Below are 458824 nucleotides of genomic sequence, written 5' to 3'. Positions count from 1 at the left end.
GGATCCGTACGTCCAGGGGTTTCAGGCAGCCGCTGTTGAGCGGGATGTCCTCCCCCACGAGGGTGCGGAAGACGTAGAGGACGGCGGCCATCACCACCGAGCGGGGTGCGTTGGTGTTGCCGGGCTGCTGCGGGGAGGTGCCGGTGAAGTCGATCACCGCGCTTCGGTCGTCCCGGTCGACGGTGAGCGTCACCCGGATCTCGGCCCCGCCGTCGGTCTCGTAGCGGAAGCTGCCGTCCTGGAGTCCGGCGACGATCCGGCGTACGGACTCCTCCGCGTTGTCCTGGACGTGTCCCATGTAGGCCGTGACGACGTCCGTGCCGAACTGGCCGGCCATGCGGCGGAGTTCCGCGATGCCCTTCTCGTTGGCGGCGATCTGGGCGCGGAGGTCGGCGAGGTTGGTGTCCGGGGAGCGGGAGGGGTACGGGGCGGAGGCGAGGAGTTCACGGGTCTCGGCCTCCCGGAGGTGCCCGTCACGGACCAGGAGCCAGTTGTCGAAGAGCACGCCCTCCTCGTGGACCGTCCGGCTGAAGGCGGGCATGGAGCCGGGGGTGGTGCCGCCGATCTCGGCGTGGTGGCCGCGCGAGGCGACGAGGAACCGGAGCGTCCCCTCGTCGAACACGGGGGTGACCACGGTGACATCGGGGAGGTGGGTGCCGCCGTGGTAGGGGTCGTTGATGGCGTACACGTCCCCGGGCCGCAGGGTGTCCCGGTTGCGCCGGAGCACCTCCTTGATGGACTCCCCCATGGAGCCGAGGTGGACCGGGATGTGCGGGGCGTTGGCGATCAGGTTGCCGTCGGCGTCGAACAGGGCGCAGGAGAAGTCGAGGCGCTCCTTGATGTTGACGGAGTGGGCGGTGTTCTCCAGGCGGACGCCCATCTGCTCGGCGATCGACATGAAGAGGCTGTTGAAGACCTCCAGCATCACGGGGTCCACCCGGGTGCCGACGGCCGTGCGGCCGGGCCGGGGCGTGGCCCGGGTGAGCACCAGGTGGCCGGTGGGGGCGGCGGTCGCCTGCCAGCCGGGGTCGACGACGGTGGTGGCGTCGTCCTCCGCGACGACGGCGGGCCCGGTGACGGTGTCGGTCGGGCGGAGGTCCTCGCGCCGGTGGAGGGGCGCCTGCCGCTCCCGCCCTTCGGCGTACAGGGTCACGGTGGCACGGGGACGGAGGGGGCCCTCGCGCGGTTCGGGGTCGAGGGGGCTCGTGTGATGCTCCCCGGTGGTGCCCGTGGCCTCGACGGAGACGGTCTCGACCACGATCGGCTTCTCCATGGTGAAACCGAACCGGGTGCGGTGCGCGGCGCCGAACTCCTCGCTCATCGCGGCCACGGAGCCCGGCTCCACGGCGAGCGCCGCGTCCGTCCCCGCGTACCGCAGCAGGATCCGGGCCCGCGTGCCGATCGCGGAATCGGGCACTCCGTCGGCCCGCAGGTCGTCCCGGGTCCGGTCGGCCAGCTCCGCGCAGAGTCGCTCGACCCGCTCCCGTACGGTCTCGTCCAGCTCGGCCTCCACGGACTGCTCGCGCATCGCGGTGGCGTCGGCCAGGCCGATGCCGTACGCGGAGAGCACCCCGGCGAGCGGCGGGATCAGGACGGTGTCGATGGACAGGGCGTCGGCGACGGCGCAGACGTGCTGGCCGCCCGCGCCGCCGAAGCCGGTGAGGGCGTAGCGGGTGATGTCGTGGCCGCGCTGCACGGAGATCTTCTTGACGGCGTTGGCCATGTTGAGGACGGCGATCTCCAGGAAGCCCGCCGCCGCATCGGCCTCGGTGGGCCGCTGTCCGGTGGCGCGGCCGATCTCGTCGGCCAGCTCCGCGAACCGTTCGCGTACGACGTCGGCGTCGAGCGGCCGGTCTCCGTCGGGGCCGAAGACTGCGGGGAAGTGGGCGGGCTGGATGCGGCCGAGCATGACGTTGGCGTCGGTGACGGTGAGGGGGCCGCCCTTCCGGTAGCAGGCGGGGCCCGGGTCGGCGCCCGCGGAGTCGGGGCCGACCCGGTAGCGGCGGCCGTCGAAGTGGAGCAGGGAGCCGCCGCCCGCCGCGACGGTGTGGATGCTCATCATCGGGGCGCGCATCCGCACCCCGGCGACCTGCGTGCCCAGCTCCCGTTCGAACTCCCCGGCGTAGTGGGACACGTCGGTGGAGGTGCCGCCCATGTCGAAGCCGATGACCCGGTCGTGACCGGCCTGCTGCGAGGTGCGCGCCATGCCGACGACGCCCCCGGCCGGGCCGGAGAGGACGGCGTCCTTGCCCCGGAACGCGGCGGCTTCGCGCAGCCCGCCGTTGGACTGCATGAAGAGCAGCCGGATGCCTTCGAGGCGGGCGGCGACCTCGTCGACGTACCGGCGGAGCACGGGTGAGAGGTAGGCGTCGACGACGGTGGTGTCGCCCCGGGGCACGAGCCTGATCAGCGGGCTGACCTCGTGGGAGGTGCTGACCTGGGTGAACCCGGCCTCGCGGGCCGCTTCCGCGACGGCCTGTTCGTGGGCGGGGTGGCGGTAGCCGTGCAGGAGGACGACGGCGGCGCTGCGCAGCCCGGCGGCGTGGGCGGCACGCAACTGCTCGCGTACGGCGTCGAGTTCGAGGGGCCGTACGGTGCGGCCTTCGGCGTCGGTCCGTTCGGGGACCTCGATCACGCGCTCGTGGACGGGCTCCGGGAGGACGATGTGGCGGTCGAAGAGCCGGGGGCGGTTCTGGTACGCGATCCGCAGCGCGTCCCGGAAGCCCTCGGTGATGAGCAGGACGGTGGGCTCGCCGCGCCGCTCCAGGAGGGCGTTGGTGGCGACGGTGGTGCCCATGCGGACGGCGGCGACCCGGTCGGCGGGCACCGGCTCGCCGTCGCGGAGGCCCAGCAGCAGTCGGATTCCGGCCACGGCTGCGTCGTCGTAGCGCCCGGGGTCGTGGGAGAGGAGCTTGCGGGTGACCAGCCGGCCGTCGGGGCGGCGGCCCACGACGTCGGTGAAGGTGCCGCCCCGGTCGATCCAGAACTCCCAGCGTCCGGTCATGGCGCCATTCTGTGCCCGCGGGCGCGAACCCGCAGGCAGAGCCGGGGCCCCGGGGAACCCCTACTCCTCGAAGAGCGCCGCCAGCCGGGGCAGCCGGCGGCGCGTGGCCTCGGCGTCCTCCACGTCCCAGGTCTCCCCGCCGGGCTCCCGGGTCGGTATCCGGCCACCGAGGGCCGTCTCCACGGCGGCGTGGAATCCGTCGGGCGCGCCCCCGGCGCGCGCGTACGCCTCCCTGACCGGTCCCTCCAGCGTCTCGTAGCCGATCCAGCCGCGCTCGCCCCGGCTCATCCGGACCACGACGGGCAGCTCCGCCAGGGAGTCGGGGTCTGCCACCGCGCGGGTGAAGACGTCCCGGCCGAGCAGGGCGAGCCCGTCGCGGAAGTCCATGAAGCCGTCGTCGCCGCAGCCGCCCTCGATGAGATACGCCGCGTTCCACAGGGGCCACCGGTAGGCCGAGGCGGTCACCTCGTGCGCCGTCACGGCGAAGTCCACGATCCGGGCGGGCTCCAGGGCCGCGAGCACCTCGGTCAGCGCGTCGGGCAGGGGGTCGTCGGGCGCGTCCCGGTCGTCCGCCCGGTCCCCGGCCGCCTCGCGGGCCCGTTCGACGAGCCCCCACCACTCGTTGATGTCCATGGTGAGAAGCGTAGGAGGGGGGTCTGACAACGCCCCCTCCCCTCCGCGGACCGCGCGGTCAGAGGGCCGGTGCGTCCGGTCCGATCCGGCTGCGGACCGCCGTCTGCACCTCGGCCTCCTCGGCCGGATCGGCGGCGAGGCGGCGCAGCCGTTCGGCGACGCGGATGTCTCCGGTCTCGGCGTGCAGGGCGGCCACCTCACGGGTGGTCTCCTCGCAGTCCCACAGGCACTCCACCGCGAACCCGGTCGCGAAGGAGGGGTCGGTGGCGGCGAGGGCGCGGGCGGTCCGGCCGCGCAGGTGCGAGGAGGACGTCTCGCGGTAGATGTGGCGCAGTACGGGGGCGGCGCAGGCGATGCCGAGCCGGCCGGCCCCGTCGACCAGGCACCAGAGCCGGGGGGCGTCGGGTCCGTCGCCGCGTACGGCCTCCCGGAGGGCGCCGAGGACTTGGGGAGCGTCCTGGGCGGTGCCCCGGCAGGCGAGGATCCCGGCGGCGGAGGCGCCGAGGGCGTCGGGGCGGCGGGCCCAGCGGCGGGCGCGCTCCACGGCCTCGTCCCCGGTCATCCGCTCGAAGGCGGCGACGGCGGCGTCGGCCACCGTGCGGGCGGGGCCGGTGGCGGCGGTCTCGATGAGGTCGAGGACGGCGGGGTCGGCCGCCTCGGCCAGGTAGTGCAGGGCGGCGCAGCGGGCGCCTTCGGAGCCGTCGCGGGCGGCCCGGAGGATCTGGGGACGGTCCTCGGGTCCGGCGACGGCGGAGAGGCAGCGGGCCGCGGGGACGTGCAGGGCGCTGCCGCGCTCCACGGCCTGCTGGGCCCAGTCGAAGACGGCCTCGACGCTCCAGCCGGGGCGAGGGCCGCCGGAGCGCATCTGGCGCTGCCAGCGGTCGAACGAGCCCTGTTCGGTGGCGGCCCGCACGCGGGCTCCGACCGCTTCGCGCGGGTCGTCGGCCCAGAGCCGCCAGGGGCGCGGCTCGAAGGAGTCGCGGACGGCGGCGGCCAGTGCGACGGTGCCTTCCTCGGTGGCCGGAAAACGCCCCAGGACGGGGAGGGCGAGGGAGCGCAGGCCCGCGTCGTCGTCGCGCAGGGCCAGCTCGTCCAGGGCCCAGGCCCAGTTGGCCCCGGTGGCCGCGTAGCGGCGGAGGAGGGCCAGGGCGTCGTCGCGTCCGTAGGAGGCGAGGTGGCCGAGGACGGAGAGCGCGAGTCCGGTACGGGAGTCGTCGGTGTCCGTGTGGTCGTCGGGGTCACCGAGGTGGCGCTCGATCTCCTCGATACCGCCGTCGAGATCCAGATACAGACGGGCGTAGTAGAGGGAGCGGTTCTCCACCTGCCAGTCGTGCCGGGGGTCGCTCACCACGCAGTGGTTGAGGGCGGCGAGGGCTTCGGGGCGCGGTGCGGCGAGCGCGTGGAGCGTGCCGTCGCCGCGGCCCCTCTGCAGCAGGCCGAGCAGGGTACCGCTCGGCGCTATGAATGGATCGAACATGGGAGAAAGCCTCACATCAAGCTGTCGACGCAACCGGGACTGTGCAGTGCCCCGTGCCGGCGGGCACGAGGGGGGCGTACGGGGACACCCCTACGCCGCGCAGCAACATGATCGGCCGACCGCCGTCTTCCGCTTGGTGTAGAGCATCTTCCTCTGCCTCTCGTCGGTGGCCCGAAACGGACCCGCGACGTCATGATGACCCAGCCATTTCGCCACCGCGACCACATTTACGACGGACCGGTCAGCGGACCCCTCGGCGGACACGCCCGCAGGCGCGCCCGCCGCCCTCTCAACGGGCACCGAAGCGTTCCACCAGGTCGGCCTTGCCGAACATCTGCGCCGTGTCCCGCGCGGAGGGCGTTCCGGCGGCCGGGTCGGCGCCCGCGGCGAGCAGGGCGTCGACGACGGCGTCCTCGCTCTTGAAGACGGCTCCGGCCAGCGGGGTCTGGCCGCGGTCGTTGGCCCGGTCCGGGTCGGCGCCGCGGGCGACGAGGGCGGTGACGGCCTCGGCGTGCCCGTGGTAGGCGGCGAGCATGAGCAGCGTGTCACCCCGGTCGTTGGTGAGGTTGGCGGGGACGCCCGCGTCGACGTACGCGGTGAGCGCCTCGGTCTCGCCGGCGCGGGCCAGGTCGAAGACCTTGGTCGCCAGCTCGACCACCTCGGGATCGGGAGTTTCGCTCATCGCGCGGGCCGCCTTCCTTGACCGTGCGGGCGGCCGGGGCCGCCGTGGTTGACCGGGGGGTGTACGGCGGGGGCCGTACGAGTGAATCGACAGGGTACTGCTCCGGGTCGGACATGACCGGGCCCGGTTGCGGCAAAAGATCACCGCGGGTGGTTCCTGCCCGGCACGGGTGGCGACATACCGCGCGCGGGCCACGGGTTACGCTCCGCCACTCAAGTGAAAAAGCGCTTTATTCACCCAATTGCACCTTTTATCGTATAGATACTTCGCGTGATCCTGGAAGGACTCATGGTGACTGTCCCCTCAACCAGGAGATCCGCTCATGATCCTTTCCATCTCGGGCGTGGTACTGCTCGCCATCGTCGTCTTCCTGTTCTTCAAGAAGGACGGGCTCAAGGCGTCCCACGCCATCGTCTGCGCGCTGTTCGGCTTCTACCTGGCCGGCACCGCGATCGCGCCGAGCATCACGGCAGGCGGGGCGAGCCTCGCCGGTCTGCTGGGCGGGATCAAGTTCTGACGCTCCACGACCGCTCCCACCCCTTCAGGAGACAGCTGTGGCCCGGCGACCACTCCCCCGCATTCTGAGCAGCGGCAGCGCCTCGATCACTCGCAGCAGAGAGATCGCGCGCACGGCCGCCGACAGTGCCACCGATGTGCTCCATCCGCTGATCACGATCGTCCGTGGTCTGCGGCTGCTGGCCGTCTCCGGCCGGCAGAAGTGGGTCGCGACCCCCAAGGAACGGCGTGGTCCCAAGCTGTTCCTGGCCGCGGCCTGCCTGCTCGCCGTGGCGCTCGTGCCGTACGGGCCGATCCTGGCCCTGATCACGGTGATGGGCGCCGCCGCGTGGAAGGGGCGGGAGCGGACCCCCGTGAAGACCGGCCCGGACGAGGCGGAGTCCACCCGGCTGCGCGCCCTGTACGAGGCGCTCGTGCCGTACTTCTCGGTGGCCGACGACCCCGAACCGCTCTTCGCCCACGGCGGCGACTGGGAGAAGGCCTTCTCCGGTTACGCCTTCGACGGCGACGGGCGCCTCACCCGCCTCCAGGTCTCCTACCCGGCGTACTTCACCGACGGCGAGGCCGCCGCGCGGGCCCGGATCGAGCAGCTGCTGCACACCAAGTCGGGGCGCGGCCGCGAGTACCACTTCGCCTGGGACGAGGAGGCAAACCGCCTCGTGATGACCGTGCTCGGCCCGCTCTCCACCTCCGTCGCCGCCCAGCGCTTCGTCACCGCCCCCGGCGAGACGGTCCTCGGCTTCACCGACCCGGACGCGGTACGCCGTACGGTCCCGGTCCGGGACGGCGACACCACCGTGGACGCCGCCCCCGTCGTCTGGCGGACCGGCAACCGCTCCACCGAGCCCCACCTGCTGGCGGTCGGCCAGCCCGGCAGCGGCACCACCACCCTGATCCGCTCCGTCGCCCTCCAGGCCCTCCAGCAGGGCGACGTCCTCGTCGTGGACGGCAGCGGTACGGGTGAGTACGGCGCCCTCGTCGGCCGCACCGGAGTCCTCGCCGTCGAGTCCGGCCTCGGCGGGGCGCTGGCCACCCTGGAGTGGGCGGCCCACGAGACGGAGCGGCGGCTGATCTTCGCCAACCGGGCCCGCCAGGGCGGCCACCCCCTCCCCGAGGACATCAAGCGCCCGCTCTGGATCCTGCTGGACCGCCCCGGCGTCCTCGGCCATCTCGCGGCGGCCGACGGCAGGCCCGACCCGCAGGAGCTGCTCCAGGTGCCGCTGCGGCACGGGCGGGCGGCCGGCGTCACCGTCGTCCTGGCCGACCAGTTCGACGCCCTGGAGACGCTGGGCGAGACCGTACGGACCCACACCCGGGCCCGGGTCGTCCTCGGCCCCGCCTCGCCCGAGCAGATCACCGCCGTGCTGGGCGCCGAGCCGAACACCACCCCGCCGGCGGAGGTCCCGGCGGGACGCGGCTACGCCCGCCTGGGCACCGGGCCGGTGCTGCGGCTCCAGGTCCCGGCGACCCCGGACCCGTACGATGAGGACGCGAGCGAGAGCCACCGGCAGGCGGTGCTCGACGTGCTGCCGGAGCGGCCGGGGGACGAGCGGCCGGTCGCCGCCGCCCCGCGGCCGGACGACGCGCCCGCTGCCGTCGACGCCCACGACGACCGGGACACCACCGAGGTGCCGGTGGCGGTCGAGGCCGTACCGACCGGGCAGCTGGCCAAGGCGAAGGCGGCCATCGCGGAGGGGTGAACGGCCCCGGACACAGAGACAGACGGAGCCAGTACGGGCGGGGAGCGGCCGGAGGACCTGCTCCCCGCCCGTACTCATGCGCCGTGGAACCTCTCAGGCCGCGCAGGTCCGCAGACCCCCGGTTCCCTCAGGCCCGACAAGCCCCTCAGGGCCTTCAGGACCCTCCGCCCCTCAGGCCACGAAGCTCCGCGGTGCGTCCGCCCCCGCGCCCGCACCCGAGCGCACCAGCTCCACCGCCGCCGCGAGCCGGACCGCCGCCTCCTCCGCGACCGGGCCGCCCACCGTGAACGGCAGCCGCACATACCCCTCGAACGCCCCGTCCACCCCGAAGCGCGGCCCCGACGGCACCCGTACGCCGACGCGCTCGCCCGCCACCGCCAGCCGGGAGCCGGAGAGGCCTCCCGTACGCACCCAGAGGGTCAGCCCGCCGCGCGGCACCGCGAACTCCCACTCCGGCAGCTCCCGGCGCACCGCCGCGATCAGCTGGTCGCGGTTCTCCCGTGCCTGGTCGCGCCGCATCTCCACCGCCTGCTCCCAGCCGCCCGTGCCCATCAGCCAGTTGATGGCGAGCTGTTCCAGGACCGGGGTGCCCATGTCCGCGTAGGCGCGGGCGGAGACCAGGGAGCGGATGACGTCGGGGGCCGCCCGGACCCAGCCGATCCGCATCCCGGCCCAGAACGCCTTGCTGGCCGAGCCGACGGTGAGCACCGTGCTGCCCGCCGGGTCGAAGGCGCAGACCCGGCGGGGCATGGCGACGTCGGCATCGAGGCGGAGTTCGGTCATGGTCTCGTCGACGACCAGGACGGTGCCGGCCGAGCGGGCGGCGTCGACCAGGTCGCGGCGCTGCTGCTCGTCCGCGAGCGCGCCCGTCGGGTTGTGGAAGTCGGCCACCACATAGGCGAGCCGGGGCGCCGAGTCGCGCAGCACCTGGCGCCACCGGTTCATGTCCCAGCCGCCGATGCCCTCCTCCATCGCGACCGGCACGAGCCGGGCACCCGCCTCGCGCATCAGCTGGAGAATGTTGGCGTAACTGGGGGACTCGACCGCGATCCGCTCGCCGCGGCCCGCGAAGAGGTGACAGATGGCGTCGATGGCGCCCATCGCCCCGGTGGTGACCATGATCTGTTCGGGCATGGTCGGGATGCCGAGTGCCGTGTAGCGCTCGGCGATCATCTGCCGCAGGGCGGGCAGCCCGGCCGGGTAGTCGCCGTGCGTGTGGGCGTACGGGGGCAGTTCCTCGACCGCCCCCTGGAAGGCCCGGGTCAGCCAGGGCTCGGGGGCGGGCAGGGAGGCGCAGCCCAGGTCGATCATCGAGCCGAGCGACTCCGGGGGCAGCGGTTCCAGGCCCCGGGCGGGCAGCGGGTTGCCGGCCGGGACGGCGGTCCAGCTGCCCGCCCCGCGCCGCGACTCCAGGAACCCTTCCGCGCGCAGCGCCTCGTAGGCGGCGGCGACGGTGGTGCGGCTGACGGAGAGGGCGAGGGCCAGTTCGCGTTCGGCGGGCAGCCGGGCGGCGACCGGGACCCGGCCCTCCAGCACCAGGAGCCGTACACCGTCGGCCAGCGCGCGGTAGGCGGGCGGCTTCCGTCCGCCGGGTCCGGTGGGCCGGGGCTGCTGGGCCTGGAGCTGCCGGGCGAGCTGGGCCGCCCCCACGGTCGAAGTCCACTGCGCCATCGAAATCAGTCCACCTTCCTCGAATTGGCCATGTCTGGTGGCCGATCCCCTGCCACAGAGTGACACGCAGCAGTCCACTACCACCACACCAGGGGGCAACGCGTGTCCAGGACCACCGCCCGGAGCACCACTCACCTGACCCGGCGGCTGGCCCAGCTGTACGCCGGTCTGACGCTGTACGGGGCGAGTTCGGCGCTGCTGGTCCGCGCCGAACTCGGTCTGGAGCCGTGGGGCGTCCTGCACCAGGGCCTCGCGGAGCTGACCGGCATCTCGATCGGGGTCGTCTCGATCATCGTGGGCGCGATCGTGCTGCTGCTCTGGATCCCGATGCGGCAGCGACCGGGGCTCGGCACGGTCTCGAACGTCTTCGTGGTGGGCCTGGCGATGGACGGGACACTCGCCCTGGTCGGGGAGGTGGACGGCCTCGGGGCCCGGATACCGGTGATGGTCCTGGGGATCGTGCTCAACGGGGTGGCGACCGGCCTCTACATCGCGGCCCGCTTCGGCCCGGGCCCGCGCGACGGGCTGATGACCGGGCTGAACCGGGTCACGGGCCGCTCGATCCGGCTGGTCCGTACGGCGATCGAGGTGGCCGTCGTCGTCACCGGCTTCCTGCTCGGCGGCTCGCTCGGGGCCGGTACGGTCCTGTACGCACTGGCGATCGGCCCGCTGGCCCAGCTCTTCCTGCGGGTCTTCCAGCTCCCGGCGCCCACCACGCCAACTACCGGGTCGGCGGACCCCGCTCTCCCCACGTCCACGACGGCGGCCACCCCCACGCCGCCCGCCGGACCCGCCCCTGTTGCCACCCCTCCATCCGGGCAGGCCATACTGCCGCAGTGAAACCGAGCCGCCACCCCTATCTCGACCACGCGACACCCCTCGCCTTCGCCCACCGCGGCGGGGCGGCGGACGGCGTGGAGAACACCGCGGCCGCCTTCCGCCGGGCGGCCGCGGCGGGCTACCGCTACTTCGAGACCGACGTCCACACCACGGCGGACGGCCGCCTCGTCGCCTTCCACGACGCCACGCTGGACCGGGTCACCGACGCCACCGGCGCCATCTCCACCCTGCCGTGGAGCGAGGTGCGCCGGGCCAGGGTCGGCGGCACCGAACCCCTCCCCCTCTTCGAGGAGCTGCTGGAGGAGTTCCCCGAGGCCCGCTGGAACGTGGACCTCAAGGCGGAACCGGCCCTGGAACCCCTCCTGGAGCTGATCCGCCGGACCGACGCCTGGGACCGGGTCTGCGTCGGCTCGTTCTCCGAGGCCCGGGTCGCCCGCGCCCACCGCCTGGCGGGCCCGCGCCTGGCCACCTCGTACGGGGTGCGCGGCGTCCTGGGGCTGCGGCTGCGCTCCTGGGGCATCCCGGCGGCGCTGCGTACGGGGGCGGTCTGCGCGCAGGTCCCGGAGCGCCAGGGCGGCATCCCGGTGGTCGACGCCCGCTTCGTCCGCACCGCGCACGCGCTGGGGCTCCAGGTGCACGTCTGGACGGTCAACGAACCGGAACGAATGGCGGCCCTCCTGGACCTCGGGGTGGATGGCATCATGACCGATCACATCGAGACGCTGCGTACGGTGCTGAGCGAGCGGGGGGCCTGGTCCTGACGCCGGGTCCGTCCGCGTCCGCACGCGAGAACCGAGGGGGCGCGGGTTGAGCACCGGCACCACAGGAACAGCCGAACCGGCCGGCCGGCCGCCGGGCGACGGGACGCCGAGCGCCCGCAGGCGGGAACAGCGCGGCTGGTACTTCTACGACTTCGCCTGTTCCGTCTACTCCACCAGCGTGCTGACCGTCTTCCTCGGTCCCTATCTGACGTCGATCGCCAAGGCGGCGGCCGACCCCGACGGTTTCGTCCACCCGCTGGGCATCCCCGTGCGCGCGGGCTCGCTCTTCGCGTACTCCGTCTCGGCCTCCATCGTCGTGGCCGTGATCCTGATGCCGATCGTGGGCGCGGCGGCGGACCGTACGGGACGGAAGAAGCCCCTGCTGGCAGCGGCCGCGTACACGGGGGCCGCGGCGACCGCCGGGATGTTCTTCCTGGACGGCCACCGCTATCTGCTGGGCGCGTTCCTGCTGATCGTGGCGAACGCGTCGATCTCGGTGTCGATGGTCCTGTACAACGCCTATCTGCCGCAGATCGCCACCCCCGAGGAGCGCGACGCGGTCTCCTCGCGCGGCTGGGCCTTCGGCTACACCTCGGGCGCCCTGGTGCTCGTGCTCAACCTGATCCTCTACACCGGCCACGAGTCCTTCGGGCTGGCGGAGTCCGACGCGGTACGGATCTGTCTGGCGTCGGCGGGTGTGTGGTGGGGCGCGTTCACCCTCGTACCGCTGCGCAGGCTGCGCGACCGGCGGGTGGCACCGGACGGGGAGGGGGCGGTCGGCTCCGGCTGGAAGCAGCTGATGGCGACCCTCAAGGACATGCGGCGCCATCCGCTGACGCTCTCGTTCCTGCTCGCCTATCTCGTCTACAACGACGGGATCCAGACGGTGATCTCCCAGGCGTCCCTGTACGGCTCCGAGGAGCTGGGGCTCGACCAGTCGACCCTGATCGTCGCCGTGCTGCTGGTGCAGGTCCTGGCGGTGGCGGGGGCGCTCGGGATGGGCCGGCTCGCCCGGGTGTACGGCGCCAAGCGCACGATCCTGGGGTCGCTCGTCGTATGGACCGCGATCCTGGTCGCCGCCTATCTGCTGCCCTCCGACGCGCCCGTCTTCTTCTTCGTTCTCGCGACGGCCATCGGACTGGTGCTGGGCGGCAGCCAGGCCCTGTCCCGTTCGCTCTTCTCCCATCTGGTGCCGCGCGGCAAGGAGGCGGAGTACTTCTCGGCGTACGAGATGAGCGACCGGGGTCTGAGCTGGCTGGGGCCCCTGGTGTTCGGTCTGGCGTACCAGCTGACCGGCAGCTACCGGGAGGCGATCATCTCGCTGATCGTGTTCTTCGCTCTCGGCGCGGTGCTGCTCGCGAGGGTGCCGGTGCGGCGGGCGATCGAGGCCGCGGGCAACCCCGTACCCGGACGGATTTAGACGTTGAAGTCAAAGGCCGGTAGTGTACGCCTTTGGCCTGCCCGGAGGACCGTTACTGCGAGTGGAAGAGGCTCGACCGTTGGGTGACAACACCCACGAGAGGTGACAAACCGGGCAAGGGTGGGTACTCAACCCAGATACAGCAGCGGCACGAACGGGCGACGCATGACCGGCGACGGGAATCTTTGCCACCGACCGGACGTTGACCGGATGACGACGACAGCGACATTTTGTCCTGTGGGCGACAAGCCCGGGAGGCACGATTCATGAGTGAGCGAGCTCTTCGCGGCACGCGACTTGTGGTTACCAGCTACGAGACGGACCGCGGCATCGATCTGGCCCCGCGCCAGGCGGTGGAGTACGCATGCCAGAACGGACATCGGTTCGAGATGCCGTTCTCGGTGGAGGCGGAGATTCCGCCGGAGTGGGAGTGCAAGGCGTGCGGCGCCCAGGCACTCCTGGTGGACGGGGATGGCCCCGAGGAGAAGAAGGGCAAGCCTGCGCGTACGCACTGGGACATGCTCATGGAGCGGCGTACCCGCGAGGAGCTGGAGGAGGTGCTGGCCGAGAGGCTGGCCGTCCTGCGCTCCGGCGCCATGAACATCGCCGTGCACCCGCGGGACAGCAGGAAGTCTGCCTGACCCTCGACCGCGTACCACCGCCGCGTGATCCCGCACTCCGCGGGAGAACGCACCGAGCGCGACAACAGCACAGCATCAGAGCCGCGGGCCGTGACACAGAACATGTGTCACGGCCCGCGGCTCTTGTCACGTGTACCTCTTGTCACGTGTACGGCGCCGCTGCGTGCGGTCTCAGGGGGTGAGCGGCGGGCGCGGGCCCCGGGGGTCGTCGTCGGGACCGGAGGGCCCGGAGGGGGCCGTGTGCCGTCCTCGCGGATGACCTCGCCCTGGACGACCTTTCCGTCCGGCCGGTGGATCCGGGCCTGCTGGAAGGCGTCCGAGAAGCTGCCGGGGGACGCGGCCCGCATCCGGCGCTCCAGGGACTGTTCCGCCCGGCGGCTGATCAGGGTGCGGACCGGGGGCACCAGCAGGAGCAGACCGGCCGCGTCCGAGACCAGGCCGGGGATCAGGAGGAGCAGCCCGCCGAGCATCAGCAGCCCGTTGCCCCGGCTGCCCTTGCCGCCGGCGACCTGCGGGGCCTCGGTGGCGCCGGGCTGCCCCGGCATCTGCTGGAGGGTCTCGGTGAGGTTCTTGAAGGCGCGGCGGCCGGCGCGCTTGATCACCACGGTGCCGAGGACCGCCCCGGCCACCAGGAGCAGCAGGACGGTGAGCCCGTTCGTGGCCGAGGCGACCACGGTCAGGAGCCAGATCTCCAGGACCAGCCAGGCGGCGAGGGCCAGGGGCAGGAATCTGCGGACGCGTGAGCGCCGGGGACGGATCGGGGGCGGGGTGCCGGTCGTCATGCAACCAGTGTGCCCGTACGGAGGTGGAAGCGGCGTAAGGGGGTGATCATGGACCGCCCCGCAGAGCCGTGACCGCGACGCAGAGCCGCGTGACCGTGACCCGGCCCCGTACGGCTGTCGTCGGGTCCGTATGCGCACCGTCAGGCGGTCGTCAGGGTTTCTTGCGGCCCAGGACCTTGTTGGCGCGGGAGCTGATGCCCCAGCCGGTGACCCGCCACAGCGCCTCGACGAGGATGTCCCGGCTCATCTTGGAGTCGCCGACCTCGCGGTCCACGAAGGTGATGGGGACCTCGACGACGTGGTAGCCGGCCTCGACGGAGCGGCGGGCCAGGTCCACCTGGAAGCAGTACCCCTGCGAGGCGACCTCGTCGAGTCCGAGGCCCTTGAGGGTCTCGGTGCGGAAGGCGCGGTAGCCGCCGGTGACGTCGCGGACGGAGAGGCCGAGGGCGAGGCGCGAGTAGAGGCTGCCGCCCCGGGAGATGACCTCGCGGCTCTTGGGCCAGTTGACCACCCGGCCGCCGGGCACCCAGCGGGAGCCGAGGACGAGGTCGGCGCCCTTGAGCGCGGTGAGCAGCCGGGGCAGCTCCTCGGGCTGGTGGGAGCCGTCGGCGTCCATCTCGACGAGGACGCCGTAGCCGTGCTCGGTGCCCCAGGCGAAGCCCGCGAGATAGGCGGCGCCGAGCCCTTCCTTGCCCTTGCGGTGCAGGACGTGGACCTGGTCGTCGGCGGCGGCGATCTCGTCGGCCGCCTTGCCCGTGCCGTCGGGGCTGTTGTCGTCGGCCACCAGGATGTCGGCATCCGGCACGGCCGTGCGCACCCGGTCGACGATCGGCCCGATGTTCTCGACCTCGTTGTAGGTCGGGATGATCACCAGCACCTTGCCGAGCGGGCCGAACTGCCTCTGACCGCCGTCGTTCACTACTGCCCCTTAGAGTCCGTACACAGAGGGACACCATATCCAGCGCACAGCCACCGGAGCCCTACGCGGTGGTGTCTCGCGTGGCACAGGCCGGGCAGATGGACGGAACTGCGGACAGAACCGGGGCGGAACCACGGATCCACGCGTGGCCGGATGTGCGGACGGAGCTGCGGATCGGGGCCCGGCGCCCTTCGGGCCGACCTGGGACCCGCTGGCTGCGGGTCGACCGAGAGCCGTTGTCTACTGAACGTCCGGGCCCCACCCGGGTCGCACCCTCCGTCCGGCCGAAACCTTCCCTCGCCCCCGAGGCGCGGGCGCTGAACCTGGCTGTCAGTGGCGGTGCGCCGGTGCGGCACACCACCCCATGACCCAGCGGCGTTCGACGACTGCGTGGAGGTTCGACCGGTCGGACGTCCTGTGGTGGACCCGGCCGAACCTACCGGCCCGTGGGCGCGTTCTGTCAACACCCGCGCGACCTGCGGCTTTTGCCCAAATTACCTGGTCAGTGCCGGGGATGCGCAGGTCGTGCACGCGTGCGCGAGCCATCGATCGGCGGTACGGAATCCGCCGACGTCACTCGTTCGGGCGTACGTAGACCGTTTGTCCGGAGACCACCGTCCGCAGGCAGACCGGCAGTTCGGCGCCGGGGGTCAGATCCGGCAGACCGGGTGTGCCGGAGCGCGGGTCGGTGGACCAGCGGGCGACCCGGTCGTCGGGGGCCTGGACCAGGAGTTCGGCGGTCCGCCAGACGGCGTAGTCGGCCGGGGCGCCCGGCACCAGGAGCCCGGCGTCGTCGCGGCCGACGGCCCGCCAGCCGCCCCGGGTGTGGGCGGTGAACCCGGCCCGGACGGAGATCCGGTGCTCGGGGGTGCGGTGGTGGGCGGCGGCCCGCACGGTGCCCCAGGGGTCGAGCGGGGTGACCGGGCTGTCGGAGCCGAAGGCGAGCGGGACCCCGGCGCGCAGGAGGGCCGCGTACGGGTTCAGGGTGGCCGCCCGCTCCGCGCCCAGGCGCTGGGCGTACATGCCCTCCGGGCCGCCCCAGGCTGCGTCGAAGGCGGGCTGGACGGAGGCGGTGAGGCCCAGTTCGGCGAAGGCGGCGATGGTCTCGGGGGTGAGCATCTCGGCGTGCTCGACGCGGTGGCGGGCGGAGCGGATCCGGGGCAGGCCCAGCGTCTCGGCGGCGGCCCGGACGCCCGCCACGACGGCGGTGACGGCCGCGTCCCCGATGGCGTGGAACCCCGCCTGGAGGCCGGCCTCGGTGCAGGCGGTGACATGGGCGGCGATCCGGGCGGCGTCCAGGTGGGCGGTGCCGGTGCCCTGCCCATCGGCGTACGGCTGGTGGAGGCAGGCGGTGTGCGAGCCGAGGGAGCCGTCCACGAAGAGGTCGCCGGCCGCGCCGATCGCGCCCAGCTCCCGGATGCGGCGGGCGCCCTTCTCGTCCGCGATCTCCTCGGCCCAGAGGCCGAAGACCCGGGGGCCGGGCCGCTCGGCGGCGAGGGCGAGGAGCGCGGTGAAGTCCTCCTCGTCGGAGATCTCGGGCCCGCCGCACTCGTGGAGGGTGCCGATGCCGAGGGAGGCGGCGTGGTCGAGTGCGGCGCGCTGGGCGGCGGTCCGCTGGGCGGGGGTGAGGGCGGCGTGCGCGGCGGCCCGTACGGCGTGGTGGGCGTCGCCGGTCAGGGGGGCGTCGGGGTGGTATCCGGCCAGCCCGGTGACGCCCGGGACGAGGTCCAGCAGGGCGGTGGTGACGACGGCGGAGTGCACGTCGATCCGGGGCAGGTAGAGGGCCCGGCCGCCGGCCGCCTCGTCGAGTTCGGCGCGCGAGGGGTGGCGCTGCTCGGGCCACCGCGCGGCGTCCCAGCCGTGGCCGAGCAGGACGTCCCCGGCGCCGTGCCGGTTCGCGAACGCACGCACCAGGCCGAGGGCTTCGGGGAGCGTACGGGCGCCGGAGAGGTCGAGGCCGGTGAGGGCCAGACCGGTCGCGGTGGTGTGCACATGGGCGTCGGTGAACGCCGGGGTGACCAGGGCGCCTTCCAGGTCGACGACCTCGTCGACGCCGGTCGCGAAGGCATCGGCGGCCCCTTCGGAGCCCACCCAGGCGACCTGCCCGCGCTCCACCACCATCGCGGTGGCGAACGGGTCGGCGGGACTGTGGACGTCTCCCCCGCGCAGCAGCAGGGTGCGGTGGTCGGGGGCGCTCTGGAAGGCGGTGCTCTCGGTCATGGGACCAGTCTCGCGCCTGCCGGGAGGCGCCCCGCCCGCGCCCCCCTCAGATGCGCGGCGGCCGGGCCTCGTACGGGGTGGAGAGGACGACGGTCGTACGGGTCGAGACGCCGGCCAGCGAGCGGATGCGGGTGAGCAGGTGCTCCAGCTCCAGGGGCGTGGCGACCCGCACCTTGAGGATGTAGTTCTCGTCCCCGGCGACGCTGTGGCAGGCCTCCAGTTCGGGCACCCCGGCCAGCCGCTCCGCGATGTCGTCGGGCGCGCTGGGGTCGAACGGCTTCACCGAGATGAACGCGGTGAGGGGCAGCCCGACGGCCTCGGGGTCGACGACCGCGGCATAGCCGCGGATCACCCCCCGCTGCTCGAGTCGGCGGACGCGCTGATGAACGGCCGAGGTGGACAGGCCCGTGGCCTTGCCCAGGTCGGTGTAGCTCATCCGCCCGTCCTTGACGAGCAACTCAACGATCTGACGGTCCAGCTCCTCCATGCGGATCAACCTATGGCCCCGGACGCCCATCGGCACAGTCGCGCGGGTCACGGTTCGGCACCTGCGGGCGGCATGTGACGAACGCCACAGACCTACGGGTCGGTAGCGGGCCCGCTCGCGGTTATCGGCCGCGCGCGGAGGGAAGTGCTTGCTGTGGTCGAGGCCGTGGCGCTGTGCCGGCCCACCCGAGGGGGGAAGATCCCATGCAGAGCACGAAGCTCACCGGACGTACCGAACCGGAGCCCGTCGATCCCGACGAGGACGAAGGCGCCGATGTGTACGACATGTTCGAGATGTTCCGGGTGGTCTGCCCGGACTGCGCCCAGCCCATCGCGCTGCTGGCCGACGAGGACGTCCTGCCGGAGCACGCCCGGTGCCCCTCGCCGTGGAACCCGTTCGGGCTCACGGTCTGCTCCGGCACCGGCCGTACGGCGGCGGACGCCCGGCCCGCCGACGAGACGCTGGATCCCCAGGAGCAGGAGGCGGGGCTGCTGCTGACGCTCCCCCAGGGACTGGACTGGCGGATGCAGCCGTTCTCCCACGCCGGGGGCCCCGGCTCCCGCCCGCTGCGCGTGGACCGGATGCGGCGCGAGGCCGCCTGAGCCGCCGCTCGCGGCAGTAACACGACGACGTAACTACGTCCCCGGGCCCTCCGCCGCGCACGGGGTGGCCCGATGTCTGCCCGCACCACGGCGGTCCGTCCGGCGTGGTGCCCGCAGAGCACATCTTCCGCTCCGGCGCTCCGCCCACGGGCACCCGCCGAACTGGCACTCGGATCGGGCGGGCAGTGACCCGGGCCCGGCCCGGCGCGTTCACCCCGTATGACCACGCTGCCTTCGCCCGTCGGCTCGGGCCGCCGCCGACTCGCTCCTCCGGCCTCCGAAGAATCGGTTCAGCAGTCTCAGCCGCTGCCCCGCTCGACCAGCAACTCCCCGATGGCCTCCCCCGTCGATCCGCCCATCTACAGCGCCCTGCTGCGGCATTGGCGGAGCAGCGGCCGGACCGTGCCGGGCCACCGCGACCCGGAGTGGACCCAGGCCGCCGCCCTGCCCGTCTGGCCGGACCGGCCGCCGAGGGTCAGCGGGTCTCCGGACCCGCGAGGTGGCGCGCGATGACCATGCGCTGGATCTGGTTGGTGCCTTCGACGATCTGAAGGACCTTGGCCTCGCGCATCAGCCGCTCGACCGGGAAGTCCTGCGTGTAGCCGTAGCCGCCGAGCACCTGGACGGCGTCGGTGGTCACGCGCATGGCCGCGTCCGTGCAGAAGAGTTTCGCCATGGCCGCCTGGCGGGAGAAGGGCTCGCCCGCGTCGCGCAGCCGGGCCGCCTCCAGGTAGAGCGCCCGGCCGGCCTCGATCTGGGTGGCCATGTCGGCCAGCATGAAGCGCAGCCCCTGGAAGTCCGCGATGGGGCGGCCGAACTGGCGGCGGTCGGTGGCGTACGCGACGGCCTCGTCCAGGGCCGCCTGGGCGACCCCGATCGCGCAGGCGGCGATGCCCAGACGCCCGGAGTCGAGCGCGGAGAGGGCGATGGCGAAGCCCTGGCCCTCCTCGCCGATGCAGCGGTCGTCACCGACCCGCACGCCGTCGAAGTTGAGCTGGGCCGTGGGCGAGCCCTTCATGCCCATCTTCTTCTCGGGGAGCGCGGCGTTCAGCCCTTCGGCGTCGCCGGGGACGAGGAAGGCCGTGATGCCGCGGGGCCCTTCGACGCCGGTGCGGGCGAGCACGGTGTAGAAGTCCGCGATACCGCCGTGGGTGATCCACGCCTTGGTGCCGGTGATGACCCAGTCGTCGCCGTCGCGCACGGCCTTGGTGCGCAGAGAGGCGGCGTCGGAGCCGGACGCGGGCTCGGAGAGGCAGTAGGCGCCCAGCAGACCGCCGGAGAGCATCTCCGTGAGGTGCGCGGCCCGCTGCTCGTCGGTGCCGTATCCGGCGAGGGCGTGGCAGGCCAGGGAGTGGACGCTGACGCCGAGGCCGACGGTGAGACGGGCCGCGGCCAGCTCCTCCAGCACCTGGAGGTAGACCTCGTAGGGCTGGTCACCGCCGCCGTGGTCGGAGCCGTAGGGAAGTCCGAGGAGGCCGGATTCGGAGAGGAGGGTGAACACCTCGCGCGGGAAGCGGCCGGCTTCCTCCTCCTCGGCCGCCCGGGGAGCGATCTCCTTGGACACGATGTCGCGGACGAGCGCGACGAGCTGCCGGGACTCCTCGGTGGGCAGACGGCGTTCCACCGGCTGCGGGGCACGGTCGGACATGACGGCGCTCTCCTCCCTGTCGGGCGTTGCGACGGTCGCGCGCTCGGGGTGTGAGAGGCGCCGCCGGGTGATCTCTTCCCGGTGCGGGACCGGGAGGAAACAGACTGCCCAGCCGATCCTGCCCGCCCGGGTCTCGGGGGGCGCGGGTCAGCGGCTGTGGCGGGTCGAGTATGCCCGATCGGGTGCCTCCCGTCACGGGGTGACGGGCTGGTCAGAGGGGATGGGGACCGCCCCGTCGATCACCGAATTGGTCCGAACCATTGACCCAACTGGTCTAGTCCTCCTACGGTTTCCCCCCACGAACGCCTTACCGCGTTCATGCCAAACCGGGCGCGTACGGCCCGGAGCTCGGCCTGCACCCCCCACGCACCAGCCCTCCCCCACGAGGAGCCACGATGCTCAGACTGCACCGTCCCCGCGCCCGGCTCCGGGCGCTCGCCGCGGCCGCCTGTACGGCGGCGCTCGGCGCCACCCTGCTCGGCGTCGCGGGCACGTCCCCGGCCGGAGCGGCCCCCGCCGACCGGCCCGCCGCGGCCACCGCCGCCTCCCCCACGGCGGCCGGCGACAAGGTGATCGGCTACTTCACCAACTGGGGCGTCTACGACCGGAATTACCACGTCAAGAACATCGTGACGTCGGGTTCGGCGGAGAAGCTCACCCACATCAACTACGCGTTCGGCAATGTGCAGAACGGCAAGTGCACCATCGGTGACGCCTACGCCGACTACGAGAAGGCGTACACCGCCGAGGAGTCCGTCGACGGGGTCGCGGACACCTGGGACCAGGAACTGCGCGGCAACTTCAACCAGCTGCGCAAGCTCAAGGAACTCCACCCGGACATCAGGGTCCTCTGGTCGTTCGGCGGCTGGAGCTGGTCGGGCGGGTTCGGTGAGGCCGCCCAGAACCCCGCGGCCTTCGCGAAGTCCTGCTACGACCTGGTGGAGGACCCCCGGTGGGCCGATGTCTTCGACGGCATCGACATCGACTGGGAGTACCCCAACGCCTGCGGTCTGACCTGTGACACCAGCGGCCGGGACGCTTACGGCGAGCTGCTGGGCGAGCTGCGCAAGGCCTTCGGGAACGACAACCTGATCACCTCCGCGATCACGGCGGACGGTTCCGACGGCGGCAAGATCGACGCGGTGGACTACGCGGGGGCGGCGACCCACCTCGACTGGTACCTGCCGATGACGTACGACTTCTTCGGCGCGTTCGCGGCCCAGGGACCGACCGCCCCGCACTCCCCGCTGACCTCCTACCCGGGCATCCCGACGGAGGGCTTCAACTCCGACGCCGCGATCTCGAAGCTGAAGTCGCTCGGCATCCCGTCGGAGAAGCTGCTGCTGGGCATCGGCTTCTACGGCCGGGGCTGGACCGGGGTCACCCAGTCCGAGCCGGGCGGCAGCGCGACCGGGGCGGCGCCGGGCACGTACGAGGCGGGCATCGAGGACTACAAGGTCCTCAAGAACACCTGCCCCGCCACGGGCACGGTGGCCGGTACGGCGTACGCCCACTGCGGCACCAACTGGTGGAGCTACGACACCCCGGAGACCATCGGCACCAAGATGGCGTACAAGGACGACCAGGGCCTGGGAGGCACGTTCTTCTGGGAGCTGAGCGGAGACACCCAGAACGGTGAGCTGATCAAGGCGATCAGCTAGCCCGCACGGGTACGGGGGCGCAGGGGCGGGGTGCCGGGCGGGCACCCCGCCCCTGCGGCGTTTCCCGAGAGGGCTCGCCCGGCCCTTCCTCTGGCCGAAAACGTACGGGAACTTTTTCGGCCAGCTGGCCGACTACTGCCGCATGGGAAGAGACCAGGACGGACACCCCACGGGTGAGGCCGGGCCCGGGGCTGGCTATTTTGTCTCCATGCGTGCACCGGGCAGCTGGCCGACACAGGCGGCCAGGAGTCTGCTCTGCGGTGCCGCGTGTCTGATTCTCGGTGCCGTGAGCCATGTCGCGGCGGGCGGGCGGCTGCCCGGCGCCGGGGTGCTCGGCCTCCTGTTCGCCGCCCTGGCGGTCCAGGGGGCGCTGCTCTTCGGCGGGCGACGGCGGCGCTTCGACGTCGTGACGCTGGTGCTGGGCGGGACACAGTTCGCGCTGCACAACGCCTTCCACTTCCTGTCGGCGCCGGGCGGGGCCCACCACCCCGCGACGGCGTCCGGGCACGGTCACGGCCACGAGCACCACATGGCCGGGCCCTCGGGTACCGGTGACGGCCATGTCATGGACGCCGGGATGACCCTGGCCCATGCGGCGGCCACCCTCGGGACGGCCCTCTGTGTGATCCACGGGGAGCGGGTGCTGCGGTGCCTTGCCGCCCTGCTCCTCCCCCGCCTCGCCCTCCGGCCGGTCCCCTCCTCCCTCCCCTGTCTCCCCCGGTCGCGCCCGGCGCCGCCGGGGGTCGTCCGCATGCGCTTCGGGGCGCTCCTCGCCCGGTCCCGCCATCGGCGCGGGCCACCGTCGGCAGCCGTGGCCTGACGGCCTCCCGCTTCCCTTCACCCGGGCAGGACCCGGTTCCCATCGGCAGGTGCACGGAGTCCCCCTCCGGCCTGCCCTCCGAGGAGCACCCATGTCTCAGACATCGCGCAGACCCGAAGACACCACGCCCCAGGACACCGACGGTCCGCAGGCCGCCGGCCCGGAGACCGGCAGCACAGACACCGGTGGAACAGACACCGGCGGCGCGGACACCGACCGCGCGGGCAGTTCCGCGAAACCCGGCCCCGGGACGCCGCCCCCGGGCCGCTCCTGGGAGGCCGTACGGCACCTCCTGGTGCGGCTGCACTTCTACGCGGGCGTGCTCGTCGCCCCCTTCCTGCTGGTGGCGGCCCTGACCGGGCTGGCGTACACGCTCACGCCCCAGCTCGACCAGTTCGTCTACGGCGACCGGCTCCGGGTCGAGCAGGTCGGGGAGACGGTCCGGCCGCTCTCCGAGCAGATAGCGGCCGCGCGGGCCGCGTACCCGGAGGGCACCACGGCGTCGGTGGTCACCCCGCCGGGGCCCGAGGACACCACGCGGGTGGTGCTCGCGGTGCCCGAGCTGGGCGAGAAGCAGCGCACGGTCTTCGTGGACCCGTACACCGCCGAGGTACGGGGTGAGCTGACGACCTGGTTCGGGTCGACGCCGCTCACCACCTGGCTCGACGACCTCCACCGCAACCTCCACCTGGGCGAGACGGGCCGCCTGTACTCCGAGGTCGCCGCCAGCTGGCTGTGGGTGGCCGTGGCGGGCGGGCTGGTCCTCTGGATCGGGCGGCGCAGCCGGGGCCGGCGCCCGAAGTCGGCCCGGGGCGTGCTGCTGCCCGAGCGCGGGGCACGCGGAGTGCGCCGGACGCGCAGCTGGCACGCGGCCACCGGGGTGTGGCTGGCCCTGGGGCTGCTCTTCCTCAGCGCCACCGGGCTGACCTGGTCGAACCACGCAGGTGAGCGGTTCGGGCGGCTGCTGGACGCGGTGAACGGCAACGCCCCCGCCCTCGACACCGCGCTCCCGGGCGCCGAGGCCCCCGTGGAGGACCACTCCGAGCACGCCGGGCACGGCGGTTCCGGCGGAACGACGGCCGACGCCGACCCGGCCGGCTTCGACACGGCCCTCACGGCGGCCCGGAACGCGGGACTCGGCGGCACGGTGGTGGTCACGCCCGCGGCGGACGCGGCGAGCGCCTGGACCGTGGCGCAGAACGACAACGTCTGGCCGGTGCACTACGACCGGGTCGCCGTGGACGCCTCCAGCGGCGAGATCACCTCGCGGACCCGCTGGGCCGACCACCCGGTCCTGAGCAAGCTGAGCAAGCTCGGTGTGCAGGGGCACATGGGCGTGCTGTTCGGGGTGGTCAACCAGATCGCGCTGGCGATCGTCGCCATCGGTCTGACGGCGGTGACCGTCTGGGGCTACCGCATGTGGTGGCAGCGACGCCCCACCCGCGCCGACCGCCGGGCCCTCGTCGGCAAGCCGCCCGAGCCGGGGGCGTGGCGGCGGCTCCCGCTGCCGGTCCTGGTACTGGGAGTCCCGGCGGTCGTCGCCCTCGGCTGGGCGCTGCCGGTGCTGGGGGTGACCCTGGCCGGGTTCCTGGTGGTCGACGCGGTGGTGGGCGCGGTGCGCCGACGGCGTACCGCCTGAGGGTCCGCTCCGGGCAGGCCGTGAGGACGGCTCCGTACGGACGGACCGTACGGGGCCGCCCGGCCCGGATCACTCCGGCCGGGCGGCCCCCGCGCATCCGCCGGGCGTCACTTGCGGGCGACGCCCGCGTACATCGCCACATCCGCGCTCGGGGTCTCCGGCCGCCACGCGGAGCAGGAGACCACCCCGGGCTCCAGCAGCTCCAGGCCGTCGAAGTAGCGCGCGACGGCGGCGGGGGTGCGCTGGGTGAGCTTCGGGGTGCCGTGCTCGTTCCAGAACGCCACCGCCTCGTCGACGTCCGGCATGTCGGGGTGGGTGACCGTGTGGGAGAGGACGAGGTGGCTGCCGGGGGCGAGCGCGTCCATGAGCCGACGGACGATGGCGTACGACTCCTCGTCGTCCTCGATGAAGATGACGACGCCGAGCAGCATCAGGGCGACCGGCTGCGAGAGGTCGAGCGTCTTCGCCGCGGCGGCCAGGATCGTGTCGATGTCCCGCAGGTCGGCGTCCAGGTAGTCGGTGCGCCCCTCGGGCGTGCCGACCAGCAGGGCCCGGGCGTGCGCGAGGACGAGCGGGTCGTTGTCCACGTACACGACCCGGGCGTCGGGGGCGATGCGCTGGGCGACCTCGTGCGTGTTGTCCGCGCTCGGCAGCCCCGTACCGATGTCCAGGAACTGCCGGATGCCCTGCTCCTGGGCCAGATACCGCACGGCACGCCCCAGGAAGAGCCGGTCCGCCTTCGCGTACTCCCCGATGCCGGGGTGCAGTTCACCGATCCGGTCGCCGGCTTCCCGGTCCACCGGGTAGTTGTCCTTGCCGCCGGTCCAGTAGTTCCATATCCGGGCGGTGTGCGGCCGGGACGTGTCGATGCGCGATTCGATGTCGGTCACCCCGTCAACGTAGCGCAACGCCCGTAACTCCCCGGTGCCGGCGACGTGTTGCCCCCGGTTGTCCCCGTTGTCCGGGCCGGGCCCGGCCTGGCGTGGCTCCCCCGCCGGGCCCGGTGGGTCACAGGAGTCCCAGCGAGCGGAGCACGAGCCGCTGGGCAGGTGTCGGGTCCTGGGGCCAGAAGACGTAACAGACCCCGCCCGAACCGCTCCTGACCCGGCCGGTCGCGTCGTAACGCTTGGTGCGGAGCCAGATGTTCTCGAATTCCCGGCGGCGATAGACGCGGCGGACCGCCGGGTTGTCCGGGGACGCGGGGTCGTTGGCGATCACGTCGCCGGTGGGGGTGAAGCCGATCACCGTCATCAGGTGGCCCGCCGTGCCGTAGCCGGCGCCGGTCAGCTCCTCCTCCAGGAAGGACTGCGAGGTGATGACGGGGATTCCGGCGCGCACCAGCCGTTCCAGGTCGGTGAGCGTGCCGAGCCGGGTGACGACCGCGTTCAGGTCCCGGTAGGTGGCGGCGTAGGCGGCGTTGAAGGGCCAGTTGCCGCAGCCGCCGTACTGATAGTCGTAGGTGGAGCGGGCGGCGTGGCAGACCTGGGGGTCGGGCAGGCCCGGCCGGACCCAGGCGAGGTCCTCGGCGGTGGGCTTGCGGCCCCAGTACTCGATGATCATCTGCGAGGAGGTGGGGCTGCACCAGGCCTGGCCGCCGTTGTCGTACTCGGGGTACTGGCCGATGTGGACGTTCTGCGAGTAGCGCGGGACCCGCAGTTCGCGGGAGTGGACCGGGGTGGACGCCGGGACCTCGAAGCGGTCGGGGACGGCGGAGGCCATCGCGCCGACGCGCCAGACGGTCGGGGTGAAGCGGCTGCCGGGGGCGCGGTGGAGGGTGACGCGGATGCGGTACGAGGTGAACCGTACGCCGGTCGACGCGTCGTCCACCGAGAGCGCGTCGGTCCACACCGAGCTGTGCGCGTCCCCCTGGTCGTCCACCGAGGTGCGCCGGATGTCGCCGTCGCCCGAGGCCCAGCGGCCCATCACGAACCAGGGGGTCGTGGTGCCGTCCGCGTAGGTGGCGCTCAGTTCGACCGCGATCCAGGTGCCCGCGGGCGTCCGGGCGTTCCAGGAGGCGATCAGTTCGGTGGCGGGGACGGCGGAGCGGTGGGCGGGCGAGGTCCAGGTGGCGTACTCCCAGGCGGCCGTCTCGCCGGTGTGCGGGTCGGTGTAGTCGGTGCGGCCGGCGGGGGTGGCGATGGCCAGGCCGGGGCGGGTGCCCGCGAGGACCCGGGTGCCGTTGCCGGAGCCGTGGCGCCAGTCGGTGTACGTGTGCCAGAAGCGGTTGTCCACGAGGGGGGCGGCTGCCTGGGATGCGGAGGGCCGGGGGGCGGAGGGTGCCGGTGCGGCGGTGGCGGGGACGGCGGCGGCCGCGGTGCCCGCTCCGGCCGCTGCCGCGAGTGCAGCGGTCAGGACGGTTCTGCGTGTGGTCGGACTGGTCATGGACGAGACCCCCGGGTCGTGGGTGGGAGCGGGCCGTGGGTGGACCCGCAGGCTGGGCGGGGTGGAGCCGGCGCCGCGCCAGGTGGCGCGCCAACTATGCCGGTTCCCGGGGCGGGGCCGTCGCCAAACTGCCCGAGCCGTCCTCCGTGCCACCAATATTGGCCTGAACCACTGGCGTGACCTGCGGCGGACCGGGTTCCGCGCGGACGAGGGCGCCGGAGCGGGGCCCGTACGCTGGGGTCATGGACGACCTGGCCCGCCACGCCGACACCCTGCGCTCGCTGCCCGCCTCCTGCGGGCCGGTCCGGCTCGTCGCGGTGGACGGGCACGCGGGGTCGGGGAAGAGCACGTTCGCCGGGCGGCTGGCGGCGGCGCTCGGCGGTGCGCCGGTGCTCCATCTGGACGATCTCGCCACCCACGAGGAGCTGTTCGGCTGGACGGGGCGGCTGCGGGACCAGGTGCTGCGGCCTCTCGCCCGCGGCGAGGACGCGCGGTACGCCCCGTACGACTGGACCGGGCGGCGCTTCGGCCCGGCGCGGACGCTGGAGGCGGCCCCGGTGGTCCTGGTCGAGGGTGTCGGGGCGGGGCGCCGGGGGGTGCGGCCGTGGCTGGCGGCGCTCTGCTGGATGGAACTGGGACCGGGGGAGTCCTGGGGGCGCGGCCGGGCGCGGGACGGTGCCGGGCTCACGGAGTTCTGGGACGGCTGGACGGCCGCCGAGGAGCGGCACTTCGCCGCGGACCCGTCGCGGCCGTACGCCGATGTGCTGGTACGTCAGGTGCCCGAGGGATACGTGTGGCTGGAGGGACCCGGTGCGACCGCGGGGGTGAACCGTTTCGTCACCGAGGGTAGGCAGACACCGCCTCCGTACTGAGCAGTCGGAAATCGGCCCGGAAGTGCCTCAACTCCGCTTGACCGGGGGGCCTTACTGGTCTTACGTTCTCATTGTGCGGCTTTTCGGAGCCCCCACAGACGCGAAGCCCCCGGTTGTTCCCCCGTGACCGGGGGCTTCGTCCTGTGCGCCCACCGCCGCCCGGCGACCACGCAGAGCGATCCGCTCACCCTCGGTCACCGCCCGCATGATCCGCCGTTGACCGGCCCGCTCCCACCTGCGCAGGTACGATGCACCTCGGTGTGGTCAATTCCCTTCCCCAACGCAGTGATTCGGCGCGCTCCGGTGGGCATGCTGTGCGGGCGGGACATCCTGGGGGAACAGTTGGCGTGGGGGACCTGATGGACATCGGCACACAGGGCGCACAGGCCCCCGCCGACCTCGCCTGGCTGCGCGGCATGGACGCCTACACGATGGGCGCCTACCCGCAGGCCGAGGAGGAGTTCAGAGCTGCGGTACGGATCGATCCCGGCATGGCGGACGGCTGGCTCGGCCTCCACGCGCTGCGCATCGACACCGCCACCGCGCTGCTGCGCATGTACCGGCACCGCGACCGCTTCGGCGAGCAGCGGGCCCGGCACCGCCGTCCGCTCAACTCCTGGTACTGGCTGGGCTGGTGGGTGCAGCCGCTGCTGGAGAGCCCGCGCGATCTGCTGCTCGCGCACGCCTCGCACTGGCTGGACGGACGCCATGTGCCGGAGCTGGACCGGGCGTTGGCGGGGCTGCCGCCGGTGGACACGGACCCGCAGGTGCGGTTCCTGCACGCCTGCCGCTCGTATCTGGTCAAGGACTGGGAACAGCTCGTGCGGTACACCGAGCAGTTGGTCGACGATCCGATGCTGGGCATCGAGGCCGGGCTCTTCGGCGGGATGGCCCGGGTGCGGCTGGAGATGTACGGGCAGGCCGAACCGCTGCTCGCGGCCGCCCTGATGCGCTGTCGCAGCGAGCAGCCGCAGCGCAAGGAGCTGCGCTACTGGCTGGCGCGGGCCCACGAGGGCACCGGGCGCAGTGCGGCGGCCCTGCCGCTCTACCGGGCGGTGCACCGGGTCGATCCGGCGTTCATGGACACCTCGGCCCGGCTGGCGGCGATCTCGGAGGGCGACGGGTACGACGACTCCGCCGATCTGGCCGCCGTCCTGCTGACCGGCATCGGCTCGGGCGGCGCCGGAGGTACGGGGGCGGAGGTGCTGCCGGACGGCGACACCTCGCCGCTCACGGAGCTGGTGGACGGCCGCGAACCGTGGCAGGTCGGGGAGACCGGGCTGCTCGACGAGGGGCCGGAGCCCGCGCCGACCGCCCCGGTCGAGGGGTTACGCCGCACCCGGACCCGTAAGCCGCCGCCCTTCCCGGCCGGGCCGAGCGATCCCGTCCTGCTGGCCGAGGCGCTGGCCCAGCTGGAGCGGATGGTCGGCCTGGAACCCGTGAAACGGCAGGTGAAGGCGCTCTCCGCGCAGCTGAACATGGCCCGGCTCCGGGCCGAGCAGGGGCTCCCGGTCCAGCCGCCGAAGCGGCACTTCGTCTTCTCCGGCCCGTCCGGCACCGGCAAGACGACGGTGGCGCGGATCCTGGGGCGGGTCTTCTACGCGCTGGGGCTGCTCGGCGGCGACCATCTGATCGAGGCCCAACGCTCCGATCTGGTGGGCGAGTTCCTGGGGCAGACGGCAGTGAAGGCCAATGAGCTGATCGACTCGGCGCTCGGCGGGGTGCTCTTCGTCGACGAGGCGTACAGCCTGGCCAACTCCGGTTACAGCAAGGGCGACGCGTACGGCGACGAGGCGCTTCAGGTCCTGCTGAAGCGGGCCGAGGACAACCGGGACCACCTCGTCGTCATCCTCGCGGGGTATCCGGAGGGCATGGACCGGCTCCTCGCCACCAATCCGGGACTCTCCTCCCGCTTCACCACCCGGGTCGACTTCCCGAGCTACCGCCCGCTCGAACTCACCGCGATCGGGAGCGTGCTGGCCGCCGAGAACGACGATGTGTGGGACGAGGAGGCGGTCGACGAGCTGCGCTCCATCAGCGGCCATGTGGTGGACCAGGGGTGGATCGACGAGCTGGGCAACGGACGCTTCCTGCGCACGCTGTACGAGAAGAGCTGCGCCTACCGCGATCTGCGGCTCTCCGGGTACAGCGGGACGCTGAGCCGGGAGGACCTGTCCACGCTGCGGCTGCCGGACCTGATGCAGGCCTACGGCGAGGTGCTGTCCGGGCGCGGCCCGGTGGGCCGGGGGCAGCAGGAGCCGGGCGGGGTCTGAGCCCCGGGCGGAGCGGGAGCCGGGCCGGGCCCGGAGCCCTGTCGGTACCGACGGGAGCCGGGCGGTCCGGAACCTTCCGCCGGGCGTGGGTGGTCCGTCGGTCAGGCGGTGTCGTCGCCCGCGGACCGGGCCTCGGTGAGGGCGCGCAGGGCGCGGGCGTCGCGGATGGCCTGCTGCTTGGCCATGCCGGGCTGGATGCCGAGGGCGGGCAGGCTGGTGCCGTCGCTGAGGTCGAGGAAGACCCAGGGGTCGCCGGAGCGCAGGTTGACGCGGAGGATCTCCTCCCAGGCCAGCCTGCGGGTCCGGGTGAGGTTGACGACGGTGACCCCGGCCTCGTCGGCCTCCACCTTGGGCCTGCTGAGCAGGGCCAGGACGCCGAAGAAGAGCGCGGCGACGAAGACGAAGCTGATCCGCTCCGCCACGTTGAGCCGCTCCAGCATCAGCGCGACGACGGTGATGACGAGGAACATCGCCAGCCCCACGCTCAGCAGGACCACCCGGGTGAGGGTGGGCCGGAAGGTGACCGGGAGGGCGGGGGCTTCGGGCCGGGGCGCGGACATCGGGGTCTTCTCTCGCGGGGGTGTGCGGTGGCCGGAGGGCGCCCCGGGCCGGGGCGCCCGGGGCCGTCAGAGGCGGCAGGCGTGGATGGCCGTGGTGAGGATGGCGCGGGCGCCCAGCTCGTACAGGTCGTCCATGATCCGCTGGGCCTCCTTGGCGGCGACCATGGAGCGGACGGCGACCCAGCCCTCGTGGTGCAGCGGGGAGATCGTCGGGGACTCCAGGCCCGGGGTGAGGGCGACGGCGCGCTCCAGGTGCTCGACGCGGCAGTCGTAGTCCATCATCACGTAGGACCGGGCGACCAGGACGCCCTGGAGGCGGCGGAGGAACTGCTGGACCTTGGGGTCGTCGGCGGGGGCGCCGTTGCGGCGGATGACGACGGCCTCGGAGGTCATGATCGGGTCGCCGATCACCTCGAGTCCGGCGTTGCGCATGCTGGTGCCGGTCTCGACGACGTCCGCGATGATCTGCGCGACGCCCAGCTCGATGGCGGTCTCGACCGCGCCGTCGAGGTGGACGATGGACGCCTTGACGCCGGACTCCTTGAGGTGGGCGGCGACGATGCCCTCGTAGGAGGTGGCGATCGTCATGCCGTCGAAGTCCTGCGGGCCCGCGGCGGTGCCGGGCTTGGTGGCGTAGCGGAAGGTGGAGCGGGCGAAGCCGAGCTGGAGGATCTCCTCGGCATCGGCGCCGGAGTCCAGGAGCAGGTCACGGCCGGTGATGCCGATGTCGAGCCGGCCGGAGCTGACGTAGATGGCGATGTCCCGGGGGCGGAGGTAGAAGAACTCCACTTCGTTCTCCGGGTCGACCAGGACCAGCTCCTTGGATTCCTTGCGCTGCTGGTACCCGGCCTCATGGAGCATGGCCATCGCAGAGCCGGAGAGTGCACCCTTGTTGGGGACGGCGATGCGCAGCATGAGGTCAGGTTCCTTTGTGCGGAGGGGGGAAGAGGGAGAAGAGCTGTGACGTGCGGTGCTCGGGGTGTGCTCAGAGAGGCGTGTGCTCAGAGATGGGCGTAGACGTCGTCGAGCGAGATCCCGCGGGCGACCATCATCACCTGGACGTGGTACAGCAGCTGGGAGATCTCCTCGGCGGCGGCTTCCTTGCCCTCGTACTCGGCGGCCATCCAGACCTCGGCGGCCTCCTCGACGACCTTCTTGCCGATGGCATGGACGCCCTTGTCCACCAGTTCGGCGGTGCGCGAGGTCGAGGGGTCGCCTTCGGCGGCCTTGAGCTGGAGCTCGGCGAAGAGCTCTTCGAAGGTTTTGTTCGCCATGATGGTCCTCAGAATACGGGGTCGCCGGAGGGCACTCAGCGCCAGGGTTCGCTGACGGTCCGCAGCGTGGCGGCGGTGGCCACGGCGGCGGTGACCGCTTCGTGCCCCTTGTCCTCGTTGGACCCTTCGAGGCCCGCCCGATCGAGGGCCTGCTCCTCGGTGTCGCACGTCAGTACGCCGAAGCCGACGGGGACACCGGTGTCGACGGTGACCTGGGTGAGGCCGACGGTGACGCCCTGGGAGACGTACTCGAAGTGGGGGGTGCCGCCCCGGATGATCACGCCGAGCGCGACGATCGCGTCGTAGCCGCGGCCCGCGAGCACCTTGGCGACCACCGGCAGCTCGAAGGAGCCGGGGACGCGGAGCAGCGTCGGCTCGTCGATGCCCAGCTCGTGCAGGGCACGCAGGGCGCCGTCGACGAGACCGTCCATCACTTTCTCGTGCCACTGGGCCGCGATGACGGCAACCCGCAGGTCGGCGCAGTTGCGTACGGACAGTTCGGGTGCACCCTTGCCGCTCATGGTTCTCCTGTTGCTGGTCGAGAGAGGTGTTCGCTACTGGTTGGCGCAGGTCGACGCCGGGGTTCCGTCGAGCCACGGCAGGTCGTGGCCCATGCGGTCGCGCTTGGTGCGCAGATAGCGCAGATTGTGCTCGCCAGCCTGGACGGGCATGGGTTCCCGGCCGGTGACGGCGAGTCCGTGGCGCAGGACGGCGTCGGTCTTCTCGGGGTTGTTGGTCATCAGCCGGAGGCTGCGTACGCCGAGGTCCTGGAGGATCTGCGCGCCGGCCGCGTAGTCGCGGGCGTCGGCGGGCAGGCCCAGCTCCAGGTTGGCGTCGAGGGTGTCCACGCCGCGCTCCTGGAGTTCGTACGCGCGGAGCTTGGAGAGCAGGCCGATGCCGCGCCCCTCGTGGCCCCGGAGGTAGACGACGACGCCCCGGCCCTCCTCGGTGATGCGCCGCATGGAAGCGTGCAGCTGAGGGCCGCAGTCGCAGCGCTGGGACTGGAAGATGTCGCCGGTCAGGCACTCGGAGTGGATGCGGACGAGGACGTCCTCGCCGCCGCCCTCGGTGACATCGCCGTGGACGAGGGCGACGTGCTCGACGCCGTCGACGGTGGAGCGGTAGCCGTACGCGGTGAAGTCGCCGAACGCGGTGGGCAGGCGGGTGGCGGCCTCGCGGCGCACGGTGGGCTCGGCGCTGCGGCGGTAGGCGATCAGGTCCTCGATGGAGATGATCGTCAGCCCGTGCTTGCGGGCGAAGGGGACCAGCTCGGGCAGGCGCAGCATGGTGCCGTCCTCCCCCGCGATCTCCACGATGGCCCCGGCGGGGCGGAGTCCGGCGAGCCGGGCGAGGTCGACGGCGGCCTCGGTGTGGCCGTTGCGGACGAGGACGCCGCCGGAGCGGGCGCGCAGCGGGAAGATGTGGCCGGGGCGGACGAAGTCGGCGGGGCCCGCGACGCCACCGGCGAGCATCCGGAGGGTGGTGGCGCGGTCGGCGGCGGAGATGCCGGTGGTGACGCCGTGCGCGGCGGAGGCGTCGACGGAGACGGTGAAGGCGGTCTGCATCGACTCGGTGTTGTCCGCGACCATCTGCGGGAGTTCGAGCCGCTCCAGCTCGTCGCTCTCCATGGGGGCGCAGATCAGCCCGCGGCACTCGCTCATCATGAAGGCGACGATCTCGGGGGTGGCCATCTCGGCGGCGATGACGAGGTCGCCCTCGTTCTCGCGGTCCTCGTCGTCCACGACGACGACGGGGCGGCCCGCGGCGATGTCACGGATGGCCTGCTCGACCGGGTCCAGGGCGAGGTCCTCGGAGAGCGGGTCGTGGCCGGGGTGCAGCCAGGTGGGCTGGGCAGTCATGCCGTGGCTCCTTCCAGAGCGGGTGTCCGCGTACGCAGCCACCAGTCGCGCATGCCCCACAGGACGAGGGCGCCGTAGATGATGTAGACGAAGCCGGAGAAGGCGAAGCCGTTGGCGAAGTTCAGCGGGACGCCGACCAGGTCGACCAGGAGCCAGGCGAACCAGAACTCGACCATGCCCTTGGCCTGGGCGTACATCGCGACGACGGTGCCGACGAAGATGTACGCGTCCGGCCACGGGTCCCAGGAGAGCGAGGGGAAGGCGGTGAACAGGCCGCCGACGGCGAGGGTGCCGAGGGCTGCGGCGCCGATCAGCACCCCGCGCTCGCGCCAGGTGGCGAAGCGGACGGCGATGGAGCCGTCCTGGGCCTGCTGCTTGCCCCGGTTCCAGGACCACCAGCCCCAGAGGGCGACGACGATGACGACGAGCTGCTTGCCCGCGCTGCCGGAGAGGTGGGCGGAGGCGAAGGCGACCAGGAGGATGGCGCCGGAGAGCAGCTGGGCGGGCCAGGTCCAGATGGAGCGCCGCCAGCCGAGGGCGAGGGCGGTGAGGCCGATGACGTTGCCGATCATGTCCGACCACTTGATGTGCTGGCCGAAGACGGTGAAGGCCTCGGAGTTGAGCCAGGAGACGGCGTTCATCGCGGGTCCTGCCCAGTGGTCCGGCTGTCGGCCAGCGGGTCCTGCCCCGGCAGGCCGCCCGGCAGCGGGCCCGGTGCGGATCCGGACCGGTCGCCCAGCAGCCGCTCGACGTACTTGGCGATGACGTCCACCTCCAGGTTGACCGGATCGCCGGGCTGCTTGTGGCCGAGCGTGGTCAGGGCGAGGGTGGTGGGGATGAGGCTGATGGTGAAGAAGTCGGCCGCCGCCTCGACGACGGTGAGGCTGACGCCGTCGACCGTGATGGAGCCCTTCTCGACGACGTACCGGGTCAGCTCGGGCGGCAGGGAGACCTTGACGATCTCCCAGTGCTCGGAGGGGGTGCGCTCGACGATGGTGCCGGTGCCGTCCACATGGCCCTGGACGATGTGTCCGCCGAGTCGGCCGCCGAGCGCCATCGGGCGCTCCAGGTTGACCCGGGAGCCGGTGGTGAGGGCGCCGAGGCTGGAGCGCTTGAGGGTCTCGGCCATCACATCGGCGGTGAACTCGCCGTCGCCGGTCTCCACGACGGTGAGGCAGACGCCGTTCACCGCGATGGAGTCGCCGTGCTGGGCGCCCTCGGTGACGAGGGGGCCGCGCAGCCGGAAGCGGGAGGCGTCGTCGAGCTGCTCGACGGCGGTGACCTCACCCAGTTCTTCGACAATTCCGGTGAACACTCAGTTTCCCTTCCGAGCAGGGGCGGGGGCGGCGGTGATGCGCAGATCGGGGCCGATCGGGACGGTCTCGGTCACCTCGAGGCGCAACGCCTGCGCGATCGTGGTGATTCCGGCGTCCCCGAGGGCGGCGGGGCCGGCCCCGAGCAGGACCGGGGCGAGATAGCCGACGACCTTGTCGACCTTTCCGGCGGCGACGAAGGCCCCGGCCAGGGTCGGGCCGCCTTCGAGGAGTACGGAGCGGACGCCCCGGGCGTGCAGGGCTGCGAGGAGGGCGTCGACGTCCAGGCCGGGGCCGATGGCGGCGCGGGGCAGCCGCAGGACGGTGTCCTCGGGGAGGTGGCCGGCCGGGGCGTCCTCCGCGACGGCGACCAGGGTGGGGGCCGTGTCGTCGAGGACCCGGGCGCCGGGCCGGACGGCGGTGGCGCCGGTGTCGACGACGACGCGCAGGGGCTGGGTGGCGCCGTCGATCCCGCGCACGCCGAGCTGGGGGTCGTCGGCGCGGGCGGTGCCGGAGCCCACGATCACCGCGTCGACCTCGGCACGGAGCCGGTGGACGTCGGCGCGGGCCTCGGGCGAGGTGATCCAGCGGCTGGTGGCGTCGGCGGCGGCGATGCGGCCGTCGAGGGTCGCGGCGTACTTCCACAGGACGTACGGGCGGCCGAGGCGCACCGAGGTGAGCCAGGCGGCGTTCCCCGCCTCGGCCTCTTCCGCGAGGAGCCCCTGCTCGACCTGGACCCCGGCCGCGCGCAGGGTGTCGGCACCCCCGGTGGCCTGCGGGTTCGGGTCACCGACGGCGTGGACGACCCGGCTGATCCCGGCCTCCAGGAGGGCCTGGGCGCAGGGGCCGGTGCGGCCGGTGTGGTTGCAGGGTTCGAGGGTGACGTAGGCGGTGCCGCCCCGGGCCCGCTCACCGGCCGCGCGCAGGGCGTGGACCTCGGCGTGCGGCCCGCCGGCGCGCTGGTGGAAGCCTTCGCCGACCACGGCTCCGGAGGCGTCGGTGATCACACATCCGACGACCGGATTCGGGCTGGTGGAGCCGAGACCGCGGGCGGCGAGCGCGATCGCTCGGCCCATGGCGGTGATGTCGGCTGCGGTGGCCACCGGGTCCTCCTGCCTCTTCGGGCACGGACTCCGGGGCCTGTCGATGACGACAGATGAAGCGGCTCACCAGGGGAAACGCCGGAAACCGAAGAGAGGACGCAGGGGTCCGGCGAAACCCGGCCATGCGCCCGCCGACGGCGGCGTACCCGATGACGAACCGCCGCGCACTGCCTCCCATCCGGACTTTAACCGTCGGTCCAGGAATCTCACCTGGTCAACCGGCCGCTGGCTGCGGACGGGTCGCGGACTATAACCGCCGGTTCGGAATTGCACCGACCCCGGAGTGCGCTGCTACTGGTACGGAACCAGTCTGCCACGGACACCCCTCGGCCATGCGGGTGAGTCCTGTGGGCTGGGTCACAGGGGCGAGGGACCTGGTCACGGAGCGCGAGGCCGGGGCGCGGGAGCAGGGGGCCGGGGGCGCGGGAACAACTGGCGCAAACCCGTCGGAGCGAAACCCGACAAGTGGTCGACAACGTAGTCATTCAGAAAGTCGCGCGATAAAGGTCCAGACCTATTGACGCACTGGTCTAGTCCTCTTAATCTCTGCGTCACCTCGGAGGTTCGGTCCCACGGTGTGCGCACACCGGGACCCCGACAGACCCACCCCCTTTTAGCCAGTTGTGTTCTGCCGACCTCCCCAGGAGGAACGACCACATGCTGTCCCCCACCAGAGCGAGAGCCACGCTCCTCGCCGCCGGCGCAGCCATCGCCGGCCTGCTGATGACCTCCCTCGCCGCCACTCCGTCGGCGGCCGCCACCGACCACGAGTCCTGTCGCCCGGACGGGCTGTACAAGACCCCCGGCGTCGACACCCCGTACTGCACCGTCTACGACACCGACGGCCGCGAGAAGATGGGCGACGACCACCAGCGCCGCGTCATCGGGTACTTCACCAACTGGCGTACCGGCAAGGACGGCCGGGACCCCTACCTGGTCCCGAACATCCCCTGGACCAAGGTCACCCACCTCAACTACGCCTTCGCGCACGTCGACAGCGCCAACAAGCTCTCGGTCGGGCCCGACAGCCCCGACAACGCCTCCACCGGCATGACCTGGCCGGGTGTCGCAGGCGCCGAGATGGACCCGTCGCTGCCCTACAAGGGGCACTTCAACCTGCTGACGAAGTACAAGAAGCAGTACCCGGACGTGAAGACCCTGGTCTCCGTGGGCGGCTGGGCCGAGACCGGCGGCTACTTCGGCCCGGACGGCACGCGCGTCAACTCCGGCGGCTTCTACTCGATGGCCACCAACGCCGACGGCTCGGTCAACACGGCGGGCATCAACACCTTCTCCGACTCGGCCGTGGACTTCGTCCGCAAGTACGGCTTCAACGGCGTCGACATCGACTACGAGTACGCCACGTCCATGAAGGACGCGGGCAACCCGATGGACCACGCGCTGGCCAACGGCCGCCGCGCGGGCCTGGTCAAGGGCTACGACGTCCTCATGAAGACCCTGCGCGAGAAGCTCGACCGCGCGGGCGCCGCCGACGGCAAGCACTACCTGCTGACCGTCGCCGCCCCGTCCTCCGGCTACCTGCTGCGGGGCATGGAGACGTACCAGATGCAGAAGTACCTGGACTACGTCAACATCATGTCCTACGACCTGCACGGCGCCTGGAACGAGTACGTCGGTCCGAACGCCTCGCTCTTCGACGACGGCAAGGACAACGAGCTGGCGCAGGCGGGCGTCTACACCACCTCGCAGTACGGCGGTGTCGGCTACCTCAACACCGACTGGGCCTTCCACTACTTCCGCGGCTCCATGCCGGCCGGCCGGATCAACATCGGCCTGCCGTACTACACCCGCGGCTTCAAGAACGTCCAGGGCGGCACCAACGGTCTGTGGGGCAAGGCCGCCGCGACCAGCTGCCCGGCCGGTTCCGGTCTGACCAAGTGCGGTGACGGCGCGGTCGGCATCGACAACCTCTGGCACGACAAGGACGACAACGGCCAGGAGGCCCCGGCCGGCTCGAACCCGATGTGGCACGCGAAGAACCTGGAGAAGGGCATCGTCGGTGACTACCTCACCGACTACGGCTTCCCCGCGAACACCCAGCTGACCGGCACCTACGTCCGCAACTACGACTCGACGCTGGTCGCCCCGTGGCTGTGGAACGCCCAGAAGAAGGTCTTCCTCTCCACCGAGGACGAGCAGTCGGTGAAGCGCAAGGCCGACTACGTGGTCGACCAGGGCATCGGCGGCACGATGATCTGGGAGCTGGCGGGCGACTACCAGTGGAACGCGGCCAAGGGCCAGTACGAGACCGGCAACACGCTGACCACCGCGATGTACGACGCCTTCAAGACGGCGGCCCCGTACGGCGCGAAGCGCTCCACGGTCGACCTGCCCACCCAGGCCGTGAACATCGACGTCTCCTTCGGCCAGTTCGCCCTCGGTGACTCCAACTACCCGATCAGCCCCAAGCTGAAGATCACCAACAACACCCAGGCCACGCTGCCCGGCGGCACGGAGTTCCAGTTCGACTACGCCACCTCCGCCCCGGCCAACGCCAAGGACCAGTCCGGCTTCGGTACGTCGATCATCCGCAGCGACCACACCGCCGCCAACAACATCGGCGGGCTCAAGGGCCCCTACAACCGGGTCTCCCTGAAGCTCCCGGCCTGGCAGACCCTGGCCCCCGGCGCCTCGGTGGAGCTGGACTTCGTCTACTACCTGCCCACCTCCACGCCGTCCAACTGGACCGTGACCTTCGGCGGGAAGTCCTACGCCCTCGCCGGTGACCTGGCCCGCGGCACCACCCTGGTCGAGCCCGGCACCGGCACCAACCCGACGCCGACCCCGGACCCGACCGGTCCCACGCCCACCCCGACCCCGACTCCGACCCCGACGCAGCCGGGCGGCACCTGCTCGGCCCCGGCGTGGAACGCGGGCACCGAGTACCAGGGCGGCGCGGTCGTCAGCCAGGACGGCCACGAGTGGAAGGCCTCGTGGTGGACGAAGGGCGAGAAGCCCGGCACCACCGGCCAGTGGGGCGTCTGGAAGGACCAGGGCGCCTGCTGACTCCCGTACGGGGGTGAGCGCGTCGCCCCCGTGACCTCCCCGCACCACGCGTGAAGCCCCGGCAGCCACTGCCGGGGCTTCACCCGTTGCCGGCCGCTCCCGGGGCCGTACGGCCTGCCGGGGCCGTGCCGCCCGGCTCGCGTCACCGCCCCGGCCCTCGTCCGCGCCGTACGGGCCGGACGCCCGTGCCCCGCGTCCCGTTCTCAGCCCCCGGGGGCGAACAGCGCCTCCTGGGCCGCGTCGCGGGCGGTGAGCAGCGCCCCGCGCAGCACCGCCCCGTCCCCCAGCGAGCCCGCCCGGACCTCGGTGCGCAGCGGGGACATCACGGCGAGGCGCTCCTCGACCCGGGCTGCGAGCGGGGCGCCGCCCGCCTCCCCGACCGCGCCCGCCAGGAGGACGCAGCCGGGGTCCAGGACCGAGACGACGGCCGCGGCCCCGAGGGCGAGCCGGTCGGCCACCTCGTCCAGGAACGGTTCCCCCCGCTCCCCCGCCGCCAGCGCGGTGCGTACGGCCGCCACGGCGGTGGCGTCGGGGGCCGCGCCGTCGGGCAGCGCGATGCCGTGGCGGGCGGCGAGCTCGCAGAGGGCCGCCGAACCGGCCAGGGAGTAGAAGCCGCCCGCGCAGTCGACGGCCGAGGGCAGTCCGGTCACCCCGGGCACCGGCAGGAAGCCGATCTCGCCCGCGCCCCCGGAGGCGCCCTGCCGCAGCCTGCCGTCCAGCATCACGGCGGCCCCGATGCCCTGGCCCAGCCAGATGAGGACGAAGGTCTCCCGGTCCAGGGCGGCCCCGGCCCGGTGCTCCGCGACGGCGGCGAGGTTGGTCTCGTTCTCGACGAGGACGGTCGCCGGCAGCCGCTGCTGGAGGACCCGGACCAGGGCCCGGTGCCAGGCGGGCAGCTTGGAGGTGTCGCGCAGTTCGCCGGTGGCCGGGTCGATCAGGCCCGGGGCCCCGATGCCGACGCTGTGCAGGGGGACGGACCCCGCCTCGCGGGCGGTGCGCTCCAGGAGGGCGACGGCCTGTTCGACGGCGGGCCCGGTCCCGGCCTCATCGGTGATGGGCAGGGTGGCCTCCGCGAGGGTGGTCCCCAGCAGGTCCGCGACGACCACGGAGACGCTGCCGGTGCGCACGTCGAGGGCGGCGAGGTGGGCCCGGTCGGCGACGATCCCGTACAGCTTGGCGTTGGGTCCCCGGCGGACGGCGCCGGACTCGCCGACGACATGGATCAGACCGGCGCCCTGGAGCCGTTCGACCAGGTCGGCCACGGTCGGGCGGGAGAGTCCGGTCAGGTTCTTGAGCTGTGCGGCCGTCAACGGGCCGTCCTGCTGGAGCAGTTGCAGGGCGAGGCGGTCGTTGATGGCCCGAGCCGTGCTCGGTGATGCGGGCATACCGGGATCCTTCCAGACCACCACGGAGCCTCTTTCCCGGGTCGGCGGAGAGGGGCCGCCCGAAAGAACTATCTATCAGGCAGGGTTCCTGATAGTTTACGCGACGCAGTCCGGCCGCCTCGCGACGCACGCGGCACTCTCAGGGGAGGGCACAGCCCGTATGACGAAGGAACCGACCGCCGCCGCGGTCCACAGCAGGGAGCAGGTGCGGCGGGCCCGGGTCGCCGTCGCCGCCGTCTTCGCGGTGCACGGGGCGGTGACCGGCAGCTTCGCGACCCGGGTGCCATGGATCCAGGACCACGCCGGGGTGAGCGCGGGCCAGCTCGGCCTGGCGCTGGCCTTCCCCGCGATCGGCGCCTCGATCGCGATGCCGCTGGCGGGCCGGATCAGCCACCGGTTCGGCGCCCGGACCGCCCTGCGCGGGCTGCTGGCCCTGTGGACGCTGGCGCTGATCCTGCCCGCCCTGGCGCCGAACCTGCTGACGCTCTGCGCCGCCCTCTTCGTTTACGGGGCGACCGCCGGGATGTCCGACGTGGCGATGAACGCCCTGGGCGTGGAGGTGGAGAACCGCCTCGACAAGTCGATCATGTCGGGGCTGCACGGCATGTGGAGCGTGGGCGCGCTGATCGGCTCGGCCGCGGGCACGGTGGCCGCGCACATCGGCGCCGACGCCCGGCTCCACCACACGCTGGCCGCGCTGGTGCTGACGGCGCTGGGGCTGGCCGCCTGCCGGAACGTGCTGGACCTGCGCAGCGAGCCGGACGAGGAGCCGCCGCGCTTCACCCTGCCGCCGAAGTCCGCGCTGGTCATCGGGGCCGTCGGGTTCTGCGCGGTCTTCGCGGAAGGCGCCAGCCTGGACTGGTCGGCGGTCTATCTGCGGGACGTCCTGGGCAGCTCGGACGGGGTCGCGGCCGCCTCGACCACCGCCTTCGCCCTGACGATGGCGGTGGCGCGGCTGGCCGGGGACCGGATCGTGGACCGGTTCGGCGCGGTGCGGACCGTACGGGTGGGCGGGACGCTGGCCACACTGGGCGGGCTGCTCGTGGTGTTCTCGCCCTCCCCGGCGGCGGCGATGGGCGGCTTCGGGCTGCTGGGGCTCGGCGTGGCGGTCGTGGTGCCGCTGGCCTTCGCGGCGGCCGGGCGCAGCGGACCCAACCCGAGCCAGGCCATCGCGGGCGTCGCCACCATCACGTACACCTCCAGCCTGATCGCCCCCTCGGCGATCGGCGCACTGGCCGAGACGACCTCGCTGGTGGTCTCCTTCGGCGTGGTGACCGCGCTGGCGTTCGGCCTGGTGGCGGGGGCCGGGGTGCTGCGGGCGGGCGACCGGAAGGGGCCCGGCTCCGGAACACCGGCCGGTGGCGCGGGGACGGGCGGTGCGGCGGCGGGCGGTGCGGCGGCGGGCGGTGCGGCGGCGAAGAGCCCGGTCGGGGGCTGAGGCCGCTCGGGTGGGCGCCGGGGCGCGGCCACCGCAGGCCGCCGCCCGCCCGTCGGAGGCTCAGCCCTGCCAGAGGCGCCTGGAGGCCCCGGTTCCGGCCCGTCCGGGGCCGGGGCCGCCCCGACGGCGGGGCTCCCCGCCGCACCACTACCATGGCGCTGATCTTTTCCGCAGGTGAACACCGAACACCTGGTCGCGCAGCGTCGCGGACCGGCCGGCACACCGAGCAGACCTTCAGGGAGCAACCATGAGCCTCGGCGTGCGCTGGACCTTGCACGGCGACGGGAAGACCCCCGCGCCCGGGGCGGTGGTCCGCCCCGACGAACGGCTCTCCTGGCCCCGTACGTTCGGACTCGGCGCCCAGCACGTGGTGGCGATGTTCGGAGCGTCGTTCGTCGCCCCGGTGCTGATGGGTCTCGACCCGAACCTCGCGATCATGATGTCCGGGGTCGCGACCGCGATCTTCCTGCTGGCCACCAAGGGCCGGGTGCCCAGCTATCTCGGCTGCTCGCTCTCCTTCGTCGGGGTCGCCGCCACCATCCGGGCGAGCGGCGGTGACAGCGCGACCGTCACGGGTGCGGTGCTGGTGGTCGGCGCGGCGCTGTTCCTGGTGGGCCTGGCGGTCCAGCGGTTCGGCGCGCGCATCATCCACGCGGCGATGCCGCCGGTGGTGACAGGCGCCGTCGTGATGCTGATCGGGTTCAACCTGGCCCCGGTGACCGCGTCGACGTACTGGCCGCAGGACCAGTGGACCGCGCTGCTGGTGATGCTCTTCACCGGGCTCGCCGTGGTCTGTCTGCGCGGTTTCCTCTCCCGGATCGCGATCTTCCTCGGGCTGGTCTTCGGCTATCTGCTCTCCTGGGTGCTGGACCTGGTCTTCGGCAAGATCCACTCCCCGGCGGGCGGCGCGGAGGCCGTCGACCACTGGCGTCTGGACCTCTCCGCCGTCGGCCAGGCCGACTGGATCGGGCTGCCGTCCTTCCACGCTCCGGCCTTCGAGTGGTCCGCGATCCTGGTCGCGCTGCCCGTGGTGATCGCGCTCGTCGCGGAGAACGCGGGCCATGTGAAGGCCGTGGGCGAGATGACCGGCGACCCGCTGGACGACAAGCTCGGCACCGCCATCGCGGCGGACGGTGCGGCCTCCATGCTCTCCACCGCCGTGGGCGGCCCGCCCAACACCACGTACTCCGAGAACATCGGCGTGATGGCCGCCACCCGCGTCTACTCCACGGCCGCCTACTGGGCCGCCGCCTGCTTCGCCCTCCTCTTCGGCCTCTGCCCCAAGTTCGGCGCGGTCGTGGCGGCGATCCCCGGTGGGGTGCTCGGCGGCATCACCGTGATCCTGTACGGGATGATCGGCCTGCTCGGTGCGCAGATCTGGCTCAACGGCCGGGTGGACCTGCGCAATCCGCTCAACCTGGTCCCGGCCGCGGCGGGCATCATCATCGGCGTCGGCGGGGTCAGCCTGAAGATCACCGACAACTTCGAGCTGGGCGGCATCGCGCTCGGCACCCTCGTCGTGATCACCGGCTACCACGTGCTGCGCGCCTTCGCCCCGGCCCACCTGAAGACCCAGGAACCGCTGCTGGACGCGGGGACGTCGGCGTACGACGAGGGGTCCGGAACCGTCGAGGGGCCCGGCGACGGCGGAAAGCCCGGGACCGGCACGAAGCCCGGGACCGTCGAGGGGTCCGGGACCGGCACGAAGCCCGAGGACGGCACGAAGCCCGAGGAGGGCGGGAAGCCCGGACGCTCCGAGCAGCCCTGAGCGGCCGTCGCGGGCGCCCGGCGCGCCTCGAACCCCTTTTCCGGCACGGTCGTTCGTCCGTTCCGATGAACCTTCGGCCGACCGGTGCCGGGCCGGGCCCAGGACTGGGACGCTCCGCACATGACGCAGACCGAACAGTCCACGGAACCGGCAGTGCGCTCCCGCCCCCGCCGGTGGCCGCCCGGAGACGGAATCGGGGTCTTCCACGACGTACGGCTGGCGGTCGTTGGGGCGGAACGCCGAAGGGGCGGTTCCCTGGAGGCACGGCTCGCGGAGCGGTATCTGGCGGCGCTCGACGCGGCGGACGCGGGCGGGCGGACGCCGGAGTGCCGACGGCCGCTGTTCCAGTACCGCCACCACCCCGGCGTACGCCCCGTGCAGTTCGCGCTCGCCGGTCTCCATGCGCACATCGCGCACGACCTGCCCCTGGCCATGGTGGACATCTGCCGCGCGCGCGACTGCGAACCGGCGGCGCTGGAAGGGGAGTTCGAGCGGGTGGGCGATCTCCTCACGCTCCTGGAGGAGCGGATCCACGACGAGCTGATGCCGGACCCCGACCTGCTCCGGATCACGGACCCGCTCACCCATCTGGTGAGTTCCTGGAGCCTGGAGCGGGCCCGTGAGGCGGCCTGGTCGACGGCCCGGGTGCTCCGGCAGCTGCGCGGATCCCCGGCGCTGGCCGAGGAGTTCAGGCAGCGTACGGACGCGGGCGCCGGGCTCGTGGTGCGCTTCCTGCTCACCCCGGCCGCCGACGCCCGCACACCGATGTGGCTCCCGGCTCAGTCCTCCGGCAGCTCCACCGGCGCGATCTCGTCGTAGAGGTCGCCGGGCCCGGGGTTGGTCGGGTCGGTGGCCCCGCCGAACTGGTGCATGACGCCCCACACCGCGTTGAGCGCGGTCTGCACGGCGCCCTCGGCCCAGCCGGCCGTCCAGGAGATGTCGTCCCCGGCGAGGAAGATCCCGCGCTTGTCCTCGGGCAGCCGGTCCTGCATGAAGTGGGTGAACAGCCGCCGCTGGTAGCGGTAGTGGCCGGGCAGGTTCGCCTTGAACGCGCCCATGAACCAGGGCTCGTTCTCCCAGGAGACGGTGACCGGGTTGCCGATGATGTGGCTGCGGATGTCGACGTTCGGGTAGATCTCGCCGAGCGACTTGAGCATGACCTCCATGCGCTCCTTCGGGGAGAGCGGCAGCCACTTCAGGCTGTCGTCGCACCACGTGTAGGAGAGGCAGATGACGGCGGGCTTGTCCGGGCCGTCGTCCAGGAGGTAGGTCCCCCGGGTCATCCGGTCGGTGAGCGTCATCGACATGGTGTCGCGGCCGGTGCTCTCGTCCTTGTCCAGCCAGAACGGCCGGTCGACGGGGACGAACAGCTTGGACGACTCCATGTAGTGGGTGCGCTCCATCGCCGTCCAGTGGTCGATCGGGAAGAGCGCGTCATCGCAGTCGATCTTGGAGAGCAGCAGCCAGGACTGGCCGGTGAAGACGGCGGCCCGGTAGGTGCGGATGTCGCCGGAGGCGTCGGTGACGGTGATGCGGTTGCCCGCCGTACGGGTCAACCGGGTGACCGCGCCGCGCGGCTCGCCGCCGTGCAGGGAGGAGAGCGAGGTGCCCTGCGGCCAGTGGACGATCTTCTGCGGCTCCCGGTCCCAGAGGCGCAGCGGGAGCTGCTGGCTGCCGCCGACGATGCCGCGGTGGTGGTCGTCGGCCTCGGTGTAGACGACCCGCAGGATCTCCAGGATGGAGTTGGGGAAGTCGGTGTCCCAGCCGCCGGTGCCGAAGCCGACCTGGCCGAAGATCTCGCGGTGGCGGAAGGACTTGAAGGCCTCGGACTCGCAGAGGAAGCCGTAGAAGGTCTGGTTGTCGAGCCGCTCGACGAGCTGCGACCAGATCTCGCGGATGCGCGGGACGTCGCGCTCGCGCAGCGCCCGGTTCATGTCGGAGAAGTCGGCGCCCTCCTCCAGACAGGCGTTCCAGGCGTCGGCCACATCGCGGTAGACCTGCGGCAGGTCGTCGATGGTCTCGGCGTAGTGCGACTCGCCCTTGAGGTCCACGACGGTGGAGGGGGTGGCCGGGGAGAGCGGGTTGGGGAACGCGCGGGTCTCCAGGCCGACCAGGTCGATGTAGTGCTGGAGCGCCGTGGAGGACGGCGGGAAGCGCATGGCGCCCATCTCGGCGGTGAGCGAGGGGTCGCAGCCGTCGAAGCCGACGGTCCGCAGCCGGCCGCCGATCCGGTCCGCCTCGTAGACGACGGGCTTGAGGCCCATCTTCATCAGCTCGTACGCGGCGATGATGCCGGAGAGCCCGCCGCCGATGACGGCGACCTCCTGGCCGTGCTCGGTCGCCGGTATCTGGCCGAGGCCGGCCGGGTGGGCGAGGAAGTCGTCGTACGCGTACGGGAAGTCCGGCCCGAACATGGTGATCGGCGGGGCGGTGGCGTCGGTGTGCTGGACGGCGTTGGGCACCGTGGACGTCATGGGGTACGGACTCCTTGCGCTGTACGGAAGTTCGGGGAGGGGGCGGGCTCAGGCGAGGGAGCCGTAGAGGCCGGGGCGGCGGTCGTGCAGATACGGGTTGGCGGCGCGGGAGGCGGCCAGGAACTCCGGGTCCACCTCACCGATCACCAGTTCCTCGCCGCGCCCGGCGCGGGTGCGTACGGTGCCGTCGGGGCCGGCCAGGCAGCTCAGCCCGACGAACTCGAACTCGCCTTCCGGGCCGGTCCGGTTGACGTACGCCACGTACAGCTGGCTCTCGAAGGCCCGTACGGGGACGACGGATTCGGCGACGAACTGGAAGGGGTGCATCTGCGCGGTGGGCACCAGCAGCAGGTCGGTGCCGGCCAGGGCGTGCGCCCGTACGTTCTCCGGGAACTCGACGTCGTAGCAGATCAGCAGGCCGATCCGGATGCCGTCCAGCTCCGCCTGGACCACGGTCTCCTCGCCCGGGGTGAACCACTCCTGCTCGAAGCAGCCGAAGAGGTGGGTCTTGCGGTAGTTCGCCAGCCGCGTGCCGTCGGGGCCGATCAGCTGGGAGGAGTTGAAGATCCGCTCGCCGTCGCGCTCCGGGTAGCCGTAGAGGACCGCGAGGCCGTGGCGTACGGCGATCTCGGCGGCGGCCTGCGCGCCGGGGCCGTCGGCAGGCTCGGCCAGCTCCGGGACGGCGTCCCCGATGGCGTACCCGGTCAGGAACAGCTCGGGGGCGACCAGCAGCCGGGCACCGGCCGCGGCGGCGCGCGCGGCGGCCTCGTCCAGCGTCTTCAGGTTCGCCTCGACGGCGCCGGGCCGGCCGGAACTCTGGAGCAGGGCGGTACGCAACGGGGGCATGGCTGACCTCGGACGGTGCGGGCGGGGTGGGGAGACGTATCGACGGTACGTGTCGCCGTTCGGCCCGGACAAGGCGCGAGTGTTGCGCACCGACCGTCGATTCGTTGCGCCCCGGGGCCCGCCGGCGGCGAAATGTTGCGTCGGGCATCACCGCAGGTCAGTGGGGTGATGTGCGCCACTTCCCGGGGCGCTGTACGGGCCCCGGATCAGGCCGGCGGGGCCTCCGCCGAGTAGCGGCGCAGCAGCGGGGAGAGGACCAGGACGGACTTGGTCCGCTCGACGTACGGCTCCCCCGCGATCCGCTCCAGCACCTGCTCGAAGTGGCGCATGTCGGCGGCGAAGACCTGAACCACCGCGTCGGCCTCGCCGGTGACGGTGGAGGCCGAGGCGATCTCCGGGTAGCGGGCCAGGCCCTGCTTGATCGCTTCCGGGGAGGTGTTGCGGCTGCAGTAGATCTCGATGAAGCCCTCGGTCTCCCAGCCGAGCGCGGCCGGGTCGACGCGGACGGTGAAGCCGGTGATCGCGCCCTCGGCGCGGAGCCGGTCGACGCGGCGTTTCACGGCGGGGGCGGAAAGGCCGACGATGGCGCCGATGTCGGCGTAGGAGCGCCGGGCGTCTTCGGCGAGGGCGTGGACGATGCGTTCGTCGAGGTCGTTCAGGCGCACGTCGGGCGGTTCACTTCTCTGCGATGGGTCCGGCTGCGGGAGGCGGCGGGTGTGCCGCCTCCCGCAGTAGACCATGAGCCGCCGCCGGGGGCGTGCTCGGCGCAGGGGAAGGCCCGTGCGTCCGGCGGGTGGCCCGTGGGTCAGAAGGGGAACTGCGAGCGGCCGTGCTGGACGGAGATCCACTTCTGGGTGGTGAAGGCCTCCACCATCGACTCGCCGTTCAGCCGGCCGAGCCCCGAGCCCTTCTCGCCGCCGAAGGGGACGATCGGCTCGTCGTGGACGGTGCCGTCGTTGATGTGGATCATGCCGGTGTGGATGCGCTGCCCGACCCGGACGCCGCGCTCGATGTTGCCGGTGTGGACGGCGCCGCTGAGACCGTACGGGGTGTCGTTGGCGATCCGGACGGCCTCGTCCTCGCCGTCGAAGGGGACGATCAGGGCGACCGGGCCGAAGATCTCCTGCCGGAGGACGGGCGAGTCGGCGGGCAGGCCGGTGAGGACGGAGGGGCTGACCAGGTTGCCGTCGACGCGGCCGTGGAGCAGCGCGGTGGCGCCGGACTCGACGGTCTCGTCGACGAGCCGGGAGATGGACTCGGCCTGCGAGGAGTTGATCAGCGGGCCGATCTGGGTGGCCGGGTCGGCCGGGTCCCCGACGGTGAGGGAGGCGACCTTGGCGACGAACTTCTCGGTGAACTCGGCCTCGACCGCCCGGTCGACCAGGATGCGGTTGGCGGCCATGCAGACCTGGCCCTGGTGGACGTAACGGCTGAAGACCGCGGCGTCGACCGCGTACTCCACGTCGGCGTCGTCGAGCACGATCAGGGCGCTGTTGCCGCCGAGTTCGAGGACGACGCGCTTGAGGTTGGCGGCGCAGACGGTGGCGACGTGCCGGCCGACCTTGTCGGAGCCGGTGAAGGAGATGACCTGCGGTACGGGGTGCTCCAGCAGGGTGTCACCGATCTCCGCGATGTCGGTGACGACGACGTTGAGCAGTCCGGCGGGCAGCCCGGCGTCCTCGAAGACCTTGGCCAGCAGGGTGCCGCCGCAGATCGGGGTGTTCTGGTGCGGCTTGAGGACGACCGCGTTGCCGAGGGCGAGGGCGGGGGCGACGGACTTGAGGGAGAGCAGGAAGGGGAAGTTGAAGGGGCTGATGACCCCGACGACCCCGACGGGCACCCGGTAGACGCGGTTCTCCTTGCCCTCGGTGGGCGAGGGGAGGATCTGCCCGGCCGGGCGCAGGGCGAGCTGGATGGCCTCGCGCAGGAACTCCTTGGCCAGGTGCAGTTCGAAGGCGGCCTTCAGGTGGGTGCCGCCCAGCTCCGCGACGATGGCCCCGGCGATCTCCGGCTCGCGCTCCTCGACGATCCGCAGCGCCTTTTCCAGGACCGTGCGCCGGGCGTACGGGTTGGTGTCGGCCCACGCCTGCTGGGCGCGCTCGGCCGCGCGGTAGGCCTGGTCGACCTCCTCGGCGGTGGCCACCGGGATCGAGGCGAGCTTCTCCCCGTCGAAGGGGTTGAAGTCGATGATGTCCCAGGACCCCTTCCCCGGCCGCCACTCGCCGTCGATGTACTGATGGGCCAGGTCAGTGAAGAAGGACATGAGATCCCTTACCGCAGAGAGGGAGGCAGCTGATTGCGGTTCATATTACTGAGCTTTCAACAGAGTTGAAGCGGGATCCCGGCCACCTCGGACGGGCGCCCGGGAAGGGCGTCTGCAGGGGTTCCGGAACGCCGCTGCCCCTCCCGGTACGAATGACCGGAAGGGGCAGGGGTGTCGGGGAGGATCAACTCCAGCTGGCGTGCAGCGGCTTGCCCTCGGCGTAACCGGCGGCGCTCTGGATGCCGACGACGGCCTTCTCCGCGAACTCCTCCAGGGAGGCGGCACCGGCGTAGGTGCAGGAGGAGCGGACGCCCGCGATGATCGAGTCGATCAGGTCCTCGACGCCCGGGCGGGCCGGGTCGAGGAACATCCGGGAGGTGGAGATGCCCTCCTCGAAGAGCGCCTTGCGGGCCCGGTCGTACGCGGACTCGTCCGAGGTGCGGTTCTTCACGGCGCGCGCGGAGGCCATGCCGAAGGACTCCTTGTAGGAGCGGCCGTCGGCGGACTGCTGGAGGTCGCCGGGCGACTCGTACGTCCCCGCGAACCAGGAGCCGATCATCACGTTGGACGCGCCCGCGGCGAGCGCCATGGCGACATCGCGCGGGTGGCGGACGCCGCCGTCCGCCCAGACGTGCTTGCCGTGCTTCTTCGCCTCGGCGGCGCACTCCAGGACGGCGGAGAACTGCGGCCGGCCGACGCCGGTCATCATGCGGGTGGTGCACATGGCGCCGGGGCCGACGCCGACCTTGATGATGTCGGCGCCCGCCTCGATCAGGTCGCGTACGCCCTCGGCGGCGACGATGTTGCCCGCGACGATCGGGACCCGCGGGTCCAGGGCCCGTACCGCCTTCACGGCGGCGATCATGGATTCCTGGTGGCCGTGGGCGGTGTCCACGACGAGGGTGTCGACGCCCGCGTCCAGGAGCTGCTTGGCCTTGCCCGCCACGTCGCCGTTGATGCCGACGGCGGCCGCGATGCGCAGGCGGCCCTGGGCGTCGGTGGCGGGGGTGTAGAGGGTGGCGCGCAGAGCGGCCTTGCGGGTGAGGATGCCGACGAGGCGGCCGTCCTTGTCCACGGCGGGGGCGAGCTTGCGGTTGGCGCCGTCGAGCTTGTTGAAGGCGTCGCGCGGGTCGATGTCCGCGTCCAGCAGGACCAGGTCCTTGGACATGACCTCGGAGAGCTGGGTGAAGCGGTCGACGCCGGTCAGGTCGTGGTCGGTGACGACGCCGACCGGGCGGCGGTCCGCGTCCACGACGACGCCCGCGCCGTGCGCCCGCTTGGGCAGCAGGGAGAGCGCGTCGGCGACGGTCTGGCCGGGGGCCAGCTCGATCGGGGTGTCCAGGACGAGGTGGCGCGTCTTGACCCAGGTGATGACGTCGGTGACGACCTCGATCGGGATGTCCTGGGGGATGACGACGAGCCCGCCGCGGCGGGCGACGGTTTCGGCCATCCGGCGGCCCGCGATGGCGGTCATGTTGGCGACCACGAGCGGGATGGTGGTACCGGTCCCGTCCGGCGAGGAGAGGTCCACGGCCTGGCGGGAGCCGACGGCGGAGCGGCCCGGAACCATGAAGACGTCGTCGTACGTGAGGTCGTACGGAACCACGGAGGAGTCTGTGTAGCGACCGGTGCCCGGCTCAAGAAAGCGCATAAATCTCATTTTTTCATACGAAACGGCGCAGGTCGTTTCCACGAAGACACAGCAAAAGACCCCCGCGTTCGTCTGTTCCTCCAAAGCGATCCTGGAGGCCTCCTGAGAGGTGGCCGGGGGTCCCGGGCAAGTGGAACCTGCCTTACCCACGGACTCTACCCGAACGGGATTCGAATCATTCGTGATCACCATCCCTGGACCCGGTGACAACGGGTCAGGTAGCTTCAAAGCCGCAGGTCTCGGGGTGTCCGAGGTGCCGCTCCGGCACATCGGCGGCCCCGGCACACCGTTTGACCGGAGAGGATCCAGATCCGCCTGTGGACAGCGAACTGCCGGACATCTACTGCCCGTTCCCCCAGCGGACGAATCCGCACGTCGGGCACGTCCGTGGCCATCTGGCCACCTGGGTCAGACAGACGGGTCTGGTGCACCGCGAGTCCGCGATGAACCGCTTCGAACAAGCCGATTTCGGCGCGTTCGTCGGCATGGTCTACCCGACGGCCGATCCGGAGCACCTCGATCTGGTGGCCGATTGGTTCGTCTGGCTCTTCCTCGTCGACGACCAGCTCGACGACGGCCACCTCGGCCGCTCCCCCGAGCTGGTGCGCGCCGTGGTGGACCGGATGCGGGCCGTGGTGGACGGCACCGCCCCGGCGCCCCTGCCGGGCGAGGAGCTGCCCGCCGCCGTGATCGCCCTGATGGACCTGTGGGCACGTACGACACCGAACGCGGCCCCCCACTGGCGGACCCGGTTCGCCTGGCATCTGGTCACCTACCTCACGACGGCCACCACCTGGGAGGCGGGCAACCGTGCCGAGGGCGTGGTGCCGTCCGAGGAGACGTACATCGCCAAGCGGCGGCACACCGGGGCCATCCACGTCTGCATGGACCTCATAGAGATCGTCGCCCGGATCGAGGCACCGGAGTCGCTCCACAACGACCCCCGGTTCATCACCGCCCTGGAAGCCGCCTGCAACCATGTGTGCTGGGCCAACGACGTCTACTCCTTCGAGAAGGAGCAGGTGCTCGGCGAGATCCACAATCTCGTCCACCTGGTCCGCCACCACCGGGGCCTCGGCGAGCAGCAGGCGCTGGACCATGTCGCGGAGCGGCTGGCGCTGGAGACGGAGCGGTTCCTGACCGCCGAGGACGAGCTGCTGGAGCTGTATCCGGAGCTGATCGGGCTGCTGGTGCCGTATCTGGAGGGGATGCGCAGCTGGATGCGGGGGAACCTGGACTGGTCGCGGCTGACCCCGCGCTACAACCCGGCCGACGTGGGCCAGTACGAGGAGCCCGAGCAGTATCTGGAGGAGACCGTGCTGGGCATAGCGCCCGACCACGCGGAGGCCGCCCCGGGCGCGGCGGAGGTCCCGCGCCAGGCGTGCGCCGCGGAGGCGCCGCGCCAGGGGTGAGGCGCCGAGGCGTTACGCGCTATGGGAGGAGGCCGGACACCCCCAAGGGTGTCCGGCCTCCTCCGCTACGCGCCCGAGGTCACTCCCCGTCCGGGTCCGCCCGCTCCAGCGCCGGGCGCACCCCGGCGGCCGACTCGGTGAGCAGATAGTCGGCGGCGGCGGTGTCCGTCACCAGGCTGGTGACCAGACCCGACCGGAGTACGGCCCCGATCGCGGCGGCCTTGCGCAGACCGCCCGCGATGGCCACCACCTCGGGGATGCGGCGCAGCCGGTCCGCCTCCACCGTGATGCACCGCTCGCCCAGGTCGCGCCCGACCCGGCGGCCGTCGGCGTCGAAGAGGTGCGCGGACATCTCGGCGGCGACGCCGAGCGAGGCGTAGTGGGCGCGCTCCTCGTCGGAGAGCATGTCGTGGACCGTGGAGATGCCCGGCTCCCAGGAGCCGATGGAGACGGCGGCGACCGTCACCTTGTCGAAGTACTCGAAGGCGCGGGCGATGCCCGTCTGCTCGCGCAGCGCGGCAGCCGTCGCCGGGTCGGGCAGCAGCATCGGGGCGTAGATGGGGTGGGCCTCGCCGCCGGAGACCTGGGCGGCCCGGCGGACCGCCTCGACCGAGCCGCGCTCGGCGGTGCCCGCGTCGTACACCCCGGTCAGCTGGACGACGGTGCAGGGCGGCAGGCGGTCGAGCGCCGCCGCCATGTGGATGGTGGAGCGGCCCCAGGCCAGGCCGAGCACATCGCCCTCGGCCACCAGCTCACCGAGGAGGTCGGCCGCGACCTCGCCCAGGTTCTCCGGGTCGGGAGCGTCGTCCTGCTCCTCGGCCGGGGACTCGACGACGACCGCGTGGCGCAGCCCGTAGCGGGCCCGGAGCGCGTCGGAGCGTTCGGCGTCCAGCTCGGCCGGCACCCGGATCTCGATCCGTACGAGATCACGCTCCAGGGCCGTCTCCAGGACCCGGGCCACCTTGAAGCGGCTGACGCCGAACTCCTCGGCGATCTGGATCTTGGACTTGCCCTCCAGGTAGAACCGGCGGGCCATGGCCGCCGCCTGCACCAGCTCCGCGGGTCCCATCCGCATGGCTGACCGACCCGCCGAGATGCCAGACACCGCGATCTCCTCACTGCTGTTCACACGCCCGATACGCCGTCATCCTGTCAGATCCGGCGACCCTTGATCGGCCCCGTCGGGCCGCGTTCATCTGCCCTTTGTTCAGTGGCCGCATGCCCAGGGCGCGGCGGCCGTGGCCGCCTCCGCCTGGGCCCGCAGACCTCGCACCGCGCCCGCCGGGTCGTCCGCCCCGTAGACCGCCGATCCCGCGACGAAGACGTCGGCGCCCGCCTCGGCGCACCGCTCGATCGTGGTCGCCGAGACCCCGCCGTCGACCTGGAGCCACAGCTCCAGACCGTGCTTGCTGATCAGCTCCCGGGTGCGGCGGATCTTCGGCAGCATGATGTCCAGGAAGGCCTGGCCACCGAAGCCCGGCTCGACGGTCATGATCAGCAGCATGTCCAGCTCGGGGAGCAGGTCCTCGTACGGCTCGATGGGCGTGGCGGGCTTGAGCGCCATCGACGCCCGCGCCCCCTTCGCCCGGATCTCCCGCGCCAGGCGCACCGGCGCCGCGGCGGCCTCGGCGTGGAAGGTGACCGAACCGGCGCCCGCCTCCACATACTGCGGGGCCCAGCGGTCGGGGTCCTCGATCATGAGGTGGCAGTCCAGCGGGGTGTCCGTGGCCTTGCCCAGCGCCTCGACGATCGGCACGCCGAGGGTCAGGTTGGGCACGAAGTGGTTGTCCATCACGTCGACGTGGAGCCAGTCCGCGCCTTCGACGGCCTTCGCCTCCTCGGCGAGACGGGCGAAATCGGCGGACAGGATGCTGGGGTTGATCTGCGCCATGCCCCAAGCCTGCCATGTTCCGCGCCGGTTCCTCGCCTCGGCGGTCGCCAAAGGCTCACCCGGCCATCACAGTTCGCACATTCTGCGCATTTTGCCAGTGCTTTACTTTTCTTTTGCCGTGCGGCGAGGCCGGGAGAGACCGATTGTCAGGGCGATATTCAGCCGGTCCTGCGCAGCAGAGCGAGATACATGGCGTCGGTCCCGTGCAGATGCGGCCAGAGCTGGACATCGGGTCCGTCCCCGAGGGCGGGCACGCCCGGCATCAGCGGGCGGGCATCGACCCACTCGGCCTCCACCGGCTCGCCGCCACGCCCCTTCAGGACGTCCTCGACGACCACCCGGGTCTCCGCGAGATGCGGCGAGCAGGTGGCGTACCCGACCACGCCCCCGACCCGTACGGCCTTCAACGCCTCGCGCAGCAGGGCGCGTTGGAGCGGCGAGAAGGCCTCCAGGTCCTCCGCGCGGCGCCGCCAGCGGGCCTCGGGGCGGCGGCGGAGCGCGCCCAGGCCGGAGCACGGCACGTCCATGAGAATGCGGTCGAAGGTGCCGGGCAGCCACGGCGGGCGGGTGCCGTCGGCGGTGATCACCTGGTACGGACCCGGGTTGCCGGCGAGCGCCCGCTCGACCAGCCGGGCCCGGTGCGGCTGCTTCTCGGCGGCCAGCAGGGTGGCCCCCCGCTCGGCGGCGAGGGCGGCCAGCAGGGCGGCCTTGCCGCCGGGGCCTGCGCAGCCGTCCAGCCAGCGGGTGTCCCGGCCCTCCACCGGGACGGCGGCCAGCGCGGCGGCGACCAGCTGGCTGCCCTCGTCCTGGACGCCCGCCCGGCCCTCCTGGACCGCCGTCAGGGCCCCGGGCTCGCCGCCCTCGGCCATCCGCACGGCGTACGGGGACCAGCGGCCCGGCAGCGCGTTCTCGTCGCCGAGCGCCTTGACCAGCTCCTCGGTGGTGGAGCGGCCGGGGCGGGCCACGAGCGTCACCTCGGGCCGCTCGTTGTCGGCCTCCAGCAGGTCCTCGATCCCGGCCCGGCCGCCGCCGAGCGCGTCCCAGAGCGCCGAGACGACCCAGCGCGGGTGGGAGTGGACGACCGCGAGGTGGTCCTCGGCGTCCTCCTCGTACGGCGGCGCGACCTTCTCCACCCAGCCGTCCAGGTCGTGCGCGGAGACCTTGCGCAGCACCGCGTTGACGAACTTCGCCCGCCCCTCGCCCAGCACCACCCGGGCCAGCTCCACACTGGCGGAGACGGCGGCGTGGGTGGGGATGCGGGTGCCCAGGAGCTGGTGGACGCCCATGTTCAGCACGTCCAGCACCGGCGGGTCGACCTCACGGAGCGGCCGGTCGATGCAGGCCGCCACGATCGCGTCGTACGTGCCCTGGCGGCGCAGCGTCCCGTAGACCAGCTCGGTCGCCAGCGCCGCGTCCCGGCCGTCGAAGTCGCCCTTGGCGCGGGCCTTCTTCAGCAGCGGGGGCAGCACGAGGTTGGCGTACGCGTCCCGCTCGTCGACGGCCCGCAGCGCCTCGAAGGCGAGGAAGCGGACGGGGTCCTTCTTGGGGCGGCGGTGGGGCTTGGCGGGACGGCGACGCGGCTGGTCGTTCACGTGGAAGGTGCTCCGCTGAGGGTGAGGGGACGAACCCTCCCAGCGTACGTCGCCGCCACCGGGCACCCGAACGGGCGCCCGGAGTCCGGAAGCGGGGCTCAGAGGCCGAGCAGCTTGCCGGGAACGGGCTCTCAGAGGCCCAGCAGCTCGCCGGGGGCGATCCGGACGCCGCGCGCCCAGTCGGCGGCCTTCATCGGCTTCTTGCCCTGCGGCTGGACCCAGAGCAGCTCGACGGCGTGCGAGCCGGTGCCCGCGTACACGTTGTTCTTCGCCGCCGACAGCTCGCCGGGCGCCAGGTCGGTACGGTCCAGAACGGGCGTGGCCTGGACGAGCTTGAGCCGCTCGCCCCGGAAGAGGGTCCAGGCACCGGGCGCGGGGGTGCAGCCGCGCACCACGCGGTCGACGCGCAGGGCGGGGGCCGACCAGTCGACCTGGGCGTCCTCCACGGTGATCTTCGGGGCCAGGGTGACGCCCTCGTGGGGCTGCGGCACGGCGTGCAGGGTGCCGTCCTCGATGCCGTCCATGGTGGCCGCGAGCAGCCCGGCCCCGGCGAAGGCGAGCCGGGTGAGCAGGTCGCCGCTGGTGTCGGTGGGGCGGATCTCCTCGGTGAGGACCCCGTAGACCGGCCCGGAGTCGAGCCCCTCCTCGATCAGAAAGGTCGAGGCACCGGTCACCTCGTCCCCGGCCATCAGGGAGTGCTGTACGGGCGCGGCGCCGCGCCAGGCGGGCAGCAGCGAGAAGTGCAGGTTGACCCAGCCGCGGGCGGGCACGTCCAGGGCCACCTTGGGCAGCAGGGCCCCGTAGGCGACGACCGGGCAGCAGTCCGGGGCGATCTCGCGCAGCCGGGCGAGGAACTCCTCGTCCCGGGGCTTCACCGGCTTGAGCACCTCGATCCCGGCCTCGGCCGCCCGCTCGGCCACCGGGCTGGCCACCAGCCGGCGGCCGCGCCCGGCGGGGGCGTCGGGCCGGGTAACGACGGCGGCCACCTCGTGGCGGTCGGAGGCGATCAGGGCGTCCAGGGCGGGGACGGCGACCTCGGGGGTGCCGGCGAAGACGAGCTTCATGGGTGGCTGACTGCCTCTCGGGCTTCTCGGACTCCTGCGCCTCTCGGGCGGGCCAGGACGTACGGTGACGAGCAGCACACCAGTCTAGGGGGTGGCCTCGGGGGCGCACGGAGGGCCGCGAGCGCGCTGCTGATCAGGGGCTCGGCCGCTGCAGGTGCATCGCTGATCCAGGGGGTCAGGCGCTGTGGGCACACCAGTGGTTCCGGGGGCTCGGGACCCGTGGGCACACCTGTAGTCCAGGAGGCTCGGGACCTGTGGGCGCACCAGTGTCCAGGGGGCTCAGTCGCTTCCGCCCGCCCGGCGATCAGGGGGCGCACGTGCGCCGCGCACGCCCCGTGCATATGCACATACGCCCCGATAGCGTGACCACATACCCGGCTCGGGCGTTGGTCAAAGGAGATTGACCGAAGCGGGTCGCCCCGATGCGGCCCGATCCCTTTCAACGCCGGTTCGAGAGGCTTCTTCATGGCCGACCACGCAACCCACGACGCCCAAGCGCGGGCCAGCCTGCATCTTCTGGTGCGGGACATCGAGCGGGTGCGGCGGCAGGTGGACGCGCTGCGCACACTCACCGCCCAGCTGGGCAACGTCTACCGCCCGCGCCGCTCCGGCCCCTCCGCGGGCTTCGTCGTCTACGGCAGGGCCCCGGCCCCCACCGTCCGCCTCGCCCAGGAGCTGCGGGACAGCGTCGAGACCCTGGTCACCGCGGCGGTGGACTTCGACCGCTCACTCGGCTTCTCCTGGGACGCGGTGGGCTCGGCGCTGGGGGTCACCAAGCAGGCGGTGCACCGCCGTTACGGCACGCGCCGGGCCTCCGCGCAGTCGGGGAACGCCGAGACGAAGGGCGACACCACGACGGCCCCCCGCCCGGTCGCCGTGGGCCCCGGCGCGGGATCTCCCGTACCCACGGTGCCGGCGGCCCGCTCGATGCCGCCGCAGCCGTCGGCGGTCCAGCAGCCGATCCGCGAGGAGCTGCGCCCCGGGGCCTTCCCGGGCCCGCGCAACGGCTGACCGCAGGGCCTGCCTGACACGTACGCCCCGGAGCGGCGGTCTCCCCGGCCCGCCGCCCCACATCCATGGCCGCCCCCCTGGCCGCCCCCGGAGACGCTCGTCACCGCCTGGCGGATGAGCCTCCCGGCCCCTGCCCGACATGGCTTCGGGCCGCCTGCCCGACGCCTGCTCGGCCACCGCCCCGCTTCCGGCTCCCCCGGCCCGGATCGGCCGGAATCCTTCAGCCGACGACGGTCGTCCCCTGGACTCCTGACCGACCGGGACATGCCCGCCCCAGCCAACGCGGGTGAGCTTCCCGGTCCCCCGCCCGGCGGGTCTCCGGGCCGCCTGCCCGGCGGCCGCTCCGGCCGCTCCGGCCGCTCCGGCTCCCGGCCGGAGCGGCCGAGGCCCTTCGGCCGACGGCAGTCACTCCCCGGCTCCCTGACCGGTGACCGCCGGGCCTACCCCTCCCGGCGCGCCCCGACTCACGCGCCCGCCCGACGGGGCTCTCAGCCGCCGCCCGGCGAGACCCAGCTCGACCTGCGCCTTTTCCGGCACGGCCGGACGCGGCCGCTCGGACGATGTCCGGCGAGCCTCTCAGCGCCCGCCGGGCGCTGCCTCCCGGCCCACGAGCCCCCTCCGGCCTCCTCGGCTGTCCGCCCTCTCCCCGCTCCCCGCGCGACCGGCCGGGCTCTCCTCCGCCGCTGCCGCAGACCGGACCCGGACCGCCGGCCCATCCGAGCGAGCCCCACGGCAGGACCGGCCGCCCCTCAGCTCACCCGATGTCCGGCGGATCGATCCTGATCCGTACCTGCTCTCCCCCGCCCTTGGCCGTACGCGCCGCCTGGGCCGCCTTCAGGGCGCCCGCGAGCGCCGCCCCGCGCCCCGGGACCACCCGGATCAGGACGCGCTCCCAGCTCTCGCCCACCGGGGCGTCCGTGGGGCGGCGGGGGCGGCCTGGCTCGGTGGACGGGACCGGGACCGGGCCCAGGATCTCGGCCTCCGGCGGCAGGGCGGCAGTGTCGAGGAAGGACGCCAGGGCCTCGGCGGGGCCGGTCACCGAGGCCATCCGGGAGACCGGGGGGAAGCGCAGCTCGGCCCGGTCCGCCAGCTCCCGGCGGGCGAACCCGGCCGGGTCCCAGCGGACCAGGGCCTGCACCGGGCGCAGCGTCGGCTCGGCGACGATCACCACCGTGCCGCCCTCGTCCTGCCCGCGCACCAGCGCGCCCGCCGCCGTCCACCGGCGCAGCGCCTCCTCCCCCGCCCGCAGGTCGGGCCTGCCGAGCACGGCCCAGCCGTCCAGGAGGAGCGCCGCCGCATAGCCGCCCTCGGCCACGGGCTCGGCGCCGGGTGTGGAGACGACCAGGGCGGGGGCGGCGGGCACCGCGTCCAGGATGTGGTCACGCCCCGACGTGCGGACGGGCACGGCGGGGAAGGCCCGGCCCAGCTCCTCGGCGGTGCGGCGGGCGCCGACGATCTGGGCGCGCAGCCGGTTCGAGCCGCACTCCGCGCACTGCCAGGCCCGCTCGGCCTGCCCGCACCATGCGCAGTTCAGATCCTGCTGGTCCGGGGCCTCCAGGGGCCCGGCGCAGTGGCGGCAGCGGGCGGGGGTGCGGCAGCGCTCGCAGGCGAGGCGGGGCGCGTACCCCCGGCGGGGCACCTGGACCAGGACCGGGCCGGTGCGCAGGCCGTCGCGCACGGTCTGCCAGGCGAGGCTGGGCAGCCGGGCGGAGCGGGCGGCGCCGTCCCGGGCCAGCTCGCCGTCCCCGACCGTACGGATCAGGGGCGCGGCCCGCCGCAGCTGCTCCCGGTCCGCGAGGAGGGGCAGCGCCCAGCCGCTCTCCACGAGCTGCGCGGCCTCGACCGTGCAGCTGAGCCCGCCGAGCAGGAAGGCGCACCGGCCCTGGGCTGCGCGCAGTTCAAGGACCTCGCGGACGTGCGGGAAGGGGGCGTTGGTGTCGCTGTGGCTGGCGTCCCCGTCGTCCCAGACGGCGACCAGGCCGAGGTCCCGGACGGGGGCGAACATGGCGGCGCGGGTGCCGACGACCGCCCGCACCGAGCCCCGGCGCACCGCGAGCCACTGGCGGTAGCGCTTCTCGGGGCCGGAGTCGGCGGTGAGCAGAGCGTGCCGGCCTGCGCCGAGCACCTCGGTCAGGGCGGCGTCGACCCGTCCGGCGGCCCGCCCGTCCGGGACGACGACGAGCGCGCCGCGCCCCGAGGAGAGCGTGGCGGCGACGGCGCGGGCGATCTCGGCGGGCCAGTGGGGGCCCGGCAGGGCGGTCCAGACCACCCGGGGCGCACCTCCCTCGGCCAGGGCACGGAGGAAGGCGGGGCCCTGGCCGTACCGCTCCCAGGTGCCCGGCTCCGGGGGCGGGGGCGGCGGCAGCGGCTCCGGGGACGGCTTGGACTCGGCGCGGCCGTTGCGGGGCGGCACGGCGAGCTGGAGGACATCCGCGAGGCTGCCCGCGTACCGGTCGGCCACGGCCCGCGAGAGGGCGAGCAGCTCGGGCCCGAGGACCGGCTCCGGGGAGACCACATAGGCGAGGGCGGCCAGCGCGCCCTGGTAGTCGGACTCGGCGCGGCGCTCGACGATGAACCCGTCGATCAGGCCGCCCCCCTCGCGCCGCCCGCCCTGGACGTTGCGCCGCCCGGCACCGAACCGCACCCGCACCCGCACCCCGGGCTGCGCCTCGGCGTCCAGCTCCGCCGGGACCGCGTAGTCGAAGAACTGGTCCAGGTGCAGGACGCCCTTGTTGACCAGCACGCGGGCGACGGGCAGCCGCTCGGCCAGCGCGGCCCCCCGCCAGGTGCGGGGCTTGGCACGCGGCACCTTGGCCCGGCGGACGGTCTCCCGGATCAGCGCAAGCTGCTCCGGCGCCCCGGCACCGGACCCGTCCGCCCCGGCGCCCGGGTCGGCGGACTGCTCGTTCTCGCTGCTCACAGCCAAATTCCTACCAGACGGCACTGACAGCGTCGGCCCCACGGACAGCGCGCGGCAGACGGGCAGAGCGCGGCAGACGGGCAGAGCGGCGGGGCCCGGCCACCGCGTTCGGTGTCCGGGCCCCGCTGTCGCTCGCTGCTGACGCCGTGCGGCCCTTACAGACCGGCGGCCGCGCGCAGCGCGTCCACGCGGTCGGTGCGCTCCCAGGTGAAGTCGGGAAGCTCACGGCCGAAGTGCCCGTACGCGGCGGTCTGGGCGTAGATCGGGCGGAGCAGGTCGAGGTCGCGGATGATCGCGGCCGGGCGGAGGTCGAAGACCTCACCGATCGCGTTCTCGATCTTCTCCGTGTCGATGGCGGCGGTGCCGAAGGTCTCGACGAAGAGACCGACGGGCTCGGCCTTGCCGATCGCGTACGCGACCTGGACCTCGCAGCGGGTGGCGAGCCCGGCGGCCACCACGTTCTTCGCCACCCAGCGCATCGCGTACGCCGCCGAGCGGTCGACCTTGGACGGGTCCTTGCCGGAGAAGGCGCCGCCACCGTGGCGGGCCATGCCGCCGTACGTGTCGATGATGATCTTGCGGCCGGTGAGGCCGGCGTCGCCCATCGGGCCGCCGATCTCGAAGCGGCCGGTCGGGTTCACCAGGAGGCGGTAGCCCTCGGTGTCCAGCTTGATGCCGTCCTCGACGAGCTGCGCGAGCACGTGCTCGACGACGAACTCGCGGATGTCGGGCGCGAGCAGCGAGTCCAGGTCGATGTCGCTGGCGTGCTGCGAGGAGACGACCACGGTGTCCAGGCGGACCGCCTTGTCACCGTCGTACTCGATGGTGACCTGGGTCTTGCCGTCGGGGCGGAGGTAGGGGATGGTCCCGTTCTTCCGCACCTCGGACAGGCGCCGCGAGAGGCGGTGCGCGATGTGGATCGGGAGCGGCATCAGCTCCGGGGTCTCGTCGCAGGCGTATCCGAACATCAGGCCCTGGTCGCCGGCGCCCTGCTTGTCGAGCTCGTCCTCGTCGCCCTCGACCCGCTTCTCGTACGCGGTGTCGACACCCTGGGCGATGTCCGGCGACTGGGCGCCGATGGAGACGGAGACGCCGCAGGAGGCACCGTCGAAGCCCTTTTTGGAGGAGTCGTAGCCGATCTCCAGCACCTTGTTGCGCACGAGGTTGGGGATGTCGGCGTAGGCCTTGGTCGTGACCTCGCCCGCGACATGCACCAGACCGGTGGTGATCAAGGTCTCGACGGCGACGCGCGAGGCGGGGTCGTCGCGCAGGAGCGCGTCGAGAATCGTGTCGCTGATCTGGTCAGCGATCTTGTCGGGGTGACCCTCGGTGACGGATTCCGAGGTGAAGAGACGGCGGGACACATCGCTCCCTGGGGTTGCAGCGGCTGCTGGCTGATCATGGGCGGTACGTCCGAGAGCTGCGCTCGGCACACACCGTCGACCAGTTTATCGGTCATGCCCGGCGGACGGGGCATCCGTCTCGCCCCTTGGAGCGCGACAGCCCGTGACACGGCGGACACTTGAAGGATAATCCACCCGTTCGGACGGGTGTTCCCTCCCGTTATGAGCCCTTTCGGCTCGCCGGAGGGGGGTTGATTGTCACATCTCCCGCAACCGACCCGAAACGAGATCCCAGACCGTGTCCGCGAGCGCTTCCTTCGGTCCGTACGGCACCGGGGTCTCCGTCCCGTCCGCCCCGAGGACGACCGCCTCGTTCTCCTCCGAGCCGAAGGTCTTGCGCTCCCCCACCTCGTTGACCACGAGCAGATCGCACCCCTTGCGGCGGAGCTTGGCCCGGCCGTTGGCGAGGACGTCGTCGGTCTCGGCGGCGAACCCCACCACGAGCTGCCCCGGGCGGGCCCGGGCGGCGGCGACCTCGGCGAGGATGTCGGGGTTACGGACCAGGGGGACCGCGGGCGCCTCCTCGCCGTCCTTCTTCTTGATCTTGCCGGGGGCGTACGCGGCGGGCCGGAAGTCGGCCACCGCCGCCGCCATCACCACCACGTCCGCGTCGGCGGCCGCCTTCAGGACCGCCTCGCGCAGCTGGATCGCCGTCCCCACCCGTACGACATCGGCCCCGGCCGGGTCGGGCAGCTGGGTGTTGGCCTCGATCAGGGTGACCCGGGCGCCCCGGGCCACGGCCGTACGCGCCAGCGCGTACCCCTGCTTGCCGGAGGACCGGTTGCCCAGGTAGCGCACCGGGTCCAGGGGCTCGCGGGTGCCGCCCGCGCTGATCACCACATGGCGGCCCGCGAGGTCGGGCTCGGTGACCCCGCGCGTCAGCACCCGGCGGCAGACCTCGAAGATCTCGCCCGGGTCGGGCAGCCGGCCCTTGCCGGTGTCGACGCCGGTGAGCCGCCCGACGGCGGGCTCGATGACGACGGCGCCCCGGCGGCGCAGGGTGGCGACGTTCTCCTGGGTGGCCGGGTGCTCCCACATCTCGGTGTGCATGGCGGGGGCGAAGACCACCGGACAGCGGGCGGTCAGCAGCGTGTTGGTGAGCAGGTCGTCGGCGAGCCCGTGGGCTGCCTTGGCCAGCATGTCGGCGGTGGCGGGGGCGACGACGACAAGATCGGCGCCCTGTCCGATCCGTACGTGGGGCACTTCGTGGACGTCGTCCCAGACCTGGTCGGAGACGGGGTGGCCGGAGAGCGCGGACCAGGTGGCGGCGCCGACGAAGTGCAGCGACGAGGCGGTCGGGACGACCCGTACATCGTGCCCGGACTCGGTCAGTCGGCGCAGCAGCTCGCACGCCTTGTAGGCGGCGATGCCCCCGCTGACCCCCAGGACGACCTTCGGCTTGTCCACTGCGTCTCCCCGCACTCGGCAACGTAAGAACGTGACCCCCATGCTGCCTCACCGCACCGCGCGTGTTCACCCGGCCCCGGACACACCTCAGGCCCGGCGGGCGGGCCGCCGGGCCTGTGATGGAACGAAGTGCGTGCCGTCCTGCTTACTGGGCGGGGCCCTCGATGGGCTCCGAGGTCAGCAGGCCCGCGTTGATCTCGCGGAGCGCGATCGACAGCGGCTTCTCGTGCACGTGGGTGTCGACGAGCGGACCGACGTACTCGAGGAGACCCTCACCGAGCTGCGAGTAGTACGCGTTGATCTGGCGCGCGCGCTTGGCGGCGTAGATGACCAGGCTGTACTTCGAGTCGGTGGCCTCGAGGAGCTCATCAATCGGCGGGTTGATGATGCCCTCGGGCGTGGTGATGGAAGAGGACACTCTCTGCCTTCCGAAGGGGGTGTGGATCGAAGATCAGGAGATCCGGGATCAGGAGATCCGGACGATCACGCAGATCCAAGAAACGATCACGGAGATCTAAGCCTGAAGCATCAAGGCTAGCAGCTCGCGGGCCACGTCCTCGACGGAGGTGTTGACGAGCGTCGTATCGAACTCGGCCTCGGCGGCCAGTTCGACCTTGGCGGCGGCGAGCCGGCGCTCGATGACCTCGGGCGCCTCGGTGCCCCGGCCGGTGAGCCGGCGGACCAGCTCCTCCCAGCTCGGCGGGGCCAGGAAGACCAGGCGCGCGTCGTCCATCGACTGGCGGACCAGCCGGGCGCCCTGGAGGTCGATCTCCAGCAGGACCGGCTCCCCCGCCTCCAGGCGGTCGAGCACCGCCCGGCGCGGCGTGCCGTAGCGGTTGCCCGCGAACTCGGCCCACTCCAGCAGCTCACCGTTGGCGATGAGCTTGTCGAACTCCTCGTCGTCCACGAAGAAGTAGTGGACGCCGTTGCGCTCCCCGGGGCGCGGCTTGCGCGTCGTGGCCGACACGGAGAGCCAGACCTCGGGGTGCACGGAGCGCATATGGGCGACGACCGTGCTCTTGCCGACCCCGGAGGGGCCGGAGAGCACGGTCAGCCGCGGACGGACGTCCGGGGGTACGGGGGACGTCCCCCGGGATGTTGCAGCCATGGACCGATTATCCAGGTTCTCAGGGGTGCCTGAGAACGCCGGGCGGCACGGAGGCCGGAACGTCAGGCGGCGCTGCCGCCGAACTCGCGCTCCAGGGACGCGATCTGGTTGGAGCCGAGCCCCCGGACCCGGCGGCTCTCGGAGATGCCGAGACGCTCCATGATCTGCTTGGCGCGGACCTTGCCGACGCCGGGCAGGGACTCCAGGAGGGCGGAGACCTTCATCTTCCCGATGACGTCGTTCTCCTGGCCCTGCTTGATGACCTCGTGGAGGGAGGCGCCGGAGTGCTTGAGTCGATTCTTGACCTCGGCCCGCTCCCGGCGAGCCGCGGCGGCCTTTTCGAGCGCGGCTGCGCGCTGTTCAGGGGTAAGGGGCGGAAGAGCCACGCCTACGTCACCTCGGATGTCGATCTGTCGGATACGGACCGGTGGGAAAGCTGGACGCCCTCCACCAGGTGAGCGACGAACACACTGTGCTCGGCCGCTCTCGACGGAGACTAGCGGCCAAGGCCGCCGTAGTCAGCGAGAACAGACGAAAAGTCCTGGTCAGCCTTGGCCGACCAGGACATTTACCGCATAACCACCGGGTTTCCCGTCAGTAACTCGTCAACAGCCTGTAAACGTGCCAGGGTCAACTGCCGGAGACGGCATCGCGGACCTCGTCCGCGAACCGCGCGGCGGCTTCGCGCAGCCCTGACGCGTCCGGACCGTGGCGCAGCACGCCCCGGCTCACGCTCGGCACCACGTTGCCGACCGCCGCCCCGAACACTCCCGGAAGGTCCGCCGGGGTCGCCCCCTGGGCACCGATGCCGGGCGCGAGGAGCGGCCCGTTGATCGCCAGGTCCACCCCCGCGTCGCCGAGCGTCGCCCCGACCACCGCGCCGACCGAGCCGAGCGGGGCCGCGCCCGCGTTCTCCGCCGCCATGTGGTCCAGCATCAGCTGCGCCAGCGAGCGGCCGTCGGCGGCGGTGGCGCGCTGGACCTCGGCGCCCTCCGGGTTGGAGGTGAGCGCGAGGACGAAGACGCCCGCGCCGGAGACGGCGGCCGCGTCGAGCGCCGGGCGCAGCGAACCGAACCCGAGATACGGGGAGACCGTGACGGCGTCGGAGAAGAGCGGGGAGTCCTTGTCCAGGTAGGTCGTCGCGTACGCCCCCATGGTGGAGCCGATGTCACCGCGCTTGGCGTCCATCAGGACCAGCGCCCCGGCGGACCGCGCCTCCGCGACGGCCTTCTCCAGTACGGCGATGCCCCGCGAGCCGAACCGCTCGAAGAACGCCGACTGCGGCTTGAGGACGGCGACCCGGTCGGCCAGCGCCTCCACGGTGGTCCGGGTGAAGCGTTCGAGGCCTGCGATGTCGTCGTTCAGCCCCCAGGAGGTGAGCAGGGAGGCGTGCGGGTCGATGCCGACGCAGAGCGGCCCGCGGGTGTCCATGGCGTGGCGCAGCCGGGCGCCGAAGGGTTCGGGGGTCACAGGGCGGCCTTCTTCCGGGTCTCGGCGCCGACGGCCTCGGCGAGGGTGGCGTACGGGGACGCGGCGAGCCGGGCGGCGAGGCCCTTGTGAACGGCCCGGGCGTAGAAGGGACCCTTGTAGATGAAGGCGCTGTAGCCCTGCACGAGGGTGGCCCCGGCCAGGATCCGCTGCCAGGCGTCCTCGGCGCTCTCGACGCCCCCGACGCCCACCAGGGTGATCCGGGTCCCCACACGGGCGTACAGACGGCTCAGGACCTCCAGGGAGCGCTCCTTGAGGGGTGCCCCGGAGAGCCCACCGGTCTCGCCCACCAGTTCCGGGCCGGACTTCAGGCCGAGCCCCTCGCGGGCGATGGTGGTGTTGGTCGCGATGATCCCGTCGAGCCCCAGCTCCACGGCGAGGTCCGCGACGGCGTCCACGTCCTCGTCCGCGAGATCCGGGGCGATCTTGACGAGCAGCGGTACGCGCCGGCCGGTGACGGTGCGGTCGGCGGCCTCCCGTACGGCGGTGAGCAGGGGCCGCAGCGACTCGGTCGCCTGGAGGTTGCGGAGACCCGGGGTGTTGGGCGAGGAGACGTTGACGACGAGGTAGTCCGCGTGGGCGGCCAGCCGCTCGGTGGACTTCACGTAGTCGGCGGCGGCCTCGGCCTCCGGCACGACCTTCGTCTTGCCGATGTTGACGCCGACGGTGGTGCGGAAGACCGGGTTACGGGCCGCGAGCCGGGCGGCGACGGCGGCCGAGCCCTCGTTGTTGAAGCCCATGCGGTTGATCAGCGCCCGGTCCGCGACGAGCCGGAAGAGCCGCTGCTTGGGGTTGCCGGGCTGCGCCTCACCGGTGACCGTACCGATCTCGACGTGGTCGAACCCGAGCATCGCCATACCGTCGATCCCGACCGCGTTCTTGTCGAACCCGGCGGCCAGCCCGAACGGCCCGTGCATCCGCAGGCCCAGGGCCTCGGTGCGCAGCTCCTTGTAGCGAGGGGCGAGAGCGGCGGCGACGAAGGTACGCAGAACGGGGATGCGGGCGACGAGGCAGATCCAGCGGAAGGCGGTGTAGTGGGCCTTCTCGGGATCCATCCGCTTGAAGACCAGCCGGAAGAAGAACTTGTACATGGAGAGATGTCCTCACAGAGAGGGGGACACCGTTTCCGGTGTCCCCCTGCTGGGCTGCTAGTCGCGGGCCGCGGTCAAGTGTTCCGCGTGTTCTTGGAGTGAGCGGACGCCGACTCCGCCGTGGTTGAGGGCGTCGATGCCCTGAACAGCGGCGGCCAGGGCCTGGACGGTGGTCAGGCAGGGCACGGAGCGGGAGACGGCGGCGGTGCGGATCTCGTAGCCGTCGAGACGGCCGCCGGTGCCGTAGGGGGTGTTGACGATGAGATCGACCTGCCCGTCGTGGATGAGCTGGACGATCGTCTTCTCACCGTTGGGCCCCGGCCCCTCGGACTGCTTGCGCACAATCGTGGCGTTGATCCCGTTGCGCTTCAGCACCTCGGCGGTGCCGGAGGTGGCCATCAGCTCGAAGCCGTGCGCGACCAGCTCCCGGGCGGGGAAGATCATCGAGCGCTTGTCCCGGTTGGCCACCGAGATGAACGCCCGCCCACTGGTGGGCAGGGGGCCGTAGGCGCCGGCCTGGGACTTGGCGTAGGCGGTGCCGAAGACCGAGTCGATACCCATCACCTCACCCGTGGAGCGCATCTCCGGGCCGAGGACCGTGTCGACGCCGCGGCCGTGGATGTCACGGAACCGCGACCAGGGCATCACGGCCTCCTTGACAGAGATCGGCGCGTCCAGCGGCAGGGTGCCGCCGTCGCCGGTCTTGGGCAGGAGCCCTTCGGCGCGGAGTTCCGTGATGGTGGCACCGAGGGAGATGCGGGCGGCGGCCTTGGCGAGCGGGACGGCGGTCGCCTTCGAGGTGAAGGGCACCGTGCGGGAGGCACGCGGGTTGGCCTCCAGGACGTAGAGGATGTCCCCCGACAGCGCGAACTGGATGTTGATCAGCCCGAGGACGCCGACGCCCTTGGCGATGCCCTCGGTGGAGGCGCGCAGCCGCTTGATGTCGAAGCCGCCGAGCGTGATCGGGGGCAGGGCGCAGGCCGAGTCACCGGAGTGGATCCCCGCCTCCTCGATGTGCTCCATCACACCACCGAGATACAGCTCATGACCGTCGTACAACGCGTCCACGTCGATCTCGATGGCGTCGTCGAGGAACCGGTCCACCAGGACCGGGCGAGTGGGGCTGATCTCGGTGGACTCCGCGATGTACGACTCCAGCCGGGCCTCGTCGTAGACGATCTCCATGCCGCGCCCGCCGAGGACGTAGGACGGGCGGACGAGGACGGGGTAGCCGATCTCGTCGGCGATGGCCTTGGCGGCGGCGAAGGTGGTGGCCGTCCCGTGCTTCGGGGCGGGCAGCCCGGCCTCGGCCAGGACCCGGCCGAAAGCACCCCGGTCCTCAGCCGCGTGGATCGCCTCCGGGGAGGTGCCCACGACGGGCACCCCGTTGTCCTTCAGCGCCTGGGAGAGGCCGAGCGGTGTCTGGCCGCCGAGCTGGACGATGACTCCGGCGAGGGGGCCGGCGAGGGATTCGGCGTGGACGATCTCCAGGACGTCCTCCAGCGTGAGCGGCTCGAAGTAGAGCCGGTCGGAGGTGTCGTAGTCCGTGGAGACGGTCTCCGGGTTGCAGTTCACCATCACCGTCTCGAAGCCCGCATCACTCAGGGCGAAGGAGGCGTGGACGCAGGAGTAGTCGAACTCGATGCCCTGCCCGATCCGGTTGGGGCCCGAGCCGAGGATGATCACCGCGGGCTTGGTGCGGGGGGCGACTTCGGTCTCCTCGTCGTAGGAGGAGTAGAAGTACGGGGTCTTCGCCGCGAACTCGGCGGCGCAGGTGTCGACCGTCTTGTAGACCGGGCGGATGCCGAGGGCGTGGCGGACCTCGCGGACGACGTCCTCGCGCAGCCCGCGGATCTCCCCGATCTGGACGTCGGAGAACCCGTGCCGCTTCGCCTCCGCGATCAGGTCGGCGTCCAAGCGCTCCGCAGTGGCCAGCTCGTCGGCGATCTCCTTGATCAGGAAGAGCTGGTCGACGAACCAGGGGTCGATCTTCGTCGCCTCGAAGACCTCCTCCTGGGAGGCTCCAGCACGGATCGCCTGCATGACCGTGTTGATACGGCCGTCGGTGGGGCGGACCGCTTCGGCGAGCAGCTCGGCCTTGTCACCCGGCTCGCCGGTGAAGGCGAACTGCGAACCCTTCTTCTCCAAAGAGCGCAACGCCTTCTGGAGGGCCTCGGTGAAGTTCCGGCCGATCGCCATCGCCTCCCCCACCGACTTCATCGTCGTCGTCAGCGTCGAATCAGCCGAGGGGAACTTCTCGAACGCGAAACGCGGCGCCTTCACCACCACATAGTCGAGGGTCGGCTCGAAGGAGGCCGGGGTCTTCTCGGTGATGTCGTTGGGGATCTCGTCCAGGGTGTAACCCACCGCGAGCTTCGCGGCGATCTTGGCGATCGGGAAACCCGTCGCCTTCGACGCCAGAGCCGAGGAGCGGGAGACACGCGGGTTCATCTCGATCACGATGACCCGCCCGTCGGCGGGGTCGATCGCGAACTGGATGTTGCACCCGCCGGTGTCCACCCCGACCTCGCGGATGATCGCGATCCCGACATCCCGCAGCCGCTGGTACTCCCGGTCGGTCAGCGTCATCGCCGGGGCGACAGTGATCGAGTCACCGGTGTGGACACCCATCGGATCGAAGTTCTCGATGGAGCAGACGACCACGACGTTGTCGTTCTTGTCGCGCATCAGCTCCAGCTCGTACTCCTTCCACCCCAGAATCGACTCCTCCAACAACACCTCCGTGGTCGGGGAAAGGGTGAGGCCCTGGCCGGCGATCCGGCGCAGCTCCTCCTCGTCGTGGGCGAAGCCGGAACCCGCACCGCCCATCGTGAAGGAGGGGCGCACCACGACCGGGTAGCCGCCCAGGGTGTCCACCCCGGCCAGGACGTCGTCCATGGAGTGGCAGATGACCGAGCGGGCGGACTCGCCGTACCCGATCTTCGCCTTCACCGCCTCCACGACGCCCTTGAACAGGTCGCGGTCCTCGCCCTTGTTGATCGCCTCAACATTCGCGCCGATCAGCTCGACACCGTACTTCTCCAGCACACCCTGCTCATGCATCGAGATCGCCGTGTTCAACGCCGTCTGACCACCCAGGGTGGGCAGGAGCGCGTCGGGGCGCTCCTTCGCGATGATCTTCTCGACGAACTCCGGCGTGATCGGCTCCACATACGTGGCATCAGCGATCTCGGGGTCGGTCATGATCGTGGCCGGGTTGGAGTTCACCAGAATGACCCGCAACCCCTCCGCCTTCAGAACACGGCAGGCCTGGGTACCGGAGTAGTCGAACTCGGCGGCCTGACCGATGACGATCGGACCCGAGCCGATGACCAGGACGGACTGGATATCGGAGCGCTTAGGCACGCTGGCCCTCCATCAGAGAAACGAAACGGTCGAACAGGTAGGCGGCATCGTGGGGACCGGCCGCCGCCTCGGGGTGGTACTGCACACTGAACGCCGGGCGGTCCAACAGGTGCAGGCCCTCGACCACCTGATCGTTCAGACACACATGCGAAACCTCGGCCCGGCCGAACTCCGTATCGGACACCCGGTCCAACGGGGCATCCACAGCGAAGCCGTGGTTATGCGCGGTCACCTCGACCTTGCCCGTCGTACGGTCCTGCACCGGCTGATTGATCCCCCGATGCCCGTACTTCAACTTGTACGTACCAAACCCCAGCGCCCGGCCCAGAATCTGATTACCGAAACAGATACCGAACAGCGGGGTGGAGCGCTCCAGCACACCACGCATCAACGCCACCGGGTGATCGGCGGTCGACGGGTCACCGGGACCGTTGGAGAAGAACACCCCATCCGGCTCCACCGCGTACACATCCTCCAAGGTGGCCGTCGCGGGCAGCACATGCACCTCGATGCCCCGCTCCGCCATCCGGTGCGGCGTCATCCCCTTGATACCGAGGTCGATCGCGGCAACGGTGAACCTCTTCGCCCCGATCGCCGCAACGACATACGCCTCCTCCGTCGCCACCTCGGCCGACAGATCCGCACCCGCCATCTCAGGAGCCTGACGCACCCGGGCGAGCAAGGTGCCCTCATCCGCGATCGCGTTACCGGAGAAGATCCCCACCCGCATCGCACCCCGCTCCCGCAAATGACGCGTCAGGGCACGGGTGTCCACACCACTGATCCCGACCACACCCTGCGCCGCCAACTCCTCATCCAACGACCGCTGGGAGCGCCAATTGGACGGCCTACGCGCAGGATCACGGACCACATAACCCGAAACCCAGATACGACCCGACTCAGGATCCTCATCATTCACACCGGTGTTCCCGACATGCGGAGCCGTCATCACCACCACCTGCCGGTGATACGACGGATCCGTCAACGTCTCCTGATAACCCGTCATCCCCGTCGAGAACACCGCTTCACCGAAGGTCTCCCCCACAGCCCCATAAGCACGACCACGAAAGGCGCGACCGTCCTCCAGGACGAGTACGGCGGGGGTCCGGTCCCCCCGGGTGGAGATCGTCATCGTGCGGTGCCTTCCGTAGTGGTGCTGGTGAGGTGGTTGACGGCGTCGATCCAGGCCTGGTGCTCGGCGGCGTGGTCGGAGCGGAAGCCGGAGTCGATCAGGGTCTCGCCGTGTGCCCAGGTGATGATCAGCAGGCCGCCCTCGGGGAGGACCTTGCCGGCGAGCGCCTTGTCGAGCCGGGCCTCGCGCAGGGACTCGGCCGGGATGAAGAAGTCGCTCGCGCCGGGGCGTACGACGTCCAGGCCGCGGGCCGTGAGCCTCAGCTCGACCCGGCTGCGGGTGCCGAGGCCGTGGGCGACGATCCGGTCGAGCCACTGGCCCGCCGTGGTGGAGGCGTGGTAGCGCCCCTCCAGCGTCAGCAGCGTCTCGTCGGCGGCGAAGCCCTCGGGCGTGGCCGCCAGCTCGGGCAGGTCGGACTGGAGCCGTCCGCGCCATTTCCAGCCCTGGCGCATCAGCCAGTAGACGAGGGCGATGAAGACCAGCAGGCCGATCACCCAGGCGATGCGGGCGGACCAGTCCGTCACTTCCGCCGACTTCTGCTCGGCGGCCAGGAGGTACAGGGGGGTCAGTGTTGTCACGCGAGCTTCCCGTCGACGACCGTGGCACGGCCCCGCAGGAAGGTGTGGGTGACGCGGCCCGGCAGCTCGCGCCCCTCGTAGGGGGTGTTACGGCTGCGGGACGCGAAGCCCGCGGGGTCCACGGCTCCACGGTATGCCGGATCGACCAGCGTGAGGTTGGCGGGCTCACCCGCCGAGACGGGACGGCCGTGTCCTTCGAGCCGGCCGATGGCCGCAGGGCGGAACGACATGCGGTCCGCGACGCCCGCCCAGTCGAGCAGACCGGTGTCCACCATCGTCTGCTGGACGACGGAGAGCGCGGTCTCCAGGCCCACCATGCCCATGGCGGCGGCCGCCCACTCGCAGTCCTTGTCCTCGTGCGGGTGCGGGGCGTGGTCGGTGGCGACGCAGTCGATGGTGCCGTCAGCGAGGGCCTCGCGCAGGGCCATGACATCGGCTTCCGTGCGCAGCGGCGGGTTCACCTTGTAGACGGGGTTGTAGGTGCGGACCAGCTCGTCCGTGAGGAGGAGGTGGTGCGGGGTGACCTCGGCGGTGACGTTCCAGCCCTTGGACTTGGCCCAGCGGACGATCTCCACGGAGCCGGCGGTGGAGAGGTGGCAGATGTGGACGCGGGAGCCGACGTGGGCGGCGAGGAGGACATCGCGGGCGATGATCGACTCCTCCGCGACGGCGGGCCAGCCGCCGAGGCCGAGTTCGGCGGAGACGATGCCCTCGTTCATCTGGGCGCCCTCGGTGAGGCGGGGCTCCTGGGCGTGCTGGGCGACGACGCCGTCGAAGGCCTTCACGTACTCCAGGGCGCGGCGCATGATCACCGCGTCGTCGACGCACTTGCCGTCGTCGGAGAAGACCTTCACCCCCGCGGCCGAGTCGTGCATCGCGCCGAGTTCCGCGAGCTTCTTGCCCTCCAGGCCGACGGTGACGGCGCCGACGGGCTGGACGTCGCAGTAGCCGGACTCCTTGCCCAGGCGCCAGACCTGCTCGACGACACCGGCGGTGTCGGCCACGGGGAAGGTGTTGGCCATGGCGTGGACGGCGGTGAAGCCACCGGCCGCCGCGGCCTTGGTACCGGTGAGGACGGTCTCGGAGTCCTCGCGGCCGGGCTCGCGCAGGTGGGTGTGGAGGTCGACGAGGCCCGGCAGCAGGATCTGGCCGGCCGCCTCGATGACGGTGGCGCCGTCCGGGGCCTCGATGCCGGTGCCGACCTCGGCGACGGTCTCGCCGTCGATCAGCACGTCCTGCGGCTCACCGCCGAGGATGCGCGCACCGCGGATAAGGATCTTGCTCATGGTTACTTGGTCTCCTCGGTACGGGCGGGGGCCTCGGTACGGGCAGGGCTCTCGGGACGGGCAGAGCCTTCGGGACGGGCGGGGGCCGACAGGGCGGTGTCGGAGCCGCCGAGCAGCAGGTAGAGGACGGCCATCCGGATGGAGACGCCGTTGGCGACCTGCTCGACGACCGTGCAGCGGTCGGAGTCGGCCACCTCGGCGGTGATCTCCATGCCCCGGACCATCGGGCCGGGGTGCATGACGATGGCGTGCTCGGGCATCTTGGCCATGCGCAGGCCGTCGAGGCCGTAGCGGCGGGAGTACTCGCGCTCGGTCGGGAAGTAGGCGGCGTTCATCCGTTCGCGCTGCACACGCAGCATCATCACCGCATCGGACTTCGCCAGCACGTCGTCCAGGCTGTAGCTGACGTCGCAGGGCCACTGTTCGACGCCGACGGGCACCAGGGTGGGCGGGGCCACCAGGGTGACGTGGGCGCCCAGGGTGGTGAGCAGGTGGACGTTGGAGCGGGCGACGCGGCTGTGCAGGATGTCGCCGACGATCGTGATGCGGCGGCCTTCCAGGTCCCGGCCGAGACCGGTGTCGGCCCCGACGAGGCGGCGGCGCATGGTGAAGGCGTCCAGCAGGGCCTGGGTGGGGTGCTCGTGGGTGCCGTCGCCGGCGTTGACCACGGCCCCGTCGATCCAGCCGGAGGTGGCGAGGCGGTAGGGGGCGCCGGAGGAGCCGTGCCGGATGACGACGGCGTCGGCGCCCATCGCCTCCAGGGTCAGCGCGGTGTCCTTCAGGGACTCGCCCTTGGAGACGGAGGAGCCCTTGGCGGAGAAGTTGATGACGTCGGCGGAGAGCCGCTTGGCGGCGGCCTCGAAGGAGATGCGGGTCCGGGTCGAGTCCTCGAAGAAGAGGTTGACGACGGTACGGCCGCGCAGGGTCGGGAGCTTCTTGATCGGCCGGTCCGCGACCCGGGCCATCTCCTCGGCGGTGTCGAGGATCAGGACGGCGTCGTCGCGGGTGAGGTCGGCGGCCGAGATGAGGTGGCGCTTCATCTGGGGTTCTCCGGTGGCTGGAGGAGGGTTGAAGGCATACGGGCGCGCAGGAGCGGACGTACGTCCCCCGGAAGGGCGTACGGCGGGTCGTGGGGCTACTGCTCGTCCGCGGGCGCGGCCTGCTGGACACCGAGCAGCACGGCGTCGCGGCCGTCCTCCTCGGCGAGCTGGACCTTGACCGTCTCCCGCAGCGACGTGGGGAGGTTCTTGCCGACGTAGTCGGCGCGGATCGGGAGTTCGCGGTGACCGCGGTCGACGAGGACCGCGAGCTGCACGGCGCGCGGGCGGCCGATGTCGCCGAGCGCGTCGAGCGCGGCGCGGATCGTGCGGCCGGAGAAGAGCACGTCGTCGACGAGGACGACCAGCTTCCCCTCGATGCCCTCGCCGGGGATGTCGGTACGGGCCAGGGCCCGGGCGGGGCGCAGCCGCAGGTCGTCGCGGTACATGGTGATGTCGAGGGAGCCTACCGGCATCTTCCGGCCGGTGATCTCCTCGAGTTTGTCGGCGAGCCGGCGGGCGAGGAAGACGCCCCGCGTCGGGATGCCGAGCAGCACCACGTCGCCGGCGCCCTTGGCGCGTTCGACGATCTCGTGGGCGATACGGGTCAGAACACGGGCGATGTCGGGGGCCTCGAGAACGGGGCGTGCCGCGTTGCCGGTGTCGTCGTGCTGTGCGTCCATAAGAAACGGACCTCCTTCTCCGCCTCACGGGACGGACCTTAAAGGACGTCGAAATTACGTCATCCACGGTATCAGGGCTTGCGTGAGGCCCTGGCCCCGCCCCCTGCAGGTACCGGGTCCGGCCCATTCGGCTTGACGCAGCCAAGTAACGCTGCGTAACCTCACAGTGAGTTACCAGCCACGCGGCGGAGCCGCACACTGTTCCAGCGTCCGGGGAGCCATATGTCCAGCGAATACGCAAAACAGCTCGGGGCCAAACTCCGTGCCATCCGCACCCAGCAGGGCCTCTCCCTCCACGGCGTGGAGGAGAAGTCACAGGGTCGCTGGAAGGCCGTCGTGGTCGGTTCGTACGAGCGCGGCGACCGTGCCGTGACCGTACAGCGCCTCGCCGAGCTGGCGGATTTCTACGGGGTCCCGGTGCAGGAGCTGCTGCCCGGCACGACTCCGGGCGGGGCCGCCGAGCCGCCGCCGAAGCTCGTCCTGGACCTGGAGCGCCTCGCCCACGTCCCGCCGGAGAAGGCCGGTCCGCTGCAGCGCTACGCGGCGACCATCCAGAGCCAGCGCGGTGACTACAACGGCAAGGTGCTCTCGATCCGCCAGGACGACCTGCGCACCCTCGCCGTGATCTACGACCAGTCGCCGTCCGTGCTCACGGAGCAGCTGATCAGCTGGGGCGTGCTGGACGCGGACGCGCGCCGCGCGGTCTCCCACGACGAGAGCTGAGAAACGGCGAGACCCGAGGCCAACGGTCACGGGCGAGAGCCGAGACCTTCGAGTCCTGGGACCGGCGTCCGCATGAGGCGCCGCCCCGCAGCAGAAACGTGCCGCCGGGTCGGCGGGAGCCTTCGGGCCCCCGCCGACCCGGCGTTTTCGTGACCCGTACTCCCCCGGGACGTTCCCCGGAGGTACGCCGAAGGGCCCACGGTCGGCTGACCGTGGGCCCTTCGTGGCGTGCGCGTGGCGGAGCGGCCCCGCACGGGGGCGGGCTACTGCTCCCGGCGGAGGTTCGGCTTGAGGTCCTTGAAGCGGGCCAGCAGGCCGTTCACGAACGACGGGGAGTCGTCGGTGGAGAACTCCTTGGCGAGCTGGACCGCCTCGTCGATCACCACGGCGTCCGGGGTCTCGTCCATCCAGATCAGCTCGTAGGCGCCGAGCCGGATGATGTTGCGGTCGACGACCGGCATGCGGTCGATCTCCCAGTCCACGGCATAGGTGACGATGAGGTCGTCGATCCGGTCCGCGTACTCCGCGTACCCCTCGACCAGTTCCATCGTGAATTCACCGACCGGCGGCTGACGGTCGTCGGTCCGCGAGTGCCGGACCCAGTCCGCGAGGACACTGCGCACGGACTCGCCGCGCTGGTCGGCCTCGAAGAGGATCTGGAAGGCGCGCTTGCGGGCCTTGTTCCGGGCAGCCACGGTTAGCTGTTCACCCGGCCGAGGTAGTCGCCCGTGCGGGTGTCGACCTTGATCTTCTCGCCGGTGGTGATGAAGAGCGGCACGCCGATCTCGTAACCGGTCTCCAGGGTGGCGGGCTTGGTGCCGCCGGTGGAGCGGTCGCCCTGGACGCCCGGGTCCGTGTGCTGGATGGTCAGCTCGACGGCGGCGGGCAGCTCGACGTAGAGCACCTCGCCCTCGTACTGGGCGACGGAGGCGGTGAAGCCCTCGATCAGGAAGTTGGCGGCGTCGCCGACGGCCTTGCGGTCGACCATGAGCTGGTCGTACGTGTCCATGTCCATGAAGACGAAGTACTCGCCGTCCATGTACGAGAACTGCATGTCGCGGCGGTCGATGGTGGCCGTCTCGACCTTCACGCCGGCGTTGAACGTCTTGTCGACGACCTTGCCGGAGAGCACGTTCTTGAGCTTGGTGCGCACGAAGGCGGGGCCCTTGCCGGGCTTGACGTGCTGGAACTCGACGACGGACCAGAGCTGGCCTCCGTCGAGCTTGAGCACCAGGCCGTTCTTGAGGTCGTTCGTGGAAGCCACGGTTGCGGAATCTCCTGGACTGAAGCTGGTGGAACGACCGGGGATGCGCGCTAGAGCGCGAGCAGTTCCTTGGTCGTCATGGTGAGTAGCTCGGGTCCGCCGTCCGCCTCGGGGCGCACGACGAGCGTGTCATCGATCCGGACACCGCCCCGGCCCGGGAGGTGGACCCCCGGTTCGACGGTGACCGGCACACAAGCGTCCAGTTTACCCATGGCTGTCGGTGCCAATTGCGGGTCCTCCTCGATTTCGAGCCCCACACCGTGTCCGGTCCACGGCTGGAGGCCCTCCCCGTACCCCGCCGACTCCAGCGGATGACGGGCCGCGCGGTCCACCTCGCGGTAGGCGGCGCCGGGTGCGAGGGCCTCCCGGCCGCCCCGCTGAGCGGCGAAAACGAGGTCGTACAGCTCGATCTGCCACTCGGCGGGGGCGGTGCCGATGACGAAGGTACGGCCGATCTCGCAGCGGTAGCCGTGGTAGCTCGCGCCGAGGCGGACGGAGAGGAAATCGCCCTCCTCCACCCGGCGGTCCGTGGGACGGTGGCGTCCCTGGCCGGAGTTGGGGCCGGTGGCGACGGAGGTGGCGAAGGCGGGGCCGTCCGCTCCGTGGTCGACAAGGCGGCGCTCCAGCTCCAGGGCGAGATGGCGTTCGGTGCGGCCGACGAGGATCGATTCGAGGAGTTCACCAAGGGCCTGGTCGGTGATCTCGGCGGCGATCCGCAGACAGCCGATCTCCTCCTCGTCCTTGACGATCCGCTGCTGTTCCACGGTGAAGCCCAGATCGGCCAGGAGCAGGCGCGGTGCGGCCTTCGCCATGGCCCGGTGCCGGGCCACGGTCAGGTCGTGCTCCTCCACGGCGAGCGAATCCGCCCCGGAGGCGGCGGCGAGACCGGCGGCCTCCACCACCGGGTCCCCGTCCGGTACGGGCAGGACGTCGACCCGGAGCGCCTCGTCGGGGCGCCCGTGGCCGGACTCGCCGCTCGGGGCGCGGGGGCAGAGCAGGACGTCCTCGCCGGGGCCGAGCAGCAGCACGGCGCCGGGAGGCGCTCCGCCCGCGAGATAGCGGACGTTGGCGGGGCGGGAGACCAGCGCGGCCGCGGACCCCGCGGCGGCGCACCGGTCGCGGAGCAGCCCGCGTCGGACGGCGTGCACCTCAGACATGCTCCGAGCGTACGAGCGGGAGCGGCTCCTCGCTCGGTCGGCGCAGCCGACCGGGGGGACGGGCGCGGGGGCCGCCGCTCCGGCCGGCCGCTACCAGGCGGGCGGGGAGGCGATGGAGCGGGCCAGCACGTCGTCCAGGACCCGGGCCGTGGTCTCCACGTCGTACGTCGAGTTGTCGATGATCGGGAGGCCGGAGCCGTACCAGCCGGCCATCCGGCCGTGGATGCGGGCGACCTCCTCGTCGGAGAGGCGGCGGTTGCCGCTGCGGGCGGCGTTGCGCTCCAGGACGACCTCCAGGCCGGGGAGCAGCACGACGGGGAGCAGCCCGGGCCCCACATGGCGCTTCCAGCCGCCGAGGCCGACGACCGGGCGGTCGGGGAAGACGGCGTCGTCGAGGATGCAGGAGATGCCGTTGGCGAGGAAGTTACGGGCGGCGAAGCCGCAGGTGCGGCGGGCCAGCCGGTACTGGGCCTCGGAGTGGTCGTTCCAGCCCGCCTGCGGGTCGGCGAACCCGGAGCAGACCCACTCGCGGACGTCGTCCAGGGACACATGCGCGGTGGGCACCCGGCGGCGGGCCGCCCAGAGCCGGGCCACGGTGGTCTTGCCCGCACCGGCCGGCCCGATCAGCAGCACGGCGAGCGTGGCACTGCCGGTGCCCGGCTCGGCGGGCGGCGCGGGGAGCGGGACGGGCCCGCCCGGGGGCAGCTGGACATGCCCGGTGACCTGCCCGCCGGAGGGCGGCGGGGTGGGCCCGGTGCCGCCCCAGCCGTAGAGCTGGGCCTGCGGCTGCGACGCGTGCCCCTGGGCCGGCCCCTGCGGGGCCTGAGTGGGGGCGGGAGGCGGCGGGGCGTGGCCCGGAGCGGGGTGCTGGGGGCCTGGCCGGGTGCGGGCGGCTGGGCAGCCGGGCCGGGGGGCGAGGGCTGCGAGACGTGACCGTGCGCCTGGGGCTGCGGAGCCTGACCGGGGCCTTGGGGCTGAGGCGCCTGGCCGGGCGCGGGCGGCTGGGCGGGGTGACCGTGCGCCGGGGGCTGGTGACTCCGGCCGGTGGTGGCCTGGGGCTGAGGCGCCTGCCCAGGAGCCGGAGGCTGAGCACCGTGTCCGTGCGCCGGAGGATGGGGAGCCTGCTCGGGGGCCGGAGGGGGCGCAGCCTGACCGGAGGCTGGAACCTGCGGCGCCTGGCCGGGCGCGGGCGGCTGGGCGGCCTGACCGTGCGCCGGAGACCCCGGCGCCTGCCCAGGAGCCGGAGGCTGAGCACCGTGCCCGTGCGCCGACGGCTGCGGCGCCTGCCCCGCAACCGGTGGTTGCTGAGGTATCGGGGGCGGGCCGGCGGGGCCGGGGTGCCGGTCCTGGTGCGGCCGGCCCGGCAGCCCGTTCCCGGGTCCTTGGGGCGGCGGCAGCGGGGCCCCCACTGGGTGCTGCATCCGGTGGCCACTCCGTCTCGTAACTGCGACTGACGCTGATGGGACGGCTACCGTACCTTCCCGGGCCGTCTCAGGGTGAACGGCCCGGGAGGGTGCGGAGTGCCCGTGGGCACCGGGGACTGTCAGCCCGTCAGTTCGTCGGCCAGGGCGCGCAGGGCGAGCCGGTAGGAGCCGATGCCGAACCCGGCGATCGTGCCCGTGGCCACCGGGGCGACCACCGAGGTGTGCCGGAACTCCTCGCGGGCGTACGGGTTGGAGATGTGCACCTCGATCAGCGGTGCGCTGCGCTGCGCGGCCGCGTCCCGCATCCCGTACGAGTAGTGCGTGAAGGCGCCCGGGTTGAGGACGACCGGGATCGATCCGTCCGCCGCCTCGTGGAGCCAGCGGATCAGTTCGCCCTCGTCGTTCGTCTCCCGTACGTCGACGTCGAAGCCCAGCTCCTTGCCGAGCGCGGTGCAGGTGTCGACGAGCCCGGCGTAGGAGGTGGCTCCGTAGACGTCGGGTTCGCGGGAGCCGAGGCGGCCGAGGTTGGGGCCGTTGAGGACGAGGACCCTGCGGGTCACGCGGAGACCTCCCCGTAGGCGGCGAGCAGCACGGCCGGGTCGGGGCCCTCCAGGACGGTGGGCTTGCCGAGGGCGTCCAGGACGATGAAGCGCAGCAGGTCGCCGCGGGACTTCTTGTCTACCTTCATGTTCTCCAGGAGCTTGGGCCACTGGTCGCCGCGGTAGGTGAGCGGCAGGCCCACCGACTGAAGGATGGTGCGGTGCCGGTCGGCGGTGGCGTCGTCGAGGCGTCCGGCGAGCCGGCCCAGCTCGGCGGCGAAGACCATGCCGATGGAGACGGCCGCCCCGTGGCGCCACTTGTAGCGCTCGTTCTTCTCGATGGCGTGGCCCAGGGTGTGGCCGTAGTTGAGGATCTCGCGGAGGCCGGACTCCTTGAGGTCGCTGGAGACGACCTCGGCCTTGACCCGGATGGAGCGCTCGATCAGCTCGGCGGTGTGCGGTCCGGCGGGCGTGCGGGCGGCCTCCGGGTCGGCCTCGATCAGGTCGAGGATGACCGGGTCCGCGATGAAACCGGCCTTGATGATCTCGGCCATGCCGGAGACGTAGTCGTTGACCGGCAGCGACTCCAGCGCGGCGAGGTCGCAGAGGACTCCGGCGGGCGGGTGGAAGGCGCCGACCAGGTTCTTGCCCTCGGCGGTGTTGATGCCGGTCTTGCCGCCGACGGCCGCGTCGACCATGCCGAGCACGGTGGTGGGGATCGCGATCCAGCGCACCCCGCGCAGCCAGCTGGCGGCGACGAACCCGGCGACGTCCGTGGTGGCGCCGCCGCCGATGCCGACGATGACGTCGGTGCGGGTGAAACCGGTCTGGCCGAGCGCCTTCCAGCAGTAGGCGGCGACCTCGACGGTCTTGGCCTCCTCCGCGTTGGGCAGCTGGATGGCGATGGCCTCGTACCCCTGGTCGGCCAGGTCCTGGCGGACCGCCTCACCGGTCTCGGCCAGCGCCTCGGGGTGCAGGACGGCGACCCGCTTCGCGCGGTCGCCGATGAGCTGGGGCAGCTCGCCGAGGAGCTGGTGGCCGACGAGGACCTCGTACGGGTCGGAGCCCGCCGAGCCTGCGACCTGGATGCGGGTGGGGGCCTGCTGCGTCATGCCGGTGCTCTCCACGCCGGGGGCGGCTGCGCCCTCCGGCAGTTCCAGTGCGTCGATGATCGCCTGGGCGACCTCTTCGGGGGTGCGGTCGTCGGTGGCGACGACCGTGCGGGCCACCTCTTCGTAGAGGTGGCGGCGGGCGTCCATCAGCTCGCGCCACTGCCGGCGCGGGTTGACGGCCAGGAGCGGGCGGGCGGCGCCCAGTCCCACCCGGCGGACCGCCTCCTCCACGTCCATGGAGAGGTAGACGACCGGGTGGCCGGCCAGCAGTTCCCTGGTCGTCCCGTCCAGGACTGCTCCGCCCCCGAGGGAGAGGACGCCCGCGTGTCCGGCGACGGCCGCGGCGACCGCCCGGCGCTCCAGGGCGCGGAAGTGCTCCTCACCCTCGTCGTAGAAGATCTCCGCGATCGGTTTGCCCGCCTCGGCGACGACGTCCGCGTCGGTGTCCCGGTAGGTGGTGCCGAGCCGGGCGGCGAGCAGCTCGCCGACGGTGGACTTGCCGACGCCCATGGGGCCGACGAGGACGACCAGGGGGCCGCTCATCGGATCTGGAGGTGGTCGAGGTACGACTGGACGTTGCGGTGGGTCTCGGCCACGCTGTCGCCGCCGAACTTCTCCGCGACGGCGTCGGCCAGGACCAGGGCGACCATCGCCTCCGCGACGATGCCCGCGGCGGGGACGGCGCAGACGTCGGAGCGCTGGTGGTGGGCCTTGGCGGCCTCGCCGGTGGTGACGTCCACGGTGGCCAGGGCGCGCGGCACGGTGGCGATGGGCTTCATCGCGGCGCGGACCCGCAGCAGCTCGCCGGTGGTGAGCCCGCCCTCGGTGCCGCCGGAGCGGCCGGAGGTGCGCCTGATGCCGTCCTCGGTGGCGACGATCTCGTCGTGCGCCTGGGAGCCGGGGACCCGGGCCAGCTCGAAGCCGTCCCCGACCTCGACGCCCTTGATGGCCTGGATGCCCATGAGCGCGGCGGCGAGCCGGGCGTCCAGGCGGCGGTCCCAGTGGACGTGCGAGCCGAGCCCGACGGGCACGCCGTACGCCAGCACCTCGACGACCCCGCCGAGGGTGTCGCCGTCCTTGTGGGCCTGGTCGATCTCGGCCACCATCGCCTTGGAGGCGTCGGCGTCCAGGCAGCGGACCGGGTCGGCGTCCAGCTTCGCCACGTCGGCGGGGACCGGGTAGACGCCGTACGGCGCCTTCGCGGCGGCCAGCTCGACGACATGGCTGACGATCTCGATGCCCGCCGTCTCCTTGAGGTAGGAGCGGGCGACGGCCCCGAGGGCGACGCGGGCGGCGGTCTCCCGGGCGCTGGCGCGCTCCAGGACAGGCCGGGCCTCGTCGAAGCCGTACTTCTGCATCCCGGCCAGGTCGGCGTGGCCGGGGCGGGGCCGGGTCAGCGGGGCGTTACGGGCCGACTCGGCCAGCACGGCGGGGTCGACCGGGTCGGCCGCCATGACCTGCTCCCACTTGGGCCACTCGGTGTTGCCGACCATGACGGCGACCGGGGAGCCCATGGTGAGCCCGTGCCGTACGCCGCCGAGGAAGGTGACCTCGTCCTGCTCGAACTTCATCCGAGCCCCGCGGCCGTAACCGAGCCGTCGCCGGGCGAGCGCCTCGGCGACCATCTCCGTCGTCACCGGGACGCCGGCGGGAAGGCCCTCCAGCGTCGCCACCAGTGCGGGACCGTGCGACTCGCCTGCGGTCAGCCAGCGCAACCTGCTCAACGGTGCTCCTCATGCTCGCGCCTGAAAAATGCGACGGCACGGCCGGGTGCGCGGCCCCGGCCCGCCGCCGTCGATCCTCCCACGACTGTGGACGGTGTCCGGCCGCCGGTCCAGCAACCGGACGCCTGTTCATCAGGTCGAATGCGTCAGCGCCCCGCGAGCGCCGCTTCCCCGGCCCGCCGCATGGCCGCCAGCGGGGCCGGGGACCGGCCCGTCATCTGCTCGACCTGGAGCAGCGCCTGGTGGACGAGGAGGTCGAGCCCGCCGACGACGGCTCCGCCGCGCGCCGACCAGGCGGCGGCGAGGGGCGTCGGCCAGGGCTCGTACAGCACGTCGAAGAGGATGCCCGGCCGCTCCGGTACGCCGGTGGCGAGGGCGTCGGTGGTGCCCGCCGGGGTGGTGGCGATGGCGAGCGGTGCGTCGAGGGCCTGCGCGCCGTCGGCCCAGTCGGCCACCCGGACGTCCACGCCGAGCCGCTGCCCCCAGCCGCGCATCTCGTCGCCGCGCTCCTTGCTGCGTACGTAGGCGGTGACCGGTCCGGCACAGATCACCGCGAGCGCGGCGAGGGCGGAGGAGGCGGTGGCTCCGGCGCCCAGGATCGCGGCGGACTCGACCTTCTCGACGCCGCGCTCCCGCAGGGCGGCGATCATGCCCGGGATATCCGTGTTGTCACCGACCCGGCGCCCGTCCTCGGTGAACACGACCGTGTTGACGGCCTCCACGGAGGCCGCCGTCGGGCTGATCTCGTCCAGCAGCGGGATGACCGCCCGCTTGAGCGGCATGGTCAGGGACAGCCCCGCCCACGAGGCGTCCAGCCCCTCGACGAAGCCGGGCAGCGCCGCCTCGTCGACCTCGAACCGGTCGTAGGACCAGTCGTCGAGGCCGAGTTCGGCGTAGGCGGCGCGGTGCAGCACCGGGGAGAGCGAGTGGGCGATGGGCGAGCCGAGGACGGCGGCCCGGCGTCGGATATCAGCCAAGTCCCTGCTGCTCCTTCCACTTGTTGTTCAGCTTCTCGTGCTCGTCGATGGTCTTCGTGAATTCCGTCGTCTTGCCATCGAGCGAGATGAAGAACATCCAGCCGTTCGACGTCGGGTTGAGCGATGCCTTGAGGGCGTCGACGCCCGGGTTGCTGATCGGCCCCGGCGGAAGTCCCGTGTGGTAGTAGGTGTTGTACGGGTCCGGGTTGGAACGGATCTCCTTGGTGCTGATCTTGATCTTGCTCTGCTTCATGAGGTAGTTGAACGACGAGTCGAACTCGACCTTGCGGTTGGTGACCGTGTTGTCGGGCTTGAGCCGGTTGTAGACGACCTCGGCCATCTTGCGGAAGTCGTCGTGCGTGAGGCCCTCCGCCTGCACCAGACTCGCCACCGTCAGCACCTGCCACGGGCCGTCCAGCTTGTACTTCTTGGCGGCCGCTTCCAGGTCGAGCTTGTCGTACTCCTTGTTGGCCCGCGTGACCATCCGCTTCAGCGCGTCCTCGGGCTTCGATCCCTTGGCCACCGGGTACGCCGCCGGGTACAGGAAACCCTCCAGCGGATCCTTCACGTCCGGGTTGTCCTCGACCCAGTCGGGCAGGCCCAGGGACTCCGCCTTGGTCTTGGCGATCTTCTCCGTGGTGCCCTTGTCCAGGCCGAGCCGGGCGTCGATCTTCTCGTAGACCGTGACGTTACGGGTGCCCTCGGGGATCACCAGGAGGTTCTGGCTCTTGTTGTCGAGCATCAGGGCGACCGCCGCGGCTCCCGACATCTCCTTGTTGAGGAGGTAGACGCCGGCCTGGATCGACTTGCCCTTGGGGTTGTCGTTCTGTGCCGCGACGAAGGCGTCGGAGGACTTGATGACGCCCTTCTTGCGCAGGATGTTGGCGATGTCGTAGCCGAGCGCCCCCTCGGGGATCTCGACCTCGACCTGCTCGTCCGTGCCCGATCCCGCGTAGTCGGCCGGGGCGCCGAACTTGTCCTGCCAGAAGTTGTAGCCGACGTACGTCGCTCCGCTGAGGCCGCCGACCAGGACGAGGGAGACGACCAGGCAGGCGCAGCCGTTGCGGCTCTTTTTCTTCTTGGTCTTGCCGCCCCTGCGCTCTCCGCCGCCGCGCTCCCGGCGCGAGGCGCGCGAGGAGTCGTCGTCCGGGTCGTCGTCGCCGTCGCGGGGCTCGCGGGAGTCACGGCCGGCGGGTTCGTCGGAGCCGGTGAAGAAAGGATGCGTCTCTTCCTGCGGCTCGTCCGGGTCCCAGTCCGTCGACGGCTTCCCCTGCTGCTCGGGCTGCCCCTGCTGCGGGGCCTGCTGGGACTGCTGCCCGGAGGCCTCGCGGCGGCCCGGCGGCTGCGGCGGCGGGTAGGCGTCGGGCGTGCCGTAGTAGTCGTGCGATTCGCCGTAGCCGTGCGCCTGCTGCTGGGCGTACGGGTCCTGGGGCTCGGCCCCGTACGGCACGGCGGTCCCCTGCCCGGTGTCCCAGCCGCCGTCGTACTGCGGCTGGGGGTAGGACTGCTGACCGTACGGGTCCTGCTGCGGGGTGCCGTACTGCTGATGCTGCTGGTGCGAGGGGTCGTACTGCTGCTGCCCGTACTGCTGGTGCTGGTCGTACGACGGCTGCTGCGGGTACTGCTGGTGGTTCTGGTGCTGCTGGGCGTACGGGTCCTGCGGATAGGACTGCTGCTGGTCGCCGTACTGGCCCTGGCCGTGGGCGGCCTGCCGGCCTCCCCATCCCTGGTCCCCGTACAAGGGGTCCTCGGGATGCCACGGTTCGGAGCCGGGGCCCCGGCCATACTCAGTCATCGATCCCCTAGAGCCGCGAGACGACGTTCCGTCTCTTCGCTTCGCTGTGCGGTGTTTGTTCGAATCCACCGCCGCATCGCGCGGAACGTTACCGTATCGCGATCAGACAACCACTTCGACGCCCTCTCCCGGGGGATTACCTGACGCCCGTTCGGACTCCAGAGCGTTCTGGAGGATCACCACAGCGGCAGCCTGGTCGATGACAGACCGGCCCTTCTTGGACTTCACGCCCGAGGCACGCATGCCCTGAGCGGCCGTCACTGTGGTCATCCTCTCGTCCACCAGCCGCACCGGAACGGGGGCGATCGAACGTGCGAACACCTGGGCGAAGTCGCGGACCTTGGCTGCCGCCGGGCCCTCGCCGCCGCCGAGGGAGCGGGGCAGACCGAGGATCACCTCGATCGGCTCGTACTCCTCGACGATGGCCACCAGCCGCCGGTGGGCGGCCGGGACATCGCGTCCCGGCACGGTCTCCACCGGCGTGGCCAGGATCCCGTCGGGGTCGCACGAGGCGACCCCGATCCGGGCGTCCCCGACGTCGACGGCGAGCCGTCGTCCTCGGCGCATCTGTGTCATCCCGTCCGTCACGCGGTCTCGGTGACGAGGCGTTCGACGGCGGCGACGGCGTCACCGATGGCGGCCGGGTCCGTGCCGCCACCCTGGGCGACGTCCGGCTTGCCGCCGCCACCGCCACCGAGCGTCTTGGCGGCCGTACGGACGAGGTCGCCGGCCTTGAGACCGCGCTCGCGAGCGGCCTCGTTGGTGGCGATGACCGTGAGCGGGCGGCCGTTGGCCGTGGTGAACAGGGCCACGACGGCCGGGCGGCCGCCCTGGATGCGGCCCCGCACGTCCAGGACCAGCTTGCGCAGGTCGTCGGCGGAGGTGCCGTCGGGGACCTGGCCGGTGACCAGGGCGACGCCCCGGACGTCCTTGGCGGAGTCGGCCAGTCCGGCGGCGGCCGCGAGCACCTTCTCCGCGCGGAACTTCTCGATCTCCTTCTCGGCGTCCTTCAGCTTGCCGAGCATGCCCGCGATCTTCTCCGGCAGCTCCTCGGGACGGCCCTTGACCAGCTCCTGGAGCTGGGCGACGACCGTGTGCTCCTTGGCGAGGAAGTTGTACGCGTCCACGCCGACCAGGGCCTCGATCCGGCGCACGCCGGAGCCGATGGAGGACTCACCGAGCAGCTTGACCAGGCCGAGCTGAGCGGTGTTATGGACGTGGGTGCCGCCGCACAGCTCCTTGGAGAAGTCCCCGATGGTGACGACCCGGACCCGCTCGCCGTACTTCTCGCCGAACTCCGCGATGGCGCCCTGCTTCTTGGCCTCGTCGATCGACATGACCTCGGCCTGGACGTCGAGTTCGCGCGAGAGGACCTCGTTGATCCGCTGCTCGACATCGGTGAGGACCGTGCCGGGAACGGCGGCGGGCGAACCGAAGTCGAAGCGGAAACGGCCCGGCGAGTTCTCGGAGCCGGCCTGGGCGGCCGTCGGGCCGAGCGCGTCGCGCAGCGCCTGGTGGGTGAGGTGGGTGGCGCTGTGGGCGCGGGCGATGGCCCGGCGGCGGGTGGCGTCGATGGAGGCGAAGACGGGGGCCCCGACCGTGACCTCGCCGACCTGGACGACGCCCTTGTGCACATGGACGCCGGGGACCGGCTTCTGGACGTCGCGGACCTCGATCACGGCACCGGTGTCGAGCCGGATGCGGCCGGTGTCGGCGAGCTGGCCGCCGCCCTCGGCGTAGAAGGGGGTGCGGTCGAGGACGACCTCGACCTCGTCGCCCTCGGTGGCGGCGGGCGAGGGCACGCCGTCGACGAGCAGGCCGACGATGGTCGACTCACCGGCCAGGCTGGTGTAGCCGGTGAACTCGGTGGCGCCGGAGGTGTCCGCGACCTCGCGGTAGGCGGAGAGGTCGGCGTGGCCGGTCTTCTTGGCGCGGGCGTCGGCCTTGGCCTTGTCGCGCTGCTCCTGCATGAGGCGGCGGAAGCCGTCCTCGTCCACGGAGAGCCCCTGCTCGGCAGCCATCTCCAGGGTCAGGTCGATCGGGAAGCCCCAGGTGTCGTGGAGCAGGAACGCCTTGTCCCCGGCGAGGACCTTGCCACCGGCGGCCTTGGTCTCGGTGACCGCGGTCTCCAGGATGTTGGTGCCGCCCTTGAGGGCCTTGAGGAAGGCGGCCTCCTCCGCGAGCGCGACCGTCTCGATGCGCTTGCGGTCGGTGATCAGCTCCGGGTACTGCTGCCCCATCGTGTCGATCACGACGTCGATCAGGTCCTTGACGACCGTGCCGGTGGCGCCCAGCAGGCGCATGTTGCGGATGGCGCGGCGCATGATGCGGCGCAGCACGTAGCCGCGGCCCTCGTTGCCGGGGGTGACACCGTCGCCGATGAGCATCACGGACGTACGGATGTGGTCGGCGACGACGCGGAGCGAGACGTCCGTGGACCGCTCGGCGCCGTAGCGGACGCCGGTCAGCTCGGTGGCCTTGTCCATGACGACGCGCAGGGTGTCGGTCTCGTACATGTTCTGTACACCCTGGAGGATCATCGCCAGGCGTTCCAGGCCGAGACCGGTGTCGATGTTCTTGGACGGCAGGTCCCCGAGGATCGGGAAGTCCTCCTTGCCGTCGCCCGCGCCGCGCTCGTACTGCATGAAGACCAGGTTCCAGATCTCCACGTACCGCTCGTCGTTGACGGCCGGGCCGCCCTCGACGCCGAACTCGGGGCCGCGGTCGTAGTTGATCTCGGAACAGGGTCCGCAGGGGCCGGGGACGCCCATGGACCAGAAGTTGTCCTTCTTGCCCAGGCGCTGGATGCGCTCGGCGGGGACGCCGATCTTGTCGCGCCAGATGGCCTCGGCCTCGTCGTCGTCGAGGTAGACCGTGATCCAGAGCTTCTCGGGCTCCAGGCCGAAGCCGCCGTCCTCGACGGAGTTGGTCAGGGCCTCCCAGGCGAGCTGGATGGCGCCTTCCTTGAAGTAGTCCCCGAAGGAGAAGTTCCCGCACATCTGGAAGAACGTGCCGTGGCGGGTGGTCTTGCCGACCTCTTCGATGTCCGGCGTACGCACGCACTTCTGCACGCTGGTGACGCGCGGGGCGGGCGGCTTGACCTCACCGAGGAAGTACGGCTTGAAGGGGACCATGCCCGCGGGGACCAGCAGCAGAGTCGGGTCGTCCGCGATGAGCGACGCCGAAGGCACGACGGTGTGACCGCGCTCCTCGAAGAAGCTCAGCCAGCGGCGGCGGATTTCAGCCGACTCCATTAGTGGTCCTCATTCCGGTTGTTCGTTTTGCAGGGGAGCGTGCGGTATGTGTCGGGGCGGGCGGCGGACTCCGCCGACGCCTCCACGGCGTAGTGCCGCTGTACGGGGAGGTCGGGGTCGACCGGTGCTTCGAGGCCCAGGGCACCGCCCAGTTCGGCTTCGCGCCGGACCATGTTCTCGCGGACGTCGAGGGCGAAGTCCTTGAGCTTGTGGCCGGTCTCGATCGCCTTGTCCGCGGCCTGCGCGGCGAGGCTCTCGGGCGTCAGCTGCCTGAGCTTGCGGTTGACCTTGGTGGTGGCCCAGACGCCGGCGGCTGCGCCGGCGGTGAACCAGAACGTGCGGCGGAACATCGCTGGATCAGTCCTTCTGTCCGCGGGGGTTTCGGCGGTCGCGCTTGCGTCCGCGCGCCGAAGGTACGGTCCGGCCGACGATCACCGTACGGCGGACGGAGGAGCGGCCCCGGGCCGGTTCCGGTTCCGGCTCGGGGGCGGTGCGGCGGCCGAGGGCCTGCCGGACGCCGTAGCCGAACGCGGCGACCTTGACCAGCGGTCCGCCGAAGGTGGAGGCGACGGTGGTGGAGAGCGCGGAGGCGTTGGAGGTGACCTCCTGGACGTCGCTCGCGATGGCGTCGACCTTGTCCAGCTGGGTCTGCGCGGACCGGACCGTGGCCGAGGCGTCGGCCAGCAGCGGCACGGCCTGTTCGGTCACCTCCGCCACGAGTCTGGTGGTCGCCCTCAGCGTCTGGGCGAGCCTCACCAGCACCACGGCGAGGAACGAGACCAGGATCGCCCAGAAGACGGCCACGATGATCCCGGCCACCTCTCCACCGGACACTGTGCACCGCTCTCTGCTCGTCGCTCGGCCCCCTCGGGGCCATGTCCCACGAGCCTATCGCGCCGTGCATCGCCTCCCCTACCGCATTCCCGGCGGGCCCCCGGGCATTCCGGGCGGGGCGGACGGGAGCCGGCCGACGCGATTGCACGGAGAGCTTTCAGGTCAGTACTCTGCGTGTTCCATGCGACACCTGCAGCGCCGCTCCACCCACCCGGACTCTCCCGGCCCCCGTTCCTCCGCCCCGGCCCGCCACACCCCGGACCGTGACGTTCCGGTCGGCAACGTCCCGGCGGAGCTGAACCGGTTCGTGGGGCGCGCGGACGAACTGGCCGCGCTGCGCGGGCTGCTGGAGGAGTCCAGACTCGTCACCGTCGTCGGAGCGGCGGGCGTCGGCAAGACCCGCTGTGTCGGCAGGGTCGCCGCACTGCTGGAGAAACGGTACTGCGACGGGGTCTGGCTCACCGACCTGTCCCCCGTGCACGACCCCGAGCTGCTGGAACACGCCGTGGCCGAGGCGCTGGGGCTGACCGACCACACTGGCAGGCCGCCCCGCGCCGCGCTCGTCGAGCACCTCCGTGGACGCCGGACACTGCTGGTCCTGGACGGCTTCGAGCACCTGGTGGACGCCTGCGCCGATCTCGTACGGGAGTTGCTGCGGCGGGCGCCGGGGCTGCGGGTGCTCGCGGCCGGGCGCCGCCCGCTCCTGGTGGACGGTGAAGTGACGTTCACCCTCGCGCCTATGTGCGAGGCGGACGCGGTGGAGCTGTTCGAGGAACGGGCCCGCGCGGTGCGGCCGGAGTGGCAGCCGACGGCCACGGACCGGGCGGCGGCGCTGGAGCTGTGCCGCCGCCTCGACGGGGTGCCGCTGGCGCTCGAACTGGCGGCGGGGCGGCTGCGCGCCCTCTCCGTCGAGCAGGTGCTGCTGCGCCTGGACGACCGGTTCCGGCTGCTGACCGGCGGCAGCCGCGGCGCTCCGCCGCGCCACCGGGCGCTGCGTACGGCGATCGGCTGGAGCCATGAGCTGTGCACGCCCGCGCAGCGGCTGCTGTGGGCGCGGCTCTCGGTCTTCGCCGGGCAGTTCGACCTGGAGGCCGCCGAGTACGTCTGCGGCGGTGCGGGGCTGCCGGCCGATTCCGTGCTCGACGTGCTGGAGGAGCTGCTCGCCCAGTCGGTGGTGGAGCGCGAGGACACGGCGGGCACCACCCGCTACCGGCTGCTGGAGTCGGTGCGCGAGTACGGGGCGGAGTGGCTGGCGGCGGCCGGGGACACCGGGCGGATGCGGCGGCGCCACCGGGACTGGTTCCTGGGGCTCGCCACCTGGTGCGAGCTGGACTGGTTCTCGCCGCGCCAGGCGGAGGTGGCGGCCCGGATCGACAGTGAGCTGCCGAACCTCCGGCGGGCGATGGAGTGCTCGATGGAGAGCCCGGAGGAGGTGCACCTCGCCCAGCACCTGGCGGGCTCGCTCTGGTTCTACTGGGCGGGGTGCGGGCGGCCGGCGGAGGGCCGGTACTGGCTGGAGCACGTACTGGAGGAGCCGACCCCGTACGACGCGTCCCGGCTGAAGGTGCTGTGGGTGCTCGGGTATGTGGCGGTGCTCCAGGGGGACGCGGTCGGGGCGATCTCCGCCCTCCAGGAGTGCCGGGAGGAGGCCGAGCGGTCCGGGGACTCCACGGCGCTGGCGTACGCGATCCACCGGACGGGCTGCCTGGCGCTCGTCACGGACGATCCGGCGCGCGCCGAGGAGCTGCTGCGGGACGCGCTCGGCCGCTACCGGGAGATCGGTGAGCTGAACAGCGCTGTGCTGATGGCCCAGGTCGAACTGGCGATGGCGGTGGCGTTCCTGGGCGATCTGGACGCGGCGGCGGCCATCTGCGAGGAGGTCCGTGAGGTCTGCGAGGACCACGGGGAGCGGTGGGCTCTGGCGTACGCGCTCTACGTCCTGGCCTACGCGGCGCTGCGGCGGGGGCGGCCGGAGCAGGCGCGGCGGATGCTCGGGGGGTGCCTGGCGATCGGCCGGACCTTCGACGATCTGCTCTCGACCGCGCTCTCGCTGGAGTTGCTGGCGCTGGTGACGGCGGTGGAGGGCGACGGCGAGGAGGCTGCGGTGCTCCAGGGGGCGGCGGGGCGGATCTGGCCGTCGGTGGGGCTCCAGCTCTTCGGCTCGGTGTATTTCGGCCGGCCGCGCGCGGAGTGCGAGGAGCGGGTGCGGCGGGAGCTGGGGGACGCGGCGTACGAGGCGGCGGTGCGGGCCGGGCGGCGGCTGGAGCGGGGCGCGGCGGTGGAGCGGGCGCTGACGGCCGGGGCCGGGGTCGGTGAGGGCGTACGGGAGCGGCGCGACACGCCCGGGTCGGTACCGGGTTCCGAGAGCGGGCCGGGGGCCGGGGGTGAGCCCGGGGCGCGGGGTGGGTCGGGAGCCGGAGATGGGGTCAGAGCTCGGAGCCGAGTCGGGGCCGGGAGCGAGTCGGGGCCCGCGTCCGAGTCGGGTTCCGAGGCCGGGCCAAGGCCCAGCTCCGGGCCAGGGCCCGGGGAAAAGCGAAGGCCCGCCCCTCCCGGATGACCGGGAGGGGCGGGCCTGAGCGCTGGTGAGAGCGGCTACGCCTGGATCAGCGGGCGTAGTACTCGACGACGAGCTGCTCGTCGCAGATCACCGGGATCTCCTTGCGGTTCGGGTCCCGGTCCAGGCGGAAGGCCAGGGCCTTCAGGTTCACCTGGAGGTAGCGCGGGGTCTCGCCCTCGGTGTCGTAACCACCCTCGCGGGCCACCTGGAAGGGGACCTTGGAGCGGCTGCGCTCGCGGACCTGGACGATGTCGTCCGGACGCACGCGGAAGGAGGGCTTGTCGACCTTGCCGCCGTTGACCTCGATGTGGCCGTGGACGACCATCTGGCGGGCCTGGTAGATGGTGCGGGCGATGCCCGAACGCAGGACCAGGGCGTCGAGACGACGCTCGAGCTCGACGACCAGCGCCTCACCCGTCTTGCCCTCGGCCTTCTTGGCGCGGTCGTAGGCGCGCGCCATCTGGCGCTCGCTGATGTCGTACTGCGCACGCAGGCGCTGCTTCTCCAGCAGACGGACCTTGTAGTCCGAGTTCTGCTTGCGGCCACGGCCGTGCTCGCCCGGCGGGTACGGACGCGCTTCGAAGTACTTGACAGCCTTGGGCGTCAGGGCGATGCCGAGGGCACGCGACTTCTTGACCTTGGGACGCGACTGGTTAGGCACGTTCTCCAGACCTCCGTTGTAGGTTAGGTTAGGCTTACCTTACTCAAGGAGATCGCATGTCTCGCCCTGGGAACACCACTCACGTCACGGACAGCACAGACAGCGGCAGCACCTCTTCAGAGGGTGCTGCTACGACGGAAGGCCGATCTGATCGTGGTCAGCCGCGTCCCAGCGGGCTTGAAACCACTCGGATGCCGTCAGCAGCCGAGCGCACACGAACTCTCGTACAGAGTACCTGCTCCGCGCTGCTCGTCGTACCGGGGCTCGATCTGGCCCGCGCAGAACCCCTGATGCCGGACACGCGGAGCGTGGGTCCGGAGGGCGATCTGTTCCTCGAATTCCCTGCGGATTCCCCGGCCGTCCGGGCCGCGACCCACGCGCAGGGCGACGAACTGACCGCCGTGCTGGAGATCACGGACGTCGCCCCGATCTCCGTACCGCACCGCATCCGGGGCCGGGCCTGGATCTCCGGCTGGCTCACCTCCGTACCCGGCATCGCGGAGCCCGGCCGGATGATGCTGCGCCTGGAGTTCGGCGAGGCGTACGTGGACGACCTCTGGGGCGCCGCGGACATCGAGGCGGAGGACTTCCGGGACGCCTCCCCCGATCCGCTGGCCTGCCACGAGGCGGAGCTGCTGCAGCATCTGCACGCCGCCCACGAGGACCAGATGCGCACGCTGTGCGCGCTGCTCGGGGAGCGCACGGCCCGCGCCTACGCCTCGCACCGGCCGGCCGCCGTGCCCGTGGCCCTGGACCGCTTCGGGCTGCGGGTCCGCTTCGTGGAGGACAAGGGGTCGTGCTTCGACGCGCGCTTCGAGTTTCCGGAGCCCGTACGGGACGTCACCGAGCTGCGCCGGGCGATGCACACGCTCTTCGAGGCGGCCGCGTCCTGACCGCGCCCCGGGCGGTTCCGGGCGGGACGCCGGTTCCGGGCGGGACCGGAGTGGTCCAGGGCGGAACCCTGGTGGTTCAGGACGCCGGGTCCGGGCCGCCGCCCTGGCGGCCCAGGCGCTCGCGGACCCGCTCGACCACCTCCGCGTATCTCGCCTCGGCGCCGTGCCGCGTGGGGGTGTAGTACCGCCGGTCGCGGACCGCGTCCGGGGCGTACTGCTGGGCGGCGATACCGCCCTGGACGTCATGCGGATAGATATAGCCCTGGGCGTGGCCGAGCTTGGCCGCGCCCTTGTAATGGCCGTCGCGCAGATGGGCCGGGACGGGGCCCGCGAGCCCCTTCCGTACGTCCTCCTGCGCGGCGAAGATCGCGAGCGTCGCCGCGTTGGACTTCGGCGCGAGGGCGAGGGCGATCGTGGCGTGGCTCAGGGTGAGCGCCGCCTCCGGGAAGCCGATCATGGCGACGGCCTGGGCGGCCGCCACCGCCGTCGGCAGCGCGGTGGGGTCCGCGAGCCCGATGTCCTCGCTGGCCGAGATCATCAGCCGCCGGGCGATGAACCGGGGGTCCTCCCCCGCCTCGATCATCCGGGCCAGATAGTGCAGGGCGGCGTCCACGTCGGAGCCGCGGATGGACTTGATGAGCGCGCTGGCCACGTCGTAGTGCTGGTCGCCGTCCCGGTCGTACTTCACGGCGGCCCGGTCGACGGTGGCCTCGACCGTCTCGAGCGTGATCTCCGCCTCGTGCGTGGCGAGCGCCGCACCGGCCGCCGCCTCCAGGGCCGTGAGCACCCGGCGCGCGTCGCCGCCCGCGATGCGCAGCAGATGCGCCTCCGCGTCCTCGGGCAGCGTGAGCGCCCCGCCGAGGCCGCGCTCGTCGGTCAGCGCCCGGCGCACCAGATCGCGCAGGTCGTCGTCGGTCAGCGGCTCCAGGGTGAGCAGCAGGGAGCGCGAGAGCAGCGGTGAGATCACCGAGAAGTACGGATTCTCCGTGGTGGCCGCGATCAGGGTCACCCAGCGGTTCTCCACGGCGGGGAGCAGGGAGTCCTGCTGGGCCTTGGAGAAGCGGTGGATCTCGTCCAGGAAGAGGACGGTCTCCTTGCCGAAGCCGCCGGAGGCGCGGCGGGCGCTCTCGATGACGGCCCGGACCTCCTTGACGCCCGCGGTGATCGCGGACAGCTCGACGAAGCGCTTGTTGGTGGCCTTGCTGACCACGTACGCGAGAGTCGTCTTCCCGGTGCCGGGCGGGCCCCACAGGATCACCGAGGAGGCGCCGGCCGGGCCGCCGCTCCCCTCGACGAGTCTGCGGAGCGGCGAGCCCGGCTTGAGCAGATGCTGCTGGCCGACGACCTCGTCCAGGGCACGGGGGCGCATCCGGACAGCGAGGGGGCTGGCGGACGGGTCCTTCTCCTGGCGGTCTTCGGCGGCTGCGGTAAAGAGGTCGGGCTCCACGTCATGAAGCCTAAGCGACCCCACTGACAACGCCCCCGGCCGCCTGCGGGCAGGCGGCCGGGGGCGTCGGGTCGGCGGTCGGGGTCAGCTGGTCCAGAAGTCCCACCAGCGGGTCAGGATCAGCATGCCGATGATCCCGATCCACAGCACCGGCGGCACCCAGTGGAACTCGGTCAGCCCGTTCCGCAGCCAGGCGGGCGCGGGGAGGATGCGGTGCTTGACGTTGTGCGTGGTCACATAGCAGAACATGATGATCGTGGCGACCCAGGCGAGGCAGCACCACAGGCAGAGCGAGTTGATGTTGTACAGCGACTGGTACTGGAGCCAGGTGCAGAAGCCGACGCCGAACAGGGTGCCCGCGTTGAGGCCGAGCCAGAACCAGCTGCGGTAGCGGGCACCGGCGAGCAGGCCCATGCCGATGGCGATGACCATGCCGTACGTGACCAGGCCGAGCATCGGGTTGGGGAACCCGAAGGCCGAGGCCTGCTCGCTCTTCATGATGTTGCCGCACGCGACGACGGGGTTGAGGCTGCAGCCGGGGGTGAAGGAGGGGTCCTCCAGCAGCTTGAACTTGTCGATCGTGATGATCCAGGAGGCCAGCAGTCCGGCCGCGCCGGTGATCACCAGGAGCAGGGCGAGACCCCGTCCGGCCCCGAAGGTGCGCTTGCCGCCGTCCTCCTCCTGGTCGGATGAGGGCTGGTGGTCTACCGCTGCAGTCGTCATATCGCCGTTCCATCACTGAGTGGTCAGCCGGGCATGGTCATTGTGCCGCACCCCGGGACGGGTCATCCGTTCGATGGACATAAAGGCGTACGACCGGTGGCCGGGAAGTGCCCTCCGCCGCAGGGTGCCCGGGTGCGCGACGCAACCCGTGGTGGGCGGGCGCGAGGATGAATCGGCGGCGGCCGTGTTGACGTCGGCGGGGTCCGCCACGGCCGGAGGCCGCTCGGCACGGAGCGCTGGGAGGCCCCGCCCACGCGAGAGGGCGCAGGCCGGAGACCTGAAGCCTCCGGCCCGCGCCCTTCCCGTACGACCACTCAGCCGAGCCGGGTGTTCTCCGTACGACCGGCCGGCTCAGCCGAGCCGGGTCTTCAGCTCCGCGACCACGTCGGCCAGCGCCACCGCCGCCTGCTCGCCGGACTCCATGTCCTTGAGCTGGACGACGCCCTCGGCCAGATCGCGTTCGCCCGCGACCAGGGTGTAGCGCGCGCCGGAGCGGTTGGCGCTCTTCATCGCGCCCTTGAGGCCCCGGCCGCCGAAGGCGAAGTCGGCGGCTACGCCCGCGCGGCGCAGTTCGGTGACGACCGTGAAGAGGGCCCGGCGGGCCTCGTCGCCGAGCGGGACCGCGTACACGCTGGTGGTGACGGGGAGGTCCAGCTCGACGCCCTCGGCCTCCAGGGCGAGGACCGTGCGGTCCACGCCGAGGGCCCAGCCGACGGACGGCAGCGCGGGGCCGCCGATCATTTCGGAGAGGCCGTCGTAGCGGCCGCCGCCGCCCACCGCGGACTGGGAGCCCAGGCCGTCGTGGACGAACTCGAAGGTGGTGCGGGTGTAGTAGTCGAGGCCGCGGACGAGCTTCTCGTCGTCCTCGTACACCACGCCCGCCGCCGTGAGCAGCGCGCGAACCTCCTCGTGGTACGCCTTGCAGGCGTCGCAGAGGTAGTCACGGAGCCGGGGGGCGTCGGTGAGCTGCTTCTGTACGTCGGCCCGCTTGTCGTCCAGGACGCGCAGCGGGTTGATCTCGATGCGGCGGCGGGTCTCCTCGTCCAGGTCGAGGTCGCGCAGGAAGGTCTGGAGCGCCTCCCGGTAGACCGGGCGGCACTCCTTGTCGCCCAGCGAGTTCAGCAGGATGCGGAACTGGCGCAGGCCCAGCGAGCGGTACGCCTGGTCGGCCAGGATGATCAGCTCGGCGTCCAGGACCGGGTCCTCGGTGCCGATGGCCTCGGCGCCGACCTGCGAGAAGTGGCGGTAGCGGCCCTTCTGCGGGCGCTCGTAGCGGTAGTACGAGCCGGAGTACCAGAGCTTGACGGGGAGGTTGCCGGCCTTGTGGAGGTTGGCCTCCAGGGCCGCGCGCAGGACGGATGCGGTGCCCTCGGGGCGCAGCGCCAGCTGGTCGCCGCCCTTGGTGGTGAGGGTGTACATCTCCTTGGTGACGATGTCGGTGGACTCACCGACACCGCGCGCGAACAGCTCCACGTTCTCGAAGCCGGGGGTCTCGATGTAGCCGTAGCCGGAGTCGCGCAGGGGCGCGGAGATGGCCTCGCGCACCGCCAGGAACTTCGCGGAGTCCGGCGGGATCAGGTCGTAGGTGCCCTTGGGGGCCTGGAAGGTGCTCACGTAATAGGTCTCTCGTCTACAGTCCTCGGCGCGGCGCCGCGTCCAGCCCGTTCAGGAACGGGTTGGTGGCGCGCTCGCGGCCGATGGTCGTCTGGGGGCCGTGGCCCGACAGCACCACGGTCGAGTCGTCGAGGGGCAGGCACACACGGGCCAGCGACCTCAGCAGCTCGGCGTGGTCGCCGCCGGGCAGGTCGGTGCGTCCGACGGAGCCGGCGAAGAGCAGGTCGCCCGAGAAGAGGACCGGCGGGATGTCCGCGGCCTCGGGCATCCCGAACGTCACCGACCCCTTGGTATGGCCGGGCGCGTGCGAGACGCCGAACTCCAGCCCCGCCAGGGTCAGCTTCGAGCCGTCGGTCAGCTCCTTGAGGTCGTCCGGCTCCCCCACCGTCAGCTCGCCCATGAGCGGCATCCCGATGGAGCGGCCGAGCGCCTTCTCCGGGTCGCTCATCATGTAGCGGTCCTCGGGGTGGATCCAGGCGGGGACGTCATGGGCGCCGCAGACCGGGACGACCGAGGCGACATGGTCGATGTGGCCGTGGGTGAGCACGACGGCGACGGGCTTGAGCCGATGCTTCTTCAGCGTTTCCTCGACGCCCTGGGCGGCCTGGTGGCCCGGGTCGATGATCACGCACTCCTCACCGGCGGCGGGGGCGACCAGATAGCAGTTGGTCCCCCAGGCCCCGGCGGGGAACCCGGCAATGAGCACGATCGTCCTTAATGTTCGTCCGGAGGATGCGGTGGTGGCATGGGTCGCAGCAGTTCAGAGCCTACCGGCGCTCCTCATGACACAGGTAACCCATATACGGTACGGGCAGTCCAGACCCGAATCCCCCGACGTATCCCCGACGTCACGACGTAACAAGGAGCCCAACCGGTGTCCAGCAGCGAACAGCGGAGGCGGCAGCTCGCCCGGGAGAAGTTCGAGCGCCAGCAGAAGCGCCGGGAGGAAGCCCGTCGCCGGACGAAGCGCATCACCGCGATAGTGGCGGCGTCGGTGGCCGTGGTCGCCGTCGTGGGCGTGAGCGCGTTCGTGCTGTCGGGCAAGGACGACGACAAGGACAAGAAGAACGAGGCGGCCGCGAGCCAGAGCCCGGAGCCGACGCCCTCGGAGACCGAGAGCAAGGCGCCCGAGCCGCCGATGACGATCGACAAGAAGGCGACGTACACGATGTCGCTGGGGACGAGCCAGGGCGACATAGCGTTCGCCATGGACGCCTCGAAGACCCCGCACACGACGAACTCCTTCAAGGCGCTCGCGGACAAGGGCTTCTTCGACGGGACCAAGTGCCACCGCCTCACCACGCAGAACATCTACGTGCTGCAGTGCGGTGACCCGAAGGGCGACGGCACGGGCGGCCCCGGCTACAACATCCCGGACGAGAACCTGACCGCGCTCGGCAAGGCGGGCGACGACGGTGCGGTGACGTTCCCGGCGGGCACGGTGGCGATGGCCAACACCGGCCAGCCGGACTCCGGCGGCAGCCAGTTCTTCCTGGTCTACAAGGACACCAAGCTGCCCCCGACGTACACCCCGTTCGGCAAGCTCGACAAGGAGTCCCTGAAGGTCGTCGAGACGGTCGGCGCCGCGGGTGTCGAGGGCGGCGCTGGTGACGGTGCGCCGAAGAAGGCCGTGGAGATCAAGAAGGCGGCCGTCGAGAAGGACTGATCCGGACGTACGGCCCCGCGGCGCGTACGGCGTCCCGGGCCGCCGGGCGGGAGCGAAGAATTTCGGCCGCGCGGAGTGCGGACAGCCGGGCGGCCGGTCGCCTAGATTGGCGTTGTGCAGGGCGGGCGAGGCCCGCCCGAGGAAACTGTGGACGATGCCCGGGGGCGAACCCCCTCGCAGGCATCAGGTGGAGGAGGCGCTGTGAGCAGCGACCCGTGGGGCCGCGTCGATGAGACGGGCACCGTGTACGTGCGTACAGCCGACGGCGAGCAGGTCGTCGGATCGTGGCAGGCCGGTTCGCCTGAAGAGGCTCTGGCCTATTTCGAGCGCAAGTACGACGGCATTGTGGTCGAGATCGGCCTCCTCGAACGGCGGGTGAAGACCACCGATCTGTCGGCGAAGGACGCGACGACCGCGATCGACCATCTGCGGCAGCAGGTGGACGAGCACCACGCGGTGGGCGACCTGGACGCACTGCGCAAGCGGCTGGACGCGCTCGTGGCGACGGTCGAGGCGCGGCGCGAGGAGCGCAAGGTCCTCAAGGCCAAGCAGACCGACGAGGCCAAGCAGGCCAAGGAGGCGCTGGTCGCCGAGGCCGAGGAGCTGGCGAAGAGCGAGCAGTGGCGCGCCGCCGGTGAGCGGCTGCGGGCGCTGGTGGACACCTGGAAGGGTCTCCCCCGTCTGGACCGCAAGTCGGACGACGAGCTGTGGCACCGCTTCTCGCACGCCCGCTCGGCGTTCTCCAAGCGGCGCAAGGCCCACTTCGCCGCGCTGGACGCCCAGCGCGAGGAGGCCCGCAAGGCCAAGGAGAAGCTGGTCGCCGAGGCCGAGTCGCTCTCCGGTTCGACGGACTGGGTCGGCACGGCCGCGCGCTACCGCGATCTGATGACCGAGTGGAAGGCGGCGGGCCGCGCCCAGCGCGAGGCCGAGGACGACCTGTGGAACCGCTTCCGCGGCGCCCAGGACGTCTTCTTCGCCGCCCGTGGCGAGGTCTTCGCGGAACGCGACGCCGAGCAGGGCGAGAACCTCAAGCTGAAGGAGGAGCTTGCCGCCGAGGCCGAGAAGCTGGTGCCCGTGAAGGACCTGAAGGCGGCCCGGGCCGCTTTCCGGGGTATCAACGAGCGCTGGGAGGCCATCGGCCACGTACCGCGAGACGCCCGCCCGAAGGTCGAGGGCCGGATGCAGGCGGTGGAGCGGGCGCTCCAGGAGGCCGAGGAGTCCGAGTGGCGCCGGACCAACCCGGAGGCGCGGGCCCGTGCCGAGGGTCTGACCGGTCAGCTCCAGGCGGCGGTGGACAAGCTGCGCGGCCAGATCGACACCGCGCGCGCCCAGGGCAACAACGCCCGCGCGGACAAGCTGGCCAAGGAGCTGGAGGGCCGCCAGGCGCTGCTGGACCAGGCGCTGAAGGGCCTGGAGGAGTTCGGCGGCTGAGCCAGCCACGGCTGACGGAGAAGCCCCGGTACGCGCGATGCGTACCGGGGCTTCTTCCGTTGCCGCTGCTATGGCCTGTGGGCTTCCGTGGCCACGGTCACGGCCTGCGGGCCGAGGTGACCCGGTAGACGTCGTAGACGCCCTCTACGCCGCGTACGGCCTTCAGGACGTGCCCCAGGTGCTTGGGGTCGCCCATCTCGAAGGTGAAGCGGGAGGTGGCCACCCGGTCGCGGGAGGTCTGGACGGCCGCCGACAGGATGTTGACGTGCTGGTCCGAGAGGATCCTCGTGACGTCCGAGAGGAGCCGGGAACGGTCCAGCGCCTCGACCTGGATGGCGACCAGGAAGACCGAGGACTGGGTGGGGGCCCATTCGACGTCGAGGATCCGCTCGGGCTGCTGGGAGAGCGATTCGACGTTGACGCAGTCGGCGCGGTGCACGGAGACGCCGCTGCCCCGGGTGACGAAGCCGATGATCGGGTCGCCGGGGACCGGAGTGCAGCAGCGGGCGAGCTTGACCCAGACGTCCTCGACGCCCTTGACGACGACACCGGGGTCGGCGTTGGCCCGGCGCTTGCTGCGGCCGCCGTGCGAGGGCGGGGTGGCTTCGGCCAGGTCCTCGTTGGCCTCGTCGTGGCCGCCGAGCGCCTGCACCAGCTTCTGCACGACGCCGGCCGCCGCGACATGGCCCTCACCGATCGCCGCGTACAGCGAGGAGATGTCCGGGTAGCGCATCTCGTGGGCGAGGGTGACCAGGGAGTCGCCGGTCAGGATGCGCTGGATCGGCAGGTTCTGCTTGCGCATGGCGCGCGCGATGGCGTCCTTGCCCTGCTCGATGGCCTCGTCGCGGCGCTCCTTGGAGAACCAGGCGCGGATCTTGTTGCGGGCGCGCGGTGACTTGACGAAGCCGAGCCAGTCCCGGGAGGGGCCCGCTCCGGCAGCCTTGGAGGTGAAGACCTCCACCAGGTCGCCGTTGTCGAGGGTCGATTCGAGCGGGACGAGCCGCCCGTTGACACGTGCTCCTATTGTCCTGTGGCCGACCTCGGTGTGGACGGCGTACGCGAAGTCGACCGGGGTGGCGCCGGCGGGCAGCGCTATCACGTCGCCCTTGGGCGTGAAGACGAAGACCTCGTTGCGCGAGAGGTCGAAGCGCAGGGACTCCAGGAACTCGCTGGGGTCCTCGGTCTCCTTCTGCCAGTCCAGGAGCTGGCGCAGCCACGCCATGTCGTTGACGGTGTCCTGGCCGCGGCCGGTGTTCTTGGGGACGTCGGTACGGACCTTGGAGGCGCCCGCGACGGCCTCCTGCTTGTACTTCCAGTGGGCGGCAATGCCGTACTCGGCGCGGCGGTGCATGTCGAACGTACGGATCTGCAGCTCGACGGGCTTGCCGCTGGGACCGATCACCGTGGTGTGCAGCGACTGGTACATGTTGAACTTGGGCATCGCGATGTAGTCCTTGAACCGCCCCGGCACCGGGTTCCACCGGGCGTGGACGGTGCCGAGCGCCGCGTAGCAGTCGCGGACGGTGTCGACGAGCACGCGGATGCCCACCAGGTCGTAGATCTCTGCGAAGTCGCGGCCCCGCACGATCATCTTCTGGTAGACGCTGTAGTAGTGCTTGGGGCGGCCGGTGACAGTGGCCTTGATGCGGGCGGCGCGCAGGTCGGCCTGGACCTCGTCGGTCACTATGGCCAGGTACTCGTCGCGCTTGGGGGCCCGCTCCGCGACGAGCCGGACGATCTCGTCGTACATCTTGGGGTAGAGGATCGCGAAGGCGAGGTCCTCCAGCTCCCACTTGATGGTGTTCATGCCCAGCCGGTGTGCCAGCGGGGCGTAGATCTCCAGCGTCTCGCGGGCCTTCTTCTCCTGCTTCTCCCGCTTGAGATAGCGCATGGTGCGCATGTTGTGCAGGCGGTCCGCGAGCTTGATGACCAGGACCCGGGGGTCCTTGGCCATGGCGACGACCATCTTGCGTACGGTCTCGGCCTGGGCGGCCTCGCCGAACTTGACCTTGTCCAGCTTGGTGACGCCGTCGACGAGCAGGGCGACCTGGTCGCCGAACTCGCGCTTGAGGGTGTCCAGGCCGTACTCGGTGTCCTCGACGGTGTCGTGGAGCAGCCCGGCCATCAGGGTGGCCGGATCCATGCCCAGCTCGGCCAGGATCGTGGTGACGGCGAGCGGGTGGGTGATGTACGGGTCGCCGCTCTTGCGCTTCTGGCCGCGGTGCCAGCGCTCGGCCACCTGGTAGGCGCGCTCGATCTGGCGGAGGGTGGCCGTCTCGATCTTGGGGTCGTTGCCCCGGACCGTACGGAGGAGGGGTTCCAGGACCGGGTTGTACGGGCTGGAGCGCTGTACGCCCAGGCGGGCGAGGCGGGCCCGCACCCGGTTGGAGGAGCCGCCGGAGCGGGAGGCAGATCCGGCCGGGGCGGCGGGCTTCACCGGGGCCGGCGGCGGGGTGGGGGCCGGGGGCTTCGGCGGGGGCGTGCCGGAGGGCTTGGCGGGCGGCCCGGCGGCCGGGCGCGCGGGGGCCGGGGAGGCGTCTGCCGGTTTCCCGGCGGACGTGCCGGACGGCTCGGCGGCCGGGGGGCGCGCGGAGCCTGCGCCGGGCTCCGGGGGCGCGGGCTTCGGCGCGTTCGAGGGCGCGGCCTTCGCGGGCGTGGCGGGGGCCGCCGCGGGCTTGTCGGGCTGCGGGGCGGCGGCTGACTGGGCCTCGTCTGGCAAGAGCGCTCCTCGTGCGGATCCGGGGTACCCGGAGAGCCCATGGTAACGATCCCCCGGCAGGTCCTCGCCCGGGGACGGTGAGAGCTTGGAGAACGAAGGGCGGGCACCCGGATGTTCCCGGGTGCCCGCCCTTCCTGTACGGGGATGCTCAGACCGTGATCAGGGCCTCCAGCGGAGCGCCCCGCAGCCCCGGCTCCAGCCGGGCCCGGCCCGCCAGGAAGCCCAGCTCCATGAGGACCGAGACGCCCGCGACCTGGGCACCGGCCCGCCGGATCAGCTCCAGCGATGCCTCGGCGGTGCCGCCGGTGGCGAGGACGTCGTCGATGACCATGATCCGGTCCTCGGCGGTGAGGTCCTCGGCGTGGATCTCGATCTCCGCTCTGCCGTACTCCAGCTCGTAGGACTGGGCGAGCGTGGCCCCGGGGAGCTTCCCGGCCTTGCGGACCGGTACGAAGCCGATGCCCGCCCGGACCGCGACGGGCGCGGCCAGGATGAAGCCGCGGGCCTCCAGGCCGACGATCTTCGTGGCGCCGTGCCGTACGCACAGCTCCGCGAGGGCGTCGGTGAGCGCCGTGAAGGCCACCGGGTCGGCCAGGAGCGGGGTGATGTCCTTGAACACCACGCCCGGCTTCGGGTAGTCCGCGACATCGCGGATCCGGCTGAGCAGCAGCTCCCTGGTCGATCCGGTGGTGCTGGTCATCAGCGCTTCCCCGGCGTGCGGCCGTGCGAGCGGGGGCGGCCGATGGCCGAGCCCGCCGTGCCCGCCGTGCCCGCCGTCGCGGCGTCCTCGCGCGGCTCCACGGGAGCCTCGTCCTCGGGGGACTCGCCCTTGGCGGCCGCGGCCGCCCGCTTGGCGAGGACCCGCTTCTTCAGCGCCTTCATCTGCGGGTCGCGTTCCTTGAGGTCGGCGACGAGCGGGGTGGCGATGAAGATCGAGGAGTACGCACCGGCGGCGAGACCCACGAAGAGCGAGAGCGAGATGTCGTTCAGCATGCCGGCGCCGAAGACACCGCCACCGATGAAGAGCAGCCCGGCCACCGGCAGCAGCGCCACCACGGTGGTGTTGATGGAGCGGACCAGGGTGCTGTTGATCGACCGGTTGGCGATCTCGCTGTACGTGAAGCGGGTCTGCTTGGTGATGTCCTTCTGGCCCTCCTTGAGGCTGTCGAAGACCACCACCGTGTCGTACAGGGAGTAACCGAGAATGGTCAGCAGACCGATCACCGTACCCGGGGTGACCTCGAAGCCGACCAGGGCGTAGACACCGACCGTGATGGTGATGTCGTGGATCAGCGCGATGAGGGCGGCGACGGCCATCCGCCACTCGAAGGCGATGGCCAGATAGATCACCACCAGGACCATGAAGACCGCGAGACCGGTCCAGGCCTTGTTGGCGATCTGCTCACCCCAGCTGGGGCCGACCAGGTCCGCGTTGATCTCGTCCGCGGGGATGCCGAGCTCGTCGGAGAGGGTCTCCTTGATCTCGTTCGCCTTGGCGGTGTCGACCTCGGTGATCTGGATGCGCAGACCGCCGTTGCCCAGCTCCTGGACGATGGCCAGGTGGCCGGAGGCCTCGGTCGCCACGTCGGTGGCCTGGGCCGTGGAGATCTTGGCCTTGGTGTCGGTCGTGAAGACCGCGCCGCCCTGGAACTCGATGCCCATGCGGAGACCGCCGACCGCCACGCCGATGATGGCCGTGATGGTGATCAGGATCGAGACGCCGTACCAGATCTTGCGGTTGCGGATGAAGTCGTAGCCGACCTCACCGCGGTAGAGCCGGGCGCCGAGATTGCCGAGTCGCGACATCTCACGCCTCCTTCGGTTCGATGGGGGCGTTGACACGGCGCGAGCGGCGCAGCGGCGGCTGGGCGCCGAGCCGCTTCGGGTCCAGACCGGACCACGCACCACCGCTGGAGAAGAACTTCGTCCGGCCCATCAGCGTCATGAGGGGCTTGGTGAAGAAGAACACCACGACGACGTCGAGCAGCGTGGTCAGGCCGAGCGTGAACGCGAAGCCCTGCACCTTGCCGACGGTGACGACGAAGAGCACGGCGGCGGCCAGGAACGACACGAAGTCGGAGACCAGGATGGTGCGCCGGGCGCGCGGCCAGGCCCGCTCGATGGCCGGGCGGAGCGTGCGTCCCTCGCGGATCTCGTCACGGACACGTTCGAAGTAGACGATGAACGAGTCCGCTGTGATGCCGATGGCCACGATCGCCCCGCAGACCGCCGGCAGGTTCAGCGCGAAGCCAATGGCCGGGCCCAGCAAGGACATGATCGTGTACGTCAGCACACCGGAGACCAGGAGGCTCAGGAGCGCGATGAACGACAGGCCCCGGTAGTAGACCACCAGGTAGATGACGACCAGCGCCAGACCGATGGCACCGGCGATCAGTCCGCCCTTGAGCTGCTCACTGCCGAGGGCGGCGGTCACCGTGGTGACGCTCGCCTCCTCGAAGGTCAGCGGGAGAGCACCGTAGGAGAGGATGTTGCCGAGCTCCTCGGCCGACTGCTGGGTGAAGCTGCCGGAGATCTGGGCGTTCTTGCTGAGCGCGGTGCGCACCGAGGGAGCGGAGACGACCTCGCTGTCGAGGACGATCGCGAACTGGTTCATCGGCGGCTGCTGCTGGGAGAGCCGGCCGGTGATCGTCTGGAACTTCTTGGCGCCGGCGGAGGTGAACTCCATCGACACGATCCACTCGCCGGTCTGCTGGTCGATGGCGGCCTTGGCGTCGTCGACGTCGCTGCCGGAGACCTCGGCGGGGCCGAGAAGGTACTTCTCGTAGCTGCCGGGGACGTTCGAACCGCAGGCGACCGTGGAGTCGGTGGCCTTGGCGTTCTTGCCCGCCTCGGACCGCTGCTTGGGGTCGGAGCAGTCGAGCTTGGCGAACTCCTCCTGGAGCTTGGCCGTGGCCGGGTCCGCGGAGGGCGTGGTCTCCGGGGTGTCGGACGGCTTGGGCTCACCGGAGCCCGTGGGGGTCGGCGTGGGGGCCTTCAGGGCCCCGGTGACCGCGCGGCCCTGGGTGGTGGAGCTCGGGGAGGGGGTGGCCTCCTCGCCGGTGGCCTCCTCGCCCTTGTCCTCGCTCTTCGGGGACGCCTCGCCGCTCGGCGTGGCGCTGCCCGAGGGGGTCGGGGACGCGGAGGGTGCGGGACCGCTGGCCGCCACCGTCAGAACGGGCCGGAAGTACAGCTGGGCGGTCGTACCGACCTGGTCCCGGGCCTGCTCGGAGTTGGTCCCCTTGGGGATGTTGACGATGATGTTGCGATCGCCCTGGGTCTGAACCTCTGCCTCGGAGACGCCGAGCCCGTTGACGCGCCGCTCGATGATCCCGACCGCCGTGTCCATGTTGGTCGGGTTGATCGCGTTCGGCTTACCGGGCTGGTTCTGTGCCTCGAGTGTGATCGACGTACCGCCGGCCAGGTCGATGCCCAGCCTGGGGGCGGTGTGTCCGGACAGGAACATCCCGCCGGTGAGCGCGACCATGGCGATGAGGATCAGAGCCAGGGCACGCCCCGGCCTCCCATGACCGCCGGACGGCCCTCGTCCCTTCTTGGGTGCTGCCACCTTCTCGTTTCTCCCTGTCCAACCGCCCTGCGCCGGGTACACGCCCGGGCGGCCATGAAGTGTTGTGGGGACCCACCCCCGGAGACGGCCTCGACGGTCCCGGGGACGCCGCGCGCCGGTGGGCGCGCGACGTCCCCGGGACCGTGTGAGAACTACTTGGTGCCGGTCTCGCCGTCGGCCTTGCCCTCGCCCTTGGCGTCCTTGGCCGCTACGTCGTCCTTGGACTCGGCGTCGTCGTCGGCCGTCTCGTCCTTGCCCAGGTCGATCTTGGCGACGTCGGCCTTGTCCGCGCCGGGCTCGCCGGTGAGCGAGGAGGCGTCGTCCGGAACGACGGTGCCGTCCGCGTCCAGCTCGTCGTCGTCACCGTGGACGATGCGGTTGTACTCCGCGTCGTCCAGGACGGCGCCGACCGCGTTCTTCGCGTAGATGGCGTGCACGCCCGGGGCGACCTCGAGGAGGACGGTGTCGTCGTGGACTTCCTTGACGGTGGCGTACATCCCCCCGATCGTCCGGACGCCGGTACCGGGCTGCATGTCGTTGCGCATCTGCGCCGCCGCCGCCTGCTTCTTCTTGGCGGAGCGGGTCATCAGGAACATGGCCCCGATGAGCACGATGAAGGGGAGGAGAGTCAAGATATCCACGGGACGGGAATTCCTTCGCACGACCGCGCTGGAATGCGGCCTGTATATACGGGGGTGGGTACACCGACCTGTAAGGGCGGCATCGGCGGAGTCTAGATGAGTCCGCATCGATGGAACAACGCCCAGCATGGCACCCTGGTTCCGCTGTGGGTCAACCTGTGACGTATCACGCCCCGAACAGACCCTGTTGTCCCTTTACGCCGTGGGACGGCGGAACCAGTCCCAGGTGGGCCCAGGCGGCCGGGGTGGCCACCCGCCCGCGCGGCGTCCTGGCCAGCAGCCCTTCCCGTACGAGGAAGGGCTCGGCGACCTCCTCGACGGTCTCGCGCTCCTCCCCCACGGCGACCGCGAGGGTGGAGAGGCCGACCGGCCCGCCGCCGAAGAGTTTCAGCAGCGCGCCGAGCACCGCACGGTCCAGCCGATCGAGTCCGCGGGCGTCAACCTCGTACACCTTGAGGGCCGCGGCGGCGATCTCCCGGTCGATCGCGCCCTCGGCCTTGACCTGGGCGTAGTCCCGGACCCGGCGCAGCAGGCGGTTGGCGATACGGGGGGTGCCCCGCGAGCGTCCGGCGATCTCGGCTGCGCCGTCCGCGTCGATGCCGACGTCCAGGAGGCGGGCCGAGCGGTGGACGACGCGCTCCAGCTCGACGGGGGCGTAGAACTCCATGTGGCCGGTGAAGCCGAAGCGGTCGCGCAGCGGGGGCGGGAGCAGCCCGGCCCTGGTGGTGGCGCCGACCAGGGTGAACGGGGGCAGTTCGAGCGGGATGGCGGTGGCGCCGGGGCCTTTGCCGACGATGACGTCGACGCGGAAGTCCTCCATCGCCATGTAGAGCATCTCCTCGGCGGGCCGGGACATGCGGTGGATCTCGTCCAGGAAGAGGACCTCCCCCTCCTGGAGGGAGGAGAGGATCGCCGCGAGGTCGCCGGCGTGCTGGATGGCGGGGCCGGAGGTGATCCGGATCGGGGCGTTCATCTCCGCGGCGATGATCATGGAGAGGGTGGTCTTGCCGAGGCCGGGGGCGCCGGAGAGCAGCACGTGGTCGGCGGTGGCGCCGCGGGCACGGGCCGCCTTGAGGACCAGGTCGAGCTGTTCGCGGACCTTCTCCTGGCCGACGAACTCCTCCAGGTCCTTGGGGCGCAGGGCCGCCTCGACCGCGGTGTCCTCGCCGTCCGCGTCCGCGTCGACCAGCCGGTCGTCGAAGACCGGGCCGGTCGGCTCGTCGGTCTCGGGTCCGGTCTCGTCCCAGTTCATTTCGGGGCCTCTTCGGTGGTTCGGTGCCGGTCAGCGTGCGCGGTTGAGAGTCTGCAGGGCGGCCCGCAGCAACTGCGGCACGGGGGGTGCGGCGCCTTCGGCCACGGCCGCCTCGGCCTGCGGGGCGACGGCGGTCACGGCCTCCTCGGCCTCGCGGCTCGCGTAGCCGAGGCCGATCAGCGCGGCCTGGAGCTGGTCGCGCCAGCCGGAGGTCACGGGCGTGCCGATGCCCTGCTGGCCGATGTGCGCGCCGACCGGTTCGCCGAGCCGGTCCTTCAGCTCCAGCAGCAGCTTCTGGGCGCCCTTCTTGCCGATGCCGGAGACGGCGGTCAGCGCCTTCTCGTCACCGGTGGAGACGGCCAGGCGCAGCGCGTCGGGGCTGTGGGTGGCCAGCATGGCCTGGGCGAGCCGGGGGCCGACGCCGCTGGCGGTCTGGAGCAGCTCGAAGACCTGCCGCTCGTCGTCGTCCGCGAAGCCGTACAGGGTGAGGGAGTCCTCCCGGACGACGAGCGAGGCGGCGAGCCTGGCCTCCTGGCCGACCCGCAGCCCGGCGAGGGTCTGCGGGGTGCACTGGAGGGCCATGCCGACACCGCCGACCTCGATGACGGCCGTGGTCGGGGCGAGAGCGGCCACCGGGCCGGAGACGAAGGCGATCATGCGGCGGGGCCTTTCAGCGTGCGGGAGGTGCGTGGGGTGCCGGCTGCGCCGGAGGTACGGGGGGTGGCGGACGCGCGGGGCGTCGCGGGGGTGACAGCCGTACCGGAACCGGACGTCCGGGGCGTGCCTGTCGTACGGGGCGTGGCGGGCGTGCTGGGTGTGCCTGCTGGACGGGATGTGCTGGGCGTGGCGGGCGTACGGGATGCGTTGGGCGCACGGGAAACGCCGGACGCGCCTGGCGTACGGGACATGCCTGGCGTGCCTGCCGTACGGGATGCGTCGGGCGTACGGGCCACGCCGGACGCACCCGTTGTACGGGGCGTGGCGGGCGTCGTGGACGCGCGGGGCGTACGGGATATGCCGGGGCCGGCCGCCGTGCGGGACGCCCCCGGGGCCCGGTGGGCCGCCACCGCCTGCTGGAGCCTGCTCTGTGCGGGGGCCCGCCAGATGTGGCAGATGGCCAGGGCCAGGGCGTCCGCGGCGTCGGCGGGCCTGGGCGGGGCGTCCAGCCGCAGCAGCCGGGTCACCATGGCCCCGACCTGGGCCTTCTCCGCTCGGCCGGAGCCGGTGACGGCCGCCTTGACCTCGCTGGGCGTGTGCAGGGCGACCGGGATGCCCCGGCGGGCGGCGCAGAGCATGGCCACCGCGCTGGCCTGGGCCGTGCCCATCACCGTACGGACGTTGTGCTGGGCGAAGACCCGCTCCACCGCCACGTAACCCGGGGCGTACTCGTCGAGCCAGGCCTCGATGCCCCGCTCCACGGCGACGAGCCGGTCGCCCAGCTCCGCGTCGGCCGAGGTGCGCACGACGCCGACGCCGAGCATGGCCAGCGGGCGGCCCGCCACCCCCTCGACCACTCCGACACCGCACCGGGTCAGTCCCGGGTCAATGCCCAGAACCCGCATGGAGCCCCCCCTGTCCTCGCTGCTCGCCACGCCCACTCGTTCATCTGTTCCCGCAGGCTATCGGCTCGCACCGACAATCCCGCGCAACCAGAAGACGACGGGCCGACGGGGAGTGTCCCCGTCGGCCCGTCGTACCGTGCTGTGCCGGCCGCGCCTCAGGCGTCGACCTTCTCCATGACCTCGTCGGACACGTCGAAGTTGGCGAAGACGTTCTGCACGTCGTCGCTGTCCTCCAGCGCGTCGATGAGCTTGAAGATCTTGCGCGCGCCCTCTTCGTCCAGCTCGACCTGCATGGTCGGCAGGAAGTTGGCCTCGGCGGAGTCGTAGTCGATGCCCGCCTCCTGGAGCGCGGTGCGCACCGCGACCATGTCGGTGGCCTCGCTGACCACCTCGAAGGTCTCGCCCAGGTCGTTGACCTCCTCCGCGCCCGCGTCGAGCACCGCGCCGAGGACGTCGTCCTCGGTCAGCTCGCCCTTGGGCACGATCACGACGCCCTTGCGGTTGAAGAGGTACGAGACGGAGCCCGGGTCGGCCATCGAGCCGCCGTTCCGGGTCATCGCGACACGTACGTCGGAGGCGGCACGGTTGCGGTTGTCGGTGAGGCACTCGATGAGCACCGCGACACCGTTGGGGCCGTAACCCTCGTACATGATCGTCTCGTAGTCGGTCCCGCCCGCCTCGAGGCCGCCGCCGCGCTTGACGGCGGACTCGATGTTCTTGTTCGGGACGGAACTCTTCTTCGCCTTCTGGATGGCGTCGACGAGGGTCGGATTGCCATCGGGGTCCACGCCGCCGGAACGCGCCGCGACCTCGATGTTCTTGATCAGCTTCGCGAAGAGCTTGCCGCGCTTGGCGTCAATCACGGCCTTCTTGTGCTTCGTCGTAGCCCATTTAGAGTGGCCGGACATCTGCCTTCTCCTTCGCGTCACCAAAATCGAGTCGAACCCGAGAGATCCTACCGGGGTCCGCTCACTTCACCGCGCGCACCATGTCCACGAAGAGAGCGTGCATACGGTGGTCGCCGGTCAGTTCGGGGTGGAACGACGTGGCGAGGACATTCCGCTGCCGTACGGCCACGATGTGGCCGCCGTGCTCCGCGATGACCTCGGCCTCGGCCCCGACGGACTCCACCCAGGGGGCGCGGATGAAGACGCCCTCCACCGGGCCGCCCTCGATCCCGGCGACCTCGACGGCCGCCTCGAAGGACTCGTTCTGCCGGCCGAAGGCATTGCGCCGCACGATCATGTCGATGCCGCCGACGGTCTCCTGGCCCGAGCGGGGGTCCAGGATCTTCTCGGCCAGCAGGATCATCCCGGCACAGGTGCCGTAGACCGGCATCCCGGCCCGGACCCGCTCGCGCAGCGGCTCCATCATGCCGAAGAGGACCGCCAGCTTGGACATGGTCGTCGACTCGCCGCCCGGGATGACCAGGCCGTCGACCTCGGCGAGCTCCTCGGGGCGCCGGACCGGCCTGGCCAGGGCATCCGCCGAGGCCAGGGCGATCAGGTGCTCCCGTACGTCGCCCTGGAGCGCCAGGACGCCGATCACAGGGGTGTCGCTCATCAGTGGTTACCAGCCGCGGTTGGCGTAGCGCTCGGACTCGGGCAGGGTGTCGCAGTTGATGCCGACCATGGCCTCGCCCAGGTTGCGGGAGGCGTCCGCGATGACCTTGGGGTCGTCGTAGAAGGTGGTGGCCTTCACGATGGCGGCGGCGCGCTTGGCCGGGTCGCCGGACTTGAAGATTCCGGAGCCGACGAAGACGCCCTCGGCGCCGAGCTGGCGCATCAGCGCGGCGTCGGCCGGGGTGGCGACACCACCGGCGGAGAAGAGCACGACGGGCAGCTTGCCCAGCTCCGCGACCTCCTTGACCAGCTCGTAGGGGGCGCGCAGGTCCTTGGCGGCGGCGTACAGCTCGTTGTTGTCGAAGCCGCGCAGCTTGGCGATCTCGTTCTTGATCTGGCGCAGGTGGCGGACGGCCTCGACGACGTTGCCGGTGCCGGCCTCGCCCTTCGAGCGGATCATGGCCGCGCCCTCGGCGATGCGGCGCAGGGCCTCGCCCAGGTTGGTGGCGCCACAGACGAAGGGGGTGGTGAAGGCGAACTTGTCGCTGTGGTTGACCTCGTCGGCCGGGGTGAGGACCTCGGACTCGTCGATGTAGTCGACGCCGAGGGACTGGAGGACCTGGGCCTCGACGAAGTGGCCGATGCGGGACTTGGCCATGACCGGGATGGAGACGGCCCCGATGATCTCCTCGATCATGTTGGGGTCGGACATCCGGGCCACGCCGCCGTCCTTGCGGATGTCGGCCGGGACCCGCTCCAGGGCCATGACGGCCACGGCGCCCGCGTCCTCGGCGATCTTCGCCTGCTCGGCGTCGACGACGTCCATGATCACGCCGCCCTTGAGCTGCTCGGCCATGCCGCGCTTGACGCGGGCGGTGCCGGTGGCGGGGGACTCGGCGGACTGCGGGGTGCTGGGAAGCGTGGACACGGGACCTCACTCGATGAAAGACGCTGGATACTGCGCCACCGAGGAAACGCTGTGCCACCGGTCCACAGCAAGGGCCAATAGGGAGGCTGTGGATCGTTTTGGCCCCCTATCCGCTCCCGGCTCAGGTGCCGGGGCGGTCCGCGAGGGCCACCGGAGGGGCGTCGTCCATCTCGAAGGCGAGCGGGAACGGGGCGTGCCCGGCCAGCCGGAACAACCGTACGGTGCGGTGTCGGCGCAGAGCCCGGGCGGCGCGTACGGAGTCGTTGTGGAAGCGCCGGGCCATCGGTACGCGGCGTACGGCGGCGGCCAGTTCGGTGGCCGCGTCCTCGCCGCCGGGGACCTCCTTCACCGCCTCCACCTGGGCCGGTTCACCGAAGACGGCGCGCAGGGCGGCGCTCAGCTCGCTCTCGGCGACCTCGCGCTGGTCCTCCTCGGCCTGGCGGGCGGCGTGGGCGGCCTCGTACAGGACGATGGAGGCGGCCGGGTCCAGGACGCCGGAGGTGGCCAGCTCCTGGGTGACCGAGGCGCGGCGCAGCAGTTGGGCGTCGAGTGCGGCGCGGGCGGCGTCGATCCGGGAGTGCAGGCGGTCCAGGCGGCCGGCGGTCCAGCTGAGGTAGACGCCGATCGCGATGAGCGCGACGACGATCCAGACGATGAGGGTTACGGTCACGGGCCCACACGCTACCGTCGCCGGACCCGCTCTTTTCAACGGGAGCCCGCGTCTCCTGGTTCCCACAGGAGGCCGCGCCCCGGGATCAGGAGCCGACGCCCCGGTACGGGCTCCTCAGTCCCGGGCCAGTCCGAACCGCGCCCGCAGCCCCGACCGTTCGTCCTCCGCGACCGACGCGGCCCCGTCCGTCACCGTCTCGTACACCGCGAGGATGTCGGCCCCCACGGTCGCCCAGTCGAACCGCCGTACGTGGGTCTCGCCCCGCTCCCGCAGTCCGGCCCGGCGCTCCGGGTCGCCCAGCAGCCGGATCGCGGCGGCGGCCAGCGCGTCGGCGTCCTCGTTGGCGAAGAGGTCGCCCGCCGCCCCCTGGTCCAGCACCTGCGCGAAGGCGTCCAGGTCGCTGGCGAGGACCGGGGCCCCCGCCGACAGGGCCTCCACCAGGATGATGCCGAAGCTCTCGCCGCCCGTGTTCGGGGCCACGTACACATCGACGCTGCGCAGCAGCCGGGCCTTCTCCTCGTCGCTGACCATGCCGAGGAACTCCACGCGCCCGCGCAGTTCCTTCGGCAGCGAGGCCACCGCCTCCTCCTCGTCCCCGCGCCCCGCGACCAGCAGCCGGGTCTCCGGGCGGGCGGCGAGGATGGCGGGGAGCGCCTTCATCAGGACGGGGAGGCCCTTGCGGGGTTCGTCGATGCGGCCGATGAAGCCGAGGGTCTGGCCCTGCCACTCGGGCTTGGGCTCGGCCTTGGCGAAGAAGCCGACGTCGACACCGTTCGGGATGACCACGGCGTCCCCGCCCAGGTGCTCGACCAGGGTGCGCCGGGCGTACTCGCTCACCGCGATCCGCGCGCTGATCTTCTCCAGGGCGGGCTGGAGGATCGGGTACGCGGCGATCATGGCCCGGGAGCGCGGGTTGGAGGTGTGGAACGTGGCCACGATGGGGCCCTGCGCCGACCAGCAGGCGAGCAGGCCGAGCGAGGGGGAGGTCGGCTCGTGGATGTGGATCACGTCGAAGGTGCCGTCGTGCAGCCAGCGGCGGACCCGGGCGGCGGAGAGGAAGCCGAAGTTCAGCCGGGCGACGGAGCCGTTGTACGGGACGGGGACGGCCCGGCCCGCCGAGACGACGTAGGGCGGCAGCGGGGTCTCGTCGTCGGCCGGGGCCAGGACGGAGACGGTGTGACCGAGGCCGATGAGGTGTTCGGCCAGGTCCCGGATGTGGAACTGGACGCCGCCGGGGACGTCCCAGGAGTACGGGCAGACGATGCCGATCTTCACGTGCGCTCTCCCCGGCTTCCGTTCTTCGTGTGCTCTCCCCGGAGTCGGGTTTCCCCGGGCGCTCCCGGGGGCTCGGTCCTCACGTGCGCTCTCCCCGGGGTTCCAGGTCGTCCAGCCAGAGGCGCTGGAGCATGTGCCAGTCCTCCGGGTGCTCCGCGATGCCCCCGGCGAAGGCGTCGGCCAGGGCCTGGGTCATGGCCGCCGTCTTCTCGGCGCGGGTGCCGTCCTCCGGGACCCCGACCGCCGGGTGGACGCGGGCGCCCATCACGGGCGTGCCGTCGTACCAAAGGGTGACCGGCAGTAGCAGCGCGCCCGTCTGCTGGGCGAGCAGGGCGGGCCCGGCCGGCATCCGGGCGGTGGCGCCGAAGAACGACACCTCGACCCCGGAGGCGGAGAGGTCCCGGTCCGCGACGAGGCAGACCAGGCCGCCCGCGCGCAGCCGCCGGGCCAGCGTGCCGAAGGCGGCCCCGCCGCTGTGCGGCAGCACCTCCATGCCGAGGCCCTCGCGGTAGGCGACGAACCGGTCGTAGAGGGATTCGGGCTTCAGCCGCTCGGCGACGGTGGTGAAGGGGACCTTCAGGTCCGTGGTGACCCAGGCGCCGGCCAGGTCCCAGTTGCCGAGGTGCGGCAGGGCCAGGACGACTCCGCGCCCGCTGTCGAGGCCCTCGGTGAGCAGGTGGGCGTCGGTGACGTCGATGCTCGCCCTGATCCGCTCGGGGGTCCAGGTGGGCAGCCGGAACGACTCCATCCAGTACCGCATGTACGAGCGCATCCCGGCCCGCGACAGCTCCGCCAGCCGCCCCGGGCCCGCGTCCGGGACGACCCGCGCCAGGTTGGACTCCAGCCGCAGCACGCTCTTGCCGCGCCGCTTCCAGACCCGGTCCGCGATCGTACGGAACAGGGCCTCGGCGGCAGGTTCGGGCAGCTTCTTGACCGCGCCCCAGCCGAGCCCGTACAGCCCGTCGGTGATCCGGCCCTTGATCGCGCTCACCGGTCGGCCGGTCCGCTGGCGGCGGAGGCGGCGTCGGCCTCGGCGGATTCCCGGCGTACGGTCACCACGCGCTGGATCAGGGTCACCAGGGACCCCACGGCGACGATCCACAGCGCGATCGGGAGCAGGATGTCGATGTGCGGGACACCGAACTTGTGCAGTCCGGCGAGACCGGCCGCGACCAGCGAGATGACCAGCCGCTCGGCCCGCTCCACCAGTCCGTTCACCGCGACCGGCAGCCCGATCGACTCGCCGCGCGCCTTGGTGTACGAGACCACCTGACCGCTGGCCAGGCAGAAGATCGCGACCGCGCAGAGGATGTTGTCGTCACCCCGGCCCGCGTACCAGAGGGCGAACCCGGCGAAGATCGCCCCGTCAGCGACCCGGTCCAGCGTCGAGTCGAGGAACGCGCCCCACCGGCTGGAGATCCCGGCCTGCCGGGCCATGTTGCCGTCGACGAGGTCGGAGAAGACGAACAGGGTGATGACGATGGTGCCCCAGAAGAACTCCCCCATCGGGAAAAAGACCAGCGCACCTGCCATCACTCCGGCCGTGCCGATGAGGGTGACCGCGTCGGGGCTGACCCCGAGGCGGAGCAGCAGGGCGGCGAACGGTGTGAGGACACGCGTGAAAAATGCACGCGCGTACTTGTTCAGCATGGCTTTCCCGAGGGTTCGGCTGGCCGAGCGGCCCCATCGGCCACCGGCTGGCCCATCGTAGTCACGACCGATGCCCTTCACCGGACGGGCACCCGCGGGCTGGGGTGTCACCGCACCGGCTGCCCCCCCGGATGCGGCCGGGGGTCCGCTGTATGGACGCGTCGACGCCCGGGTGCCAAGCTCGAAGAACCGAGCAGAAGGACATCCGCGGGCGGTCGGCTCCTCTTCGCCTCGCCCGTACCGCGCCACCCTCCGGGAGGCCCAACATGGGCGAGAAGGCACACGCACACCCCGGGGCCGCCGGAGGCGTACCGACGGCCGGCCACCCCTCCGACGTACGGAACGTGGTGCTGGTCGGCCACAGCGGTTCGGGCAAGACCACCCTGGTCGAGGCGCTGGCCCTGACGGCGGGGGCGGTCAACCGGGCGGGCCGGGTCGAGGACGGGGCGACCGTCTCCGACCACGACGAGATCGAGCGGCGGCGACGGCGTTCCGTACAGCTCTCGCTGGTCCCGGTGGCGTGGGACGGCCGCAAGGTCAATCTGCTGGACACCCCGGGGTACGCCGACTTCGTCGGGGAGCTGCGGGCCGGTCTGCGGGCGGCGGACGCGGCCCTCTTCGTCGTCTCGGCGGCCCAGGAGGCCGAGTCGGTGGCAGCGACGACCCGGGCGGTGTGGGAGGAGTGCGCGCTCGTCGGGATGCCGAGGGCGATCGTGGTCACCCATCTCGACACCGCGCGGACGTCGTTCGAGGAGATGACCCGGATCTGCGCGGAGACGTTCGGCGGGGACGACCCCGATGCCGTACTGCCGCTCTATCTGCCGGTGCTCGGGCCCGAGGGCGCCGACGGGCACGCCCCGCTCACCGGGCTGACGGGGCTGCTCACCCGGCGGATCCTGGACTACTCCTCCGGGGAGCGGGCCGAGCTGCCGCCCGCGCCCGAGGAGAAGGGCCCGCTGGACGAGGCCCGGAACCGGCTGATCGAGGGGATCATCGCGGAGAGCGAGGACGAGTCCCTGATGGACCGGTATCTCGACGGCGGGGACGAGGACATCGACATGGCGACACTGATCGGGGATCTGGAGCGGGCCGTGGCCCGGGGCACCTTCTTCCCCGTGCTGGCCGCCGCCCCCGCGGCCGAGGGCGCCCGGCAGGGGATCGGCACGGTGGAGCTGCTGGAGCTGATCACGCGCGGTTTCCCCACCCCGCTGGAGCGCACCCCGCCCACGGTCACCACCCCGTCCGGCTCCCCCAGGTCCGCCCCGGTCTGTGATCCGGAGGGCCCGCTGCTCGCGGAGGTCGTCAAGACGTCGTCCGACCCGTACGCGGGCCGGATCTCGCTGGTGCGGGTCTTCTCCGGCACCCTGCGGCCCGACGACACCGTGCATCTGTGCGGCCACGGCCTGGACGCGGCGGGCCATGAGCCGCACCCCTGCCACGAGGCGGAGCTGCGGGTCACCGCGCTCACCACCCCGTTCGGCAGGCAGCACCACCCGGCGGACCGGTGCGTGGCGGGTGATCTGGTCTGTGTGGGGCGGCTGGGCGAGGCGGAGACCGGCGACACGCTCTCCGCCTCCGGCGACCCGGTCCTCATCGAGCCCTGGTCGACCCCGGACCCGCTGCTGCCGACCGCCGTCCGGGCGCACGGGAAGGTGGACGAGGACAAGCTCTCGCACGCCCTGGCCCGGCTGGTCGCGGAGGACCCGACCCTGCGCCTGGAGCAGAACCCGGACACCCACCAGGTCGTCCTGTGGTGCCTGGGCGAGGCCCATCAGGAGGTCGCCCTGGAGCGGCTGCGCAGCCGGTACGGCGTCCAGGTCGACGCCGAGCCGCACCGGGTGGCCCTGCGCGAGACCTTCGCCGGGCGGGCGGCCGGACGCGGGCGCCACGTCAAACAGTCCGGCGGGCACGGGCAGTTCGCGATCTGCGAGATCGAGGTGGAGCCGCTGCCGGCGGGGAGCGGCATCGAGTTCGTGGACAAGGTCGTCGGCGGTTCGGTGCCCCGGCAGTTCATCCCGTCGGTGGAGAAGGGCGTCCGGGCGCAGGCCGCCCGGGGGCTGGCGGCCGGGCATCCCCTCGTCGACGTACGGGTCACGCTGCTCGACGGCAAGGCGCACTCGGTGGACTCCTCCGACGCCGCCTTCCAGACCGCCGGGGCGCTCGCGCTGCGCGAGGCCGCCGCCGACGCCCGTATCCAGCTCCTGGAGCCGGTCTGCGAGGTCGCCGTGCTGGTCCCGGACGACTATGTGGGCCCGGTGATGAGCGATCTGTCGGGGCGCCGGGGCCGGGTGGTGGGCACCGAGCAGAGTCCCGGCGGGCGGACGCTCGTCCGGGCGGAGGTGCCGGAGACGGAGATCGGCAGCTACGCGCTGGACCTGCGCTCGCTGACCCATGGCACCGGCCGGTTCGACCGGACGCACGCCCGGTTCGAGGCGATGCCGCAGCAGTTGGCGGAGAAGGTCCGGGCGGAACGAGGGGACGGATCACCCGGCGCGTGACCGGCGCACTGTCGCAAACACCGCCCGCGTCCCTTCGGGTGACGGGCGGTGCGGGGGCGCGGACGATACGCTGTGGTCGCAGCTCAGAAGGTATGCCGCGTACGGTAGTTGGGCACACCGCAGGAGCAGACCGTGCGGCGAGTGGGGGCGACAGACACAGTGGCCAACGACGTTTTCGACTTCTCACCCGGGGCGCAGATCCCGATCCAGGGGTCAGGCGGCCAGTCGGTGGCGACCAATGCCCTGGCTTCGGCCGCGTACCGGGACAGCCCGGTGGAGACGATCCTCGACGCCAACAGCGAGTGGCACAAATCCACGGTGAAGGCGGGCGCCTCCAAGCTCTTCAAGTCCGACTACTTCAAGCCGAATCTGGGCGAGGCGTTCTCCCGGGCGGTGCAGGAGCGGATGCTCGGCGGCTCCCGGGCCGCGCTCATCCAGTCCTTCGGCACCGATCCGCAGACGGTGGTGGAGCACTGCCTCTCGGCGACCAACCTCCGTAAGGCGCGCGACACCCGGCTCACGCTGATCACCGGGGTGTTCGGCTTCCTGTTCCTGCCGGGGATGATCCTCTGGGTCATCGCGTTCCGGATCAAGGACGCGCTGGCCAAGTCCAAGGACGCCGCGTTCCGGGCGGTCGGCACGGTGCTGCTGGCCGCGTTCGGGGTCGGGGCGCTGATCCTGCTGTGGAAGCTGCCCACGGACGGCTTCTGGCCGCTCTACGTCCGGGGGGCGATCGTCGCCCCGGTGATCGGCTGGTTCCTCGCCAAGCGGGTCGCGGAGACCTCCGCCCGGGATCTGCGGGCCCGCTGGGAGGGGCTGCTCTCCGGCACCGGGGTGATCGCCAAGATCCCGGAGGCGGTGCCGAAGAACCCCAACGAGACCGCGCGCGAGGCGCTGCGCCAGGGGCTGGAGAAGCTCTCGGCGGAGCAGCAGTCCAACGCGGTCTTCTACGCCGGTCCCAAGGGCATCCTGGGCATGGGCACCCGGTGGGGCAGCTGGCAGCTGGCCGAGGAGCTGACGCCGAAGGACCCGACGAAGGAGATCCACCAGTTCCGCAGCTGGGACCTGATCCGGATCATCCACGACCAGCTCAAGATGCTGGAGCGCGGCCCGCTCAACACCGGCGGCTTCCCCAAGCCGTCCGTGAAGCACTGGATCGTCTCCCCCATCGGGGAGAACGCCGACTCCGTCTCCCGCCCCGACGGCGAGGACGTGGCGACCTTCCAGGTGAAGCCGCACGAGATACAGCGGATCTGCAACCACCAGCAGTTCGGCAGCGGTGACCGGCACTATCTGGGCGTGCAGTTCACGCTCTGGGACGGCCAGCTGGTCATCACAATGATGATCACGGTCACCGTGCTCCACGAGACCCTGCGGATCGAGGTCACCGGTCATGCGCTGGGCCCGGTGCACGGGCTGTTCTTCGCCAAGCCCGCCGCCCGTACGAAGACGGTCAACAAGACCGTGCGGTTCTGGGAGACCCGGGACATCCAGCTGCCGATCGTGGAGGCGCGGGAGGTCGTCCGGCTGGCCCTGCGGGCGCCCTTCACCTGGTATCCGCCGATCCTGGACTACCTGGGCGGCAAGATAGTGCTTCCGGAGCCCTTCGGACTGCGGCACGCCTGGGCCGCGAAGCCGTGGAACCACCGCTTCATGGCGGACGACGCGATGCGGGCGGCCACCCCGGTGCTGCGGGTGGTCCACTCGGCGGCGATGCGCGTCCTCGAGGAGAACGGCGTGGACACCGAGCGCTTCGACAACCGCTCGATGATACTGAGCGGCCTCGTCCAGGACCCGGCCCCGCGGAAGGCCGACGTGTACGACGCGTAGCGGAGGTGCGTACGTACGGGAAGGGCCCCGCCGGGACGATCGGCAGGGCCCTTCTTCGGATGCGGGACGACCGGCCCGCCCCTTCCGCGTCCGTACGCCGGAGGATCAGCCCGCCGGCCAGGCGTCGGCCAGCATCTTCCGGGTGTCGCCCAGCAGCTGCGGCAGCACCTTGGTGTGGCCGATGACCGGCATGAAGTTGGTGTCCCCGCCCCAGCGCGGCACCAGGTGCTGGTGCAGATGGGCGGCGATCCCGGCGCCGGCGACCGAGCCCTGGTTCATCCCGATGTTGAAGCCGTGCGCCCCCGAGGCGGCGCGCAGGGCCGCCATCGCCCGCTTGGTGAAGTCCGCCAGCTCTGCCGTCTCCGGACCGTCCAGCTCGGTGTAGTCGGCCACGTGCCGGTAGGGGACGACCATGAGGTGCCCGCCGTTGTACGGGTAGAGGTTCAGCACCGCGTAGACGTGCTCGCCGCGCGCCACCACGAGCCCGTCCTCGTCGGATTTCGCCGGAATCGAACAGAACGGGCAGCCGTCCTCGGCCCCCGGGCCGCTCGGCTTGTCCTGGCCCTGGATGTACGCCATCCGATGGGGTGTCCACAGACGCTGAAACGCGTCCGGCGTCCCCACGCCGATCTGCTGCTCCGGCTCACTCGTCATGCCGATCAGCATATTGCGTCACCCGCACGGACCGTGTCGCCGGGGCCGTGCCGCCCGCCCGCCCGCGATCCTGAGGCGATGAGCGACCGACCCGGCCCCGAGGCGACCGCGCGGCTGACCCGCTGGGAGCAGCGCACGGAGGTGCCGCTCTTCCTCGCGGGGCTGCTCTTCCTGGCCGGGTACGCGGTCCGGGTGCTGGCCTCACACGGGGCAGAGCCCTGGAACGACCTCGCGCTGGCCCTCGTCTGGTCGACCTGGCTGCTCTTCCTCGTCGACTATGTGACGCGGCTGCGGCTCAGCGGCCTGGGCTGGCGGTTCCCGCGCGTGCACTGGGTCGACAGCGTGGTCCTGCTCCTGCCGCTGCTGCGCCCGCTGCGGATGGTGAAGGTCTACCAAGCGGTGCAGCGGCGCCACGACCGGCCACGGTTGAGCCTGTACGCGCGGGTGATGGCGTACGCGGGCATCACCGCCGTCCTGCTCGGTCTCGCCGCCTCGCTCGCGGTCTACCACCTGGAGCACCGGGCCCCGGACGCCTCGATCCGCACCTTCGGGGACGCGGTGTGGTGGGCGTGCGCGACGCTGACGACGGTCGGATACGGGGACGCCACCCCGGTCACGTTCTGGGGGCGGGTGGTCGCGGCGGGGCTGATGGCGTGCGGACTGGCGCTGCTGGGCGCGGTGACGGGGTCGTTCTCGTCCTGGCTGATCCAGGTGTTCGCGCGGGAGGACGAGAAACGGCCCCCGGAGCGGGGTTAGCGCTCCGGGGGCCGTGACCGGCAGCCGGATCAGACCTGGACGCGGTCCTCGACGGCCTGGGCGATCTTGGCGATGGCCTCGTCGACCGGGATGCCGTTCTCCTGCGAACCGTCGCGGTAGCGGAAGGAGACGGCACCGTTGGCCATGTCCTCGTCACCGGCGATGATCATGAACGGGACCTTGTTCTTCTGCTGGTTGCGGATCTTCTTCTGCATCCGGTCCGAGGAGGCGTCCACGTCCACCCGCAGCCCCTGCTTGCGCGCCTTGGCGGCGAACTCCTGGAGGTAGGGGATGTGGGTGTCACCGATCGGGATGCCGACGGCCTGGACCGGGGCGAGCCAGACCGGGAAGGCTCCCGCGTAGTGCTCCAGGAGCACGGCGAAGAACCGCTCGATGGAGCCGAACAGGGCACGGTGGATCATCACCGGGCGCTGCTTGGAGCCGTCGGGACCGGTGTACTCCAGGTCGAAGCGCTCCGGCAGGTTGAAGTCGAGCTGCACGGTCGACATCTGCCAGGTGCGGCCGATGGCGTCCTTGCACTGCACGGAGATCTTCGGGCCGTAGAACGCGGCGCCGCCCGGGTCCGGGACCAGGGGCAGGCCCTGCTTCTCGGCGACCTGGCGGAGCGTCTCGGTGGCCTCCTCCCAGGTCTCGTCGGAGCCGACGTACTTCTCCGGGTCCTTGGTGGACAGCTCCAGGTAGAAGTCGGTGAGCCCGTAGTCGCGGAGCAGGTTCAGCACGAAGGTGAGCGTGCGGTCCAGCTCCTCCGCCATCTGCTCCTTGGTGCAGTAGATGTGCGCGTCGTCCTGCGTGAAGCCGCGCGAGCGGGTCAGGCCGTGCACGACGCCCGACTTCTCGTACCGGTACACCGTGCCGAACTCGAAGAGACGCAGCGGCAGTTCGCGGTAGGAGCGGCCGCGCGCGTCGAAGATCAGGTTGTGCATCGGGCAGTTCATCGGCTTGAGGTAGTAGTCCACCCCGTCGTCGAGCTGCATGGGCGGGTACATGCCGTCGGCGTACCAGTCCAGGTGGCCGGACTGCTCGAAGAGCTTGCCCTTGGTGGCGTGCGGGCTGTAGACGAACTCGTAGCCCTCCTCCTCGTGCCGGCGGCGCGAGTAGTCCTCCATGGCCCGGCGGATGACGCCGCCCTTGGGGTGGAAGACCGCGAGACCGGGGCCGATCTGGTCGGGGAAGGAGAAGAGGTCCAGCTCGTTGCCGAGCTTGCGGTGGTCGCGCTTGGCGGCCTCCTCCAGGAACTCCAGGTGCGCCTTCAGCTCGTCCTTGGTGGGCCAGGCGGTGCCGTAGATGCGCTGGAGCATCGGGTTCTTCTCGCTGCCGCGCCAGTACGCCGCCGCGTTCCGCATCAGCTTGAACGCCGGGATGAACCGGGTGGTCGGCAGGTGCGGGCCCCGGCAGAGGTCCTTCCAGCACAGCTCACCGGTCTTGGCGTCGAGGTTGTCGTAGATGGTCAGCTCGCCGCCGCCCACCTCGACGTTCGCGCCGTCCTCGGAGGAGGCGGAGCCCTTGATGCCGATCAGCTCCAGCTTGTAGGGCTCGTCGGCCAGCTCCTCGCGGGCGTCCTCGTCGGAGACCACACGGCGGGAGAACTTCTGCCCCCGCTTCTGGATCTCCTGCATCTTCTTCTCGATGGCCTTGAGGTCCTCGGGGGTGAACGGCTTCTCGACGTCGAAGTCGTAGTAGAAGCCGTCCTTGACCGGCGGGCCGATGCCGAGCTTGGCCTCGGGGAACAGCTCCTGCACGGCCTGGGCCATGACGTGCGCGGTGGAGTGGCGCAGGATGTCCAGGCCGTCCGCGGAGGAGATCTCCACGGGCTCGACGCTCTCGCCGTCCTGGAGCACGTACGAGAGGTCCTTCAGCTCGCCGCCGACGCGCGCGGCGACGACGGTGCGCTGACCGGGGAAGAGCTCACCGGCGGTCGTGCCCGTCGTCACCACGTGCTCTTCCCGCTCGGAATCGCGTTGGATGATCACACGGACGTCTGACACCGGTCTCTCCTGACTGAGGGGGTTGTCTGTCTTCCTATTGACTAGACAAGGCGAATCGTACCGAGCCGTACGCCCCCGATGCGAACGCCTTCCCCCTCCTACGTCAGGGCTCCTCCCCCGCGCACGCCTCCTCGAAGAAGTCCACGTTCTCCTGGAGCGCCTTCATCAGCCGGTCCCGCTCCGCCTCGTCGACCTGGACGGGCGCGACCTGCGAGGCCCCGGTGAGCCGCCGGAAGCCGCCGCGCCGCTCCAGCCGCCCCTCCACCCGCAGCGGCAGCCCGACCAGGTGGGCGTGGCCCGCGATGCGGTACGCCTCCTCGTCAAGCTCCACCCGTACGTGCGCGACCTCCGCCCCTGCCAGCACCCGCAGCCGTACGATCCCGGGTCCGCGCGGCCCCGAGCGGCGCAGCCGGACCACCGCGCCGGTGATCCGGACCGGTACGGCGGGCTCCTCGCGGAGGTAGCGGGCCCCGGCGGAGCGCAGGGCGGGCAGGTCGCCCGGGGAGAACTCGACGGGCGCGGGGCGGGCCGGGCAGCCGTCCGGGGTGCCTGCGGCGGGCGCCCACCGCACATCGATCCCGGCCCCCTCGCTGCCGCGCACCAGGGCCACCAGCGCCTCGGTCAGCTCCCGGCTGACGCCCGCCGCCACCGCGCTGTCGAACGCCTCCATGCCCCCGGTCGCCCGCTGGTAGTCCACCGCCTCCCGGGTGGCGTGCAGGGCGTGGCAGAGCTGGACGGCGACGGCCCGCCCGGAGTCGACGGGCACGAACGCGGTGAGCCGGCGGCCGCCCGGCGCGGGCCCGATGAGGGCGGAGTCCAGCGCCGCGCGGGCCTTCCTCCGGTGCCGGGCCCCGTGGTATCCGGCCCGGCCGCGCGCGGCGAGCGCCCCGGCGAGGAGGATCTGCCGGGCCGCCGAGCGCAGCTCCTCCGCCTCCGCCCACCCGGAGGCGCCCGCCGCCCCGGCCGCCGACTCGGGGACCTCGCGCCACCAGCGGATCTCGTCGCTGGGCACGGCGAGGGCGACCAGGACGTCCCGGGCGGAGGGGGCGGCGCTGCGGGAGAGCGCGGTGAGCGCCTCGGAGAGCAGGTCGTCGGCGTCGGGGAAGGCCGCGTTCTCCGGGACGAGCAGGCTGGCGCCGGCGGCCGTGCCGGGCGGGGACCAGCGGCTGTAACGCCCAGCTGCCCCGCCGCGCCGCTGCCAGCCGTACCGGTCCAGGAGCGCGGTGAGCACGGCCGGGTCGGGCAGCGGGGTCCCCTCGCCGCCCGGGTCGGCGTACTCCCTGCTCATGGCCGGGTGCGACCGGGCGCCGGGCAGCTCCACCGGGCCCCGGGGTTCGTCCATCGACCGGTGCATCAGGGTCTCCCTCCGGCCCCGACCCGGGCCATGATGTCGCAGAGTGCGCGGTCGTCGAAGATCCGTGAGGTCGGAATGCGCACGGTGGTCCGGTACCGGCCCGTCACCGCGTGGCCGGCCAGGTTGGTCCAGTAGCAGCAGTGCCGCAGATCGAGGCTGCCGGGCCCGGCGCTCAGCCACTCGTCCTGGCTGCGCGGCACGATCATCACCACCAGGATCTTGTGGACCGAGACCGGGGTGCGGGCCAGCTTGACGAGATGGGCGTTGTCGAGCGTGAAAGAGAACGCCCCGCCCGCCGGGTGCGGCGGTATCTGGTAGGTGCACTTGAGCTGCACCTTGATGGTCACTTCGTCGTCGACGGTGTGGGCGGCGGCTCCGTGGCTGACATGCCAGTCGATGCCGTTGTCGGGGAAGGGCTGGGAGAGCGAGCAGCCCGCCGCGGCGGCGACGGCGTGCAGATAGCCCACCTGAAGGGTCTCCATACAGGCGGTGGTGGCGAGGGAGCCGCGCAGCGGTGCGTTGCGCCGTTCCACCGGCCCGAACCCTTCGGCGCGGGCGGGCGGCCCCCCGGGGTCGGGCTGCGCGAGCGCCATGGCTCCGTTGCCTTCCGGACGTGCCGTCAGAGGTGAGAGGTCGGAAGTGATACCGCAAAAGACGTGAGAGGTGGCGCCGGGAAGAAGTGCGCCGGAGATGACCGGGGAGCAACTCCCCTCCCCCTCACCTGTGTTGTCACCGCAGGAGAACGCCCGCAAACGGCGTATCAGGCAAACGGCACGGGTATCACCGATATCGGGCAGAGGAATCACTCCATCTGCCGTGCAGGTGCGAGGAGTTCGGGGATGATGCACTGGTTCGAAGGGCCGCTGGCCGCTTTTGACACGGAGACGACAGGCGTGGACGTCGAGCAGGACCGGATCGTTTCGGCCGCTCTCGTCGCGCAGGACACGACGGGCGGGCGCGTCCGCACCACCCGCTGGCTGGTCAACCCGGGCATCCCGGTGCCCGTGGGGGCCACCGAGATCCACGGTCTGACGGACGATCATCTGCAGCGCAACGGCCGCTGGCCCGCGCCGGTGATGGACGAGGTCGCCCGTTCGCTGGCCGAGAGCTGCGCGACGGGCCGGCCGCTGGTCGTGATGAACGCGCCGTTCGACCTGACCCTGCTGGACCGCGAACTGAAGCGGCACCGCGCCTCGTCGATGGCGGGGTACCTGGCGGACGTGCCGCTGCGGGTGATCGACCCCCGGGTGCTGGACAAGCACCTGGACCGCTACCGCAAGGGACGGCGCACGCTCAAGGACCTGTGCGAGCTGTACGAGGTGCCGCTCGACGGCGCCCACGACGCGGCGGCCGACGCCACGGCCTCCCTGCTCCTCGTGCGGGCGATATGCCGGCGCTTCTCCTCCCGGCTGGAGCGGCTCTCCCCCGCCGAGCTGCACGCCCTCCAGGCGACCTGGCACGCGGCCCAGGCGCGCGGCCTGGAGGCGTGGTTCACCAAGAGCGGCACCCCGGAGGCGGTGGACCCGGCGTGGCCGCTGCGCCCGGCGCTGCCCGCCGCGGCGTAGTCGGCGGACGGCCGACGGCCGACTGCCCGGAACATGCGAAAGCCGGTCCGCCGTGATGCTGGCGGACCGGCTTTCCCCGGTGGGCGATACTGGGTTCGAACCAGTGACCTCTTCGGTGTGAACGAAGCGCTCTCCCACTGAGCTAATCGCCCGGGAACGGGTTGAACCATACAGGTCCCGGCGGGCTTCGTTCAAACCGCTTCCGCCCGCGCGGCCCGGGAGGCGGTCCGGGGACGTACACAGGCGCGGAAACGCGGAAACTGAGTACCCGAGCGCATGTACGAGGCCAGGGGCCGGGGCCACACTCCCGTACATGGAACACGTGCCGCCGCCCGCCGAGGAACTGGCGCTCCTCGACCGAGAACTGGCCCAGCTCGACGCCCGCCGCGCCCAGTTGCTGACCCGCCGCGCCTGGCTGGTCGCCGCGTTGCAGGCGAAGGCTCCGGACGCCCCGCGCTGGAGCACCCCGCCCCTGGGCCACGGCTGGGCCCCGGCCCAGCCGTGGGGGGCCGTCCCGAAGGCCGCGAAGCCGTCCGCGCCGCGCAGCGCGCAGAACGTGCTGCTGACGCTGGGCGGGCTGCTGCTGACGGTCGCGGCCGTCGCGTTCACCCTGGTCAGCTGGGGCTCGATGGGCATCGGCGGCCGGGCGGCCGTCCTGGCGCTGGTGACCGTGGCCGCCCTCGCGGCCCCCGCGCTCCTGCTGCGCCGGAAGCTGGCGGCCACGGCGGAGGCGCTGGCCGCGCTCGCCCTGGTGCTGACGCTGCTGGACGCGTACGCGATCCACGCGGTGGCGGCACCGGACGCCGACGGCCTCACGTTCACGGCGATCGCCTCGGCGGTGCTCGCGGCCCTCTGGTCGGCCTACGGCCTGGCGCTGGGCAGGCTGCACCTGCCGCTGCCCGCCGCCGTGTTCTTCGTCCAGTGGCCGCTGCTGCTGGGCGCCTGGGCGGCCGGTGCGCCGGCACTCGTGGTCGGCTGGGCGCTGCTGGCGACGGCCGTGCTGGACGGGGCGATCGCCCTCTGGGGCAAGGGCCTCGGCGTACGGGTCACGGCGGGCATCGGCCTGCTGGTGATGGGGTCCGCCGCACTGCTCACGGGGCTCGGCGAGTCCCTGACGGCCGACGGCCCGCTCGGCGCGGTCCTGCCGGGCCTGCTGCTCCTGACGGCTGCCGTGGCGGCGCTGGCCGGGGCGTGGCGCGCCCCGAGCGGCTACGCGCAGCTGGGCGGCGCGGTGGCCGGTCTGGCGGCGGTGGCAGCGGTCGGCGGGATGGTGCGGGCGGCGGTGCCGGGCGCGTGGCACGTCCCGGTGTATCTGCTCTGCGGGCTGGCCCTGCTGTCCGTCGTACGGGCACGGCTGCCGCGCACCGCGGGGCGCGGGGTGCTGCTGGCGTCGGGTGCGGTGGTGGCCGGGGCGCTGGTGTGGGCGCTGCCCGGGGTCGCGGCGGTGCTGCTGGGGCCGGTCCAGCTGGTGGCCGAGGTGTGGGCGGGGGCGCCGGACGGGTTCCGGGGTGCGCTCGGCGAGGCGATGGCCTGGTCGGAGCTGGCCGCGGCCCCGCTGGTGCTCGCGGTGGTGGCCGGGGGTCTGGGTGCCGCGTACCGCCGGTGGCCGACGCTGGTGCGGCTCGCCGCTCCCCTGGCCGCTCCGGGCGTGAAGGCGCGCGACGCGGCGGGCGCGGGGGCGCTGGCCCTCGGCTGGGGCGCCGTGCTGCTGGCGGCGGCGACGCTGGGGGTTCCGTACCCGGTCGCGGTCGCGTTGGAGACCGTGCTCGTGGCGGGCCTGCTGGCGGCGGCGGTGCTGGGGGCCGGCCGGGACGCGGAGGTGGCTGGGGCTGGCTCAGGTGCGGCTGGTGCTGGTGCTGCCGGTGCTGGTCCCGGCCCCGGTGCCGGTTCCGGTGAAGCGGAGGGTGGCTCGGAGCCGTACGTCGGAACAGCGGGTGCCGGTGTGGGTTCTGGTGGCGCGGCGGGCCGGGGTGGTCCGTCCGCCGTGGCGGTGACCGCGCTGGTGCTGGCGGTCGGCGGGGCCGTGAGCCTGGGGCTGCTGTCGCTGGCGGCGGAGGCGGCAACGTACGCGGTGCTCGGGGCGCTGGTGGTGCTCTTCGCGGGGGCGGCGCTGCGGATGCGCCCGGTGGTGGAGCAGGCCGTGCTCGCGGTGGCCGCGGTGGCGTGGGGTACGGCCCTGACCGGGTGCGTGGCCGGGTCCCTGGGCCTCGCCCCGCACGAGGCGGCCCCGCTGCTGCTGGTGGTGCCCGCGGTGACGGTGCTGCTGGGGGCGCGGCTGCGGAACCACCCGGCGGCGCTGCCGGTGGAGCTGGCCGGGGGGCTGGGCGCGCTGGTGGCCATCGGCCTCGCGGTGCCCATGGCGCCGTTCCTGGCCCTGGTGCTCGCCCTGTGCGGGGTGCTGGCGGCCGGGGCGGCGGTGCGCCCGGAGCGGCGGCCCGTGGCGGGATACCTGGCGGCGGTGCTGTTCGTGACGGCGACCTGGGTGCGGCTGGCGGCCTCGGAGGTGTCGGCCCCGGAGGCGTACACCCTGCCCGTGACCGTCCCCGCGCTGGTGGTCGGCCTGCTGCGGCGGCGCAAGGACCCCGAGGCGTCCTCCTGGACCGCGTACGGGCCGGGGCTCGCGGCGACGCTGCTGCCGAGCCTGGCCGTGGCCTGGGGCGACCCCGACTGGCAGCGGCCGCTGCTGCTGGGTGTGGCGGCGCTGGTGATCACGCTGCTCGGGGCGAAGTACCGACTCCAGGCGCCGCTGCTGCTCGGCGGTGCCGTCCTGGCCCTGGTCACCCTGCACGAGCTGGCGCCGTACGTCGTCCAGGTGGCCGGTGCGCTGCCGCGCTGGCTGCCCCCGGCGCTGGCCGGGCTCCTGTTGCTGGCCGTGGGTGCCACGTACGAGCAGCGGCTGCGGGACGCGCGGAAGCTGAAGGACATGCTGGGCCGGATGCGGTGAGCCCCCCGTTGCCCGCCCCCGCACGACGGGGGCGGGCAACGCAACGGCCCCCGAGACTTCGGAAAGTCTCGGGGGCCGTTGTCCGGGTGGGCGATACTGGGTTCGAACCAGTGACCTCTTCGGTGTGAACGAAGCGCTCTCCCACTGAGCTAATCGCCCGGGCGCACCGCAAACATTACCCCATGTCAGCGGTGGTCCCGACCGCCCCGGCGCGGCTTCCGCGCGCTACTCGTCGATGGTCCACGGCAGGACGAGCCCGAACTTCCAGACGTAGATCCCGACCAGCACGGCCATGATCACCAGGCCCACGGTGGTGAGGATGATGTTGCGCCGCCGGACCTTGGGGTCGAGGGCCCGCTGGGCGGCCTCGGTGACCTTGCGCTTCGTCCAGCGCAGGACCAGCTGGGCCCAGACGAACTCGGTCGCCCAGATCGCCATGCCGCCGAAGATCACCAGCCACCCGGGCCCCGGCAGCACCAGCATCAGCACACCGGCCACGACCACGCCCAGGCCGACGACGAAGACGCCGACCTGCCAGCTCAGGTGGAGCGGCCTGGACGCCTTGATGAAGCCCGGCGCCCGCGATCCCAGCTCCCGTTCCGCCTTGCCCGTGCCCCCCGGGGCGGAGGCCGCGACCGCCTGTTCGGCGGCCTCGGTCCGCTCGTCACTCTCCGCATTCATGAAGCTCAACCTACCCGAACCGTCACCTTCACTTGAATGGACGCATGACTCAAAGTTACACACCGCTGGGCGAGGGACCCGAAGCATCACAAATGGGTCAGAGGGGTTTACAACGCCACCGTAGGTGGCATGTCGATTTCGCCGACGTGCGAATCCCCGAGCGCACACTGAGCGAAAGGCCCTGGCGCTTATGAACACCACGGTCAGCTGCGAGCTGCACCTGCGCCTCGTTGTGTCGAGCGAGTCCTCACTGCCTGTTCCCGCGGGCCTGCGGTATGACACGGCCGATCCCTATGCCGTGCACGCCACCTTCCACACCGGAGCGGAGGAGACGGTCGAGTGGGTTTTCGCCCGTGACCTCCTTGCCGAGGGGCTGCACCGGCCCACCGGCACCGGAGACGTCCGCGTCTGGCCATCACGGAGTCACGGCCAAGGCGTCGTCTGCATCGCACTGAGTTCCCCGGAGGGCGAAGCCCTGCTCGAGGCTCCGGCGCGAGCCCTGGAGTCGTTCCTGAAAAGGACCGACGCCGCGGTTCCACCCGGCACCGAGCACCGGCACTTCGACCTCGACACGGAACTCTCCCACATCCTGGCCGAGAGCTAGCCAGGCCGAGAGCTGCCGACGCCGTCCGACTCGGGGAGACGGCGTCGCGCGGACAACCACATAGGGCTGGCCCAGGCGCCGTCGCCGCGGAACCCACCGCGGCGACGGCGCCTGGGCGTGTGCCCCCCTGGGGGACACGCCGGGCCGCCCGGGGTCTGATGGAGGCGCCCGCTCCCCCGCGGAGCCGCACCGGGCCGGGGAACGGGGGCGGGCAAGCCAGTAGAGTCAGCCGCCATCGGCAGGCGCCCGCCTGCCGGAGGCCAGGGAGCGAAGCGTGCTGATCCCCCACGACACCCGGATCGCCCTCGACACGGTGGTCGATCTGGTGAACACCGCACCGGAGAACGAGCCGCCCGAGGACGGCCCGACGGACGGACTCGTGGACGGCCCGGAGGACGGGCTCGACGATGTCGCGGCGCTGTACGCCTTCGCCGAGGAGCACCACATCAGCGGCGTCGGCGCCCTGGGCGAGAAGGACCTCGGAGCCGTACGGGACGTCCGGAGCCGGTTCGCGGAGGTCTTCGCAGCGCCCGACGCCCGTACCGCCGCCGATCTGGTCAACCGGCTCGTCGCCGCGGCCGGGACCACGCCCCAGCTCACCGACCACGACGGCTACGACTGGCATGTGCACTACTTCGCACCGGACGCCTCGCTCGCCGACCACCTCGCGGCCGACTGCGGCATGGCCCTGGCCTTCATCATCGTGGCCGGTGAGCAGGAGCGGCTGCGGCGGTGCGAGGCGCCCGGCTGCGGCCGCGCCTTCGTCGATCTCTCGCGCAACCGCTCCCGGCGCTACTGCTCCAGCCGCACCTGCGGCAACCGGCTCCATGTCGCCGCCTACCGGGCGCGCCGCCGGGAGGCCGGTTCATAACAGGAAGAGGTCGTGCAGCGCCGCCATCAGCAGCAGGCTCCCGATCACCGTGAGGAAGATCATCAGGGGTGGCTGGGAGAGCGCGAAGAGGCAGCCACGGGGCTCTTCGGCAGGGTCGGCAGGGGGTGCGGGGACTTCGCCCCGGGATGTGTCCACCATTTCGGGGCGATCATGACGCACTCGGGACCCGGTTGGCGATCAACCTGCCCCATTTCCCCGGGAGTTCACCGTCCCGTGGTGCTCAGGATTCGCTCCGGCGTCCGAGATGCCGTCAGGCATTCGGGCGTCGGCCGCGGAAACGGCGTGCTTCAGATGCCGTGTTTCAGATGCCGTGCTTCTTGAGGATCGCCTCGATGTCGCTGAAGTCGTCGGCGGGAGCCGCGGCCTCCTGCTTCTTCTTCGGCTTCGCCGCCGCTCCCCCGGCCGCCGGCCGGGCCTGGCCGGCGGAGGAGCCCGCACCGAGCGAGGGCGTGGAGGCGCCCGGGGCGACGGCCTCGTTGCGCTCGGCGGCCCGCGCGGCCTTGCGCTCCGCGCGGGTGGTACCGCTGCGGCGCTCGATCGCCCGGGTGGTCATGAAGAGCAGCCAGGAGAGGCCGAGCACGCCGAAGCCGATCCAGACGCTCGGCTTGAACGCGATGCCCGAGACCCACTCGACGACACCGGTCAGCACCAGCCCGAGCGGTACGAGGGAGTAGGCGGCGATCCTGGTCGCGGTGAGGAATCGCTTGCGGTAGGCGGTGATCGCGGCGATGCCCAGGCCTGCCGCCGACGCCGCGGAACAGATGGTCTCGGCAAGCATCGGGGCCTCCAGCCGCGCGGGGAAACGTCCCTTCCATCCTGCACCGACGACCGGCGTCGGGGCCACGGCGCCGGTCCACTTCAGGGAGATTTCAGGGCCGGACTCCTCCGCAGGTGCCGGTCACGGCGACCGGCCCCGGGTGCGGATTGGGAGCTGTCCGCTCGGCCTGAAAGACTGGTCGCATGAGCGATTCCACCCCTGCGGCACCGGTCGTCCTCGACGTCTGGTGCGATCTCGAATGCCCCGACTGCCACCGGGCTCTCGGTGACGTACGTGCCCTGCGCGCCCGGTACGGCGACCGTGTCGAGATCCGGCTGCGGCACTTCCCGCTGGAGAAGCACAAGTACGCGTACGCCGCGGCGCAGGCCGCCGAGGAGGCCGCCGCCCAGGGGCAGGACTGGCCGTACGTCGAGGCGCTGCTCGCCAGGACCGAGGACCTCGGCAAGGGCGGCGAGCCGGTGCTGCTCGACGTGGCGCGTGAGCTGGGCCTGGACGCGGAGGAGTTCGACACCGCGCTCGTCGACGGCCGCCATCTGCTGATCGTCGACGCCGACCAGGCCGAGGGCAAGGCGATCGGGGTCACCGGCACGCCCACCTATGTGGTCGGTGACGAGCGGCTGGACGGCGGCAAGAGCCAGGAAGGGCTGCGCGGGCGGATCGAGGAGATCGTCGACCGGCTGCTGGCCGCCCAGGGCTGACGCCTGACGCCCCGGCTCCGCGCCCTACCGCCTCCACCCCCGCCGTACCCCGCCGCCCGGCTCCGCGCCGAACCGCCGCCCTCCCGGCCACAGCCTCCCCGCCGTACGCCGTGCGACCGCTTTCCCGCCGTACCGGCTACAGCGCCTTCGCCAGGTTGTACCGCGTCGTCGCGTAGCCGAGGGACTCGTACAGGCGCAGCGCGGGGGTGTTGGCGGCGAAGACGTGCAGGCCGAGGCGGTCGTGGCCCCAGGAGCGGGTCTCGTCCTCGGCCAGGAGCATCAGGGCCCGCCCGAAGCCGCGGCCCCGGTGCTCCTCGCGCACCTCGACGTCGAAGACGAACCCGGCGGTCCGGCCCGGCTCCAGCTCCCGCAGGGCAAGCCAGAGATGGCCGACCACCGCGCCCCCGTGGACGAGCACCCGGAACCGTACGTTCTCCGTGGCGAGCCCGTCCGGGAGGTTCCCCGCGTGGTCGGCCTCGGACTTGAGCCGGGCGTGCTCGGGCGGTACGCCGCGGTCAACCCATTCCTGTGCGTACGAGCGCACCGCCTCGCCCAGCCACTCCGCGTACTCACGCTCGCTCATCGGGCGCGAGCTGAGCCCTTCGGGGAGCGGGACACTCTCCGGGCCGAGGGCCTTGACCATGTTGCGGCTGCGTTCGGTGTAGCCGAGGGCGGCCGCAAGACGTCGGGCGGGCTCGTTCTCGGCCGGGATCTCGGCCCGCACATGGGTGCAGCCCCACCCCCGCAGCACCTCCTCGGCCGCGAGCACGGCGATGGTGCCCCGGCCGCGTCGGCGGCGCGCCTCGTCGACGCTCAGGGAGCGCACCACCCCGGCCGAGGCGCCGAACGCGTCGTCCGTGCTGATCGATACGGCGCCGACGGACAGGCCGTTGTCGCAGACGTCGTAGCTGCGCGCCCGCGCCCCGGCGGCGCCTTGCTGAAGCGGCCCGGACGGCCGGAGTGTCGTGGTCATCAAGGGTTTGTATCCCCTGGACGGGCACACGTCACGCGCTTTTCCGGCCCGACCGGAAAGGGCTTACCAGCCGGGCCCACCCACCAGGGCTCACAGGCCAGGGTCCACGGGCCGAGGCGGGCTTACGGATCGAGGTCGCTCCCGGCCCGCTCGTCGAAGATCCGCATGGCCTTCGCCGTCACCGGACCCGGCTCCGGCGCCAGCTCCCGGTCGTCCACGCGATGCACGGCCTGGATGTCGCGGAGCGTGGAGGTCAGGAAGATCTCGTCGGCCTCGGCCAGCACCTCCATGGGCAGGTCGCTCTCCTCGGCGCCGGTCCACTCCACGGTCAGGGCGCGGGTGATCCCGGCGAGGCACCCGGAGGCGACCGGCGGGGTGTGGATGCGGCCGTCCAGCACGACGAACACGTTGGACCCGGTCCCCTCGCAGAGCCGGCCGGCCGTGTTCGGGAAGAGCGCCTCGGAGGCGCCCCGCTCGCGGGCCCGGGCGAGGGCGACGACGTTCTCCGCGTACGAGGTGGTCTTGAGCCCGGTGAGCGCGCCGCGTTCGTTACGGGTCCAGGGGACCGTGATCACCGCGGTGGTGTCCGGGCGGCGGCTCACCCCGTCCAGCGCGACGACGAGGCTGGGCCCGGCGGTGCCCCGATCGGAACCGAGCGGGGAGAGACCGCCGGTGTAGGTGATCCGCAGCCGTCCCAGGGGGACGGGGTTGGCGTCGACGACCGCCGCCACGGCCCGGCGGATCTCGTCCAGGTCCGGGTCGGGCAGACCCAGGCCGCGCGCGGAGCGGGTGAGCCGGTCGAGGTGGCGGGTGAGCGCGAAGGGCCTGCCCTCGGCGGTGCGGACCGTCTCGAAGATGCCGTCGCCCACGGTCAGCCCGTGGTCGAGCACCGACAGCCGGGCGTCGTCGGCGTCCCGCAGTCCGCCGTTGACCCAAATCCTCATGACGTGGTCCTTCCTGTCTGCCCGAACCCTGTCTGCTCGAACGTGCCCGACGCTACAGCCAGCAGCCGCGACGCCTTCAGTTCGGTCTCGTCCCACTCCCGCTCCGGGTCCGAGCCCCAGGTGATCCCGGCCCCCGTCCCGAACCGCAGAAGGGGCCCGGGGCCGGTCCGGTCGATCCAGAAGGTCCTTATGCCCACCGCCAGGGAGGCCGTCCCCCGGTCGGCGTCGACCCAGCCGACCGCCCCGCAGTACGGCCCGCGCGGGGACCGCTCCAGTTCCTCGATGATCCGCAGCGCGCTGGACTTCGGCGCCCCGGTGACGGAGCCGGGCGGGAAGGCCGCCGCCAGCAGCTCCGGCCACCCCGCGCCCTCGGCCAGCTCGCCGCGCACGGTGGAGACGAGGTGGACGAGGCCCGGGTGCTTCTCGACCACGCAGAGGTCGGGGACGGTGACGCTGCCGGTGGCGCAGACCCGGCCCAGGTCGTTGCGGACCAGGTCCACGATCATCACGTTCTCGGCGTGGTCCTTCTCCAGCAGGTCCGCCTCGGTGCGCCCGGTCCCCTTGATCGGCCCGGACTCGACGGTCCGCCCGTCCCGGCGCAGGAACAGCTCGGGGGACGCGGTGGCGACCTCCACCCCGTGGCCGGGGAGGCGGATCGTTCCTGCGTACGGTGCCGGGTTGCCGCGCGCGAGCAGGGCGGTCAGGGCGTCCACGTCGGCCCGGCCGGGCTCGGCCTCGGGCAGCGGGGCGGAGAGGACCCGGCAGAGGTTGGCCTGGTAGACCTCGCCCGCCGCGATGTGTTCACGGATCCGCCGTACGCCCGCCGTGTAGGCGTCACGGTCCAGCGAGGTCGTCCACTCCCCGGCACCGGGCCCGCGCCAGGCTCCGGGCACGGGGGCGGGCACCTCCTCCCTGCGTACGGAGGAGAAGCGGGCGCAGACCGTACGGCCCTCGAAATCCGCGCAGACCGCCCAGAAGCCGGACGAGTCGAGGGCGGCGGGATCGTTGGTCACGTCCTGGAGACCGGAGGCGACGAGGCCGCCGAAGCGGGCCATGGGAGCGAGGGGGAACACTCTGCTGAGTCTAGAACCGCCCACGGTGACCTGCGTCGGGGCGAAGGCACGGCGGCGGACGGCGGCGGTACGGCGACCATCTGCGCAAACGCGTTTTTGTACTGGCCCGGGAATCCGCTAGAGTTCAACACGTCGCCGGGACGCGCAAGCGGAACGGGAAAGACAAGCGGACGTAGCTCAGTTGGTAGAGCGCAACCTTGCCAAGGTTGAGGTCGCCAGTTCGAACCTGGTCGTCCGCTCGCAGAAGGTGGGGGGTCTTCCCGAACCCCCATCCCTGGTGGAGTGGCCGAGAGGCGAGGCAACGGCCTGCAAAGCCGTCTACACGGGTTCAAATCCCGTCTCCACCTCCAAGGACGATTAGCTCAGCGGGAGAGCGCTTCCCTGACACGGAAGAGGTCACTGGTTCAATCCCAGTATCGTCCACTGATCCGCAAGGATCACCGGTCCGTAAGGATCACCCGCGCGATTAGCTCAGCGGGAGAGCGCTTCCCTGACACGGAAGAGGTCACTGGTTCAATCCCAGTATCGCGCACGTAGTACACAGCGGCACACGCACGGTTATCCTGCGCGATTAGCTCAGCGGGAGAGCGCTTCCCTGACACGGAAGAGGTCACTGGTTCAATCCCAGTATCGCGCACCACCGAGAACCCCCGGTCGTCTCCATGACCGGGGGTTCTTCCGTCGTGCGGTGGCCGTCAGGACGAGAAGAGCATCCGGCCGAAGCCCTTCTGGCGGCGGTGGCCGTAGTGCCCGCCGTAGCCGGCACCGTGCTGCGGGGCGCCCCAGGCGGGGCCGTGGACGGGAGGGGCCGCCTGCGGGTAGGGCTGCTGCGGGGCGGGCGGCGGGGGCGGGGCCTGCTGGGCCCACTGCGACTCCAGGCGGGTCAGCGACTCCAGCTCGCCGTAGTCGAGGAATATCCCCCGGCAGCCGCTGCACTGCTCGATCTGGACGCCGTTGCGGTTGTACGTGTGCATCTGCGCGTGACACTTGGGGCACTGCATCATTCGGCTCGGCTCCTCGCCCTCGTCGTGCCGCCGCCGGAATGCCTGTCCGGCCGCGGTCGGTTCAGCCTACGACGCGGACCCGGCCGCCAACTCGGGCGGGAACGTAGCGATTCGGGCACAGGAATCGATCATCAGCTGCTCCATCTCGTCCGGCTCCCGCCCCTCCGCGGCGCACTTGGCGAGGGCGACGGCCGCCGTCTGGACCGTCAGCGCGCGGGCGGGGACGTCCAGTTGCGGCCAGGGGTCCCCCTCGGCGGGCACCGCGGGTCCCCCGGCGGACCGGTAGGCCTCCAGGAACAGCAGCCAGTCCTCGGGGGCCAGCACCCCGGCCGCGTACCAGGCGGCGGGCCGGGCCAGGTCCCAGGCCGGGTCGCCCCACCCCGCGTCGTCCACGTCGATGAGCAGCCAGGGCCCGTCCGGGGCGGGGTGGCGGACGAGCTGCCCGAGGTGCAGGTCCCCGTGACAGAGGAAGCACGCCCGCCGGGCAGGGGGCGCGGCCTCGCCCCGGGCCCACCCCGGCAGGGCACGCCACGCGGCCCGTACGGGGAGGGTCGCGCCGCCCCCGGGCAGCGCGGCGTTCATCCGCGCGACCGCCCGGGCCGCCTTGACCGGGCCGCGCATCGGCGGGAGCGGGGCCGGCAGGGACGGGACGGTCCGGTGGAGGCGGGCGAGGAGGACCGCGGCCTCGGCCCAGGGGGCGGCGTGCGGGGCCTTGGGGTCGACGGGGGCTCCGTACGGCCAGAAGGTGACGGGCCGGGAGGGGGTCTCCGCCGTACCGGCCGGGCCGGGTGCGGCGAGCGGCGCGAGGAGGATGCCGGTCAGCTGCGGCGCGGCGGCCAGGGCGAGCCGGGCCGCCAGGGCCTCGCGGTCGCTGTCGGCGGCATGCGCCTTGGCGACGACCGGGCCGCTGCGGACGACGGTGCCGTCCGCCCGGTCCGCCAGAAGCTGCGGCGACTCGCAGGCGCAGGGGGTGCTGCCTGAGGCGCCGTGCGGGTGGTGGAGACGGTGCGCGAGGACGCCCAGCTCGTGGATGACGGGGGCGGGGGTTGGGGGTGGAGATGGGGCAGGCGTGGGGGCTGCTGGAGCCGGAGCGTGGGCGGGGGTCGGCGGGTGCGGGACCGAGGGGTCCGTAGCCGATGAGCGCCGGACCTGCGGCTCCGGGACCGGAGGGTGCGGGAGCGGCGAGTGCGGGGCTGGTGGCTCGGACACCGCCGGGGCCAAGGGCTCAGGGGCCGGAGGCGGGAGGGCGAGGCCGAGGGCGGGCGGTTCGGCGGACACGGGCTCACGGGCCGGGCCGTCGGAGGGCGACGGAGCAGGGGCCGGGGGCTCCGGGGCCGCTGCCCCGGGAGCGGTCGGTCCGGGGGACGGGGGTTCGCGGTCGTCTGAGGTCGAGGGCGAGGTGGTACGCAACAGTTCCCCCGGCGTCGGTCGGGCCCGGCCCTGCCGCCGGTCACCGGTCGAGCGTACGCCGCAGGTGGGGCGGAGGCCGGTAGAGGCGCCGGGTGAGGTGGGGTGATGTGCGTTACGGGCCGGGGGGGCGGCCCGTGCCAGTGCGGGCCGCCCGACGGGGAGAAGCGGGACCGCCTGGCGGGAGGCGCAGTGCCACCCGGCTGGGAGAAGCAGAGCTACCCGGCGGGAGACGCGGAGCCGCTCGGCGGGCAGAAACGGGGCTACCCGGCGGGAGACGCAGAGCCGCCCAGTGGGAAGACGCGGGACTGCCCGGCCGGAGACGCGGGACTGCCCGGCCGGAGACGCGGGACTGCCCGGCGGGCGACGCAGAGCCGCCCGGCGGGCAGAACGGGGCTGTCCGGCGGGCGGAACGGGGCCGGACAGCGCGATGTCCGGTCAGCTCCCCAGCTGACCGGACAAACGCTGCCGTCCGCCGCACCCCCGTCCCCACGGGGCTGTTGGCCCGATACCCGGGTCCGGACCGCTCTTCCGGACCCTGGGCGCCGCTCAGCGCCCCAGCATCACCGCCACGGACGACGCCTGTGTGACCACCGCGTCCCAGCCGCCGAAGACGACCGCGAGCAGGGCCGCCAGGGGAAGGACCATGGCCGTCGCCACCAAGGGGTGGCGCGTGCCGGACGGGCGGGCGCCGAACGCGGCGTAGGCCTTGCGTCCCTGCGTGCGGATCATGGTCCGCGTTGCCGTGTCCGACATGGTTCCTCTCCTGACCTGATGGGGAGCGACGGGCGTGTGACCTCGGGGGACGAGTGCTGCGCCCGCCGCTTGACCTCAACATTAGGTATCCGGTGGGCACGGGGCGTCATGCCCGCGTACCTAATCCCGGGCCTCCCGGAGGATGAGCCGTCACCCGTCCGCGTACTCCCCTGGGTGGAGACGGTCCACCCCGCCTTGGGGTCATCCCGGAGGGGACGCAGAGGGGACCCCACCCCCGGGGAGGCTTCCGACGGGTGACTTCACTCACTCCGGGCACCCTCCTTCGGAGGGTGCGTTGCGCTCCGCAGCGCTCTCCTGGAGCCGTCGTCGTGGACGTACGGCCGATGCCCTCACCCTCCTGGACCGACCCGTACCAGCCATCATGGCTTGATCCAACACCCCTTGTTCGAAAGGCTCTTGCCGCTCCTCTCGGGCCGACGGGCCCGGAACCGCCGCTCCCTGACCGGCCTTCACCTCTCCCACCGGGCACGGACAATCGAATCCCCGGCGAGGGCGCGGCCTCTGAGCGCACCGGGCGCGGGGTACGTAAGCTGTGCCTCGTCAGGCGGACCAGGCAGCGGGGATGGGCAGACGATGGCGATGATGCGGCTCCGGCGCGAGGACCCGCGTCTCGTCGGCTCGTTCCGGCTGCACCGACGGCTCGGCGCGGGCGGCATGGGCGTGGTCTACCTCGGCTCCGACCGGCGCGGCCAGCGGGTGGCGCTCAAGGTGATCCGGCCCGACCTGGCGGAGGACCAGGAGTTCCGTTCGCGGTTCGCCCGCGAGGTGTCGGCGGCGCGGCGAATCCGCGGTGGCTGTACGGCCCGGCTGGTCGCCGCCGATCTGGAGGCGGACCGCCCGTGGTTCGCGACGCAGTACGTCCCCGGCCCCTCGCTCCACGACAAGGTGGCCGAGGAGGGCCCCCTGTCCGCCGCCGAGGTGGCCTCGATCGGGGCTGCGCTCTCCGAGGGCCTGGTCGCGGTGCACGAGGCCGGGGTGGTCCACCGGGACCTGAAGCCGTCGAACATCCTGCTCTCCCCCAGGGGCCCCCGCATCATCGACTTCGGCATCGCCTGGGCGACCGGGGCCAGCACGCTGACCCATGTCGGTACGGCGGTGGGGTCGCCCGGCTTCCTCGCGCCCGAGCAGGTCCGGGGCGCGGCGGTGACCCCCGCGACGGACGTCTTCTCGCTCGGCGCCACCCTGGCGTACGCGGCGATGGCCGACTCCCCCTTCGGGCACGGCAGTTCCGAGGTGATGCTCTACCGCGTGGTGCACGAGGAGGCGCAGCTCCACGGGGTGCACGACGCGCTGGCCCCCCTGATCCGCGCCTGCCTGGCCAAGGACCCGGAGGAGCGGCCGAGCACGCTCCAACTCTCCATGCGGCTCAAGGAGATCGCGGCGCGCGAGGCGCAGGGCCTCCACGAGGGTCGGCCGCCGGTCCAGCGCTCGGCCCAGGACGCGGACCGGCCCACCGGCCGTCTCGACGGCCCGTACACCGAGCAGCAGACCCGCCGCGCCGAAGGCCCCTCCTCGGCCGGCCGCCCGCAGCAGGGCCGCCGCCCCGGCCCCTCGCGTTCGGGGGCGTCGCGCACCGGTGGGTCCCGGCCGCAGCGGCCGCGCGGCACCACGGGTTCCGGGAAGCGGCCGGGCAGCACGACCAACGGACGGCCGGGGACCCGGCCCGGGGCCCGTACCACGTCGGCGGGACGCCGTCCGGCCAATCCCCGGCTGCTGCGCCAGCGGCTGGTGGTCTTCGTGGTGGTGACGCTGCTCGTGGCCCTCGGGATCGCGGCGGCCCAGGGATGTCAGGGACCGGCGCGCGGGCTGGGCGACGGCGGGAGCGGGAGCGGGCAGGCCGTCAGCGTGTCGCAGAAGCAGGAGCAGAAGCAGGAGCGCGCGCCGGAGCAGGTGCTGACGCGGGTGCAGGCGTCGGTGCCCGCTCAGGGGGCGTAGGGAGAGCGAGCGCCTGCGTCCGGGGTGGGGTCGTCGTAGCGAGGGCCCCGGCGCACGCCCCGTACCGCCGTCTCAGCTCTCCGGGCGGCCCGTCGCCACCGCGTAGAAGGCCACCGCGGCCGCCGCACCGACGTTCAGCGAGTCGACGCCGTGCGCCATCGGGATGCGGACCCACTCGTCGGCCGCCATCAGCGCCTTCGTGGAGAGCCCCTCGCCCTCCGCGCCCAGCATCAGCGCCACCCGCTCCAGCCGGTGCGGGGCCGCCTCGTCGATGCTGGTGGCCTTGGCGTCGGGGGTGAGCGCGAGGAGCCGGAAGCCCGCTTCCCGTACGGTCTCCAGCCCCTTGGGCCAGGCTTCGAGACGTGCGTACGGGACGGAGAAGACCGCGCCCATCGAGACCTTGACCGAGCGGCGGTAGAGCGGGTCCGCGCAGTCCGGGGAGAGCAGGACGGCGTCCATGCCGAGGGCCGCCGCGCTGCGGAAGATCGCACCGATGTTGGTGTGGTCGTTGACCGACTCCATCACCACCACCCGGCGGGCGGTGGTGAGGAGTTCCTCGGCGGTGGGCAGCGGCTTGCGCTGCATGGAGGCGAGCGCCCCCCGGTGGACGTGGTAGCCGGTGACGCGTTCGGCCAGCTCGGGGGCGACCGCGTACACCGGGGCCGGGACCTCGTCGATGACGTCCCGCATGACGTCGACCCACTTGGCGGAGAGCAGCATCGAGCGCATCTCGTACCCGGCGTGCCGGGCGCGCCTGATGACCTTCTCGCCCTCCGCGATGAAGAGGCCCTCGGCGGGCTCGCGGCGTCTCCGCAGCTCGACGTCGGTCAGGCCGATGTAGTCGCTCAGGCGCGGGTCGTCGGGGTCGTCGACGGTGATGAGATCTGCCACAGGGTGATACTGCCTTGTCCGGTCTGCGGTGCCAACGCCCGGGATGGGACGCGTAACCGCGGGTTACTTGGTGAGGCCGAATTCATCCGGCGGACTTCAGTCGGCCGACGGGGCGTCCAGCTGGGGTGCCGAGTCCGGGCCTACCGCGACGACGTCCCCGATGACGATCACGGCGGGCGGGCGCACGTCCTCGGCGACCGCTCGCTCCCCGACGTCCGCGAGGGTCGCGTCCACCCGGCGCTGGGCCGCGGTGGTGCCCTCCTGGACCAGGGCGACCGGGGTGGCCGGGTCCTTGCCGTGGGCGATCAGGGCGGCGGCGATGGCGCCGATCTTGTCGACCGCCATCAGCAGGACGAGAGTGCCGCGCAGCCGGGCGATGGCCGCCCAGTCGACCAGCGAGCGCGGGTCCTCGGGGGCGACATGGCCGCTGACCACGGTGAACTCATGGGCCACCCCCCGGTGGGTGACCGGGATACCGGCCGCTCCGGGGACCGAGATGGTGCTGGAGATCCCGGGGACGACCGTGCAGGGGATGCCCTCGGCGGCGAGCGCCTGGGCCTCCTCCATGCCCCGGCCGAAGACGAACGGGTCGCCGCCCTTCAGCCGGACGACGGCCTTGCCCGCCTTGGCGTGCTCGATCAGCGCCTGGTTGATCGCCTCCTGGGCCATGAACCGCCCGTACGGGATCTTCGCCGCGTCGATCACCTCGACGTGCGGCGGGAGTTCGTCGAGCAGGTCACGGGGGCCGAGGCGGTCCGCGATGACCACGTCGGCCTCGGCGAGGAGGCGGCGGCCGCGCACCGTGATCAGGTCCGGGTCGCCGGGGCCGCCGCCGACCAGGGCCACGCCGGGAGTCCGGGTGCGGTGGTGCGGGGCGGCGAGGGTGCCGTCGCGCAGGCCCTCGACGATGGCGTCGCGGATGGCGGCGGAGTGGCGGGGGTCGCGGCCCTGGGAGGTGGTGGTGAGGACGGCGACCGTCACGTTCTCGCTGCGGCCGGTGGCCGGGGTCCAGGCGGTCGCGGCCTCGGCGTCGTCGGCCCGGACGCACCAGGTGCGGGTGCGCTCGGCCTCGGCGGATGCGGCGTCGTTCGCGGCGGTGTCGGAGGAGGCGACGAGGGCGTACCAGGTGTCCGCGAGGTCGCCGTCCTGGTAGCGGCGGCGCTCCCAGCGGATCTCACCCGCGTCCGCCATGGCCTCGACGGAGGGGGTGGCGGAGGGGGAGACCAGCGTGATGTCGGCGCCGGTGGCGATGAGCTGCGGCAGCCGGCGCTGGGCGACCTGGCCGCCGCCGATGACCACGGTGCGGCGGCCGTGGAGGCGCAGGCCTACGGGGTACGCGGGGTGGTCGGCGTTCTCGGTGCGACCGGTGCCGTCGACGCTCTCGGCGCTTTCGGCGTGACCTGCGCTCTCCGGGTGACCTGCGTGGTCTGCGTGCTCGGCCATGGCGGTGCGGGCTCCTCGGGCGGGGTGCTGCGTAGGGGCCGCTGCGGCTGTGGAGCGGCTGTGACGTGCGGAAGTGGGGGTTCCTGGGTGGGGGAAAGAATACGGGGTGGTGGGAGGTGGGGCCTGGGGGCGGGGGCCGTGAGGTGGGGCCGTGGGGGGCGGGGTGGGGGCGCCTGCGGCGAGCTGTCCCCTACCCGCCCCTTCCCGAAACCGGGGCTCCGCCCCGGACCCCGCTCCTCAGACGCCGGAGAGGCTGATCAGGCGACTACTTCTCCGTCACTCCGGCCGCGTCGAACGTCGCCACCTCGTGCATCGCCCGTGCCGCGCTCTGCACGATCGGGAGCGCCAGCAGCGCGCCCGTGCCCTCGCCCAGGCGGAGGTCCAGATCGACCAGCGGGCGCAGGCCCAGCTTGTTGAGGGCTGCCACATGGCCCGGTTCCGCGCTGCGGTGGCCCGCGATGCAGGCGGCCAGGGCCTCGGGGGCGATGGCGCGGGCGACCAGGGCCGCCGCGCCCGCGCTCACGCCGTCCAGGACCACCGGCGTACGCAGGGAGGCTCCGCCGAGGAGGAAGCCCACCATCGCCGCGTGCTCCAGGCCGCCGACCGCCGCGAGGACGCCGATCGGGTCGGCCGGGTCCGGCTGGTGGAGGTCGAGGGCCCGGCGTACGACATCGACCTTGCGGGCGTGCATCTCGTCGTTGATGCCGGTCCCCCGGCCGGTCACCTCGGAGGCGTCGATCCCGGTGTAGACGCAGATCAGCGCGGCCGACGCGGTGGTGTTGGCGATGCCCATCTCACCGGTGAGCAGCGCCTTGTTGCCCGCCGCCACCAGGTCCCGGGCGGTCTCGATGCCCACCTCGATCGCGGCGAGGACGTCCTCCCGGGTGAGGGCGGGGCCCGTGGTGAAGTCCGCGGTGCCCTTGCGCACCTTGCGCGGCAGCAGGCCCGGGGTCGCGGGCAGGTCCGTGGCGACGCCGACGTCGACGACGCAGACCTCCGCCCCGACCTGCGCGGCGAACGCGTTGCAGACCGCTCCCCCGCCCAGGAAGTTCGCCACCATCTGGGCGGTGACCTCCTGCGGCCACGCCGTGACGCCCTGGGCGTGCACCCCGTGGTCACCGGCGAAGATCGCGACGGCCGCGGGCTCCGGGATCGGCGGCGGGCACATCCGGGAGAGGCCGGAGAGCTGCGCGGAGATGATCTCCAGCATGCCGAGCGCACCGGCGGGCTTCGTCATCCGCTTCTGCCGCTCCCACGCCTCCCCGAGCGCCTTGGCGTCCAGCGGGCGGATGGCGGAGATGGTCTCCTGGAGCAGGTCGTGCGGCTCCTCGCCGGGCAGCGCACGCCGGCCGTACGTCTCCTCGTGGACGACCCAGGAGAGCGGGCGGCGCTTGGACCAGCCCGCCTGCATCAGCTCGGGCTCCTCGGGGAACTCGTCGACGTAACCGACGCAGAGGTACGCGACCACTTCCAGGTGCTCCGGCAGGCCGAGCGCGCGGACCATCTCCCGCTCGTCGAAGAAGCTGACCCAGCCGACGCCGAGCCCCTCGGCGCGGGCGGCCAGCCACAGGTTCTCCACGGCCAGCGCCGAGGAGTAGGGGGCCATCTGCGGCTGCGTGTGGCGGCCGAGGGTGTGCCGGCCGCCCCGGGTCGGGTCGGCGGTGACGACGATGTTGACCGGGGTGTCGAGGATCGCCTCGATCTTCAGTTCCTTGAACTGCTTGGCCCGGCCCTTGGGGAGCGACTTGGCGTAGGCGTCCCGCTGGCGCTGGGCCAGTTCGTGCATCGAACGGCGGGTCTCGGCGGACCGGATGACAACGAAGTCCCAGGGCTGCGAGTGACCCACGCTCGGCGCGGTGTGGGCCGCCTCCAGCACCCGGAGCAGGACCTCGTGCGGGATGGGGTCGCTGCGGAAGCCGTTGCGGATGTCCCGGCGCTCGCGCATCACCCGCAGCACCGCCTCACGCTCGGCGTCGTCGTAGCCGGGGGCAGGCGGGGTGAAGGGCTCTTCGGGGGCCGCCTCGGCCACCGGCTGCCCTACCGGCTCCTCGTCCAGCTCCGGGGTCTCGATGACCTCGGGGCCCGTCCCGTCCTCGGTTTCGGGCTCCGGCGCCGGAACCGGGGTGGTGGCAGCCGGGGGCGGAGTCGGCTGTACGGGCTCCGTCGGCGCCTCGGTTGCCTGCGCCTCTTCCGGTGCCACCTCTTCCGGAGCTGCCTCTTCCGGAGCTGTCGCTTCCGGTGCCTCATCGGGCTGCGGGGCGGGCTCGGCGGCAGCCGTCTGTACGACGACGGGGGCGACGGGGGCGACGGGGGCCTGAGCCTCCTCCACGGGCTCCACGGGCGCCACCGCCTCCGTGGACTCCACGGCCTGAGGGGCGGCCGTGGCCACGGTGGCTGCCTCGGGCTCCGCGCTCTCTTCGGCCGCCGAGGCCGGGGACTCCGGAACTACCGCGTCCGCCGGGACGGACTGCGCCTCGGGCGTCTCCACCGGTGCCTCGGCGGGCAGCCCGGCCGGAACCGCCGCCTCTGCCGGGGTCTCGGCGGCGGGCGCCTCGGGGACGACCGTTTCTGCCGGGGCCGTTTCCGCCGGGGCGGCTTCCTCCGGGGCCGTCTGCTGCACCGGCTCGGGCTCGGCCACAGCCTCAGACTGAACCTCCGCCTCAGGCTCGACGACCGGCTCCTCCAGCTGCTGCTCCACCTCCACCGGCTGCTCCGGCTCGGCAGGAGCGGCTGCCTCCGGCTCGACCGCCTCGGGCTCCACCGGAACCTCCGGCTGGACCGGCCCGGCAGGCGCTTCGGCCTCGACCGACTGCTGAGCGACGGGCTCCAGCTCCACCTCGGCCTCCGGCTCCACCTCGACCTCAGGCTGAGCCTCCACGACCGGCACCGGCGCCGGCTCCACGGACTCCACCGGAGCCGCAGCCTCCGGCCCGGCCTGCGCCTGCGGCTGCTGCGGCGGCGGGCCCCACGGGGCCCCGCCCTGCGGCGGGATCTCGCCCAACTGCGGCCCCGGCAGCACCGGAGCCTCCTCGGTCAGGACCTCGGCCGGGGCGGCGAAGGAGTCAGGGGCGGTCACCGACGGGCTCGCGTGGCGGGCGGGAGGTGCGGTCCGGACGGCTCCGGCGGGACCCCGGTCGGCCAGCGAGCGGACCACGCCGCCGCCCTGCGTACCGCCGCCGTACGACGGAGCCTCGGCCGAAACCGGACCCCGGTGCAGCGGGCGGCGGGCCGGGGCGGGAGCCTGCGCGGGGGCGCCGACCGGAGCGGCGGTCTGCGCGGGGGCGGGGGCCGGGGGCGGGATCCGTACGCCGTTGAGGTCGACGGAGCCCGTGTCACGGCCCCCTGACTCGTGCGTGCCGTGCGCCTCGGCGGGAATCCGGGCCTCCTCGCCCTGTGCGGGGACCTGCGGCTGTGCCGCGTACGGAGGCTGCTGCCCGTCAGGGAGCTGCTGCGACGGCTGCTCCGGAACGGGAGAGACGGTGGGGGCCTGCGCCTCCGGGGCGGAGACGGCCTCGGGGGCCGCCGCCACGGCCGGGTCGGCCTCCGGCGCCTGGACGGCCTCGGCCGCCGCCGTAGCAGGCACGGCCTGAGCCGCCACAGGCTGAGCAGCCTGAGGGGCGGCCGGGAAGCCCTGCGGTGCCCCAGCCGGGACCGCCTGAGCCTGGACCTGCGGCTGGACCGTCTGCGGGTCGCTCCACGCTCCCTGGGAGGCCGGCATCAGCAGGAGGTCGTCGTCCTCGGGGGCGTGCTCGGAGGGGTCGAGGAAGGTGTACGCGCCCGGGGCGGGGATGCCCGGCTGCTCCACCATGCCTGCGTTCTCCGGCAGTCCCTCGCCCGGGATCTGGCCGGTGTCAGTCATGCGTACCCCTCGCCCATCGTCAGTGCTCCTTCGGCCCTTCGCCCGGGACGCCGAACCACGGCACGCCGGTGCTCGTCATGAAGAACGAGCGGGCTCGCCGCGCGGCACGAACCGCCCGCGGACCTGGTCCTATTCTCGCGGTCGTTCGCCACCGTGACAGGCAGTTCTGCCACGGCTCGCTGTGGACTGCGCCACGTCGCGCGTCCCCCGGTTGCTGCCGTACCACAGAGCGGACCAAAACAGTCCACTTTTCCGGACATTGACGAACGAAGCGACGAACGTCCGGGCGCGGTACAACAATCGGCCAGCCTACCTCCCGTACCGGACGGAAAGGTCAGGGGGCGAGGTCCGAACGCCGTGCGGAGAGAAGGAACACGACGGACCGTTCACGCTCGGTCCACACCTCGGTGTCCAGGTCGACGGACTGGAGCAGCGAGCACTCGGTGGTGTAGCCGTTGCCGGTGAGCGCCGCGCCCAGGGCCTCGGCCTCGTCCCGGGTGGAGGCGTGGGTGACGATGCGTTCCGGGCGCCGGTCCACGACCGCGCGCACCACCTGGACGCCCCCTCCCCCGACCCGTACGACATCGGGTTCGGGCAGCCGTTCCAGGACCTGCGGGGCCCGGCCGCAGACGATCTGGAGGGGGACGCCGAAGGCGCGGGCGGCGGCGTCCGTACGGGAGCAGGCTCCCGGGTCGGCGTCCACCGCCAGCACGGCCGCCCCGAAGCGGGCCGCTTCGACGGCGAGGGCGCCGCTGCCGGAGCCGATGTCCCAGACCAGGTCGCCGGTGCGGGGGCCGAGGACGGCCAGCTGGGCGGCGCGCAGCTGCGGGAACTCCCCCTCGCCGGACTCCCGTACGCCTTCGGCCCCCGCCTCCCGGTAGGCCTCGGGGGGCAGGGCCCAACCCCGGATGCCGGGGGGCTGGGCGGGGCGGCGGCCTGCGATCCAGGCCGCGGGGGCGGTGGTGGCGGTCTCGGGGCCTGCGCCGCCGACGACGATGACGACGTTGGGGTCGCGCCAGGCGTGGTCGGCGGCCTTGTCGGAGGTGAGGACGGTGACGCGTTCGCGGTCGGTGCCCAGCTCCTCGCAGATCACGAAGGTGCGGTGGACGCCTTCGAGGAGCAGCGCCAGTTCGGCGGGGCCCGCGCCCGGTGAGGTGAGGACGGCGACCTTGTGGTGGGCCCGGCAGACGTTGACGGCGCGGCGCAGGGTGCGCGGGTGGGCGACGACGATCTGGGCGTCGTCCCAGGGCATTCCGGCGCGGGCGAAGGCGGTGGCGACGGCGGAGACGGCCGGGACGACCTCGACCTCCAGGCCGTGTTCGGGGGCGCGCAGGGTGCGGACGACACCGAAGAAGCCGGGGTCGCCGTCGGCGAGGACGACGGCGCTGCCGCGGTGGCCGGCGATGCGGCGGGCGGCCAGGTCGACGCTGCCGAGGCGGATGCGCTCGGCGGCCTCGGGCACTTCGGGCAGGGCGAGGTGGTGGGCGGCGCCCGCGACGAGCGTGGCGGCCGAGAGCGCGGCCGTGGCCGCCCTGGTCAGTGGCGAGCCGTCCCAGCCGATCACCGTGACCCGGTCGGCCATCGTCGTCTGTCTCCTGGGGTGTCGGAGGGAGCGAGGGGGTGCCCGTGCGCGTGCGGGGTGCAGGGTGGGCAGGGGTGACAGTACCCGGTCCGGACCGGAGCCCGGCCGGTGGCCTCGGGGAGCCCGTACCGGAGGCCCGTCGTGCTCACTTCCAGTCGTTGTACGTGCCGTAGCCCCCGGCGTCGGCCAGCTGCTCGGCGACGCCTTCGAGGTCCTCGGGGAGGAGCCCCCAGACGATCAGGTCGGTACGGATGTCGGTCCAGCCGCCGTCGGTGCCGTTCTCGGTGCGGGTCCGGGCGATCCGGGCGTTGCGCAGGACGCCCTCGCTGATGCAGCCGAGCTTCTGCGCGACCTGCTGGGCGGCGGTGTTGTCGGCGGGGGTGCGCAGTTCGAGGCGTTCGAAGCCCTGGTCGCGGAAGAGCCACTCCGCGACGGCCAGCACCGATTCGGTGGCGTACCCCTCGCCGCGCGCCCAGGGGGCGGTGATGTAGCGGACCTCGGTGGCCAGGGTGCGCCAGTCGGTGTTGAGGAGCTGGACGCTGCCGACGAGCCGCTGGGTGAGGAACTCGGTGACGGCGAGGGCGATGCCATGGCCCGAGGTGCGTTCCCCGGGGGCGATTCTGCGGACCCAGCGTTCGGCGTCGACCTGGGTGTAAGGGTGTGGTCCGTCGGTCCAGGCGACGACCGTCTCGTCGTTCATCATCTCGATGTACGCGGGGATGTCGGCCATCTCGAAGGGGCGCATCACCAACCTGTCCGTGCTGATGGAGATGGACGGAAAGGTGGTAGTCATGCGCAGCTCCATGCAGAAGACCGGTTAAAAGCACAGCATGCAGCATCGGGTGCGCGTCGCGCATGGCCGGGTCCGCACGGCGGAGCCCCGCGCCTTCCGGGGAAGGGGCGGGGCTCCGTCGGTCAAGTGCCGGTCGTGGGTCAGGACTTGGCCGGGGCGCCGAAGGAGGCGACGATCGAGCCCTGGTAGGTGTCGTCGATGAACTTCTTGACCTCGTCGGAGTTGAGGAGCTTGGCGAGCTTCTCGACGCGCGGGTCCTTCTCGTTGCCTTCCTTGACCGCCAGGAAGTTGGCGTACGGGTTGCCCTCGGCCTTCTCCAGGGCCAGGGAGTCCTTGGCCGGGGAGAGCTTGGCCTCCAGGGCGTAGTTGCCGTTGATGACGGCGGCGTCCACGTCGTTCAGGGCGCGGGGCACGGTGGCGGCCTCCAGCTCCTTGAACTCCAGGCCCTTCTTGTCGGTGATGTCGCTCAGCTTGGCGCTGGTGCCGACGCCGTCCTTGAGGGTGATCAGGCCGTTCTCGGCGAGCAGCTGGAGGGCGCGGCCGCCGTTGGTGGTGTCGTTGGGGACGGCGACGGTCTGGCCGGCCTTGATGTCCTTGATGTCCTTGAGCTTCTTGGAGTAAAGGCCCAGCGGCTCCAGGTGGACGTTGACGACCGGGACGATGGTGGTCTTGTTCTTCGCGTTGAAGTCGTCCAGGTACGGCTTGTGCTGGAAGAAGTTGGCGTCGACCTGGCCGGACTGGGTGGCGGTGTTCGGCAGGACGTAGTCCGTGAACTCCTTGACCTCCAGCTTGAGGCCCTCCTTCTCCGCCAGGTTCTTCTTGACGAAGTTCAGGATGTCGGCGTGCGGCGTCGGGGACGCGGCGACGACGAGCGCCTTGGAGGTGTCGGCCTTGGCGCCGCTCTCGCTCTTGGAGGCCGGGTCGGAGTCCGTACCGCAGGCGCTGAGCCCCAGGGCAAGGGCAGCGACGGAAGCGGCGGCTGCGGTGATCTTGATGTTCTTGCGCACGAAAAGTGCCTCTTTCTTCATGGTGGTGGTGCGCCCGGACAAGGAGTTCGGGCTTGGTGGGGACGGGAAGTTCAGGGGGCCTCGGGACCTCGGGGAGCCGGGATCCTCAGGAGGCGGTGCGGCCGCGGCGGGCCAGCAGCCGTACGGCGAGGTCGCCGATCAGCTGGATCACGCTGACGATGACGATCAGGAGGGCGACCGTGATCAGCATGAACTGGTTGTCGAAGCGCTGGAATCCGTAGGTGACGGCCTTGGAGCCGAGCCCTTCGCCGCCGACCGCACCGGCCATCGCGGAGTAGCCGATGAGCACGATGAGGGTGGTGGTGACGCCGGAGACGATCGAGGGCAGGGCCTGCGGCAGGAGCACCTTGCGGACGATGGTGGGGATCGAGCCGCCCATCGACTGCACCGCTTCGACGAGCCCGTGGTCGACCTCCCGGATCGCCGTCTCGACGAGCCGGGCGAAGAACGGGATGGCGCCGACGGCGAGCGGCACGATCATCGCGGTGGGGCCGATGAAGGTGCCGACGACCCAGGTGGTGAAGGGGATCAGGGCGATCAGCAGGATGATGAAGGGCAGCGAGCGGCCGATGTTCACGATCACGCCGGTGACCTTGTTCACCACGGTGTTCTGGAGCAGTCCGCCCTTGTCGGTGAGGACCAGCAGGACACCGAGCGGCAGTCCGCCGGCGACGGTGACCAGCGTCGACCAGAGCACCATGTAGAGGGTGTCGAGGGTGCCCTGGGTCAGCAGGGGCTGCATTTCGGACCAGGTCACTTGACGACCTCCTTGGTGATGGCGGCGGGCGTCTGCTCGGGGACGGTCGTGGCGGCGGGGGTCCCGGCGGATTGCGCGGTCGCGGCGGAGGCCTTCGGGTCCCGCGGGCCCTTCTCGTCCTCGACGACCTCGGCCTGGAGGCCCTGTTCACGCAGGAAGCCGATGGGGACGACGTTCTCCTCGAACCGGCCGGGCAGCTCGATGCGCATCCGGCCGATCTGCTTGCCGCCGACGGTGTCCATCGCGGCGCCGAGGATCGATATGTCGATGTTGTACGTACGGGAGAGCTGCGAGATCACCGGCTGGGAGGCGGCTTCCCCGTGGAAGGTGACGTCCACGACCGTACGGTCCGGTCCGGAGGCGGTCCCGCCGACCGGGAACAGCTCGCTCGCCAGCTCGGAGCCGGGGGTGGCGAGCAGTCCGCCGACCGTGCCGGACTCCACGATCCGGCCGCGCTGCATGAGGGCGGCGGAGTCGCAGATCGTCTTGACGACGTCCATCTCGTGGGTGATCAGCAGGATGGTCAGACCGAGCTGCTGGTTGAGGTCACGCAGCAGCTGGAGGATGGAGCGGGTGGTCTCGGGGTCGAGGGCGGAGGTCGCCTCGTCCGAGAGCAGCACCTTGGGGTCGCCCGCCAGGGCGCGGGCGATGCCCACGCGCTGCTTCTGGCCGCCGGAGAGCTGACCGGGGTAGGACTTCGCCTTCTCGGCGAGGCCGACCAGGTCGAGGAGTTCCTTCGCCTTGCGGGTGCGCTCCTGGCCGGAGACGCCGAGGATCTCCAGGGGGAGTTCGACGTTGTCCAAGACGGTGCGCGAGCTCAGCAGGTTGAAGTGCTGGAAGACCATGCCGATCCGGGTGCGGGCCGCGCGCAGTTCCTTGCTCGCCCGCCGGCCGCGTCCGGCGAGGGCGGTGAGGTCCTGGCCGGCCACGGTGACCGTGCCGGAGGTGGGGCGCTCCAGCAGGTTGACGCAGCGGATGAGGGAGGACTTCCCGGCGCCGCTCTGTCCGATGACGCCGTATATCTCGCCCTCGCGGACGTGGAGGTCGACTCCGTCGAGTGCGGTGACCTCGCGGTCGCGCGACTGGTAGACCTTCGTGAGGCCCGTCGTGGTGATCACAGGGGGTTTCCGTCACTGTCGAGTGCGCGGCGCGGGTGTCCGCCGGGCACGGGGCAAACGTCTGAAGAGACTGATGCGGGCTGGTCGGCCGGTTACGTCTCAGCACGGCTGTGTACGGCGGTCGGCCGGGGACAGCGCATGCTCGGGCGGCTCGTTCCACAGGGGGCGAACGGCACAGGCTCGGTCTCGCTTCGGGGCGCGAGGCTCAGGCTGGGGCCCTCAGAAGGCGCGCATTCGACACATACAACGAGCACCGGGCGTACTGATCGCCTCGGTCGCAAGGGTGCGGCTGCTCGTCGTGGTCATGGGCCCAAGTAAAACAGACGTAACTGCGGAGCGATCCCGTCCGTCCGCATAGCGGACAGCCGTGGACAGCCTGCGGAGGCGCTCCGGGCCGCCTCACCGACGTACGAGAAAAACGCTCTGACCTGCACTTATAGGGGTGGATGCGGGTGTCGTACGGAGCCGTGTGCGGAGGTCGGAGGGGGTGGCGAGGGTGTTCGTTGTGGCAAAGGCCACGGTCGCGGCCTCCTCCCGGGACACACGCGGGACATACGCCAGACATACGGAGGAGGCCGTCGGCGCAGGTCGGGGGCGCACGCGGGCGGGTGGCGCGGCCGTAATACCCTCGCTACATGCTTGACGCCCTGACGGTCGCGGTCGCCGTGACCGCGCTCGCCCTCGCCGCCTGGTGCGGACACGCCGCCTACAAGGACCAGCCGACGAAGGACTGGCACTTCATCGGGATGGCCGTGGTGACCGTGCTGGCCCTGGCCCAGCTGGTGGTGGGCATCGTGCAGCTGGCGCGCGGGGAGCGGCCGGAGCAGGGGACGGCGGTGTTCATCGCCTATCTGATCGGCTCGTTCGCGGCCGTACCGGCGGCGGGCGTCCTGTCGTTGTCCGAGCGGACCCGCTGGGGCTCGGTGACGGTGGCCGCGGGCGCGCTCGTCCTGGCGGTCCTCGAAGTACGGCTCTACGACATCTGGGGTAACTGACGTGAGTGACACCGAACGGCGCCCGGACCCCTCCCCCGAAGCCGCGACCACAACCCCCGCCGCCCCCTCCTCTTCCTCGAAGGGGTCCTTCGAGCTGGGCACCGGGCCGGGCCGGGTACTGGTCTGGTTCTACGGGGTGTTCACCGTCGCGGCGGCCTCGCGCTCGATCGTCGAGGTGATCCGGGGCTTCGACCGGGCGCCGCTCGCCTACTCGCTCTCGGCCGTCGCCGCCGTCGTCTACGGGTTCATCACGTACTCGCTGGTGCGCGGGGGCGAGAGGGCCCGCCGGGCGGCGCTGGCGTGCTGCGCCGCCGAGCTGCTGGGCGTCCTGGTCGTCGGCGCCTGGACGCTGGCCGAGCCGTCCGCCTTCCCCGACTCCACGGTCTGGTCGGACTTCGGGATGGGCTACCTGTTCATCCCGGTGATCCTGCCGGTCACCGGGATGATCTGGCTGCGGCGCGCGAAGCGGGCCTGAGGGCCTGACGGCCCCTGAGGGCCTTGGATCCCGGGCCCTTTCGGGGCCCCGGTCATGTCCCGGGCCCTCTTGAGGTGTCCGGTCAGGCGCTGGCCACGAACTCCTGGGCCGCGACTTCCTTCTCCAGCAGGATGAGCTGGACCCCGTCCGTACCCGTGGCGTTGCCGACCTGCGCGTACCCCGCCCGCCGGTAGAGCCGGAGGTTGCTCTCGCTGCGGTGTCCGGTGTGCAGCCGGAAGCGGGTGGCCGCGCGCTGGGCCGCGAGGGCCGACTCCGCCGCGTTCAGCAGCCGGGTGCCGAGCCCGTGGCCCTGGAGCCGGGGGTGCACGCAGAGCTTGCCGATCTGGCCCGTACCGTCCGGGTCGGTGAACCCGCGTACCGAACCCACGACTTCGTCCCCGAGGCGGGCCACGAACACCAGGTCGTCGGCTACTTCGCCGCGGACCGCGTCGAGGCTCTGGACGAGCGGATCGATCCGGTAGTTGTCGTACAGCTCGGCCTCGCGCTGGAAGCAGAGGTACTGGAGCCGGAAGATCTGCTCCACGTCCTCGGCCGTCGCCGCCGAGATGATCACGCTCATGCCCATGTGTGCACGCCTCCCGCTCACCTGTCCGCCCGGTTGCCTATCGCCCTCTTCCCCGCAGTTCAGGGACGGCAACCTCCGCCGCGAGCATTCTGCGCAGACATCCAAGGCAACGGGAACGGATGGGACCCAAACTCCCCTGTGAGATACCCAACTCCCCTGCGATTTCCCGGTACGTCGGGTCGGCGGGCGACAGCATCGCCTCCAGCAGCCGGGCGCAGCGTCCGGGCAGCCGGGCCATCGCGGCGCGCAGCGCCCGGCCCTCGGCGGCCCCGAGAGCGGCCCGCTCCGGACCGGTTACGAGCGGAGCGGCCGGTTCCGTTCCGGCGTACGGGCGTTCCCGCCGGACCGTACGGCGGCCGCGCCGGGCCTCCGCCCGTACGGTGTCGCGCACCCAGCGGGCCGGGTCGCCGGGCGGGACTGCGCCGGTGGGGCGTTCCAGCAGCCGCAGCCACACCGTCTGTTCGAGGTCGGCGGGGTCGAGCCCGGCGGCGGGCGCCTCGGCCCGCGCCTCCGCGCGGACCAGGGGCTGTAAGGCGCGGACGGTCCGGGCGGTGACGGCGGACCGGTCGGGTTCATGATCGAGAAGCGTCATGCCCCGGCAAACGCGGCGGCAGCGCGCCCGGTTGCCCCGCGCGGGCGGCACCACCCGACCGGGGCACGGACGGGCCCGGCGGCTGACGCATACCTGCGCGTCGGCCGCCGGGCCCGTCCCGTACAGAAGGACCCGTACCGAAGGAAGAGTCGGCCGGAAGGGGAAGTCAGCGGCCGTTGAAGTCCGCCGCCGCGAGCAGGGCGGTGTCCGGGTGGTCGGTGAAGATGCCGTCGATGCCGGTGGCGAAGTACGCGGCGTAGGCGCCGAAGACGTCACCGTAGGTGTTGGGGTCGCTGCCGCGCCGGAAGTCGGCGGGCAGGAAGCTGTTCTCGTTGCGCAGGGTGTACGGGTGGAGGCGCAGGCCCCGGGCGTGCGCGTCCTTGACCAGCGTGGTCGGGCGGGTGAGCCGGCCCGAGGCGTCCTTGGGGATGATCAGGTCGAGCGTGGGGCCGATGCCCTGGGCGTAGGTGGCGATCCACTCCAGCCCGGCGGGCTTGATCAGGTCGGCCACCGTGCGCGGGTCGCCCGACTCGACGAAGTCCCAGGGGCGGCTGGTGGGCCCGGAGAGCAGGACGACGCGCGGGGTGTCGACCAGGCGGGCGAGGCGCTGGATGGAGCCGGGCTCGAAGGACTGGAGGATGAGCGGCGAGGTGCGGCGGTCCCGGCCGTAGCGGCGCAGCAGCCGGGCGAGGGGCTCCTCCAGGCCGAGGCCCAGGCTCCGGAAGTACGTGGGGTGCTTGGTCTCGACGTACAGCCAGACGGGCTTCCCTCGCTTGCGGCCCTCCTTGTCGGCCCAGCGCAGGACCTCCTCGAAGGTGGGGACCGTCCAGCGGCCGTCGTAGAGGGTGTTGTCCGGGCGGTTGCCGGGGATGCGCTCCGTGGCCCGCAGGGTCTTCAGCTCGGCGAGGGTGAAGTCCTCGGTGAACCAGCCGGTGTAGGAGACGCCGTCGATGGTCTTGGTGGTCCTGCGGCCGGCGAACTCGGGGTGGTCGGCGACATCCGTGGTGCCGGTGATGTCGTTCTCGTGGCGGCAGACGAGGTGGCCGTCCTTGGTGGGGACGAGATCCTGCTCGACGATGTGCGCGCCCAGGTCCAGCGCGAGCTGGTAGGAGCCGAGGGTGTGCTCGGGGCGGTAGCCGCTGGCCCCGCGGTGGCCGATCACGGTCGGCACGGGCAGGTCGCGCAGCGAGCCGTGGCCGCTCCCGGAGCCGCCGCGTCCCCGCTCGGCGGCCTGGGCGGCGGTGCCGGTCAGGCCGAGGGCCGCTGTGCCGAGGACGGCGGCGCCCAGAAGGGTCCGCCGGCCGGGGGTACCGGTCACACGCTCCGTCATGATGCTCCTCGCTGGGTGAAGTCCGGGTTCTGCGTTCTGCCGGGCGAGGCCCGATCGTAGGCACCGGGGCGGGCCGACGGGGCGGACCGGAGGCGAACTTGGCGGAAACACACGTCAACACCACGTATCCACTCCGTGAACCCGATGTGCGATCAGCCCATACCCGCGAGTATCGTCCTCACCTGCACAGTCCAACACTTCGCACCACCGGACACCACTCCGCACCACCCGGCACCACCTGCGCACCACCCACGCACCACTCCGCACGACCTCACTCGACATCCCGGCCGGTACGGCCACGACACCGGAGGAACCCGTTGTCCCGTCTCACGGTCTTCAAGGCAGTGCTCGGACCGATCCTGCGCCTGATGTTCCGCCCCCAGGTGGAGGGCGTGGAGAACATCCCCGGGACCGGGCCGGTGATCCTCGCGGGCAACCACCTCACCTTCATCGACTCGATGGTCATGCCGGTCTGCGTCGACCGGCCGGTGTTCTACATCGGCAAGGACGAGTACGTGACCGGCAAGGGCTTCAAGGGCCGGCTGATGGCCTGGTTCTTCACCGGCGCCGGGATGATCCCGGTGGACCGGGACGGCGGCCGGGGCGGGGTCGCGGCGCTGATGACCGGGCGCCGGGTGCTGGAGGAGGGCCAGGCCTTCGCGATCTACCCGGAGGGCACCCGCTCCCCCGACGGCCGGCTCTACCGGGGCCGTACGGGCATCGCGCGGCTGACCCTGATGACGGGCGCCCCGGTGGTCCCGTTCGCCATGATCGGCACCGACAAGCTCCAGCCGGGCGGCGCGGGGCTGCCCCGGCCGGGCAAGGTCACGGTGCGCTTCGGCGAGCCGATGGAGTTCTCCCGGTACGAGGGCATGGACCGCGACCGCTATGTGCTGCGGGCGGTGACCGACTCGGTGATGTCCGAGGTGATGCGGCTCTCCGGCCAGGAGTACGTGGACATGTACGCGACGAAGGCCAAGGCGGCCTGAGCCGCACGGCGTACACGGCGTAGCTGCCTGGGCCGGATCGCATACCCGGCACAGCTGCCCGGGCCGACGGCGTACACGGCGTATACGAGAAGGGCCCGCTCCCCGGTCTCCCCGGGGCGCGGGCCCTTCTCCGTGCGGAGGCTTCTACGGGTGCTCGATCCCGTCCTCCAGCTTCTGGCCCCGCAGCAGGAACCAGGCGGCGACGGCCGCCGCGAGGAGCACCGCCGAACCGACCCCGGCGGCGGACCGCATCCCCTCGACGAACGCCTCCTGGGCCGCCGAGATCAGCGGGCCGGCCTGGGCGGCGGGCAGGGCGGTGGCCGCCTCCACGGCTCCGCCGAGCGACTCGTGGGCGGCCGACTCCACCTCGGCGGGGATGCCCGCCGGGGTCGGGAAGCCCCGGTAGACGCCGGTGACGATGGAGCCCAGCAGGGCGATACCGAGGGCGGCGCCCAGCTCGTACGCCGTCTCCGACACGGCGGAGGCGGAACCGGCCTGCTCCTTCGGGACGCTGGAGAGGATCACGTCGGCGGTGACGGTGAAGGAGAACCCGGCGCCGACGCCGACGATCAGCAGCATGGAGCCGAGCAGCGGGTAGCCGGTGTGCTGGTCGAGCAGGGTCACCGTGCCCAGCGCCAGCCCGACCGCGCCGAGCCCGCCCGCCACGACCGAGCGCACCGAGAACCGGCGGGCGGCGAACCCGGCCAGCAGACCGGCGGTCACCGCACCGATGGCGGCGGGCAGTTCGGCCAGCCCCGCCTCCAGCGGCCCCCGGCCCTGGACCAGTTGGAGGAACTGGGAGAGGAAGAAGACCAGACCCGAGAGACCGAGGATGGTCAGCAGGTCGGCGAGGACCGCGCCGGAGAAGCCCCGGTGCTGGAAGAGCCGCATGTCCAGCAGGGGCGCGGGCAGCCGGAGCTGCCGGCGGACGAACCAGGTGATCCCGAGGACACCGACCACGGCGGCCACGGCCGGACCCCAGCTCAGCCCGTGCGAGGCCGTCTCCTTGATCGCGTACACGACGCCGATCATGCCGACCAGGGAGAGGCCGACGCTGAGCATGTCCCACGGGCCCGGGGCCGGGTTCTTCGACTCCGGGATCAGCTTGACGCCGACGACGACGAGCACCGCCATCACGGGCAGGTTGATCAGGAAGACCGAGCCCCACCAGAAGTGTTCGAGCAGGAACCCGCCGACGACCGGGCCGACCGCCGCGCCCGCCGAGGCCATGGCCCCCCAGATGCCGATGGCGAGGCTGCGCTCGCGCGGGTCGTGGAAGAGGTTGCGGATCAGGGCGAGGGTGGACGGCATCAGGGTGGCGCCCGCGACACCGAGCAGCGCCCGCGCCACGATCATCATCTCGGGCGTGGTGGCGTACGCGTTGAGCACGGAGACCGCGCCGAACGCCACGGCACCGATCAGCAGCAGCTTCTTGCGGCCGATGCGGTCACCGAGGGAGCCCATCGAGACGAGCAGACCGGCGATGACGAAGGAGTAGACGTCACCGATCCAGAGCAGCTGGTTGCCGGTGGGGGCGAGGTCCTCGCTGAGGAAGGGGGTGGCGAGGCCGAGGACGGTGGCGTCGACGGCCACCAGCAGCACGGCGAGGACGAGCACGGCGAGCGCGATCCACCGCCCCGGGCGGCGCACGTCGTCCACGGTCTTCGGGTGCTGGTCGATGCTGGTCACTGCTCCACGCTCCGGCGTGCTCCGCCGAGCAGCAGCTCGACGATCATGTACTGGAAATCCTGTGCGGCGACCCGGCCCGCCTTGACGGACCAGGCGCCGGTGCCGACGAGCCCGTAGAGGGCCTCGGTCAGCCAGGCGGGGGTGAGGTCGATACGGAACTCACCGCGCTCCTGGCCCCGGCGGAAGAAGGCGGAGACCCGGGCATCGGCCCGGTCCCAGCCCTCGTTGACCTGGTCGCCCTCGAAGAGCTGGTTCTCGTTGACGAGGAACGAGAGCAGCCCGGCGCTGGGCTCGACGGCCGCGATGAGACGGCGGAGCCCCTCCTCGGAGGTGCCCTCGTCGAGCCGGGCGGTGTCGAGGGCCGCCTCGAACTCCCGGAGGCCCAGGTTCTCCAGCGCCTTGACCAGCGCGTCGCGCCCGGCGAAGTGGCGGTGGAGGGTGGCGCGGCCGATACCGGCTGCTTTGGCGACCTCGTCCATGGTGGCGGTCGATTTGTGGGACAGCAGGGCGGCGGCGCTGCGCAGCACCTGCTCACGGTCGAGAGTCATGAGACGACCATAACCCACGTGAGACATTCTCGTCTCATCGAAGAATGCGGGAAGCCCGAGAGGTCGGCCCCAGCGGGCGAGGTCGGGAGCCGCGAGGAACCTTGCGTCCTTCGAGCGGCGGGATCGGCACCAGCGGTGCGGGAAAGAAGAGAGGCCGGCAGGAGGTGAACCCACTCCTTGCCACTCTTAACTTATAGCGGATGGGGGTCTTGCCGCAAGGCCCCCCAAATGCCGCAGAATCGACGGCCGAAGCCGGGATCAGGAGTACCGGCTGCGGGAATTCGACGTCGACAAGGGCGGAACTGTGATGATCGACGTAATCGTCGTCGGCGGTGGGCCGACGGGCCTGATGCTCGCCTGCGAACTGCGGCTGGCCGGGGTGCGGACCGTGGTGCTGGAGAAGCTGGCCGAGCCGACCCGGGAGAGCCGGGGGCGCGGACTGCATGTGCGCAGCGTCGAGGTGATGGACCAGCGCGGGCTGCTGGACCGGTTCCTCGCGGTGAGCGAGAAGTTCCAGGTCGGCGGGTTCTTCGGGGGATCCAGAAGCCGTGGCCGGAGCTGCTGGACACGGCCCACCCGTACGGCCTCTCCACCCTCCAGCCGGTCACCGAGCGGCTGCTCCGGGAGCGGGCCGTCGAGCTGGGCGCCGAGATCCGGCCCGGCCACGAGGTGGTCGCGGTGGGCCAGGAGGAGGAGGCGGTGACCGTCGGGCTGGCCGACGGGACGCGGCTGCGCTCGCGCTATCTCGTCGGGTGCGACGGAGGACGGAGCCTGGTGCGCAAGGAGGTGGGCATCGCCTTCCCCGGTGAGCCCGCCACGGTCGAGACGCTGCTCGGGGACATGGAGCTGGCCGAGGACCCCGAGGTGGTGGCCGCCGTGGTGGCGGAGGTGCGCGAGAAGGAGTTGCGGTTCGGCACCATCCCCAACGGGGACGGGACGCACCGCGTCATCGTGCCCGCCGACGGTGTCTCCGAGGAGCGGGCGGGCGCGCCGACCCTGGAGGAGTTCAGGGAGCGGCTGCGGGCGGTCGCGGGCACCGACTTCGGCGTCCACGCGCCCCGCTGGCTCTCCCGGTTCGGGGACGCCTCCCGGCAGGCCGAGCGGTACCGGGCGGGCCGGGTGCTGCTGGCCGGTGACGCGGCGCACATCCACCCGCCGACCGGCGGACAGGGGCTCAACCTCGGGGTGCAGGACGCGTTCAACCTCGGCTGGAAGCTGGCCGCCGAGGTCAACGGGTGGGCGCCGGAAGGGCTGTTGGACAGCTACCACGCCGAACGGCACCCGGTGGGCGCCCGGGTGCTGGAGAACACCCGGGCGCAGATCACGCTGCTGGGGACCGGTCCGGGGGCGACCGCGCTGCGCGAACTGCTCGCGCGGCTCATGGACTTCGAGGAGGTCAACGCGTACGTCACCGGGATGATCACCGCCGTCGACATCCGCTACGACCTCGGTGAGGGCCATGAACTGCTCGGCCGACGCCTGCGGGACGTCCGGCTGGCAGGGGGCCGCCGCCTCTACGAGCTGATGCGTGAGGGCCGTGGCCTGCTGCTCGACGGAACCGACCGCAGCGGGGACGGGGGCGGGCGGCTCTCGGTGGCCGGGTGGGCGGACCGGGTCGACCAGGTGGCCGACGCGCCGGAACCGGCCGATGAACTCGGCGTGCCCGCCGTCCTGTTGCGGCCCGACGGCCATGTTGCGTGGGCAGGTGCGGGCGAGGACCAGGAGGGGCTGGCGGCCGGGCTGGCCCGGTGGTTCGGCGCGCCGACGCCGACCGGCTGAGCCGTCCCGTACGCCCGGCAGACCCCCGCCCGACCAGGACCAGCAGAACGGAACGCACCACCATGCTCTCCAGCGCCTTCCGCCTCCCCGACCATCTCTCCCCCAAGGCCGGCCCCACCCTGATCGCCGCCGACGAGGAGCACTTCGCGGCCGTCGCCCGGACCCTGGAGGAGTCCGTCGCCGAGCTGACCGCCCGTCTCGACGCCGAACGCCGGGCGCCCGGCGGCACGGGCCGGCAGGCGATGGACCGGGACGCCGAGATTCACCGGCTCACGGCCCGGCTGCGCACCCTGCGCCGCTTCGGGCTCGACATCTGCCTCGGCCGCATGGTCCCGGAGGACGGTTCCGCGCCCGTCTACGTCGGCCGGCTCGGCCTCACCGACAGCACGGGCCACCGGCTGCTGGTCGACTGGCGCTCCCCCGCCGCCGAGCCGTTCTTCGGCGCCACCCACGCCCGGCCGATGGGCCTGGCGAGCCGCCGCCGCTACCGCTGGACGGACGGCCGGATCAGCGACTACTGGGACGAGGTGTTCGCCCCGGACGCCTTCGTCGGACATGCGGCGCTCGACGACCAGTCGGCGTTCATCGCGAGCCTCGGCGCCAACCGCTCGGAGCGGATGCGGGACGTGCTCGGCACCATCCAGGCCGACCAGGACGCCATCATCCGGGCGGGTTCCCGGGGCACGCTCGTCGTGGACGGCGGACCGGGTACGGGGAAGACGGTCGTCGCCCTGCACCGCTCCGCGTACCTCCTGTACGCCGACCCGCGCCTCGCCCACCGCCGGGGCGGCGTCCTGTTCGTCGGCCCGTCCCGGCCCTATCTCGGGTACGTCGCGGATGTGCTGCCGAGCCTCGGGGAGGAGGGCGTGCAGACCTGCGTCCTGCGGGACCTCGTCCCCGAGGGGGCCACGGCGGGGGCCGAGACCGACCCCGAGGTGGCCCGGCTGAAGGCGTCGGCGGAGTTGGTGCGGGCCGTCGAGACCGCCGTGCGGTTCTACGAGGAGCCGCCCACCGAGCCGCTGACCGTCCCGACCCCCTGGTGCGATCTCCGGCTGACCGCCGCCGACTGGGCGGTGGCGTTCGGGACGCCCGGGCCCGGGGCCGTGCACAACGAGGCGCGCGACCAGGTGTGGGAGGAGCTGCTCACGCTCCTCATGGAGAAGTACGACGGTGACGAGGCCGCGCCCGAGCTGGTCCGGAAGGCGCTGGGGCAGGACCGGGAGCTGCTCGCGGCCTTCGACCGGGCGTGGCCGCTGCTGGATCCGGCCGATCTCGTCGGTGACCTCTGGTCGGTCCCCGCGTATCTGCGGCTGTGCGCGCCCTGGCTGAGCCGCGACGAGGTCCGGCTGTTGCAGCGCGCGGAGGCGCGGGCGTGGACGGTCTCCGATCTGCCCGTCCTGGACGCGGCGCGGCAGCGGCTCGGTGATCCGGAGGCGTCGCGGCGCAGACGCCGCCGGGAGGCGGCCGCGGCGGCCGAGCGTGCGGGCATGGACCAGGTCATCGACGCGCTGCTGGCGGACGAGACCCTGGCCGACGCGGACGCCGACAGCGAGGGGGCTCTGGTCATGCTGCACGGCCAGGACCTGCGAAACTCCCTCGCCGATCCGGAGGCGTCCACGGACGCGGCGCCGGACCGGTCGGCGGGCCCGTTCGCGCACATCGTGGTGGACGAGGCGCAGGAGCTGACCGACGCCGAGTGGCAGATGCTGCTGGTGCGCTGCCCGTCGCGGAGCTTCACCGTCGTCGGGGACCGCGCCCAGGCCCGGCACGGGTTCACCGAAACCTGGCGGGAGCGGCTGGAGCGGGTCGGGCTCGACCGGGTGGCCCTCGCGTCCCTCACCGTCAACTACCGGACGCCGGAGGAGGTCATGGCGGAGGCCGAGCCGGTGATCCGGGCGGTGCTCCCGGACGCCAATGTGCCGGTCTCGGTCCGGTCGGGCGGTCTGCCCGTCGTACGGGGCCGGGTGGCGGACCTGGAACCGGTCCTGGACGGCTGGCTGGCCGCGCACGCGGAGGGGACCGCCTGCGTGATCGGCGCGCCCCGGTTCCGGGGGCGGCCGCGGGTGCGGTCGCTGACCCCGGAGCTGTCGAAGGGGCTGGAGTTCGACCTGGTGGTGCTGGTGGAGCCGGAGGCGTTCGGGGCGGGTGTGGCGGGGGCGGTGGACCGGTATGTGGCGATGACGCGGGCGACCCAGGAGCTCGTCGTCCTGACGGGCTGACGAGCCCCTGGGGCCGGGCGGGGCCGCGCGTGCTCAGTGCCAGGGCAGGGCGGCGCGGTGGCGCCAGTACGACTCCGGCTCCTCCACCAGGGCGTCCAGCCGGGCCCGCTGCTCCTCGTCCAGGCCGACGACGGGGGCGTGCAGGTTCCCGGCGAGCTGGGTGGCGGTGGCGGCGCCGGAGAGGACGACCCCGGCCCAGGGCTGGTGCAGGACGAGCGCCAGGGCCACCGCGTCGCCGCCCACCCCCGCGTCGGCGGCGATCTCCTGGAACACGGCGGGCGCCTCGTCCCCGGCGAGCCGCCCGTTGGCCATGCCCTCCTTGACGATCACGGTGAGCCCGGCGTCATGGGCCTCGGCCAGGGCGGGCGCGGCGGAGGTCTCCAGGGCGTTGTAGGTGGCCTGGACGGTACGGAAGAGGGGGTTGCCGTCGACCGTGAGCGCGAGGGCGGCCCGGATGGCGTCGGCCTGGGCGGGGCCGCTGGTGGAGAAGCCGATGGCGACCCCTTCGGCGGCGAGGGCGGCCAGGCGCTCGTGGAGTTCCTTGTCCGCGAGGGCCGGGCTGTCGGGGGTCAGCGAGTGGATCTGGTAGAGGTCGAGGCGGTCGCCCAGGAGTTCGCGGGTCTCGGCGCGCTGGCGCTCGAAGGTGGCGAGGCTGTGGTCCTTGACCTCGTGGGTCCCGGCGTCGGTGCGCCAGTCGCCGGTGTAGGTGTATCCCCATTTGGAGCCGACGACGAGGTCGGTGAAGGAGGGGCGGGCGTCCAGCCACTCACCCAGGAACTCCTCGGCGCGGCCGTAGGAGCGGGCCGTGTCGACGTACCGGACGCCCTGCGCGTACGCCGCGTCCAGCAGTTCGTGCGTACGGGCGCGCAGGGCCTCCACGTCCCGGCCGTCGGGGAAGTCCTCGTCGCGGTGGAGGTTGATGTATCCGGGCCTCCCGACGGCTGCGAGTCCCAGTCCGATGTGGGCGGTCGGGGTCGTCGCGGTGGCCAGGGCGGTGAAGGGCATCGCGGGCTCCTCGGGGTCGGTTGCGGATACTCCTACCCCGGTCAACGTAGCCCGCGCCCCTCTCCGTACACCTGCGACGGCACCGTACGTACGGGGGCGCCACCCCCGTACGTACGGTGCCGGGCCCGCTCCGGCCTACCGGCGGGCACCGGCCCAGGCCTGCTGGGCCTCCAGGTCCTTCTTCACCTCGGCGAGCTGTACGGCGACGGCGGAGGGGGCCGTGCCGCCCCGGCCGCTGCGGGAGGCGAGGGCGCCGCGCACGTTGAGGACCGTGCGGACCTCGGGGGTGAGGTGCTCGGAGATCTTCGCGAACTGCTCGTCGGTGAGCTGGTCCAGCTCGATGCCGTGCTGCTCGCACTCCTTGACGCAGGCGCCCGCGACCTCGTGGGCGACCCGGAAGGGCACGCCCTGGCGGACCAGCCACTCCGCGATGTCGGTGGCGAGCGAGAACCCGGCCGGGGCCAGCTCCTCCATGCGCTCGCGGTTGACGGTGAGGGTGGCCATCATGCCGGTGAAGGCGGGGAGCAGGACTTCGAGCTGGTCGCAGGAGTCGAAGACGGGCTCCTTGTCCTCCTGGAGGTCCCGGTTGTACGCGAGCGGGAGCGCCTTGAGGGTGGCGAGGAGGCCGGTCAGATTGCCGATGAGGCGGCCGGACTTGCCCCGGGCCAGCTCCGCGATGTCCGGGTTCTTCTTCTGCGGCATGATCGAGGAGCCGGTGGAGAAGGCGTCGTGGAGGGTGACGAAGGAGAACTCCTTCGTGTTCCAGATGATGATCTCCTCGGCGATCCGGGAGAGGTTGACCCCGATCATCGCGGTGATGAACGCGAACTCCGCGACGAAGTCCCGCGAGGCGGTGCCGTCGATGGAGTTGCCGACCGAACCGTGCTCGAAGCCGAGGTCGGCGGCGACCGCCTCGGGGTCGAGCCCGAGCGACGATCCGGCGAGCGCCCCGGAGCCGTACGGGGAGACGGCCGTGCGCTCGTCCCACTGGCGCAGCCGCTCGGCGTCCCGGGACAGGGACTGGACGTGGGCGAGCACATGGTGGGCGAAGAGCACCGGCTGGGCGTGCTGGAGGTGGGTGCGGCCGGGCATCGCCACGTCCGGGTGGGCCTCCGCGAGACCGACCAGGGCGCCCTGGAGGTCCGCGATCAGGCCGCCGATGATCCGGGCGTGGTCGCGCAGGTACATCCGGAAGAGCGTGGCGATCTGGTCGTTCCGGGACCGCCCGGCGCGCAGCTTGCCGCCGAGGTCGGGGCCGAGCCGCTCCAGGAGCCCGCGCTCCAGCGCGGTGTGGACGTCCTCGTCCGCGATGGTCCCGGTGAAGGAGCCGTCCGCGACATCGGCTTCGAGCTGGTCGAGCCCGGCGAGCATCCGGTTCAGCTCGTCCTCGGTGAGCAGGCCCGCCTTGTTCAGGACGCGGGCGTGGGCGCGGGAGCCGGCGATGTCGTACGGGGCGAGCCGCCAGTCGAAGTGGACGGAGGCGGACAGGTTGGCCAGCGCCTCGGCCGGTCCGTCGGCGAAACGCGCGCCCCAGAGCCGGACGTCACCGTTGTTGCTGCTCACTGCGTGCTCCTCAAAAGGCAAAGGCGTGGGGCCAAGGTGCGGATATGCGGCCGCCTCCCTGCCACGTGACGACGGGGAGGCGGCTGTACAACGAGAAGGGGTCGGGCGAGGTACGCGTCAGGCTATGCCTGCAGATCACGCTTTGCGGCGATCTTCGAGGAGAGGCCGAAGATCTCGATGAAGCCCTGCGCCTTGGACTGGTCGAAGGTGTCGCCCGAGTCGTAGGTGGCGAGGTTGAAGTCGTAGAGCGACTCCTCGGACCTCCGGCCGGTGACGACGGCGCGGCCCGCGTGCAGGGTCATCCGGATGTCGCCGGTGACGTGCTGGTTGGCCTCGTTGATGAAGCCGTCCAGGGCCCGCTTGAGCGGGGAGAACCAGAGGCCGTCGTAGACCATCTCGCCCCACCGCTGCTCGACCTGCCGCTTGTAGCGGGCCAGCTCGCGCTCGACGGTGACGTTCTCCAGCTCCTGGTGGGCGGTGATCAGCGCGATCGCGCCGGGCGCCTCGTACACCTCACGGGACTTGATGCCCACGAGCCGGTCCTCGACCATGTCGATCCGGCCGATGCCCTGGGCGCCGGCCCGCTCGTTGAGCTGCTGGATCGCCTGGAGGACGGTGACGGGCCGGCCGTCGATGGCGACCGGGACGCCCTCCTTGAAGGAGATGACGACCTCGTCGGCCTCGCGCGGGGTGGCGGGGTTGGAGGTGTACTCGTAGATGTCCTCGATCGGCGCGTTCCAGATGTCCTCCAGGAAGCCCGTCTCGACGGCCCGTCCGAAGACGTTCTGGTCGATGGAGTACGGGGACTTCTTGGTGGTGGCGATCGGGAGGTTCTTCTCCTCGCAGAAGGCGATGGCCTTGTCCCGGGTCATCGCGTAGTCCCGGACCGGGGCGATGCACTTGAGGTCGGGGCCGAGCGCGGAGATACCGGCCTCGAAGCGGACCTGGTCGTTGCCCTTGCCGGTGCAGCCGTGGGCCACGATCCCGGCGTTGTGCTTCTTGGCGGCGGCGACGAGGTGCTTGACGATGGTCGGCCGGGAGAGCGCCGAGACCAGCGGATAGCGGTCCATGTAGAGGGCGTTGGCCTTGATCGCCGGGAGGCAGTACTCCTCGGCGAACTCGTCCTTGGCATCCGCGACCTCGGCTTCGACGGCACCGCAGGCGAGCGCGCGCTTGCGGATGACGTCCAGGTCCTCGCCGCCCTGGCCGACGTCCACGGCAACGGCGATGACCTCGGCGCCCGTCTCCTCGGCGATCCAGCCGATGGCGACGGAGGTGTCCAGGCCGCCCGAGTAGGCGAGTACGACGCGCTCGGTCACGGGTTTCTCCTTACGGTGCAATCACTGATGGGTATAACTATGCAGTGGTCCGTATGCTTTGTCAAAGCAGCAGGTCAGGGCGGTGCATACGGGTGTATCGCCCGCGAATGGCCGCACTGAGCCGTACGGAGCAGGTCCAGTGGGGCGTCGGCTCCGGCCGCCGTACGGTCCGGACATGCGCCGACCTCTGCTGACCCTCGCCGTCCTCCTCGCCCTGGCCACCGGCTCCCTCGGGGCCGCGCCCGCCGACACCCCGCCGCCGCTCCCGTACCGGCTGGCGGACACCGGCGGTGGTTCGCAGCTGATCACGGCCGAGGCCCCCGACACCGGCTCGACCACCGGCACGGTGACCTGGTGGGAGCGGCGCGGGGGCCGGTGGGTGGAGAAGGGCTCGGCCCCCGCGCGGTTCGGGGCGAACGGGCTGGCCGAGGGGGCGAGCCGGGAGCAGGGCACCAGCACCACGCCGACGGGGCTGTACGACCTGCCGTACGCGTTCGGCATCGAGGACGCCCCGGCGGGGACGCGGTATCCGTACCGCAAGGTGAACGACGACTCGTGGTGGTGCCAGGACAACGCCTCGCGCGCGTACAACCGCTGGGTGGAGCCCCGGCCGGACCACTGCCGGGCGGACGAGGCCGAGCAGCTGGTCACGTACGGGACGCAGTACGCCCGCGCGCTGGTGATCGGTTTCAACTACGACCGTCCGGTACGCGGCCGGGGCGCCGGGATCTTCCTGCACGTGAACGGGCGCGGGGCGACGGCGGGTTGTGTCTCGGTCCCGGCGGAGGCCATGGCGGAGATCCTGGCCTGGGTGCGGCCGGAGCGGCGGCCGCACATCGCGGTCGGGACCTCGTCGGGCCCGACCGCGATCACGCGGTACTGAACGGGGCGGCTCAGCGGTCGTTCTGAGCGAGCCTCAGCAGATGGTCGGCGAGGGCCTGGCCACCGTGGGGGTCGCGACTGATGAGCATCAGCGTGTCGTCGCCCGCGATGGTGCCGAGGATGTCGTGCAGTTCGGCCTGGTCGATGGCCGAGGCGAGGAACTGGGCGGCGCCCGGCGGCGTGCGGAGCACCACCAGGTTGGCCGAGGCCTCGGCCGAGATGAGCAGTTCGGCCGAGAGCCGGCGCATCCGCTCCTCCTTGGCCGAGCCGCCGAGCGGGGCCTGCGGGGTGCGGAAGCCGCCCTCGCTGGGCACCGCGTAGATCAGCTCGCCGCCGGTGTTGCGGATCTTGACCGCGCCCAGCTCGTCGAGGTCGCGGGAGAGCGTCGCCTGGGTGACGCTCAGCCCGTCGTCGGCGAGGAGCTTGGCCAGCTGGCTCTGCGAGCGGACCGGCTGCCGGTTCAGGATGTCCACGATCCGGCGGTGGCGGGCGGTGCGGGTCTGCGGCACGGACGGTCCGCCGTGCTCGGTCTCCTGCGCCTCGGTCATCGTCGTCGCCTCATTCTCCGGAGGGTCATGCTCCGGATCGTCCGTCCCCGTGTGCCGCGTCGAGAGCGCCCGGCAGGATCTCCAGGAACGCGTCCACCTCCGCGTCACCGATGATCAGCGGCGGCATGAGCCGTACGACATCGGGGGCGGGCGCGTTCACCAGGAGGCCGGCTCCCTGGGCCGCCTGCTGCACCTGCGGTGCGAGGGGTCCGGTGAGCACGATACCCAGCAGCAGGCCGCTCCCGCGGACATGGGAGACCAGCGGGTGTCCCAGCGCCTCCACGCCGTCGCGGATCTTCTCCCCGAGCCGCTTGACCTGGTCGAGCACGCCGTCGGCCGCGAGGGTGTCCAGGACGGCGAGTCCGGCGGCGCAGGCGACCGGGTTGCCGCCGAAGGTGGTGCCATGGTGGCCGGGCTTCAGCAGGTCGGCGGCCGGGCCGAAGGCGACGGTCGCGCCGATCGGCAGCCCGCCGCCGAGCCCCTTGGCGAGGGTGACGATGTCCGGCTCGACGCCCTGGTGGGCCTGGTGCTCGAACCACTGGCCGCAGCGCCCGATCCCGGTCTGCACCTCGTCCAGGACGAGGAGCGTGCCGGTGGCGCGGGTGATCTCGCGGGCGGCCTCCAGGTAGCCCTTGGGCGGGACGACGACCCCGTTCTCGCCCTGGACCGGCTCGATGATCACCAGGGCGGTGTCGGTGGTGACGGCCGCGCGCAGGGCGTCCACGTCCCCGTAGGGGACATGGGTGACATCACCGGGGAGCGGCCGGAACGGCTCCTGCTTCCCCGGCTGGCCGGTCAGCGCGAGGGCGCCCATCGTCCGGCCGTGGAAGCCCCCGTCGGTGGCGACCAGGTGGGTGCGCCCGGTCAGCCGGCCGATCTTGAACGCGGCTTCGTTGGCCTCCGCGCCGGAGTTGGCGAAGAAGACCCGGCCCTGGCGGCCGAAGAGCTGGAGCAGCCGCTCCGCGAGGGCGACCGGCGGCTCCGCGATGAAGAGGTTCGACACATGGCCGAGGGAGGCCACCTGGGTGGAGACGGCCTCGACGACGGCCGGGTGCGCGTGGCCGAGGGCGTTGACCGCGATGCCGCCGACGAAGTCGAGGTAGCGGGTGCCGTCCTCGTCCCAGACATGGGCGCCCTCGCCACGGACGAGGGGCAGCCGGGGGGTGCCGTAGTTGTCCATCAGCACGCCCTGCCAGCGCGCGGTGAGTCCCGCGGCCTCGGTTCCGGTTCCGGTGCCGGTCGTCATGATTCCCCCAGTTCGAACTGTTCAGGCCCTGTGTGTACGGCGATGGGAGCGTCGGGCACGACCATCGTGCCGATGCCCTCGTCGGTGAAGATCTCCAGCAGGATCGAGTGCTGCACCCGGCCGTCGATGACGCGGGCGGTCTCGACGCCGTTGCGTACGGCGTGGAGGCAGCCCTGCATCTTGGGGACCATGCCGCTGGACAGCTCGGGCAGCAGCTTCTCCAGCTCGCTCGCGGTGAGCCGGCTGATCACGTCGTCGCTGTTGGGCCAGTCCTCGTACAGCCCCTCGACGTCCGTGAGGACCATCAGCGTCTCGGCGTTCAGGGCCGCGGCGAGCGCGGCGGCCGCGGTGTCGGCGTTGACGTTGTAGACGTGGTGGTCGTCGGCGGAGCGGGCGATGGAGGAGACGACCGGGATGCGGCCGTCGTCCAGGAGCGCCTGGATGGCCCCGGTGTCGATGGCGGTGATCTCCCCGACCCGGCCGATGTCGACGGACTCGCCGTCGATGGTGGGCCGGTGCTGGGTGGCGGTGATGGTGTGGGCGTCCTCGCCGGTCATGCCGACGGCGAGGGGGCCGTGCTGGTTGAGGAGGCCGACCAGTTCGCGCTGGACCTGTCCGGCGAGGACCATCCGTACGACGTCCATCGCCTCGGGCGTGGTGACGCGCAGCCCGGCCTTGAACTCGCTGACCAGGCCCTGTTTGTCGAGCTGGGCGCTGATCTGGGGCCCGCCGCCGTGCACGACGACGGGCTTGAGGCCGGCGTGGCGCAGGAAGACGACGTCCTGGGCGAACGCGGCCTTCAGCTCCTCGTCGATCATGGCGTTGCCGCCGAACTTGATGACGACGGTCTTGCCGTGGTGCCGGGTCAGCCAGGGCAGCGCCTCGATGAGGGTCTGCGCCTTCGGGAGTGCGGTGTGCTTCCGCGCCGTCGTCATGAGCTGTACGCGCTGTTCTCGTGGACGTAGTCCGCGGTGAGGTCGTTGGCCCAGATGACGGCGGACTCGGTACCGGCGGCGAGGTCGGCGGTGATCCTGACCTCCCGGTAGCGCATGTCGACGAGGTCGCGGTCCTCGCCCACACCGCCGTTCTTGCAGACCCAGACGTCGTTGATGGCGACGTTGAGCTGGTCCGGCTCGAAGGCCGCCTGCGTCGTGCCGATCGCGGAGAGGACACGGCCCCAGTTGGGATCCTCGCCGTGGATGGCGCACTTGAGGAGGTTGTTACGGGCGATGGACCGGCCGACCTCGACGGCGTCGTCCTCGGTGGCCGCGTTGATCACCTCGATCCGGATGTCCTTGGAGGCGCCCTCGGCGTCCCCGATGAGCTGCCGGGCGAGGTCGTCGCAGACGGCCCGTACGGCCTCGGCGAACGCCTCCTGCTCCGGGGTGATGCCGCTGGCGCCGGAGGCGAGGAGCAGCACGGTGTCGTTGGTGGACATGCAGCCGTCGGAGTCGACCCGGTCGAAGGTGGTCCGGGTGGCCTCGCGGAGGGCGGCGTCCAGCTGCGGGGCGGGCACGTCGGCGTCGGTGGTGAGGACGACGAGCATGGTGGCGAGGCCCGGGGCGAGCATTCCGGCGCCCTTGGCCATGCCGCCGACGGTCCAGCCGTCGCCGCCCGCGACGGCGGTCTTGTGGACGGTGTCGGTGGTCTTGATGGCGATGGCGGCCTTCTCGCCGCCGTGCTCGCTGAGGGCGGCGGCGGCCTGCTCGATGCCCGGGAGGAGCTTGTCCATGGGGAGCAGGATGCCGATGAGCCCGGTGGAGGCGACGGCGACCTCGCCCGCGCTGTGGCCCTCCAGCACCTCGGCCACCTTCTCGGCCGTGGCGTGGGTGTCCTGGAACCCCTTGGGGCCCGTACAGGCGTTGGCGCCACCGGAGTTGAGGACGACGGCGGTGACCGCGCCGCCCTTGAGGACCTGCTCCGACCAGAGCACGGGAGCGGCCTTGACGCGGTTGGAGGTGAAGACGCCCGCGGCGGCGCGACGCGGCCCGTGGTTGACCACGAGGGCCAGGTCCGGGTTACCGCTCTCCTTGATCCCCGCGGCGACGCCCGCCGCCGAGAATCCCTGTGCTGCCGTGACGCTCACTGCATCTCCTTGTTCGCTTCTCCGACCGCGCGGCGCTGCGGCGCGGCTTTCGTGGCCCTCGGCAGCCCGGCGGCTGCGCGCTCGACGCTCACGGTGCGACTCCGATCGTCGAGAGACCTGTGCCCTCGGGGAGCCCGAGGGCGATGTTCATGCTCTGGAGGGCGCCGCCCGCGGTGCCCTTGGCGAGGTTGTCGATGGCCGCGACGACGACGATCCGCCCGGCGGCGGGGTCGTACGCGACCTGGACCTGGACGGCGTTGGAGCCGTACACGGAGGCCGTGGCGGGCCACTGCCCCTCGGGCAGGAGGTCGACGAACGGCTCGTCCGCGAACGCCTTCTCGTACACCGCCCGCAGGCCCTCCGCGCTCACGCCCGGCGTGGCCTTCGCGCTGCACGTGGCGAGGATGCCGCGCGCCATGGGGGCGAGGGTGGGCGTGAAGGAGACGGTGACCGGCCGGCCGGCGGCGGCGCTGAGGTTCTGGATCATCTCGGGCGTGTGGCGGTGGCCGCCGCCGACGCCGTACGGGGTCATATTGCCCATCACCTCGGAGCCGAGCAGATGCGGCTTGGCCGCCTTGCCTGCCCCGGAGGTCCCGGACGCGGCGACGACGACGGCCTCCGGCTCGGCGATACCGGCCTCGTACGCCGGGAAGAGCGCGAGCGAGACGGCGGTCGGATAGCACCCCGGCACGGCGATCCGCTTCACCCCGGCGAGCGCGTCCCGCCCGCCCGGCAGCTCGGGCAGCCCGTAGGGCCAGGTCCCGGCGTGCGGGGACCCGTAGAACGTCTCCCAGTCCCCCGCGTCCTTGAGCCGGAAGTCGGCCCCCATGTCGACCACGAGCACCTCGTCCCCGAGTTGCTCGGCGACGGCGGCGGACTGCCCGTGCGGGAGCGCCAGGAAGACGACGTCGTGCCCGGCGAGCACCTCGGCGGTGGTGGGCTCCAGCACCCGGTCGGCCAGCAGCCGCAGATGCGGCTGGAGCGAGCCGAGGGTCTGGCCCGCGTTGGAGTGCCCGGTGAGCGCCCCGATCTCGACCCCGGGGTGCGCGAGCAGAAGTCGCAGCAGCTCACCACCGGCGTATCCGCTCGCTCCTGCGACCGCTGCGCGTACCACCATCGGAACCCTCCTCGTTGATGGCATGACTATACGCAGTGCTGCAGTTTTATGCAATCGAGGGTGGGCTGTCGACGTGGGGTGCCGGTGGCCGGGCGCCGGAGGCGGCGGCAGGGCCCATCGGGCTCCCGAGCCGGGGGAAAGAACTTGAACCGGCGTCGAACGGACGGCAGGATCGCGCGATGATCGTTGACCTGGCGCCCCGTTTCCTGAGCTGGGACGACGTGGACCCCGCCCGCCACGCGTTCGACGACACGACCGTGGAGGAGTCGGTGCGCTCGCTCGGTCCGGCCCGGTGTGTGCCCGTCCGCCCGGACATCCCCTTCGGTGACCGGGCGATGAGCGAGAGGAGTCACGGTGAGGCCGGGTCCTGGGCCGATGCCATGTCGTACGCCCTGGTCCAGCGCTACGGCCGCTGGGCCGTCGGGTGGCGCTGGGCGCACGACGAGGGGGATTTCGACGGCGGGCCGGTGGGGAGCTGGTGCTGCCCGAGGGACTCGATCACCACTCCGGAGGAGACGCTCACCCGGGTCGTCGCGGCTCTGCGCGAGTGGCGCGGGTGGCTGGAGTGCCTTGCCGACTGGTTCGAGGCCTACCCGCTGGATCCGGATGACCTCGAAGACCAGCGGCCCTTGTGGGAGTGCACGGCCCGGAACCTGATCCTGCAGGTCGTCGACCGGACCGGGTGCGGCAGCGGCTGGCACGGCCACTGCCGCCAGGTGCTCACGTGGTTCCTCAGCCATTGGGGGGTCGCCCCCGAGGCGGCACGAGGCCTGGTCGACGCGGCGGTCGACGGGCGGTTCCACAGCTGGACCGGCCCGGACACGGCGGTGGTCGACGACGTCGCGGAGCGACTCGCGCTGTCCCTGCGGCCGGACGGCGGCGGTACGCGCTCGGACGCGCCGGTTCCGGACCACTTGCGGCGCTGGCTCGCGGTACGCGGATCGGTCCCGTGGCACGAGATCCCGGACAGCGGTGCGGACGGGCCGGTGGTGCCTGTCCGCGACGGCGCGGCCGAGGACATCCGCGCCTTCGACGGCGCCATCGCCCCGGCCCGCGCGGAGGGCATGCTCGCCGCCCTGAAGCTGCTCCGGGCCGACGCGGCACGCGGAGCGCGGCTCGACCACACGCTGCTCAGCAGCTGGCAGCAGCACGTCCTGGGCACCCCGGAACCCCCACCGTTCCGCAGGTCGCCCGCCTTCGCGAAGGCGGGCCGGGAGCGCTACGGCATCGGGCCGGAGACACCCGCCCTTCTCGACGCGTGCCTGGCCGAGAGCGCCGCGGACACCGGCCACCCCCTCGGCCTGACCGCCCGCGCGGCCCGGTCCTATCTCGACATCTGCTTCTTCCACCCCTTCGACGACGGCAACGCCCGGTCAGCCTTCCTCGCCCTCGTCTTCGTCCTCGCCCGCGAGGGCATCGCACTCGACAGCGTCGGCCTCCTGCGCCGCGTCACCTTCGAGGCCGACGCTCCCAAGGACCCGCTGACCCTCGTCCGTTACATCGATGTCCACCTTGTCGAGACCTGGCGCGGCAGCGACGGCCGGGCCTGCTCGGTAGCGGGGTGAGCGCCTCAGGCGGCGATCGTCCCCGGGCTTGACGCTCAGTCGCGCATTCCGACGTACCGGCCGGCTCGGGGCAGTGGCGCGCGAACGCCCGGGCAGGGCCTGTCGGGCGTCGGGCCGGGTGCGCCTCTCCGGCCGTGCCCCCATCCCGTACGCCCGCTCCCGAAATCCAGATGCCGGGGCAGGGGGCGCAGGGGCAGCATGTCTCCCATGTCCACGGAATTCGCCGGGATGATCGAGTGCCGGCCGGGTGCGCGCCTCTGGGGTCCTGACGACGAGGATTCCGGGTGGCAGGGCGCCATCGACCTCTTCCTCCTCAACAACGGCAACGCCTACACCGCGCTCGCCTGCCTCTTCGGCGTCCGGAATTCGTTCGGCTTCCGCCCCCTGGCCGAGGGACGCGGATTCCCGGGCGACGCGTCCGAGGCGCTGCGGGCCGACTACGCCGCGTACGACGGATCCCCCGACACCCATGGCACGACCTGGATCACCTGGGCCGAACTCGCCTCCGCCGACTGGCGGGAGACGGACGGCTCCGGGGCCCGGAGCCGGGAGTCGGTCGCCGGGGAGCGGAGCGGCTGGGGGCCGGTCTGGACGGTGATGCGCACGCTCGGGGAACTCCATGGGGCGGAGCATGTGCGGCTCGTCGTGTGGTTCTTCTGATCCCGGCTGGTTCTTCTGATCCCGGCTCGGCATCGGACAGGGTGCCCCCGCCGCTACCCTGAGGCACATGATCGTATGGCTGAACGGCACCCATGGCGCGGGCAAGACGACGACCAGCGCGCTCGTGCAGCAAATTCTGCCGGATCACGCGTGTTCGACGCCGAGAAGGTCGGGGAAGCGCTCATGGACATCAGGCCCGGGCTGCCCGCCCTGGGCAACTTCCAGCACTGGCCGCCGTGGCGGCCGCTCGTGGTCGAGACCGCCCGCCGCGTACTCGACTACACCGGCGGCACCTTGGTGATGCCCATGACCGTCCTGGTCGAGGAGTACTGGCGGGAGATCAGCGCGGGCCTCGCCCAACACTCCATCCCCGTAAGGCACTTCGTCCTCCCCGCCGACCAGGACACGCTGCGCGGCCGGATCGAGGGCGACCCGGACATGGGCCCTTCCGCGTTCCGCCTCAAGCACCTGGAGCCGTACGCCGAGGCGGCTCGCACCTGGCTGCACGCCGACGCCGAGGTCATCGACACCACGTGTCTGACGCCCGCCGAGGCGGCCCGGCGGATCGTCGAGGCCGTGAAGAACTGACGCAACGTCAGGACACGTCGTAGCGCACCAGGGCCCTGGCGACCGGTTCGCCGCTGCGCTCGGCGTACGTCATCCGTTCACGGACCTCCCGCAGTGTCCGGGGGCGGTAACCGGGGCCACCGCAGCAGCTCTTGTGGAAGCCGACGCCGGCGTTCAGCAGCACGGTGAGCGTCCGCCAGGCCGCCGTGTCCCGTCGGCGGGGCGGGGCGAACGCCGAGCCCGCGTGGATCAGCGGCTCCGCGCAGCGCGGGCAACTCCGCTGCCTCGTCCGGTCGTAGGGCTGCTTGTACGACGCCCGGCAGGCGAGGCAGACGTACGAGGTTCTCGCGGTGGCCATGGGGGCAGCCTAGGGACCCCGTCACCGGGTGGCCAGCGAGTAACGGCCCCTCCGTAGGGGAACACGGCACGGTCCGCTCCCCCGGGGGCCGAAGACCGTGCCGTGTTCCTCACCACTGGGCGGAGCGCCTCACCCGGGGCCCGCTCCCAGGATCAGCGGGCGTCGGCGAACCGCTTGAACGCCGCCTGAGTGCCCGGACCGGCGATGCCGTCGATGGCGCCGGTGTAGCCGTACGCCCGCTTCAGCCAGTACTGCAGCGCCTTGATCGTGTTGGGGCCGACGATCCCGTCGATGGAATCGTTGTAGCCGGCGGCCGACTTCAGGAACCGCTGGAAGGCCTTCCAGCTGTTGGTCCCCAGCTGGCCGTCGATCGTGCCGGTGTAACCCCAGGAGCGCTTGAGCCAGCGCTGCACCTCCTTGGCCTGTGCGTTGCTCAGGCCGAGGTTGACGACCGCGAGCGGCGCGACCTGCTGGGCGCTGACCGCCGGTGCCTGCTGAGCCGGCGTCGCGGCGAAGCTCGCACCCGCCCCCGCGAGCGTTCCGGCCGCGATGCCCACGGCGGTGGCGGCACTCACCAGTGTCCTCGTCATGGCGCGCATGTTGTTCCCCTCCCATGTACGGAGCCGACCGCACCGGCCGGCTGTCGACAACCCTGCACGAGGGAGCACGGCCGCCACCACGGCTTCCGGGAAATGGCTCGATCCCGGGACATCCCGGTGCTCTGGCCTGCTGGGACGCCGTCCGTGGGATCCGGCCAACGGGACGCCGGGACGGATGGGACGGTCGGCGGCGGGACAGTGGATGACCAACGGGGTGCCGGCGGATGACCGACGGGGCGCCAGGAAGCGGTGAAGCCAGGGGCAGGAGAGGGCCTGCTACCGCCCTCGCGGCTTCCCGCGCTTGCCTGCCGTCCTGCCGCCCTTGGGGGCGCCCGCGCGGCGGCCGGAGCCGGGCTGCTTGGCGGTCTGCTTGCCCTGCTGCTTTCCGCCGGGGGCCGGCTTGCCGGAGCGCTTCGGCTGGGGCTTGGTCTTCGCCGTCGGCTGCTGGGCCGCGCGGCCCCGGGTGCTGTTGACCGTGCGCCCCCGGACGATGCCGATGAACTCCTCCACCAGATCGGGCGTGGGCTCCTCCTGCGGCCACGACAGGGCGACGCGGGACTCGGGGGCCTCCGGGACCGGGCGGTAGGTGAGGTCCTTGCGGTGGTGCAGGCGGGCCAGGGACTGCGGGACCAGGAGGACGCCCACGCCCGCCGCCACCAGCTCGATCGCGTCCGCCGTGGTGGCCGGGCGTTCGATCGCGGGGCGGCCGGGGAGGGTCTCCCAGTCCAGGACGTCGTCGAGCGGGTGCAGGACGATCTCGTCGGCCAGGTCGGGGAGCGTGACCTCCTCCGCGGCCGTGGCGGCGTGGTCCTTGGGGATCACCACGACCGTCGTCTCGGTGTAGAGGGGGATCGCGCTGAGGATGTCCCGGTCGACCGGGAGCCGTACGAGTCCGGCCTCCGCACCGCCGTCCGCCAGCAGCCGGCCCGCGTCGGCCGGGGGGACCTGGACCAGTTCCAGCGGGGTGCCGGGCAGCCGCTCGTGCCAGACCCTCACCCACTTGGTGGGCGTCACGCCGGGTACGTACGCGAGCCGGAAGGATGAGGGTGTGTCCGAGCCTGTCACGGGTTCAGGCTACCGGTCCGTGGTCGGAGGTATGTCCTGTGGTCGATACCCTGGACCCATGACGTCGCACAAGACCGCCCAGACCATGAAGCCCGCCACCGCGGCGAAGAAGCTGGGTGTGTACCTCCAGGCCACCCCCGCCGAGTTCCAGGAGGGTGCCGTCTCCCGCACCGAGCTGAACGCCCTCCAGACCGACCCGCCCGCCTGGCTCGTCGAGCTGCGCCGCACCGGGCCGCACCCCCGTCCCGTCGTCGCCGCGAAGCTCGGCATCTCCATCGCGGGGCTGGCCCGCGGCGGGGTCACCGACGCCCTCACCACCGAGCAGATCAACGCCCTCAAGGCCGAGATGCCCGAGTGGCTCCAGAAGGAGCGGGCGACCCAGGCGGAGGTCCGCAAGGAGGCCGCCCGCATCAAGGAGCGCAACGCGGAGCGGGCCGCCCGGTCGAACTGACCGCAGCCGGCCAGGAGAGCCGTAGAGAAACGGGAGGCCCGGCCGACGCCATCGCGTCGGCCGGGCTTCCGTGTGTACGGGTACGGGGGCTCGCGGCCTCCGTGCGTATGGGCACTGAGGCTCGCGGCTTCCCTGCGTACGGGCCCGAAGGCTCGCGCTTCGGTCAGAGAACGCCGGACTCGGCGATGGTGACCTTGCCGCGGGTGCGGCCGCTGGAGGAGCCGAGCGCCTCGATCTTGCGGACCAGGGCCATGCTGTCGTCGTCGGCGACCTCGCCGAAGACCACGTGCTTGCCGTCCAGCCACGGGGTGAGGACCGTGGTGATGAAGAACTGCGAGCCGTTGGTGTTCGGGCCGGCGTTGGCCATCGAGAGCAGGCCCACGCGGTCGTGCTTGAGCTTGAAGTTCTCGTCGGCGAACTTCTCGCCGTAGATGCTCTTGCCGCCGGTGCCGTCGCCGCGGGTGAAGTCGCCGCCCTGGAGCATGAAGTCCGTGATGACGCGGTGGAAGGACGAGCCGGCGTAGCCGAAGCCCTTCTCGCCGGTGGCGAGCGCGCGGAAGTTCTCCGTCGTCTTGGGGACGACGTCGTCGAACAGGTTGAACGTGATCCGCCCTGCGGGCGCGTCGTCGATGGTGATGTCGAAGTAGACCTTGGTTGTCATGGTGACATCCTCACATTCCTGGCAACCGCAGGTGAAACCCGGGTTGGGTCGGCGGTGTGGAATGTCGCGTTCCGATCATCCCCGGGCGGCGTCCCCGAGGGCCGCGTACACCGCGTCCACCAGGGCCGTCTTCCGCGGGTCGTCGGCCACGCCCGAACCCATCCGGTTCATGACGTACCCGAGGGCGATGCCCGCTTCCGGGTCGGCCAGTCCGCAGGAGCCGCCCGCGCCGTCGTGGCCCATCGCCCGCGGGTTGGGCCCGTAGGAGCGGTTGCGGCCGCTCAGCCAGAGGCCGAGCGCGATCTCCGTCTCATGGGCGAAGGCGTCACCGAGGACCAGGTCGCGGCAGGCGCCCTGGCTCTCGCGGACGCGTTCGACGGCCTGCTCGGAGAGGATCCGGCGGCCGTCGAGGGCGCCGCGTCCGGCGAGGATCCCGTAGAGCGCGGCGACCGCGCGGGCGGTGCCGTGGCCGTTGGCGGCGGGAATCTCGGCTGCGCGCCACCCGGGCGTGTTGGCGACGGCCCGGCCGGTGGGCGGGTTGAGCAGGGAGGCGACGGCCACCGGTTCCATCCGGGCCAGCAGCGCGGCCTGGGCGGCACGGTCGGCGCGCTCCTGGACGAGTTCGGCGAGCCGGTGGGTCTCCTTCTCCGGGAGGCCGAAGGTGAAGTCGATGCCGAGCGGTCCGGTGATCTCCTGCCGCAGGTACTCCCCCGGCAGCATCCCGCCGACCCGGCGGACCACCTCGCCAACGAGGAATCCGTACGAGATCGCGTGGTAGCCGGACCGGGTCCCCGGCTCCCACCAGGGAGCGGTGGCGGCGAGCCGGGCGCAGGTCAGCTCCCAGTCGTACAGGTCGTCCAGCGTGTGCGGTACGTCGATGCCGGCGACCCCGGAGCGGTGCGAGAGGAGGTGGCGTACGAGGACGGCCTCCTTGCCGCCCGCCGCGAACTCCGGCCAGTACGTGGCCACGGGGGCGTCCAGGTCGAGCAGGCCCCGGTCCGCGAGGAGGTGGGCGCAGAGGGCGGTGGGGCCCTTGCCGGTGGACCAGACGTTGACCAGGGTGTCCCGCTCCCAGGGGCGGGTGCGGGCCTCGTCGGCCCAGCCGCCCCAGAGGTCCACGACGGGACGGCCGTCGAGGAGGACGGTGACGGCGGCGCCGAGTTCGCCGCGGTCCGTGAAGTTCTCCTCGAAGGCCTCCCGGACCGGGGCGAACCGGTCGTCGCAGTGGCCGTGGACCTGTGCCATGGGGCTCCCTCGGTACGGTGCGGGATCGGTGCCCCCGCAACGTACCGACCGGTCGGGCCGGAGGGAAGAGCGGGTTCTGCGGAGGTCAGCGGAGGCCGGACTCCAGGCTGAGGCTCCAGCGGCCGGGGGAGCCGGCGAGCGTGATGGTGGAGAGCGGGCGGACGTCCACGTTCCAGTACGCGGTCGGCGGCACGTTCAGCGCGTAGACCAGGGCCGCCCGGATCACGGCGGGTTCCGCGACCGCGACGATGAAGCCGTCGCAGACCGGGCGGGTGTCCAGCCAGCTCCCGATCCGCCCGATGAAGGCCAGGAGCGATTCCCCGCCGTGCGGGGCGCCGCCCGGGTCCGCGAACCAGGCGTCGACGGCGGCCGGTTCCCGGGCGGCCACCTCGGCCAGGGTCGCGCCGCGCCAGCGGCCCATGTCGCAGTCGCGCAGGGCGGGCTGGGCCATCGGGGCGTAGCCCAGCGCGTCGGCGGTGGCGCGGCTGCGCGGGCTCGGTGAGCAGTACCGCAGTTCGGCCGCCCCGAGCGGAGCCAGGGTGTGGGCGACGCGCTGCACCTCGTACCAGCCCGCATGGTCGAGCGGCCGGTCGTCGTCGAAGCGCTCGGCCAGGCGCGGCGAGGTGCGCGCCGCCGCGACCAGGGTGACCCGCTGCGTCATGGCCGGATGCGTCATGGCCGGATCGTGGTGCCGAACGCCTGTCCGGTCAAGAGGGCACCGGCCGGGGGTGGGCTTGCCTCAGCCGTTCGCCGGGGGCGCGCGGGCGGTTCGCCCGGGGATGCGTGGGCGGTCTGCGCGGGGATGCGTGGGCGGTCTGCGCGGGCGCGTGTGGGCGGTTCGCCCCGGCCTGTGTGGCGGACCGTTCACCCACGACGCCCCCGCGCCACCATCACCCGCCGGGCGCCTCCCCCGGCCCCCGCGACCCGTCGTAGGCCACGTCGTACGCCGTACGGAGCCGGCGTACGCCCTCCGCGATCTCGGCCGCTCCGGAGACCGCGGCGAAGCTCAGCCGTACGTGGCCGGCCGGGGGTTCGGCGCAGAAGTACGGGGTGCCGGGGGCGATGGCGACCGAGGCGCGCAGGGCGGCGGAGGTGATGGCCGTCTCGTCGGGGCCGGTTCCCGCGCCGGTCGCCGGGATGCGGAGCCAGAGGCTGCCGCCGCCGGCCGGGACGTGGGGCAGGGCGAAGGCGGGCAGTTCGGAGTGGAGGGCGGTGGCCATCACCGTACGGCGGCTGCGCAGTTCCGCTGCCACCGCGGCCAGGTGACGGCCCCACGACGGGGAGCCGACGAGTTCGAGCGCGGCCTCCTGGAGCGGCCTGGGGACGAAGAAGCTGTCGACGACCTGGATGGCGCGGAGGCGTTCGAGGACCGGGCCCCGGGCGGCCAGGGCGCCGACCCGGAGGCTGGGCGAGGTGACCTTGGTGAGCGAGCAGACGTGGACGACCACCCCGTCGGGGTCGTCGGCGGCCAGCGGCGGCGGAAGCGGTCCGGCGTCCTCGTGGACCAGTCGGCGGGCGAAGTCGTCCTCGATGACGAACGCCCCGGCCGCCCGGGCGATCGCCAGGACCTCGGGGCGGCGGGCGGGGGCGAGGGTGGCCCCGGTGGGGTTCTGGAAGAGCGGCTGGGTGACGAAGACCCTGGCCCCGGTGGCGCGGAACGCGTCGGCGAGCAGTTCGGGCCGCACCCCGTCCCCGTCCATCGGGACCGGGACCGGGCGCAGCCCCGTGGCGCGGGCGACCGCGAGCATGCCGGGGTAGGTGGGCGACTCCACGAGGACCGGGGCGCCGGGCGGGGCGAGGGCGCGCAGGGCCGTGGCCAGGGCACTCTGGCCGCCCGCGGTGATCAGGACGTCGGCGCCGGAGACCGCGGGGCCGATCTCGCGGGCGAACCAGGACCGCAGTTCGGGCAGTCCGTCCGTGGGCGGGCGCCCCCAGGCCCCCGGGCGGCGGCCGGCCCGGGCGAGGGCGGCGGAGAGGGCCCGCTCGGGCTGGAGGCCGGCGTGCAGATAGCCGCCGTTGAACTCGATGGTGCCGGGCGGTGGCGCGGCGAGCGTGGCCAGGACTCCGGAGGCGTCGACCGTACGGGGCACGACCTCGGGTCCGCCGTCGCCGCTCAGCGACACCTCCTGCCAGGACGTGTCGCCGGGGGCGGGCACCTCGGCGCGGGGCTCGGCCCGGAAGGCGCCCGAGCCGGGGCGGGTGATGACCAGCCCTTCGGCGGCGAGCTGGGCGATGGCGCGGGAGACGGTGACGGGGCTGACCCGGAAGCGTTCGACGAGGGCGCGGCTGGAGGGCAGCTTTCCACCGGGTGAGTAGCGGTTGAGCTCGGCACGGAGGGAAGTGACCAGCTCGGCCACGCTGCTACGCTCTTGCATGAGAGCAAAGGATAGCGCTACCGACCCTGGAACGATAGCGGTCGGTGGTGGTACGGAGACCGCCCCGACCACGGCCACAGCCCCGACGCCGATCGCAGACACCGCCCCGGCCGCAGGCACCGCCCCGACCGCAGGCACCGCCCTGGCCGCCGGAACCGCCCCGGGCACGGCGCCGGCCTCGGGCCGGGCCACCCCGGGCACGGCCCCGTACGCGCCGCAGCACAGCCCCAAGGCCCCCGCCCGCCGTGGCACGCTCCTCGCCTCGCTCGGCGTCGTGGCGTTCTCGCTCACCTTCCCCTCCACCGCCTGGGGCCTGGAGAGCTTCGGCCCCTGGTCCCTCGTCGCCCTGCGCTCCACGCTCGCCGCCCTCATCGCGGGCTGCTTCCTGCTGGCCGTCCGGGCGCCGGTGCCCGAACGCCGTCACTGGGCCGGGCTCGCGGTGGTGGCGGGCGGGGTGGTCGTCGGGTTCCCGCTGCTGACGACCCTGGCGCTGCAGACCTCCAGCACCTCGCACGCCGCCGTGGTCGTGGGGCTGCTGCCGCTGACGACCGCCGTGCTGGGGTCACTCCGTACCGGGGAGCGCCCCTCCCGTACGTTCTGGGTCGCGGCCCTCGCCGGGGCCGCCGTCGTCATCGGCTTCACCGTGCAGCAGAGCGGCGGGGCCCTGACCTCGGGCGACCTGTATCTCTTCGGGGCGCTGCTGGTGTGCGCGGCCGGGTACACCGAGGGTGGCCGGCTGGCCCGGGTGATGCCGGGGTGGCAGGTGATCGGCTGGGCGCTGATGCTCTGCCTGCCGTTGGCGGTGGCGGGCAGCGCGGTGGCCCTGCCGCTGGAGCCGGTCCGCCTCAGCGCGCACGGCGTCCTCGGCCTGGTCTGGGTGGCCGCCGGGTCGACGTTCTTCGGGCTGTACGTCTGGTACAAGGGCATGGCCGGGATCGGCGTCCCCCGGGCCAGCCAACTCCAGCTCGCCCAGCCGCTGCTGACGCTGGCGTGGTCCGTCCTGCTGCTCGGCGAGGAGGTGTCGGCGGCGGCTCCCCTCGCGGCGGTCGCGGTGCTGGTCTGCATCGCCGCCACCCAGCGGACCGGACGGCGCAGGGCTCCCCGACCCCTCCCAGCAGGGGAAACCGGGCCCGTACGGTCATAGACTTGGCCGTACGGACCAGGCGGACCCCGTACGGACAGGGCGACCACCACCCCGTACGGACAGCGGCGGACCGCCACCCCGTGAGGAGGTCACCCCATGGAGGCACACGCGGGCGACCGGCTGCTGATGCACGGCAGGACCGTGGGACAGCACGACCGGGTCGCAGAGATCATCGAGGTTCTCGGGGACGGGGGCGCTCCTCCGTACCGGCTCCGGTTCCCCGACGGCCATGAACACCTGATGTCCCCCGGCCCCGACAGCGTCGTCCAGCACATCGAGGCGCCCAGGAACCGGCCCCCGCAGTAGCGGGAGAGGGACCGGGGCCGGGGTCCGAGCGGCCCCGGCCCCTCCCTGCCGGTGCTTCGCCGCCCAACTGCTCAGCGAGGGGCGCGCACCCGGTCCTGGTAGTGGTCGGCCACCACCCGGGCCATCGCGCCGATCCGGTCCGCCGCCACGTGCTTGGCGGAGAAGAAGATGTGCCCGGCCACCTCCTCGTGGTCCCGGGCGAGGGCGAGGTGGCGGGAGAGTTCCGCCGGGTCCTGCCAGGGCGCGGCCTGGGCCGGGTCGCCCGCCTTGTAGAGCGCCTCCCCCACGTACAGGCCCACGCCCGTGCCCCGTACGGTCTGGTCCCACCAGGCGAGAACCTTGGCGTAGTCGGCGGCCGTCTGGCCCAGATGCCAGTAGATCTGCGGGCAGATGTAGTCGATCCACCCCTCCTTCACCCATCTACGGGTGTCGGCGTGCAGGTCGTCGTAGGTCTCGACGCCCGCCCGGGTGTCGGAGCCCGCCGGGTCGGTGGCCTTGTTCCGCCAGACGGCGAAGGGGCTGACGCCGAACCGGACGCCCTGCCGGGTCTCCCGGATCCGCTCGCCCATCTCCCGCACCAGCCGGTCCACGTTGTCCCGGCGCCAGGCGGCCCTGTCCCCGAAGGCGGAGCCGTACCGCTCGTAGGCGGCGTCGTCCCTGAACTCCTGGCCCGCCACCGGATACGGGTAGAAGTAGTCGTCCCAGTGCACCGCGTCGATCTCGTAGCGGCGGACGGCGTCCAGCATGGCGTCCTGGACGAAGCGGCGGACCTCCGGAAGGCCGGGGTTGTAGTAGAGCTTCCCGCCGTACGGCAGGACCCACTCCGGATGCAGCCGCGCCGGGTGGGAGGCGGTGAGCCGGGTGGGGTCCGTGTGGTTGGCCACCCGGTACGGGTTGAACCAGGCGTGCAGTTCCAGGCCCCGGTCGTGCGCCTCGCGGACGGCCGTGGCGAGCGGGTCCCACCCCGGGTCCTGGCCCTGGACACCGGTCAGGCAGTCGGCCCACGGTTCGTACGGGGAGGGCCAGAGGGCGTCGGCGGTGGGGCGGACCTGGAGCACCACCGCGTTGAGCCGCAGCCGGACGGCCCGGTCGAGGTGGGCGATCAGCTCGGACCGCTGGGCCGCCGCCGTCAGGCCGGGCCTGGAGGGCCAGTCCAGGTTGGCGACCGTGGCGATCCAGACGCCGCGCAGCTCACCCCGCGCGGACCGGTCCTCGCCGCCGCCCCCTCCCCGTACGGAAGGGGCCGTTGTCATCGCCGCCGCGTCACCGCCCGTCGTCATCGCCGCCACCAGTCCCGCCGCGCCCGCCACCAGCGACCGCCGGGTCATTCCTCCACGTCCACCGCGTCCACGTCGCATACGCCACTCGTCCCTTCACGTCGACCGTCACCCCCATCGCTGTACGTAACCGGATGATGCCCTTTCGTAGCCCTCCGACCCGCGGGTCACCGGGGCCGGATCGCGGAGTAACGTCGTGGGGTCGAGGCGGGCACCGGAATCACACGGGACCCTGCAATGCGGAGAACAGCGAAAGGCACGAGGTGACGGACTCTATGGCCGACATTGCACGCGTCGGGGTGGTGGGCTGTGGCCAGATGGGCGCAGGGATCGCGGAGGTGTGCGCCCGCAGCGGCCTCGAGGTCAAGGTCGCCGAGACCACCGGCGAGGCGCTGGAGATCGGCCGCACCCGGCTGCACAACTCCCTCTCGAAGGCCGCCGAGCGCGGCAAGATCACCGAGCAGGAGCGGGACGAGACCCTCGGCCGCCTCAGCTTCACCACCGACCTCGGGGAGTTCGCGGACCGCGATCTCGTCATCGAGGCCGTCGTGGAGAACGAGCAGGTCAAGACGGAGATCTTCCAGGTCCTGGACCAGGTGGTCGTCCGGCAGGACGCGATCCTCGCCTCCAACACCTCCTCCATCCCGCTGGTGAAGCTGGCCGTCGCCACCTCGCGCCCGGACCGGGTCATCGGCATCCACTTCTTCAACCCGGCGCCCGTCCAGAAGCTGGTCGAGCTGATCCCGGCGCTGACCACCTCGGACGAGACCGTCAAGCGCGCCGAGGCCGTCGTCCACGACGTGCTGGGCAAGCACGCGATCCGTGCCCAGGACCGGTCCGGCTTCGTGGTGAACGCGCTGCTGATCCCGTATCTGCTCTCCGCGATCCGGATGTTCGAGTCGGGCATCGCGAGCCGCGAGGACATCGACAACGGCATGGAGATGGGCTGCGCCCACCCGATGGGGCCGCTGAAGCTCGCGGACCTGATCGGCCTGGACACCGTGGCCTCGGTCGCGGATTCGATGTACGCCGAGTACAAGGAACCGCTGTACGCCGCTCCCCCGCTGCTCCAGCGCATGGTCGACGCGGGGCGGCTGGGGCGCAAGACGGGGTCGGGGTTCTACGCCTACTGACCGCCCTGCCGGAGGGCCCGGTACTCACGTCTCCGGGTCCTCCGTGGCAGATTCCCCGAGTTCAGGACCGGGTGCGGCACCAAGGGCTTGTCCCCTGCTGCCGGCCGGACCCGACGCGATGCCGGAGCAGGGTCCGGTTTCGTGTCGTGTTCGCGGGCACGAAGATGAGTGCCGACGAGAATCGTGCTCACGAGCGCAGGAAGAGCGAATAGACTGCGCATATCGCGGCGGACGCGAGGAACATCTCCGCAACCAAGTCCGCCGTCAGGCTGCGGGTCACTTTTCCGCCGGACTCCACGGACTTCCTTCTTCTGCGCTGCACCTTATTTATCTCGGCAGCCGCCTTGGCCGAGGTATTGAATGCACGGTCCAGCAGAGACCCAGCAAATCCGACTACGAAATACCCTTCCTCATCTTCCGCCCCTCGGTCATGGACCCGAGGCACGATGATGAGACTTCCTCCCTGATTGACCTCTGCCTTCCTCACCGCATCGTAGGGAATCCGGTAGGTCATCAAGGGGTTCACCACGACAATGGACGTCTCGGTGAGATGGATTCTGCTGCGCATGGCGCGATAGGCGAGCGAGCCGACCCCCAAGCACATAGCCGCCCCGAACATTGCTCCGGGATCATCCCCCGACAGAGCCGCCCATGCAGGCAGGAAGGCTCCACCCCCGAAGAGGAGAACAGCCACCGCCGAGAGCACTATAAAAGAGCGGCGTCGAAGCACCCGGCCGCCGGCCACGCGTCGGTATTCCATGAAGTCAACATCCTCACTTTCAAGGGTGTGCCCGTCGGGGGGAAACCCCCCGACGGGCACACATCGGCCCATCAGCAGGATCCGACAGCCTTTCCGGGGCTCAGGCTACCCGCACCACAGAACCCGAGAGCGAAGTTGGCATTGCTGACCATATTGCCCCTGGTTACGCCCCAATTGAGCGGGCCGGGTTGCCGAATTGCACCGCTCGTCCTGGTGGCCGGCTTGACGACCACGGAGGTGCGTGTGAAAGCGCTGTTCCACGCGGCCCCACTGCGGCTGGCTCCTCCCCAACGAGCGTACTTGTATGCGGCAGCCGTCCCGAAAGCGCCCCAGGCCAGATTGGTGGCCAAGCCGGTCTCATTCCAGCCCGCCCCGGTCACCCCGTCTCCTACGTAGACAGCCACGGCAATGCCTGCCCCGGCCAATCCGCAGACCCCGGCCGAGGCGATGACACACGCGGCGAACCCGGCCGCCGGAAGAACCCGGTTCTTCCACCCTTCCCAGGTGCCGAAGGTCTCCTTCGTTCCGTCCCAGAACTTCTGCCATCCGGAGCGCTTGTCCTGGTTCTGGCTGTTGACCCACTCCTGATGCGCCGCGTCGATGGCCTTCACATACTGCTTGTACGCCGCTTCGGACTGCTTACGGAGTACATCGGCCCAGGTCAGTTCCTTCTTGGTGTAACGGGTACTGATGCCCTGCCCCTTGGTGTACGTGTACTTGCGGCCGGTGACCTGCTGTGCGTAGTAGTTCTTGGAGACCTTACCGCCCTTGGCGCGGGTGATGCTTTCGTAGTTCTTGCCGAAGCTGACCTTCTTGACGTCCCCGGTGCCGCCCTTTCCGTAGGTGCACTTGTACTGGCCGCTGACGCACTCCTCGTAGGCCTCGCCCGTGGGGTCGGAGAACGTGGCCGGGTTGTTGTTCCCGTACGTGTACGGATTGTGCTGGGTGGGGTCCTCCGTGATCAGGAGAGGGTCGACGCTGATGAAGCGGCCCAGTTTCGTGTCGTATTCGCGGGCGCTGAGATGGGTGAGGCCGGTGTCCCCGGTGTCGTCCGTTCCCCCGACGAAGCCCTTGGTGCCGGGCCATGACGAGACTTCCTGACCGCGTGCGTTGCCGAAGAGATCGGTGCGGCGCTGCTGGATCGCCATCGTTCCGGCCTGGACGGCAAGAACGCCGGTGCCGTGGTGGTCGGCGACCGTGAAGTCGAAGGTGCCGTCGTCGCGCCGGATGGCCTGGTGGCCGCCGCCGACGTCGATGTAGCGGGTGGCCTTCGCGGCCGAGGCACCCTGGGCCAGGGTGACTTCGGTGTGCCCGAGGTAGAGCGTGGTGGTGCCGGCTGAGCGGCCGATCAGGCGGTTGCCGTCGGCGTCGTAGACGTACTCGGTGCTCTTGCCGCCCTCGGTGACCTTGGCCAGACGGCCTTCGGCATCCCAGGTCAGAGCCTGTCCGGGGCGTGCCGTGGTGTTGCCGGCTGCGTCGTAGGCGTACTCCTCGGTGCTGGTGCCGCTCGCGTTCCTCGTCTGCACGGAGCTCAGCGTGTGGGGCTGCTCGGCGCCGGGCGCCGGGTAGGTGTAGGTGCGCTGGATGTTCTTGGCGGTGTCACCGGCCGGGTCGTGCCGGGTCTCGGTGGCACGGTTGCCGATCTTGTCGTAGGTGTAGGAGTTCCAGTACGGGGCCGGGCCACCGACCGCCGAAGCGGTGGGGGCGGCAGCACAGGTGGTGGTGCTCTGGGCCCAGGCCTCCTTCACCTGGCGCAGATGGTCGTAGGTGAAGCACTGGTTGTCGGTGCCGGTACGCGAGACGTCCGAGACGGACAGGACATTGCCGGCTTCGTCGTACTTGTAGGTGGCGTGGCGGTCCACACCCGCCTGCTCCTCACGGTCGACCCGGGAGGTGGCGAGGCGCTGCGTGCCCCACTCGTAGGTGTTGGTGCTCCAGGTCTTCTTTCCGCCGCTGGACAGGCCGAGTTCGTACTGCAGGGGCTTTCCGGTGTTGCTGTACTTGACCGATGCGGACATGCCCTGGCCGGAGACCCCGGTCTGGCGCAGGGTGTCGGGCTCGTAGGTGTGCACGACCGCGCCCCCGGGCAGCGAGCCTGCCGCGGAGTAGCTGTACCCGGTGACCAGTCCGGAGGTGCCGTAGTTGACCCCGCTCTGGTAGGTGCCCGCCAGGGCGCCCTCGGAGTCGGGTATCCGCACCTCGGTCTTGATCGGCCGGTACTGGCGGTCGTACTGGGTGACCTTCGATGTGTAGGCGTTCCCCGCCTGGTAGCGGGTGGATTCGGCCAGCTGCCCCTTGCCGCCGGTGACCGTGTCGTAGGTCCAACTCGCCCGCAGGGTCCCGGTCGGGGAGCCTTCGCGCAGCTCGGTCTGGCGGCCGAGGTTGTCGTAGCTGGTGAACAGCCGGGTTCCGCGCGCGTCCTCGGTCGAGGTCACCCGGCCACGGTCGTCGTAGCGCGTGGTGGTGGTGCCCTTGTCCGGGTCGTCGGAGCGGGTCTGACGGCCCCTCTGGTCGTAGCCGAAGCTCCAGGAGTTCCCAGCCGGATCGGTGAGCCCGGCGAGCTGACCGTTCGGGGCGTAGGTGTACTTCGTGGTGTCGTAGGCGGCGTCGACGGTACGGGAGTGGTGCTGGCGCAGTTCGGTCGTCCGGCCCCGGGCGTCGTTCAGAGCGGTGCTGGCGGTGCCGCCCGCGGGCGGGATCACCGTGGTCCGGTCACCGCCGTGGATCGTTCTGGTGATGCCGAGAACGGAGCCGCCGTCGCCGTTGCCCGCGAGCTGCCGTGTCTCGACCGCCCTTCCCAGACCGTCGAAGGTGGTGCGGGTCTGGGTCTCCACCGCCAGGGCGTCGACCGGCTTGAAGATCTCCGTGGTGGGGGCTCCGGTGGCGTAGTACGGGGCGAACGTCTTGCTCACCAGGCCGCGTTCGTCGTAGAAGACGTCCGCGAGGATGCGGCCGCCGTCGGGGCCCGGTGCCTGGGACTGGCGTTCCCGCAGGAAGCCGTCGTAGAGCTGGTGCGAGCTGATCTGCCCGCCGTTGTTGTTCAGCAGCTTCGTGGTCACCGCGACCGGCTTGCCCTCGGCCACCCGGTAGGTGAACTCGTAGTTGGGAGTGAGGGTGTTACGGCGGTCGGCGAGCCACAGCTTGGCGGAACGGCCCAGCGCGTCGTAGGTGAACTCGGTGGTGTTGTCGTTCGTGTCGGTCTGCGTCAGCGGCTTGCCGCGCAGCGGATCGAGCGTGGTGGTCACGGTCAGCGCGGACCCGGCGTTCCCGCTCTTGGCGGGCGGGGTGGTGACCGTGGTCTGCGTCGGCACACCGGTCGCGGGGGTGTAGGCGGTCGTGGTGGTGAGACCGTCGGTGCGCGCCGAACGCACCGGGGCGGCGGTGCCGTCGACCGTGACGTCGGCGGTCAGGTCCGTGGAGGTCAGGGTGCGGCCGTAGCCGTCGAAGGTGCTGCCCGACTCCAGGTAGGTGGCCTTGGTGCCGTCGTGGGACTTCAGGCTCGCCACCGCAGTCGCGTCGCCCTTGGCCGGTGCGGCTCCGTAGGCGCCGCCGTCGTAGGCGGTCCGGATGTCGGAGATGACGTCCTTGGCGCGGTCGGTGTCGGCGCCGCAGGCCTTGGCGACGGTCTCCTCCCGGGCGACCAGGTCCAGGATGTTCCTGGCGGTGTTGGTGGCGTAGGTCGTCCGGGTGCACCGGTCGTCGGCGGGGGTGGACGTGTCGCCCTGGTCGTGGACCTGGGTCACCCGTCCGGCGACCGTGTCATAGGTCGTCGCGGTCGCGGTGGTGCGCCACTTGGCACCGGCTCCGGCGTCCAGCGACGTCCAGGTCTTCGAGGACGCGATGCCGGTGAAGTTCGCGGTGACGGTGCCCCAGGTGCGGGTCTTCTTCGCGGTCTCGTGGTGCCAGGGGCGGCTGACCGTCTTCTCCAGCACCTTTCCGCCGGGGGCATCGAAGCCGACGGTCCGGTACTCCATGCCGGCTGCCGACTCGTGGTCGGTGATCGCCTCGCCCTCACCCTCGCCGAGGGCGACGGTGACCGTCTTGGTACCGCCGGACTTGTCCTTGCGGTCGCCGTGCATGCCGCGCAGGAAGTAGGAATCGGCCTGCGACTTCATGACTCCGCCCTGACCACCGGTCCTGACCCTGACGTGCCCGTAGCCCCGCCAGTCGGACCAGGTCCTGCTCTTGTCCTTGGCGAAACCGTCGGCGTCGTCGTAGTGCCAGGCCGCACCGCCGAGGTACTCGTACTGCGTCACCTGGTCGGGGGAGCCGCCCGTACGGTCGGTCTCCGTGAGGGACTCCACGACGTACTTGTTGAACCAGTGCAGCTCCGGGGCGGTGTCGCTGTCACCGCCGAGGTAGACCGGGAAGCAGCGGGTGGTGTTGGTGTGCTCCGCCGGCAGGCTGCTCTCCTTGCAGACCGGGGCCGAGTAGTTGACGTCGATCTGGCCGCCGTACTCGTCCGCCACCGTGGACAGGCGCGCCTTGATGAACGGCGCGTACCCGTCTCCGGTGCGGTCCATCCGGTTGGCGAGCTGGGTGTAGGCGAACGTGGTCTTCGGCAGGGTGATCGGCGTCGCGGCGGAGTGTCCGGTGTGCTGCACCGAGTCGAGCAGCAACTGGTAGTCGGTGTCCGCCATGCCCCAGCGGTGGCTGAGCTTCCAGGAGTCGACCTTGCCGTAGGAGCCGTCGGGCTTCAGCACCTGGGTGGTCACATCCGTCAGGCGCTTGCGGGTCCAGAACGTCGCCGAGAGACGTCCGTTGTCGCAGTCCTTGCCCGCCTTGCAGTTCATGTCCCACGGGGTGTCGTACCAGTAGAACGACTTGTCGTCGATGGTGTCCGCGGCACAGGTGACCCCTGCCTCGGGGATGCAGCGCTCACCGCTGCCGAAGACGACCTGCGCGGGCGCCTTGTCGAACATCGCCGAGGACTTCAGGCCGTAGTCGATGCGCTTGAGGTGGCCGCCACGGGTGTACGGGGTGGCATCGGACGCCTTCAGGTTGCGGCCGTAGTAGTTCTCCTCCTTGGTGTAGTGATAGGCGGACGCGTTGCCGTGCGGGTCGACGATGTAGTCGAGGTTCCACCGCCAGGCCTGCTGGCACCAGGATTCGGCGAAGGTCGCCTTGTTGCACGGCTCACCGGAGTTGTTGCCGAAGACCGGAACGGTCCAGGTGGAACCGGTCTCCTCCTTCCCTGTCGCCCAGCCCGGCAGCCGGTTGTAGCCGAAGTAGGCCTGCACACCGTCCGGGGTGGTGACCCGCCAGTACTCGTTGTCGTTGTCGCCGTTGGCGCGCGCGGAGTCCTTCAGCCGCTCGACCTTGGTGCCGTCGTCCTTCTTCAGCTTCCATGTGTCGCCGCCGGCCGGGACGAGTTCGCCGCCCTTGCCGTTGAACGAGATGAACGCGTTGTCGTAGGACCAGCACTGGTCACCGGGCTTGTTGCCGTCGGCGTTCTTCACCCCGTCGTCGGAACAGGGCTTGTACTTGCGCTCGATGTAGCCGGGCCACAGGCTGAAGCCGTCCCCGACCCAGGAGCCCTGGTTGTTGGTTCCTCCGGTACGGCCGTCGATCGACCCGGACGAGTAGGACAGACCCACACTCGGCTCCAGGCCGCCGGGGACCTGGGGTACGGGCATGTCGTAGGACCAGGAGAAGTCACCGGTGTTGAGGCTGGTGTCCCAGGACGCCGACGGGGCCAGATCCGTGGCCTTGTAGTCGCCCTTCTCCCCCTCGGCCCCGGCGACCACGGCCAGAACGGTGGACTGGCCGGCGCGCAGACCGACGGACTTCGCGCTCAGCTTCTGCCCGTCGGTGTCGTTGACGGTCTCCAGCGGTGTGCCGGTGCGGCAGGCGTCCTTCTCGGGGGTGGTCAGCGCACAGCCGGGCAGCTCGACCAGCCGCAGGCGGGAGGCGTAGCCGCCGCCGAAGGCGTCGGCGAACCGGGCGTACTCCACCGTGAGCGCGGCCTTGCCGCCCTTGTCCGGGCGGGCGGCCGACCTGCTCTCCGGCGCGGCCCCTTCGGACGGGGTGAGGGAGAGGAGGACTCCACGCACTCCGGCGCGCTCCGTCGTTCCCCGGTCCAGCACCCGGGCCTCGACCTCGCCGCGCACCGACTCCCCGGCTTCGGCGACCGGGCCCAGGGTGAGCGGAAGGCCCTTCGCCTTCACACCCCCCGACGCCGTCCGCGCCGACTGCTCGGGCAGGCGGATCACGGCCGTCCCGGCCTCGGGCAGGGTGGCCCTCGGCGTCCGGTCCGGGGTCCGGGGCCCCTTGGAGAGGGTGCGCGGAGCCACCTTCTCCCCGTCCTTGCCTCTCACCGGCTTGTCCGTGTTCGGCACGCCGGGGCGTTCGTTGCCCTGCGCCACGGCCTCCGGCGGGGTCGCGAACTGCATGAGTCCGCCGACCATCACCGCCGACAGGGCCACTGCGGTCCTGCGATACACAGCCGCGGCATGGCGCGGCCGGAAAATCTGTCTCATGTAGTGATGTCCATCGCTGTCACGCCGCGCCCGCACACAGCGGGGCACGGCTCCCGAACGGGGAGGTGGAACATGGGGCCGGTCGTGTCCCCCGGCTCGGCGGGACACGACCGGCGAAGAAGCGTCAGTCGACGGGTACTTCGGTGGGCACGTCGAACCACGCGCTCGCCAGGTACTCGATCTGGGTGTCGTTCAAGGCGCCCTGGAAGGCCCAGACGTCGTCCACCGAACCGGGGAAGTAGCCGCCCCAGCTGCCGTCCTGCTTGGCACGGCCGATCTGGAGGGACTTGCCCGCCTTGAAGGTCAGCGTGTCCTCGGCCCAGGAGATGAGGTCCTCGCACCCGGTCTCGTCGGCGTCACCGTCACCGTTCGCATCGCTGCAGGCGACTTCTTGCAGAGAGCCGTTGACGTACAGGCGGGCCTGCTTGGCGAAGCCGTCGTAGACCAGGGCCAGGTGGTTCCACTCCATGACGTCGTAGAACTCCCCGTTGGCCACCTTCTCCACCGACGGAGAAGCCGTGTCCGCGCTGGGCAGGTCCACCTGCCAACGCCCCAGGCCGGCGGGATCCTTGGCATCCGGGACGAACTTGAGCGCGAACGCACTCTGGGTGGTGCCCTCGGCGCTGACGACGGCGGCCTCCTCCTCGGGGACGGCAGCCGCCTGCGCCCAGCCGGTGACCGTGAAGCTGGTGCCGGTGTCCACGGGCACCGCCGGTGTCGAGGCGTAGCCGCTCACACCGTCCAGTTCCAGTCCCGCCTCCATGAAGCCCCAGCCGATCTTCGCGCCTCCGCCGAGCGTCATGGCACCGGCTGTTCCCGCGTCGTCGGGAGAGGTCGCCGGGGTGGTGGTGCCGGCTTCGTCGAGCTTCCAGCGGGCCTTGACCAGGGGACGCTGGCGGAACATCTGCAGCACCTCCTCGTCGGACACGGGCCGGTCGAAGAGGCGTACCTCGTCGATGGTGCCGGGGAAGAAGTTGCTGACGGCACCACTGTGGTTGGTGGCGCCGATGTACATGGACTGGTTCGCGTAGAAGGCTCCGGAGAGCTTGGTGGCGCCGGCCTTTGCTCCGTTCACGTACAGGGTGAGAGTCTCCGCGACGGTGTCGTGGACACCCACCAGGTGCACCCACTCCCCGACCCGTGCGGTGACACCGTCGGCCTGCATGGCGCGGATGATCTTGGCGTCGGCGCTGTCGCTCGCGTACTGGTTGAACGCCCACCGGTCATAGGTGGAGGAGTAGTAGAGCTCGAACCCGGGACGCTGCTCTCCCGCCTGGGCGGTGATGATCCCCGCGCTGGTGGGCTTCCTGTCCAGCTTCGCCCAGGCGGAGACGGTGAAGCTGCGGCTGGTGTTCACGTGCGGGCCGCTCGCCTGCCCGATGCGGGCGTAGCCGTTGGTCCCGTTGAATTTGGTGGCCTTGCCCTTCACCCCGGTCTGCCCCGGGGTGACTCCGCCGTGGTAGGTGGCGGGCAGCACTCCGCCCTGGCCGACGATCTCGGTGGCGTCGGCGGGCTCGTCGAGCGGGAAGACGCCGATCGCCGGGCGTCCGGGATCTCCGACGCTCTGGTGGACCTTGAGCTTGTCGACCTCGCTCCGGGTCAGCGGCTTGTCGAAGAGCTGTACCTCGTCGATGGTGCCGGGGAAGAGGTAGCTCGGGGTCCCGGAGATGTTCCGGCCGCCGATCTGCAGCCCCCGCCGGGCCTCCCACGGGGTGGCGTACGGTACCGACCCGACGAGCAGGCCGTCCACGTAGAGTTCCAGCAGATCCGCGGCCGAGTTGTACGAGCCGGCCAGATGCGTCCATGCCCCGACGTTCACCTTGGTGGTGTCGCCCTGGGCGACGCGTACCAGGCCGCCGTTGATGTCGTCGGACTTGTACTGGCTGAACGACCAGCCGTACGTGGCCGAGTAGTACAGCTCCAGCCCCGGAGCGTTGTTGCCGGGGATCACCACCACGTCCGCGGCCGACGACGTCTTGCGGTCGAGCTTCACCCAGGCGGAGACGGCGAACCCCCGACTCGTGTCGACCGGCGACAGGTCGGTCGAGGCGTAGCCGTCGGTGCCGTTGAAGTGCACCGCGGTGCCCTTGACGCCCGCGGCACCCGGTACGGCCCCGCCGTTGAGCGTCAGCGTACGCGGCGGTGTGGAGCCCTGGCCCGCCGTGGCGCCGGCCGGTTCGTCCAGCTGCCAGGTCGCCCGGTCCGGCTGACCGGCCTTGACCCGGAACTGGTAGGTGCGGACCTCGCTGCCGTTGCCCGCGGCGTCGAACGCCTGGGCCGTGATGAAGTTGACGCCGGGTTCGGCGGGCAGGATGCGGGCGATCTTCGCGGCACCGCCGGTCGTGGTGAGGGTGTTCTTGGAGGTGGGGTCGCCGTTGATGCCGTACCAGTACTTGGTGACGTCGTTGTCGGCCGCCTTCACGCTGAAGTTCCCGTACTTGCCCACGCCGTCCCACCAGGGGTCGTCCGGGTTCTCCGGGTTGGAGGCGGGGTACTCACCCGAGGTGATGGCCGGTGCCCTGGGCACGCTGGCGTCGTAGACGAAGTAGCAGGCGGTCGGGTCGCCCGCGGTCGACCACGGTGAGTACTGGGCGCCGTCCCAGGCCCGCACGTACCAGTGCGCGGTCTTGTTCTGCGGTACCGACGGCAGGCTGATCGAGAAGTTGGACCCCGACTTCTTCGCCGAGGTGCGGGCCGGCTTCCAGCGGACGATCAGGCCCTTGCCGTCGCCCGCGTCCCACTTCGCCTGGAACTCCAGGGCGACGTTGTCGCCGTCCGGGTCGGTGATCTTGTTGGCGTAGATCTTGCCGAGGGTGCGGACCCTGGCCGCGCTGCCCGGCTTCTTGCAGGTGCCGCCGTACTCCATCGACAACTGCGACATCTTCACCTGCGCCGGCGGACGGTTGTACTTCACCCGCAGATAGGCCTTGTCCGAGAAGCGCTTCCACCCCAGCCGGTCGGTCTCGCTGGACGCCTGGAGGCCGAAGGTCATCGTGGACCACTTGCCGTTCGCCGCCTGCTGGACCGCCGACCGCACATCGAACTCGGCGTCCTTGGACGCGCATCCGGTGTACCCGTACGCGAACGACTCGGTCTTGAGATGGTCGATCCAGAACCCCGAGGCGTTCTGCGAGTTCCAGGTCGTCGAGGACGAGATGCCCTTCGTACGCCACAGCTGGACGCCCCGCGCGGTGCACGAAGCGGAGTGCACGTTCCGCACCACGAACTCCGCCGACAGGATCGACTTGCCCGCGAACTTCGAGGTGGGGATGCGGTAGAAGAGCCGCTTGGTGTCGTGCGGCGCGCAGTAGTCCCAACCGCAGTAGCCCACACCGGCGTTGTTCTCGCCGTTGAACTTCCACTGGGGCGAGGACGCCCAGTACTTGGACGCCATCGTCCAGGCGGACGCCCGCGGCGAGTACCACTGCGGATCGATGAAGACGGGGTAGTGAGTGTCCTCACCCACCAGCACGTCCTGATCCGGTGTCAGCACCAGTTCGTCGCCACCGGCGGGAAGGGTCACGTCGACGGGCGCGAGCTTCCCGGACTCGCCGGCCCCCGGCTCCCCGTCCCGCCCGCCGTCAGCGGCCTTCGCGGATCGCGCGGCCGGGGCTCCCTCACCGGGGCTGGAATCCCACATCATCGGCTTCGGCGCCTCGAACACCGCACTCCCGGCGCCCTTGTCCACCGCTTCGAGGCCGCCCTCGGACGCCTCCCGGACCTCGACACCCTCGGTGCCGAGCTTCAGCCGCAGCTCCTTCAGCGCGGAACTCCGTGCCGCCTCGGCGCTCTTGACCACCAAGAGCTGGGTGAAGCCGTCCTCCTGCGCGCCCATCCGCAGGTCGACGTCGGGAAGGACATTCCGGTAGGTCGCCATGCTGCCGTCCAGCTCAGGAGCGGGCAGCGCTCCCGGCCAGGTCAGAGCGAGCTCCCGGCCGGCCTTCTCCATACGGACCAGCGGGGCGTCACCGCCCCCGGAGAAGGCCAGCCCGACCGTCGTCGCCTTCGGCGCCACCAGACCACCCGGAACGGTGGCCAGGTCCGTGTCGACCGCCTTCCACTGCCCGTCGACACGTGTCCACACCGGACGCAGGTACTCCCGCGCCTCCAGGTCCCCCGACGGTGTGGCGAACACCTCCCGGGACTCACCCCTCATCGAAGGGATCTCGACACTCTCACCGGACTTCCTGGCCGCCGCAAAGGCCTCGGCCTCGGAGCGGGCTCCCGGTTCCGGCTCCGACGCCGCCTCTTCCGCGCGGTCGGCCGGGCCGCGTGCGGGCGCCGCCGATGCCACCCCCGGCAACAGCCCAACGGCCAGAGCCGCACTCACCACGACGGCCAGACCGCCCATGGTGCCGCGCGTATCCCATCGGGATCGCATCTCCATCCCCCGTTCGCAAAGTGAAAATAAATCAAAGAAGACGGGAGGACGTTAGTCACTGATCAGTCACCAAGCAATCAACATGAAGGAGACAAAGGCGAAGGCAGCGGGAAATCTGGGAGTGACGTCAGTCACGGTTGCGCGCAAAGAGATCACGAAATGCTCACACCCACCGCCTGGCCAACTACATGACACCCACCTTTTATTTCTCAGGAAGACGCTTCAAAAGGCACTATGACGGTTTATTGAACCGAAACACTTCGGAATCGGACTCGTCGGCCGTGCGTCAGCGGTCCGGCGGTGGATGCAGCGGCCCCTGACGGCACCTCATGCGCCGGATTGCCCGACCGGCAGAGGTCCCGGGACGATATTCCGGATAAGGAGTGTGAAGGCCACCGAAATGAGAAGCGCGAGCCGCTCACCCCGAAAGGGGATTCCTTATGTCGGACAAGGCGGCTCATCTCGTGATCCCTACCGGAACATTTCAGTGTGGCGCCATCGCCGACAGATCCCGGTCGTCGCCCGCCGACCGGTCGAATGAACCCAGCTTTCGCAACGAGCGAATCCGGAATCCCACGCTCACAGCCGCAGGGGTGCCGCGCCGGATCGGCGGGAAAGCACGGAGTCGGGGTGCACGCGCCGCCTCCACCCGGTCGACGAGCGCTCGCGACCGGGCACGTACGCCTGAGGCTCCCCCGTCACTTCGTGGAGCCGGTCCCGGACGATCCCGGGACCGGCTCCTCGTGCGTACGGGAGCAGGTCCGTGCCTCTCTCGCGTACGGGAGCGGGCCCGCGCCTCTCTCGCGTACGGAGGCGGGGGGGCCGTGTCCTCCTTCGCGTACGGGAGCGGACCCGTGAGCGCCCCTCAGCCCAGCCGCAGGTGGTGCAGCATCAGCAGCGCCGCCGCCATGTTGGCCGCGGGCACCTCGCCCCGGGCGATCATGTCCGGGACCAGCTTCAGCGGTATCCACTCACGGCGTGAGGACTCGAAGGCGTCCGTCGGCGGGCCCGTGTACTGAGCCTCCTCCGCCCAGAAGAGATGGTGGCGGGCGTCGGTGAGGCCGTTGGCGGGCTCCACGGTGAGGAGCGGGCGCAGCGGGCCGGGGCGCCAGCCGGTCTCCTCCTCCATCTCGCGGGCGGCCGCCGCTGCGATGTCCTCGCCGTCGTCCACGACCCCGGCGGCCAGCTCCCACCCCCAGCTGTCGGTGATGAAGCGGTGGCGCCAGAGGAGCAGCACCTCGTCCGCCTCGTTGACGACGGTGGCCGCGGCGACCGGGCGGAGCCGGATGACGAAGTGGTCGAGGTGGCTGCCGTCGGGCAGCTCGACATCCGCCAGGTTCACCCGGAACCAACGGTTCTCGTACACATTCTGTTCGTTCAGGTTCGTCCACTGCACGTTTCTGCCGCCTTTCGACATGTTGGGGGCAACATGCCAGCAGGGTCGGCCGCGAAGCGGAACGAACGACGGGGTGCGCGGCGCAGCTCACAGAGGCACGCGGAGCGCCCCGCCGATGAGATCGGCCGTCTGTACGGCGTCGGCGCAGCCGCTCTCCGCCAGCTCCCGCCCCACCTGGCGCAGCCGGTCGCGCAGCCTCTGGGACTCCATCCCCCGGGCCCGCTCGGCCATTTCGGCCGCCGTACCGGCTGCTCGGTCCGGTTCGCCCTGGAGCAGCTCGATATGGCTGAGCATCGCGAGCCGGTGGACGCGCCCCCGGTCGTGCGCCGGGGCGCGCACGGCGGAGGCCGCGTGCTCCCGTGCCGCGTCGAGATCCCCCAGGCTGAGCAGCGCCTCCGCCACCTGGACGTCGACCAGGCCCGGCTGGACGTACCCGGTCTCGTCCGGCTCCCGCCCGGTGTGGATCCGGCCCGCCTGCGCCTCGGCCCGCGCGATGCAGGCGCGGGCGCCCGCCGCGTCACCGAGCTGTGCGTACGCCTTGGCCTGCATGGCGTGGAGGTCGGCGGCGAGCGCCGGGGTGATGTGGTCCCCGGCGGCCCGCAGCGCGGCCTCCGCGAAGGCGATGGAACGGCGGTGTTCCCCGAGGAAGAGGGACTGGGTGGTCAGCAGGGCGATCACATAGCCGCCGAGCGCCCGGTCGCCGCTGGACTTGGCGAGCCGCAGCGCCTGGTGGAAGTAGCGCTGGGCGAGGCCGTGGGCGTCGGAGTCGTACGCGCAGATGCCGGCCACCGCCACCAGGGCCGCCGTCGCCCGGTGCAGCCGGCGGCCGAGGGCGTCGCTGTGGCCGCCGCGGAGCAGGGGCGCTGCCTCGGCGTTGAGGAAGCGGACGATCCGGGGTCTGGTCGCGATGCCGCCCGCCTTGCGGTACAGCTGCTCGTAGTGGTCGCGGGCGGAGCGGAGCGTCTCTATGTCGGCCATGCTGACCCGGCCAAGGCCCGGGCGGGAGACGTCGGTGTCCTCCGGCGGGTTCTCCCACTCCCAGACCGGCATCACCGCCGGGGTGCCGGTGACGGCGGGCATGGCGGCCAGGTCGGGGCGCTGCTGTTCGTCGGAGCGCCAGAGCGCGGTGGCCCGGTCGACGAAGCCGGAGAGGGAGGCGGGGTGGGCGGCCGTCTCCGTGCCGTAGCCGCCGGAGGTTCCCATGCCGATGTCGTCGAGGGTGACCGGGCGGGTCAGCCGGGCGGCCAGCACCTCGCAGATCAGGTCGGGCACCTGGCCGCGCGGCCGCTGGCCCTTGAGCCAGCGGGAGACCGCCGTATGTTCGTACCGCAGGCTCAGGCCCCTGGCCCTGCCCGCCCGGTTGATGTGACCGGCGAGCCCCGCCCGGGACATCCCGGCCTCGTCGATCAGGGATTCGAGCAGGACATTCGGCTCCATCGTCCCCCCAGATGCGTGTCGCAATGAGCCTAGTGGAGCACGATTCACACGGGGTGTGAACGGAATGCCCGAACCCTCCTGCTGTGCGCTCTGCCGCGCGGGGACCGGGGTCGGTTGAATGGGCTCCCTCGCAAGAGGCGGCCGGGTCGTCGGCACCCCCTCGTAAGGCCTACGACCCGCACCCGCGCCGTCCGCACCGCCGGCCTGCCCGACACTCCGTGGCCGTGCGGACGGCGCCGGATCGCACGACCCACTGCCCAACGACGAAGGAGGGTGGCAGCGGGTCGGGACCGGAACCGCGCTTCCTCCCGGTTCCGTGTCCGGTCCGCGTGCGGTCCCTCCGCCGCCCGGCGGGAGAAGGAGAAGGGGCGTATCCGGTGGCCGGATACGCCCCTTCTCAACGCCCAGGGGGTGCTACGCCCCGCGCAGCACCGCGCCCGTGCGCTCGGCGGCCAGCGCCACCGCGCTGTCGCGGGCGGCCGAGGCCTCCTCGACGGTCAGCGTGCGGTCGGCGGCGCGGAAGCGCAGCGCGTACGCCAGGGACTTGTTGCCCTCACCGATCTGCTCGCCGGTGAAGACGTCGAACAGCCGCAGCGATTCGAGGAGTTCACCCGCGCCCTCGCGCAGCGCCCGCTCCACGTCGGCGGCCGGGACGTCCCCGGCGACGACGAGCGCCACGTCCTGGGTCGCCACCGGGAAGGTGGAGATCCGGGGCGCCTGGAGCGCTCCGTCCACGGCCTGCTCCAGGACGTCCAGCTCGACCTCGGCGGCGCAGGTCCGCTCCGGCAGGTGGAGCGCCTTGATCACGCGCGGGTGGAGTTCGCCCGCGTGTCCGAAGAGGGTCTCCTCGCCGTTCACGGTGACGTACAGCGCGGCGCAGCGGCCCGGGTGCCACGGGGCGTGCTGGTCGGCGCGGACGGTGACCTCCACGCCTGCCTCGGCCGCGATCGAGCGGGCCGCCTCGACGGCGTCCGCCCAGGTGGCCGGGGTGCCCTTGCCCCACCAGCCGGCCTGCTCGCGGGCGCCCGCGAGGACGACGGCGGCGCGGCGCGGCTGGCGCGGCAGGGCCGCGTTCAGTCCGGCGATCTCCTCGTCGGTGGGGCGGCGGTCGACGGGCAGCCGGACGGCGGGCGTCTCCTCGCCGGTGGGCCGGAAGACCAGGCCCGTCTCGAAGAGCGCCAGGTCGTGGCTGCCGCGGCCGTCGTTGCGCCGCAGTGCGCCGAGGAGGCCCGGCAGCAGCGTGGTGCGCAGCGAGGGCTCCTCGTCGGAGAGCGGGTTGACGAGCGTGACCGTACGGCGGCGGGCGTCGTCCTTCTCCAGACCGAGCTGGTCCAGGACGGCGTCCCCGATGAACGGGTAGCTCAGCGCCTCGACGTAACCGGCTCCGGCCAGCACCCGGCCGATGCGGCGGTGGAGCCGCTGGCGGTCGGTGAGGCCACGGCCGGAGGGGGGCGTGGGGAGGGTGGAGGGCAGGTTCTCGTAGCCCTCCAGGCGGATGACCTCTTCGGCCAGGTCGTTCGGCTCGTTCAGGTCGGGCCGCCAGGACGGGACGGTGACGATCAGCTCGTCCTGCCCGTAGACGTCGCAGCCGACCTCCTGGAGGCGGCGGACGACGGTCTCGCGGCCGTACGCCACGCCCGCGACCCTGTCCGGGTGGTCGGCGGGCATCGCGATGGTGCGCGGGGCGGAGGGGGCGGTGATCTCGGTGACCCCGGCCTCGGCGGTGCCGCCCGCGAGGAGGACCAGCAGGTCCACCGTGCGCTGCGCGGCAGCGGCGGCGGCCTGCGGGTCGACGCCCCGCTCGAAGCGCTTGGACGCCTCGGAGGACAGCTTGTGGCGGCGCGCGGTACGGGCGATCGAGATCGCGTCGAAGTGCGCGGCCTCGATCACGACCTCGGTGGTGAGGGCGTGCTCGCCGTCCGCGTCCGCGATCTCGGTGTTGGCGCCGCCCATGACGCCCGCGAGGCCGATCGGCCCGCGGTTGTCGGTGATGACCAGGTCCTCGGCGTCCAGCACGCGGACGGTGCCGTCCAGCGTGGTGAGCTTCTCGCCCTGGGTGGCGCGGCGGACGCCGATCGGCCCGTCGACCCGGTTGCGGTCGTAGGCGTGCAGCGGCTGGCCCAACTCCAGCATCACGTAGTTGGTGATGTCGACGGCCAGCGAGATCGGGCGCATCCCGGCCTTCTGCAGGCGGCGCTGCATCCAGATCGGGGAGCGGGCCTCGGGCTGGAGACCGGTGACGGTGCGGGCGGTGAAGCGGTCGCAGCCGATCGGATCGGAGATCTGGACCGGGTAGCCGTACGCATTGGGCGCGGGCACGTCCAGCAGCGCCGGGTCGCGCAGCGGCAGCCCGTACGCGGTGGCGGTCTCGCGGGCGACCCCGCGCATCGACAGGCAGTAGCCCCGGTCCGGGGTGACGGCGATGTCGAGGACCTCGTCGACGAGCTGGAGCAGCTCGATGGCGTCGGTGCCGACCTCGTGCTCCGGCGGCAGCACGATGATGCCGTGCGTGCCGTCGTCGCCCATGCCCAGCTCGTCGGTGGAGCAGATCATGCCGTGGGAGGTCTTGCCGTACGTCTTGCGGGCGGCGATCGCGAAGTCGCCGGGCAGGACCGCGCCCGGGAGGACCACGACGACCTTGTCGCCGACCGAGAAGTTACGGGCGCCGCAGACGATCTCCTGCGGCTCGCCGGTGCCGTTGGCTGTGCCGACGTCGACGGTGCAGAAGCGGATGGGCTTCTTGAACCCCTCCAGCTCCTCGATGGTCAGGACCTGTCCGACGACCAGGGGGCCCTTGAGGCCCGCGCCGATCTGCTCGACGGTCTCGACCTCGAGCCCGACGGAGACGAGCTTGGCCTGTACGTCACGGCCGGTCTCCGTCTCCGGCAGGTCGACGTACTCCCGCAGCCAGGAAAGCGGGACGCGCATCAGATCTCCATCCCGAACGGCCGGGTGAACCGGACGTCACCCTCGACCATGTCTCGCATGTCTTCGACGTTGTGGCGGAACATCAGCATCCGTTCGATGCCGAACCCGAAGGCGAATCCGCTGTACTTCTTGGGGTCCACACCGCAGGCGGTGAGCACCTTGGGGTTGACCATGCCGCAGCCGCCCAGCTCGATCCAGCCCTCGCTGCCGCAGGTGCGGCAGGGGCGGTCGGGGTTGCCGACGGACTCGCCGCGGCAGACGTAGCAGACCATGTCCATCTCGGCGGACGGCTCGGTGAACGGGAAGAAGTTCGGCCGCAGACGGGTCTTCATGTCCGGCCCGAAGAGCGCCTGGACCATGTGGTCGAGGGTGCCCTTGAGGTCGGCCATGGTGAGGCCCTCGTCGACGGCGAGCAGCTCGATCTGGTGGAAGACCGGGGTGTGCGTGGCGTCCAGCTCGTCGGTGCGGTAGACCCGGCCGGGGCAGACCACGTAGACGGGCGGCTTGCGCTCCAGGAGCGAGCGGGCCTGGACGGGCGAGGTGTGCGTACGGAGCACGACACCGGACTCGTCGCCCTCGGTCGCCTTGCCGTCGGCCGTGGTGCCCCGGACGAAGAAGGTGTCCTGCATCTGGCGGGCCGGGTGGTCGGGCACGAAGTTCAGGGCGTCGAAGTTGAACCACTCCGCCTCGACCTCGGGGCCCTCGGCGATCTCGTAGCCCATGGCGACGAAGACGTCCGCGACGCGCTCCATGATCGTCGTCAGGGGGTGGCGGGCGCCGGCCGGGGTGCGGTCGTAGGGCAGTGTGACGTCCACGGCCTCCTCGACGAGCACCCGGGCGTCGCGCTCGGCCTCCAGCTCGGCCTGGCGGGCGGCCAGCGCCTTGGAGACGGCGCCGCGGGCCTGGCCCACGCGCTTGCCCGCCTCGGCCTTGGCCTGCGGGGGCAGGGCGCCGATCTCGCGGTTGGCGAGCGACAGGGGCGAGGTACCTCCGGTGTGCGCGGTCTTCGCCTGGGCGAGCGCGTCGAGGTCACCGGCGGCGGCGAAGGCGGCGAACGCCTCGTCCCGCATGCGCTCGATCTCTTCCGGTTTCAGTGCCTCGACCTCGACTGGGTCGTACGACTTGTTCGGTGCCGACATCTCTTCCCGTGCTTCCGATTGGCTGGTGGCGCGACCCGGCTGGAGACCGCTGGACGCAAAGGTGCCAAAGGTCGAGTCTAAGGGCCGCAGGACGGTCGGGGAGCCCGTGGGCTGCTCACGCCCTCCCGTCGCCCACCGCCACCCTGCCTGATTGCTTCGCAAACCCCTCTAGTTCAGATAGGCGGGCGCGCTCACGGGCAGAATAAATCGGAACTCGGCCCCGCCGCCGGGCCCCCGGTCGACGGTGATCGTGCCGCCGTGCGCCTCGACGATGCCCTTGACGATGTAGAGGCCGAGGCCGGTGCCGCCGCGCTTGCTCCCCCGCCAGAAGCGGGTGAAGACACGGCCCATCGACTCCTCGGGGATGCCGGGGCCTTCGTCGCTCACGGTGACCGCCGTTCCCATCTCGTCGCAGCCGCCCGGCGCGGGTGCGGGGGCGATATCGATGGTGACGGTTCCCTCGCCGTGGCGCACCGCATTTTCCAGGAGGTTCCCGAGGACCTGGTCGATCTTGTCGGGGTCGGCCCAGAGGTCGGGCAGCGGCCCCCGGGCGCGGACCCGGAAGCGGTCGGGGGCCTGGCCGCCCGCCATGAGCGCCTGGATGTGGCGGGCGACGGCGGCGGCGATGTCGACGGGCTGGCGGCGCAGCTCCAGCCGCCCGGAGTCGATACGGGAGATGTCGAGCAGCTCGGCGATGAGTCGGGTGACCCGTCCGGCGTCCGCGTCGACGGTCTCCAGCATCAGCCGCTTCTGGTCGTCGGTGAACCGCTCCCACTTGGCGAGCAGGGTGGCGGTGAACCCTTTCACCGAGGTGAGCGGGGAGCGCAGCTCGTGGGCGACGGTGGCGATCAGCTCGGCGTGGCTGCGTTCGGTACGCCGACGGGCCTCGGTGCCGCGCAGCGAGACGACCACCCGGCGTACGGGCCCGGTGGGGTGCTCGCGTACGTAACGGGCGGAGACCAGCACCTCACGGCCGCCGGGCAGCAGCAGGTTCCGCTCGGGCTGGCCGCCCCGGGTGGCGAGGCCGCCGTACGGGTCGGTCAGCGCCCACCAGCGCTTGCCCTTGAGGTCCTCCAGCGGGAGGGCCACTTCCAGGGGGCGGCCGAGGGCCTGGGAGCGGGGGGTGGCGGTGATGCGGGCGGCGGCGGCGTTGAAGCAGACGACGCGACCGTTCTCGTCGGCGACGACGAGCCCGTCGGGCAGGTCGTCGGGGTCGATGCCGGGGCCGTCCACGCGCGCGGCGGCGGTGTGCGCCGGTCCCGGCGAGCTCATGCCGACAGCCATAATTCCCGTATCCCCACCTCTCGAACCGGTGCAGTGGGCCCCCGAGTTCGTCACCCTACTAGCCGTCGGGGAACCGGCGACACTCTGCGGGGGCGCGCGGAGGGAGTGCGCCGGTGGACGACGTACGCGAATGGCCGGGACCGTTCGGTGACGGATCGTCGGACAGGCTCCCGGTGACGCACCCGGTGCGGGGCCGTACGCGTCGGGGAGCGCGGGGTCACGCGTCCGGGGCAGGGCCCGTACGCGCCGGAAAGCCGAGGCTACTCCTCCGGTGTGCGGCGCGGGCGCTGGGCGCGGGCGGAGGCGTAGAGGCAGACGGCGGCGGCGGTGGCCAGGTTGAGGCTCTCCGCCTTGCCGTGGATGGGGACGCGGACGACGGCGTCGGCGAGCGCCCGGGTCTCCTCGGGCAGCCCCCAGGCCTCGTTGCCGAAGACCCAGGCGGTGGGGGTCCCCATGGTGCCCGCGTCCAGCTCGTCGTCCAGGTCGTCGTCCCCGGCCCCGTCGGCGGCGAGGATGCGCACCCCCGCGTCCCGGAGCCCCTGCACGGCCTGCTCGACGGGGACGCCGACGGCGACGGGCAGATGGAAGAGCGAACCGACCGACGCCCGTACGGACTTGGGGTTGTAGAGGTCCACCGAGGCGTCGGTGAGCACCACCGCGTCGGCGCCCGCCGCGTCGGCGCAGCGCAGTACCGTACCGGCGTTCCCGGGGTCGCGGACGTTGGCCAGAACGGCCACCAGGGTGGGTCGGGCGTCCAGGATCTCCTGGAACGGGGAGTCCAGGAAGCGGCAGACGCCGATGAGGCCCTGCGGGGTGACGGTCTGCGAGACGTCCGCGAGGACGTCGTCACCGGCCAGGTGGACCCGGGCACCGGCCGTGTGGGCGGCGGCGACGATGTCGGCGTACCGCTCGGCGGCCTCGGGGGTGGCGAACAGTTCGATGAGGGTGGGCTGTCCGTCACCGCCCCGGTGGGCAGCGGCCTCGCGGACGGCCTGGGGCCCCTCGGCGATGAACCTGCGCTCCTTGCCGCGGAAGTTGCGGCGGGCCAGCCGGCGGGCGGCGGCGACGCGCGGGGAGCGCGGGGAGATCAGTTCGGGGGTGCCCATGGTCGGCGGCGGGCCTCTCTGCTCTGCGTGTGCGGCGGTGGGATCGGCGTACGGCGGCGTACGGCGGTGGGGTCTGCGCGGGAAAGGGCGTACGGCGGGCGTACGGCCGTGGGGCGCGGTGGCGGCAACGCACCGGACCCGCAGGCGGCGGGCGCCTGCGGGTCCGGTTCACGTACTACCTGGAAAGCGGTGCCTGGATCAGGCGGCCTTCGGGGCGTTGACGTCGCTCGGGAGGGCCTTCTGGGCGACCTCGACGAGGGCGGCGAACGCGTTGGCGTCGTTGACCGCGAGCTCGGCCAGGATCTTGCGGTCCACCTCGATGTTGGCGGCCTTCAGACCCTGGATGAGGCGGTTGTACGTCATGCCGTTCTGGCGGGCAGCGGCGTTGATGCGCTGGATCCACAGCTGACGGAAGTCGCCCTTGCGCTTCTTGCGGTCGTTGTAGTTGTAGACCAGGGAGTGGGTGACCTGCTCCTTGGCCTTGCGGTACAGGCGCGAACGCTGACCGCGGTAGCCGCTGGCCTGCTCGAGGATCGCCCGGCGCTTCTTGTGGGCGTTGACTGCCCGCTTGACGCGTGCCACTTGTTAACTCCTTGTAGCGGGGCCGTGGGTGTCTTCACACGGCCCGGAAACGAATTGGTCCCGGTGTGATCGAGGTCGTGCCCCCGGGACGGGCCGGGGGCCGGACCTCACTTGCCGAGAAGCTTCTTGATCTTCTTGGCGTCGGCCGGAGCCACGACGACCGTGCCGGTCAGCGAGCGGGTCTTCTTGGACGACTTGTGCTCGAGCAGGTGGCGCTTGCCGGCCCTCTCGCGGAGCACCTTGCCGGAGCCGGTGACCTTGAAGCGCTTGCTGGCACCGCTGTGCGTCTTGTTCTTCGGCATCGCGCCGTTCTCTCCTCGTCAGTGGCGCCCCTCACGGTGCGGGGCACCGGACTGCAGGGGCGTCAGTCTCTATGGGGTTCCGGGGGGACCCGGGGCCGCCTGGGTGGCGACCCCTGAGGTCACGCCTCGGAAGGTGTCTCGCCCGAAGCCTCGGCGGCGCCGTCCTCGGACGCGGCGTCGGTCGAACCCTGACGCCCCGCCTTGCGGGCGGCCTGGGCCTCGCGGGCCTCGGCCATGGCTTCGGTCTTCTTCTTGTGCGGGCCCAGAACCATGATCATGTTCCGGCCGTCCTGCTTCGGGTTGGACTCGATGAAGCCCAGGTCCTCCACGTCCGAAGCGAGACGCTGGAGCAGTCGGAAGCCCAGCTCGGGACGGGACTGCTCACGACCACGGAACATGATCGTGATCTTGACCTTGTCGCCCTGCTTGAGGAACCGGACGACGTGACCCTTCTTGGTGTCATAGTCGTGCGGGTCGATCTTCGGCCGGAGCTTCATCTCCTTGATGACCGTGTGCGCCTGGTTCTTGCGCGCCTCACGGGCCTTCATGGCCGACTCGTACTTGAACTTCCCGTAGTCCATGAGCTTGCACACGGGCGGACGGGCTGTCGCCGCCACCTCGACCAGGTCGAGGTCGTACTCCTGTGCGAGTTCCAGGGCCTTGGCAAGCGGAACAATCCCGACCTGCTCGCCACTGGGACCGACAAGTCGGACCTCGGGAACGCGAATCCGGTCGTTGATGCGGGGCTCGGCGCTGATGGATCCTCCTCGGTAGCACCACGCGACCGCCTGGCGGACAGCCGCGTAACGTCTGTAACGTCAAGACCAACCGAGCCGGAAGCGCAAAAATGCCCCGGACGGGACACAGGCGGGGCTCCTGGAACTACCGGAGCACCGCCACGGTGAACCGCGGGGCGCATCGGGCGGCTCCATCGTCCGTACGGAACGATGGGGACCGCCTGACCGGTGACCCGCCGTCCGGTGCGGACGGCCAGGTGGGAGATCGGAGCCTCCACTTGTGGGCCGGGCACTCAGGTGTCCGGCCGGTCGTTGTTACAGGTTAACAGCCGACCTGCGGAGGCGCTAATCCCCGGGTGCCGGGCCTCCCGGGGACGGGGACCCGGCACCCGGGCCTTATCGTGTGGGCATGAGCGACGCGACCCCCACCAGCAGTGAGAACCCCGGCTTCGACGCCATGGCCCGCGACATCGCGGAGGTCCCCGCCGTCGAGGTCATCGTGACGGTCGCCGTCAACCTGATGAGCGCGGCGGCGGTGAAGCTCGGCCTCACGGAGGAGGGCGAGGAGCACAAGGACCTGGACGAGGCCCGCAAGCTGGTCCACGCCCTGGCCGGGCTGCTGGACGCCTCCACCACGGAGATCAGCACCTTCCACGCCTCGCCGCTGCGCGACGGCCTGAAGTCCCTCCAGCTCGCCTTCCGCGAGGCCTCGCTGGTGCCGGACGAGCCGGGCCAGGGTCCGGGCGAGAAGTACACGGGCCCGGTCTACGGCTAGTTTCTCGGACTGTACGTATGTGAGCCCGCCGCCCCTTTCGCAGGGGTGGCGGGCTCGGTCGTGTACGGGCTCAGCGGCTTGCCTGTAAGAGCGTGCGCGGGCTCAGCGGCTGAAGAGGGGCTCCCCCGGTGCGGCGGCTCCGGCCGGGAGCAGGGCCAGGTCCAGGCCGCCGACCAGCCGGGCCCTCAGCGCCTCGCTGGCGGAGAGCGCCTCGGCCACCCGGCGGGCCGCCTCGGCGGGGACCGCGTCCGGGGCGAGGACCAGGGCGAGGGTGCCGTCCGCCCGGCCCGGGCCCAGGTGGGCGCGGAGCACGGCGGGCTCGGCGGCGACCACGTCCCGTACGGCGTCGAGCACCGCCGGGTCCTGGAGCGGGTCGGTGGTGGTCCGGTTCTCCGCCAGGGCCAGGAGCGCCTGGCCGCTCAGCTCGAAGGCGACGGGTCCGGCGAGGTCCAGCACCAGGGTGTCGGCCTTCTCGTGCGCGGCGGCCTGCAGCGCCTGGTGCAGCGGTACGGCGACGGGGCGCGCCTCGGGGTCCCAGCGGGCCAGCGAGTCGGTCGAGGTGAAGGCGGGCAGCGCACGCCGGTCACCGGCCTTGAGGGTGGGGACGGCCATGTCGCTGGTCTTCTCGCGCCGCAGCCCGTTCTCGTCCTCCTCGACCTCACCGAGGACGGCGACGACGGGAACGAGGAGCCGGGCCTCCCGGAGGGCGGTGAGGACCGGGCCGACGGCGGTGCGGTCCTTCGACCAGGCGTCGAGTGCGCCGGTCAGGGCGGGAGAGGCCGAGCCGTCGTCGTCGGAGAAACCGGGGTCCGGAATGTTCTTGAGCGCCACGGGACGAGCGTAGTGCCTGGGGTCGGGGCCAGGCCGCCAGGGGTGGCGGCTCAGTAGCGGCCGGGGGCGTTCCGGCCGCGCCAGAGGACGACCGCCGCTGCCAGCAGGGCCGCGCCGAGGCCGCCGGCTAGCGGGGCGGCCCAGTTGACCGGGTCGTCGTCGGCGGGCGGCGGGGTGGGGCCGGGGCCGAAGTACTTCTCGCGGTGGCCCGCCGGGGCGGCCTGGGCGCCGAGGTCGCCGGGGCGCAGCCGGGAGCCCGCCTCGATGGCCTCCGCCGGGTCGACCATCCCGTACCCCCGGGCGTCGTCGCGGCCTCCGTCGGGGGCGTCGCGGGCGGTGTCCGCGAGAAGCTTCTTGATCTGGGCGGGGTCGAGGCCGGGGTGGGCCGCGCGGACCAGGGCGACGGCTCCGGAGACGAACGCGGCGGCCGCCGACGTGCCCCACTCGATGTAGTAGTGGCCGTCCGGGTTGGCGACGACGATGTCGACGCCGGGCGCGCTGACGGTGGCGTACCAGCGGCGGGTGGAGAAGGAGGCGTGGGTTCCGTACTCGTCGACGGCGGCGACCGCGATCACGCCGGGGTAGGCGGCCGGGTAGGAGATCCGGTCCCCCTTCTCGCCGCCGTTGCCCGCCGAGGCGACCACGGAGATGCCCTTGGAGAGGGCGTACTGGATGGCGGAGTCCTCGCCCGGGTCGGGGTGGGCGGACTCGCTGTCGTCGCCCAGGGAGAGGTTGATGACGTCGGCGCCGTTGTCGGCGGCCCAGCGGATGCCGTCGGCGAGGGCGGTGCCGCGGGTCTTGCGGGCCTTGGCGCGGGCGGGGTCCTTGGACTCCAGGATGACCCGGACGGGCAGGATCTTGACCTCGGGGGCGATGCCGAGGACGCCGTCGGCGCGGCCGGGGCCGTTGCCGCGTCCGGCGATGATCCCGGCCATCGCGGTGCCGTGCAGGGCCCAGGAGGAGTCGCCGCGGGTGGCGCCGAAGCCGACGAGGTCCTTGCCGGGGAGCACCTGGCCGACCAGGTCGGGGTGGGAGCCGTCGACGCCGGTGTCCAGGACGGCGACGGTGATGCCCGCGCCCTTCGTGGTCTGCCAGGCGCGGTCGGTGTGCAGGGCCGCCAGGGCCCACTGCTGGTCGCGGATGGCGTCCGCGTGGGCGGGGGCGGCGGGGGTGAGCGCGAGGACGGCGGCGGCGCAGACCGCGGCGAGGACGCGGTGGGGTCGTCGTCGGGTCATGCGGGGGGCTCCACGAGGTCGGTGACGGTCTTGCGGAGCCCTCGCTCCACCCGGTCCGCGATGCCCTTGGCCTCGTGGCCGAGCCCGGCCTGGGCGATGTCCGTGTCGGCGCCCGTCTCGGTGGCCGCGTCGGCGGGCTGCGGTTCGGGGACGGTACGGGCGTCGGCGAAGCCGGAGACGGCGAAGACGACGACGGGGATCTCGGTGAGCGGCCGGACGGTCCAGCTGGCCCGCTGCCGGTCGCCGAACCCGGCGGCGAGGGTGCCCTCGGGGGCGTACGTACGGGGCATCAGGTCCTTGCGCCCGGCGAGCCTCTGCTCGGTGAACCGGGTGCTCAGGGCCTGCATCCCGGCCTCGTCGGCCTCGGTGACGACCACGCCGACGGTGGTGACGGAGGAGCGGGTGACGTCGGTGTAGGTGGCCCGCACCATCCGCTCGCAGCCGACGGAGCGCAGGGTGGTGCGCAGCAGCGGGTCGAGCCCCTGGGAGCAGTCGCTGTCCGGGGCGACGGAGAGCCGGATCCAGGTGCGGTTGGTCCCGCCGGGCCCGGCGCCGGTGCCCTTGAGGGTGGGCGGGAAGAGCGTGTCGACGGGGACGCTGTGCCAGACGGTACGGCCGGTGGCGTACGGGGTCCGGGTCGGCTCGGCCGAGGAGTCCCCGGTCAGCCAGGCCCCGGTGGCCGCCCCGCCGATCAGCCCGAGCCCGAGCACGACACAGGCCGCCGCCGAGGCAGCCCGCCACCGCTGCCGCCCCGACGGGACGGGCCGCAGCCGGGTGGTGGTCTCGACGGGCGTCTCGGGGTAGCCGTAGCGCGCCGGTACGCGGTACGCGCCCGGAGGCGGCGGCTGCGGGGCGGCCCCCTGCGCGGGAGTGAGGTCCACGGCCCCGACGGGCCTGCGCCGGGTGGTGAAGGCGGGGGGCGGGCCGGGGTGGGTGGGGTAGGGGCTGAGGACAGGGGGCTCGGACGGCCCCGGGCGGGTGGGGGCGTCGGCTCCGGCGGGCGGGGGCGCCTGCGGGGGCACGGGGGCGTCTGCCGGGTTCGGTGGTGTGGGCGGGGCGGCGGGCACGGGCGTGGTCGCCGCAGAGTCCGTCCGCGCCGTCGGCGGAGCGGCGGGCGCCGGTGGGGTAAAGGACCGCGGGGCGGAAGCGGAAGGTACCGACTCCGTCGGCTGCGCGGGCGCCTGCGGGGCCGTCGGCCGGGCAGCGGCCTGCGGGGTTGTCGCCGGGGCCGAGGGGGCCGGAGCCGTGGGCGGAGGGGGAACCGCCAGGGAAGCGGAAGGCGGTGGGGACGTCGGGCGCGGGGGTACGGGAGCGCGTTGCGCTTCGGTACTCATCCGGCCCCCTGGTTCACTTCCCGTACCGACCACGGATCACCGCCACCGTCAGGTGCGTTGGTGCTCGCGTGCCCGTCACTCTACGGGCTGCGGGCGTACGGCGGGGAACGGGACGTCCGGCCTCGGCCGATCTGCCCCGAACGTCCCCTACCCAGGGGTAGCGCTCTCTGGCAAGCTGCGGCCATGACTGCCCGCGCCGCCGACCGGGCCCGGTACGACCGGGCCACCGCCCATCTCGACGCCCCGCTGGCGATCGTCGATCTGGAGGCGTTCGACGACAACGCCGACGATCTGGCGGCCCGGGCGGGCGGGAAGCCGATCCGGGTGGCGAGCAAGTCCGTGCGGTGCCGGGCCCTGTTGGAGCGGGTGCTCGCGCGGCCCGGGTTCGCCGGGATCATGTCGTTCACGCTGGCGGAGTCGCTCTGGCTGGCGCGGGCCGGGTTCGACGACGTCCTGCTGGCGTATCCGTCGGCGGACCGGGCCGCCTTCGCGGAACTGGCCGCCGACCCGAAGCTGGCCGCGGCCGTGACGGTGATGGTGGACGACCACTCCCAGCTGGAGCTGATCGACGCCTCCCGGGCCGGTGGGCGGGAGGAGATCCGGGTCTGCCTGGAGCTGGACACCTCGCTGCGGCTGCTGGGCGGCCGGATCAGGATCGGCGCGCTGCGCTCTCCCCTGCGCTCTCCCGCCCAACTCGCCGAGCTGGCCCGCTCGGTGGCGCGCCGGCCGGGGTTCCGGCTGGTGGGGCTGATGGCGTACGAGGGGCATGTCGCCGGGGTCGGGGACGCGGTGGCCGGGCGGCCGCTGCGGTCCCGGGCGATCCGGCTGATGCAGGCCGCCGCCCGCAAGGAGCTGGCGGTCCGGCGGGCCGAGGTGGTGCGGGCCGTGCGGGCGGTCGCGCCGGAGCTGGAGTTCGTCAACGGCGGCGGCACCGGCAGTGTGCAGCACACGGCGGCCGAGGCCGCGGTCACGGAGATCGCGGCCGGGTCGGGGCTCTACGTGCCCCGCCTCTTCGACAACTACACCTCGTTCACCGCCCGCCCGGCCGCCCTCTTCGCCCAGCCCGTGGTGCGGCGGCCCGGCGTGGGCGTGGTGACGGTGCTCGGCGGCGGCTACCCGGCGTCGGGGGCGGCGGGCGCGGACCGCTCCCCCGTCCCGTACCTCCCCGAAGGGCTGCGCTACGACGCGCAGGAGGGCGCGGGCGAGGTCCAGACGCCGCTGCTCGGCTCCCCCGCCGACGATCTGCTGATCGGGGACAAGGTCTGGTTCCGGCATGCCAAGGCCGGTGAGCTGTGCGAGCGCTTCGACGCGCTCCAGCTGATCGAGGGCGACCGGATCACGGCGACCGTTCCGACGTATCGAGGGGAAGGGAAGACCTTCCTCTGAGCTCGGCGGGAGGGCTCAGGGGGCCCTGAGGTCGACGGGAAGGCTCAGGGGCCGATCGTCGAGCCCACGCCGCCGTTCGTCGTGCTGTCCCCGATCGGGCGGATGGACCGGGTGATCGTGTCCATCAGGGGGAGCGGCAGCTCCGGCCGGTCCGCGTCGAAGGCGAACCGGACGATCACCGGGGTCCCGGCGCCCGCCGTCGAGGGGAACGCCACGGACTGCACCACCCCGCCGGGGCCCTTCCCGGTGACGACCCGCCAGCGCACCAGGTAGCCGGTGCGCCCGGCGACCGCCACCGGCCCCTCCTTGAGCACCTGGTGGGAGGTGATCCCGCCGTGGGTGCGCCGGCCGAGGGTGTCCTCCTCGTAGGCCTTGTCGGCGGCCGTGGTGATGTCGGCCTCCGCGATGGCCTTGGGGTCGGTCTGGTCGGCGCGGGCGGTCCGGGTGGAGACCGTGCCCCGGTAGCAGAAGCCGGAGGTGCCGGGGCAGTCGTAGGAGACGGCGGTCCGCATGGTGGGGACGCCGCCGGTGGAGGTCTTCGCCTTCTCCCAGCCCTCGGGCACCGCCAGCGTGATCCCGTTGAGCTGGTCGACGAGGACGGCGGGGTCGTCTCCCGGGGCGCCGTCCTCCGAGGAGGGCGTGGCGGAGGGGGCGGGTGTGGTGGCGGCCGGGGCGGGCGGGCTGGGGGCCGGGGCCGCTCGCGTACCGCTGTCGTCGCGGCCCAGCAGGACGACGGCGGTGACGGCCGAGCCCAGGACGATGAGGCCCGCCAGGGCGATCGCCAGGACCTTCGTCCGGCCGCCGCCCCGGGGAGCGGGCTGCGGGGGCCCGAACGTCTGCGGTGCGTACGGTTGTCGGGCCGACTCGGACGCATACGGCTGTGGGGCCGGTTCGTACGGGGCGGTGGCGGCGCCGAGCGGGCGGGTGTGCGCGGTCCAGGCCGTGCCGTCCCACCAGCGCTCGGTGCCGGGTGTGCCCGCGTCCGGGTACCAGCCGGGCGGCGGCGCGAAGGTCATGGGGCCACTCTAGGCGGCGGCCGCCGGGGGTTCGAAGCCGCTACGGGGCACCCGGCACCCCGCTCCGGCCGGTGCGGGAGAGCAGGTCGCGGGCCGGGCCCGTGGGGCGGTGGCCCGCCGGCCAGACGGCCCGCAGCTGGCGGCGCAGCCGTACGCCCGCGACCGGGATCTTGACCAGGCGGCGGGCGGACAGTTCCTCGCCCAGGGCCAGTTCGCTCAGGACGCACGGTCCGGCGCCGCTCTCCGCCGCGCCCTTCACGGCGGTCGTGGAGGAGAGTTCCAGCAGGGGCTGGGCGAGCCCGCCGTGGACGGCGAGGGCCGCGTCCAGGACCTGCCGGGTGCCGGAGCCGTGCTCGCGCAGGATCAGCGGGGTGGCGGCCAGTTCGTCGGGGAGCAGCGGGGTACGGCGGCGGGCCCAGGGGTGGGCGGGGGCGACCACGACGACCAGGCGGTCGTGGGCGATGACCGTGCCGTCCAGGCCCTCCGGTATCGACAGGCCCTCGACGAAGCCCAGGTCGGCCTCGCCGGTCACCAGGCGGCGGGCGACGTCCGCCGAGTTGCCGACGTGGAGCGAGACGGCGGTGTCCGGGCGGTCGGTGCGCAGGGCGATCAGCCAGCCGGGCAGCAGGTATTCGGCGATCGTCATGCTGGCCGCGACCCGCAGCCGGGAGTCCCGCCGGTCGCGCAGCGCCTGCGCCCCCGCGTCGAACGCCTCGGCGGCCTCCACCACGCGGCGCGCCCAGTCGGTGACGAGGGCGCCCGCGCCGGTCAGCCGGGAGCCGCGCGGGGAGCGGTCGAGCAGGGCCACGCCGAGCTGGCGCTCCATGGAGCGGATGCGGCTGGAGGCGGCGGGCTGGGTGATGCCGAGGTCCTTGGCGGCCCGGCCGAGGCTGCCGTGGCGGGCGACGGCGAGCAGCAGCTCCAGCGCCCCGAGGTCGGGGACCCGGTGGGAGAGGGGGGTGGGGGGCACGGGCGGTTCACTGCTCATAAAGTCACCTTATGACCTCATAGGGGTGGAGTCCCTGGTGGGCCCGGGAGGGCGGGCGAAGAATCGTGGCATGGCCATCTTTCCGCAGACCAGCGCCCCCCTGTCGGCCCCCGGCACCGCTCCTCTCCCCTCTCCGGACGGTCGGCGTCCGGACGCCGGTACGCGCCCGGAAAGCCCGCGCCCGGCCGGTGCGCAGCCACGGCTGCCCGCCCTGCGGCACATCGGCCCCAACTGGTACGCGAGCGTCATGGGCACCGCGATCGTGGCCGCCGCCGGGGCGGCGCTCCCGGTCGGCGTGCCCGGTCTCCGCACCGCGTGCACCGTCGTCTGGGGGCTCTCCGCCCTCCTGCTGGCCGCCGTCCTCGCCGCCCGGGCCGGGCACTGGCTCCACCACCGCGACCAGGCCCGCACCCACCTCCTGGACCCGGCCGTCGCCCCCTTCTACGGGTGCCTCTCCATGGCGCTGCTGGCGGTCGGCGGGGCGACGCTGACGGTGGGGGCGGACGTCATCGGCGCACGGGCCGCGCTCGCCGTCGACGTGGTGCTCTTCGTCGCGGGGACGGCGATCGGGCTGGGGGCCGCCGTGGTGGTCCCGTATCTGATGGTCGTACGGCACCGTCCGGCGCCGGGGACCGCGTCGCCGGTCTGGCTGCTGCCGCTGGTCGCCCCGATGGTCTCGGCCACGCAGGGTGCGCTGTTGGTGGCCCATGTGCCCGAGGGGCAGGGGCGGGAGGCGCTGCTGCTGGCCTGTTACGCCATGTTCGGGCTCTCCCTGCTGGCCACGCTGGTGGTGCTGCCGCTGGTCTTCGCCCGGCTCGTCCACCACGGTCCCCTGCCGCTCGCGCTGACCCCCACGCTCTTCCTGGTGCTGGGGCCGCTGGGCCAGTCGACGACCGCCGTCAACCAGCTGGCCGACGCGGCTCCGGGGGCGGTGACGAGCCCCTACGCCTCGGCGTTCGGCGCGTTCGCCGTGCTCTACGGGGTGCCGGTGATGGGGTTCGCGGTGCTGTGGCTGGCGCTGGCGGGCGCGATGGTGATCAGGGCGGCGCGGGACGGCATGGGGTTCGCGATGACCTGGTGGGCGTTCACCTTCCCCGTCGGTACGTGTGTGACGGGGGCGGCCGGACTGGCCCGGCACACCGGGCTGGAGGCCCTGACCTGGCTGGCCGTGGCGCTGTACGTGTTCCTGGTGGTGGCGTGGGCGGTGGCCGGGGTGCGGACCGTACGCGGGGTGGTCAGCGGAGCGCTGACGGCAGCTCCCGCGCGGCCCGCGCCAGCGACGGCCCGTACCAGGTGAGCAGGCGGCCGTCGACGAGGGCGGCGGGCAGGCGGGGGAAGGCCTCGGGCCCGTCGTCGGCGGTGAAGCGGTAGGGCTCGTCCGGCAGGACGACCAGCTCGGCACCGGACGCGTTCAGCTCGTCGAGCGGGATGCGCGGGTAGCGCTCGGCATGGTCCGCGTAGACGTTGCGCACCCCGAGCCGGGCCAGCAGGTCCCCGGCGAAGGTGTCGGAGCCGAGCACCATCCAGGGGCGGCGCCAGATCGGTACGACGGCGGGCCGGGGGTCGCCCGAGGGCGCGGGGAGCGCGGCCCAGGCGGCCTCGGCCTCGTCCAGCCAGCGGGGGCGGGGCAGGCCGCAGCCGGCGGTGAGAACCCGGTCCAGCTCGGTGAAGGCCTGCTCCAGGGTGCGGATCCCGGTGACCAGGACGTCCAGCCCGGCCGCCCGCAGTGCGGCGAGGTCGGGGGCGCGGTTCTCCTCCTCGTTGGCGATCACCAGATCCGGGGCGAGGGCGGTGATCGCGGCCACGTCCGGGTTCTTGGTGCCGCCGATGCGGGCGGCGGCGAGATCCGCCGGGTGCGTGCACCAGTCGGTGACGCCGACGAGCAGCCCGGGGGCGGTGGCGGCGACGGCCTCGGTGAGGGAGGGGACCAGGGAGACGACACGCGGGGGCACGTTCGGCGCTCCGGGCCTGTTCGGCACGTCTGACGCGCCCCCGCGTGCCGTCTCGTCGGACGCTCCTCCGGGCCGGTTCGGCACGTCGGACGCTCCCGGTGCTCCTGATGCTTCCGGCGCTCCCGGCACTTCGGACACTTCCCGCTCCCCTGTCTCTCCCGGTCTCTCAGCGGCGCGAGTCGTACGTGGCGTCGATGTGCTCCGCGACGGCGACGAGCAGGAGCCGGGTGCCGGGGCGGGTGGCGCGCCAGCGGTGCCGTACACCGCCGGAGAGGAACAGGGTGTCGCCGCGCTCCAGCCGGTACGCCTGGCCCTCCGCCTCCACCTCGGCGGCGCCCTCCACGACGTACATCAGCTCGTCGTTGCGGTGCTGGAACTCGCGCCCGAGGTCGATCTCGCCGGTGAACTCCAGGGCGCTGAGCTGGTGGCGGCCGCGCACCACCCGGCGGATGCCGTCGCCCTCCTCGCCCCGTACGACGTCGACCGCGCGGGCCGAGTCGGCGGCGGCCCGCAGCCGGGAGGTGGTGGTCTCCAGGGCCTCGGCGACCCGGTCGAGGGAGCGGGCGCTGGGACGGGCTCGCTCGTTCTCGATCTGGCTGAGGAAGGGCACGGAGAGCCCGCTGCGCTCGGCGACCGCGGCCAGCGTGAGGCCCAGGGTGCGGCGTCTGCGGCGGACCGCGGCACCCACCCGCGGTGTGTCCTTGTCGTCCATGAACGGCTCCCTCCCGCCTCAGCCATCCTCCCGGCTGCCAGCACCTTACGCACATGGTTGCGCAAGACGTCCGGTAATCGGCCCTCGGACAGCCGGAAGGGGTGGGCCCCGCCCGTCGGCGGCACCCACCCCTCACCTGCGCTTTTACCGGACCGGAGCCTCTACAGGGGCGCCATGGTGTCCGCGATGCCCGGGTTGTCGGCCATCCAGGCCTTCACGGCCTCCTCCTCGTGGCCCGCGCCGCGCTTCTGGATCTCGTTCTCCAGACCGCCGAGCTGCTTCTCGTTCAGCTCCTCCCGCCCGCGGCGACCTGCTGCGCCCCGGCGGCCTGCGCCTTCTCGGTGCCCTCGGGGACCGGGGTCCACTTGTCCGCGACGCCCGGGTTGGCCTCCAGCCAGATGCGGACGGCCTCCTGCTCCTTGCCCGCGCCGGTCTTCTGGATCTCTGCCTCGAGGCTGGTGAGCTGCTTCTCGGTCATCTTGAAGCTCTTGAGCCACTGCGCGACCTCGGGCTGGTCCTTCGCGAAGCCCTTGCGGGAGAGGGTGTGCACACCGTCGCCCTCGCCCCAGAGCTTCTTGGGGTCGGCCAGCTTGGTGAGGTCGTACTCGTTGTAGGCCCAGTGCGGCGACCAGAGCGGGACGACGATCGGTTCCTTCTTGGCGTACGCGCGCTTCAGCTCGGCCAGCATGGACTGGGTGGAGCCGTCGATGAGCTTGTACTCCTTGTCCAGGCCGTAGCCCGGCAGGAGCTTCGACTTCAGCAGGCCCATCTCACCGGCGCTGGGCTCGATGCCGACGATCCGGCCCTTGAACTCGGAGGCCCGGCCCTTCAGGTCCTCCATGGACTTGATGTCCTTCATGTACGCCGGGACGGCCAGCTCCAGCGAGGTGGGGGCGTACCAGGCGCCCAGGTCGTCCAGGCGGTCCTGGTACTTCTCCCAGTAGCTGGCGTGGGTGACGGGGAGCCAGGAGTCGGTCTGGAAGTCGATCTGGCCGTTGGCCATACCGGTGTAGAGCGACCCGGCCTCGTACTGGGTGACGTCGACCTCGAAGCCGCGCCGCTCCAGCATCTCCTTCCAGAGGTACGTGGAGGCGATGCCCTCGTCCCAGGGGATGTAGCCGATGCTGACCTTCTTGCCCGCGCCGATCTGCGCGGTGCCGGAGGCGGTGGTGTCCTTGGCGGAGCCGCCGAAGACGCCCATGCCGCCCGCGACGAGCGCGAGGGCGACGATGCCGGCGACCGCGACGACGGGCTGCGGACGGTACGTCCAGATCTTCCAGCCCTCGGCGGCGGCCTGGGCCTTGGCGGCGGCGCGGCGGCCCAGCGGGGAGACCTCGCGGCCGAGCGCCCCGGTCATCCGGTCCAGGTACATGGCGAGGATGACGATGGAGATGCCCGCCTCGAAGCCGAGACCGACGTCGATGTTGCCGATCGCCCGGTAGACGGAGCCGCCGAGGCCGCCGCCGCCGACCATGCCCGCGATGACGACCATGGAAAGGCCCAGCATGATGACCTGGTTGATGCCCGCCATGATCGTGGGGAGCGCCAGCGGGAGCTGGATGCGCAGCAGGGTGTTGCGCGAGGTGGTGCCGAACGCCTCGGCCGCCTCGACGAGTTCGCCGTCGACCTGGCGGATGCCGAGTTCGGTCATCCGGACGCCCGGGGGCAGCGCGAAGATGATGGTGGCGATGATGCCGGGGACCACACCGACGCCGAAGAAGATGACGCCGGGGATCAGGTAGACCATGGCGGGCATGGTCTGCATGAAGTCCAGGACCGGCCGGATGATCGCGCTGACGGTCTTGGACCGGGAGGACCAGATGCCGAGCGGTACGGCGATGGCCAGCGTGACGAGGGTCGCGACGAGCACCAGGGTGAGGGTGTCCATCGCCTCGGCCCACAGCTCGACGGAGTCGATGAGGGTGAACCCGGCGAAGGCCAGCAGCCCGGCCGGCAGCCCGCGCAGCCACCAGGCGATGATCGCGACGATACCGGCGAAGAGGAGGGGGTGGGGGCGGAGAGGACGGCGGCTATGCCGTCGAACATGCCCCCGACGACCGTACTGATCGCGTCGAAGAGCCAGGCGAGATGGGTCTGCAGCCAGTCGACGGCGGAGTCGACCCAGTCACCGAGAGGGAGCCTAGACACGGGCCACCTTCTTCACTCCGTCGTTCTTGCCGTCGCCGTTCTTCACGGCATCGTTGTCGGAGGCCGTGGCCTGCGGTGATTCCGTGGGCGTCATCGGGTCGCCGAGGACGGCGAGCAGCCGGGAGCCGGGGACGACGCCGACGAGCCTGCCCTTGGCGTCGGTGACGGCCACCGGGTCCGCGCTCGTCGAGCAGGGCCCGAACAGCTCGATGACCGGCGTGGACTCCCCGACCGTGGCGGGGGCGGCGGCGAGGACGTCCTGCGGGGTGCGCAGTTCGGTGCCGGCCTCGGTGGTGGAGCCCATCACGGTGTGCGGTTCGGCCATGATGGCGCCCGCGGTGAGGACCCGGGAGCGGTCGACGTCCTGGGTGAAGGAGGCGACGTAGTCGTTGGCCGGAGTGACGAGGATGTCCTCGGCGGTGCCGAGCTGGACGATCCGCCCGTCGCGCATCACGGCGATCCGGTCGCCCAGGCGCATGGCCTCGTTGAGGTCGTGGGTGATGAAGACGATGGTCTTCTTCAGCCGCTTCTGGAGCTCCAGGAGCTGGTCCTGCATGTCACGGCGGATCAGCGGGTCGAGCGCGCTGAAGGACTCGTCCATGAGGAGCAGGTCGGCGTCGGTGGCGAGCGCGCGGGCGAGGCCGACGCGCTGCTGCATACCGCCGGACAGCTCGTCGGGCCAGGAGTTCTCCCAGCCGGCCAGGCCGGTGAGCTGGAGGGCCTCGGCGGCGCGTTCGATCCGCTCGGCCTTGGGTACGCCCTGGACCTCCAGGCCGTACGCGGCGTTGTCCAGGACGCTCCGGTGCGGGAAGAGCGCGAAGTGCTGGAAGACCATGCTGATCTTGGTGGAGCGCACCTGGCGCAGCTCGCGGGGGGCCAGGGCGGTCAGGTCCTGGCCGTCGAAGAGCACGCGTCCGGCGGTGGGTTCGAGGAGCCCGTTGAGCATCCGCAGCAGGGTGGACTTGCCCGAGCCGGAGAGCCCCATCACCACGAAGATCTGGCCCGGCTCCACCGTGAAGGAGGCGTCGATCACCGCTGCGGTCGTTCCGTCGGCGCGGAGTTCGTCGCGGTCCGCGCCGTCCTCCAGCTTCCGGACGGCTTGATCGGGTCGTCGGCCGAACACTTTGTACAAGTTTTCGGCTTGCAGCCTTGACACATGCACCTCACGGGTTGAACTGAAAAACGGTCTGCCACCCCCGCCGGCAGACCGTGGAGCGGTGCGGATTCGGCCCGCATGGCACGCACCCGGTGAAAAAAGGGACGTGGTTCGCTCCGGTGGCGCGCCTGCCCGTCCTTACACGGACCAAACGGAAGAGTGATCCAGCTCACTTCAGCGATGGTTTTCGGTCACCGGGAGCCAGCGGCGGCGACTGTCAGTGGCGTGGGGCATCATCGGTTCCGTGACGCGACGCCTGATGCTCCTCGACACCGCCTCCCTCTACTTCCGCGCCTATTTCGGCGTCCCCGACTCGGTGCGCGCACCGGACGGGACCCCGGTCAACGCCGCGCGCGGGCTGCTCGACTTCATCGCCCGCCTGGTGCAGGACCACCGGCCGGACGAGCTGGTGGCCTGCTGGGACAACGACTGGCGCCCGCAGTGGCGGGTGGACCTGATCCCGACGTACAAGGCGCACCGGGTGGCCGAGGAGACACCTGCCGGGCAGACGGACGAGGAGGAGATTCCGGACACGCTCTCCCCGCAGGTCCCGATCATCGAGGACGTGCTGGACGCGCTGGGGATCGCCCGGGTCGGCGTCACTCCGTACGAGGCGGACGACGTGATCGGCACGCTCACCGCCCGCGCGACCGGCCCGGTGGACATCGTGACCGGCGACCGCGATCTGTATCAGCTGGTCGACGACGCCCGGCAGGTACGGGTGCTCTATCCGCTCAAGGGGGTCGGCACGCTCCAGCTGACCGACGAGGCGTGGCTCCGCGAGAAGTACGGGGTGGACGGCGCGGGCTATGTCGACCTGGCCCTCCTCCGCGGCGACCCGAGCGACGGGCTTCCGGGCGTGCCCGGCATCGGCGAGAAGACGGCGGCCAAGCTGCTGGACGCGTACGGGGATCTGGCCGGGATCATGGCGGCGGTGGACGACCCGAAGGCGAAGCTCACGCCCTCGCAGCGCAAGCGGCTGGACGAGGCGCGGGACTATGTGGCGGTGGCGCCGAAGGTCGTGCGGGTGGCGGCGGACGTGCCGCTGCCCGACTTCGACCCGGCGCTCCCCCGCGAGCCGCGCGACCCGGCCGCCCTGGAAGCGCTTGCCGGGCAGTGGGGCCTGGGCGGGGCGCTTCAGCGGCTCCTCACCACACTCCGGGCCTGAAGTGTTAACTTAGGCATACCTAAGTCATGGGGGCCGGAGGTGTCCGGCCCCGTGCGCCGATACGTACGCGGCACGGACCCGTCCACCGGCGGGCGCGCCCGTACGTCACAACCCAGGGAGTACCTCGTGGCAGAGCGGCCGGCCCGGCAAGGACCCAAGGCCCAGGGGGCGCAGGTCGTGCGCACCGAGCAGATCACCCCGCACATGGTGCGGGTGGTCCTCGGCGGCGAGGGGCTCGCGGACTTCTCCCTGGACGGCTTCACCGACCACTACATCAAGCTGTGCTTCGCCCCCGAGGGCGCGGACTACCCGCACCCGTTCGACATCGCCGCCATCCGCGAGAGCCACCCGCGCGAGCTGTGGCCCACGACGCGGACGTACACGATCCGCTCCTGGGACCCGGTCGCCCGGGAGTTGGCCGTCGACTTCGTGGTCCACGGCGACGAGGGCCTCGCCGGGCCGTGGGCGCAGCGCGCCCAGGCGGGCGAGCAGGTGACCTTCCTCGGCCCCGGCGGCGCCTACGCCCCGCAGGCCTCGGCCGACTGGCACCTGCTGGTCGGCGACGAGAGCGCCCTCCCGGCGATCGCCGCGTCGCTGGAGCAGATGCCGGCGGGCGCCCTGGTGCACGCCTTCGTCGAGGTGCCGGACGCCTCCGAGGAGCAGAAGATCGTGTCGCCCGACGGGGTGGCCGTGACCTGGCTGCACCGCGGCGACCGGCCGGTCGGTGAGCTGCTGACCGCCGCCGTGAAGGGGCTGGACTTCCCCGAGGGCGAGGTCCAGGCGTTCGTGCACGGGGAGGCGGGCTTCGTGAAGGAGATCCGCCGCTATCTGCGCGTGGAGCGGCAGATCCCGCTCGCCCAGCTGTCGATCTCCGGCTACTGGCGCCTCGGCCAGAACGACGACGCCTGGCGCGCGGTGAAGCGCGAGTGGAACGAGCAGGTGGAACGCGAGCAGGAGGGACCGGCGGCGGCCGCGTAGCGCCTGGGCAGGGGGCTCGGCCGTCGAGCGCTCCGGCGGGGGCGGAGCCCGGGCTGCGTGCCCTCCGGCAGGACTCGGCAGGGGGCGAGTGCCCCTCCCGCCCAGGGCCGCCCAGCGGCGGTCGCGTCGCCGCTCCTCCCGCTCAGGACCCCGCCCACCGCACTCCCGGTGGGCGGGGTCTCTGCGTCTGCGGGGGTCTCGCCCCGATCGTCGGACCTCAGGCCCCGGGTGCCCCCGCGCCTCCCGCACCGTCCACACCGTCAGGCGCACCGGCAGGCCCACCGCGACCGGCAGGCGCCTCATCGCCGCCCGCGCCCAGCCCCTCGTACAGCCGGAACGAGACGTCCTCGTGGGCGAGTCTGCGCAGCGCGCCGAACATGGCCTCGCCCAGGACCGTCCCCACGACCACGCTCTCGACCAGATCCTCCCGGGCCACCCGGCGCTGTACGTACCCGATGTCCGCGCGGGCCACGGACTCGGCCGCGTCCGCGTACTCCTCGATCAGGTCGACCAGACCGCCGTGCCCGACCCGGCGCAGCGCCGAGATCACCCCGGCCAGCGACTCGGCGGCCGTCGTCCCCTCGCTGACCTGCCAGTCGCGCCGTCGCAGCAGTTCGACCACGTCCTCCCGGGCCTGTTCCAGCTCCGGACCGCTCTCGCCCTCCTCCAGCGGTGTGACCCCTTTCGCCGCTGCGCCGAGCACCTTGAGCACCGGCTGTGCGGGGTCGTCGGTGGCTTTCAGCACCTCCCCGATGGTGGCGAGCGAGAGTCCGCCCACCTCCAGCAGGACCCGGATCAGGCGGAGGCGCCGCTCATGGCCGGGGCCGTACTCCGCCTGGTTGGGGCTGGTCAACTCCCCGGCGGGCAGCAGCCGTTCCCGTACGTAGTACTTGATCGTCGGCACCGGCACCCCGGACCTGCGACTCAATTCACCGATGCGCACCGCGTGTTCGCCTTTCCGCCCTTGCCAGATCAGACCGCCATCATAGATAGTGCCCCTACCGGATAGCAGTAAGCGCCACTATCCATTCAGTAGCTCTCAGGGGGTCTCCCATGCCGTCATGGCGTTCCTGGCATCGCCCGTTAGTCGTCTTCTCCGCCGTGATGGCCCTCGGGGCCGTCGTATCCGCCGTGGGTCTCGCGGTCGACGACCGGGTCCTGGTGGACGCGCCGATCTGGGCGAAGCCGTTCAAGTTCTACCTCTCCTTCACCGTCTACGGCCTGTCCCTGGCCTGGATGCTCGCGCAGTCGACCCGGGGGCGCCGGACCGGCTGGTGGGCGGGGAACGTGGTCGTCGCAACGAGCCTCGTCGAGATGGCGATCATCACCGGGCAGGTCGTCCGCGGGAAGCGGAGCCACTTCAACGTCGAGACACCGTTCGACCAGGCCCTGTTCACGGCGATGGGGATCACGGTCATCGTGCTGTGGGCGGCCACCCTGGTGATCGGCCTCCTACTCCTGCGCACCCGGTTCGCGGACCGGGCGACCGCCTGGGCGATCCGGGGCGGTGTCGTGATCGCGCTGGTGGGCGCGGGGATCGGCTTCCTGATGACGCTGCCCAGCGCGGAGCAGCGGGCCGGAGGCACGGAAAGCCCCGATGTGATCGGCGCCCACTCCGTCGGCGTGCCGGACGGCGGCCCCTCGATGCCGCTGACCGGCTGGTCCACGACCGGCGGCGATCTGCGGATCCCGCACTTCGTGGGGATGCACGCGCTCCAGCTGATCCCGCTGTTCCTGATCGCCCTGGTGGTGCTCGCGCCCCGGATCGCCCGGTTCCGCGACGCCGGGCTGCGGCTGCGACTCGTACGGGTGGTGACGGTCGGATACGCGGGTCTCGTCGCCCTGACCACCTGGCAGGCACTGCGCGGCCAGCCCCTGATCCGCCCGGACGCGGTGACGCTCGTCGCCACCGGTGTCCTCCTGGGGGCGGTTGCCGCCGGGGTGGGGGTGGCGCTGCGGCGGCCACCCGCGCCCGCTCCCGTACAGCAGAAATCAGAACCGCAGGAATCCGAACCGTCCTCCCGCAGCAAGGAGTTCACCCCATGACGAGCGCCGGCACCCTCTTCGACCTCACGTTCCTCCTGGCCGCCCCGTTCTGGCTGCTGATGATCTTCGCTCCGACCTGGTCCGTCACCGCCCGGATCGTCTCCTCTCCGCTGACGGCGGTGCCGGTCGCCGTGGTGTACGCCGCCCTCGTCGCGCCGGTCTTCCCGGAGGTCTGGGCGGCGGTGACCGGGCCCGAACTCCCCGGCTTCCAGGAGCTGATGACGCTGCCCAACGGCGCCGCGGCCGTCTGGGCCCACATCATCGCGTGGGACCTGCTGGTCGGCCAGTGGATGTTCCTCCAGGGCCGGAAGCTCGGGCTCTCCCCCTGGCTGATGGGCCCGCTGCTCGTCCTCGCGATCCTGCTCTCACCGCTCGCACTGCTGGCCTTCCTCGCCCTGCGAGCCACCCGGCGCAAGGCAGCCAGGCACGACGGGGCGCGGCACGACACCGCTCGGCCGGTCGCGTCGGGCGGCTGAGGCGCGCCGCTGCGTCGCACGGCCGGGCGGGGCCGGTTCTGGAAAGATCGCGGCCGTTGGACCAATCCGCACGGCCACCGGCTCCGAATCACTTCTGGAACCGATGACGTCCCGGGAGGAAACCCGCGTGAACGAAGCCGTACAGATCAGCGGGGTGCCCGCACCCGGGCCCGACCTCCAGGAGCTCCTGGTGCGGGTCGCGCGGGGGGACCAGGAGGCCTTCGCCCAGGTGTACGACGCGGTCTCCGGGCCCGTGCTCGGCCTCGTACGGAGCATCCTCCGCGACCCGGCCCAGTCGGAGGAGGTCGCCCAGGAGGTGCTGGTCGAGGTGTGGCGTACCGCGCCCCGCTTCCAGGCCTCCCGGGGCAGCGCGATGAACTGGGTGCTCACCCTCGCCCACCACCGGGCCGTCGACCGGGTCCGCTCGGCGGAGGCGGCGGCGGCCCGGGAGCACCGGGCGGCGCTCCTGGACCGGACGCCCGCCTTCGACGAGGTCTCCGAACAGGTGGAGACCCGGCTGGAGAGAGAGCAGGTGCGCCGCTGTCTGCGCACCCTCTCCGAACTCCAGCGGCAGTCCGTGACCCTGGCCTACTACCGGGGCCTGACCTACCGTGAGGTGGCGGAACTCCTCACCGTGCCCCTGGGCACCATCAAGACTCGACTGCGCGACGGCCTCATCCGGCTGCGCGACTGCCTGGGGGTGAGCGCATGAGCACGGCCGAACTGCACACGCTGACCGGGGCCTATGCCCTGCACGCGCTGCCGGAGGACGAGCGCCGGGAGTTCGAACGCCATCTGGCCGACTGCGAGGCCTGCGCCCAGGAGGTACGGGAACTGTCGGCGACCGCCGCCCGGCTCGGCCTGGCCGTCGCCGAGGCCCCGCCGCGCGAGCTGCGGGAGCGGGTGCTGCGGGAGATCACGACCGTGCGTCAGGAGGCGCCGTCGCACGGCAGACCCGGGCGTACGGGCGGCGGCGTCGGCCGCACCGGCCGCTGGTCCACCTATGCCCTGGCCGCCTGTATCGCGGCGGCGGCCGCCTTCGGCGGGGTGGCGGTGTGGCAGAACCGGGTGGCGGAGAACGCCCGCCAGGAGGCGGACCGGGCCCAGCGGCAGAACGAGCAGCTGGCCCAGGTGCTCTCCGCGCCGGACGCTAAGACCAGCTCCGGCGAGCTGACCAGCGGCGCACGCGGCACGGTGGTCGTCTCGCAGCAGGAGAACCGGGCGGTGTTCCTGGCCTCGGGGATGGCTCCTCCACCGAGCGGCAAGGTCTACCAGATCTGGTTCAACGACGAGGGCACCATGCGTTCGGCCGGTCTCATGGACCCGAAGGCGAGCGATGACGCCGTGCTGCTGGACGGACCGGTGGACCGGGCGACGGGGATGGGGATCACGGTCGAACCGGCGGGCGGCTCGGCCGAACCGACCTCGGACCCGGTGGCCCTGATGGACTTCCCGACCGCTTGACCGCCCACCTTCCCCCCACACTGCAAGGAGCACCCGTTCCATGAACGTCGCGGTGGTGCTGTTCACCTCCGATCTCCGTCTGCACGACAACCCGGTGCTGCGTTCCGCCCTGCGGGACGCGGACCGGGTCGTCCCGCTCTTCGTCCGGGACGAGGCCGTCCACCGGGCCGGGTTCGACGCCCCCAACCGGCTCGCCTTCCTCGCGGACTGCCTCGCCGACCTGGACGCCGGGCTGCGGAAACGCGGCGGCCGACTCGTCGTCCGTACCGGCTCGGTGGCGAAGGAGGTGCGCCGGCTGGTCGAGGAGACCGGGGCCGGGGCGGTGCACATGGCCGCCGGGGTGAGCGGGTACGCGGCACGGCGTGAGGAGGAGCTGCGTGCCGCCCTGGCGGACACCAGCTGCGAGCTGCGCCTCCATGACGCGGTGGTCACCGCGCTCGCTCCGGGCCGGGTGGCCCCGTCGGGCAAGGACCACTTCGCGGTGTTCACCCCGTACTTCCGCCGTTGGGAGGCGGTGGGGGTACGGGGCACACTGGGCGCGCCCCGCACGGTCCGGCTGCCGGACGCCACCCTCGCCTCCGACGACCTGCCCGCCCGCGATGACGTCGAGAACGTCTCGCCCGGACTGGCGGGCGGTGGCGAGCAGGCGGGCCGCAAGCTGATGACGTCCTGGCTCGACGGGGACATGGGCGACTACGCGGACGGCCACGACGATCTCGCGGGGGACGCCACCTCCCGGCTCTCCCCACACCTCCACTTCGGTACGGTCTCCGCCGCCGAACTGGCCGAGCGGGCCCGGGAGAAGGGCGGGCCCGGCGCCGACGCGTTCGTCCGGCAGCTGGCCTGGCGCGACTTCCACCACCAGGTGCTGGCCGCCCGCCACGACGCCTCCTGGTCCGACTACCGGCCGCGCGATGACCGCTGGCGCTCGGACGAGGACGAGATCACCGCCTGGAAGACCGGGCGCACCGGCTATCCGGTGGTGGACGCGGCGATGCGGCAGCTGGCGCACGAGGGGTGGATGCACAACCGGGGCCGGCTGCTGGCCGCGAGCTTCCTCACCAAGACGCTGTACGTGGACTGGCGGGTGGGCGCCCGGCACTTCCTGGGGCTGCTGGTGGACGGCGACATCGCCAACAACCAGCTCAACTGGCAGTGGGTGGCGGGCACCGGCACGGACACCCGTCCCAACCGGGTGCTCAACCCGGTGACCCAGGCCAAGCGGTACGACCCGCACGGCGACTACGTACGGCGGTGGGTGCCGGAGCTGGCGGAGGTGAAGGGGTCAGCGGTCCACGAGCCGTGGAAGGTCAAGGATGAACTGGACTACCCGGAGCCGGTGGTGGACCTGGGCGAGGCCCGATCCCGGTTCGAGCGGGCGCGTGGGCTGGACTGACCGTACGAGGAGGAGGAAGGGCCCGTTCCGCCGAGATGGAGCGGGCCCTTCCGGGTGATCAGCCCCGCCGGGGCGGCCGGGGGAAGAAGCCGCTGGTGCGGGCCCGGTACGCGGCGTACCCGGGGCGGTCGGCCATATGGCGTTCCAGCAGGGCCGCCCCGCTCCCCTTGGTCAGCAGGAGGCTCATCACCACCGGGGCGACGACGGTCGCGGCAGCAGCGGCGGGCGCCTGGCAGACGAAGAGGAACAGCCCCCACCAGACGAGGAAGTCACCGAAATAGTTCGGGTGGCGGGTCCAGGACCAGAGCCCCCGGTCCATGATCTTCCCCCGGTTGGCGGGGTCGGCCTTGAACCGGGCGAGCTGGTGGTCCCCGATCGCCTCGAAGGCGAGCCCGACCGCCCACAGCACCGCACCCGCCCAGGCCCACCACACCATCGGCCCGGTCAGATAGTGCGCGGCCTGCACCGGCAGCGAGACCAGCCAGACCAGCGCGCCCTGGAGCAGATAGACCTTGCGCAGGGCATAGAGCTGCGGGTGGCCCGGCGCCTTGGCGAGCATCTTCGCGTAGCGCGGGTCCTCGCCGTGGCCGCGTCCGCGCCGCCCGATGTGGACGGCGAGCCGCAGCCCCCAGACGACGGTCAGCACGGTCACCACCAGGCGCCGCACCTCGTCCCCGTCACCGACCGAGAGGCCGTACGAGACGAGGGCGACGGCGGCGAAGCCGATGCCCCAGGCGACGTCGACGATGCGGTGGACGCCCTTCTTGAGGGCGATGGCGAAGGTGACCAGCATGACGGCGAGGGCGGCGACGGCCGCGCCCGCGAGCCCGCCCGCGAAGGCACCCCAGTCGAAGCCGCTCACCGGTCCGCTCCGTCCATGTGGTCACGCCGGGTGGCCGGCATCCCGGCCTTCCCCGCCCGGTCGGGGCGTACGCAGAGGATCTGGTCGACGCCCATCCGCCGTTCCTCGAACGCGAGGGAGCCGCCGACGAGATAGAGCCGCCAGACCCGCGCGGTCTCCTCCCCCACCAGCGCGGTGAACTCCGCCCACCGCTCCTCCAGCGTCCGCCGCCAGGCGTCCACAGTGAGCACATAGTGCTCGCGCAGGGCTTCGACGTCCCGCACTTCGAGCCCGGCCCCCTCCAGCAGCCCGACGGTCTCCCCGACGGGCCGCATGTGCATGTCCGGGGCGATGTACGCCTCGATGAACGCGCCCCCGCCCGGGGCGTTCGCACCCCGCGACATCTGCTGGACCAGCACCCTCCCTTGAGGCCGCAGCGAGTCGTGCAGGATGCGGGTGAAGGCGGGGTACTCGGCGTCCCCGACGTGCTCGCCCATCTCGATGGTGGAGACGGCGTCGTAGGCGCCCCGGGTCTCCGGCCGCTCCGCGATGTCCCGGTAGTCGATGTTCTGGACCTCGACCAGTTCCTCCAGTCCGCGTGCCGCCACCTGCCCCCGTACGTACGCGGCCTGTTCGGCGGCGAGCGTGACGGCGGTGACGCGCACGCCGTGGTGCTCGGCCGCGTAGAGGGTCAGCGAACCCCAGCCGCAGCCGATGTCCAGCAGCCGTGCGCCGGGCCGCAGTCCGAGCTTGCGGCAGATCAGCTCCAGCTTGTCGCGCTGGGCGTCGGCGGGCCCGTAGCCGGCGGCGTCGCTGGTCCAGTAGCCGCAGGAGTACGCCATGGTCGCGTCGAGGAGCAGGGCGTAGAAGGCGTTGGACAGGTCGTAGTGGTGGCTGATCGCCGCCCGGTCCCGGGCCTTGCTGTGCAGCGTTCCGCTCAGCCCGGCCCGTGCTGCGGGAACGGGCGGGCGGGGCCCGGCGGCACCGAGGCGCAGGGCGGTCCTGACGGCGGCGAGCCGGTCGGAGAGCGAGAGCACGGGCGGGGCGAGCCCCCGCTCGCTCACCGCACGGCGCACGGTGCGCAGCACATCGCCCAGGTCGGCGCCCCCGTCCTCCGCGAGGTCCAGGTCACCGATGATGTACGCCTCGGCCAGGCCGAGTTCGCCGGGCGCCCAGAGCAGCCGGCGCAGGGCGCGCCGGGAGCGTACGTGCACGGTCGGGGCGTCCTCGGGCCCGGCCTCGCTGCCGTCCCACATCCGTACGCGGACGGGCAGCGCACCCCCGAGCAGCCGCTCGGCCAGGGGGACGAGCCGCTGGGCGGCGCCGGTGGCGGGGCGTGCGGGGAGCCGGGTCGTGGTGGTGTTCACAGCGCCTCCTGGGCAGGGCTCTGGTCGCGGGTCAGGAGCAGTTGCTGCACATCGAGGTAGCCGGAGCGGAAACCCGCCTCGGAGTAGGCCAGGTAGAAGGTCCACATCCGGCGGAAGACGGCGTCGAAGCCGAGGGCGTCGACCTCGGCGGAGCGTTCGGTGAACCGTTCGCGCCAGAGCCGCAGGGTCTCGGCGTAGTGGGCGCCGTAGCCGCTGCGGCGCACGGTCCGCAGCCGGGTGTGCCCGGTGGTGACCCGTTCGATCGCCTCGGTGGAGGGCAGCAGTCCGCCCGGGAAGATGTACTTGTGGATCCAGGTGTACGTGGAACGGCTGGCGCGCAGCCGGTCGTCGGGCATGGTGATGGCCTGGAGGGCGACCCGGCCGCCGGGGGCGAGCAGCCGGTCCAGGGTCGTGAAGTAGACCGGCCAGAACTCCTCCCCGACCGCCTCGATCATCTCGACGCTGACGACGGCGTCGTACGCGCCGGTGACCTGCCGGTAGTCGCAGAGCCGGATCTCGACCCGGTCGTCGTACCCGGCCTCGCGGATGCGGGCACGGGCCAGCTCGCGCTGTTCGGCGGAGAGGGTGACGGAGACGACCCGGGCGCCACGGGCGGCCGCTCGGAGGGCCAGTTCGCCCCAGCCGGTGCCGATCTCCAGGAGCCGGGTTCCCTCCCCGACCCCGGCGGCGTCCAGGAGGAGGTCGATCTTCCGGTGCTGGGCGGCCGTGAGCAGGTCCTGCGTGGCGGGGAGGCTCCGGAACACGGCGGAGGAGTAGGAGAGCGTCCCGTCGAGGAAGAGGGCGAAGAGGTCGTTGGAGAGGTCGTAGTGGCGGCTGATGTTCTCCCGGGAGCCCTCGGGGGTGTTGAGCTGGGCGGCGGGCTTGCGCAACGCCCAGAGGGGGCGCAGCCGTTGGAGCGGGGCGGGGACCAGGTCGGCGGCGTTGCCCGCGAGGACGGTGAGCACGGCGACCAGGTCGGGGGCGTCCCACTCCCCCGCCATGTAGGACTCCCCGAAGCCGATGAGCCCGCTCGCGCCGATCCGCCGGAAGAAGGCCTCGGGCTCCCGGATCTCCATCAGCGGTCCGCCGAGCCCGATGTCCTCAGCCCCGGCGAACCGGGCGCGCAGCGGAAGGCGGGCAAGGGCGCGGCGGACGATGCGCTCCGCGAGGGCGGTCCGGAGGCGGGAGTCGCGGGGCGGGGCGGCGACGTCGGGCCAGCGGGCGGGGTCGACGGCGGGGCGCTGCCGAACGGCCGGGCCGGTGAGGGACGACGAGGCGGCACCACGGGCGGGTTCCGCCGGGCCGGGGACGCCCTTCCGCGACGCGGGGGCCGGGACCGACGCGGGGGTGGACCGGGCCGGGTGAGGGGCCGGACCCGCCGCAGGGGTGGACTCGGCCGGGTGGGAAGCCTGGACCGACGCGGGGGTGGGCTTCGGCGGGCCGGGGGTGGGTCCCGTCGGCAGTGGGTGGGTCGGCGCGGTCACTGCATGCCTTCCTGTGGGCGGTGGTGGGGGCGGGGCTGCACGGGGAGGCCGCGCAGATAGAGCCGGATGCCGTGCAGCCGGATGGCGAGGGAGACGGCGACGGTGGAGAGCGGGTGGCGCAGGGCGAGCCGGACCAGCGCCCGTGGGGTGGCCGGGCGGCGGGTGCCCCGTACGGTCGCGGTGAACGGACGGCCGCCCGCGCGCTCCAGGTGCACGGTCAGATCGAGCCGCTCGCCGGGCTCGGGCAGCCGCATGCGGTAGCCGCCGTCGACGGGGAAGAACGGCGAGACGTAGAACTCCTTGCCGGTGACGGCACGGCCGTCCCGGTCCGGGTGGAGCAGATAGCTGTGCCGTTCGCCGTACGTGTTGTGGACCTCGGCCACCACACAGAGCGGGGAGCCGTCGGCGCGGTGGCACCAGTAGACGGTGAGCGGGTTGAAGACATGGCCGAGGACCCGGGCCTGCGTGAGCATGGTGACCGTGCCGTCGGCGAGGTCCACGCCCCGGGCGGCCAGGAACCGGCTCAGCCCGGCCCGGACGGTGGGTGCGGTGCCGCCGAAGTGGTCCCGCGCCTCGAACCGGGCCAGCGCCCGCAGCCCGCGCGGCAGCCGGGGCGGGGCGTCGGGGTCGATGAGCCACAGATAGGTCCGGTGCCGCAGCGCGTACCGGCCGGGCCGCGTCCGTACGTGCGTGATCGTGCACGGATACAGGGCACTTGCACCGCCGCTCACCGCACCGCTTCCACGGATGCTCACCACGTCACCCCCAGGGCCGCGGCGGCCTCGGCCCCCGACCGGCAGCCGTCCTCGTGGAAACCCCACCCGTGGTAGGCGCCCGCGTAGGCGGTGACGGGCCCGGAGAGGGCGGGCAGCCGGGCCTGGGCGGAGACGGATTCCGGGGTGTAGACGGGGTGTTCGTAGACCATGCGGGCGCGTACGGAGGCGGGGTCGACCCGGTCGGAACCGTTGAGCGTGACGACGAACCGCTCGGGCGCATCGAGCCGTTGGAGCCGGTTCATGTCATAGCTGACGGTGACGTGGTCGGCGTCGGCGGCGCAGGAGGGCATCAGGTAGTTCCAGGAGGCCCTGGCCCCCCGGCTGCGGGGCAGCAGCGTGGTGTCGGTGTGCAGGAGGGTGGGGTTGCGGGAGTAGGTGAAGGCGCCGAGCGTGGCGCGTTCGGCGTCGGTCGGGTCGGCCAGCAGCCGGAGCGCCTGGTCGGGGTGGGTGGCGATGACGACGGAGTCGTACGGGGTGGTGGTGCCGTCCTCGGTGGTGAGTTCGACGCCGTCCGTGTGGCGGGTGACGGCCCGGACGGGGGTGGCGGTGTGGACGGCGGTGAGCTGTTTGACGACGCGTTCGACGTAGGCGCGTGAGCCGCCGGTGACGGTCCGCCAGACCGGGGAGCCGCCGACGGTGAGCATGCCGTGGTGGGCCAGGAAGCGGAAGAGATAGCGGGCGGGGTAGCGCAGGGCGGTGACCGGGTCGCAGGACCAGACGGCGGAGACCATGGGGGTGAGGAAGTGGGCGTGGAAATAAGGGGAGAAGCGGCCGCGCCGGGTGAACTCCCCGAGCGTCATCTCGGTGGCGGGCCCCTCCGGCAGCTCCAGGAGCGCCCGTGCGGCCCGGTGGAAGCGGGGCACCTCGGCGAGCATCCGCAGATACGGCCCCCGGAGCGCTGACCGGGGCTGGGCGAGAAGCCCGGCGATCCCCCGGGCACCGGCGTACTCCAGACCGCACCCTTCGCACCGTACGGACATCGACATCTCCGACTCCTGGGTGGCGACGCCCAGTTCGCCGAAGAGCCGCAGGAGGTGGGGGTAGGTCCGCCGGTTGTGCACGATGAAGCCCGAGTCGACGCGGTGCACCCGCCCGTCGGAGGCGGCCAGTTCGTGCGTGTGGGCGTGGCCGCCGACGCGGTCGTCCGCCTCGTACAGCGTGACGTCGTGCGCCTTGTGCAGAACGTGGGCGGCGGTCAGTCCCGCGACCCCGCTCCCCACCACGGCCGTCCGCCGCCGCTCCCGTGCCATCCCGGTTCCCTCCGCCGCTGCTGAGCTGTCCGGAGCAGTGCCGCACCGCTCCTCTGACCCTCATTCGTCGCAGGTGGCCGGAAGGATTGGTCGATGATCGGAAGTAACTCGATCGAGTGAACGCGCCGTCCGGACCAATCCGTCGGGCAGGCCGCGCCGAATTCCTCGTGTGACAGCAGATCAGGGCCGGCCGCAGGAGCGAGGCGGCTCCTGGTCGGACGGCTGGCTCCGGCACCGGGCCCGTCTCCCGCGGCTGGGAGACGGCCCCGGTGGCCAGGGGCCACCGCCGGTTCCCCCGCACCACCCCTGAACACCGTTTCTTTGTCCCTCATCACCTTCGATCCAGGAGAGACACCATGAACACCCTCCGCTTCCGCCGCACCGCCGTTGCCGTGGCCACCGCCGCCGTGCTGCCGCTGGCGCTGACCGCCTGCTCCTCGGACGACTCCTCCAAGGACGCGGCGGCGGGCTCGACGCCCAGCGCGGCCGCGTCGACGAGCGCCGCGCCCGACGACTCGATGACCATGGACGAGCCCTTCGGCCCGGCCTGTGCCTCGGTGCCCAAGGACGGCGCGGGCTCGTTCGACGGCATGGCGAAGGACCCGGTCGCCACGGCCGCGTCCAACAACCCCGAGCTGTCGACGCTGGTGACCGCCGTGAAGCAGGCCGGCCTGGTCGACACGCTCAACAACGCCCAGAACATCACGGTGTTCGCGCCGACCAACGACGCCTTCGCGAAGATCCCGAAGGCCGACCTGGACGCCCTGCTGGCGGACAAGGCCGAGCTGACCAAGGTCCTGACCTACCACGTGGTGGGCCAGAAGCTGACGCCGCAGCAGCTGGAGAAGGGCTCCTTCGACACGCTGGAGAAGAGCAAGCTGACGACGGCCGGTTCGGGCATGGAGTACACCGTGAACGACTCCTCGAAGGTCGTCTGCGGCAACGTCCCGACGGCCAACGCCACGGTCTACATCGTGGACTCGGTCCTGATGCCGCCGAAGTAACCCGGAAGCGGAGGGCGGTGTACCGCACCCCTGGCGGTACACCGCCCTTCCCCATGCCCCAGGGCCTCCGCTGCCGCCCTACCCTTGCCGGATGATCACACCGCACACGCTCCCCCGGGCCGACCGCGTGGCCGGCGCGGTCGTCGGCTCGGCCGCGGGCGACGCGCTCGGTGCCCCCTTCGAGTTCGGCCCGGCCGGGGTGTTCTCGACGCGCTTCCCCGACGGCGTCGGCCTGTTGTGCGGGGGCGGCGGCTGGGACCCGGGCGAGGCGACGGACGACACGCAGATGGCGGTGCTGGTCGGCGAATCGCTGCTGGAGTGCGGCGGGTTGGACCTGCCGGACCTGTTCGACCGGTTCCGGCGGTGGGCGGCGAGCGAGCCGAAGGACATCGGCCTCCAGACCGAGGACGTCCTGACCAACGGGGAGCCGTGGGAGCGGGCCGCGGCCCTGCACTTCCAGGTCAACGGACGGGCTGCGGGCAACGGTTCGCTGATGCGGGCGACCACGTCGGCGGTCTACTTCGCCCACGCCGGACGTACAGCGACGATGGAGGCGGCCCGCCGGATCGCGGCCCTCACCCATGGCGACCGGGCGGCCTGGGAGGGCACGGCGGTCTTCCACGAACTGCTCCGGGTGGCCCTGGCGGGAGAGGACCCGCTGACCGCCGTCCCCAGGACACTCGGGGAGGTCCACCCGGATCACCGCCCACGATGGGCGACAGCCCTGGCCCCCGACTGGCACCCCGCCCTGGCGACCGAGTTCAACGGGGCGGTCTGGCCCTGGCTGGCCACCGCCCTGTGGGCGCTCCGCACGACGGACACGTTCGAGTCGGCGCTCGCCGCCGCCGTCGACGTGGGCGGGGACACCGACACGGTGGCCGCCGTGACGGGCGGCCTGGCCGGCGCGGTGTACGGCATCGACGCCGTCCCGGACCGTTGGACCACGCTCCTGCACGTACCGCTGCCGGGATACGGGGGCCGGGTACTGCGCACCCCTGAGCTTCTCGGCCTCGCCGCACGCCTGGACAGCGAGGCGCCCAGAACTACACATAAGGCTGAAATAAGAGCAGAATAGACATATGGGTGCCTGGCGCACACTCCATTCGGCGTCGGGGCCCGCAGGACCAAAGGAGACGAATCTCATGAGCAACGTCTCGGACGCCAGGAGCACCGTCAGAGGCGACCTCTCAGGTCACCCCGACGCCTCCGAAATGCGCGCGCGGTACGACAAGGTGATGGGCGGCCGCGATGTGGCCCTGGTGGACGCGCCGGTGTTCCTCGTCGGCCTCTACTGCGCCGTCTCCCCGTGGGTACTCCACTTCACGGCCAGCCAGCCCGCGCTGGTGACGCACAACCTCGTGATGGGTATCGCCATCGCGGTACTGGCCCTGGGCTTCACGATGATGCCCGAGCGCATGTACGGCCTCAGCTGGGCGATGTGCGCGATCGGTGCATGGATCATCGTGTCGACCTGGGTGGTCGGAAGCAGCCCGGACGCCGGAGTGGTGGTCAACAACATCATCGTCGGCGGACTGACGGTGCTGCTGGGCATGGTCTGCGCCGGAGCAGCCATGAGAAGCCGCAGCACCTGATTCCACCTACTCGGATCCCGCCCCTCCGGCGCTTGAGGAGCGTGGTCCGGGCCGACCGCCCCGCCCCTATCAGCCCCTCCGGCGCTTGAGGAGCGGGGTCCGGGGCAGAGCCCCGGTTTCGGGAAGGGGCGGGTAGGGGAACAAGCCCGCCGCAGGCGCCCCCGCCCAAGCCCCTGAGCCGGGCACGCCCACCCGCACCGCACACCCAGGCCCACGCCCCACCCCGGGCGTCAGCCCACAGAGCTGTAAGCCACAACCCCCCGCAACACCGCATCAACCGCCTTCCGAGCATTACGAGCCACAGAACTCCCCCCACTCCCCTCCCGAGGAGCCGCCGCAGCCACCTGCCCCAGCACGTCGATCACCTGCTTGCACCACCGTACGAAGTCCCCCGCCGGCATCTCCGCCTCGCGCAGCACCTCGTCCAGCGTGCGCCCGGAGGCCCACATGTAGACCGCCCAGGCGAAGCCGAGATCGGGCTCGCGCTGCCCGACCCCCTCCGTCTGGTTGATCTTGAAGTCGTCCTCCAGGGCATCCAGCCGCCCCCAGATCCGCACCATCTCGCCCAGCGCGACCTTCGCCGGCCCGGACGGCAGCTTCGGCGCCACCGCGTCATCGGCCTGCCGCGCCTCGTACACCAACGCCGAGACGCAAGCCGCCAGCTCAGCAGGGTTGAGCCCTTCCCAGACCCCGTCCCGCAGGCACTCGCTGGCGAGCAGGTCCAGCTCCCCGTAGAGCCGGGCCAGCCGCCGCCCGTTCTCCGTGACCTCGTTGCCCCGGAGGTAGTCCAGCTCGGTGAGGAGCGCGACGATCCGGTCGAAGGTGCGGGCGATCGTGTTCGTCCGCCCCTCGACCCGCTTCTCCAGCTGCCGGGTGTCCCGCTGCAGCCGGTGGTAGCGCTCGGCCCACCGCGCGTGGTCCTCCCGCTCGTCGCACCCGTGGCAGGGATGCGCACGCAGCTCGGCCCGGAGCCGGGCGATCTCGCGGTCGTCGGCGGCGGGCGCCCGCCCCTTGCGGTGCCGGTCGGGCACGATGTGCCCGGCCTTCGTCCGCAGCGCGGAGGCCAGGTCCCGCCGGGACTGCGGCGAGCGCGGGTTGAACGACTTCGGCACCCGCATCCGGTCCAGCGCCTCCACCGGCACCGGGAAGTCCATCGAGGCCAGCCGCTTGACCTGCCGCTCGGCGGTCAGCACCAGCGGCCGCGGCCCGTCGTGGTGGTCGAACCCGCGGTGCCCGTTGGCCCGCCCGGCGGGCAGCCCCGGGTCCAGCACCAGCGCCAGCCCCGCGAACTTCCCCGTCGGGACATGGATGACATCGCCCGGCTTCAGCTTCTCCAGCGAGGCGGCCGCGGACGCCCGCCGCTGCGCCGCGCCCTGCTTGGCCAGCTCCGTCTCCCGGTCCTTGAGGTCGCGGCGCAGCCGCGCGTACTCCTCGAAGTCACCGAGGTGGCAGCTCATGCCCTCCTTGTAGCCCTCCAGGCCCTCCTCGTTGCGCTGCACCTGCCGCGAGATCCCGACCACCGACTTGTCGGCCTGGAACTGGGCGAACGACGTCTCCAGCAGTTCCCGCGACCGGTGCCGGCCGAACTGCTGCACCAGGTTGACGGCCATGTTGTACGAGGGGCGGAAGCTGGAGCGGAGCGGATACGTCCGCGTCCCCGCGAGTCCGGCGAGCGCCGTCGGGTCCATGCCGCGCTGCCAGAGGACCACCGCGTGGCCCTCGACGTCGATGCCACGGCGTCCGGCCCGGCCGGTGAGCTGGGTGTACTCGCCTGGGGTGATGTCGGCGTGCTGCTCACCGTTCCACTTGACGAGCTTCTCCAGGACCACCGAGCGCGCGGGCATGTTGATGCCGAGCGCCAGGGTCTCGGTGGCGAAGACCGCCTTGACCAGGCCCCGTACGAACAGCTCCTCGACGACCTCCTTGAACGTCGGCAGCATGCCCGCGTGGTGCGCGGCGATGCCCCGCTCCAGCCCTTCGAGCCACTCGTAGTACCCCAGGACGTGCAGGTCCTCGCCGGGGATGGAGGCGGTCCGCTCCTCGACGATCTCGCGCACCAGCCGGCGCTTGTCCTCGTCGTTGAGCCGGAGCCCGGCGTACATGCACTGCTGTACGGCGGCCTCGCAGCCGGCCCGGCTGAAGATGAACGTGATCGCGGGGAGCAGCCCCTCGTTGTCCAGCCGCTCGATGACCTCGGGCCGCCCGGGCGTCCAGATCCGGCTGCGCTGGCGCCGCTCGCGCTCGCGGTCGGCCTCGCGGACCATCTTGCCCCGGCGGCGGTCGCGCGGGTTGTACCCCTGCTGGTTCTCCATGCGGGCGAGCCGCACCAGGTCGGGGTTGACCTCACGGCGGCCGACGCCGCGCCCGCCGTGGTCGGTGGTCTCCTCGAAGAGGTCGTACATCTTACGTCCGGCCATCACGTGCTGCCAGAGCGGCACCGGCCGGTGCTCGGAGACGATCACCTCGGTGTCGCCGCGCACGGTGTCCAGCCAGTCACCGAACTCCTCGGCGTTGGAGACCGTGGCCGACAGGGAGACCAGCGTCACCGACTCGGGGAGGTGGATGATCACTTCCTCCCACACCGCGCCCCGGAAGCGGTCGGAGAGGTAGTGGACCTCGTCCATGACGACGTAACCGAGGCCGGAGAGCGACTGCGAGCCCGCGTACAGCATGTTCCGCAGGACCTCGGTGGTCATCACGACCACCGGCGCCTCGGAGTTGACGCTGTTGTCACCGGTCAGCAGGCCGACCTTGTCGGCGCCGTACCTCTTCACCAGATCCGCGAACTTCTGGTTGGAGAGTGCCTTGATCGGTGTGGTGTAGAAGCACTTGCGGCCCTGCTCCAGGGCCAGGTGCACGGCGAACTCGCCGACGATCGTCTTGCCCGACCCGGTGGGGGCCGCGACCAGCACCCCCTTGCCCGCCTCCAGGGCCTGGCAGGCCTCGATCTGGAACGGGTCCAGTCCGAATTCGTACATCTCCCGGAAGGGCCCGAGGGCCGTCGCCATCTCGGCCGCACGGACGCGGGATGCCTGGTATCGCTCAGCTGGTGAGAGGTCCTCTGTCATCTTGGCTACGAGCCTACCCGCCGCCTCCGACACTCAGCCCGATCTTTGAATCCGCCGGACTTCTCACCCGGTGAGCACCCGCACGGCCCCCGGTACACAGGTCGCGGTGAGCGGCAGCGCGCCCAGCGGTTCACCGTCCGCGTAAGCCGTGACACCGGCCGCCGCCAGCTCGATCGAGGAGACCCGGTGCGTGGTGACGGCCGGGTGGCTCAGATGCGTGCCCTTGTAGACCCTCGGGAACACCTTGAGGAGGGTGGTGCGGGAGCACTCCCCCACCACGGTCACGTCGAAGAGGCCGTCGTCCATCTCGGCCCCGGCGCAGATGCGCATGCCCCCGCCGTACGTGGTGCCGTTGCCGACCGCGATGAGCGTGGCCTCGATCTCGCGGACCTCTCCCCCGTCGAGCCGGATGCGGTACGGGATCGGGGCGAAGGCGGCGAGTTCCGCCAGGATGGCCAGGTCGTACGTGAACCGGCCGCCGACCCGGCGCATCCGGTTGCCCCGGTCGTTGACCCGGGAGTCGAAGCCGGAGGCGAGCACGGAGCCGAACCAGCGCTCCCCGACCCGCCCCAGGTCGATGTCCCGGTGGCCGCCCGCCTTGAGCGCCCGGGCCGCCAGCGCTCCCGCCGCGGCCGGATCGCGGATCGGCAGGCCCAGCGCCCGGGCGAAGTCGTTGCCGGTGCCGACGGCGACGACCCCGAGCGGTGTGCCGGTCCCCGCGACGGCCTGGAGGGCGAGGGACGCCAGCCCGTCCCCGTCCACGGCTATCAGCGCCCCGGTCCCCGCCGCCACGGCCTCCCGGGCCCGGCGCAGCGCGTCCCCGGCGTCCTCCCCGAGGACCGTACGGACGGAGAATCCGGCGTCCCGCAACGCGGAAGCGGCCGGCTGCGCGGCGTGCGCGCCCCGGCCGCGTCCCGCGGTGGGATTGACGAAGAGGGTGATCTCGCTGGTCACCCTTCCGGACCCTACAAGGTCAGGTGATGTCGTCGTAACCGTTGAGCCGGTGCGATCCCGGCCCGTCCGCCTCACCGGAGGCCTGCCCCGGCAGCGCCCTGCGCGGGTCGGTCACCGGCTCGATCCGGCCGACCGGTTCGGGGGTCAGGTCGAGGTGCGAGGCCTCGTCGTCGCTCAGCTCGGCGTCGGGGTTCTTCCGGTTGCGGCGCTTGTCGTTGAGCAGGGAGAAGCCGACGGCGATGAAGTAGAGGAGCGCGAGCGGTCCGGCCAGCAGCAGCATGGAGAGGGGCTCGCCGCCCGGGGTGGCGATGGCCGCGAAGGCGGTGAGGCCGACGATCATGCCGCGCCACCACTTGAGCATGCGGGAGCCGGAGAGGACGCCGGTCATGTTGAGGGCGACGAGGAGCAGCGGCAGCTCGAAGGCGAGACCGAAGACGATCACCATGCGGGTGATCAGGTCGAGGAAGTCGTCGAGCGGCAGCAGGTTGGTGACGTGCTCCGGCGTGAAGCCGAGCATGATCTCGGCCGTCTGCGGCAGGATCGCGTACGCGAGGTAGGCCCCGGCGGTGAAGAGCGGGACGCCCGCGGCCACGAAGGCCAGGGAGTACCGCTTCTCCTTCTGGTGGAGGCCGGGGGCGACGAAGGCCCAGAGCTGGTAGAGCCAGACGGGCGTGGCGAGGAGGACGCCCGCCATCAGCGCCACCTTCAGCGCGATGGTGAAGGGGGAGAGCAGGCCGTTGGTGGTCATCTCCGCGCAGGGGCGGCCGTTGACCATCGTGTCGATGCCGTTCTTGCAGCCGACCGAGTCGAGGATCGGCTTCATCAGGAACTCGAAGATCTCCTTGTGGAAGAAGGCGGCTCCGATGACGGCGATCACGATCGCCAGCACAGACTTCAGCAGCCGGTTACGCAGCTCACGCAGGTGATCGAGGAGGGGCATCCGCCCCTCTGCGTCCTTCTCCTGCTTGCGGGCAGACTTGAGCAACCCACTTCCCTCGTCTCGTGCGGCGGCTGTCGGCGGAGCGTGTCGGCGGTCAGCTCTGGGTGGTGGGCTTGGGCTCGTTGACCGGGCGGGAGCTGGTGACGTCTCCCGGGGCGGCCTGGATGGTGCGGGCGGTGGTGGACTGCGGAGGGGCCGGGTCCGCGACGGTCTCCGTCGTGGGCGTGGCGGTCGCCGCGTCGTCCTTCTTCATGGCCTTGGCCTCGCTCTTGAGGATGCGGGCCGACTTGCCGAGCGAACGCGCCATGTCGGGAAGCTTCTTGGCACCGAAGAGCAGCAGGATGACAGCGATGATCAGAACGATCTCGAGGGGCTTCAGATTGCCGATCATGTGCGACTTCCTTCTCACTGAGGCGGCTGGAGGGTGGGCTCGCTACCCGTTCGACCGGGCATACGTCCGATCATTGCGCTTGACAGCGATCGTAACCCGCAGGGGTAAACGCGAGGCAATGCCCGTGCGTACTGCGGCTTGCGGCCCGTACTTCACTGCCTGGGCCGCCTCATGCAGCGTACCCCTCGGGGCTGTCGGGCATCAGGGCGCGGGCCTGTCGCGCCCGGCCGTCACCGCAGGCTGTCGCCGGTGGCCGCGAGGCGGGTGGCCGCACGTTCGAGGTCTTCCGACGCCTGGCTGATCCGCTCGGTGGTGGCGGTGACCTGGCGGCCGAGCCGCTGCGCCTCGACGAAGACCTTGATGCCGAGGACGCCGAGGACGGCGACGCCCAGGAATCCCAGGGCGATGGCGAGCATGGGCCAGAACATGGGGGGAGTGCCTCTTCCTACGGGCGGTGCGGGGGGCGCTAGGGCGTGGCGTGCAGGCGGAGGGTGCGTACGCCGCCGCCGGTGAGCAGTTCGATGATGCGCTCCCCCGCGGGTTTGCGGACCGGGGCCGCGCACTGGGGGCAGGTGAAGGTGTAGAAGGTGGTACGGCGGCTGGCGCCGATGGCCAGCCGCAGCGCTTCCGCGGCCAGTTCGAAGCGTCCCCGGCAGTCGGGGCACGCGGCCCGGAACCGTACGGCGGCGGGCACGGGCACCGGAACGGGCCCGGTACGGACGGTGGCGGCGGCCGGGGCGGTGGCATCGGGCGTGCCTCTACGACCAGCGCCATCGGGAGTGCCGGTACGGCCGGTGCCTCCGGGCGTGCCGGTGCGGATGGCGGCGGCCGAGACAGTTCCAACGGGAGCGCCGCTACGACCAGTGCCACCGGGATTGCCGGTACGGGCAGTTCCGCCGGGCCCCCCGTTGCGAGCGGCGGCCGATGCGGCGCCCATGGGCTGCCCGCTCCGGCCGGTGACCGTACCGCCGCCGTCGGCCGCCTCCGTACGGGCGCCCGGCACGGACGGCGCGACCGGCATCAGGTACGTCGGGTGCATCTCGTCTCCGCTCCCGGCCCGCTCAGAGCGTCTCGTCGTACGCGGCCAGCGCCTCGCGGGCGGCCCTGCGGGCGCTCTCGGCCAGCTCCGGCGGGGTGACGATGCGGCCCTCGCCGCCCAGGCGCAGGGCGAGGCGGCGCAGCGAGGCCGGGTCAGGGGTGCGCAGGGTGATGCGGAGGCCGCCGTCCGGCAGTTCCTCGGCGCTGTCGTGCGGGTAGTACTCCGCGACCCAGCGGCCGCCGGTGGTGACCTCGATGACGACCTCGGGGTCCTCGGCGGCGGGGTGGACGAGCCCTTCGGAGAGGTCGCGCAGCTCCAGCTCGGGCGGGGCGGCGGGGGCGTCCAGGAGGCGGATCTCGGCGACCCGGTCGAGCCGGAAGGTCCGGCGGTCCTCCGAGAGCCGGCACCAGCCCTCCATATAGGTGTGGCCGACGGCGAAGAGGCGGATCGGGTCGACCTCGCGCTCGGTGAGTTCATCGCGGGCGGGCGAGTAGTAGCGCAGCCAGAGGCGGCGGCGCTCGGAGATGGCCCGGTCGACGTCCGCGAAGACGCCGCCCTCGGACTCGAAGGTCACCGAGAGCCGGGAGCTGGCCGCCCCGGACTCCCCGGCCGCCGTCTCCAGTTTGGCGGTGGCCCGGAGCAGGGCCTCGCGGTCGCTCTCGCGCAGCCCGGGCAGGGTGGCGACGGCACGGGCGGCGACGAGCAGGGCGGTGGCCTCGTCGGCGGCGAGCCGGAGCGGTTCCGCGACGTCGTCCGGGTTGTGCCACCAGATGCGGTCGCCGTCGGTGTCGATGTCGAGGAGGTCGCCGCCGCGGAAGCTGGTGCCGCACATGGGCAGGACGTCGAGGTCGGAGATCAGCTCGTCCTCGGTGATGCCGAAGGCCCGTGCCACGTCCTGGACGTGGGCGCCGGGGCGCTCGCGGAGGTAGGTCACCAGGGAGAGCATCCGACGGGTCTGGTCGATCGCGTTCGTGGCCATCGCTCGGTTCCCCCTAGTCCTTGGCCACGGCGCGCAGCCGGTCCACCACATCGGCCCGCAGATCGGCGGGTTCCTCCACGACGACGTCCGGCCCGAACTCGACGAGCCAGGCGTCGAGGCCGTGTCCGTACGGGATCTCCAGCTCGTCCCAGCCGTCGCCGCGCTCCGTGACCGATATCGCCCGCGACCGCAGCGGGTAGCCGGCCCCGGCGCGGAGCCTGATCCGGGCGGTCCGGGTGGCGGTCTCGCCGGCCCAGCTCTCCACGGTCTCGCGGACGGTGACGACGTCGGGCACGTCGGCGGTGAAGGCTCCGGCGCGGGAGCGGACCTTGCCGGTGATGCGGGAGAGCCGGAAGACGCGCTCGGCGCCGCGGCCGCGGTCCCAGCCCGCGAGGTACCAGTGGCCGCGCCAGCATTCGAGGGTCCAGGGTTCGACCTGGCGCTGCTCGGGGGCGGCGGAATTGGCCTTGCGGTAGTCGAAGGTGACGGGGCGGCGGTCGCGGCAGGCGAGCATCAGGGGCTCGAAGGCCGCCTCGTGGACGGGGATACGGGGTTCGAGGGCGCTGTGCACCTCGTAGGCGTCTTCGGCCTCGGGCATGCCGGCCGCGCGGAGCTTCTGGAGCGCGCCGCTGGCGGCCCCGGCGAGACGGGCCTGCTGCCAGACCTTGGCGGCGAGGCCGAGGGCGGCGGCCTCCTCGGCGTCCAGGGTGATGGGCGGCAGCCGGTTGCTGTCGCGGCGGGCCAGATAGCCGGTGTCGCCGTCCAGGTTCTCGACGGTCTCGATGACCAGGCCCAGTTCGCGCAGGTCGTCCTTGTCCCGCTCGAACATCCGGTTGAAGGAGTCGTCGGAGCCCGCTTCGAGGTAGGCCTCGATGGAGCCGCGCAGCTCGCGCTTGCTGAGCGGACGCCGGGTCCCCAGGAGGCACAGCGCGAGGTTCATCAACCGCTCGGCCTTGGCAATCGCCATCGACGCCCTTTCTCTGGTGCTCTACGACGGTCGACCGTACCGCCCCGGGGTGTCGGTTCCAAAGCGAGCCCGTGGTCCGGACCACGGCGGGGCCCGCCGAACGGCGAGGGCCCCCACCGCACCGGTGGGGGCCCTCACTCACGCGCGTCCGGGACGGCTCAGACCGAGACCAGGTCGCAGACGAAGATCAGCGTCTCGCCCGGGGCGATGGCGCTGCCCGCGCCGCGGTCGCCGTACGCGAGGTGCGCCGGGATGGTCAGCTGGCGGCGGCCGCCGACCTTCATGCCCTGCACGCCCTGGTCCCAGCCGGAGATGACCTGGCCGACACCGAGCTGGAAGGCCAGCGGGGTGCCGCGGTTCCAGGAGGCGTCGAACTCCTCGCCGGTGGAGAAGGCCACGCCCACGTAGTGGACCTGGACCCGGTCGCCGGCCTTGGCGACGGGGCCGTCGCCCTCCCAGATGTCCTTGATCTCCAGGTCGGCCGGCGGCTCGCCACCCGGGAAGTCGATCTCGGGCTTCTCGATGCTCACGGAACTGCTCCTCAAAATGATGAACTGGGCAACCGGGACAGTCTTACATCCCTGGCCAGGCACGGCTTCACATCTTGGCCAGCACGTCCACGGCGAAGACCAGCGTGGAGTTCTTCGGGATGGCCTGCTGCTGCTGGTCGCCGAATGCCTGGTCCGGCGGGATGACCAGGAGGACGCGGCTGCCGACCTTCTTGCCGATCAGGCCGTCCTTGAGGCCCTTCAGGGTGACCTGGGCGAGCGGGAAGGTCTGGGTCTTGCCCTGGGTGTAGGTGGAGTCGAACTCCTTGGCGTCCTTCCAGACCATGCCGACGTAGTTCACGACGACGCTGTCGGTCTCCTTGATGACCTCGCCGTCGGACTCCAGGATGTAGGTGGAGGACAGCTTCTTCGGCGGGTCGCTCTTGGGGATGGTGACCTTCGGCGCCTTGCCGTCGTCGTTGGTGCCGACCTTGGGCAGGTCGATGTTGTCCTGGGCGACCTCGGTGCCCTTGGCGGAGGCCGGGATCTGGGTGGCCTTCAGGATGTCGACGACGAAGACGAGGGTGGCGTTGGGCTTGATGTCGCCCTGGCCCTGCTCGCCGTAGCCGAGGTCCGGGGGGATGACGAGCTGGACGCGGCTGCCGACCTTCTGGCCGACGAGGCCCTTGTCCCAGCCCTGGATGACCATGCCCGCGCCGAGCGTCAGGTCGAAGGGCTGCTTGCGGTCGAAGCTGTTGTCGAACGGCTTGTCGGAGTCCCACGACTGACCGAGGTAGTTGACCTGGATCGCGTCGCCGTTCTTGAGCTTCGCGCCGTCCCCGTCGCTGATGACCTCGGTCTTCAGCTCCTTGGGCGGGTCTCCCTTGCCCTTGGAGAGGGTGGGCTTCTCGCCGAACTTCGCGCCTGCGGTGATCGCGGGCACGCCGTTCTTGGACGAGGCGGAGTCGGAGGCCTTGTCGTCGCTGCCGCAGGCCACTGCCGACAGCAGCAGGAGGGGGGCGACGAGAAGGCCGGCAATTCGGCGCACTGGTTCCTCAGATCTCAGGGGGCACTGTGGTTAGTCCGAACCACTCTAGGCCGTGGAGAAGGCCCCGTACGAGGAACGTACGGGGCCCTGTCCTACGACGAAGGTCCGGGGGGCGCCCCGGGCGCCGCTCACATGCCGGCGATCAGCTTCTCCACCCGCTCGTCCACGGAGCGGAACGGGTCCTTGCAGAGCACCGTCCGCTGCGCCTGGTCGTTGAGCTTGAGGTGGACCCAGTCGACGGTGAAGTCCCGCCGCTGCTCCTGGGCCCGGCGGATGAAGTCGCCGCGGAGCCTGGCCCGGGTGGTCTGCGGGGGCACCGACTTGCCCTCGAAGATCTTCAGGTCGTTGCAGATGCGGGCGGTCTGGCCCTTCTTCTCCAGGAGGTAGAAGAGGCCCCGGCGGCGGTGGATGTCGTGGTAGGCGAGGTCTATCTGGGCGACCCGCGGGTTCGACATGGTCATGTTGTGCTTGGCCCGGTACCGCTCGATGAGCTTGTACTTCATGACCCAGTCGATCTCGGTGTCGATCCGGTCGAGATCCTCGGCCTCGACGGCGTCGAGCGTGCGGCCCCACAGCTCCAGGACCTGGTCGACGGTGCCGGTGCGGATGCCCCGGCGCTCGACGAAGTCCACGGCCTTCTCGTAGTACTCCCGCTGGATCTCGATGGCCGAGGCCTCGCGCCCGCTGGCCAGGCGCACCTTGCGGCGGCCGGTGAGGTCGTGGCTGACCTCGCGGATGGCCCGGATCGGGTTCTCCAGGGTCAGGTCGCGCATCACCGTGCCCGCCTCGATCATGCGGAGCACCAGGTCGGTGGCGCCGACCTTGAGCAGCATGGTCGTCTCGGACATGTTCGAGTCACCGACGATGACGTGGAGGCGGCGGTACCGCTCGGCGTCGGCGTGGGGTTCGTCGCGGGTGTTGATGATCGGCCGGGAGCGGGTGGTCGCGGAGCTGACGCCCTCCCAGATGTGCTCGGCGCGCTGGCTGACGCAGTAGACGGCGCCGCGCGGGGTCTGGAGCACCTTGCCCGCCCCGCAGATGAGCTGCCGGGTGACGAGGAAGGGGATGAGGATGTCCGCGAGCCGGGAGAATTCTCCGTGCCGGGCGACGAGGTAGTTCTCGTGGCACCCGTAGGAGTTTCCCGCCGAGTCGGTGTTGTTCTTGAAGAGATAGACGTCGCCCGCGATTCCCTCCTCGTGCAGGCGGCGTTCGGCGTCGACGAGCAGGCCTTCGAGAATGCGCTCGCCCGCCTTGTCGTGCGTGACCAGCTCGGTCACGTTGTCGCATTCGGGGGTTGCATATTCCGGATGCGATCCCACGTCGAGGTAGAGGCGGGCGCCGTTCCGCAGAAAGACGTTGCTGCTGCGGCCCCATGACACAACACGGCGGAAGAGGTAGCGCGCCACTTCGTCAGGTGACAGTCGGCGCTGTCCCCTGAACGTGCACGTGACGCCGTACTCGTTCTCCAGCCCGAAAATGCGGCGGTCCATGACTGAACATTACGCCTTACGGCCGGTGCTGAAACCGGGTTCGACAGCACCGTTTCGATCATTTTCCGATCCCGCCACGACCTGGGCCGTACGGGCGGGAGCTGTGAGAACCCTTCCGGTGGCGAGCAGGACGGCCAGGGCGGCCACTCCCCCGGCCCCCGCGACGGCGAAGCTCCAGGCGGTCGAGCCCAGTTCGACGGCCGGTCCCGCGGCGGCCGTGCCGACGGCCGCGCCCACCCCGAAGGTGGTGACGAGCCAGGAGAACGCCTCGGTCACCGTGCCGCGCGGGGCGTGCCGGTCCACCACGATGAACGAGCAGGCGATGGCCGGGGCGAGGAAGACGCCGGCCAGGGCGGCGAGGGCGGTCATGGCGGGGACCGACGGGGTGAGCGTCAGCGGCAGGTAGCCGAGCGCCAGCAGGGCGACGATCACCCGCAGCCGCTTCTCCGGCTCCCCCGACCACTGCCGCGCCCCGTAGCCGAGCCCTCCGATCAGGGCGCCGAGGCCGAGCGCGGCCATCAGCCAGCCGTACACCGACTCCCGGCCGTGGTCGTCGGCGTAGGCGACCCCGGCCACGGTGATGGAGCCGAGCGCGAGCCCGACGAAGAAGAACGCGCCGAGCAGCGCGAGGAGCCCGGGCGAGCGCAGGGCGCCCAGCCAGTGGGCCTCGCGGGGTGCGGAGCGCCAGGTGCGGGAGGGCTCGGAGAGGACCACCGACAGGGCGCCGAGGACGCCGATGGCGTTGATGACGAGCAGGGCGGCGGCGGGGGACCAGAGGGAGACCAGGAGCGTCACCAGGAGCGGCCCGACGGTGAACATGACCTCCTGCGCCACGGCGTCCAGGGCGTACGCGCGGTGCACCCGGTCCTCGCGCTTCAGCACGCTGGGCCACAGGGCCCGCAGGCCGCCCTCCAGGGGCGGGGTGGCGACTCCGGCGACGACCACGGCCGCGTACGCCAGTGGCAGCGAGCCGAGCCCGGCCACGGCGAACAGGGCCATGCCGAGCGCGGAGAGCACGGCGGCGGGGAACTGGACGCGCGGCTGCCCGTACAGGTCGACGGCCCGGCCGAGCAGCGGCTGTCCGACGGCGGTGGCCAGTCCGTACGCGGCGGCCAGGGCGCCGGCCAGGGTGTAGCTGCCGCCCTCGGCCCGGGTGAAGAGCACGATCGCGATGTGCGCGGTGCCGTTGGGCAGCCTCCCCACCAGCGTGCCCGTCAGCAGCCGGGCGGCGTGCCGCGCCCGGAGGATGTCCAGATATCCCGCGGCCATTCCCTGCCCCTCTCCGCCGGACGGCTGCCACCACCCGAGGTTTTACGTATAACGTCGAGGTTCATACGTACCATGTGCGCAGCCCGCCGGTCCACCTCGCGGCGGCATGGAACCAGCCCGCACGGAGGCCCGCGTGACCGACCCGCACCAGCCCGCTCCGCCCCGGCCCACCAGCCGCGACGTGGCCCGCGCGGCAGGCGTCTCGCAGGCGACGGTCTCGCTGGTGCTGGGCGAGAAGTGGCCGGGCCGGGTCTCCGAGGCCACCGCCCAGCGGGTCCGGGAGAGCGCGGCGGAGCTGGGGTACCGGCCCAATCTGGCCGCCCGCAGCCTCCGGCTCGGCCGGACCAGGACGGCCCTGCTGGTGGTGCCGGCGCTCACCAACGAGTTCTTCGCCCGGGTCCACACGGGGGCCGCCGCCGTCGCCGCCGAGCACGACTTCGGCGTGGTGCTCTACCCCTCGCCGGACGGCACGGGCCCGGCCCGGGACCCCTTCGCCTCGGCGCGCGCCTCGCTGGACGGGGTGATCGCCTCCTCGATGGCCTCCGCCGCGCTGAGCGCCCTGCACGGGGCCGATCTGCCGCTGGTGATGCTGGACAGCGACCCGGCCGGGACGGACGCGGCGGCCCACGTCAACCTGGACATCGCCGACGGCATGCGCCAGGTGACGGACCATCTGCTGGGCCTCGGCCACCGCCGCTTCGTCCATCTCGCGTCCGCCGTGGACACCTGGACGTTCGCGGTCCGCGCCCAGGCCCTGCACGAGGCGGTGGACGCGGTACCGGGCGCCGAGGTGCGTACGGTACGGGCCCCGCTCGATGTCCGGGCCGGGCGGGAGGCGGCCGAGCAGGCGCTGACCGTCACCGGGGAGCGGCCCACGGCGATCGTCTGCGACGACGACATCCTGGCGGCGGGCGCGTGCAAGGCGGCCCGGCGGCTCGGGCTGCGGGTGCCGGACGACCTCTCGGTCACCGGCTTCGACGACCTGGCCCTGGCCACCGCCGTGGAGCCGGAGCTGACCACCGTCCAGCTGCCCGCCGAGCAGGTCGGGGAGCGCGGCATGGCGGCCCTGCTGGCCGTGCTGGAGGGCCGCGGGACCGAGGCGGACAGCCTGCCGGTGCGGCTGGTCGTCCGTGGCTCCACGGCGCCACCGGCCGCCCCCTCCCGGACATGACGGATGCCCCCGGGCCTGGGCCCGGGGGCATCGAGGGCGTGCTGTCTACTCCTCGGTGGAGCCGGAGGAGCTGCCGGTGCCCGTGTCGGTGTCCGGCCCGGTGGTGTCGGTCTCCTCCACGTCGGACGGGGCGTCCGTCGGGGTGGTGCTCGCCGTCTCCGCTTCGAGGAGCCGGGCCAGCTGGCGGCCGACGATCCGCTTGAACTTGCGCTGCTGGGGCCGCGTACGGTCCAGCACGGCGACCTCGAGGCGCTCGGCGGGGATCTCCCGCTCGCCGCCCCCGGGCTCCCGGGAGAGCGCCTGGACGGCCAGCTTGAGCGCCTCGGCGAGCGTCATGCCGTCGCGGTGGCGCTGGTCCAGGAAGCTGCTGATCTGCTCGGCGTTGCCGCCGACCGCGACCGAGCCGTGCTCGTCCACGATCGAACCGTCGTGCGGCAGCCGGTAGATCTGGTCGCCCTCGGGAGCCGTGCCGACCTCGGCGACGACCAGCTCCACCTCGTACGGCTTCTCGGCCGCGCTGGAGAAGATGGTGCCGAGCGTCTGGGCGTAGACGTTGGCCAGCCCACGGGCCGTCACATCGTCCCGGTCGTAGGTGTATCCGCGGAGATCGGCGTAGCGGACACCGCCGATGCGGAGGTTCTCGTACTCGTTGTACTTGCCGGCGGCCGCGAAGCCGATCCGGTCATAGATCTCGCTGAACTTGTGCAGCGCGCGGGACGGGTTCTCGCCGACGAACACAATGCCGTCGGCATACTGCAGCACAACGAGGCTGCGACCACGGGCGATGCCCTTGCGGGCGTATTCCGCCCGGTCGGCCATGGCCTGCTGGGGTGAGACATAGAACGGCGTCGACACCGGCTATCCGTCCCTTTCTGTCAGTGACGAGTGCTTCTGGGGAGGCTCGGAGTCCGGATCAGAGCAGCGCGGCGCGCGGGCCGTCGGGCTGCTCCAGGCGGCGCTCCAGGATGGAGCGCGCGATGTCGGAGGACTCCTGGTCGCTCAGCCTCCGGAAGCCTTCGTCGGTGATGACGGTGACGATCGGATAGATCCGGCGGGCCACGTCCGGGCCGCCGGTCGCCGAGTCGTCGTCCGCGGCGTCGTACAGCGCCTGCACGACGAGGGTGAGGGCCTGCTCCTCCGTCAGATCCTCGCGGTAGAGCTTCTTCATGGAGCCCCGGGCGAAGATGGACCCGGAGCCGGTGGCGGCGTAACCGTTCTCCTCGGAGCGGCCGCCCGTGACGTCGTACGAGAAGATGCGGCCCTTCTCGCGGTCGACGTCGTAACCCGCGAAGAGGGGGACCACGGCGAGCCCCTGCATGGCCATGGCCAGGTTGGAGCGGATCATGGTGGAGAGCCGGTTGGCCTTGCCCTCCAGGGAGAGCTGGGCGCCCTCGACCTTCTCGAAGTGCTCCAGCTCCAGCTGGAAGAGCTTGACCATCTCCACGGCCAGTCCGGCGGTGCCGGCGATGCCCACCGCCGAGTACTCGTCGGCCGGGAAGACCTTCTCGATGTCGCGCTGCGCGATCATGTTGCCCATGGTGGCGCGCCGGTCGCCGGCCAGGACCACGCCACCGGGGAAGGTGGCCGCCACGATGGTCGTCCCGTGCGGTGCCTCGATCGCCCCCTGGAGCGGCGGCAGGCTCCGGTTGCCCGGGAGCATCTCGGGCGACTGGTCGGCCAGGAAGTCCATGAACGAGGACGACCCCGGCGTCAGGAAGGCAGCTGGTAGACGCCCGGTGCTACGAGTGTTGGCTTCCACGCGTTTCCCTCCAGGTATGCGATGGCCCTGCGCAAGAGAGTCAGGATCATCCCCCAACTTGCCGATGGCCGAATTGCCGTTCAAGCGACGTACGCCACGGACCCTACCCGCCCGGGGGCGGTGATCCACATGTTCGGCGGAGGGATCTGCGCGGATCCCGCGCCCGTCGGCCGGTGGCGCTCCTCCGGGTGGCGAGCGGGGTGACGGCGGCCGCCGTGGCGGTCGCCGTCACCCCGTCTCCCCCGGGCACTACGGTCGCCCGGAACCCTCCCGGGCGTTCACACTCGTGAACTACTGTCCACCCTTTTGAACGAAGGAACGGACGAAGTCCTCGGCGTTCTCCTCCAGGACGTCGTCGATCTCGTCCAGGACCGAGTCGACATCGTCGCTCAGCTTCTCCTGGCGCTCCGCGAGGTCCTCGGACGCCTGCGCGTCCTGCGCCTGCTCCTCGACCTCCTCGGTGGAGCGCGTCGCCTTCTGCTGTCCGCCGCCGGTGTCCTTGGTCGCCATGTAGCTCACCCCGCTCGGTTCGAAGCAATCGAAGCTCTTGATCAGACCCTACCCACGGGGTCCGACATTTGGCCCGGTAGTTGTTGAACGTCCGGGCCTCGGTTGATTGATTCCCAGCCCGGACACCTTTCAGCCGCCCGAGAGCACCCGGACCAGCTCCTCCGCCGTACGGCAGCGGTCGAGCAGGCCCTCGACGTGCTCCCGGGTCCCCCGCAGGGGCTCCAGGGTGGGCACGCGCTGGAGCGAGTCGCGGTCCGGCAGGTCGAAGATCACCGAGTCCCAGGAGGCGGCCGCCACGTCGTCGGCGTACTGCTCCAGACAGCGGCCCCGGAAGTAGGCCCGGGTGTCCTCCGGAGGCTTCGTACGGGCCCTGGTGACGTCGTCCTCGTCCAGGAGGCGCTTCATCCGCCCCCGGGCCGCCAGACGGTTGTAGAGGCCCTTGTCGGGACGTACGTCGGCGTACTGGAGGTCGACGAGATGCAGCCGGGGGGCGTCCCAGTCCAGCGAGTCGCGGCGGCGGTAGCCCTCCATCAGCTCCCGCTTGGCGATCCAGTCCAGTTCGCCCGCCAGGCTCATCGGGTCGGTCTCCAGCCGGTTGAGGGTGTCCTCCCACCGGGTCAGGATGTCCTTGGTCTGCTCGTCGGCGTCGGTGCCGTACCGCTCGTCGACGTATTTGCGCGCCAGCTCGAAGTACTCCATCTGGAGCTGGACAGCGGTGAGTGTCCGGCCGCTGCGGAGCGTGATCAGGTGGTGGAGGTCCGGGTCGTGCGAGACCTGGTGCAGCGTGCGGACGGGCTGGTCGACGGCGAGGTCGACGGTGATGAAGGCGTCCTCGATCATGGACAGCACCAGGGAGGTGGTGCCGAGCTTCAGATAGGTCGAGATCTCCGAGAGGTTGGCGTCGCCGATGATCACATGGAGCCGGCGGTACTTCTCCGCGTCGGAGTGGGGCTCGTCCCGGGTGTTGATGATGGGGCGCTTGAGCGTGGTCTCCAGCCCGACCTCGACCTCGAAGTAGTCGGCGCGCTGGCTGATCTGGAAGCCGTGCTCCTGGCCGTCCTGGCCGATGCCGACCCGTCCCGCGCCGGTGACGACCTGGCGGGAGACGAAGAACGGCGTCAGATGGCGCACGATGTCCGAGAACGGGGTCTCCCGCTTCATCAGGTAGTTCTCGTGCGTGCCGTAGGAGGCGCCCTTGTTGTCGGTGTTGTTCTTGTAGAGGTGGATCGGCTGGGCACCGGGGATGGCGGCGGCCCGTTCGGCGGCCTCGGCCATGATCCGTTCGCCGGCCTTGTCCCAGAGGACCGCGTCGAGCGGGTTGGTGATCTCCGGTGAGCTGTATTCGGGGTGCGCGTGGTCGACGTAGAGCCGGGCACCGTTGGTGAGGATGACATTGGCCAGGCCGATGTCCTCGTCGGTGAGCTGGCTGGAGTCGGCGGTCTCACGGGCGAGGTCGAAGCCTCGCGCGTCACGCAGCGGATTCTCCTCCTCGAAGTCCCAGCGGGCGCGTCGCGCCCGGTGCATCGCCGCCGCGTACGCGTTGACGATCTGGGACGAGGTGAGCATGGCATTGGCGTTCGGGTGACCGGGGACGGAGATCCCGTACTCCGTCTCGATGCCCATCACTCGCCGTACGGTCATGCGGCCCTCCTTGCCCGGCGTCGGCCCCGTCCGGGAGCGACGCTCAAGTACCGCTGCTTGTCCGGTGCGTGTGCGGTGCCCGTGACCGCACTGCGCGACTCGGCGGTACCGCAGAGCCTAGAGCGCCTCTGCGCCGGTGGGGAGATCAATTACGACATTGCTCCGGCATGGCCGGAACGGGGGAAAACGACCGGCTGCGGATACCTCTCCAGGCATCCGCAGCCGGTCGGCGTATTACAGGTACTGGCCGGTATTGGCCACCGTGTCGATGGAGCGTCCGGTGTCCGCGCCCTGCTTTCCGGTGACGAGCGTGCGGATGAAGACGATCCGCTCGCCCTTCTTGCCGGAAATCCTGGCCCAGTCGTCCGGGTTGGTCGTGTTGGGCAGGTCCTCGTTCTCCTTGAACTCGTCCACGCAGGCCTGCAGGAGATGAGCGACCCGCAGCCCCTTCTGGCCCTGTTCCAGGAATGCCTTGATGGCCATTTTCTTTGCCCGGTCGACGATGTTCTGAATCATCGCGCCGGAGTTGAAGTCCTTGAAGTAGAGGACTTCCTTGTCACCGTTGGCGTACGTCACCTCGAGGAAGCGGTTCTCCTCGGACTCCGTGTACATCCGCTCCACGACCGACTGGATCATGGCGTGGGCGGCGGCCTCGCGCGAGCCGGTGTGCTCGGAGAGGTCGTCCGCGTGCAGCGGCAGCGAGGGGGTCAGGTACTTCGCGAAGATGTCCTTCGCGGCCTCGGCGTCCGGACGCTCGATCTTGATCTTCACATCGAGTCGGCCGGGTCGCAGGATGGCCGGGTCGATCATGTCCTCGCGGTTGGAGGCGCCGATGACGATGACGTTCTCCAGGCCCTCCACACCGTCGATCTCGGCGAGCAGCTGCGGGACGATGGTGTTCTCCACGTCCGAGCTGACGCCGCTGCCGCGGGTGCGGAAGAGCGACTCCATCTCGTCGAAGAAGACGATGACGGGGGTGCCCTCGCTCGCCTTCTCCCGGGCACGCTGGAAGACCAGGCGGATGTGGCGCTCGGTCTCACCGACGTACTTGTTGAGCAGCTCGGGGCCCTTGATATTGAGGAAGTAGCTCTTCCCCGCGGGCTGCCCGGTCACCTCGGCGACCTTCTTGGCGAGCGAATTGGCGACGGCCTTGGCGATGAGCGTCTTGCCGCAGCCGGGCGGGCCGTAGAGCAGGATGCCCTTCGGCGGTCGCAGTTCGTGCTCCTTGAAGAGGTCGGGGTGGAGGTAGGGCAGCTCGACCGCGTCGCGGATCAGCTCGATCTGGTCGCCCAGACCGCCGATCTTGTTGTAGTCGATGTCCGGAACCTCTTCGAGGACGAGCTCCTCGACCTCGCTCTTCGGGACCACCTCGTAGACGTAGCCGGACCGGGAGTCGAGCAGCAGGGCGTCGCCGGGGCGGATGGTGATGTCCAGCAGCGGCTCGGCGAGCCGCACCACCCTCTCCTCGTCGGTGTGCCCGACCACCAGGGCCCGCTCGCCGTCCTCGAGGATCTCCTTGAGGGTGACGATGTCCCCGGCCCGCTCGAACTCCATGGCCTCGACCACGTTGAGCGCTTCGTTGAGCATGACCTCCTGGCCGCGCCGGAGGTCCTCCAGCTCGACGCTGGGAGACACGTTCACCCGGAGCTTGCGGCCCCCGGTGAAGATGTCGCAGGTGCCGTCCTCGTTGGCCTGCAGGAAGACACCGAAGCCGGCCGGCGGCTGGGCCAGCCGGTCGACCTCCTCCTTGAGGGCCACGATCTGGTCACGCGCCTCACGGAGCGTGTTGGCGAGCCGCTCGTTCTGTGCGGACACGCCTGCCAGATTCGTCTGCAACTCGACGATCCGCTCTTCGAGAATCCTCGTATGACGCGGAGAGTCGGCGAGCTTACGTCGCAGGACGGCGATTTCCTGCTCGAGATAGGCAACCTGGCCGGCTGGGTCCTCGGACCCGCGCGCGGGCCGGATGCCGCGGTTGATGTCGTCGTCGTGGGCTGCCACGGTCCTCACCTCCTCCATGGGGAGCTGGACGCTTCCTGACCCTACCTGGGCTGGTGGTGATTGAAACCCCTAGATCACAAAGACTGCGGGGTGTGTCCGATCTTCACCCTTGCGCTCTCCCTCACGTCAAGGGAATACCCACCCTTCGGCGCCGGAAAGCCGCCGGTTGTATCGTCGAAGCGTTCAACACCCGTCAGGGCTGGCTCCCATGGGTTCGGATACGCAGGAACGGCAGGACACATGACCGTGCAGCAGGACGCGCCGGGCGACGGCGACGCGCAGGACCTGGAGGTCTGGATCGACCAGGACCTCTGTACGGGCGACGGCATCTGCGCGCAGTACGCGCCGGAGGTCTTCGAGCTGGACATCGACGGCCTGGCGTACGTGAAGAGCGCCGAGGACGAGCTGCTGCAGGACCCCGGCGCCACCACCCCGGTGCCGCTGACACTCCTCCAGGACGTGGTCGATTCGGCCAAGGAGTGCCCCGGGGACTGCATCCATGTCCGGCGGGTCAAGGACAGCGTCGAGGTGTACGGGCCGGACGCGGCCTGATCCGTACGGTGACGGCGCGCCCCGTACGGTCACCCCCGCCCGTACGGTCACCTCACACGGCGCGCGCGAGGTCTCCGGTCGTGCGCACGAACGCCTTGCCCTGATACCGCCAGGAGGCCTGTTCCTCCTGGTCGGGGCAGCAGCGGGGGACCTCCAGCGAGGAGTAGCCGAGCAGGGTGGCCGAGACGCGTCCCTCCCGTACGGCGAAGTCCGTGACGGTCTTCCTGTCGGCGGGGTCCACCAGGGTCGCCACGACCCTCGGCGCGGCCCCGCTCCCCTGGGTCAGGACGTAGATGCCGCTGGGCGGGGTCCCGGAGCCCGCGTCGCAGTGCACCACGGCCACCGTCTCCGGCCGCCCGTCCCCGTCGAGGTCCCCGGGGGCCTGCTTGGCCACCGTGGTCCCGGCCCCGCCGCACTCCAGGGGGAAGTCCACACCCGCCGGGTCCGGGGCGGCCACGGGCGTGGTGGTGCGCTTCTCGGGGGCCGTGGCGGTGGCGGTGGCCGTACGGGGCTGGAGCAGCCCGGCCAGGGCGACGACGGCGGCCATGGCGGCGGCCGTGGCGAGCCAGTGCACCGGCTTCGTGGCGGTGTGCGCGAGGTCCGGGAGCGCGGAGGTCTGCACGCGGTGTCTCTCCATGTGGTTCCTGGGAGCCCGGGAGGGGGCGGGGCACCCCCGAGGGGTGGCCAGCATCGTGCCACACCTCACACGCCGGGGGAACGGCGGGGTGTGCGCCGGTTTCACCGCAGGGGCGCGTTCCGGACGGCAACAGGAAGGCGCCGCCGTGGAGTTCCCCGGTCGGTCGGGGAACTCCACGGCGGCGCCGGTTCGTTGGGCGGTCAGCCGCGGTCGGCGGAGCCTCCGCGGCTCTGGCTGCCCGGTCCCTCGTAGTCCTCGCCGTAGGCGCCCTTGGAGGGGCGGCGGCGGCGCAGCGGCGGCTCGACGCCGTCCGCGAGGCGGCGGGCGGTGACCAGGAAGCCGGTGTGGCCGATCATCCGGTGGTCGGGGCGGACGGCCAGGCCCTCGACGTGCCAGTTGCGGATCATCGACTCCCAGGGCTGCGGTTCGGCGAAGCAGCCGATCTCGCGGATGGACTCGACGGTGCGCGAGAGCTGGGTGGTGGTGGCCACGTAGGCGCAGAGGATGCCGCCGGGCACCAGGGCCTTGGAGACGGCCTCCAGGCACTCCCAGGGGGCGAGCATGTCCAGCACGACGCGGTCGACGTCGGTGTCGGAGAGGTTGTCCTGGAGGTCTCCGACGGTCAGCTGCCAGGCGGGGTGCGGCGAGCCGAAGTAGCGCTCGACGTTCTGCCGGGCGATCTCCGCGAAGTCCTCACGGCGCTCGTAGGAGTGCAGCATGCCCTGCTCGCCGATGGCTCGCAGCAGGAAGGTGGAGAGGGAGCCGGAGCCGACCCCTGCCTCCACGACGCGGGCGCCGGGGAAGATGTCCGCGAAGGCCAGGATCTGGCCCGCGTCCTTGGGGTAGACCACGGCGGCGCCGCGGGGCATGGAGAGGACGTAGTCGGGGAGCAGGGGGCGCAGCGCGAGGTAGGCGACGTTTCCCGTGGTTCGGACAACACTGCCCTCGGGAGCACCGATCAGCTCGTCGTGCTGGAAAGAACCCTTGTGGGTGTGGAAGTTCTTCCCGGCTTCGAGCGTGAAGGTGTAGTGGCGTCCCTTGGGGTCGGTGAGCTGTACCTGGTCCCCGACCTTGAAGGGCCCACGTCGGCGGGCGGCACCGGTCGGTTCAGACATGTGACCAGCCTACCGGTGCCGCGGGGCCCCTTCAGGACTCGGGGCGGGCCATGGCCTTGACGAAGGCGCGCTCGACGTCGGCGGTGGAGAGGACTCCGTAGATCTGGCCGGTCTCCTCGACGACCAGGTACTCGGTGGCCGGGGTGGCCTTGAGCCGGTCCAGGAGGGCTTCGCCGGCCAGTTCGGCGGGGACCTTCATGCCCTCGGTGAGGTCCTGGGCGAGGCCGCTGACGGCGACCCAGGGGCGGCGGTGTTCGGGGACGCCGACGATGGCGGCCTCGCGGACGACGCCCTTGGGGTTGCCCTGTCCGTCGACGACGACGAGGGCGCGGGCTCCTGCCTCGTTGGCCCGGCGCAGCGCCTCGGAGAGGGGGGTGGCGGACTCGACGGGGACGGCGCGGCGGGTGAGGGTGCGGGCGCGGAGGTCGGGCAGGTGCTCGCGGAGGCGGGCCATGCGCAGGCTGTTCCCGGCGCCGGTCCAGATGATGCCGGCCAGGATCGCGGCGAGGAGCGCGTCCATGACGGTCTCCACCCCGCCGATCTCCTGGTTGGCGCTGCCGACGGCCCCGGTGTGGGTGAGCAGCGGCAGCCCGATGAGGACGGTGACGGCGAGGCCCCGGCCGACCCAGGCGGCGGCGACGGTGCCGCTCATGGGCTTGCCGGTGATCTTCCAGACGACGGCGCGGAGCATCCGGCCGCCGTCGAGGGGCAGGCCGGGGAGCAGGTTGAAGGCGGCCACGATGAGGTTGGAGATCATCAGTCCGGCGAGCAGGACGCCGGGGACGGTGCCGGGCTCGACGAACTGCATCGCGCCGTAGAAGATCCCGCCGAGGACGAGGGAGAGGAGGGGGCCGACGAAGGCGAGGATGAACTCGCGGCCGGGGGTCTCGGTCTCCTTCTCGATCTCGGAGACGCCGCCGAAGAACTGGAGCTGGATGCGGCGGACGGGCAGCTTGTAGTGCAGGGCGGCGACCGTGTGGGCCAGTTCGTGGACGAGTACGGAGGCGTAGAAGGCGATCGCGAAGAAGAGGGCGACGAGATAGCGGGCGCCGCCCAGCTCGGGCAGGACCCGGTCGAGCTGGCCGCCGAAGACCCAGGTGATCAGTGCGGCGACGACGAACCAGCTGGGTGCCACGTAGACGGGCACGCCGAAGGGGCGGCCCATGAGCAGGCCGCCGCCCGGTTCGGCGGGGCGTCTGGGCTGCTCGCCACCGGGGGCGGCGCCGGGGTCGGTTCCCCCTGCGCCGGGCTGCGGCCGCCCGCTGTCGCCGCTCTTGTCCACGTGGTCCCTTCGGTTCGGTGTGTGGCCCGCGCCACGATGACGCGCGTCACGAGGGTCTGCCGTCGATGGTATGCCGCTGACTGTCGGTGGCGGGCCGTAGGGTCTGAGACATGACCTCCGTGCCCCGGCCGCCGCAGCCGCCTTCGTCCCTGTCGCCGTCGCGGGCGAGCGATTTCATGCAGTGCCCTCTGCTCTACCGCTTCCGGGTCATCGACAAACTGCCGGAGAAGCCCAGCGAGGCGGCTACCCGGGGCACGCTGGTCCATGCGGTGCTGGAGCGGCTGTTCGACGCCCCGGCGGCGGACCGTACGGCGCCGAGGGCGCGGGCGCTGGTGCCCGGCCAGTGGGACCGGCTCCTGGAGGCGCGGCCGGAGCTGGGCGAGCTGTTCGCGGACGATGCCGGGGGCGAGCGGCTGGCGCGCTGGCTGGGCGAGGCGGAGCGGCTGGTGGAGCGGTGGTTCTCGCTGGAGGACCCGACGCGTCTTGAGCCGGCGGAGCGGGAGATGTTCGTCGAGACGGAGCTGGAGTCGGGGCTGCGGCTGCGCGGGGTGATCGACCGGATCGATGTGGCGCCCACCGGCGAGGTGCGGATCGTCGACTACAAGACGGGGAAGGCGCCGCGGCCGGAGTATGCCGAGGGCCCGCTGTTCCAGATGAAGTTCTACGCGCTGGTGATCTGGCGGCTGAAGGGGATCGTGCCGCGCCGGCTCCAGCTGGTCTATCTGGGCAGCGGCGATGTGCTGACGTACGACCCGGTGGTGGCGGATCTGGAGCGGGTGGAGCGGAAGCTGCTGGCGCTGTGGGAGGCGATCTCGCTGGCGACGGAGACCGGTGACTGGCGGCCGCGCCCGACGAAGCTGTGCGGCTGGTGCGACCACCAGGCGGTCTGTCCGGAGTTCGGCGGGACTCCCCCGGTCTATCCGCTCTCGGTCCGCCCGGCGGAGCCGGGCGAGGGTGACCAGGGCAGAATGGGGCCCGTCCGGGCCGAGGCCGGCCGACCCGTGGCTCTTGAGGGCCTGTAAGGAGTTTCCGTGGCGATCCGCGTCCTACTGGTCGACGACCAGCCGCTGCTGCGCACCGGTTTCCGGATGATTCTGGAGGCCGAGGGCGATCTCGCGGTGGTCGGTGAGGCCGGTGACGGTCTGCAGGCCATCGACCAGGTGCGGGCGCTGCAGCCCGATGTGGTGCTGATGGACATCCGGATGCCGCGGATGGACGGCGTGGAGGCGACCCGCCAGATCACCGGTCCCGGCAAGGACGGTCCGGCGAAGGTGCTGGTGCTGACCACGTTCGATCTCGACGAGTACGTGGTGGAGGCGCTGCGGGCGGGGGCGAGCGGGTTCCTGCTGAAGGACGCCCCGGCGGCCGAGCTGGTGCAGGCGATCCGGGTGGTGGCGGCGGGCGAGGCGATGCTCGCGCCGAGCATCACGCGGCGGCTGCTCGACAAGTACGCGGACCATCTGCCCTCGGGCGAGGACCCGGTGCCGGACGCCCTGCACACGCTGACGGACCGTGAGGTGGAGGTCCTGAAGCTGGTGGCGCGGGGGCTGTCCAACGCGGAGATCGCCGCGGATCTGTTCGTCAGCGAGACGACGGTGAAGACGCATGTGGGCCATGTGCTGACGAAGCTGGGCCTGCGCGACCGCGTACAGGCCGCGGTGTACGCGTACGAGAGCGGGCTGGTGCGTCCGGGCGCCCAGTAGGCCCCTGTAAACGCGGCCGTCCGGCCCGCCCCCGCTGGTGTGGGGGCGGGCCGGACGGCTTTCGCGGTTCCGGGCCCGGGGTCAGGCGTTCTTGTTCAGCTCCCAGAGCTGGAGTTCGGAGGTGGCGCTGATGGAGCGCTCGACGCCCGCGACGCCGCTGCGGGAGGCCACATACTGCTTGCCCTGCCAGATCGGCAGGACGGGGACGTCGGTGGCGACGATGTCCTGGAGCTTCTCGTAGGTCGTGGCGGCGGCGCTGCGGTCGGCCTCGCGGCGCGACTTGGGGATCAGGACGTCCTGCGCTTCCTTGGACCGGTACGGGGAGTTGAGGAAGTTGTTCTTGTCCAGGAACGGGGCGGTGTAGTTGTCCGGGTCCGGGAAGTCGGGGAACCAGCCCATGCCGTAGGCCGCGTAGTCGCCGCGCTTCTGCTCGGGGCGGTACTTCGACCACTCCTTGCCCTCGACGTCGACCTTGAAGAGGCCCGAGCGGTTCAGCTGCTGCTGGAGCGCCTTGAACTCCTTGGCGGTGGCGGAGCCGTAGTGGTCGTTGGTGTAGTGCAGGGTGAACTTCACCGGCGTCTTGACCCCGGCCTTCTCCAGGGTCTCGGCGGCCTTGGCGGTGCTGGGGTCGCCGTACTTGTTGAAGAAGGCGTTGGTGTGGCCGGTGATGCTGGAGGGGATCAGCGAGTAGAGCGGCTCGGCGGTGGTGCCGTAGACCTTGCCCGCGATCTCGCCCCGGTCGATGATCTGCGCCATGGCCTGCCGTACGGCCTTGTTGACCACCGGGTCCTTGGTGTTGAAGCCGAGGTAGCTGATGGCGAGGCCGGGCATCTCGGTCAGCTCGATGCCCTTCTTCGGGTTGACGAGCATGTCGCGGGCCTGCTCCGGAGACATGGCCCGGGTCATCATGTGGATCTTCTTCTCCTCCAGCGCCTTGCCCATGGCCTCGGCGTCGGGGAAGAGGTCCATCTCGACCTTCTCGTTGAGGACCTTCAGCTCGCCCTTGTACGAGGGGTTCTTGGTGAAGACGATCCGGGTGATCCGGCCGTCCTCGGTCTGCGGCTTCATGGTGTACGGCCCCGAGCCGTCGACCTGGAAGCCGGTGCGCGCCTCCTTCGCCGGGTACTTCGCCTTGGGGACGATTCCGGCGGCGGGGGTGGCGAGCTTGTACGGGAAGGTGGCGTCGGGCGTGTTCAGGTGGAAGATCACCTGGTTGTCGCCCTTGGTCTCGATCATGTCGATGTTGGCGAGGAGCCCGACCGGCCCGCTGTCGGAGTTGATGTCGATGACCCGCTGGATGGAGTACTTCACATCCTCGGCGGTGACGGGGGTGCCGTCCGCGAACGTCAGGCCGGGCCGCAGGGTGCAGCGGTAGCTCTCGTTGACGGTGTCGGTGAAGGTGCAGCTCTGGGCGGCCTCGGGGATCGGCGCGCCGCCGCCGACGGGGACGCTGGTCAGGGTCTGCACCGTCTGCCGCAGGACGTTCCAGACGCCTGCCTCGTACCCGATGGCCGGGTCGAGAGGAGCGGGGTTCTCCTCGGAGGCCACGAGCTGGTCCGTGGTGCCGACGACGATGGCGCCTTCGCCACCGGCGCCGCTGTCCGTGCTGCCGCAGGCGGCGAGCACGGGGGCGAGCAGGCCGACGACGGCCGGCAGCACCAGGGTCTTGCGGTTCATACGGGCTTTCTCCCTCATCACGGTGGGTGAGGAATCAAAGTTAGTAGCCGCCGGTGGCCGCTCCGACCGCGCGCGGAGCGGCCTGCCCTCCTCCGGCGTCCGGAGGGGGCGATATTTGATCACCATTCCGGACAGATCATCCGATGATGGCGGGCCACAGAGGGCTCGCAGGTGAGGAAGCTCACCCGTCCGACCTCTTCACATTTCCCGCCCATGGCTGATTCACGTCCATGGAAAGTTGCCGGAACGCACACGGAACGTTCAACACGGAACGGCGTTCCGCACCGATCGCCCAGCGCGGCCGCTCAGCCCGTGGGGGTGATGAGCCTCCGCAGGAAGGGCAGGTCGACCTCTTCGAGGGAGCCGACGACGACCCGGCCCACGGCGGGGGCGATGGGGGCCACCGAGGGGACGGCGACCACCCGGCACCCGGCCGCCTCGGCGGCGGCCACCCCGGTCGCGGTGTCCTCGACGACCGCGCAGCGCCACGGGTCGGCGCCGAAGCCCGCGGCGGCGGTGAGGTAGGGCTCGGGGTGCGGCTTGGTCCGGGTGACCTCGTCCCCGGCGACCGTGAGCGCGAAGTGGTGGTGGCCGACCGAGTCCAGCACCCGGTCGATGATCCGGCGGTGCGAGGCGGAGACGAGCGCGGTGGGGATCCTGGCCGCGGACAGCTCGGCGAGCAGCCGCTCGGCGCCGGGCATCAGCGGCACCCCGCGCACGATGCGCTTCTCGAAGCCGTCGTTGAGCAGCACGGTCAGCTCGTCCAGGGCGATGTCGGCGCCGGTCACGTCGATGAGGTAGCCCGCGCTGCGGGTCATCGGTCCCCCGACGACGACATCGCGCCAGGCCTCGTCCAGCTCGTGTCCGAGTCCGGCGAAGACCTCCTTCTCGACGTCCCACCAGAAGCCCTCGGTATCGACCAGGGTTCCGTCCATGTCGAGAAGGACCGCCTGCAGAGCGGCGCCTTCGGCCGTGCGGGTCAAGGACGCGGGGACCGTACTGGTCATCCGGCACACCTTCCGTAAGGGACGAGAAGGCCGGCCGCCATTCCCAGAAGTGGGAGGGCGACCGGCCTGCACTGGACCGACCAGTGTACGACCTGTCCGGCTACGGTGCGCGAACGACGCGGGGCCGTGGTGCGAGCGGGCGGTTACCGTGCGTTGAAGTACTTTGCCTCGGGGTGGTGGATGACGATGGCGTCGGTGGACTGCTCCGGGTGGAGCTGGAACTCCTCGGACAGCTCCACCCCGATCCGCTCCGGCCGCAGCAGGTCCGCGATCTTCGCACGGTCCTCCAGGTCGGGGCAGGCCCCGTAACCGAGCGAGAACCGCGCGCCCCGGTACTTCAGCGCGAACATGTCCTCCACCTCGGCCGGGTCCTCGCCGCCGAAGCCCAGCTCGCTGCGGACCCGGGCGTGCCAGTACTCCGCCAGGGCCTCCGCGAGCTGGACGGAGAGGCCGTGCAGCTCCAGGTAGTCGCGGTAGGAGTTGGCGGCGAACAGCTCGGCGGTGGCCTCCCCGATCCGGGAGCCGACGGTGACGACCTGGAGGCCGATCACATCGGTCTCGCCGGACTCCTCGGGGCGGAAGAAGTCCGCGAGGCAGAGGCGGCGGCCGCGGCGCTGGCGCGGGAAGGTGAAGCGGGTGCGCTCGGAGCCGTCCTCGTGGAGGAGGATCAGGTCCTCGCCCTTGGAGACGCAGGGGAAGTAGCCGTAGACGACGGCGGCTTCCAGCAGGTTGTTGGACTGGAGGTGGTCGAGCCAGCCGCGCAGGTGCGGGCGGCCCTCGGTCTCCACCAGCTCCTCGTACGTCGGCCCGTCCCCGGTCCTGGCCTGCTTGAGGCCCCACTGCCCCTTGAACAGGGCGCCCTCGTCCAGCCAGGAGGCGTACTCCTTGAGCGGGATGCCCTTGATCACCCGGGTGCCCCAGAACGGCGGCTCAGGGATCGGGTTGGTGGTGGAGACGTCCGAGCGCACCGAGCCCTCGGGCTCCTGGACCTCCAGCACGGGGACGTCCTTCTTGGGGACCCGGCGCTGCTTGAGCTCGGGCAGGGCCGCGCCCGGCACCCCGCGCTTGACGCCGATGAGGGCGTCCATGAGGCGCAGCCCCTCGAAGGCGTCGCGGGCGTAGCGCACCTCGCCCTCGTAGATCTCGTGCAGGTCCTGCTCGACGTAGGCCCGGGTCAGCGCGGCGCCGCCGAGGATGACCGGGAAGTCGGCGGCCATCTTGCGCTGGTTCAGCTCCTGGAGGTTCTCCTTCATGATCACGGTGGACTTCACCAGGAGGCCGGACATGCCGATGACGTCGGCGCGGTGCTCCTCGGCGGCTTCCAGGATCGCGGAGACGGGCTGCTTGATGCCGAGGTTGACGACGTTGTAGCCGTTGTTGGAGAGGATGATGTCGACGAGGTTCTTGCCGATGTCGTGGACGTCGCCGCGGACGGTGGCCAGCACGATGGTGCCCTTGCCCTCGTCGTCGGACTTCTCCATGTGCGGCTCCAGGTGGGCCACCGCGCTCTTCATGACCTCGGCGGACTGGAGGACGAACGGCAGCTGCATCTGGCCGGAGCCGAACAGCTCACCGACGACCTTCATGCCCTCCAGGAGGGTGTTGTTGACGATGTCCAGGGCCGGGGTGTCCTGGAGGGCCTCGTCGAGGTCGGCCTCCAGGCCGTTCTTCTCGCCGTCGATGATGCGGCGCTGGAGCCGCTCGTCCAGCGGGAGGGCCATCAGCTCCTCGGCCTTGCCCGCCTTCATCGACTTCATGTTGACGCCCTCGAAGAGCTCCATGAGCTTCTGGAGGGGGTCGTAGCCCTCGGCGCGGCGGTCGTAGATCAGGTCGAGGGCGACCTTGACCTGCTCCTCCTCCAGCCGGGCGATGGGCAGGATCTTGGAGGCGTGGACGATCGCGGAGTCCAGGCCCGCCTTGACGCACTCGTCCAGGAAGACGGAGTTCAGCACGACGCGGGCGGCCGGGTTGAGGCCGAAGGAGATGTTGGAGAGGCCCAGCGTGGTCTGGACGTCCGGGTGGCGCTTCTTCAGCTCGCGGATGGCCCCGATGGTGGCGATGCCGTCGCCCCGGGACTCCTCCTGGCCGGTGCAGATGGTGAAGGTCAGGGTGTCGATGAGGATGTCGGACTCGCGGATGCCCCAGTTGGTGGTGAGATCCTCGATCAGCCGCTCCGCGATGGCGACCTTGTGCTCGATGGTGCGGGCCTGGCCCTCCTCGTCGATCGTCAGCGCGATCAGGGCGGCGCCGTGCTCGGCGGCCAGGGCGCTGACCTGCGCGAACCGGGAATCGGGGCCGTCGCCGTCCTCGTAGTTGACCGAGTTGAGCACGGCCCGGCCGCCGAGCTGCTCCAGTCCGGCGCGCAGGACGTCCAGCTCGGTGGAGTCCAGCACGATCGGCAGGGTGGAGGCGGTGGCGAAGCGGCCGGCCAGCTCGGTCATGTCCGCGACGCCGTCGCGGCCCACGTAGTCGACGCAGAGGTCGAGCATGTGGGCGCCCTCGCGGATCTGGTCGCGGGCCATCTCCACGCAGTCGTCCCAGCGGGCCTCCAGCATGGCCTCGCGGAACTTCTTGGAGCCGTTGGCGTTGGTGCGCTCCCCGATCGCCAGGTAGGCGGTGTCCTGGCGGAAGGGCACGTGCTGGTAGAGCGAGGCGGCGCCGGGCTCGGGGCGCGGCTCGCGCTCGGGCGGGGTGAGCCCCTGGGCCCGCTCCACGACGGCCTTCATATGGGCCGGGGTCGTACCGCAGCAGCCGCCGATCAGGGAGAGGCCGTAGTCGCGGACGAACAGTTCCTGGGAGTCCGCGAGGCCGTCGGGGCCGAGCGGGAAGTGCGCGCCGTCCTTGGTGAGGACGGGCAGGCCCGCGTTGGGCATGCACATCAGGGGCGTACGGGAGTGGCGGGCGAGATAGCGCAGGTGCTCGCTCATCTCGTCGGGGCCGGTCGAGCAGTTCAGCCCGATCAGGTCGATGCCGAGCGGCTCCAGGGCGGTCAGGGCGGCGCCGATCTCGGAGCCGAGCAGCATGACGCCGGTGGTCTCGAAGGCGAGGGAACAGATCAGGGGCACGTCGATGCCGAGGGCGTCCATGGCCCGGCGGGCACCGATGATGCTGGCCTTGGTCTGGAGCAGGTCCTGGGTGGTCTCGACGATCAGGGCGTCCGAGCCGCCCGCGAGGAGTCCTTCGGCGTTGCGCTGGTAGCCGTCGCGCAGGATGTCGTACGTGATGTGGCCGAGCGAGGGCAGCTTGGTGCCGGGGCCGATCGATCCGAGGACCCACCGCTGGCGGCCGTCCCTGGCGGCGAACTCGTCCGCGACCTCGCGGGCGATGCGGGCGCCGGACTCGGACAGCTCGTGGATCCGGTCCGCGATCTCGTACTCGTTGGCGGCGGAGTGGTTGGCACCGAAGGTGTTGGTCTCCACGCAGTCGACGCCGACCGCGAAGTACTCCTCGTGGACCGTGCGCACGATGTCCGGGCGGGTGAGGTTGAGGATCTCGTTGCAGCCTTCGAGGCCCTCGAAGTCGTCGAGGGTCGGGTCCTGGGCCTGGAGCATGGTGCCCATGGCACCGTCGGCCACCACCACCCGGGTGGCGAGCGCCTCGCGCAGGGCGGCTGCGCGGGTCCGGCTGTCAGGGGCGGGTGTCGGCAACGAGGCCATGGATGATCTCCCAGGGATGCGACGGCTGTCGGCTTTGCGTCCTTCTCGGGGAAGGCGCACCCCGCCAGCGTAGCCGGACACCCTGCGGCGTGGTCGGCCCGTCCATGGGGCGGACTGCATGCTGTGCGGGTGCGGAGCCGCCGGACGGCGGGAGGAGACTTTCCCCCGGAGTCCAGCACAGGTCGGCATCGACCGATAGTGTTCAGCATTGTCGAACCGAGGTGGAGGAGTACGGCGCGATGGCCAAGAACATCCAGTCGCTGGAGCGGGCGGCCGCGATGCTGCGTCTGCTGGCGGGCGGCGAGCGGCGGCTCGGGCTGTCCGACATCGCCTCCTCCCTGGGGCTGGCCAAGGGCACCGCCCACGGAATCCTCCGCACCCTCCAGCTGGAGGGGTTCGTCGAGCAGGACGCCACCTCGGGGCGCTACCAGCTCGGCGCCGAGCTGCTGCGGCTGGGCAACAGCTATCTCGACGTCCACGAGCTGCGCGCCCGCGCCCTGGTCTGGACGGACGACCTGGCCCGCTCCAGCGGCGAGAGCGTCCACCTGGGCGTGCTCCACCAGCACGGCGTGCTCATCGTCCACCACGTCTTCCGGCCCGACGACAGCCGCCAGGTGCTGGAGGTCGGGGCGATGCAGCCGCTGCACTCGACGGCGCTGGGCAAGGTGCTGTCCGCGTACGACCCGGTGGCGCACAGCGAGGTCATGGAGGCGGAGCGCCGCTCGTTCACCGGCCGTACGGTGACGGCCGCCGACGAGTTCGAGGCGATGCTCGACCTGATCCGCGCCCAGGGGTGGGCCGCCGACGCCGAAGAGACCTGGGAGGGCGTGGCGGCCGTCGCCGCCCCCGTCCACGACCGGCGCAGGATGCCGGTGGGCGCGGTGGCCGTGACGGGGGCGGTGGAGCGGGTGGCGCCGGGGGGCGTGCTGCGTCCCGAGCTGATCGCGGCCGTACGGGACTGTGCGCGGGCGGTCTCCCGGGACCTGGGCGCCGGCCGCTTCTGAGGGCCGGGCCGTCTCCGTAGCGTCCGCTCCCGAGGGCCGGGCGCGGTCTCCGTAACGCCTGCCACATCCACTGCGACGCCTGCCGCACCCCCTGCCGCAACGCCCGCCGCGGGCGTGCGCTCGCGCGTCCGCACGTCCGGGCGCATCTTGGGGTAACGATCGCGTCGCGCACCGAGTCCTCGGCCACAGAACCCTTGACGCTTCCTTCACTCGGGGGAAACACTGCCGTTCAACGGTCGGCATTGTCGAACGCCTAACGGCAATACGCGTTAGGGTGTGACAGTGCCAAGGGCCGGTCAAGCCCTACAGATGGGGTGCCCACGCCTCGTGGACGCCTGATCTGGGGCGCGGATCACCGGAGGGACCCGGTGTTTCCGCTCTCCCCTGGACGAAGGACGAAGGAGTCGCGGGTGTCCAGCTCCGACATTTTCATCGGCGAGACCATCGGTACCGCCGTACTCATCCTGCTCGGCGGCGGTGTCGTGGCCGCCGTCACGCTGAAGCGCTCGAAGGCCCGCGACGCGGGCTGGCTGGCCATCACCTTCGGGTGGGGTTTCGCCGTGCTGACCGGCGCCTACCTGGCCGGTGGTGTCTCGGGCGCCCACCTCAACCCCGCGGTCACCCTGGGCCTCGCCATCAAGGGCGGCACCGCGTGGGGCGACGTGCCCCTCTACCTCGGCTCCCAGCTGCTCGGCGCGATGATCGGCGCCGTACTGGTCTACGCGGTGTACTACGGGCAGTTCCACGCCCACCTCACCGACCCGGAGATCTTCGGTACCAAGGGAACCGAAGAGGGCATGGTCGACCAGACCGCCGCCCCCAAGGCCGGACCGGTGCTCGGAATCTTCTCCACCGGCCCCGAGATCCGCAACGCTGTGCAGAACGTCCTCACCGAGGTCATCGCCACGGTCGTGCTGGTCCTGGCGATCCTGACCCAGGGCCTCAACAACGAGGGCAACGGTCTGGGCACGCTCGGCGCCCTGGTCACCGCCCTGGTCGTGGTCGGCATCGGCCTCTCGCTGGGCGGGCCCACCGGCTACGCCATCAACCCGGTCCGCGACCTCGGACCGCGCATCGTGCACGCCGTGCTGCCGCTGCCGAACAAGGGTGGTTCGGACTGGGGCTACGCGTGGGTACCCATCGTGGGTCCGCTCATCGGTGGCGCCCTCGCCGGTGGGCTCTACAACCTGGCCTTCGCCTAGCCCACCCGGGTATCAGCGCCGTAACCCCTATCACTTCACAGACTTCCGGGAGCACACCGTGACCGACGCACACACCACCGGCACCCACGGCAGCGGGCCGTTCATCGCCGCCATCGACCAGGGCACCACCTCCAGCCGCTGCATCGTCTTCGACAAGGACGGCCGCATCGTCTCGGTCGACCAGAAGGAGCACGAGCAGATCTTCCCCAAGCCGGGCTGGGTCGAGCACGACGCCACCGAGATCTGGGAGAACGTGCAGGAGGTCGTCGCCGGGGCCATCGTCAAGGCCGGCATCACCTCCGCCGACGTCAAGGCGATCGGCATCACCAACCAGCGCGAGACCACCCTGCTCTGGGACAAGAACACCGGTGAGCCGGTGCACAACGCGCTGGTCTGGCAGGACACCCGCACCGACGCGCTCTGCAAGGAGCTCGGCCGCAACGTCGGCCAGGACCGCTTCCGCCGCGAGACCGGGCTGCCGCTCGCCTCGTACTTCGCCGGGCCCAAGGTCCGCTGGCTGCTCGACAACGTCGAGGGGCTGCGCGAGCGCGCCGAGGCCGGCGACATCCTCTTCGGCACCATGGACTCCTGGGTCATCTGGAACCTGACCGGCGGCACCGACGGCGGCGTCCACGTCACCGACGTCACCAACGCCTCGCGCACCCTCCTGATGAACCTGCACACGATGACGTGGGACGAGAAGATCCTCCACTCCATCGGCATCCCGGCCGCGGTCCTCCCCGAGATCCGCTCCTCCGCCGAGGTGTACGGCAACGCCAAGGGCGGCATCCTCGACGGCGTGCCCGTCGCCTCCGCGCTCGGTGACCAGCAGGCGGCCCTGTTCGGCCAGACCTGTTTCGCCGAGGGCGAGGCCAAATCCACGTACGGCACCGGCACCTTCATGCTGATGAACACCGGTGGCACCCCGGTGAACTCGTACAACGGGCTGCTCACCACCGTCGGTTACCAGATCGGCGACAAGCCCCCGGTGTACGCCCTGGAGGGCTCCATCGCGGTCACCGGTTCGCTGGTGCAGTGGATGCGCGACCAGATGGGCCTGATCAAGTCGGCCGCCGAGATCGAGACGCTGGCCTCCTCGGTCGAGGACAACGGCGGCGCCTACTTCGTGCCCGCCTTCTCCGGACTGTTCGCCCCCTACTGGCGTCCCGACGCCCGGGGCGTGATCGCCGGTCTCACCCGCTACGTCACCAAGGCGCACATCGCCCGTGCCGTCCTGGAGGCCACCGCCTGGCAGACCCGCGAGATCAGCGACGCCATGACGAAGGACTCCGGCGTCGAGCTGACCGCGCTCAAGGTCGACGGCGGCATGACGTCCAACAACCTGCTGATGCAGACGCTCGCCGACTTCCTGGACGCACCCGTGGTGCGCCCCATGGTCGCCGAGACCACCTGCCTCGGCGCCGCCTACGCCGCCGGCCTGGCCGTCGGCTTCTGGCCGGACACCGACGCGCTGCGCGCCAACTGGCGCCGGGCCGCCGAGTGGACCCCCCGCATGGACGCGGACACCCGTGCCCGCGAGTACAAGAGCTGGCTCAAGGCCGTCGAACGGACCATGGGCTGGATCGAGGACGAAGAAAGCTGACGAGGAGCATTCCATGACCACCCTGCAGAGCGTTCCCGCCCTCGGAACGCACCCGGCCTCCGGCTCCCTGCCGAGCCGCGCCGAAACCCGGGAGCAGCTGTCCCGGGCGACGTACGACCTCCTGGTCATCGGCGGCGGCATCCTGGGCATCTCCACCGCCTGGCATGCCGCGCAGTCCGGGCTGCGGGTGGCTCTGGTGGACGCCGGTGACTTCGCCGGCGCCACCTCCTCCGCCTCCTCCAAGCTGCTCCACGGCGGTCTGCGCTACCTCCAGACCGGCGCGGTCAAGCTGGTCGCGGAGAACCACTTCGAGCGGCGCGCGGTCTCCCGCGAGGTGGCCCCGCACCTGGCCAACCCGCTCACCTTCTACCTGCCCGTCTACAAGGGCGGCCCGCACGGCGCCGCCAAGCTCGGCGCGGGCGTCTTCGCCTACTCCGCGCTCTCCGCGTTCGGTGACGGCGTCGGCCATGTCATCTCCCCGGCCAAGGCCCAGCGCGATGTGCCCGAGCTGCGGACGGACGACCTCAAGGCGGTCGCGGTCTACCGCGACGACCAGATGAACGACGCCCGCATGGCGCTGATGACGGTCCGCGCGGCGGTCGACGCGGGCGCGGTCGTCCTCAACCACGCGGCCGTCACGGGCCTGCGCTTCACCCGGGGCCGCGTCACGGGCGCCGAGCTGAAGGACGGCGTGGACGGTACGGAGTTCGGCGTCACCGCCCGCCTCGTGCTCAACGCGACCGGCCCGTGGGTCGACCACCTGCGGAAGATGGAGGACCCGAACGCGGCCCCCTCCATCCGCCTCTCCAAGGGCGCCCACCTGGTCCTCAAGCGCACCCGTCCGTGGCGGGCGGCGCTGGCCACCCCGATCGACAAGTACCGCATCACGTTCGCGCTGCCGTGGGAGGACATGCTGCTCCTCGGCACGACGGACGAGGAGTACGAGGGCGACCCGGCGGACGTCTCGGTGACCGAGGCGGACACCGCGCAGATCCTGGACGAGGCAGCGTTCTCGATCAAGGACCAGCAGCTCTCGCGCGACCTGATCACGTACTCCTTCGCCGGTCTGCGCGTGCTGCCCGGCGGTCCGGGCGACACCTCCAAGGCCAAGCGCGAGACGGTCGTCACCGAGGGCCGCGGCGGGATGCTGTCGGTGGCGGGCGGCAAGTGGACGACCTTCCGCCACATCGGCCGTACGGTGATGAACAAGCTGGCCGCCCTGCCCGGCCACCCGCTGGCCGAGGACATGGAGCCGATGAACCGGCTGCCGCGGAAGCTGCCGCTCCCCGGGATCGCCAACCCGAACGCGGTCGCGCACCGGCTGCTGATCGACGGCCCGGCGCCCGGCCCGCGCATGGCGCCGGACACCGCCCGCCACCTGGCCACCCACTACGGCTCGCTCGCCTTCGACATCGCGCGCCTGGCGAACGAGAACCCGGCGCTGGCCGAGCGCGTCCACCCGGACGCCCCGGAGATCTGGGCCCAGGTCGCCTATGCCCGCGACCACGAGTGGGCCGAGACGGCGGACGACGTGCTGCGCCGCCGGACCACGCTGACGATCCGGGGCCTGGCGACGGACGAGATCCGCGACGGCGTCGAGAAGCTGCTGGCCGACCGGGACTGATCTCCCCACGGGGTACGGCGGACGGGGGCGGCTCCCACACGGGAGCCGCCCCCGTCCTCGTACGCTCACGGCACTCCCCGTGCCCCCGGGCACGCGCCACACTCCCGCCATACGCGCGCAATGTGCCGCGAGGAGAGTGGAGGCCATGAGATTCTCGGTGCTTTCCCTGATCGGCCATGACCCGCACCCGCTGACCGGTGAACTCGCCTCCCCCGCCGACCGGTTCGAGGAGGTGATCGCCACCGCGTCCGTCGCCGAGGAGCTGGGCTTCGACTCCTACTCGGTCGGTGAGCGGCACGCCGGGGCGTTCCTCTCCTCCAGCCCGAGCGTGGTGCTCGGCGCGATCGCGGCCCGTACCTCCACGATCCGGCTGCTCACCGGGGTGACCGTCGTCGCGATCCTCGACCCGGTCCGGGTGGCGGAGGACTTCGCGACGCTCGACCAGATAGCGCGGGGCCGGATCGAACTGGTCGTCGGGAAGGGCGCCGAGGCGGGCCACTTCGACCTCTTCGGGCTGGACGAGGAGCGGCAGTGGGACCTCCAGAAGGAGAAGTACGAGCTGCTGCGCCGGCTCTGGACCGAGGAAGGCGTCGACTGGAAGGGCGAGTTCCGCCCGCCGCTGAAGAACGTGACCACGGTCCCCCGCCCGTACGACGGTCTCCCCCGGATCTGGCACGGCTCGGCCACCAGCCTCAACTCCCCCGAGCTGGCGGCGAAACACGGCGATCCGCTCTTCACCGCCAACGCCATCCAGCCGCGCGAGGCGTACGCGAAGCTCATCGCGCACTACCGGGAGCGGTTCGAGGCGTACGGGCACGATCCGGCGGAGGCCCGGGTGGCGGCGGGCTCCGGCGGGCTGCTCATCGCCGACAGCTCGCAGGCGGCGGTCGCCCAGTACAAGGAGCTGTACGAGGCGCGGGTGCGGCAGACGTTCAAGCCGCATCTGGCGGGGAAGGCCGGATACAACACCCCGTTCCGGACCATCGAGGACGCGATCGAGGGCGGCCCGCAGCTCATCGGCTCCCCGCAGCAGATCATCGACAAGATCCTCGGCTGGCACACCGTCTACCGCCACGACCTCCAGTCGGTCACCGTGGACGGCTTCGGGCTGAGCCGGCCCGAGCAGCTGGAGACGCTCCAGCGGTTCGCGGAGGAGATCGCCCCGGTGGTGCGGCGGGAGGCGCCCTCCACGCTCTGGGAGTGAAGGGGCGGTGAGGGCGGACGGGGGCTGATGCACTGTTCGGCCCGATGATCCACTCCTGCTGGCAAGGTTCACCCGGCCGTGCAAACGGGCTGCGGTCGAAGGGTCCCGAAGCCGTAAGGTTGCTCCGTACGTATGGAGTCAGCGGAAGGAGGCCCGGGTGATCGAGCTCGAGTCGGTGCCCGAGCTGGTCGACCCGGTCATGGTGGCCGCGTTCGAAGGCTGGAACGACGCCGGTGACGCCGCCTCCACAGCGGTCGGCCATCTGGACCGGGAGTGGAAGGGCGAGGTGTTCGCGGCGCTGGACGCCGAGGACTACTACGACTTCCAGGTCAACCGGCCCACGGTGTGGCTGGAGAACGGGGTGCGCAAGGTCACCTGGCCGACGACCCGGCTGTCGGTGGTGCGCGTCGGCGGGGAGAAGCCCCGGGACCTGGTCCTGGTGCGCGGGATCGAGCCGTCGATGCGCTGGCGCTCGTTCTGCAACGAGATTCTCGGCTTCGCCCATGAGCTGGGCGTCGAAATGGTCGTCATCCTGGGCGCGTTGCTCGGGGACACCCCGCACACCCGGCCGGTGCCGGTGAGCGGGGTCACCTCCGACCCGGATCTGGCGCGGACGATGCAGCTGGAGGAGACCCGGTACGAGGGCCCGACGGGCATCGTCGGCATCCTCCAGGAGGCGTGCACGCATGCCGGGGTGCCCGCGGTGAGCCTGTGGGCGGCGGTGCCGCACTACGTGTCGCAGCCGCCGAACCCGAAGGCGACGCTGGCCCTGCTCAACCGGCTGGAGGACCTGATCGGGCTGCGCATCCCGCTGGGCGAGCTGCCCGAGGACGCGCGGGCCTGGCAGCTCGGCGTGGACCAGCTGGCGGCCGAGGACAGCGAGGTCGCGGAGTACGTCCAGACGCTGGAGGAGGCGCGGGACACCGCGGAGCTGCCCGAGGCGTCCGGCGAGGCCATCGCCCGGGAGTTCGAGCGGTATCTGCGGCGCCGGGACGGTGGTCCCGGACCGGGCGGCCATGCGACGGAGAGCGGGGACGCGACGTATCTGCGCGACCCGTCGAGCAGCCGCGCCCGCCCGCCGAAGCCGCCCCGCACGGACCCGGGGCCGGGCCGGAAGCCCGAGGAGCGTCCCGAGGACAAGGGCCCCGACGAGTCGTCCGGGGAGGGCTCCGGCGGGGAGTGATCTCCGACGCGCTGTGAAGGTCCGGGCGTCGTACGGGAGTTGATCCCGTACGACGCCCTTTCCGTGGCCTCGGTCCGCACGCGGGCGCATCACGGACGGCACCGGCCCCGGACTTCTCCACGAAGTCCGGGGCCGGTGCGGTGGGTCGGGGCCGGGCGGCGGGCCGCCCTCCGTCCTACAGGGCGACCCCCAGCAGGGCGTCGACGGTACGGGAGACGAGGCCGGGTGCCCCCTCGTCCGTACCGCCCTCCGCGCTCTGGAGTTCGGCCCAGCGGTCCACGGCGGCGAGCGCCGTGGGGGTGTCCAGGTCGTCGGCGAGGGCCTCGCGGACCTCCTCCACCAGGGCGTCGGCCGAGCGCCCGTCGGGGCGTGAGACCGCCGCGCGCCAGCGGGCGAGGCGCTCGACGGCGTCGGTGAGGACCTGGTCGGTCCACTCCCAGTCGGCGCGGTAGTGGTGGGAGAGCAGGGCGAGGCGGATGGCCGCCGGGTCCACGCCCTCACGGCGCAGGGTGGAGACGAAGACGAGGTTGCCGCGGGACTTGGACATCTTCTCGCCGTCGAGGCCGACCATGCCCGCGTGGACGTACGCCTTGGCGAACGGGTGCTCGCCGGTCAGCGCCTGGGCGTGCGACGCACCCATCTCGTGGTGCGGGAAGACCAGGTCGGAGCCGCCGCCCTGGATGTCGAAGCCCATGCCGAGGTGGTCCAGGGCGATGGCGACGCACTCGATGTGCCACCCGGGGCGGCCTTCGCCCAGGGAGGCCCCGTCCCAGCTCGGCTCGCCCGGGCGGGCGGCCATCCAGAGCATCGGGTCGAGGGGGTTCTTCTTGCCGGGGCGCTCGGGGTCGCCGCCGCGCTCGGCGGAGAGCAGCCGCATGGCCGCCGCGTCGAGGCCGGAGACCTCGCCGAAGTGCGGGTCGGCGTCGACGGAGAAGTAGATGTCGCCCTCGAGGTCGTAGGCGGCGCCCGCCTCCCGGAGCCGCTCGACGAGGGGCACGATGCCGGGTATGGCCTCGACGGCTCCGATGTAGTGGCGCGGGGGCAGCATCCGCAGGGCGGTCATGTCCTCGCGGAAGAGCGCCGTCTCGCGCTCCGCCAGCTCGGACCAGTCCTGACCGTCGCGCACGGCCCGCTCCAGGAGCGGATCGTCCACGTCGGTCACGTTCTGGACGTAGTGAACCTGCCGCTTGGTGTCGAGCCACACGCGCTGAACGAGGTCGAACGCGTTGTAGGTCGCCGCATGACCCATGTGGGTCGCGTCGTACGGCGTGATGCCGCAGACGTAGATGCGGGCGACGGGACCGGGGTCAAGGGTGATCCGTCCGCCGGTCGCGGTGTCGTGGATCCGAAGGTCGCGGCCCTTGCCGGGCAGGGCGGGGACCTCAGAAGCGGGCCAGGCATGCATGTCATGAGCGTAACCGGACGATCCTTCCGGATACGAACCGGATCCGGAATCCTGTCCGAAGAGGCACTCTTGCGATAAACCTTCGAAAGACTGTACGGAATGAGCTTCCGGCAGCTCCCGTCGGCGCCCGCTACACGGGCGGCCAGGGGATCGGCGGCCACTGCCCGCTCGGCTCCGGGTGCGCCTCGGTGTGGAGCAGCCCCGCCACCCGGGCCCGCAGGGCGTCCAGTTCGGCGGCCGTGATGAGTTGCGCCATCCGGGTGGCCAGGGGTTCCCCCGCCGCCAGCTCCCCCGCGAGCAGGGTGAGCACCGCCAGCGCCTCCTCGGTGAGCGGCTCGCCGGCCCAGCCCCACAGGAGGGTGCGCAGCTTGTCGTCGGCGTTGAAGGTGACCCCGTGGTCGATGCCGTACAGCAGCCCGCCGGGGCCCGGCAGCAGATGGCCGCCCTTGCGGTCACCGTTGTTGATCACCGCGTCCAGCACCGCGAGCCGCCGCAGCCGGGGGTCGTCCGCGTGCACCAGCAGCGCCGTCTTCCCGTTCCCCACGTCCGCGTAGCCCACGGCCTTCCAGCCCTCGCCCGGCTCGTCGCCCTCGACGAGGGCCAGCAGCTCGGGCGTCTCCTCACCGGGCCCGGGCCCGTCGATCCAGAGCTGGCACATGCCCTGCCCGTACGGCCCCTCCCGCAGCACGGTGGGCGGCACCAGATCCCAGCCGGTGGCCCGGGAGATCTCGTACGCCGCCACCTCCCGCTGCGCCAGCGTCCCGTCGGGGAAGTCCCAGAGCGGCTGCTCGCCCGCGACCGGCTTGTAGGCGCAGGTGCGCTCCTCGCCCTCGTACGCGACGGTGCAGTGCAGCACCGCGTTGGACGCCCCGCCGACCTGCCCGAGGACGGTGAGCGTGCCCTCGGTGAGCAGGGTGGTCAGGTCGGTGTCCGTCAGGCTCCGCGACGGTATCCGTTCTGGCGCGGGCATACGTGTCCTTCCGGATCGAGCGGCAGGCTGCACAGCGGGCACGGCGGACGGCCGGCGTTGACGACGTCCAGGGCGCGCTTGGCGAACGCGCGGGCCTGGGCGCCGCTGAGCCGGACGCGGAGCATGGGCGGGCCGTTCTCCTCGTCCTGGAGGAGCTTCTCCTCGGCCTCCGCGAGGTCGTCCTCGGAGTCCGCGTCCAGCTCGACGAGGGCCTGCGCCTCGACGATCATGCGCTGCTCGTCGCCGTCCCAGGCCAGGGCCATGGTGCCGACCCGGAACTCCTCCTCGACGGGGACGTCCAGGGGGCGGTGTCGGTGACGTCGGTGGGGGCCACGGCGGGCACCGGCGAGTTGCCGCCGGTCCGCCGGACCACCTCGTCGAGCAGTTCGTCGATCCGCTCGGCCAGGGCGGCCACCTGGGTCTTCTCCAGGGCGACGCTGGTGACCCGGCCCTTGGAGGAGGCCTGGAGGAAAAACGTACGGCGGCCAGGCAACCCGACCGTACCGGCCACGAATCGGTCCGGTGGGTCGTAGAGGAACACCTGACGGGACACGTCCTGTCTCCCTTGAGAATCGATGGGCGGATAGCGGCGCTACGGCGCGTCCACCCTACTGCCCGCGGAGATCACGGCGCGCCCCCGCCGCCCCCGACCGCCGCGTCCGACGTGCCGTCACCCGCGGCGGAGGGTGCGGCGTCCGCTCCGGCGGGCTGTTCGCGCGGTGCCAGGGGGGTGAGGTCGCCGGTGTCCCCGACGCGCAGGAGGAAGGGGCGCAGCCGCGTGTAGCGGATGGCGGTGACCGAGCAGGGGTCGACGTGGATGCGCTGGAAGAGGTCCAGGTGCATGCCGAGGGCGTCCGCGACGAGGGACTTGATGATGTCGCCGTGGGAGCACATGACGTAGGTGGCGTCCTCGCCGTGCTCGGCGGTGACGCGGTCGTTCCAGTCGCGTACGGCGTCGACGGCGCGGGCCTGCATGGCGCGCATCGACTCGCCGCCGGGGAAGGCGGCTGCGGAGGGGTGCTGCTGGACGACGGACATCAGGGGCTCGTCGGACAGCTCGGCGAGCTTGCGCCCCGACCAGTCGCCGTAGTCGCACTCGCTGATGCGCTCCTCGGTGTGCACGGCCAGTCCGGGGCGGGCCTCCAGCAGCGGCTGGAGCGTCTGACGGCAGCGCTCCAGGGGGCTGCTGACGGCGACCGCGATTCCGAGGGCGGCGAGCCGGGCGGGCAGGGCGGCGGCCTGTTCGGTGCCGCGCTCGTCGAGCAGGACCCCGGGGGTGCGGCCCGCGAGCACTCCGGCGGTGTTGGCGGTGGAGCGTCCGTGGCGTACGAGGATCAGCGTCGGCATACCGGCCAGGGTAGATGTCCCGTGACGCCGGGTGCGAGAGAGGAGCCACGGGGAAGGAGACGACGGTGAACGGGCCGCCGCCCGCCTTGTACGTTGTGGTCCCTGACCTCCCGAGGATGCCGAATGATCGTGGACTGTGCCATCTACCAGGACGGCCGCCGGACCGAGGGGCCCGGCGACTTCTCCGAGGCCCTCGCGCAGGCGCGGAGGTCCGGTGACGCCTTCCTCTGGATCGGCCTGCACGAGCCGGCCGAGGAGGAGTTCGGCCGGGTGAGCCAGGAGTTCGGGCTGCACCCGCTCGCGGTGGAGGACGCGCTCCGCGCCCACCAGCGGCCCAAGCTGGAGGTGTACGACGACTCCCTGTTCGCGGTGCTGAAGCCGGTGGTCTACGAGCCGCACCACGACACGGTGAGCGCCGACGAGCTGATGATCTTCATCGGGGACTCGTTCGTGGTGACGGTCCGGCACGGGGAGAGCGCCCCGCTCACGGATGTCCGCCGCCGGCTGGAGGCGGAGCCGGAGATCCTGGCGCACGGGCCGACGGCGGTGCTGTACGCGATCAGCGACGCGGTGGTGGACCACTACATCGACGTGGCCGGGGAGCTCCAGGTGGACCTGGAGGAGCTGGAGACCGAGGCCTTCGCTCCGAGCGGGAGCGGCGGCTCCTCGAACACGGCGGCGCGCATCTACACGTTCAAGCGGCAGGTGCTGGAGTTCCGCCGGGCCACCGGTCCGCTGACGGCGCCGATGACCCGGCTGGCGGGGGCCGGGGTACCGTTCGTCCACCAGGAGGCGCAGCCGTTCTTCCGTGACGTCGCCGACCATCTGACCCGGGTCAACGAGCAGGTGGAGGGGTTGGACCGGCTGCTGTCGGACATCCTCTCGGCCCATCTCGCGCAGATGGGGGTGCGGCAGAACGACGACATGCGGAAGATCTCGGCGTGGGCGGCGATGGCCGCCGTACCCACGATGGTCGCGGGCATCTACGGCATGAACTTCGACCACATGCCGGAGCTGCACTGGGCGTGGACGTACCCGTTGGTCATCCTGTTCATGACCGTGGCGGTGCTGGGCCTGCACCGCCTGTTCAAGCGGCGCGGCTGGCTCTGAGCCCGTACGGAGCCCCGGAATCCGGGAGTCCCCGCCGGGTCACGCGAACTCCGGTTCCGGTACGGCCCGGCCGCCCAGGGCGTCGCGGCGCTCGGGCATCTCCAGGCTCACCATGCGCCGCCAGCCGCCGAGGCGCTCGTACGCGTACACGGCGTGGATCCCGGCCGCCAGCGCCAGGGCCTTGGGGCGCGGCCAGCCCAGCAGCCGTCCCATGTGGTCCATCACCGCGAGGCTGACGTCGCGGTAGACCTTGATCTCCGCGAGGGCGCACTCGCGCATGGTCCGCTGGATGGTGCGGCCGTGGCCCTCCCGGGCGAGCCGCAGCAGCTCCTCGTGACAGTAGGCGAGGTGGTTGTCCTCGTCGTCGGAGATCATCCGCACCGCGCGCCCGATGTCGGGGTGGTCGGAGAAGTACCGGCCCAGCAGTTGCATCTGTTCGGACGCGCGCTGTTCGGTGATCCGGCTGTGGGCCAGATAGGTGATGATGTCGCGCTCGGTGAGCCGCTCGTCGCCGCGCAGCCGGGAGTGGGCGAGGCCGATGCCCTGCTGCTCCAGGAGCATCGTGTAGTCGGTCTCCGGCGGGACGTCGGCCGGCCGGAGCCCGCGCTTCTTCAGGAGGGCGTTGAAGATCCGGCCGTGCTTGTCCTCGTCTGCGCCGTGGCGGACGATCCGGGGCGCCAGGGAGCGGCGGCTCTCCGGGACCAGCGCGGCGATGCGGGCGTTCTCCCAGCCGCCCTGGGACTCCCCGCTGGCGGCGATGGAGCAGAAGAGCCGGTAGGCCTCGTCGTCGTCCAGGATCTCCTGGAACAGGCTGCGGGCTGAGAGCATGAGCGCCACCTCCGTGCCGGACCCCCCGGAACGGTCGCCGCGGGGCAGTCGTGCGCAGAGCAGCAGTCAAAGGCGCCGGGGCGCGGTCGGCAACCGGAGCAACCCGGAGCGACGGAGGGGGCGGCGGCGAGGGCCCGGCGTAACCCCGGGGCGCGCGGCGCGTTGTTCCCGGTGACGGCCGTGGCGGGGAAGACCCCCGAGCCCCCACCACGGCCGTAGTGCTCCCCGGAGGTGTTACGCGAGTCCGGAGCGCTCCAGGGCGTCGGTCCCGGCGCGCAGGGCGGTGAGCCGCTCCTCCAGGGTGAAGCCGGCGGGGGCGAGGTTGAGCGTGGTGACCCCGGCGGCGGCGTACGCCTGCATCCGCTCCGCGATCCGCTCGACGGGGCCGAGCAGCGCCGTCTGGTCGATCAGTTGGTGCGGTACGGCGGCCGCCGCCCCGGCCTTGTCGCCGTCCAGGTACTTGTCCTGGATCTCGGCGGCCTCCTTCTCGTACCCCATGCGCTGGGCGAGCTGGTTGTAGAAGTTCTGCTTCCGGCTGCCCATCCCGCCGACGTACAGGGCGGTGTACGGGCGGAACATGTCCGCGAGCCCCTTGACATCGTCACCGACGGCGAGCGGGAGCGTCGGGGAGACGTCGAAGCCCTCCATGGTCTTCCCGGCCTTCTCCCGGCCCGCGCGCAGATAGGAGATCGCGGTCTCCTCCAGATGGTCGGCGGAGGGGAAGATCAGCAGGGCGCCGTCGGCGATCTCGCCGGTCTGCTCCAGGTTCTTCGGGCCGATCGCGGCGATGTAGAGCGGGATGTGCTCGCGCTCCGGGTGGACGGTGAGCTTGATCGGCTTGCCGGGGCCGCCGGGCAGCGGGAGCGTCCAGTGCTCGCCCTCGTACGAGAGCCGCTCGCGGGTCATCGCCCGGCGGACGATCTCGACGTACTCGCGGGTGCGGGCCAGCGGCTTGTCGAACTTGACGCCGTACCAGCCCTCGGAGACCTGCGGGCCGGAGACGCCGAGGCCGAGCCGGAAGCGGCCGCCGGAGAGCGAGTCCAGGGTGGCGGCGGTCATCGCCGTCATGGCGGGCTGGCGGGCCGGGATCTGCATGATCGCGGAGCCCACGTCGATGGATTCGGTCTGGGCCGCGACCCAGGTCAGGACGGTCGGCGCGTCGGAACCGTAGGCCTCGGCGGCCCAGCAGACGTCGTAGCCGAGCCGGTCGGCCTCCTGGGCGACGGCGAGGTTGTCGCCGTCCATGCCGGCGCCCCAGTAACCGAGATTGATGCCGAGCCGCATAGCCGCTCCCCTTACTGATCAGTAACGTCCCGTCCCGGGGACTCTAGCGCGGGTGAGGTCGATCCGGCAGGCCCGCGCGACCTCCCGTTGTCCACAGGCTTCCACTCGGTGGGGCCATGGCCAGTAATCTCGCGCCCATGGAGCAGAGGCATCTCGGCCGCACCGGCCTACGCGTGTCCCGGATCGGGCTCGGCACCCTCACCTGGGGCCGGGACACGGACGAGCACGACGCCGCCGACCAGCTCAAGGCCTTCTGGGACGCGGGCGGCACTCTGGTGGACACCGCCGACGTGTACGGGGGCGGCGAGGCCGAGCTCATCCTCGGGCAGTTCCTGGACAGCCTCGTGCCCCGGCAGGATCTGGTCATCTCCACGAAGGCGGGCAACGTCCCCGACCCGTACCGCAGGGTCAACGGCTCGCGCGGGCATCTGCTGGCCGCCCTGGACGCCTCGCTGGAGCGGCTCGGCACGGACTACGTGGATCTGTGGCAGGTCCACGCCTTCGACCCGCAGACCCCGCTGGAGGAGACGCTCCAGGCGGTGGACCTGGCCGTCTCCTCGGGCCGGGTCCGCTACGCGGGCGTGTCGAACTTCTGCGGCTGGCAGCTGGCCAAGGCCGCCACCTGGCAGCTCGCCGCGCCCGGGGTGCGCACCCGGCTGGCCAGTACGCAGATGGAGTACTCGCTGCTCCAGCGGGGCATCGAGCGGGAGGTGCTGCCCGCCGCGCTGGACCTCGGGATCGGGGTGCTGCCGTCCTCGCCGCTGGGGCGCGGGGTGCTGACCGGCAAGTACCGCCAAGGGACCCCGTCCGACTCCCGGGGCGCCTCCGAGCTGCTGGCCCCCTTCGTCGAGCCCTATCTCGACGACGCGGCGGCCCGGATCACCGACGCGGTGGCGACGGCGGCGGACGGGCTGGCGACGAGCCCACTGCATGTGGCGCTGGCCTGGGTGCGGGACCGCCCCGGGGTGGCCGCCCCGATCGTCGGCGCGCGCAACGCCGCGCAGCTCACCGAGGCGCTGTCAGTGGAGACGCTTACTCTTCCCTACGAGATCTGCCAGGCGCTCGACGATGTGTCGGCGCCCGTGCACCGCTATCCCGACCAGGACTGGAGCACGCTGTGACTGCGCTTCCCGGGGAGACCCCCGGCACCGCCGGCACGGACACACCGGAGGGCGACGCGCCCACGGAGGCCACCGACGCCGAGGCCCCCGCGCACACCGAAGCGCCCGACGCCACCGACGCCGAGGCCACGGAGGCCGGGGCCTCCGCTGCTGAGACCGGCGAGGTCGCGGAGGCTTCCGCCGATGAGGCCACCGGGTCCGCCGAGGCCACCGAGGGCGCCGGTGACACCGCGGGCGCTTCCGCCGGCGGGGAAGAGGACGCCGCCGCGCCCGCGCTCTCCGAGGCGCAGGCCGAGCTGGCCGCCCAGCGGGAGCTGCGCGAGCGGATCGCCCAGCGCAAGGCGGCCAAGGACGGCCCCGTCGCCGCCGGTACGAAGCTGAGCGGCACCGCGGCCGACCTGCTCGCGGCCGTCCGGGCCGTGGAGAGCGGCCAGAAGACGGGCACCGAGTTCTTCGACTCGCACCTCGGCACGCCCACGCCCCGCCGCGCCGCCCCGGCCCCCGCCGTACAACCCCGGCGCCCCGATCCGGCCGCCGCCCCCGTCGAGCGCCCCGCCGCCTCCCCCGAGGCCGTGGACGCGGTGCGGGCGGTCCTCACCGAGGGCGGGGCCCCGGAGGCGCTGGCCCGCCCGGCCACCGGGGCGCTGGGCGAACAGGCCGCCGAGCTGCTGCGCGCCGACCCCTGGCAGCTGCTGGCCGTCCCCGGCGTCCGGCCCGAGCAGGCGGACGGCTTCGCCCGGGCCCTGCTCGGCGCCGGCTGCGGCCCGGACGACGAGCGCCGCACGGCCGCCCTGGTCGGGTGGGTGCTGGAGCGCGCCGCCCTCCAGGGGCACACGGCGCTGGACGCCGAGGCCGTACGGGCGGCGCTCGCCGAGCGGGCGGTGCGCGACCCGGACGGGGCCGTGCGCCACGCCGTGGAGGAGGGGGTGGCCCTGGTCTTCCAGGAGGGCGCGGAGGCCGGGTTCGAAGGAGAAGAGGACGTGGAAGCCGAGGCCCCGGCGGAAGGGGGCGCCCCCGAGGGCGGGGAGACCGAGGCGCCGGAGCCGGTCCAGGTGCTGCTGGGACTGGACCGCTACGCGCTGGCCGAGGAGAGCCTCGCCGACGGCCTGGCCCGCCTGCTGAACGCCTGCGAGAAGGGCGCCGACTGGGCGGAGGCCGCCGCTGCCGCGCCCTCCCCCTCCGCCGCCGAGCTGATCCGTACGGCGGCCACCGCCGGGCTCGTCGTCCACAGCGGCGGTGAGGCGGCCCGGGCCGAGCCCGCCGCCCTGATCGCCGCGGCGCGGGGCCTGGGGCTGCGGGCCCTGGGCGCCGCCCACAGCGAGGACGGCCGCCGCAGACTGGCCGGGGCCATCGGCGCCCCGGAGGCGGCGGTCACCCTGGCCGGGCTGCTCTCCGGCACCGAGGGCCCCGGCCGGGACGAGGACGGGGCGCTCGCCCTGGACCTGCTGGTGGTGCTGGACGCCCCGCAGCTGGACGTGGAGGGCGCGGCCGTCCTCGTCGAGGCGCTGGCGGACGGGGCCCGGCTGGTGCTGAGCGGTGACCCCGGGGTGCTGGGTTCGGCGGGGGCCGGGCGGGTCTTCGCCGATGTGCTGGCCGCACGCGCGTGCCCGCAGGTCGTCTCCCGTACACCGGACCCGGGCCCTATCGGGGAGCTGGTCTCCGGGATCGGCATCGGGGAGCTGAACCAGGTGGCGGCTCCCGGCAAGGAGGTGGTGATCGTCCCCGTCAGCGACGCGGGCGAGGCGGTCCACCGTACGGTGCAGCTCGTCGCGGACTCGGTGCCCCGGGCCTTCTCGATCCCCGCCGCCGACACCCAGGTCATCACGGTCGGCCACGGCGGCGCGGCCGGGACCCGGGTGCTCAACGAGGCCCTGAAGCAGCGGCTCAACCCCGGTCCCGGCCGGTTCGGCGGGTTCGACCCGGGCGACCGGGTGGTCCATGTCCCCGCACCCGGCCGTACGGTGCCCGGGGTGGTGCGCTCGGCCGACGCGGAGGGGCTGCATCTGGACTGCGGCGGCACCCCCGTCGTCGTACCGCAGGAGCGGGTGGAGGCGGTGGTGCGGCACGGCTGGGCGCTCAGTGCCCACCAGGCGGCCGGAATGCGCTGGCCCGCCGCGGTGGTGGTGCTGCCGGGCGACGCGGCGGCGGGGCTGAGCCGCCCGTGGGTCTACACCGCGTTCGGCCGGGGCGAGCGGCACCTGTCCGTGGTGCACGGGGTGGACCAGGCGCTCCCGCACGCGGTGGCGCAGGTCCCGGCCCAGGAGCGGACGACCCGGCTGCGCCCTCTCCTGGAGGCGCTCCCGACGCCCGACGCGGCTTCCTGATCAGCACACGCGAGCGGGCCCCGGCGCACCACTGCGCCGGGGCCCGCTGCCCTGTCATGCGCGGCCGGCCGCCGGCTCGTCCAGCTCCTCGTCCAGCTCCTCCTCGTCGAAGACGGCGCTGACGTCGAAGCGGCAGACCACCAGCTCGGGGTCGGCGTCCTCGAAGGGGGCGGCGAGCCACTCCCCCGGCTCCGGGAGCGCCTCGGCGGCGGAGACCCAGAGCGTGGAGTCGCCCTCCTCCAGGCCGAACTCCTTGTGCCGGGAGGCGATCTCGTCGGGTTCGTACTCCCCGAAGAGCATGCCGAGCGCGGCGTGGACGCTGGTGCCGACCACCGGGGTGGTGGAGCCGTTCGCGCCGGGTCCTTCGTCGAGGTCGGCGAGGCGCTGTGCCTGGGCGAGCAGCCGCTGGGGTTCCGCGACCGCGTAGTCGCGCCGGATCAGCACGCTCAGCGCGCTGGGTTCGGCGGGTCCGGCGTAGGGCGGCAGGGAGTCGTCCGCGCCGGGGATCTCGAAGGGGGTGACCTCGTCGTAGCGGTCGTAGAGGAGTTCGTCGTAGACCTCGGCAGCGGCGGCCAGTGAGTTGAACGCTTCGTAGACGGCGGGGTCGTCGTCCCCGGTGCGGCGTTCGACCGCGTCGAGGTGACGGTCGATCGCGGCTTTGACCGCCTCGGCGGCGGCACGTACCTCGGCAGCGGTGGGCTGCGCAGCATCAGACATAGTGCAGACGCTATCCGTACCGGGGCTCTGCCCGCACAATAGATGCGATGCCGGAATACGAATTTGTCGACGTGTACGTGCCGCGCGGAGTCACCCGCCAGGAAGCGGCCCGACTCCTGACCGACCACGCCGAGTACGGACACTGGGAACTGGACCGTCTGACGCTGCGCCTGGACGGCAGTCGGAGAGTGCGGCTGCGTCGGCGGATCATCCGTCAGCTGCGAGCCACCTGGTGACACCACCAGCCGCCCGATGTCACGGGTCTCCGGTGACCCGGGCGTCCGACGAGAGATGACACGGGAACGGGCCCCGCGGGTCGCGGGGCCCGTCCGTGTTCGCCTGCTCGCTTTCCGTACCGCTGTTCCCGGCGTACGCGCCCGGGTCAGGCGGCGCTGCGGGAGCGGCGGTAGAGCACCGATCCCAGGCCGGCCAGCATCAGTCCGGCGCTGGCCGGGATGAGCATCTCCATGCCGCCCGCGCCGGTCTGGGCGAGCTGCTCCTCCGGGTCGAGCTGGGGCTCGGGTACGTTCGGCTCGGGCGGCTGGTTGGCCGGCGGGTCGACCGGCGTCTCCGGCGTGACCGGGGGCTTCTGCGGCTCCTCCGGCGTCGGGGGCGGCGGAGGCGGCGTGGCGTCGTTGGAGCAGCTGTTGCCGAAGGTCGGGTTCAGCAGCCCGATCACGGAGACGCTGTTGCCGCAGACGTTCACGGGGACGCTGACCGGCGCCTGGACCATGTTGCCGGAGAGGATGCCGGGCGAGCCCTGCGCGACCCCTTCCGCACCGGCCCCGCCCGCCCGGTGACGGCCCGTGCCGGGCTCGCCGGTCCGGTCGGTGGCGGTGATGTCCCCGGCCTGGGCCGTGTTGCCGGCCTGGGCCCCGTCGGCGGAGCCGCCGCCGATACGGTTCTGCGTGCCGGAGCCCTGGCTCGACGCCGCCGACCCGTTCTCGCAGTCGTTTCCGAACGTCGGGTTGATGAGACCGCCGACGGTGACCGAGTTGCCGCAGACGTTGACCGGGATGTCGATCGGGACCGAGACCGAGTTCCCGGACAGCACGCCCGGTGAGCCGGTGGCCGTCGAGGCCGCCCCGGCGTCGGCGTGGGCGTAGCCGCCACTGAGAGCGAGGACCCCGCCCGCCGCCGCCATGGTGATCAGGCCTTTACGAGTGACCTGTCGCATAGGTTCGTTTCCTGCCTTCTGCCTTCCGAAAAACCCCCGGACATGACCGTGCGGGAGCCGAATGCCGAACGGTCCCGGAGTGCATGGCACGCACTCCGGGACCGACCGAGCTCAAACCCTTACGGGTTGACGCAACGTCACGCGTTGACGCAGGTGTTGCCGAAGGCGGGGTTCAGCAGCCCGATCACGGAGACCGTGTTGCCGCACAGGTTGATCGGCACGTGGACCGGGACCTGGACGACGTTGCCGGAGAGCACACCGGGGCTGCCGATGGCCGCACCCTGGGCGCCCGCGTCGGCGGAAGCCATGCCCGCACCCGCGAGAACGAGGCCACCGGTGGCAGCCGCAACTGCGACGACCTTCTTGATCATGATTCCTCCTAGTTGGAAAGTGCGGTCCCAGCCGCGGACCGCAAACCTTGTAACGAGGAGGGGGGAGCGGGGCTACGTGTGAACGGCTCGTTTCACTCTTTCGATCACATACGCACAGGCAGGCGAATTATCGACGGGACCGGTCAGCTGTGGTCGATGAACCGGTCGAGCACCCGCACGCCGAACTGCAGGCCGTCGACCGGGACGCGCTCGTCGACGCCGTGGAACATCCCGGCGAAGTCCAGCTCCGGGGGCAGCTTCAGCGGGGCGAAACCGAAGCCCCGGATGCCCAGGTCGTCGAAGGACTTGGCGTCGGTGCCGGCCGAGAGCATGTACGGCACGGCACGGGCGATCGGGTCCTCCGCGACCAGAGCGGTCTGCATGGCGTCGACCAGGGCCCCGTCGAACGTGGTCTCCAGCGCCTTGTCCGCGTGCACGTCCTCGCGCTTCACCCGGGGGCCCAGGATCCGGTCCAGGTCGGCGAGGAACTCCTCCTCGTACCCCGGCAGGAACCGGCCGTCGACATGGGCGGTCGCCTGGCCCGGGATCACGTTGACCTTGTAGCCCGCGCCGAGCTGGGTCGGGTTGGCGGTGTTCTGGAGGGAGGCGCCGATCAGCTTGGCGATGCCGCCGAGCTTGGCGAGCGTCTCGTCCATGTTCTCCGGGTCCAGCTCGGTGCCGAGCGCGTCCGACAGCTCGTCGAGGAAGTGCCGCAGCGTCTTGGTGACCCGCACCGGGAACTTGTGCCGCCCCAGCCGCCCGACCGCCTCGGACAGCTCCGTGATCGCGTTGTCCTTGTGGATCATCGAACCGTGCCCGGCGGTGCCGTCCACGGTGAGCTTCATCCAGTGCATGCCCTTCTGGGCCGTCTCCACCAGATAGAGCCGCAGGTTCTCGTTGACGGTGAACGAGAACCCGCCGACCTCGCTGATCGCCTCGGTGACGCCCTCGAAGAGCCCCGGGTGGTTGTCGACCAGATACCGGGCCCCGTACGTCCCGCCCGCCTCCTCGTCCGCGAGGAAGGCCAGCACGATGTCGCGCGGGGGCTTGCGGCCGGTGCGCATCCGCTCCCGTACGACCGCGAGGGTCATCGCGTCCATGTCCTTCATGTCGACGGCGCCCCGGCCCCAGACACAGCCGTCCGCGATCTCCCCGGAGAACGGGTCGTGCGTCCAGTCGGCCGCGTTGGCCGGGACCACGTCGGTGTGCCCGTGGATGAGCAGGGCGGGCCGGGAGGGGTCCTCGCCCTCGATGCGCGCGACGGTGGAAGCGCGGCCCTTGTGCGACTCGAAGATCTGCGGCTCGAGACCGACCTCGGCGAGCTTCTCCGCCACGTACTCGGCGGCGAGCCGCTCACCGGGGCCCGAGTGGTCGCCGTAGTTGCTGGTGTCGATCCGGATCAGGTCACGACAGAGGTCCACGACCTCCCTCTCGGCGTCCCCGACGCCGACGGCCTTGCCCGTGCTGCTCTCGCTCACGCTGCTTCCTTCCGCTGTCGCTGTGGTGCTCCTTCCCATCCTCCCGCGCCCACGTCCCACACCCAAGGCCGTGCATCGCCCGTCACGCACCGTTCACAGCCATCGGGGCGTGATCGAGCACCCTCGAATGTTTGCTATGGTTTTCCACGTCGGAACGGGCACGGGCCCGCGAGACAGACACCTTGTCCGGGTGGCGGAATGGCAGACGCGCTAGCTTGAGGTGCTAGTGCCCTTTATCGGGCGTGGGGGTTCAAGTCCCCCCTCGGACACCAGCGGGAGCCCCACTTCGGTGGGGCTCTTTTGCGTCACCGGGCCGGAGGCCGGAGAGGGGCGAGGATGAGGGGCCGCAGGAAGGCGTCCGCCGGGCCTCTCCCCCAGCGGGACGGGATCGATGCCGTACGGGTGCGGTTGCCGGAGGATCCGGGCGGGGCGTGGTCCACGGTCGGGGAGTACCTGGTCGCGCGGTTCGGTGGGGCGATCGGGGCGGAGCGGGTCGCGGCGATGCTCGACGCGGGGCGGTTCGTGGGGGCCGACGGAGTGCCGGTGCGGGGCGGTGAGCCGTATGCCGCCGGGCTGTCGCTCTGGTTCCACCGGGACTTCGCTCCCGAGGAGCCGGTGCCCTTTCCCATCGGGATCGTGTACCGGGACGCGCATCTCGTGGTCGCGGACAAGCCGCACTTCCTCGCCACCACGCCCCGGGGGCGGCACATCACACAGACCGCGGTGGCCCGGCTGCGGCGGGAGCTGGGGGTGCCCGCGCTGCAGCCCGCGCACCGGCTGGACCGGCTGACGGCGGGGCTCGTGCTCTTCGTGGTGCGGCCGGAGGAGCGGGGCGCGTACCAGACGCTGTTCCGGGACCGGCTGGTGCGCAAGGAGTACGAGGCGGTGGCCCCGTACGACCCGGAGCTGGCCCTTCCACGGACCGTACGGAGCCGGATCGTGAAGGAGCGCGGAGTGCTCGCCGCCCGGGAGGTGCCGGGCGGGGCGAACAGCGAGAGTCACGTGGAGCTGGTGGAGCACCGGGGTGCGCTGGGGCGTTACCGGCTGGTGCCCGCCACCGGGCGGACGCATCAGCTGCGGGTCCATATGAACGCGCTGGGGGTGCCGATCGTCCACGATCCGCTCTATCCGGTGGTGGAGCCGGAGGGGGCCGGGGAGGACTGGGACCGGCCGTTGCAGTTGCTGGCGCGGCGGCTGGAGTTCACCGATCCGGTCAGCGGGGAGCCGCGCCGCTTCGTGAGCGGGCTGCGGCTCTCCGCCTGGCCGGAGGGGTGAGGCTCCACCTGCTCAGTGGCCGCGCTTGATCCAGTCGTCGAGCTGCGGGGCCTCGGCGCCGATCGTGGTGGGGTCGCCGTGGCCCGTACGGACCGTGGTGTCGCCCGGGAGTGTGAGCAGCCGGTCCCGGATCGAGTCGATGATCGTGGGGAACGACGAGAAGGAGCGGCCGGTGGCGCCCGGGCCGCCCTGGAAGAGCGTGTCCCCGGTGAAGACCGTGGCCAGCTCGGGGGCGTAGAGGCAGACCGCGCCGGGGGCGTGGCCGGGGGTGTGCAGGACCGTGAGGGTGATCCCGGCGATCTCCAGTTCCTGGCCGTCGGTCAGTTCGGCGTCGGGGGCGCGGTCCGGGTGGGTCTGCTGCCACAGCTCCCGGTCGGCCGGGTGGAGCAGGATCGGGGCGCCGGTGGCCTCCGCGAGGGCGGGGGCGGCGTCGATGTGGTCGTTGTGCGCGTGGGTGCAGACGATGGCGCGCAGCGTACGGCCGCCGAGCGCGGCCTCGATGGCGGTGGCGTCGTGGGCGGCGTCGATGACGATCGCCTCGGTGTCGTCACCGACGATCCAGACGTTGTTGTCGACGTCCCACTCGCCGCCGTCGAGGGCGAAGGTGCCGGAGGTGACCAGGTGGTCGATGCCGGCGGTCATCAGAAGACCACCACCGAGCGCAGGACGTTGCCGTCGTGCATCTTGGTGAAGGCCTGCTCGACATCGCCCAGGCCGATGGTCTCGGTGACGAAGGCGGCGAGGTCCAGGCGGCCCTGCTGGTGGAGGTCGACCAGCATCGGGAAGTCCCGGGAGGGCAGGCAGTCGCCGTACCAGGAGGACTTGAGCGAGCCGCCGCGGCCGAAGACGTCCAGGAGCGGGAGTTCGAGCTTCATGTCCGGGGTGGGGACGCCGACGAGGACGACCGTTCCGGCCAGGTCGCGGGCGTAGAAGGCCTGTTCGTACGTCTCCGGGCGGCCGACGGCCTCGATGACGACGTCGGCGCCGTTGCCGTCGGTGAGGGCACGGATCGCCTCGACGGGGTCGCTGGTGCGGGAGTTGACGGTGTGGGTGGCGCCCATCGCCCTCGCCGTCTCCAGCTTGCGGTCGTCGATGTCGACCGCGATGATCTTCGCCGCTCCGGCGAGCCGGGAGCCGGCGATGGCCGCGTCACCGACGCCGCCGCAGCCGATGACGGCGACCGAGTCGCCGCGGCCGACCTGGCCGGTGTTGATGGCGGCGCCGATGCCCGCCATCACGCCGCAGCCGAGGAGTCCGGCCACCTCGGGGGCGACCTCGGGGTCGACCTTGGTGCACTGGCCGGAGGCGACGAGGGTCTTCTCCGCGAAGGCGCCGATGCCGAGGGCGGGCGACAGCTCCGTGCCGTCGAGCAGCGTCATCTTCTGCTGGGCGTTGTGGGTGTCGAAGCAGTACCAGGGGCGGCCGCGCAGACAGGCGCGGCACTGGCCGCACACAGCACGCCAGTTGAGGATGACGAAGTCACCGGGGGCGACATCCGTGACGCCCTCGCCGACGGACTCCACGACGCCCGCCGCCTCGTGGCCGAGGAGGAAGGGGAACTCGTCGTTGATCCCGCCCTGCTTGTAGTGCAGGTCGGTGTGGCAGACACCGCACGCCTGGATCTTCACGACGGCCTCTCCGGGGCCGGGGTCCGGAATCACGATCGTCTCGACCCTGACCGGCTCGTTCTTCCCCGGTGCGATGACCGCCTGCACCTGCTGTGGCATAACCCTGCTCTCCCTGCTCCCGCGCTTCGCGAAGATCGAACGCGGACCACCGTACGCCTCGGGAGACCTTCTACGGGGCGAGGACGTCCAGTTCGTGCAGGGCGCCGACCGCGATCTCCTTGGTGATGCGCTCGGCCGCCTCCGGGTCGCCCTCGCGGACCGCTTCCGCGAGGCGTACGTGGAGGGTGACGGCGGCGGGGTCGGGGTCCTCGAACATCACCTGGTGGTGGGTGCGGCCCGCCAGGACCTCCGCGACCACGTCCCCGAGGCGGGCGAACATCTCGTTGCCGGAGGCGTTGAGCACGATCCGGTGGAAGGCGATGTCGTGTTCGAGGTAGCCCTCCAGCTGCTGGCCCCGGGAGGTGGCGACCATGCCGAGGGCGCGTTCGGTCAGCTCGGCGCACTGCTCGGCGGTGGCGTGGCGGGCGGCGAGGCCCGCCGCGACCGGCTCGATGGCGGAGCGCAGGACCGTGAGGGAGCGCAGCTGGCGGGGGCGGTCGGCGCCGGCCAGCCGCCAGCGGATGACCCGGGGGTCGTACACGTTCCACGTCTCGGTGGGGCGGACGGTCACCCCGACCCGGCGGCGGGACTCGACCAGGTGCATGGATTCCAGGACCCGGACCACTTCGCGGATCACCGTACGGGAGACGTCGAAGCGCTGGGCCAGCTCGTCGGTGCGTAGCACGCTGCCGGGCGGGCACTGGCCGGAGGTGATCTCCAGACCCAGGGTGTCCAGCACATGTGTATGCAGCCCCTGGCTCTGTGTGGTCATGGGTCAAGCCTACGGGGCGGCCCTCGGGAACAAAAAGTACGACGTATGTGTCACAGACTCTTGAATAAGTCGTACCTAATAGGTTTCAGTAGCGCGACGGACCGATGTCGAAGACGACAGCGAGACAGCGAGGCACCCCATGAGCACCCCCCACGTCGTCGTGGTGATGGGCGTAGCAGGAACCGGCAAGACCACGATCGGTCCCCTGCTCGCCGCCGAACTCGGCGTTCCGTACGCCGAGGGCGACGACTTCCACCCTCCGGCCAACATCGAGAAGATGTCGGCCGGTACCCCCCTGGACGACGACGACCGGTGGCCGTGGCTCGATGCCATCGGTGAGTGGGCGCGCGGGCGGGCGGGGCTCGGCGGGGTGGTCTCCAGCTCGGCGCTGAAACGGTCGTACCGCGACCGGCTGCGGGCCGGGGCGCCCGACGCGCTCTTCCTGCATCTGACCGGCGACCGGGCGCTGATCGAGGAGCGGATGGCGGACCGCAAGGGCCACTTCATGCCCACCGCGCTGCTCGACTCCCAGTTCGCGACGTTGCAGCCGCTCCAGGCCGACGAGGCCGGGGTGGATGTCGATGTGTCCGGCACCCCTGAGGAAATCACCCAGCGAGCCGTCGCCGCGCTGCGGCGGCTCGAAGACTAAGGACCACCACCGTGACCAGTCTCAGCGTCGAGATGCTGGCAGCGGACGCCGCCGAACCGATCACTTCGGCAGGCAACGCGCAGTTGGGCATCGCCGTCCTGGCGGGCATCGCCGTCATCGTTCTCCTGATCACCAAGCTCAAGATGCACGCGTTCCTGGCGCTGACCATCGGTTCGCTGGCGCTCGGCTCCTTCGCGGGGGCGGCACCGGCCGACACGATCGCCAGCTTCACCGCGGGCCTCGGCTCCACCGTCGCGAGCGTGGGCGTGCTCATCGCGCTCGGCGCCATCCTGGGCAAGCTGCTCGCGGACTCGGGCGGGGCGGACCAGATCGTCGACACCATCCTGGCGAAGGCGAGCCGGGGGGCCATGCCGTGGGCGATGGTCCTCATCGCCTCGATCATCGGGCTGCCGCTCTTCTTCGAGGTCGGGATCGTGCTGATGATCCCGGTGGTGCTGCTCGTCGCCAAGCGCGGCAACTTCTCCCTGATGCGGATCGGCATCCCGGCGCTGGCCGGGCTCTCCGTGATGCACGGGCTGATCCCGCCGCACCCCGGCCCGCTGGTCGCGATCGACGCCCTGGACGCCAACCTCGGGGTGACGCTGGCGCTCGGTGTGCTGGTCGCCATCCCGACGGTGATCATCGCCGGTCCGGTCTTCTCCCGGTACGCCGCGCGCTGGGTGGACATCGAGCCGCCGGAGAAGATGATCCCGCAGCGCCCCTCCGAGGAGCTGGACCGCCGTCCGAGCTTCGGCGCCACCCTGGTGACGATCCTGCTGCCGGTCGTGCTGATGCTGCTCAAGGCGCTCGTCGAGATCGTCGTCGACGACCCGGAGAACGGGTTCCAGCGGGTGACGGACGTGATCGGTTCGCCGATGATCGCGCTGCTCGCCGCCGTGCTGCTGGGCATGGTCACCCTCGGCCGGGCCGCCGGGTTCACCCGGGGCAGGCTCGCCGGGACCGTGGAGAAGTCGCTCGCCCCGATCGCGGGCATCCTGCTGATCGTCGGCGCGGGCGGTGGCTTCAAGCAGACGCTGATCGACGCCGGGGTGGGCCAGATGATCCTGGACTTCTCCGAGAACTGGGCGATCCCCGCGCTGCTGCTCGGCTGGCTGATCGCCGTCGCGATCCGTCTCGCCACCGGCTCGGCCACCGTCGCCACCATCTCCGCCGCCGGTCTGGTCGCCCCGCTCGCGGCCGACATGTCGACCTCGCACGCGGCCCTGCTGGTGCTGGCCATCGGTGCCGGTTCGCTCTTCTTCAGCCATGTGAACGACGCCGGGTTCTGGCTGGTGAAGGAGTACTTCGGGATGGACGTCGGGCAGACCGTGAAGACCTGGTCGGTGATGGAGACGATCATCTCCGTGGTGGCCATCGCCTTCATCCTGCCGCTGTCGTTGCTGCTGTAGCCGCTTCCGTACGTACGCGAGAACGCCCGCCCCGGTGCCGTACCGGGGCGGGCGTTCCTCTTCGCGTACGCGGCCGGGGCGGGCGGCTCCTTCCGCGTACGTACGGAGTGGTCAGCGGCGGCCCGACTCGCTCTCGGCCGCCTTCTCCAGCTGGAACGCCTCGTTGCCCAGCCCGATCCGGGCGTGCACCTCGGGCTTGACCCTGCGCAGCACCGCCCCGTAGACGAGACCGCCGACGAGGGCGAGGACGATCACGCCGGGCAGCAGCCAGTTGAGGGTCGAGCCGGAGCCGGAGCCCACGAGGACGTCGAAGTCGCGGACGGTGAAGACGGCGATCGACAGCAGCCCGATCCCGGCGAGTCCGGAGGCGACCAGGCGCGGGGCCTGGACGCGGCCCGCACCGCGCTTGACGAAGAACGCGATGACGGCGAACGAGGCGGCGGCCATCAGCAGGATCACGCCGAGCGCGCCCACGTTGCCCATCCAGGTGAAGAGGCGCAGGACGGGGACGGTGGGGTCGCCGATGTGGTTGTCGTCGCTGAGGGCGAAGGCCAGGACGATCACCACGGAGATGACGGACTGGAGCAGCGAGCCGATGACGGGGGCGCCGCTCGCCCGGTTGGTGCGGCCGAAGCGGGCGGGCAGCAGCCCCTCGCGGCCCATCGCGAACCCGTAGCGGGCGACCACGTTGTGGAAGCTGAGGAGCGCCGCGAAGATGCCGGTGACGAAGAGGATGTGCAGGACGTCGGTGAAGGTGGAGCCGAGCCGGGTCTCGGTGAGCCCGAAGAGCATGCCCGGGCCCTCCTTCAGGGAGGTGTCCGCGATGGAGGCCGGTCCGACGGCCACGGTCAGGGCCCAGGAGCTGAGGGCGAGGAAGACCGCCGCGTACCCGACGGCGAGGAACATCACCCGGGAGACCACGATCTGCGGGCGGCTCGTCTCCTCCGCGTAGACCGGTGCCTGCTCGAAGCCGACGAACGCGGCGATGCAGAAGCAGAGCGCGGTGGAGAGCCCGGCGCCGGTGAGGGTCTCGGGGTTGAACGCCTGGAACGAGAGCCCCTCGGGGCCCGGTTCGGAGACGGCCGCGATGTCGAAGACCACGACGAGCACGCACTCGATGACCAGCAGGACGCCGAGCACCTTGGCGTTGAGGTCGATCTTCAGCCAGCCGAGGACCCCGACGACGACCACCGCGATGAGCGCGGGTATCCACCACTGCACGTCGATACCGGCGTACGTGGAGAGGATGACGGAGACCTCGAAGCCGAGGATCCCGTAGATGCCGACCTGCATCGCGCTGTACGCCACCAGCGCCACCAGCGAGGCACCGGCACCGGCCGTCGGGCCGAGGCCGCGGGCGATGTACGCGTAGAAGGCCCCGGCGTTGTGGACGTGCCGGCTCATCTCCGCGTAGCCGACGCTGAACAGCATCAGGACGGCGCCGAGGATGACGAAGAGCAGGGGCTGTCCGACGATGCCCATCACGCCGAAGACCGTGGGCATCACCCCGGCGACCACCATCAGGGGGGCGCTGGCGGCGAGCACGGAGAGGAGCAGGCCGGGGGTGCCGAGGCGGTCGGCGCGCAGGGCGCGCTCCTCCCCCTTGTAGGTGTTGATCCCGCCGGTGTCGCCGGTCCGCCGGGTGGTGCCGGTCTGCCGGGTCGTGCCTGGAGATGAACTGCCCGTCGACATGGCGGAGGTGGTCCCTTCTTCGGTCCTGGGTGCGTGATCGATTGGTGCTCGGCAGTCGTGGTCGGGGGGACGCTTGGTCAGGGCGCGCCGAGTGCGTGGTCGCGGGCGGCGGTGAACGCGGTGTACGGGTCCTGGCCCGCGTACGACCAGGGCGCGGCCGTGGCGTACGGGCCGATGCGGTGGAAGAGGGCGGCGGCCTCGGCGGTGCGGCCCTCGCAGACCTTGGCGTGGGCCAGGAAGTTGAGGTCGACGTGGTGGCGGGGGTGGTCCTCGCGCTCCCATTCCAGCCACCAGTCGAAGGCGGCCTTCATCACCTGCCGGGCTCGCCGCCCCGACCAGTGCCCGGAGGCGACGGGGTCGTCCGGCTCGCTGCCCGCCGCCACGAGGACGCGGTAGCGCTCGGCGTGGGCGACCACCGGGAGGACGGCGAGCGGTGAGTCGGCCGGGGCCTGTTCGGCGGCCCAGGCGGCGAAGTCGTACACCTCGTGGAGCGGGTCCTGCCCGCTGTCGGGGCGGCTCTCGGCCAGTTGCGCGGTCATCACGTGGTGGGCGTGGTGGTGCTCGGGGTGGCGGGAGCGGACCTCCTCGAAGAGCCGGCCGGTCTCGTCGCCGCCGTCCTCGCGGCCCCGGTCCAGGAGGAGCAGGGCGAGCCACGGGGTGGGGTCGTCGGGGGTGAGCCGGGCAGCGGCGAGACACGCCTGCCGGGCGCGGGCCGCCTCGTCGGCCTTGGCCTTGGTACGCAGGGCCCGTACGGCACGGGCGCAGCCGAGGAGGGTGGCGGCGTCGGCGCTCTCGGGTTCGGCGAGCAGCCAGTCACCGGCCCAGTCCGCGGCGGAGGGGATCTCCGCGAGGCAGAGGAGGCGGTGCCCCCGGCGGTCCCAGTCCTTGCCGGTCGCCACCAGCAGGGTGCGGGCCTCGCCCCACCGCCCCTGGGTGAACTGGGCGCGGGCGTCGATGAGTTCGAGGTCGTCCAGGGCCGGGTCGAAGGCGTGGTCCGAGCGGCCGCCCCGGCGGCGGGAGCGGCCCAGGGGCGGCGGAGGCGGGGACATGCCGCAGACTTCTTTCGACGCGGTGTGCGAGCGGATGATCGCGCACAGCAAAGCGGTAGGGGACGCTCCAAGTCAAGGGGAGGTCTACACCAACTCTGCTCCACTCATGGAGAGTTGGCTGGAAGTCATCGGGGCGGGCGGGGCGTTCCCGCAGGCCGCGGCGGGGTGGGCGGGGTCGGGGTGACACCTGACACACTGGAGGCATGGAGCCTCGTGAACCCCTGAAACCCTTCCTTCTCGCCTTTCCCGGGCCGCTCCGCGACCGGCTGGTGGCGGCGGTCCTCTCCGGCGAGAAGGTGTCCACCTCCGGGCTGCTGGCCGAGTACGAGCTGGAGCAGGAGGAGCTTCCGCCGGTGGGCGAGCGGTCCGCGCTGATCGATTCGCAGGGGCGGGAGGTGGCGGTGATCGAGGTGACCGACGTACGGGTGCTGCCGCTGGGGGCCGTCGATCTGCAGCACGCGCTGGACGAGGGTGAGGGGTACACGTCGGTGGCGGAGTGGCGGGCGGGGCATGAGCGGTTCTGGCACGGGGAGGAGATGCGGGAGGCGTTGGGGGATCCGTCGTTCACCGTGGACGACGGGACGTTGATCGTGGCGGAGCGGTTCCGGGTGGTGGAGCGGTTGGGGTGACCGCGGGGCCAGGTTCGTCCGCAAGGCGCGGGCGGGCCTTCGGCCGGGTGAGGCTTCGGGGCGCTGCCCCGGACCCCGCTCCTCGATCGCCGGAGGGGCTCACAGTGCTCGCGCCGCCGCCCTGCCCGCCGCCCTCCCCGAGAAGATGCAGCCGCCGAGGAACGTGCCCTCCAGGGAGCGGTAACCGTGGACTCCGCCGCCGCCGAAGCCTGCCGCCTCGCCCGCCGCGTACAGGCCCGGCAGCGGGGTGCCGTCGGGGGTGAGGACCTGGGAGGAGAGGTCCGTCTCCAGGCCGCCCAGGGACTTGCGGGTCAGGATGTTGAGGCGTACGGCGATGAGCGGGCCCGCCGCCGGGTCCAGGATGCGGTGCGGTTTCGCCGTACGGATGAGGCGGTCGCCCAGGTAGGCGCGGGCGCCGTGGATGGCGGTGACCTGGAGGTCCTTGGTGAAGGGGTTGACGATCTCGCGGTCGCGGGCGGTGATCTCGCGGCGCAGCTCGGCCGCGTCGATCAGGCCGTCGCCCGTCACCGCGTTCATGCCCCGGACCAGGGCGTCGAGGTCCTTCTCCACCACGAAGTCCGCCCCGTGGTCCATGAACGCCTTGACCGGTGCGGGCACGTCCGCGCGGGCCCGGCCGATCACGTCCCGTACCGACTTGCCGGTCAGGTCGGGGTTCTGCTCGGAGCCGGAGAGGGCGAACTCCTTGCCGATGATCCGCTGGTTGAGCACGAACCAGGTGTAGCCGTGGCCCGACCTCATGATGTGTTCGAGGGTGCCGAGCGTGTCGAAGCCGGGGAAGAGCGGGACCGGCAGCCGCTTGCCCCGGGCGTCGAGCCAGAGGGAGGAGGGGCCGGGCAGGATGCGGATGGCGTGCTTGGCCCAGATCGGGTTCCAGTTCTCGATGCCCTCGGTGTAGTGCCACATCCGGTCCCGGTTGATGTGGTGGGCGCCCGCCTCCTCGGCGATGCCCAGCATCAGGCCGTCGACATGGGCGGGGACGCCGGAGAGCAGCTTCTCGGGCGGGGTGCCGAGCCGCTCGGGCCACTGGGCGCGGACCAGGTCGTGGTTGCCGCCGATGCCTCCGGAGGTGACGATCACCGCCTGGGCCTTCAGCTCGAAGGTGCCGGTCGCCTCCCGGCTGCTGGCGGTGCCGCGCGCGGCACCGCTCGGCTCCAGGATCTCGCCGGTGACCGTGTCCAGCGCCCCGGCAGTGCGCGCGAGACCGGTGACCCGGTGGCGGAACCGCAGCTGGACGAGCCCCTTGGCGACGCCCGCGCGGACCCGCCGCTCGAAGGGGGCGACGACGCCGGGGCCGGTGCCCCAGGTGATGTGGAAGCGGGGTACGGAGTTGCCGTGGCCGGTCGCGTCGTAGCCGCCGCGCTCCGCCCAGCCGACGACCGGGAAGATCCGCAGCCCCTGCTGGTGGAGCCAGGAGCGCTTCTCACCGGCCGCGAAGTCGACGTACGCCTCGGCCCACTTCCTCGGCCAGTGGTCCTCCTTGCGGTCGAACCCGGCGGTGCCGTACCAGTCCTGGAGGGCCAGCTCCCGGCTGTCCTTGATCCGCAGCCGGCGCTGCTCCGGCGAGTCGACGAGGAAGAGGCCCCCGAAGGACCAGTGGGCCTGCCCGCCGATCGACTGCTCGGGCTCCTGGTCCAGGAGGATCACGGAACGGCCCGCGTCGGCCAGTTCGGCGGTGGCCACGAGTCCGGCGAGCCCTGCCCCGATCACGATCACATCAGCGTCGTACGCCATCGGTTCCATCCTGTCGGGAAGGGGCGGGGAGGGGCACCGGGGTGACAAGTTACCCGTGCGTCAGATCTTGGGTACCGGCCGCTGCCACGTCAACCACCCGGGTGCTGTTGGATGAAACGCATGACGCCTTCTGACGAGACCCTGGACATCGTCGACGAGAACGACGAGGTCGTCGGGCAGGCCCCGCGCGGCGAGGCGACCGCCCGGGGGCTGCGCCACCGCTGCGTCTTCATCGAGGCGCGGGACGCCGAGGGGCGGGTCTTCGTCCACCGCCGCACGGCGACCAAGCTGCTCTTTCCCTCGTACTACGACATGTTCGTCGGCGGGGTGGTGGGCGCGGGCGAGTCCTACGACGAGGCGGCGCTGCGCGAGGCGGAGGAGGAGCTGGGGGTCTCGGGGCTGCCGGAGCCCGAGCCGCTGTTCCGGTTCCTCTACACCGGTGGGAAGCACTCCTGGTGGTCGGCGGTCTACCAGGTGCGGTGCGAGCTTCCGGTCTCGCCGCAGGTCGAGGAGGTCGCCTGGCACGCCTTCCTGGACGGTGCGGAGCTGGAGGAGCGGCTCGGTGCGTGGCTGTGGGTGCCGGACGGGGTGGAGGCGTACCGGCGGCTCAAGGAGTTCCGGGCGCTCTGACCTCGTAAGGTGCCCGTGTGAACAAGATCGCGCAGAGCGTACGCCTGTGGTTCGCGCCGCAGCGGATCCGGGAGGAGGGGGCCACCCCCGACTACCGGTTCTCCCTGGCCAACGAGCGCACGTTCCTCGCCTGGATCAGGACGGCCCTCGCCCTGATCGGCGGCGGCTTCGCCGTGGACCAGTTCCTGCCCGACCTGGCCTGGGGCGTCCGGGCGGGGCTCGCCGTCGGGCTGCTCGCCGCCGGTGTGCTGTGCGCGCTGCGGGCGGTCAACCACTGGGTGCGGTGCGAGCGGGCGATGCGGCGCGGGGAGGATCTGCCGGTCTCCCGCTTCCCGACGGTGCTCGGCCTGGTGGTCGCGGTGGCGGCCGTCGTGATGGTGGTGGTGGTCCTCTTCGGCTGGGAGAGCCGGTGACGGTCGTACGGGACGGGGGCGGGGGCCGTAGCGAAGGCGGAGGCGGGGAGCGGGATCCCGGGCTGCAGCCCGAGCGGACCCGGCTCGCGTGGCGGCGTACCACGCTCTCCGCCACGGTCGTGGCGCTGCTCGCCGGGCGGCAGGCGCTGCACAGCGGTGCGACCCCGGCCGCGCTGGTGGCGGTGGCGCTGACCGCCGTGGCCTGGCTGGGGTTCCTGGCGGTGGCCCACCGCAGGGTGCAGCGCCTGGGCGTCGCCCGGCCGGAGCCGTTCGCGCCGCGCGGGGCGCTGACGGCGGCGCTGTGCACGGTGGCGTTCGCGGTGTTCGCGGTGGCCATGCTGTTCTGAGCGCGCCCCCAGGACTGTTCAGGCGTCCCAGTCCACCGTGACGACGATCTTCCCCCGCGTACGTCCCTCCTGGTTGAGCCGGTACGCCTCGGCCGCCTGATCCAGCGGGAAGACCCGGTCCACGTGGACGGTGACGATGCCCTGTTCGGCCAGTTCCGCGAGCTGGGCCAGGTCGGCCGCGTCGGGGCGGACGAAGGCGTAGCGGCCGCCGTACGAGAACACCTCGCTGTCCGCGATCGAGGCGAGCCGGCCGCCCTCGGCCGGGGTCTCCGCCGAGACCCGCAGCGCCTCCCCGCCCACGGTGTCGAAGGCCGCGTCGAAACCGTCGGGGACCAGTTCCCGCAGCCGCTCGGCGAGGCCCTCCCCGTACGTGACGGGCTCGCCGCCCAGGCCGCGTACGTACGCGTGGTTACGCTCGCTGGCGGTGCCGATGACCCGGCACCCCTCGTGGCGGGCGATCTGCACGGCGAGGGAGCCGACCCCGCCCGCCGCCGCGTGGACCAGGACGGTGTCGCCGTCGCGGATCTTCAGGGTGCGGTGCAGCACCTGGTACGCGGTGAGCCCGGCCAGCGGCAGCCCGGCGGCCTCCTCGAAGCTCAGGCTGAGCGGTTTGCGGGCGAGGGTGCGCACGGGGGCGGCGACGTACTCCGCGAACGTACCGCGGGAGAGGAAGTCCTCCCGGACGTAGCCGATCACCTCGTCCCCGACCGCGAACTCGTCGACGGCGACGCCCGGTTGCACGACGACCCCGGAGACGTCCCAGCCGGGGATCACCGGGAAGACGGCTTCGAGGCCGCCCTGCAGGAACCCCTCGCGGGCCTTCCAGTCGACCGGGTTGACGGCGGCGGCCCGCACCTTCACCAGGACCGCGTCGGGGCCGACCTTGGGGTCGGGCCGCTCGCCGTACTCCAGGACATCGGCCGAGCCGTACGCGCTGTAGCTGATCGCCTTCATCCCTCGACCTTCGGCGCAGGTCAGGGCGCGCGCAACTCAGGGCGGACGACGGTGTGCGGCGGCAGCGGGGTGCTCGGGTCGCGGCCGGTGTGCCGGAGGCCGACGAGGGCGGTGCGGACGCGTTCCCGGCGCCCGATCGCGGGAGCACACTGGACGACATACCGACTGGTCGGCATCATGGTCACCGACCGTTCTGATTTCCTGGTCCCATCGCCCGGAGGTACGCCCCATGAGCCCCGTCCCCCACCAGGTCTCGACCCCGAGCTGCTGCGCGGCCATCTCGACCGCGAGCGCCCCGGGCTGGTGCGCGGGCCGCTGGAGGCCCGGCTGATCGAGGGCGGGCGGTCGAACCTCACGTACACCGTCACCGACGGGACCGGGCGGTGGGTGGTCCGCAGGCCGCCGCTGGGCCATGTGCTGGCCACCGCCCACGACATGAAGCGCGAGCACCGGGTGATCAGGGCCCTGCACCCCACCGCCGTCCCCGTGCCGGAGCCGGTCCTGCTCTGCGAGGACGAGACCGTGCTCGGTGCGCCCTTCTACGTCATGGAGCACGTCGAGGGCGTTCCGTACCGCACCGCCGAACAGCTCGCCCCGCTGGGTCCCGAGCGCACCCGGGCCGCCGTCCTCGCGCTCGTCGACACCCTGGTCGACCTGCACGCGGTGGACCCGGAGGCCGTGGGGCTCGGGGACTTCGGGCGGCCCGACGGGTTCCTGGACCGGCAGTTGCGGCGCTGGGGCAAGCAGCTGGACGCCTCCCGCAACCGGGAACTGGCCGGCATCGACGAGCTGCACGCCTCGCTCGGCCGCGAACTGCCCGCGTCGCCCGCGCCCACGGTCGTCCACGGCGACTACCGCCTGGACAACGTGCTGCTCGGCCCCGACGAGCGGATCAACGCCGTCCTGGACTGGGAGATGTCCACGCTGGGCGATCCGCTGACCGACCTCGGGCTGCTCGTGATGTACAGCTCCGACCTCGGTCTGCCGCACTCCCCCGTCTCCACCACCAGCGGCGCCGCCGGGCACCCCTCCCCCGCCGAGCTGATCGAGCGGTACGCCGCCGGGTCGGGCCGGGACACCTCCGCCATCTCCTGGTACACCGCGTTCGCCTGGTTCAAGCTCGCCGTGATCCTGGAGGGCATCCACTACCGCTACACCCTCGGCCAGACCGTCGGCGCGGGCTTCGACCGGATCGGTGAACTGGTCCCGGTCTTCATCGAGCACGGCCTCACCACCCTGCAGGAAGGCTGACCACCCATGGACTTCGCATTCGACGCCCGTACCGAGGAGCTGCGCTCCCGGCTGCTCACCTTCATGGACGAGCACGTGTATCCGGCCGAGCCGGTCGCAGAGGAGCAGCGGGCGCTGCTCGCCTCGCCGTGGGACACGCCCGCGGTCGTCGGGGAGCTGAAGGCCGAGGCGCGGCGGCAGGGGCTGTGGAACCTCTTCCTGCCGGACGCGGCGTACGGGGCCGGGCTGACGAACCTCCAGTACGCGCCGCTCGCGGAGATCACCGGCCGCTCCCCGCACCTCGCGCCGACCGCGACGAACTGCGCGGCGCCGGACACCGGGAACATGGAGGTGCTCTTCCAGTTCGGCACGGAGGAGCAGAGGAAGCAGTGGCTGGAGCCGCTGCTCGCCGGGGAGATCCGCTCCGCGTTCGCGATGACGGAGCCGGAGGTGGCGTCCTCGGACGCGACGAACATCGAGACCCGGATGATCCGGGACGGCGATGACTACGTCATCAACGGACGCAAGTGGTACATCTCCGGGGCGATGAACCCCGACTGCGCGGTCTTCATCGTGATGGGCAAGACCGACCCGGACGGGAACGACCTCCGCCGCCAGCAGTCGATGATCCTGGTGCCGCGCGACACCCCGGGCGTCGAGGTGCGGCGGGCGATGCGGGTGTACGGGTACGAGGACCACTCCCACGGGGGCCACGCGGAGGTGGTCTTCCACGACGTGCGGGTGCCGGTGGCCAACCTGGTCGGGGAGGAGGGCGGCGGCTTCGCCATCGCCCAGGCGCGGCTGGGGCCGGGGCGGATCCACCACTGCATGCGGCTGATCGGGATGGCGGAGCGGGCCATCGAGCTGATGTGCCGCCGGGCGGTGGACCGTACGGCGTTCGGCAAGCCGCTGGCCGCGCAGGGGGTCGTGCAGAACTGGATCGCGGACGCCCGGGTGACGGTGGAGCAGTTGCGGCTGCTGGTGCTGAAGACGGCCTGGCTGATGGACACCGTGGGCAACAAGGGCGCGCACACGGAGATCCAGGCCATCAAGATCGCCACTCCGCGCGCGGTGGTGGACATCCTGGACTCGGCGGTGCAGTTGCACGGGGCGGGTGGGGTGAGCCAGGACTTCCCGCTGGCGGAGCTGTGGGCCTCGGCGCGGACGCTGCGGCTGGCGGACGGGCCGGACGAGGTGCACCAGCGGTCGCTGGCCCGGCGGGAGATCAAGAAGTACGTGTGAGAACGGGGTGCGGCCCCCTCCGGCGAGAGGGGGCCGCACCGACGTCACCCGTCCTCAGAAGGTGAGCTTCCAGCTGTCGATGTAGCCGGTGTCGGACCGGTAGACGTCCTGCACCCGGAGCTTCCAGACGCCGTTGGCCGCCTTGGCGGAGGCGTTGACGGTGTACGTCGTGATGACGTTGTCCGCCGAGTCGCCGCTGCTGGAGTTCTTCAGCCGGAAGGCGGCGCCGTCCGGGGCCAGCAGGTCGATCACCAGGTCACCGCGGTAGGTGTGCTTGATGTCCACGCCCACCTGGAGTGCGGCGGGGGCGTTGCCGGTCCGTCCGGAGACGGTGATCGAGGAGGTGACGGCCGCCCCGGCGTCCGGGATGGCGACGTCCGCGTCGTTGGTGAAGACGGTGCCGGTGGGCGGCTCGCCCGTGGAGCCCGCGGAGAGGGTCCAGATCGCGTGGGCGGCGGCGTCGCTGTTGCGGTCCAGGGCGGTGTCGTTGATGTTCGCCGTGGTGTCGCAGGAGGTGTGGTAGCAGCGGTCGAAGGCCTGGCCCTGGGTTCCGCCCCACTTCTGCACCTGGGCCGCGGTCTTGGTGCGGCTGGCGCCGGTGAAGAGGCCGCCGACGGGGACGCCCGCAGCCTTGAACGGGGCGTGGTCGGAGCGGCCGTCGCCCTCGGTCTCGATCTCGGTGGGCACGCCGAGGCCCGCGAAGTAGTCCTTGAAGGTCTTCTCGATGACCGGGTCGTCGTCGTAGACGAAGTAACCGGCGTTGGGCGAGCCGATCATGTCGAAGTTGAGGTAGCCGGAGATCTTCGAACGCTCGGCGGCCGGGAGGTTGTTGACGTAGTACTTGGAGCCGATCAGGCCCAGCTCCTCCGCTCCCCACCAGGCGAACCGCAGGTGCTTGTCGGGCTGGTACCCGGCGCGCGAGACGGCGAGGGCGGTCTCCAGGACGGCGGCCGAGCCGGAGGCGTTGTCGTTGATGCCGGCGCCGGAGGAGACGGAGTCCAGGTGGGCTCCGGCCATCACGACCTTGTTCGGGTCGCCGCCGGGCCAGTCGGCTATGAGGTTGTAGCCCACGGCTCCGCTGGTGGTGAACTGCTGGAGGGACGTGGTGTATCCGGCCGCGTCGAGCTTGGCCCTCACATAGTCGACGGACGCCTTGTAGCCGGGGCGGCCGTGGGCGCGGTTGCCGCCGTTGTTGGCGGCGATCGTCGAGAACTGCGTGAGGTGGCCCTTGACGTTGGCCAGCGGGATGTCCGGCGCGGCGGCGGCTGCCACCGTGGCGGTGGTCGCCGGGGCGGCGGCCTGCGCGGCGGGCGCGGCGGTGGAGAGCAGGGCCGCGACGGCCACGGCGGCGACGGCCGCCGGGGATCTGCGCAGGGTGAGGCGGTTCGGTCTCATGGTGGGGCTCCGGATTCCGTTCGGGGACTGACGGAACGTGCGGGGGGTACCCGGCCGCGTCGCACGTGTGGAACGTACGGCCGGGTCCTGGAGCTGGTGGTACGCACCGGGCCCGGCCGCCCATGTCGGTGGGCGGCCGTGCGATGCGTGACCGATGGTCAATGAGGTGACAGTGTTCCGTCAAGAGCGGAAAGCGGACATGCCAGTTCCATTAACGAACACATATCGGTGTTTGGATGTGTTCAACCGGCCCTGATCAGGGCGGTGTTACGTACTTCCCCGGTGTTCCCCCCGCGCTCCCCGGTGCTCCCCCGCACTCCCCGGCGCGCTACGGGCGCAGGGCCCGCAGCAGCAGGTCCGCGAGGTGGCCGGCGACCTGCTCGCGGGTGAGCGGGCCGTCCGGGCGGTACCAGGTGGAGAGGTGGTGGACCGAGCCGAAGTGGTAGTCGACCACCAGGTCGGCGGGGGTGGCGGTGGAGAAGACACCGCTGCGCTGGCCCTCCTCGATCAGAGCCCGGAACCGCTCGTGGTAGCGGCGGCGCTCCACCCGTACCTGCTTGTTCTTCTCCGGGCTCAGGTGGTGCATGGAGCGGAAGAAGATCGCCGCGTCGTCCAGGTTGTCGATGGTCGTGACGACCACGTCGGCCGCCGCGTCGCGCAGCCGCTGCTCGACGGGGGCGTCGGCGTCCGCGAAGGCGTCGAGCCGCTCCTGCTGGAGCCGCAGCACCCGGGCGTACACCTCCTGGAGCAGGTCCTCCTTGGAGCCGAAGTAGTGGTAGAGCGCCCCCTTGGTGACGCCCGCCGCCTCGACGATCTCCTGCACCGAGGTGCGGTCGTACCCGCGCTCGGCGAAGAGCCGGGTGGCGGTGGCCAGCAGCCTCTGGGGGACGGGCGTGCCGTTCTGCTCCGTCGCCTTGGCCATGAGCCGCCACCTGCCTTTCATACCGTGCGTTCACTGTTTCGACGAGGTTCTAACGGGAGGAACGCAGTTCCCGCCTGAGGATCTTCCCACTCGTGGTCTTCGGCAGCTCGGTCAGGATCTCCACCTCGCGCGGATACTTGTACGCGGCGAGCCTTTCCTTGCAGTACGTCCCCAGCTCGCCCGGTTCGACGGATGTGCCCGGACGCAGACTGACATAGGCCCGTACGGTCTCCCCCCGGTACGCGTCGGGCACGCCCACGACCGCCGCCTCGCGCACCGCCGGGTGGGTGTACAGGACGTCCTCCACCTCGCGCGGCCAGACCTTGAAGCCGGAGGCGTTGATCATGTCCTTCTTGCGGTCGACGACGTAGAGCCACCCCGCCGCGTCCATGAACCCGATGTCGCCGGTGCGCAGCTCGCCGTCCGGGAAGGCGGCGGCCGTGGCCTCGGGGAGGTTCCAGTAGCCGGGGACGACCTGGGGGCCGCGCACGGCGATCTCGCCCTGCTCCCCGAAGGGCACCTCACGCCCCGCCTCGTCGAGGATCCGTGCGACCGTGTCGGCGCCGGGCACCCCGACGGAGAGGGTCCCGGAGACCGGGTCCACCGGGGCCTCCCGGCCGGGCGGGACGGAGGCGCAGGGGGCGGTGCACTCGGTGAGGCCGTAGCCGTTGCGCAGATACGGGCCGAAGCCGGCGCGGAACCGCTCCACCAGCGCGGGCGGCAGCGGGGCGCCGCCGGAGGAGAGCTGCCGGAAGGAGGCGAAGTGGTCCGGGGTGGCGTCCGGGTGGGCGGCCAGGGCCATGAAGGCGGCGGCGGGGCCGATCGCGTAGGCGGGGCGGTGGGCGGCGAAGGCTTCGAGGACGACGCCCGGCTCGAAGCGGTGGGTCAGGACCAGCGTGCCCGCGTTGGCCGTGCAGGCGGCGAACTGGCAGACCATGCCGGTGATGTGGAAGAGCGGGGCGAGCGCGAAGTAGCCGGACCCCTCGGGGACGGGCTGCCCGACGCGCTGCCGCTCGGCGTTGTACGCGATGTTGGCGTGGGAGTTCATGGCGCCCTTGGGGGTGCCGCTGGTCCCGGAGGTGTAGCTGATCAGCGCGGTGTCGGCGGCGGCCGGCTCCCGCCCGGCCGGGGGTGCGTGACCGGCGCGGGCGACGGCCAGCAGATCGTCGGCCGGATCGTCGGGTCCGGGGGCGGGAAGCCGCTCGGAGCGGAAGACCCGGGGGTCGTCCACGCTCTGGAGGTCCCGCTCGCAGGCGGTGAGCGCGATGCGCAGATCCGGGGCGGCGGCCGCGGTCTCCCGCAGGTACTCCGCCCAGGCCCGGTCCGAGCAGACCAGTGCGGTGACCCCGGCGTCGCGCAGCGCGTGGCCCACCTCGCCGGACCGGTACATCGGATTGAGCGGTACGACGGTGGCCCCGGCCTTCCACGCGCCGAGGAGCGCCAGGACGAAGTGCGGGCTGTTCTGGAGCATGACCGCGACCCGGTCGCCGCGCCGCAGCCCCCGGGCGGCGAGGTGTCCTGCCACCGAGTCGGAGAGCGCGTCGGCCTCCCGGTAGCTCAGGCGCCCGTCGAAGTAGGCGAGGGCCGTACGGTCCGGGGCCCGTCCGGCGGCGGCCCGGAAGGCGTGCAGCACGGTCGGGGGCGGGGTGACCGGGGCGCGCTGGGCCTCGCCGAGCAGGGCGAGCCAGGGCCTGGCGGCGTAACGGGAGCCGGTGGGGGCCGGGTCGGTCATGGACCGGTCGCCTCCCACTTCTGCTGGAGGCGGTTCATGTTGCCCATCCATCGGTCGGGGTCCTCGGCGCGGGCCCGGTAGTACCCGGCGACCTCGGGGTGCGGCAGGACCAGGAAGCGGTCGGCCGCCATCGCGTCGAACAGCGCGTCGGCGACGGCGTCCGGCTCGATGGCCCCGGGGGCGAGCACCAGCTCACCGGCCGAACCCGCGGCGGTGAGCATATCCGTCCGCACCCCCTGCGGGCAGATCGCGTGGACCTTGACGCCGCGGTGGCGGTAGGTGAGCGAGAGCCACTCCGCGAAGGCGACCGCCCCGTGCTTGGTGACGCTGTAGGGGGCCGCGCCGATCATCGTCAGCAGTCCGGCGGCGGAGGCGGTGGTGACGAACCGCCCGTCGCCGCGCTCCAGCCACTGCGGCAGCAGGGCCCTGGCCGCGCGGACGTGGGCCATCACGTTGACGTCCCAGGCGGCTGCCCAGACCTCCTCGTCCGCGAACACGTCACCGGGCGAGGCGAGTCCGGCGTTGGCGCAGTAGATGTCCACCGTGCCGTCCAGCGCGTCCCGGGCGGCTTCCACGATGTGCGAGGCGTCCCCGGTGACGGCGATCCCGCCGATCTCCTTCGCGAGCGGTTCGATACGGGCGGGGTCCAGGTCGTTGACGACGACCCGCGCGCCCTGCCCGGCGAACCGGCGGGCCAGGGCGGCGCCGATGCCGCCCGCGGCCCCCGTGACCACCACACCGGCACCCCGCACCGTGTCCGCCCCACCTGTCGTCATCGCCGTCCCGCCTCTCCCGTACGCCCGCATTCCGGTCCGTCAGCACCGACAGACTAACCGGTCGGTATGTCATCGGGAAAGGCCCCGGAGCGGCCGGTGGGCGCGGGCGGTCGCCACGGCCCGGGTCGTTCCGCGCGGCCCGCCGCCGCGCTAGCGTGCGTGGCCATGACAGTCGGCGCACGATCATGGAGGTAGCGGAATGAATCTGTCCCGACGTGGTGTGCTGGCGGCGGGCGGCGCCCTGGGAGCACTGGCGGCGACCGGCAGCGCTCCCGCCGCCGCATCGGCCGCTTCCGTACGGGACCGGGGCCGCCCCCGGGTCCGTACCGGCTTCGACCGGCTGGCCGCCGACGGCTACCGGCTGCTGCGCGGCCGGAAGGTGGGGATCGTCACCAACCCGACCGGGGTCACCGCCGACGTACGGCACATCGTCGACGTGATGCACGAGGACGCCCGGGTGAACCTGACCGCCGTCTTCGGCCCCGAACACGGCTTCCGGGGCACCGCGCAGGCGGGCGGTTCGGAGGGCCGGTACGACGACCCGGCGACCGGGCTGCCGGTCTACGACACGTACCTCAAGAGCGGCCAGGACCTCGCGGACATCTTCACCGCGTCGGGCGTGGACACGGTGCTCTTCGACATCCAGGACGCGGGCGCCCGCTTCTACACGTACATCTGGACGCTGTACGACTGCATGGAGGCGGCCGCGCTCGCGGGCAAGCGGCTGGTGGTGCTGGACCGGCCGAACCCGGTGACCGGGCGGGCGGCGCTGGGGCCGGTGCTGGACCCGGCGTTCGCCACGTTCGTCGGCCGCCGGGAGATCGCCCAGGCGCACGGGATGACGGTGGCGGAGCTGGCGCTGCTCTTCAACGCGGAGTTCCTGCACGAGAACCCGGTGCGGCTGGAGGTGGTGATGATGTCCGGGTGGCGGCGGTCGGACTTCTTCGACGCGACCGGGCTGCCGTGGGTGCCGCCGAGCCCGAACATGCCGACGCCGGAGACAGCCCTCGTCTACTCCGGCACCTGCCTCTTCGAGGGCACCAACCTCTCCGAGGGCCGGGGCACCACACGCCCCTTCGAACTGCTGGGCGCGGAGGGCATCGACCGCCACTGGGCCGCCGCAGCCAACGCGCTGCGGCTGCCGGGGGTCGCCTTCCGGGAAGCGTACTTCGCGCCGACGTTCTCCAAGTTCCAGGGGAAGACGGTGGGCGGGGTGCAGGTGCACGTCCAGGACCGGGAGGTCTTCGACCCGGTCCGTACGGGCATCGGCCTGCTGGTGACGGCGAAGCGGACGTGGAGCGGGTTCGCCTGGCGCCCGGACAACTGGATCGACAAGCTCACCGGGAACACCAGGGTCCGCACCATGATCGACGCGGGGGCGGACACGGACGCGGTGGTGGCCGCGTGGCAGGCGGACCTGACGGCGTTCCGGGCGAAGCGGCGGAGGTATCTGCGGTACGGAGGGTAGTGCGGAGGCCGTGCGGGCCCGGGGCGCGGTGCTTCTTCGGGAGGCGGCGCCCCGGGGCCGGCCGGCGTCGGCGCCCCGGCCCGTCTCAGCCCGTCAGGTCCAGATCCCCGAGATACTCACCATCGGCGGTCAGCCCCCGCTTGCGGTAGCCGAGCCCGAGATAGAACCCCTCCGGGCCGCCCTCCCCCGGGTGCCAGGTCACCGTCGACACCGTCCCGCCGCGCCGCCGGATCTCCTCGTTCACCGCACCCACGGCGAACCGCCCGTATCCCCGCCCCTGCTCCCCGGCGGCGACGGCCAGCCGCCAGAGTCCGGAGCGCGGCGGGGCGTCCGGCACACCTGCGTCGTAGTCGAACCGGACGCCGAAGAAGGCCATCACAAAGCCCACGACCCGGTCGCCGTCACAGATCAGCCGGGGCCAGGCGACGTCGGGGTGCACATAGGCCTCGGCCAGCGACTGCGCGACCGGCGAGACGAACTTCCGCTGCTCAGGAGCGACTTCCAGCCGACAGGCTTCGAGGACCGTGTCGGGTGTGACCTTTTCCAGGCGCGGGGATGCTGCTGTCATACGGGCAGCCAACCTCACCCGTCCGGACCGCCGCCACCGACTTTTCCCGCCCGCGCCCGCACCGCGGTGCGCCCTCGCACCACCGTCCGCGCGCCCTTCCGCTTCCGTCCGTGACACCCGTCCGACATGGGGAGTCTCAGCCACTGGACGGTTTCCATCTTTCGATGGAGCCGAAACGGGCAGGCGTACGTCCACTCCTTGACGCCGATGGACGAACGACGGAGGTGGCGGTGGCATGGCCGGTTTCCGGAGTCTTGCGAGACAGGTCCGCGATCCACGGAGCGATCTGGCGCTGCGGCGGTACTCGCTGCGCAAGTGCCTGGAGAGGTTCGCCCCGTACGGGCACCGGGCGACCTGGGACCATCTGTGCGCCCGGCACGGGATCGATCCCGAGGACCGGGCACCCGATCCGGCGCGGCTGCTGGCCGCCCTGGAGGAGCTGGAGGAGGCGCGGGCCATCTGGCTCGCCTACGAGGCGGGGTTCGCGGAGCGGCGGCGGCGCGAGAAGCACGAGGGCCTGCGGCGGCCGGGCGCCTTCGACGACTGGCACCGCCGGACGTGGGGCGGCCATGGGGTGGCCCGCTGCGCGGACCCGGAGGTCCACCCCAGCGAGCCGCTGGCCGAGGTGCTGCGCCGGCTGATCGCGGCGCTGGGCTCGGGCCCCGGCTCCGCCTGCCCGGTCTGTGCGGACACCGGGATCGAGTGGCGCCAGGAGCGGGCACGCGGCCAGGAGGCGTGGTCGGGTCCGGTGTGCACGGGGTGCGGGATCGCTGTGCCGCAGCCGGTGCTGACGGACCATGCGCTGGCCAGGGCCCGGCTGATACGGCACCGGAGGCTCGCGGCGGCGGCCGCGTAGGAGGCCTGGGCTCCGGCTTGTTGCCCGTTCGGGGGCCTGCTGCCGGTCGGAGCTGTTGTCCGGTCTGGGCCTGTCGCCGGTCGGAGCTGTTGCCGGTCCGGGACTGTTGCCGGTCCGGGGCCAGGTGTTGGCGCGGGCCTGTTGCCGGTCCGGCGCCCGTTGTCAGTGGTGGATGTCACCATCGGGGACATGATCCAGGTCTGCCTGAACGGCCGGCGGGGTGCGGACGCCTCGGCCGCCGTGCCCCTGTCCCCCGAAGCGCTGGCCCGGTCGGCGGCCGAGGCCGTCGCCGCCGGGGCCACCGACATCCATGTGCATCCGCGGACCCCCTGCGGGCAGGACACGCTCTCGCCCCGGGTGGTGGCCGCGACGCTGACGGCGATACGGGCGGCGGTGCGCGTCCCGGTCGGGGTGACGACGGGCGCCTGGGCCGAGCCGGATCCGCGGCGCCGGGTGGAGCGGGTGCGGGAGTGGACGGTGCTGCCGGACCACGCCTCGGTCAACTGGCACGAGCCGGGTGCCGAGGAGCTGGCCGCCGCGCTGCTGGAGCGGGGCGTGGGCGTGGAGGCCGGGCTCTGGTCGGGCACGGAGGGGCACCGCCTCTTCCGCCGCTCACCGCTGGCGCCCCGGGTGCTGCGGGTGCTGGCCGAGGTGACCGACACCGATCCGGCGACGGCGACCGGTTCCGCCCGGCTGCTCCTGGCGGAGGTGGGCGCCGCCCACGGCCGCCCGGTGCTGCTGCACGGGGAGGAGGGCGGGGCCTGGCCGGTGGCCGCGCTGGCCTTCCGGCTCGGCCTCGGGGTGCGGATCGGCGCGGAGGACGTGACGGTGCTCCCGGACGGCTGCCCGGCCCGCTCGAACGCGGATCTGGTCGCCGCGGCGGTGCGGTTACGACAGGAGGGCGCCCCTTAGGAGGGGTGCTCCTCCGCCGGATCCTGCCTGCGCTCGGGCATCAGGCGGGAGCCGGTGATCCGTTCGCCGGAGATGTCGTCGGGGTTGGAGAGGACACAGGTCTCCAGCGAGAGACAGCCGCAGCCGATGCAGTCGGTCAGATGGTCGCGCAGCCGGTGCAACTGCTTGATGCGCTCGTCCAGTTCCTGGCGCCAGATCTCGGAGAGGCGGGCCCAGTCGTCCCGGTTCGGCGTGCGCTCCTCGGGCAGCGAGGCGAGGGCGTCCCGGATCGTGGCCAGCGGGATGCCGACGCGCTGGGCGGCCCGCACGAAGGCGACGCGGCGCAGCGCGTCACGCGAGTAGCGGCGCTGGTTGCCGCTGGTGCGGCGGCTGCTGATCAGGCCCTTGGACTCGTAGAAGTGCAGAGCGGAGACCGCGGCGCCGCTGCGCGCCGAGAGCTGGCCGACCGAGAGTTCGTGGAGTGTCTGCGGAAGCTGGGGCACTCCTCAAACCTACTGCCATGTCGTTGACAGGAACGCGCCGCGCCAGGATGCTGAGCAAGCGCTTGGACATCTCGCGCCGCAGGGTGCGGTACGCCGGAAGGCAGGGACCGGGAACATGGCAGAGCCGAAGATCTTCACGTCCGCGCAGGAGCTGCTCGACGGAGTGGGCGAGCAACTGGGCCACAGCGACTGGCTGGAGGTGGACCAGAAGCGGATCGACCTGTTCGCCGAGGCGACCGGCGACCACCAGTGGATCCATGTGGACCCGGAGCGCGCGGCGTCCGGGCCGTTCGGCACGACCATCGCGCACGGCTATCTGACGCTCTCGCTGCTGCCCGCGCTGGTCCCGCAGGTGATGCGGGTCGAGAACATGAAGATGGGCATCAACTACGGGACCAACAAGGTCCGCTTCCCCTCCCCCGTCCCGGTCGGCTCACGGCTGCGGGCCACGGCGGTGCTGACGAACGTCGAGGAGGCCGGGGGCGGCGTGCAGGTCACGGCCCTGGTCACGGTCGAGCGCGAGGGCGGCGAGAAGCCGGCGTGCGTGGCCGAGTCGGTGTCGCGCTACTACTTCTGAGCTACTACTGACCGGCGCCGGGATCCTGGGACCGTTGCGGGGCCCCGACCATGCGCAGGACGAGGTCGGCGTAGAGCGCGCCGACCTCGTCGGGCGTGCGGCTGCCCTGGGCGTTGAACCAGCGGGCCACGTCGATGCAGAGGGAGAGCACGGCAAGGGTGGTGCCGGGGATGTCCGGGACGTCGAACTCGCCCGCCCGCACGCCCTCGCTGATGATCCGGCGCACCACCGCGTCGCTCCGGCGGCGCAGTTCGACGATCTCGGTGCGGTGCTCGGGGCCGAGGGCGTCCAGCTCGTACTGGACGACGCGGGCGGTGGTGTGGCGCTCCGCGTGCCAGCGGACGAAGGACCGTACGGCTCCGGCGAGCCGCTCGGCGGCGGTGCCGTCCCGGTCGGCCTCGGCCTCCAGGAGGTAGAGCGCCCGGTCGTGGCCGATCTTGCTGATCCGGTGGAGAAGCTCTTCCTTCGTCTTGTAGTGGATGTAGAGCGCGGCCGGGCTCATCCCGGCCCGGCCGGCGATGTCGCGGGTGGTGGTCGCGTGGTACCCGCGCTCGGCGAAGGCGTCGACCGCGGCGACGAGGAGCCGCCTGGCCGCCTCGGGCGTGACCTCGCCCCAGGCGGCGTCCTCGGCGCTCGTCTCCTCCGGCGTACTCATCGCCCGGTGCCCCTCTCCGTCAACAGGACGAACACCATACCCCGAACCTGAGCAAGCGCTTAGGGGCGTCTCGGGGGCCGGTACGGGTTTCAGAGCTTCTGGAAGGGGTCGTGCTCGGCGAGGATCTTCTCCAGCCTGGCCTGGTCGACCCGGCTGACGATCTGCCCGGCCTCCTGCCGGTCCCGGATCACCTTGGCGAGGGTGAAGCAGGACGTGACGAGGTAGAGCACGCCGATGGCGAGGAAGCCGCGCACCCAGGCGTCGGCGTCGAGGAAGAAGATACCGAGGGCCACCGCGCCCATCGCCACCAGGAAGGAGGCGACGGCCTGGCCGTAGAAGGCGGCGGTGCTCTGCTGCTTGACCGTTGTCGTGTCACTCATGGGCACAGCATCCGCCGACGTGGCGCAGGCCACATCCGCGCCCGTACTCAGGCGGATACTCAGACACCCGTACGAGCCGTGGCGGCCGCGTCCGCCGTGGGGCGTCGTGGGGCTCAGAATGCCGAGACGCCCGTCAGCGCGCGGCCGATGATCAGCTTCTGGATCTGGCTGGTGCCCTCGTAGAGCGTCATCACGCGGGCGTCGCGGAGGAGCTTGCCGACCGGGTACTCGTCGATGTAGCCGTAGCCGCCGAAGACCTGGAGGGCGTTGTTGGCGCAGCGGACGGCGGCCTCGGAGGCGTACAGCTTGGCCTGGGAGGCGGCGGTGGCGAACTCCTGGCCCCGGTCGATCAGGTCGGCGACGCGCCAGGTGAGCAGCCGGGCCGCCTCGACGTCCACGGAGATGTCGCTGAGCAACTCCTGCACGAGCTGGTGGCCCGCGATGCCCTTGCCGAACTGCTCGCGCTCCCCCGCGTACCGTACGGCGGCGTCCAGGGCGGCCTGGGCGATGCCGACACAGCCCGCCGCGACCGACATCCGGCCCTTGGCGAGGGCCGACATGGCGACGGTGAACCCCTTGCCCTCGGGGCCGAGGAGGGTGGAGGCGGGGACCCTGACGTCCTCCAGGACCAGTTCGGCGGTGGCCTGGCCACGGAGGCCGAGCTTGCCGTGGATGGTGCGGCGGGTGAGGCCGGGGGTGTCGGCGGGGACCAGGAAGGCGGAGACGCCGCGGTGGCCGGGGGCGTCGTTCGTCCGCGCGAAAAGAAGAACCACATCGGCCCAGGTGCCGTTGGTGATGAACATCTTGGTGCCGTTGATGACGTAGTCACCGCCGTCGCGTACGGCCCGGGTGGCGAGGTTTCCGGCGTCCGAGCCGGTGCCGGGTTCGGTGAGGCCGAAGCAGCCGATCGCCTCGCCGGAGGTGAGCCGGGGCAGCCACTGCCGCTTCTGCTCCTCGCTCCCCCAGGAGGCGATGGTCTTGGCGACCAGGCCGAGCGAGACGGAGACGATCCCCCGGACCGAGGAGTCACCGCGGCCCAGTTCCTCGGTGACCAGGCAGTACGCGAGGTGGTCGCCGCCGGAGCCGCCGTACTCCTCGGGGACGGTGAGGCCGAGGAAGCCGAGCGCGCCGAGCTTCTTCACGATCGACCTGTCGACATTCTCGGCCCGGTCCCAGGCGACGACGTGCGGGGCGACCTCCCGGGCCACGAACTCCTCGGCCAGCCGCCGGACGGCCTCCTGCTCCTCGCTCAGCTCCAGGTTCATGGCGCGCCACCCCACTTCTCGTGCGCTACTTAATTAGCACTGCTAGTTTCTGGTTCGCAGCGCCTACTATGAGCCGCATGGCCCGACCGCGCAAGCCCCTCCTGAGCAGAGACCGCATCGTCGAGGCGGCGAGCGCGCTCGTGGACGCCGAAGGGCTGGACGCCGTCTCGACGCGCCGCCTGGCGGCGGAGCTGGGGGTCAGCGGGCCCTCGCTCTACAACCACTTCCGCAACAAGGACGAGATCCTCGACGCGGTCGCCGACGCCGTCTCCGTACAGGTCGATCTGTCGATGTTCGAGGAGTCGGACCCGCGCGACTGGCGGGAGGCGTTGCACGACTGGGCCCTCTCCTACCGGGCCGCCCTCGCCGCGCACCCCCACATCGTCCCGGTCCTCGCCCGCGGCCCGGGCCGCCGGCCGGCCGGGCTGCGGGTCGCGGACGCGGTGTTCGGGGCGATGGTCGGGGCGGGATGGCCGCCGGCCCAGGCGACCCGGATCGGGGCGCTGATGCGGTACTTCATCACCGGGTCGGCGCTGGGCTCCTTCGCCGGGGGCTTCGTCGACGACGAGAGCGCGTACGACCCGGCCGACTACCCGCACCTCGGCCAGGCGCACCTGCTGGCCGAACGGCGGCGGGAGGTGGACGAGGGGGCGTTCGAGGTGGGGCTGCGGGCGCTGCTGGACGGGCTGGAGCGGCAGTACGAGGAGTACGGTGCGGCTGACGGCGGGGCCAGACCCTCCAGCCCGTCCGGCGTTTGAGGACGGAACCGGTGCGCGGGGGCGGCGGCATCCGCGCTTCCCGGCCACGGAGGGGCGCCCCGGTCCACCAGCGGGGTTCCGTCCTCAAACGCCGGACGGGCTGGGTGGCGGCCGGACGGGCTGGGATGGTGCGGGCCCACGTCCTCCAGCAGACTGGGCCCAGACGCGGAAGTCCGGCTGGGCCGGTGGAGGGACACCGTCATGACGCGGAGCACCAAGGCGCACGGCAACCGTAGCGGCGACAGGAGGAAGGCCGACGGCGAGGAGGCCGCGCGGGCGGCGCGGCACGGGGGGCCGTATCTCGACGGGTTCAAGGTGGCCGACAGCGGGGACGACGACCCGGTGCTGGTGGAGCCGGACGGCCATGCCCGGGACGCCTGGCGGGAGGACTACCCGTACGAGTACAAGCTCCGGCGCCGCGACTACGAGAAAGCCAAGCGCGCCCTGCAGATCGAGCTGCTGAAGCTCCAGCACTGGGTGAAGGAGCGCGACGAGCGGCTGGTGATCCTCTTCGAGGGGCGTGACGCGGCGGGCAAGGGCGGCACGATCAAGCGGTTCACCGAGCATCTGAATCCGCGTGGTGCGCGAATAGTCGCGCTGGAGAAGCCCACCGAGCGCGAGCGCACCCAGTGGTACTTCCAGCGGTACGTGGCGCATCTGCCGAGCGCCGGTGAGATCGTGCTGTTCGACCGCTCCTGGTACAACCGGGCCGGGGTGGAGCGGGTGATGGGGTTCTGCACGACCCGTGAGTATCTGGAGTTCATGCACCAGGCGCCCGGGTTCGAGCGGATGCTCGCCCGGGACGGCATCCACCTGGTGAAGTTCTGGTTCTCCGTCTCGCGCAACGAGCAGCGCAACCGGTTCATGATCCGGCAGATCGATCCCGTACGGCGGTGGAAGCTGAGCCCCGTCGACCTGGCCTCGCTGGACAAGTGGGACGAGTACACCGAGGCCAAGGAGCTGATGCTGTTCCACACCGACACGGCCGACGCGCCGTGGACGGTGGTGAAGAGCAACGACAAGAAGCGGGCCCGGCTGGAGGCGATGCGGCATGTGCTGGACCGCTTCGACTACCCGGGCAAGGACCCGAAGGTGGTCGGGGTGCCGGACCCGCTGATCGTGGGCCCGGCCTCCCGGCTGTTCGAGGAGGGCGAGATGGACACCCGGCTGCTGGGGCCGGTCGCCTCGACCTCCCGGACGACGGACTACTAGCAGCGCTCTAGAACACCACCAGCGCCCGGCCGCCCTTGCCCGCGACCATGTTGTCGAACGCGGCCGGGATGCCGTCCAGCGCGATGCGTTCGGTGACCATCATCGACAGGTCGAACCGGCTCGCGCGGATGTGGTCGGCCAGGGCCGGCAGATCGCGGGCCGGGTCGCTGTTGCCGTAGACGCAGCCCGTCAGGGAGCGGCCCCAGTGGAAGATCTCCAGGGCGTTGAACGTGACCTCCTGGTCCTTGCCGCCGATCCCGACGACCGTCGTACGGCCGCCGCGCCGGGTGGACTCCCAGGCGGCCCGGATGGTCGCGGGGCGGCCGACGCACTCCACGGCCACGTCCGTGCCCTGTCCGCCGGTGAGCCTGCGGATCTCTCGCGGGGTGGTGGCGGAGGCGATGACGTAGTCGGTGGCCCCGGCCTGCCGCGCCAGCTCCTCCTTGGCCGGGGAGACGTCGACCGCGATGATCTTCGAGGCGCCCGCGATCCGGGCCGCCTGGAGGACGGCGAGGCCGACGCCGCCGATCCCGAAGACGACGACGCTCTCGCCCTCGCGGACCCGCGCGCTGTGGTGGATCGCCCCGTAGCCGGTGAGGACCGCGCAGCCGAGGAGGGCGGCGTCGGTGAGGGGGATGCCGTCGGGGGCGGGGAGCACGCAGTTCGCGGCGACGACGGTCTCCTCCGCGAAGGCCGCCACGTTGAGGCCGGGGTGGAGTTCGGTGCCGTCGGCCGTACGGGCGTGGAGGTTGGCGGTCCCCTTCAGCGCGTCGGCGCAGAGCCAGACCTCCCCGATCCCGCAGTGGAAGCAGGCACCGCAGGAGGGCGCCCAGTTGAGGACCACGCCGTCGCCGGGCGCGACATGCGTGACGCCCTCGCCGACCGCCAGGACCGTACCCGCTCCCTCGTGACCGAGGACGGCGGGCACCGGGACCCGCATGGTGCCGTTGGACAGGGACAGGTCGGAGTGGCAGACCCCGGCGGCGGCGAGCGCGATGCGCACCTGGCCGGGGCCGGGCTCCGGCAGGACGATGTCGGTGATCTCCAGCGGAGCTCCGACGGCGGGCAGTACGGCGGCGCGGACCACGAACTGGCTCCTTGGTTTCGTCTCGTAGGGGTACGGGGGTCAGAACTGGAGCGACTTCGTCTGGAGGTACTCCGCCAGACCGTGCGGCCCCAGCTCGCGTCCCACGCCCGACTGCTTGTAACCGCCGAAGGGGGCCAGCGGGTTGAACCGGCCGCCGTTGATGTCGACCTGCCCGGTCTCCATCCGGCGGGCGAAGGCCACCGCCTCCTCGTCGTCGGCCGCCCACACGGCTCCGGCGAGCCCGTACACCGTGCCGTTGGCGATGCGGAGGGCGTCGTCCACGTCCTCGTACCGGAGGATCGAGACCACCGGGCCGAAGATCTCCTCCTGGGCGATGGTCATCTCCGGGGTAACGTCCGCGAAGACGGTGGGGCTGACGTAGTAGCCGGTCTCCAGGGGTGCTTCGGGGCCGCCCGCGACCAGCCGGGCGCCTTCCTCCATCCCCTTCCGGATGTAACCCCGCACCCTGGCCTGCTGCTTGGCGTTGACGAGCGGGCCGACCCGCTCACCGGGTACGTACTTGAGGACGGCCTCGGCCGCGAGCGTCACGGCCTCCTCGTACCGCTCGGCGTCGACCAGCATCCGGGTCCACGCGCTGCACGTCTGGCCGGAGTTGGACATCACGTTGGCGATGCCGACGTTGACCGCCTTGGCGAGATCGGCGCCGGGGAGAATCACGTTGGCGGACTTGCCGCCCAGTTCGAGGGCGACGCGCTTGATGGCCCCTCCGGCGGTGGCGCCGATCTGCCTGCCGACGGCGGTCGAGCCGGTGAACGAGACCAGGTCGACGCCCTCGTGCGCGGCGAGCGCCTGACCGGCGACCGGGCCGAGGCCGGTGACCAGGTTGAAGACCCCCGGCGGCAGCCCGGCCGCCTCGGTGGCCTCCGCGAAGAGCTGCGCGGTGAGCGGGGTGTCCTCGGCCGGCTTGAGGACGACCGTGCAGCCCGCGGCGAGCGCGGGGGCGACCTTGGCGACGATCTGGTGGAGCGGGTAGTTCCAGGGGGTGATCGCGCCGACGACCCCGACCGGCTCCAGCAGGACGGTGGAGGTGCCGATCTTCTCCTCGAAGGCGTACGAGGCGGCCAGTTCGGCGTAGGAGGCGGCGACCAGGACCGGCAGGCCCGCGTGGACCGTCTGCGAGAGGGGCAGCGGCGCACCCAGCTCGGCGGTGATCGTCTCGGCCAGCTCGTCCTTGCGGGCCGCGAGGGCGTCGCTCAGTGCGGAGAGGCAGGCGGCGCGCTCGGCGGGCGGGGTGGCGGCCCAGCCGGGGAACGCGGCGCGCGCGGCCTGCACCGCCGCGTCGATGTCCTCGGCCGTGCCAGCCGGGACATGGCCGATGAGCTGCTCGTCGGCCGGGTTCACGACGGCGATCGTGTCCTGGCCGAGGGCGGGCCGCCACGCGCCGCCGATGTACATCTGGTCGTGGGCCTTCATGGCTGTTTCCTCCCGGACGGGCTGGACGGGCTGTGCCGACGCCGACGTACTGGACGTTGACGACGTACTGGACATGCCGACGTACTCGTCGTACGCGTATGGTCCCGACCGCCCAAACTAGCGCCGTTAGTTTTCCGGCGCCAGGGAGCCCCCGGAGACGCCCGTCACGCCGGGAGGCGTGCGCCCCCGGGGCACGCCATCAGGGCTCTCCGTCGGTCAGAGCGGTCGGGGCCGTCAGGGCGCGTCGGCCCGGGGTGCACCCCGCTCACGTACGGGATCGGGTGCGGGCTGTACGGGATCCGGCGCGGGCGGTACGGGAGCGGGCTCCGGTCGTACGGACGTCCCGCCCGCTCCGCCTCCCCGCAGGCCGAGGCCCGCCGCCGCCAGCAGCAGGGCGCCGAGCAGCGCGAACGGGGCCGCCGCCCCCGCCGTACCCGCGATCAGGCCCGCGGCGGCGGGGGCGGCGGCCTGGCCCAGCCGGTTGCCGGTCAGCCGGAGGGCGAGGGCGGTGGACCGGGCGTCGGCGGGGGCGGCCCGGACCACCGTGGTCATCGACAGCGGCTGGCCGACGCCGAGGCAGAACCCGAGGGCGGCCAGCATCACGGCGAGCACCGGTACGGGAACCGGGAGGACCATCCCCGCGCAGATCAACCCGGCCAGCAGACAGCTCGTGACCAGGAGGGCCGTCCGGCCCAGCAGCCGGAGCATCACGGGCATCGCGAGGCGGCAGGCGATGGAGGCGGCGGCCCGCAGGCTGAGCAGCAGCCCGACCGTGGCGGGGGCGATCCCCCGGTGCTCGCCGACGACCGGCAGATAGGCGGTGAGGATGTCGGTGGCGGAGAGGACCGCCATGCTGATGAAGATCCCGGCGGGGACGCCCCGCGCGCCGAGGATGGCGGTGACCGGGACCTTGGGCTTGGCGTTGGCCTTGGTCCTGGCCCCGGTCCTGGCCTTGGCGGTCGACTTCCCAGCCGCAGGCGCGGCGCCGGGCGTACGCCGGTGCTCGATGCGCCAGAGCGAGGTGAGCGCGACCGCGCAGACCGCCGCCGAGACGAGGAGCGCGAGGGCGCTCGTACGCCCCAGAGCACCGCTCCCGCCGGAGATCAGCGCTCCCGCAGCGATCGGGCCGACCAACTGGCCGAGCGAGGCGCCGATGGTGAAGTGGCCGAAGTTGCGGTCCTGTTCGGCCGGGGCGGACTGCCGGGCCACGATCGACTGGGCGCCGATCACGAAGCAGAGGTGGCCCAGGCCCATCACCCCGCTCCACGCGGCCATCGCGGGCAGCGAGGAGACGACACCGCTGAGCGCGCAGCCGCCGGAGATCAGCACGACCCCGATGGGCAGCAGGGGCGCGCACCGGCCGTGGTCGGTGCGGCGGCCGAGCGGGACGGCGGCGAACAGCGGCAACAGGGCGTAGACCCCGGCGATGACGCCGACGGCCGTCTCGTCGGCGCCCAGCGCGAGAGCCCGGTAGGAGACGGCGGGCCGCGCCATCGACACCGCCCCCTGTGCGAAAGCGAAGGCGATGACGAGGCGCAGCAGCCAGCCCCTGCCGGGCCCGGGTCGCGGTGCGGAAGACATCAGGAGGTGAGGGTGCCCATCAGAAGGTGTCCATCAGAAGGTGTCCAGGGGTACGGGGGTCATCAGATCGTGCCGAACAGGATGCCCGCCCCGAGCACCACCAGCGAAGTGAGCACCGCCCACTTCACCGTGAACCGGGTGTGGTCACCGAACTCCACCCTGGCCATGCCGACCAGGACGTAGACGGCGGGGACCAGCGGCGAGGACATGTGCAGGGCCTGGCCGGCCAGCGAGGCGCGGGCGATCTCCAGCGGGGAGACCCCGTGGGCCGCGCCGGCCTCCGCGAGGACGGGGACGACGCCGAAGTAGAAGCCGTCGTTGGACATGAAGTAGGTGAGCGGCAGGCTGAGCAGACCGGTGACGATCGCCATGTGCGGGCCCATCGCGTCGGGGACGGCCCCGACGACCCAGTCGGCCATGTGCTCGACCATGCCGGTGCCGGTCAGGACGCCGGTGAAGACGGCGGCGGCGAAGACCATGCCGGAGACGTTGAGGACGTTGTCGGCGTGGGCGGCGATCCGGGCCCGCTGGTCGGGCATGTGGGGGAAGTTGACGGTGAGGGCGAGGGCGGCGCCGAGGAGGAAGAGCACCGGGATCGGCATCAGTTCCATGATCATGGCCGTCAGCAGGGCGACGGTCAGCCCGGCGTTGAACCAGTAGAGCTTGGGGCGGAGGGTGGGCCGGTTCGGGTCGAGGCCCTTGAACTCCTCGTCGTCGCCCGTGCTTTCGGCCGGGTCCGCGTCCGTGGTCCCGGATCCCCGGGAGGACGGGGAGGCCGGGGAGGCCGGGTTCTTGCGGAGCCGGACGCCACCGCCCTTACCATCGCCACCCGCCGTACTGCCACCCGTACCGCCGACCGCAGCACCGCCACTGCTGCCGCCTCCGCCGACCGTCACGGTCTCCCGCTCCGGCTCCCGTACCAGCGCCTCGTCCAGCGTGAGGACGCCCAGGCGCTTGCGCTCGCGGAGGCCCAGCACGTACGCCAGCAGGAAAACGGCGAGCAGTCCGACGGCCAGGGCCGGGATCATGGGGACGAAGATCTCGGAGGCGTCCAGCTTGAGCGCGGTGGCGGCGCGGGCGGTGGGGCCGCCCCAGGGCAGGGTGTTCATGACACCGTTCGCCGTGGCCGCCACCCCGGTCATGACGACCAGGCTCATCTTGAGGCGTTTGTAGAGCGGATACATCGCGGAGACGGTGATCATGAACGTGGTCGAGCCGTCGCCGTCCAGCGAGACGATCGCGGCGAGCACCGCCGTACCGACGACGATCCGCATCGGGTCGGCCTTGCAGAACCGCAGGATGGCCCGGACGATCGGGTCGAAGAGGCCGACGTCGATCATCACGCCGAAGTAGACGATGGCGAACATCAGCATGGCGGCGGTCGGCGCCAGGTTGCCGACGCCGTCGATGACGTAGTCGCCGAGCTGCGCTCCCTGCCCGACGGCGACACAGAACAGTGCGGGGATCAGTACCAGCGCCGCGATCGGCGACATCTTCTTCGTCATGATCAGGACCAGGAAGGTCGCGATCATGGCGAAGCCGAGGATTGTCAGCATGGGAGATACCTAACGTTCATCCTTGAACTTCCACCGGTCCCGGCGGTCGGTCCGGACGACGTTAGGGGCGCCTCCGAAGAGTTAACAAGACGTTGACGCGTGAGCAATACGAGCAAAACCCCAGGTCAACGCGGTGGTGCCAGTCGGCGGTGGGATCAGTGGGACGGGGTGTCAGCCGGACGGGGTGACGGTGACCGGGATGGCGTTGAGCACCGCCGTCCCCGAGAGCGGGTCCAGGAGGGTGCCGTCGAGCAGTTGGTTCACGTTCGCCCCGGGGGTGGCGGCGGCCACGGACATCCGGGTGCCGGGGCGGCTGTGGCCCCAGCCGTGCGGAAGGCTCACCACTCCGCTCCGTACGGTGTCCGTGATCTCGGCCGGGGCCTCGATCCCGCCGCCCGCCGACTCGATCCGTACGGTCGTCCCGTCCTTGAGCCCGAGCCGGGCCGCGTCGTCGGGGTGGATCTGAAGGGTGCAGACGTTGGAACCGCCGCCGAGCGAACCGACGTTGTGCATCCAGCTGTTGTTGGAGCGCAGATGGCGGCGGCCGACGAGGACGAGCGGCGCGGGCCGGCCGTCCAGCGCCCGGCGCAGGCGCGGCAGATCGGCGGCGACCGGGGCGGGGAGCAGTTCGATCCGGCCGGAGCGGGTGCGCAGGACCTCCGGGAGGCGGGGTTTCAGCGGGCCGAGGTCGATGCCGTGCGGGTGGGCGAGGAGTTTCTCCAGCGTCAGTCCGTACGGGCCGAGCCGCAGCATGAGGTCCAGGCGGCGTTCGGGGCCGCTGCGGCCGGTGAGTCCGGCGGCCGGCTCGGGCGGGGCGCCGGCCTTGGTGAGTGTGGTGGAGATGGCCAGGTCGTCGACGGCGGAGGGCGGGGCTCCGTGCATCCCGCTCACCGCGAGGATCAGCCGGGCGTGGATCTCGCTCTCGTCCATCCGCCCGTCCTCCAGGGGGACGGGGGCGGGGGTGTAGCGGACCTGGTTGTGAACGGCGAAGGAGTTGAAGGCGAAGTCGAAGTGGGCGCTCTGCGAGGGCGGCGGCGGGGGCAGGACGACGTCGGCGTGGCGGGAGGTCTCGTTGAGATACGGGTCGACGCTGACCATGAAGTCGAGGTGACCGGTGAGGGCGGCGTCGAGCCGGTCGCCGTCGGGGGCGGAGAGGACGGGGTTGGCCGCGAGCACGATCAGGGCGCGGATACGGCCCTCGCCGGGCGTCTCGATCTCCTCAGCGAGGGCGGCGATGGGGAGTTCGCCCTTGGCCTCGGGGTGTCCGGAGACCCGGCTCGCCCAGCGGCCGAGGGCGAAGCCCTTGCCGGGGACGGGGCCCTTGCCGGGAGCGGCGGGGCGCGGCGCGCGGGCCGTCGCGGAGAGGGGGAACAGCGCGCCGCCGGGGCGGTCGAGGTTGCCGGTGAGGATGTTCAGGACGTCCACCAGCCAGCTGGCGAGGGTGCCGTGCTCGACGGTGCAGCTCCCGATCCGCCCGTAGACGGCGGCGGTGGGGGCGGCGGCCAGTTCCCGGGCGAGCGCGGTGATGGTGGCCGCGTCCACGTCGCAGGCGGCGGCGACCGCGTCCGGGGTGAAGTCGGCCAGGGCGGCGGCGAGTTCGTCCAGTCCCTCCAGGTGCCCGGCGAGCGCCCCGGGGTCCACGAGCTTCTCCGCGAAGAGCACCTGGGCCATCGCGGCGAGCAGCAGCGCGTCGGCCCCCGGCCGGATCGCCACGTGCCGGTCGGCCAGCCGGGCGGTACGGGTGCGGCGCGGGTCGATCACGGTGAGCGTGCCGCCGCGCCGGCGCAGCGCTTTGAGGCGGCCCGGGAAGTCGGGGGCGGTGCAGAGGCTGCCGTTGGACTCCAGCGGGTTGGCGCCGATCAGGAGGAGGTGGTCGGTGCGGTCGAGGTCCGGTACGGGGATGGCGTGCGCGTCACCGAAGAGCAGACCGCTGGAGACGTGCTTGGGCATCTGGTCCAGGGTGCTGGCCGTGAAGACGTTCCGGGTGCGCAGGGCGGCCAGCAGCAGGGGCGGGTAGAGGGCGCCCGCCATGGTGTGGACGTTGGGGTTGCCGAGCACCACACCGACGGCCAGTGGACCGTGGGCCTCGGTCAGGGCCGGTATCCGGGCGGCGATCCGGTCGAACGCCTCGCTCCAGGTCGCCTCCCGCAGCTCCCCGTCCTCCCCGCGCACCAGCGGGACCCGCAGCCGGTCGGGGTCGGCGTCGAGCCCGCCGAAGGACGCCCCCTTGGGGCAGATGAAACCCCGGCTGAAGATGTCGTCGCGGTCGCCGCGCGCTCCGGTGACGGTGGTCCCCTCGATGGTGAGGGTGAGGCCGCAGGTGGCTTCGCAGAGGGGGCAGATACGGGGTGCGGTACGGGTACCAGTTCCGGTTCCTGCTCCGGTTCCTGTACGGGATGCGTGGGACATGGGCCCTCCCCGGGCGACGGCGCACGTACGACGGTGTCGGCACGGCGAGCATACCGACCGGTACGCATGACGGGGAGGTGTTGGAGGACCGGGGTTGAACCGGGGCCGGGGCACCGAAGGGCACCCCCACCCGCGCCCCGGCCGCCCTCAGTCCAGGATCTGCGCGAGGTACGCCAGTACCAGCGTCCGGGTCTCGGCCACGATCGCCGGGTCACCCTCCGGGTCCCTACGGAAGGCGAGCTGGAGCAGTGCGTCGGCGGCCTCGACGCTGACCAGGATGGCCCGCAGCAGCTCCGGCCCGGGGTCACGGCCGAGGTGCCCGGCGAGGAGTTCGGCGAGGCGGTCCGCCAGGCGCCGGTTGGCGTCGTCCGCCGGGCCCTCCGCGGGCGACGGGGGCCCGAAGTCGACCAGGGCGAACCCGGGCACGGTCCGCTTCATCTCCAGGTACTCGTCCAGCACCGCGTCGATGGCGCCGCGCCAGTCCCCGGCGGGCACGGAGTCGAGCCGGGCCGTGATGCGTTCGGCGTACAGCTCCAGGTTCCGCAGCGCGAGGGCTTCGACGAGGGCCCGCTTGTTGGAGAAGAAGCGGTAGACGGAGCCGATGGGCACCTCGGCGCGCAGGGCGACGTCACGGGTGGAGAGCTGCTCGTAGCCGGTCTCGTCGAGCAGTCCGGCGCAGGCGTCGAGTATCCGGGCGAGCCGGTCGGCGCTGCGCTGCTGCACGGGGGCGCGGCGGAGGTTCGGGTTCGGGTGGGGCACGGACCCATGATGCCGTGGGCCCCGGGGACCCGGGTGCCGGACCTCCCCGTACCCGCCCGCACCCGAGCGCCGGACCTTTCCGTACCCGCGCGCCCGACCTCCCCGTACCCGAGTGCCGGGCCTCCCCACACCCGCGCGCCGGACCTCCCCACACCACGCACCTGGCCTCCCCGCACCGGACCGTACGTACGCACCGGGCCTCCCCCACCCGACATACGCCCCGAATGGCGTGATCCCTGCCGTTGACGCGCCCCACCTCCTATTCCTACGGTGTCCCATAGGATTCGTTGTCCGGCGGATCCACGGGCTTCATCGGCATCGGGAGTGCGGGATGAGCGGGATCGAGCAGGCCAGGAAGACGGCGGAGGCGCTGACGTACTCCTCCGGTTTCGGCAACGAGCACAGTTCGGAGGCGATCGCCGGGGCGCTGCCGCACGGCCGCAACTCCCCCCAGCGCGCCCCCCTCGGCCTCTACGCCGAGCAGCTGAGCGGCTCCGCGTTCACCGAGCCCCGCGCGGACAACCGCCGTTCCTGGCTCTACCGGATCCGCCCCTCCGCCGCCCACCCGGCCTTCACCCGGACCGGCAACGGCAACCTGCGCACGGCCCCCTTCACCGAGACCGTGCCGGACCCGAACCGGCTCCGCTGGAACCCGCTCCCCGACCCGGCCCCCGGCACGGACTTCGTCAGCGGGCTGTGGACCCTGGGCGGCAACGGCGACGCCACCCAGCGCACGGGCATGGCGGTGCACCTCTACCACGCCAACTCCTCCATGACCGACCGGGTGTTCAGCGACTCCGACGGTGAGCTGCTGATCGTCCCGGAGCGCGGCGGCCTGCTGCTCCGCACCGAACTGGGCCTGCTGCGCGCCGAACCGGGCCATGTGGCGCTGATCCCGCGCGGGGTCCGCTTCCGGGTGGAGCTGCTGGACGAGACCGCACGCGGGTACGTCTGCGAGAACTACGGCCGCCCGTTCGCCCTCCCGGACCTCGGGCCGATCGGCGCCAACGGCCTGGCACACGCCCGGGACTTCCTGGCCCCCGTCGCCGCGTACGAGAACGAGGACCGGCCGGTGGAGGTGATCAACAAGTACTGCGGGAACCTCTGGACCGCCACGTACGACCACTCCCCGCTCGACGTCGTCGCCTGGTACGGCACGCACGCCCCGTACGTCTACGACCTGCGCCGGTTCAACGTCATCGGCACGATCAGCTACGACCACCCCGACCCCTCGATCTTCACGGTCCTGACCTCGCCGTCCGACACCCCGGGCCTGGCCGGTGTCGACTTCGTCGTCTTCGCGCCGCGCTGGCTGGTCGGCGAGGACACGTTCCGGCCGCCGTACTTCCACCGGAACGTGATGAGCGAGTACATGGGGCTCATCGAGGGCGCGTACGACGCGAAGGCGGACGGCTTCGTCCCCGGTGGCGGCTCGCTGCACAACATGATGTCGGCCCACGGCCCGGACCGGGAGACCTTCGACCGGGCGAGCGCGGCGGAGCTGAAGCCGCAGAAGATCGACGACGGTCTGGCGTTCATGTTCGAGACCCGGTGGCCCATCATCGCCACCCCGCAGGCGGCCGAGGCCGACCACCTGCAGCGCGGCTACGACGACGTGTGGCAGGGTCTGAGCCGCAACTTCCGGCCGTAGGCACAGGCGGCGGGCGAGCGGGCGGCGGAGCGGCCCGGAGGACGGGACGGGGACGACGTGACAGACAGCCATGAGACGGCGACGGGTGAGTTCGCGACGCGCGAGGACGTGGTGGATGCCCGTGGAGGGTCCGGGTCGGCCTCCGCGCCTTCCCCTGCCCCCTCTTCCGCGCTTTCCTCCGCACCCTCCTCCGCGCCTTCCTTCGCCCCCGACTCGCTCGTGCTCAACCGGAAGCTGCCGCTCTGGTACCAGGTCTCCCAGTCGCTGCGGGCGTCCATACTCGGCCGCCCGCAGGACGCCTCCCTCCGGCTGCCCACCGAGGAGCAGCTCGCCACGCACTACGGCGTCAGCGTGCTCACGATGCGCCAGGCGCTGAAGGAGCTGGAGACGGAGGGGCTGATCAGCCGGCACCGGAGGCGCGGCACGTTCATCGAGCCGCGCGCCCGGCGGGCCACCCCGGTCCGGCTGCTGGGTTCGGTCGACGCGATCGTCGCCCAGCAGTCCGGGGACGCCACGACGGTGCTCGGCCACGGGACGGTGCCGGTGCCGGGCGATCTCGCCGAGTTCTTCCCGGACTGCGGCGAGGTGGTCAGCTTCCGGCGGCTGCGCCGCGACGGTGAGAGCGGTGAGCCGACCAACTGGGCGGAGAACGCCGTACGCCCGGAGGTCGCCGCCCGGATCGACCTGACCGACCTCGAACGCTGGCCGATGACGAAGGTGCTGCACGACATCGTCGGGGTCAAGATCTCCCGGATCACCGACACCGTCGAGGCCCGGCTCGCGGACCCGGTCACCGCCGACCTCCTCCAGGTCCCCCTGCTGAGCCCGATCCTGCACTACACGGGCGTGACGTACGACGAGAAGGGCCGCGTGGTGGATGTGGCCCGGATCCGCTACCGGGGCGACCGGTTCTCCTTCTCCCTGACGGTGGAGGCCCGCTGACCCGTCCCCCGGGCGCACCGCCCCGCCGTTACGATGCGAACGGGTCACGGCGGCCCCGGTTTACGGCGGACAGGGGAGGACGGCTCGGTGGCAGCGCGCAGGGCGGCGGCGACTGCGAAAGCTACAGATGCGGCCACGGGTAGAGGTGGAGCTACGACGACCACGGACTCCCCAGGCTCCCTGGACTCCCCGGACTCTCTGGAGCTGGACGAGCTGATGCCGTGGTCGGTACGCCCCCTGAGAACCGGCCGTTCCTGGGTGACCGGCCCCGATCCCGCCGCGCTCCGGGCCCGCTGGGAGCGGCTGGCCGCCGCCGAAGGGGCCGAGCAGGAGCGGCTGTTCCGCCCGAGCCGCTCCCGTACACCGCACACAGCCGTCGCCGCCCTGCCCGGCCGGTCCGCCACCGGGACCAGCACCGGGGCCGGGACCGCCGCCGGCACCGGCCGCTTCGCGCGGGAGCCGGGCGCCTGCCCCGATCCCGTACGGATTCTGCACGGCCCGTTCGACGAGCAGTGGCTGCTCCCCGACCACCGGCTGATCGACGCGGCCCGCCCCGAGCTGTGGCGGGTCAGCGACGAGCGGCAGCTCTTCGCGGTCGAACACGGTTACGTGCCCCAGGCCACCGGCCTCGCCCCCGCCCCCGCCCTGTCGGTGACCCATCTGCTCCCCGACGGGCACTCCCCCGCCGGACGGCCGGGCCGGATCAGGCCGCTGTACCGGCGGCCCGGCGCCACCGACCCCAACCTGGCCCCGGGGCTGCTGGCCGTGGTGCGGGCGCGGCTGGACCCGGAGGCCACACCCGAGGCCGTCCTCGCCTGGGCCCTGGCCGCCGCCGTGCCCACCCCGTCCGGCTGCCGGGTCCCCCTGCCCGCCGACTCCGGGGTGTGGGCGGCCGGGGTGGAGCTGGGCGAGGAGCTGGTACGGCTCCGGCTGCGCGGGGCCCGGGGCGGGGAACGGCCCCGGCTGCCGGGCGGGCGCAGGCCCTACGTACGGGCGGCGCTCCCGGCCCGGCCGCCCGGGATCGCCTACGACGCGGAGGCCGAGGCGCTGGTCATCGGGGAGGGCCGGATCTCGCCGGTCCCGGCCGAGGCCTGGGAGTTCACGGTGAGCGGGGTGCGGGTGCTGGAGCTGTGGTTCGGGCGCCGGGCGGCGGCCGCGGTGGGCGCGGTGCCCGAGGGGGCGGACGCGGACGGGCTCGACGCGGTGGGGGCGCGCGGGTGGACGCCCGAGTGGACCTCGGAGCTGCTGGAGCTGATCACCGTACTGGCTCTGCTGGACGGGGTGCGGCCCCGGCGGGAGGCGCTGGCGGCCCGACTGGAAGGGGCGGGGGCATCGCTGATCTCCCGGGAGGAGCTGCGGGCGGCCGGGGTGCTGCCGGTGCCCGCCTCCGCCCGGCGCCCGGCCTCGGTCCTCGGCCACCAGGAGGAGGGGCCGGAGGGGCAGTTCGCGCTGCTGTGAGGGGCGCGGAGTGGCGAAGGGGCCGGTCGGCACGGTAAGCACGGCCCATGGATACCTCGCCCCTCCCCCTCGACGGCATCACCGTGGTGGCCGTCGAGCAGGCCGTCGCCGCCCCCTTCGCCACCCGCCAGCTCGCCGACCTCGGGGCCAGGGTGATCAAGGTGGAGCGCCCGGACGGCGGTGACTTCGCGCGCGGTTACGACACGGCGGCCCGGGGTCTCGCCTCGCACTTCGTCTGGTGCAACCGGGGCAAGGAGTCGCTGGCCGTCGATCTGAAGGACCCGCGCGGGCTGGCGGTGGTGCGTGAACTCGTCGCCGAGGCCGATGTGTTCGTACAGAATCTGGCGCAGGGTGCGGCGGCCCGGCTCGGACTGGACGCCGCGACGCTCTGTGCGGCGCACCCGCGGCTGGTGGCCGTGGACATCTCCGGGTACGGGGAGGGCGGACCGTACGCGCACAAGCGGGCCTACGACATGCTCGTGCAGTGCGAGGCGGGGCTGGTCTCGGTGACCGGGACCGCCGCGCAGCCGGTGAAGGCGGGGATTCCAGCGGCGGACATCGCGGCGGCCATGTACGCGTTCTCCGGGGTGCTGGCGGCGCTGCTGCGGCGCGGGACGACTGGGCGCGGCGGGCCGGTGCAGGTCTCCATGCTGGACGCGCTGGCCGAGTGGATGGGCCACCCGCTGCACCAGGGGATGCACGGGTCCGCGACCCCGCCGCGTACCGGACTGGCGCACTCGGTGATCGCACCGTACGACGCGTACGGCACGGCCGACGGTGAGCGGGTGCTGCTCTCCGTGCAGAACGACCGGGAGTGGTGGCGGCTGGCCGAACAGGTGCTCGGTGAGCCGGAGTTGGCAGAGGACCCGGACTTCGCGACGAACACCGCGCGGACCGCGAACCGGAAGCGGACGGACGAGGTGGTGGGGCGGGCGCTGGCCCGGCTGACGGGCCGGGAGGCGCTGGACGCGCTGGAGGCGGCGGGGATCGCGTGCGCCCGGCTGAACACCGTGGCCGATGTGGCGGCGCATCCGCAGCTGGCGGCGCGGGACCGATGGCGGGAAGTGGAGTCACCGGTGGGGCCGTTGCGGGCGCTGCTGCCGCCGATCACGCTGCCGGGCGGGGCGGAGCCCCGGATGGGTGCCGTGCCGGCGCTGGGGGAACACACCGATGCGCTGCTGCGGGCGCTGGGGATGACGGATGAGCAGACAGCAGCGCTGCGCCGGGACGGAGTGATCGCCTGATCCGCCCCGGGTGGTGGGGTGGATCGAGCAACAGGCCCGCCCCGAACGGTGGGGTGGGCCGAGCGCGGGCCCCGCCCGGGCGAGATGGGGTGGACCGAGCGCAGGGCCGCCCCGAGCGGTGGGCCGGCCCCGTGGTGAACCCGTCAGTGGCGGCTGCCGAAGAGCGAACGCCGCAGTCGCCGCAGCGGGGCGAAGAGCGACACACGGGCGCTCCTGCTCCGGCGGGTGTGCGCGGCATCACGCGAGGTCAGCTCACGCATCAGCAGCGTCGCTTCCGCCGCCTCGCGCTGCGGCACGACAGGGCCGCCGAGCACCGCGAGATGGCGGTCGAGGCGCGTACTGGTCGCACCGCTTCCGCATGTGATGGCAGGCACTCGCGGCCTGCTCCGCACCGTTATCTGTTCCATGTCACTCCCCACCCGTACGAGGGCACCCGGTCCGGGCAGGTTAACCCTATCGCCCCACGGTGACACACGGGTATCCCGCCCGCAGGATCGAGCACACACATACGGAGGTTGACGACCAGTTACCGAATTCGCCTGATTCCCGGGCGACTTCGGACAGTTCGGATGGGTTGCACGGCGGTGCGGGAGACCCCGGCGGCCGGGGCCTCCCGCACGGAGAGCCGACTGATGGAGCAACTGACTTATCAGGCAGCCGAGTTGAAGACCGGCAGATAGCCGCCCGACTGTCCGGCGGCGGTGGGGTGGTAGGACTCACCGATGTTGAGCCAGTTCACGCTGTGCAACCAGGAGTTGCTGGAGCAGATCTCGTGGCCGGTGAAGGTCGTCCTGACGTCACCGAAGGCGAAGCCGTGGTCGGCGGCGCGCTTGGCGGTGGCGGTGTTCAGGTGGTCGGAGGCGCCGTTGATGGCGGCGCGCTCCCGCTCGCTGAGACCGGCCACGCAGGTGCCGTTCAGCTGGTAGAAGCGGGGGTAGCCGAGGACGACGACCCGGGCGTTGGGGGCCTTGGCCTTGATGGCGTTGTACACGGAGTCGAGGCGGCCGGGCAGGGTGGAGTCGACGTAGGCGCGGGCGGTGGCGATGCGGTTGAGGCAGGTGGCCTCGGACTGCAGGACACAGGTCGTCATGACGTCCGCGAAGCCGGCGTCGTTGCCGCCGATGGAGATGGAGACCAGGTCGGTGGAGGCGTTGAGCGGCCCGAGCTGACTGCTCGTGACGTCGTTGGTGCGGGCGCCGGAGCAGGCGGTGAAGGCGAAGCTGGACGGGGAGTTGGCGTTGGCCCAGAGCCGGGGGAAGGCGCGGGTGCTGCGCTTGCAGTCGCCGCTGGCGCTCTCGTAGCTGCCGGCGCCGACGCCGGAGGAGTACGAGTCACCGAGGGCGACGTAGTCGACGGCCTTGACCGACGAGTCGGCGTTCGCGATCCCCGCACCGGTCAGGGCGAGGGCGGCACCGAGCAGGAGCGAGGACGAGAACGCCACAAGTCTGGACATCTTCATGGGGGCACTCCTTGAGGGTGGGGGGAGTCAGTGAGCAGGGGGTATCTGCGCTACTCCGTAGTAGCAGCGCGCCGGGCCTACTGGAAGTGTTCATGCCAAAAATAAGTTCCGAGTGCTTCCGCCCGCCGTCCGGAGTTCAACGCGCGCGCCTTGACGCGCCGGTGGCGTTCCGTCACATCCGGTGTCGGTCCATCACGTCCGGTGTCGGGTCCGTCGCTTCCGGGTGCCGATCCGTCACGTCCGGTGCGGTTCGTCCTCCCGGGGAAACCTGGTGCACGGGGTGGCCCCGTGCCGGATCATGGGCGCCATGCCAGCCAATCCCGAATCCGCTCTGCCGATCCGGCTCAACGTCGACGACAGCGATTCACCGTCCGACGTCGTCGACGCGCTCTTCCTCGGCCGCTTCGCGACGGGCGAGCAGCCGTACTCCCACAGCTCCTCCCTCGACCGGGTCAAGGCCGGGGCGACCCTGCTGCCCCCGCACGCCTCGGTGCTGCGGTCCGCCCGCGACGACGACCGCAGCGCCACGCTGGCCGAGGGCGACGGCTGGACCCTGCTGGCCTCCCGGTGGAAGCACGGCGCGGACGTCACGGTCACCGCGACCAGCCCCGAGCTGGCGGCGAAGGTCCTCGGCCAGGCGACCGACGGCGCCCAGGACGAACCGGAGCCGCAGCCCGACAACGTGACCATGGGCTTCTGGTACGTCTCGCCGCGCCGCGGCCCGTACCGCACCACCCGGCAGATCACCGCCGGGAGCTGGGACGAGATCCGCCCCAACTACACCGCCCCGGTGGCCGATGCCATGGACCGGCTGATGAAGGTCACCCCGGACGGCATCGCGGGGAGGCTGCTCCTGCTGCACGGGCCGCCGGGCACCGGCAAGACCTCGGCGCTGCGCACGCTGGCCCGATCCTGGCGGGACTGGTGCCAGGTCGACTGCGTACTGGACCCGGAGCGGCTCTTCAACGACGTCGGCTATCTCATGGACATCGCGATCGGGGAGGACGACGGCTCCGCGAAGGGCCGGTGGCGGCTGCTGCTCCTGGAGGACTGCGACGAGCTGATCCGGGGCGAGGCCCGGCACACGGCGGGCCAGGCGCTGTCCCGGCTGCTGAACCTGACGGACGGCCTGCTCGGCCAGGGCCGGAACGTGCTGGTGGGGGTCACCACCAACGAGGACCTGGAGCGGCTGCACCCGGCGGTCGTCCGCCCGGGCCGCTGTCTGGCCCGGATCGAGGTGGGCCCGCTGACCCGCCGGGAGTCGGTGGCCTGGCTGGGCACGGAGGAGGGCGTGGGCCGCGAGGGCAGCTCGCTCGCGGAGCTGTACGCCCTGCGCCGGGGCACGGGCCCCGCGTCGGTGCCGAAGCAGGACGCGGGGGCGGATGCGGGGCTGTATCTGTAGGAGGGGGTACGGGGGTGGCCCCAGCGGGCGTACGCCGAGGTACGGGGGTGGGCCTCCAACGGGCGTACGCCGAGGGGGGCCTGTCCTCCAGCGGGCGTCCATCGAGGGGCGGGCCCGGCCCTCTCAGCAGCCGGGGCCTGCCCCTCAGCGCGCGTATGCCGAGGGGTGGGCCCGGCCTCTCAGCGGGCGTACGCCGAGGCGGGCCCGACCCCCTCAGCGCGCGTACGCCGCCCGTACCGCGTCCTGGGCGAGCGCGAGTGCCCGGTCCCGGGAGAGCCCGAGGCGCTGGGCGGCCTCCGCGTAGCTCTGCGCGGCGGCCGCGGCCTTCTGCTCGGCCGCTCCCCCGGCGGCCGCGATGAAGCTCCCGTTCCGTCCCCGGGTCTCGATCACGCCGTCGGCCTCCAGCGCGCGGTAGGCCTTGGCCACGGTGTTGGCGGCGAGGCCCAGCTCCTCGGCGAAGCCGCGTACGGTCGGGAGCCGGTGGCCGACGGGGAGCGCGCCGGAGCGGGCCAGTTCGGAGAGCTGGAGGCGCAGTTGCTCGTACGGGGCGATGCCGGAGTCCGGGTCCAGGACGATCTTCTCAGTCACCCGCCGATTGTCCCCCACGGCCGGAAAAAGGGGAGGCGATCGCGGCGGGGCCGCGCGTAACCTCCGCCGCATGACAGTGATTGTGCGCGATTTCCGGCCGTCCGACGCCGAGGCGTGGACCCGCGTCCGGCGGGCGGTGGTCCCGTATCTGGTCACCACCCCGGAGCAGGTCGTCCACGACCTGGCCCACGCCCATCCGGACCGCCGCTACCGGCTGCTGGTGGCGGAGCGGGACGGCGAGATCGTCGGCACCGCGCAGGCCGGGATCGCCCACGACAGCCCGGAGCCGGGCCAGGGCTTCTGCACCCCGCACGTGCTTCCCGGCCACACCGGCCACGGGGCGGGCTCGCTGCTGTTGAGCACGGCGGAGGAGCATCTCGCGCAGGCCGGGGCCACGGTCGTGCACGCCTGGGTGCTGGACACACCGGAGAACCTGGAGTTCGCGCGCGCCCGGGACTACCGGCCGGGCCGCTCCGCGCACTTCCAGCATCTGGATCTGGCGGGCGGGACCCTGCCCCCGCTCCAGGAGGCCCCGGCGGGCGTCGAGCTGAGGCCGGGGTCCGACTTCGACGACGATCCCCGGCCGCTCTTCGAGGCGGACGCCCAGGTGACGCTGGACGAGCCCAGCGACATCCCCACCGAACTGGACGACTACGAGGACTGGCTGACGAACATCTGGCGCCATCCGGCCTTCGACTCCGCGCTGACCACAGTGGCCCTGGTGGACGGCCGGGTGGCGGCGTTCAGCGCGGCGGGCACCGACGGGGAGCGGACGTACTCCAGCAATATGACCGGCACCCTGCGGGCCTTCCGGGGGCGGGGCCTGGCCAAGCTGGCGAAGAACGACTCGCTGCACCGGGCGCGGGCGGCCGGCTACACGGATGCCTACACCTCCAACGACACGGGCAACGCCCCGATGCTCGCCATCAACAAGTGGTTCGGCTACACGGTCCGCGCCACGGAGGTCCGCCATGCCCGCACCCTCGGCTGAACCCGGCACGCCCCGCTCCCGGCCCGTGACCGTCGCCCTGACCAAGGCGGGCCGCACCAAGATCAGGTATCCGGCGGAGCCGGTACGCGACGACGGCACCCGGATCACCGTCCGGGCGCCCTGGGCCGCTCCGGAGGTCCGGGACTTCGGCTTCGTACGGTTCGAACCGGGCGATGTCTTCACCGAGCACTACTGGCGGGACCGGTGGTACGCGGTGAAGGAGGTGCGCGCCGGGGACGGCGAGTTGAAAGGCTGGTACTGCGACATAACCCGCCCCGCGGTCCTGACGGACGGGGTGCTGACGGTCGAGGATCTGGACCTGGATCTGTGGGTGTCGGCGGACGGCTCCTCCGTACTGCGGCTGGACGAGGACGAGTTCGCGGCGAGCGGCCTGGCCGGGCGCGACCCCGGGGCGGCCGACGCGGCGACCGCCGCCCTGGACGAGCTGGAACGGCTGGCCCGGACGGAGGACCTGAAGGGGCTCAGGGACCTGCTGACCTGACCGCACCGCACGCCTCGACCCGCCGACACGGCCTCAGAGCCTGAACAACGGGCCTCGGAGCCTGGACGACGGAGCCTCAAGGTCCGGACGGCGGGGCTTCAGGAGCTGGACGACGGGGCCTCAGGGTCTGGGCATCGACATGGACTCCACCACCAGCTCGACCTCGTACCCCGCCGCGTCCTCCAGATAGGCGGCGCAGTGGCCCTCCCCACCGGCGTGCGGGTGGCGGTCGGGGTACAGCAGGCGCCAGCCGTACGAGGGTGCCTCGGCCGTCAGGGAGTCCAGCGTGGCCCGGTCCGCGACATGGAACGCCAGATGGTTGAGGCCCGGGCGGCGGCGGTCGTGGTGGTCGGCGGAGAGGTCCGGGGACTGCTCGACGACCACGTAACTCTCCCCGCGCCGCCAACTGCGGCCGTGGGCCCAGCGCTGGTACGGGAGATGGCCGAGCCGCTCCAGCAGCCACCCCCAGCTCCGCTCGGCGGCCGTCAGCTCTGGCACCCACAGCTCGATGTGGTGCACCTGCCCGGTCCGCTCCGTGGCGGAGGGCAGGACCACGACCCGGCGGGGGCCGTCCGGCCGGTGGGCGACCGGGTCGCCGTCCTCGTGCCAGTGCATCAGGAAGTGCTCGCCCGACCGGTAACCGTCCAGGCCCGCACGGCAGTACGCGACCATGTCGTCCGGGAGGGCGTCCAGCGGGAACCAGTCCAGCTCGGAGCACTTCTCCGGCTCCGCGTTGTGCGGCGGGCGCTCGTCGTCGTACTCCGCGAGGAAGAACCACCCCATGCGCGCCCCGCCGCCGGGCCCCCGGTGCTGCATCACGAGGGCGACCCGCACCTCGTCCGGGTCCAGGACGACGCCGATCTCCTCGGCGGCCTCCCGGAGCATCGCCTCGCGGACGTCCTCGCCGTCCTCCGCGTGGCCGGAGGGCAGGTGGAGCAGGCCGTCCGCGTACCCCGTGTTGGCCCGGCGGGCGAGCAGGACGTCCGGGCCCCTGCGCAGGATCAGGTGGACGTCGACGACCTCGGTGTGCCGGTGGGGCGGCTCGGCGCGGGCGACCAGGGCATACCGCTCGTCGTCGACCTCCTTGCCCCAGAGCCGCGCGTCACCCGCCAGGTCCTCGTGGTGGACGCGCTCGGTGTGCGCGGCGAGGAGGGCGGTGACCCGCTCCGCCGGGAGCCCGACACCGCCCCACACCCCTTCGATCAGGACCAGCCGCCCGCCCGGCTTCAGCAGTGCGAACCAGTGGGCCAGGGCCGCCGCCGGATCGGGCAGCAGCCAGACGACGTGCCGGGCCACGATCACGTCGAACGCCCGCTCCCCCACCGGCGGCCGGGCCGCGTCCCCCACCAGGACCTCCGCCCCGGTCCCGGCGAGCTTGGCGCGGGCCAGCTCGGCCATCTTCCGCGACCGGTCCACGGCGGTGACCCGGTGCCCCTGACCGGCGACGAGCAGCGAGAGGCTCCCCGTACCGCACCCGAGGTCCAGCACATCGCCGCGCGTGGCGGGCAGCCAGCTCTCCAGCCGGCCGGCCCACGCATCGCGTACGACGGGGTCGAGCAGCCCGTGGTCGGGCTCCTCGTCGAAGGATCCGGCGGCCGCGTCCCAGTCGATCGTCGTCATGTCGTCGATACTCTCAGCCACCACTGACAGCGCCGGTCTTCCCGCCCTCCTCCCGGTCGCCCCGCCGCCGCACGACGACCAGCCGGTACACCAGCGGCCAGGCGAGGATCAGCGCCACGATCGCGTAGACGGTGACGGAGAACGGGGTGTTGACGAGTCCGGTGACGCTGCCGTCGCTGATCTGGAGCGCGCGGCGCAGTTGCTGTTCGGCGGCCGGGCCGAGGATGACCCCGATGACGGCGGGGAGCACCGGCAGCCCGTACCGCCGCATGCCGAACCCGATCAGGCCGATGATCAGGAGGATCACCAGGTCCAGGGACTCCCCGCCGACCGCGTACGCGCCGACGGCGGCGAAGAAGAGGATGCCCGCGTAGAGGTAGGGGCGCGGGATCCGCAGGAGTTTCGCCCAGACGGGGGCGAGCGGCAGGTTGAGGGCGAGCAGCAGCACCATGCCGACGAAGAGCGAGGCGATGAGCCCCCAGACCAGCTCGGGTTCCCGCTCGAACAGCAGCGGCCCGGGCTGGATCCCGTACTGCTGGAAGGCGGCGAGCATCACGGCGGCGACGGCGGTGGTGGGCAGACCGAGAGTGAGTATCGAGACGAGCGTTCCGGCAGCGGAGGCGGAGGCCGCCGACTCCGGTCCCGCGACACCTTCGATGGCGCCCTTGCCGAACTGGGCGCGGTGCCTGGAGAGCCGCTTCTCCGTGACGTAACTGAGGAAGGTAGGAATCTCCGCACCGCCCGCCGGTATCGCGCCGAACGGGAAGCCGATGAGCGGACCGCGGAGCCAGGGCTTCCAGGTGCGGCGGAGGTCGCTGCGGCCGAGCCAGGGACGCCCGACGGGGATCGGCTCGCCGGTGGTCCGGCGCAGATGGGCGGCGACCCAGAGGGCCTCACCGATGGCGAAGAGGCCGACCGCGACGATCACCACGTCGACCCCGTCCGCGAGTTGGAGGGAGCCGAAGGTCAGGCGCTGCTGGCCGGTCATCTGGTCGAGGCCTACGAGTCCGATGGTGAGGCCGATGAGGAGCGAGGCGAGCCCCCGGACGCGGGAGGCGCCGAGGACGGAGGTGACGGCGATGAAGGCCAGCACCATGATCGCGAAGTAGTCGGGGGCGCCGATGCCGATGGCGAGGGAGGCGACCGTCGGGGCGAGGGCGACCAGCAGGATCGTGCCGATCATCCCGCCCGCGAAGTGGCCGATGGCCGCGGCGGCCAGCGCCTGGGCGCCGCGTCCGGCCTTCGCCATCGGGTTGCCCTCGATCGCGGCGACGACGGCGGCGCTCTCGCCGGGGGTGTTGAGGAGGATCGAGGTGGTGGAGCCGCCGAACATCGCCCCGTAGTAGATCCCGGCGAACATGATGAACGCGCCGGTCGGGTCGAGTCCGTACGTCACCGGGAGCAGCAGCGCCACGGCCATGGCGGGCCCGATGCCGGGCAGCACCCCGATGGCGGTGCCGAGCAGGACGCCGATGGCGGCCCACAGCAGGTTCATCGGGGTGAGCGCGGTGCCGAAGCCGTCGAGGAGGGAGTTGAGGGAGTCCATCGGTCAGATCACTCCCATCAGCGGGCCGCCCGGGAGGGGGACACCGAGGAGGTTGTCGAAGAGGAAGTAGGTGGCGAGGGAGAGCACGGCGGCGATGAGCGGATCGCGGTCGTAGTGGCGGCTGCCGAGCGCGTAGGCGGAGCCCCAGAAGAGCAGGGCCCCGGCGATGGGGAAGCCGAGGGGGCCGATCAGAACGGCGGTGGCGAGGAAGACGCCGCTCAGCAGGAGGACGGTGCGCCAGTCGGCGGGCTCGTCCAGGTCGACGTCCTCCCCGCCCTCGGCCTCGCCGCGTCCGCCGCGCAGGACGTCGACGGCGAGGAGGACGGCGACGAGGAGCAGCGCGGAGCCGACGACGAAGGGGACGGTACGGGGGCCGATGGGGCCGCGCTGGGCGATGTCGACGCTCATGGTGAGGGCGTCGGTGAGGACAAGGGTGCCGATGGCGAGGAGGAGGACGCAGACGCCGAGTTCGGAGTGGTCGCGCAGCCAGGAGCGGGTGGTGGTGCTCTGCTCCTGGGCGGGCTCTCTGTCGGAACCTGTGGCTCCGGCAGGCCCTTGGGATTCGTCGGGCCCGGTGGATTCGGCAGGCCCCTGGGATTCGGCAGGCCCGGTGGATTCGGCGGTCACAGCCCCAGCTCCTTGAGTACGGTGCCGACGCGCCGGTCCTGCTCGTCGAGGAAGTCCCCGAAGGGCTCACCGGCGAGGAAGGCGTCGTCCCAGCCGTTCTTCTCCAGCGACTCCTTCCACTCCTTCGACGCGTGCAGCTCGGTGATCAGGCCGATGAGCTTGGTGCGTTCGGCGTCGGAGAGGCCGGGCGGGGCGACGATGCCGCGCCAGTTGGTGAACTCGGTGTCGAGTCCGGCCTCGCGCAGGGTGGGCGCCTCCATGCCGGGCACCCGCTTGGGGCCGGTGACGGCGAGGAGGCGCAGTTCGCCGGCCTCGATCTGGTCGCGGTACTCACCGAGGCCGGAGACGCCGAAGCCGACTTTGTTGCCGAGGACGGAGGCCAGCAGCTCGCCGCCGCCGTCGAAGGGGACGTAGTTGACCGCCTTGGGGGCGATCCCGGCGGCCTGCGCCATGAGCATGGGGGCGAGGTGGTCGGGCCCGCCGGGCGAGGATCCACCACCGACGGGCACCGCGGCCGGGTTCTTCTTCCAGGCGGTGAGGAGGTCACCGATGGTGCGGTACGGGGAGTCCTTGCCGACGACCACGATGTCCGGCTCCTCGGTGAGCCGGGCGATGGGGGTGGTGTCGGCGAGGGTGCTCGGGGACTTGTTGGTGTGGACGGCGCCGACGACGCCGAGGCCCATGGAGAGGGCGAGCTTGCCGTTGCCGTGCTCACCGACGAGCCGGGCCAGCCCGACCGTACCGCCGGCTCCCGGCAGGTTGAACACCTCGATGTTGTGGGTGAGTCCGGCGTCCTCGGCGTTCCTGGCCATGGTGCGGGCGGTGATGTCGTAGCCGCCGCCGGGGGTGTTGGGGACCATGAAGCGGAGCCCGGGGATCTGGGTGCCGGTGTCGGAGCCGTCGCCCGTGGCGAGCAGGGGCGGCCCGACGAGCACCAACAGGGCGGCTCCGAGCAGGGCGAGGGGAGTGCGCAGTCGCACGGGTTCCGCCTTTCGCTGTGAAGTGGCCCACATGTTGCCCCCGCGTTACGGGCATGTCTCTCTTCCGGAATCAACGGACGTTGTGGTCGTTGCGGTCGCGCCCTAGCGTGTCGGCGTGACGACGGTGCTGGTGGTGGACGACGACTTCATGGTCGCGAAACTGCACAGCCGTTATGTGTCCGCGATGGACGGCTTCACGGTCGTCGGGGTGGCACACAACGGCGCCGACGCCCTGCGCGCGGCCGAGCAACTGTGCCCCGATCTGGTCCTGTTGGACATCTACTTGCCCGACATGGACGGGATCGACGTCCTGCGCGCCCTGCGCACGGCGGAGGAGCGGGACGCCTCGCGCCCCAGCACGGACGCCCTGTTCATCACGGCGGCCAAGGACGCCGGAGTGATCCGGGCGGCGCTACGGGCCGGGGCTCTGCACTACCTCATCAAGCCGTTCAACCGGGCCGCCCTCCAGGAGCAGTTGCGCCATGTCGCCGCCCTCCGCACCCGCCTGGACGAGTTGGGCGAGGCCCGCCAGGAGGACGTGGACCAGATCTTCGGCCCCCGCCCGCCCGGCTCCCGAGAACTCCCCAAGGGCCTGGCCGCCCCCACGGCCGACCTGGTGGAACGCACCCTCCGCGCCCACCCCGAGGGCCTCTCCGCCTCGGAATGCGCCGAGGCAGGCACCCTGTCCCGGGTCAGCGCCCGCCGCTACCTGGAGCACTTCGTCGGGACGGGCCGGGCGGAGGTGACCCTGCGGTACGGGGGGACGGGGCGGCCGGAGCGGCGGTACCGGTGGGTGGGGTGAGGCGTCGGCCGGGAGGCAGGGGCGGGAGGGCCTGCAAAGGGGGCCCCACCGACTGGCGGGGCCCCCTTGCGTAGCTGAGCTGAGCGGGCCGAGTGTTCCCGCGAGAGCGGATGAGCGGTCGTTCAACCACGCGGCGAACTGCACCCGTCATTCTTGTTCAGGTGGCTGGTTCGGCGGCCCATGTCACTCCACTTCGGGATCGTTGGCATGCATATCGTCCCGGACCTCGTCGCATCGCTCCTGCAGTTCCCGCAGCAACGAAATCATCAGCATGATCGCGACAATTGCGTGCCCTTTGCTGAGGTGTCCGAGTGAGATGCTGTGCACCAAGGCATGACGGGAAAGCTGCTCGGGAACCTCGTGGCCTTTGTGCGCCCAATACTGTGCGTACAGCGGGAAAAGCGGGCTCAGGACAGTCTGCCCTTGAGGAAACCAGTCGCTGTTGGAGACCACTGCCTTGGCAATGTCCTGGAGCCCCTTGTGCTTCTTGCTTCGGTCAACCCGGCTTACTTGATGAGCCAGTTCCTCGACCGCCAGTAGCGCCATACAGGCGGCCGTCTCCGGATGACCGTCACCCCAGGCTGCTACGACCTTGGCCGCCATCTCAGGAGCGTCTCCGAGCCACTCGTCGTCGCAGTATTCGGCCGTCTCCTTGCACAGCATCCGGATTTCGTCTTGGTGATCAACGAGGACTCCCAGCCGCGCGTCATGGTCGCCGGTATCGAGCAGATGTCGCAGCACGTGGGCAGGGGCCACCCACGACACGGGTATGCCGCTGTCCTTCGCCAGCCGGTGAAGTTCCTCAGGAGTAGCACCTGCGCCCCACCAGTTGGGCCTCCGGCTCACCGCGTACATGCCCGGCATCGGACGGATTCCGTCGCGGGTCGAGTCGTAGCTGTCCCACGCCGGCTGCGCGGCTCGGATGCTCTTGAAAGTGGCGAAGCGGGGACGGAAGGGCTCGTGGTCCTGAGACACACCCTGCTGCTCGGTCATGCTCCTCATCCTTCCGGCGTGGAGCGACCATGTCTGCCGAATCCTCCGAATGCGCTGCCATCGCTCATAGGTCAGCGACCTGCGTCTCGTCCGGGTGCGCGCAGGAACGCGGGGCCGATCGTGATGATGTCACCGCCACCGATCGAGTGACTGTTCCATGGCGGTCTCCGCACAGGCCGGCAGGCTTCGATCCCCCACAGCGCCCTCCCACCTCAGCGCCCTCTTAGCCCCTCCTTAAAAGGACCATAAGGATCTCCTCCACCCCGTCCCAGCAGGGGTTTTCGGCGTTTCGAGGGGCTAGCTTGCTGAGCGCCGGGACGGATTCAGGGACCGGCGACCCACTGTTGTGCCGCTGTGAAGGAGAACCCTCCATGACCGCTCGTCGCAAGGCCGCCGGGATCGTTGCCCTCGGTTTCGCACCGTTCGCACTGGCCGGACTCGCCGCTGCTCCGGCGCTCGCGCACGGTTCGCTGACGGACCCGGTGAGCCGGGTGTCGGCGTGCTTCGCGGAGGGGCCGGAGAGCCCGGTGTCGGCGGCGTGCAAGGCGGCGGTGGCGGCGGGGGTACGCAGGCGCTGTACGACTGGAACGGGGTGAACATCGCCAACGCGGCTGGCAAGCACCAGGAGTTGATCCCGGACGGCAAGCTGTGCAGCGCCGCCAACGACAAGTTCCGCGGGCTCGACCTGCCGCGCGCCGACTGGCCGGCCTCCCCCGTGAAGGCGGGCAACCACACCTTCAAGTTCCGGGCCACCGCCCCACACAAGGGGTCCTTCGAGCTGTACATGACCAAGGCGGCGTACGACCCGACGAAGCCGCTGGCCTGGTCGGACCTGGAGGCGAAGCCGTTCGCCGAGGTCACCGACCCGAAGCTGGTGGACGGTTCGTACGTCTTCGAGGGGAACATCCCCGACCGGGCGGGACGCCAGCTGATCTACACCGTGTGGCAGCGCTCCGACTCCCCCGAGGCCTTCTACGCCTGCTCCGACGTGATCTTCGGTGGTGGGTCGGGCAGCGCCGGTGGGGGCGAGGCGCCGGCGGAGGAGAAGCCTGCGGGTGAGGCGCCCAAGACCGACGGTGGCGCTCCCGCTCCTGCGCCCGCACCCTCCGCTCCCTCCGCGCCTTCCGAGGACGACATCGCCAAGGGCGCCGAGAAGTCCTCCGTCGAGCACAACGGGCACGGCGACGACGACGCCAACACCGGCGCCAAGGTCAATGTCGCCGCCCCGGCCCCCGGGGAGAAGACCGAAGCCGAAGGCAATGCGCCGCAGGCCAACGCCGTCGGGCAGGGCGACGTGCTGGCCGAGACCGGAGGGTCGAGCAGCAGCACCTACCTCGCGGTGGGCGGGGCCGCCGTGCTCGCCGCCGGCGCGGGCGTCCTCTTCGCCTCGCAGCGCCGCCGGGCCACCGCCTCCGGTGGCCGTCACGGGCGCTGACCCGCTGAAACGCTGCCGCCCCGGGCTTCCGGGGTGAGGCAGGCGTAAGAAAACGGGCCGAGGCCGCTGTCCGCCCCACCGGACAACGGCCTCGGCCCTTGGCGATTCCGGGTGTCAGCCGATCACCGAGGCGCAGGTCGTGGGCGTGGCGCGCGCCGGGTCCAGGGCGTTGTTCACCTCGTGGAAGGCGATCCGGGAGACGGTGGCGATGGCCAGGTGCTCGGACAGGTCCAGCGGGCACAGGTCCTGGAGCAGGACGTTGCGCACGTTGGGGCCGTCCAGGTACTGCGTGCGGTACGGGGTCACCACCTGGTCGTACTTGGTGGCGATGACCGTGTAGCGGACGCCGGGCACGGTGTCGCCGCCCGCCGTGAGCTTGGTGATGAAGGGCGAGCCCACGACCTGGTCGGCGAGGGCGGGGGTCTTGTCGTTGATGAACTTCTCCACTCCGGGGAAGTACGGCAACAGCTTGGTGAGGCCGAGCAGAGTGGTGCCGTGGTTGCTCGGGGCGATGCCGACCAGGGCGTTGACCTTGGCCGCGCCGCCGAGGAACTTCAGGTAGTAGTTGGGCATCATGCCGCCCTGGGAGTGGCCGACGATGTCGGTCTTCGGGGCTCCGGTGGCGGCCAGCACCTTGTCGACGAAGACGCTGAGCTGCTCGGCGGACTTGTCGACAGGTCCCAGGCCGTGGAAGAACGGCACGCCGGGGAGCTGGCCGTAGTCGAGGGAGAAGACGCAGTAGCCCCGGTTGACCAGGTAGGGGGCGAGGCCCAGCCAGTTGTCGATCGAGTTCCCGAAGGTTCCGTGGACCAGGACGACGGGGCGGGGATGGGCGGCGGAGGGCTTGCAGGAGTAGTCGTTCCAGCCACGTGAAGTGGCCGTCGCGGCGGTGGGGGTCGCCGCGGTCGCGGTCGCCGTGGGGGCGACCAAGAGGGTGATGGCCAGGAGGAAGGCGGCGAAGACGCTGCGCGTGCGGGGGACGCGCGCAGCACGGAACCAGGGCAGCATCGTGTGGTCTCCTTGCGGCTCAAGGGAGGTGCGATGGCGGTGCGCCCTGTGGCCCGGACCACAAGCTTTATGTGCTCATGCCAAATTACGCACGGGTAGGGTTCGGTGGGAAGTTACGCGTCGGTAAAAAGTGGCTCGGTCTCGCCGTCGGATGAGTAAGGGGATGCCTGGCCCCTCTTCCGCCTGGTGCCCGGACGCCTCTGGCTCGTCAGCCCCGGATGTGCGGCTCCGTTCCCCGGACGCCGGAACGCCCCCCGCCCGTCAACCCCGCCGTTCAGGCCGCCAGGCCCGCCGGCTTCACCGCGCCGGGGCCGAACTTCTCCCGCAGCCGGTCCGCCACCTCCTCGATCCGGTGCGACCGCTCGTCCGCCGGGTCGAAGGTGAGCTGGCGGGAGGCGCGGGCGGCATCGGTCAGCCCCTCCGCGCGCAGCGCGATCCCCCGCACCCTGGCCCGCTGGAAGCCGAAGGACTCGTGGATCCGGTAGGCGAGGGCCGTGAGCGCGGCCGAGTGCGCCGTCGGCTCCCCCAGCGCACGGCTCCGGGTCAGCGTGGCGTAGCCGGTCCGGTCCGCGTACCGCACCGAGAGGGCCAGCGACCGGCACACCTGCCCCTCGCCCCGCAGCCGCGCCCCCAGCTCCTCGGTGAGCGAGAGGAGGGCGCGGCGGTGCTGCTCGGGGGCCAACTCGTCGTACGGGAAGGAGCGTTCGGCGGCGATCGAGCGGGCGGCGGCGTTCGGGGTGACGCGGGTGCGGTCGATGCCCCGCGCCCGTTCCCACAGCTCGCGCCCGGTCCGTACGCCGGTGATGCGCTGGAGCGTGGCCAGGGGTGCGGCGGCGATCCGGCCGACGGAGTCGAGCCCGTAACCGCACAGGGTGCGGGCCATGGACGTCCCGACGCCGTCCAGGGCGGCGGCCGGGAGCGGGGCGAGGAACGCCGCCTCCGCGCCCCGGGCCACCACGAAGGTGGTCCCGGGTGCGGCCCGACGGGCGGCCATGCGGGCCACCATGGGGTTGGGCCCCGCCCCGATCGCGCAGTCCACGCCGTGCAGGGCGAGCGCCCGGACCCGGATCACCGAGGCCAGGTCCTCCACGTCCCGCCCGAAGTAGCGGAGCGCGCCGCCCACATCGGCCAGCGCCCCGTCGGGCGGGGCAGCCTCCACCACCGGAGTGAACGCGCCTAGCAGGGACAGCAGTTCGGTGTAGGCGGCGCTGTCGGGAGGGCCGCCGGCGGTCCTGCGGAACCGTAGGTACAGCACCCCTGCCGGGTCCTCCGTCATCCCGCGCTCCCCTGCGACCGGTGCCACAACTTCCTTCCGGTGGGCGTCCCTTCACCGGGTGGCTGGAGGTCGGCCCAGGGGTTCATCTCGTAACCGGTCTCCATCCGTATACGACGTCCCGGCCCGGGCTCCGCTTCCCCGGCGCCCTCCTCCGGCTCCTCCGCCAGTCGGGCCGCCACCGCGTCCAGCCCTCCGGTGCGCCGGAGTTCAGCCAGTTCGGCGAGGTTCCAGGCGGCCTGCCCCACCACGCTCAGGCCGCGCGCGCCGCGCCGCTGCACCACTCCGCGTACCAGCAGCAGCCAGGAGTGGAAGACGGTGTGGGTGCAGGCGGCGTGGCTGTCCTCGAAGAACGCCAGGTCGGCCAGGCCCGTGCCGTCGTCCAGGGTGGTGAAGACGACCCGGCGGCCGGAGCGCATCGGGGGCGTCTGGGTGGCCACCTTCGCCCCGGCGACCAGCACGGTCTCGCCGTGCCGGGCCTCGCGCAGCCGCTTGGCCGAGACCACTCCCAGCTCGTCCAGGAAGGCCTGGTGGTCCCCCATCAGGTGACGCGAGACGTCCATGCTCAGCACCCCGAGTTCGGCGCTCAGCCGCTCCGCCTCGTTGAGGTCGGGCAGCCCGAGCGAGCCCGTACGGTGTCCGCCATCCAGCGGGAGCTGCCCGCCGCGGGCTCCGGAACCGGGGCTCCGGTGGGCGCGGTGGAGTTCGGAGAGGTGCAGCAGCAGATCGCGGCGGTTGGCGCCGAAGGCGTCCAACGCGCCCACCTGCGCCAGCCGTTCGGCCACCGGGCGGCCCGGCCGGGCGCGCTGCCAGAAGTCGAGCAGCGAGGTGTACGGCTGCCCCTCCTCGATCCGGGCCGCCTCGGCCTCGCTGATGCCGTGGACGTCCGAGAGGGCGAGCCGCAGTCCCCACACCCCCTTCTGGTCCCGGGCCTGTCCCAGATCCTCATCATCAGACACCAGTTCGATTCTATGAGCGACCGCCGACCGGTTCACGTCCAGCGGCAGCACCGGCACCCCGCGCCGCCGGGCGTCCGCGAGCAGCAGCCGCTTCGGGTACATCCCGGGATCGTGCGTGAGCAGACCGGCATAGAAGGCGGCCGGATGGTGCGCCTTGAGCCAGGCCGACTGGTAGGTCGGTACGGCGAACGCGACGGCGTGCGCCTTGGCGAAGCCGTAGCTGCCGAACGCCTCGATGATCTTCCAGGTGTGGGCGATCACCTCGGCGTCGTATCCCCGGGCCGCCGCGCGGAGCGGGAACCACTCCCTGATCCGGTCCAGCGACTCCGGGTGCGAGAGGCCGCGCCGCACCCGGTCGGCCTCGCCCCGGCCGCAGCCGGTCATGATGTGGATCATCTCGATGATCTGCTCGTGGAAGACGACCACGCCGTAGGTCCCTTTCAGCGGTTCCTCCAGGTCACGGTGGGGGTAGCGGACCGGCGCGCGGCCGTGCCGGGCCTCGATGAACGGCCGCACCATGTCGGCGGCGACCGGCCCCGGCCGGAACAGCGAGATGTCGACGACCAGGTCGTGGAAGGTGGCGGGCTGGAGCCTGGCGACCAGGTCGCGCTGGCCGGGCGACTCGATCTGGAAGCAGCCCAGCGTCTCGGCGGAGCGGATCAGCCGGTACGTCTCCGGGTCGCCCTGCGGTACGGCGTCCAGGTCCACCTCCGTGCCCGAGGCCCGTTTCACCTCGGCGACGGCGTGCGCCATCGCGGACTGCATCCGTACGCCCAGCACATCGAGTTTGAGCAGCCCGAGGTCCTCCACGTCCTCCTTGTCGAACTGGGACATCGGGAAGCCGTCACCGCTGGTCGGCACCACCGGCGTACGGCGCATGAGCCCGGCGTCCGAGAGCAGCACCCCGCACGGGTGCATGGCGATCCCGCGCGGCAGCGCGTCGAGCCCCTCCACCAGCTCCCAGAGGCGCCCGTACTTCTCCTGGTCCCGCGCCACCTGCTTCAGCTCGGGCAGCTCCTCCATCGCGGCGCGCGCGTCGCGGGCCCGGATGTGCGGGAACGCCTTGGCGAGCCGGTCGGTCTCGGCCGGGTCCATGGAGAGCGCGGCCCCGACGTCGCGGATCGCGTGGCGCACCCGGTAGGTCTCGGGCATGGCGACGGTGGCGACCCGTTCGGGGCCGAAGCGTTCGATGATCCGACGGTAGACGTCGAGCCGGCGGGCCGACTCCACGTCGATGTCGATGTCGGGCAGGACCATGCGGCGCTCGGAGAGGAAGCGCTCCATGAGCAGCCCGTGCTCGACGGGATCGGCGTGGGCGATGCCGAGGAGGTGGTTGACCAGGGAGCCCGCCCCGGAGCCGCGCGCGGCGACCCGGATGCCCATCTTCCTGACGTCGTCGACTACTTGAGCAACCGTCAGGAAGTACGAGGCGACACCCCGGTGGGCGATGATGTCCAGCTCCTCGTGCATCCGCTCCCAGTACGTACGGTCGCGGTCGTAGCCGCGCAGCACCATTCCGGCGGCGGCCCGGGAGGCGAGCACCCGCTGGGCGGTACGCCGGTCGGCGCCGACCAGGTGGGGCTCGGGGAAGTGGATGCCGTCCAGCCCGATGTCGGTGACGGGGTCGACCCGGCAGGCCTCGGCGGTCTCCCGGGTCTCCGCCAGCAGCCGGGCCGCCGCGCCCCGGCCGAGCCCGGCGGCGGAGGCGATCCGCTCGGCGGTCTCCCGCATGGCGCCCTCGCCCTTCAGCCAGCGCTCCCCGGTGTCCAGGGGTGAGCGGCGCGGGTCGAGGGGGACGAGCCTGCGGGCGGAGTCGAGGATGTCCGCGATGGGCCCCTGCCCCGGGCCGGCGTACCGGACGGCGTTGGTCAGCACGGCCCGTACGCCTTGGTCGGCAGCGAAGCCGAGGATACGGGCGGCCAGCCGCAGCGACCCGGCCCCGGCGCCCGGGCGCCCGTGGTCGACGGCTTCGAGGCGCAGGGCGTCGCCGTACAGCTCCCGCCAGGGCGCGAGGAGCGCGGCGGCCCGGTCGGGGCGGCCCGCGGCGAGCGCCCGGCCCACCTCGGAGGCGGGCCCGAGCAGCACGGTCAGCCCGTCGGCGGGCAGCGCGCCCCGGCCGACGACGGGCGGACCGGCGACGGAGAGCGGGCCGGATCCGTCGAGCGGGCCACCGGCTTCACCGACGCCCCCGGCACCCCCAGCGCCCCGCGCCCCGTCGGCCGTCCCGCTCCGCGCATGGGCGGCGGTCACCAGTCGGCACAGCTCGGCCCAGGCGTGCGCGCCGTCGCGGGCGAGGAAGGTGACCCGGGGTGCGGATTCATCGACAAAGGCGCCCCCGCGCGCAGGGGTGCGCGGGCGCACCGTCCGGCGCGCCTCCTCCCCGTACGAGGCAACCGCGAGGTCCACCCCGAAGATCGGCCGGACCTCGCCTCCCCCCTCGGTCTCGCCCTCGGCCCCCATGCAGGCCTTGGCGAAGCGGATCGCTCCCGCGAGGGTGTCGCGGTCGGTCAGCGCGAGCGCGCGCATCCCCTGCCCGGCGGCACGCTCGACGAGCCGCTCGGGGTGCGAGGCCCCGTACCGCAGGGAGAATCCCGAGGCGGTATGCAGGTGCGTGAAACCGGACATCCGCACCTCCTGGACCGTTCCGACCGTTCTGTCACTCACCACCCCCTGCTCTCCACCATAGACCAGCTTCGAACATTCGTACGATAACCGGTGTGCACCCCTTTCCGGGCGGCCCGGACCAGGTGACGTACAGCCCAATTCCCGAGGTCGGGTCGGCGCAGGGGGTAGGCATGACAGGTGCATGACGACATTCTGGAGCGGCCTCGTCCACCCGACGAGGAGCACGGCCGGGACCACTCCTTCCACCCCCACGGAGGTCGCTCATGCGTCGTCGTCTCATGGCCCCGCTCGCCGCGGTCGCCCTGTCGCTCCCGCTCACCCTGATCAGCACCACCTCGGCGTCGGCCGCCCCCGCCGACAAGCCGCAGGTGCTCAGCTCCTGGACCCAGACGAGCGCCGCCAGCCACAACGCCTGGAACGCCGCCCGCAACAATCAGGGCGCCTGGTCCGCGTACGGCTTCGACTGGTCGACCGACTACTGCAGCAGCTCCCCCGACAACCCCTTCGGCTTCCCCTTCCAGACCTCCTGCGCCCGCCACGACTTCGGCTACCGGAACTACAAGGCCGCCGGCACGTTCTCCGCCAACAAGGCCCGGCTCGACTCCGCCTTCTACGAGGACCTCAAGCGGGTGTGCGCCGCCTACTCCGGTGCCAAGCGGACCTCCTGCAACAGCACGGCCTGGACCTACTACCAGGCCGTACGCGCCTTCGGCGTCGCCCCGGCCACCGCCGAAGCCGCCCACCTGGCCAAGGCCGCCTGACCCGCACCCGGCCCCCGGCACGGACGCGACGGACACACGGGAGAGGCCCCTGGCACGGGACCGGGGGCCTCTCCTCCGTACGTCGGTGCGGTCGTACGTCGGTACGGGGTCGTACGTCGGTGCGGTGTTACGTCAGCCGATCTCGGCCCCGTAGGCGGCGAGCGCCTCGGGAACCGGCTGGAAGAAGGTCGTGCCGCCCGAGGAGCAGTTGCCGCTGCCGCCCGAGGTCAGACCGAGCGCGGTGCTGCCCGCGAAGAGCGCGCCGCCGCTGTCGCCCGGCTCGGCGCAGACCGTCGTCTGGATGAGGCCGTTGACGATGTCGCCGTTGCCGTAGTTGACGGTGGCGTCGAGCGCGGTGACCTCGCCGTCGTGCACCTGGGTGGTGGAGCCGCTGCGGACGACCGCCTGGCCGACCGTCGCGTCACCCGCCTCGGTGATCTGCTGGGTGGAGCCGTCGTAGAGGTTGACCTCGCTCGGGTGCGCGATGTCCGAGGTGTACTTGACCAGGCCGTAGTCGTTCTCCGGGAAGCTGGAGCCCTCGGTGGTGCCGATCGCCTGGCCCCCCTGGCTGTCCGACCAGCTGGCGACCGACTCGGTGCAGTGGCCGGCGGTGAGGAAGTACGGCTCGCCGTCCTTGACCACGTTGAAGCCGAGCGAGCAGCGGGAGCCGGAGCCGAAGATCGCGTCGCCGCCCGCGATGAGCGGCTTGAACTCGCCCTCGGTCTTCTTCAGTTCGGCCTTGCCGCCGAGCCCCTCGACCACGGCCGAGAGCTTCCTCCAGGCCGCGCCGTCGACCGTGCGGTCGGCGGTGACCAGGACCTTGTTGCTGACCGGGTCGACGGCCCAGGAGGTGCCCGGGATCGTCGCCTTGTCGGTGAGGGTCTGCCGGGCCGACTTCAGCTCGGCGAGGGAGTTCTCCACGACTCTGGCCTTGCCGCCCGCCTGACGGACCTGCTCGGCGGCGGCCTCGTCGACGACGTTCACGACGAGGGCCTTGGCCGTGCTGTCGTAGTACGAGCCGGCCGCGTCCGCGCCCAGGTCCCGGTCGAGCGTGGTGGCGAGCTTTCCGGCCGCGTCCGCGCTGAGCGTCTTGACCGTGAACTGGGGCACGTCGTCACTGGCGTTCGCAGACTGGAACGTGAAACCCGCTACGACCAGGGCCACCACGGCCGACCCGGCGACCGTCGCGCGCTTCCTGGATATGCGTCGATGCTTCAACTTCGACCTCCTGTGGGGCCGTGTACGGAGCATGTGGGGTGCCCGAACACGGAGGATGGGGCGCCCACTATTCCGAGGGGACCAGGAGCACACAAGGTCGACTTCCGGACGTGCACACGGCACCGACGCTTTACCCGCGCCATGTTCTCTTACCCCGGGTCATGCCATGTCGGTTCCGTTCGCGAACACCCGGTGCAACCGGTGGCGGCCCCTGGGTGAGGACTAGTCCTGTCCGGTATTCGCCCCTGCGGAGGGCCGACCGGGCGTCGATAGGCCATCGGTAGGCCGTCGGCAGGACCCCGACAGGGTGGTGATGAGGTCCCGACGGGGAGTGCCGGTCGGAGCCCTGATAGGTCATCATCGAAAAGCGGCAGACGCCGGGGGGACCGAGCTGAGGAGGCGCGGGTGCGCGGTCGGGTGCGCGCGGCGGACGGGCGGCATCTGATGGTGGAGCGGCTGGGGGACCCCCGGGGCAGACCGGTGTTCCTGCTCCACGGGACCCCGGGCAGCCGGCTCGGACCCGCTCCCCGGGGCATGGTCCTCTATCAGCGCCGTACCCAGCTCATCACCTACGACCGGCCCGGATACGGCGGCAGCGACCGGCAGGCGGGCCGCCGGATCGCCGATGTCGTCGAGGACGTCCGGGCCATCGCGGACTCGCTCGGGCTGGAGCGGTTCGCCGTGGTCGGCCGGTCCGGCGGGGCCCCGCACGCGCTGGCCTGCGCGGCGCTGCTGCCCGAGCGGGTGACCCGGACCGCCGCCCTGGTGACGCTGGCGCCCTGGGGTGCGGCCGGGCTCGACTGGTTCGACGGGATGGCCGCGTCCAACGTGCTCGCGTACTCCACGGCCGCCACCGACCCGGACTCCTTCACCGAGTCCTTCATCGTCCGCTCGGCGCAGATCCGGCAGAACCCGGTGCGGCTCCTGGACGATCTGCGCCGGGAGCTGACCGACTCCGACCGGATGGTGGTCAACGACGCGGGCATCCGCTCCATGCTGCTGCGCAACTACAGCGAGGGGCTGCGGACTTCGGCGTACGGGTGGATCGACGACGCGATCGCGCTCTGCAGCCCCTGGGGGTTCGACCCGGCCCTGATCACCGGCCGGGTGCTGCTCTGGCACGGAGTGAAGGACGTGTTCTCGCCCGTCGGCCACTCCCGCTGGCTGGCCGGGCAGATCCCGGGCGCCACCGCCGTACTGGAACCGGCGGCGGCGCACTTCGACGCGCTCTCCGTGCTGCCCGGCATCCTCAACTGGCTGCTGGACGACCGGGAGCACCCGCCCGACCGGCCGCTGCCCGCCCCGACACCGGGCTGACCGGACGGGGGCCGGGACCAGGGCCAGGGCCGGGGCCGGGCCGACCGGACGGCGGGGGCCGGGGCCGGGGCCGGGGGCCGATGCCTCCGGCCCCCGGACCCGGTGGCCGGACCCGGCGCTGCGGCGGCACCGCCCCCAAGGACCCGCCTCATACGGCCAGCGGCTCCAGCTCCCTCCGGAAGCGGCGTTCGTCGCGGGTTATCTGGGTCAGCGGGTGTTCGTCCCCGAGCTGCCGGGAGAGTTCGCCCACCACCTCGGCCCGCACCCGCGCGGCCTCCTCCTCGCGGCCCATCGCATCCAGGGTCGCCGCCATGTTGGAGATCATCGCCAGGGACTCGGGGTGGTGCGCCCCCAGCGCCTGGCGCAGTTGGACCGCCAGCCGCTGTTCCGTCTCCAGGACCAGCGGGAGGTCGCCCCGGTCCGCCGTGGCGTTGGCCAGGTTCATGACGCAGAAGAGCGTGTTCGGGTGTTCCCGGCCGAACCGCTCCCGCATCGAGGCCACCACCAGCGTCAGGATCTGCTCCGCCCGCTCCGCCTCCCCGGTCCCCGAGAGGTAGACGCCCAGGTTGTTCTGGGCCGCCAGGGTGTACGGGTGCTTCTCCCCCGGCACCTTCATGTACTGGTCCACCACCTCCTGGGCGGTGTCCCGGGCCTCCACCGCCTCCCCCGCGGCGAACAGGTCCGCCGCCAGGTTGAGGTCGCAGGCCAGCGAGTCGGGGTTGGCGGAGGTGTACTTCGCCTTGTACCGGGCGCGGGTGGCGACCGTCAGCCGGCGGGCGTCCTCCAGCCGGCCGGCCCGCCGCAGCGACACCGCCAGGCTCTTGGCCGCGCTCAGCGTCGTCGGATAGGTGCGGCCGAGCGTCTCCTTGAAGCTCTCGTAGGTGCGGCTGAGCAGCCCCACGGAGTCCTCGTACCGCCCCACCTCGCGCAGGTCGCGGGCGAGGTTCATGGCGGAGGAGAGGGAGTAGGGGTGCTTGGCGCCCAGCACCTCGGTGCGCCGGTCGTAGACGTCCTGGTCGATCTCGCGGGCCCGCGCGTACTGGCCGATGCTCCGCAGGTTCAGGGCCAGGTTGTTGGCGGCCGCCAGGGTCCTGGGGTGCGAGTCGTGGAAGATCTGGCCGAACCCCTCGTGGGCCTCGGTGGCCAGCTCGATCGCCTGCTCGTAGTCCCCGAGCAGCCCCAGGTCGATCGCCAGGCTGCTGGTGGTCATGTAGGTGTGCGGGTGCTCGGGGCCGAGGACCTCCCGCTGCCGGTGCAGGGTGAACTCGTCCAGCTCCTTGGCCTCCACGTAACGCCCGCGCGTGCGCAGGATGTTGGAGAGGTGGAAGCAGAGGTAGAGGTACTGCAGATCGCGCTCGCCCAGCATCTCCAGCCAGGTCTGCCGCAGTTCCTCCCCCAGCGTCCACGCGGTCCTGACGTCACCGCGCTTCCACAGGTAGCGGACCCGGTCGATGAGAAGCCTGCGGGTCTCGGGCTCCTTGCAGTGGCGGGCGTCGGAGGGGCCGAGGTGCGGCCAGATCGTGGCGAAGCGCGGCCAGGTCTCCGGGTTGTCGATCGGCTCGTCGTCGTCGGGCCGTGCCCCGGCCAGGATGCGGTGGACGACATGGCGGGCCTCGCGCTGCTCCTCCTCGCTGAGCTGGGCCTTGATCACGGCCTGGACCAGGCGGTGGACCTGGATGGAGTTGGAGACCTGGTCGACCTTGGCGAGGGCGAACCGGCCGATCTCCCGGATGACCCGGCCCAGCACCAGCTTCTCCTGGAGCGAGGAGTCGTACGGCTTCAGCGCCTCGATCATCTCCTTGCTGTAGAGCAGGTTGGCGGAGATCGGCTCGGGGGCGAAGAAGGCGCAGAGCTGGAGGAGGCGCACCGCGGCCGGTGAGCGCTCCTTGAGCCGGGCTATGGAGATGTTCCAGGTGGCGGCGACCGGTTCCGGGTAGCCCGCGGGCTGGTTGAGGGCGAGGACCTGGGGCGCCTGGCGGGCGAGCTGTTCGAGGTAGGTGTCGATGGGGGTGGCGGTCTCCGCGATCCAGGCCGCCGCCTGTTCGACGGCGAGCGGCAGGTCGCCCACGGCGGTGGCCACCTGATCCGCGTCCTCGTCGCTCAGCCCGGGGGCGCGGCGCTGGAGGTGTTCGACGGACTCCTCGCGGAGGAAGACGTCGACGGGCAGGGCGTCCCCGTGCTGGGACCAGCTCTGGTTGCGGGAGGTGACCAGGATGTGGCCGGAGCCGCCCTGCGGGAAGTGGCGGCGCAGGGTCTCGGGGTCGTCGGCGTTGTCGAAGACGAGCAGCCAGCGGTCGGAGGGCACCCCGCGGCGCAGCAGGTCGACGGCCTCCTGGGAGGCGGCCGCCATGTCCTCGCCGCCCTGGGCGCCGAGCCGGACGGCGAGTTCGGCGAGGGAGGCGATGACGTCGTCGGACTGCTCGGACGATATCCACCAGACCAGGTCGTAGTCGGCCATGAAGCGGTGCACGTACTCCAGGGCGACCTGGGTCTTGCCGACGCCGCCGAGTCCGTACAGCGTCTGGGGCTGCGGCAGGACCACGGCCATGCCGCCGCCGAGCTGGTCGCGCATGCGCTCCAGGACGAGGGAGCGCCCGGTGAAGCCGGGGTTGCGGGGCGGTACGTTCCAGATCCTCGGTACGGTGCCGGGGAAGCGCGGTCCGGGGGTCATCCCGTCGACCAGCTGGACGGGCCGGTCCAGGGCGCGCATCAGGGCGGTGGTGGCGTGCACCTCGTCGAGGCGGAAGAGGTCGACCGGATTGCGGTCGATGTACGGGGCGGTCAGGCGTACGTCCCCGACGCGCAGCGGCAGCAGCTGGCGCCGGCCGCCGCCCGGGTCCTCGGCGACCGCCCGCTGCCACAGGTCGACCGCGCGCTGCGACTTGAGGTAGGCGGTGGAGAGGAGCACCACGGTGCGGGCGGCGGTCTCGGTGGTGAGCGCCCCTTCCTCCGGGGGCCGTTCGGCGGAGACGTCGCGCGGGACGACCCGGAAGCCGGCCCGGGTGAGGACCGCTTCGATCCAGTCGGCCCACATCCGGTTCTCCGCCACATAGCTGAGGAGGAGGTCGGCGGGGAGGGCGGGTCGGCGGCGGGTGAAGGCGTCCCGGATGCGCAGCCGCACCTCTTCTCCGACCGGGGGCATCGAGGTGATCTCGCGGTCGGTGATGACGGCGGTGAGCCGTTCGAAGGCGGAGAGCAGGGAGTTGGTGAGACCGGCCTCGTCCCCGAAGGTGGCGAGCGTCTCCTCGTAGGCGTAGTAGGGGCGGTAGGGGATCTCCACCGCGCCCCAGTAGGCGGTGAGTTCGTCGCCGGACAGGTCGTGGGGCAGCCGGTCGAACTTGAGCCGGGCCAGCGCCCGTCCGGCGTCCGCCTTCTCCTTCTCGCCCTCGTCGATGCGCATCGGGACGGGGAAGATGCGGATCGGGCGGCCGGTGTAGCGCTCGGAGATCTGGCGGGCGACGGAGGCGGCGCCGTCGATGGACTGGTCGCTGAGGGTGAAGCAGTCAACGAGGACGTCGGGGAGGTGGACGGTGCAGATGTCCGCGATGTCGCTGAGACCGGTCCGGCTGTCGATGAGGACGTAGTCGTAGTGGGTCTTCATGTCCTCGCGCAGCGCGTCGAAGAAGTGGCCGCCGCCGAGCCGGTCGTAGAAGTTGTCCCAGTCGAAGGTGGAGACGGTGGCGGAGTACTCGCGGTTCTGCCGTCCGGCGGAGACGAAGTCGAGCGTGCCGCCCTTGGGGAACTCCCAGCCCAGCACCTCCGGGGTGAGGGAGACGGCGTGCGGCTGGATGCGGGCGTAGTCGCGGTGCCAGTCGTCGGCGCGCTGGGCGGGGCTGGTCGCGGCCCAGGCGTACTCGGTGATCAGGTCGATCACGCCGGTGGTGGCGCCGAGGGTGGCGGGTTCGAGGAAGGGGTGGAAGAACCGGTGGAGTCCGGGTGCCTCCAGGTCCCAGTCGACGGCCAGCACCCGCTTGCCGTTGGCGGCGAGGATCCAGGCGGTGTTGGCCAGGGCCATGGTGCGCCCGGTGCCGCCCTTGTACGAGTAGAAGGTGACGATGCGCCCGTCACGACCGGCACTCATAGGTCCTCCGCTTCCGTCGCAGGGTCGTGCGGGTCGGGGGTGAAGCTGGTGTGGCCCATGGGGCCGGTGAGCCGGGTCCGTTCGCCGTGGCCGCCGCCACCGGGGCCCGGCGGGTAGGCCGTGGCGTGCCGCAGATACTGCTGGGCGGCGACCTCGACGACCTGGGGCAGGATCTGGCCGAACGCCTCCATCGTCGGCACGCCCCGGGCGGCGGCCCGGCAGAAGGCCCGTCCGTGGCGCATCTTGGCCGGCATGGTCGCTTCCAGTTTCTGGGTCAGTTCGGTCTCCGCCGCCCGGCTCTGGTGGTCCTCGCGGCTCCACGGCACGACCATGGTCACCCAGGGCCGGTCCTCCGCGTCGAAGGCGGCGAGCCGGCGTCTGCGGTCCTCGTCCTGGAGGGCCCAGCGGTCGACGAGGAGGATCTCGGGGGTGCTGGGCGGCGCCTTGCCCTCGGGGCGGCCGGACTCCTCGTCGAACGAGGTGATCTGGGCCTGGTAGTTGAGCGAGCGGACCAGCTCCTCGGCGACATAGGCCAGGGGGCGGGCGGCGGCCGGGTGGTAGGGGTTCCAGTCCTGCGGGTGGTCGCCGTAGTACTGGCTGTCGCGCCCGTCGGGCAGGTCGTGGCGGGTGGGAGCGGCGATGGTGATCCGCATCGGGCGGGGGGCGCCGATCCCGCTGCTCGGGGAGCCGAAGGCGCTGGGGGCGAGGCGGTAGTCGACGGGCCTGCCGGTATCGATGCGGACGGTGTCGGCGACGCGGACGATGCGTTTGGCCAGTTCGTAGACGGCCCGTTCGTACTCCTGGGCGAAGAGCCTGAGTTTGATCAGACCGTAGAGGCCGTCGGTGACGTACCGTTCCCCGAAGTCGCGGTGGTTGAACTGTAACCGCTCGGCGGAGCCCGGGAGTTGGCTGGGCGGGACCGGCACCCACAGGGCCGGGACGATCGCTTCGGCGGGCTGGTTGGAGCGGGCCCGGTGGTGGATCGCGCGCTGCTCGAAGGCGTGCCACTCCTTGCCGCACATCTCGCTGGCGAAGTAGCGCGGGGAGAAGAGCGGGACGAAGACCCGGCAGGTGGCGAGGACTTCACCGAGCCGTTCCGACCAACCCTCGCCGGAGCGTATCTCGCGGTCCATGAAGCCGGCGGAGGCCCCGGCGGGGAGATCGGTCATGGCCATCACATGGCCGCAGAGATCGCGGAAAAGCCGTTCGACCCACATATCGGGGTCCGTTCCGCTGGCGACCCCCGGCGTGTGCGCGTAGCTCAGAAAGAAGTACGGCCGATGGTCCGCCGCTCGCTGCTGCGTCGATGCGTGCACACGACCCCCGTCCTGTGTGAGCACTCGCATCCGGGGAGAAGGAAGGGAATGCGAGCGAATTCATCATTCCGGAGCGGACTGCGCTCCACCCCCCTGCCGTTCGGTCATTGAACGCTACTTTTCAGTCAACCGCGTCCGTCTTCACCGCACTGCCGTCCACTCCGTACCGGTCTTGCAACCGTTCTTCCCTGATGTCCCGTCTGTTCCGTTGATCTCTTTGCGCATCACGGCGAGCAATTGTTTTCCGTCGACGGTCGTCTCGGCCGCCTCTTCGATCAGGTCGAGCGCTTGCGGAACCCCGGCGAGGAACTCCGGGGCGAAGAGGGCGAGCCCGACCCGCTCATAGGTCTCCGACAGCAGCCGGGAGAACGGAACGGCCTCCCCCCGCTCCTCCTGCCAGGGCAACCGATGATCCCAGGAACCGTCCGACGCGTACAGATCCGTGACCTCGCACAGCGCCCGCAGCTTCGCCCGCCGGAACCCGCGCAGCAGGGCGGTCGCGAGGGTGCGGGCATCGCTCCCGGCCACGATCCCGAGCGCCCCGTACCCATGGCGCCCGGCCTGGACCGGGGCGCCTCCGGTGAGCGGGGTGAGGGCGGTGAGGACGGCGGCCGCCTCCGCCGCCTGGTCCGGCACGGCCTCCGCCAGCAGCGCCCAGGCCGCCGCGAGCGAGGCGGACCAGGCCTCGGCGCCGGGCCCGTCCAGCCGGTGGGCGGTGGGCGCGTCGAAGCAGGAGCGGTACGGATCGAGATCGTCGAGCAGTACGTGTACGGGTTCGGGGCCGCGTACGTCACCGGGTTCGGGGCCGGGGCCGCGCAGGGGTTCGGGGCTCTGTACGTGACCGGGTGCGGGTTCGGGGCTCGGTGCCTGGCCGGGTACGGGTCCGGGGCCGTCGGCCGTCGCCTCCGGAGCGTGTACGGACCCGCCGCCCGCCCCCAGCGCGCGTACGGGCCGCCAGTGCGCGCCCTCTCCGGCTTCGCGCGCGATGTGCAGCACGGCCGCTCCGGCGCGTACGGCGAAGCCCTCGCCCTCCGCCCGCACCAGCGCCGTCCCCGTCTCCCCCGCCCCGCCGATCCGGACCTCCCCCAGGGTCGGCAGGAAGAGGCGGCCGTCGCGGTGGACCACCGGGACGGCCAGGTCGAGACGGGCGCGCACGGCGGCGGCGGCCACCGACGCGGCCAGCCGCTCCACCGGGGGGCCGTCCACCGGCCGGCCGGCCCGTACCGCCTCCAGGGTGTCGAGCAGCCAGGTCCGGGTGTAGGGGTGGGCGAGGACCAGGTCGAGCGCCGCCTGGCCGGCCGGGGCGCTCTCCACCTCGGCGGCCAGCGCCCACGCCTCCGCCCAGGTCTCCCCGCCCGCGCCGTCGAGGCTGTCGTGGAGGTGGGCGAGCAGAGTGCGGGTCAGATCCTGCTGGGCGGCGAGCAGTTCGCCCGGGTCTCGGACGGCGGGCGACTCGCAGGCGGCGGCCGTGCGCTCCTCGATGCCCCGGATCAGCGCGGCCAGGTCGGCGCAGTAGACGGAGGGGTTGTCGAAGCCGCCTGCCGGGCTGTAGCGGTGGGTGTAGAGCCCGCCGCCGCACGAGCGTACGACGGGGCAGCGGCGGCAGGTCGCGCTGACCCCGGCCAGGCCGAGCTGGCGCGCTCGGACCCCGGGGTGCGCGGCGACCTCGTCGAAGCTGTGGGTGAAGACGTCGAAGCCGGTGGCGGCGGCCCCTTCGTAGGCGCTCTTGAGGGAGTCGACCTGCTCCAGCTGGCCGTCGGTCTCGACGACGACCAGGTCCGTGGGGGCGAGTCCGAGGGATTCGGTGAGGCTGGGGCCGCCGTCGAGGGTGGAGAGGACCGAGGAGAAGAGGCGGACCGGCACCGGCCGCCCCTGTTCCTGCCAGCGGTCGAAGACGGTGAGCAGCCACGCGGCGTAGGCGGTGGGCGATCCGTCCGGGCGCGGTGGCGGCTCGGCCCAGGTGGCGTGCGGCAGGAGGAAGTCGATGAGGGGCGGCCGGAGTTCGGTGAGCGCGTCGAGGACCGCGACCGGGTCGTTGGCGATGTCGACCGTGCAGAGGAGGCCGAGGTCGAGGTGGCGGTAGCGCTCCTGGCGGAGCAGGTCCACGGCCTTGAGGACCCGGGCGTGGCTGCTGCGGCCGTCGGCGTAGCGGCGGTGGCGGTCGTTGGCGGCGCGGTCGCCGTCGAGGGAGATGCCCACCTTGACGTCGAACTCGTCGAACAGGTCGAGGTAACGGGGGCTGAGCTGGAGGCCGTTGGTGTGGATCCGCAGATCCAGTTCGGCGATGCCCGCCAGGGCCGAGGTGAACTCCTCGCAGACCAGGCGCAGTCGGGCCGGTCCGGCGAGCAGGGGCTCCCCTCCGTGCAGGATCACTGTCACGGAGGGCAGGGCGTGGGTCCTGGCGTGTTCGGCCAGGCGTCGAGCCGTCCGGGAAACAACATGGTCAGAGATTGTCTTCGGCCGGGTTCGCCAGCTCTGATCAGCATGTTCGTAGACATAACAATGGTCGCAGGCCAGATCGCACCTGCTGTGAACCTTCAGAACGATTTCGCGGAACGGGACCGCGGGTCCTGTCATTCCCCCAGTCTAGTCCAGCGTTCCGCGCCGGAATTCCGTCGGCGCGAAAGCCTTCGGAAGGGAACCGAAGCCTTCGGAGAGGGTCTCAGAGAGCGGAGTTGAAAGTGGAAATGCGGGGAAGGCGACCGTCGGCCGCGGGAACCACGCGCGCAAGCTTCCGGGCGGCCTGGCCACCGGAGAGATCGATCTTGGCGAGCGGCACACGGCTCTTCTTCGCATCAGCGAAGATGGGGGATGATTCGTAGGTCTTCACGGCCGTCCTAGAGGGGCTCGTTCCGGTCAGGGGGGCACCACCGCCAGTTGCACCATTGCAGTGCCTGGCGGCACGACTTTACTCTCAGGAACAAGGTGCGCAACTCGTGTCGCGGCCTCGTAGTCCGAGTGACATACGGGACTGCTCCAAATGGTTCGGAATCTTTCATTCCGACAACGGAGCCCCGACTACATGGGATACGGGAGTGAACATGACGGCGATTCCCGGACCTCTTCAGAGCATGGTCTTCAGGAACGCCGACCTGCCCGCTCTCTTCCACCGTACGGACGCCATCGCCGTCTCCCGCCAGCGGGAGGCCGTGAACACCACCCGGGCCCAGCTGGCGCTGCTCGTGGCGGGCGCGGTGCCCGCGGCGCTCCCCTGGCACGCCGAGGACGGGCTGACCGTCCAGCTCCTCTACGGCGCGGCTGTGTTGGCGTATCTGGGTGTCCTGTTCACGACCTACCTCGCCTCCCGCCGCAAAGCAAAGTCGCACTGGCAACTCAACCGCTCCGCGGCGGAGTTCATCAAGTCCCTCTGCTGGCGGTACGCGGTCCACGGCTCCCCCTTCGACACCTCGGCCCGGCACCCCGAAGCGCTCTTCGCCAGCCGGCTGGAGGAGGGGCTCCAGGAACTGCGGAAGGTGGGCTGGACCGATCCCCGGGAGACGATGACGGAGAAGGACGGCGCGGTCATCACGGAATCCATGCGGGAGTTGCGGGACAAGGCCTTCACCGTCCGCAAGGAGACCTATGTGCGGGACCGGCTGATCGAGCAGCGGCGGTGGTACCGCAGACGGCGGCTGGTCTCCCGGCGCGGTGCGCTCGTCTGGTCCGGGGCGATCGTGGCGCTGACCCTGCCGGCGCTGGTGCTGAGCGTGCTGCAGACCTTCGGGGTGGGGCGCTCGCTCGGACTGACCGGGGTGCTGTCGGCGGCCGGCGCGGCCTGTCTCGCCTGGAACGAGCTGCGCCGCCACCATCCGCTGATCTCCGCGCACTCCCTGGTGGAGGACGACCTGGAGTCGATGCAGGCCGCGATGGAGACCACGCTCACCGAGCGGCAGTGGCCGGTGGCGGTCTTCGAGACCGAGCGGATCGTCTCGCCCGAGCACACGGACTGGCTGGTCCGGCACCGTACATGACGGCCCATCAGCTGTGGGTCAGCCCCGCTCCACGCCGTCCCGCCAGATGACGGTGACCGGGCGGCCCAGCGTACGGGCGTAGTCCACGATGTCGCCGGTGCCGCCGAGGCCCCGGGCCGGGTGGCCGTCCCAGACGGCCAGCAGCAGGTCGCAGTGGTCGGCGATGTAGGCGCCCGCCGCGTAGTACGCCTCGTCGGTGGAGTGCGGGAAGTCGAGGCGGATCTCCTGGGCGGCGCGGGACTTCAGGAGCCGGTAGCGGGCGAGGTCGGCGGCGGTGTCGAAGCAGGCCTCGTAGTCGCCGCTGGGGATCACCGCCGTCAGCTTGGCGCCCCGGGCGAGGGCCAGGTCCGCGAAGAGCTGGTCCGCGCCGACGGCCAGGCTGGAGAGCACCTCCGTGGCGCCGTCGAGCCCGGAGAGGGCCGAGCCAAGTCCGGCGAGCACATGGCTCCGGGCCCGGGCGGGGATGGTGCGGTGACCGGTGATCCCGATGCGATTCACGGAGCTGGACCCCCTGGTGTCGGCGCTTCCCGTGCGGCCCGTCCTGGCGCCATCGTCTCAGGAGCCGGGGGCGTGCGGGAGCCCCCGTCCGGCATTCCGGACGGGGGCTCGCGGGTACGGACGGCACCGGGCCCGGCCGGTACGTCGGGGGGCGGGCCCGGTGCGCCGGGTCAGGGGCCGCGGTGCGCCCCCTACGCCGGTCAGTACACGCTGACGCCGTACGCGTTCAGGGCTTCCACGACCGGCTGGAAGAAGGTCGTGCCGCCGGAGGAGCAGTTGCCGCTGCCGCCGGAGGTGAGGCCGATCGCCCGGGTGCCGGAGTAGAGCGGGCCGCCGGAGTCGCCGGGCTCGGCGCAGACGTTGGTGCGGATCATGCCGTACACGACGTCGCCGCCGCCGTAGTTGACCGTGGCGTTGAGGCCGGTCACCGAGCCGCTGCGGGTGCCGGTGGTGGAGCCGCGGCGGGTGACGGCCATCCCGACGGTGGCGTTGGCGGCGCTGGTGATGTCCTGGCCGCCGACCGAACCGTCCTTGGGAATCGTGGTGTTGGTGTAGCGCACGATGCCGTAGTCGTTGTTCGGGAAGCTGGACCCGGAGGTCGTGCCGAGCACGGTGGTGCGGGCGGAGTTGGCGTACCAGGTGCCCGTGCCGTTGGTGCAGTGACCGGCGGTCAGGAAGTAGTAGGTGGAGCCGCTGCGGACGTTGAAGCCCAGCGAGCAGCGTCCGGTGGCGGAGTAGATCGCGTCGCCGCCGGAGATCAGCTTGCTGAACGTGCCGGGCGTGCGCTCGATGGTGAGGGCGGAGGCGTTGGCTCCCGCGGCCTTCTTGATCTGCGCGATCTCCGCCTGGGTGACCGTGCTGTCCACGGTGACCAGGAGGCGGTTGGTCTTCGGGTCGATGTTCCAGGCGGTGCCCGCGATGTCGGCGCCGAGGACGGCGTCGCTCGCGGAGGCCAGCTGGTTGGCGCTGAACGTGCCGGTGGGTTCGGCACTGGCGGTGGGGACGGTGAACGCCGCGACGGCGGCGAGCCCGGCGAGGACGGCCGTGGTACGGACGCGTCTTCCGTGGTTGCGGCGGGGGTTGGTGCGCTTGATCCTCACTTCGGGTTCCTCCGAGGGGAATCGGGGGCCCTCCTGTGGGGTGGCGGGCCCGTGAGGCGCAGTCGGGGGCGTGTCCGGATCTCGAATTCGCCATGCCCCTGACAATCGCTGACGGGAGTATCGAGGCGTCCGGACAGCAGACGCAAGGATGCCTTTCGGCCACGCGCGCCCCACCCGCACCCCGGCCCCCGGCAGCCGTCGGGCTGCCGGGGGCCGGAGGTTCGCGCGGGTCGGGAAGACCGCGCGGGTCAGGCGTCCAGGCGGTTCCGCTCCCCCGCCGCGACCGGCACGGTGAGAGTGTTGCCCGGGGGCGGGAAGGGGCAGAGGAAGTGGTCCGCGAAGGCGCACGGCGGCAGCAGCGCGCGGTTGAAGTCGACGCTCAGGCTGCCGTCCCCGGCGGGCGTCCCGGGGCGCAGGAAGCGGAAGCGGTAGCTGCCGTTCCCGCTGGTGGCGTCGGCGAAGACGGCCCAGAGCGAACCGTCCTCCTCGACCGTGACCTGGAGCGTGTGCTCGTCCCCGGCCACCGTGAAGGCGAGCTCCCCGCCGAGCCCGAGCCCCCGCTCGGCCCCGTCCGCGTTCGCCACCCGGACGTCCCGCTCCTCGGCGTACGGCCGGAAGGTCCCCGGCACCACCCAGGCCGGGTCGTACGGGGTGGCGTCGACGGTCGAGAAGGCGTGCCGCGCGGGTGCGTCCGGGTCGAAGTCCCGTACCGCCCAGAGCCCTTCGCGGCGGATCACCACCAGCCGCCGGTCCCCGAGCGCCACCCGGGCGTCGTCGGCGGGGCCGCTGTCCGCGCCGAGCCGGACCTCGCCGGTCAGCGGCTTGCCGTCGACAACGATGCCGTCCCCGGCGGTGGCGGTCAGCACCACCGCGTCACCGTCCTCGCGCCACTGCCCCAGGACGGCCGGAATTCGCCCTTCCGGGTAGTCGGAGAGCCAGTGGGTTCCGGTCAGGGCGAGCGGGCCGTAGGGGGCCGCGACCGCGAGGACGCGCTCCTCGTGCCACCGCTGCCACTCCTGGGCCGCCTCGTCCGGTCCCCCGGTCTGCTGGTGCTGCTCTGCGTCCGTGCTCATGCGGTCAACCTTTCCACACCGGCTCCGCGAGGCCGAGGTGCGACCGCAGCGTGGAGCCGGAGTACTCGGAGCGGAACGCGCCGCTCTCCTGGAGGAGCGGGACGACCCGGTCGACGAAGTCGTCCAGGCCGCCGGGGGTGAGGTGGGGGACGAGGATGAAGCCGTCGGCCGCCCGCTCGTCGACGAAGGCGGTCAGCTCCGCCGCGACCGTCCGCGGCGAGCCGATGAAGGACTGCCGGGTGGTCGTCTCGATCACCGTCTGCCGCAGGGAGAGCCCCTTGGCCTCGGAGACCGCACGCCACCGGGCCACCACGGAAGTGGGGCCTCCCCCGCTCGAGCGCAGCCGAGAGCTCGGGGAAGGGTCCCCGTGCAGGACCCGCCCCTTGACCAGGCCCGAGTCGACAACCGGGTCGACTTCGGGGAGCGGCCCGTCGGGGTCGTACGCGGAGAGGTCGCGGCCCCAGAGCTGCTCGGCGGCGAGGATCGCGTTCTGCGGGGAGACCTGCTGGCGGCGGATCTCGTACGCCTGCTCCTGCGCCTCGGCGTCGGTGTCCCCGACCACCACGGTGACCCCGGGCATGATCTTGAGGTCGTCGGGCTCGCGCCCGTACGCGGCGAGCCGGGCCTTCACGTCGGCGTAGAAGGCGCGGCCCGCCTCCAGGGTGCCGTGCCGGGTGAAGATGATGTCGGCGGCGGAAGCGGCGAACTCCCGGCCCTCGCCGGAGTCCCCGGCCTGGATGACCACCGGGTGGCCCTGCGGGGAGCGGGGCACGGTGAACTCGCCCGAGATCGTGAACTGTTCGCCCTCGTGGGCGAAGGGACGCGACGCGCCGTCCGGCGTCCAGGAGTCCCACAGCTCCCGGGCGGTGGCGACGAACTCGGCGGCCCGGGTGTAGCGGTCGGCCCGGTCCAGATAGCCGCCCCGGCGGAAGTTCTCCCCGGTGAAGGCGTCGGAGGAGGTCACCACGTTCCAGGCGGCGCGCCCCTCGCTGAGGTGGTCGAGGGTGGCGAGGCGGCGGGCCAGCTCGTAGGGCTCGTTGACGGTGGCGGCGAGGCCGAGCCGTTCGGTGACGGCGGCCAGCGCGCTCAGCACGGTCAGCGACTCGGGACGGCCGACCACGTCCAGGTCGTGGATGCGCCCGTTGTGCTCGCGCAGCCGCAGCCCCTCGGCGAGGAAGAAGAAGTCGAACTTGCCGCGCTCCGCCGTCCGGGCCAGATGGACGAAGGACGAGAAGTCGATCTGGCTGCGGGAGCGGGGGTCGGCCCACACGGTGGTGGCGTTGACGCCCGGGAAGTGGGCGGCCAGATGCATGGTGCGGGCCACGGTCAGGCCTCCTTCGACGCGGTTGCGGCACGCGCGTAGCGGCTGGCGGGGCGGGCGAGGCCCAGGTGTTCGCGCAGGGTTCCGCCGGGGTGGAAGGTGCGGAAGAGGCTGCGGTGCTGGAGGAGGGCCACGGTGCCGTTGACGATCCTTTCGAGGTCGCGCTCGGGGGTGATGGGCGTGAGGTGGAAGCCGTCGGCCGCGCCCGAGCGGTGCCACTGGGCGATGAGGTCGGCCAGGTCGACCGGGCCGCCGCGGAAGTAGGTGCCGCGGGCGGCGAGTTGGGGACCGCTGTCCAGTCCGGGTTCGGGAGCGCTCTCGACGTCACCGAGGTCGACGGTGAGCGCGACCAGGACCCGCAGCGCGTCGGGGTCGCGCCCGTGGGCGGCGGCCCTGGTGCGCAGTTCGTGACGGAGGGCGGCGGCCTGCTCCGGGGTGGTGGCCCGGATGTGGATGACGTCGGCGTGCCGGGCGGCGGCCTCCTTGGCGGGGGCGCCGACGGCGTCGATGACGGTGACGGGGCGGCCCTGGGGCGGGCGGGGCACGATGGCCGGGCCCTTCACCGTGAAGGTGGAGCCGGTGAAGTCGACGTAGTGCAGCTTGTCCCGGTCGATGAAGCGTCCGGTCGCGGTGTCACGGATCTCGGCGTCGTCCTCCCAGCTGTCCCAGAGCCGGGCGGAGACGTCGGCCACCTCTCCGGCCTCCTGCCACAGGGCGGCGGGCGCGGCGGCGGGGCGGCGGCCGAAGAGCCGGGCCTCCGCCTCGGTGGTGGAAACCTCGACGTGCCAGCCGGCCCGGCCGTTGCTGACCCAGTCCAGGGAGGCGACGGCCGAGGAGACGTGGAAGGGCTCGGTATGGGTGGTGGTGACGGTCGGGACGAGGCCGATGCGGTCGGTGGCGGGCGCGACACGGGCGAGGACCGCGAGCGCGTCGAGCCCGGGACGGGCGAAGGAGTCGCCGAGGGTGACGTAGTCGAGGGCGCCGCCTTCGGCGAGCCGGGCGAGGCGGAGGTAGTGGCCTGCGTCGTAGTGCGGCGGGCCGCCGATCTCGGCGGCCAGGTGGAGGGAGGTACGGGCGGACATTGCGGGACCTCTCGGGTCGACGGGTGGGTCGGGGGCCTCGCTCCGGGGGTGTCCGGCCGGCCGGGCCGTGGCGGTGGGACCGGCCGGCCGGAGCCCTCGGGTGGTCATCGGCGGTGCGAGACCCCGATGGGGGTGCCCCGGGTCAGCTCTTGGTCTTGGGCAGGCCGGGCGGGTTGATCTCGGACTTCTCCACGGCCTCGCCGGTCAGCCCCCAGCGCTCCAGGACCTTGCCGTACGAGCCGTCCTCGATGATGTGGTCGATCGCGGCGGCGTACGCCTTGACCAGGCCGCTGTCCTTCTTGGTGGTAGCGGCGATCTTGCCCTGGAGGTCGCCGCCGGCCCCGGAGATCTGTCCGGCGATCTCGCTCTGGCCCGCGGTGGCGACGTGGTACGCGGCGGCGGGGCTCGGGCCGAGGTGGGCGTCGATGCGGCCGGACTGGAGCGCCAGGTAGTAGTCGCTCTCGTTCTGGAAGTACTTGATGTCCACCGGCTTCCGTCCGGCCTTGACGTTCTCCTCGCTCCACGCGACGAGGATCTTCTCCTGGTTGGTGCCGGAGGCGACGGAGACGGTCTTGCCTGCGACGTCCTCGGGGCCCTTCACCTTCCAGCCGCCGCCCTTCTTGATCTCGAAGGCGACGTTGTCGAGCCGGTAGGTGGCGAAGTCGTACTTCTCCTTGCGCTCCTCGGTCACGGTGACGTTGGAGAGGACCGCGTCGAACTTGGAGCTGTCCAGGCCGACGAAGAGGTTCTCCCAGGAGACCTCCTCGAACTGGCTCTTCAGTCCGAGGGTGTCGACGATGAGGGTGGCGATGTCGATCTCGGAGCCGATCCGGGTCTTGTCGTCGGTGGCGTAGAAGCCCAGGGGTGCCACGGAGGTGGCGCTGGCCCCGATCTTGAGGGTGCCGCGCTTGCGGACCTCCTCGGGGACGAGGGCGGCGATGGAGTCCACCTTCTTGCCTCTGATCCGGTCCTGGTCGGGTCCGATGTTGATCCCGGTGTCCTTCTCGCCCTTCGGCGCCGCCACGTCGGTGGAGGCGTCGGGGTTGCCGCAGGCGGTGAGCAGTCCGGTGGCGGTGAGCGTGGCGATGGCGAGGGTGATGCTGCGGCGGACGGACACGTACGTACTCCTTGTGGATGGTGCGAACAGGTTGGACAGGAAAGGCGGTTGGTACAGAAAGGGCGGTTCAGAGAACCTTGGAGAGGAACGCGCGGGTGCGTTCCTGGGTGGGGCGGTCCAGGACGTCGGCGGGCGGGCCCTGCTCGACGATCCGGCCCTCGTCCATGAAGACGACGGTGTCGGCGACCTCACGGGCGAAGCCGATCTCATGGGTGACGACGATCATCGTGGTGCCGCCGTGGGCCAGGCCCTTGATGACGTCGAGGACCTCACCGACCAGCTCCGGGTCGAGCGCGGAGGTCGGCTCGTCGAAGAGGAGCAGCTTGGGCTCCAGCGCCAGGGCGCGGGCGATGGCGACGCGCTGCTGCTGGCCGCCGGAGAGCTGGGCGGGGTAGGCGGACGCCTTGTCGGCCAGGCCGACCCGGGCGAGCAGCTTCTCCGCCGCCTCGACGGCCTCCTTGCGGGAGCGGCGGAGGGCGGAGACGGGCGCCTCGATGATGTTCTCCACCACGGTGAGGTGGGGGAAGAGGTTGAAGTTCTGGAAGACGAACCCGATCTTGGTGCGCTGGCGGAGCACCTCGCGTTCGCGGAGTTCGTAGAGCTTGTTGCCGTCCCTGCGGTAGCCGACGAGGGTGCCGTCGACGCTGATCCACCCCTGGTCGACCTTCTCCAGGTGGTTGATGGTGCGCAGCAGGGTGGACTTGCCGGAGCCGGAGGGGCCGAGGATGACGGTGACCTCGCCGGGCCGCACGGAGAGGTCGACGCCGCGCAGCACCTCCAGGGAGCCGAAGTTCTTGTGGACGGCGCGGATCTCGACCATGGCATCGCTGGGTGCGCTCATCGCACGGCCCCCTTGGCGTAGTGACGTTCGACGTAGTACTGGATGACCGAGAGGGCGGTGGTGAGGAGGATGTACCAGGCGGTGGCGACCATCAGCAGGGGGACGACCCGGCCGCTGCGGCCGTAGACGACCTGGACCTGGTAGAAGAGTTCGCCGATCGCCATGACGGAGACGATCGAGGTGCCCTTGAAGAGCGAGATGATCTCGTTGGCCGCGTTGGGCAGGATGGAGCGCATCGCCTGCGGCAGCACGATCTTGCGCAGTTGGCGCAGCTTGGGGATGCCGAGGGCGGCCGCCGCCTCCAACTGCCCGCTCCCGACGGCGAGTACGCCACCGCGCACGATCTCCGCCGCGTAGGCCGCCTGGTGCAGGGCGAGTCCGAGGACGGCCGCGCTGACCGCGCCGACGAGGTTCATCGTGTCGAAGGTGAAGAAGCCCGGTCCGAACGGGATGCCGAACTGCAACTCCTTGTAGAGATAGGCGAGGTTGAACCAGAACAGCAGTTGCACGATGAGCGGGATGGAGCGGAACGCCCAGATGTAGCCGTACGCGACCGTCCGCAGGAACGGGCTGGCCGACAGGCGCATGAAGGCCAGCACGATACCGAGCGCGAAGCCGAGGGCCGTGCCGTAGAAGGTCAGCTGGAGGGTGAGCCAGACGGCCTTGAGGATGACGGGCGCGGCGAAGAACTGCGCGAAGACGTCCCACTCCCAGCCGGGGTTGGTGACCAGTCCGCTGATGAACTGGGCGACCAGGACCGCGGTGACGGCGATGGCGACCCAGCGCCAGGGGTGGCGGGCCGGGACGACGGTCAGCTCCCCGTAGTCGGTGCCGGGTCCGGCGGCCTTCTTCGCGGCGGGTCCGTCGGGGGTGCCGGCGGCTGGATCGATGGGTGGATCGCTGGTCAGCGACATGGCGGGGTCCTTGGGAGCGGTGGTGGCGGTGGTACGGGGGCGGGCGCGGCGGCTCAGGAGGCGAGCCGGTCCCGACAGGAGAGGTCGCGCAGGAAGGTGAGCGCGGCGCGGGCCGCGTCGTCGTTCTGGCGGAAGGCGGGTCCGCCGGCACGGGGGCGGGTGAAGGCCCCGCTGTTGCGTGCCGTGGTGAACGGGCCGAGGGCGAACCGGCGCGGGTGCGGGGTGCCGTCGCGGTCCAGGACGCGGCTGTCGGCCGGGTCCACGGCGAGCAGGCCAGTGTCGGTGACGGCGGCCCCGCCCTCGTACAGGGCGCGCAGCAGCGGGCTGGCGGTGTGCCGGAGCGAGGGGTCCGGGAGGCGGGCCTCGACCAGGGCGCGGGCCTCGGTGCGGGCGCCGGGCACGGTGGGGCTGCTCGCCCGGAAGAGGCCGCGCTCCTCGTCGGCCGTCACGGTGACGGAGGCGCCGAGGAAGCGGACGATCCCGGCCCGGGAGAGGGCGAGGAGCTGTTCGAGGCGGGGGCCGGGCGGGCCGGAGGCCAGGTAGCTGAAGAACCCGTGCCACCAGCCGCCGATGTCTCCGAGCCGGACGAGCTGGGCGTAGGCGGAGAGCAGCCCGACGAAGACCGCGAGATCCGTGCTGTGGTCCGGGTCGTGACGGCGGGCCAGGTCGGCCGTGATGTAGGCGCGCAGCCCGTCCTGGAGCGCCTCGGCACTCTCGTACGTCACTCCGTCCAGCGGCCGGTCGAGCGCTTTTAGGTCGAGCCGGTCGGCGGGGTCGGGCACGGCGGCGGCGACGAGGCCGTCCAGCTCGGGGCTGCCGGGGTCGGCGGCGGCGTACTTGGCCTCGAAGACCTCGAACTCCAGGGCGGTGCGCTCGGGGTGGGCAGTGAAGAGCCGGTGGTAGTGGGCGTGGCCCAGCTCCTTGGCGACCAGCGGCCACACATCGCGCCGGAAGTCGAGCGGTCCGGGCCGGCCGAGCAGCCCGTCGGCCCATTCCGGGGTCAAGTAGCGCGGCAGCGGAGGGCGTTCGCCGGTCCAGGTGTAGCCGATCTTGGAGTGGTACGGGACCCCGCGCCGCGATCCCACGTACAGCACGGGCTCCTGGCCCGAGGGCACGTAGACGCCGTTCTCGTGGCGGCCGCCGCGCCCCTCGGTGAGCAGGACCATGAGGTCGACGAAGGCGAGGCCGAACCCCCGGACGATGACCGGTTCCCCGGCGGGCAGGGCGCTGAGGTCGGTGTCGGCGGTGAAGTCGGGCGGCAGGTGGATCAGCCCGTGCCGGGCCGCGAAGTCGCTCAACTCGGCCTGTTCCGGGCCGGGTTCGGCGTCCAGATGGCCGACGGTCAGGACGACGAGGTCGGCGAGGAGGGGTTCGGTGCGGCCCTTCAGCCGGACGCGCTGGCGGCCGCCGCGGGGGCCGGTGACGGCGAGGGCGGTGGTGCGGTGCTCGTGGACGGTGACGGAGGGCGGCAGGGCGGCGAGGGCGCGCCGGTAGGTCCAGCGGAGGTAGGCGCTCTGGAGCCGCCGACTGGGGAAGGTCTGGCCGGTGAGGCCGTGGATCTCGGCCAGGACGGCGGGCTCGGCGTCGGGGGTGACCCGCCCGGCGCGGACGTCCTCGGCCCAGGCGTGCAGGGCGGGTCCGTCGACGACCGGTCCGGCCAGCTCGACCGTGTCGTCGGTGAACATGGTGACGTCCTCGGCCATGGAGTTCATCCAGAGCAGCGGTGACTGGTCGGGGCGCCAGATCCGTCCGCCGCCCGCCGGGTGGGGGTCGACCAGATGGATGTCCAGGGGCGAATCCCCGTACAGCTCACGGGCGTTGGCGGCGATGCGCTCGATGACGCCGGTGCCGCGCGGGCCGCCGCCGATCACCACGAGGGTGGGTGCGGCGCTCATCGCGCACCCGCCGTGCCACGGGCGTAGTAGCGCTCGACATAGCGCTGGCCGATGCTCAGCAGCGAGGTGACGAGCGCGTACCAGAGGGTGGCGACGAGCAGCAGCGGGATGACCTCGTACGTGCGGTGGTAGACGAGCTGGACGGAGTAGAGCAGGTCCTGCACGGCGATGATGCTGACGATGGAGGTGCCCTTGAGGGTGCCGATCAGCATGTTCCCGGCCGGCGGGACGATGGAGCGCATGGCCTGCGGCAGCACGATCCGCCGGAAGCGCCGCCAGGGGCCGAGCCCCAGGGACTGGGCGGCCTCCACCTGGCCGCGTTCGACGGAGAGGATGCCGCCCCGGACGACCTCGGCGGCGTACGCGGCCTCGTGCAGGGTCAGCCCGATGACGGCGATGGAGACCGGGCCGAGCAGGGTGACGGTGTTGACGCCGAGGATCTGCGGGTACAGGGCGCCGATGTTGAACCAGAACAGCAGCTGGACCAGGATCGGCGTGGACCGGAAGAGCCAGACGTACCCCCAGCTCACCGCCTGCAGAACGGGGTTGCCGGAGAGTCGCAGGACGGCGAGGAGCGCCCCGAGCGCGAAGCCCAGCACCATGACGACGGCGGTGAGCCACAGGGTGAGCCAGAGCCCGCGCAGGACGGTCGCGGTGCCGAAGTAGGCGAGGACGACGTCCCACTGGAAGGCCTCGTTACGGATGACCGAGTTCAGCGCCAGCGCGAGCAGGATGATGACGACAACTGCCGCCGCCCAGCGGCCTGTTCGGCGGACGGGGACGATGCGGGGCACCGCACGGTCGCCGTCGTTCTTCACGGGCGGTGGCGCGGAGGAGGAGGGAGGCAGCAGATCGGTCTGCGGGGGCATGCGGGGCTCCGTGGATGCTGAGATCGAACACGGGGCGTACCTTCACACCACGAACCACACATGGACCGGGCCCCTCAGCGCCGGTCCGCCTCCGAGATAAACGGTGAACACGGCGCGTTGTCAAGCCTGTCCACACTCTGAGCCGTATGTCTCACGTCGGTTGACGTCCACCCGGATGCCTGTTCCACTGAGCCCATGCATGCGCAGCAGTGGCTGGTCACCCGCTCCCACATCGACTTCGGTCGCGTGTGGTCCTCTTCCTGTTGAGCTGACCCCCTGCTGTTCCGTTCTCCCTGCTCACGCCCGCTCTGAGGCGTTCGAGCACTGTTCCTCGCGTGACTTCACCTCCACCACACCGCGTCGCCCTCCCCTCGCTCCGCCGCACCTTTCCGTGCGTCCGCACCACTGAACCTTCCGTCGCCGCTCCCCGCCCTCCCGGGCCCGGGGCCGGTCGGCGTACCTTGACGAACCCGGAGAAAAAGCAGAGACATGCCCAGATCACGCCAGAGCGCCCTTCTCGCCCTGATCGCCGCCGCCGCGCTGACCCTCTCCGGCTGCGCCGACCCGGCGGAGCCCGGGGCGAGCACCGCCGGGAAGGGCGAGGCCGAGAAGGGGGACACCCCCACCACGGACGTGGTGTCCCAGGTGAAGAAGGACGAGGCGGCGGCGAAGCTGCTGCCCGAGGAGGTACGGAAGGCCGGCACCCTGCGGATCGCGGCGGCCACCGGCTCCCCGCCCGGCGCCTTCTACGAGAAGGACGGCACCACGCTCTCCGGCGCGGACATCGACTTCGCGGACGCCGTCGCCAAGGTGCTGGGCATCGAGCTGAAGCGCGAGGTGGCCTCCTTCGAGGCGATCCTGCCGGCGCTCGGCAGCGGGAAGTACGACCTGGGCACCGGGAACTTCGGCGTCACCGGCGTGCGCCGCAAGACCATCGACTTCGTGACGTACATCAACGACGGCCAGGGCTTCGCCGTCCGGGACGACAGCGAGCTGAAGCAGGTCACCGACCTCACCGACCTGTGCGGCCTGAACGTGGCCACCGGAGCGGGCACCACCTTCGAGGTGACCCTCCAGGAGAACCTGCCCCGGTGCGCCGAGAAGGGCAAGAAGCCCTACGAGGTGAAGACGTACGCCGACCCGGCGGCGGTCTGGCTCTCCCTCAAGCAGGGCCGCACCGACGTGAACATGTCCACCATCAACGGGCTGCGCTACGCCGTGAGCCAGCAGGACGGGGTCCGCTTCCTCAACGAGTACAAGCGGCTCGACGTGGGCTTCGCCTTCAAGAAGGGCAGCCCGCTGACCCCGGCGTTCCAGGCGGCCGTCAACCAGCTCAAGAAGGACGGGACCTACGACCGGATCCTCACGAAGTGGGGCACCACCGAGTCCGCGATCGAGACCTCGCAGATCTCGCCGCCCGAGCTGAAGGGCCCCGAGCCGAAGTAGCCCGGCAGCGGCGGGTCCGCGGGACCCGCCGGCAGTCGCCCCGGCGGGTCCCGCGGGCTCAGCAGTCGCAGCCGCAGGACTCGCCGCAACAGCAGCAGCCGTCGCCGCACTGGCCGCAGCAGTTGCACGCCTCGCAGCAGTCCCCGCAGCTCTGGCAGGGCGCCTCCCGCCGCTCCCGGCTCCAGGGGTCCTCGTAGCTCCCGCAGCACATCTGACAGGTGCAGGCGAGCCCGGCCCACACCAGGCACCCGGCGATCAGCCCGCGCCGGTCGCGCGGCGGCCGGGGCGGGGGCGGCGCGGCCGGGCCACCGGGGGTGGGACCGTAGGGGTTGCCGGGCGGCGGGCCGTACGGATTCCCCGGCGGCGGGCCGAAGGAGCCGTCGGGCGACACCAGCCCCTGGGACACATCAAGACCCTGGTGCGAGCAGGACGAGGTGCCGAACGCCCGGTCCACCGAGCGCCGCAGCTCATGGGCGAGCAGGACGTGGACGAGCCGGCCGTCGGTGAACTCCACCTCGCGCAGCGCCAGCCGTACGCCGTGCAGCGCGTCGTCGCAGAGCCGGCGCGCCTCGGTCAGCGGGGTGCCGGTCACCGTGAGCGGGTTCCAGGCACCCGACACGGCGTCAGCCTCCCGGTCCTCCACGGCGTCCAGCAGATGCGCGAGCCGTCCGAAGAGGCGCCCGGCCTCCGCGAGCGGGGCCGCGTTCTGCGGCTTCCCGGCGAGGACGGCGGTGTGGGCGAAGGCCGCCGCGGTGGCCGTCTCGGTGGGTTCGGTGACCGTCAGCAGGGGCGTACCGGGCCCGGCGAGCGTCTCGATGCCGGTCTGCCGGTCGACCGCGTCGACCAGGAGGGCGGTGTCGAAGCCGAGCGCCGCCCCCGTACGGGCACCCGCCCGGTCCCAGCCCGCCGCCACCCGGCGGGCCGCCGCCGCGACCGGCCGCCGGGCCAACAGCCCGTCCCGGTCGGCCACGTGGTCGCGCACCTTGGCCGAGGCGAGGACCAGCGAGACGGCGGCGGCGAGCCTGGCCCCCTCCCCCATCGCGACCGGGGCGGTCCGCATGGCGCGCAGCGGACACGGCCCCGCGGTGCGCCGCCCGGCCGGGGTGGTCCCCGTCTGAGCCTCCGTCAGGACCGAGACGATCAGACCGTCATAGTTCGTGACAATCCGGGCGAACTGTCCGTGATCCGCCCTCAGAGCCAGGCAGAGACCGCAGAGATGGGCCATCCACTCGGTCCGCAGCCCCTCGGAGAGCCGGTGGGTACAGGGCCTCACGATTCCGAACACGACGATCCCCCGCGAGCCGTTCCAGCCGGTGCGCGCCGTTCGCGCACCTGAGCGCCGTGCATCGTATCGAGTGATCCGTTCACCCGTACGTCCCCCAGGTCACCCGTACGGACCGGCGCATCATATTTTCTCATCGGAACCCCCTTTATCCAGGAGGAACCTTGACGAACCGCCACATGTTCTGCACCAGTACCGTCACGAATCACCTGCGCGGCGACTATCCACTTGGCGCGGTATCCGCATCATGGACGACCATAGGGATACGTAAGAGATGCGGAACACCAAGGAACCGCGGTTGAGAGGAGGCGTCCATGGGATCGGTGCGCAAGGCAAGTGCCTGGCTGGGCCTCGTGGAGGACAACGACGAGCGGTACTACGACGACGAGTACGCGGAGGGTACGGAGACGGGCACGGGCAACCAGGCCTGGGTCACCGACCCCCGGGTGCAGGTGGCCGCCGAGGCTGCCGAGGAGCGGGACCGCCGGATCGCCACGGTGACCCCGGACAGCTTCCGGGACGCCCGGGCCATCGGCGAGCTGTTCCGGGACGGCGTCCCGGTGATCGTCAACCTCACGGCCATGGACCCCGCCGACGCCAAGCGCGTGGTGGACTTCGCCGCCGGGCTGATCTTCGGTCTGCGCGGTTCGATCGACCGGGTGGCCACCCGGGTCTTCCTGCTCTCCCCCGCCGACACCCAGGTGGTGGCGGGCGAAGCCGCCGGCCGGAAGACCGACGGCTTCTTCAACCAGAGCTGAGCAGGGCGCTCGCCGGAAAGTTCCGGTCAGCGCCTCCGGTCGGCACGCCCCGTGGGACGTGCCTCGGTCACCGGAAGGCGTCGAGACCGGTGAGCGCCTTGCCCAGCACCAGCTGGTGCATCTCCACGGTGCCCTCGTACGTGAGCACCGACTCCAGATTCGTGGCGTGCCGCATCACGGGGTACTCCAGCGAGATCCCGTTGGCCCCGAGGATCGTGCGCGCGGTGCGGCAGATCTCGATGGCCTCCCGCACGTTGTTGAGCTTGCCGAAGCTGACCTGCTCGGGGCGGAGCCGTCCCGCGTCCATGCGCCTCCCCAGATGGTGGGCGAGCAGGATGCCCTTGTGCAGTTCAAGGGCCATGTCCGCGAGCTTCGCCTGGGTGAGCTGGAAGCCGCCGATCGGCCGGCCGAACTGTTCCCGGGTCCGCGCGTAGTCGAGGGCCGACTCGAAGCTCGCCCGCGCCGCGCCCATGGCGCCCCAGACGATCCCGTACCGCGCGTGGCTCAGACAGCTGAGCGGACCGCGCAGCCCCTTCGCCCCCGGCAGCACCGCGTCGGCGGGGAGCCGGACGCCGTCCATGACCAGCTCGCTGGTGACCGAGGCGCGCAGCGACCACTTGTGGTGGATCTCCGGCGCGGAGAAGCCGGGGGTGTCGGTGGGGACGACGAAGCCCCGGATGCCCCGGCCCTCGTCGCCCTCGTCGGTCTGCGCCCAGACGATCGCGACCCCGGCGACCGAGCCGTTGGTGATCCACATCTTGCGGCCGGTGAGCACCCAGTCCTCACCGTCGCGCTTGGCGTACGTCCGCATCGCGGCCGGGTCGGAGCCGTGGTCGGGCTCGGTCAGCCCGAAGCAGCCGATGATCTCGCCCGCCGCCATGCCGGGCAGCCACCGCTGCTTCTGCTCCTCGGAGCCGAAGCGGTGGATCGCGTACATGGCGAGGGATCCCTGTACGGAGACGAGCGAGCGGATCCCGGAGTCGGCGGCCTCCAGCTCCAGGCAGGCCAGCCCGTACTGGACGGCGCTCGCCCCGGCGCAGCCGTACCCGTCGAGGGACATCCCCAGCGCGCCGAGCGATCCCAGCTCCCGGGCCAGCTCCCGGATGCCGGGCAGCTCCCCCTTCTCGTACCACTCGGCGATGTGCGGCAGGACCCGGTCGGCGGCCCAGGTGCGCACGGTGTCGCGGATCGCGAGGTCGTCGGGGCCGAGCAGATCGTCGATGCCGAGGGGGTCGGTGGCGTCGAACGGCGGGAGCTTCGACGGCTTCGCGGACTCGGTGCTGGACATGAGGGTGCCTCCGGCGGCTCGCACGGTGTCCGGAAGGGTGGGGTCCGGCCACGCCTTCCGAAAACTAGCAGTGGTAGTCAGGGCGTCGTGGAGACGTTACGGCTCAGTGTGCCGCCCGTCCAGAGCCGGTCGCCTCGGCCGGTTCGCGCCGCGCGGGGAGCGTCACGCGCCGGGCCGGGCGCTCGGTGGTCGCGGGCGCCGGGCGCGGGGACGCCTCGCGCTCGGTCGGCGCGGGGGCGGGGGCGGGGACGCGGGGCTCGGCGGCACCCGCCCCGGCCTCGGGCGTGGGGTCGGCTTCGGAGCAGAACTCCTTCGGCGGGCACTCCATCGCCCTCGGCAGCCGCAGGGCGGCCAGCGCGCCGAGCAGCAGGAGCCCCGCGCTGACGAAGAGCGTGATGTGCAGCCCGCCGACGAAGGCGTGCCGGGCCGTGGAGCGCAGCAGGTCCCCGAGCGGGCCGCCCAGCTCGGCGGCGACCTGGTAGGCCTCGCCCAGCGAGTGGGAGGCCTCCGCTCCGGCGCGGGCGGGGACGCCCTGGTCGCGCAGGGAGGCGAGGCCGGGGGCGTAGGCGGCGTTCATGACGCTGCCGAGGAGGGCGATGCCGAGCCCGGCGCCGAGCTGGTAGGAGGTCTCGCCTATCGCCGCGGCTCCGCCCGCCCGCTCCGCGGGGGCGTCGCTGAGCATCGACTCGTACGCCCCGAAGAGCGTCGTCTGGAGTCCGAAGCCGAGCAGGACGAAGGCGGCGGTCAGCAGGGCGGGCCGGTCGTGGTGGCCCATCGAGGTGAGCAGCAGCACGGCGGAGGCCGTCAGGACGAAGCCCCAGCCCACCATCCTGCGGGGCCCGAGGCGGCGCAGGGTGTACGAGCCGGTGGCGCCCGCGGCCATCGCGGCGAAGGTCAGCGGCAGCAGCCGCAGCCCGGTCTCCAGCGGGCTGAGCCCCAGCACGAGCTGGAGGTACTGGACGGCGATCAGCTGGAGGCCGACCAGGGCCAGCATGGCGAGCACGATGCAGCCGACGGCGGTGGAGAAGGCCGGGCGGGCGAACATCGAGATGTCGATCAGCGGGTGCGTACGGCGCTTCTGACGGCGTACGAAGAGGATGAGCAGCGCCAGGCCGAGGGCCAGCGGGGCCAGCGCGACCGGGTCCAGGAGTGCCGCCCCGCCGCCCAGCCGCTTGACGCCGAGGACGACGCCGAGCACCCCGGCCGCGGCCATCAGCGCGCCCAGCACGTCCCACGGCCCGTCCTGGGAGCCGCGCGACTCCGGCAGCAGCCAGCGGCCGAGCGGCAGGATGACCGCCATCAGCGGGATGTTGATGAGGAAGACCGAGCCCCACCAGAAGTGCTGGACCAGGAAGCCGCCGACGACCGGCCCGGTGGCGGCGCCGACCGCGGCCACCGCGGTCCACACCCCGATGGCGAGCGCCCGCTCCCGCCGGTCGGGGAAGACCTGGCGCAGGATCGACAGGGTGGCGGGCATGATCATCGCGCCGCCGACGCCGAGCAGGGCGCGGGCCGCTATGAGGACGGCCGGGGTGTCCGCGCAGACGGCGAGCAGGGAGGCGGCGCCGAAGAGGCCGTAGCCGAGGAGCAGCACGCGCCGTCGGCCGACCCGGTCACCCAGCGTGCCGAAGAGGATGAGCAGGGAGGCGCAGACGAGGGGGTAGGCGTCGACGATCCACAGGAGTCCGGTGGCGCTCGGGCGCAGGTCCTCGGTGAGCGAGGGGACGGCGACGTGGAGCACGGTCGCGTCGAGCGCGACCACCAGCAGGCTGAGGCAGAGGACCACGAGGACGACCCAGCGGTTGGCGCCGTCGGCGGCGCTGCGCAGCCGTGCCGCGGCCGTGGTCGTCCCGGACATCTACGTACCTCCCGATGGGTCCCTCGCGCTCGGTGGACCGGCGGGGACTGTGGCGTGTCGCGTCTCCGGGGGCCCGGCATCGACGGGCGAGTGCGCCGTCAGCGTACGCGAGTTCGGCCTGCTGACACGTGGTCCACCTCATATGCCGGTCCGCCACACAGTGTGTCGTACGCCACTGCGGCCCCACCGGCGGGCCCCCGCACCGCGCCCCGCCGGGCGGACCGGGGGCGGGCCGCGACGGTGCGCTCCTCCCCCGAATGGGCGGATCAATTCCCGCGGATTCCCCCCGTACGAAATTGCCCGGAAGATCAAACACACTTCCGAACGGAACCCCGGGGAAATGGGGCGCAAGATCACGGGGATTGTTCTCCGGGGCCGGAAAAAGTAACCCCTCTGAGACGAAGTCCACATCACATCGTCATCACAAAGCGGCCGTATTGGCCAGCACGCACACTCACTCGCTGTAACGTCGATTGGGTGCGTACCGACATCTTCGCCCGCCTGGACCGGGAGCCGGAACCGCCGAAGATAGTGGCACCGCGGATGAGCCGTCACCGCATCGCCCTCTTCGGCGGGACGTTGGCGTTCTATCTCGCCATCGTCTTCGCCGTGCTCGTGACGTCCTGGCTGGTGGCCCTGGACTGGAAGGTCATGCTGTTCCGGCCCTACCAGCAGTGGCCCGAACTGCACGCCTTCCTCGACTACTACGTCGTGCTCGGCCAGCGCGGCCCGACGGCGGTGATGGTCGCCTGCTGGCTGGGCTGGCGCTCCTGGCGTCAGCACACGCTCCGGCCGCTCCTGGTCCTCGGCACGGCCCTGCTGCTGCTGAACGTGACGGTGGGCGCGGTCAAGCTGGGCCTGGGGCGGCTCGGCCCGCACTACGCGACGCAGATCGGCTCGGCCGAGATGTTCGCCGGCGGCGATATATTTCCCTCCGGTCACACCGCCAACGCCGTCGTGACCTGGGGAATCCTCGCCTATCTGGCCACCACGCCCCGGGCCAGGCGCTATCTGTCGGCGCTCTCCGCCACGGTCTCGCTGGGTGTCGGCCTCACCACCGTCTACATCGGCACGCACTGGCTCAGCGACGTCCTGCTGGGCTGGGCGGCGGGGCTGCTCATCCTGCTGGCGCTGCCCTGGTTCGAGCCGCTGATCGCCCGGACGGAGAGCTGGATCTTCGACCTGCGCGAGCAGTGGCGGGCCCGGCGCAGGGCCGTACGCCCGGCAGTCGCCCCGCAGGACGGGCCGCAGCCGGTGCTGCTCCCGCAGTCGATCGCGGGCGAGGGCGCGGCCTTCACGGGCGCGGCGGCGACACCCGCCGCGCCCGCCACAGCCGCCGCACAGGTGGCGACGGGAGTGGCCACGGCCACCGCGACCGCCACGACGACCGGGGCCCGGGCGCGGGCGCACACCCCCACCGCCTGCCCGGAGCGGCCGCCGGTGGCCCCGGCGGGCAGCCGCCGCCCGCCGCAGCACCCGGACCACGGCTCCCGGAGCACCGCGAGCCCGGCGCGGCCGATGACGGGCGGCTAGGGCCTGTCGTCAAACTGCCGTCGTCGCCCGGAGGGCGGCCGTGCGGCGTCCGGTGCGTGCGATCGCAAGGCGCCGGGATGGTCTTGTAGCGGAGCTACCAGGGCATCTCGGCAACGCCGCGAGCGTGCGTGCCGGGCGCCGCACGGCACGCGGCAGTTTGACGACAGGCCCTAGGGCCTGTCTTCAAAGGCTGTTGATGGGGCATCATATGCCCCGTGGTGCGACGACATGAGCTCTCGGATGAAGAGTGGGACGTTCTGTCGGGGCTGCTTCCGCGGACGGAAACGGGGCGGCCCCGGCGGGACGACCGGGTGGTACTGAACGGAATCGTGTGGAAGCTGCGGACCGGTTCGGCCTGGCGTGATGTGCCGGAGAGGTACGGGTCCTGGCAGACGTTGTACACACGTTTCCGCAGGTGGGCGCTCGATGGCACGTTCACGCGGATGCTTGAGGCCGTCCAGGCTCAGAAGGATGCGGCTGGGGACGTCGACTGGCTGGTTTCCGTGGACTCCACGATCACCCGCGCTCATCAGCACGCGGCCGGCGCCCGCAAAAAGGGGCAGGCCCTGCAGAAACGGCACACGCTCACGCCCTCGGGCGATCCCGTGGCGGACTGACGACCAAGATTCACCTCGCCTGCGACGGCCGCGGCCGTCCGCTCGGCTTTGTCGTCACCGGCGGCAACATCAACGACTGCACACAGTTCGAGCAGGTTCTCGCGCAGATCAGGGTCCGCCGCCCAGGCCCAGGCCGATCGCGCAACCGGCCCGATCATCTCCTGGGCGACAAGGGATACAGCAGTCGAGCCATACGCAACTACCTGCGGAAACGCGGTATCCCGCACACCATCCCGGAACGCTCGGACCAGCAGACGAACCGCCGCCGTCGTGGCAGCAACGGCGGCAGGCCGCCCGCTTTCGACAAGGAGCGCTACAAACAGCGCAACGTCGTCGAGCGCTGCTTCAACGCGTTAAAGCAGTACCGGGCCATAGCCACCCGCTACGACAAAACTCGCGAATCCTACGAAGCAGCACTCACCATCGCGTCACTCCTGATGTGGATATGACCCTTTGAAGACAGGCCCTAGGACCTCCGCGTACGGCGAAGGCCCCGACCACACCCTGGTGGTCGGGGCCTTCGCCGTACGCGGTCGTATCAGGGGCGCGGGGAGGGCGTCAGCCGACCCAGCAGCGGGTCACCGTGGCGTCCTCGACCTGGAAGTTGATGCGCCCGGAGCGGAACTCCATCGTCAGGAACGAGCCCGGCGGGACCGCCCGGACCGTGTCCCAGCCACGGCTTCTGGCCAGCTGCTCGGCGGCGTCGGCGGCGAGGCCGACATACGCGTCGGGGGCGTCGTCGGGCTGTGCGGGAGGGGTCGGTAGAGAGGCCATACCCCTCACCGTAGGCGTCCGCGGAGCCGGACGGAAGGCCGGACCGGAGCCAGGCCCGGCATGGTCACATGCCGTCGCGGTCACGCTTGTGTCACAGAATCCCCACACACCCAAATCCCGCCCTATTCACCCGAACGGCCCGCCGGGAAGCGGGGGTGCAAAATGGTCCGCCGCCCCCGCACGGCCGCACTGCGGGGCCGGTCGCCGTACTCCGGAAACACCCGGGGTGACCTGCCGCTTTTACCCGGGCGGGGACCCTTCACTCGAATGGCGGGGACACCGGGAATTCATGCTCCCTTATACCTGTCCTACATTTCCTCACGCTTCTTCCACGGTTCCTCCTCCCTCGCGGAACCGGGAGGAATCCCCGGAGCCGGCGAGCGCCCGGTCGAGCCGGTCCCGGGCCCGGGCCATCACCTCGATCAGCTCGGGCGGCTCCACCACCTCGAAGTCGATCCCCATGAGCAGCACGTGGATCACCAGGACCTCCAGGTCGGGCGCGCCCGCGGTGAGCCGGCAGCTCCGCTCGTCGACGGGCTCCAGCACCCCGGCGGAGGGCGGGACGCGCCTGGCTGCCTCCGCCACCGGGGCCTTCAGCAGGAGCACCGCCCGCGCCGCGTAGGCGGAGACCGAGACGCCCCGGGAGACATAGGCGGCCAGGTCCTCGGCGGGCGGGGTGCGGGGCGTGAAGCGGGGGCCGTGCGGGGGTGTCGGGGTGATCCGGTCCACCCGGAAGGTCCGCCAGTCCGCCCGGTCGAGGTCCCAGGCGACGAGGTACCAGCGGCGCTCGGTGCAGACGAGCCGGTGCGGTTCGACGGTCCGGCGGGAGTCCGAGCCGCTGTGGGCGCGGTAGGAGAAGCGGAGCCGCTCGCTGTCCCGGCAGGCCCCGGCGAGTTCGGTGAGGAGCCCCGGGTCGACGGTCTCGGAGTCCGCCCCGTGCAGCATCGGCACGGTGAAGGCGCCGAGCGCGCTCACCCGGCGCCGCAGCCGGTTCGGCAGCACCTGCTCCAGCTTGGCCAGGGCGCGTACGGAGGTCTCGCCGATGCCCTCGATGCCGTGGCCCGCCGCCGTACGCAGCCCCACGGCGACCGCGACGGCCTCCTCGTCGTCCAGCAGGAGCGGCGGCAGCTCGGCCCCGGCGCCGAGCTGGTAGCCGCCGCCGGTGCCGGGGCTGGCGTTCACCGGGTAGCCCAGCTCGCGGAGCTTCTCCACGTCCCGGCGGACGGTGCGCGGGGTGACGCCGAGCCGTTCGGCCAGGTCGGCGCCGGACCAGTCCCGGTGGGCCTGGAGCAGTGAGAGCAGGCGCAGCAGTCGTGCCGAGGTCTCCAACATGGGGAGGAGTCTGCCAGGGCTTGCGGACAGGAGCTGTCCGCAAGCCCTGGCGAGGTCTGTTCAGGCGGTGGCGGGCCGGGGCTCCACCCGTACGGAGAGGTCGTTGCCGACCGTGTAGCAGGGGGTGGCCATGGCGCCCTCGGCCACCGGACGGCCCGGGTAGACGAAGGTCTTGTGCCGGGTCCAGACGTCGTCCAGGATGCGCGAGATCCTGACCGCCTTCGCGCCGGGGGCCGGGATCAGCCAGAGCCACCAGAGCTGCTCCTCGGCCACCGGGCCGGTGACCAGCGGGGCGTAGGGCAGGGTGAAGGCGAAGCCGCCCGGCTCCCCGGTGGCGGTGAGCGGGACCCGGTGGAGCCGCGAGGGGTCCCCCTGGAGCCGGGCCTCGACCACGGCGTCCTCCCCCGCCCCGGCCCCGTACAGCACGCCCTCGACGCTCATGCCGGCCGGGCCGACGCGGATGGCGCCGGCCTCGGCGTGCGGGGCGCGGACCCAGCTGCGGACCGCGAGGCGGCCGTCGAGGGTGGGGTAGGGCACCCGCCAGCGGACGGTGGCGGTAGCGGCGTCGGGGGCGCGGTCGACGAGGGTGCGCAGATCCCGCAGCCCGGGCAGGACGGCCGGCATGTGCTCGGAGCCGGGCTCCTCGACGTACGTGTCCCACCACCCCTCGGGCAGCTCGGTGGCGGGCTCCAGCACCGCCCGCAGCCGGCCGGGGGCGCTGCTGCTCAGCGCGAGCCGGACCGTGGTGCCCGCCCCTCCCCTCCGGCGCAGCAGCAGTACGGCCCCGGGGCCGGGGCCGGGGGCGGTGGCAGTGGTCAGCTCGAAGGTGAGCGTTCCGGCCGGGTCGGCGACGCAGTCGGCGCGTACGGTCGCGTCGGCGGTGGCGGTGGTGGTCATGCGGTCCTCCCCTTGCGGAGCACGTCGGCGGCCTTGTAGCGGAGTGCGTACGCCCCGTCGAGCACGGTGCCCCGGGTGCGGTGCAGCGCGGTGCGCAGGGGCCCGTGGCTCCGGCTCCCGGCGCCCCGGGCGACGAGTTCGGTGAAGAGGCTCTCGTGGCGCTCGGCGATCCGCGCCGGGTCGAAGCGCTCCGACGCCCCGAGCGCGGCGCGGCCCATCCGGTGGCGCAGGCCGTCGTCCTCGATCAGCCGGAGCAGCGCGGCGGCGACCGCGTCGGTGTCCCCCACCGGTACGAGGCAGCCGTCGACGCCGTCCTCGATGATCTCGGCCGGTCCGTGCGGGCAGGCGGTGGCCACGACCGGCAGTCCGCCGCGCATCGCCTCGACGATGGTCATCCCGAAGGACTCGCGCTCCGACGTGACGGCGGCGATCGACCCCTTGGGCCACTCGGCCTCCAGCGGGCTGGCCGCGCCCATCAGGAACACGTGGTTGTGCAGGTCCAGCCGGTCGATGAGCGCGCGCAGCGTGGCCTGTTCGTCGCCGCTGGCGTCCGCTCCGCCGTAGATCCGCAGCCGCCAGTCCGGGCGGGCGGCCGCGACCTGGGCGAAGGCCCGTACGAGCAGGTCGTACCGCTTGACCCGGTGCAGCCGGCCGGCCGCGACGACCCACTTCAGATCGCCGTCGGCGGGCGGACAGCCGGGCACGGGCACGGCGTTGGGGATGGCCTCGATCCGCACGCCGGGCAGCTTCATCCGGCGGCGGTAGTCGGCGGCGTCGGCCCGCGTGACGGTGGTGAGGGCGTCGAGCAGGGTGTACCGGTGGGCGATCTCGCGCCGCAGGCGGTAGCCGTGGTTGTCGAGGGTCAGGTGCTCCTGCCCGACGCGCACCGGGCCCCGGCGGGTCTGCCGGCTGATGTGCACGTTCAGCCCGGGGCGGGTGCCGACGACGACATCGGCCTCGAGCGTCCGGAGGTGGTCGGCGATCCGGGCGTCGGTGAGCCTGCTGTACTGCTTGTGCCGACTGTCGCCGCGCGGGAACACCACGGCGGGCCGGGCGTGTTCGGCCGCGTCCCCCTCGTAGCTGCCGCTCTTCTTCCGCAGGTCGACGAGGTGGCGGAGCGTCACGCCCTCGGGCGCGCCGAGCTGGGGTGCGTCGCGGTGCCGGAAGACGGAGACGATCTCGACGTCGTGCTGTTCGGCGAGGGCGCGGGCGAGCGTGAAGGTCGACCGGATCGTCCCGCCGATGCCGTACGCGTTGTGCAGAAGAAATGAAATATGCATGGAGCCGCCGTTTCCCCCTGGTCGGGCCGGTATCGCGTGACTGTATGTCCCGGCGGTTCACCATCTGTTCCGCCGCCCCGTTCCACCACCTCGAACGGGTCCGGAATCCGGGTGGATTCCGCCGTGGAATGCGTCGCACCGTCCGGTAGCCCCGCCGCACCGCCGGAACCGTGGCTGACCAGCCCGTTCCTGGAAGCCGCGGGTCCGGATCGCACTCGGCGTCCGGTGTCCGCGCACGCTTCGGGGACGGCCGGTGCATTTCCCGGCCGCCTGCCCGCCACCCGTTCCGGCGACGCATTCCTCCGTGCTTGACGTGGGAAAAAGCGGGGAGGTTGCCTGCGTCCGGAGAAAATCTCCGGAGACTATGTCCGCCTGCCTCTCCCCGCTCTCCGAAGGGGCGGGAGGCCGCTCCCCGGAGAGACCGGAGATCGACTCATCGATGTGACGATGAGTCGACATGGCCCTCACTTCCGTCCACGCCGGTGCGTGACCCCGGCCGCGGATTCCCCGTTGTCTCTTCATGAGCCGGGAACCCCCCGGCCCACGCACCGAGTCCGAGGAGCCACCCGTGCCGCGCATGCTCGACGTCAGCCAGGACGTACGCGCCGAGATCGGCGACGACGAAGCCGACCGGCTGCTCGTCGGCGACGACACCCCCGGCAGCTACGACTGCACCTCCTGCCGCACCCCCGGCGACTCCGACCAGGAGCGCACCAGCACCGTGCTGTTCATCGGGGACGAGACGGCCGTGCTCGCGTTCGCCCACGCGACGTGCATCCCCTCGCAGGTCGTCAAGGTCGCGGAGGACCAGCTCCAGGGCGCGGTGCGCAGCATCACCGGCAGCGAGCAGAAGAATACGGAGGGGCGCATGCCCGAACAGGCCGTCCTCGGCATCACCAGCGGTCTCGTTCTCATCGAGGACGATGTCCGCCCGGCCCTGGTCGTCGAACCGACCGGCCCGGTCGCCCGGCCCGGCACCGACGGCAGCGGGGGCGACGAGTTCCTCCAGCTGCTGCTGGAGCAGGGCTTCCACCCGGCGCCCGACCTGCACACGCTGCCCGCGCCGCTGCCCGGCTGGTCGGTGCTGCTCGCCGTGGGCCAGCTGCACGCCGTGCTGCAGCCGGGCTCCGGCGGCGGGAACCCGGTCGCCTGGTGGCAGGCCCACCAGCCGCTCCAGGTCACCGACGGCTGGCGGGCCGCGGTCAACAAGTCGCAGCAGGTCCTGGTCTTCGCCGCCCCGGCCGGCACCATCGGCCAGCAGCCGCGCGAGGACCTGCTCCGGGACGCCCTGGAGAAGGCCGCGGTCAACGGGGTCCTGGTCGCCGCCTCGATGCCGCTGGCCGGGACCTGAGGATGTCCGCCCCGCTCGGGCACCCCCGCCGAACAGCGTTTTCTCCGGCGGAACCGCATCCGACGGGCGACGAGGTCGTTGGCACCTACGTGCACTCATACGACCCGTCCCGCCAGCACCAGAGCCAGATTCCTGCCATGCGTCCCGCGCAGGATCCATCGGCGGGCACCTCCGCCACCCCGATCTACGACGCGCTGTACTCCGAGTACCGGCGCTCGTTCCGGGCGCTGCCGGGTGACCGGAGCGGTGAGGAGAACCTCCGCTTCCCGGCCTTCAGCGCGGGGTTCTTCGCCTCCCGGGCCCCGCTGCCCGGCCACCCGTCCCCGCCCGGGTCCGCCCGGCAGACCGGGACCGGCGGCGGCCAGAGCCACCACACCGGGACCCTCGGCTCCTGGCAGCGGGTGGGCCGGCACGCCGGGCGCCCCCGGCCGACGGCGCTTCCGCCGGGCTCCCGGGAGTCCTGAGAGCGGGTACGGGAGAGCCCCGGCACGGTCCCTTCGTACGGGCCGTGCCGGGGCTCTCCCGTGTGCGCTACTTGTTGCGGCCGCGCTTCTCGCGGACCCGGACCGAGATGTGGATCGGGGTGCCCTCGAAGCCGAACTCCTCACGGAGCCGGCGCTCGACGAAGCGGCGGTAGCCGTGCTCCAGGAAGCCGGAGGCGAAGAGGACGAACCGGGGCGGCTTGGTGCCCGCCTGGGTGCCGAACAGGATGCGCGGCTGCTTGCCCCCGCGGATCGGGTGCGGGTGGGCGGCGACGATCTCGCCCAGGAACGCGTTCAGCCGGCCGGTGGGGACGCGGGTCTCCCATCCCTCGATCGCGGTCTCGATCGCCGGGACCAGCTTCTCCATGTGGCGGCCGGTGACGGCCGAGACGTTGACGCGCGGGGCCCAGGAGATCTGTGCCAGCTCCGTCTCGATCTCGCGCTCCAGGTAGTAGCGGCGCTCCTCGTCGAGGGTGTCCCACTTGTTGAAGGCGACGACCAGGGCGCGCCCCGCCTCCACGGCCATCGTGACGATGCGCTGGTCCTGGACGCTGATGGACTCGCTGGCGTCGATCAGGACGACGGCGACCTCGGCCTTCTCCAGGGCGGCGGCGGTCCGCAGCGAAGCGTAGTAGTCGGCGCCCTCCTGGAGGTGGACGCGGCGGCGGATACCGGCGGTGTCGATGAACTTCCAGGTGATGCCGCCGAGCGTGATCAGCTCGTCGACCGGGTCACGGGTGGTGCCGGCCAGCTCGTTGACGACGACCCGGTCCTCCCCCGCGACCTTGTTGAGCAGGGAGGACTTGCCGACGTTCGGGCGGCCGATCAGGGCGATGCGGCGGGGGCCGCCGGGGGCGGTGCCGAACCTCTGGGCCGGGGCGTCCGGGAGCGCCTCCAGGACGGCGTCCAGCATGTCACCGGTGCCCCGGCCGTGCAGCGAGGAGACCGGGTAGGGCTCACCGAGGCCCAGTGACCACAGGGCGGTGGCGTCGGCCTCGCCGCTCTGGCCGTCGACCTTGTTGGCGCAGAGCACGACGGGCTTGCCCGCCCGGCGCAGCAGCTTGACGACGGCCTCGTCGGTGTCGGTGGCGCCGACGGTGGAGTCGACCACGAAGACCACGGCGTCGGCGGTCTCGATGGCGTACTCCGCCTGGGCGGCGACGGAGGCGTCGAGGCCCAGCACGTCCTGCTCCCAGCCGCCGGTGTCGACGACCTTGAACCGGCGGCCCGCCCACTCGGCCTCGTAGGTGACGCGGTCACGGGTGACGCCGGGCTTGTCCTGCACGACGGCCTCACGGCGGCCGATGATCCGGTTCACCAGGGTCGACTTGCCGACATTGGGGCGGCCGACGACGGCGAGCACGGGGAGCGGGCCGTGACCGGCCTCACCGAGAGCGCCCTCGACCTCCTCGGGGTCGAAGCCCTCCTGCGCGGCGAGCTCCATGAACTCCGCGTACTCGGCATCGCCAAGCTCTCCGTGCTCGTGGTCCGAGCCGCCGGAGTGAATCTGGTCGTTCATGAAGTCCGTTCCTCTTTGCATCATCATCGATGGACCGCGATCAGCGCCGTCCACTACTCAAGTCAGGTCAAGTCTGGCCTATCGGCCGGTGAGGCGCTTGGCGCTCTCCAGGTGGGCGGTGAGCCGCGCCTGGATCCGCAGGGTCGCCTCGTCCAGCGCCTTGCGCGTCCGCCGCCCGTCGCCGGCGCTCGCGTCGAACGCGTCCCCGAAGACGACGTCGACCCGGCTGCGCAGCGGGGGCAGCCCCCGTATCAACCGTCCACGGCGCTCGGTGGATCCCAGGACGGCGACGGGGACGATCGGCGCCCCGCCGCGTACCGCGAAGTACGCGAGTCCGGCCCGCAGCGAGGCGAAGTCGCCCTCACCCCGGGTGCCCTCCGGGAAGATCCCGAGCGCCCCGCCGTCCGCCAGGACGCCCAGCGCGTGGCTGATGGCGGTGCGGTCGACGGTCGTACGGTCCACCTCGATCTGGCCGATCCCGTGCAGGAACGGGTCGAGGGGGCCGACGAACGCCTCCTTCTTGATCAGGAAGTGCACCGGCCGGGGCGCGGTGCCCATCAGCATCGGGCCGTCGATGTTGTGGGAGTGGTTGACCGCGAGGATGACGGGTCCGGCGGCGGGCACCCGCCACGCGCCGAGCACCCGCGGCTTCCAGAGCCCGTACATCAGGCCGATGCCGATCCGCCGTCCCACCGCGGCCCCGCGCAGCGTCGGCGCCCCCGTGGCGTCGCTCACGCGGCGGTCCGCTTCTCCTCGACGAGGGTGACGATGCACTCGATGACCTGCTGGAGGGTCAGCTCGGTGGTGTCCACCTCGACGGCGTCGTCCGCCTTGGCGAGGGGGGAGGTCTTGCGGCCGGAGTCGGCGGCGTCCCGCCTGATCAGGGCCTCGCGGGTGGCGGCGAGGTCGGATCCCTTGACCTCACCGCTGCGGCGGGCGGCGCGGGCCTCCGGGGAGGCGGTGAGGAAGATCTTGATGTCGGCGTCGGGCAGCACGGTGGTGCCGATGTCCCGGCCCTCGACGACGATGCCGCCCTCGGCGCCCGCGGCGATGGAGCGCTGCAGCTCCGTGATGATCGTGCGCACCTCGGGGACCGCGCTGACCGCGCTGACCTTGGAGGTGACCTCCTGGGTGCGGATCGGGCCGGAGGCGTCCTCGCCGTCGACGGTGATCGTCGGGGCGGACGGGTCGGTGCCGGAGACGATCACCGGCTTGGCGGCGGCGGTGGCGATCTCGGCCGGGCTGGAGACGTCGATGCCGTTGTTCAGCATCCACCAGGTGATGGCCCGGTACTGCGCGCCCGTGTCCAGGTAGCTCAGGCCGAGCTTGGCGGCGACGGCCTTCGAGGTGCTCGACTTTCCGGTGCCGGAGGGCCCGTCGATGGCGACGATCACGGCGGAGCTTGCGGTTTCCACGGCGGTGGACACCTTCCTGGTACACGGGGTGGGGACGGACGGGCCACGGGAGGCCTCGTACCAGGTTACCGAGTGCCGGGCGCGCCCTTGTACCCCGTACGGCTCAGGGGCGGGGACCGTACGGGGCAGCCGGCGCCCCCGGCCGGTGGGACGCGCGTGTCCCCGTACGGTCCTGGGCCGCGTCCCCGCCCGTCCGGGGTCAGCCGCGGACCGACCAGCCGCGTTCGGTCAGGGCCGCCGCGAGTACGGGGGCCGCGCTCGGCTCGACCATGATCTGGACCAGGCCCGCCTGCTGCCCGGTGGCGTGCTCGATGCGGACGTCCTCGATGTTGACCCCGGCCCGGCCCGCGTCGGCGAAGATCGCGGCCAGCTCGCCCGGCTTGTCCCCGATGAGGACGGCCACCGTCTCGTACGCGGCCGGGGCGGCGCCGTGCTTGCCCGGCACCCGGACCCGGCCCGCGTTGCCCCGGCGCAGGACGTCCTCGATGGCGTCGGTGCCCGCGCGCCGCCGCTTCTCGTCCACGGAGTCGAGCCCCCGCAGCGCGGTCACGGTCTCCTCCAGGTCGGCCGCGACCCCGGCCAGCACGTCCGCGACCGGGCCGGGGTTGGCGGAGAGGATCTCCACCCACATCCGGGGGTCGGAGGCGGCGATCCGGGTCACGTCCCGTATGCCCTGCCCGCAGAGCCGTACGGCGGACTCGTCGGCCTCCTCCAGCCGCGCGGCGACCATGGAGGAGATCAGCTGCGGGGTGTGCGATACCAGGGCGACGGCCCGGTCGTGGGCGTCGGCGTCCATCACCACGGGGACGGCCCGGCAGAGCGCGACCAGCTCCAGGGCGAGGTTGAGGACCTCGGTGTCGGTCTCCCGGGTCGGGGTGAGGACCCAGGGGCGCCCCTCGAAGAGGTCGGCGGTGGCGGCGAGCGGGCCGGAGCGCTCCTTGCCCGCCATCGGGTGCGTACCGATGTACGGGGTGAGGTCGAGGCCCAGCGCCTCCAGCTCCCGGCGCGGGCCGCCCTTGACGCTGGCCACGTCCAGGTAGCCCCGGGCCACCCCGTCGCGCATGGCGGTGGCCAGGACGGTGGCGGTGTGGGCGGGCGGTACGGCGATCACGGCGAGGTCGACCGGGCCGGTGGGCGGCTCGTCGGTCCCGGCACCGAGCGCGGCGGCGGTGCGGGCCGACTCGGGGTCGTGGTCGACGAGGTGGACGTGGATGCCACGTCCGGCCAGGGCCAGGGCGGCGGAGGTGCCGACGAGCCCGGTTCCGATGACGAGGGCGGTTCTCACTGGGCGATGTCCTTGCGCAGGGCGGCGGTGGCGCCGAGGTAGACGTGGCTGATCTCCGCGCGGGAGAGGTAGGTCTCGACATGGGCGAGGAGCCGGACGACGCGGGGCATGGCCCCCTCGATGTCCAGCTCCTGGGCGCAGATCAGGGGGACGTCGACGATCCCGAGGCCGCGCGCGGCGGCGGCCGGGAAGTCGCTGTGCAGATCGGGGGTGGCGGTGAACCAGATGCTGATCAGGTCGTCGGCGACCAGCTCGTTGCGTTCCAGGACGGCCGTGAGCAGCTCACCGACCCGCTCCTCCATGTGTCCGGCCTCGTCCCGCTCCAGCTGGACGGCGCCTCGGACCGCTCGTACCGCCACGTCCTGACTCCTCGCTCGTTCACTTCCGCGCTGCTCCTGATCACCCTAGAGGGGCGGGGCGGGGTCCGGCCGCCGCGCTCTCCAGGTGAGACGGGCGGTGGCGTGGACCGCGAGGAGCAGTTGCCAGATCCGGCCGGCGAGTTGCTCAGGGGCGGCGGTGACCTCCCCGTGCACCCAGTCGGCCAGCACCCCGGTGAAGATTCCGGCCACCGCGCTCGCGGTGAGGTCGTGGCCGGGGTCCGCCGGGCGGCGGGCGTTCAGCTCGTCGAGGCTGCGCTGCCGCAGCTCCCGGTGGAGCCGTTCGCCGAGCGGCCCGCCGCCGCCTTCGCGCAGGAGGCCGCGGTAGACGGGCGCCCGGGCGTGGACGGAAGTGAGGAGGGCGGCGAGCGGGGGCGGGGGCGCCTCCGGGCCGGGTGGCGCGCCCTCCCAGGCGTGGAGGGCGTCGACCGCCTCGGTGACGACGTCGGCGCAGGCGTCCACGGCGAGGGCGTGCAGGTCGTCGTAGTGGAGGTAGAAGGTGGCGCGTCCGACCCCGGCCCCGCGCACCACCTGCGCGACGCTGACCCGGTCGAGCGGCCGGTGCTCGCAGGCGGCGAGGAGGGCTGCCCGGAGCCTGGCCCGGGTGCGTGCGGTACGGGGGTCGGCGCTGCCGTCGGTGACCGCGGGCGTCAACGGGGGCTCAGCCCGCGAGCAGGACGGCGCCGAGGGCGATCGCGGACGGCACGGCCTGGACGTAGAGGATCTTCCGGCTGACGGTGACGGCCCCGTAGACCCCGGCCACGATCAGGCAGCCGAGGAAGAAGACCTGGGCCTGGAAGGCGACGGGGTCGGCGGCGAGGAGGCCCCAGACCAGTCCGGCGGCCATGAAGCCGTTGTAGAGGCCCTGGTTGGCGGCGAGGGTGGCGCTCTCGCGGGAGAAGGCGGCGGTCGTACCGAAGGCCCTGCGGCCGCGGTCGGTGTCCCAGAGGAACATCTCCAGGACCAGGAAGTAGGCGTGGATCAGCGCGACGAGCGCGACCAGGACCTGAGCTGCGATGTGCATGACGAGCGGCCTCCCGGGGTAATTTCCTGGACGACTGTACAGGAAGTGCTCCCGGCCCGCCCGGTTGCTTCACCTCCGCGCTCCCCGCCGCCACCATGGCGGGCACGGATCCCCCCACTGACACCTGACAACTGGAGAGCCCATGAACGCACGGCGAAGGACGGTCCTGGCGGCGGGCGCGGCAGGGGCCGCCGCCCTGGTGACCGGCTGCGGATCGGACGGCGACGGGGGCGGTGGCGGGGACACGGCCGCCACCTCGCCCGGCACCTCCCCGGACGCCTCCCCCGGCGGCGGGCAGCGGCTCGCCTCGACCGGTGACGTCCCGGTCGGCGGGGGCACGGTCTTCAAGGAGCAGAAGGTGGTGGTGACCCAGCCGGAGGAGGGCGAGTTCAAGGCGTTCTCCGCCGTCTGCACCCATGCGAACTGCCTGGTCTCGACGGTCAGCGACGGCACCATCAACTGCCCCTGCCACGGCTCCAAGTTCTCCATCGCGGACGCGGCGGTCGAGGCAGGTCCGGCGACCCGCCCGCTGCCGGCCGAGCGGATCACGGTCACGGACGGGGCCATCCGGCTGGGCTGAGCAGTGGGGCCGCGCCCGCCCCGGCCCGGGGATGTCCGGATGTGGCCCGGCCCGCCGTCCACGTACCCTCACGGCCATGATCACTCCCGCCGACGAGGCTCTCGTACGTGACCACACGGTCTACGCGTGTGTGATGGGCTCCCGCGCGTTCGGGCTCGCGACGCAGGACAGCGACACCGACCTGCGCGGGGTGTATGCCGCCCCCACCCCGCTGTTCTGGGGCTTCACCAAGCCCCCGACCCATGTCGAGGGCCCGGCGCCCGAGCAGTTCTCCTGGGAGCTGGAACGCTTCTGCAAGCTGGCGCTGCGGGCCAATCCGAATGTGCTGGAGTGCCTGCACTCCCCGCTGGTGGAGTACGTGGACGACACCGGCCGGGAGTTGCTCGCCCTGCGCGGGGCGTTCCTCTCCCGCCAGGCGCACACCACGTTCGTCCGCTACGCGCTGGGCCAGCGCCGGAAGCTGGAGGCGGACGTCCGGCTGTACGGGGAGCCCCGCTGGAAGCACGCCATGCATCTGCTCCGGCTGCTGGCGAGCTGCCGGGACCTGCTGCGCACCGGTGAGCTGCGCATCGAGGTGGGCGACGCGCGCGAGGAGTTGCTGGCAGTGAAACGGGGCGAGGTGCCGTGGCCGGAGGTGGAGCGCCGGATGAACCGCCTGGCCGAGGAGAGCGAGGAGGCGGCGGAGGCCTCCCCACTGCCGCCCGGGCCGGACCGGGCGGCAGTGGAGGACCTCCTCGTACGGGTGAGGAGAGCGTCGGCGCGGTAGTCCGGGGGCGACAGGGCATCGGCCCGGCAGGAGCTTTCCGGTGGCTTCCGGGTCCGGGCCGGGCGGGTGGCGCCCCGGCTGCCGGCCGTCGGGGCGTCGGCCGGTCAGTCCCTGGGAGGCGTCGGTCCGGCAGCCCGAAGAGCCGCAGAGCCGCAGGGCGTCAGGCCCTCACGGCGTCAGCCTCGCCCGTACGACCAGGTCGTGCAGGGCGTCGAAGGCCGTCGCGGTCTCCGGCAGCCGGGAGCGCTCCTGGGCCTCGTCCAGGACGCGGTGCAGCGCCTCGATGTCCCGGGTCACCGTCTCCCCGTCCGCCTCCGTCGCCGCCGCGTGCTCGGCCTCCGCCTTCGCCTCGATCAGGCCGGGCAGATACGCGGGGGCGTCGACCTCGTCGAGGAGGGCGGGCAGATGGGCCAGCACCTCCCCGCTGCGCATCAGGTGGATGCCGGTGAGCAGGGCCCGGAAGGTGTAGAGCAGCGGCTTCAGCTCGCCGGTCTTCCCGTACAGCCGCCACTGGGTTCCGGCGAAGCCCCGGTAGTGGTGGGCGTGGTGGCGGGTCAGCACGCCGGGGACGAGGGCCGCCAGTTCGGTGTGGAGATCGCTCGTGTGGACCACCAGCGGGGAGAGCAACTGCTCCAGGACGTAGCCGTTGGGCCGGAGCATCAGCCGGACGAACTTGCGCAGGTCGTGGGTGACGAGGTCCAGTTCGACCCCGTCCCGCTCCCACATCCGCGTCCGGGTCTCCTCCGGCTCGCGCAGCCCCACCAGCGCCTCGGCGGGCAGGACGTGGACCCCCCGCAGGTCCACGTCCGAGTCCCGGGAGGGGAAGCCGTAGAGGTGGGCGCCGGAGACCGTGGCGAAGACCAGCGGGCCCGGGGCGTCGGCGAGGTCGGGGCGCAGGTCGACGACCGGGAGGCCGGCCCGCGCCAGGGTGAGAGGGGTGGGGCTCATCGCTCAAGCATCCCAGAGCGCCGCCAGGGAGAGCAGGTCGCTCCGGTACTCGATCCGCTCCGACCACTCCTGGGGCCAGGCCCCCGCGCCCAGGTGGGCTCCTGCGAAGGCGCCCGCCAGGCAGGCGATCGAGTCGGAGTCGCCCCGGGTGCAGGCGGCCCGGCGCAGGGCGGCGAGCGGGTCCTCGGGGAAGAGCAGGAAGCAGTGCAGGGCGGTGGCGAGGGCCTCCTCGGCGATCCAGCCGTCGCCGGTGCGCTCGCACGGGTCGGTCTCCGGCGACGCGTCGCGCAGGGCCTCCTGGACGGCGGCCAGGGCGCTCTGGCACTCGTCCCAGCCACGGCTGATGAACGCCTCGGGCGAGGTGTCCCCGGCGTACCGCCACAGGTCGCCCAGCCAGCGGGTGTGGTAGCGGCCGCTGTTCTCGTACGCGTAGCTGCGCAACTGGCCGATCAGGCCGAGCGGTTCGGCGCCCTGGGCGAGCAGGAGGACCGCGCGGGCGGTGAGGTCGGAGGCGGCGAGCGCGGTGGGGTGGCCGTGGGTGAGGGCGGCCTGGAGCTGGGCGGCCCCGGCGCGCTGTTCGGCGCTGAGGCCGGGGACGAGGCCGATGGGCGCGACCCGCATGTTGGCGCCGCACCCCTTGGAGTGCGTCTGGCTGGCCTCCTGCCAGGCGCCGGTGGTCTCGAGGAGACGGCAGGCGGTGAGGCAGGTGTTGCCGGGGGCCCGGTTGTTGTCCGGCGAGTGGTACCAGGCGATGAACTCCCCGCGTACCGGGTCCACCATGCGCTCCGGCGTGAGCAGTCCGCTGTCCATGGCGGTGCGGATACCCCGGCCCAGCGCGATCGTCATCTGGGTGTCGTCGGTGACGAACGCGGGGGTCGGCAGCTCCATTCCCCGCCAGGGGCCGCACTTGGCGAGGATCGAGGGCACATCGTTGAACTCGGTGGGGAAGCCGAGCGCGTCACCGAGCGCGAGCCCGGTCAGCGAGCCGGTGGCCGCCTGCTTGGTCAGTCTTCGGGTGGCGATGGTCATGGCGTTCGTCCTTCCGGGCGGGAGAGGGATGCGTCGGTGGGCTGCGGGCGCAGCAGGGGCGGGTGGAGGGTCGTGGCGCCGCCCGCACGGTGGAGCGCGGCCGGTTTGCCCCGGCCGCCCGTGCGGCGCGGGGGGCCGTCGACGGGCCGGACGAAGCCGGGCGCGCCCAGGACCTTGCGGCGGAAGTTGGGGCGGTCCAGCTCGACGCCCCACACCGTCTCGTAGACCTGCTGGAGCTCACCGAGGGTGAACTCGGGCGGGCAGAACTCCGTGGCCAGGCAGGTGTATTCGAGCTTGGCGCCGATCCGGTCGCGGGCGTCGGCCAGGATCCGGTCGTGGTCGAAGGCGAGCGGTCCGGTGGCGCGCGCGTCCCACCACCGGGCACTGGCCGCGTCGCCGCCGCCGCGCGGTTCGGGCAGGTCCGGCAGGAGGGCGGCGTACGCGACGGAGACGACCCGCATCCTCGGGTCGCGGTCCGGGTCGGTGTAGGTGCGCAGCTGCTCCAGGTGGAGGGAGCCCACGGCGTCCGGGCCGAGTCCGGTCTCCTCGGCCAGTTCGCGGCGGGCGGCCTCGTCGGCGGACTCGCGGGGCAGGAGGAAGCCGCCCGGCAGCGCCCAGCGCCCCCGGAAGGGGTCCTGGCCGCGCTCGACCAGCAGGACGTGGAGCGCCGCGCCCCGGACGGTGAAGACCGCGAGGTCGACGGTGACCGCGAAGGGCGGGAAGGCGTGCGGATCGTACCCCTCCGGTACGCCGGTGCTCATCGCTTCTCCGGGAGGGGGGCGGCGAAGTCCCAGCCGGTGGCGAGGAGTCCGTCCACGGCGGCGACGGCCCGGGCGAGCCGGGTCTCGGGCTGGCCGGTGATCTCGATGAACCGTCTTCCCGTGCGGGTGAGTTCGGCGCGGAAGCGGTCGGTCATCCAGGGGCGCAGCTCCTCGCCGTCGCGCAGTCCGTCGTCCTCGAAGGCGACGCCCTCGTGGTCGGTGAGGAGCCAGAGGTGGTGGGGGGCGGCCCGGTCCGCGATCTCCTCGACGAGGGGGTTGCGGCCGCCGACGTACCGCTCGTGCCAGACGGTGGTGGCGAAGGAGTCCGTGTCGCAGAAGAGGACCGGGGAGCCGGTGCGGGCGGCGGCCTCCTCGCGCTCGTTCTGGGTGCGGGCGATGGCGGGGAAGTCGTCGGTGGTGAAGGTGACGTCCTCCCAGGCGGCTCCGGGCCACCGCTCGCGCAGCTCGGCGAGCTTGCGTTCGCTGTACTCGCGCCCGTACTCCGCGACGTAGCCCGTCCGTCCCCAGACCCCGCCGCGGGCACGGTAGTGGCCGGTGAGCGCCCGCGCGAGGGTCGTGGTGCCGGTGGACTCGGCGCCGAGGACGACGACCCGGCGGGCGAGGGCGGCCCGCACGGGCGCGCGGAGGAAGTCCCAGCAGCCGACGGGGTCCTTGCGGACGGCGGTGCCGGAGACCGGGAAGAGGGTGCGGTCGGGGTCGACGAGCACCGACGCGGCGCCGAAGCGGCGGCCCAGCTCCTCCCCGTACGGCTCCGAGGTGAAGACCGCGTCCACCCGCTCCGGCACGGCGGCGGTGAAGACGGCCATGTGCGCATCCCAGACCGCCGGGTCGGTCACGTCCATGTGCGTGTCGTCGACCGCGCCGACCACCGTGACGTCCGGGTGCGCCTCGCGCATCCAGGCGACCCGGTCCGCGAGCGGGACGGACTCCACGGAGGCGGCGCAGACCAGCACGGTCAGCCGTTCGCACCGGTCCCGGGCGGTCTCGACGAGGTGGTGGTGGCCCGCGTGCGGCGGGTAGAACTTGCCGAGGACCAGGCCGTGTCCATAGCGCTTCATGCGGCGGCCACCTCCAGCGGGCGGGCGGTACGGGCGGTCAGGTCGCGGTGCCAGTTGCGCAGGCCGACGATGCAGAGGGCGAGGAACCCGGCGTACAGCAGCGAGGTCAGATACAGCCCCTTGTGCGCGTAGAGCGGGATGTAGACCACGTCCGCCGCGATCCACAGCCACCAGGACTCCAGCCGCTTCCGGCACTGCCCGTACGTCGCCATCAGCGAGAGCGAGGTCGTCAGGGCGTCCCAGAACGGGACGGTGGAGTCGGTGGCCCGGGACAGCAGCAGGGTGATCCCGGCGGTCCCCACCACCCCCGCCGCGAGCAGCCAGGCCCATTCGGTGCGGGTCGTCCTGCGCACCGGCAGGGTCGTGGTGCCTGGTCCACCCCCGTGGGTCCAGGTCCACCAGCCGTACGCGGCGAGGGTGATGAAGACGATCTGGAGGCCGGCGTCGGCGTACAGCCCGGCCTGGGCGAACAGCAGGATGAAGAAGACGTTGTTGGCGATCCCGATCGGCCAGTTGGCGATGTGCTGGCGGGCCACCAGCCAGACGCAGAGCGCCCCGCTGCCGAAGCCCAGCACCTCGGTCCAGCTGACCGGGGTGTCCAGGACCGTCACCAGGGGCTGCTGCAGGGGATCGAGTATGTCCGCGAGGCTCACGGGCCCGCCTCCTTCTTAATAGTCACTCTGACTATAAAGGGTGGGCGAGGGCGGCAAAAGGCCCGCGGCCGGTTCTGTTCGAACTTTCCGAACGGATACCGGCCGCGGGCCTTCGCGTGGGTGCGGGTGCCGGCTAGAGACCGACCTCGCGCATCAGCATGCCGACCTCGGTGTTGGTGAGGCGGCGCAGCCAGCCGGACTTCTGGTCGCCCAGCGGGATCGGCCCGAAGGACGTCCGCACCAGCCGCTCGACCGGGAAGCCCGCCTCGGCCAGCATCCGGCGCACGATGTGCTTGCGGCCCTCGTGGAGGGTGACCTCGACCAGGTAGTTCTTGCCGGTGTTCTCGACGACCCGGAAGTGGTCGGCTCGGGCGTACCCGTCCTCGAGCTGGATGCCGTCCTTGAGCCGCTTGCCGAGGTCGCGCGGCAGGGGGCCCTGGATGGCGGCCAGGTAGGTCTTCTTCACGCCGTACTTGGGGTGCGTGAGGCGGTGGGCCAGCTCACCGTGGTTGGTGAGCATGATGATGCCCTCGGTCTCGGTGTCGAGCCGGCCGACGTGGAACAGCCGCGTCTCGCGGTTGGTCACGTAGTCGCCGAGGCACTGGCGGCCGTCCGGGTCCTCCATCGAGGAGACGACCCCGGCGGGCTTGTTCAGCGCGAAGAAGAGGTACGACTGCGCGGCGACGGTCAGCCCGTCGACCTTGATCTCGTCCTTGTGGACGTCGACGCGCATGCCCTGCTCGACGACGATCTCGCCGTTGACCTCGACGCGGGCCTGCTCGATCAGCTCCTCGCACGCGCGGCGCGAGCCCATGCCGGCCCGGGCGAGGACCTTCTGCAGCCGCTCGCCCTCCTGCTCGGCGCCCGGGTGGGTCTTGGGGAGCTTGATGTCGGGCTTGTTCGCGTACCGGTCGCGGTTGCGCTGCTCGATCTTGGCGTCCAGCTCGCGGGGGCGCGCCGGGGCACCCCGGCGGGGGCCACCGCCGCGGCCGCCGCCCTGTGCGGGCTTCGGGCCGCCCTTGGCGCCGCCGCGGGCCGCCGCGCCGCGGCCCTTGCGGGGGCCGTCCTGGCCGTCCCGGCCGCCGGGGGCGTCGTTGCCCACGTCGTAGCGGCGCTCCTCGGGGCGGGGACGGCGGGGGCGCTGCTCCTGCTCGTCCCGGCCGCCGCCCTGGAAGCCACGCCCGCCCTGGGAGCTACGGCCGCCCGTGGAGCTACGGCCGCCCTGGGAGCCCGGACGCCCGCCCTGGCCGGAGGGGCGCCCGCCCTGACCGCCGGGACGGCCTCCCTGGCTGCCCCCGCGACCGCCCTGGCCGCCGGGGCGTCCGCCCTGACCGCCGCCGCTCCGGGGGTTCCGGCCGCTGCCGCCGCTGCCGCTTCCGCTGTTCCTGCCACTGCTTCGCATCAAAATTCCGTCTTGTCGTCTGCGTGAGTATCCGGGGTGTCCGGTGCGTCCGGATCGAACGACGGCACACCCTCTAGCGTCTCAGCCTCGATCGCGTCCGCCTCCGGGAGGAAGGGCGCGAGCTCCGGGAGCTCGTCCAGGCCTCGCAGGCCCATGCGCTCCAGAAAGTAGTTCGTCGTCCTGTACAGGATCGCACCTGTTTCGGGTTCCGCGCCCGCCTCGGCCACCAGACCCCTTTGGAGGAGGGTCCGCATGACGCCGTCGCAGTTCACCCCGCGCACCGCCGAGACCCGCGACCGGCTCACCGGCTGCCGGTAGGCGACCACCGCCAGGGTCTCCAGCGCGGCCTGGGTCAGCCGGGCGTGCTGGCCGTCCAGGACGAAGCCCTCGACGGCCGCCGCGTACTCCGGGCGGGTGTAGAACCGCCAGCCGCCCGCGACGAGCCGCAGGTCGAAGCCCCGGCGCTGCACGGTGTACTCGTCGGCCAGCTCCCGCAGGGCGTCCGCCACGGCCCGCCGGGGCCGCTGGAGCACCTTGGCCAGCTGGTCGACGGTGGCGGGTTCGTCGACGACCATGAGGACCGCTTCGAGGGCGGGCTTCAGGTCGAGCGAGGCGACCGCGCCCGTGCCGTCCCCCTGGACCGGCTGCTCACTCATCCCGTACGTCCTCCTCCTGCTCGGCCGTCCCGTTCAGCTCCTGGTCGAACTCGTCCGTCACCACCGGCTCCGCGCCCTCCCCGCCGCACCAGGTGACCAGCAGGTCGCCCAGCGCCTCGTCCTGGTCCAGGGTGACGGCCTTCTCCCGGTACAGCTCCAGCAGGGCCAGGAAGCGGGCCACCACGGTGAGGGTGTCCGGCGCGTCCTCGGTGAGGCTGCGGAAGCTGACCGCCGCCCCGGCCGCGCGCAGCCGCTCCACCACGAGGCCCGCCTGCTCCCGCACGCTGACCAGGGGGGCGTGGATGTGGTCCACGTACACCTGGGGCTTGGGCTTCGGCTGCATCGCCTTGACGGCCAGCTTGGCGAACCCCTCGGGCCCGATGCTGATGACCACCTCGGGCAGCAGCTCCGCGTGGTGGTCCTCCAGGCCGACGGTACGGGGGTGGCGGCGGGCCTCCGCCTCCAGACGGCCGCTGAAGATGTCGGCGATCTGCTTGTACGCGCGGTACTGGAGCAGCCGCGCGAAGAGCAGGTCCCGCGCCTCCAGGAGCGCCAGGTCCGCCTCGTCCTCCACCTCGGCGGCGGGCAGCAGCCGGGCGGCCTTGAGGTCGAGCAGGGTGGCGGCGACGACGAGGAACTCGGTGGTCTGGTCGAGGTCCCAGTCGGGGCCCATGGCGCGGATGTGCGCCATGAACTCGTCGGTGACCTTGGAGAGCGCGACCTCGGTGACGTCCAGCTTGTGCTTGGAGATCAGCTGGAGGAGCAGATCGAAGGGCCCCTCGAAGTTCACCAGCCGAACGGTGAACCGCCTGTCGTCGCTTTCACGCTCCGGTACGTCCCCCGGTTCCGGTGCGGTCTCCGGCTCCCGTACGTCCCCCGGCTCCGGTACGGGGGCCGTCCCGGGCTCTCGTACGGCCTCCGGCTCCGGCACCCGCTCCGGCGCGGCTTCCGGTACGTCCGGCACGGCTTCCGGCGCTTCCGGTACGGGAACGGCTTCCGGCCCCCGTACGGCCTCCGGCTCCGGCGCGGGCTGCGCGGGCGGTGCCACCCTCGGTTCCGCCACCCCCGGCCCCCGCCCCAGGGCACGGCGGCGCGGGGCGGTGGGGTCGGGGGGCGTCGGCATGGTGGTCCAGGGGGTGGTGCGGGGCGCGGAGGGCCCGCCGGGTCGGCGGGTCCCTCCGGCAGGCTACCGGCGGGGTACCGGTCAGCGGCCGCGCAGCCGCCGTACGAGGATGCTCGCGTCGCCCCGGGACTCCAGGTCGGCGAGGACCACCGCCACCGCCTCACGGACGATCCGGCCGCGGTCGACGGCGAGGCCGTGCTCGCCGCGCAGGACGAGCCGGGCGTGTTCGAGGTCCATCAGCTCCTCGGCGGAGACGTAGACCGTGATCTTCTCGTCGTGGCGCTCCCGGCCGCTGGGACGGCGGTTCGCCCCGCGTCCGGTGCCGCGCCTGCGCTGCTGCTGGACGGCCGGTGGCTGCTCCGCCGGTGCGGCGGCCGCGGTCCGTTCGCCGGCCGGGGCGGAGGCGGGAGCGGCGGGGGCAGCGGCGGCGGTCCTGCGGTCGCCCTCGCCGCCCCGGGCGCGCGTGTCGTCGGCGTCGGCGGAGGCGTGCTCCTCACCGGTCTCGGCCCGGGCCGCGGGGTCGCTCTCCCCCGCCGGTGCGGGCACCCGCGGTTCGCCGTTCGCCTTGCGTCGCCGGTCCGCCGGGGAGGAGGACTGCAGGCCCATGCCTCCCCCGGTCGTACGGAACAGTTCGTCGGCCCCGGGCAGACTCACTCGGCGTGACACCGGGCGAGCACCTCCCTGGCGAGCTGGCGATAGGCGGCGGCACCGACCGAGTTGGAGGCGTAGGTGGTGATGGGCTCACCGGCGACCGTGGTCTCCGGGAAGCGGACCGTGCGCCCGATGACGGTGTGGTAGACGTGCTCGTCGAAGGCCTCGACGACGCGGGCCAGGACCTCGCGGCTGTGCACCGTACGGGAGTCGTACATGGTGGCGAGGATGCCGTCCAGCTCCAGCTCGGGGTTGAGCCGCTCCTGGACCTTCTCGATGGTCTCGGTGAGCAGCGCCACCCCGCGCAGCGCGAAGAACTCGCACTCCAGCGGCACTATGACCTTGTGGGCCGCCGTCAGGGCGTTGACGGTGAGCAGGCCGAGCGAGGGCTGACAGTCGATCACGATGTAGTCGTAGTCGGCCATCAGCGGCTTCAGGGCGCGCTGGAGGGTGGACTCGCGGGCCACCTCGCTGACGAGCTGCACCTCGGCGGCCGAGAGGTCGATGTTGCTCGGCAGCAGGTCCATGTTGGGGACGGCGGTCTTCAGCAGGACCTCGTCGGCCGCCATGCCCCGCTCCATGAGCAGGTTGTAGACGGTGAGGTCCAGCTCCATCGGGTTGACCCCGAGGCCGACGGAGAGGGCGCCCTGCGGGTCGAAGTCGACGAGCAGGACACGGCGGCCGTACTCGGCGAGCGCGGCACCCAGGTTGATGGTCGACGTGGTCTTGCCGACGCCACCCTTCTGGTTGCACATCGCGATGATCTTCGCGGGGCCGTGGTCGGTCAGGGGACCCGGGATCGGGAAGTACGGCAGGGGCCGTCCGGTGGGGCCGATGCGCTCGCGGCGCTGGCGCGCGGCGTCGGGCGCGAGCGTGGCCGCGTACTCCGGATCGGGCTCGTACTCGGCGTCGGGGTCGTAGAAGTGCCCCTCGGGCACCTCGGCGAAGTCGGCGAAGCGGTCGGTGTTCCGGCCACTCTCGTTGCCGGCCGTGGCGTTCACGTGTAGGCCGTCCATCATCTGGGGGGCTGTCGTCATGTGCTGTTGGGTGGCGAAGGTGCGGACCGCGACGGAGCCGACAGCTTCGAGCCCGATCGGGCTCAGACCCCGTGCAGGCATCCCTGGTTGACCACCCCCGGGAGTAATTGTCGACTCATTCACAAGTCGTCTTACCTCCTTGGACGTGACCAGGAAACTTATCGATAGGTCAGCGTGGCACCATGCCGACGATTGGCGACTCTATGGCGTGTCACCGGTCCGCAGCAACACAATCCGCCGGACCCGGCCCGATGTGTCGGCAATCGAACGCCTCGCTGTCAAGGGTGCACAGCGAGCAAGCCGCACATTTCGCCGCAGCACGAAACGGGTAAAGGGTTACGTTCGAGGCGAGTTGCGCGCGGGCCTCACGGGGCCCGGTACGCGTCCGGCCGGACCTTGCTCGGCAAGGTCCGGCCGGAGTCCCGATGTTGACGGGAGGTGTTGACCCGTCAGCCGAGCAGGGTGCTCAGCTCGACGTGCGGGAGACCGTGCGCCTCGGCCACCTCGCGGTAAACGACCTGTCCCTCATGGGTGTTGAGGCCCTTGGCCAGGGCGGCGTCACGGCGCAGGGCGTCGGCCCAGCCACGGTTCGCCAGCTCCACGATGTAGGGCAGCGTGGCGTTGGTGAGCGCGTAGGTGGAGGTGTTCGGGACCGCGCCGGGCATGTTGGCGACGCAGTAGAAGACCGATCCGTGGACCGGGAAGGTCGGCTCGGCGTGGGTGGTCGGGTGCGAGTCCTCGAAGCAGCCGCCCTGGTCGATCGCAATGTCGACAAGGACACTTCCGGGCTTCATCTTGGCGACCAGCTCGTTGGTGACCAGCTTCGGGGCCTTGGCACCGGGGATGAGCACGGCGCCGATGACGAGGTCGGCCTCGACGACGGCCTTCTCCAGCTCGAAGGCGTTGGAGACGACGGTCTTCACCTTGGTGCCGAAGATCTTGTCGGCCTCGCGGAGCTTGTTGATGTCGCGGTCGAGCAGCGTGACGTGGAAGCCGAGACCCACGGCGATCTGCGTGGCGTTCCAGCCGGAGACACCGCCGCCGATGACGACGGCCTCGCCCGCGTGGGTGCCGGGGACACCGCCGGGGAGCACACCCCGGCCGCCGACCGAGCGCATCAGGTGGTAGGCGCCGACCTGCGGGGCGAGGCGGCCCGCGACCTCGGACATCGGGGCGAGCAGCGGGAGCGCGCGGTTGGCGGTCTCGACCGTCTCGTAGGCGATGGCGGTGGTGCCGGAGGTCAGCAGCGCGTCGGTGCACTCGCGGGAGGCGGCGAGGTGCAGGTACGTGAAGAGGGTCTGGTCCTTGCGGAGGCGGTGGTACTCCTCGGCGACCGGCTCCTTGACCTTGAGCAGCAGGTCGGCGGCGGCCCAGACCTCGTCGGCGGTGGCCAGGATCTGCGCACCGGCGGCGACGTACTCCTCGTCCGGGATGGACGAGCCGACGCCGGCGTCGTGCTCGATGACGACCTCGTGGCCGTGGCGGACGAGCTCATGCACTCCGGCGGGGGTGATCGCCACCCGGAACTCGTTGTTCTTGACTTCGCGGGGGATGCCGACCTTCACGTCGATCACGGTCCTTGGCTCGGAGGGTAATCCGGACACAGCGGTGCAGACCCGGATAGATACATCATAAATGGAGACGCCACGGAGGAACGCGGCAGAGCCAGTCTAATGAAGGACTTCGCGCTGTCTAGCCTTACAAAGCATTAACTTTCCGTCGAAGCACTGCGGATTTCGTAGGCAGAACCCTCCTCCCCCAGCAATCTGTCAGCAGCGGACCGGTGCAGCCGGGCCGCCGCCGGATCACCGAGCCGGTCCAGGGTGTCGGCCAGCCGGAGCTGGAGCGCCGCCTGAAGCCGCACGTCATCGGCGCGACGGGCCAGCTCGGCCGCCTCCCGGCAGGTCTGCAGCGCCTCGTGCGGCCGCCCCGCGTACTCCTGGACCCGGGCCGCCTCGCTGAGCGCCCGCGCCTGGGCCGCCAGGTCGCCGAGCCTGCGGTGGCCCGCGGCGGCGGCCCGCCAGTTCCGCAGCGCCTCGCCGTACCGCCCGGCGTAGCTGTGGACGGCCCCGAGCCGCCCGTAGAGCCGTGCCTCGTCGGCCCGCTCGCCCTGGGTGAGGCGCTGGCCGAGGGCCCGGCCGTACCAGTCGGAGGCCCGGTGGAAGTCGCCCAGCTCGGCGTACGTACTGCCTACGGATTCCATCGCGCGGCCCGTCGCGTACAGGTCGCCGGCGGCCCGCCCGGCGTCCAGGGCGGCCCGGTAGCGGGTCAGGGCGTCGCGGGGGCGGCCGGTGCGGGCGTCCAGGTCCGCCAGGTTCAGCAGGGCCGCCGCCTGCTCACGGGGCAGGTTCCGGCGCTCGGCCACGTCCAGGACCAGGCCGTGCAGCCCGTACAGCTCGGGGGCGGCGGCCTCGGTGCCCCGGTGCGCTGCGAGCGCCCGGACCAGGGCGGCGATCAGGCGGCGGGCCAGGGTGTCCAGCTCGCCGTCGGCCACGGCGAGCCGGGCGGAGGCCAGCAGGGCGGGTTGGCGCAGCCGCAGCCAGACGCCCGCCTCCTCGGCGTTGGGGAAGCGCAGGGAGCGGGGCAGGCCCGCCAGCCTGCGGTGGGCGGTGGTGCCCTCCGGTTCGGTGACCGCCCGGCAGGCCTGGAGCCTCCGTACGGTCCGCTCCAGCATCCGGGCGCGGGCGAGCTGGATCTCGGCGGGGCGGTCGCGCTCCTCCAGCAGGGCCCACAGCATCGGGGCGAGGCAGCCGGGGATGCCGTACTGGGGGTGGGCGGCGCCGTCCGTGCGCAGCAGCCCGAGCTTCACGAAGTCGTCCAGGGTCTTCTCGGCGGCCGAGACCGAGCAGCCGGCCAGCGCGGAGGCCGTGTGGGCGTCGGCCAGTCCGGCGGGGGCGAGGGCGAGCAGCCGCAGTATCCGGGCGGCGGCCTGCGGCAGCGAGTCGTGGACCAGGCGGAAGGCGCGGGCCAGCGGGCGGGCGCCGGTGGGCTGGGGGTCGCCGGAGTCCGGAAGGTCGTGGAGCTGCTTGGTGACGTCCGCGACGGAGGCCATGGGGCGGGTGGCCAGCCAGCCGCCGATCAGGGTGAGCGCGGCGGGCTGGCCCCCGCACTCCTCGGCCAGGCTCTCGGCAGTGCGCGGGTCGACGGTGATGCGGACCTGGCCGATGGCGCGGGCCAGCAGCTGGACGGCCGCGCCCGCCTCAAGGCCGCCGAGGGTGCAGGGCCGGACGTCGGGGATGCCGGTCAGCGGGCCGGTGGCGGTGGCGACGACCAGGCAGTCCGGGTTCTCCGGGAGCAGCGGGTCGACCTGTTCGGCGTCGGCCGCGTCGTCGAGCAGCAGGACGAGACGGCGTACGGCGAGGGCCTCGCGGACCATCTCGGACAGCTCGTCCTGGTCGGCGCCGGGCGGGACGGCGAGCCCGAGCAGTCCGAGGATCTCGGCCGCGGTGCGTTCGGTGGGGACGGGGTCGCCGCCGGGTTCGGTGAGGCCGACCCGGAGCACCCCGTCCGGGTAGTCGCCGGAGCCCGTACCGGCAACGGCCCACGGCAGCGCGCCCGTTCCGGTCGCGGGCCCGGAGGCGTCGGCGGGGGCCGGGCCCGTCCCCGTGAGGGCGCCCGCGAGTTCGGCGGCGAGGGCGCTGCGGCCGGAGCCGGGGCGGCCGGCGATGAGCAGGACCCGGGCGCGGGGGGCCTTGCGGCCGGCCAGGGTGTCCAGGCCGACGCGTTCGATGTCGGCCCGCAGGGCCTTCAACTCCCGTTCCCTGCCGAAGAATCGGGGCGGGGCGGCGCCGGGCGGCTCCTGGGTCCCCGCAGCTTCGGCCGGGCCGCTGGTGTCCACCGCCTGATCGGTCACGAGCCACGCTCCACTTCACTGCACGCGGTGCCCCGCCGGAGCTCCGGTGGGGGCCTTTCGAGCGTAGTTCAGCGGCGGTGTGGATCACTGCCGAGCGGCGCCGACCCCGGGGGAAACATCCCTCGATCGGATCAGCATCTCTTCTGATTGTCCGACTGCATCCGGCCACCTTCGGCCGAAGGGCCGAGGGACTGGGCCGACGGCCCGTCAGGCCTCGAAGGGGCGGGCCGGCCAGGGCGCGTCGGCCGGGCGGAGCGAGTCGACGCCGTCGCCCGCGCGGACGGCGGTGAGCGCGAGCACCCCGACGACCAGGCAGTTGTTGTGCAGGTCCCCCGCGATCACCGAGCGGACCAGCTCGGGCAGCGGGATGCGGGCCTGCTCCATGTCGGCCTCCTCCTCGGAGACCTCGAACCGCTCGCCCTCCACGTCGGAGAGGCCCCGGGCGAGGAAGATCCGTACGGCCTCGTCGCAGCCGCCGGGCGTGGTGTAGACGTCGGTGAGCACCCGCCACTCCTCGGCCTTGACGTGCGCCTCCTCGTACAGCTCGCGCTGGGCGGCGTGCAGCGGGTTCTCGCCGGGGACGTCCAGCAGCCCGGCGGGGATCTCCCAGAGCCGTTGGCGGACCGGGTGGCGGTACTGGCGTACGACGATGACCTGGTCGTCCTCGTCGATCGCGAGGACCGCGACGGAGCCGGGGTGGACCTGGTAGTCACGGCCGTGGACGGAGCCGTCCGGCATCACCACCTGGTCCGTGCGGACGCTGGTCTTGTTGCCCGTGAAGGGGGTGACGGTCGCCGTGACCTGCCACTCCTCGGGCGTGTCCTGGATCCCCATGTGCGTCCTCCCACGTACCACGTGCCATGTGCCGAAACGAGAAACCGGGGTACGCGTCCTGCGAGCAGGATCCGTACCCCGGTCAACCGTAATGCCTCGGTGTTACTTGCCCGCGCCGACCTTGCGCTCGACGGCTGCCTTCACCAGGCCCGCGAAGAGCGGGTGGGGGCGGGTCGGGCGGGAGCGCAGCTCCGGGTGGGCCTGGGTGGCGACCAGGTAGGGGTGGACCTCGCGCGGGTACTCCACGTACTCGACGAGCTTGTTGTCCGGGGAGGTGCCGGAGAAGACCAGTCCGGCCTTCTTCTCCAGCTCGCCGCGGTAGGCGTTGTTGACCTCGTAGCGGTGGCGGTGGCGCTCCTCGACGTACGGCTCACCGGCGTACGCCTCGCGCACGACGGAGCCCTCGGCCAGCTTGGCCGGGTAGAGGCCGAGCCGCATGGTGCCGCCCAGGTCGCCCGCGCCCTCGACGTAGGCGAGCTGCTCCTCCATGGTCGAGATGACCGGGTGGGCGGTGGCCGCGTCGAACTCGGTGGAGTTGGCGTCGGGGATCTCGGCCAGGTTCCGCGCGGCCTCGATCACGATGCACTGGAGGCCGAGGCAGAGGCCGAGCAGCGGGACCTTGTTCTCGCGGGCGTAGCGGATGGCGCCGACCTTGCCGTCGACCCCGCGCTCGCCGAAGCCGCCGGGGATGAGGATGCCGTCCACGTCGCCCAGGTGCTCGGCGGCACCGGCGGCGGTACGGCAGTCGTCGGAGGTGACCCACTTGACCTTGACCCGGGCCTTGTTGGCGAAGCCGCCGGCGCGGATGGCCTCGGTGACCGAGAGGTAGGCGTCGGGCAGGTCGATGTACTTGCCGACCAGGGCGACGGTGACCTCGTGGTCGGGGTTGTGGACCCGGTCCAGCAGGTCGTCCCAGGTGGTCCAGTCGACGTCCCGGAAGGGCAGGTCGAGCTTGCGGACGACATAGGCGTCCAGTCCCTCGGTGTGCAGCACCTTGGGGATGTCGTAGATCGACTTGGCGTCGATCGCGGCGACCACCGCGGCCTCGTCCACGTCGCACATCAGCGAGATCTTGCGCTTGATGGAGGTCGGGACCTCACGGTCGGCGCGGAGCACGATCGCATCCGGCTGAATACCGATGTTGCGCAGGGCGGCGACCGAGTGCTGCGTCGGCTTGGTCTTCAGCTCGCCGGAGGGGCCGATGTAGGGCAGCAGCGAGATGTGCACGACGAAGACGTTGTCCCGGCCGACCTCGTGGCGGACCTGGCGGACGGTCTCCAGGAACGGCAGCGACTCGATGTCACCGACCGTGCCGCCGACCTCGGTGATGACGACGTCCACGTCGTCGGTGGCCATGCGGCGGATGCGGTGCTTGATCTCGTTGGTGATGTGCGGGATGACCTGGACGGTGTCGCCCAGGTACTCGCCGCGCCGCTCCTTGGCGATGACCTGTGAGTAGACCTGGCCGGTGGTGACGTTGGCGGAGCCGTCGAGGTCGACGTCGAGGAAGCGCTCGTAGTGGCCGATGTCCAGGTCGGTCTCGGCCCCGTCGTTGGTGACGAACACCTCGCCGTGCTGGAAGGGGTTCATCGTGCCGGGGTCGACGTTGAGATACGGGTCGAGCTTCTGCATGGTGACCCGCAGGCCACGCGCCTTGAGCAGGGCACCCAGGCTGGAGGCAGTCAGACCCTTGCCGAGGGAGGAGGCGACACCCCCGGTGACGAAGATGTGCTTGGTCGTCGTGGATGTGGGCTGCATAGCCAAAGGGGGCTCCCGTGGTCGCGGTTGTGAGGTGCGTACCGGCCGCCGAACCGGGGATTCCGGGGTGCCGTCGCTGCGGTTCGGGGGCCTCGTCCGCTGTCGGATACGACCACCGGTCCACGGGCTACCAGGGTAACAGCGACAGGGGGAGGCTGCTTCCGGCCACACCCTGCACAGGGGCGTCACAGCATCACCCCAGTCGTTTCACGCCCCACCCGATCAGCTCAGAAATGTTGTCAAGACCGTCGCGCGGATCTTCGTACCGCGTCGTATCCTGCTCGGACATTCGCTGCCGAGACGGCCGGCCGGCGGCACACCCAGCCCCGCTCAACCGGTACGGGACCGTCTGTCGCACTACGACCCCTAGACCCTCCCCCAGTAAGCGCCCCCGACGGGGCGACATGGCCGTTCGACTGGAGACGCACGTGGCCGGGCGCATCGAGGATTACGCACTCATCGGAGACATGCAGACCGCTGCCCTGGTCTGCCGGGACGGCACGGCGGACTGGCTGTGCCTGCCCCGCTTCGATTCGCACGCCGTCTTCGCGGGACTGCTGGGCACCGAGGAACACGGCTTCTGGCGGCTGAGTCCGGCGCGGGCCGAAGGGACCGAACCGCTCCCGGCGGACCGGCGCCGCTACCGCGGTGACTCGCTGATCCTGGAATCGGAGTGGGACACGCCGCGCGGCACCGTACGGGTGACCGATTTCATGCCGCCGCGTGACGGCGCCCCGCAGCTCATCCGGATCGTGGAGGGCGTCAGCGGCCGGGTGCCGATGCGCTCGGAGCTGCGGATGCGGTTCAGCTACGGCCGGGTGACGCCGTGGGTGCACAAGGTGGACAGCCGTACGGTCGCCGTCGCCGGGCCGGACTCCGTCTGGCTGGACACCCAGGCCGACACCTACGGCGAGAACCTCACCACCTACTCCGACTTCACCGTCGGCCCCGGCGACCGGGTGGCGTTCACGATCAGCTGGCAGCCCTCGCACCGCGAGCCGCCCGCCCTCCCCGACCCGGAGGGGTCGCTGGAGGCCACCGAGCTGTTCTGGCGCGAATGGGTCGACCAGTGTACGTACCACGGGCCCTACCGGGAGGCGGTCGTCCGCTCCCTCATCACCCTCAAGGCCCTCACGTACGCCCCCACCGGCGGCATCGTCGCCGCGCCGACCACCTCGCTCCCCGAGGAGATCGGAGGCGTACGGAACTGGGACTACCGCTACACCTGGCTGCGGGACGCCGCGATCACCCTCTCCTCGCTGCTGCGCACCGGCTACCGGGAAGAGGCCCGGGCGTGGCGCGAGTGGCTGCTGCGGGCGGTCGCGGGCGACCCGGAGAACCTGCAGATCATGTACGGCATCGCCGGCGAGCGCGAGCTGGGCGAGGCGGAGCTGGACTGGCTGCCCGGATACGAGAACTCCGCCCCGGTCCGCGTCGGCAACGGCGCCGCCAACCAGCTCCAGCTCGACGTGTACGGCGAGGTCACCGAGGCGCTCCACCTGGCGCACATGACCGGCCTGACCCGCAACGACTACGCGATGGGCCTCCAGCTCAAGCTGATCGAGTATCTGGAGAAGCACTGGGAGGAGCCCGACGAGGGCATCTGGGAGGTGCGCGGCCCGCGCCGCCACTTCGTGCACTCCAAGGTGATGGCGTGGGTCGCCGTCGACCGGACGATCAAGCTGGTGGAGTCCGGGGACGTCGAGGGCCCGCTGGAGCGGTGGTACGAGCTCCGCGACGACATCCACCGGGACGTCTGCGAGCGCGGCTACGACAAGGAGCGCAACACCTTCACCCAGTCCTACGGCTCCAAGGAGCTGGACGCCTCCCTCCTCCTCATCCCGCAGATGGGCTTCCTGCCGCCGGACGACAAGCGGGTCATCGGCACCATCGAGGCGATCCAGCGGGAGCTGTCCACGGAGGACGGCTTCATCCTGCGCTACCCCACCGAGGGCGAGGAGGCGGGCGTCGACGGCCTGGAGGGCGACGAGGGCGCGTTCCTGGCCTGCTCGTTCTGGATGGCGGACGACCTGGCGATGATCGGCCGGGTCGACGAGGCGCGCCGGCTCTTCGAGAAGCTGCTGTCGCTCCGCAACGACCTGGGCCTGCTGGCCGAGGAGTGGGACTCCAACCTCCAGCGTCAGGTGGGCAACTTCCCGCAGGCGTTCAGCCACGTCCCCCTGATCGACACGGCCCTGCGGCTGACGGCGAGCGGCGCGTACGTGGGCTGAGCCCGGACCGGACCGCCCGTCGCGCCCGTCACGGCGCGACGGGCGGTTCCGCTGCGTACGCCCCGTGCAGCGCCTCCAGGAACCGGGGTGCAGCGGGCAGTCCGGTGGGGCCGATGCGGTGGACGGGGATGCCGGGGGTCCAGGAGTTCATGACGGCCGCCCCGGCGAGGGCGGGCAGGTCCGCGGGGGTGACCGGGGCGGTCCGCTGTGCGATGCCGAGGGCGGTGAGCTGCCTGCGGACGATGCCCAGCGTCGTACCGGTGAGGATCCGGGCCTCGGGCCAGACCACCGACTCGCCGTCCCAGAACACCAGGTTCCAGATCGTCGCCTCGCTGAACCGGCCCTCGCGGTCCAGGAAGGCGGCGTCGTCGAAGCCCTCGGCGGCGGCCTGCCGGAGCAGGTGGGTCTTGGCCACCTCTCCGACGTGCTTGAGGTGCGGCAGGAACCGCTCGTGTTCCACGGCCGCGAGGGCGAGCGGGCCGCGGGGGCCGGAGGACGGCGGTCCGGTCCGTATCAGGAGCGTCAGGTCGCCGTCGGCGGCGGTGAACTCGCCGGCCGTGGAGGAGACCGTGGCCGTCAGCGAGAGGTCGGCGGTGGGAGCCCCTGCGAGGGCGGTACGGAGGCGGGCGCGGACCACGTCCTCGGGGAGGGCCCGGCCGAACAGCTCCACCGACGCGGAGCGCAGCCGCTCCAGATGGAGGTCCAGGCCCCGGACCCGGCCGTCGCGGAGCTGCATCGCGGTGAAGTGGGCGTGGCCCGCGAAGGCGAGGGGCGTGAGGTCGTCGGTGGTCGCCGGGCGGCCGTCGATGTGCACGAGGTGCGGGGAATCGTCGCTCATGGGTGGGACGTTAAGGCTTGACACCGGTGACAAGGTCAAGCGCCGACGGGCGCGGACGGCGGGGGGCACATGCTGATCGGGGAGCTGTCACGGCGGACGGGCGTCAGCGCCCGGTCGCTGCGGTACTACGAGGCGCAGGGGCTGCTGGAGGCGCGGCGCGGGACGAACGGGTACCGCGCCTACGACGAGGACGCGGTCGCCTCCGTACGGAAGATCCGCGCCCTGCTGCGGGCCGGGCTCTCCACGGAGGTGATCCGTCAGGTGCTGCCGTGCGCCCGGGGCGAGGGGCCGGGGTTCGACTGGTGTGCGGAGCTGCGGGCGATCCTGGACGGGGAGCTGGCGGACCTGGACGAGCGGATCGAGGCGTTGCGGCGGAGCCGGGGCGCGCTGGCGGGGCTGCTGGAGGCGCGGGGGTGAGGCCGGTGGGCCGTACGGCCCCGGGGCGGGTTCCCCGGGACCGTACGGGTCGGGTCCACTCGAAGGCCGCTGCCGCCTGCTTGAGCGCTGCGGCGACCGCTTCCGGGGACTCGGGGCCGGGGGCGCCGGGGGTGTAGGTGACCGAGCGCAGGGTGCCGCCGTAACGGAACGAGCGGTGGCGTTCGAACAGGGGCCAGGAGACCGGGGACTTGCGGTCGATGCCAGCGCTGATCCCCCGGAACGGGGCCATGTGGGCGTGGACGGCCGCTCCTCCACCCTGATCTCCCCCGAGGAGGTGCCGGACCCGTCCTTCGGCATCGCGTCCGGAGCCTCCACGTCCGCCTGATCCCGTGCCCGCCGCGCCTCCCCTGCCATGCGCACCCCGTACCCCGGGCGGTAGCGTCCTGAACAGGACGGACGCCCGGGGTACGGGCGGCGGGAACAAGGGGAAAGCGGGCCGGGTACGTGGAGAGCCAGAGCGGGATCACCGTGCAGCGGGCGCTGGAGCTGCCGGGGCTGCGCGCCGGGCTCCCGGAGGTGGTGGCCGGCGCGGACCGGCTGAACCGTACGGTGCGGTGGGTGCACGCGGGCGAGGTGCCCAACATCGCCTCGCTCCTCAAGGGCGGCGAACTGCTCCTCACCACCGGCCTGGGCCTCGGCACCCGCCCCGCCGAGCAGCGCGCGTTCGTCCGCCGCCTCGCCGACCGGGGGATCGCCGCCCTGGTGGTGGAGCTGGGCCCGCGCTTCAGCAGGCTGCCCGCCTCCATCGTGGACGCGGCCCGCGCGGCCGGACTGCCGCTGGTGCAGCTCCACCGCGAGGTGCCGTTCGTCGCGGTGACCGAGGAGGTGCACACCGAGATCGTCAACGGGCACTACGCCCTGCTCCAGCAGGCGGAGGAGGTGCACCGGCGCGCCACCCGGGCGCTGCTCGACGGCGGCGGGGTGCCGCAGGTGCTCGGCATCCTGGCCGACTTCACCGCCAACCCGGTCTTCCTGGAGACGCCGGACGGCCAGCTGCTGTACGCGGCGTCCACGGGCACGGGTCCGGTGGGCGCGGACCCGCTCCAGGTCTGGGAGGGGATGCGCGGTGACCGGGCGGCCCGGGAGTCCCCGCCGGCGGGTGCGCTCCTGGTGGACGTGCCGGGCGGCGGTCCGGAGACCGGTGCCGTACGGGCCCGGCTGGTGCTGCTCGCCGTCGCGGGGCCGCTGGCCACCGTGCACCGGATGGCGGCCGAGCGGGCGGCGGGGCTGCTCGCGGTGGTCCTGATGCAGGCCCGGCAGGAGGAGGAGCTGGCGGCCCGGGGCCGGGGCGACTTCCTCACCGATCTCGCGGAGGGCCGGATCACCCCGGAGGACGCCCCCGCCCAGGCCCGGGTGCTGGGCTTCCGGCCCGGGGACACCCCGCTGCTCCCGGTCGTGATGCGGCTGGCGCCCGAGCTGTCCCCGTCGGGCAACTGGGCGCTGCTGGCCCGCGCGGTGCTGGAGGAGCTGGCCTCGGTCGGCGTCCCCGTGCTCCTGGGCGTACGGCCGGTGGAGGGGCGGGTTCCGCTGCTGCTCGGGCTGCGGTCGGAGGGCGAGCGGGCGGCGGTCGCGGACCGGGTCGCGGCGGCGCTGCGGGCGGGCGTGGCCCGGGCGGGGCTGGACCGGGCCGGGTCGCAGCCGCCGGTGGTCGTGGTCGGTGTGGCGGGGAGCTGGGCGGCGGCGGGCGCGGGGCTGCGGCACGCGGCGGAGACGGCGGCGGCGGCGCAGGGGCTGGACGACCGGCCCTGGTACGACGCCCGGCGGCTCGACATCGACCTGCTGCTCTGGCGGCTGCGGGACCACCCGGACCTGGCGGCGTTCGTCAACCGGGCGATCGGTCCGCTGCGCGAGCACGACCGCACCTCGCGCCCGCCGCTGCTGCCGACGCTCCAGGCGTATCTGGCGCACGCGGGCCGCAAGGCGGAGACCGCGCGCGAGCTGCACCTCAACCGCCAGACGCTCTACAACCGGCTGGCCCGGATCGGTGAGCTGCTGGGCACGGACCTGGACGACCCGCAGACGGTGCTGGCCCTCAGCCTGGCGCTGCGGGCCCGCCGCCACACCACCTAGGTCAGCGGGGGCGCGGGGACGGCTGCGCCAACTCGTCGTACACGCTGAGGACATGGGCGATGGTGTCGTCCTCGGTGGGCCAGCCCGCCGCCTGCTCCCGCCCGGCCTCGGCCAGCCAGGCGCACCGCCCCGGATCCCCCAGCAGCCGTACGACCGCCCGCGCCAGCGCCTCCCCGTTCCCGAACGGCACCAACTCGGCTGCTTCACCGACCAGTTCGGGCACACCACCGACCTCGGTCGCCACCAGCGGCACGCCCAGGCGCAGCGCCTCCTGCGCCAGCAGCGAGCGGCCCTCCCAGCGACTGGGCAGCACGGCCAGATCGGCGGCGGCGATCAGCTCACCGACATCGTCCCGGGACCCGACCAGCCGTACGGGCAACTCCTCGTCCCTGATCCGCCGCTGCAGCGCGGACCGGTCCCGCCCCTCCCCCGCGACGACCACCAGGGGTACGGGGTCGAGCCCCCGCCAGACGCGGGCGGCGTCCAGCAGGTTGCCGAAGCCGTGGTGCGGGACGAGACTGCCCACGGCCACCAGCAACGGCCGCCCCACCGCCCCCAGTTCGGCCCGAACCTTGCCCTCGTGCGGGGTGCAGGAGGAGCGCGGCGGCGGAGCGGCGGCCGGGGCGAGCCGCGCGTCCCGGGCCCCCCGGAGCCGCGCCCGGTCCACCAGATCGGATGAGGGCGCGAGGACAACGGCCGCTGCCCGTACGGCTCTTCGCTCCAGCAGGTGCAGGATCTGGCGGCGGGCCCCCTCGGCGTACCGCCGGGTGTGCCAGGTCATCACCAGCGGCACGGTCCGCCCGCTGAGCGCGAGGGCGGTCCGGGCGGCGGCGTGCAGCCCGTGCGCGTGCACCACATCGGCCCCGGTGCAGGCGGCCCGGAGCGCGGCGACGGCGGCCGGGTCGCTGCGCCGGGGCACCGGCAGGAAGCGGGCCCCGGTCGCCCCGAAGCCGTAGGCGCTGTCCACCGCTTGCGGCGCGCAGACGGTGACCTGCACCCCGCGTGCCACCAGCCCCGCGGCCAGCGAACCGACGTGCGCGCTGCTGCCCGCACTGCCGCCGCCCAGGACTTGGACCGTACGCAGCTGTGACACGTTGATTGGCTCCCGGGGTCCCCGAGTCGGCGGTAGGTACAGCGCCAAGGATGCCAGCCCGTACGCGCGTTCCGGGACTGCCGGAACGTTGCTGCCCGCCCCGCAGCGACAACCGGCCACACGGCACCACTCTCACGGGTGAATTCAGGCGCTCGGGGTTGCCGCAGAGGGGCCGTTCACGCGGAGGGCGCGGGCAGGGCACACGCACGGCCCCGAGGAGCGCTCTCCGCCCAGGAGACATCCGCAGGGACCGGGACCGGAGACACAGATACCCGGACCGGGGACGCAGGGCCCGGACCGGGGACGCAGGGCCCGGACCGGGGACGCAGGGCCCGGACCGGGGACGGGCCCGGACCGGGGACGGGCCCGGACAGGAACTTCCCCGCCCGGACCCGTACACCCGACCGCGCTACCCGTCCTTGCGCGCCGTCGCCAGCAGCTCCTCCGCATGGGCGCGGGCCGTCTCGGAGTCCTCCTGGCCGGCCAGCATCCGGGACAGCTCGCGGACCCGGTCCTCGCCCTCCAGGACGGTGACCCCGCTGCGGGTCACCGAGCCGTCCACGGTCTTCTCGACCAGCAACTGCCGGTCGGCGAAGGCCGCCACCTGCGGCAGGTGCGTCACGACCACCACCTGCGCGGACCGGGCGAGCTTGGCCAGGCGCCGTCCGACCTCGACCGCCGCCTTGCCGCCGACGCCCGCGTCGACCTCGTCGAAGAGGTACGTGGGCACGGGGTCGGAGCCCGCGAAGACGACCTCCACCGCGAGCATCACCCGGGACAGCTCACCGCCCGACGCGCCCTTGGCGATCGGCCGGGGCTGGGCGCCCGGGTGGGGGGCGAGCAGCAGTTCGACCTCGTCCGCGCCCGACGGGCCGTAGACGACGGACCGCCCGCCGATGTCGATGCCGGACGCCTCGTCCGCCGCCTCGGTCTGCCGGATGGCGAAGGAGACCCGGGCGTGCGGCATGGCGAGCGAGGCCAGCTCCTCGGTGACCGCCTCCGCGAACCGGGCGGCCGCCTCCGTCCGCGCGTCGGTCAACGTCTGTCCCAGCACGGAGAGTTCGGCGCGCAGGGCGTCCCGCTCCGCGGTCAGCTCCCCGATCCGCTCGTCGTCACCCTCCAGCTCGGTGAGCCGGCCCGCGCCCTCCTGCGCCCAGGCGAGCACGGCCGCGATGTCCTCGCCGTACTTCCGGGTCAGGGTGGTGAGGGCCGCCCGGCGCTCCTCCACGGCGGCCAGCCGCAGCGGATCGGCGTCGAGCTGGTCCGCGTACCCGGCCAGTTCGCCGGAGACGTCGGCGAGCAGGATGGAGATCTCCCCCACCCGGTCCGCCAGCGCGGCCAGCGCCGGGTCATGGGCCCGGACGCCGTCCAGCGCCTGCCCGGCCGCGGCGACCACGGTGGTGGCGTCGACGCTCTCCGGGTCCTCCGGGTTCCCCGCCAGCGCGGTGTGCGCGAGGGCGGCGGCGGAGGCGAGGGCCTCGGCGTGCCCGAGCCGTTCCGCCTCGGCGGCCAGTTCGGCGTCCTCGCCCGGCAACGGCTCGACGGCGGCGACCTCGTTCAGCCCGAACCGCAGCAGATCCGCCTCCTGGGCCCGCTCCCGGGCCCGGGTGGTCAGCTCCTCCAGCTCGGCCGCGACGGCCCGCAGCCGCCGGTAGGCCGCCGCGTACTTGGCGTGCGGGACCTCCACCCCGTCCCCGGCGTACCGGTCCAGCGCCTGCCGCTGCCGCGCGGGTTTGAGCAGCCCCTGCTGGTCGGTCTGGCCGTGCACGGCCACCAGCTCGTCCGCCAGCTCGGTGAGGACCCCGACCGGCACGGACCTGCCGCCGAGATGGGCCCGGGAGCGTCCCTCCGCCGAAACGGTACGGCTGATGAGCAGCGCACCGTCGTCGAGTTCCGCCCCGGCCTCCTCGGCCCGTGCCACCACCGCGTCGCCCTCGGACACCGTGATCCGTCCCTCGACGACGGCGGCTTTCGCCCCGACCCGTACGAGGGCGGGGTCGGCGCGCCCGCCGAGCAGCAGCCCGAGGCTCGTGACGACCATGGTCTTGCCCGCGCCGGTCTCACCCGTCACCGCGGTGAAGCCGGGTGACAGCTCCACCACCGCGTCGTCGATGACTCCGAGCGACCGTATCCGCATCTCCTCCAACACGGACATGACCTTACGAGGTTCCGAGGCGGACGCGCGACGGCCCCCGCTCCCGGATTCACTCTCCCGAGCGTTCCCGGGCGTTCCCGAGGGTCGCGGGGGCCGTCGAAGACCGCCGGACCGCTCAGTGCGGGGCGCCCCGCCACCCCGACACCGGCAGCGCGAACTTCGCGACCAGCCGGTCCGTGAACGAGGCCTGGTGGAGCCGTGCCAGCCGTACGGGCACCGCCCCGCGCCGCACCTCGACCCGGGCCCCGGCCGGCAGCTCCACGGTCCGCCGCCCGTCGCACCAGAGCACCCCGTGCGGCGTGTGCGGCTGGACCTCCACGGCCAGCACGGAGGTGGGCGAGGTCACCAGCGGCTTGGCGAACAGGGCGTGGGCGCTGATCGGGACCATCAGCAGCGCCTCCACCTCGGGCCAGACGACCGGACCGCCCGCCGAGAAGGCGTACGCGGTCGAACCGGTCGGGGTCGCGCAGACGATCCCGTCGCAGCCGAAGCCGGTCACCGGACGCCCGTCGATCTCCAGGACCACTTCGAGCATCCGCTCGGGCGACACCTTCTGCACGGCCGCCTCGTTGAGCGCCCAGTCGGTGTGCACGACATCCCCGTTGCTGTGCACGAGGACGTCGATCGTCATGCGCTCCTCGACGTCGTAGTCACGGGTGACGACCCGCGAGACCACCTTGTCGAGGTCGTCGCGCTCGGCCTCCGCGAGGAAGCCGACACGCCCGAGGTTGACGCCGAGCATCGGCACCCCGGAGGCGCGGGAGAACTCCGCGCCGCGCAGCAGGGTGCCGTCACCGCCGAGGACGATCAGCAGCTCGCAGCCGTCCACGGCGGCGGGGCTGGTGTCGGTGACCGTCTCCACGGTGTCCGGGAGCGGCAGATCGGCCGCCTCGGTCGCCAGGACCCGTACGCCGAGCCCGTTGCGCAGCAGCCCCTGCACGACGAGTTCCGCACTGCGGATCGCGGCCGGACGGCCGGTGTGCGCCAGAAGGAAGACTGTTCGTGCCGTATCGGTCGTCACATTCGTCGTCAACGAGGCCCCTCCGCCACTGCACGGTCGACATCCGCGGGATCCAGCTCAGGTGCGCCGGCCCGCAGCCACAGAAAGTATTCGACGTTCCCCGAGGGGCCGGGCAGCGGACTGGCCGTCACCCCGCGCACCCCGAGGCCGAGCCCCCAGGCCCGGCGCGCCACTTCACGTACCGCCTCGGCGCGCAGCTCCGTGCTCCGCACCACTCCCCCGCTGCCGAGCCGCTCCTTGCCCACCTCGAACTGCGGTTTGACCATGAGGACCAGGTCCGCGTCGGGGGCCGCGCACCGGGCGAGGGCGGGCAGCACGAGCCCGAGCGGAATGAAGGACAGATCCCCCACCACCAGGTCGACCACCTCCCCGTCCATGTCCTCCAACGTCAACTCCCGTACGTTGGTACGGTCCTTGACGACGACGCGTTCATCGGACTGCAGCGACCAGGCGAGCTGCCCGTACCCGACGTCGACGGCGACGACCTGCCGGGCCCCGGCCCGCAGCAGGACGTCGGTGAACCCGCCGGTCGACGCCCCGGCGTCCAGCGCCCGCCGCCCCTCGACGGCCAGACCCCGCGGGACGAAGGCGGCGAGCGCCCCGGCCAGCTTGTGCCCGCCGCGCGAGACGTACTCGGGGTCGTCCTCGTCCTTGGCCACGACGATCGCGGCGGCCGTCTCGACCTGGGTGGCGGGTTTGGTCGCGGTGGTCCGGCCGACGGTGACCCGCCCCGCGGCGATCAGCTGACTCGCGTGCTCGCGCGAGCGGGCGAGCTTACGGCGTACCAGCTCGGCGTCGAGGCGGCGACGTGCCACTCCTGCCACGTTCGGTTCAGCTCCTGTGGTCGTGCGTGTTGTCGTACGCGGAAGGGGTTCCGGGTGCGGCTGCGGGCCCGGGCGGCCCGGGTACGGCGGCCGGACGGGCGTCCAGCGAGGTCAGCGCGTCCTTGAGGCCACGGTGTACATCCTCGTACACCTCGGTGTGCCCGTCCGCCGGGAGGTGGTCCGCGTCGGCCAGCCGCTCCAGGAGCGCGTCGACCTCGGCCCGGCCGGTGGGGGTGCGCCCGACGCCCAGCGGCGCGGGCTCGGCGGGCTCGTGGGAGGGCGCCTCGGCCTCCGGCATCCAGTCGCTCATGCCGAAACGCTACCGCGACGGGCCGGTGTACCGTCGAGCACGATGGCGACCATGGCGGAGTGCCGCAGCGCACTGAGAAGACTTTCCGACAACCTCGCGGCGGCCGACGGCGACGTACGCAGCGCCGCCGCGCTCGACCGCTCGCTGAGCTGTCACATCAAGGACCTCGACATCACGTTCACCGGCCGCCTGGCCGACGGCCGGATCGAGGTCCGGGACACGGTCGAGGGCCCGCCCCGCGAGAAGGCCGAGATCCGCCTCACGATGACGGGCGACGACCTGGTCGCCCTGGTCGACGGCGACCTGAACTTCGCGAAGGCGTGGGCAGCGGGCCGCGTACGCCTGGAGGCGGGCCTCAGGGACCTGCTGAAGCTGAGGTCACTGCTGTAGCACCTCGAGCCCGTCCGGCACGGGACCCACCCGCACCCTCTCGACCGGCCTCAGGCGGCGACCTTCCGTGCCTTCCGGGCCGCCGGCACCACGAGCGGCGTCCCGGTCTCCGGATCGTCGATCACCTGGCACCGCATCCCGAACACCCGCTCCACCAGCGCCGCGTCGACCACGTCGGACGGCGCCCCCTCCGCGACGATCTTCCCGTCCCGCATCGCGATGAGGTGCGTGGCGTACCGCGCGGCATGGTTCAGATCGTGGAGTACGGCGACGAGCGTGCGCCCCTGCGTCTCGTGCAGCTCCGCGCAGAGGTCGAGGACATCGATCTGGTGCTGGATGTCGAGGTACGTCGTCGGCTCGTCGAGCAGCAGCAGCGGCGTCTGCTGGGCCAGGGCCATGGCGATCCAGACCCGCTGCCGCTGACCGCCGGAGAGCTCGTCCACGTAACGGTCGGCCAGGGCGGCCACCCCGGTGGACTCCATGGACTCCTGGACCACCTTCTCGTCCTCCGGCGACCACTGCCGCAGCAGCCCCTGATGCGGGTAGCGGCCCCGGGCGACGAGGTCGGCGACGGTGATGCCGTCGGGCGCGATGGAGGACTGCGGCAGCAGCCCCAGCGTGCGGGCGACCTTCTTGGCGGGCAGCTGGTGGATGATCTGCCCGTCCAGCAGCACCTGCCCCCGGCTCGGCTTCAGCATCCGGGCGAGCGAGCGCAGCAGCGTCGACTTGCCGCAGGCGTTGGGCCCGACGATCACGGTGAAGGAGTTGTCGGGTATCTCGACCGAGAGATCCTCGGCGATGATCCGCTGGTCGTAGCCGAGGGTCACCGATTCCGCGGTGAGGCGCTGCATGGTCGTACTCCCGGAGTCGGAGGGTGTCCGGTGGATCGGAGCCGGACGGACCTCCGACCAGCACGAAGTTAGGTTAGCCTATCTTCGCGCTGGCGCCCCGGGTCCGGCCCGGTCCGCCCCACTCCGCAGGCATCGGTCGCGGGGCCGCAGCACCCCGGGCCTACAGCCCCAGCCGCGCGACGGCTTTCCCGGTGTCCAGCCCGAACGCCCCGCCCCCGGCGAAGGTCCACGCGGCACCGCAGAGCGCCCGCAGCCCGTCGAGCGGATCGCCGTCCCCGTCCAGGACGAGTCCTTCCCCGTCCCGTACGGCCGCGGTCCACCCCCCGCACCGGAACACCTCGCCGTCGACGCCCTCCACGACGACCTCGGGCTGCCCGGTCAGCAGCCCCCGCAGGTCCCGGTCCACGTAAGCCGGCCGGTGCCGGGGCTCCGCGGCGAGCAGCTGCGCCGCGTCCGTCACCCCGGTCAGGACCAGCAGCGAGTCCACGCCCCCGTTGAACGCGCCCTCGATGTCCGTGTCCAGCCGGTCCCCCACGACGAGCGGCCGCCGCGCCCCGGTCCGCAGCACGGTCTCCCGGTGCATGGGCGGCAACGGCTTCCCCGCCACCTGCGGTTCGGCGCCGGTGGCGATCCGTACGACCTCCACGGCGGCGCCGTTGCCGGGTGCGATGCCCCGGGCACCCGGAATGGTCAGGTCGGTGTTGGACGCGTACCACGGCAGCCCGCGCGCCACGGCGTAACTCGCCTCCGCGAACCGCCCCCACGCCAGCTCCGGCCCGCCGTATCCCTGCACCACGGCCACCGGATCGTCGTCCGCCGACTCCACCGGCACGAGACCACGCTCCCGCAGGGCGACCCGCAGCCCTTCGCCGCCGACGACCAGCACCCGGGACCCGGCGGGCAGCTGATCGGCCATCAGCCGGGCGACCGCCTGGGCGGAGGTGATCACATCGGCGGCCTCGGCGGGCACGCCCAGCTCGGTCAGGTGCTCCGCGACCGCGTCCGGTGTGCGCAGGGCGTTGTTGGTGACGTAGGCGAGGTGCATCCCGCCGTCCCGGGCGGCGGTCAGCGACTCCACGGCGTGGACGATCGCCTCGCCGCCCGCGTACACGACCCCGTCCAGATCGAGGAGAGCCGTGTCGTACGCCTCGCTCAGCGCCGCGCTGCTCCCGGCGGGCCGATCCCTGTCGTGCTGCGGGCCCGTGCCCGGCCCCTGGCTCCGGCTCTGGCTCTGGCTCATATGGCTCTGCTCCTCATCCACGTCTCTCCCCCGATCATCGCGCATGCCCCGTGCACACATACGATGCTCAAATGAACACTTCAGGTCCCGACGAGCAGGGGCTGCGGCTGATCCCGTTCCGCGGACTGCGTTACGTCCCCGAGCGGGTCGGCAGCCTGGCCGCGGTGACCTCGCCCCCGTACGACGTGGTCGTCAGGCCCGACGGTCTGCACCACCTGGAGTCGGCGGACCCGCACAACATCGTGCGCCTCATCCTCCCCCAGGCGGACACCGCCGGGGAGCGGCACCGGCAGGCGGCGAGGACGCTGGAGCGCTGGCTGGCCGAGGGCGTGATCGCCCCGGACCCGGAGCCCGCGCTCTACGTCTACGAGCAGCGCAACGGCGAGATCCTCCAGCGCGGTGTGATCGGTTCCCTGGCGCTCTCGCCCGCCGCCGACGGGATCGTGCTGCCGCACGAGGACGTCATGGACGACATCGTCGCGGACCGCGCCGAGCTGATGCGCACGGCCCAGGCCCATCTGGAACCGCTGCTGCTGACCTACCGCGGCGACGGCTCCCCCACGGGCGCTGCGGCGGTCATCGAGCGGACGGCCGAGCGGCCTCCGCTGCTCTCCACGACGACGGAGGACGGCTTCCACCACCGCCTCTGGGCGGTCACGGACCCGGCCGAGCGGGGCGAGATCGAGACGGATCTCGCCCGCCACCAGGCGCTGATCGCCGACGGCCATCACCGCTGGGCCACCTACCTCCGGCTCCAGCGGGAGCAGTCCGCCCCGGGCCCCTGGGACTTCGGCCTCGTCCTCCTCGTCGACACGGCCCGCCACCCGCTCCAGGTCCGCGCGATCCACCGCCTCCTGCGCGGCCTGCCGGTGGCCCGGGCGCTCGAAGGCCTGTCGGGCCTCTTCCGGGTCCGTACGGTGGAGGGCCCGCTGCCCCGCGCGCTCGACGCCCTGGCCGGTGCGGCGGCGGAGGGCAACGCGTTCCTCCTCGCCGGTGACGGCGGCTTCCATCTGGTGGACCGTCCGGACCCGGCGCTGCTGGCCCGGACGATCCGCACGGACCGCCCCGAGGCCTGGCGCACCCTGGACGCGACGGTGCTCCACTCGGCGTTGCTCGACGACGTCTGGCGGATCCCCGACGCCCCCGAGCACATCGGCTACATCCACGACACCGGCGCCGCCGTCGAACAGGCCGAACGCCTCGGCGCCACGGCGGTGCTCATGCACCCGGTACGCGAAGAGGTCGTCCGGGGCCTGGCCCGGCAGGGGGTCACCATGCCCCGTAAGTCCACGTCCTTCGGCCCGAAGCCGGCGACGGGCCTGGTCATGCGGAGCCTGACCCTCGACTGAGAAGACAGACGGGCACAGGAAAGGGGCGGTACTCCCGAGGGAGTACCGCCCCTTTCCTGTTCTACGTCCTAGGCCCCTATGCCCTAGCCCTTGCCCGGCTCGTCACCGCGCTCGTCCTGGTCCGCCGCGTCACCCGGGGCCGCCTCAGGGGCGTCGACGGTCTCGTCCTCGTCATCCCCGAGGGCGTCGACGAACTCCACCCCGTCCAGCTCGGCGAGCCGGTCCGACGCATCGGTCGAGCCGTCCTTGTCGGCCTCCAGGGCCTTGCCGAACCACTCACGGGCCTCGTCCTCGCGCCCGGCCTCCAGCAGGGCGTCCGCGTACGCGTAACGGAGACGCGGCGTCCAGGGCTGGATGGAGTTGGAGGCCAGCTCGGGGCTCTGCAGTGTGACGATGGCGGCGTCGATCTGCCCCATGTCCCGACGGGCCCCGGCGGCCACGAGCCGCATCTCGACCTGGCCGGCCTTGTCCAGCTTCTGCACCTCGGGCTCACCGGCCATGGCCATCGCCCGCTCCGGCCGGCCGAGGCCGCGCTCGCAGTCGGCCATGACGGGCCACAGCTCCACGGACCCGGTCATCCGCCGCGCCGCCCGGAACTCGGCCAGCGCCTCCGCGTACTTCTGCGTCGCGTAGGCCGCGAACCCGGCCGCTTCCCGGACGGCGGCGACGCGCGAGGCCAGCCTCAGGGCGATACGGGAGTACGCGTACGCCTCCTCGGGGTCCTCGTCGATCAGCCGGGCCACCATGACGAGGTTGCGCGCGACATCCTCCGCCAGGGTCTTCGGCAGGCTCATCAGCTCCTGGCGGACGTCCTTGTCGATCTCTTCGCCGGTGACGTCCTCGGGGATGGGCAGCCGCTTGATCGGCTCCCGGTCACGGTCACGGTCCCGGTCGTCGCGACGAAACCCGCCACGGCCACGGTCGTCCCGCTGCCCGCCCCGGTAACCACCACGGTCCCGGTCGCGGTCGTCCCGACGGAACCCGCCACCGGAGCCACCCCGGTTGTCATCGCGGCGGAAACCGCCACCACTGGGACGGTCGTCATCGCGACGCGGCCCACGCGGCCGGTCGTCACGACGCTCGAACCCGCCACCGCCACCGCCGGGACGACCACCGCGGTAACCACCACGGTCATCATCCCGACGAGGCCCACGGTCCCGATCACGGTCGCGGTCCCGGTCGTCACGCCGGAAGCCACCACCGGAAGGACGGCTGTCATCGCGACGGAAACCGCCGCCGTAGCCACCGCCCCGGTTGTCATCGCGGCGGTTGTCGTCGCGGCGGTTGTCATCGCGGCGGAAACCGCCACCGCTGGGACGGTCGTCATCGCGACGCGGCCCACGGGGACGGTCGTCACGACGCTCGAACCCACGACCACCACGGTCATCGTCACGCCGGAACCCGCCACCACGGTTGTCATCCCGACGGAACCCACCGGAGCTACCACCCCGGTCGTCCCGACGGAAGCCGCCACCGGAGCCACCGCCACGGTTGTCATCGCGGCGGTTGTCGTCGCGGCGGAAACCGCCACCGCTGGGACGGTCGTCATCGCGACGCGGCCCACGGGGACGGTCGTCACGACGCTCGAACCCACGACCACCACGGTCGTCATCACGCCGGAACCCACCGCCGGAGCTGCCACCGCGGTCGTCCCGACGGAAGCCGCCACCGGAGCCGCCACCACGGCTGTCATCGCGACCACGGTTGTCGTCACGACGGAAGCCGCTGCCGGCCTTCCCTCCTCGGTCATCACGAGGGAAGCCGCCGCCGTGGCCACCGCCCCGGTTGTCGTCACGGCGGTTGTCGTCGCGGCGGAAACCGCCACCGCTGGGACGGTCGTCATCGCGACGCGGCCCACGCGGCCGGTCATCACGACGCGGCCCACGGTCCCGATCACGGTCCCGGTCGTCACGCCGGAAGCCACCACCGGAAGGACGGCTGTCATCGCGACGGAAACCGCCACCGGAGCCGCCGCCCCGGTTGTCATCACGGCGGAAGCCGCGGTCGTTGTCGCGACGAGGACCCGCGGAACCGGACCGGTCGTCACGACCACCGCGGTAACCGCCCCGGTCACCACCGTCCCGGCGACGCGGCTCGCGCTCCGGACGATCGTCGGGAGAGTTGGTGGACATGGGTGTGACTCCTGTCTTCGGGTACCACAGACATTCTCGCGCAGCCGACCGTCGGACGCGCTTCGACAAAAACAAAAGGACCCCTGGTCCCAGCGTGAACGCTGGGACCAGAGGTCCTTGAAAGATTGTTCGGCGGCGTCCTACTCTCCCACAGGGTCCCCCCTGCAGTACCATCGGCGCTGAAAGGCTTAGCTTCCGGGTTCGGAATGTAACCGGGCGTTTCCCTAACGCAATGACCACCGAAACCCTATCGGGTTCTAGCGAACAAGCACACTCTTCAATTAAGTAGTGAAACTGTTCAACCGGCGCGATAACTGTTCGCAACCCGGGAACAACACAGTGGACGCGAGCAACTGAGGACAAGCCCTCGGCCTATTAGTACCAGTCAGCTCCACCCCTCACAGGGCTTCCACATCTGGCCTATCAACCCAGTCGTCTACTGGGAGCCTTAACCCCTCAAAGGAGGTGGGAATACTCATCTCGAAGCAGGCTTCCCGCTTAGATGCTTTCAGCGGTTATCCTTTCCGAACGTAGCCAACCAGCCATGCCCTTGGCAGAACAACTGGCACACCAGAGGTTCGTCCGTCCCGGTCCTCTCGTACTAGGGACAGCCCTTCTCAATATTCCTACGCGCACAGCGGATAGGGACCGAACTGTCTCACGACGTTCTAAACCCAGCTCGCGTACCGCTTTAATGGGCGAACAGCCCAACCCTTGGGACCGACTCCAGCCCCAGGATGCGACGAGCCGACATCGAGGTGCCAAACCATCCCGTCGATATGGACTCTTGGGGAAGATCAGCCTGTTATCCCCGGGGTACCTTTTATCCGTTGAGCGACAGCGCTTCCACAAGCCACTGCCGGATCACTAGTCCCGACTTTCGTCCCTGCTCGACCCGTCGGTCTCACAGTCAAGCTCCCTTGTGCACTTACACTCAACACCTGATTACCAACCAGGCTGAGGGAACCTTTGGGCGCCTCCGTTACTCTTTAGGAGGCAACCGCCCCAGTTAAACTACCCATCAGACACTGTCCCTGATCCGGATCACGGACCCAGGTTAGACATCCAGCACGACCAGAGTGGTATTTCAACGACGACTCCACAACCACTGGCGTGGCCGCTTCACAGTCTCCCACCTATCCTACACAAGCCGAACCGAACACCAATATCAAACTATAGTAAAGGTCCCGGGGTCTTTCCGTCCTGCTGCGCGAAACGAGCATCTTTACTCGTAGTGCAATTTCACCGGGCCTATGGTTGAGACAGTCGAGAAGTCGTTACGCCATTCGTGCAGGTCGGAACTTACCCGACAAGGAATTTCGCTACCTTAGGATGGTTATAGTTACCACCGCCGTTTACTGGCGCTTAAGTTCTCAGCTTCGCCACCCCGAAGAGCAGCTAACCGGTCCCCTTAACGTTCCAGCACCGGGCAGGCGTCAGTCCGTATACATCGCCTTACGGCTTCGCACGGACCTGTGTTTTTAGTAAACAGTCGCTTCTCGCTGGTCTCTGCGGCCACCCCCAGCTCACGGAGCAAGTCCGATCACCAGGCGTGGCCCCCCTTCTCCCGAAGTTACGGGGGCATTTTGCCGAGTTCCTTAACCATAGTTCACCCGAACGCCTCGGTATTCTCTACCTGACCACCTGAGTCGGTTTAGGGTACGGGCCGCCATGAAACTCGCTAGAGGCTTTTCTCGACAGCATAGGATCATCCACTTCACCACAATCGGCTCGGCATCAGGTCTCAGACTTATATGCACGACGGATTTACCTACCGTGCGTCCTACACCCTTACCCCGGGACAACCACCGCCCGGGCTGGACTACCTTCCTGCGTCACCCCATCGCTTACCTACTACAAGTCTGGTTCATCGGCTCCACCACTACCCTCAACTCCGAAGAGATCGGGCCGGCTTCACGGACTTAGCATCGCCTGATTCAGTACTGGGCGTTTCAAAGCGGGTACCGGAATATCAACCGGTTGTCCATCGACTACGCCTGTCGGCCTCGCCTTAGGTCCCGACTTACCCTGGGCAGATCAGCTTGACCCAGGAACCCTTAGTCAATCGGCGCACACGTTTCTCACGTGTGTATCGCTACTCATGCCTGCATTCTCACTCGTGAACCGTCCACAACTCGCTTCCGCGGCTGCTTCACCCGGCACACGACGCTCCCCTACCCATCCATACTCCCGTTGAGGATATGTGTATGAATGACACGACTTCGGCGGTACGCTTGAGCCCCGCTACATTGTCGGCGCGGAATCACTTGACCAGTGAGCTATTACGCACTCTTTCAAGGGTGGCTGCTTCTAAGCCAACCTCCTGGTTGTCTCTGCGACTCCACATCCTTTCCCACTTAGCGTACGCTTAGGGGCCTTAGTCGATGCTCTGGGCTGTTTCCCTCTCGACCATGGAGCTTATCCCCCACAGTCTCACTGCCGCGCTCTCACTTACCGGCATTCGGAGTTTGGCTAAGGTCAGTAACCCGGTAGGGCCCATCGCCTATCCAGTGCTCTACCTCCGGCAAGAAACACACGACGCTGCACCTAAATGCATTTCGGGGAGAACCAGCTATCACGGAGTTTGATTGGCCTTTCACCCCTAACCACAGGTCATCCCCCAGGTTTTCAACCCTGGTGGGTTCGGTCCTCCACGAAGTCTTACCTCCGCTTCAACCTGCCCATGGCTAGATCACTCCGCTTCGGGTCTAGAGCGTGCAACTCAAACGCCCTGTTCGGACTCGCTTTCGCTACGGCTTCCCCACACGGGTTAACCTCGCTACACACCGCTAACTCGCAGGCTCATTCTTCAAAAGGCACGCAGTCACGACTGACAGCACAAGTGCTGCCAGCGACGCTCCCACGGCTTGTAGGCACACGGTTTCAGGTACTATTTCACTCCGCTCCCGCGGTACTTTTCACCATTCCCTCACGGTACTATCCGCTATCGGTCACCAGGGAATATTTAGGCTTAGCGGGTGGTCCCGCCAGATTCACACGGGATTTCTCGGGCCCCGTGCTACTTGGGTGATTCTCAAACGAGCCGTCAATGTTTCAGCTACGGGGGTCTTACCCTCTACGCCGGACCTTTCGCATGTCCTTCGCCTACATCAACGGTTTCTGACTCGTCTCACGGCCGGCAGACCGCAAAAGAGAACTCCCACAACCCCGCATACGCAACCCCTGCCGGGTATCACACGCATACGGTTTGGCCTCATCCAGTTTCGCTCGCCACTACTCCCGGAATCACGGTTGTTTTCTCTTCCTGAGGGTACTGAGATGTTTCACTTCCCCTCGTTCCCTCCACACTGCCTATGTGTTCAGCAGCGGGTGACAGCCCATGACGACTGCCGGGTTTCCCCATTCGGAAACCCCCGGATCAAAGCTTGGTTGACAGCTCCCCGGGGACTATCGTGGCCTCCCACGTCCTTCATCGGTTCCTGGTGCCAAGGCATCCACCGTGCGCCCTTAAAAACTTGGCCACAGATGCTCGCGTCCACTGTGCAGTTCTCAAACAACGACCAGCCACCCACCACCCCGTCCCTGAGGACGAGTTCACTGGGGCCGGATCAGAAGGAACAACCTTACGGCCGCACCCTCAGACACCCAACAACGTGCCCGACACAATCCCTCGTCCTCTGTGTTCCACGCCGAAGCAGTACTGACAGAAACCGATTGATCGTGCCGAATAGTCAACGTTCCACCCATGAGCTGACCACCGTCGAACATTTGCCGACGTAGTGGCTCTCGATTCCTTACGGAATCTAGATGCTCCTTAGAAAGGAGGTGATCCAGCCGCACCTTCCGGTACGGCTACCTTGTTACGACTTCGTCCCAATCGCCAGTCCCACCTTCGACAGCTCCCTCCCACAAGGGGTTGGGCCACCGGCTTCGGGTGTTACCGACTTTCGTGACGTGACGGGCGGTGTGTACAAGGCCCGGGAACGTATTCACCGCAGCAATGCTGATCTGCGATTACTAGCAACTCCGACTTCATGGGGTCGAGTTGCAGACCCCAATCCGAACTGAGACCGGCTTTTTGAGATTCGCTCCGCCTCACGGCATCGCAGCTCATTGTACCGGCCATTGTAGCACGTGTGCAGCCCAAGACATAAGGGGCATGATGACTTGACGTCGTCCCCACCTTCCTCCGAGTTGACCCCGGCAGTCTCCTGTGAGTCCCCATCACCCCGAAAGGCATGCTGGCAACACAGAACAAGGGTTGCGCTCGTTGCGGGACTTAACCCAACATCTCACGACACGAGCTGACGACAGCCATGCACCACCTGTATACCGACCACAAGGGGGGCACCATCTCTGATGCTTTCCGGTATATGTCAAGCCTTGGTAAGGTTCTTCGCGTTGCGTCGAATTAAGCCACATGCTCCGCTGCTTGTGCGGGCCCCCGTCAATTCCTTTGAGTTTTAGCCTTGCGGCCGTACTCCCCAGGCGGGGAACTTAATGCGTTAGCTGCGGCACCGACGACGTGGAATGTCGCCAACACCTAGTTCCCAACGTTTACGGCGTGGACTACCAGGGTATCTAATCCTGTTCGCTCCCCACGCTTTCGCTCCTCAGCGTCAGTAATGGCCCAGAGATCCGCCTTCGCCACCGGTGTTCCTCCTGATATCTGCGCATTTCACCGCTACACCAGGAATTCCGATCTCCCCTACCACACTCTAGCTAGCCCGTATCGAATGCAGACCCGGGGTTAAGCCCCGGGCTTTCACATCCGACGTGACAAGCCGCCTACGAGCTCTTTACGCCCAATAATTCCGGACAACGCTTGCGCCCTACGTATTACCGCGGCTGCTGGCACGTAGTTAGCCGGCGCTTCTTCTGCAGGTACCGTCACTTGCGCTTCTTCCCTGCTGAAAGAGGTTTACAACCCGAAGGCCGTCATCCCTCACGCGGCGTCGCTGCATCAGGCTTTCGCCCATTGTGCAATATTCCCCACTGCTGCCTCCCGTAGGAGTCTGGGCCGTGTCTCAGTCCCAGTGTGGCCGGTCGCCCTCTCAGGCCGGCTACCCGTCGTCGCCTTGGTAGGCCATTACCCCACCAACAAGCTGATAGGCCGCGGGCTCATCCTTCACCGCCGGAGCTTTCAACCCCGTTCCATGCGGAACAGAGTATTATCCGGTATTAGACCCCGTTTCCAGGGCTTGTCCCAGAGTGAAGGGCAGATTGCCCACGTGTTACTCACCCGTTCGCCACTAATCCACCACCGAAGCGGCTTCATCGTTCGACTTGCATGTGTTAAGCACGCCGCCAGCGTTCGTCCTGAGCCAGGATCAAACTCTCCGTGAATGTTTACCCGTAATCGAGTGCACACATCACGAGAGCGGAACAACAAGGTCGGAATAAGACCCGTCGTTCACAGCATCCTCGCTGTGTATTGCCTACCGCCGCACATAGCGACCGTAGGACTTTTCAAAGGAACCACCAACCTGCCGAAGCAGGCCGGGGTATCAACATATCTGGCGTTGACTTTTGGCACGCTGTTGAGTTCTCAAGGAACGGACGCTTCCTTCGGTCCCGTATCACCGGGCCCCTCCGGGCGCTTCCCTTCATTCACTTCTTTTGTGTCTTGCTGTCTTGCGTTTCCGACTCTATCAGACGCTTTCCAGTGTCCGATCCCGGTCGAAGCGGGTCCTGCTACTCGCTTTCCGGGGCTCTTCGCTTTCGCGCTTTGCCCTTTCCGGCGATTCCGACTTTACCAGACTCTTTTTCGTTCCGTTTCCGGTCCGAAATTGATTTCCGGTGGCCAGCGGAGGGCCTTGCCTTTCGGCGTGTCCGCTACGTTAGCCCATTCCCATGGCAGCTCATAATCGAGTCTGTCGAGCGAATTACGGGCACGCCCGAAAGCACACTGACGGCATGCAGAATAGGCACCCGCCAGGGTGATTCGTCGTAGTGGTTTGGCCTCTTTGGGGTGGTCGGTCCGGCCCGAAGGGCCGTGCCGACAGCTGTACCCGTGTCAAGTGGCTCGGACTACATTAGGCGTCCGCCCGGGGCGCGTCAAGTTGCTCATGGTCCGTCACTTCGGCTTGCGGCGGCGGGGGGCGTGGGCGCGGTAGGGGCTCACCGTGGGGTCGCTCTCGATCCAGAAGCGCCAGGGCTGGTGGGCTCCGTCGCCGCCGACTCCGGTGCGGGGGCCGCTCCGTACCTGGTCGGAGGGGGGCGGGGTGCCGTGGAGTACGGAGATGGCGGGGGTGGGGCCGGCGAAGAGGTCGCTGCCGTTCAGCGTGCGGTCGACGTCGAGGGCGGTGGCGAGGCGGGCCGGGCCTTTGGCCAGTTCCTTGTCGTTTCGGGCCGAGACTCGTCGTACGCGGGCCAGGGCGGCACCGACGTTGATCTCGCCGGCCCGGAGCAGGACCCCGCTCGCGTGGCCCTCCGGGCCGCAGACCAGGTTGAGGCAGTGCCACATCCCGTACGTGAAGTAGACGTACGTGTGGCCGGGCGGGCCGAACATCACGCTGTTGCGGGCGGTGCGGCCCCGGAAGGCGTGGGAGCCGGGGTCGGCCTCACCCGCGTACGCCTCCACCTCGGTGATACGGACCTCGATCAGGCCCTCGTCGGTGCGGCGGACAAGGGTGCGGCCCAGGAGGTCGGGGGCGACGTCCAGTACGGACCGGTCGAAGAAGTCACGGGTGAGTGGTGTGCGGTCGAGGCCCTTGGTCATGGCGTCCGAGGGTACTGGGAGGGGACGGAGGCGCGGGAGCGGGAACCGGCTACGGTCATGGCGCGTATCTAGGGGTCAGGACCAAGAAGGAGTGAACATGGGCTTCAAGCGGCTGCTCGCGAGTCTGGGTGCCGGGGGTGCCTCGGTGGAGACCGAGCTCACCGAGGCGAACGTCGTCCCCGGTGGGGTCGTACAGGGTGAGGTGCGGATCCAGGGCGGTTCGGTGCCCCAGCAGATCGAGGGGCTCTCCGTCGGGCTGCGGGCGCGGGTCGAGGTCGAGAGCGGTGACCAGGAGACCAAGCAGAACATCGAGTTCGCCAAGGTACGGCTCGGCGGGGCCTTCGAGGTGCAGGCGGGGGCGGTGCACGTGGTGCCGTTCGGTCTGGAGATCCCCTGGGAGACGCCGGTCACCATGTTCGCGGGTCAGCATCTGCGCGGGATGGACATCGGGGTCTTCACCGAGCTGGAGATCGCCCGCGCGGTGGACTCCGGTGACCTGGACCCGGTCAACGTGCACCCGCTGCCGGCGCAGCAGGCGATCCTGGACGCCTTCGGGCAGCTGGGGTTCCGCTTCCTCAGCGCGGACATGGAGCGCGGTCACATCCGGGGGTCGCGTCAGCGGCTGCCCTTCTACCAGGAGATCGAGTTCGTACCGCCGGCGCAGTACCGGGGGCTGAACCAGGTCGAGCTGACGTTCGTCGCGGACGACCGCGAGATGGACGTGATCCTGGAGATGGACAAGAAGGGCGGCCTGTTCAGCGAGGGCAGCGACTCGTACCGGGCGTTCAAGGTCGGTCTGCACGACTTCCACCAGACGGACTGGGCGGCGTACCTCAACCAGTGGCTCGCTCAGGTCGGCGGTCAGCGGAACTGGCTCTAGGACCGGGGGGACGGCGCCTTCGTCGGCTGTACCCGGGACGGGTCGGGTTCGGGTATGGAAAAGCGTCCATGATCTGTTGAGGTCGGGGAAGGACCTGGCCAAGAGCCGTCGATGCTGTCGATCAGGAAAGGTGCTGACGTGACCGAGCCGAAGAGGGCCCCGCTCCCGCACGACTTCCATCCGGAGGTGCCCGCGTTCACCGTGACGAGCGACGATCTCGCCCCGGGTGCCGTGCTGGGGGACGCCCAGGTGCTCGCGTCCGGGAACACGTCGCCGCAGCTGCGGTGGGAGGGGTTCCCGGCGGAGACCAAGAGCTTCGCCGTGACGTGCTTCGATCCGGACGCCCCGACGGGGAGCGGGTTCTGGCACTGGGTGGTCTTCGACATCCCGGCGTCGGTGACCGAGCTGCCGGCGGGCGCGGGCAGCGGTGCGTTCGAGGGGCTGCCCGCCGGGGCTGTCCAGGCCCGTAACGACTACGGGTCCAAGGACTTCGGCGGGGCCGCGCCGCCCGCCGGGGAGAACCACCGCTATGTGTTCACCGTGTATGCGGTGGACACCGAGAAGCTCGGTGTCGACAGTGACTCCTCGCCCGCGGTGGTCGGATTCAACCTCCGGTTCCACACGCTGGGGCGTGCTCAGCTGATCGGTGAGTACGAGGCTCCCGTCACCGATTAGTTCGCCTGTTGTTTGCCCTGCTCTGGTCTTGGAGAGATCAGAGCAGGGCATTTTTTATTGCGTTGTCCATCGCGGCCTGCCCAGCCAGAGTTGATCCGGGCCTGCCAGGGGGCGGGCGGCACACGGGAGGTGGGCAGGATGCGTGACACGCTGGTTCTCAATGCGAGCTTCGAGCCGCTGTCGACAGTGACGCTCAACCGTGCGGTGGTCCTGATCCTGACGGACAAGGCCGTCGTCGAGCAGTCGCATCCCGAGCTGCGTATGCGTGGTGCCGCCGTGGACATTCCGGCGCCCCGGGTGATCAGGCTCTGCCGGTACGTCCGGGTGCCGTTCCGAAGACAGGCTCCGTGGTCCCGGAGGGGTGTGCTCGTACGGGACCAGTACCGGTGCGCGTACTGCGGGAAGCGGGCCTCCACCGTGGACCATGTGGTGCCGCGGGCCCAGGGCGGTCAGGACACCTGGCTCAACACGGTGGCCTCCTGCGCCGAGGACAACCACCGCAAGGCGGCCCGGACTCCGGAGCAGGCGGGGATGCCGCTGCTGAAGCAGCCGTTCGTGCCCTCCCCCGCCGAGGCGATGCTGCTGGCGATGGGGGCCGGTGACCGGGCGGAGCTGCCCGAGTGGCTGGACCGGGCGGCGGCTGCCGCGTAGGGGGCGTGGCGGCGGTCGCGTACGTACAGCTGTTGACGGACGTTCTGTGGGCCCGTCCCTTTCCGGGGCGGGCCCATCTGTGTCAGCGGAGCAGCAGTTGGACGATGGCCGCCGTGCCGACGGCGACGATCAGGCCGCGGAGCACGGTGGGGCTGAGGCGGCGGCCGACCTTGGCGCCTATCTGGCCGCCGATGGCGGAGCCGACCGCGATCAGCAGGACCGCCGTCCAGTCGAAGTCCGCGACGAAGAGGAAGAACAGCGCGGCGATGCTGTTGACCACGGCGGCCAGGACGTTCTTGACGGCGTTGAGGCGCTGGAGGGTGTCGTCGACCAGCATGCCCATGAGGGAGAGGTAGATGATCCCCTGGGCGGCGGTGAAGTAGCCCCCGTAGACGCTGGCGAGGGTGAGGCCGGTGAAGAGGAGCGGGCCGCCGTCGGGGCGGGCCGGGGCGCCGGTGCGCTCACGGCGGTTCTGGACGGCTCTGCTGATGCGTGGTTGCAGGACCACCAGGACGAGGGCCAGGGCGACCAGGACCGGGACGATCGTCTCGAACGCCGTGGAGGGCAGGGCGAGGAGGAGGGTGGCTCCGGTGAGGCCGCCGATGGCGGCTCCGACGGACAGCTTCAGGATGCGGCGGCGCTGGCCCGCCAACTCCTTGCGGTAGCCGATGGCTCCGCTGATGGAGCCGGGGATGAGGCCGAGCGCGTTGGAGACGGTGGCGGTCACCGGCGGCAGGCCGGTTGCGAGGAGGACGGGGAAGGTGATCAGGGTGCCTGAGCCGACGATGGTGTTGATCGTGCCCGCGCCGACGCCCGCCGCGAAGACGGCGAGTATTTCCCAGATGGACAAGGCCATCTCCTTCGATGGTCAGTGACGCCTCCCCGCCATGAAGGTCGAGGGGCCTCACTGATCATGCACGAAGGGGGTGGTGCGTCAGTGGACCGGGGGTTCCTCACGCCGTTCGACGGCCGCGCCACGGGGGTTGACCACGCCGGGGGCTCCTCCGTTGCCGCCGTTGCCGCTGGTGTCGAAGCCGGGGACGCCGCCGCCGAGGTTGCCGAAGGCTCCGCTGAGGCCCTTGAGGGCGTCGCCGATCTCGCTGGGGACGATCCACAGCTTGTTGGCGTCGCCCTCAGCGATCTTCGGGAGCATCTGGAGGTACTGGTACGACAGGAGCTTCTGGTCCGGGTCTCCGGCGTGGATGGCCTCGAAGACCGTGCGTACGGCCTGGGCCTCGCCCTCGGCCTTGAGGGCGGCCGCCTTGGCCTCACCCTCGGCGCGCAGGATCGCGGACTGCTTCTCGCCCTCGGCGGTGAGGATCTGGGACTGCCGGATGCCTTCGGCGGTGAGGATCGCGGCGCGCTTGTCCCGGTCGGCGCGCATCTGCTTCTCCATCGAGTCCTGGATGGAGGTGGGCGGTTCGATCGCCTTCAGCTCGACACGGTTGACGCGGATGCCCCACTTGCCGGTGGCCTCGTCCAGGACGCCGCGCAGGGCCGCGTTGATCTCCTCGCGGGAGGTGAGGGTGCGCTCCAGGTCCATGCCACCGATGATGTTGCGGAGCGTGGTGACGGTGAGCTGCTCGATCGCCTGGATGTAGGAGGCGACTTCGTAGGTCGCGGCACGGGCGTCGGTCACCTGGTAGTAGATGACGGTGTCGATGTTGACGACCAGGTTGTCCTGGGTGATGACCGGCTGCGGCGGGAAGGGCACGACCTGTTCACGGAGGTCGATCCGGTTGCGGATCGAGTCGATGAACGGGACGACGATGTTCAGGCCCGCGTTGAGGGTGCGCGTGTAGCGGCCGAAGCGCTCCACGATGGCGGCGCTGGCCTGCGGGATGACCTGGATCGTCTTGATCAGGGCGATGAAGACGAGCACCACCAGAATGATCAGGACGATGATGATCGGTTGCATCGTGTCTCTCGTGCCCTTCGGTTGCCGGCGGATCTCATGGTGATCGACTCACATGGTGATCGACATGATCGACTTCGAGTCTCGCAGAACTGCGGCCGTGCCGTGCGCCGTTCGCTCACATGACGACGGCCGTCGCTCCGTCGATGTCCACGACATCGACCTGCCGGCCGGGCTCGAAGACCTGGTCCTCGTCGAGCGAGCGGGCCGACCAGACCTCCCCGGCGAGCTTGATGCGGCCACCGGCGGCGCTGACCCGTTCCAGGACGACCGCCTGACGGCCCTTCAGGGCGTCGATACCGCTGGCGTGTCCGGTCTGCCCGGCCCGGTGTCTGGCGGCGATCGGGCGGACGACGGCGATGAGCGCCACCGACACCACGACGAAGACCAGCACCTGGGCGACGATGCCGCCGCCGAGCGCTGCGGTGACGGACGCGGCCAGCGCCCCGACCGCGAACATTCCCAACTCGGGCATCGCGGTCAGGACGAGGGGGATGCCCAGCCCCGCCGCGACGATCAGCCACCACACCCACGCGTCGATGTCCACATGGTCATCGTAGGACTGTCGGTGCGTCACCGACAGGGCGCAGGGGTGGTCAACTGTGGACAACTGCGATACGTACACGGTGGATTGCGCCGGAACGGCCGGGACGGGCGACGGGCGGGAGGGCTGGGGCCGGTGCTCGGGAGGGTCAGGAGAGCGGCAGGCCGTGGGCGGTGTAGCGGTCGCCGGTGTGCTCGACGATCAGCGGCAGGCCGAAGCAGAGCGAGAGGTTACGGGAGGTCAGCTCGGTCTCCATGGGGCCGGCGGCGAGGACCTTGCCCTGGCGGATCATGAGGACGTGGGTGAAGCCGGGCGGGATCTCCTCGACATGGTGGGTGACCATGATCATGGAGGGGGCGTACGGGTCGCGGGCGAGCCGGCCCAGGCGGCGGACCAGGTCCTCGCGGCCGCCGAGGTCGAGTCCGGCGGCGGGCTCGTCGAGGAGCAGCAGCTCGGGGTCGGTCATCATCGCGCGGGCGATCAGCGTGCGCTTGCGCTCTCCTTCGGAGAGCGTCCCGAACTTGCGGTCCAGGTACTCGGTCATGCCGAGGCGGTCCAGGAAGGCGCGGGCGCGCTCCTCGTCGACGGCCTCGTAGTTCTCGTTCCAGGTGGCGGTCATGCCGTACGCGGCGGTGAGGACCGTCTGCAGGACGGTCTGCCGCTTGGGCAGCTTGTCGGCCATCGCCACGCCCGCCATGCCGATGCGGGGGCGCAGTTCGAAGACGTCGGTGCCGACGCCGCCCAGCTTCTCGCCGAGGACGGTGGCCGTTCCCCTGCTCGGGAAGAGGTAGCTGGACGCGAGGTTGAGAAGCGTCGTCTTGCCGGCGCCGTTGGGGCCGAGGATGACCCAGCGCTCCCCCTCCTTGACCGACCAGGAGACGTCGTCCACCAGAGCGCGTCCGTCGCGGACCACGGATACGTCCACCAGCTCCAGTACATCGCTCATGAGCGCGTTGTCTCCCCATGCAGTCTCGTCGAGATCGTCGCGTGCCTGTGGGCACGGTCCCAGGAGAAAACCTACGCCACCGCGCAAGCGGTCCGGCCGTGAGGTCCGTAACCCGGGTTGTTCCGGGCCCGGCATGGCCGACGGGACACCCCCCTAGGCTGTCTCCATGCTTGTGGAACCACGTTCAGGGTTGTTGGCCGCCTGGGGGAACGCGCTGCTGGCGGGGCTCGTTTCGCCGGACGACGCCGTTGTCGCGATTGTCGGGGAGGACGCGGTGCACCGCGTCGAGGGGCTGCCGGGTGAGGCGGGGCCGGTCGGGCTGACGCTGGCGCTGGGCCGGCTGCGGGCGCTGGGGGCGACCGGATTCCGGGTGGCCCTGCCGGTGCCGGGGCATCCGCTGGGGCTGTCGGGGCCGCCGGACTTCAACGCGCGGGCGCTGGAGGCGGAGGAGGCGGTGGTCGCGTACGGGGTGCCGTACGGGCTGGTGCCGGAGGTGTCCGAGGCGGGGCCGGAGGGGGACCTGCATGTCGAGGTGGTGTGGCGGGTGCTGCCGGTGCGGGAGGCGCCGCCGGCGGACGTGCCGTCGCTGAGCGAGGCGGAGCGGGAGCTGGCGGAGGCGTTGCGGGATGCGACGGCGCTGCTGTCCCGGCTGGATGTGGCCGGTTCCGGTCCGGTGGCGGAGGCGGCGGTGGACGCGTACCGGGCGCGGGCGGAGGTGGGCCGGGGGCGGGAGGTGCTGGCGCCCGGGTATCCGCCGCGGGCGGTGCGGGTGCTGGAGCTGGCGCAGCGGGTGGGGCTGCTGGTCTCGGTGGCGTACGAGAACGGGCACGGGGGTGCGGTGAGCGCGTCGGAGATGGCGGCGCGGGGGGCCGCGTTGCGGCCGGTGGAGCGGGTGGCTCGGCGGGCGGTTGTGGCCGCGTACAACGCGTATGTGGAGGGCGGGGAGGTTCGGCGGTAGGCCTGCGGGCCTCTGTCCTCAGGCGCCGGACGGGCTGATTCCCGGGTGCCCCTGGCGGGGGGCGTGCTTCTGTGCGGGCCCACCGGGGCTGGGGGTTCCGTCCTCAAGCGCCGGACGGGCTGGGATTTGCCGGGGCGGGTGGTCCGTTGCCTCGGGGGCTTCGGCCATAGGGTTCCGTCCTCAAACGCCGGACGGGCTGGAGTGGTGCCGGGCGGACTGTAGTGGGGTCGGGCGGGCTGTAGTGGGGTCGGGCGGGGCTGGGAAGGGGGCCGGAGCGGGCCCTGGGGGGCCCGCTCCGGCTGGGTGTCAGTGGTTCAGGCCGAGGTTGCCGAAGGCGGGGTTGAGCAGGCCGATCACGTTGACCGTGTTGCCCACCGCGTTCACCGGGACGTGGACCGGGACCTGGGCCAGGTTGCCGCTGGCGACGCCCGGGGAGCCGACGGCCACGCCGTGGGCGTCGGCGCCGCTGTGGCCGGTGGCGGAGGCCGCGCCCGCACCGGCGGCGATGAGCCCACCGGCGATCATGGTGACGGCGGCGGCCTTCTTCAGGTTCTTCACTTCAGGTTCCTCCTAGAGATGCTGCGGCAAGCCGCCGCAGCGTGCCCTGGAGAACTCCGTACGGCACGGAAGGATGCGCCGTTCGGGTGACATCCACCCGACAGTATGAATCTCAGCCCGGTCGATGCGGGTCTCAGCCCGCCGCCCCGTTCCGTACCGCCCACAGCGCCGCCTGCGTGCGGTCCGCCAGGTCGAGCTTCATCAGGATGTTCGACACGTGCGTCTTGACCGTCTTCTCGGAGAGGACGAGGGCGCGGGCGATCTCGCGGTTGGAGCGGCCGTCCGCGATCAGGCCGAGCACTTCCCGCTCGCGTTCGGTGAGGGTGCTCCCCCTCCCCGTACCGCCGCCCGCGTCGTCCTGGGCGAGGAGCGCGCCCGCGACCTCCGGCTGGAGCAGGACGTGTCCGGCGTGGACCGAGCGGATGGCGCCGGCCAGGGCGTCCGGGTCGACGTCCTTGTAGACGTAACCGGAGGCTCCGGCGCGCAGGGCCGGGACCACCGTGCGCTGTTCGGTGAAGCTGGTGACGATGAGGATCTTCGCCGGGTTCTCCAGCTCGCGGAGCCTGCGCAGGGCCTCTATCCCGTCGGTGCCGGGCATCTTGATGTCCATGAGGACGACATCGGGCCGCAGCTCCTCGGTGCGGGCCACGCCCTCCGCGCCGTCGGACGCCTCGCCGACGACCTCGATGTCCTCCTGGATCTCCAGGAACGTACGCAGTCCACGGCGGACGACCTGGTGGTCATCGACCAGCAGCACCCTGATGGTCTTGTCAGCCACCGGGGACCTCCATCTCGATCGTGGCGCCCTTTCCGGGCTCCGAAGCAACGGTGAGCCGGCCGCCGACGCTCTTGGCCCGGTGGCGCATGGAGACCAGCCCCAGATGGCGGCCCGCCCGGCGTACGGCGGTGGGGTCGAAGCCGGTGCCGTCGTCGGTGATGCGCAGGACCGTCCAGGTGGAGCGCCGGGTCAGGGTGACGTCCACGTGCTCCGCGCCCGAGTGGCGCAGGGCGTTGTGCAGGGCCTCCTGGGCGACCCGGAGGAGCGCCTCCTCCTGGGCGGCGGGCAGGGCGCGTACGCCGCTGGTCCCGAAGGTGACCCGGGCCGTGTGGGCCCGGTCCAGGACCTGGATCTGGGTGCGGAGGGTGGCGATCAGGCCGTCCTCGTCGAGGGCGGCCGGACGCAGCTCCACGACCGCCGCCCGCAGCTCGTCGACCGCTTCGGCGGCGAGGGTGGCGACCTGTTGCAGCTCCCCCTTGGCGCGGGTCGGGTCGCGGTCCACGAGGGCGGCGGCGGCCTGGGCGGTGAGCCGGAGCGAGAACAGCTTCTGGCTGACCGCGTCGTGCAGCTCGTGGGCGAGGCGGGAGCGCTCCTCGGCGATGGTCAGCTCGCGGCTGCGCTCGTAGAGGCGGGCGTTGGAGAGGGCGATCGCGGCGTGCTGGGCGAGGATCGACAACAGTTCCTCGTCCTCGGCGGTGAAGCCGCAGCCTCCGGCGGGCTTGGGACACATCTTGTTGGCGAGGAAGAGCGCGCCGATGATCTCGTCGCCGTCCGTGATGGGCAGGCCCAGGAAGTCCGACATGTCGGGGTGTGCTTCGGGCCAGCCGCCGAAGCGGGGGTCCGCTCGGACGTCCGCGAGCCGTTCGGGCTTCGCCTGGTGGAGCATCGCGGCGAGGATGCCGTGCTGGCGGGGCAGCGGTCCGATGGCCTTCCACTGTTCGTCGCTCACCCCGTCGACCACGAACTGGGCGAAGCCGCCGTGGTCGTCCGGGACGCCGAGCGCCGCGTACTGGGCATCGAGGAGTTCCCGGGCGGAGGCGACGATCGTCTTGAGGACGTCCCCCACTTCCAGATGCCGGCTCATGGCGAGCAGCGCGGCGCTCACCGCGGCGAGGCCCGACGCTGGGCGATGACTCATGGGATCACCGTACCGGCGGGGGTACGGCGGCCGTATCGGGCCGAGGGCGGCGGCCGGTGGCCGGTGGTCCTAGGCCGGTCCCGGCCGGTACCGGGTCGGAGGTCGTAGGACCGGTCGGCAGGGGGAGAGCCCGGCGGGAGGTCGTAGGGCCGGTAGGAGGTCGTCAGGCCGGGGAGCGCAGGGCCCCGTCGGAGGTCGTAGGGCCGGAGGAGTCCCGGGGCCCGGGGCTCCCTGAGGAGTAGGACGAAGGGCCGTCGGCGGGTGCGGCTCACGGGCGAGGCGGGGCCCGGGTGCGTCTTCCTACGTTGGAGGCGCCGGGGTCGCCCGGCGGACGCCGATGTGCGGGTAGCCGCACGGACCAAGGGGACGGTCGCCATGCCGGTTGCGTTGATCACGGGTGGTTCGAAGGGGCTGGGGCGCGCCCTGGCCGAGGTGCTGGCCGGGCAGGGCTGGGACCTGGTGCTGGACGCGCGGACGGCCGGGGTGCTGGAGGCGGCGGCGGAGGAGGTACGGGAGCGGTACGGGACCCGGGTGGTGGCCGTGCCCGGGGATGTCACGGACGCGGCGCACCGGGCGGAGCTGGTGGCGGCCGCCGGGGAGCTGGGCGGGCTCGATCTGCTGGTGAGCAACGCGAGTGTGCTGGGCGCCGAGCCGCTGGTCCGGCTGGAGGCGCACCCGCTGGAGGGGTTGCGGCAGGCGCTGGAGACCAATGTGGTGGCCGCGCTCGGTCTCGTACAGGAGGCGTTGCCGCTGCTGCGGGCGTCGGCCGCGGGGGCGGTCGTGGTGGTCAGCTCGGACGCGGCGGCGGAGGCGTACGAGACGTGGGGCGGGTACGGGGCGTCCAAGGCGGCGCTGGACCGGCTGGCGGCGGTGCTGGGCGTGGAGGAGCCGGGGCTGCGGGTGTGGGCCGTCGACCCGGGGGACATGGACACGGATCTGTACGAGGCCGCGGTGCCGCAGGACGTCGGGGAGCGGCGGCCGTCGCCCGCGCGTGTGGCGCCCGCGTTCCTGCGGCTGGTGCGGGAGCGGCCGGCCAGTGGGCGGTTCTCCGCTCCGGCGCTGCTGGAGGGGGCCCCGGGGGCCGCCGGGGGTGCACGGTGAGCGCGGTGAATGCGGTGAATGCGGTGCGGCGGGACGGGGGCTCGGGTGCTCCGGTGGAGGAGGGGTGCGGGGTGTCCTCGCTGGAGGCCCTGCGGGTGCCGCCGGAGCTGTCCGCCCGGGTGCCGGCCGAGCAGCGGGGATCGGGGCGGGACGACGTAAGGCTGCTGGTGACGCGGGGGACGGACGTCTCGCACCATGCGTTCCGGGAGCTGCCCGGGCAGGTGCGGGCCGGGGACGTGCTGGTGGTGAACACGTCGGCGACGTTGCCGGCCGCGGTGAACGGGCGGGTGGGCGGCGAGCGGGTCGTCGTGCACTTCTCGACGCGGGGTGAGGACGGGCGGTGGGCGGTGGAGCTGCGGGCGCCGGGCGCCTCGGGGACCACCGTGCCCCGGCCCGGCGGGCCCGCCGGTGCGGTGGTGCGGCTGCCGGGCGGGCGGGAGCTGGTGCTGGAGGAGCCGATGGGGGGCGCGTTGTCGGCGGGGGGCGCCTCGCCGACAGGGCCGGGGCTCGCTCCGGGGCGCACCCCGGCACCCGCTCCAGGCGCTGCCGAGGCGGAGCCCGTAGAGAGGGGGCCCGTCGGGGCAGGGCCCGCCGAAGGGGCCCGGCTCTGGTGGGCGCGGGTGCCGGAGGGGGTGCCGGGGCTGTTGCGGCGGTACGGGCGGCCGATCCGGTACGGGTACACGGAGCGGGACCAGCCCCTCTCCGCGTACCAGACCGTCTTCGCCGTGGCAGCACCCGACGGAGGCGGTTCGGCGGAGATGCCGAGTGCGGCCCGTCCCTTCACGGCCGCCCTGGTGGCGGAGCTGGTGAGCCGCGGGGTGCAGTTCGCCCCGCTGTCGCTGGATACGGGGGTGGCGTCGGCCGAGGCGCACGAGCCGCCGTACCCGGAGCGGTTCTCGGTGCCGCCCACCACGGCGTGGCTGGTCAACGCGGCGCGGGCGGCCGGCGGCCGGGTGATCGCGGTGGGGACGACGGCGGTACGGGCGCTGGAGTCGGCGGTGGACGCGGACGGAGTGGTGCGGCCGGTGGCGGGGTGGACGGGCCTGGTCGTGACACCGCGCCGGGGCGTGCGGGTGGTGGACGGGCTGCTGACCGGGCTGCACGAGCCGGAGGCCTCGCATCTGCTGATGCTGGAGGCGGTGGCCGGGCGCGAGGCGCTGCGCCGCGGGTACGAGGCGGCGCTGGAGCGGCGCTACCTCTGGCATGAGTTCGGGGACGTCCACCTCATCCTGCCGAATGAGGAACGTAACGCTCCGGATTGCTCTAGCAACGCGAGGTAAGTCGGGCGTGTCGCCGGTGTGAGCCCGGGCATAGGGCCCACGTCACTTACGAACGTACCTAGTGGGTGGGTAAGGGCGTTTTGGGTGGGCATGGTCAGGGTTTATTTCGGACTAACGGGACCCTCTTCCACTACCCGGCTTCGTACGTCACACCTTTGCCACGCGATTTTGCTGCCGCTAAGAATTGCTCTCGTCCCCGACGGAGGTGCGCATCACCGCCTCCGGTCTCGTCCTCCGTGGAGGACACCTGAGCATTCGAAGAGGTAGCCCTACATGTCTGCGACTCGCATTCCCAGCCGTCTCCGTCGTCTGAACAAGGTCCAGAAGATCTCCGTGGCCGGTGTGTCGGCCCTGGCCGTCGCCTCCCTGACCTTCTCGCTCGTCCCGTCGAACGCCGAAGCCGAGATTGCCCCGCAGGCAGCCACCGCTGCCGCCCCCGTCGCCGTCATCGGTGGCTCCGCACAGGCCAAGACCGTGCAGGACAGCCTGATCAAGCAGCACTCCACCGCCGAGCAGATCGTGAAGGCCGCCGACGCCGCCAAGGCCAAGGCCGCCGCCGAGACCAAGGCGAAGGCCGCCAAGGCCAAGGCCGCGGCGGACGCGAAGGCCAAGGCAGAGAAGGCCGCCAAGGCCAAGGCCGACGCCAAGAAGCGCGGCGACCAGGCCGCCAACCGCTCCACCGCGCGCAAGCCCGTCTACGCCAACAACCTGGACGGCTGGATCCGCGAGGCCATGGCGATCATGAAGAAGGAAGGCATCCCGGGCTCCTACAACGGGATCCACCGCAACATCATCCGGGAGTCCAGCGGTAACCCCTGGGCGATCAACAACTGGGACATCAACGCCCGCAACGGCGTCCCGTCCAAGGGGCTCCTCCAGGTGATCCAGCCGACCTTCGACCGGTACCACGTCAAGGGCACCAAGAAGGACCTGTACGACCCGGTCGCCAACATCGTCGCCGCCTGCAACTACGCGGCCGACCGCTACGGCTCCATGGACAACGTCAACAGCGCGTACTGAGTCCGGGTACAGCCGCATCGAGGCCGAGCCCAGCCACGCACACGCCGAGGCCGGCACCCCGTGGGGTGCCGGCCTCGGCGTCGTCCGGTCCCGGTGGACCTTACTTGCGCATGACCTCGGGCTCGTGGCGGCGCAGCAGGCGCGCGACCGCGACGGCGCAGACCGCGCCGATCACCAGCAGCACGAAGATGTTGATCCCCCACTGGGTCGCCGTGGCCTCCCAGAGCGGGTCCAGGTCCGTCGGGTTCTTCGGGTCCCACGGCGGCATCAGGTTGGCCAGGTCCAGCGTGGTGCCGGCCGCGGCGACGCCCCAGCGGGACGGCATCAGCCAGGTGAGCTGCTCCAGGCCGGGCGTCCCGTACACCTGGAAGAGGACGCCGGTGAAGACCAGCTGGACGATCGCGAACATGACCAGCAGCGGCATGGTCATCTCGGAGGTCTTGACCATCGCGGAGATCATCAGGCCGAACATCATCGAGGTGAACCCGAGGGCCACGATCGAGATGCAGATCTCGACGGCCGGAGGCATGAACAGCCCCTCCTCCGGCAGCTCACGGACGGCGAAGCAGATGCCGCAGAGGATGACGCTCTGGAAGGCCGTGATCACACCGAGCACGATGACCTTGGAGGTCAGATAGGCCGAGCGGGAGAGGCCGGTGGCCCGTTCCCGTTCGTAGATCACGCGCTCCTTGATCAGTTCGCGTACGGAGCTGGCCGAGCCCGCCAGGCAGATGCCGACCGCGAGGATCAGCAGGATCATCCCGGCCTTGCCGTTGAACTGGGTCGGCGGGGTGGGCGGGGCCAGTCCGAAGTCCGCCGGGATGACCGCGGCCAGCACACCGATCACCGCGGGCAGCGCGACCATCAGGCCGAGGAAGGCCTTGTCGGAGGCGATGACGGAGGTGTAGCGGCGCACCAGGGTCCACAGCTGCGTCCCCCAGCTCTGCGGCTTCGGGGGCCGCATCTGCTGGGGCGGCGGCATGTGCACGGACTGCGCGGCGACGCTGTCGATGTCGGCGGCGTACATCTGGTAGTGCTGCGAGCCGCGCCAGCGGCCCGCCCAGTCGTAGTCGCGGTAGTTCTCGAAGGCGGAGAAGACATCGGCCCAGGAGCTGTAGCCGAAGAAGTTCAGCGCCTCCTCCGGCGGACCGAAGTACGCGACGGCGCCGCCGGGCGCCATCACGAGCAGCTTGTCGCAGATGGCGAGCTCGGCCACGGAGTGCGTGACGACGAGCACCGTACGGCCGTCGTCGGCGAGGCTGCGCAGCAGCTGCATGACGTCGCGGTCCATGCCCGGGTCGAGGCCCGAGGTCGGCTCGTCCAGGAAGATCAGCGACGGCTTGGTCAGCAGCTCCAGGGCGACCGAGACGCGCTTGCGCTGGCCGCCGGAGAGCGAGGTGATCTTCTTGTCCTTGTGGATGTCGAGCTTGAGCTCGGCGAGGACCTCGGTGATCCGGGCCTGGCGCTCGGCCTCGGTGGTGTCCGCGGGGAAGCGGAGCCTGGCCGCGTACTTGAGGGCCTTGGCGACGGTCAGCTCCTTGTGCAGGATGTCGTCCTGCGGGACCAGACCGATGCGCTGGCGCAGCTCGGCGAACTGCTTGTACAGATTCCGGTTGTCGTAGAGGACGTCGCCCTCGTCGGCGGGCCGGTAGCCGGTGAGCGCCTTGAGCAGGGTGGACTTTCCGGAGCCGGAGGGGCCGATCACCGCGACCAGCGACTTCTCCGGGACGCCGAAGGAGACGTCCTTGAGGATCTGCTTGCCGCCGTCGACCGTCACCGTGAGGTGGCGGGCGGAGAAGGAGACCTGGCCGGTGTCGACGAACTCTTCCAGCCGGTCCCCGACCAGGCGGAACGTCGAGTGACCGACGCCGACGATGTCGTTCGGGCCGATGAGCGCCGAGCCGGACTTCTGGAGCGGCAGACCGTTGACGTACGTGCCGTTGTGCGAGCCGAGGTCCCGGATCTCGAACCGGCCGTCGGGGGTCGCGTGGAACTCGGCGTGGTTGCGGGAGACCTGGAGGTCGGAGACGACCAGCTCGTTCTCCAGCGCACGGCCGATGCGCATGACCCGGCCCAGCGCCAGCTGGTGGAACGTGGTCGGGCTGCGGTCGCCGTAGACGGGCGGGGCGCCTGCCGCACCGCCGTGCGCCGCTCCCCCGCCGTGGGCCGGGGCGGCCGGCTGGGCCGGGCCCTGCTGGTGCGGAACCTGCTGCTGGTACGGGGCCTGCTGCTGGTGCGCCGGAGGCTGCTGCCACCCCTGCTGGGGCGGGGCCTGGTGCTGCTGGGCCTGGTGCTGGGCGGGTGCCTGCTGTCCGGGCCAGGCGGCGCCCGGCTGCGCATGCTGCTGCTGGTGGTGCGCCGGAGCCTGGTGGGCGGCGGCCGGCTGACCGCCGTGGGCACCGGCGGGAGCGGTGAGATTCAGCCGCGGACCGTCGGTGGCGTTGCCCAGGCGCACGGCGGAGCCGGGCCCGATCTCCACCCGCTGGACCCGCTGCCCCTGCACGTACGTGCCGTTGGTGGAGCCGTGGTCCTCGATGGACCAACTCCGGCCGTCCCAGCTGATCGTGGCATGCCGCCACGAGACCCTGGCATCGTCGATCGTCAGGTCCCCCTGCGGATCACGCCCCAGGGTGTACGGCCTGGACGGATCGAGCGTCCAGGTGCTGCCATTCAATTCCAGTACGAGTTCCGGCACTCCGCGCCCCACTAGTTGTCCCCCGTGTTACCCCCGTCGCAGGGAGTCTAGGGATGCTGAACATCGTGGGGAACTATTCCAGGAGCAGTCCCTTATCCGAAAGTCGGGCCGGTGAAGAGGGGCCCCGAAAGAGGAGAAGGCGACACGAAGATCCCCTTACCGCCCGATGAAGGGCAAGTGGCGTGATCTCGACTCGTAGGGGGCGGTGGCCCGATGGTCGGCGGAGGCCGCGCCTCACGGCCCGTACCTTTCCGTCCGGCACTCGGGACGGACGGCCGGAGGCGGCCCCGGGACCGATACGGTGGGAGCACCATGAGCGCATCTCAGCCACCTCAGCCTCCCTCCTCCCCGAGCCTTCCGTGACCTCCGTGGACGGCACTCCCACCCTCCTCGTCAAGATCTTCGGCAAGGACCGTCCCGGCATCACCGCCGGGCTCTTCGACACCCTCGCCGCCTACTCCGTCGACGTCGTGGACATCGAGCAGGTCGTCACCCGGGGCCGCATCGTGCTGTGCGCCCTGGTGACCTCGCCCACCGCGGGCGGGACGACCGAGGGCGATCTGCGGGCGACCGTGCACAGCTGGGCCGACTCCCTGAAGCTCCAGGCCGAGATCATCTCGGGCACCGGTGACAACCGGCCCCGGGGCAGCGGCCGTTCCCATGTGACCGTGCTGGGCCACCCGCTCACCGCGGAGTCGACCGCCGCAATAGCGGCCACGATCACCTCGACCGGCGGGAACATCGACCGTATCTTCCGGCTGGCGAAGTACCCGGTCACCGCCGTCGAGTTCGCGGTGTCGGGGACCGGGACCGCGGAGCTGCGGACCGCGCTGGCGACCGAGGCCGCGGAGATCGGCGTGGACGTCGCGGTGGTCTCGGCCGGGCTGAGCCGGCGGGCCCAGCGGCTGGTCGTCATGGACGTGGACTCCACGCTCATCCAGGACGAGGTGATCGAGCTGTTCGCGGCCCACGCGGGCTGCGAGGACAAGGTCGCCGAGGTCACCGAGCAGGCGATGCGCGGCGAGCTGGACTTCGAGCAGTCGCTGCACGCCCGGGTGGCGCTGCTGGCGGGGCTGGACGCCTCGGTGGTGGAGAAGGTCCGCGCCGAGGTACGGCTCACGCCCGGCGCCCGCACCCTGATCCGTACGCTGAAGCGCCTCGGGTACCAGGTGGGCGTCGTCTCGGGCGGTTTCACCCAGGTCACGGACGACCTGAAGGAACGTCTCGGCCTGGACTTCGCCTCCGCCAACACCTTGGAAGTGGTGGACGGCAAGTTCACCGGGCGGGTCGTCGGCGATGTGGTGGACCGGGCGGGCAAGGCCCGGCTGCTGCGGAGCTTCGCCGAGCAGGCGGGGGTGCCGCTGGCGCAGACGGTGGCCATCGGGGACGGGGCGAACGACCTCGACATGCTGAACACGGCGGGGCTCGGGGTCGCCTTCAACGCCAAGCCCGTGGTCCGCGAGGCGGCGCACACCGCGGTGAACGTGCCGTTCCTGGACACCGTGCTCTATCTGCTCGGCATCACCCGTGAAGAGGTCGAGGCGGCGGACAGCCTCGTCGACTGACGGCGGCCTCCGGGACCGGTCGGTTCCCGTCGGCGTACGGAGTCGGCGTCCCGGAGACGTACGAGAAGAGGGCCCCGGCACGGGAGAGGTGCCGGGGCCCTGTGCGTTCGGGTGTTCAGCGGTGCCGGGGCGGCTCAGTCGTCGGTGCCGCGCGACTCAGTCGTCGGGGCGGCTCAGTCGTTCGGCGTCCAGTACTCGACGAGGCGGCCCGCCCCGTGCTCCACGCTCTTCCAGGAGCCGGGGAACTCCACCACGGCGTAGGAGGCCGTGGGGAAGCCGTCCCTGGTCATCCGGGCCAGCGTGTCGCCCTCGGCCGAGCCGGAGAGCGCGTCGGCGGCCCCGTGCATCCCCGGGTTGTGGCCGATGACCAGGAGGTTGCGGACATCGTCCGGGGTCTCGTTGAACAGGGCGATCAGATCGCCGAGGGAGGCCTCGTACAGCCTCTCCTCGTAGACGGTCCGGGGGCGCTGGGCGAATTCGTGGACCGCCAGCTTCCAGGTCTCCCGGGTCCTGACGGCGCTGGAGCACAGGGCCAGATCGAAGTCGATGCCGGAGTCGGCGAGCCTGCGGCCGGCCACGGGCGCGTCCTTGCGACCGCGCTCGGCCAGCGGGCGCTCATGGTCGGAGGACTGCGACCATTCCGCCTTGGCATGCCTGAGAAGGACGATCCTGCGAGGTGTCTCGACGCTCATACACCTCAGCTTCGCATGAAACGCGGCCTGTGGCGCAGGGTGTTGACAGCCTCATCCGAAGGTGGACGTGCTGGTCCGGGGCGGGTCGGCGGCAGCGCGCGGCTCAGTGGGAGAGCAGTTGGAGGGTGCGCTCGATCAGCTGTCCGAGCGCGGGGTCGGCGGTGGCGGCCTGCGCCTGCCCCGGGCTCATGATCATGATCAGCAGGGCGCCGAACGCGACGACCGGGAGCGCCACGGCCCACCAGGGCAGCCGTATCTCCGCACGGTCGGCGGCCGGGCGGTGAAGGGCCGCCGGGTGACGGGGAACGGCCGGGCTGCGGGAGGCGGCCGGGTGACAGGGGACGGCCGGGCTGCGGGAGGCGGTCGGTCCTGGTGACCTGGGGTGCGCAGGGGCCGTCATGTCCGCCTCCGTGGGGTGTTCGGTTCGTTACCGAAGAACCTACGGAACGGGCGGCGGCGGTCCCATCCGGTGATCCACCCACTTCACCCTGACGCCGGCCCCCTAGGGGATGGTGGGGCCAGCCCCACCATGGGCGGGACCGGCCGCCGTCAGGGGGAGGCGATCGAGGCGATCACACCGATGACCACCGTGACGAGAAGCATCCCTCCGAAGACGAGGAGGAGCTTCTTCTGACCGTTCTTGGGCTGCGGATCGAGCACTGGCATGGGGCCAGTCTCGCATCTCAGCACTCGTCCTCGATCGTCCGGTCCCGCCCGGCCAGCACCCCGGCCACCATCTGCGGGATCATCAGCCCCGCCATCAGGGCGATCGGCAGCCCCCAGCCGCCGCTGTGCTGGTAGAGCACACCGACGAGCAGCGGGCCCGGGATCGAGAGCAGATAGCCGGTGGACTGGGCGAAGGCGGAGAGCCGGACCACGCCCGCCCCGGTCCGCGACCGCATCCCGATCATGGTGAGCGCGAGCGGGAAGGCGCAGTTGGCCACCCCGAGCAGCAGCGCCCAGGCCCAGGCACCGGCGGCCGGGGCCAGGTAGAGGCCCGTGTA

General features: G+C 71.9%; 391 protein-coding genes, 8 tRNA genes, 3 rRNA genes, 11 pseudogenes and 1 riboswitch (2 of these 414 cut by a window edge). Of the genes and pseudogenes, 127 read left to right on the top strand and 286 right to left on the bottom strand.

Annotated elements, in window-relative coordinates; genetic code table 11:
- The 4 genes from DJ476_RS30030 to DJ476_RS30010 all read right to left on the bottom strand — a co-directional run.
- Window positions 1-3004, bottom strand: partial view of a hydantoinase B/oxoprolinase family protein gene (locus DJ476_RS30030; RefSeq protein WP_112491962.1) — the 5' portion only. The gene continues 593 nt to the left of window position 1, outside the view; only the first 3004 of its 3597 coding nucleotides appear in the window; it begins with the start codon at window positions 3002-3004; its stop codon lies off the left edge, out of view.
- A gap of 60 nt (window positions 3005-3064) precedes the next feature.
- Entirely contained in the window at window positions 3065-3637 is a 573-nt protein-coding gene (locus DJ476_RS30025) for a DUF4240 domain-containing protein (RefSeq protein ID WP_112491961.1), read from the bottom strand.
- Window positions 3638-3695: 58 nt separating this feature from the next.
- Window positions 3696-5114, bottom strand: coding sequence for a hypothetical protein (locus DJ476_RS30020; RefSeq protein ID WP_103421133.1), 1419 nt, complete (start codon window positions 5112-5114; stop codon window positions 3696-3698).
- Between the two features lie 289 nt (window positions 5115-5403).
- The gene (locus DJ476_RS30010; RefSeq protein WP_103421135.1) at window positions 5404-5796 is read right to left on the bottom strand and encodes an ankyrin repeat domain-containing protein; all 393 of its coding nucleotides are present in this window, start codon (window positions 5794-5796) and stop codon (window positions 5404-5406) included.
- A 322-nt stretch (window positions 5797-6118) separates the two neighbouring features.
- Here DJ476_RS30010 and DJ476_RS30005 point away from each other — a divergent pair, with 322 nt between their 5' ends.
- A complete protein-coding gene (locus DJ476_RS30005) occupies window positions 6119-6313 on the top strand; it encodes a hypothetical protein (RefSeq protein ID WP_003970432.1) in 195 nt (64 codons plus the stop codon).
- Between the two features lie 37 nt (window positions 6314-6350).
- Window positions 6351-8012, top strand: a complete 1662-nt coding sequence (locus DJ476_RS30000; RefSeq protein ID WP_103421136.1) for a hypothetical protein — start codon at window positions 6351-6353, stop codon at window positions 8010-8012.
- A gap of 171 nt (window positions 8013-8183) precedes the next feature.
- On the opposite strand, the gene DJ476_RS29995 is transcribed toward DJ476_RS30000, so the two are convergent.
- Window positions 8184-9683, bottom strand: coding sequence for an SCO1417 family PLP biosynthesis transcription factor (locus DJ476_RS29995; RefSeq protein ID WP_070204893.1), 1500 nt, complete (start codon window positions 9681-9683; stop codon window positions 8184-8186).
- 102 nt (window positions 9684-9785) lie between these two features.
- Here DJ476_RS29995 and yczE point away from each other — a divergent pair, with 102 nt between their 5' ends.
- From yczE to DJ476_RS29975, 4 genes are all read left to right on the top strand, one after another.
- Complete coding sequence (yczE, locus tag DJ476_RS29990) at window positions 9786-10523, top strand: membrane protein YczE (protein ID WP_112491960.1); 738 nt, start codon at window positions 9786-9788, stop codon at window positions 10521-10523.
- Window positions 10520-11284 (top strand): glycerophosphodiester phosphodiesterase, encoded by a 765-nt coding sequence (locus tag DJ476_RS29985; RefSeq protein WP_112491959.1) that lies wholly within the window; start codon window positions 10520-10522, stop codon window positions 11282-11284. The genes yczE and DJ476_RS29985 overlap by 4 nt, the downstream gene beginning before the upstream one ends.
- A gap of 46 nt (window positions 11285-11330) precedes the next feature.
- Window positions 11331-12704 carry an MFS transporter gene (locus DJ476_RS29980; RefSeq protein WP_112491958.1) on the top strand — a complete coding sequence of 458 codons (1374 nt, stop codon included), beginning with the start codon at window positions 11331-11333 and terminating at the stop codon, window positions 12702-12704.
- A gap of 266 nt (window positions 12705-12970) precedes the next feature.
- Window positions 12971-13345 carry an RNA polymerase-binding protein RbpA gene (locus DJ476_RS29975; protein ID WP_003959706.1) on the top strand — a complete coding sequence of 125 codons (375 nt, stop codon included), beginning with the start codon at window positions 12971-12973 and terminating at the stop codon, window positions 13343-13345.
- Between the two features lie 171 nt (window positions 13346-13516).
- On the opposite strand, the pseudogene fxsA (DJ476_RS29970) reads toward DJ476_RS29975, so the two are convergent.
- The 4 genes and pseudogenes from fxsA (DJ476_RS29970) to DJ476_RS29955 form a co-directional block, all read right to left on the bottom strand.
- Window positions 13517-14127, bottom strand: a pseudogene (gene fxsA, locus DJ476_RS29970) (FxsA family membrane protein).
- 151 nt (window positions 14128-14278) lie between these two features.
- Complete coding sequence (locus tag DJ476_RS29965; protein ID WP_019761449.1) at window positions 14279-15046, bottom strand: polyprenol monophosphomannose synthase; 768 nt, start codon at window positions 15044-15046, stop codon at window positions 14279-14281.
- Between the two features lie 573 nt (window positions 15047-15619).
- On the bottom strand, window positions 15620-17266 hold the full coding sequence (locus DJ476_RS29960) for an amidohydrolase (protein ID WP_112491957.1): 1647 nt from the start codon (window positions 17264-17266) through the stop codon (window positions 15620-15622).
- 46 nt (window positions 17267-17312) lie between these two features.
- Window positions 17313-17753 (bottom strand): Lrp/AsnC family transcriptional regulator, encoded by a 441-nt coding sequence (locus DJ476_RS29955; RefSeq protein ID WP_014044761.1) that lies wholly within the window; start codon window positions 17751-17753, stop codon window positions 17313-17315.
- Between the two features lie 203 nt (window positions 17754-17956).
- Here DJ476_RS29955 and DJ476_RS29950 point away from each other — a divergent pair, with 203 nt between their 5' ends.
- Window positions 17957-18355 carry a hypothetical protein gene (locus DJ476_RS29950; RefSeq protein ID WP_112491956.1) on the top strand — a complete coding sequence of 133 codons (399 nt, stop codon included), beginning with the start codon at window positions 17957-17959 and terminating at the stop codon, window positions 18353-18355.
- A gap of 475 nt (window positions 18356-18830) precedes the next feature.
- On the opposite strand, the gene DJ476_RS29940 is transcribed toward DJ476_RS29950, so the two are convergent.
- Window positions 18831-20003 carry an acyl-CoA dehydrogenase family protein gene (locus tag DJ476_RS29940; RefSeq protein WP_112491955.1) on the bottom strand — a complete coding sequence of 391 codons (1173 nt, stop codon included), beginning with the start codon at window positions 20001-20003 and terminating at the stop codon, window positions 18831-18833.
- Between the two features lie 395 nt (window positions 20004-20398).
- Here DJ476_RS29940 and DJ476_RS29935 point away from each other — a divergent pair, with 395 nt between their 5' ends.
- From DJ476_RS29935 to DJ476_RS29925, 3 genes are all read left to right on the top strand, one after another.
- Window positions 20399-21664: a glycoside hydrolase family 18 protein gene (locus DJ476_RS29935; RefSeq protein ID WP_112491954.1), complete on the top strand. Its 1266-nt coding sequence runs from the start codon at window positions 20399-20401 to the stop codon at window positions 21662-21664.
- A 286-nt stretch (window positions 21665-21950) separates the two neighbouring features.
- Window positions 21951-22484: a hypothetical protein gene (locus DJ476_RS29930; RefSeq protein WP_112491953.1), complete on the top strand. Its 534-nt coding sequence runs from the start codon at window positions 21951-21953 to the stop codon at window positions 22482-22484.
- 91 nt (window positions 22485-22575) lie between these two features.
- Window positions 22576-24123 (top strand): PepSY-associated TM helix domain-containing protein, encoded by a 1548-nt coding sequence (locus DJ476_RS29925; RefSeq protein ID WP_112491952.1) that lies wholly within the window; start codon window positions 22576-22578, stop codon window positions 24121-24123.
- A gap of 107 nt (window positions 24124-24230) precedes the next feature.
- Here the strand turns inward: DJ476_RS29925 and DJ476_RS29920 are convergent, their stop codons facing one another.
- The gene (locus DJ476_RS29920; protein ID WP_112491951.1) at window positions 24231-25013 is read right to left on the bottom strand and encodes an SAM-dependent methyltransferase; all 783 of its coding nucleotides are present in this window, start codon (window positions 25011-25013) and stop codon (window positions 24231-24233) included.
- A gap of 118 nt (window positions 25014-25131) precedes the next feature.
- On the bottom strand, window positions 25132-26505 hold the full coding sequence (locus DJ476_RS29915) for a peptidase C39 family protein (RefSeq protein WP_103421148.1): 1374 nt from the start codon (window positions 26503-26505) through the stop codon (window positions 25132-25134).
- Window positions 26506-26747: 242 nt separating this feature from the next.
- On the opposite strand from DJ476_RS29915, the gene DJ476_RS29910 reads away from it, so the two are divergent.
- Together DJ476_RS29910 and DJ476_RS29905 are read left to right on the top strand one after the other, a co-directional pair.
- On the top strand, window positions 26748-27377 hold the full coding sequence (locus DJ476_RS29910; protein ID WP_112491950.1) for a uridine kinase family protein: 630 nt from the start codon (window positions 26748-26750) through the stop codon (window positions 27375-27377).
- 359 nt (window positions 27378-27736) lie between these two features.
- Window positions 27737-29650: an AAA family ATPase gene (locus DJ476_RS29905; protein WP_112492659.1), complete on the top strand. Its 1914-nt coding sequence runs from the start codon at window positions 27737-27739 to the stop codon at window positions 29648-29650.
- A gap of 101 nt (window positions 29651-29751) precedes the next feature.
- On the opposite strand, the gene DJ476_RS29900 is transcribed toward DJ476_RS29905, so the two are convergent.
- From DJ476_RS29900 to ribD, 8 genes are all read right to left on the bottom strand, one after another.
- Window positions 29752-30210: a PH domain-containing protein gene (locus tag DJ476_RS29900; protein WP_019762473.1), complete on the bottom strand. Its 459-nt coding sequence runs from the start codon at window positions 30208-30210 to the stop codon at window positions 29752-29754.
- A gap of 66 nt (window positions 30211-30276) precedes the next feature.
- Window positions 30277-31125 (bottom strand): ATP phosphoribosyltransferase, encoded by an 849-nt coding sequence (hisG, locus tag DJ476_RS29895; RefSeq protein WP_070204880.1) that lies wholly within the window; start codon window positions 31123-31125, stop codon window positions 30277-30279.
- A gap of 86 nt (window positions 31126-31211) precedes the next feature.
- Window positions 31212-31484, bottom strand: coding sequence for a phosphoribosyl-ATP diphosphatase (locus DJ476_RS29890; RefSeq protein WP_018490177.1), 273 nt, complete (start codon window positions 31482-31484; stop codon window positions 31212-31214).
- A gap of 35 nt (window positions 31485-31519) precedes the next feature.
- Window positions 31520-32005, bottom strand: coding sequence for a 6,7-dimethyl-8-ribityllumazine synthase (gene ribH, locus DJ476_RS29885; RefSeq protein WP_019762471.1), 486 nt, complete (start codon window positions 32003-32005; stop codon window positions 31520-31522).
- Window positions 32006-32038: 33 nt separating this feature from the next.
- Window positions 32039-33343: a bifunctional 3,4-dihydroxy-2-butanone-4-phosphate synthase/GTP cyclohydrolase II gene (locus DJ476_RS29880; RefSeq protein ID WP_103421151.1), complete on the bottom strand. Its 1305-nt coding sequence runs from the start codon at window positions 33341-33343 to the stop codon at window positions 32039-32041.
- Window positions 33340-33984 carry a nicotinamide mononucleotide transporter family protein gene (locus tag DJ476_RS29875; protein WP_019762469.1) on the bottom strand — a complete coding sequence of 215 codons (645 nt, stop codon included), beginning with the start codon at window positions 33982-33984 and terminating at the stop codon, window positions 33340-33342. The genes DJ476_RS29880 and DJ476_RS29875 overlap by 4 nt, the downstream gene beginning before the upstream one ends.
- Complete coding sequence (locus DJ476_RS29870; RefSeq protein ID WP_103421152.1) at window positions 33981-34658, bottom strand: riboflavin synthase; 678 nt, start codon at window positions 34656-34658, stop codon at window positions 33981-33983. Before DJ476_RS29870 ends, DJ476_RS29875 begins: the two co-directional genes overlap by 4 nt.
- On the bottom strand, window positions 34659-35759 hold the full coding sequence (ribD, locus tag DJ476_RS29865; protein ID WP_112491949.1) for a bifunctional diaminohydroxyphosphoribosylaminopyrimidine deaminase/5-amino-6-(5-phosphoribosylamino)uracil reductase RibD: 1101 nt from the start codon (window positions 35757-35759) through the stop codon (window positions 34659-34661).
- A gap of 160 nt (window positions 35760-35919) precedes the next feature.
- Window positions 35920-36050: riboswitch (FMN riboswitch) on the bottom strand.
- 366 nt (window positions 36051-36416) lie between these two features.
- Between ribD and DJ476_RS29860 the strand changes: the two genes are divergently transcribed.
- A complete protein-coding gene (locus DJ476_RS29860; RefSeq protein ID WP_103421154.1) occupies window positions 36417-38786 on the top strand; it encodes a chitinase C-terminal domain-containing protein in 2370 nt (789 codons plus the stop codon).
- A gap of 203 nt (window positions 38787-38989) precedes the next feature.
- On the opposite strand, the gene DJ476_RS29855 is transcribed toward DJ476_RS29860, so the two are convergent.
- Complete coding sequence (locus DJ476_RS29855) at window positions 38990-40171, bottom strand: ROK family transcriptional regulator (protein WP_103421155.1); 1182 nt, start codon at window positions 40169-40171, stop codon at window positions 38990-38992.
- A gap of 160 nt (window positions 40172-40331) precedes the next feature.
- Here DJ476_RS29855 and DJ476_RS29850 point away from each other — a divergent pair, with 160 nt between their 5' ends.
- The 3 genes from DJ476_RS29850 to DJ476_RS29840 all read left to right on the top strand — a co-directional run bounded on the left by DJ476_RS29850 (window position 40332) and on the right by DJ476_RS29840 (window position 44196).
- Window positions 40332-41609, top strand: coding sequence for an MFS transporter (locus tag DJ476_RS29850; protein WP_112491948.1), 1278 nt, complete (start codon window positions 40332-40334; stop codon window positions 41607-41609).
- Between the two features lie 247 nt (window positions 41610-41856).
- Complete coding sequence (locus DJ476_RS29845) at window positions 41857-43377, top strand: uracil-xanthine permease family protein (RefSeq protein WP_112491947.1); 1521 nt, start codon at window positions 41857-41859, stop codon at window positions 43375-43377.
- A gap of 120 nt (window positions 43378-43497) precedes the next feature.
- The gene (locus tag DJ476_RS29840; protein WP_112492658.1) at window positions 43498-44196 is read left to right on the top strand and encodes a DUF5995 family protein; all 699 of its coding nucleotides are present in this window, start codon (window positions 43498-43500) and stop codon (window positions 44194-44196) included.
- On the opposite strand, the gene DJ476_RS29835 is transcribed toward DJ476_RS29840, so the two are convergent.
- From DJ476_RS29835 to DJ476_RS29815, 5 genes are all read right to left on the bottom strand, one after another.
- On the bottom strand, window positions 44157-45851 hold the full coding sequence (locus DJ476_RS29835; RefSeq protein ID WP_103421158.1) for a flavin monoamine oxidase family protein: 1695 nt from the start codon (window positions 45849-45851) through the stop codon (window positions 44157-44159). The two genes, DJ476_RS29840 and DJ476_RS29835, sit on opposite strands and share 40 nt — an antisense overlap.
- Before the next feature lie 48 nt (window positions 45852-45899).
- Window positions 45900-46697: a carbon-nitrogen hydrolase family protein gene (locus tag DJ476_RS29830; RefSeq protein WP_103421159.1), complete on the bottom strand. Its 798-nt coding sequence runs from the start codon at window positions 46695-46697 to the stop codon at window positions 45900-45902.
- A gap of 206 nt (window positions 46698-46903) precedes the next feature.
- Complete coding sequence (locus tag DJ476_RS29825; RefSeq protein WP_093439645.1) at window positions 46904-47362, bottom strand: Lrp/AsnC family transcriptional regulator; 459 nt, start codon at window positions 47360-47362, stop codon at window positions 46904-46906.
- Between the two features lie 140 nt (window positions 47363-47502).
- A complete protein-coding gene (locus tag DJ476_RS29820; protein ID WP_112491946.1) occupies window positions 47503-48960 on the bottom strand; it encodes an aldehyde dehydrogenase family protein in 1458 nt (485 codons plus the stop codon).
- 184 nt (window positions 48961-49144) lie between these two features.
- Window positions 49145-50611, bottom strand: a complete 1467-nt coding sequence (locus DJ476_RS29815) for a GuaB1 family IMP dehydrogenase-related protein (RefSeq protein ID WP_103421161.1) — start codon at window positions 50609-50611, stop codon at window positions 49145-49147.
- A 317-nt stretch (window positions 50612-50928) separates the two neighbouring features.
- Here DJ476_RS29815 and DJ476_RS29810 point away from each other — a divergent pair, with 317 nt between their 5' ends.
- On the top strand, window positions 50929-52023 hold the full coding sequence (locus tag DJ476_RS29810) for a terpene synthase family protein (protein WP_112491945.1): 1095 nt from the start codon (window positions 50929-50931) through the stop codon (window positions 52021-52023).
- Between the two features lie 79 nt (window positions 52024-52102).
- Here DJ476_RS29810 and DJ476_RS29805 read toward each other — a convergent pair whose 3' ends face one another.
- From DJ476_RS29805 to fmt, 4 genes are all read right to left on the bottom strand, one after another.
- Window positions 52103-53098, bottom strand: coding sequence for a sugar-binding transcriptional regulator (locus DJ476_RS29805; RefSeq protein WP_018490194.1), 996 nt, complete (start codon window positions 53096-53098; stop codon window positions 52103-52105).
- A 132-nt stretch (window positions 53099-53230) separates the two neighbouring features.
- A complete protein-coding gene (gene rpe, locus DJ476_RS29800) occupies window positions 53231-53914 on the bottom strand; it encodes a ribulose-phosphate 3-epimerase (protein WP_103421163.1) in 684 nt (227 codons plus the stop codon).
- Window positions 53915-54072: 158 nt separating this feature from the next.
- Window positions 54073-55506, bottom strand: coding sequence for an RsmB/NOP family class I SAM-dependent RNA methyltransferase (locus DJ476_RS29795; protein WP_053562006.1), 1434 nt, complete (start codon window positions 55504-55506; stop codon window positions 54073-54075).
- Window positions 55507-55637: 131 nt separating this feature from the next.
- Complete coding sequence (gene fmt, locus DJ476_RS29790) at window positions 55638-56570, bottom strand: methionyl-tRNA formyltransferase (RefSeq protein WP_053562005.1); 933 nt, start codon at window positions 56568-56570, stop codon at window positions 55638-55640.
- 465 nt (window positions 56571-57035) lie between these two features.
- Here fmt and DJ476_RS29785 point away from each other — a divergent pair, with 465 nt between their 5' ends.
- Window positions 57036-57581, top strand: a complete 546-nt coding sequence (locus DJ476_RS29785; protein WP_070204864.1) for a hypothetical protein — start codon at window positions 57036-57038, stop codon at window positions 57579-57581.
- A gap of 754 nt (window positions 57582-58335) precedes the next feature.
- Here DJ476_RS29785 and DJ476_RS29780 read toward each other — a convergent pair.
- The 14 genes from DJ476_RS29780 to pyrR all read right to left on the bottom strand — a co-directional run bounded on the left by DJ476_RS29780 (window position 58336) and on the right by pyrR (window position 75080).
- On the bottom strand, window positions 58336-60501 hold the full coding sequence (locus DJ476_RS29780) for a primosomal protein N' (RefSeq protein WP_112491944.1): 2166 nt from the start codon (window positions 60499-60501) through the stop codon (window positions 58336-58338).
- Window positions 60502-60656: 155 nt separating this feature from the next.
- Window positions 60657-61865 carry a methionine adenosyltransferase gene (metK, locus tag DJ476_RS29775; protein ID WP_018490200.1) on the bottom strand — a complete coding sequence of 403 codons (1209 nt, stop codon included), beginning with the start codon at window positions 61863-61865 and terminating at the stop codon, window positions 60657-60659.
- Between the two features lie 237 nt (window positions 61866-62102).
- Window positions 62103-63311 carry a bifunctional phosphopantothenoylcysteine decarboxylase/phosphopantothenate--cysteine ligase CoaBC gene (gene coaBC, locus DJ476_RS29770; protein ID WP_103421166.1) on the bottom strand — a complete coding sequence of 403 codons (1209 nt, stop codon included), beginning with the start codon at window positions 63309-63311 and terminating at the stop codon, window positions 62103-62105.
- Between the two features lie 145 nt (window positions 63312-63456).
- The gene (gene rpoZ / locus DJ476_RS29765) at window positions 63457-63729 is read right to left on the bottom strand and encodes a DNA-directed RNA polymerase subunit omega (RefSeq protein ID WP_015607348.1); all 273 of its coding nucleotides are present in this window, start codon (window positions 63727-63729) and stop codon (window positions 63457-63459) included.
- A gap of 96 nt (window positions 63730-63825) precedes the next feature.
- Window positions 63826-64419: a guanylate kinase gene (gmk, locus tag DJ476_RS29760; protein ID WP_053562000.1), complete on the bottom strand. Its 594-nt coding sequence runs from the start codon at window positions 64417-64419 to the stop codon at window positions 63826-63828.
- 62 nt (window positions 64420-64481) lie between these two features.
- A complete protein-coding gene (locus tag DJ476_RS29755) occupies window positions 64482-64805 on the bottom strand; it encodes an integration host factor (RefSeq protein ID WP_014157387.1) in 324 nt (107 codons plus the stop codon).
- Between the two features lie 244 nt (window positions 64806-65049).
- The gene (pyrF, locus tag DJ476_RS29750) at window positions 65050-65889 is read right to left on the bottom strand and encodes an orotidine-5'-phosphate decarboxylase (RefSeq protein ID WP_103421167.1); all 840 of its coding nucleotides are present in this window, start codon (window positions 65887-65889) and stop codon (window positions 65050-65052) included.
- On the bottom strand, window positions 65886-66998 hold the full coding sequence (locus DJ476_RS29745) for a quinone-dependent dihydroorotate dehydrogenase (protein ID WP_112491943.1): 1113 nt from the start codon (window positions 66996-66998) through the stop codon (window positions 65886-65888). The genes pyrF and DJ476_RS29745 overlap by 4 nt, the downstream gene beginning before the upstream one ends.
- Before the next feature lie 57 nt (window positions 66999-67055).
- Window positions 67056-70364: a carbamoyl-phosphate synthase large subunit gene (gene carB, locus DJ476_RS29740; RefSeq protein ID WP_112491942.1), complete on the bottom strand. Its 3309-nt coding sequence runs from the start codon at window positions 70362-70364 to the stop codon at window positions 67056-67058.
- Window positions 70357-71496 carry a glutamine-hydrolyzing carbamoyl-phosphate synthase small subunit gene (gene carA, locus DJ476_RS29735; RefSeq protein ID WP_112491941.1) on the bottom strand — a complete coding sequence of 380 codons (1140 nt, stop codon included), beginning with the start codon at window positions 71494-71496 and terminating at the stop codon, window positions 70357-70359. Before carA ends, carB begins: the two co-directional genes overlap by 8 nt.
- Window positions 71493-72074 (bottom strand): PH-like domain-containing protein, encoded by a 582-nt coding sequence (locus DJ476_RS29730; RefSeq protein ID WP_103421695.1) that lies wholly within the window; start codon window positions 72072-72074, stop codon window positions 71493-71495. The genes carA and DJ476_RS29730 overlap by 4 nt, the downstream gene beginning before the upstream one ends.
- Window positions 72071-73360, bottom strand: a complete 1290-nt coding sequence (locus tag DJ476_RS29725) for a dihydroorotase (protein ID WP_112491940.1) — start codon at window positions 73358-73360, stop codon at window positions 72071-72073. Before DJ476_RS29725 ends, DJ476_RS29730 begins: the two co-directional genes overlap by 4 nt.
- Before the next feature lie 2 nt (window positions 73361-73362).
- Complete coding sequence (locus tag DJ476_RS29720; protein WP_103421697.1) at window positions 73363-74400, bottom strand: aspartate carbamoyltransferase catalytic subunit; 1038 nt, start codon at window positions 74398-74400, stop codon at window positions 73363-73365.
- Between the two features lie 95 nt (window positions 74401-74495).
- Window positions 74496-75080: a bifunctional pyr operon transcriptional regulator/uracil phosphoribosyltransferase PyrR gene (gene pyrR / locus DJ476_RS29715; RefSeq protein WP_112491939.1), complete on the bottom strand. Its 585-nt coding sequence runs from the start codon at window positions 75078-75080 to the stop codon at window positions 74496-74498.
- Between the two features lie 222 nt (window positions 75081-75302).
- On the opposite strand from pyrR, the gene bldD reads away from it, so the two are divergent.
- On the top strand, window positions 75303-75803 hold the full coding sequence (gene bldD, locus DJ476_RS29710) for a transcriptional regulator BldD (RefSeq protein ID WP_006123181.1): 501 nt from the start codon (window positions 75303-75305) through the stop codon (window positions 75801-75803).
- Between the two features lie 263 nt (window positions 75804-76066).
- Here bldD and nusB read toward each other — a convergent pair whose 3' ends face one another.
- The 13 genes and pseudogenes from nusB to DJ476_RS29640 all read right to left on the bottom strand — a co-directional run bounded on the left by nusB (window position 76067) and on the right by DJ476_RS29640 (window position 89868).
- A complete protein-coding gene (gene nusB, locus DJ476_RS29705; RefSeq protein WP_019764385.1) occupies window positions 76067-76498 on the bottom strand; it encodes a transcription antitermination factor NusB in 432 nt (143 codons plus the stop codon).
- Between the two features lie 2 nt (window positions 76499-76500).
- Window positions 76501-77067: an elongation factor P gene (efp, locus tag DJ476_RS29700; protein ID WP_018490319.1), complete on the bottom strand. Its 567-nt coding sequence runs from the start codon at window positions 77065-77067 to the stop codon at window positions 76501-76503.
- Window positions 77068-77117: 50 nt separating this feature from the next.
- Window positions 77118-78224 carry a M24 family metallopeptidase gene (locus DJ476_RS29695; protein ID WP_112491938.1) on the bottom strand — a complete coding sequence of 369 codons (1107 nt, stop codon included), beginning with the start codon at window positions 78222-78224 and terminating at the stop codon, window positions 77118-77120.
- 90 nt (window positions 78225-78314) lie between these two features.
- A pseudogene (locus DJ476_RS29690) lies at window positions 78315-79231 on the bottom strand (AAA family ATPase); the annotation flags it as partial.
- 536 nt (window positions 79232-79767) lie between these two features.
- Complete coding sequence (gene aroQ / locus DJ476_RS29685) at window positions 79768-80208, bottom strand: type II 3-dehydroquinate dehydratase (RefSeq protein ID WP_103421699.1); 441 nt, start codon at window positions 80206-80208, stop codon at window positions 79768-79770.
- The gene (gene aroB / locus DJ476_RS29680) at window positions 80205-81842 is read right to left on the bottom strand and encodes a 3-dehydroquinate synthase (RefSeq protein WP_112491937.1); all 1638 of its coding nucleotides are present in this window, start codon (window positions 81840-81842) and stop codon (window positions 80205-80207) included. The genes aroQ and aroB overlap by 4 nt, the downstream gene beginning before the upstream one ends.
- Complete coding sequence (gene aroC, locus DJ476_RS29675) at window positions 81839-83023, bottom strand: chorismate synthase (protein WP_103421701.1); 1185 nt, start codon at window positions 83021-83023, stop codon at window positions 81839-81841. The genes aroB and aroC overlap by 4 nt, the downstream gene beginning before the upstream one ends.
- A 146-nt stretch (window positions 83024-83169) precedes the next feature.
- Window positions 83170-84000 (bottom strand): shikimate dehydrogenase, encoded by an 831-nt coding sequence (locus tag DJ476_RS29670; RefSeq protein ID WP_103421702.1) that lies wholly within the window; start codon window positions 83998-84000, stop codon window positions 83170-83172.
- Window positions 83993-85795 (bottom strand): endolytic transglycosylase MltG, encoded by a 1803-nt coding sequence (gene mltG, locus DJ476_RS29665; protein WP_112491936.1) that lies wholly within the window; start codon window positions 85793-85795, stop codon window positions 83993-83995. Before mltG ends, DJ476_RS29670 begins: the two co-directional genes overlap by 8 nt.
- Before the next feature lie 102 nt (window positions 85796-85897).
- Complete coding sequence (ruvX, locus tag DJ476_RS29655; RefSeq protein ID WP_176725535.1) at window positions 85898-86371, bottom strand: Holliday junction resolvase RuvX; 474 nt, start codon at window positions 86369-86371, stop codon at window positions 85898-85900.
- Window positions 86372-86379: 8 nt separating this feature from the next.
- Window positions 86380-89049, bottom strand: coding sequence for an alanine--tRNA ligase (gene alaS / locus DJ476_RS29650; RefSeq protein WP_053561987.1), 2670 nt, complete (start codon window positions 89047-89049; stop codon window positions 86380-86382).
- Window positions 89049-89399, bottom strand: coding sequence for a hypothetical protein (locus tag DJ476_RS29645; protein ID WP_112491935.1), 351 nt, complete (start codon window positions 89397-89399; stop codon window positions 89049-89051). The genes alaS and DJ476_RS29645 overlap by 1 nt, the downstream gene beginning before the upstream one ends.
- Window positions 89400-89406: 7 nt before the next feature.
- Window positions 89407-89868, bottom strand: coding sequence for a DUF948 domain-containing protein (locus tag DJ476_RS29640; RefSeq protein WP_053561986.1), 462 nt, complete (start codon window positions 89866-89868; stop codon window positions 89407-89409).
- A gap of 196 nt (window positions 89869-90064) precedes the next feature.
- Here DJ476_RS29640 and DJ476_RS29635 point away from each other — a divergent pair, with 196 nt between their 5' ends.
- The gene (locus tag DJ476_RS29635; protein WP_103421705.1) at window positions 90065-92440 is read left to right on the top strand and encodes an ATP-binding protein; all 2376 of its coding nucleotides are present in this window, start codon (window positions 90065-90067) and stop codon (window positions 92438-92440) included.
- 46 nt (window positions 92441-92486) lie between these two features.
- Here DJ476_RS29635 and rpsD read toward each other — a convergent pair whose 3' ends face one another.
- Window positions 92487-93101: a 30S ribosomal protein S4 gene (gene rpsD, locus DJ476_RS29630; RefSeq protein WP_006123201.1), complete on the bottom strand. Its 615-nt coding sequence runs from the start codon at window positions 93099-93101 to the stop codon at window positions 92487-92489.
- Window positions 93102-93292: 191 nt separating this feature from the next.
- On the opposite strand from rpsD, the gene DJ476_RS29625 reads away from it, so the two are divergent.
- A complete protein-coding gene (locus tag DJ476_RS29625) occupies window positions 93293-93994 on the top strand; it encodes a DUF2470 domain-containing protein (RefSeq protein ID WP_112491934.1) in 702 nt (233 codons plus the stop codon).
- Window positions 93995-94070: 76 nt separating this feature from the next.
- On the opposite strand, the gene DJ476_RS29620 is transcribed toward DJ476_RS29625, so the two are convergent.
- From DJ476_RS29620 to DJ476_RS29605, 4 genes are all read right to left on the bottom strand, one after another.
- Window positions 94071-95441 carry a replication-associated recombination protein A gene (locus DJ476_RS29620; protein ID WP_103421707.1) on the bottom strand — a complete coding sequence of 457 codons (1371 nt, stop codon included), beginning with the start codon at window positions 95439-95441 and terminating at the stop codon, window positions 94071-94073.
- An 84-nt stretch (window positions 95442-95525) separates the two neighbouring features.
- Window positions 95526-96164, bottom strand: coding sequence for a vitamin K epoxide reductase family protein (locus DJ476_RS29615; protein ID WP_070204846.1), 639 nt, complete (start codon window positions 96162-96164; stop codon window positions 95526-95528).
- A gap of 351 nt (window positions 96165-96515) precedes the next feature.
- The gene (gene hisS, locus DJ476_RS29610; protein WP_103421708.1) at window positions 96516-97778 is read right to left on the bottom strand and encodes a histidine--tRNA ligase; all 1263 of its coding nucleotides are present in this window, start codon (window positions 97776-97778) and stop codon (window positions 96516-96518) included.
- Window positions 97779-97794: 16 nt separating this feature from the next.
- Window positions 97795-98484 carry an MBL fold metallo-hydrolase gene (locus tag DJ476_RS29605; protein ID WP_103421709.1) on the bottom strand — a complete coding sequence of 230 codons (690 nt, stop codon included), beginning with the start codon at window positions 98482-98484 and terminating at the stop codon, window positions 97795-97797.
- Window positions 98485-98652: 168 nt separating this feature from the next.
- On the opposite strand from DJ476_RS29605, the gene DJ476_RS29600 reads away from it, so the two are divergent.
- Window positions 98653-99444, top strand: coding sequence for a peptidylprolyl isomerase (locus DJ476_RS29600; protein WP_112491933.1), 792 nt, complete (start codon window positions 98653-98655; stop codon window positions 99442-99444).
- Between the two features lie 201 nt (window positions 99445-99645).
- Window positions 99646-100875, top strand: coding sequence for a DUF349 domain-containing protein (locus tag DJ476_RS29595; RefSeq protein WP_019762720.1), 1230 nt, complete (start codon window positions 99646-99648; stop codon window positions 100873-100875).
- Between the two features lie 97 nt (window positions 100876-100972).
- Here DJ476_RS29595 and DJ476_RS29590 read toward each other — a convergent pair whose 3' ends face one another.
- The 15 genes and pseudogenes from DJ476_RS29590 to pgsA form a co-directional block, all read right to left on the bottom strand.
- Window positions 100973-103594 (bottom strand): RelA/SpoT family protein, encoded by a 2622-nt coding sequence (locus DJ476_RS29590; RefSeq protein ID WP_112491932.1) that lies wholly within the window; start codon window positions 103592-103594, stop codon window positions 100973-100975.
- Between the two features lie 148 nt (window positions 103595-103742).
- Window positions 103743-104294, bottom strand: a complete 552-nt coding sequence (locus tag DJ476_RS29585; protein WP_093751352.1) for an adenine phosphoribosyltransferase — start codon at window positions 104292-104294, stop codon at window positions 103743-103745.
- Window positions 104294-105400 carry a protein translocase subunit SecF gene (gene secF / locus DJ476_RS29580; protein WP_103418313.1) on the bottom strand — a complete coding sequence of 369 codons (1107 nt, stop codon included), beginning with the start codon at window positions 105398-105400 and terminating at the stop codon, window positions 104294-104296. The genes DJ476_RS29585 and secF overlap by 1 nt, the downstream gene beginning before the upstream one ends.
- A 1-nt stretch (window position 105401) precedes the next feature.
- A complete protein-coding gene (secD, locus tag DJ476_RS29575; RefSeq protein WP_103418314.1) occupies window positions 105402-107159 on the bottom strand; it encodes a protein translocase subunit SecD in 1758 nt (585 codons plus the stop codon).
- Window positions 107160-107311: 152 nt separating this feature from the next.
- The gene (yajC, locus tag DJ476_RS29570; RefSeq protein WP_112491931.1) at window positions 107312-107800 is read right to left on the bottom strand and encodes a preprotein translocase subunit YajC; all 489 of its coding nucleotides are present in this window, start codon (window positions 107798-107800) and stop codon (window positions 107312-107314) included.
- Window positions 107801-107966: 166 nt separating this feature from the next.
- The gene (gene ruvB / locus DJ476_RS29565) at window positions 107967-109052 is read right to left on the bottom strand and encodes a Holliday junction branch migration DNA helicase RuvB (protein ID WP_112491930.1); all 1086 of its coding nucleotides are present in this window, start codon (window positions 109050-109052) and stop codon (window positions 107967-107969) included.
- Between the two features lie 30 nt (window positions 109053-109082).
- Window positions 109083-109709, bottom strand: coding sequence for a Holliday junction branch migration protein RuvA (gene ruvA, locus DJ476_RS29560; RefSeq protein ID WP_103418316.1), 627 nt, complete (start codon window positions 109707-109709; stop codon window positions 109083-109085).
- A 308-nt stretch (window positions 109710-110017) separates the two neighbouring features.
- A pseudogene (gene ruvC / locus DJ476_RS29555) lies at window positions 110018-110614 on the bottom strand (crossover junction endodeoxyribonuclease RuvC); the annotation flags it as partial.
- Between the two features lie 155 nt (window positions 110615-110769).
- A complete protein-coding gene (locus DJ476_RS29550) occupies window positions 110770-111522 on the bottom strand; it encodes a YebC/PmpR family DNA-binding transcriptional regulator (RefSeq protein WP_029395566.1) in 753 nt (250 codons plus the stop codon).
- A gap of 61 nt (window positions 111523-111583) precedes the next feature.
- Window positions 111584-112177 (bottom strand): pyridoxal 5'-phosphate synthase glutaminase subunit PdxT, encoded by a 594-nt coding sequence (gene pdxT, locus DJ476_RS29545; RefSeq protein ID WP_084744932.1) that lies wholly within the window; start codon window positions 112175-112177, stop codon window positions 111584-111586.
- Between the two features lie 6 nt (window positions 112178-112183).
- Window positions 112184-113104 (bottom strand): pyridoxal 5'-phosphate synthase lyase subunit PdxS, encoded by a 921-nt coding sequence (pdxS, locus tag DJ476_RS29540; protein WP_019765392.1) that lies wholly within the window; start codon window positions 113102-113104, stop codon window positions 112184-112186.
- Window positions 113105-113225: 121 nt separating this feature from the next.
- Window positions 113226-113774 carry a hypothetical protein gene (locus tag DJ476_RS29535; RefSeq protein WP_053561975.1) on the bottom strand — a complete coding sequence of 183 codons (549 nt, stop codon included), beginning with the start codon at window positions 113772-113774 and terminating at the stop codon, window positions 113226-113228.
- Window positions 113775-113888: 114 nt separating this feature from the next.
- Complete coding sequence (locus DJ476_RS29530) at window positions 113889-115049, bottom strand: glycosyltransferase family 4 protein (protein ID WP_112491929.1); 1161 nt, start codon at window positions 115047-115049, stop codon at window positions 113889-113891.
- 79 nt (window positions 115050-115128) lie between these two features.
- Window positions 115129-116040: a phosphatidylinositol mannoside acyltransferase gene (locus DJ476_RS29525; RefSeq protein ID WP_112491928.1), complete on the bottom strand. Its 912-nt coding sequence runs from the start codon at window positions 116038-116040 to the stop codon at window positions 115129-115131.
- Window positions 116037-116699: a phosphatidylinositol phosphate synthase gene (gene pgsA / locus DJ476_RS29520; RefSeq protein WP_093751364.1), complete on the bottom strand. Its 663-nt coding sequence runs from the start codon at window positions 116697-116699 to the stop codon at window positions 116037-116039. Before pgsA ends, DJ476_RS29525 begins: the two co-directional genes overlap by 4 nt.
- 266 nt (window positions 116700-116965) lie before the next feature.
- On the opposite strand from pgsA, the gene DJ476_RS29515 reads away from it, so the two are divergent.
- Window positions 116966-119197, top strand: coding sequence for an elongation factor G-like protein EF-G2 (locus tag DJ476_RS29515; RefSeq protein ID WP_112491927.1), 2232 nt, complete (start codon window positions 116966-116968; stop codon window positions 119195-119197).
- A 159-nt stretch (window positions 119198-119356) separates the two neighbouring features.
- Window positions 119357-121027, top strand: a complete 1671-nt coding sequence (locus tag DJ476_RS29510; RefSeq protein ID WP_103418321.1) for a hypothetical protein — start codon at window positions 119357-119359, stop codon at window positions 121025-121027.
- A 105-nt stretch (window positions 121028-121132) separates the two neighbouring features.
- Here the strand turns inward: DJ476_RS29510 and DJ476_RS29505 are convergent, their stop codons facing one another.
- Window positions 121133-121693 carry an HIT family protein gene (locus tag DJ476_RS29505; RefSeq protein WP_019765397.1) on the bottom strand — a complete coding sequence of 187 codons (561 nt, stop codon included), beginning with the start codon at window positions 121691-121693 and terminating at the stop codon, window positions 121133-121135.
- Window positions 121694-121759: 66 nt separating this feature from the next.
- Here DJ476_RS29505 and DJ476_RS29500 point away from each other — a divergent pair, with 66 nt between their 5' ends.
- Window positions 121760-122437: a potassium channel family protein gene (locus DJ476_RS29500; RefSeq protein WP_103418322.1), complete on the top strand. Its 678-nt coding sequence runs from the start codon at window positions 121760-121762 to the stop codon at window positions 122435-122437.
- Between the two features lie 29 nt (window positions 122438-122466).
- On the opposite strand, the gene thrS is transcribed toward DJ476_RS29500, so the two are convergent.
- From thrS to DJ476_RS29485, 3 genes are all read right to left on the bottom strand, one after another.
- The gene (thrS, locus tag DJ476_RS29495) at window positions 122467-124443 is read right to left on the bottom strand and encodes a threonine--tRNA ligase (protein ID WP_112491926.1); all 1977 of its coding nucleotides are present in this window, start codon (window positions 124441-124443) and stop codon (window positions 122467-122469) included.
- 103 nt (window positions 124444-124546) lie between these two features.
- On the bottom strand, window positions 124547-125797 hold the full coding sequence (locus DJ476_RS29490) for a hypothetical protein (protein WP_112491925.1): 1251 nt from the start codon (window positions 125795-125797) through the stop codon (window positions 124547-124549).
- A complete protein-coding gene (locus DJ476_RS29485) occupies window positions 125797-126390 on the bottom strand; it encodes a DUF4365 domain-containing protein (protein WP_053561969.1) in 594 nt (197 codons plus the stop codon). Before DJ476_RS29485 ends, DJ476_RS29490 begins: the two co-directional genes overlap by 1 nt.
- Before the next feature lie 246 nt (window positions 126391-126636).
- Between DJ476_RS29485 and DJ476_RS29480 the strand changes: the two genes are divergently transcribed.
- Entirely contained in the window at window positions 126637-127362 is a 726-nt protein-coding gene (locus DJ476_RS29480) for a 3'-5' exonuclease (protein WP_112491924.1), read from the top strand.
- Between the two features lie 80 nt (window positions 127363-127442).
- On the opposite strand, the gene DJ476_RS29475 is transcribed toward DJ476_RS29480, so the two are convergent.
- Window positions 127443-127514: transfer RNA gene (locus DJ476_RS29475), tRNA-Val, on the bottom strand.
- A gap of 161 nt (window positions 127515-127675) precedes the next feature.
- Here DJ476_RS29475 and DJ476_RS29470 point away from each other — a divergent pair.
- Window positions 127676-130306, top strand: coding sequence for an SCO7613 C-terminal domain-containing membrane protein (locus tag DJ476_RS29470; RefSeq protein WP_112491923.1), 2631 nt, complete (start codon window positions 127676-127678; stop codon window positions 130304-130306).
- Between the two features lie 87 nt (window positions 130307-130393).
- On the opposite strand, the gene DJ476_RS29465 is transcribed toward DJ476_RS29470, so the two are convergent.
- Window positions 130394-130465 (bottom strand) — tRNA-Val (locus tag DJ476_RS29465).
- Between the two features lie 66 nt (window positions 130466-130531).
- Window positions 130532-130987 (bottom strand): TIGR02611 family protein, encoded by a 456-nt coding sequence (locus tag DJ476_RS29460; protein WP_103418325.1) that lies wholly within the window; start codon window positions 130985-130987, stop codon window positions 130532-130534.
- 190 nt (window positions 130988-131177) lie between these two features.
- Here DJ476_RS29460 and DJ476_RS29455 point away from each other — a divergent pair, with 190 nt between their 5' ends.
- Window positions 131178-131591, top strand: coding sequence for an SsgA family sporulation/cell division regulator (locus DJ476_RS29455; RefSeq protein WP_003959770.1), 414 nt, complete (start codon window positions 131178-131180; stop codon window positions 131589-131591).
- Window positions 131592-131865: 274 nt separating this feature from the next.
- Entirely contained in the window at window positions 131866-132462 is a 597-nt protein-coding gene (locus DJ476_RS29450) for a CGNR zinc finger domain-containing protein (protein WP_103418326.1), read from the top strand.
- Here DJ476_RS29450 and DJ476_RS35025 read toward each other — a convergent pair.
- Both DJ476_RS35025 and DJ476_RS29445 read right to left on the bottom strand, forming a co-directional pair.
- A complete protein-coding gene (locus DJ476_RS35025; protein ID WP_164837682.1) occupies window positions 132457-132621 on the bottom strand; it encodes a hypothetical protein in 165 nt (54 codons plus the stop codon). The genes DJ476_RS29450 and DJ476_RS35025 overlap by 6 nt on opposite strands.
- Window positions 132622-132784: 163 nt before the next feature.
- Entirely contained in the window at window positions 132785-133261 is a 477-nt protein-coding gene (locus DJ476_RS29445) for a hypothetical protein (RefSeq protein ID WP_103418327.1), read from the bottom strand.
- A gap of 182 nt (window positions 133262-133443) precedes the next feature.
- On the opposite strand from DJ476_RS29445, the gene DJ476_RS29440 reads away from it, so the two are divergent.
- On the top strand, window positions 133444-133959 hold the full coding sequence (locus tag DJ476_RS29440; RefSeq protein ID WP_103418328.1) for a DsbA family protein: 516 nt from the start codon (window positions 133444-133446) through the stop codon (window positions 133957-133959).
- Window positions 133960-134095: 136 nt separating this feature from the next.
- On the opposite strand, the gene DJ476_RS29435 is transcribed toward DJ476_RS29440, so the two are convergent.
- From DJ476_RS29435 to DJ476_RS29425, 3 genes are all read right to left on the bottom strand, one after another.
- Window positions 134096-134932, bottom strand: a complete 837-nt coding sequence (locus DJ476_RS29435) for a GNAT family N-acetyltransferase (RefSeq protein ID WP_112491922.1) — start codon at window positions 134930-134932, stop codon at window positions 134096-134098.
- A 122-nt stretch (window positions 134933-135054) separates the two neighbouring features.
- Window positions 135055-135876, bottom strand: coding sequence for an aminotransferase class IV (locus DJ476_RS29430; protein WP_112491921.1), 822 nt, complete (start codon window positions 135874-135876; stop codon window positions 135055-135057).
- Window positions 135873-136931 carry a chorismate-binding protein gene (locus tag DJ476_RS29425; RefSeq protein WP_112491920.1) on the bottom strand — a complete coding sequence of 353 codons (1059 nt, stop codon included), beginning with the start codon at window positions 136929-136931 and terminating at the stop codon, window positions 135873-135875. The genes DJ476_RS29430 and DJ476_RS29425 overlap by 4 nt, the downstream gene beginning before the upstream one ends.
- 184 nt (window positions 136932-137115) lie before the next feature.
- On the opposite strand from DJ476_RS29425, the gene DJ476_RS29420 reads away from it, so the two are divergent.
- From DJ476_RS29420 to DJ476_RS29400, 5 genes are all read left to right on the top strand, one after another.
- Window positions 137116-137188 (top strand) — tRNA-Gly (locus tag DJ476_RS29420).
- Between the two features lie 37 nt (window positions 137189-137225).
- Window positions 137226-137299, top strand: a tRNA-Cys gene (locus tag DJ476_RS29415).
- 1 nt (window position 137300) lies between these two features.
- Window positions 137301-137372 (top strand) — tRNA-Val (locus DJ476_RS29410).
- A 37-nt stretch (window positions 137373-137409) separates the two neighbouring features.
- A tRNA-Val gene (locus tag DJ476_RS29405) sits at window positions 137410-137481 on the top strand.
- 33 nt (window positions 137482-137514) lie between these two features.
- A tRNA-Val gene (locus DJ476_RS29400) sits at window positions 137515-137589 on the top strand.
- 55 nt (window positions 137590-137644) lie between these two features.
- Here the strand turns inward: DJ476_RS29400 and DJ476_RS29395 are convergent.
- From DJ476_RS29395 to DJ476_RS29385, 3 genes are all read right to left on the bottom strand, one after another.
- A complete protein-coding gene (locus tag DJ476_RS29395; protein ID WP_018490462.1) occupies window positions 137645-137953 on the bottom strand; it encodes a TFIIB-type zinc ribbon-containing protein in 309 nt (102 codons plus the stop codon).
- Window positions 137954-138019: 66 nt separating this feature from the next.
- Window positions 138020-138985, bottom strand: coding sequence for a phosphotransferase family protein (locus DJ476_RS29390; protein WP_103418402.1), 966 nt, complete (start codon window positions 138983-138985; stop codon window positions 138020-138022).
- A 924-nt stretch (window positions 138986-139909) separates the two neighbouring features.
- Window positions 139910-140116 carry a hypothetical protein gene (locus DJ476_RS29385; RefSeq protein WP_018490464.1) on the bottom strand — a complete coding sequence of 69 codons (207 nt, stop codon included), beginning with the start codon at window positions 140114-140116 and terminating at the stop codon, window positions 139910-139912.
- A gap of 594 nt (window positions 140117-140710) precedes the next feature.
- Here DJ476_RS29385 and DJ476_RS29380 point away from each other — a divergent pair.
- Complete coding sequence (locus tag DJ476_RS29380; protein ID WP_112491919.1) at window positions 140711-142072, top strand: serine/threonine-protein kinase; 1362 nt, start codon at window positions 140711-140713, stop codon at window positions 142070-142072.
- 72 nt (window positions 142073-142144) lie between these two features.
- Here DJ476_RS29380 and DJ476_RS29375 read toward each other — a convergent pair whose 3' ends face one another.
- The 8 genes from DJ476_RS29375 to DJ476_RS29340 form a co-directional block, all read right to left on the bottom strand.
- The gene (locus DJ476_RS29375) at window positions 142145-142963 is read right to left on the bottom strand and encodes a TrmH family RNA methyltransferase (protein ID WP_053561961.1); all 819 of its coding nucleotides are present in this window, start codon (window positions 142961-142963) and stop codon (window positions 142145-142147) included.
- A gap of 96 nt (window positions 142964-143059) precedes the next feature.
- Window positions 143060-144406 (bottom strand): uroporphyrinogen-III C-methyltransferase, encoded by a 1347-nt coding sequence (gene cobA / locus DJ476_RS29370; RefSeq protein ID WP_181006527.1) that lies wholly within the window; start codon window positions 144404-144406, stop codon window positions 143060-143062.
- Between the two features lie 265 nt (window positions 144407-144671).
- Window positions 144672-148265, bottom strand: a complete 3594-nt coding sequence (gene cobT, locus DJ476_RS29365; RefSeq protein ID WP_112491918.1) for a nicotinate-nucleotide--dimethylbenzimidazole phosphoribosyltransferase — start codon at window positions 148263-148265, stop codon at window positions 144672-144674.
- 334 nt (window positions 148266-148599) lie between these two features.
- A complete protein-coding gene (gene cbiE, locus DJ476_RS29360; protein ID WP_070204821.1) occupies window positions 148600-149847 on the bottom strand; it encodes a precorrin-6y C5,15-methyltransferase (decarboxylating) subunit CbiE in 1248 nt (415 codons plus the stop codon).
- A 145-nt stretch (window positions 149848-149992) separates the two neighbouring features.
- Complete coding sequence (locus DJ476_RS29355) at window positions 149993-150640, bottom strand: GNAT family N-acetyltransferase (protein WP_103418334.1); 648 nt, start codon at window positions 150638-150640, stop codon at window positions 149993-149995.
- A 140-nt stretch (window positions 150641-150780) separates the two neighbouring features.
- Window positions 150781-151647, bottom strand: a complete 867-nt coding sequence (locus DJ476_RS29350; protein ID WP_103418335.1) for a MetQ/NlpA family ABC transporter substrate-binding protein — start codon at window positions 151645-151647, stop codon at window positions 150781-150783.
- A 106-nt stretch (window positions 151648-151753) separates the two neighbouring features.
- Window positions 151754-152425 (bottom strand): methionine ABC transporter permease, encoded by a 672-nt coding sequence (locus DJ476_RS29345; protein WP_018490473.1) that lies wholly within the window; start codon window positions 152423-152425, stop codon window positions 151754-151756.
- A complete protein-coding gene (locus DJ476_RS29340) occupies window positions 152422-153543 on the bottom strand; it encodes a methionine ABC transporter ATP-binding protein (RefSeq protein ID WP_103418336.1) in 1122 nt (373 codons plus the stop codon). The genes DJ476_RS29345 and DJ476_RS29340 overlap by 4 nt, the downstream gene beginning before the upstream one ends.
- 635 nt (window positions 153544-154178) lie before the next feature.
- Here DJ476_RS29340 and DJ476_RS29335 point away from each other — a divergent pair.
- On the top strand, window positions 154179-154538 hold the full coding sequence (locus DJ476_RS29335; RefSeq protein ID WP_018490475.1) for a hypothetical protein: 360 nt from the start codon (window positions 154179-154181) through the stop codon (window positions 154536-154538).
- Window position 154539: 1 nt separating this feature from the next.
- The gene (locus DJ476_RS29330) at window positions 154540-155013 is read left to right on the top strand and encodes a hypothetical protein (protein WP_381247645.1); all 474 of its coding nucleotides are present in this window, start codon (window positions 154540-154542) and stop codon (window positions 155011-155013) included.
- 82 nt (window positions 155014-155095) lie between these two features.
- Here the strand turns inward: DJ476_RS29330 and DJ476_RS29325 are convergent, their stop codons facing one another.
- The 3 genes from DJ476_RS29325 to DJ476_RS29315 form a co-directional block, all read right to left on the bottom strand.
- The gene (locus tag DJ476_RS29325) at window positions 155096-155599 is read right to left on the bottom strand and encodes a GNAT family N-acetyltransferase (RefSeq protein ID WP_019765900.1); all 504 of its coding nucleotides are present in this window, start codon (window positions 155597-155599) and stop codon (window positions 155096-155098) included.
- 37 nt (window positions 155600-155636) lie between these two features.
- Window positions 155637-156191, bottom strand: a complete 555-nt coding sequence (locus DJ476_RS29320) for an RNA polymerase sigma factor (RefSeq protein WP_070204816.1) — start codon at window positions 156189-156191, stop codon at window positions 155637-155639.
- Between the two features lie 166 nt (window positions 156192-156357).
- The gene (locus tag DJ476_RS29315) at window positions 156358-157521 is read right to left on the bottom strand and encodes a glycerophosphodiester phosphodiesterase (RefSeq protein ID WP_112491917.1); all 1164 of its coding nucleotides are present in this window, start codon (window positions 157519-157521) and stop codon (window positions 156358-156360) included.
- Window positions 157522-157838: 317 nt separating this feature from the next.
- Here DJ476_RS29315 and DJ476_RS29310 point away from each other — a divergent pair, with 317 nt between their 5' ends.
- Window positions 157839-158510, top strand: coding sequence for a lysophospholipid acyltransferase family protein (locus tag DJ476_RS29310; protein ID WP_028420049.1), 672 nt, complete (start codon window positions 157839-157841; stop codon window positions 158508-158510).
- Window positions 158511-158654: 144 nt separating this feature from the next.
- Here DJ476_RS29310 and DJ476_RS29305 read toward each other — a convergent pair whose 3' ends face one another.
- A complete protein-coding gene (locus DJ476_RS29305; protein WP_103418338.1) occupies window positions 158655-160199 on the bottom strand; it encodes an MFS transporter in 1545 nt (514 codons plus the stop codon).
- The gene (locus tag DJ476_RS29300; protein ID WP_019764602.1) at window positions 160196-160747 is read right to left on the bottom strand and encodes a TetR/AcrR family transcriptional regulator; all 552 of its coding nucleotides are present in this window, start codon (window positions 160745-160747) and stop codon (window positions 160196-160198) included. Before DJ476_RS29300 ends, DJ476_RS29305 begins: the two co-directional genes overlap by 4 nt.
- Window positions 160748-161054: 307 nt before the next feature.
- On the opposite strand from DJ476_RS29300, the pseudogene DJ476_RS29295 reads away from it, so the two are divergent.
- Both DJ476_RS29295 and helR read left to right on the top strand, forming a co-directional pair.
- Window positions 161055-162526, top strand: a pseudogene (locus DJ476_RS29295) (FAD-dependent monooxygenase).
- Window positions 162527-162588: 62 nt separating this feature from the next.
- Window positions 162589-164745, top strand: a complete 2157-nt coding sequence (helR, locus tag DJ476_RS29290; RefSeq protein ID WP_112491916.1) for an RNA polymerase recycling motor ATPase HelR — start codon at window positions 162589-162591, stop codon at window positions 164743-164745.
- Between the two features lie 33 nt (window positions 164746-164778).
- On the opposite strand, the gene DJ476_RS29285 is transcribed toward helR, so the two are convergent.
- The 3 genes from DJ476_RS29285 to DJ476_RS29275 form a co-directional block, all read right to left on the bottom strand.
- Window positions 164779-165750, bottom strand: a complete 972-nt coding sequence (locus DJ476_RS29285; RefSeq protein WP_103418340.1) for an aldo/keto reductase — start codon at window positions 165748-165750, stop codon at window positions 164779-164781.
- A gap of 135 nt (window positions 165751-165885) precedes the next feature.
- Complete coding sequence (gene argH, locus DJ476_RS29280; RefSeq protein WP_112491915.1) at window positions 165886-167313, bottom strand: argininosuccinate lyase; 1428 nt, start codon at window positions 167311-167313, stop codon at window positions 165886-165888.
- A 122-nt stretch (window positions 167314-167435) separates the two neighbouring features.
- Window positions 167436-168632: an argininosuccinate synthase gene (locus DJ476_RS29275; protein WP_070204810.1), complete on the bottom strand. Its 1197-nt coding sequence runs from the start codon at window positions 168630-168632 to the stop codon at window positions 167436-167438.
- Between the two features lie 175 nt (window positions 168633-168807).
- Between DJ476_RS29275 and DJ476_RS29270 the strand changes: the two genes are divergently transcribed.
- Window positions 168808-169515 carry a L,D-transpeptidase family protein gene (locus DJ476_RS29270; protein WP_103418406.1) on the top strand — a complete coding sequence of 236 codons (708 nt, stop codon included), beginning with the start codon at window positions 168808-168810 and terminating at the stop codon, window positions 169513-169515.
- Window positions 169516-169525: 10 nt separating this feature from the next.
- Here the strand turns inward: DJ476_RS29270 and DJ476_RS29265 are convergent, their stop codons facing one another.
- From DJ476_RS29265 to argC, 5 genes are all read right to left on the bottom strand, one after another.
- Window positions 169526-170062 (bottom strand): arginine repressor, encoded by a 537-nt coding sequence (locus tag DJ476_RS29265; protein ID WP_073769816.1) that lies wholly within the window; start codon window positions 170060-170062, stop codon window positions 169526-169528.
- Between the two features lie 25 nt (window positions 170063-170087).
- On the bottom strand, window positions 170088-171308 hold the full coding sequence (locus tag DJ476_RS29260) for an acetylornithine transaminase (protein WP_112491914.1): 1221 nt from the start codon (window positions 171306-171308) through the stop codon (window positions 170088-170090).
- Entirely contained in the window at window positions 171305-172243 is a 939-nt protein-coding gene (argB, locus tag DJ476_RS29255; RefSeq protein ID WP_112491913.1) for an acetylglutamate kinase, read from the bottom strand. Before argB ends, DJ476_RS29260 begins: the two co-directional genes overlap by 4 nt.
- A complete protein-coding gene (gene argJ, locus DJ476_RS29250) occupies window positions 172240-173394 on the bottom strand; it encodes a bifunctional glutamate N-acetyltransferase/amino-acid acetyltransferase ArgJ (RefSeq protein WP_112491912.1) in 1155 nt (384 codons plus the stop codon). The genes argB and argJ overlap by 4 nt, the downstream gene beginning before the upstream one ends.
- An 88-nt stretch (window positions 173395-173482) precedes the next feature.
- A complete protein-coding gene (argC, locus tag DJ476_RS29245; RefSeq protein ID WP_112491911.1) occupies window positions 173483-174511 on the bottom strand; it encodes an N-acetyl-gamma-glutamyl-phosphate reductase in 1029 nt (342 codons plus the stop codon).
- 179 nt (window positions 174512-174690) lie between these two features.
- On the opposite strand from argC, the gene DJ476_RS29240 reads away from it, so the two are divergent.
- The 3 genes and pseudogenes from DJ476_RS29240 to DJ476_RS29230 all read left to right on the top strand — a co-directional run bounded on the left by DJ476_RS29240 (window position 174691) and on the right by DJ476_RS29230 (window position 177324).
- Window positions 174691-176076, top strand: coding sequence for a Fic family protein (locus DJ476_RS29240; RefSeq protein WP_112491910.1), 1386 nt, complete (start codon window positions 174691-174693; stop codon window positions 176074-176076).
- A 207-nt stretch (window positions 176077-176283) separates the two neighbouring features.
- On the top strand, window positions 176284-176736 hold the full coding sequence (locus tag DJ476_RS29235) for a hypothetical protein (RefSeq protein WP_112491909.1): 453 nt from the start codon (window positions 176284-176286) through the stop codon (window positions 176734-176736).
- Window positions 176737-176803: 67 nt separating this feature from the next.
- Window positions 176804-177324, top strand: a pseudogene (locus tag DJ476_RS29230) (ATP-binding protein).
- A gap of 7 nt (window positions 177325-177331) precedes the next feature.
- Here DJ476_RS29230 and DJ476_RS29225 read toward each other — a convergent pair.
- From DJ476_RS29225 to DJ476_RS29215, 3 genes are all read right to left on the bottom strand, one after another.
- On the bottom strand, window positions 177332-177661 hold the full coding sequence (locus DJ476_RS29225; protein WP_112491908.1) for a deoxyxylulose-5-phosphate synthase: 330 nt from the start codon (window positions 177659-177661) through the stop codon (window positions 177332-177334).
- 152 nt (window positions 177662-177813) lie between these two features.
- The gene (locus tag DJ476_RS29220; protein ID WP_084996328.1) at window positions 177814-178260 is read right to left on the bottom strand and encodes a peptidoglycan-binding domain-containing protein; all 447 of its coding nucleotides are present in this window, start codon (window positions 178258-178260) and stop codon (window positions 177814-177816) included.
- Between the two features lie 276 nt (window positions 178261-178536).
- Complete coding sequence (locus DJ476_RS29215) at window positions 178537-179325, bottom strand: LysR family transcriptional regulator substrate-binding protein (protein ID WP_103418350.1); 789 nt, start codon at window positions 179323-179325, stop codon at window positions 178537-178539.
- Window positions 179326-179383: 58 nt separating this feature from the next.
- On the opposite strand from DJ476_RS29215, the gene DJ476_RS29210 reads away from it, so the two are divergent.
- A complete protein-coding gene (locus tag DJ476_RS29210; protein ID WP_112491907.1) occupies window positions 179384-179776 on the top strand; it encodes a DUF5997 family protein in 393 nt (130 codons plus the stop codon).
- A 163-nt stretch (window positions 179777-179939) separates the two neighbouring features.
- On the opposite strand, the gene DJ476_RS29205 is transcribed toward DJ476_RS29210, so the two are convergent.
- The 4 genes from DJ476_RS29205 to DJ476_RS29190 all read right to left on the bottom strand — a co-directional run bounded on the left by DJ476_RS29205 (window position 179940) and on the right by DJ476_RS29190 (window position 184057).
- The gene (locus tag DJ476_RS29205) at window positions 179940-180437 is read right to left on the bottom strand and encodes a peptidylprolyl isomerase (RefSeq protein WP_103418351.1); all 498 of its coding nucleotides are present in this window, start codon (window positions 180435-180437) and stop codon (window positions 179940-179942) included.
- Window positions 180438-180512: 75 nt separating this feature from the next.
- On the bottom strand, window positions 180513-181682 hold the full coding sequence (locus DJ476_RS29200) for a serine hydrolase domain-containing protein (RefSeq protein WP_112491906.1): 1170 nt from the start codon (window positions 181680-181682) through the stop codon (window positions 180513-180515).
- Between the two features lie 85 nt (window positions 181683-181767).
- The gene (locus DJ476_RS29195; RefSeq protein ID WP_112492656.1) at window positions 181768-182343 is read right to left on the bottom strand and encodes a histidine phosphatase family protein; all 576 of its coding nucleotides are present in this window, start codon (window positions 182341-182343) and stop codon (window positions 181768-181770) included.
- A 229-nt stretch (window positions 182344-182572) separates the two neighbouring features.
- Window positions 182573-184057: an aminotransferase-like domain-containing protein gene (locus tag DJ476_RS29190; RefSeq protein ID WP_112491905.1), complete on the bottom strand. Its 1485-nt coding sequence runs from the start codon at window positions 184055-184057 to the stop codon at window positions 182573-182575.
- On the opposite strand from DJ476_RS29190, the gene DJ476_RS29185 reads away from it, so the two are divergent.
- Together DJ476_RS29185 and DJ476_RS29180 are read left to right on the top strand one after the other, a co-directional pair.
- A complete protein-coding gene (locus tag DJ476_RS29185) occupies window positions 184056-185201 on the top strand; it encodes a DMT family transporter (protein ID WP_112491904.1) in 1146 nt (381 codons plus the stop codon). The two genes, DJ476_RS29190 and DJ476_RS29185, sit on opposite strands and share 2 nt — an antisense overlap.
- 96 nt (window positions 185202-185297) lie before the next feature.
- Window positions 185298-185507 (top strand): DUF1918 domain-containing protein, encoded by a 210-nt coding sequence (locus DJ476_RS29180; RefSeq protein ID WP_103418355.1) that lies wholly within the window; start codon window positions 185298-185300, stop codon window positions 185505-185507.
- A gap of 71 nt (window positions 185508-185578) precedes the next feature.
- Here DJ476_RS29180 and DJ476_RS29175 read toward each other — a convergent pair whose 3' ends face one another.
- Window positions 185579-186835, bottom strand: a complete 1257-nt coding sequence (locus DJ476_RS29175; RefSeq protein ID WP_456339958.1) for a glycoside hydrolase family 10 protein — start codon at window positions 186833-186835, stop codon at window positions 185579-185581.
- 224 nt (window positions 186836-187059) lie between these two features.
- Here DJ476_RS29175 and DJ476_RS29170 point away from each other — a divergent pair, with 224 nt between their 5' ends.
- Window positions 187060-187917, top strand: coding sequence for a 3-hydroxybutyryl-CoA dehydrogenase (locus DJ476_RS29170; RefSeq protein WP_053561930.1), 858 nt, complete (start codon window positions 187060-187062; stop codon window positions 187915-187917).
- Window positions 187918-188104: 187 nt separating this feature from the next.
- On the opposite strand, the gene DJ476_RS29165 is transcribed toward DJ476_RS29170, so the two are convergent.
- From DJ476_RS29165 to infC, 12 genes are all read right to left on the bottom strand, one after another.
- Window positions 188105-188677: a hypothetical protein gene (locus DJ476_RS29165; RefSeq protein WP_162638809.1), complete on the bottom strand. Its 573-nt coding sequence runs from the start codon at window positions 188675-188677 to the stop codon at window positions 188105-188107.
- Between the two features lie 71 nt (window positions 188678-188748).
- The gene (locus DJ476_RS29160; RefSeq protein WP_112491902.1) at window positions 188749-195156 is read right to left on the bottom strand and encodes an RHS repeat-associated core domain-containing protein; all 6408 of its coding nucleotides are present in this window, start codon (window positions 195154-195156) and stop codon (window positions 188749-188751) included.
- 124 nt (window positions 195157-195280) lie between these two features.
- Window positions 195281-199312, bottom strand: coding sequence for a LamG-like jellyroll fold domain-containing protein (locus DJ476_RS29155; protein WP_318294810.1), 4032 nt, complete (start codon window positions 199310-199312; stop codon window positions 195281-195283).
- A 1090-nt stretch (window positions 199313-200402) separates the two neighbouring features.
- Window positions 200403-200933, bottom strand: coding sequence for an NUDIX domain-containing protein (locus tag DJ476_RS29150; RefSeq protein WP_103418356.1), 531 nt, complete (start codon window positions 200931-200933; stop codon window positions 200403-200405).
- Window positions 200934-201020: 87 nt separating this feature from the next.
- On the bottom strand, window positions 201021-202370 hold the full coding sequence (locus DJ476_RS29145) for a transcriptional regulator (protein ID WP_112491901.1): 1350 nt from the start codon (window positions 202368-202370) through the stop codon (window positions 201021-201023).
- Between the two features lie 414 nt (window positions 202371-202784).
- A complete protein-coding gene (gene pheT / locus DJ476_RS29140; RefSeq protein ID WP_112491900.1) occupies window positions 202785-205298 on the bottom strand; it encodes a phenylalanine--tRNA ligase subunit beta in 2514 nt (837 codons plus the stop codon).
- Window positions 205298-206437, bottom strand: a complete 1140-nt coding sequence (pheS, locus tag DJ476_RS29135; protein WP_019762411.1) for a phenylalanine--tRNA ligase subunit alpha — start codon at window positions 206435-206437, stop codon at window positions 205298-205300. Before pheS ends, pheT begins: the two co-directional genes overlap by 1 nt.
- A gap of 168 nt (window positions 206438-206605) precedes the next feature.
- A complete protein-coding gene (locus DJ476_RS29130) occupies window positions 206606-207721 on the bottom strand; it encodes a sensor histidine kinase (protein ID WP_112491899.1) in 1116 nt (371 codons plus the stop codon).
- A gap of 260 nt (window positions 207722-207981) precedes the next feature.
- Window positions 207982-208827, bottom strand: coding sequence for a TrmH family RNA methyltransferase (locus DJ476_RS29125; RefSeq protein ID WP_112491898.1), 846 nt, complete (start codon window positions 208825-208827; stop codon window positions 207982-207984).
- 198 nt (window positions 208828-209025) lie between these two features.
- Window positions 209026-209409, bottom strand: a complete 384-nt coding sequence (rplT, locus tag DJ476_RS29120; RefSeq protein ID WP_018103794.1) for a 50S ribosomal protein L20 — start codon at window positions 209407-209409, stop codon at window positions 209026-209028.
- 107 nt (window positions 209410-209516) lie between these two features.
- A complete protein-coding gene (gene rpmI / locus DJ476_RS29115) occupies window positions 209517-209711 on the bottom strand; it encodes a 50S ribosomal protein L35 (protein ID WP_019762413.1) in 195 nt (64 codons plus the stop codon).
- Window positions 209712-209830: 119 nt separating this feature from the next.
- The gene (gene infC / locus DJ476_RS29110; RefSeq protein ID WP_079167683.1) at window positions 209831-210469 is read right to left on the bottom strand and encodes a translation initiation factor IF-3; all 639 of its coding nucleotides are present in this window, start codon (window positions 210467-210469) and stop codon (window positions 209831-209833) included.
- 388 nt (window positions 210470-210857) lie between these two features.
- On the opposite strand from infC, the gene DJ476_RS29100 reads away from it, so the two are divergent.
- Window positions 210858-211223 (top strand): DUF1844 domain-containing protein, encoded by a 366-nt coding sequence (locus tag DJ476_RS29100; RefSeq protein ID WP_070204774.1) that lies wholly within the window; start codon window positions 210858-210860, stop codon window positions 211221-211223.
- Between the two features lie 102 nt (window positions 211224-211325).
- Here the strand turns inward: DJ476_RS29100 and DJ476_RS29095 are convergent, their stop codons facing one another.
- From DJ476_RS29095 to DJ476_RS29085, 3 genes are read right to left on the bottom strand one after another with little or no spacing between them, the layout of a single operon-like run.
- Window positions 211326-212054, bottom strand: coding sequence for an SseB family protein (locus DJ476_RS29095; RefSeq protein ID WP_112491897.1), 729 nt, complete (start codon window positions 212052-212054; stop codon window positions 211326-211328).
- A 50-nt stretch (window positions 212055-212104) separates the two neighbouring features.
- Complete coding sequence (mycP, locus tag DJ476_RS29090; protein WP_112491896.1) at window positions 212105-213289, bottom strand: type VII secretion-associated serine protease mycosin; 1185 nt, start codon at window positions 213287-213289, stop codon at window positions 212105-212107.
- On the bottom strand, window positions 213286-214170 hold the full coding sequence (locus DJ476_RS29085) for a hypothetical protein (protein ID WP_112492654.1): 885 nt from the start codon (window positions 214168-214170) through the stop codon (window positions 213286-213288). Before DJ476_RS29085 ends, mycP begins: the two co-directional genes overlap by 4 nt.
- A 636-nt stretch (window positions 214171-214806) precedes the next feature.
- Here DJ476_RS29085 and DJ476_RS29080 point away from each other — a divergent pair.
- Complete coding sequence (locus DJ476_RS29080) at window positions 214807-216009, top strand: amino acid deaminase/aldolase (protein WP_103418363.1); 1203 nt, start codon at window positions 214807-214809, stop codon at window positions 216007-216009.
- Between the two features lie 44 nt (window positions 216010-216053).
- Here the strand turns inward: DJ476_RS29080 and DJ476_RS29075 are convergent, their stop codons facing one another.
- Window positions 216054-217025: a DUF2510 domain-containing protein gene (locus DJ476_RS29075; RefSeq protein ID WP_112491895.1), complete on the bottom strand. Its 972-nt coding sequence runs from the start codon at window positions 217023-217025 to the stop codon at window positions 216054-216056.
- Window positions 217026-217065: 40 nt separating this feature from the next.
- Entirely contained in the window at window positions 217066-218013 is a 948-nt protein-coding gene (locus DJ476_RS29070) for a LysR family transcriptional regulator (RefSeq protein WP_070204768.1), read from the bottom strand.
- A 70-nt stretch (window positions 218014-218083) separates the two neighbouring features.
- Here DJ476_RS29070 and DJ476_RS29065 point away from each other — a divergent pair, with 70 nt between their 5' ends.
- Window positions 218084-219310, top strand: coding sequence for a TDT family transporter (locus DJ476_RS29065; protein ID WP_241565572.1), 1227 nt, complete (start codon window positions 218084-218086; stop codon window positions 219308-219310).
- Here DJ476_RS29065 and DJ476_RS29060 read toward each other — a convergent pair.
- The 4 genes and pseudogenes from DJ476_RS29060 to DJ476_RS29040 all read right to left on the bottom strand — a co-directional run bounded on the left by DJ476_RS29060 (window position 219249) and on the right by DJ476_RS29040 (window position 223981).
- Complete coding sequence (locus tag DJ476_RS29060) at window positions 219249-219965, bottom strand: helical backbone metal receptor (RefSeq protein ID WP_112491894.1); 717 nt, start codon at window positions 219963-219965, stop codon at window positions 219249-219251. The two genes, DJ476_RS29065 and DJ476_RS29060, sit on opposite strands and share 62 nt — an antisense overlap.
- A gap of 166 nt (window positions 219966-220131) precedes the next feature.
- Window positions 220132-220677 carry a helix-turn-helix domain-containing protein gene (locus DJ476_RS29055; RefSeq protein WP_018487858.1) on the bottom strand — a complete coding sequence of 182 codons (546 nt, stop codon included), beginning with the start codon at window positions 220675-220677 and terminating at the stop codon, window positions 220132-220134.
- Between the two features lie 286 nt (window positions 220678-220963).
- A pseudogene (locus tag DJ476_RS29045) lies at window positions 220964-222825 on the bottom strand (ABC transporter permease/substrate binding protein).
- Window positions 222818-223981 carry a quaternary amine ABC transporter ATP-binding protein gene (locus DJ476_RS29040; RefSeq protein ID WP_112491893.1) on the bottom strand — a complete coding sequence of 388 codons (1164 nt, stop codon included), beginning with the start codon at window positions 223979-223981 and terminating at the stop codon, window positions 222818-222820. The pseudogene DJ476_RS29045 and the gene DJ476_RS29040 overlap by 8 nt, the downstream one beginning before the upstream one ends.
- A gap of 259 nt (window positions 223982-224240) precedes the next feature.
- Between DJ476_RS29040 and DJ476_RS29035 the strand changes: the two genes are divergently transcribed.
- Together DJ476_RS29035 and DJ476_RS29030 are read left to right on the top strand one after the other, a co-directional pair.
- A complete protein-coding gene (locus DJ476_RS29035; RefSeq protein ID WP_181006528.1) occupies window positions 224241-225149 on the top strand; it encodes a 5'-3' exonuclease in 909 nt (302 codons plus the stop codon).
- Window positions 225150-225275: 126 nt separating this feature from the next.
- Entirely contained in the window at window positions 225276-226127 is an 852-nt protein-coding gene (locus DJ476_RS29030) for a siderophore-interacting protein (RefSeq protein WP_103418369.1), read from the top strand.
- A gap of 217 nt (window positions 226128-226344) precedes the next feature.
- On the opposite strand, the gene DJ476_RS29025 is transcribed toward DJ476_RS29030, so the two are convergent.
- Window positions 226345-227037, bottom strand: coding sequence for a MerR family transcriptional regulator (locus tag DJ476_RS29025; RefSeq protein WP_404827597.1), 693 nt, complete (start codon window positions 227035-227037; stop codon window positions 226345-226347).
- 194 nt (window positions 227038-227231) lie between these two features.
- On the opposite strand from DJ476_RS29025, the gene DJ476_RS29020 reads away from it, so the two are divergent.
- The 5 genes from DJ476_RS29020 to DJ476_RS29000 all read left to right on the top strand — a co-directional run bounded on the left by DJ476_RS29020 (window position 227232) and on the right by DJ476_RS29000 (window position 231509).
- Window positions 227232-228173, top strand: coding sequence for a hypothetical protein (locus tag DJ476_RS29020; RefSeq protein ID WP_181006529.1), 942 nt, complete (start codon window positions 227232-227234; stop codon window positions 228171-228173).
- Window positions 228170-228649, top strand: coding sequence for an ABA4-like family protein (locus DJ476_RS29015; protein WP_112491891.1), 480 nt, complete (start codon window positions 228170-228172; stop codon window positions 228647-228649). The genes DJ476_RS29020 and DJ476_RS29015 overlap by 4 nt, the downstream gene beginning before the upstream one ends.
- A gap of 127 nt (window positions 228650-228776) precedes the next feature.
- Window positions 228777-229361 (top strand): sigma-70 family RNA polymerase sigma factor, encoded by a 585-nt coding sequence (locus DJ476_RS29010; protein WP_103418373.1) that lies wholly within the window; start codon window positions 228777-228779, stop codon window positions 229359-229361.
- Window positions 229358-230113 (top strand): anti-sigma factor, encoded by a 756-nt coding sequence (locus DJ476_RS29005; RefSeq protein WP_103418374.1) that lies wholly within the window; start codon window positions 229358-229360, stop codon window positions 230111-230113. Before DJ476_RS29010 ends, DJ476_RS29005 begins: the two co-directional genes overlap by 4 nt.
- A 40-nt stretch (window positions 230114-230153) precedes the next feature.
- Entirely contained in the window at window positions 230154-231509 is a 1356-nt protein-coding gene (locus tag DJ476_RS29000; RefSeq protein WP_103418375.1) for a cryptochrome/photolyase family protein, read from the top strand.
- A 58-nt stretch (window positions 231510-231567) separates the two neighbouring features.
- Here the strand turns inward: DJ476_RS29000 and DJ476_RS28995 are convergent, their stop codons facing one another.
- The 5 genes from DJ476_RS28995 to DJ476_RS28975 are packed head-to-tail and all read right to left on the bottom strand — an operon-like array spanning window position 231568 to window position 237227.
- Window positions 231568-232371 (bottom strand): DUF1295 domain-containing protein, encoded by an 804-nt coding sequence (locus DJ476_RS28995; protein ID WP_112491890.1) that lies wholly within the window; start codon window positions 232369-232371, stop codon window positions 231568-231570.
- Window positions 232368-233717, bottom strand: a complete 1350-nt coding sequence (locus DJ476_RS28990) for a class I SAM-dependent methyltransferase (protein WP_112491889.1) — start codon at window positions 233715-233717, stop codon at window positions 232368-232370. The genes DJ476_RS28995 and DJ476_RS28990 overlap by 4 nt, the downstream gene beginning before the upstream one ends.
- Window positions 233714-235201, bottom strand: coding sequence for a class I SAM-dependent methyltransferase (locus DJ476_RS28985; protein ID WP_103418378.1), 1488 nt, complete (start codon window positions 235199-235201; stop codon window positions 233714-233716). Before DJ476_RS28985 ends, DJ476_RS28990 begins: the two co-directional genes overlap by 4 nt.
- Entirely contained in the window at window positions 235198-235950 is a 753-nt protein-coding gene (locus DJ476_RS28980; protein WP_381148927.1) for a DUF1365 domain-containing protein, read from the bottom strand. Before DJ476_RS28980 ends, DJ476_RS28985 begins: the two co-directional genes overlap by 4 nt.
- A gap of 2 nt (window positions 235951-235952) precedes the next feature.
- Complete coding sequence (locus tag DJ476_RS28975) at window positions 235953-237227, bottom strand: NAD(P)/FAD-dependent oxidoreductase (RefSeq protein ID WP_112491887.1); 1275 nt, start codon at window positions 237225-237227, stop codon at window positions 235953-235955.
- A 356-nt stretch (window positions 237228-237583) separates the two neighbouring features.
- On the opposite strand from DJ476_RS28975, the gene DJ476_RS28970 reads away from it, so the two are divergent.
- The 3 genes from DJ476_RS28970 (at window position 237584) to DJ476_RS28960 (ending at window position 239823) form a co-directional block, all read left to right on the top strand.
- A complete protein-coding gene (locus tag DJ476_RS28970) occupies window positions 237584-238231 on the top strand; it encodes a fasciclin domain-containing protein (RefSeq protein ID WP_103418381.1) in 648 nt (215 codons plus the stop codon).
- A 91-nt stretch (window positions 238232-238322) separates the two neighbouring features.
- Window positions 238323-239306, top strand: a complete 984-nt coding sequence (locus tag DJ476_RS28965; RefSeq protein WP_112491886.1) for an ADP-ribosylglycohydrolase family protein — start codon at window positions 238323-238325, stop codon at window positions 239304-239306.
- Window positions 239307-239373: 67 nt separating this feature from the next.
- Complete coding sequence (locus tag DJ476_RS28960; RefSeq protein ID WP_103418383.1) at window positions 239374-239823, top strand: SPW repeat protein; 450 nt, start codon at window positions 239374-239376, stop codon at window positions 239821-239823.
- 230 nt (window positions 239824-240053) lie between these two features.
- Here DJ476_RS28960 and DJ476_RS28950 read toward each other — a convergent pair whose 3' ends face one another.
- The 12 genes from DJ476_RS28950 to DJ476_RS28895 form a co-directional block, all read right to left on the bottom strand.
- Window positions 240054-242891: a DEAD/DEAH box helicase gene (locus tag DJ476_RS28950; RefSeq protein WP_112491884.1), complete on the bottom strand. Its 2838-nt coding sequence runs from the start codon at window positions 242889-242891 to the stop codon at window positions 240054-240056.
- Window positions 242892-242954: 63 nt separating this feature from the next.
- Entirely contained in the window at window positions 242955-243845 is an 891-nt protein-coding gene (locus DJ476_RS28945; RefSeq protein ID WP_112491883.1) for a diacylglycerol kinase, read from the bottom strand.
- A gap of 19 nt (window positions 243846-243864) precedes the next feature.
- Window positions 243865-244830, bottom strand: a complete 966-nt coding sequence (gene tatC / locus DJ476_RS28940) for a twin-arginine translocase subunit TatC (protein ID WP_070204745.1) — start codon at window positions 244828-244830, stop codon at window positions 243865-243867.
- A 49-nt stretch (window positions 244831-244879) separates the two neighbouring features.
- Window positions 244880-245176 carry a Sec-independent protein translocase subunit TatA gene (gene tatA / locus DJ476_RS28935; RefSeq protein ID WP_015607501.1) on the bottom strand — a complete coding sequence of 99 codons (297 nt, stop codon included), beginning with the start codon at window positions 245174-245176 and terminating at the stop codon, window positions 244880-244882.
- Between the two features lie 230 nt (window positions 245177-245406).
- Window positions 245407-245604, bottom strand: coding sequence for a hypothetical protein (locus DJ476_RS28930; protein WP_028419996.1), 198 nt, complete (start codon window positions 245602-245604; stop codon window positions 245407-245409).
- A gap of 38 nt (window positions 245605-245642) precedes the next feature.
- Window positions 245643-245996, bottom strand: a complete 354-nt coding sequence (locus DJ476_RS28925) for a hypothetical protein (RefSeq protein WP_381148928.1) — start codon at window positions 245994-245996, stop codon at window positions 245643-245645.
- 241 nt (window positions 245997-246237) lie between these two features.
- Window positions 246238-247194, bottom strand: a complete 957-nt coding sequence (locus DJ476_RS28920; protein WP_103418387.1) for a helix-turn-helix transcriptional regulator — start codon at window positions 247192-247194, stop codon at window positions 246238-246240.
- 13 nt (window positions 247195-247207) lie between these two features.
- The gene (locus DJ476_RS28915; RefSeq protein ID WP_103418388.1) at window positions 247208-248161 is read right to left on the bottom strand and encodes a helix-turn-helix transcriptional regulator; all 954 of its coding nucleotides are present in this window, start codon (window positions 248159-248161) and stop codon (window positions 247208-247210) included.
- 158 nt (window positions 248162-248319) lie between these two features.
- Window positions 248320-248691: an FKBP-type peptidyl-prolyl cis-trans isomerase gene (locus DJ476_RS28910; protein ID WP_019766127.1), complete on the bottom strand. Its 372-nt coding sequence runs from the start codon at window positions 248689-248691 to the stop codon at window positions 248320-248322.
- A 67-nt stretch (window positions 248692-248758) separates the two neighbouring features.
- A complete protein-coding gene (locus tag DJ476_RS28905; protein WP_070204743.1) occupies window positions 248759-249697 on the bottom strand; it encodes an FKBP-type peptidyl-prolyl cis-trans isomerase in 939 nt (312 codons plus the stop codon).
- 128 nt (window positions 249698-249825) lie between these two features.
- Window positions 249826-251187, bottom strand: coding sequence for a Pup--protein ligase (gene pafA / locus DJ476_RS28900; protein WP_026237495.1), 1362 nt, complete (start codon window positions 251185-251187; stop codon window positions 249826-249828).
- 9 nt (window positions 251188-251196) lie between these two features.
- The gene (locus tag DJ476_RS28895; protein WP_112491882.1) at window positions 251197-252456 is read right to left on the bottom strand and encodes an MFS transporter; all 1260 of its coding nucleotides are present in this window, start codon (window positions 252454-252456) and stop codon (window positions 251197-251199) included.
- A gap of 133 nt (window positions 252457-252589) precedes the next feature.
- Between DJ476_RS28895 and DJ476_RS28890 the strand changes: the two genes are divergently transcribed.
- The gene (locus DJ476_RS28890; protein ID WP_112491881.1) at window positions 252590-253627 is read left to right on the top strand and encodes a LacI family DNA-binding transcriptional regulator; all 1038 of its coding nucleotides are present in this window, start codon (window positions 252590-252592) and stop codon (window positions 253625-253627) included.
- Window positions 253628-253672: 45 nt separating this feature from the next.
- Here the strand turns inward: DJ476_RS28890 and prcA are convergent, their stop codons facing one another.
- The 6 genes and pseudogenes from prcA to arc all read right to left on the bottom strand — a co-directional run bounded on the left by prcA (window position 253673) and on the right by arc (window position 259538).
- On the bottom strand, window positions 253673-254482 hold the full coding sequence (prcA, locus tag DJ476_RS28885; RefSeq protein WP_053561895.1) for a proteasome subunit alpha: 810 nt from the start codon (window positions 254480-254482) through the stop codon (window positions 253673-253675).
- A 58-nt stretch (window positions 254483-254540) separates the two neighbouring features.
- A complete protein-coding gene (gene prcB, locus DJ476_RS28880) occupies window positions 254541-255386 on the bottom strand; it encodes a proteasome subunit beta (protein WP_029395679.1) in 846 nt (281 codons plus the stop codon).
- A pseudogene (locus DJ476_RS35835) lies at window positions 255338-255524 on the bottom strand (endonuclease domain-containing protein); the annotation flags it as partial. The gene prcB and the pseudogene DJ476_RS35835, both read right to left, overlap by 49 nt.
- A 153-nt stretch (window positions 255525-255677) precedes the next feature.
- Window positions 255678-255896: a ubiquitin-like protein Pup gene (locus DJ476_RS28870; RefSeq protein ID WP_003970166.1), complete on the bottom strand. Its 219-nt coding sequence runs from the start codon at window positions 255894-255896 to the stop codon at window positions 255678-255680.
- 129 nt (window positions 255897-256025) lie between these two features.
- Window positions 256026-257537: a depupylase/deamidase Dop gene (dop, locus tag DJ476_RS28865; RefSeq protein ID WP_070204739.1), complete on the bottom strand. Its 1512-nt coding sequence runs from the start codon at window positions 257535-257537 to the stop codon at window positions 256026-256028.
- 234 nt (window positions 257538-257771) lie between these two features.
- Entirely contained in the window at window positions 257772-259538 is a 1767-nt protein-coding gene (gene arc, locus DJ476_RS28860) for a proteasome ATPase (protein WP_103418411.1), read from the bottom strand.
- Window positions 259539-259778: 240 nt separating this feature from the next.
- Between arc and DJ476_RS28850 the strand changes: the two genes are divergently transcribed.
- On the top strand, window positions 259779-260090 hold the full coding sequence (locus DJ476_RS28850) for a ferredoxin (RefSeq protein ID WP_019766121.1): 312 nt from the start codon (window positions 259779-259781) through the stop codon (window positions 260088-260090).
- Window positions 260091-260142: 52 nt separating this feature from the next.
- Here the strand turns inward: DJ476_RS28850 and DJ476_RS28845 are convergent, their stop codons facing one another.
- The 3 genes from DJ476_RS28845 to DJ476_RS28835 all read right to left on the bottom strand — a co-directional run bounded on the left by DJ476_RS28845 (window position 260143) and on the right by DJ476_RS28835 (window position 263124).
- A complete protein-coding gene (locus DJ476_RS28845) occupies window positions 260143-260712 on the bottom strand; it encodes a hypothetical protein (protein ID WP_112492653.1) in 570 nt (189 codons plus the stop codon).
- 215 nt (window positions 260713-260927) lie between these two features.
- Window positions 260928-261842: a tRNA (adenine-N1)-methyltransferase gene (locus DJ476_RS28840; protein ID WP_018487896.1), complete on the bottom strand. Its 915-nt coding sequence runs from the start codon at window positions 261840-261842 to the stop codon at window positions 260928-260930.
- Between the two features lie 31 nt (window positions 261843-261873).
- Window positions 261874-263124: a site-2 protease family protein gene (locus DJ476_RS28835; RefSeq protein WP_070204737.1), complete on the bottom strand. Its 1251-nt coding sequence runs from the start codon at window positions 263122-263124 to the stop codon at window positions 261874-261876.
- 176 nt (window positions 263125-263300) lie between these two features.
- Here DJ476_RS28835 and DJ476_RS28830 point away from each other — a divergent pair, with 176 nt between their 5' ends.
- Together DJ476_RS28830 and DJ476_RS28825 are read left to right on the top strand one after the other, a co-directional pair.
- Complete coding sequence (locus tag DJ476_RS28830) at window positions 263301-264146, top strand: RecB family exonuclease (RefSeq protein WP_070204736.1); 846 nt, start codon at window positions 263301-263303, stop codon at window positions 264144-264146.
- A 9-nt stretch (window positions 264147-264155) separates the two neighbouring features.
- Window positions 264156-264827 carry a response regulator gene (locus tag DJ476_RS28825; protein ID WP_003970158.1) on the top strand — a complete coding sequence of 224 codons (672 nt, stop codon included), beginning with the start codon at window positions 264156-264158 and terminating at the stop codon, window positions 264825-264827.
- An 81-nt stretch (window positions 264828-264908) separates the two neighbouring features.
- On the opposite strand, the gene DJ476_RS28820 is transcribed toward DJ476_RS28825, so the two are convergent.
- The 3 genes from DJ476_RS28820 to metH all read right to left on the bottom strand — a co-directional run bounded on the left by DJ476_RS28820 (window position 264909) and on the right by metH (window position 271167).
- Window positions 264909-266504, bottom strand: a complete 1596-nt coding sequence (locus DJ476_RS28820; RefSeq protein WP_103418392.1) for an ABC transporter substrate-binding protein — start codon at window positions 266502-266504, stop codon at window positions 264909-264911.
- Window positions 266505-266809: 305 nt separating this feature from the next.
- A complete protein-coding gene (locus DJ476_RS28815; protein ID WP_103418393.1) occupies window positions 266810-267511 on the bottom strand; it encodes an HAD family hydrolase in 702 nt (233 codons plus the stop codon).
- A 143-nt stretch (window positions 267512-267654) separates the two neighbouring features.
- Window positions 267655-271167, bottom strand: a complete 3513-nt coding sequence (gene metH / locus DJ476_RS28810) for a methionine synthase (protein WP_112491880.1) — start codon at window positions 271165-271167, stop codon at window positions 267655-267657.
- A 239-nt stretch (window positions 271168-271406) separates the two neighbouring features.
- Between metH and DJ476_RS28805 the strand changes: the two genes are divergently transcribed.
- The 6 genes from DJ476_RS28805 (at window position 271407) to DJ476_RS28780 (ending at window position 278987) form a co-directional block, all read left to right on the top strand.
- On the top strand, window positions 271407-272171 hold the full coding sequence (locus tag DJ476_RS28805; protein WP_053561887.1) for an IclR family transcriptional regulator: 765 nt from the start codon (window positions 271407-271409) through the stop codon (window positions 272169-272171).
- A gap of 410 nt (window positions 272172-272581) precedes the next feature.
- Window positions 272582-273373, top strand: coding sequence for an MIP/aquaporin family protein (locus tag DJ476_RS28800; protein WP_112491879.1), 792 nt, complete (start codon window positions 272582-272584; stop codon window positions 273371-273373).
- Between the two features lie 58 nt (window positions 273374-273431).
- Complete coding sequence (gene glpK / locus DJ476_RS28795) at window positions 273432-274976, top strand: glycerol kinase GlpK (protein ID WP_070204731.1); 1545 nt, start codon at window positions 273432-273434, stop codon at window positions 274974-274976.
- A gap of 13 nt (window positions 274977-274989) precedes the next feature.
- Window positions 274990-276600, top strand: coding sequence for a glycerol-3-phosphate dehydrogenase/oxidase (locus DJ476_RS28790; RefSeq protein WP_103418395.1), 1611 nt, complete (start codon window positions 274990-274992; stop codon window positions 276598-276600).
- Window positions 276601-276745: 145 nt separating this feature from the next.
- Window positions 276746-277804, top strand: a complete 1059-nt coding sequence (locus DJ476_RS28785) for an LLM class flavin-dependent oxidoreductase (protein WP_112491878.1) — start codon at window positions 276746-276748, stop codon at window positions 277802-277804.
- A gap of 157 nt (window positions 277805-277961) precedes the next feature.
- Window positions 277962-278987: a PAC2 family protein gene (locus tag DJ476_RS28780; RefSeq protein ID WP_053561883.1), complete on the top strand. Its 1026-nt coding sequence runs from the start codon at window positions 277962-277964 to the stop codon at window positions 278985-278987.
- A gap of 175 nt (window positions 278988-279162) precedes the next feature.
- Here the strand turns inward: DJ476_RS28780 and mshC are convergent, their stop codons facing one another.
- The 4 genes and pseudogenes from mshC to DJ476_RS28760 all read right to left on the bottom strand — a co-directional run bounded on the left by mshC (window position 279163) and on the right by DJ476_RS28760 (window position 282709).
- Window positions 279163-280392 (bottom strand): cysteine--1-D-myo-inosityl 2-amino-2-deoxy-alpha-D-glucopyranoside ligase, encoded by a 1230-nt coding sequence (gene mshC, locus DJ476_RS28775; RefSeq protein ID WP_029395677.1) that lies wholly within the window; start codon window positions 280390-280392, stop codon window positions 279163-279165.
- A 130-nt stretch (window positions 280393-280522) separates the two neighbouring features.
- Window positions 280523-281362, bottom strand: a complete 840-nt coding sequence (locus DJ476_RS28770) for an SCO1664 family protein (RefSeq protein ID WP_112491877.1) — start codon at window positions 281360-281362, stop codon at window positions 280523-280525.
- Window positions 281326-281873: pseudogene (locus DJ476_RS28765) on the bottom strand (DUF3090 domain-containing protein). The gene DJ476_RS28770 and the pseudogene DJ476_RS28765 overlap by 37 nt, the downstream one beginning before the upstream one ends.
- A 113-nt stretch (window positions 281874-281986) precedes the next feature.
- Window positions 281987-282709 (bottom strand): histidine phosphatase family protein, encoded by a 723-nt coding sequence (locus DJ476_RS28760; protein ID WP_103418398.1) that lies wholly within the window; start codon window positions 282707-282709, stop codon window positions 281987-281989.
- A gap of 123 nt (window positions 282710-282832) precedes the next feature.
- Here DJ476_RS28760 and corA point away from each other — a divergent pair, with 123 nt between their 5' ends.
- Complete coding sequence (gene corA / locus DJ476_RS28755) at window positions 282833-283819, top strand: magnesium/cobalt transporter CorA (protein WP_112491876.1); 987 nt, start codon at window positions 282833-282835, stop codon at window positions 283817-283819.
- Window positions 283820-283858: 39 nt separating this feature from the next.
- Here corA and DJ476_RS28750 read toward each other — a convergent pair whose 3' ends face one another.
- The gene (locus DJ476_RS28750; RefSeq protein ID WP_103418400.1) at window positions 283859-284647 is read right to left on the bottom strand and encodes a hypothetical protein; all 789 of its coding nucleotides are present in this window, start codon (window positions 284645-284647) and stop codon (window positions 283859-283861) included.
- A 234-nt stretch (window positions 284648-284881) separates the two neighbouring features.
- On the bottom strand, window positions 284882-285931 hold the full coding sequence (locus DJ476_RS28745) for an LLM class F420-dependent oxidoreductase (RefSeq protein WP_019766110.1): 1050 nt from the start codon (window positions 285929-285931) through the stop codon (window positions 284882-284884).
- A gap of 137 nt (window positions 285932-286068) precedes the next feature.
- On the opposite strand from DJ476_RS28745, the gene DJ476_RS28740 reads away from it, so the two are divergent.
- Entirely contained in the window at window positions 286069-287052 is a 984-nt protein-coding gene (locus DJ476_RS28740) for an aldo/keto reductase (RefSeq protein ID WP_103418401.1), read from the top strand.
- Window positions 287049-289376 (top strand): helix-hairpin-helix domain-containing protein, encoded by a 2328-nt coding sequence (locus DJ476_RS28735; RefSeq protein WP_112491875.1) that lies wholly within the window; start codon window positions 287049-287051, stop codon window positions 289374-289376. Before DJ476_RS28740 ends, DJ476_RS28735 begins: the two co-directional genes overlap by 4 nt.
- 54 nt (window positions 289377-289430) lie before the next feature.
- Here the strand turns inward: DJ476_RS28735 and DJ476_RS28730 are convergent, their stop codons facing one another.
- A complete protein-coding gene (locus tag DJ476_RS28730) occupies window positions 289431-290093 on the bottom strand; it encodes a hypothetical protein (protein WP_103418702.1) in 663 nt (220 codons plus the stop codon).
- 47 nt (window positions 290094-290140) lie between these two features.
- On the opposite strand from DJ476_RS28730, the gene DJ476_RS28725 reads away from it, so the two are divergent.
- Window positions 290141-290329 carry a DUF5703 family protein gene (locus DJ476_RS28725; protein WP_029394995.1) on the top strand — a complete coding sequence of 63 codons (189 nt, stop codon included), beginning with the start codon at window positions 290141-290143 and terminating at the stop codon, window positions 290327-290329.
- Window positions 290330-290475: 146 nt separating this feature from the next.
- Here the strand turns inward: DJ476_RS28725 and DJ476_RS28720 are convergent, their stop codons facing one another.
- From DJ476_RS28720 to DJ476_RS28710, 3 genes are all read right to left on the bottom strand, one after another.
- Entirely contained in the window at window positions 290476-291270 is a 795-nt protein-coding gene (locus tag DJ476_RS28720) for a chaplin (RefSeq protein WP_103418701.1), read from the bottom strand.
- Between the two features lie 137 nt (window positions 291271-291407).
- Entirely contained in the window at window positions 291408-291641 is a 234-nt protein-coding gene (chpH, locus tag DJ476_RS28715) for a chaplin ChpH (RefSeq protein ID WP_015607544.1), read from the bottom strand.
- A gap of 143 nt (window positions 291642-291784) precedes the next feature.
- Window positions 291785-293119, bottom strand: a complete 1335-nt coding sequence (locus DJ476_RS28710; protein WP_070204721.1) for a M20/M25/M40 family metallo-hydrolase — start codon at window positions 293117-293119, stop codon at window positions 291785-291787.
- A 184-nt stretch (window positions 293120-293303) separates the two neighbouring features.
- Here DJ476_RS28710 and DJ476_RS28705 point away from each other — a divergent pair.
- Together DJ476_RS28705 and DJ476_RS28700 are read left to right on the top strand one after the other, a co-directional pair.
- A tRNA-Leu gene (locus tag DJ476_RS28705) sits at window positions 293304-293391 on the top strand.
- Window positions 293392-293455: 64 nt separating this feature from the next.
- Window positions 293456-294394: an RluA family pseudouridine synthase gene (locus DJ476_RS28700; RefSeq protein WP_112491874.1), complete on the top strand. Its 939-nt coding sequence runs from the start codon at window positions 293456-293458 to the stop codon at window positions 294392-294394.
- Between the two features lie 12 nt (window positions 294395-294406).
- On the opposite strand, the gene DJ476_RS28695 is transcribed toward DJ476_RS28700, so the two are convergent.
- The 3 genes from DJ476_RS28695 to DJ476_RS28685 all read right to left on the bottom strand — a co-directional run bounded on the left by DJ476_RS28695 (window position 294407) and on the right by DJ476_RS28685 (window position 296893).
- Window positions 294407-295036: an MBL fold metallo-hydrolase gene (locus DJ476_RS28695; RefSeq protein ID WP_112491873.1), complete on the bottom strand. Its 630-nt coding sequence runs from the start codon at window positions 295034-295036 to the stop codon at window positions 294407-294409.
- The gene (locus tag DJ476_RS28690) at window positions 295036-296121 is read right to left on the bottom strand and encodes an S-(hydroxymethyl)mycothiol dehydrogenase (protein ID WP_103418699.1); all 1086 of its coding nucleotides are present in this window, start codon (window positions 296119-296121) and stop codon (window positions 295036-295038) included. The genes DJ476_RS28695 and DJ476_RS28690 overlap by 1 nt, the downstream gene beginning before the upstream one ends.
- A 70-nt stretch (window positions 296122-296191) precedes the next feature.
- Window positions 296192-296893, bottom strand: coding sequence for a FadR/GntR family transcriptional regulator (locus DJ476_RS28685; RefSeq protein WP_070204717.1), 702 nt, complete (start codon window positions 296891-296893; stop codon window positions 296192-296194).
- Between the two features lie 139 nt (window positions 296894-297032).
- Between DJ476_RS28685 and DJ476_RS28680 the strand changes: the two genes are divergently transcribed.
- Both DJ476_RS28680 and DJ476_RS28675 read left to right on the top strand, forming a co-directional pair.
- Window positions 297033-297542, top strand: a complete 510-nt coding sequence (locus DJ476_RS28680) for a gluconokinase (RefSeq protein ID WP_053561871.1) — start codon at window positions 297033-297035, stop codon at window positions 297540-297542.
- Window positions 297543-297553: 11 nt separating this feature from the next.
- Window positions 297554-298951, top strand: coding sequence for a GntP family permease (locus DJ476_RS28675; protein WP_070204716.1), 1398 nt, complete (start codon window positions 297554-297556; stop codon window positions 298949-298951).
- Window positions 298952-299062: 111 nt separating this feature from the next.
- On the opposite strand, the gene DJ476_RS28670 is transcribed toward DJ476_RS28675, so the two are convergent.
- Both DJ476_RS28670 and DJ476_RS28665 read right to left on the bottom strand, forming a co-directional pair.
- A complete protein-coding gene (locus DJ476_RS28670) occupies window positions 299063-300643 on the bottom strand; it encodes an APC family permease (protein WP_103418698.1) in 1581 nt (526 codons plus the stop codon).
- Window positions 300644-300720: 77 nt separating this feature from the next.
- A complete protein-coding gene (locus tag DJ476_RS28665) occupies window positions 300721-301692 on the bottom strand; it encodes a hypothetical protein (protein WP_112491872.1) in 972 nt (323 codons plus the stop codon).
- 203 nt (window positions 301693-301895) lie between these two features.
- Between DJ476_RS28665 and DJ476_RS28655 the strand changes: the two genes are divergently transcribed.
- The gene (locus DJ476_RS28655; protein ID WP_103418695.1) at window positions 301896-302321 is read left to right on the top strand and encodes an ASCH domain-containing protein; all 426 of its coding nucleotides are present in this window, start codon (window positions 301896-301898) and stop codon (window positions 302319-302321) included.
- Window positions 302322-302420: 99 nt separating this feature from the next.
- On the opposite strand, the gene DJ476_RS28650 is transcribed toward DJ476_RS28655, so the two are convergent.
- The gene (locus DJ476_RS28650) at window positions 302421-304073 is read right to left on the bottom strand and encodes an FAD-binding dehydrogenase (RefSeq protein WP_112491870.1); all 1653 of its coding nucleotides are present in this window, start codon (window positions 304071-304073) and stop codon (window positions 302421-302423) included.
- Between the two features lie 120 nt (window positions 304074-304193).
- On the opposite strand from DJ476_RS28650, the gene DJ476_RS28645 reads away from it, so the two are divergent.
- Genes DJ476_RS28645 through DJ476_RS28635 form a run of 3 tightly spaced genes read left to right on the top strand, consistent with a single transcriptional unit; the run spans window position 304194 to window position 305463 of the window.
- Window positions 304194-304703, top strand: a complete 510-nt coding sequence (locus DJ476_RS28645) for an NUDIX domain-containing protein (protein ID WP_103418693.1) — start codon at window positions 304194-304196, stop codon at window positions 304701-304703.
- Between the two features lie 17 nt (window positions 304704-304720).
- Window positions 304721-305116 (top strand): YidH family protein, encoded by a 396-nt coding sequence (locus DJ476_RS28640; protein ID WP_103418692.1) that lies wholly within the window; start codon window positions 304721-304723, stop codon window positions 305114-305116.
- Window positions 305113-305463: a DUF202 domain-containing protein gene (locus DJ476_RS28635; protein WP_103418691.1), complete on the top strand. Its 351-nt coding sequence runs from the start codon at window positions 305113-305115 to the stop codon at window positions 305461-305463. The genes DJ476_RS28640 and DJ476_RS28635 overlap by 4 nt, the downstream gene beginning before the upstream one ends.
- An 18-nt stretch (window positions 305464-305481) precedes the next feature.
- On the opposite strand, the gene DJ476_RS28630 is transcribed toward DJ476_RS28635, so the two are convergent.
- Together DJ476_RS28630 and DJ476_RS34670 are read right to left on the bottom strand one after the other, a co-directional pair.
- Window positions 305482-306417 carry an NADP-dependent oxidoreductase gene (locus tag DJ476_RS28630; RefSeq protein WP_112491869.1) on the bottom strand — a complete coding sequence of 312 codons (936 nt, stop codon included), beginning with the start codon at window positions 306415-306417 and terminating at the stop codon, window positions 305482-305484.
- Between the two features lie 20 nt (window positions 306418-306437).
- Window positions 306438-306596 carry a hypothetical protein gene (locus tag DJ476_RS34670; RefSeq protein ID WP_162638807.1) on the bottom strand — a complete coding sequence of 53 codons (159 nt, stop codon included), beginning with the start codon at window positions 306594-306596 and terminating at the stop codon, window positions 306438-306440.
- On the opposite strand from DJ476_RS34670, the gene DJ476_RS28625 reads away from it, so the two are divergent.
- Complete coding sequence (locus tag DJ476_RS28625; protein ID WP_318294809.1) at window positions 306595-307668, top strand: phosphotransferase family protein; 1074 nt, start codon at window positions 306595-306597, stop codon at window positions 307666-307668. The two genes, DJ476_RS34670 and DJ476_RS28625, sit on opposite strands and share 2 nt — an antisense overlap.
- Window positions 307669-307674: 6 nt before the next feature.
- Window positions 307675-308889 (top strand): acyl-CoA dehydrogenase family protein, encoded by a 1215-nt coding sequence (locus tag DJ476_RS28620; RefSeq protein ID WP_112491868.1) that lies wholly within the window; start codon window positions 307675-307677, stop codon window positions 308887-308889.
- A 54-nt stretch (window positions 308890-308943) separates the two neighbouring features.
- Here the strand turns inward: DJ476_RS28620 and DJ476_RS28615 are convergent, their stop codons facing one another.
- The 4 genes from DJ476_RS28615 to DJ476_RS28600 all read right to left on the bottom strand — a co-directional run bounded on the left by DJ476_RS28615 (window position 308944) and on the right by DJ476_RS28600 (window position 313714).
- Window positions 308944-310284, bottom strand: a complete 1341-nt coding sequence (locus DJ476_RS28615; RefSeq protein ID WP_103418687.1) for a M28 family metallopeptidase — start codon at window positions 310282-310284, stop codon at window positions 308944-308946.
- 328 nt (window positions 310285-310612) lie between these two features.
- Complete coding sequence (locus tag DJ476_RS28610; RefSeq protein WP_053561860.1) at window positions 310613-311206, bottom strand: TetR/AcrR family transcriptional regulator; 594 nt, start codon at window positions 311204-311206, stop codon at window positions 310613-310615.
- A 49-nt stretch (window positions 311207-311255) separates the two neighbouring features.
- Complete coding sequence (locus DJ476_RS28605; protein WP_112492651.1) at window positions 311256-312938, bottom strand: class I adenylate-forming enzyme family protein; 1683 nt, start codon at window positions 312936-312938, stop codon at window positions 311256-311258.
- On the bottom strand, window positions 312935-313714 hold the full coding sequence (locus DJ476_RS28600) for an SDR family oxidoreductase (RefSeq protein WP_103418686.1): 780 nt from the start codon (window positions 313712-313714) through the stop codon (window positions 312935-312937). The genes DJ476_RS28605 and DJ476_RS28600 overlap by 4 nt, the downstream gene beginning before the upstream one ends.
- A gap of 199 nt (window positions 313715-313913) precedes the next feature.
- Between DJ476_RS28600 and DJ476_RS28595 the strand changes: the two genes are divergently transcribed.
- Window positions 313914-315182, top strand: a complete 1269-nt coding sequence (locus DJ476_RS28595) for an exo-beta-N-acetylmuramidase NamZ family protein (protein WP_112491867.1) — start codon at window positions 313914-313916, stop codon at window positions 315180-315182.
- An 85-nt stretch (window positions 315183-315267) separates the two neighbouring features.
- Here the strand turns inward: DJ476_RS28595 and DJ476_RS28590 are convergent, their stop codons facing one another.
- On the bottom strand, window positions 315268-315750 hold the full coding sequence (locus DJ476_RS28590) for a GNAT family N-acetyltransferase (protein WP_103418684.1): 483 nt from the start codon (window positions 315748-315750) through the stop codon (window positions 315268-315270).
- A 235-nt stretch (window positions 315751-315985) separates the two neighbouring features.
- On the opposite strand from DJ476_RS28590, the gene DJ476_RS28585 reads away from it, so the two are divergent.
- Together DJ476_RS28585 and DJ476_RS28580 are read left to right on the top strand one after the other, a co-directional pair.
- Window positions 315986-316606 carry a hypothetical protein gene (locus DJ476_RS28585; protein ID WP_103418683.1) on the top strand — a complete coding sequence of 207 codons (621 nt, stop codon included), beginning with the start codon at window positions 315986-315988 and terminating at the stop codon, window positions 316604-316606.
- Between the two features lie 189 nt (window positions 316607-316795).
- Window positions 316796-317518 carry a 3-keto-5-aminohexanoate cleavage protein gene (locus tag DJ476_RS28580; protein ID WP_162638805.1) on the top strand — a complete coding sequence of 241 codons (723 nt, stop codon included), beginning with the start codon at window positions 316796-316798 and terminating at the stop codon, window positions 317516-317518.
- On the opposite strand, the gene soxR is transcribed toward DJ476_RS28580, so the two are convergent.
- Window positions 317515-318000: a redox-sensitive transcriptional activator SoxR gene (soxR, locus tag DJ476_RS28575; RefSeq protein WP_103418682.1), complete on the bottom strand. Its 486-nt coding sequence runs from the start codon at window positions 317998-318000 to the stop codon at window positions 317515-317517. The genes DJ476_RS28580 and soxR overlap by 4 nt on opposite strands.
- A 115-nt stretch (window positions 318001-318115) precedes the next feature.
- Between soxR and DJ476_RS28570 the strand changes: the two genes are divergently transcribed.
- Window positions 318116-318577, top strand: a complete 462-nt coding sequence (locus DJ476_RS28570; protein ID WP_093749763.1) for a MaoC family dehydratase — start codon at window positions 318116-318118, stop codon at window positions 318575-318577.
- Between the two features lie 4 nt (window positions 318578-318581).
- Here DJ476_RS28570 and DJ476_RS28565 read toward each other — a convergent pair whose 3' ends face one another.
- The 3 genes from DJ476_RS28565 to DJ476_RS28555 all read right to left on the bottom strand — a co-directional run bounded on the left by DJ476_RS28565 (window position 318582) and on the right by DJ476_RS28555 (window position 320877).
- A complete protein-coding gene (locus DJ476_RS28565) occupies window positions 318582-319232 on the bottom strand; it encodes a TetR/AcrR family transcriptional regulator (protein ID WP_103418681.1) in 651 nt (216 codons plus the stop codon).
- Window positions 319233-319321: 89 nt separating this feature from the next.
- Window positions 319322-319612 carry a YiaA/YiaB family inner membrane protein gene (locus DJ476_RS28560; RefSeq protein WP_019763967.1) on the bottom strand — a complete coding sequence of 97 codons (291 nt, stop codon included), beginning with the start codon at window positions 319610-319612 and terminating at the stop codon, window positions 319322-319324.
- 113 nt (window positions 319613-319725) lie between these two features.
- Window positions 319726-320877 (bottom strand): acyl-CoA dehydrogenase family protein, encoded by a 1152-nt coding sequence (locus DJ476_RS28555; protein ID WP_103418680.1) that lies wholly within the window; start codon window positions 320875-320877, stop codon window positions 319726-319728.
- Window positions 320878-320954: 77 nt separating this feature from the next.
- On the opposite strand from DJ476_RS28555, the gene DJ476_RS28550 reads away from it, so the two are divergent.
- Window positions 320955-321635: a TetR/AcrR family transcriptional regulator gene (locus DJ476_RS28550; protein WP_103418679.1), complete on the top strand. Its 681-nt coding sequence runs from the start codon at window positions 320955-320957 to the stop codon at window positions 321633-321635.
- A gap of 201 nt (window positions 321636-321836) precedes the next feature.
- A complete protein-coding gene (ppk2, locus tag DJ476_RS28540) occupies window positions 321837-322847 on the top strand; it encodes a polyphosphate kinase 2 (protein ID WP_103418677.1) in 1011 nt (336 codons plus the stop codon).
- A 7-nt stretch (window positions 322848-322854) separates the two neighbouring features.
- Here the strand turns inward: ppk2 and DJ476_RS28535 are convergent, their stop codons facing one another.
- The 6 genes from DJ476_RS28535 to DJ476_RS28510 form a co-directional block, all read right to left on the bottom strand.
- Window positions 322855-323934 (bottom strand): Zn-dependent alcohol dehydrogenase, encoded by a 1080-nt coding sequence (locus DJ476_RS28535; protein WP_103418676.1) that lies wholly within the window; start codon window positions 323932-323934, stop codon window positions 322855-322857.
- A gap of 39 nt (window positions 323935-323973) precedes the next feature.
- The gene (locus tag DJ476_RS28530; protein ID WP_103418675.1) at window positions 323974-325368 is read right to left on the bottom strand and encodes an aldehyde dehydrogenase family protein; all 1395 of its coding nucleotides are present in this window, start codon (window positions 325366-325368) and stop codon (window positions 323974-323976) included.
- A 234-nt stretch (window positions 325369-325602) separates the two neighbouring features.
- Window positions 325603-326949 (bottom strand): MFS transporter, encoded by a 1347-nt coding sequence (locus DJ476_RS28525; RefSeq protein WP_112491866.1) that lies wholly within the window; start codon window positions 326947-326949, stop codon window positions 325603-325605.
- 62 nt (window positions 326950-327011) lie between these two features.
- A complete protein-coding gene (locus DJ476_RS28520; RefSeq protein WP_112491865.1) occupies window positions 327012-328505 on the bottom strand; it encodes a CitMHS family transporter in 1494 nt (497 codons plus the stop codon).
- A gap of 171 nt (window positions 328506-328676) precedes the next feature.
- Window positions 328677-330914: a molybdopterin-dependent oxidoreductase gene (locus DJ476_RS28515; protein ID WP_112491864.1), complete on the bottom strand. Its 2238-nt coding sequence runs from the start codon at window positions 330912-330914 to the stop codon at window positions 328677-328679.
- 147 nt (window positions 330915-331061) lie between these two features.
- Window positions 331062-331673 (bottom strand): TetR family transcriptional regulator, encoded by a 612-nt coding sequence (locus DJ476_RS28510; RefSeq protein WP_208853542.1) that lies wholly within the window; start codon window positions 331671-331673, stop codon window positions 331062-331064.
- 331 nt (window positions 331674-332004) lie between these two features.
- Between DJ476_RS28510 and hmgA the strand changes: the two genes are divergently transcribed.
- From hmgA to DJ476_RS28490, 4 genes are all read left to right on the top strand, one after another.
- On the top strand, window positions 332005-333324 hold the full coding sequence (gene hmgA / locus DJ476_RS28505; protein ID WP_112491862.1) for a homogentisate 1,2-dioxygenase: 1320 nt from the start codon (window positions 332005-332007) through the stop codon (window positions 333322-333324).
- 57 nt (window positions 333325-333381) lie between these two features.
- Window positions 333382-334266 carry a GntR family transcriptional regulator gene (locus tag DJ476_RS28500; protein ID WP_208853541.1) on the top strand — a complete coding sequence of 295 codons (885 nt, stop codon included), beginning with the start codon at window positions 333382-333384 and terminating at the stop codon, window positions 334264-334266.
- Between the two features lie 216 nt (window positions 334267-334482).
- Window positions 334483-335724, top strand: a complete 1242-nt coding sequence (locus DJ476_RS28495; protein ID WP_381247492.1) for a type ISP restriction/modification enzyme — start codon at window positions 334483-334485, stop codon at window positions 335722-335724.
- Between the two features lie 47 nt (window positions 335725-335771).
- Window positions 335772-336968: a CaiB/BaiF CoA transferase family protein gene (locus DJ476_RS28490; RefSeq protein ID WP_112491861.1), complete on the top strand. Its 1197-nt coding sequence runs from the start codon at window positions 335772-335774 to the stop codon at window positions 336966-336968.
- Window positions 336969-337111: 143 nt separating this feature from the next.
- Here the strand turns inward: DJ476_RS28490 and DJ476_RS28485 are convergent, their stop codons facing one another.
- Both DJ476_RS28485 and DJ476_RS28480 read right to left on the bottom strand, forming a co-directional pair.
- Window positions 337112-337375, bottom strand: a complete 264-nt coding sequence (locus DJ476_RS28485) for a hypothetical protein (RefSeq protein ID WP_026237511.1) — start codon at window positions 337373-337375, stop codon at window positions 337112-337114.
- A gap of 242 nt (window positions 337376-337617) precedes the next feature.
- Window positions 337618-338427 (bottom strand): SGNH/GDSL hydrolase family protein, encoded by an 810-nt coding sequence (locus DJ476_RS28480; protein WP_103418668.1) that lies wholly within the window; start codon window positions 338425-338427, stop codon window positions 337618-337620.
- A 307-nt stretch (window positions 338428-338734) separates the two neighbouring features.
- On the opposite strand from DJ476_RS28480, the gene DJ476_RS28475 reads away from it, so the two are divergent.
- Window positions 338735-339829 (top strand): DUF5925 domain-containing protein, encoded by a 1095-nt coding sequence (locus DJ476_RS28475; protein ID WP_112492649.1) that lies wholly within the window; start codon window positions 338735-338737, stop codon window positions 339827-339829.
- 213 nt (window positions 339830-340042) lie between these two features.
- Here DJ476_RS28475 and DJ476_RS28470 read toward each other — a convergent pair whose 3' ends face one another.
- Window positions 340043-340417, bottom strand: coding sequence for a GntR family transcriptional regulator (locus DJ476_RS28470; RefSeq protein WP_019766866.1), 375 nt, complete (start codon window positions 340415-340417; stop codon window positions 340043-340045).
- Between the two features lie 70 nt (window positions 340418-340487).
- Here DJ476_RS28470 and DJ476_RS28465 point away from each other — a divergent pair, with 70 nt between their 5' ends.
- A complete protein-coding gene (locus DJ476_RS28465) occupies window positions 340488-341408 on the top strand; it encodes a GNAT family N-acetyltransferase (RefSeq protein ID WP_103418667.1) in 921 nt (306 codons plus the stop codon).
- A complete protein-coding gene (locus DJ476_RS28460; RefSeq protein ID WP_112491860.1) occupies window positions 341389-341910 on the top strand; it encodes a DUF402 domain-containing protein in 522 nt (173 codons plus the stop codon). The genes DJ476_RS28465 and DJ476_RS28460 overlap by 20 nt, the downstream gene beginning before the upstream one ends.
- Before the next feature lie 120 nt (window positions 341911-342030).
- Here DJ476_RS28460 and DJ476_RS28455 read toward each other — a convergent pair whose 3' ends face one another.
- The 4 genes from DJ476_RS28455 to DJ476_RS28440 are packed head-to-tail and all read right to left on the bottom strand — an operon-like array spanning window position 342031 to window position 346683.
- The gene (locus DJ476_RS28455) at window positions 342031-343530 is read right to left on the bottom strand and encodes a trifunctional class I SAM-dependent methyltransferase/NUDIX hydrolase/VOC family protein (RefSeq protein ID WP_112492648.1); all 1500 of its coding nucleotides are present in this window, start codon (window positions 343528-343530) and stop codon (window positions 342031-342033) included.
- 13 nt (window positions 343531-343543) lie between these two features.
- Window positions 343544-345076, bottom strand: a complete 1533-nt coding sequence (locus DJ476_RS28450; protein ID WP_112491859.1) for a tripartite tricarboxylate transporter permease — start codon at window positions 345074-345076, stop codon at window positions 343544-343546.
- Between the two features lie 3 nt (window positions 345077-345079).
- Window positions 345080-345703: a tripartite tricarboxylate transporter TctB family protein gene (locus DJ476_RS28445; RefSeq protein WP_112491858.1), complete on the bottom strand. Its 624-nt coding sequence runs from the start codon at window positions 345701-345703 to the stop codon at window positions 345080-345082.
- Window positions 345700-346683: a Bug family tripartite tricarboxylate transporter substrate binding protein gene (locus tag DJ476_RS28440; RefSeq protein ID WP_112491857.1), complete on the bottom strand. Its 984-nt coding sequence runs from the start codon at window positions 346681-346683 to the stop codon at window positions 345700-345702. The genes DJ476_RS28445 and DJ476_RS28440 overlap by 4 nt, the downstream gene beginning before the upstream one ends.
- 148 nt (window positions 346684-346831) lie before the next feature.
- Between DJ476_RS28440 and DJ476_RS28435 the strand changes: the two genes are divergently transcribed.
- Complete coding sequence (locus DJ476_RS28435; protein ID WP_222518183.1) at window positions 346832-347485, top strand: response regulator; 654 nt, start codon at window positions 346832-346834, stop codon at window positions 347483-347485.
- A gap of 183 nt (window positions 347486-347668) precedes the next feature.
- On the opposite strand, the gene DJ476_RS28430 is transcribed toward DJ476_RS28435, so the two are convergent.
- A complete protein-coding gene (locus DJ476_RS28430) occupies window positions 347669-348478 on the bottom strand; it encodes a hypothetical protein (protein WP_112491856.1) in 810 nt (269 codons plus the stop codon).
- 371 nt (window positions 348479-348849) lie between these two features.
- Here DJ476_RS28430 and DJ476_RS28425 point away from each other — a divergent pair.
- Window positions 348850-349913: pseudogene (locus DJ476_RS28425) on the top strand (lytic polysaccharide monooxygenase auxiliary activity family 9 protein).
- A gap of 114 nt (window positions 349914-350027) precedes the next feature.
- On the opposite strand, the gene DJ476_RS28420 reads toward DJ476_RS28425, so the two are convergent.
- The 3 genes from DJ476_RS28420 to DJ476_RS28410 form a co-directional block, all read right to left on the bottom strand.
- The gene (locus DJ476_RS28420; protein ID WP_103418656.1) at window positions 350028-350921 is read right to left on the bottom strand and encodes an esterase/lipase family protein; all 894 of its coding nucleotides are present in this window, start codon (window positions 350919-350921) and stop codon (window positions 350028-350030) included.
- Window positions 350922-351195: 274 nt separating this feature from the next.
- Complete coding sequence (locus DJ476_RS28415; protein ID WP_103418707.1) at window positions 351196-352197, bottom strand: DNA polymerase Y family protein; 1002 nt, start codon at window positions 352195-352197, stop codon at window positions 351196-351198.
- Window positions 352194-355778: a DNA polymerase III subunit alpha gene (locus DJ476_RS28410; protein ID WP_112491855.1), complete on the bottom strand. Its 3585-nt coding sequence runs from the start codon at window positions 355776-355778 to the stop codon at window positions 352194-352196. The genes DJ476_RS28415 and DJ476_RS28410 overlap by 4 nt, the downstream gene beginning before the upstream one ends.
- A 263-nt stretch (window positions 355779-356041) precedes the next feature.
- Between DJ476_RS28410 and DJ476_RS28405 the strand changes: the two genes are divergently transcribed.
- Window positions 356042-356539 carry a phospholipase gene (locus DJ476_RS28405; RefSeq protein WP_103418654.1) on the top strand — a complete coding sequence of 166 codons (498 nt, stop codon included), beginning with the start codon at window positions 356042-356044 and terminating at the stop codon, window positions 356537-356539.
- 132 nt (window positions 356540-356671) lie between these two features.
- Here DJ476_RS28405 and DJ476_RS28400 read toward each other — a convergent pair whose 3' ends face one another.
- A complete protein-coding gene (locus DJ476_RS28400; RefSeq protein WP_103418653.1) occupies window positions 356672-357757 on the bottom strand; it encodes a S1 family peptidase in 1086 nt (361 codons plus the stop codon).
- A gap of 405 nt (window positions 357758-358162) precedes the next feature.
- On the opposite strand from DJ476_RS28400, the gene DJ476_RS28395 reads away from it, so the two are divergent.
- Window positions 358163-359074 carry an alpha/beta fold hydrolase gene (locus DJ476_RS28395; RefSeq protein WP_112491854.1) on the top strand — a complete coding sequence of 304 codons (912 nt, stop codon included), beginning with the start codon at window positions 358163-358165 and terminating at the stop codon, window positions 359072-359074.
- 148 nt (window positions 359075-359222) lie between these two features.
- Here the strand turns inward: DJ476_RS28395 and fxsT are convergent, their stop codons facing one another.
- The 4 genes from fxsT to fxsA (DJ476_RS28370) form a co-directional block, all read right to left on the bottom strand.
- Window positions 359223-363155 (bottom strand): FxSxx-COOH system tetratricopeptide repeat protein, encoded by a 3933-nt coding sequence (gene fxsT, locus DJ476_RS28385; protein ID WP_112491852.1) that lies wholly within the window; start codon window positions 363153-363155, stop codon window positions 359223-359225.
- Entirely contained in the window at window positions 363152-364501 is a 1350-nt protein-coding gene (fsxC, locus tag DJ476_RS28380; protein WP_162638802.1) for an FxsC protein, read from the bottom strand. The genes fxsT and fsxC overlap by 4 nt, the downstream gene beginning before the upstream one ends.
- Before the next feature lie 111 nt (window positions 364502-364612).
- Window positions 364613-367048, bottom strand: coding sequence for a radical SAM/SPASM protein FxsBH, inactivated beta-hydroxylase extension form (fxsBH, locus tag DJ476_RS28375; RefSeq protein WP_112491851.1), 2436 nt, complete (start codon window positions 367046-367048; stop codon window positions 364613-364615).
- Window positions 367049-367133: 85 nt separating this feature from the next.
- Window positions 367134-367301, bottom strand: a complete 168-nt coding sequence (fxsA, locus tag DJ476_RS28370; RefSeq protein ID WP_078949860.1) for an FxSxx-COOH cyclophane-containing RiPP peptide — start codon at window positions 367299-367301, stop codon at window positions 367134-367136.
- 211 nt (window positions 367302-367512) lie between these two features.
- On the opposite strand from fxsA (DJ476_RS28370), the gene DJ476_RS28365 reads away from it, so the two are divergent.
- On the top strand, window positions 367513-368442 hold the full coding sequence (locus DJ476_RS28365; RefSeq protein ID WP_167480405.1) for a DUF4231 domain-containing protein: 930 nt from the start codon (window positions 367513-367515) through the stop codon (window positions 368440-368442).
- 18 nt (window positions 368443-368460) lie between these two features.
- Here DJ476_RS28365 and DJ476_RS28360 read toward each other — a convergent pair whose 3' ends face one another.
- The 10 genes from DJ476_RS28360 to DJ476_RS28315 all read right to left on the bottom strand — a co-directional run bounded on the left by DJ476_RS28360 (window position 368461) and on the right by DJ476_RS28315 (window position 379152).
- Window positions 368461-368940: a hypothetical protein gene (locus tag DJ476_RS28360; RefSeq protein WP_103418647.1), complete on the bottom strand. Its 480-nt coding sequence runs from the start codon at window positions 368938-368940 to the stop codon at window positions 368461-368463.
- 200 nt (window positions 368941-369140) lie between these two features.
- Entirely contained in the window at window positions 369141-370040 is a 900-nt protein-coding gene (locus DJ476_RS28355) for a S1 family peptidase (RefSeq protein ID WP_018487987.1), read from the bottom strand.
- Window positions 370041-370288: 248 nt separating this feature from the next.
- On the bottom strand, window positions 370289-371113 hold the full coding sequence (locus tag DJ476_RS28350) for a DUF1684 domain-containing protein (RefSeq protein WP_112491850.1): 825 nt from the start codon (window positions 371111-371113) through the stop codon (window positions 370289-370291).
- 4 nt (window positions 371114-371117) lie between these two features.
- The gene (locus DJ476_RS28345) at window positions 371118-372425 is read right to left on the bottom strand and encodes an NtaA/DmoA family FMN-dependent monooxygenase (RefSeq protein WP_112492647.1); all 1308 of its coding nucleotides are present in this window, start codon (window positions 372423-372425) and stop codon (window positions 371118-371120) included.
- Between the two features lie 14 nt (window positions 372426-372439).
- A complete protein-coding gene (locus DJ476_RS28340) occupies window positions 372440-373516 on the bottom strand; it encodes an LLM class flavin-dependent oxidoreductase (protein WP_112491849.1) in 1077 nt (358 codons plus the stop codon).
- 142 nt (window positions 373517-373658) lie between these two features.
- The gene (locus DJ476_RS28335) at window positions 373659-374633 is read right to left on the bottom strand and encodes an ABC transporter substrate-binding protein (RefSeq protein WP_112491848.1); all 975 of its coding nucleotides are present in this window, start codon (window positions 374631-374633) and stop codon (window positions 373659-373661) included.
- Window positions 374634-374700: 67 nt separating this feature from the next.
- Window positions 374701-375453 carry an amino acid ABC transporter ATP-binding protein gene (locus DJ476_RS28330; RefSeq protein ID WP_112491847.1) on the bottom strand — a complete coding sequence of 251 codons (753 nt, stop codon included), beginning with the start codon at window positions 375451-375453 and terminating at the stop codon, window positions 374701-374703.
- A 17-nt stretch (window positions 375454-375470) separates the two neighbouring features.
- On the bottom strand, window positions 375471-376388 hold the full coding sequence (locus tag DJ476_RS28325) for an amino acid ABC transporter permease (RefSeq protein WP_112491846.1): 918 nt from the start codon (window positions 376386-376388) through the stop codon (window positions 375471-375473).
- 53 nt (window positions 376389-376441) lie between these two features.
- Window positions 376442-378283, bottom strand: coding sequence for an FAD/NAD(P)-binding protein (locus DJ476_RS28320; protein ID WP_112491845.1), 1842 nt, complete (start codon window positions 378281-378283; stop codon window positions 376442-376444).
- Window positions 378280-379152, bottom strand: a complete 873-nt coding sequence (locus DJ476_RS28315) for an amino acid ABC transporter permease (RefSeq protein ID WP_103418641.1) — start codon at window positions 379150-379152, stop codon at window positions 378280-378282. The genes DJ476_RS28320 and DJ476_RS28315 overlap by 4 nt, the downstream gene beginning before the upstream one ends.
- Window positions 379153-379641: 489 nt before the next feature.
- Here DJ476_RS28315 and DJ476_RS28310 point away from each other — a divergent pair, with 489 nt between their 5' ends.
- Window positions 379642-380598, top strand: a complete 957-nt coding sequence (locus tag DJ476_RS28310; RefSeq protein ID WP_112491844.1) for an ABC transporter substrate-binding protein — start codon at window positions 379642-379644, stop codon at window positions 380596-380598.
- 58 nt (window positions 380599-380656) lie between these two features.
- Here DJ476_RS28310 and DJ476_RS28305 read toward each other — a convergent pair whose 3' ends face one another.
- A complete protein-coding gene (locus DJ476_RS28305) occupies window positions 380657-381883 on the bottom strand; it encodes a DUF5685 family protein (protein ID WP_112491843.1) in 1227 nt (408 codons plus the stop codon).
- 311 nt (window positions 381884-382194) lie between these two features.
- Between DJ476_RS28305 and DJ476_RS28300 the strand changes: the two genes are divergently transcribed.
- Complete coding sequence (locus DJ476_RS28300) at window positions 382195-382638, top strand: cell division protein SepF (RefSeq protein WP_053561823.1); 444 nt, start codon at window positions 382195-382197, stop codon at window positions 382636-382638.
- Between the two features lie 67 nt (window positions 382639-382705).
- Here the strand turns inward: DJ476_RS28300 and DJ476_RS28295 are convergent, their stop codons facing one another.
- Entirely contained in the window at window positions 382706-383926 is a 1221-nt protein-coding gene (locus tag DJ476_RS28295) for an acyl-CoA dehydrogenase family protein (protein ID WP_112491842.1), read from the bottom strand.
- A 103-nt stretch (window positions 383927-384029) separates the two neighbouring features.
- Entirely contained in the window at window positions 384030-385784 is a 1755-nt protein-coding gene (locus DJ476_RS28290; RefSeq protein ID WP_112491841.1) for an MFS transporter, read from the bottom strand.
- 477 nt (window positions 385785-386261) lie between these two features.
- Between DJ476_RS28290 and DJ476_RS28285 the strand changes: the two genes are divergently transcribed.
- The gene (locus tag DJ476_RS28285; protein ID WP_112491840.1) at window positions 386262-387317 is read left to right on the top strand and encodes a phosphatase PAP2 family protein; all 1056 of its coding nucleotides are present in this window, start codon (window positions 386262-386264) and stop codon (window positions 387315-387317) included.
- Window positions 387318-387535: 218 nt separating this feature from the next.
- Window positions 387536-388383, top strand: a protein-coding gene (locus DJ476_RS28275) for an IS5 family transposase (RefSeq protein WP_456339963.1) whose coding sequence is annotated in 2 segments (ribosomal slippage) — window positions 387536-387881 and window positions 387881-388383 — 849 coding nt in all. Because the reading frame shifts where the segments join, the coding sequence is not laid out codon by codon here.
- A gap of 109 nt (window positions 388384-388492) precedes the next feature.
- Here DJ476_RS28275 and DJ476_RS28270 read toward each other — a convergent pair.
- The 4 genes from DJ476_RS28270 to DJ476_RS28255 form a co-directional block, all read right to left on the bottom strand.
- The gene (locus DJ476_RS28270; RefSeq protein WP_019765194.1) at window positions 388493-388708 is read right to left on the bottom strand and encodes an I78 family peptidase inhibitor; all 216 of its coding nucleotides are present in this window, start codon (window positions 388706-388708) and stop codon (window positions 388493-388495) included.
- Between the two features lie 318 nt (window positions 388709-389026).
- Complete coding sequence (locus DJ476_RS28265; protein WP_103418635.1) at window positions 389027-390040, bottom strand: helix-turn-helix transcriptional regulator; 1014 nt, start codon at window positions 390038-390040, stop codon at window positions 389027-389029.
- A 60-nt stretch (window positions 390041-390100) separates the two neighbouring features.
- Window positions 390101-390937 (bottom strand): transferase, encoded by an 837-nt coding sequence (locus tag DJ476_RS28260; RefSeq protein WP_112491839.1) that lies wholly within the window; start codon window positions 390935-390937, stop codon window positions 390101-390103.
- Window positions 390934-392217, bottom strand: a complete 1284-nt coding sequence (locus tag DJ476_RS28255) for a glycosyltransferase family 4 protein (RefSeq protein WP_103418633.1) — start codon at window positions 392215-392217, stop codon at window positions 390934-390936. Before DJ476_RS28255 ends, DJ476_RS28260 begins: the two co-directional genes overlap by 4 nt.
- A gap of 568 nt (window positions 392218-392785) precedes the next feature.
- Between DJ476_RS28255 and DJ476_RS28250 the strand changes: the two genes are divergently transcribed.
- Both DJ476_RS28250 and DJ476_RS28245 read left to right on the top strand, forming a co-directional pair.
- Window positions 392786-393568, top strand: a complete 783-nt coding sequence (locus DJ476_RS28250; RefSeq protein ID WP_028419892.1) for a hypothetical protein — start codon at window positions 392786-392788, stop codon at window positions 393566-393568.
- 137 nt (window positions 393569-393705) lie between these two features.
- Window positions 393706-394032 (top strand): hypothetical protein, encoded by a 327-nt coding sequence (locus tag DJ476_RS28245; RefSeq protein ID WP_103418632.1) that lies wholly within the window; start codon window positions 393706-393708, stop codon window positions 394030-394032.
- A 67-nt stretch (window positions 394033-394099) separates the two neighbouring features.
- Here DJ476_RS28245 and der read toward each other — a convergent pair whose 3' ends face one another.
- From der to DJ476_RS28210, 7 genes are all read right to left on the bottom strand, one after another.
- A complete protein-coding gene (gene der / locus DJ476_RS28240) occupies window positions 394100-395569 on the bottom strand; it encodes a ribosome biogenesis GTPase Der (protein WP_070200474.1) in 1470 nt (489 codons plus the stop codon).
- 78 nt (window positions 395570-395647) lie between these two features.
- Window positions 395648-396304, bottom strand: a complete 657-nt coding sequence (locus DJ476_RS28235; protein WP_103418631.1) for a lysophospholipid acyltransferase family protein — start codon at window positions 396302-396304, stop codon at window positions 395648-395650.
- Window positions 396301-396996 carry a (d)CMP kinase gene (gene cmk, locus DJ476_RS28230; protein WP_112491838.1) on the bottom strand — a complete coding sequence of 232 codons (696 nt, stop codon included), beginning with the start codon at window positions 396994-396996 and terminating at the stop codon, window positions 396301-396303. Before cmk ends, DJ476_RS28235 begins: the two co-directional genes overlap by 4 nt.
- A gap of 187 nt (window positions 396997-397183) precedes the next feature.
- Window positions 397184-398269 carry a prephenate dehydrogenase gene (locus DJ476_RS28225; protein WP_070200471.1) on the bottom strand — a complete coding sequence of 362 codons (1086 nt, stop codon included), beginning with the start codon at window positions 398267-398269 and terminating at the stop codon, window positions 397184-397186.
- Window positions 398266-398628, bottom strand: coding sequence for a chorismate mutase (gene aroH, locus DJ476_RS28220; protein ID WP_103418629.1), 363 nt, complete (start codon window positions 398626-398628; stop codon window positions 398266-398268). The genes DJ476_RS28225 and aroH overlap by 4 nt, the downstream gene beginning before the upstream one ends.
- A 45-nt stretch (window positions 398629-398673) precedes the next feature.
- The gene (locus tag DJ476_RS28215) at window positions 398674-399300 is read right to left on the bottom strand and encodes a TetR family transcriptional regulator (protein ID WP_112491837.1); all 627 of its coding nucleotides are present in this window, start codon (window positions 399298-399300) and stop codon (window positions 398674-398676) included.
- Between the two features lie 7 nt (window positions 399301-399307).
- Window positions 399308-399670 (bottom strand): DUF1304 domain-containing protein, encoded by a 363-nt coding sequence (locus DJ476_RS28210; RefSeq protein WP_103418627.1) that lies wholly within the window; start codon window positions 399668-399670, stop codon window positions 399308-399310.
- A 142-nt stretch (window positions 399671-399812) separates the two neighbouring features.
- Between DJ476_RS28210 and DJ476_RS28205 the strand changes: the two genes are divergently transcribed.
- The gene (locus DJ476_RS28205; RefSeq protein ID WP_112491836.1) at window positions 399813-400250 is read left to right on the top strand and encodes a Rieske (2Fe-2S) protein; all 438 of its coding nucleotides are present in this window, start codon (window positions 399813-399815) and stop codon (window positions 400248-400250) included.
- A gap of 76 nt (window positions 400251-400326) precedes the next feature.
- Window positions 400327-401016: a nucleotidyltransferase domain-containing protein gene (locus DJ476_RS28200; RefSeq protein ID WP_112491835.1), complete on the top strand. Its 690-nt coding sequence runs from the start codon at window positions 400327-400329 to the stop codon at window positions 401014-401016.
- A 168-nt stretch (window positions 401017-401184) separates the two neighbouring features.
- Here the strand turns inward: DJ476_RS28200 and DJ476_RS28195 are convergent, their stop codons facing one another.
- The 14 genes from DJ476_RS28195 to DJ476_RS28130 form a co-directional block, all read right to left on the bottom strand.
- Entirely contained in the window at window positions 401185-401964 is a 780-nt protein-coding gene (locus DJ476_RS28195; protein WP_112491834.1) for a nucleotidyltransferase domain-containing protein, read from the bottom strand.
- 3 nt (window positions 401965-401967) lie between these two features.
- Complete coding sequence (locus DJ476_RS28190) at window positions 401968-402993, bottom strand: ADP-ribosylglycohydrolase family protein (protein WP_112491833.1); 1026 nt, start codon at window positions 402991-402993, stop codon at window positions 401968-401970.
- Entirely contained in the window at window positions 402990-403754 is a 765-nt protein-coding gene (locus DJ476_RS28185) for an NUDIX hydrolase (RefSeq protein WP_112491832.1), read from the bottom strand. The genes DJ476_RS28190 and DJ476_RS28185 overlap by 4 nt, the downstream gene beginning before the upstream one ends.
- Complete coding sequence (locus DJ476_RS28180; RefSeq protein ID WP_112491831.1) at window positions 403751-404833, bottom strand: AAA family ATPase; 1083 nt, start codon at window positions 404831-404833, stop codon at window positions 403751-403753. Before DJ476_RS28180 ends, DJ476_RS28185 begins: the two co-directional genes overlap by 4 nt.
- Window positions 404830-405486: a nicotinamide riboside transporter PnuC gene (gene pnuC / locus DJ476_RS28175; RefSeq protein ID WP_103418620.1), complete on the bottom strand. Its 657-nt coding sequence runs from the start codon at window positions 405484-405486 to the stop codon at window positions 404830-404832. The genes DJ476_RS28180 and pnuC overlap by 4 nt, the downstream gene beginning before the upstream one ends.
- Window positions 405487-405619: 133 nt before the next feature.
- A complete protein-coding gene (locus tag DJ476_RS28170; RefSeq protein WP_103418619.1) occupies window positions 405620-406888 on the bottom strand; it encodes a pseudouridine synthase in 1269 nt (422 codons plus the stop codon).
- On the bottom strand, window positions 406888-407544 hold the full coding sequence (scpB, locus tag DJ476_RS28165; protein WP_070200462.1) for an SMC-Scp complex subunit ScpB: 657 nt from the start codon (window positions 407542-407544) through the stop codon (window positions 406888-406890). Before scpB ends, DJ476_RS28170 begins: the two co-directional genes overlap by 1 nt.
- On the bottom strand, window positions 407537-408667 hold the full coding sequence (locus DJ476_RS28160; RefSeq protein ID WP_112491830.1) for a segregation/condensation protein A: 1131 nt from the start codon (window positions 408665-408667) through the stop codon (window positions 407537-407539). Before DJ476_RS28160 ends, scpB begins: the two co-directional genes overlap by 8 nt.
- An 81-nt stretch (window positions 408668-408748) precedes the next feature.
- Window positions 408749-409321, bottom strand: a complete 573-nt coding sequence (locus DJ476_RS28155; protein ID WP_181006541.1) for a hypothetical protein — start codon at window positions 409319-409321, stop codon at window positions 408749-408751.
- Window positions 409318-410436 (bottom strand): ParA family protein, encoded by a 1119-nt coding sequence (locus DJ476_RS28150; RefSeq protein WP_018488026.1) that lies wholly within the window; start codon window positions 410434-410436, stop codon window positions 409318-409320. The genes DJ476_RS28155 and DJ476_RS28150 overlap by 4 nt, the downstream gene beginning before the upstream one ends.
- Before the next feature lie 368 nt (window positions 410437-410804).
- Window positions 410805-411920: an alanine dehydrogenase gene (gene ald / locus DJ476_RS28145; protein WP_112492646.1), complete on the bottom strand. Its 1116-nt coding sequence runs from the start codon at window positions 411918-411920 to the stop codon at window positions 410805-410807.
- Window positions 411921-412063: 143 nt separating this feature from the next.
- Window positions 412064-414208, bottom strand: a complete 2145-nt coding sequence (locus DJ476_RS28140; protein WP_112491829.1) for a tetratricopeptide repeat protein — start codon at window positions 414206-414208, stop codon at window positions 412064-412066.
- Window positions 414209-414415: 207 nt separating this feature from the next.
- Window positions 414416-415042, bottom strand: a complete 627-nt coding sequence (locus DJ476_RS28135) for an NUDIX domain-containing protein (protein WP_103418615.1) — start codon at window positions 415040-415042, stop codon at window positions 414416-414418.
- A 102-nt stretch (window positions 415043-415144) separates the two neighbouring features.
- Entirely contained in the window at window positions 415145-416800 is a 1656-nt protein-coding gene (locus DJ476_RS28130; RefSeq protein ID WP_103418614.1) for a CTP synthase, read from the bottom strand.
- A 428-nt stretch (window positions 416801-417228) separates the two neighbouring features.
- On the opposite strand from DJ476_RS28130, the gene DJ476_RS28125 reads away from it, so the two are divergent.
- Window positions 417229-419031, top strand: coding sequence for a glycoside hydrolase family 15 protein (locus DJ476_RS28125; protein ID WP_103418613.1), 1803 nt, complete (start codon window positions 417229-417231; stop codon window positions 419029-419031).
- A gap of 28 nt (window positions 419032-419059) precedes the next feature.
- On the opposite strand, the gene DJ476_RS28120 is transcribed toward DJ476_RS28125, so the two are convergent.
- Window positions 419060-419869 carry an aminotransferase class IV family protein gene (locus DJ476_RS28120; protein ID WP_112491828.1) on the bottom strand — a complete coding sequence of 270 codons (810 nt, stop codon included), beginning with the start codon at window positions 419867-419869 and terminating at the stop codon, window positions 419060-419062.
- A gap of 69 nt (window positions 419870-419938) precedes the next feature.
- Between DJ476_RS28120 and DJ476_RS28115 the strand changes: the two genes are divergently transcribed.
- Window positions 419939-420286, top strand: coding sequence for a MerR family transcriptional regulator (locus DJ476_RS28115; RefSeq protein WP_103418611.1), 348 nt, complete (start codon window positions 419939-419941; stop codon window positions 420284-420286).
- 58 nt (window positions 420287-420344) lie between these two features.
- Here DJ476_RS28115 and DJ476_RS35830 read toward each other — a convergent pair.
- Window positions 420345-420536, bottom strand: a pseudogene (locus DJ476_RS35830) (hypothetical protein); the annotation flags it as partial.
- Here DJ476_RS35830 and DJ476_RS34665 point away from each other — a divergent pair.
- Together DJ476_RS34665 and DJ476_RS28105 are read left to right on the top strand one after the other, a co-directional pair.
- A complete protein-coding gene (locus DJ476_RS34665) occupies window positions 420462-420632 on the top strand; it encodes a hypothetical protein (protein ID WP_162638560.1) in 171 nt (56 codons plus the stop codon). The pseudogene DJ476_RS35830 and the gene DJ476_RS34665 overlap by 75 nt on opposite strands.
- Before the next feature lie 119 nt (window positions 420633-420751).
- A complete protein-coding gene (locus DJ476_RS28105) occupies window positions 420752-422377 on the top strand; it encodes a PucR family transcriptional regulator (protein WP_103418610.1) in 1626 nt (541 codons plus the stop codon).
- A gap of 1 nt (window position 422378) precedes the next feature.
- Here DJ476_RS28105 and DJ476_RS28100 read toward each other — a convergent pair whose 3' ends face one another.
- The 5 genes from DJ476_RS28100 to DJ476_RS28080 form a co-directional block, all read right to left on the bottom strand.
- Window positions 422379-423470 (bottom strand): glycosyltransferase family 4 protein, encoded by a 1092-nt coding sequence (locus tag DJ476_RS28100; RefSeq protein ID WP_112491827.1) that lies wholly within the window; start codon window positions 423468-423470, stop codon window positions 422379-422381.
- A 409-nt stretch (window positions 423471-423879) separates the two neighbouring features.
- Window positions 423880-425625 carry a DNA repair protein RecN gene (gene recN, locus DJ476_RS28095; RefSeq protein WP_112491826.1) on the bottom strand — a complete coding sequence of 582 codons (1746 nt, stop codon included), beginning with the start codon at window positions 425623-425625 and terminating at the stop codon, window positions 423880-423882.
- A 115-nt stretch (window positions 425626-425740) separates the two neighbouring features.
- Window positions 425741-426646, bottom strand: a complete 906-nt coding sequence (locus DJ476_RS28090) for an NAD kinase (RefSeq protein WP_070200450.1) — start codon at window positions 426644-426646, stop codon at window positions 425741-425743.
- A gap of 8 nt (window positions 426647-426654) precedes the next feature.
- Window positions 426655-427470, bottom strand: coding sequence for a TlyA family RNA methyltransferase (locus DJ476_RS28085; protein WP_112491825.1), 816 nt, complete (start codon window positions 427468-427470; stop codon window positions 426655-426657).
- Window positions 427471-427477: 7 nt separating this feature from the next.
- A complete protein-coding gene (locus tag DJ476_RS28080; RefSeq protein ID WP_103418607.1) occupies window positions 427478-427780 on the bottom strand; it encodes a hypothetical protein in 303 nt (100 codons plus the stop codon).
- A 42-nt stretch (window positions 427781-427822) separates the two neighbouring features.
- Here DJ476_RS28080 and DJ476_RS28075 point away from each other — a divergent pair, with 42 nt between their 5' ends.
- On the top strand, window positions 427823-428170 hold the full coding sequence (locus DJ476_RS28075) for an SCP2 sterol-binding domain-containing protein (RefSeq protein ID WP_103418606.1): 348 nt from the start codon (window positions 427823-427825) through the stop codon (window positions 428168-428170).
- Between the two features lie 50 nt (window positions 428171-428220).
- Here DJ476_RS28075 and DJ476_RS28070 read toward each other — a convergent pair whose 3' ends face one another.
- Window positions 428221-429021, bottom strand: a complete 801-nt coding sequence (locus tag DJ476_RS28070; RefSeq protein WP_103418605.1) for an ABC transporter ATP-binding protein — start codon at window positions 429019-429021, stop codon at window positions 428221-428223.
- 160 nt (window positions 429022-429181) lie between these two features.
- Window positions 429182-430261 carry an HAD-IIA family hydrolase gene (locus tag DJ476_RS28065; protein ID WP_112491824.1) on the bottom strand — a complete coding sequence of 360 codons (1080 nt, stop codon included), beginning with the start codon at window positions 430259-430261 and terminating at the stop codon, window positions 429182-429184.
- Window positions 430262-430332: 71 nt separating this feature from the next.
- Here DJ476_RS28065 and DJ476_RS28060 point away from each other — a divergent pair, with 71 nt between their 5' ends.
- Window positions 430333-431610, top strand: a complete 1278-nt coding sequence (locus DJ476_RS28060; protein ID WP_103418603.1) for a DUF1015 family protein — start codon at window positions 430333-430335, stop codon at window positions 431608-431610.
- Window positions 431611-431693: 83 nt separating this feature from the next.
- Here the strand turns inward: DJ476_RS28060 and DJ476_RS35215 are convergent, their stop codons facing one another.
- The 6 genes and pseudogenes from DJ476_RS35215 to DJ476_RS28035 all read right to left on the bottom strand — a co-directional run bounded on the left by DJ476_RS35215 (window position 431694) and on the right by DJ476_RS28035 (window position 440424).
- Complete coding sequence (locus DJ476_RS35215) at window positions 431694-432404, bottom strand: tetratricopeptide repeat protein (protein ID WP_208853540.1); 711 nt, start codon at window positions 432402-432404, stop codon at window positions 431694-431696.
- A 255-nt stretch (window positions 432405-432659) separates the two neighbouring features.
- Window positions 432660-433364 (bottom strand): annotated as a pseudogene (locus DJ476_RS36270) (hypothetical protein); the annotation flags it as partial.
- Between the two features lie 505 nt (window positions 433365-433869).
- Window positions 433870-433986: ribosomal RNA gene (gene rrf / locus DJ476_RS28050) — 5S ribosomal RNA — on the bottom strand.
- Window positions 433987-434097: 111 nt separating this feature from the next.
- Window positions 434098-437224, bottom strand: a 23S ribosomal RNA gene (locus tag DJ476_RS28045).
- A gap of 297 nt (window positions 437225-437521) precedes the next feature.
- A 16S ribosomal RNA gene (locus tag DJ476_RS28040) occupies window positions 437522-439049 on the bottom strand.
- The 16S, 23S and 5S rRNA genes sit together here, the layout of an rRNA operon.
- A gap of 730 nt (window positions 439050-439779) precedes the next feature.
- Complete coding sequence (locus tag DJ476_RS28035; RefSeq protein WP_070201457.1) at window positions 439780-440424, bottom strand: DNA-3-methyladenine glycosylase; 645 nt, start codon at window positions 440422-440424, stop codon at window positions 439780-439782.
- Between the two features lie 97 nt (window positions 440425-440521).
- Here DJ476_RS28035 and DJ476_RS28030 point away from each other — a divergent pair, with 97 nt between their 5' ends.
- From DJ476_RS28030 to DJ476_RS28020, 3 genes are all read left to right on the top strand, one after another.
- Entirely contained in the window at window positions 440522-441304 is a 783-nt protein-coding gene (locus tag DJ476_RS28030; RefSeq protein WP_053561780.1) for a sporulation protein, read from the top strand.
- A 138-nt stretch (window positions 441305-441442) separates the two neighbouring features.
- A complete protein-coding gene (locus DJ476_RS28025; RefSeq protein WP_103418810.1) occupies window positions 441443-441979 on the top strand; it encodes a YbhB/YbcL family Raf kinase inhibitor-like protein in 537 nt (178 codons plus the stop codon).
- Window positions 441980-442117: 138 nt separating this feature from the next.
- Window positions 442118-442630 (top strand): HNH endonuclease, encoded by a 513-nt coding sequence (locus DJ476_RS28020; RefSeq protein ID WP_093756093.1) that lies wholly within the window; start codon window positions 442118-442120, stop codon window positions 442628-442630.
- An 82-nt stretch (window positions 442631-442712) separates the two neighbouring features.
- Here DJ476_RS28020 and DJ476_RS28015 read toward each other — a convergent pair whose 3' ends face one another.
- The 4 genes from DJ476_RS28015 to DJ476_RS28000 all read right to left on the bottom strand — a co-directional run bounded on the left by DJ476_RS28015 (window position 442713) and on the right by DJ476_RS28000 (window position 446035).
- A complete protein-coding gene (locus DJ476_RS28015; protein WP_103418809.1) occupies window positions 442713-443486 on the bottom strand; it encodes a sulfite exporter TauE/SafE family protein in 774 nt (257 codons plus the stop codon).
- Window positions 443487-443564: 78 nt separating this feature from the next.
- Window positions 443565-444548, bottom strand: a complete 984-nt coding sequence (locus tag DJ476_RS28010) for an SPFH domain-containing protein (protein WP_112491822.1) — start codon at window positions 444546-444548, stop codon at window positions 443565-443567.
- A 115-nt stretch (window positions 444549-444663) separates the two neighbouring features.
- A complete protein-coding gene (locus tag DJ476_RS28005) occupies window positions 444664-445092 on the bottom strand; it encodes an NfeD family protein (RefSeq protein WP_070201462.1) in 429 nt (142 codons plus the stop codon).
- A 145-nt stretch (window positions 445093-445237) separates the two neighbouring features.
- Window positions 445238-446035: an ABC transporter ATP-binding protein gene (locus tag DJ476_RS28000; protein ID WP_018488232.1), complete on the bottom strand. Its 798-nt coding sequence runs from the start codon at window positions 446033-446035 to the stop codon at window positions 445238-445240.
- A gap of 166 nt (window positions 446036-446201) precedes the next feature.
- Between DJ476_RS28000 and DJ476_RS27995 the strand changes: the two genes are divergently transcribed.
- Window positions 446202-446993, top strand: coding sequence for a hypothetical protein (locus DJ476_RS27995; protein ID WP_112491821.1), 792 nt, complete (start codon window positions 446202-446204; stop codon window positions 446991-446993).
- 306 nt (window positions 446994-447299) lie between these two features.
- Here DJ476_RS27995 and DJ476_RS27990 read toward each other — a convergent pair whose 3' ends face one another.
- The 3 genes from DJ476_RS27990 to DJ476_RS27980 form a co-directional block, all read right to left on the bottom strand.
- Complete coding sequence (locus DJ476_RS27990; protein ID WP_018488230.1) at window positions 447300-447551, bottom strand: chaplin; 252 nt, start codon at window positions 447549-447551, stop codon at window positions 447300-447302.
- 133 nt (window positions 447552-447684) lie between these two features.
- Window positions 447685-448329, bottom strand: a complete 645-nt coding sequence (locus DJ476_RS27985) for a response regulator (protein WP_019766177.1) — start codon at window positions 448327-448329, stop codon at window positions 447685-447687.
- On the bottom strand, window positions 448322-449467 hold the full coding sequence (locus tag DJ476_RS27980) for a GAF domain-containing sensor histidine kinase (RefSeq protein ID WP_112491820.1): 1146 nt from the start codon (window positions 449465-449467) through the stop codon (window positions 448322-448324). Before DJ476_RS27980 ends, DJ476_RS27985 begins: the two co-directional genes overlap by 8 nt.
- A 375-nt stretch (window positions 449468-449842) precedes the next feature.
- On the opposite strand from DJ476_RS27980, the gene DJ476_RS27975 reads away from it, so the two are divergent.
- The 3 genes from DJ476_RS27975 to DJ476_RS27965 all read left to right on the top strand — a co-directional run bounded on the left by DJ476_RS27975 (window position 449843) and on the right by DJ476_RS27965 (window position 452868).
- Window positions 449843-450568, top strand: coding sequence for an SDR family NAD(P)-dependent oxidoreductase (locus DJ476_RS27975; protein ID WP_112491819.1), 726 nt, complete (start codon window positions 449843-449845; stop codon window positions 450566-450568).
- Window positions 450569-450573: 5 nt separating this feature from the next.
- Window positions 450574-451848, top strand: a complete 1275-nt coding sequence (locus tag DJ476_RS27970; protein WP_112492645.1) for an S-adenosylmethionine:tRNA ribosyltransferase-isomerase — start codon at window positions 450574-450576, stop codon at window positions 451846-451848.
- 273 nt (window positions 451849-452121) lie between these two features.
- On the top strand, window positions 452122-452868 hold the full coding sequence (locus DJ476_RS27965) for a transglycosylase SLT domain-containing protein (RefSeq protein ID WP_070201467.1): 747 nt from the start codon (window positions 452122-452124) through the stop codon (window positions 452866-452868).
- A gap of 100 nt (window positions 452869-452968) precedes the next feature.
- Here the strand turns inward: DJ476_RS27965 and DJ476_RS27960 are convergent, their stop codons facing one another.
- Window positions 452969-455575, bottom strand: coding sequence for an ABC transporter ATP-binding protein/permease (locus DJ476_RS27960; RefSeq protein WP_112491818.1), 2607 nt, complete (start codon window positions 455573-455575; stop codon window positions 452969-452971).
- 347 nt (window positions 455576-455922) lie between these two features.
- Here DJ476_RS27960 and serB point away from each other — a divergent pair, with 347 nt between their 5' ends.
- Window positions 455923-457128 (top strand): phosphoserine phosphatase SerB, encoded by a 1206-nt coding sequence (gene serB / locus DJ476_RS27955; protein ID WP_019766551.1) that lies wholly within the window; start codon window positions 455923-455925, stop codon window positions 457126-457128.
- A gap of 173 nt (window positions 457129-457301) precedes the next feature.
- On the opposite strand, the gene DJ476_RS27950 is transcribed toward serB, so the two are convergent.
- The 4 genes from DJ476_RS27950 to DJ476_RS27940 form a co-directional block, all read right to left on the bottom strand.
- Complete coding sequence (locus tag DJ476_RS27950) at window positions 457302-457820, bottom strand: SixA phosphatase family protein (RefSeq protein WP_019766552.1); 519 nt, start codon at window positions 457818-457820, stop codon at window positions 457302-457304.
- Between the two features lie 103 nt (window positions 457821-457923).
- Complete coding sequence (locus DJ476_RS27945; RefSeq protein ID WP_112491817.1) at window positions 457924-458220, bottom strand: hypothetical protein; 297 nt, start codon at window positions 458218-458220, stop codon at window positions 457924-457926.
- Between the two features lie 149 nt (window positions 458221-458369).
- Window positions 458370-458486 carry an SGM_5486 family transporter-associated protein gene (locus DJ476_RS35825; RefSeq protein ID WP_275539234.1) on the bottom strand — a complete coding sequence of 39 codons (117 nt, stop codon included), beginning with the start codon at window positions 458484-458486 and terminating at the stop codon, window positions 458370-458372.
- Window positions 458487-458503: 17 nt separating this feature from the next.
- Window positions 458504-458824: the 3' end of a CynX/NimT family MFS transporter gene (locus DJ476_RS27940; protein WP_112492644.1), read on the bottom strand. It continues 1134 nt past the right edge of the window; 321 of the gene's 1455 nt are visible here — the last part of the coding sequence; the start codon falls outside the window, past its right edge — the gene reads right to left on this strand; its stop codon occupies window positions 458504-458506.

Origin of the sequence: Streptomyces bacillaris (assembly GCF_003268675.1) — a bacterium.
In the GTDB taxonomy this organism is placed as follows: Bacteria; Actinomycetota; Actinomycetes; order Streptomycetales; family Streptomycetaceae; genus Streptomyces; species Streptomyces bacillaris.
This window is presented reverse-complemented; position numbering and strand designations above follow the sequence as displayed.

Coding starts and splice junctions, on each gene's coding strand:
- DJ476_RS29505 (WP_019765397.1), bottom strand. CDS start 121,693: ATGCTGATCGGCATGACGAGTGAGCCGGAGCAGCAGATCGGCGTGGGG.
- DJ476_RS28205 (WP_112491836.1), top strand. CDS start 399,813: ATGAACGCACGGCGAAGGACGGTCCTGGCGGCGGGCGCGGCAGGGGCC.
- DJ476_RS29490 (WP_112491925.1), bottom strand. CDS start 125,797: ATGCACCGGTCGATGGACGAACCCCGGGGCCCGGTGGAGCTGCCCGGC.
- rpmI (WP_019762413.1), bottom strand. CDS start 209,711: ATGCCGAAGAACAAGACGCACAGCGGTGCCAGCAAGCGCTTCAAGGTC.
- DJ476_RS28295 (WP_112491842.1), bottom strand. CDS start 383,926: ATGTCCAGCACCGAGTCCGCGAAGCCGTCGAAGCTCCCGCCGTTCGAC.
- DJ476_RS28475 (WP_112492649.1), top strand. CDS start 338,735: ATGCCAGCCAATCCCGAATCCGCTCTGCCGATCCGGCTCAACGTCGAC.
- DJ476_RS29315 (WP_112491917.1), bottom strand. CDS start 157,521: ATGACGGAGCGTGTGACCGGTACCCCCGGCCGGCGGACCCTTCTGGGC.
- DJ476_RS28530 (WP_103418675.1), bottom strand. CDS start 325,368: ATGAAGGCCCACGACCAGATGTACATCGGCGGCGCGTGGCGGCCCGCC.
- DJ476_RS29940 (WP_112491955.1), bottom strand. CDS start 20,003: ATGTCCGACCGTGCCCCGCAGCCGGTGGAACGCCGTCTGCCCACCGAG.
- DJ476_RS28340 (WP_112491849.1), bottom strand. CDS start 373,516: ATGTCCGCCCGTACCTCCCTCCACCTGGCCGCCGAGATCGGCGGCCCG.
- DJ476_RS29175 (WP_456339958.1), bottom strand. CDS start 186,835: ATGACCCGGCGGTCGCTGGTGGCGGGCGCGGCGGGACTGGTGGCGGCG.
- DJ476_RS29960 (WP_112491957.1), bottom strand. CDS start 17,266: ATGACCGAGAGCACCGCCTTCCAGAGCGCCCCCGACCACCGCACCCTG.
- DJ476_RS29890 (WP_018490177.1), bottom strand. CDS start 31,484: ATGGCGAACAAAACCTTCGAAGAGCTCTTCGCCGAGCTCCAGCTCAAG.
- DJ476_RS28480 (WP_103418668.1), bottom strand. CDS start 338,427: ATGAAGATGTCCAGACTTGTGGCGTTCTCGTCCTCGCTCCTGCTCGGT.
- DJ476_RS29265 (WP_073769816.1), bottom strand. CDS start 170,062: ATGACCGAGGCGCAGGAGACCGAGCACGGCGGACCGTCCGTGCCGCAG.
- DJ476_RS27980 (WP_112491820.1), bottom strand. CDS start 449,467: ATGAGTCATCGCCCAGCGTCGGGCCTCGCCGCGGTGAGCGCCGCGCTG.
- argC (WP_112491911.1), bottom strand. CDS start 174,511: ATGGTGGTACGCGCAGCGGTCGCAGGAGCGAGCGGATACGCCGGTGGT.
- DJ476_RS29240 (WP_112491910.1), top strand. CDS start 174,691: ATGATCGTTGACCTGGCGCCCCGTTTCCTGAGCTGGGACGACGTGGAC.
- DJ476_RS28620 (WP_112491868.1), top strand. CDS start 307,675: ATGGACTTCGCATTCGACGCCCGTACCGAGGAGCTGCGCTCCCGGCTG.
- hisG (WP_070204880.1), bottom strand. CDS start 31,125: ATGCTGCGCATCGCCGTCCCCAACAAGGGTGCACTCTCCGGCTCTGCG.
- DJ476_RS28580 (WP_162638805.1), top strand. CDS start 316,796: ATGATCCAGGTCTGCCTGAACGGCCGGCGGGGTGCGGACGCCTCGGCC.
- DJ476_RS28610 (WP_053561860.1), bottom strand. CDS start 311,206: ATGGCCAAGGCGACGGAGCAGAACGGCACGCCCGTCCCCCAGAGGCTG.
- helR (WP_112491916.1), top strand. CDS start 162,589: ATGCTCTCCAGCGCCTTCCGCCTCCCCGACCATCTCTCCCCCAAGGCC.
- DJ476_RS29855 (WP_103421155.1), bottom strand. CDS start 40,171: ATGCCCGCATCACCGAGCACGGCTCGGGCCATCAACGACCGCCTCGCC.
- DJ476_RS29725 (WP_112491940.1), bottom strand. CDS start 73,360: ATGAGCAAGATCCTTATCCGCGGTGCGCGCATCCTCGGCGGTGAGCCG.
- DJ476_RS29100 (WP_070204774.1), top strand. CDS start 210,858: ATGAGCGACGCGACCCCCACCAGCAGTGAGAACCCCGGCTTCGACGCC.
- der (WP_070200474.1), bottom strand. CDS start 395,569: ATGAACGACCAGATTCACTCCGGCGGCTCGGACCACGAGCACGGAGAG.
- DJ476_RS28170 (WP_103418619.1), bottom strand. CDS start 406,888: ATGCGAAGCAGTGGCAGGAACAGCGGAAGCGGCAGCGGCGGCAGCGGC.
- DJ476_RS35825 (WP_275539234.1), bottom strand. CDS start 458,486: ATGCCAGTGCTCGATCCGCAGCCCAAGAACGGTCAGAAGAAGCTCCTC.
- DJ476_RS29470 (WP_112491923.1), top strand. CDS start 127,676: ATGGAACACGTGCCGCCGCCCGCCGAGGAACTGGCGCTCCTCGACCGA.
- DJ476_RS28770 (WP_112491877.1), bottom strand. CDS start 281,362: ATGCCCGCGCCAGAACGGATACCGTCGCGGAGCCTGACGGACACCGAC.
- bldD (WP_006123181.1), top strand. CDS start 75,303: ATGTCCAGCGAATACGCAAAACAGCTCGGGGCCAAACTCCGTGCCATC.
- DJ476_RS28210 (WP_103418627.1), bottom strand. CDS start 399,670: ATGCACATCGCAGCTCAGGTCCTGGTCGCGCTCGTCGCGCTGATCCAC.
- DJ476_RS29220 (WP_084996328.1), bottom strand. CDS start 178,260: ATGCGCGCCATGACGAGGACACTGGTGAGTGCCGCCACCGCCGTGGGC.
- DJ476_RS28645 (WP_103418693.1), top strand. CDS start 304,194: ATGACGCCTTCTGACGAGACCCTGGACATCGTCGACGAGAACGACGAG.
- DJ476_RS29435 (WP_112491922.1), bottom strand. CDS start 134,932: ATGACCACGACACTCCGGCCGTCCGGGCCGCTTCAGCAAGGCGCCGCC.
- DJ476_RS28565 (WP_103418681.1), bottom strand. CDS start 319,232: ATGAGTACGCCGGAGGAGACGAGCGCCGAGGACGCCGCCTGGGGCGAG.
- DJ476_RS28325 (WP_112491846.1), bottom strand. CDS start 376,388: ATGTCGCTGACCAGCGATCCACCCATCGATCCAGCCGCCGGCACCCCC.
- DJ476_RS29695 (WP_112491938.1), bottom strand. CDS start 78,224: ATGTCTGAGGTGCACGCCGTCCGACGCGGGCTGCTCCGCGACCGGTGC.
- DJ476_RS29080 (WP_103418363.1), top strand. CDS start 214,807: ATGACTGCCCGCGCCGCCGACCGGGCCCGGTACGACCGGGCCACCGCC.
- pdxT (WP_084744932.1), bottom strand. CDS start 112,177: ATGAGCGACACCCCTGTGATCGGCGTCCTGGCGCTCCAGGGCGACGTA.
- aroB (WP_112491937.1), bottom strand. CDS start 81,842: ATGAGCGGCCCCCTGGTCGTCCTCGTCGGCCCCATGGGCGTCGGCAAG.
- DJ476_RS29550 (WP_029395566.1), bottom strand. CDS start 111,522: ATGTCCGGCCACTCTAAATGGGCTACGACGAAGCACAAGAAGGCCGTG.
- scpB (WP_070200462.1), bottom strand. CDS start 407,544: ATGAGTGAGCAGCCGGTCCAGGGGGACGGCACGGGCGCGGTCGCCTCG.
- secF (WP_103418313.1), bottom strand. CDS start 105,400: ATGTCGCGACTCGGCAATCTCGGCGCCCGGCTCTACCGCGGTGAGGTC.
- ppk2 (WP_103418677.1), top strand. CDS start 321,837: ATGACGCGGAGCACCAAGGCGCACGGCAACCGTAGCGGCGACAGGAGG.
- DJ476_RS28290 (WP_112491841.1), bottom strand. CDS start 385,784: ATGTCCGGGACGACCACGGCCGCGGCACGGCTGCGCAGCGCCGCCGAC.
- DJ476_RS28695 (WP_112491873.1), bottom strand. CDS start 295,036: ATGACCGCCGGCATCGACCACCTGGTCACCTCCGGCACCTTCGCCCTC.
- DJ476_RS29130 (WP_112491899.1), bottom strand. CDS start 207,721: ATGGCTGTCGGCATGAGCTCGCCGGGACCGGCGCACACCGCCGCCGCG.
- DJ476_RS28975 (WP_112491887.1), bottom strand. CDS start 237,227: ATGGCACGGGAGCGGCGGCGGACGGCCGTGGTGGGGAGCGGGGTCGCG.
- DJ476_RS29805 (WP_018490194.1), bottom strand. CDS start 53,098: ATGCGGATGGGACCCGCGGAGCTGGTGCAGGCGGCGGCCATGGCCCGC.
- DJ476_RS29035 (WP_181006528.1), top strand. CDS start 224,241: ATGCTCCTCGACACCGCCTCCCTCTACTTCCGCGCCTATTTCGGCGTC.
- DJ476_RS29385 (WP_018490464.1), bottom strand. CDS start 140,116: ATGTCGGACACGGCAACGCGGACCATGATCCGCACGCAGGGACGCAAG.
- mltG (WP_112491936.1), bottom strand. CDS start 85,795: ATGACTGAGTATGGCCGGGGCCCCGGCTCCGAACCGTGGCATCCCGAG.
- DJ476_RS28915 (WP_103418388.1), bottom strand. CDS start 248,161: ATGGCGATTGCCAAGGCCGAGCGGTTGATGAACCTCGCGCTGTGCCTC.
- DJ476_RS29995 (WP_070204893.1), bottom strand. CDS start 9,683: ATGGCGCAGTGGACTTCGACCGTGGGGGCGGCCCAGCTCGCCCGGCAG.
- DJ476_RS28745 (WP_019766110.1), bottom strand. CDS start 285,931: ATGCGGCTCGGCATCAATCTCGGTTACTGGGGCGCCGGCATGGACGGC.
- DJ476_RS29180 (WP_103418355.1), top strand. CDS start 185,298: ATGGAGGCACACGCGGGCGACCGGCTGCTGATGCACGGCAGGACCGTG.
- DJ476_RS28080 (WP_103418607.1), bottom strand. CDS start 427,780: ATGAGCGACTGGATGCCGGAGGCCGAGGCGCCCTCCCACGAGCCCGCC.
- DJ476_RS30020 (WP_103421133.1), bottom strand. CDS start 5,114: ATGTTCGATCCATTCATAGCGCCGAGCGGTACCCTGCTCGGCCTGCTG.
- DJ476_RS29235 (WP_112491909.1), top strand. CDS start 176,284: ATGTCCACGGAATTCGCCGGGATGATCGAGTGCCGGCCGGGTGCGCGC.
- DJ476_RS28850 (WP_019766121.1), top strand. CDS start 259,779: ATGACCGTGCAGCAGGACGCGCCGGGCGACGGCGACGCGCAGGACCTG.
- DJ476_RS28490 (WP_112491861.1), top strand. CDS start 335,772: ATGGATACCTCGCCCCTCCCCCTCGACGGCATCACCGTGGTGGCCGTC.
- DJ476_RS28405 (WP_103418654.1), top strand. CDS start 356,042: ATGCGTCGTCGTCTCATGGCCCCGCTCGCCGCGGTCGCCCTGTCGCTC.
- DJ476_RS29440 (WP_103418328.1), top strand. CDS start 133,444: ATGAGCGATTCCACCCCTGCGGCACCGGTCGTCCTCGACGTCTGGTGC.
- DJ476_RS28260 (WP_112491839.1), bottom strand. CDS start 390,937: ATGACCACCACCGCCACCGCCGACGCGACCGTACGCGCCGACTGCGTC.
- cbiE (WP_070204821.1), bottom strand. CDS start 149,847: ATGGCCGACCGGGTCACGGTGATCGGCTGGGACGGCTCGCCACTGACC.
- DJ476_RS28630 (WP_112491869.1), bottom strand. CDS start 306,417: ATGAAGGCGATCAGCTACAGCGCGTACGGCTCGGCCGATGTCCTGGAG.
- DJ476_RS29915 (WP_103421148.1), bottom strand. CDS start 26,505: ATGACCAGTCCGACCACACGCAGAACCGTCCTGACCGCTGCACTCGCG.
- DJ476_RS29300 (WP_019764602.1), bottom strand. CDS start 160,747: ATGACTCTCGACCGTGAGCAGGTGCTGCGCAGCGCCGCCGCCCTGCTG.
- pgsA (WP_093751364.1), bottom strand. CDS start 116,699: ATGCTGAACAAGTACGCGCGTGCATTTTTCACGCGTGTCCTCACACCG.
- DJ476_RS28415 (WP_103418707.1), bottom strand. CDS start 352,197: ATGACGGAGGACCCGGCAGGGGTGCTGTACCTACGGTTCCGCAGGACC.
- DJ476_RS29015 (WP_112491891.1), top strand. CDS start 228,170: ATGACGAGCGCCGGCACCCTCTTCGACCTCACGTTCCTCCTGGCCGCC.
- DJ476_RS29075 (WP_112491895.1), bottom strand. CDS start 217,025: ATGACCTTCGCGCCGCCGCCCGGCTGGTACCCGGACGCGGGCACACCC.
- DJ476_RS29170 (WP_053561930.1), top strand. CDS start 187,060: ATGGCCGACATTGCACGCGTCGGGGTGGTGGGCTGTGGCCAGATGGGC.
- DJ476_RS28065 (WP_112491824.1), bottom strand. CDS start 430,261: ATGAGCCAGAGCCAGAGCCGGAGCCAGGGGCCGGGCACGGGCCCGCAG.
- DJ476_RS29820 (WP_112491946.1), bottom strand. CDS start 48,960: ATGTCCTTCTTCACTGACCTGGCCCATCAGTACATCGACGGCGAGTGG.
- DJ476_RS28970 (WP_103418381.1), top strand. CDS start 237,584: ATGAACACCCTCCGCTTCCGCCGCACCGCCGTTGCCGTGGCCACCGCC.
- DJ476_RS29225 (WP_112491908.1), bottom strand. CDS start 177,661: ATGGCCACCGCGAGAACCTCGTACGTCTGCCTCGCCTGCCGGGCGTCG.
- DJ476_RS28190 (WP_112491833.1), bottom strand. CDS start 402,993: ATGACCATCGCCACCCGAAGACTGACCAAGCAGGCGGCCACCGGCTCG.
- DJ476_RS28420 (WP_103418656.1), bottom strand. CDS start 350,921: ATGCTGCCCTGGTTCCGTGCTGCGCGCGTCCCCCGCACGCGCAGCGTC.
- DJ476_RS29145 (WP_112491901.1), bottom strand. CDS start 202,370: ATGGAGCCGAATGTCCTGCTCGAATCCCTGATCGACGAGGCCGGGATG.
- DJ476_RS29260 (WP_112491914.1), bottom strand. CDS start 171,308: ATGACGACCGGCACCGGAACCGGAACCGAGGCCGCGGGACTCACCGCG.
- DJ476_RS28435 (WP_222518183.1), top strand. CDS start 346,832: ATGGTCGCGAAACTGCACAGCCGTTATGTGTCCGCGATGGACGGCTTC.
- hmgA (WP_112491862.1), top strand. CDS start 332,005: ATGAGCGGGATCGAGCAGGCCAGGAAGACGGCGGAGGCGCTGACGTAC.
- pheS (WP_019762411.1), bottom strand. CDS start 206,437: ATGTCGGCACCGAACAAGTCGTACGACCCAGTCGAGGTCGAGGCACTG.
- DJ476_RS29645 (WP_112491935.1), bottom strand. CDS start 89,399: ATGTTCCGCCGCACGTTCTGGTTCACCGCCGGCGCAGCCGCCGGCGTC.
- corA (WP_112491876.1), top strand. CDS start 282,833: ATGATCGTGGACTGTGCCATCTACCAGGACGGCCGCCGGACCGAGGGG.
- fxsT (WP_112491852.1), bottom strand. CDS start 363,155: ATGAGTGCCGGTCGTGACGGGCGCATCGTCACCTTCTACTCGTACAAG.
- DJ476_RS28450 (WP_112491859.1), bottom strand. CDS start 345,076: ATGGACTCCCTCAACTCCCTCCTCGACGGCTTCGGCACCGCGCTCACC.
- pafA (WP_026237495.1), bottom strand. CDS start 251,187: ATGGACCGCCGCATTTTCGGGCTGGAGAACGAGTACGGCGTCACGTGC.
- DJ476_RS29455 (WP_003959770.1), top strand. CDS start 131,178: ATGAACACCACGGTCAGCTGCGAGCTGCACCTGCGCCTCGTTGTGTCG.
- DJ476_RS29395 (WP_018490462.1), bottom strand. CDS start 137,953: ATGATGCAGTGCCCCAAGTGTCACGCGCAGATGCACACGTACAACCGC.
- DJ476_RS28115 (WP_103418611.1), top strand. CDS start 419,939: ATGCTGATCGGGGAGCTGTCACGGCGGACGGGCGTCAGCGCCCGGTCG.
- DJ476_RS28345 (WP_112492647.1), bottom strand. CDS start 372,425: ATGCATCTGGCCGCCCACTTCCCGGGCGTCAACGCCACCACCGTGTGG.
- DJ476_RS29910 (WP_112491950.1), top strand. CDS start 26,748: ATGGACGACCTGGCCCGCCACGCCGACACCCTGCGCTCGCTGCCCGCC.
- DJ476_RS29625 (WP_112491934.1), top strand. CDS start 93,293: ATGCCGTCAGCAGCCGAGCGCACACGAACTCTCGTACAGAGTACCTGC.
- DJ476_RS29975 (WP_003959706.1), top strand. CDS start 12,971: ATGAGTGAGCGAGCTCTTCGCGGCACGCGACTTGTGGTTACCAGCTAC.
- DJ476_RS29925 (WP_112491952.1), top strand. CDS start 22,576: ATGTCTCAGACATCGCGCAGACCCGAAGACACCACGCCCCAGGACACC.
- DJ476_RS28160 (WP_112491830.1), bottom strand. CDS start 408,667: ATGCCGACGCCCCCCGACCCCACCGCCCCGCGCCGCCGTGCCCTGGGG.
- DJ476_RS28310 (WP_112491844.1), top strand. CDS start 379,642: ATGCCCAGATCACGCCAGAGCGCCCTTCTCGCCCTGATCGCCGCCGCC.
- DJ476_RS29165 (WP_162638809.1), bottom strand. CDS start 188,677: ATGGAATACCGACGCGTGGCCGGCGGCCGGGTGCTTCGACGCCGCTCT.
- DJ476_RS29615 (WP_070204846.1), bottom strand. CDS start 96,164: ATGACGACTGCAGCGGTAGACCACCAGCCCTCATCCGACCAGGAGGAG.
- DJ476_RS28960 (WP_103418383.1), top strand. CDS start 239,374: ATGAGCAACGTCTCGGACGCCAGGAGCACCGTCAGAGGCGACCTCTCA.
- ruvA (WP_103418316.1), bottom strand. CDS start 109,709: ATGATCGCCTTCGTCTCCGGCCCGGTGGCCGCTCTCGCCCCGACCACG.
- DJ476_RS28525 (WP_112491866.1), bottom strand. CDS start 326,949: ATGTCTTCCGCACCGCGACCCGGGCCCGGCAGGGGCTGGCTGCTGCGC.
- DJ476_RS28135 (WP_103418615.1), bottom strand. CDS start 415,042: ATGGGGATCCAGGACACGCCCGAGGAGTGGCAGGTCACGGCGACCGTC.
- dop (WP_070204739.1), bottom strand. CDS start 257,537: ATGACCGTACGGCGAGTGATGGGCATCGAGACGGAGTACGGGATCTCC.
- DJ476_RS28365 (WP_167480405.1), top strand. CDS start 367,513: ATGACGGCGATTCCCGGACCTCTTCAGAGCATGGTCTTCAGGAACGCC.
- DJ476_RS28720 (WP_103418701.1), bottom strand. CDS start 291,270: ATGCGACAGGTCACTCGTAAAGGCCTGATCACCATGGCGGCGGCGGGC.
- DJ476_RS29125 (WP_112491898.1), bottom strand. CDS start 208,827: ATGGGCACCCCCGAACTGATCTCCCCGCGCTCCCCGCGCGTCGCCGCC.
- DJ476_RS28585 (WP_103418683.1), top strand. CDS start 315,986: ATGGCCGGTTTCCGGAGTCTTGCGAGACAGGTCCGCGATCCACGGAGC.
- pyrR (WP_112491939.1), bottom strand. CDS start 75,080: ATGGACGCACAGCACGACGACACCGGCAACGCGGCACGCCCCGTTCTC.
- DJ476_RS29380 (WP_112491919.1), top strand. CDS start 140,711: ATGGCGATGATGCGGCTCCGGCGCGAGGACCCGCGTCTCGTCGGCTCG.
- DJ476_RS28680 (WP_053561871.1), top strand. CDS start 297,033: ATGAGCACCCCCCACGTCGTCGTGGTGATGGGCGTAGCAGGAACCGGC.
- DJ476_RS28625 (WP_318294809.1), top strand. CDS start 306,595: ATGGTCACCGACCGTTCTGATTTCCTGGTCCCATCGCCCGGAGGTACG.
- DJ476_RS28840 (WP_018487896.1), bottom strand. CDS start 261,842: ATGTCTGAACCGACCGGTGCCGCCCGCCGACGTGGGCCCTTCAAGGTC.
- DJ476_RS28690 (WP_103418699.1), bottom strand. CDS start 296,121: ATGCCACAGCAGGTGCAGGCGGTCATCGCACCGGGGAAGAACGAGCCG.
- rpe (WP_103421163.1), bottom strand. CDS start 53,914: ATGGCGCAGATCAACCCCAGCATCCTGTCCGCCGATTTCGCCCGTCTC.
- tatA (WP_015607501.1), bottom strand. CDS start 245,176: ATGATCGGCAATCTGAAGCCCCTCGAGATCGTTCTGATCATCGCTGTC.
- DJ476_RS28495 (WP_381247492.1), top strand. CDS start 334,483: ATGCCGTGGTCGGTACGCCCCCTGAGAACCGGCCGTTCCTGGGTGACC.
- recN (WP_112491826.1), bottom strand. CDS start 425,625: ATGTCCGTGTTGGAGGAGATGCGGATACGGTCGCTCGGAGTCATCGAC.
- DJ476_RS29160 (WP_112491902.1), bottom strand. CDS start 195,156: ATGAGACAGATTTTCCGGCCGCGCCATGCCGCGGCTGTGTATCGCAGG.
- DJ476_RS28185 (WP_112491832.1), bottom strand. CDS start 403,754: ATGAGCACCGGCGTACCGGAGGGGTACGATCCGCACGCCTTCCCGCCC.
- DJ476_RS27965 (WP_070201467.1), top strand. CDS start 452,122: ATGTCTGCGACTCGCATTCCCAGCCGTCTCCGTCGTCTGAACAAGGTC.
- DJ476_RS29830 (WP_103421159.1), bottom strand. CDS start 46,697: ATGCCCCCGTTGCGTACCGCCCTGCTCCAGAGTTCCGGCCGGCCCGGC.
- DJ476_RS30010 (WP_103421135.1), bottom strand. CDS start 5,796: ATGAGCGAAACTCCCGATCCCGAGGTGGTCGAGCTGGCGACCAAGGTC.
- DJ476_RS28300 (WP_053561823.1), top strand. CDS start 382,195: ATGGGATCGGTGCGCAAGGCAAGTGCCTGGCTGGGCCTCGTGGAGGAC.
- DJ476_RS28075 (WP_103418606.1), top strand. CDS start 427,823: ATGGCGACCATGGCGGAGTGCCGCAGCGCACTGAGAAGACTTTCCGAC.
- DJ476_RS29425 (WP_112491920.1), bottom strand. CDS start 136,931: ATGGCCCGCTTCGGCGGCCTCGTCGCCTCCGGTCTCCAGGACGTGACC.
- DJ476_RS28670 (WP_103418698.1), bottom strand. CDS start 300,643: ATGTCGACGGGCAGTTCATCTCCAGGCACGACCCGGCAGACCGGCACC.
- DJ476_RS29935 (WP_112491954.1), top strand. CDS start 20,399: ATGCTCAGACTGCACCGTCCCCGCGCCCGGCTCCGGGCGCTCGCCGCG.
- DJ476_RS29445 (WP_103418327.1), bottom strand. CDS start 133,261: ATGCTTGCCGAGACCATCTGTTCCGCGGCGTCGGCGGCAGGCCTGGGC.
- DJ476_RS28020 (WP_093756093.1), top strand. CDS start 442,118: ATGCGTGACACGCTGGTTCTCAATGCGAGCTTCGAGCCGCTGTCGACA.
- DJ476_RS28595 (WP_112491867.1), top strand. CDS start 313,914: ATGAATCTGTCCCGACGTGGTGTGCTGGCGGCGGGCGGCGCCCTGGGA.
- DJ476_RS28035 (WP_070201457.1), bottom strand. CDS start 440,424: ATGACCAAGGGCCTCGACCGCACACCACTCACCCGTGACTTCTTCGAC.
- DJ476_RS28330 (WP_112491847.1), bottom strand. CDS start 375,453: ATGGTCGAGATCCGCGCCGTCCACAAGAACTTCGGCTCCCTGGAGGTG.
- DJ476_RS29205 (WP_103418351.1), bottom strand. CDS start 180,437: ATGACAACCAAGGTCTACTTCGACATCACCATCGACGACGCGCCCGCA.
- DJ476_RS35215 (WP_208853540.1), bottom strand. CDS start 432,404: ATGAGCCTGCCGAAGACCCTGGCGGAGGATGTCGCGCGCAACCTCGTC.
- DJ476_RS27945 (WP_112491817.1), bottom strand. CDS start 458,220: ATGACGGCCCCTGCGCACCCCAGGTCACCAGGACCGACCGCCTCCCGC.
- DJ476_RS29955 (WP_014044761.1), bottom strand. CDS start 17,753: ATGGAGGAGCTGGACCGTCAGATCGTTGAGTTGCTCGTCAAGGACGGG.
- DJ476_RS28180 (WP_112491831.1), bottom strand. CDS start 404,833: ATGAAGCGCTATGGACACGGCCTGGTCCTCGGCAAGTTCTACCCGCCG.
- DJ476_RS29850 (WP_112491948.1), top strand. CDS start 40,332: ATGACGAAGGAACCGACCGCCGCCGCGGTCCACAGCAGGGAGCAGGTG.
- DJ476_RS29815 (WP_103421161.1), bottom strand. CDS start 50,611: ATGCGCTTTCTTGAGCCGGGCACCGGTCGCTACACAGACTCCTCCGTG.
- DJ476_RS28700 (WP_112491874.1), top strand. CDS start 293,456: ATGAGGGGCCGCAGGAAGGCGTCCGCCGGGCCTCTCCCCCAGCGGGAC.
- DJ476_RS29210 (WP_112491907.1), top strand. CDS start 179,384: ATGACGTCGCACAAGACCGCCCAGACCATGAAGCCCGCCACCGCGGCG.
- DJ476_RS29430 (WP_112491921.1), bottom strand. CDS start 135,876: ATGAGGATTTGGGTCAACGGCGGACTGCGGGACGCCGACGACGCCCGG.
- DJ476_RS28120 (WP_112491828.1), bottom strand. CDS start 419,869: ATGAGCGACGATTCCCCGCACCTCGTGCACATCGACGGCCGCCCGGCG.
- DJ476_RS28570 (WP_093749763.1), top strand. CDS start 318,116: ATGGCAGAGCCGAAGATCTTCACGTCCGCGCAGGAGCTGCTCGACGGA.
- DJ476_RS29020 (WP_181006529.1), top strand. CDS start 227,232: ATGGCCCTCGGGGCCGTCGTATCCGCCGTGGGTCTCGCGGTCGACGAC.
- DJ476_RS28590 (WP_103418684.1), bottom strand. CDS start 315,750: ATGACAGCAGCATCCCCGCGCCTGGAAAAGGTCACACCCGACACGGTC.
- DJ476_RS29195 (WP_112492656.1), bottom strand. CDS start 182,343: ATGACGCAGCGGGTCACCCTGGTCGCGGCGGCGCGCACCTCGCCGCGC.
- DJ476_RS28730 (WP_103418702.1), bottom strand. CDS start 290,093: ATGTCTGATGCTGCGCAGCCCACCGCTGCCGAGGTACGTGCCGCCGCC.
- DJ476_RS29950 (WP_112491956.1), top strand. CDS start 17,957: ATGCAGAGCACGAAGCTCACCGGACGTACCGAACCGGAGCCCGTCGAT.
- DJ476_RS28515 (WP_112491864.1), bottom strand. CDS start 330,914: ATGTCCCACGCATCCCGTACAGGAACCGGAGCAGGAACCGGAACTGGT.
- DJ476_RS28315 (WP_103418641.1), bottom strand. CDS start 379,152: ATGCCCCCGCAGACCGATCTGCTGCCTCCCTCCTCCTCCGCGCCACCG.
- DJ476_RS29880 (WP_103421151.1), bottom strand. CDS start 33,343: ATGACTGCCCAGCCCACCTGGCTGCACCCCGGCCACGACCCGCTCTCC.
- DJ476_RS29745 (WP_112491943.1), bottom strand. CDS start 66,998: ATGTACAAGTTCTTCTTCCGGCTGGTCTTCAAGCGGATGGATCCCGAG.
- ruvX (WP_176725535.1), bottom strand. CDS start 86,371: ATGACACAGATGCGCCGAGGACGACGGCTCGCCGTCGACGTCGGGGAC.
- DJ476_RS29785 (WP_070204864.1), top strand. CDS start 57,036: ATGGCCGACCACGCAACCCACGACGCCCAAGCGCGGGCCAGCCTGCAT.
- DJ476_RS29065 (WP_241565572.1), top strand. CDS start 218,084: ATGGCCATCTTTCCGCAGACCAGCGCCCCCCTGTCGGCCCCCGGCACC.
- DJ476_RS28870 (WP_003970166.1), bottom strand. CDS start 255,896: ATGGCGACCAAGGACACCGGCGGCGGACAGCAGAAGGCGACGCGCTCC.
- DJ476_RS29325 (WP_019765900.1), bottom strand. CDS start 155,599: ATGGGCATGAGCGTGATCATCTCGGCGGCGACGGCCGAGGACGTGGAG.
- DJ476_RS28060 (WP_103418603.1), top strand. CDS start 430,333: ATGAACACTTCAGGTCCCGACGAGCAGGGGCTGCGGCTGATCCCGTTC.
- DJ476_RS28430 (WP_112491856.1), bottom strand. CDS start 348,478: ATGACCGAGCAGCAGGGTGTGTCTCAGGACCACGAGCCCTTCCGTCCC.
- DJ476_RS29200 (WP_112491906.1), bottom strand. CDS start 181,682: ATGGCACAGGTCCACGGCCACTGCGACGACCGGTTCGCCCCGGTCCGG.
- DJ476_RS28195 (WP_112491834.1), bottom strand. CDS start 401,964: ATGAGCCCCACCCCTCTCACCCTGGCGCGGGCCGGCCTCCCGGTCGTC.
- DJ476_RS29055 (WP_018487858.1), bottom strand. CDS start 220,677: ATGGACGACAAGGACACACCGCGGGTGGGTGCCGCGGTCCGCCGCAGA.
- DJ476_RS28030 (WP_053561780.1), top strand. CDS start 440,522: ATGGGCTTCAAGCGGCTGCTCGCGAGTCTGGGTGCCGGGGGTGCCTCG.
- ruvB (WP_112491930.1), bottom strand. CDS start 109,052: ATGAACTGGGACGAGACCGGACCCGAGACCGACGAGCCGACCGGCCCG.
- DJ476_RS28130 (WP_103418614.1), bottom strand. CDS start 416,800: ATGCAGCCCACATCCACGACGACCAAGCACATCTTCGTCACCGGGGGT.
- DJ476_RS29485 (WP_053561969.1), bottom strand. CDS start 126,390: ATGGCGCTCGCGCAGCCCGACCCCGGGGGGCCGCCCGCCCGCGCCGAA.
- DJ476_RS29480 (WP_112491924.1), top strand. CDS start 126,637: ATGATGCACTGGTTCGAAGGGCCGCTGGCCGCTTTTGACACGGAGACG.
- DJ476_RS28830 (WP_070204736.1), top strand. CDS start 263,301: ATGCAGTGCCCTCTGCTCTACCGCTTCCGGGTCATCGACAAACTGCCG.
- DJ476_RS28000 (WP_018488232.1), bottom strand. CDS start 446,035: ATGAGCGATGTACTGGAGCTGGTGGACGTATCCGTGGTCCGCGACGGA.
- DJ476_RS28460 (WP_112491860.1), top strand. CDS start 341,389: ATGCCCGCACCCTCGGCTGAACCCGGCACGCCCCGCTCCCGGCCCGTG.
- DJ476_RS27975 (WP_112491819.1), top strand. CDS start 449,843: ATGCCGGTTGCGTTGATCACGGGTGGTTCGAAGGGGCTGGGGCGCGCC.
- DJ476_RS29190 (WP_112491905.1), bottom strand. CDS start 184,057: ATGCAAGAGCGTAGCAGCGTGGCCGAGCTGGTCACTTCCCTCCGTGCC.
- DJ476_RS28785 (WP_112491878.1), top strand. CDS start 276,746: ATGAGATTCTCGGTGCTTTCCCTGATCGGCCATGACCCGCACCCGCTG.
- DJ476_RS29460 (WP_103418325.1), bottom strand. CDS start 130,987: ATGAATGCGGAGAGTGACGAGCGGACCGAGGCCGCCGAACAGGCGGTC.
- DJ476_RS28930 (WP_028419996.1), bottom strand. CDS start 245,604: ATGTTCTGGCCCATGCTCGCCATCGCCCTGGGATTCCTGGGCGTCGCC.
- fmt (WP_053562005.1), bottom strand. CDS start 56,570: ATGAAGCTCGTCTTCGCCGGCACCCCCGAGGTCGCCGTCCCCGCCCTG.
- DJ476_RS29000 (WP_103418375.1), top strand. CDS start 230,154: ATGAACGTCGCGGTGGTGCTGTTCACCTCCGATCTCCGTCTGCACGAC.
- DJ476_RS28895 (WP_112491882.1), bottom strand. CDS start 252,456: ATGGCCGCGGGATATCTGGACATCCTCCGGGCGCGGCACGCCGCCCGG.
- DJ476_RS29840 (WP_112492658.1), top strand. CDS start 43,498: ATGACGCAGACCGAACAGTCCACGGAACCGGCAGTGCGCTCCCGCCCC.
- DJ476_RS29585 (WP_093751352.1), bottom strand. CDS start 104,294: ATGACCAGCACCACCGGATCGACCAGGGAGCTGCTGCTCAGCCGGATC.
- DJ476_RS29720 (WP_103421697.1), bottom strand. CDS start 74,400: ATGAAGCGCCACCTCATCTCGGCCGCCGACCTCACCCGCGACGACGCC.
- gmk (WP_053562000.1), bottom strand. CDS start 64,419: ATGGCTGCAACATCCCGGGGGACGTCCCCCGTACCCCCGGACGTCCGT.
- DJ476_RS28950 (WP_112491884.1), bottom strand. CDS start 242,891: ATGACAGAGGACCTCTCACCAGCTGAGCGATACCAGGCATCCCGCGTC.
- ribH (WP_019762471.1), bottom strand. CDS start 32,005: ATGAGCGGCAAGGGTGCACCCGAACTGTCCGTACGCAACTGCGCCGAC.
- cobA (WP_181006527.1), bottom strand. CDS start 144,406: ATGGCCGAGCACGCAGACCACGCAGGTCACCCGGAGAGCGCAGGTCAC.
- DJ476_RS28615 (WP_103418687.1), bottom strand. CDS start 310,284: ATGAGACCGAACCGCCTCACCCTGCGCAGATCCCCGGCGGCCGTCGCC.
- DJ476_RS29900 (WP_019762473.1), bottom strand. CDS start 30,210: ATGTCCGCGCCCCGGCCCGAAGCCCCCGCCCTCCCGGTCACCTTCCGG.
- DJ476_RS29905 (WP_112492659.1), top strand. CDS start 27,737: ATGGACATCGGCACACAGGGCGCACAGGCCCCCGCCGACCTCGCCTGG.
- DJ476_RS27950 (WP_019766552.1), bottom strand. CDS start 457,820: ATGAGCGTCGAGACACCTCGCAGGATCGTCCTTCTCAGGCATGCCAAG.
- DJ476_RS28465 (WP_103418667.1), top strand. CDS start 340,488: ATGACAGTGATTGTGCGCGATTTCCGGCCGTCCGACGCCGAGGCGTGG.
- DJ476_RS28650 (WP_112491870.1), bottom strand. CDS start 304,073: ATGGCGTACGACGCTGATGTGATCGTGATCGGGGCAGGGCTCGCCGGA.
- DJ476_RS28455 (WP_112492648.1), bottom strand. CDS start 343,530: ATGACGACGATCGACTGGGACGCGGCCGCCGGATCCTTCGACGAGGAG.
- DJ476_RS28015 (WP_103418809.1), bottom strand. CDS start 443,486: ATGGCCTTGTCCATCTGGGAAATACTCGCCGTCTTCGCGGCGGGCGTC.
- DJ476_RS29875 (WP_019762469.1), bottom strand. CDS start 33,984: ATGAACGCCGTCTCCTGGCTCAACTCCGAGGCCTTCACCGTCTTCGGC.
- mshC (WP_029395677.1), bottom strand. CDS start 280,392: ATGCATGCCTGGCCCGCTTCTGAGGTCCCCGCCCTGCCCGGCAAGGGC.
- DJ476_RS29070 (WP_070204768.1), bottom strand. CDS start 218,013: ATGAGCAGTGAACCGCCCGTGCCCCCCACCCCCCTCTCCCACCGGGTC.
- DJ476_RS28790 (WP_103418395.1), top strand. CDS start 274,990: ATGACCACCCTGCAGAGCGTTCCCGCCCTCGGAACGCACCCGGCCTCC.
- DJ476_RS29515 (WP_112491927.1), top strand. CDS start 116,966: ATGGGCGAGAAGGCACACGCACACCCCGGGGCCGCCGGAGGCGTACCG.
- chpH (WP_015607544.1), bottom strand. CDS start 291,641: ATGATCAAGAAGGTCGTCGCAGTTGCGGCTGCCACCGGTGGCCTCGTT.
- DJ476_RS28965 (WP_112491886.1), top strand. CDS start 238,323: ATGATCACACCGCACACGCTCCCCCGGGCCGACCGCGTGGCCGGCGCG.
- DJ476_RS34670 (WP_162638807.1), bottom strand. CDS start 306,596: ATGATGCCGACCAGTCGGTATGTCGTCCAGTGTGCTCCCGCGATCGGG.
- DJ476_RS30005 (WP_003970432.1), top strand. CDS start 6,119: ATGATCCTTTCCATCTCGGGCGTGGTACTGCTCGCCATCGTCGTCTTC.
- DJ476_RS29500 (WP_103418322.1), top strand. CDS start 121,760: ATGAGCGACCGACCCGGCCCCGAGGCGACCGCGCGGCTGACCCGCTGG.
- DJ476_RS28655 (WP_103418695.1), top strand. CDS start 301,896: ATGGAGCCTCGTGAACCCCTGAAACCCTTCCTTCTCGCCTTTCCCGGG.
- DJ476_RS29185 (WP_112491904.1), top strand. CDS start 184,056: ATGAGAGCAAAGGATAGCGCTACCGACCCTGGAACGATAGCGGTCGGT.
- DJ476_RS28760 (WP_103418398.1), bottom strand. CDS start 282,709: ATGCCGACGCTGATCCTCGTACGCCACGGACGCTCCACCGCCAACACC.
- DJ476_RS29285 (WP_103418340.1), bottom strand. CDS start 165,750: ATGCCCTTCACCGCCCTGGCCACCGCGACGACCCCGACCGCCCACATC.
- mycP (WP_112491896.1), bottom strand. CDS start 213,289: ATGACCCGACGACGACCCCACCGCGTCCTCGCCGCGGTCTGCGCCGCC.
- DJ476_RS28200 (WP_112491835.1), top strand. CDS start 400,327: ATGATCACTCCCGCCGACGAGGCTCTCGTACGTGACCACACGGTCTAC.
- DJ476_RS28550 (WP_103418679.1), top strand. CDS start 320,955: ATGGCCCGACCGCGCAAGCCCCTCCTGAGCAGAGACCGCATCGTCGAG.
- DJ476_RS28820 (WP_103418392.1), bottom strand. CDS start 266,504: ATGAACCGCAAGACCCTGGTGCTGCCGGCCGTCGTCGGCCTGCTCGCC.
- DJ476_RS28555 (WP_103418680.1), bottom strand. CDS start 320,877: ATGAACCTGGAGCTGAGCGAGGAGCAGGAGGCCGTCCGGCGGCTGGCC.
- alaS (WP_053561987.1), bottom strand. CDS start 89,049: ATGGAGTCGGCTGAAATCCGCCGCCGCTGGCTGAGCTTCTTCGAGGAG.
- DJ476_RS28685 (WP_070204717.1), bottom strand. CDS start 296,893: ATGACCACACAGAGCCAGGGGCTGCATACACATGTGCTGGACACCCTG.
- DJ476_RS28520 (WP_112491865.1), bottom strand. CDS start 328,505: ATGCTGACAATCCTCGGCTTCGCCATGATCGCGACCTTCCTGGTCCTG.
- DJ476_RS28255 (WP_103418633.1), bottom strand. CDS start 392,217: ATGCATATTTCATTTCTTCTGCACAACGCGTACGGCATCGGCGGGACG.
- DJ476_RS29845 (WP_112491947.1), top strand. CDS start 41,857: ATGAGCCTCGGCGTGCGCTGGACCTTGCACGGCGACGGGAAGACCCCC.
- DJ476_RS28150 (WP_018488026.1), bottom strand. CDS start 410,436: ATGCCTGCACGGGGTCTGAGCCCGATCGGGCTCGAAGCTGTCGGCTCC.
- DJ476_RS28485 (WP_026237511.1), bottom strand. CDS start 337,375: ATGGAACAGATAACGGTGCGGAGCAGGCCGCGAGTGCCTGCCATCACA.
- DJ476_RS28350 (WP_112491850.1), bottom strand. CDS start 371,113: ATGAGCACGGACGCAGAGCAGCACCAGCAGACCGGGGGACCGGACGAG.
- DJ476_RS28070 (WP_103418605.1), bottom strand. CDS start 429,021: ATGCAGCGCCTCACCGCGGAATCGGTGACCCTCGGCTACGACCAGCGG.
- DJ476_RS28010 (WP_112491822.1), bottom strand. CDS start 444,548: ATGCAACCGATCATCATCGTCCTGATCATTCTGGTGGTGCTCGTCTTC.
- DJ476_RS28665 (WP_112491872.1), bottom strand. CDS start 301,692: ATGTCCCCGCCTCCGCCGCCCCTGGGCCGCTCCCGCCGCCGGGGCGGC.
- DJ476_RS28265 (WP_103418635.1), bottom strand. CDS start 390,040: ATGTTGGAGACCTCGGCACGACTGCTGCGCCTGCTCTCACTGCTCCAG.
- DJ476_RS28740 (WP_103418401.1), top strand. CDS start 286,069: ATGGAGCAGAGGCATCTCGGCCGCACCGGCCTACGCGTGTCCCGGATC.
- DJ476_RS28320 (WP_112491845.1), bottom strand. CDS start 378,283: ATGAGCGCCGCACCCACCCTCGTGGTGATCGGCGGCGGCCCGCGCGGC.
- fxsBH (WP_112491851.1), bottom strand. CDS start 367,048: ATGACAGGACCCGCGGTCCCGTTCCGCGAAATCGTTCTGAAGGTTCAC.
- carA (WP_112491941.1), bottom strand. CDS start 71,496: ATGACGATCTCCACCCGGGGGGACCGGACCCCCGCCGTACTCGTCCTG.
- DJ476_RS28410 (WP_112491855.1), bottom strand. CDS start 355,778: ATGTCCGGTTTCACGCACCTGCATACCGCCTCGGGATTCTCCCTGCGG.
- DJ476_RS29835 (WP_103421158.1), bottom strand. CDS start 45,851: ATGACGTCCACGGTGCCCAACGCCGTCCAGCACACCGACGCCACCGCC.
- DJ476_RS28245 (WP_103418632.1), top strand. CDS start 393,706: ATGCGTCCCGCGCAGGATCCATCGGCGGGCACCTCCGCCACCCCGATC.
- DJ476_RS30025 (WP_112491961.1), bottom strand. CDS start 3,637: ATGGACATCAACGAGTGGTGGGGGCTCGTCGAACGGGCCCGCGAGGCG.
- DJ476_RS29270 (WP_103418406.1), top strand. CDS start 168,808: ATGCGCCGACCTCTGCTGACCCTCGCCGTCCTCCTCGCCCTGGCCACC.
- argB (WP_112491913.1), bottom strand. CDS start 172,243: ATGACGACGGCGCGGAAGCACACCGCACTCCCGAAGGCGCAGACCCTC.
- DJ476_RS29155 (WP_318294810.1), bottom strand. CDS start 199,312: ATGAGGGGTGAGTCCCGGGAGGTGTTCGCCACACCGTCGGGGGACCTG.
- DJ476_RS35025 (WP_164837682.1), bottom strand. CDS start 132,621: ATGGTGGACACATCCCGGGGCGAAGTCCCCGCACCCCCTGCCGACCCT.
- DJ476_RS28605 (WP_112492651.1), bottom strand. CDS start 312,938: ATGACCGACCCGGCCCCCACCGGCTCCCGTTACGCCGCCAGGCCCTGG.
- DJ476_RS28815 (WP_103418393.1), bottom strand. CDS start 267,511: ATGACCAGTACGGTCCCCGCGTCCTTGACCCGCACGGCCGAAGGCGCC.
- metH (WP_112491880.1), bottom strand. CDS start 271,167: ATGGCCTCGTTGCCGACACCCGCCCCTGACAGCCGGACCCGCGCAGCC.
- DJ476_RS28270 (WP_019765194.1), bottom strand. CDS start 388,708: ATGGCCTCTCTACCGACCCCTCCCGCACAGCCCGACGACGCCCCCGAC.
- DJ476_RS29335 (WP_018490475.1), top strand. CDS start 154,179: ATGCTTGACGCCCTGACGGTCGCGGTCGCCGTGACCGCGCTCGCCCTC.
- DJ476_RS29355 (WP_103418334.1), bottom strand. CDS start 150,640: ATGACTACCACCTTTCCGTCCATCTCCATCAGCACGGACAGGTTGGTG.
- DJ476_RS29635 (WP_103421705.1), top strand. CDS start 90,065: ATGCGACACCTGCAGCGCCGCTCCACCCACCCGGACTCTCCCGGCCCC.
- DJ476_RS28920 (WP_103418387.1), bottom strand. CDS start 247,194: ATGGCCACGAACGCGATCGACCAGACCCGTCGGATGCTCTCCCTGGTG.
- DJ476_RS28750 (WP_103418400.1), bottom strand. CDS start 284,647: ATGCTCTCAGCCCGCAGCCTGTTCCAGGAGATCCTGGACGACGACGAG.
- DJ476_RS28560 (WP_019763967.1), bottom strand. CDS start 319,612: ATGAGTGACACGACAACGGTCAAGCAGCAGAGCACCGCCGCCTTCTAC.
- DJ476_RS27995 (WP_112491821.1), top strand. CDS start 446,202: ATGCTTGTGGAACCACGTTCAGGGTTGTTGGCCGCCTGGGGGAACGCG.
- DJ476_RS29320 (WP_070204816.1), bottom strand. CDS start 156,191: ATGACGCTTCTCGATCATGAACCCGACCGGTCCGCCGTCACCGCCCGG.
- DJ476_RS29860 (WP_103421154.1), top strand. CDS start 36,417: ATGCTGTCCCCCACCAGAGCGAGAGCCACGCTCCTCGCCGCCGGCGCA.
- fsxC (WP_162638802.1), bottom strand. CDS start 364,501: ATGCGAGTGCTCACACAGGACGGGGGTCGTGTGCACGCATCGACGCAG.
- DJ476_RS29005 (WP_103418374.1), top strand. CDS start 229,358: ATGAGCACGGCCGAACTGCACACGCTGACCGGGGCCTATGCCCTGCAC.
- cobT (WP_112491918.1), bottom strand. CDS start 148,265: ATGACTGACACCGGCCAGATCCCGGGCGAGGGACTGCCGGAGAACGCA.
- DJ476_RS28600 (WP_103418686.1), bottom strand. CDS start 313,714: ATGACGACAGGTGGGGCGGACACGGTGCGGGGTGCCGGTGTGGTGGTC.
- DJ476_RS28725 (WP_029394995.1), top strand. CDS start 290,141: ATGCCGGAATACGAATTTGTCGACGTGTACGTGCCGCGCGGAGTCACC.
- DJ476_RS28805 (WP_053561887.1), top strand. CDS start 271,407: ATGGCCAAGAACATCCAGTCGCTGGAGCGGGCGGCCGCGATGCTGCGT.
- pheT (WP_112491900.1), bottom strand. CDS start 205,298: ATGCGCGTCCCGCTTTCCTGGCTGCGGGAGTACGTCGACCTGCCGGAG.